Origin of the sequence: Reichenbachiella agarivorans, assembly GCF_025502585.1 — a bacterium.
Taxonomy (GTDB): domain Bacteria; phylum Bacteroidota; class Bacteroidia; order Cytophagales; family Cyclobacteriaceae; genus Reichenbachiella; species Reichenbachiella agarivorans.
The window spans coordinates 3209289-3670661 of the sequence record NZ_CP106679.1; the positions used below are offsets into that span (position 1 = coordinate 3209289).

Annotated in this window: 380 protein-coding genes, 1 tRNA gene, 1 CRISPR repeat array and 1 riboswitch (2 of these 383 running past the window's edge); of the genes, 176 read left to right on the forward strand and 205 right to left on the reverse strand. The window is 41.6% G+C overall.

The window, feature by feature from the left end:
- The 3 genes from N6H18_RS13590 to trpS form a co-directional block, all read right to left on the reverse strand.
- A protein-coding gene (locus N6H18_RS13590) for a calcium/sodium antiporter (RefSeq protein ID WP_262308822.1) crosses the window boundary here: on the reverse strand, positions 1–256 show its 5' end (the start). 716 nt of this gene lie to the left of the window's left edge; only the first 256 of its 972 coding nucleotides appear in the window; it begins with the start codon at positions 254–256; its stop codon lies beyond the left edge, outside the window.
- A 234-nt stretch (positions 257–490) separates the two neighbouring features.
- On the reverse strand, positions 491–2218 hold the full coding sequence (locus N6H18_RS13595) for a phospho-sugar mutase (protein WP_262308823.1): 1728 nt from the start codon (positions 2216–2218) through the stop codon (positions 491–493).
- Positions 2219–2229: 11 nt separating this feature from the next.
- The gene (trpS, locus tag N6H18_RS13600; RefSeq protein WP_262308824.1) at positions 2230–3198 is read right to left on the reverse strand and encodes a tryptophan--tRNA ligase; all 969 of its coding nucleotides are present in this window, start codon (positions 3196–3198) and stop codon (positions 2230–2232) included.
- A 166-nt stretch (positions 3199–3364) separates the two neighbouring features.
- Here trpS and N6H18_RS13605 point away from each other — a divergent pair, with 166 nt between their 5' ends.
- Positions 3365–4450 carry a DUF1573 domain-containing protein gene (locus N6H18_RS13605; RefSeq protein ID WP_262308825.1) on the forward strand — a complete coding sequence of 362 codons (1086 nt, stop codon included), beginning with the start codon at positions 3365–3367 and terminating at the stop codon, positions 4448–4450.
- Positions 4451–4729: 279 nt separating this feature from the next.
- A complete protein-coding gene (locus N6H18_RS13610) occupies positions 4730–5320 on the forward strand; it encodes a tetratricopeptide repeat protein (RefSeq protein ID WP_262308826.1) in 591 nt (196 codons plus the stop codon).
- Positions 5321–5547: 227 nt separating this feature from the next.
- Here N6H18_RS13610 and N6H18_RS13615 read toward each other — a convergent pair whose 3' ends face one another.
- Positions 5548–6039 carry an SRPBCC family protein gene (locus N6H18_RS13615; RefSeq protein WP_262308827.1) on the reverse strand — a complete coding sequence of 164 codons (492 nt, stop codon included), beginning with the start codon at positions 6037–6039 and terminating at the stop codon, positions 5548–5550.
- Positions 6040–6268: 229 nt separating this feature from the next.
- Between N6H18_RS13615 and N6H18_RS13620 the strand changes: the two genes are divergently transcribed.
- Entirely contained in the window at positions 6269–7249 is a 981-nt protein-coding gene (locus N6H18_RS13620; RefSeq protein ID WP_262308828.1) for a GlxA family transcriptional regulator, read from the forward strand.
- A 51-nt stretch (positions 7250–7300) separates the two neighbouring features.
- Here the strand turns inward: N6H18_RS13620 and N6H18_RS13625 are convergent, their stop codons facing one another.
- Positions 7301–8377, reverse strand: coding sequence for a DNA/RNA non-specific endonuclease (locus N6H18_RS13625; RefSeq protein ID WP_262308829.1), 1077 nt, complete (start codon positions 8375–8377; stop codon positions 7301–7303).
- Between the two features lies 1 nt (position 8378).
- The gene (locus tag N6H18_RS13630; protein WP_262308830.1) at positions 8379–9269 is read right to left on the reverse strand and encodes a 3-hydroxybutyryl-CoA dehydrogenase; all 891 of its coding nucleotides are present in this window, start codon (positions 9267–9269) and stop codon (positions 8379–8381) included.
- Between the two features lie 394 nt (positions 9270–9663).
- On the opposite strand from N6H18_RS13630, the gene N6H18_RS13635 reads away from it, so the two are divergent.
- The 4 genes from N6H18_RS13635 to N6H18_RS13650 are packed head-to-tail and all read left to right on the forward strand — an operon-like array spanning position 9664 to position 13778.
- Positions 9664–10587, forward strand: a complete 924-nt coding sequence (locus N6H18_RS13635) for an ATP-binding cassette domain-containing protein (RefSeq protein ID WP_262308831.1) — start codon at positions 9664–9666, stop codon at positions 10585–10587.
- A 14-nt stretch (positions 10588–10601) separates the two neighbouring features.
- On the forward strand, positions 10602–11327 hold the full coding sequence (locus N6H18_RS13640) for an ABC transporter permease subunit (protein ID WP_262308832.1): 726 nt from the start codon (positions 10602–10604) through the stop codon (positions 11325–11327).
- A 24-nt stretch (positions 11328–11351) separates the two neighbouring features.
- Positions 11352–12869: a GldG family protein gene (locus N6H18_RS13645; RefSeq protein ID WP_262308833.1), complete on the forward strand. Its 1518-nt coding sequence runs from the start codon at positions 11352–11354 to the stop codon at positions 12867–12869.
- Between the two features lie 6 nt (positions 12870–12875).
- Positions 12876–13778, forward strand: coding sequence for a DUF4340 domain-containing protein (locus N6H18_RS13650; protein WP_262308834.1), 903 nt, complete (start codon positions 12876–12878; stop codon positions 13776–13778).
- A 57-nt stretch (positions 13779–13835) separates the two neighbouring features.
- Here the strand turns inward: N6H18_RS13650 and N6H18_RS13655 are convergent, their stop codons facing one another.
- Complete coding sequence (locus N6H18_RS13655) at positions 13836–14177, reverse strand: T9SS type A sorting domain-containing protein (protein WP_262308835.1); 342 nt, start codon at positions 14175–14177, stop codon at positions 13836–13838.
- 262 nt (positions 14178–14439) lie between these two features.
- Here N6H18_RS13655 and N6H18_RS13660 point away from each other — a divergent pair, with 262 nt between their 5' ends.
- Positions 14440–16167: a methyl-accepting chemotaxis protein gene (locus tag N6H18_RS13660; RefSeq protein WP_262308836.1), complete on the forward strand. Its 1728-nt coding sequence runs from the start codon at positions 14440–14442 to the stop codon at positions 16165–16167.
- 66 nt (positions 16168–16233) lie between these two features.
- On the opposite strand, the gene N6H18_RS13665 is transcribed toward N6H18_RS13660, so the two are convergent.
- The 6 genes from N6H18_RS13665 to N6H18_RS13690 form a co-directional block, all read right to left on the reverse strand.
- A complete protein-coding gene (locus N6H18_RS13665) occupies positions 16234–16983 on the reverse strand; it encodes a hypothetical protein (protein WP_262308837.1) in 750 nt (249 codons plus the stop codon).
- Positions 16984–17109: 126 nt separating this feature from the next.
- Positions 17110–19470 carry a TonB-dependent receptor gene (locus N6H18_RS13670; protein WP_262308838.1) on the reverse strand — a complete coding sequence of 787 codons (2361 nt, stop codon included), beginning with the start codon at positions 19468–19470 and terminating at the stop codon, positions 17110–17112.
- A gap of 53 nt (positions 19471–19523) precedes the next feature.
- Positions 19524–20828 (reverse strand): hypothetical protein, encoded by a 1305-nt coding sequence (locus N6H18_RS13675; protein ID WP_262308839.1) that lies wholly within the window; start codon positions 20826–20828, stop codon positions 19524–19526.
- 271 nt (positions 20829–21099) lie between these two features.
- Entirely contained in the window at positions 21100–23016 is a 1917-nt protein-coding gene (locus N6H18_RS13680; protein WP_262308840.1) for a carboxypeptidase-like regulatory domain-containing protein, read from the reverse strand.
- Positions 22970–23971, reverse strand: a complete 1002-nt coding sequence (locus tag N6H18_RS13685; RefSeq protein WP_262308841.1) for a FecR family protein — start codon at positions 23969–23971, stop codon at positions 22970–22972. The genes N6H18_RS13680 and N6H18_RS13685 overlap by 47 nt, the downstream gene beginning before the upstream one ends.
- Positions 23972–24016: 45 nt before the next feature.
- Positions 24017–24553 (reverse strand): RNA polymerase sigma-70 factor, encoded by a 537-nt coding sequence (locus N6H18_RS13690; protein WP_262308842.1) that lies wholly within the window; start codon positions 24551–24553, stop codon positions 24017–24019.
- Between the two features lie 401 nt (positions 24554–24954).
- On the opposite strand from N6H18_RS13690, the gene N6H18_RS13695 reads away from it, so the two are divergent.
- Positions 24955–27561 carry a DUF5686 and carboxypeptidase-like regulatory domain-containing protein gene (locus N6H18_RS13695; RefSeq protein WP_262308843.1) on the forward strand — a complete coding sequence of 869 codons (2607 nt, stop codon included), beginning with the start codon at positions 24955–24957 and terminating at the stop codon, positions 27559–27561.
- Positions 27562–27645: 84 nt separating this feature from the next.
- On the opposite strand, the gene N6H18_RS13700 is transcribed toward N6H18_RS13695, so the two are convergent.
- The 5 genes from N6H18_RS13700 to N6H18_RS13720 all read right to left on the reverse strand — a co-directional run bounded on the left by N6H18_RS13700 (position 27646) and on the right by N6H18_RS13720 (position 35070).
- Complete coding sequence (locus tag N6H18_RS13700; protein ID WP_262308844.1) at positions 27646–30042, reverse strand: TonB-dependent receptor; 2397 nt, start codon at positions 30040–30042, stop codon at positions 27646–27648.
- Positions 30035–31360, reverse strand: a complete 1326-nt coding sequence (locus N6H18_RS13705; protein WP_262308845.1) for an HTTM domain-containing protein — start codon at positions 31358–31360, stop codon at positions 30035–30037. Before N6H18_RS13705 ends, N6H18_RS13700 begins: the two co-directional genes overlap by 8 nt.
- Positions 31353–32429, reverse strand: coding sequence for an imelysin family protein (locus N6H18_RS13710; RefSeq protein WP_262308846.1), 1077 nt, complete (start codon positions 32427–32429; stop codon positions 31353–31355). Before N6H18_RS13710 ends, N6H18_RS13705 begins: the two co-directional genes overlap by 8 nt.
- The gene (locus N6H18_RS13715) at positions 32426–33814 is read right to left on the reverse strand and encodes a di-heme oxidoreductase family protein (protein ID WP_262308847.1); all 1389 of its coding nucleotides are present in this window, start codon (positions 33812–33814) and stop codon (positions 32426–32428) included. The genes N6H18_RS13710 and N6H18_RS13715 overlap by 4 nt, the downstream gene beginning before the upstream one ends.
- A gap of 71 nt (positions 33815–33885) precedes the next feature.
- The gene (locus tag N6H18_RS13720) at positions 33886–35070 is read right to left on the reverse strand and encodes an imelysin family protein (protein ID WP_262308848.1); all 1185 of its coding nucleotides are present in this window, start codon (positions 35068–35070) and stop codon (positions 33886–33888) included.
- Positions 35071–35987: 917 nt separating this feature from the next.
- Between N6H18_RS13720 and N6H18_RS13725 the strand changes: the two genes are divergently transcribed.
- Genes N6H18_RS13725 through N6H18_RS13745 form a run of 5 tightly spaced genes read left to right on the forward strand, consistent with a single transcriptional unit; the run spans position 35988 to position 43608 of the window.
- Positions 35988–36512: a hypothetical protein gene (locus N6H18_RS13725; protein ID WP_262308849.1), complete on the forward strand. Its 525-nt coding sequence runs from the start codon at positions 35988–35990 to the stop codon at positions 36510–36512.
- Between the two features lie 48 nt (positions 36513–36560).
- Positions 36561–39845: a SusC/RagA family TonB-linked outer membrane protein gene (locus N6H18_RS13730; protein WP_262308850.1), complete on the forward strand. Its 3285-nt coding sequence runs from the start codon at positions 36561–36563 to the stop codon at positions 39843–39845.
- A 5-nt stretch (positions 39846–39850) separates the two neighbouring features.
- A complete protein-coding gene (locus N6H18_RS13735; protein ID WP_262308851.1) occupies positions 39851–41332 on the forward strand; it encodes a RagB/SusD family nutrient uptake outer membrane protein in 1482 nt (493 codons plus the stop codon).
- Positions 41329–42210 (forward strand): substrate import-associated zinc metallohydrolase lipoprotein, encoded by an 882-nt coding sequence (locus tag N6H18_RS13740; protein ID WP_262308852.1) that lies wholly within the window; start codon positions 41329–41331, stop codon positions 42208–42210. The genes N6H18_RS13735 and N6H18_RS13740 overlap by 4 nt, the downstream gene beginning before the upstream one ends.
- A 3-nt stretch (positions 42211–42213) precedes the next feature.
- Positions 42214–43608, forward strand: coding sequence for a DUF4302 domain-containing protein (locus N6H18_RS13745; RefSeq protein ID WP_262308853.1), 1395 nt, complete (start codon positions 42214–42216; stop codon positions 43606–43608).
- Here the strand turns inward: N6H18_RS13745 and N6H18_RS13750 are convergent.
- Positions 43605–45548 carry a tetratricopeptide repeat-containing sensor histidine kinase gene (locus N6H18_RS13750; RefSeq protein ID WP_262308854.1) on the reverse strand — a complete coding sequence of 648 codons (1944 nt, stop codon included), beginning with the start codon at positions 45546–45548 and terminating at the stop codon, positions 43605–43607. The genes N6H18_RS13745 and N6H18_RS13750 overlap by 4 nt on opposite strands.
- A gap of 191 nt (positions 45549–45739) precedes the next feature.
- Here N6H18_RS13750 and N6H18_RS13755 point away from each other — a divergent pair, with 191 nt between their 5' ends.
- A complete protein-coding gene (locus N6H18_RS13755) occupies positions 45740–47155 on the forward strand; it encodes an aminotransferase class V-fold PLP-dependent enzyme (protein WP_262308855.1) in 1416 nt (471 codons plus the stop codon).
- Positions 47156–47254: 99 nt separating this feature from the next.
- Here the strand turns inward: N6H18_RS13755 and N6H18_RS13760 are convergent, their stop codons facing one another.
- On the reverse strand, positions 47255–47929 hold the full coding sequence (locus tag N6H18_RS13760) for a Crp/Fnr family transcriptional regulator (protein WP_262308856.1): 675 nt from the start codon (positions 47927–47929) through the stop codon (positions 47255–47257).
- 304 nt (positions 47930–48233) lie between these two features.
- Between N6H18_RS13760 and N6H18_RS13765 the strand changes: the two genes are divergently transcribed.
- Positions 48234–48692, forward strand: a complete 459-nt coding sequence (locus tag N6H18_RS13765; RefSeq protein WP_262308857.1) for a carbonic anhydrase — start codon at positions 48234–48236, stop codon at positions 48690–48692.
- A gap of 605 nt (positions 48693–49297) precedes the next feature.
- Here N6H18_RS13765 and N6H18_RS13770 read toward each other — a convergent pair.
- The 12 genes from N6H18_RS13770 to N6H18_RS13830 all read right to left on the reverse strand — a co-directional run bounded on the left by N6H18_RS13770 (position 49298) and on the right by N6H18_RS13830 (position 63036).
- Entirely contained in the window at positions 49298–50146 is an 849-nt protein-coding gene (locus tag N6H18_RS13770; protein ID WP_262308858.1) for a hypothetical protein, read from the reverse strand.
- 300 nt (positions 50147–50446) lie between these two features.
- Entirely contained in the window at positions 50447–51151 is a 705-nt protein-coding gene (locus tag N6H18_RS13775; RefSeq protein ID WP_262308859.1) for a sulfite exporter TauE/SafE family protein, read from the reverse strand.
- Positions 51151–51579 (reverse strand): FixH family protein, encoded by a 429-nt coding sequence (locus N6H18_RS13780; RefSeq protein ID WP_262308860.1) that lies wholly within the window; start codon positions 51577–51579, stop codon positions 51151–51153. Before N6H18_RS13780 ends, N6H18_RS13775 begins: the two co-directional genes overlap by 1 nt.
- Before the next feature lie 4 nt (positions 51580–51583).
- Positions 51584–53005: a cytochrome c oxidase accessory protein CcoG gene (ccoG, locus tag N6H18_RS13785; RefSeq protein ID WP_262308861.1), complete on the reverse strand. Its 1422-nt coding sequence runs from the start codon at positions 53003–53005 to the stop codon at positions 51584–51586.
- Positions 53006–53008: 3 nt separating this feature from the next.
- A complete protein-coding gene (locus N6H18_RS13790; protein WP_262308862.1) occupies positions 53009–53932 on the reverse strand; it encodes a cbb3-type cytochrome c oxidase N-terminal domain-containing protein in 924 nt (307 codons plus the stop codon).
- Positions 53933–54115: 183 nt separating this feature from the next.
- Positions 54116–56233 (reverse strand): cytochrome-c oxidase, cbb3-type subunit I, encoded by a 2118-nt coding sequence (gene ccoN, locus N6H18_RS13800; RefSeq protein ID WP_262308864.1) that lies wholly within the window; start codon positions 56231–56233, stop codon positions 54116–54118.
- 353 nt (positions 56234–56586) lie between these two features.
- The gene (locus tag N6H18_RS13805) at positions 56587–57423 is read right to left on the reverse strand and encodes a universal stress protein (protein ID WP_262308865.1); all 837 of its coding nucleotides are present in this window, start codon (positions 57421–57423) and stop codon (positions 56587–56589) included.
- A gap of 11 nt (positions 57424–57434) precedes the next feature.
- Positions 57435–58292, reverse strand: coding sequence for a universal stress protein (locus tag N6H18_RS13810; RefSeq protein ID WP_262308866.1), 858 nt, complete (start codon positions 58290–58292; stop codon positions 57435–57437).
- A gap of 106 nt (positions 58293–58398) precedes the next feature.
- Positions 58399–59775, reverse strand: a complete 1377-nt coding sequence (hemN, locus tag N6H18_RS13815) for an oxygen-independent coproporphyrinogen III oxidase (protein ID WP_262308867.1) — start codon at positions 59773–59775, stop codon at positions 58399–58401.
- 66 nt (positions 59776–59841) lie between these two features.
- The gene (gene ccoS / locus N6H18_RS13820) at positions 59842–60003 is read right to left on the reverse strand and encodes a cbb3-type cytochrome oxidase assembly protein CcoS (protein WP_262308868.1); all 162 of its coding nucleotides are present in this window, start codon (positions 60001–60003) and stop codon (positions 59842–59844) included.
- On the reverse strand, positions 60000–62387 hold the full coding sequence (locus N6H18_RS13825) for a heavy metal translocating P-type ATPase (RefSeq protein WP_262308869.1): 2388 nt from the start codon (positions 62385–62387) through the stop codon (positions 60000–60002). The genes ccoS and N6H18_RS13825 overlap by 4 nt, the downstream gene beginning before the upstream one ends.
- Positions 62388–62403: 16 nt before the next feature.
- Positions 62404–63036, reverse strand: coding sequence for a universal stress protein (locus N6H18_RS13830; protein WP_262308870.1), 633 nt, complete (start codon positions 63034–63036; stop codon positions 62404–62406).
- Positions 63037–63175: 139 nt separating this feature from the next.
- On the opposite strand from N6H18_RS13830, the gene N6H18_RS13835 reads away from it, so the two are divergent.
- Genes N6H18_RS13835 through bcp form a run of 3 tightly spaced genes read left to right on the forward strand, consistent with a single transcriptional unit; the run spans position 63176 to position 65938 of the window.
- Positions 63176–64420: a sensor histidine kinase gene (locus N6H18_RS13835; protein ID WP_262308871.1), complete on the forward strand. Its 1245-nt coding sequence runs from the start codon at positions 63176–63178 to the stop codon at positions 64418–64420.
- 3 nt (positions 64421–64423) lie between these two features.
- Positions 64424–65482, forward strand: coding sequence for a response regulator (locus N6H18_RS13840; protein WP_262308872.1), 1059 nt, complete (start codon positions 64424–64426; stop codon positions 65480–65482).
- Between the two features lie 3 nt (positions 65483–65485).
- The gene (gene bcp / locus N6H18_RS13845; protein WP_262311615.1) at positions 65486–65938 is read left to right on the forward strand and encodes a thioredoxin-dependent thiol peroxidase; all 453 of its coding nucleotides are present in this window, start codon (positions 65486–65488) and stop codon (positions 65936–65938) included.
- A gap of 58 nt (positions 65939–65996) precedes the next feature.
- Here the strand turns inward: bcp and N6H18_RS13850 are convergent, their stop codons facing one another.
- Positions 65997–66605, reverse strand: coding sequence for a DUF4136 domain-containing protein (locus tag N6H18_RS13850; protein WP_262308873.1), 609 nt, complete (start codon positions 66603–66605; stop codon positions 65997–65999).
- A gap of 155 nt (positions 66606–66760) precedes the next feature.
- Between N6H18_RS13850 and N6H18_RS13855 the strand changes: the two genes are divergently transcribed.
- Both N6H18_RS13855 and nspC read left to right on the forward strand, forming a co-directional pair.
- Positions 66761–67963, forward strand: coding sequence for a saccharopine dehydrogenase family protein (locus tag N6H18_RS13855; RefSeq protein WP_262308874.1), 1203 nt, complete (start codon positions 66761–66763; stop codon positions 67961–67963).
- Positions 67964–68057: 94 nt separating this feature from the next.
- Positions 68058–69188 carry a carboxynorspermidine decarboxylase gene (gene nspC, locus N6H18_RS13860; protein WP_262308875.1) on the forward strand — a complete coding sequence of 377 codons (1131 nt, stop codon included), beginning with the start codon at positions 68058–68060 and terminating at the stop codon, positions 69186–69188.
- Here nspC and N6H18_RS13865 read toward each other — a convergent pair.
- Positions 69185–71017 carry a T9SS type A sorting domain-containing protein gene (locus N6H18_RS13865; RefSeq protein ID WP_262308876.1) on the reverse strand — a complete coding sequence of 611 codons (1833 nt, stop codon included), beginning with the start codon at positions 71015–71017 and terminating at the stop codon, positions 69185–69187. The genes nspC and N6H18_RS13865 overlap by 4 nt on opposite strands.
- A gap of 11 nt (positions 71018–71028) precedes the next feature.
- On the reverse strand, positions 71029–71895 hold the full coding sequence (locus tag N6H18_RS13870) for a PASTA domain-containing protein (RefSeq protein WP_262308877.1): 867 nt from the start codon (positions 71893–71895) through the stop codon (positions 71029–71031).
- 118 nt (positions 71896–72013) lie between these two features.
- On the opposite strand from N6H18_RS13870, the gene ddlA reads away from it, so the two are divergent.
- On the forward strand, positions 72014–73102 hold the full coding sequence (ddlA, locus tag N6H18_RS13875; protein ID WP_262308878.1) for a D-alanine--D-alanine ligase: 1089 nt from the start codon (positions 72014–72016) through the stop codon (positions 73100–73102).
- A 1-nt stretch (position 73103) separates the two neighbouring features.
- Here the strand turns inward: ddlA and N6H18_RS13880 are convergent, their stop codons facing one another.
- From N6H18_RS13880 to N6H18_RS13890, 3 genes are all read right to left on the reverse strand, one after another.
- Positions 73104–76103 carry a T9SS-dependent choice-of-anchor J family protein gene (locus N6H18_RS13880; protein ID WP_262308879.1) on the reverse strand — a complete coding sequence of 1000 codons (3000 nt, stop codon included), beginning with the start codon at positions 76101–76103 and terminating at the stop codon, positions 73104–73106.
- Between the two features lie 70 nt (positions 76104–76173).
- A complete protein-coding gene (locus N6H18_RS13885) occupies positions 76174–76437 on the reverse strand; it encodes a NifU family protein (protein ID WP_262308880.1) in 264 nt (87 codons plus the stop codon).
- Positions 76438–76556: 119 nt separating this feature from the next.
- On the reverse strand, positions 76557–77645 hold the full coding sequence (locus N6H18_RS13890) for an Mrp/NBP35 family ATP-binding protein (RefSeq protein WP_262308881.1): 1089 nt from the start codon (positions 77643–77645) through the stop codon (positions 76557–76559).
- Between the two features lie 129 nt (positions 77646–77774).
- On the opposite strand from N6H18_RS13890, the gene dnaG reads away from it, so the two are divergent.
- The 7 genes from dnaG (at position 77775) to N6H18_RS13925 (ending at position 86118) form a co-directional block, all read left to right on the forward strand.
- Positions 77775–79697, forward strand: coding sequence for a DNA primase (gene dnaG / locus N6H18_RS13895; protein WP_262308882.1), 1923 nt, complete (start codon positions 77775–77777; stop codon positions 79695–79697).
- A 2-nt stretch (positions 79698–79699) separates the two neighbouring features.
- On the forward strand, positions 79700–80902 hold the full coding sequence (locus N6H18_RS13900) for a bifunctional 3,4-dihydroxy-2-butanone-4-phosphate synthase/GTP cyclohydrolase II (RefSeq protein WP_262308883.1): 1203 nt from the start codon (positions 79700–79702) through the stop codon (positions 80900–80902).
- Positions 80899–81507: a hypothetical protein gene (locus N6H18_RS13905; RefSeq protein WP_262308884.1), complete on the forward strand. Its 609-nt coding sequence runs from the start codon at positions 80899–80901 to the stop codon at positions 81505–81507. Before N6H18_RS13900 ends, N6H18_RS13905 begins: the two co-directional genes overlap by 4 nt.
- 109 nt (positions 81508–81616) lie before the next feature.
- The gene (locus tag N6H18_RS13910; RefSeq protein WP_262308885.1) at positions 81617–82219 is read left to right on the forward strand and encodes an RNA polymerase sigma factor; all 603 of its coding nucleotides are present in this window, start codon (positions 81617–81619) and stop codon (positions 82217–82219) included.
- Positions 82209–83033, forward strand: coding sequence for an anti-sigma factor family protein (locus N6H18_RS13915; protein WP_262308886.1), 825 nt, complete (start codon positions 82209–82211; stop codon positions 83031–83033). The genes N6H18_RS13910 and N6H18_RS13915 overlap by 11 nt, the downstream gene beginning before the upstream one ends.
- A gap of 1 nt (position 83034) precedes the next feature.
- Positions 83035–84345: a hypothetical protein gene (locus N6H18_RS13920; protein ID WP_262308887.1), complete on the forward strand. Its 1311-nt coding sequence runs from the start codon at positions 83035–83037 to the stop codon at positions 84343–84345.
- Between the two features lie 243 nt (positions 84346–84588).
- Entirely contained in the window at positions 84589–86118 is a 1530-nt protein-coding gene (locus N6H18_RS13925) for a SulP family inorganic anion transporter (RefSeq protein ID WP_262308888.1), read from the forward strand.
- 10 nt (positions 86119–86128) lie between these two features.
- Here N6H18_RS13925 and N6H18_RS13930 read toward each other — a convergent pair whose 3' ends face one another.
- The 6 genes from N6H18_RS13930 to yaaA all read right to left on the reverse strand — a co-directional run bounded on the left by N6H18_RS13930 (position 86129) and on the right by yaaA (position 94554).
- Positions 86129–87685 (reverse strand): NFACT RNA binding domain-containing protein, encoded by a 1557-nt coding sequence (locus tag N6H18_RS13930; RefSeq protein ID WP_262308889.1) that lies wholly within the window; start codon positions 87683–87685, stop codon positions 86129–86131.
- Positions 87685–88446, reverse strand: a complete 762-nt coding sequence (locus tag N6H18_RS13935; protein ID WP_262308890.1) for an MBL fold metallo-hydrolase — start codon at positions 88444–88446, stop codon at positions 87685–87687. Before N6H18_RS13935 ends, N6H18_RS13930 begins: the two co-directional genes overlap by 1 nt.
- Positions 88443–88694, reverse strand: coding sequence for a hypothetical protein (locus N6H18_RS13940; RefSeq protein ID WP_316044815.1), 252 nt, complete (start codon positions 88692–88694; stop codon positions 88443–88445). The genes N6H18_RS13935 and N6H18_RS13940 overlap by 4 nt, the downstream gene beginning before the upstream one ends.
- Positions 88695–88710: 16 nt before the next feature.
- Positions 88711–89088 (reverse strand): response regulator, encoded by a 378-nt coding sequence (locus N6H18_RS13945; protein ID WP_262308891.1) that lies wholly within the window; start codon positions 89086–89088, stop codon positions 88711–88713.
- A 97-nt stretch (positions 89089–89185) separates the two neighbouring features.
- On the reverse strand, positions 89186–93517 hold the full coding sequence (locus tag N6H18_RS13950; protein ID WP_262308892.1) for a PAS domain S-box protein: 4332 nt from the start codon (positions 93515–93517) through the stop codon (positions 89186–89188).
- 272 nt (positions 93518–93789) lie between these two features.
- Positions 93790–94554, reverse strand: a complete 765-nt coding sequence (gene yaaA / locus N6H18_RS13955) for a peroxide stress protein YaaA (protein WP_262308893.1) — start codon at positions 94552–94554, stop codon at positions 93790–93792.
- A gap of 363 nt (positions 94555–94917) precedes the next feature.
- Here yaaA and N6H18_RS13960 point away from each other — a divergent pair, with 363 nt between their 5' ends.
- The 5 genes from N6H18_RS13960 to N6H18_RS13980 are packed head-to-tail and all read left to right on the forward strand — an operon-like array spanning position 94918 to position 102305.
- The gene (locus N6H18_RS13960) at positions 94918–96375 is read left to right on the forward strand and encodes a transglutaminase family protein (RefSeq protein ID WP_262308894.1); all 1458 of its coding nucleotides are present in this window, start codon (positions 94918–94920) and stop codon (positions 96373–96375) included.
- Positions 96368–98263, forward strand: a complete 1896-nt coding sequence (locus N6H18_RS13965; RefSeq protein WP_262308895.1) for a transglutaminase family protein — start codon at positions 96368–96370, stop codon at positions 98261–98263. Before N6H18_RS13960 ends, N6H18_RS13965 begins: the two co-directional genes overlap by 8 nt.
- Positions 98264–98299: 36 nt before the next feature.
- Positions 98300–100846 (forward strand): circularly permuted type 2 ATP-grasp protein, encoded by a 2547-nt coding sequence (locus N6H18_RS13970; protein ID WP_262308896.1) that lies wholly within the window; start codon positions 98300–98302, stop codon positions 100844–100846.
- Positions 100843–101730, forward strand: a complete 888-nt coding sequence (locus N6H18_RS13975; protein ID WP_262308897.1) for a transglutaminase family protein — start codon at positions 100843–100845, stop codon at positions 101728–101730. Before N6H18_RS13970 ends, N6H18_RS13975 begins: the two co-directional genes overlap by 4 nt.
- Positions 101727–102305 (forward strand): hypothetical protein, encoded by a 579-nt coding sequence (locus N6H18_RS13980; protein WP_262308898.1) that lies wholly within the window; start codon positions 101727–101729, stop codon positions 102303–102305. The genes N6H18_RS13975 and N6H18_RS13980 overlap by 4 nt, the downstream gene beginning before the upstream one ends.
- 56 nt (positions 102306–102361) lie before the next feature.
- Here N6H18_RS13980 and N6H18_RS13985 read toward each other — a convergent pair whose 3' ends face one another.
- Complete coding sequence (locus tag N6H18_RS13985; protein WP_262308899.1) at positions 102362–102724, reverse strand: hypothetical protein; 363 nt, start codon at positions 102722–102724, stop codon at positions 102362–102364.
- A 191-nt stretch (positions 102725–102915) separates the two neighbouring features.
- On the opposite strand from N6H18_RS13985, the gene N6H18_RS18655 reads away from it, so the two are divergent.
- From N6H18_RS18655 to N6H18_RS14030, 8 genes are all read left to right on the forward strand, one after another.
- The gene (locus tag N6H18_RS18655; RefSeq protein WP_316044816.1) at positions 102916–104859 is read left to right on the forward strand and encodes an OmpA family protein; all 1944 of its coding nucleotides are present in this window, start codon (positions 102916–102918) and stop codon (positions 104857–104859) included.
- Between the two features lie 243 nt (positions 104860–105102).
- On the forward strand, positions 105103–108174 hold the full coding sequence (locus tag N6H18_RS14000; RefSeq protein WP_262308900.1) for a sensor histidine kinase: 3072 nt from the start codon (positions 105103–105105) through the stop codon (positions 108172–108174).
- 114 nt (positions 108175–108288) lie between these two features.
- Positions 108289–108591 carry a hypothetical protein gene (locus N6H18_RS14005; RefSeq protein WP_262308901.1) on the forward strand — a complete coding sequence of 101 codons (303 nt, stop codon included), beginning with the start codon at positions 108289–108291 and terminating at the stop codon, positions 108589–108591.
- Between the two features lie 80 nt (positions 108592–108671).
- Positions 108672–110267: a SulP family inorganic anion transporter gene (locus tag N6H18_RS14010; protein ID WP_262308902.1), complete on the forward strand. Its 1596-nt coding sequence runs from the start codon at positions 108672–108674 to the stop codon at positions 110265–110267.
- A 133-nt stretch (positions 110268–110400) separates the two neighbouring features.
- A complete protein-coding gene (locus N6H18_RS14015) occupies positions 110401–110820 on the forward strand; it encodes a Fur family transcriptional regulator (RefSeq protein ID WP_262308903.1) in 420 nt (139 codons plus the stop codon).
- A gap of 6 nt (positions 110821–110826) precedes the next feature.
- Entirely contained in the window at positions 110827–113247 is a 2421-nt protein-coding gene (locus N6H18_RS14020; RefSeq protein ID WP_262308904.1) for a TonB-dependent receptor, read from the forward strand.
- A 12-nt stretch (positions 113248–113259) separates the two neighbouring features.
- Complete coding sequence (locus tag N6H18_RS14025; protein ID WP_262308905.1) at positions 113260–113874, forward strand: hypothetical protein; 615 nt, start codon at positions 113260–113262, stop codon at positions 113872–113874.
- 207 nt (positions 113875–114081) lie between these two features.
- On the forward strand, positions 114082–114639 hold the full coding sequence (locus N6H18_RS14030; RefSeq protein WP_262308906.1) for a rhomboid family intramembrane serine protease: 558 nt from the start codon (positions 114082–114084) through the stop codon (positions 114637–114639).
- 360 nt (positions 114640–114999) lie between these two features.
- Here N6H18_RS14030 and N6H18_RS14035 read toward each other — a convergent pair whose 3' ends face one another.
- The 3 genes from N6H18_RS14035 to N6H18_RS14045 form a co-directional block, all read right to left on the reverse strand.
- Positions 115000–115620 (reverse strand): hypothetical protein, encoded by a 621-nt coding sequence (locus tag N6H18_RS14035; RefSeq protein WP_262308907.1) that lies wholly within the window; start codon positions 115618–115620, stop codon positions 115000–115002.
- Positions 115621–115998: 378 nt separating this feature from the next.
- The gene (locus tag N6H18_RS14040) at positions 115999–117030 is read right to left on the reverse strand and encodes a hypothetical protein (protein ID WP_262308908.1); all 1032 of its coding nucleotides are present in this window, start codon (positions 117028–117030) and stop codon (positions 115999–116001) included.
- Positions 117031–117217: 187 nt separating this feature from the next.
- Complete coding sequence (locus tag N6H18_RS14045) at positions 117218–117787, reverse strand: hypothetical protein (protein ID WP_262308909.1); 570 nt, start codon at positions 117785–117787, stop codon at positions 117218–117220.
- A 1700-nt stretch (positions 117788–119487) separates the two neighbouring features.
- On the opposite strand from N6H18_RS14045, the gene N6H18_RS14050 reads away from it, so the two are divergent.
- Positions 119488–119904 carry an endonuclease domain-containing protein gene (locus N6H18_RS14050; RefSeq protein ID WP_262308910.1) on the forward strand — a complete coding sequence of 139 codons (417 nt, stop codon included), beginning with the start codon at positions 119488–119490 and terminating at the stop codon, positions 119902–119904.
- Between the two features lie 756 nt (positions 119905–120660).
- On the forward strand, positions 120661–121878 hold the full coding sequence (locus N6H18_RS14055; protein WP_262308911.1) for a BaiN/RdsA family NAD(P)/FAD-dependent oxidoreductase: 1218 nt from the start codon (positions 120661–120663) through the stop codon (positions 121876–121878).
- Here N6H18_RS14055 and N6H18_RS14060 read toward each other — a convergent pair.
- Positions 121858–122568 carry a pseudouridine synthase gene (locus N6H18_RS14060; protein WP_262308912.1) on the reverse strand — a complete coding sequence of 237 codons (711 nt, stop codon included), beginning with the start codon at positions 122566–122568 and terminating at the stop codon, positions 121858–121860. The two genes, N6H18_RS14055 and N6H18_RS14060, sit on opposite strands and share 21 nt — an antisense overlap.
- 107 nt (positions 122569–122675) lie before the next feature.
- On the opposite strand from N6H18_RS14060, the gene N6H18_RS14065 reads away from it, so the two are divergent.
- Positions 122676–123476 (forward strand): DUF481 domain-containing protein, encoded by an 801-nt coding sequence (locus tag N6H18_RS14065; RefSeq protein WP_262308913.1) that lies wholly within the window; start codon positions 122676–122678, stop codon positions 123474–123476.
- A 67-nt stretch (positions 123477–123543) separates the two neighbouring features.
- Here N6H18_RS14065 and N6H18_RS14070 read toward each other — a convergent pair whose 3' ends face one another.
- On the reverse strand, positions 123544–123906 hold the full coding sequence (locus N6H18_RS14070; protein ID WP_262308914.1) for a LytR/AlgR family response regulator transcription factor: 363 nt from the start codon (positions 123904–123906) through the stop codon (positions 123544–123546).
- Positions 123907–124154: 248 nt separating this feature from the next.
- Between N6H18_RS14070 and N6H18_RS14075 the strand changes: the two genes are divergently transcribed.
- A complete protein-coding gene (locus N6H18_RS14075) occupies positions 124155–126923 on the forward strand; it encodes a phosphoenolpyruvate carboxylase (protein ID WP_262308915.1) in 2769 nt (922 codons plus the stop codon).
- A 51-nt stretch (positions 126924–126974) separates the two neighbouring features.
- Here N6H18_RS14075 and N6H18_RS14080 read toward each other — a convergent pair whose 3' ends face one another.
- Positions 126975–127133, reverse strand: a complete 159-nt coding sequence (locus N6H18_RS14080; RefSeq protein ID WP_262308916.1) for a hypothetical protein — start codon at positions 127131–127133, stop codon at positions 126975–126977.
- Positions 127134–127647: 514 nt separating this feature from the next.
- Here N6H18_RS14080 and N6H18_RS14085 point away from each other — a divergent pair.
- The 3 genes from N6H18_RS14085 (at position 127648) to N6H18_RS14095 (ending at position 132383) form a co-directional block, all read left to right on the forward strand.
- Complete coding sequence (locus tag N6H18_RS14085; RefSeq protein WP_262308917.1) at positions 127648–130332, forward strand: ATP-binding protein; 2685 nt, start codon at positions 127648–127650, stop codon at positions 130330–130332.
- Positions 130333–130350: 18 nt separating this feature from the next.
- Positions 130351–131490, forward strand: a complete 1140-nt coding sequence (locus N6H18_RS14090) for a response regulator (RefSeq protein ID WP_262308918.1) — start codon at positions 130351–130353, stop codon at positions 131488–131490.
- A 206-nt stretch (positions 131491–131696) separates the two neighbouring features.
- Positions 131697–132383 (forward strand): hypothetical protein, encoded by a 687-nt coding sequence (locus N6H18_RS14095; RefSeq protein ID WP_262308919.1) that lies wholly within the window; start codon positions 131697–131699, stop codon positions 132381–132383.
- On the opposite strand, the gene N6H18_RS14100 is transcribed toward N6H18_RS14095, so the two are convergent.
- The 12 genes from N6H18_RS14100 to N6H18_RS14155 form a co-directional block, all read right to left on the reverse strand.
- Positions 132380–133402, reverse strand: coding sequence for a glycosyltransferase family 2 protein (locus N6H18_RS14100; RefSeq protein WP_262308920.1), 1023 nt, complete (start codon positions 133400–133402; stop codon positions 132380–132382). The two genes, N6H18_RS14095 and N6H18_RS14100, sit on opposite strands and share 4 nt — an antisense overlap.
- A gap of 36 nt (positions 133403–133438) precedes the next feature.
- Positions 133439–134566, reverse strand: a complete 1128-nt coding sequence (gene thiH, locus N6H18_RS14105; protein ID WP_262308921.1) for a 2-iminoacetate synthase ThiH — start codon at positions 134564–134566, stop codon at positions 133439–133441.
- The gene (locus N6H18_RS14110) at positions 134556–135329 is read right to left on the reverse strand and encodes a thiazole synthase (RefSeq protein ID WP_262308922.1); all 774 of its coding nucleotides are present in this window, start codon (positions 135327–135329) and stop codon (positions 134556–134558) included. Before N6H18_RS14110 ends, thiH begins: the two co-directional genes overlap by 11 nt.
- Positions 135316–135951, reverse strand: a complete 636-nt coding sequence (locus tag N6H18_RS14115) for a thiamine phosphate synthase (protein WP_262308923.1) — start codon at positions 135949–135951, stop codon at positions 135316–135318. Before N6H18_RS14115 ends, N6H18_RS14110 begins: the two co-directional genes overlap by 14 nt.
- Positions 135948–136697 (reverse strand): hydroxymethylpyrimidine/phosphomethylpyrimidine kinase, encoded by a 750-nt coding sequence (locus N6H18_RS14120; RefSeq protein WP_262308924.1) that lies wholly within the window; start codon positions 136695–136697, stop codon positions 135948–135950. The genes N6H18_RS14115 and N6H18_RS14120 overlap by 4 nt, the downstream gene beginning before the upstream one ends.
- On the reverse strand, positions 136684–137256 hold the full coding sequence (locus tag N6H18_RS14125; protein WP_262311618.1) for a thiamine phosphate synthase: 573 nt from the start codon (positions 137254–137256) through the stop codon (positions 136684–136686). The genes N6H18_RS14120 and N6H18_RS14125 overlap by 14 nt, the downstream gene beginning before the upstream one ends.
- A 10-nt stretch (positions 137257–137266) precedes the next feature.
- On the reverse strand, positions 137267–139138 hold the full coding sequence (gene thiC, locus N6H18_RS14130) for a phosphomethylpyrimidine synthase ThiC (RefSeq protein WP_262308925.1): 1872 nt from the start codon (positions 139136–139138) through the stop codon (positions 137267–137269).
- Positions 139139–139149: 11 nt separating this feature from the next.
- Complete coding sequence (gene thiS, locus N6H18_RS14135; protein WP_262308926.1) at positions 139150–139356, reverse strand: sulfur carrier protein ThiS; 207 nt, start codon at positions 139354–139356, stop codon at positions 139150–139152.
- Positions 139357–139395: 39 nt separating this feature from the next.
- Positions 139396–139486, reverse strand: a riboswitch (TPP riboswitch).
- Positions 139487–139524: 38 nt separating this feature from the next.
- Complete coding sequence (locus tag N6H18_RS14140) at positions 139525–140847, reverse strand: WD40 repeat domain-containing protein (protein ID WP_262308927.1); 1323 nt, start codon at positions 140845–140847, stop codon at positions 139525–139527.
- A 69-nt stretch (positions 140848–140916) separates the two neighbouring features.
- Complete coding sequence (locus tag N6H18_RS14145; RefSeq protein WP_262308928.1) at positions 140917–141534, reverse strand: helix-turn-helix transcriptional regulator; 618 nt, start codon at positions 141532–141534, stop codon at positions 140917–140919.
- Between the two features lie 96 nt (positions 141535–141630).
- The gene (locus tag N6H18_RS14150) at positions 141631–142473 is read right to left on the reverse strand and encodes a CvfB family protein (protein ID WP_262308929.1); all 843 of its coding nucleotides are present in this window, start codon (positions 142471–142473) and stop codon (positions 141631–141633) included.
- Between the two features lie 30 nt (positions 142474–142503).
- Positions 142504–142941, reverse strand: a complete 438-nt coding sequence (locus N6H18_RS14155) for a GlcG/HbpS family heme-binding protein (RefSeq protein WP_262308930.1) — start codon at positions 142939–142941, stop codon at positions 142504–142506.
- Positions 142942–143085: 144 nt separating this feature from the next.
- Here N6H18_RS14155 and N6H18_RS14160 point away from each other — a divergent pair, with 144 nt between their 5' ends.
- From N6H18_RS14160 to N6H18_RS14170, 3 genes are all read left to right on the forward strand, one after another.
- On the forward strand, positions 143086–143466 hold the full coding sequence (locus N6H18_RS14160; RefSeq protein WP_262308931.1) for a response regulator: 381 nt from the start codon (positions 143086–143088) through the stop codon (positions 143464–143466).
- Positions 143467–143605: 139 nt separating this feature from the next.
- On the forward strand, positions 143606–143860 hold the full coding sequence (locus tag N6H18_RS14165) for a type II toxin-antitoxin system Phd/YefM family antitoxin (RefSeq protein ID WP_262308932.1): 255 nt from the start codon (positions 143606–143608) through the stop codon (positions 143858–143860).
- On the forward strand, positions 143857–144117 hold the full coding sequence (locus N6H18_RS14170) for a Txe/YoeB family addiction module toxin (RefSeq protein WP_262308933.1): 261 nt from the start codon (positions 143857–143859) through the stop codon (positions 144115–144117). Before N6H18_RS14165 ends, N6H18_RS14170 begins: the two co-directional genes overlap by 4 nt.
- A 350-nt stretch (positions 144118–144467) precedes the next feature.
- Here N6H18_RS14170 and N6H18_RS14175 read toward each other — a convergent pair whose 3' ends face one another.
- The 6 genes from N6H18_RS14175 to cas9 form a co-directional block, all read right to left on the reverse strand.
- Entirely contained in the window at positions 144468–144869 is a 402-nt protein-coding gene (locus tag N6H18_RS14175; protein ID WP_262308934.1) for an OsmC family protein, read from the reverse strand.
- 149 nt (positions 144870–145018) lie between these two features.
- Positions 145019–146636: direct repeats of the CRISPR family, unit length 37 nt; unit sequence AGTTGTGATTGGCTAACGAATTGGTATTTTTAACAGC.
- A 52-nt stretch (positions 146637–146688) separates the two neighbouring features.
- A complete protein-coding gene (cas2, locus tag N6H18_RS14180) occupies positions 146689–146994 on the reverse strand; it encodes a CRISPR-associated endonuclease Cas2 (RefSeq protein WP_262308935.1) in 306 nt (101 codons plus the stop codon).
- A 14-nt stretch (positions 146995–147008) separates the two neighbouring features.
- Complete coding sequence (gene cas1, locus N6H18_RS14185) at positions 147009–147926, reverse strand: type II CRISPR-associated endonuclease Cas1 (RefSeq protein ID WP_262308936.1); 918 nt, start codon at positions 147924–147926, stop codon at positions 147009–147011.
- 81 nt (positions 147927–148007) lie between these two features.
- Complete coding sequence (locus tag N6H18_RS14190) at positions 148008–148625, reverse strand: hypothetical protein (RefSeq protein WP_262308937.1); 618 nt, start codon at positions 148623–148625, stop codon at positions 148008–148010.
- A 14-nt stretch (positions 148626–148639) separates the two neighbouring features.
- Positions 148640–149503, reverse strand: a complete 864-nt coding sequence (locus N6H18_RS14195; protein ID WP_262308938.1) for an HIRAN domain-containing protein — start codon at positions 149501–149503, stop codon at positions 148640–148642.
- A 68-nt stretch (positions 149504–149571) separates the two neighbouring features.
- Positions 149572–153201 carry a type II CRISPR RNA-guided endonuclease Cas9 gene (gene cas9, locus N6H18_RS14200; RefSeq protein WP_262308939.1) on the reverse strand — a complete coding sequence of 1210 codons (3630 nt, stop codon included), beginning with the start codon at positions 153199–153201 and terminating at the stop codon, positions 149572–149574.
- Positions 153202–154083: 882 nt separating this feature from the next.
- Between cas9 and N6H18_RS14205 the strand changes: the two genes are divergently transcribed.
- The 8 genes from N6H18_RS14205 to N6H18_RS14240 all read left to right on the forward strand — a co-directional run bounded on the left by N6H18_RS14205 (position 154084) and on the right by N6H18_RS14240 (position 160256).
- Positions 154084–154485 carry an HU family DNA-binding protein gene (locus tag N6H18_RS14205; protein WP_262308940.1) on the forward strand — a complete coding sequence of 134 codons (402 nt, stop codon included), beginning with the start codon at positions 154084–154086 and terminating at the stop codon, positions 154483–154485.
- Positions 154486–154782: 297 nt separating this feature from the next.
- Positions 154783–155163 carry a hypothetical protein gene (locus tag N6H18_RS14210; protein ID WP_262308941.1) on the forward strand — a complete coding sequence of 127 codons (381 nt, stop codon included), beginning with the start codon at positions 154783–154785 and terminating at the stop codon, positions 155161–155163.
- The gene (locus N6H18_RS14215; protein ID WP_262308942.1) at positions 155160–155720 is read left to right on the forward strand and encodes a hypothetical protein; all 561 of its coding nucleotides are present in this window, start codon (positions 155160–155162) and stop codon (positions 155718–155720) included. Before N6H18_RS14210 ends, N6H18_RS14215 begins: the two co-directional genes overlap by 4 nt.
- 271 nt (positions 155721–155991) lie before the next feature.
- Positions 155992–156375, forward strand: a complete 384-nt coding sequence (locus tag N6H18_RS14220) for a hypothetical protein (protein ID WP_262308943.1) — start codon at positions 155992–155994, stop codon at positions 156373–156375.
- A gap of 243 nt (positions 156376–156618) precedes the next feature.
- Complete coding sequence (locus N6H18_RS14225) at positions 156619–157473, forward strand: MbnP family protein (protein WP_262308944.1); 855 nt, start codon at positions 156619–156621, stop codon at positions 157471–157473.
- Between the two features lie 10 nt (positions 157474–157483).
- Positions 157484–158296 (forward strand): MbnP family protein, encoded by an 813-nt coding sequence (locus N6H18_RS14230; protein WP_262308945.1) that lies wholly within the window; start codon positions 157484–157486, stop codon positions 158294–158296.
- Positions 158296–159318, forward strand: a complete 1023-nt coding sequence (locus N6H18_RS14235) for a cytochrome-c peroxidase (protein WP_262308946.1) — start codon at positions 158296–158298, stop codon at positions 159316–159318. The genes N6H18_RS14230 and N6H18_RS14235 overlap by 1 nt, the downstream gene beginning before the upstream one ends.
- On the forward strand, positions 159315–160256 hold the full coding sequence (locus tag N6H18_RS14240) for a transporter (protein ID WP_262308947.1): 942 nt from the start codon (positions 159315–159317) through the stop codon (positions 160254–160256). The genes N6H18_RS14235 and N6H18_RS14240 overlap by 4 nt, the downstream gene beginning before the upstream one ends.
- Before the next feature lie 40 nt (positions 160257–160296).
- On the opposite strand, the gene N6H18_RS14245 is transcribed toward N6H18_RS14240, so the two are convergent.
- A complete protein-coding gene (locus N6H18_RS14245; protein WP_262308948.1) occupies positions 160297–161106 on the reverse strand; it encodes a DUF3108 domain-containing protein in 810 nt (269 codons plus the stop codon).
- A 237-nt stretch (positions 161107–161343) separates the two neighbouring features.
- Here N6H18_RS14245 and N6H18_RS14250 point away from each other — a divergent pair, with 237 nt between their 5' ends.
- On the forward strand, positions 161344–162363 hold the full coding sequence (locus N6H18_RS14250; RefSeq protein WP_262308949.1) for a pirin family protein: 1020 nt from the start codon (positions 161344–161346) through the stop codon (positions 162361–162363).
- A gap of 44 nt (positions 162364–162407) precedes the next feature.
- On the opposite strand, the gene N6H18_RS14255 is transcribed toward N6H18_RS14250, so the two are convergent.
- Positions 162408–164018, reverse strand: a complete 1611-nt coding sequence (locus N6H18_RS14255; protein WP_262308950.1) for a tetratricopeptide repeat protein — start codon at positions 164016–164018, stop codon at positions 162408–162410.
- A gap of 266 nt (positions 164019–164284) precedes the next feature.
- Here N6H18_RS14255 and N6H18_RS14260 point away from each other — a divergent pair, with 266 nt between their 5' ends.
- Positions 164285–165835: an ammonium transporter gene (locus N6H18_RS14260; protein ID WP_262308951.1), complete on the forward strand. Its 1551-nt coding sequence runs from the start codon at positions 164285–164287 to the stop codon at positions 165833–165835.
- 70 nt (positions 165836–165905) lie between these two features.
- Here N6H18_RS14260 and N6H18_RS14265 read toward each other — a convergent pair whose 3' ends face one another.
- The 5 genes from N6H18_RS14265 to N6H18_RS14285 form a co-directional block, all read right to left on the reverse strand.
- The gene (locus N6H18_RS14265) at positions 165906–168314 is read right to left on the reverse strand and encodes a leucine-rich repeat domain-containing protein (protein WP_262308952.1); all 2409 of its coding nucleotides are present in this window, start codon (positions 168312–168314) and stop codon (positions 165906–165908) included.
- Positions 168301–169137 (reverse strand): hypothetical protein, encoded by an 837-nt coding sequence (locus N6H18_RS14270; RefSeq protein ID WP_262308953.1) that lies wholly within the window; start codon positions 169135–169137, stop codon positions 168301–168303. Before N6H18_RS14270 ends, N6H18_RS14265 begins: the two co-directional genes overlap by 14 nt.
- Positions 169134–169679, reverse strand: coding sequence for a hypothetical protein (locus N6H18_RS14275; RefSeq protein WP_262311619.1), 546 nt, complete (start codon positions 169677–169679; stop codon positions 169134–169136). The genes N6H18_RS14270 and N6H18_RS14275 overlap by 4 nt, the downstream gene beginning before the upstream one ends.
- 59 nt (positions 169680–169738) lie before the next feature.
- Positions 169739–170218: a nucleoid-structuring protein H-NS gene (locus N6H18_RS14280; protein ID WP_262308954.1), complete on the reverse strand. Its 480-nt coding sequence runs from the start codon at positions 170216–170218 to the stop codon at positions 169739–169741.
- A gap of 319 nt (positions 170219–170537) precedes the next feature.
- On the reverse strand, positions 170538–170750 hold the full coding sequence (locus N6H18_RS14285) for a hypothetical protein (protein ID WP_262308955.1): 213 nt from the start codon (positions 170748–170750) through the stop codon (positions 170538–170540).
- A gap of 197 nt (positions 170751–170947) precedes the next feature.
- Between N6H18_RS14285 and N6H18_RS14290 the strand changes: the two genes are divergently transcribed.
- Entirely contained in the window at positions 170948–171085 is a 138-nt protein-coding gene (locus N6H18_RS14290; RefSeq protein WP_262308956.1) for a hypothetical protein, read from the forward strand.
- A 251-nt stretch (positions 171086–171336) separates the two neighbouring features.
- Here N6H18_RS14290 and N6H18_RS14295 read toward each other — a convergent pair whose 3' ends face one another.
- On the reverse strand, positions 171337–172707 hold the full coding sequence (locus tag N6H18_RS14295; protein WP_262308957.1) for an exonuclease domain-containing protein: 1371 nt from the start codon (positions 172705–172707) through the stop codon (positions 171337–171339).
- A gap of 98 nt (positions 172708–172805) precedes the next feature.
- Between N6H18_RS14295 and N6H18_RS14300 the strand changes: the two genes are divergently transcribed.
- The 5 genes from N6H18_RS14300 (at position 172806) to N6H18_RS14320 (ending at position 179493) form a co-directional block, all read left to right on the forward strand.
- Complete coding sequence (locus tag N6H18_RS14300) at positions 172806–173330, forward strand: HEAT repeat domain-containing protein (protein ID WP_262308958.1); 525 nt, start codon at positions 172806–172808, stop codon at positions 173328–173330.
- Positions 173331–173592: 262 nt separating this feature from the next.
- Positions 173593–175827, forward strand: coding sequence for a TonB-dependent receptor (locus tag N6H18_RS14305; RefSeq protein WP_262308959.1), 2235 nt, complete (start codon positions 173593–173595; stop codon positions 175825–175827).
- 286 nt (positions 175828–176113) lie between these two features.
- Positions 176114–177328, forward strand: a complete 1215-nt coding sequence (locus N6H18_RS14310; RefSeq protein WP_262308960.1) for an oxygenase MpaB family protein — start codon at positions 176114–176116, stop codon at positions 177326–177328.
- A 39-nt stretch (positions 177329–177367) separates the two neighbouring features.
- On the forward strand, positions 177368–178048 hold the full coding sequence (locus N6H18_RS14315; RefSeq protein WP_262308961.1) for a DUF6989 domain-containing protein: 681 nt from the start codon (positions 177368–177370) through the stop codon (positions 178046–178048).
- A 113-nt stretch (positions 178049–178161) separates the two neighbouring features.
- The gene (locus N6H18_RS14320) at positions 178162–179493 is read left to right on the forward strand and encodes an MFS domain-containing histidine kinase (RefSeq protein WP_262308962.1); all 1332 of its coding nucleotides are present in this window, start codon (positions 178162–178164) and stop codon (positions 179491–179493) included.
- Positions 179494–179599: 106 nt separating this feature from the next.
- Here the strand turns inward: N6H18_RS14320 and N6H18_RS14325 are convergent, their stop codons facing one another.
- The 7 genes from N6H18_RS14325 to N6H18_RS14355 form a co-directional block, all read right to left on the reverse strand.
- A complete protein-coding gene (locus N6H18_RS14325; protein WP_262308963.1) occupies positions 179600–181144 on the reverse strand; it encodes a GAF domain-containing protein in 1545 nt (514 codons plus the stop codon).
- Positions 181145–181344: 200 nt separating this feature from the next.
- Entirely contained in the window at positions 181345–182031 is a 687-nt protein-coding gene (locus tag N6H18_RS14330) for a potassium channel family protein (protein ID WP_262308964.1), read from the reverse strand.
- 58 nt (positions 182032–182089) lie between these two features.
- Positions 182090–183865, reverse strand: coding sequence for a TrkH family potassium uptake protein (locus tag N6H18_RS14335; protein WP_262308965.1), 1776 nt, complete (start codon positions 183863–183865; stop codon positions 182090–182092).
- A gap of 263 nt (positions 183866–184128) precedes the next feature.
- Positions 184129–185010 (reverse strand): hypothetical protein, encoded by an 882-nt coding sequence (locus N6H18_RS14340; RefSeq protein WP_262308966.1) that lies wholly within the window; start codon positions 185008–185010, stop codon positions 184129–184131.
- A gap of 186 nt (positions 185011–185196) precedes the next feature.
- The gene (locus N6H18_RS14345) at positions 185197–186150 is read right to left on the reverse strand and encodes a DUF481 domain-containing protein (protein WP_262308967.1); all 954 of its coding nucleotides are present in this window, start codon (positions 186148–186150) and stop codon (positions 185197–185199) included.
- A 164-nt stretch (positions 186151–186314) separates the two neighbouring features.
- Positions 186315–188297 carry an OmpA family protein gene (locus N6H18_RS14350; RefSeq protein ID WP_262308968.1) on the reverse strand — a complete coding sequence of 661 codons (1983 nt, stop codon included), beginning with the start codon at positions 188295–188297 and terminating at the stop codon, positions 186315–186317.
- A 151-nt stretch (positions 188298–188448) separates the two neighbouring features.
- Positions 188449–190044 carry an ABC-F family ATP-binding cassette domain-containing protein gene (locus tag N6H18_RS14355; protein ID WP_262308969.1) on the reverse strand — a complete coding sequence of 532 codons (1596 nt, stop codon included), beginning with the start codon at positions 190042–190044 and terminating at the stop codon, positions 188449–188451.
- A gap of 126 nt (positions 190045–190170) precedes the next feature.
- On the opposite strand from N6H18_RS14355, the gene N6H18_RS14360 reads away from it, so the two are divergent.
- Complete coding sequence (locus N6H18_RS14360) at positions 190171–191067, forward strand: hypothetical protein (RefSeq protein WP_262308970.1); 897 nt, start codon at positions 190171–190173, stop codon at positions 191065–191067.
- Between the two features lie 7 nt (positions 191068–191074).
- On the opposite strand, the gene N6H18_RS14365 is transcribed toward N6H18_RS14360, so the two are convergent.
- Positions 191075–192193, reverse strand: coding sequence for a glycosyltransferase family protein (locus N6H18_RS14365; RefSeq protein WP_262308971.1), 1119 nt, complete (start codon positions 192191–192193; stop codon positions 191075–191077).
- An 82-nt stretch (positions 192194–192275) separates the two neighbouring features.
- Here N6H18_RS14365 and N6H18_RS14370 point away from each other — a divergent pair, with 82 nt between their 5' ends.
- On the forward strand, positions 192276–193091 hold the full coding sequence (locus N6H18_RS14370; RefSeq protein WP_262308972.1) for a 2,3,4,5-tetrahydropyridine-2,6-dicarboxylate N-succinyltransferase: 816 nt from the start codon (positions 192276–192278) through the stop codon (positions 193089–193091).
- A 9-nt stretch (positions 193092–193100) separates the two neighbouring features.
- Positions 193101–193607 (forward strand): alpha/beta hydrolase, encoded by a 507-nt coding sequence (locus N6H18_RS14375; protein ID WP_262308973.1) that lies wholly within the window; start codon positions 193101–193103, stop codon positions 193605–193607.
- A 339-nt stretch (positions 193608–193946) separates the two neighbouring features.
- Here N6H18_RS14375 and N6H18_RS14380 read toward each other — a convergent pair whose 3' ends face one another.
- Entirely contained in the window at positions 193947–194468 is a 522-nt protein-coding gene (locus tag N6H18_RS14380; RefSeq protein ID WP_262308974.1) for a hypothetical protein, read from the reverse strand.
- Between the two features lie 3 nt (positions 194469–194471).
- On the reverse strand, positions 194472–195062 hold the full coding sequence (locus N6H18_RS14385; RefSeq protein WP_262308975.1) for a beta/alpha barrel domain-containing protein: 591 nt from the start codon (positions 195060–195062) through the stop codon (positions 194472–194474).
- Positions 195063–195187: 125 nt separating this feature from the next.
- Here N6H18_RS14385 and N6H18_RS14390 point away from each other — a divergent pair, with 125 nt between their 5' ends.
- Positions 195188–195505: a thioredoxin family protein gene (locus tag N6H18_RS14390; protein WP_262308976.1), complete on the forward strand. Its 318-nt coding sequence runs from the start codon at positions 195188–195190 to the stop codon at positions 195503–195505.
- 130 nt (positions 195506–195635) lie between these two features.
- Here N6H18_RS14390 and N6H18_RS14395 read toward each other — a convergent pair whose 3' ends face one another.
- The 7 genes from N6H18_RS14395 to N6H18_RS14425 form a co-directional block, all read right to left on the reverse strand.
- A complete protein-coding gene (locus N6H18_RS14395) occupies positions 195636–196505 on the reverse strand; it encodes a 3'(2'),5'-bisphosphate nucleotidase CysQ family protein (RefSeq protein WP_262308977.1) in 870 nt (289 codons plus the stop codon).
- A gap of 38 nt (positions 196506–196543) precedes the next feature.
- Positions 196544–197590: an oxidoreductase family protein gene (locus N6H18_RS14400; RefSeq protein WP_262308978.1), complete on the reverse strand. Its 1047-nt coding sequence runs from the start codon at positions 197588–197590 to the stop codon at positions 196544–196546.
- 380 nt (positions 197591–197970) lie between these two features.
- Positions 197971–198108, reverse strand: coding sequence for a hypothetical protein (locus N6H18_RS14405; RefSeq protein ID WP_262308979.1), 138 nt, complete (start codon positions 198106–198108; stop codon positions 197971–197973).
- 1162 nt (positions 198109–199270) lie between these two features.
- Positions 199271–201625 carry a transglycosylase domain-containing protein gene (locus N6H18_RS14410; RefSeq protein WP_262308980.1) on the reverse strand — a complete coding sequence of 785 codons (2355 nt, stop codon included), beginning with the start codon at positions 201623–201625 and terminating at the stop codon, positions 199271–199273.
- Positions 201626–201726: 101 nt separating this feature from the next.
- A complete protein-coding gene (locus N6H18_RS14415) occupies positions 201727–202353 on the reverse strand; it encodes a YceI family protein (RefSeq protein ID WP_262308981.1) in 627 nt (208 codons plus the stop codon).
- 149 nt (positions 202354–202502) lie between these two features.
- Positions 202503–203177, reverse strand: coding sequence for a hypothetical protein (locus tag N6H18_RS14420; RefSeq protein WP_262308982.1), 675 nt, complete (start codon positions 203175–203177; stop codon positions 202503–202505).
- A gap of 22 nt (positions 203178–203199) precedes the next feature.
- Positions 203200–204768, reverse strand: a complete 1569-nt coding sequence (locus N6H18_RS14425) for a protein adenylyltransferase SelO (RefSeq protein WP_456103420.1) — start codon at positions 204766–204768, stop codon at positions 203200–203202.
- Between the two features lie 353 nt (positions 204769–205121).
- On the opposite strand from N6H18_RS14425, the gene N6H18_RS14430 reads away from it, so the two are divergent.
- From N6H18_RS14430 to N6H18_RS14460, 7 genes are all read left to right on the forward strand, one after another.
- A complete protein-coding gene (locus tag N6H18_RS14430; protein ID WP_262308984.1) occupies positions 205122–205754 on the forward strand; it encodes a 2OG-Fe(II) oxygenase in 633 nt (210 codons plus the stop codon).
- A 133-nt stretch (positions 205755–205887) separates the two neighbouring features.
- Positions 205888–207693 (forward strand): 7TM diverse intracellular signaling domain-containing protein, encoded by a 1806-nt coding sequence (locus N6H18_RS14435; RefSeq protein WP_262308985.1) that lies wholly within the window; start codon positions 205888–205890, stop codon positions 207691–207693.
- A complete protein-coding gene (locus N6H18_RS14440) occupies positions 207690–208424 on the forward strand; it encodes a LytR/AlgR family response regulator transcription factor (RefSeq protein ID WP_262308986.1) in 735 nt (244 codons plus the stop codon). The genes N6H18_RS14435 and N6H18_RS14440 overlap by 4 nt, the downstream gene beginning before the upstream one ends.
- A 126-nt stretch (positions 208425–208550) precedes the next feature.
- Positions 208551–210302, forward strand: a complete 1752-nt coding sequence (locus tag N6H18_RS14445; RefSeq protein ID WP_262308987.1) for an Ig-like domain-containing protein — start codon at positions 208551–208553, stop codon at positions 210300–210302.
- Positions 210303–210519: 217 nt separating this feature from the next.
- On the forward strand, positions 210520–211026 hold the full coding sequence (locus N6H18_RS14450; RefSeq protein ID WP_262308988.1) for a TlpA family protein disulfide reductase: 507 nt from the start codon (positions 210520–210522) through the stop codon (positions 211024–211026).
- The gene (locus tag N6H18_RS14455; RefSeq protein ID WP_262308989.1) at positions 211016–212527 is read left to right on the forward strand and encodes a DUF6029 family protein; all 1512 of its coding nucleotides are present in this window, start codon (positions 211016–211018) and stop codon (positions 212525–212527) included. Before N6H18_RS14450 ends, N6H18_RS14455 begins: the two co-directional genes overlap by 11 nt.
- Positions 212528–212539: 12 nt before the next feature.
- Positions 212540–213313, forward strand: a complete 774-nt coding sequence (locus N6H18_RS14460; protein WP_262308990.1) for a redoxin domain-containing protein — start codon at positions 212540–212542, stop codon at positions 213311–213313.
- 6 nt (positions 213314–213319) lie between these two features.
- Here the strand turns inward: N6H18_RS14460 and N6H18_RS14465 are convergent, their stop codons facing one another.
- From N6H18_RS14465 to N6H18_RS14475, 3 genes are all read right to left on the reverse strand, one after another.
- Complete coding sequence (locus tag N6H18_RS14465) at positions 213320–215512, reverse strand: tetratricopeptide repeat-containing sensor histidine kinase (protein WP_262308991.1); 2193 nt, start codon at positions 215510–215512, stop codon at positions 213320–213322.
- A 303-nt stretch (positions 215513–215815) separates the two neighbouring features.
- Entirely contained in the window at positions 215816–217525 is a 1710-nt protein-coding gene (locus N6H18_RS14470) for a tetratricopeptide repeat-containing sensor histidine kinase (RefSeq protein WP_262308992.1), read from the reverse strand.
- 229 nt (positions 217526–217754) lie between these two features.
- Positions 217755–219536, reverse strand: coding sequence for a DEAD/DEAH box helicase (locus N6H18_RS14475; protein WP_262308993.1), 1782 nt, complete (start codon positions 219534–219536; stop codon positions 217755–217757).
- A 287-nt stretch (positions 219537–219823) separates the two neighbouring features.
- On the opposite strand from N6H18_RS14475, the gene N6H18_RS14480 reads away from it, so the two are divergent.
- Positions 219824–222115, forward strand: coding sequence for a patatin-like phospholipase domain-containing protein (locus N6H18_RS14480; RefSeq protein WP_262308994.1), 2292 nt, complete (start codon positions 219824–219826; stop codon positions 222113–222115).
- A 39-nt stretch (positions 222116–222154) separates the two neighbouring features.
- On the opposite strand, the gene N6H18_RS14485 is transcribed toward N6H18_RS14480, so the two are convergent.
- On the reverse strand, positions 222155–223921 hold the full coding sequence (locus N6H18_RS14485; RefSeq protein ID WP_262308995.1) for a WD40 repeat domain-containing protein: 1767 nt from the start codon (positions 223919–223921) through the stop codon (positions 222155–222157).
- Between the two features lie 102 nt (positions 223922–224023).
- Positions 224024–224545, reverse strand: a complete 522-nt coding sequence (locus tag N6H18_RS14490) for a hypothetical protein (RefSeq protein WP_262308996.1) — start codon at positions 224543–224545, stop codon at positions 224024–224026.
- A 199-nt stretch (positions 224546–224744) separates the two neighbouring features.
- Here N6H18_RS14490 and N6H18_RS14495 point away from each other — a divergent pair, with 199 nt between their 5' ends.
- The 4 genes from N6H18_RS14495 to N6H18_RS14510 all read left to right on the forward strand — a co-directional run bounded on the left by N6H18_RS14495 (position 224745) and on the right by N6H18_RS14510 (position 228893).
- The gene (locus N6H18_RS14495; protein ID WP_316044817.1) at positions 224745–225509 is read left to right on the forward strand and encodes an AraC family transcriptional regulator; all 765 of its coding nucleotides are present in this window, start codon (positions 224745–224747) and stop codon (positions 225507–225509) included.
- A 91-nt stretch (positions 225510–225600) separates the two neighbouring features.
- The gene (locus N6H18_RS14500; RefSeq protein WP_262308998.1) at positions 225601–225993 is read left to right on the forward strand and encodes a DUF1398 domain-containing protein; all 393 of its coding nucleotides are present in this window, start codon (positions 225601–225603) and stop codon (positions 225991–225993) included.
- A 344-nt stretch (positions 225994–226337) separates the two neighbouring features.
- A complete protein-coding gene (locus tag N6H18_RS14505; protein ID WP_262308999.1) occupies positions 226338–226823 on the forward strand; it encodes a DUF6653 family protein in 486 nt (161 codons plus the stop codon).
- A gap of 144 nt (positions 226824–226967) precedes the next feature.
- On the forward strand, positions 226968–228893 hold the full coding sequence (locus tag N6H18_RS14510; protein ID WP_262309000.1) for a chondroitinase-B domain-containing protein: 1926 nt from the start codon (positions 226968–226970) through the stop codon (positions 228891–228893).
- 110 nt (positions 228894–229003) lie between these two features.
- Here N6H18_RS14510 and N6H18_RS14515 read toward each other — a convergent pair whose 3' ends face one another.
- Positions 229004–234277 carry a DUF3616 domain-containing protein gene (locus N6H18_RS14515; RefSeq protein WP_262309001.1) on the reverse strand — a complete coding sequence of 1758 codons (5274 nt, stop codon included), beginning with the start codon at positions 234275–234277 and terminating at the stop codon, positions 229004–229006.
- Between the two features lie 297 nt (positions 234278–234574).
- Between N6H18_RS14515 and N6H18_RS14520 the strand changes: the two genes are divergently transcribed.
- The 11 genes from N6H18_RS14520 (at position 234575) to pgl (ending at position 247977) form a co-directional block, all read left to right on the forward strand.
- The gene (locus N6H18_RS14520; RefSeq protein ID WP_262309002.1) at positions 234575–235825 is read left to right on the forward strand and encodes a cation:proton antiporter; all 1251 of its coding nucleotides are present in this window, start codon (positions 234575–234577) and stop codon (positions 235823–235825) included.
- 176 nt (positions 235826–236001) lie between these two features.
- A complete protein-coding gene (locus tag N6H18_RS14525) occupies positions 236002–237012 on the forward strand; it encodes a spondin domain-containing protein (RefSeq protein WP_262309003.1) in 1011 nt (336 codons plus the stop codon).
- 112 nt (positions 237013–237124) lie between these two features.
- Positions 237125–237310, forward strand: a complete 186-nt coding sequence (locus N6H18_RS14530) for a sensor histidine kinase (RefSeq protein WP_262309004.1) — start codon at positions 237125–237127, stop codon at positions 237308–237310.
- Positions 237307–237957, forward strand: coding sequence for a response regulator transcription factor (locus N6H18_RS14535; protein WP_262309005.1), 651 nt, complete (start codon positions 237307–237309; stop codon positions 237955–237957). Before N6H18_RS14530 ends, N6H18_RS14535 begins: the two co-directional genes overlap by 4 nt.
- A 153-nt stretch (positions 237958–238110) precedes the next feature.
- Positions 238111–239499, forward strand: a complete 1389-nt coding sequence (locus N6H18_RS14540; protein ID WP_262309006.1) for a LuxR C-terminal-related transcriptional regulator — start codon at positions 238111–238113, stop codon at positions 239497–239499.
- Positions 239500–239624: 125 nt separating this feature from the next.
- Entirely contained in the window at positions 239625–242783 is a 3159-nt protein-coding gene (locus tag N6H18_RS14545) for a choice-of-anchor Q domain-containing protein (RefSeq protein WP_262309007.1), read from the forward strand.
- Positions 242784–242981: 198 nt separating this feature from the next.
- The gene (locus N6H18_RS14550; RefSeq protein WP_262309008.1) at positions 242982–243716 is read left to right on the forward strand and encodes an ROK family protein; all 735 of its coding nucleotides are present in this window, start codon (positions 242982–242984) and stop codon (positions 243714–243716) included.
- Between the two features lie 55 nt (positions 243717–243771).
- Positions 243772–244215, forward strand: a complete 444-nt coding sequence (locus N6H18_RS14555; protein ID WP_262309009.1) for an RpiB/LacA/LacB family sugar-phosphate isomerase — start codon at positions 243772–243774, stop codon at positions 244213–244215.
- A gap of 67 nt (positions 244216–244282) precedes the next feature.
- Complete coding sequence (gene gndA, locus N6H18_RS14560) at positions 244283–245698, forward strand: NADP-dependent phosphogluconate dehydrogenase (RefSeq protein ID WP_262309010.1); 1416 nt, start codon at positions 244283–244285, stop codon at positions 245696–245698.
- A gap of 28 nt (positions 245699–245726) precedes the next feature.
- Positions 245727–247250, forward strand: a complete 1524-nt coding sequence (gene zwf / locus N6H18_RS14565) for a glucose-6-phosphate dehydrogenase (protein ID WP_262309011.1) — start codon at positions 245727–245729, stop codon at positions 247248–247250.
- Positions 247237–247977, forward strand: coding sequence for a 6-phosphogluconolactonase (gene pgl / locus N6H18_RS14570; RefSeq protein WP_262309012.1), 741 nt, complete (start codon positions 247237–247239; stop codon positions 247975–247977). Before zwf ends, pgl begins: the two co-directional genes overlap by 14 nt.
- A gap of 179 nt (positions 247978–248156) precedes the next feature.
- Here the strand turns inward: pgl and N6H18_RS14575 are convergent, their stop codons facing one another.
- Entirely contained in the window at positions 248157–248714 is a 558-nt protein-coding gene (locus tag N6H18_RS14575) for a carboxymuconolactone decarboxylase family protein (RefSeq protein WP_262309013.1), read from the reverse strand.
- A gap of 68 nt (positions 248715–248782) precedes the next feature.
- On the reverse strand, positions 248783–249346 hold the full coding sequence (locus tag N6H18_RS14580) for a TetR/AcrR family transcriptional regulator (RefSeq protein ID WP_262309014.1): 564 nt from the start codon (positions 249344–249346) through the stop codon (positions 248783–248785).
- 240 nt (positions 249347–249586) lie between these two features.
- Here N6H18_RS14580 and N6H18_RS14585 point away from each other — a divergent pair, with 240 nt between their 5' ends.
- Together N6H18_RS14585 and N6H18_RS14590 are read left to right on the forward strand one after the other, a co-directional pair.
- Positions 249587–249931: a HopJ type III effector protein gene (locus N6H18_RS14585; RefSeq protein ID WP_262309015.1), complete on the forward strand. Its 345-nt coding sequence runs from the start codon at positions 249587–249589 to the stop codon at positions 249929–249931.
- Positions 249932–250052: 121 nt separating this feature from the next.
- Positions 250053–250604, forward strand: coding sequence for a hypothetical protein (locus N6H18_RS14590; RefSeq protein ID WP_262309016.1), 552 nt, complete (start codon positions 250053–250055; stop codon positions 250602–250604).
- Between the two features lie 77 nt (positions 250605–250681).
- On the opposite strand, the gene N6H18_RS14595 is transcribed toward N6H18_RS14590, so the two are convergent.
- From N6H18_RS14595 to N6H18_RS14615, 5 genes are all read right to left on the reverse strand, one after another.
- Positions 250682–251878, reverse strand: a complete 1197-nt coding sequence (locus N6H18_RS14595; protein ID WP_262309017.1) for a tetratricopeptide repeat protein — start codon at positions 251876–251878, stop codon at positions 250682–250684.
- A gap of 56 nt (positions 251879–251934) precedes the next feature.
- A complete protein-coding gene (gyrA, locus tag N6H18_RS14600; RefSeq protein ID WP_262309018.1) occupies positions 251935–254472 on the reverse strand; it encodes a DNA gyrase subunit A in 2538 nt (845 codons plus the stop codon).
- A gap of 148 nt (positions 254473–254620) precedes the next feature.
- Positions 254621–255670: a hypothetical protein gene (locus N6H18_RS14605; protein WP_262309019.1), complete on the reverse strand. Its 1050-nt coding sequence runs from the start codon at positions 255668–255670 to the stop codon at positions 254621–254623.
- A 290-nt stretch (positions 255671–255960) separates the two neighbouring features.
- Complete coding sequence (locus N6H18_RS14610; protein WP_262309020.1) at positions 255961–256572, reverse strand: hypothetical protein; 612 nt, start codon at positions 256570–256572, stop codon at positions 255961–255963.
- Positions 256573–256674: 102 nt separating this feature from the next.
- On the reverse strand, positions 256675–257142 hold the full coding sequence (locus N6H18_RS14615) for a DUF4168 domain-containing protein (RefSeq protein ID WP_262309021.1): 468 nt from the start codon (positions 257140–257142) through the stop codon (positions 256675–256677).
- A 129-nt stretch (positions 257143–257271) separates the two neighbouring features.
- Between N6H18_RS14615 and N6H18_RS14620 the strand changes: the two genes are divergently transcribed.
- Entirely contained in the window at positions 257272–257625 is a 354-nt protein-coding gene (locus N6H18_RS14620) for an arsenate reductase family protein (RefSeq protein WP_262309022.1), read from the forward strand.
- Between the two features lie 138 nt (positions 257626–257763).
- Here the strand turns inward: N6H18_RS14620 and N6H18_RS14625 are convergent, their stop codons facing one another.
- The 4 genes from N6H18_RS14625 to mnmA all read right to left on the reverse strand — a co-directional run bounded on the left by N6H18_RS14625 (position 257764) and on the right by mnmA (position 263604).
- Positions 257764–260028, reverse strand: coding sequence for a TonB-dependent receptor plug domain-containing protein (locus N6H18_RS14625; RefSeq protein ID WP_262309023.1), 2265 nt, complete (start codon positions 260026–260028; stop codon positions 257764–257766).
- 145 nt (positions 260029–260173) lie between these two features.
- Positions 260174–261823, reverse strand: coding sequence for a S8 family serine peptidase (locus N6H18_RS14630; RefSeq protein ID WP_262309024.1), 1650 nt, complete (start codon positions 261821–261823; stop codon positions 260174–260176).
- Positions 261807–262493 (reverse strand): hypothetical protein, encoded by a 687-nt coding sequence (locus N6H18_RS14635; protein WP_262309025.1) that lies wholly within the window; start codon positions 262491–262493, stop codon positions 261807–261809. Before N6H18_RS14635 ends, N6H18_RS14630 begins: the two co-directional genes overlap by 17 nt.
- Positions 262480–263604: a tRNA 2-thiouridine(34) synthase MnmA gene (gene mnmA / locus N6H18_RS14640; RefSeq protein WP_262309026.1), complete on the reverse strand. Its 1125-nt coding sequence runs from the start codon at positions 263602–263604 to the stop codon at positions 262480–262482. The genes N6H18_RS14635 and mnmA overlap by 14 nt, the downstream gene beginning before the upstream one ends.
- A 1011-nt stretch (positions 263605–264615) precedes the next feature.
- Here mnmA and N6H18_RS14645 point away from each other — a divergent pair.
- The 10 genes from N6H18_RS14645 (at position 264616) to N6H18_RS14690 (ending at position 280183) form a co-directional block, all read left to right on the forward strand.
- On the forward strand, positions 264616–266304 hold the full coding sequence (locus tag N6H18_RS14645) for a hypothetical protein (protein WP_262309027.1): 1689 nt from the start codon (positions 264616–264618) through the stop codon (positions 266302–266304).
- Between the two features lie 209 nt (positions 266305–266513).
- Positions 266514–266909, forward strand: a complete 396-nt coding sequence (locus N6H18_RS14650; protein ID WP_262309028.1) for a hypothetical protein — start codon at positions 266514–266516, stop codon at positions 266907–266909.
- A 524-nt stretch (positions 266910–267433) separates the two neighbouring features.
- Positions 267434–271810 (forward strand): CusA/CzcA family heavy metal efflux RND transporter, encoded by a 4377-nt coding sequence (locus tag N6H18_RS14655; protein ID WP_262309029.1) that lies wholly within the window; start codon positions 267434–267436, stop codon positions 271808–271810.
- Positions 271811–271908: 98 nt separating this feature from the next.
- A complete protein-coding gene (locus N6H18_RS14660) occupies positions 271909–273132 on the forward strand; it encodes an efflux RND transporter periplasmic adaptor subunit (RefSeq protein ID WP_262309030.1) in 1224 nt (407 codons plus the stop codon).
- 225 nt (positions 273133–273357) lie between these two features.
- On the forward strand, positions 273358–274233 hold the full coding sequence (locus tag N6H18_RS14665) for a cation diffusion facilitator family transporter (RefSeq protein ID WP_262309031.1): 876 nt from the start codon (positions 273358–273360) through the stop codon (positions 274231–274233).
- 326 nt (positions 274234–274559) lie between these two features.
- Complete coding sequence (locus N6H18_RS14670; RefSeq protein WP_262309032.1) at positions 274560–275966, forward strand: CotH kinase family protein; 1407 nt, start codon at positions 274560–274562, stop codon at positions 275964–275966.
- Between the two features lie 73 nt (positions 275967–276039).
- Positions 276040–277293 (forward strand): lamin tail domain-containing protein, encoded by a 1254-nt coding sequence (locus N6H18_RS14675; RefSeq protein ID WP_262309033.1) that lies wholly within the window; start codon positions 276040–276042, stop codon positions 277291–277293.
- Positions 277294–277306: 13 nt separating this feature from the next.
- Positions 277307–277978 carry a DUF4956 domain-containing protein gene (locus tag N6H18_RS14680; RefSeq protein WP_262309034.1) on the forward strand — a complete coding sequence of 224 codons (672 nt, stop codon included), beginning with the start codon at positions 277307–277309 and terminating at the stop codon, positions 277976–277978.
- Positions 277978–278964 carry an HlyD family secretion protein gene (locus N6H18_RS14685; protein WP_262309035.1) on the forward strand — a complete coding sequence of 329 codons (987 nt, stop codon included), beginning with the start codon at positions 277978–277980 and terminating at the stop codon, positions 278962–278964. Before N6H18_RS14680 ends, N6H18_RS14685 begins: the two co-directional genes overlap by 1 nt.
- A 64-nt stretch (positions 278965–279028) precedes the next feature.
- Positions 279029–280183 carry a TolC family protein gene (locus N6H18_RS14690; protein ID WP_262309036.1) on the forward strand — a complete coding sequence of 385 codons (1155 nt, stop codon included), beginning with the start codon at positions 279029–279031 and terminating at the stop codon, positions 280181–280183.
- 70 nt (positions 280184–280253) lie between these two features.
- On the opposite strand, the gene N6H18_RS14695 is transcribed toward N6H18_RS14690, so the two are convergent.
- The 4 genes from N6H18_RS14695 to N6H18_RS14710 all read right to left on the reverse strand — a co-directional run bounded on the left by N6H18_RS14695 (position 280254) and on the right by N6H18_RS14710 (position 283131).
- Positions 280254–280724 (reverse strand): nucleoside triphosphate pyrophosphohydrolase family protein, encoded by a 471-nt coding sequence (locus N6H18_RS14695; RefSeq protein WP_262309037.1) that lies wholly within the window; start codon positions 280722–280724, stop codon positions 280254–280256.
- 140 nt (positions 280725–280864) lie between these two features.
- The gene (locus N6H18_RS18760; RefSeq protein WP_316044818.1) at positions 280865–280960 is read right to left on the reverse strand and encodes a MetS family NSS transporter small subunit; all 96 of its coding nucleotides are present in this window, start codon (positions 280958–280960) and stop codon (positions 280865–280867) included.
- On the reverse strand, positions 280957–282450 hold the full coding sequence (locus N6H18_RS14705) for a sodium-dependent transporter (protein ID WP_262309038.1): 1494 nt from the start codon (positions 282448–282450) through the stop codon (positions 280957–280959). Before N6H18_RS14705 ends, N6H18_RS18760 begins: the two co-directional genes overlap by 4 nt.
- Positions 282451–282549: 99 nt before the next feature.
- Positions 282550–283131 carry a YceI family protein gene (locus tag N6H18_RS14710; RefSeq protein ID WP_262309039.1) on the reverse strand — a complete coding sequence of 194 codons (582 nt, stop codon included), beginning with the start codon at positions 283129–283131 and terminating at the stop codon, positions 282550–282552.
- A 109-nt stretch (positions 283132–283240) separates the two neighbouring features.
- On the opposite strand from N6H18_RS14710, the gene N6H18_RS14715 reads away from it, so the two are divergent.
- The 3 genes from N6H18_RS14715 (at position 283241) to N6H18_RS14725 (ending at position 286810) form a co-directional block, all read left to right on the forward strand.
- Entirely contained in the window at positions 283241–284710 is a 1470-nt protein-coding gene (locus N6H18_RS14715; RefSeq protein WP_262309040.1) for a Na+/H+ antiporter NhaC family protein, read from the forward strand.
- Positions 284711–284809: 99 nt separating this feature from the next.
- Positions 284810–285610 carry an MOSC domain-containing protein gene (locus N6H18_RS14720; RefSeq protein ID WP_262309041.1) on the forward strand — a complete coding sequence of 267 codons (801 nt, stop codon included), beginning with the start codon at positions 284810–284812 and terminating at the stop codon, positions 285608–285610.
- 138 nt (positions 285611–285748) lie between these two features.
- Positions 285749–286810, forward strand: a complete 1062-nt coding sequence (locus N6H18_RS14725; protein WP_262309042.1) for an endonuclease/exonuclease/phosphatase family protein — start codon at positions 285749–285751, stop codon at positions 286808–286810.
- A gap of 124 nt (positions 286811–286934) precedes the next feature.
- Here the strand turns inward: N6H18_RS14725 and N6H18_RS14730 are convergent, their stop codons facing one another.
- On the reverse strand, positions 286935–288953 hold the full coding sequence (locus tag N6H18_RS14730; protein ID WP_262309043.1) for a hypothetical protein: 2019 nt from the start codon (positions 288951–288953) through the stop codon (positions 286935–286937).
- Between the two features lie 193 nt (positions 288954–289146).
- Here N6H18_RS14730 and N6H18_RS14735 point away from each other — a divergent pair, with 193 nt between their 5' ends.
- Positions 289147–291297, forward strand: coding sequence for a tetratricopeptide repeat-containing sensor histidine kinase (locus tag N6H18_RS14735; RefSeq protein WP_262309044.1), 2151 nt, complete (start codon positions 289147–289149; stop codon positions 291295–291297).
- Complete coding sequence (locus N6H18_RS14740) at positions 291297–291950, forward strand: response regulator (protein ID WP_262309045.1); 654 nt, start codon at positions 291297–291299, stop codon at positions 291948–291950. Before N6H18_RS14735 ends, N6H18_RS14740 begins: the two co-directional genes overlap by 1 nt.
- Positions 291951–291961: 11 nt before the next feature.
- On the opposite strand, the gene N6H18_RS14745 is transcribed toward N6H18_RS14740, so the two are convergent.
- Positions 291962–292600: a histidine phosphatase family protein gene (locus tag N6H18_RS14745; RefSeq protein WP_262309046.1), complete on the reverse strand. Its 639-nt coding sequence runs from the start codon at positions 292598–292600 to the stop codon at positions 291962–291964.
- 57 nt (positions 292601–292657) lie between these two features.
- On the opposite strand from N6H18_RS14745, the gene N6H18_RS14750 reads away from it, so the two are divergent.
- The 6 genes from N6H18_RS14750 (at position 292658) to N6H18_RS14775 (ending at position 298140) form a co-directional block, all read left to right on the forward strand.
- Positions 292658–293083 (forward strand): hotdog fold thioesterase, encoded by a 426-nt coding sequence (locus N6H18_RS14750; protein WP_262309047.1) that lies wholly within the window; start codon positions 292658–292660, stop codon positions 293081–293083.
- Complete coding sequence (locus tag N6H18_RS14755; RefSeq protein ID WP_262309048.1) at positions 293080–294303, forward strand: chorismate-binding protein; 1224 nt, start codon at positions 293080–293082, stop codon at positions 294301–294303. Before N6H18_RS14750 ends, N6H18_RS14755 begins: the two co-directional genes overlap by 4 nt.
- Complete coding sequence (gene menD / locus N6H18_RS14760) at positions 294300–295961, forward strand: 2-succinyl-5-enolpyruvyl-6-hydroxy-3-cyclohexene-1-carboxylic-acid synthase (RefSeq protein WP_262309049.1); 1662 nt, start codon at positions 294300–294302, stop codon at positions 295959–295961. Before N6H18_RS14755 ends, menD begins: the two co-directional genes overlap by 4 nt.
- 41 nt (positions 295962–296002) lie before the next feature.
- On the forward strand, positions 296003–296824 hold the full coding sequence (gene menB / locus N6H18_RS14765) for a 1,4-dihydroxy-2-naphthoyl-CoA synthase (RefSeq protein WP_262309050.1): 822 nt from the start codon (positions 296003–296005) through the stop codon (positions 296822–296824).
- A gap of 8 nt (positions 296825–296832) precedes the next feature.
- A complete protein-coding gene (locus tag N6H18_RS14770; protein ID WP_262309051.1) occupies positions 296833–297381 on the forward strand; it encodes a DUF4136 domain-containing protein in 549 nt (182 codons plus the stop codon).
- Between the two features lie 231 nt (positions 297382–297612).
- Positions 297613–298140: a DUF4136 domain-containing protein gene (locus tag N6H18_RS14775; protein WP_262309052.1), complete on the forward strand. Its 528-nt coding sequence runs from the start codon at positions 297613–297615 to the stop codon at positions 298138–298140.
- A 134-nt stretch (positions 298141–298274) separates the two neighbouring features.
- Here the strand turns inward: N6H18_RS14775 and N6H18_RS14780 are convergent, their stop codons facing one another.
- The 5 genes from N6H18_RS14780 to N6H18_RS14800 form a co-directional block, all read right to left on the reverse strand.
- A complete protein-coding gene (locus N6H18_RS14780; RefSeq protein WP_262311634.1) occupies positions 298275–298586 on the reverse strand; it encodes a hypothetical protein in 312 nt (103 codons plus the stop codon).
- Between the two features lie 147 nt (positions 298587–298733).
- On the reverse strand, positions 298734–299843 hold the full coding sequence (locus N6H18_RS14785) for a bifunctional 3-deoxy-7-phosphoheptulonate synthase/chorismate mutase type II (protein ID WP_262309053.1): 1110 nt from the start codon (positions 299841–299843) through the stop codon (positions 298734–298736).
- A 105-nt stretch (positions 299844–299948) separates the two neighbouring features.
- Entirely contained in the window at positions 299949–300839 is an 891-nt protein-coding gene (locus N6H18_RS14790; protein ID WP_262309054.1) for a prephenate dehydrogenase, read from the reverse strand.
- Positions 300836–301993 (reverse strand): pyridoxal phosphate-dependent aminotransferase, encoded by a 1158-nt coding sequence (locus N6H18_RS14795; protein WP_262309055.1) that lies wholly within the window; start codon positions 301991–301993, stop codon positions 300836–300838. Before N6H18_RS14795 ends, N6H18_RS14790 begins: the two co-directional genes overlap by 4 nt.
- Positions 301974–302819 (reverse strand): prephenate dehydratase, encoded by an 846-nt coding sequence (locus tag N6H18_RS14800; protein WP_262309056.1) that lies wholly within the window; start codon positions 302817–302819, stop codon positions 301974–301976. The genes N6H18_RS14795 and N6H18_RS14800 overlap by 20 nt, the downstream gene beginning before the upstream one ends.
- A 326-nt stretch (positions 302820–303145) precedes the next feature.
- Here N6H18_RS14800 and N6H18_RS14805 point away from each other — a divergent pair, with 326 nt between their 5' ends.
- A complete protein-coding gene (locus N6H18_RS14805; protein ID WP_262309057.1) occupies positions 303146–303736 on the forward strand; it encodes a tetratricopeptide repeat protein in 591 nt (196 codons plus the stop codon).
- Positions 303737–303798: 62 nt separating this feature from the next.
- On the opposite strand, the gene pdxH is transcribed toward N6H18_RS14805, so the two are convergent.
- Complete coding sequence (gene pdxH, locus N6H18_RS14810; RefSeq protein ID WP_262309058.1) at positions 303799–304440, reverse strand: pyridoxamine 5'-phosphate oxidase; 642 nt, start codon at positions 304438–304440, stop codon at positions 303799–303801.
- A gap of 237 nt (positions 304441–304677) precedes the next feature.
- Here pdxH and N6H18_RS14815 point away from each other — a divergent pair, with 237 nt between their 5' ends.
- The 5 genes from N6H18_RS14815 to N6H18_RS14835 all read left to right on the forward strand — a co-directional run bounded on the left by N6H18_RS14815 (position 304678) and on the right by N6H18_RS14835 (position 309074).
- Positions 304678–305256 (forward strand): YqgE/AlgH family protein, encoded by a 579-nt coding sequence (locus tag N6H18_RS14815; protein ID WP_262309059.1) that lies wholly within the window; start codon positions 304678–304680, stop codon positions 305254–305256.
- A 42-nt stretch (positions 305257–305298) separates the two neighbouring features.
- Positions 305299–307296, forward strand: a complete 1998-nt coding sequence (locus N6H18_RS14820) for a DUF349 domain-containing protein (protein WP_262309060.1) — start codon at positions 305299–305301, stop codon at positions 307294–307296.
- A 143-nt stretch (positions 307297–307439) separates the two neighbouring features.
- Positions 307440–307512 (forward strand) — tRNA-Thr (locus tag N6H18_RS14825).
- 231 nt (positions 307513–307743) lie between these two features.
- A complete protein-coding gene (locus tag N6H18_RS14830; protein ID WP_262309061.1) occupies positions 307744–308346 on the forward strand; it encodes a SatD family protein in 603 nt (200 codons plus the stop codon).
- Positions 308343–309074: a DUF3307 domain-containing protein gene (locus N6H18_RS14835; RefSeq protein ID WP_262309062.1), complete on the forward strand. Its 732-nt coding sequence runs from the start codon at positions 308343–308345 to the stop codon at positions 309072–309074. The genes N6H18_RS14830 and N6H18_RS14835 overlap by 4 nt, the downstream gene beginning before the upstream one ends.
- 83 nt (positions 309075–309157) lie before the next feature.
- Here the strand turns inward: N6H18_RS14835 and N6H18_RS14840 are convergent, their stop codons facing one another.
- Entirely contained in the window at positions 309158–309841 is a 684-nt protein-coding gene (locus N6H18_RS14840; protein WP_262309063.1) for a head GIN domain-containing protein, read from the reverse strand.
- Positions 309842–309951: 110 nt separating this feature from the next.
- Between N6H18_RS14840 and mtaB the strand changes: the two genes are divergently transcribed.
- Positions 309952–311265, forward strand: coding sequence for a tRNA (N(6)-L-threonylcarbamoyladenosine(37)-C(2))-methylthiotransferase MtaB (gene mtaB, locus N6H18_RS14845; RefSeq protein ID WP_262309064.1), 1314 nt, complete (start codon positions 309952–309954; stop codon positions 311263–311265).
- 60 nt (positions 311266–311325) lie between these two features.
- Here the strand turns inward: mtaB and N6H18_RS14850 are convergent, their stop codons facing one another.
- The 9 genes from N6H18_RS14850 to N6H18_RS14890 form a co-directional block, all read right to left on the reverse strand.
- A complete protein-coding gene (locus tag N6H18_RS14850; RefSeq protein WP_262309065.1) occupies positions 311326–311910 on the reverse strand; it encodes a DUF2911 domain-containing protein in 585 nt (194 codons plus the stop codon).
- Positions 311911–312197: 287 nt separating this feature from the next.
- Positions 312198–312389, reverse strand: coding sequence for a cold-shock protein (locus N6H18_RS14855; protein ID WP_323131515.1), 192 nt, complete (start codon positions 312387–312389; stop codon positions 312198–312200).
- Positions 312390–312805: 416 nt separating this feature from the next.
- Positions 312806–313861, reverse strand: coding sequence for a 3-isopropylmalate dehydrogenase (gene leuB / locus N6H18_RS14860; RefSeq protein WP_262309066.1), 1056 nt, complete (start codon positions 313859–313861; stop codon positions 312806–312808).
- Position 313862: 1 nt separating this feature from the next.
- Positions 313863–315383 (reverse strand): alpha-isopropylmalate synthase regulatory domain-containing protein, encoded by a 1521-nt coding sequence (locus N6H18_RS14865; protein ID WP_262309067.1) that lies wholly within the window; start codon positions 315381–315383, stop codon positions 313863–313865.
- Positions 315384–315639: 256 nt separating this feature from the next.
- Positions 315640–316236, reverse strand: a complete 597-nt coding sequence (gene leuD / locus N6H18_RS14870; RefSeq protein WP_262309068.1) for a 3-isopropylmalate dehydratase small subunit — start codon at positions 316234–316236, stop codon at positions 315640–315642.
- A gap of 95 nt (positions 316237–316331) precedes the next feature.
- Positions 316332–316679 (reverse strand): four helix bundle protein, encoded by a 348-nt coding sequence (locus tag N6H18_RS14875; RefSeq protein ID WP_262309069.1) that lies wholly within the window; start codon positions 316677–316679, stop codon positions 316332–316334.
- A gap of 39 nt (positions 316680–316718) precedes the next feature.
- Positions 316719–318119, reverse strand: coding sequence for a 3-isopropylmalate dehydratase large subunit (gene leuC / locus N6H18_RS14880; protein ID WP_262309070.1), 1401 nt, complete (start codon positions 318117–318119; stop codon positions 316719–316721).
- Positions 318120–318340: 221 nt separating this feature from the next.
- Positions 318341–318652 carry a cupin domain-containing protein gene (locus N6H18_RS14885; RefSeq protein WP_262309071.1) on the reverse strand — a complete coding sequence of 104 codons (312 nt, stop codon included), beginning with the start codon at positions 318650–318652 and terminating at the stop codon, positions 318341–318343.
- A 10-nt stretch (positions 318653–318662) separates the two neighbouring features.
- Complete coding sequence (locus tag N6H18_RS14890; protein WP_262309072.1) at positions 318663–319055, reverse strand: group III truncated hemoglobin; 393 nt, start codon at positions 319053–319055, stop codon at positions 318663–318665.
- 154 nt (positions 319056–319209) lie between these two features.
- On the opposite strand from N6H18_RS14890, the gene N6H18_RS14895 reads away from it, so the two are divergent.
- Both N6H18_RS14895 and N6H18_RS14900 read left to right on the forward strand, forming a co-directional pair.
- On the forward strand, positions 319210–319923 hold the full coding sequence (locus N6H18_RS14895; protein WP_262309073.1) for an SDR family oxidoreductase: 714 nt from the start codon (positions 319210–319212) through the stop codon (positions 319921–319923).
- A 125-nt stretch (positions 319924–320048) separates the two neighbouring features.
- Positions 320049–320732, forward strand: coding sequence for a YggS family pyridoxal phosphate-dependent enzyme (locus N6H18_RS14900; RefSeq protein WP_262309074.1), 684 nt, complete (start codon positions 320049–320051; stop codon positions 320730–320732).
- A gap of 207 nt (positions 320733–320939) precedes the next feature.
- On the opposite strand, the gene N6H18_RS14905 is transcribed toward N6H18_RS14900, so the two are convergent.
- From N6H18_RS14905 to N6H18_RS14970, 14 genes are all read right to left on the reverse strand, one after another.
- On the reverse strand, positions 320940–321326 hold the full coding sequence (locus tag N6H18_RS14905; protein WP_262309075.1) for an STAS/SEC14 domain-containing protein: 387 nt from the start codon (positions 321324–321326) through the stop codon (positions 320940–320942).
- A gap of 95 nt (positions 321327–321421) precedes the next feature.
- Positions 321422–321649 (reverse strand): hypothetical protein, encoded by a 228-nt coding sequence (locus tag N6H18_RS14910; RefSeq protein ID WP_262309076.1) that lies wholly within the window; start codon positions 321647–321649, stop codon positions 321422–321424.
- 423 nt (positions 321650–322072) lie between these two features.
- A complete protein-coding gene (locus N6H18_RS14915; protein WP_262309077.1) occupies positions 322073–324466 on the reverse strand; it encodes a KAP family P-loop NTPase fold protein in 2394 nt (797 codons plus the stop codon).
- 82 nt (positions 324467–324548) lie between these two features.
- Positions 324549–325805, reverse strand: coding sequence for a ComEC/Rec2 family competence protein (locus tag N6H18_RS14920; RefSeq protein WP_262309078.1), 1257 nt, complete (start codon positions 325803–325805; stop codon positions 324549–324551).
- A complete protein-coding gene (locus N6H18_RS14925; RefSeq protein WP_262309079.1) occupies positions 325802–326191 on the reverse strand; it encodes a hypothetical protein in 390 nt (129 codons plus the stop codon). Before N6H18_RS14925 ends, N6H18_RS14920 begins: the two co-directional genes overlap by 4 nt.
- 39 nt (positions 326192–326230) lie before the next feature.
- Positions 326231–326881, reverse strand: coding sequence for a hypothetical protein (locus N6H18_RS14930; RefSeq protein ID WP_262309080.1), 651 nt, complete (start codon positions 326879–326881; stop codon positions 326231–326233).
- Between the two features lie 302 nt (positions 326882–327183).
- Positions 327184–328398 carry a hypothetical protein gene (locus N6H18_RS14935; protein WP_262309081.1) on the reverse strand — a complete coding sequence of 405 codons (1215 nt, stop codon included), beginning with the start codon at positions 328396–328398 and terminating at the stop codon, positions 327184–327186.
- On the reverse strand, positions 328395–328751 hold the full coding sequence (locus tag N6H18_RS14940; RefSeq protein WP_262309082.1) for a hypothetical protein: 357 nt from the start codon (positions 328749–328751) through the stop codon (positions 328395–328397). Before N6H18_RS14940 ends, N6H18_RS14935 begins: the two co-directional genes overlap by 4 nt.
- A 46-nt stretch (positions 328752–328797) precedes the next feature.
- Positions 328798–329784: a patatin-like phospholipase family protein gene (locus N6H18_RS14945; protein WP_262309083.1), complete on the reverse strand. Its 987-nt coding sequence runs from the start codon at positions 329782–329784 to the stop codon at positions 328798–328800.
- A 34-nt stretch (positions 329785–329818) separates the two neighbouring features.
- Positions 329819–330640 carry an N-acetylmuramoyl-L-alanine amidase gene (locus N6H18_RS14950; RefSeq protein WP_262309084.1) on the reverse strand — a complete coding sequence of 274 codons (822 nt, stop codon included), beginning with the start codon at positions 330638–330640 and terminating at the stop codon, positions 329819–329821.
- 437 nt (positions 330641–331077) lie between these two features.
- The gene (locus N6H18_RS14955) at positions 331078–332868 is read right to left on the reverse strand and encodes an ATP-binding protein (protein WP_262309085.1); all 1791 of its coding nucleotides are present in this window, start codon (positions 332866–332868) and stop codon (positions 331078–331080) included.
- A gap of 159 nt (positions 332869–333027) precedes the next feature.
- Positions 333028–334530, reverse strand: a complete 1503-nt coding sequence (locus N6H18_RS14960; protein ID WP_262309086.1) for a helix-turn-helix transcriptional regulator — start codon at positions 334528–334530, stop codon at positions 333028–333030.
- Positions 334531–334572: 42 nt separating this feature from the next.
- Positions 334573–336009, reverse strand: a complete 1437-nt coding sequence (locus N6H18_RS14965) for a mechanosensitive ion channel family protein (RefSeq protein WP_262309087.1) — start codon at positions 336007–336009, stop codon at positions 334573–334575.
- Positions 336009–338159, reverse strand: a complete 2151-nt coding sequence (locus tag N6H18_RS14970) for an adenylate/guanylate cyclase domain-containing protein (RefSeq protein WP_262309088.1) — start codon at positions 338157–338159, stop codon at positions 336009–336011. The genes N6H18_RS14965 and N6H18_RS14970 overlap by 1 nt, the downstream gene beginning before the upstream one ends.
- A 233-nt stretch (positions 338160–338392) precedes the next feature.
- Here N6H18_RS14970 and N6H18_RS14975 point away from each other — a divergent pair, with 233 nt between their 5' ends.
- Positions 338393–344266: an HYR domain-containing protein gene (locus tag N6H18_RS14975; protein ID WP_262309089.1), complete on the forward strand. Its 5874-nt coding sequence runs from the start codon at positions 338393–338395 to the stop codon at positions 344264–344266.
- 1 nt (position 344267) lies between these two features.
- Entirely contained in the window at positions 344268–345182 is a 915-nt protein-coding gene (locus tag N6H18_RS14980) for a PorP/SprF family type IX secretion system membrane protein (protein WP_262309090.1), read from the forward strand.
- A gap of 357 nt (positions 345183–345539) precedes the next feature.
- Here N6H18_RS14980 and N6H18_RS14985 read toward each other — a convergent pair whose 3' ends face one another.
- The 4 genes from N6H18_RS14985 to N6H18_RS15000 all read right to left on the reverse strand — a co-directional run bounded on the left by N6H18_RS14985 (position 345540) and on the right by N6H18_RS15000 (position 348977).
- On the reverse strand, positions 345540–345842 hold the full coding sequence (locus N6H18_RS14985) for a hypothetical protein (RefSeq protein ID WP_262309091.1): 303 nt from the start codon (positions 345840–345842) through the stop codon (positions 345540–345542).
- Between the two features lie 300 nt (positions 345843–346142).
- Positions 346143–346517, reverse strand: coding sequence for a hypothetical protein (locus N6H18_RS14990; RefSeq protein WP_262309092.1), 375 nt, complete (start codon positions 346515–346517; stop codon positions 346143–346145).
- 137 nt (positions 346518–346654) lie between these two features.
- The gene (locus tag N6H18_RS14995) at positions 346655–347284 is read right to left on the reverse strand and encodes a response regulator (protein WP_262309093.1); all 630 of its coding nucleotides are present in this window, start codon (positions 347282–347284) and stop codon (positions 346655–346657) included.
- Positions 347285–347288: 4 nt separating this feature from the next.
- Entirely contained in the window at positions 347289–348977 is a 1689-nt protein-coding gene (locus N6H18_RS15000) for a sensor histidine kinase (protein WP_262309094.1), read from the reverse strand.
- A 197-nt stretch (positions 348978–349174) separates the two neighbouring features.
- Here N6H18_RS15000 and N6H18_RS15005 point away from each other — a divergent pair, with 197 nt between their 5' ends.
- On the forward strand, positions 349175–350494 hold the full coding sequence (locus N6H18_RS15005) for an ammonium transporter (RefSeq protein ID WP_262309095.1): 1320 nt from the start codon (positions 349175–349177) through the stop codon (positions 350492–350494).
- Between the two features lie 166 nt (positions 350495–350660).
- Here the strand turns inward: N6H18_RS15005 and N6H18_RS15010 are convergent, their stop codons facing one another.
- The 3 genes from N6H18_RS15010 to N6H18_RS15020 form a co-directional block, all read right to left on the reverse strand.
- On the reverse strand, positions 350661–351953 hold the full coding sequence (locus tag N6H18_RS15010; protein ID WP_262309096.1) for a cation:proton antiporter: 1293 nt from the start codon (positions 351951–351953) through the stop codon (positions 350661–350663).
- An 807-nt stretch (positions 351954–352760) separates the two neighbouring features.
- A complete protein-coding gene (locus N6H18_RS15015; protein ID WP_262309097.1) occupies positions 352761–353111 on the reverse strand; it encodes a hypothetical protein in 351 nt (116 codons plus the stop codon).
- Positions 353112–353449: 338 nt separating this feature from the next.
- On the reverse strand, positions 353450–353659 hold the full coding sequence (locus tag N6H18_RS15020; RefSeq protein WP_262309098.1) for a hypothetical protein: 210 nt from the start codon (positions 353657–353659) through the stop codon (positions 353450–353452).
- A 147-nt stretch (positions 353660–353806) separates the two neighbouring features.
- On the opposite strand from N6H18_RS15020, the gene N6H18_RS15025 reads away from it, so the two are divergent.
- Positions 353807–354310: an FKBP-type peptidyl-prolyl cis-trans isomerase gene (locus N6H18_RS15025; RefSeq protein WP_262309099.1), complete on the forward strand. Its 504-nt coding sequence runs from the start codon at positions 353807–353809 to the stop codon at positions 354308–354310.
- A 119-nt stretch (positions 354311–354429) separates the two neighbouring features.
- Positions 354430–356913, forward strand: coding sequence for an ATP-dependent helicase HrpB (gene hrpB, locus N6H18_RS15030; protein WP_262309100.1), 2484 nt, complete (start codon positions 354430–354432; stop codon positions 356911–356913).
- 42 nt (positions 356914–356955) lie between these two features.
- Here hrpB and N6H18_RS15035 read toward each other — a convergent pair whose 3' ends face one another.
- Together N6H18_RS15035 and N6H18_RS15040 are read right to left on the reverse strand one after the other, a co-directional pair.
- Positions 356956–358152 carry a lipase family protein gene (locus N6H18_RS15035; RefSeq protein WP_262309101.1) on the reverse strand — a complete coding sequence of 399 codons (1197 nt, stop codon included), beginning with the start codon at positions 358150–358152 and terminating at the stop codon, positions 356956–356958.
- Between the two features lie 56 nt (positions 358153–358208).
- Complete coding sequence (locus tag N6H18_RS15040; RefSeq protein WP_262309102.1) at positions 358209–359741, reverse strand: peptide MFS transporter; 1533 nt, start codon at positions 359739–359741, stop codon at positions 358209–358211.
- Positions 359742–360103: 362 nt separating this feature from the next.
- Between N6H18_RS15040 and N6H18_RS15045 the strand changes: the two genes are divergently transcribed.
- Positions 360104–361702 (forward strand): phytoene desaturase family protein, encoded by a 1599-nt coding sequence (locus tag N6H18_RS15045; protein ID WP_262309103.1) that lies wholly within the window; start codon positions 360104–360106, stop codon positions 361700–361702.
- A gap of 122 nt (positions 361703–361824) precedes the next feature.
- Positions 361825–362895, forward strand: coding sequence for a patatin-like phospholipase family protein (locus N6H18_RS15050; protein WP_262309104.1), 1071 nt, complete (start codon positions 361825–361827; stop codon positions 362893–362895).
- Positions 362896–362931: 36 nt separating this feature from the next.
- Here the strand turns inward: N6H18_RS15050 and ilvC are convergent, their stop codons facing one another.
- Positions 362932–364413 (reverse strand): ketol-acid reductoisomerase, encoded by a 1482-nt coding sequence (gene ilvC, locus N6H18_RS15055; RefSeq protein WP_262309105.1) that lies wholly within the window; start codon positions 364411–364413, stop codon positions 362932–362934.
- An 87-nt stretch (positions 364414–364500) separates the two neighbouring features.
- The gene (locus tag N6H18_RS15060; protein WP_262309106.1) at positions 364501–365385 is read right to left on the reverse strand and encodes an AraC family transcriptional regulator; all 885 of its coding nucleotides are present in this window, start codon (positions 365383–365385) and stop codon (positions 364501–364503) included.
- 852 nt (positions 365386–366237) lie between these two features.
- Here N6H18_RS15060 and N6H18_RS15065 point away from each other — a divergent pair.
- Together N6H18_RS15065 and N6H18_RS15070 are read left to right on the forward strand one after the other, a co-directional pair.
- On the forward strand, positions 366238–368334 hold the full coding sequence (locus tag N6H18_RS15065; protein ID WP_262309107.1) for an AAA family ATPase: 2097 nt from the start codon (positions 366238–366240) through the stop codon (positions 368332–368334).
- 224 nt (positions 368335–368558) lie between these two features.
- Entirely contained in the window at positions 368559–368957 is a 399-nt protein-coding gene (locus N6H18_RS15070) for a hypothetical protein (RefSeq protein ID WP_262309108.1), read from the forward strand.
- A 247-nt stretch (positions 368958–369204) separates the two neighbouring features.
- Here N6H18_RS15070 and N6H18_RS15075 read toward each other — a convergent pair whose 3' ends face one another.
- Together N6H18_RS15075 and N6H18_RS15080 are read right to left on the reverse strand one after the other, a co-directional pair.
- A complete protein-coding gene (locus N6H18_RS15075) occupies positions 369205–369936 on the reverse strand; it encodes an SDR family NAD(P)-dependent oxidoreductase (RefSeq protein WP_262309109.1) in 732 nt (243 codons plus the stop codon).
- Between the two features lie 43 nt (positions 369937–369979).
- Positions 369980–370876 (reverse strand): hypothetical protein, encoded by an 897-nt coding sequence (locus tag N6H18_RS15080; RefSeq protein WP_262309110.1) that lies wholly within the window; start codon positions 370874–370876, stop codon positions 369980–369982.
- Positions 370877–371176: 300 nt separating this feature from the next.
- Here N6H18_RS15080 and N6H18_RS15085 point away from each other — a divergent pair, with 300 nt between their 5' ends.
- Together N6H18_RS15085 and N6H18_RS15090 are read left to right on the forward strand one after the other, a co-directional pair.
- Entirely contained in the window at positions 371177–372976 is a 1800-nt protein-coding gene (locus N6H18_RS15085) for a hypothetical protein (protein WP_262309111.1), read from the forward strand.
- 140 nt (positions 372977–373116) lie between these two features.
- Positions 373117–373617 (forward strand): YehS family protein, encoded by a 501-nt coding sequence (locus tag N6H18_RS15090; RefSeq protein WP_262309112.1) that lies wholly within the window; start codon positions 373117–373119, stop codon positions 373615–373617.
- 62 nt (positions 373618–373679) lie between these two features.
- Here N6H18_RS15090 and eat read toward each other — a convergent pair whose 3' ends face one another.
- The 3 genes from eat to N6H18_RS15105 are packed head-to-tail and all read right to left on the reverse strand — an operon-like array spanning position 373680 to position 377105.
- Positions 373680–374993, reverse strand: coding sequence for an ethanolamine permease (eat, locus tag N6H18_RS15095; protein ID WP_262309113.1), 1314 nt, complete (start codon positions 374991–374993; stop codon positions 373680–373682).
- Positions 374974–375732, reverse strand: coding sequence for an ethanolamine ammonia-lyase subunit EutC (gene eutC / locus N6H18_RS15100; RefSeq protein ID WP_262309114.1), 759 nt, complete (start codon positions 375730–375732; stop codon positions 374974–374976). Before eutC ends, eat begins: the two co-directional genes overlap by 20 nt.
- Positions 375729–377105 carry an ethanolamine ammonia-lyase subunit EutB gene (locus N6H18_RS15105; RefSeq protein ID WP_262309115.1) on the reverse strand — a complete coding sequence of 459 codons (1377 nt, stop codon included), beginning with the start codon at positions 377103–377105 and terminating at the stop codon, positions 375729–375731. The genes eutC and N6H18_RS15105 overlap by 4 nt, the downstream gene beginning before the upstream one ends.
- A 347-nt stretch (positions 377106–377452) precedes the next feature.
- Between N6H18_RS15105 and N6H18_RS15110 the strand changes: the two genes are divergently transcribed.
- The gene (locus N6H18_RS15110) at positions 377453–378598 is read left to right on the forward strand and encodes a N(5)-(carboxyethyl)ornithine synthase (RefSeq protein WP_262309116.1); all 1146 of its coding nucleotides are present in this window, start codon (positions 377453–377455) and stop codon (positions 378596–378598) included.
- Between the two features lie 78 nt (positions 378599–378676).
- Here the strand turns inward: N6H18_RS15110 and N6H18_RS15115 are convergent, their stop codons facing one another.
- From N6H18_RS15115 to N6H18_RS15150, 8 genes are all read right to left on the reverse strand, one after another.
- Positions 378677–379954 carry an MFS transporter gene (locus tag N6H18_RS15115; protein ID WP_262309117.1) on the reverse strand — a complete coding sequence of 426 codons (1278 nt, stop codon included), beginning with the start codon at positions 379952–379954 and terminating at the stop codon, positions 378677–378679.
- Positions 379955–380051: 97 nt separating this feature from the next.
- A complete protein-coding gene (locus tag N6H18_RS15120) occupies positions 380052–381305 on the reverse strand; it encodes a hypothetical protein (protein WP_262309118.1) in 1254 nt (417 codons plus the stop codon).
- Between the two features lie 158 nt (positions 381306–381463).
- Complete coding sequence (locus tag N6H18_RS15125) at positions 381464–382072, reverse strand: SanA/YdcF family protein (protein WP_262309119.1); 609 nt, start codon at positions 382070–382072, stop codon at positions 381464–381466.
- Complete coding sequence (locus N6H18_RS15130; RefSeq protein ID WP_262309120.1) at positions 382069–382758, reverse strand: TrmH family RNA methyltransferase; 690 nt, start codon at positions 382756–382758, stop codon at positions 382069–382071. The genes N6H18_RS15125 and N6H18_RS15130 overlap by 4 nt, the downstream gene beginning before the upstream one ends.
- Positions 382751–385441, reverse strand: coding sequence for a DNA gyrase/topoisomerase IV subunit A (locus N6H18_RS15135; protein ID WP_262309121.1), 2691 nt, complete (start codon positions 385439–385441; stop codon positions 382751–382753). Before N6H18_RS15135 ends, N6H18_RS15130 begins: the two co-directional genes overlap by 8 nt.
- 1 nt (position 385442) lies before the next feature.
- Complete coding sequence (locus tag N6H18_RS15140; RefSeq protein WP_262309122.1) at positions 385443–387305, reverse strand: DNA topoisomerase IV subunit B; 1863 nt, start codon at positions 387303–387305, stop codon at positions 385443–385445.
- Positions 387306–387494: 189 nt separating this feature from the next.
- Positions 387495–387959 carry a hypothetical protein gene (locus N6H18_RS15145; RefSeq protein ID WP_262309123.1) on the reverse strand — a complete coding sequence of 155 codons (465 nt, stop codon included), beginning with the start codon at positions 387957–387959 and terminating at the stop codon, positions 387495–387497.
- Between the two features lie 53 nt (positions 387960–388012).
- Positions 388013–388831, reverse strand: coding sequence for a DUF4197 domain-containing protein (locus N6H18_RS15150; protein WP_262309124.1), 819 nt, complete (start codon positions 388829–388831; stop codon positions 388013–388015).
- A gap of 76 nt (positions 388832–388907) precedes the next feature.
- On the opposite strand from N6H18_RS15150, the gene N6H18_RS15155 reads away from it, so the two are divergent.
- From N6H18_RS15155 to N6H18_RS15165, 3 genes are all read left to right on the forward strand, one after another.
- Positions 388908–389741 (forward strand): mechanosensitive ion channel family protein, encoded by an 834-nt coding sequence (locus tag N6H18_RS15155; protein ID WP_262309125.1) that lies wholly within the window; start codon positions 388908–388910, stop codon positions 389739–389741.
- A 38-nt stretch (positions 389742–389779) separates the two neighbouring features.
- Positions 389780–390241: a heme-binding domain-containing protein gene (locus N6H18_RS15160; RefSeq protein ID WP_262309126.1), complete on the forward strand. Its 462-nt coding sequence runs from the start codon at positions 389780–389782 to the stop codon at positions 390239–390241.
- A 163-nt stretch (positions 390242–390404) separates the two neighbouring features.
- Positions 390405–391229 (forward strand): phosphoribosyltransferase family protein, encoded by an 825-nt coding sequence (locus N6H18_RS15165; RefSeq protein WP_262309127.1) that lies wholly within the window; start codon positions 390405–390407, stop codon positions 391227–391229.
- Between the two features lie 42 nt (positions 391230–391271).
- Here the strand turns inward: N6H18_RS15165 and N6H18_RS15170 are convergent, their stop codons facing one another.
- Positions 391272–394169 (reverse strand): CHAT domain-containing protein, encoded by a 2898-nt coding sequence (locus N6H18_RS15170; protein ID WP_262309128.1) that lies wholly within the window; start codon positions 394167–394169, stop codon positions 391272–391274.
- A 147-nt stretch (positions 394170–394316) separates the two neighbouring features.
- On the opposite strand from N6H18_RS15170, the gene N6H18_RS15175 reads away from it, so the two are divergent.
- Entirely contained in the window at positions 394317–394886 is a 570-nt protein-coding gene (locus tag N6H18_RS15175; RefSeq protein WP_262309129.1) for a YdeI/OmpD-associated family protein, read from the forward strand.
- 28 nt (positions 394887–394914) lie between these two features.
- Here the strand turns inward: N6H18_RS15175 and N6H18_RS15180 are convergent, their stop codons facing one another.
- The 13 genes from N6H18_RS15180 to N6H18_RS15240 form a co-directional block, all read right to left on the reverse strand.
- Positions 394915–395724 (reverse strand): formate/nitrite transporter family protein, encoded by an 810-nt coding sequence (locus tag N6H18_RS15180; protein WP_262309130.1) that lies wholly within the window; start codon positions 395722–395724, stop codon positions 394915–394917.
- 161 nt (positions 395725–395885) lie between these two features.
- The gene (locus N6H18_RS15185) at positions 395886–396671 is read right to left on the reverse strand and encodes a cysteine hydrolase family protein (protein ID WP_262309131.1); all 786 of its coding nucleotides are present in this window, start codon (positions 396669–396671) and stop codon (positions 395886–395888) included.
- Positions 396668–397912, reverse strand: a complete 1245-nt coding sequence (locus N6H18_RS15190; RefSeq protein WP_262309132.1) for a Zn-dependent hydrolase — start codon at positions 397910–397912, stop codon at positions 396668–396670. The genes N6H18_RS15185 and N6H18_RS15190 overlap by 4 nt, the downstream gene beginning before the upstream one ends.
- A gap of 42 nt (positions 397913–397954) precedes the next feature.
- On the reverse strand, positions 397955–399937 hold the full coding sequence (asnB, locus tag N6H18_RS15195; protein ID WP_262309133.1) for an asparagine synthase (glutamine-hydrolyzing): 1983 nt from the start codon (positions 399935–399937) through the stop codon (positions 397955–397957).
- Between the two features lies 1 nt (position 399938).
- Entirely contained in the window at positions 399939–401027 is a 1089-nt protein-coding gene (locus N6H18_RS15200; protein WP_262309134.1) for an aspartate/ornithine carbamoyltransferase family protein, read from the reverse strand.
- The gene (locus N6H18_RS15205) at positions 401021–401143 is read right to left on the reverse strand and encodes a hypothetical protein (RefSeq protein WP_262309135.1); all 123 of its coding nucleotides are present in this window, start codon (positions 401141–401143) and stop codon (positions 401021–401023) included. The genes N6H18_RS15200 and N6H18_RS15205 overlap by 7 nt, the downstream gene beginning before the upstream one ends.
- A gap of 9 nt (positions 401144–401152) precedes the next feature.
- Positions 401153–402580 (reverse strand): sodium:solute symporter family protein, encoded by a 1428-nt coding sequence (locus N6H18_RS15210; protein WP_262309136.1) that lies wholly within the window; start codon positions 402578–402580, stop codon positions 401153–401155.
- On the reverse strand, positions 402577–403005 hold the full coding sequence (locus tag N6H18_RS15215; RefSeq protein WP_262309137.1) for a hypothetical protein: 429 nt from the start codon (positions 403003–403005) through the stop codon (positions 402577–402579). The genes N6H18_RS15210 and N6H18_RS15215 overlap by 4 nt, the downstream gene beginning before the upstream one ends.
- Positions 402998–403252 carry a cold-shock protein gene (locus tag N6H18_RS15220; RefSeq protein WP_262309138.1) on the reverse strand — a complete coding sequence of 85 codons (255 nt, stop codon included), beginning with the start codon at positions 403250–403252 and terminating at the stop codon, positions 402998–403000. The genes N6H18_RS15215 and N6H18_RS15220 overlap by 8 nt, the downstream gene beginning before the upstream one ends.
- A gap of 503 nt (positions 403253–403755) precedes the next feature.
- Complete coding sequence (locus tag N6H18_RS15225) at positions 403756–404229, reverse strand: MarR family winged helix-turn-helix transcriptional regulator (protein ID WP_262309139.1); 474 nt, start codon at positions 404227–404229, stop codon at positions 403756–403758.
- Positions 404230–404269: 40 nt separating this feature from the next.
- On the reverse strand, positions 404270–404797 hold the full coding sequence (locus N6H18_RS15230) for a hypothetical protein (protein WP_262309140.1): 528 nt from the start codon (positions 404795–404797) through the stop codon (positions 404270–404272).
- Positions 404798–404928: 131 nt separating this feature from the next.
- Positions 404929–405402: a hypothetical protein gene (locus N6H18_RS15235; RefSeq protein WP_262309141.1), complete on the reverse strand. Its 474-nt coding sequence runs from the start codon at positions 405400–405402 to the stop codon at positions 404929–404931.
- A gap of 76 nt (positions 405403–405478) precedes the next feature.
- Positions 405479–406891 carry a TlpA family protein disulfide reductase gene (locus tag N6H18_RS15240; RefSeq protein ID WP_262309142.1) on the reverse strand — a complete coding sequence of 471 codons (1413 nt, stop codon included), beginning with the start codon at positions 406889–406891 and terminating at the stop codon, positions 405479–405481.
- 430 nt (positions 406892–407321) lie between these two features.
- Here N6H18_RS15240 and N6H18_RS15245 point away from each other — a divergent pair, with 430 nt between their 5' ends.
- From N6H18_RS15245 to N6H18_RS15255, 3 genes are all read left to right on the forward strand, one after another.
- Positions 407322–410126, forward strand: a complete 2805-nt coding sequence (locus tag N6H18_RS15245) for a hybrid sensor histidine kinase/response regulator transcription factor (protein ID WP_262309143.1) — start codon at positions 407322–407324, stop codon at positions 410124–410126.
- 192 nt (positions 410127–410318) lie between these two features.
- The gene (locus N6H18_RS15250) at positions 410319–411401 is read left to right on the forward strand and encodes a potassium channel family protein (RefSeq protein WP_262309144.1); all 1083 of its coding nucleotides are present in this window, start codon (positions 410319–410321) and stop codon (positions 411399–411401) included.
- A gap of 1 nt (position 411402) precedes the next feature.
- Positions 411403–411828 (forward strand): hypothetical protein, encoded by a 426-nt coding sequence (locus N6H18_RS15255; RefSeq protein ID WP_262309145.1) that lies wholly within the window; start codon positions 411403–411405, stop codon positions 411826–411828.
- Positions 411829–411874: 46 nt separating this feature from the next.
- Here the strand turns inward: N6H18_RS15255 and N6H18_RS15260 are convergent, their stop codons facing one another.
- Both N6H18_RS15260 and N6H18_RS15265 read right to left on the reverse strand, forming a co-directional pair.
- Entirely contained in the window at positions 411875–412510 is a 636-nt protein-coding gene (locus N6H18_RS15260; protein WP_262309146.1) for a GOLPH3/VPS74 family protein, read from the reverse strand.
- Between the two features lie 51 nt (positions 412511–412561).
- Positions 412562–413812 carry a cation:proton antiporter gene (locus N6H18_RS15265; protein WP_262309147.1) on the reverse strand — a complete coding sequence of 417 codons (1251 nt, stop codon included), beginning with the start codon at positions 413810–413812 and terminating at the stop codon, positions 412562–412564.
- 429 nt (positions 413813–414241) lie between these two features.
- Here N6H18_RS15265 and serA point away from each other — a divergent pair, with 429 nt between their 5' ends.
- From serA to N6H18_RS15280, 3 genes are all read left to right on the forward strand, one after another.
- Positions 414242–416140: a phosphoglycerate dehydrogenase gene (gene serA, locus N6H18_RS15270; protein WP_262309148.1), complete on the forward strand. Its 1899-nt coding sequence runs from the start codon at positions 414242–414244 to the stop codon at positions 416138–416140.
- Positions 416141–416432: 292 nt separating this feature from the next.
- Positions 416433–417515: an aminotransferase class V-fold PLP-dependent enzyme gene (locus tag N6H18_RS15275; protein WP_262309149.1), complete on the forward strand. Its 1083-nt coding sequence runs from the start codon at positions 416433–416435 to the stop codon at positions 417513–417515.
- Positions 417516–417551: 36 nt separating this feature from the next.
- Positions 417552–418472: a universal stress protein gene (locus N6H18_RS15280; RefSeq protein WP_262309150.1), complete on the forward strand. Its 921-nt coding sequence runs from the start codon at positions 417552–417554 to the stop codon at positions 418470–418472.
- Here N6H18_RS15280 and N6H18_RS15285 read toward each other — a convergent pair.
- Positions 418469–418930 carry a MarR family winged helix-turn-helix transcriptional regulator gene (locus N6H18_RS15285; protein WP_262309151.1) on the reverse strand — a complete coding sequence of 154 codons (462 nt, stop codon included), beginning with the start codon at positions 418928–418930 and terminating at the stop codon, positions 418469–418471. The two genes, N6H18_RS15280 and N6H18_RS15285, sit on opposite strands and share 4 nt — an antisense overlap.
- Positions 418931–419029: 99 nt before the next feature.
- On the opposite strand from N6H18_RS15285, the gene N6H18_RS15290 reads away from it, so the two are divergent.
- The gene (locus tag N6H18_RS15290) at positions 419030–419440 is read left to right on the forward strand and encodes a DoxX family protein (protein ID WP_262309152.1); all 411 of its coding nucleotides are present in this window, start codon (positions 419030–419032) and stop codon (positions 419438–419440) included.
- Between the two features lie 7 nt (positions 419441–419447).
- Here the strand turns inward: N6H18_RS15290 and N6H18_RS15295 are convergent, their stop codons facing one another.
- The 3 genes from N6H18_RS15295 to apaG all read right to left on the reverse strand — a co-directional run bounded on the left by N6H18_RS15295 (position 419448) and on the right by apaG (position 421675).
- The gene (locus tag N6H18_RS15295) at positions 419448–420371 is read right to left on the reverse strand and encodes a coiled-coil domain-containing protein (protein WP_262309153.1); all 924 of its coding nucleotides are present in this window, start codon (positions 420369–420371) and stop codon (positions 419448–419450) included.
- 101 nt (positions 420372–420472) lie between these two features.
- Positions 420473–421264, reverse strand: coding sequence for an O-methyltransferase (locus N6H18_RS15300; RefSeq protein ID WP_262309154.1), 792 nt, complete (start codon positions 421262–421264; stop codon positions 420473–420475).
- A gap of 21 nt (positions 421265–421285) precedes the next feature.
- Complete coding sequence (gene apaG / locus N6H18_RS15305; RefSeq protein WP_323131516.1) at positions 421286–421675, reverse strand: Co2+/Mg2+ efflux protein ApaG; 390 nt, start codon at positions 421673–421675, stop codon at positions 421286–421288.
- Positions 421676–421754: 79 nt separating this feature from the next.
- On the opposite strand from apaG, the gene ung reads away from it, so the two are divergent.
- Positions 421755–422417, forward strand: a complete 663-nt coding sequence (gene ung / locus N6H18_RS15310) for a uracil-DNA glycosylase (protein ID WP_262309155.1) — start codon at positions 421755–421757, stop codon at positions 422415–422417.
- Positions 422418–422444: 27 nt separating this feature from the next.
- Here the strand turns inward: ung and lepB are convergent, their stop codons facing one another.
- From lepB to N6H18_RS15345, 7 genes are all read right to left on the reverse strand, one after another.
- Positions 422445–423536, reverse strand: a complete 1092-nt coding sequence (lepB, locus tag N6H18_RS15315; RefSeq protein WP_262309156.1) for a signal peptidase I — start codon at positions 423534–423536, stop codon at positions 422445–422447.
- A 19-nt stretch (positions 423537–423555) separates the two neighbouring features.
- Entirely contained in the window at positions 423556–424269 is a 714-nt protein-coding gene (gene dapB, locus N6H18_RS15320) for a 4-hydroxy-tetrahydrodipicolinate reductase (protein WP_262309157.1), read from the reverse strand.
- Position 424270: 1 nt separating this feature from the next.
- Positions 424271–424864: a DUF5683 domain-containing protein gene (locus N6H18_RS15325; RefSeq protein ID WP_262309158.1), complete on the reverse strand. Its 594-nt coding sequence runs from the start codon at positions 424862–424864 to the stop codon at positions 424271–424273.
- Positions 424857–425768: a ParB/RepB/Spo0J family partition protein gene (locus tag N6H18_RS15330; RefSeq protein ID WP_262309159.1), complete on the reverse strand. Its 912-nt coding sequence runs from the start codon at positions 425766–425768 to the stop codon at positions 424857–424859. Before N6H18_RS15330 ends, N6H18_RS15325 begins: the two co-directional genes overlap by 8 nt.
- 18 nt (positions 425769–425786) lie before the next feature.
- Entirely contained in the window at positions 425787–426566 is a 780-nt protein-coding gene (locus tag N6H18_RS15335; RefSeq protein ID WP_262309160.1) for a ParA family protein, read from the reverse strand.
- A gap of 292 nt (positions 426567–426858) precedes the next feature.
- Positions 426859–428679: a membrane protein insertase YidC gene (yidC, locus tag N6H18_RS15340; RefSeq protein WP_262309161.1), complete on the reverse strand. Its 1821-nt coding sequence runs from the start codon at positions 428677–428679 to the stop codon at positions 426859–426861.
- A 6-nt stretch (positions 428680–428685) separates the two neighbouring features.
- Positions 428686–430317 (reverse strand): CTP synthase, encoded by a 1632-nt coding sequence (locus N6H18_RS15345; protein ID WP_262309162.1) that lies wholly within the window; start codon positions 430315–430317, stop codon positions 428686–428688.
- Positions 430318–430655: 338 nt separating this feature from the next.
- Here N6H18_RS15345 and xseA point away from each other — a divergent pair, with 338 nt between their 5' ends.
- A complete protein-coding gene (gene xseA / locus N6H18_RS15350) occupies positions 430656–431897 on the forward strand; it encodes an exodeoxyribonuclease VII large subunit (protein WP_262309163.1) in 1242 nt (413 codons plus the stop codon).
- An 11-nt stretch (positions 431898–431908) separates the two neighbouring features.
- Positions 431909–432094 carry an exodeoxyribonuclease VII small subunit gene (xseB, locus tag N6H18_RS15355; protein WP_262309164.1) on the forward strand — a complete coding sequence of 62 codons (186 nt, stop codon included), beginning with the start codon at positions 431909–431911 and terminating at the stop codon, positions 432092–432094.
- 73 nt (positions 432095–432167) lie between these two features.
- Here the strand turns inward: xseB and N6H18_RS15360 are convergent, their stop codons facing one another.
- From N6H18_RS15360 to N6H18_RS15370, 3 genes are all read right to left on the reverse strand, one after another.
- Entirely contained in the window at positions 432168–432353 is a 186-nt protein-coding gene (locus N6H18_RS15360) for a hypothetical protein (protein ID WP_262309165.1), read from the reverse strand.
- A gap of 157 nt (positions 432354–432510) precedes the next feature.
- Positions 432511–433173 carry a response regulator transcription factor gene (locus N6H18_RS15365; RefSeq protein ID WP_262309166.1) on the reverse strand — a complete coding sequence of 221 codons (663 nt, stop codon included), beginning with the start codon at positions 433171–433173 and terminating at the stop codon, positions 432511–432513.
- Complete coding sequence (locus N6H18_RS15370) at positions 433136–434773, reverse strand: sensor histidine kinase (RefSeq protein ID WP_262309167.1); 1638 nt, start codon at positions 434771–434773, stop codon at positions 433136–433138. The genes N6H18_RS15365 and N6H18_RS15370 overlap by 38 nt, the downstream gene beginning before the upstream one ends.
- A gap of 865 nt (positions 434774–435638) precedes the next feature.
- On the opposite strand from N6H18_RS15370, the gene N6H18_RS15375 reads away from it, so the two are divergent.
- Both N6H18_RS15375 and N6H18_RS15380 read left to right on the forward strand, forming a co-directional pair.
- The gene (locus tag N6H18_RS15375; RefSeq protein WP_262309168.1) at positions 435639–436499 is read left to right on the forward strand and encodes a hypothetical protein; all 861 of its coding nucleotides are present in this window, start codon (positions 435639–435641) and stop codon (positions 436497–436499) included.
- Between the two features lies 1 nt (position 436500).
- Positions 436501–437547 carry a S41 family peptidase gene (locus N6H18_RS15380; protein WP_262309169.1) on the forward strand — a complete coding sequence of 349 codons (1047 nt, stop codon included), beginning with the start codon at positions 436501–436503 and terminating at the stop codon, positions 437545–437547.
- Positions 437548–437556: 9 nt separating this feature from the next.
- On the opposite strand, the gene N6H18_RS15385 is transcribed toward N6H18_RS15380, so the two are convergent.
- Positions 437557–438156, reverse strand: a complete 600-nt coding sequence (locus tag N6H18_RS15385) for a DNA-3-methyladenine glycosylase (RefSeq protein ID WP_262309170.1) — start codon at positions 438154–438156, stop codon at positions 437557–437559.
- Positions 438157–438228: 72 nt separating this feature from the next.
- Between N6H18_RS15385 and N6H18_RS15390 the strand changes: the two genes are divergently transcribed.
- The 5 genes from N6H18_RS15390 to N6H18_RS15410 all read left to right on the forward strand — a co-directional run bounded on the left by N6H18_RS15390 (position 438229) and on the right by N6H18_RS15410 (position 444612).
- Positions 438229–439107: a DUF2911 domain-containing protein gene (locus tag N6H18_RS15390; protein WP_262309171.1), complete on the forward strand. Its 879-nt coding sequence runs from the start codon at positions 438229–438231 to the stop codon at positions 439105–439107.
- A gap of 229 nt (positions 439108–439336) precedes the next feature.
- Complete coding sequence (locus N6H18_RS15395; RefSeq protein WP_262309172.1) at positions 439337–441184, forward strand: hypothetical protein; 1848 nt, start codon at positions 439337–439339, stop codon at positions 441182–441184.
- 3 nt (positions 441185–441187) lie between these two features.
- Complete coding sequence (locus N6H18_RS15400) at positions 441188–441775, forward strand: FISUMP domain-containing protein (RefSeq protein WP_262309173.1); 588 nt, start codon at positions 441188–441190, stop codon at positions 441773–441775.
- 169 nt (positions 441776–441944) lie between these two features.
- Positions 441945–443474 (forward strand): bifunctional GNAT family N-acetyltransferase/carbon-nitrogen hydrolase family protein, encoded by a 1530-nt coding sequence (locus N6H18_RS15405; protein WP_262309174.1) that lies wholly within the window; start codon positions 441945–441947, stop codon positions 443472–443474.
- Between the two features lie 199 nt (positions 443475–443673).
- Positions 443674–444612 carry a mechanosensitive ion channel family protein gene (locus tag N6H18_RS15410; RefSeq protein ID WP_262309175.1) on the forward strand — a complete coding sequence of 313 codons (939 nt, stop codon included), beginning with the start codon at positions 443674–443676 and terminating at the stop codon, positions 444610–444612.
- 46 nt (positions 444613–444658) lie between these two features.
- Here N6H18_RS15410 and N6H18_RS15415 read toward each other — a convergent pair whose 3' ends face one another.
- Positions 444659–445777, reverse strand: coding sequence for a fatty acid desaturase family protein (locus tag N6H18_RS15415; protein ID WP_262309176.1), 1119 nt, complete (start codon positions 445775–445777; stop codon positions 444659–444661).
- 336 nt (positions 445778–446113) lie between these two features.
- On the opposite strand from N6H18_RS15415, the gene N6H18_RS15420 reads away from it, so the two are divergent.
- The 10 genes from N6H18_RS15420 (at position 446114) to N6H18_RS15460 (ending at position 453061) form a co-directional block, all read left to right on the forward strand.
- The gene (locus tag N6H18_RS15420; RefSeq protein WP_262309177.1) at positions 446114–447754 is read left to right on the forward strand and encodes an ABC-F family ATP-binding cassette domain-containing protein; all 1641 of its coding nucleotides are present in this window, start codon (positions 446114–446116) and stop codon (positions 447752–447754) included.
- A 505-nt stretch (positions 447755–448259) separates the two neighbouring features.
- Complete coding sequence (locus N6H18_RS15425) at positions 448260–449090, forward strand: hypothetical protein (protein ID WP_262309178.1); 831 nt, start codon at positions 448260–448262, stop codon at positions 449088–449090.
- A 196-nt stretch (positions 449091–449286) separates the two neighbouring features.
- Positions 449287–449781, forward strand: coding sequence for a GNAT family N-acetyltransferase (locus tag N6H18_RS15430; protein ID WP_262309179.1), 495 nt, complete (start codon positions 449287–449289; stop codon positions 449779–449781).
- 204 nt (positions 449782–449985) lie between these two features.
- Positions 449986–450558, forward strand: a complete 573-nt coding sequence (locus tag N6H18_RS15435) for a Crp/Fnr family transcriptional regulator (protein WP_262309180.1) — start codon at positions 449986–449988, stop codon at positions 450556–450558.
- Positions 450559–450613: 55 nt separating this feature from the next.
- Positions 450614–451057, forward strand: coding sequence for a methyltransferase family protein (locus tag N6H18_RS15440; protein WP_262309181.1), 444 nt, complete (start codon positions 450614–450616; stop codon positions 451055–451057).
- A gap of 270 nt (positions 451058–451327) precedes the next feature.
- Entirely contained in the window at positions 451328–451669 is a 342-nt protein-coding gene (locus N6H18_RS18810; RefSeq protein WP_407692827.1) for a type II toxin-antitoxin system RelE/ParE family toxin, read from the forward strand.
- A complete protein-coding gene (locus N6H18_RS15445) occupies positions 451670–451954 on the forward strand; it encodes a helix-turn-helix domain-containing protein (RefSeq protein WP_262309182.1) in 285 nt (94 codons plus the stop codon). It abuts the gene before it with no gap.
- Between the two features lie 235 nt (positions 451955–452189).
- On the forward strand, positions 452190–452348 hold the full coding sequence (locus tag N6H18_RS15450; RefSeq protein ID WP_262309183.1) for a hypothetical protein: 159 nt from the start codon (positions 452190–452192) through the stop codon (positions 452346–452348).
- 12 nt (positions 452349–452360) lie between these two features.
- Positions 452361–452753: a type II toxin-antitoxin system RelE/ParE family toxin gene (locus tag N6H18_RS15455; RefSeq protein WP_323131517.1), complete on the forward strand. Its 393-nt coding sequence runs from the start codon at positions 452361–452363 to the stop codon at positions 452751–452753.
- Positions 452750–453061, forward strand: a complete 312-nt coding sequence (locus N6H18_RS15460) for a helix-turn-helix domain-containing protein (RefSeq protein WP_262309184.1) — start codon at positions 452750–452752, stop codon at positions 453059–453061. The genes N6H18_RS15455 and N6H18_RS15460 overlap by 4 nt, the downstream gene beginning before the upstream one ends.
- A 72-nt stretch (positions 453062–453133) precedes the next feature.
- Here the strand turns inward: N6H18_RS15460 and N6H18_RS15465 are convergent, their stop codons facing one another.
- On the reverse strand, positions 453134–454312 hold the full coding sequence (locus N6H18_RS15465; RefSeq protein ID WP_262309185.1) for a C40 family peptidase: 1179 nt from the start codon (positions 454310–454312) through the stop codon (positions 453134–453136).
- A 111-nt stretch (positions 454313–454423) separates the two neighbouring features.
- On the opposite strand from N6H18_RS15465, the gene hisS reads away from it, so the two are divergent.
- The 5 genes from hisS to fbaA all read left to right on the forward strand — a co-directional run bounded on the left by hisS (position 454424) and on the right by fbaA (position 460383).
- On the forward strand, positions 454424–455800 hold the full coding sequence (hisS, locus tag N6H18_RS15470) for a histidine--tRNA ligase (protein WP_262309186.1): 1377 nt from the start codon (positions 454424–454426) through the stop codon (positions 455798–455800).
- A gap of 30 nt (positions 455801–455830) precedes the next feature.
- On the forward strand, positions 455831–457768 hold the full coding sequence (locus N6H18_RS15475; RefSeq protein WP_262309187.1) for a gliding motility-associated C-terminal domain-containing protein: 1938 nt from the start codon (positions 455831–455833) through the stop codon (positions 457766–457768).
- 12 nt (positions 457769–457780) lie between these two features.
- The gene (locus N6H18_RS15480) at positions 457781–458119 is read left to right on the forward strand and encodes a YbaB/EbfC family nucleoid-associated protein (RefSeq protein ID WP_262309188.1); all 339 of its coding nucleotides are present in this window, start codon (positions 457781–457783) and stop codon (positions 458117–458119) included.
- The gene (locus tag N6H18_RS15485; protein ID WP_262309189.1) at positions 458112–459119 is read left to right on the forward strand and encodes a glycosyltransferase family 2 protein; all 1008 of its coding nucleotides are present in this window, start codon (positions 458112–458114) and stop codon (positions 459117–459119) included. The genes N6H18_RS15480 and N6H18_RS15485 overlap by 8 nt, the downstream gene beginning before the upstream one ends.
- 199 nt (positions 459120–459318) lie before the next feature.
- Entirely contained in the window at positions 459319–460383 is a 1065-nt protein-coding gene (gene fbaA / locus N6H18_RS15490) for a class II fructose-bisphosphate aldolase (protein ID WP_323131519.1), read from the forward strand.
- Positions 460384–460455: 72 nt separating this feature from the next.
- Here the strand turns inward: fbaA and N6H18_RS15495 are convergent, their stop codons facing one another.
- A protein-coding gene (locus N6H18_RS15495) for a mechanosensitive ion channel family protein (protein ID WP_262309190.1) crosses the window boundary here: on the reverse strand, positions 460456–461373 show its 3' portion. The gene runs 54 nt beyond the window's last position; 918 of the gene's 972 nt are visible here — the last part of the coding sequence; its start codon lies beyond the right edge, outside the window; the stop codon is at positions 460456–460458.

Here is a 461373-nt window from a genome sequence, read left to right on the forward strand (position 1 = left end):
CTAGGATTAAATAAGTGTTGAAGATATTAGAACCAATGATGTTGCCAAAAACTACGTCGTTGTGACCGCCAGAGCCAGATATCAGATTGACTACCAATTCAGGAGCAGAGGTGCCCATCGCTACGACTGTTAGTCCTATGGCGATATCAGAAACATTGTATCTCTTGGCGAGGGAGGAAGCTCCATTTACTAAGTAGTCAGCACCTTTGATCAACAAAACAAAGCCGACAGTAATAAGTAACAATGGAATGACCATATAGCGTTATTTAATGATTGGATGGTTCAAGTATTAGAATTGAAATATAAATATATCTCATAATACTTTAAGACTATTTCATGAATTATTGGGTCATTTTTGGGTAGCTAAAATAGGTATTTCTCTTATTGTTATTATAGTCCTAAAATATATTAGGCGAGTTCTATTTTGTGAGTAAGCTGTTTTTTGGCAGGTTTTTGTTTGGTTGCGTTTGTGTAGGGAAAGAACTTGGCCTTATAGGCCAAGTTCTTTCTTGATAGAGTCTATTTTTTTCGTCAACTCTTGTTTTTGAGCATCTATACCAGTTGTGATACCACCTTTGGATTTTACGCTGAAATAGAACTTGATTTTTGGTTCTGTCCCTGAGGGTCTCAGGGACACTTTGCTGCCATCTTCTGTCAGGAACTGCAAGACATTGGATTGAGGAAAGTCGATCTTAGTCTTGGTACCTGTCTTGAGATCAGTAGCCTCTCCCAGTTGGTAATCAAGCAGGGTAGTGACTGGTGAGCCTCCCAGCTGTGTAGGTGTGTTGGTTCTGGCATCACTCATCATCTGTTGGATTTCTTCTGCACCTGATTTTCCTTTCTTGGTCAAGGAAGACAATGATTCCCAATACATACCAAACTGGGCATAGATGTCTTCTAGTAGATCCATGACACTTTTGCCATTGTCCTTGGCCCAGGCAGCCATCTCTGCAATCATCGCACAGGAGGCGATGGCATCCTTGTCTCGCACTTTGTCGCCGATCAAATAACCGTAACTCTCTTCACCACCTCCGATGAACTCTTTCTTTCCTTCAAATTCCTTGATCAATCCAGCGATGAATTTGAATCCAGTCAAGGTATCATAGCTTTCAATGTCAAAATGAGTAGCGATGTCTTTAATCAATTCAGTGGTCACGATGGTTTTGACAATGAATTGCTTGCCATTCAATTTGTTGTTTTCTTTCCACTTGATGCAGAGGTAGTAGATCAACAAAGAACCAGTTTGATTACCATTTAGCAATTCAAATTTTCCTTCTTTGTTCTTGACGGCAATCCCCACTCTGTCTGCATCAGGGTCTGTTGCCATGACCAAATCAGCATCTAACTCTTCTGCTCTTTTGAGTGCAATGCTCATGGCTTCTTGTTCCTCTGGATTAGGATAGACTACCGTAGGGAAGTTGCCATCTGGCTGTGCTTGTTCTGCAACTACATTTACATTTTTGAATCCGAGTCGTTCTAAAATCGTCGGAACCAAAGTGATCCCTGTACCATGTATCGGAGAGAAAACAATGGCAAGATCAGATTGATTTTTGATCGCGTCTGGAGATAGGCTCAATGCCTCCAAAGTAGCCAAATACTTTTCGTCTATGTCTTGGCCTATTTTGACAATCAATTCAGGTTTTTCGTCAAACTTTACATGGTCAAAACTTCCTACATTTCTTACCTCATCAATGACATTGGTATCGTGTGGGGCAATCATCTGTGCACCATCATCCCAATAGGCTTTGTATCCATTGTATTCTTTGGGGTTGTGTGAGGCAGTCAGTACTACGCCACTTTTGCAGCCTAGCTCTCTGATCGCAAATGAAAGTTCAGGAGTAGGTCTGAGGCTTTCGAATAGGTAGACTTTGATGTCGTTGGCGGAGAATACTGCGGCTGTGGTTTGAGCAAAGAAAGCACTGTTGTTTCTACTATCATAGGCGATGGCAACAGAGATTTCTTCACCTTTGAATTCTTTTTTGAGGTAATTGGCCAGTCCTTGTGTGGCTACACCGATAGTGTATTTGTTCATACGATTGCTACCCAATCCCATGATGCCGCGCAAACCGCCTGTACCGAATTCAAGCTCTTTGTAGAATGAATCGATCAATTCAGTTTCATTGCCAGTTGCAATCATGTCCTTGATAGATTGCTTGTCAGCAGCGTCAATGTTGCTATTGAGCCACTTGTCGATTGATTCTTGTATGTATGCTTCCATGTTAGTAGTTATCAAAATCCGATGATGTCTTTGGTTCTTTTTAGTACTTTGTTTGCTATGGCTCTAGCCTTGTCTTCTCCTTCTTGTAGTTTTTGCTCAAGCTCTGCCTCGTTTTCCATGTAATACTGGAATAGTTCTCTTTCTTTTTGATATTTGGTCAATATCAAATTGAGTAATTCTGTTTTGGCGTGCCCATAACCGAAGTTGCCAGCGAGGTATTTGTCTCTCATCTCTAGGATTTGGGCTTCTGATGCTATGATTTGGTAGATATTGAACACATTGCAAGTGTCAGGATTTTTGGGGGCTTCAAGCGGGAGACTATCGGTCACGATGGACATCACGTTCTTCTTGAGTTGCTTCTCTGGAAGGAAAATGTCAATGGTGTTGCCATAGGACTTACTCATCTTTTGTCCATCTGTACCAGGGATGGTCATCAGGTTTTCATCAATCCTAGATTCCGGGAGGATGAAATTTTCACCGTATTGGTGATTGAAGGAACTGGCAATGTCACGAGCCATTTCCAAATGCTGTTTTTGATCTTTGCCCACTGGCACGATCTCGGCATCATAGATCAAGATGTCAGCGGCCATCAGTATAGGGTAGGTGAATAGGCCAGCATTGACATCTGCGAGTTTGTCTGATTTATCTTTGAAAGAGTGTGCATTGGCCAACATAGGGAAAGGAGTCAAACAACTCAAATACCATGTTAGCTCACAAACTTCAGGGATTTTGGATTGACGATAGAAGATGGATTTGCTGGTGTCCAGACCAAAAGCCAACCACGCAGCAGCTACGGCTCGCGTATTTTCTTTTCGTACAGCTGCGTCCTTGATAGTTGTCATCGAATGAAGATCAGCGATGAAAAGGAGTGACTCCTGATTTTCTTTTTCTGTTAATTGGATCGCTGGTAGTATGGCGCCCAATATATTGCCCAAATGTGGTCTTCCTGAGCTTTGAATTCCTGTTAATACTCTTGCCATTAATTTTGACGACCTGTTGAAAGGTCATTTTTTGATGTTTTTGCGGATGTAATGGATGGTAAAATAAATGTAATAATGCCTATCAAAAAAACTCATGCAAAGAAATACTTCTCAGATTGGAAAGAATTTTATTCCTATTTTTGACTTTCAATCAAAAATCAGCTTTATGAACAAGATTATCCTTTCCACATTTCTTTTTACCTGGGTGTTTTATGGTCAAATGTATGGGCAAGCCAAAATTGAATTGGAAAAGGAAACACATGATTTTGGAAGTATTCAAGAGGAAGACGGTGCTGTGCTGTATGAATTTCAGTTTACCAATGTAGGAGACGCACCGCTGTTGGTTTCTACTGTCAAGGCATCGTGTGGTTGCACAACCCCTGACTGGACGAAACAGCCCGTTTTGCCTGGAGAGAAGGGATACGTGAGAGCGCAATACAACCCGATGAACAGGCCTGGTACTTTTAACAAATCCTTGCGAATCACAACCAATGGCTCTCCTCAAGTAGCCTATGCCTACATCAAAGGAACAGTTGTACCAAAAGTAAAGACCATCGAAGAAGAATTGGTTTATAAAATGGGTGATCTGAGGGTTAAAAGTCAAAATGTGAATTTGGGAAGGATTACTGATGAAAAAACGATCACAACTGCACTAGATATATACAATGCTGGAGAGGACACTTTAAGAATATTGGATCAATACGATGGTCCGAAATTTATTAGTTTGACATTCGAGTCCAAAGTCTTGGCGCCCAAGGAAAAGAGCATCGTAACACTGGTGTATGATCCAAGTTTCAAAGATCATTTGGGAATGCAAAACCATGGAATTTCATTTTATACGGATGAAAAAGAGGATGCTCAAAAATCCTTGAATGTGAGAGCCACCATCAGAGAGTATTTTGCCCCCATGACAGATGCAGATAGAGCCAAGGCACCAGTATTGATGATTGGGGATAAGTTGCAAAATGTCGGACGGGTGGATATGGGCAAGGTCGTATCTGCAGACTATGTATTATACAATCATGGGAAGTCAACGTTGAACATCAGGAAAATAGAATCCAATTGTGCATGTTTGACGACCCAACTGGATGACTATGATATCAAGCCAGGAAAGTCAGTAAATCTGAAGTTAAGTCTGGACACCACCAACCGAAGGGGGACACAAAATAAGACGGTATATATATATACCAATGATCCGGAAAACCCTACCCAAGTAGTGACTATACGTGCCATAGCTGAGAAGAATAATTGACGACAGGTTTGGCATGGCAAATCTGAAAATGTGTAAAAAATAGGAGATAGCATCTCATGATCCAATGTGGTCGTCTATTGACTTCTATATTTTGATTCGATTTGTTACCGCGAAATCAATTTTTAAATGACTGATAATCAATGTTTTTCGTGTCACGCCTAGCACTTATATTGTAGGTAAGGGTTGCCTATGGGACATTATTCAGACTAAACTCAATTGGTGACAGAGTGGTTTTCTATGACAAAAGCTTATACTTTTGCCCCTCAAATGATTAAAAACATGAGAAATACCCTATTCATACTGATTTTTACTTTATTGATTGCTTGTGAGGCAGAAGATGCCAACAAGGGAGATAGCCTATATGCCAAACAAAAATATACTGAGGCAGTCAAGGCTTACAATGAATATTTGGAGCTTCATCCTACACACGTCAAGTCGTTGTACAATAGAGGGAGATCATATGAGGAACTGAAGGAGTATGATAAAGCATTGGCTGATTTTCAGGAGGTATTGGAATTGGATCAAAAGAGTACATCTGCGATGTTGAGTTTATCCAAGCATTATTACCGAGCTGAGAATTATGAGCAGTCGCTCTTTTATGCAGAGTCTGCAATCAAGGTAAAAGATGATTTGGCAGAAGGCTATTTTTGGGTAGGGAGAGCGAGTCATCATATGGGAGATTTTCCTAAAGCTACGGGAGCTTATAACAATGCGATCAATCTCAACAAAGAATATGGGGAGGCCTATTTGTATAGAGGCGCCATCCGCCTACAAGAGAAAAAACCTAAAGCTGCCTGTCAGGACTTTAACCAAGCCAAACGATTGAATATCCCTGAGGCAGATGCTGCTATCACAAAATATTGTAATTAAGTGGGTAGCAACTTTTAATTTCTCCTACTACCCTGTGTATGGTTGTGATGTATATCGTCAGTGCCATATTGAGAAGATCAAAATTTAATCTAAGGAATACCAACCATTTGCCATTTCTCAGCTCATAGTGAGACAAAGTGAGAAATGGCAAATGGTTGTTTTAAAGCTGAAAACCAGTCTTTTGCAAAAGACTGGTTGGGGTATGTCATACATGTGAAAGACCCAAATTACTCTTTGTTTTCCTCTTTTAAACGTACTGCATTTTTGATGGCAGGGATATACGGGTTGGGTTGTCCTTTGCCTGTTTCGATCAGACTACGGAGACTGCCAGTGATATAGTTGCCCCATGAGTCAGTACAAATGTCATAACATTCGTAAGAAGGAATTAATCCAATGTGGGTAAAGATTAGCGCTGTTTTGTTATCTTTTTTAATGATTTCAAAACTGATTTTTGTTCCTTTCCATTCACTTTTATCCTTGGTAAAGTTGAAGTAGTTATCTACTACTTGCCATATAATTTTTTCATCTTCCACAACTTCTATGAGCTTTATGTGGCATGAATGGATGTCTTTGTAATGATACCTAAACTCATCATTGAGGTGAGCGGTATTCCCTTCTATTTGCTCAGACCACCAGCCTCGTACATTGGTGATGGCGTTGAATACCTCCTTGGGTGATTGATTTACTAGCAGTGTGGTAGTGTAATTTTCATTTTTCATTGTTTTATTTTTTGTTGTGATTTCAGATGGGGTAGAATATGTGCTTTTAAACATGAACCCTATGATTGCAAGTAGGGCGAGGAGATTATTTTTTATTCCTTTCACAGGGTTTGATCTTTACATTTGAGATACAAATCTATGGTGTCAATGCAAATTAATGATTGTGCGAAATGGACTATGTCACGGGTTGATTTAGACAAATCATATTTTTATCTTTGGCCAAAATTTCATGCGACATCTTACCATACTGGTTCCTGAAGGAGAGAATAATTTGAGCAGCATCGTAGGTGCTTATAAAATATTTACCAGAGCCAATCGCTATTGGGAGGAGTGTGGTAGAGAAAGGTTGTTTACGATAGAATTGGCAGGTGTTTCAACCGAAGTGGAGTTTCATGAGGGGTTGTTTGTTGCAAAACCACACACTTCAATATCGGACATTGCTAAAACCAACCTTATTATTATCCCTTCATTGAATCATAATTATCAAAAGTCTATGAAGGCAAATCAACCGCTAATTGACTGGATTGCTAAACAGTATGAAGAAGGTGCAGAAGTTGCCAGTATATGTACAGGGGTCTTCTTGCTGGCAGCATCGGGTCTACTAGAGGGTAAATGTTGTTCGACAAATTGGGCGGTGGTGGATGATTTCAGACGGATGTTTCCGAAAGTGAATTTGCAAACCGATAAATTGATCACGGATGAAAATGGAATTTATACCAATGGTGGCGCATACTCCTTTTTGAACTTGATAATTTACCTAGTGGAGAAATACTATGACAGACCCACTGCCATATATTGTTCCAAGGTATTTCAGATTGAAATAGATAGGCAAAGTCAATCTCCATTTACCATTTTCACAGGACAAAAATTGCATGGTGATGATATGGTTCAACAGGCACAAACATACATTGAAAGTAATTTGAAGAAAAAAATATCCATTGAACAGTTGTCTTCTATGTTTTCGGTTGGTAGACGAACTTTCGATAGAAGATTTATCAAAGCGACTGGCAATACCCCTATTGAATATTTGCAAAGAGTGAAAATAGAAGCTGCAAAAAGAGCTTTTGAAACTAATCGAAAGACCGTCAATGAAGTGATGTATGAAGTAGGCTATTCAGATGCTAAAGCATTTCGAGAAGTATTCAGGAAGATAACAGGTATGTCTCCCTTAGCGTATCGAAACAGATACAACAAGGAAACCATGGGCTGAAACCGTTTTACATTTGTGTACTAGGGTAAATATGATCGGTTTTCATTCAATTTACCAAGCGGAGTAATCGTAATAGCTTTCAACCTTGTTTTCTAAATCGTCTGGTATGGATGGGAAAAAGTCCATGCCAGTTGCCTTTTCTAGGTCATCTACAGTCATAGCGAATTCATACAACTGGCCTGATACAGACTCGTTGGGCAGTGAAAATGCAATGGCCTTGACATCTGAACCTTGCAATTCTATAATTACCTTGTAGTATCCACTAGGTATAGCTACGTGGTTTTTGCCAATGTTGCTTGTTTTTCCCTCATAAATAGGGCCTGTGACGACAAAGACTTCTTTGTTAGCTATCGCCCAATCTCTTACTTTTTCCTCCAAACTCCTCCAAATGCCACGGTTGAATCCTGGAGCTTGTGGGCTCATGTTGCTCATGTAGAAGGTTTCGCTGAGGCCACTCTCATCCCAGGTGAAATCCGCTGCTGGCGCCAGATGTCCTCGGTCATATCCACTGCCTTTGTAGTCATCTGGGTGTGCTGATTTGGTTTGTACCGCTGGATCAGGCCTGAAGTCATCCTTGCGCTTGAATTTGGCATTTTTTAGGTTGGTGGCAGTCAATTTATAAGCGACCCAATCTGCCTGTTCGGTTTTTTCATTGTATTTCAAGGTGTAAAATTCATGCTCAATGATTTGATCATTTTGTGTGTATTTAGGCCATGCAAAATCAAAGCTTTTGGAAAAATAGTAACTATCCGTACTCGTATAGGTAGGGAGGTCTTCGTTGGGCTTTACTGTTTCTACCATTTCTTCCTCATCGAATGCTTCATCGATAGGAGGGGGCGTGTTTTTTTTTGTTTCAGTAGCTGTCTTAGACTGGGTAGCTACAGTTTTCTTTATTTCTTTGTTTACACTTTTTGGGCTGCTGGATTCTGTTTGTTGTTTTTCGTCACTACCCCACGAGAGGGTAATGGGCTCTGTATTCATGTGTTCGGAGGCATACTGTAGCCCGAAAATAGCCAATCCAATCACAACCAATATAATGAGTATGACCAGAGGCTGATTGCCACCGCCTTTGCTGCTGTTGTTGCTCTTTTTGGGTTTTGCTGTACTCTTTTTTCTCGCTTGAGCCATTTTACTTTTTGAATCTTGATGAAACGATCAATTCTTTGGTGCCTTTTTTATATTGGTAGAAACCTTCACCTGATTTGACTCCCAATGCACCTGCCGTCACCATGTTGACTAGCAGAGGGCAAGCTGCATACTTTGAATTGCCAAAGCCTTTGTACAAGACATTCATGATAGAGAGACATACGTCCAAACCAATGAAATCTGCCAATTGTAGAGGACCCATCGGGTGAGCCATGCCTAGTTTCATGACTGTGTCTATTTCTTCTATACCTGCGACACCTTCATGCAGAGTGATGATGGCTTCATTGATCATCGGCATCAAAATCCTGTTCGCCACAAAGCCTGGATAGTCATTGACTTCTACGGGCGACTTGCCCAATTCTTTAGACAGAGACATGATGGTTGTTGTGGTTTCATCACTTGTCGCATAGCCTCTGATTACCTCTACCAACTGCATGATGGGTACAGGATTCATGAAATGCATGCCTATGACTTTGTCTGCTCTGTTGGTACCGGCTGCAATTTTAGTAATGGAGATAGAAGAAGTGTTTGTTGCTAATATGGCAGTGTTAGGCGCATGTTTATCCATTTGCTCGAAAATCTCCATTTTGATCTGTTCGGTTTCAGTGGCAGCTTCTACGACTAAGTCAGCCCGTTTGATGCCTTCGGAGATAAGTGTCGCAGTTTGGATATTGGCGAGGGTATTAGATTTGATTGTTTCTGTGATTTTTTCTTTGGAGACTTGTCGGTCGAGATTCCTTTCTATAGTCTCAATGCCGTTTTGAAGTGCTGAGGTTGAGACATCGATTAATGTTACTTTGAATCCATTTTGTGCAAAAACATGAGCTATGCCGTTGCCCATAGTTCCTGCACCGATCACTGATATATTTTTCATACTTTCTCAACTTTTGGGAGTGTTTCTGGAATCAATGTTAGTCAAAAATGCAATGATCCGAAAGAAGAGATGAGTTGTATTTGAAAATAATAAAGGCAGCCATTTGGCTGCCTTTATTAGTTAGATCAGTTTCTTACTGGTTGACTTAGGGATTTCGACTTATTACCTGAGCAAAAATGTAAATATGCCATTTTCATATCCTGCCAAATCAATTCATTATCCTGACTAAATCATGTTTTTACTCAATTTTTGGTGTTTTGAGGCTGATTTTAGAGTTAACAATTTTTAACAAGAAGGTGTTTAGCTATGCTTGAAAAAAAAACAGCACTGTTTTATTATTGTGCTCATAGTTGATTTGAAACGCTATATAGAACCATTAATATGAACGAATGATATGTCCATCGTAGTAGAAAATCTAACAAAACAATACGGTGTACAAAAGGCAGTAAACAATATCTCGTTTGAAATCAAAACGGGAGAAGTGGTTGGGTTTCTTGGGCCCAATGGTGCAGGAAAAAGTACCACCATGAAAATGATTACATGCTACATGTCACCCAGTGCAGGTAACATTCTTTTGGATGGAATTTCTGTACTAGATCAACCCGAAGAGGTGAAAAAGAAGATCGGATACCTTCCTGAAAACAATCCTTTGTATACCGATATGCCGATCGTTGAGTATCTCAAGTTTGCTGCTGAGATTCAGGGAGTTGAAAAAACGTTGATCCCGTCTCGCATCGCTGAGATGATTGAAATGTGTGGTTTAAGTGTCGAAAAGCACAAAAAAATTAGTGAACTATCTAAAGGTTACCGTCAAAGGGTTGGAATAGCCCAAGCGATGATTCATGACCCTGAAGTACTGATTTTGGATGAGCCGACTACTGGTCTGGATCCTAATCAAATCATAGAAATCAGGAAACTGATAAAGAAGTTAGGAAAAGAGAAGACAGTGATTCTGAGTTCACATATTCTATCTGAAGTGGAAGCTACCTGTGACCGGATTCTTATCATCAACCGAGGAAACATTGTTGCAGATGGTTCTTCAGAAAATCTTCGACAGCAAGCTCAAGGCCAAGAGATATTGACAGTATGTATCGAAGGACCAAAGCAAGAGGTAGAAAGTGCACTCAGAGATTTGGCTTCTGTAGAGAAGGTCTCCGTACTCGATCATAAGCAAGGATTTTTGCAAGTGCAGAGTAAACCAGACAAGGAATCTAGGAAGGTCATTTTTGACATGTGTGTAGCTAAAAATTGGTATCTCTTGGAGATGACTGGAATCGAGACTCGTCTTGAAGATGTATTTAGAGATTTAACGAACTAAAAAATATTAGATTCATGAACAAAATTTGGATCATAACCAGAAGGGAACTTTCTGCTTTCTTTGATTCACTGATCGCTTATGTATTGATCGTGATCTTTCTGGGGTTAAGTGGATTTTTTACATGGCTGTTTGGTAACAATGTTTTTGTAATAGGACAGGCCAGTTTGCAAGTTTTTTTTCAGATTGGATTTTGGACTTTGTTTTTCTTTATTCCAGCATTGACAATGAAGATGCTAGCAGAGGAGACCAAATCAGGAACGATAGAATTGCTAAGTACCAAGGCAGTAACTGATTGGCAAATCGTCACAGGGAAATTTTTGGCATGTTGGCTTTTGGTAGCGATAGCTTTGGTGGCTACTTTGCCATATTATATGACAGTGAGTCAATTGGGGACAGTGGATCATGGAGCAATTGTCGGGGGCTATTTGGGGCTGTTATTTTTGTCTGCGGGTTATATCAGCATTGGCATTTTTGCTAGTTCAATAACCAACAATCAGATAGTTGCTTTTCTTTTTGCTCTACTGATTGGTATTTTCTTTCAATTGCTATTTGATGTTATGGGCTTCAATTTTAGAGGGCTTTCAGGGGCTGTTTTCAATTATTTGAGTATGCGAACTCATTTTGACTCTCTTTCTAGAGGAGTGATTGATTCTCGAGATTTGATCTATTTTGCTTCTGTCGTATTGGCTGGTCTGACCGTGTCACAAGCCATGCTGTCAAGACGCAATTGGCAATCCTAATTTTTATTGAAAAGAACATAAGACATGCAAAAAAAGAGTAATGTAATTCTACGATTGGTTGTGCTTGCCCTGATTCTTTTTGTGGTAAACATGATTTCATCCAAATTGTATTTTAGGTTAGACTTTACCGAAGACCAACGCTATACTTTGAGTCGTGCTACCAAAGATATTCTCCATGATTTGGATGATGTGGTTACGGTCAAGGCATATTTTTCAGAAGATCTACCAGCGCAATTACTGAACAATAGACAAGATTTTGAAGACCTTTTATTAGAATATGAAAACCGATCTGGTGGCAATGTGGTGTACGAGTTTGTCAGTCCCAATGATGATGAAGAAATTGAAGGAGAAGCCCAGCAGTATGGAATACAACCTCTGGTCATCAACGTGACAGAAAAAGATCAGGTTCAACAGCTGAAGGCATACATGGGGGCAGTACTGATGATGGGAGACAGGCGTGAGGTGATTGCTGTCGTACAACCTGGCGTCAATATGGAATACGATTTGACTACATCAATCAAGAAACTTTCTGTAGTAGACAAACCAAAAGTTGCGATCCTACAAGGCCATGGAGAACCCTCATTACAAGGGTTGGTACAGTTATCAGGACAGTTATCCGTTCTCTATGATTTGGAACCTTTGGATCTCAAACAAAAATCAGAGGTTCCTGGTTATATCAAAACCTTGGCGATCATCCATCCAAAGGATACCATTTCAGCAGAGGAATTTGCTAGGATCGATGCCTATATGGCGCAAGGTGGTAATGTATTTGTGGCCTATAGCAATATGAATGGAGATTTGCAGAGTGGTTATCTGAGCAAGGGAACAAGTATCGGTTTGCAAGAGTGGTTGCGAAACAAAGATGTACAAATGGGCGATCAGTTTGTGGTAGATGCTAATTCTGGTTCTGTGACAGTTCAGCAGCAGAATGGTATGTTCAACTTTCGATCCCAAATCAAGTTTCCATATTTTCCAATGTTGAGTGAGTTTCCAGATCATGCGATTACTAAAGGGCTTGAAGGAATCATGTTGCCTTTCGTGAGTGCTTTGAGCTACATCGGGAGAGATTCAGTTACTCAATATTCACCACTGCTTATGACTTCTGAACGATCTGGTTTGGCTACCACTCCTGCTGGGGTGAGTATTGACAAACGTTGGACAGAGGCCGATTTCAACCACGGGTCGCAAACTTTGGCGTTGGCACTAGATGGTCCATTGGTGGGCAATCAGAGGGCAAAGCTGGTGGTAGTGTCTAATGGGCAGTTTATTGTCAACGGCAACCCACCTCAGCAGATCAGTCCTGACAATATCAATTTTGCTTCTAATGCCATTGATTGGTTATCGGATGACACAGGATTGATTGATCTGAGAACAAAAGGGGTCACTTCACGACCCATTGACCAATTGGAAGATGGAGAGAGAGAAATCATCAAATACATCAATGTATTGGTACCTATACTTTTGGTATTGGTATATGCTCTGATTAGAAAGCAGCGCTATGCGAGCAAAAAACAAAGATGGATGCAAGGAAATTATAAATGATAGAGGATGAAAAAAATTGGAAATATCAAACTAATTATATTATTGTTGGTTTTGGTGGGGATCTATTTTGCACTCGATTTTTCTGTAAGAAAAAATAGAAGCGAATCGATTCGTTCTGAATTGGTGAATCTGGATATTCCTTTGGTCTCCAAGATAGAAATAGCAAGCCCCAAGAACAATGTGAGTCTTGCAAAGAAAGGAGAAGAATGGGAGTTAACCCTCCCCAATGGTAAAGATGTTGTAGCTAGTGCATCGTCTGTCAGCAATATACTCAATACACTCTCTAGTATCAAGCCATCCAGATTGGCTAGTAAAAAGAAAGAACAATGGAAGGAGTATCAGGTAGATACAGCTGGTACAGAAGTCAAAATTTATCAAGGTAATGAATTGACTTTGGACATTATTCTTGGTCGATTTTCTATGGAGAGTCAGCAGTCGTATAGTTCGTTTGTGAGGTTGGCAGATGAATCAGAAGTTTATAATGTCAAGAATTTTATGGCTTTCTCTGTTCCCACTGATCCTAATGCCTACAGAGACAAGACTGTGGCTCGGATCCACAAGGACTCATTAGAAAAAATAACTTTCTCCTATCCAGGAGATAGTTCATTTGTATTGTCCAAAGGAGCAGAGATGTGGGATATCCAAGGGGAAAAAGCAGATTCTACCTCGGTAGCCAAGTACCTCAGTTCACTTTCCTATCTAAGTAGTAGCCAATTTTATGATCAAGAAATAGCAGCTTTCAGTCTTGTAGTAAGTGTTGTGTTTTCTCATGCCAATGGACAAGAAATCAAATTGTCAGGCTATATAAGAGAGGGAGAAAGGATTGTTCATTCGTCCAACAATTCCCAAGCATATTTTAAGGATGGCAATCTTTGGGACAAGGTTTTTGTGAGTGCTTCCAAATTTTAAGGACAAAAAAAGCCTGACGAATTCGTCAGGCTTTTTAATTTTTTTGCTAAGAAGAAGTTATTTCAATTCTACTACTTTAGATACACTGTACACATCATTGGATACAGAGTAGGCATATTTTCCAGCTGGGTAAGCTGACAAATCAAATGCTTTGGCATATTTTGAGCTAGCTACATCTTTGTCTGAGTAGATCAATGCGCCATAAGCGTCATAGATTTTTACTTTGACTAGTTCACCTTCTAGCTTGTTAAACATTACAACTACTTTAGAATCAGCCGTTGCTTTGATCTGAACATTGAGTTCTGGGCTAACTACTTTTTCAGCTTTTTCACCAGCGAAAGCAGAAGTAGAGATTGCAACTAATAGGGATAAGGCGATTGTTTTTAGTGTCGTTTTCATGTTCGTAATTTTTTCGTGTTTAGAATTTGATTACGATGCAATGATAGACCAGCTTTGGAAGCTACTAAAGTGAGAATCGGTGACTTTTAAAATTTTCTATGCGAGTTGAAGAATTGGATGTATGAAATTATTTCATTGTTATTGTTTGTGTAAGTAGCTGAAAAATAGAATTGTTGAAGATTTTTTAATGACAAGTGTATGAATTAAATCTGTATGTTGCAGTTACTTTGAGTTTAATCGAGAAATTAAACTTAATCACTAAATGAATTATTTTTCATCAACCCAAAAGAAAATACAAGGCATTAGTTTTTGGAAGAAGTCCATAGATACGGCTTGGGCTAGCATAGAATTTGATCCTAGAGGCTATATTTTAGATGCGAATGAAATTTTTTTAAAACTTTTTGACTACAAATTGGAAGAGATTAGTGGGCGCCATCATAGAATGTTTTGTGATGATACATATGTAAAATCTGAAGAGTATGCTCAATTTTGGACTGACCTTTCGTCTGGCAAAACCAATTCAAATGAGTTTGAACGTGTATCAAAAAACAAGAAAATAATTTGGTTGAATGCTTCATATACCCCGTTGTTCGATGAGAATGGAGATGTGTACAAGGTTGTAAAAATTGCTTCCAATATAACCGAAATGGTAATTGCTAGACAGCAAGGGAATTGGCTTAAATCGGCTGTAGATACAGGCTGGTCGATGGTCGAATTTAATGTGACGGGAGTTGTATTAAGCGCTAATGCCAATTTCATAAAGACCTTTGGCTATGATTCAGATACTGAAATAATAGGGAGACACCATAAGATGTTTTGTGAATCAGTGTTGACAGAATCTAAACAATACAAAGAGTTTTGGAGTGACTTAGCGTGCGGAAAAGTCAAAACTGGGGAGTTCAAACGTTTGGATAAAAGTGGCAATCCTGTATGGTTATATGCGAGTTATACTCCTGTCTTAGATAACAATATGCAAGTAACAAAAGTATTCAAAATCGCTTCGAATATCACTGATGCGGTGGTAAGTAAGGATAAATTGACGTCACTGCTAAGTAATAAAATTCATCAACTTAGTATAGACTTGACTAAAGATTCTACCAATATGCAGGAGAGAGTGGAGGTTATGAAATCTAGTTTGAATGAAGCTTCATCAGCCATTGGTCAGATTTCAATAGGAGCACAGGATCAATCTAGACAGATAGATGAAGTATCTCGTTTGTTGAAAAATGTAAAGGATTCAGCTAGAGAAGTTAATGTTAAAGCAATTTCAATTAAGCAGGTGGCTGAGCAGGGCACTTATAATGCTCACCTTGGAGATACTACGGTTAGTTCAGTAGTTAAGAGTGTAGACCAAATAAGTGAAAGCACAGATTTGGTTCAGACTTCTATTAATTCATTAGCCAATTTATCTGAAGAAATAACTAGAATAGTTACCGTGATATCAGGTATTGCAGCACAAACTAATTTATTGGCACTCAATGCTGCCATAGAAGCAGCAAAAGCTGGAGAGTCAGGGAATGGGTTTGCTGTGGTTGCGGAGCAAATCCGGATTTTGGCTGAAGAATCAAAAACAAATGCCAATAGAATTAAAAATGTAATCGGTAATGTCTCGCAAGATATTTCTGAAGTCATAAAATCTGTAGAAGACATGAAGGAAAATGTTGGTTCTGGAACAAATGCAGCTAAAGATGCTAAGAATGCTTTCGAAAATATCAATATGAGTATATCAGATACATTTAAGAAATCGGAGGAAATAGAATTATCGGCTCGTTATCAAAATGATTCAATTGATGAGACGGTATCTTCCATTGAGCATATCGTAGTGGTATCTGAACAGACAGCAGCTGGTGCTGAAGAATTGACAACGTCAACAGTGGTATTGCAAAATGGCTTTGAAGATATTTCTGAAATGAGTAATAAACTAAATAAAATCGCTTTGGAATTATTTGAAGTAGTATCCAATATCAATGCTCAAAGTAAAAGCGCATAATTTTAAAAGGAGCAAGGTTATGAAAAGTCCAATATAATTATTGGACTTTTCATTTTGGTTGTTAACCTAGCTAATTTTTAGTTTCTCTTTCAGGGCTTTAATTTTTGCTCCTGCCTTTGGATGACCAAGTTTTTCAGCATTGATGTACATGCTGAGTGCCTGTTCCAAGGATTCGTTTTTGCGTTTAGGAGCGAGCTGGATGTGTTTAGCAACTTCCTCCATTCCCTCACCTTTGGCATAGAAAGATTCCGCTTCGGTCAGACGAACAGTAGATAGAAGCTCAGTGATTTCAGTACTAGCTTCTTCTATGCTGTGATTGGCTAGGTTGAGCTCCATTTGTGAGTCCAACAAATCCATCTCTTTGGCTGTCAACTGAACTTTCAAATCTGTGTTTTCTCCTTGGTATTGGGCAATGGTTTGTTGCAGAGATTTTACTTCCAAATCCTTTTCAGAGATTTCCTTTTTCAATCTTTTGACTTGCGAAGCGTAGGCACTTCTGGTTTTTTCCAGTTCACCTATGGTCCACTCAGCTTTTTGTACATATTGACTAAGGTTCTTCATACGCTCTACATAGTCCTCGTTGGTGATACCAGCTTCTAGGTTGAGTTTGACCCAGTTTCTGTTGTAATCTATCGAATCTAGGTATTTCCCAATTTGATCCAACAAACTCACTCTGTACTGTGTCACTTCCAAGATTGTTTGCATAGAGTCTATTCTAGCCTGTAGTACTTCATTCTCTTTTATTTCAGTTGTATTTTCTTTGTTACATCCTGCGAGTGCAATGCACACTGCAAGAAAGGGTATGATGATTTTCATATTCGATATTTTTTTCCTTTTGGACGGAATAAGAACGAAAAGTCACTTACTTCTTTCTACTATTTGGTATGGATGCCAATGTCACTCTGCTCATGGATGTGCTACTGAAATCTAGAAGTCCAATGTCTAGAAACTAATAGAATAGGAGATTGTTGGGAACATTGGCAGCTGTGTGGCTTTGTAGATGTCTTGTTTGCCATCTACATAGTATTCGTCGACTACTGCCATGTTGTTGGTCACATTTTGCACGTCAAATTTCAATTCTCTAGTTGTATTGTTCTTGTTGCGTCTGGTACCGATGGCGATATTGGCAATGAACAAATCATCTGATCGACTTCCAAATGGTTTGTCGTCTTCTCGTACTTCTTCGCCAGCAGCGATAGAGGCAGGCAGATCGATGGCAGTGTAGCGCTTTCCTCCAAGGAGAGAAACTTTTCCATTCACAAATAGAATTCTTTCTTTTCCTTCATTTCCAACTTTAAATTCTTTCCCCATCAAGAGATTGAAAATGTAGTCGCTGGCATAGGTAGTTTTGCGCTCTACGTCATCCATCGGTGTGTAGAGTGAGTTGAAAATGGATGCAGAGCCTAGGTAATAGAACCCTTGGTGCAGGTACTGCTCTAGTGTCAGTTCTATGCCATAGTTTCTACCTGTTCCTTTATTGACCAATGCCTCTCTGCTGTAGGCGTCAGTGACATTGATCATCGAGAAGGTGCTGTTTGGGTCGTTTTCTACTGGCACGTCGTAGAGGTGCTGATAGTACAGTTCTGCTTTGACGTGGGTGTAGCTACCAATGGCCTGATCATAGCCCACGACGAAGTGAGCTGCTTTGGACATTTCTAGATTTAGGTTGGGCTGAGAGTAGCTTCCGTCATCTGCGTAGATTTTCCATAGATAGACGGATGCAGATTCCATTTTGCTATGGAGGCCAGCACCGATATTGAAGGATCTGCGTGGGGCAAATTCCCATTTGGCGGCTAGTCTGGGTTCGATGTTGTAGGTTTTGTTGAGTCCAAAATATTGAATATGCAGACCACTGGTCATGGTCAGGTCTTCGGTGGCGCGGTATTTCCAAGTCACGAAACCTTGCGTCCGGTAGGTGTGTCCATCGTCCTCCAATACATTTTGGATTTGATCCTTTTCTACGTTCCAGGCATTTTGCACCATATTGTACCCAATCTGGTTGTTGATGACACCAATTTCTACTTTTTGTCTCGTATTGATCTTGTAGCCATAGGTCATTGATGTACGGATGTAAGTCTTGGTAAAATCCTCATTGTACGCATTGTAAAAGTTGCCCGAATCATTATCTTCTGCCTTGTTGTAGGTAGAATACAATGTCGTACCTGAGAGCGCGATGTAGGACTTCAGATAAGAGCGACTGTTGATGAGGTAGTTGTAAGTCAGACCGATTGTTCCCATCTTGTTGTTAAACTCCCCTTTGCCCAATATTTCATCATCATCCTCCCATATGTCTTCTACGGCGATGGAACTGATGCCTCCCAGTCCAAAAAGTGAAAAGGAATGCTTGTTGTTGACGGGTAGTTGGATGTTGAATGAAAGGTCTTGGTACTTGGGTACACCACCGAAATCTACTATGCCTGTCTTGTCGATCAGATCTAGTGAAGAGTAGCGATAGTTGAGCAGATATGAACCGTCATAGTCAGTTTTGAATGGACCCTCCAGAGCAAAATCTATTCCGAGTGTACTGAGTCCTAGGGTATATTCTCGCTCTTCGTTGTTGCCACGTCTGAGTCTCATATCAAATACGCCAGAGAGCGCATTGCCGTATTCTGGTGCAAAGGCACCACTCATGAAGTCTGAGTTGCTCAGCATGTTGCTGCTGAGGGCATTGATAGGTCCTCCAGTCGCTCCGTCGTTGGAGAAATGGTTGGGGTTAGGGATTTCTATTCCTTCCAGTCTCCACAGGATGCCTTTTGGAGAGTTGCCACGTACGATGATGTCATTGTTACCATCAGGAGAGTTGGTCACACCAGCAAAGGCCGATACCATCCTTGCTGGGTCAGCAAATGAACCTGCAAAACGCTTGGTTTCGTCTACCGAAAAAGACCTCGCACTGACGAGAGACATTTCATTGAGTACTTCGGATTTGTCTTTTTGGGCTGTGACCACTACTTCATCCAATTTTTCAAAAGATTCTTCCATAGTAATGTCAAGGATCAATTCTTTGGCAGAGCTCAAAAGTAGGTTGGGAAGGGTTTTGTCCTCATAACCAATGATGCTGATCTTGAGAGACAACCTTCCCACTTCTGCATTGGTGATTTTGAAACTACCGTCTACATCGGTGACGGCACCTTTGATAGGGTCGGAACCAATCACGATGACATTGGCGCCTATCACGGGTGATTTGGAATCTTGATCAGTGATGATGCCTCGGATGTTTTGAGTCATGTTTTGTGCGAATGCACTCCCCCTCGACATCAAAAGGATGAGGGTAAGGGATATGATAATTTGCTTAGGTGACATTTTGTTTTGCTTTTGAATTAATACTTATGATGAATAGTTTTTGATTGAATATTTTAAAATCGGATGGAGAGAGCGTAACCTGCCCACATCTGAACCTTGTAGTTGCCTTCCTGATGCTCGTAAAAGGGCTTATTGGCAATGTCAAAGTTTGGTTTGTCTAGGTTGCTGTTATCCATTTGTGCTACATAGATGTTGAGTACAGGGCCTGCAGTGACAGATAAGTGCTTGAAGAACTGGTAGCCAAAATTGAATTGGACGCTGTTCAGTAAGTTGAGTGTTTCTGGGTCGTCTTGGTGTTTGCGCAATTCATGTGAGACAATTTCCAGACTGGTGAAAACTTTGTCTTTGAGGTACCATTTCGATCCCAAACCGAATCCATATGACCATAATTCATCTCCTTGAGAATCATCGAATTGAGAACCTACAGAAAGGATGGAATAAAGCTGATTTGTACCTGTTCTCAGACTGAGATTCCATGGGATTACATCACCGTATGCCACTCCAAATTCGAACATACCTTTTTTCTTGACGATATTGATGATACCCAGTTGTGCGCCTGCTTCCACAGAATCTGCGATGTTGATGATGCCTAGCTGAAAGCCATTGAGGCGGCCTGTCTTGTTAACTAATCCAGAGAGCTGAGCACCTTTTGTAGAACCACTCGTATTGATCAATCCAGAGATTTGGGCACCTTGGAAGAGACTCGCCTGATTTTGCAAACTTGCCAACTGGACACCTTTGACGGAATCAGTTTTGTTGGACAATCCACTGATTTGGATGCCTTGGATTGCAGGTGCTAGATTTAATAGCCCTGCCACTTGTGCCCCCAACACCCTTTCTGAACTTTTGTTGATCAGCCCACTGGCTTGTACACCTGTGACCTCTCCATTGACCCAGTTGCTCAGGCCAGCTACTTGCATGCCTTGGATGGAGCCTGCGCTGAGGTTGGACAGCCCTGCAGCCTGCATGCCTGTAGTTTCTGCTCCAGACTTGTTGAGCAGACCTGCGATTTGAGCCCCTGAGACTTGGCCTTCATTGATGTTGGTCAATCCAGCTACTTGCAGCCCAATCGTCTCCGTACCTGTTTTATTGATCAGGCCAGCAACTTGCACACCTGTTACCTTGTGTTGATTAAAATTGAACAGACCACCCAATTCAAAACCCTGAAGCGCATATTGGTTGCCTCCTAAGATATTGAAGGAATAGTAATTGGTGATGCTGTCATTGGCACCCAAGCTGGTACCAAAACCTGGCACAAAGGATATTTGCCCCCATCTGTATTGGCTGTCTTGAGCCATAGCAGAACGATGTATGAAGATGCCAGTGACAATGCCGAGAATGATGACTATTTTTCTCATGATTCAAATAATTTATTCTTGTTTGAATCTGAGAAAGCTGAACTTGTTTTTACCCTGATAAGAATTTTATTTTTTTTCGGGTAGTTAACTAGTTGGCTGCTTTAGCGGGTTTTCTGGTTGGTTTGGTTTGTTGGCTAGTTGGGGTTTGTGGAATATGAAATGGTTGAGTTGTAATCGAGAATCCTCCCCCTAACCCCCTCTAGAGGGGGAGAAATGTACTTAGTACCCTATACTTTGTACTTATTTTCTCACTACTCACTACTCAATACAATCAAAATCTCAATGCCACTGCATACCCTAGCCATATTTGAATGCGGATGTTTTCTTCTTGTACCTCGTCATAAAATGGTTTGTTGGCAATGTCATTGCCGATTAGGCCAGATTCAGGATTGATGTAATCAGAGATGTAAATATTGATTGCTGGGCCTCCAGAGAGAGAAAGATGCTTGAAGAACTGATAGCCGAAGTTGAGGTGGATTTTGTTGAGCTGGTTGACGGTTTCAAAATCGTTGTTTTCTTGCTGCATGAGTCTGTGCGCGTGGATTTCTGGATTGAAATAGAATTTGCTCTTAAGAAATATCTTGGAACCTAATCCTACGCCATAGGTCCACAGTTTTTCGTCCTCCAGCTGCATACCAGCTGAGAGCGCTGTGTAGAGTTTGTTGCTACCAGATCGGAAGGTGATTCTGATTGGAATCACGTCAGCATGCTCTACACTCCATTCGAAAAGACTGTTTTTTCGTCCCAAGTTGATCAGTCCTATTTGCAATCCTGTATCTCCGATGGAGTCTGCGTAGTTGATAAAACCTAGTTGGGTGCCATGTAGAATTTTGCTGGTATTGACCAATGCGCTCATTTGAAATCCTTTGACTTCATGTGCCGTATTGAGTAGGCTCGTGAGTTGCATGCCATCGAGGTTTTGGCTGTAATTGTGTGCACCTGATATTTGGATGCCATCCATGTCTCCATGTGTGATGTTGGAGAACCCAGAGATTTGCCCTCCCTTGGCATCTTTAGTGATATTGGTAAAACCCGACAATTGAAATCCATCGGTTGGGCCTTTGGCGATGTTGGTAAATCCCGATATTTGTGTCCCGTCTAGCCCTTTGGCGATGCTGGTGAAGCCCGCTATTTGCAAGCCTTCAATGTCTGCAGTGACGAAGTTGGTGAAGCCTGCAATCTGCACGCCTGTTACTTTTTCTTTGCTGGTGTTGAGGAAACCACCAATCTGAATACCATGGGTGGTGCCGCCGACAGTATTGCCAAATCCAGCGATCTGACAGCCTGATACATTTTTTCTGTTGATATTGTACAATCCTCCCAATTCAAATCCCTCATTGAGACCATAAGAATACCCTGCCAGTAGGTTGAAAGATAGTTTGTGTGTCACCTGTCCTCCCATTGACATGTTAGTTCCTATTGAAGGGAGAAGCGAAAATTGGAAATAGCGCTCCTCCAATTGCTTGACGTTTTCGGTGTTTTTTCTATTTTCCTTACTTGTAAAGAGACGAACCAGTTTATAATTCTCTAGTTTCTTTCCCAGTTCAGTTTTTTCATTTGGACTCGCAGGAATGGGAGCGGGAGATAGGACGATGGCACTTTCCAGGGTGTGTAGGTCGCTCACCATGATGACAGTGTCTTGGTAGTCCTTTCTACTGATAGCAAGTGCCGTGATTCCTTTTTTGGCAGAGAAATCCAGTTCAAATTCACCCTTTTCATCAGACAAGGTGGAGTTCAGGGTGTTGACCTCATAGATGGTGACGTTGGTCAGGGTTTGTCCTGTCGTGGCATCCTTGACATCCCCTTTGAATTGGTAATTTTGTTTTTCTGATTTTTGGCTTTGCTTTTTCTGTATGATGATGTACTCGCCGATGTATTTGAGTTCAAATGAATCTCCAAGGATTTCCTTCAAAATACTGTCAATGTTGACTTGTGTGTATGATCGGTTAATGATTTTGTCAGAAGGAATGTTACTTGGATTAAAGGAAAGCTTGATGTCGGAAAGTTCGTTGAGCTGATGCAAAGCATCGATCAAGAGCGTCTGCTCGAATCTGATCGTCACACGCAGGTCGGGTGCTTGTTGTCCATTGACGATAGATAGCGTCATAGATAGTAGCAAACAGCACAGCCAACCTATTCTATTAGTTGCAGCCATCGCCTGAGAGTGTGTAGGTTTGATTGGTAGCATGGACGGTCATTTCTAGTGTGGTAGCGATGACCTGCAAGATGTGCTCAATCTCCTCGTTTTCGAAGGTCACGGTGATATTGCAGTCACCCAGTGATGGGTTGTCCAGTACGACCTCAGTGTCAAAGGCTTCTTCTAATGTCATCACCACATCAGCCATTTTAGAATTTCTGAAAGTCAGTTTTTTGGTTCTCCAAAAACTATAATTGTCCGTTGTGGTTGTGTACTTGGTAATTCGGTTAGTGCCTAAATCTAGCGCTGCGCTTTCTCCTTGGGTCAGTGTGGCTTGATCTTGAGACGAAGTGAAACGAACGATTCCTTCTTCTACATGTACGTTGATTTTGTTTTCTTCTGTCTTGACATCAAAAGCGGTTCCTATGACTTGTATCACAGCCTTGTCGAGCTCTACGACGAAGGGTTGCGCTGGGTTAGATGCTACTTGGAAAAATGCTTCTCCTTCTAGTTTTACTCTTCGTTCGGACGGGTCAAATTGCTCTGGATAGCTGATTGTTGATTCTTTTTTTAATATGATATCTGTACCATCTGCCAATTCTATATCTCGATTGAATCCTTGCGCTGAGAGGATGATTTCGTCAGGTTGATTAGAATACTGGTAAGAGTACCAACCCGCGACCAACAAGATCAATAGTCCAGCGGCATATTTTAGGAAGTTGACTGATAGTGTGAGGTGTTTGGTTGGTTGAGGGTCTACGATGTGATTTCTGACTTTAAATGCCTCCCAAGTATCATCTATATTTTGGGCTTGTCTGCTGTGATCGATAGATGACAGGGCATGTACATCGAGGTAGAAAATATGCGCTTCGTCAAATGCCTTTCGGTTTTCAGTAGATTTTTCTACCCATAGGTCAATAGCTTGCTTTTCTGTGACATCTAGTTGTCCAGTGAAGTAGCGGTACAGCATTTCCTCGTCCACGATATGTCCCTTCTCTTTACTCATCTAGTGATTTGACAAACAACTTCATTTTTACCCTGATAAATTATTCTAATTATACAATAAAATCCATAAAATGTACGCGGGCAAGTATTGGCCAAGCGTATCTCGCATCACTTTGAGCGCCCTGCTCATTTGTGTCTCGACTGTTTTGATGGATATGTCAAGTTCAGTGGCAATATCCTTGTATTTCATCTCTTCGAATCGACTCAATTCAAAAATTTCACGACACTTGGGTGGCAGTTTCTCTAGCGACTCATTGATTTTTTGTTGGAGTTCATCTAGTTCTAGAAAATCACCCCTACCTACTTCTTGGTTGTATTGGCTATAGGCCTGGTGTGCTGAGACGACTTTCAAATGTTTGAGATGGTTCAAGCTTGCGTTACGCACAGCACCGTAGAGGTAGGATTTGATGGATGATCGAATCTCTATACTACCTGCCTTTTGCCACAGCGTAGTGAATACCTCTTGGGTGACTTCCTCCGCCATATCGTGATCCTTTACATACTGGTATGCAAAGCTGATCAAAGGCTGATAATAGGTCTTGAAGAGGACTTCAAAACTTTTCTCATCCCTGAGGTCAATCATATTTTGATGTGGTAAGGTAGTCAAGGTGTCGGGTTTCAGGGACGAAATAAATGGAATTTAGAATCAATGCCAAAATTATTGAAGAGCGTACGATGATATGTATGTCTCAAAATATTACTTCCTATTACAAATTTTTATTTTTTTTCAATCGCATTTAGGCTAAAATCTACTTTTGTGTGTCTTAGGGCTGAGAATGAGAAAGTCTGTGATAGGGAAGAGGATTTTGTGCGTTTAGTACACAGATGGAATAATATATGGATTGGAAAACAATTTCTTATCAGATATGTCTTTGTTGCTATACTATTCGTAGTATAGCTTTGTTGAATCATTACAGGAGTTTGTTTTACGAAGAGGCTTGGTCACATCGTGAGATTTATAACACCTTGTATTAAATAGATAACTTGAAACTAGCCTTTATATTCACTATTTTTTTGGGAGTATTGCTACCTCTCTCAGTGTTTGCTCAGCAGTCCACCAGGATCAGAGGAGTAGTTACAGACAAGACCACAGGGGAGTCACTGCCTTTTGTTAATATTTCCTTTGATGGCACGACCAATGGCACTACTTCGGATAGCGAGGGCAAATATTATTTGGAGACGGATCAAGCGACAAATGCCCTCAAAGCATCTTACATCGGATACGAGGCTTTGATCAAACCTGTGGTGATCGGCACTTCTCAAACCATCAATTTTGCGCTAGAAGAAACCAGCCTTCAGCTGGAAGACGTCACCATCAGTAGCAAAAAACTAAAGTACCGCAACAAAGACAATCCTGCCGTACATATCATCAACAGGGTCATAGAGCACAAGGAAAGCAATAAAATGACCGCACTGGACTACTATGAGTACAATAAGTATGAGAAGGTAGAATTTGACTTCAACAACATAACAGAGAAGTTCAAACAAAAGCGCATCATGAAGGATTTTCAAATGGTGTTTGACTACATGGATACCTCGGATATCAACGGCAAAACCTACTTGCCTATTTTCTTGAGGGAGACCAGTTCGCAGGTGTATTATCGCAAGAATCCAGAACGAGAGGTAGAGTACAGACTGGGGACTAAAATGACTGGTTTTGAAGACTATTTTGACAATCAAGGGATTTCTTATATAGTAGATAAACTGTATCAGGATGTGGATATTTATGAAAACAACATGAATGTCCTGTCTCAGTATTTTGTGAGTCCGATATCTATTTTGGCACCCTTGACTTATAAGTATTACATCGCCGATACTTTGATGGTGGAAGGAGAAAAGTTGTTCAAGTTGTCCTTTCAACCCCGAAATCAGAATGATTTGGCTTTTATTGGGAGTATGTATATCACCACTGACTCGGCTTATGCAGTTAAAAAAGTAGATATGCGGATCTCCGAAAAGACCAATTTGAATTATGTAGAAGACTTATTTATAGTACAAGAATTTGTCAAAAACTCATACAATACCTATCAATTGAAGACAGATGAAATCAGCATGGATTTCAACATAACAGAAGCCAACAAGATGGGGATTTTTGGTAGGAGGACTGTGTCCTACAAAGATGTAGTCTATGATCAAAAGCGATCAGATACGGTTTATGCAGGCAATGAATACATCAAACAAGTAAACAAAATAGACAAGCAACCTGATGAATTTTGGGAGCAGGCTCGACACATGGAGCTGTCCAAATCGGAGCAGGGCGTCTACCAAATGAATGAAGAAGTCGTGGAGATGCCTGCATTCAAACGTTACATGGACTTGTTGACCTTGGCGTCCATAGGGTATGTGGATTTCAACAAAATATCCATTGGACCTGTGAGTAATATTTATTCCAACAACCAAGTAGAGGGGTCGCGGTTTCGTTTAGGAGTCCTGACTACTGAAAAATTTAGCCGTGCATGGCAGTTGGAAGCTTATGCGGCCTATGGTTTAGGGGATGAGAAATGGAAATACTCAGGCAGGGTGTCCCATTATTTCACAGAGAATAGATTGGATCATATTACAGCTTTTTATTTCAACGACCTGATGAATCCTGGTGAAGGTCTCCAAGCAGCTGCCGAATCGAGTATTTTTTCTTCATTTAGGCGTGGGGTCAATGACAAGCGGATATATACGACGAGTTATGGTTTTGACTATGGTCAGCGAATCAAGTACGGTTTTTCTTACAACGTAGGAGCTAGCATTCAAGATTTGCGACCAGGCGGAGTATTGAGTTTTGCTCCTGGAGATGCTTACCCAAGTACTAAGTATCAAGATCAGCAGATATTCATTCCAATTTGGTATGATAGAGGAATATCATACCCTAGCTTCATGGAGTATGAGGAGAAGATCGAAGTGACCGAAGTAACAGCAGGTCTCAGGTATGCTCCCAATGAAAAAATCTATCAAGGTAGAACTGGTACATCTACTATCCCAACCAAGTTCCCCATTGTTCAACTCAAATATTGGCATGGATTCGATGGATTGTTTGATTCTGACTATGCCTATGACAGAGTACAGCTCAGTGTGTCCAAGCGATTCTATGTTTCCCCCTTTGGTTTCACGGATGTCGATGTAGCCTATACTCAATTGTGGGGAAGGGTACCATACCCTCTGTTGACACTCCCAAGAGGTAATCAGACCTATTCCTATTATTCCCATGCATTCAACATGATGAACTATCTGGAGTTTGTCAGTGACAGACAGGTAGACCTACAGCTGTCTCACTATTTCAATGGCTATATTATGAACAAGATTCCTCTTGTCAAAAAGTTGAAACTGAGGTCGATTGTGACCTACAAGATGCTGTTTGGCTCTATCAGTGATGCCAACAATCCTGATCTCAACAGTGACTTGCCTCCCTACCCAAGATATGCCAATGGAGAGCAGGCTACTTATGCCTTGACACGTGATCCATACATGGAGGCGAGCATTGGTATTTCCAATATTTTTAAAGTACTACGGGTAGATATGGTTAAACGGTTGACCTATTTGGACAGAAAGGATGTACCTCAAGGCTGGGCTGTCCGTGCCAAGATTCAGATCGAGTTTTAAGCTGAGTATTTATCGAAAGTGTTTTTGGTGATTGGGATTAATGTACCTACGAAAATATCCAGAAGTCTCTAGGAGTTGGTTTTGTCAAAAATTAAAACCAATGCTTACATAGAAATTTCGAGGGTTGGCTGGAATGATGCCTGGCCCTGGATATCCTGCTGCTCTGCGAGTGAAATAGGACTCATCCGTCAAATTATTGATGCCCGTTTCAAGTCTCATGAAGCGATAAGTATAATCTAAGGACAAATCCATTACATGATAAGCGGGTATCAATCCTTCCACAGCGGTAATGGTTTCGACCGCATTGGATGCATCAGAATACTGCTCTGAAAGGTATGTATAGAGATAGGATATGCCTAAGGACTTGTATCTGTATGTAAGTCCTGTTTTGAGATTGGTGAGCGGTACCAACTCTACCTCATTGCCTACGATTCCACTGCGCTCACTTCGGACGTATTCGGACTTGATCAATGCCAAATTAACAAAAGCAGTCAAAGACTGCTGCTCACTGCCTGGTTTGTGCCATTTCAATAGGTCTCCTTCTATGTAGGATTCAAACCCATATATGTTGGCATCACCTACATTGGTTCTAAATCTAGCGCCGGTTCTATTTGATAACATGGGACCTATGCGGTCATTGTATCTCAAATAGAAAACAGATATGTCATACTTGATTGCTTTATTCCCTCCTCTGATACCTATGTCTGCGTTGTAGCCAAACTCATCGCTAATGTTTTCATCTACGGTCAGTGAAGGATTGATTACGCGGATATCGTTAAAATTAATGGCTTTGTAGTTTTGAGAAATGTTGGCATAAATCTCCAGTATATCACTAGCCTTGTAGCTCGTGCCCAATCCGAAAATCATGAAGTGTCGGGACTTATCTCTAGATTCATCCTCGCGATCTACGCGCAATATATTCCCAGCAAAATCGGTCACAGGGTAATAGTAGAATCCATCCGCTTGCGTTTTGATGTATTCAAATCTCGCTCCTGGCGTTACACTCCACTTGTCTGTTAGGTTAAAGACATTCTCCACAAAGACCGATACATTGGTGCTTGGAAACAGATACTCTGAGTAGTTGTTTTGCTGCTCGATAAAATCGAAATCTGCTCCCGATGATGTGCTACCTTCTCCTTGTCTGCGATCAGTCTTACCAAAATAAAGTCTGTTCCCTATGATCATGACTGATTTCTTGCCGAGCAGTGGGTAGTGAATGATAGCCCTCAATTCATTGCCCCAATTGAAATATTCATCCTTGAGCAGGTTTCTCTCACTGCTGGGATCATCGTCTTCATTGATGTTTTCTAGATTGCCCACTGCATATCTATTGGCGCTAAGAAGGAAGGTTCTGTTGTTAAATTTAATACTGTTGTTTACCCGGTAATTCCACTCCATGGCAGACAAGTCCCAGCCCACCTGAAACCAATTTCTCTCCCGCTTGGATATGGAAGGGTCACTGTTAAACTCATCATCGGTCATTCCACCTGGCTGATGTGCCAAATAGGACATGTGAGTGTGCTCAATTTTCACATTTAACAAAGGGGAAATATTATAAGTAACCGACCCGAAGAGATTGTGCTGACTCTGGTCCGAATTGGGTCGCCAACCTTCACTGGTCTTGTACTGGTAAAACCCGTAATAGTTCACCTTGCCAACCGTGCCTCCCACGCTGTTAAAAGAATTGAAAAGTCCGAAAGAACCTAGGCTTTGTGTAGAGCTCACACCTATCTTTTTATCCTTTGGACCTTCTTTGAACTGGAAGTTGAGCATGCCGCCAAATTGGGTTCCGTACTGTAAACCAGCTGCTCCTCGTACCAATTCGATGCGCTGTAAGGCTTGAATCGGAGGAGTATAGTAACTCTCAGGATAGCCTAATGCATCCGCTGAAATGTCGTATCCATTCTGGCGGACGTTGAAGTTGGACGTTCTATTAGGGTTCAATCCTCGTCCACCAATGCCTAGGTTAATCCCTGCACCATCATTTTCCCAGATATTCAGTCCAGGTACACGTGAATATACCTGACGGCCTACGTTGGCTGCTTTGTTGCCAATGAGTTTATCTATTTCGATTAATTCAGTTTTTTTGGATTCATAGATGGCACTCCCCGAAACAGACTGGAGCCACCCCATGTCTGTATCTCCCGAATGAGCTTCATCTATGGTTACTTCCTCTAGTTGGGTATTAAGGTCTTCTAATACAAAATCATAGGTCAGCTTTTGATCTGACTGAAAAGTCAGCTCGATAAAGGTGATCTGATACCCAGATACAAAGGCCACCAGCTTGTAGGTCCCCGCATTAAACCCAGTGAGAGAGTACTTTCCGTCCCGACCAGAAGGAGCTTTATATGAGGTGCCTTCTATGAGTACAAACCCTTCTAACGGTGCTCCGTCAATGTCCGTGATTTTTCCTGAAACCTCTTGAGCAAAACTGATGCTTGCCCACAGTAACAATCCTATGATGAATATTCCTCTACTCATAACTTAGCACCCAATCTTTATGTTTCCAGCCCTCTTTCAACTGGCTCAAATCTTTTTGTTCTTCTATAAACCTTCTACTTCTTCTACCATTGAGGGTCACATAGGCATCTACAGTTACCTTTGGATCGTTCATTCCCTTCTGTTTATAGACATTTTTCAAGTGATGTGCATATTGCAAAATCATGTCAGGTTGGGTGGCCATTATTTTCTCCTGCTGCGGGGTAAGATGTAATGAATTATCAACTATCATTTTTCGATTTCCTTCGGAGATATAAAAAGTAGCCTGCCCCATCTTTTCCATGAGCATGACTCTCCAAGAAAAGCGATAGCCTTGCTCATGCCAGAATACAGACCCTGGATAGGCCAGGTAGCGCCAAGGCATGGCCAGCTGAACCAGCGCAAAACAAATAAATAATAGAACCTTAGCCTTCGAAAATGTGGAAATACTGTTGAGAGGCAGCTCGTTAGATAGTTTCCTTTCGATACTACTCAGCCATTTCTCCTGTTGGGAAGAGGGAAAGAATATCAGCGCACTCAATATCATCACGTAGGGAAACATCCCAATAGGGAAAAGAAGGGCTGTCAATGTATGAAAGACGATGACAGAGCAATATGCCACCCATCGTGTATATCGCATAGATAGAAAAAAGGGGATCGTCAAATCATACAATGCACCAAACCAAGAGAAGAAATAAGCAACCCAGCTTTTGGTCAGTAAAGCCCCAATGATTGGTAAGTGACTATTGGCAGGCAACCAGATTTTCAATGGAAGTGCCTTGAGCAACCAGTCTGGATTGAGTTTGGCTATCCCTGCAAAGCAATAGAGTACAGCTACTTGAAATCTCAATATGGCGATCTCATAAAAGCGACAAGTCTTCTGAATGGTGCCTCCCCACCAAGCATCCACTGAAAACCTCTCTCCAGCAGGAAGCCAGATCAATAGAAAAGCTATCAAGCTCACGAAATAGTAATGATTGAGATAGTAGGTCTGATCAATCAACTCCACATAGGTGAAGCTCAGAAAAAATACTGTGGTAGATATTCGATAAAGAAGCCCCAAAGCTATGCCTACCGCAGAAATTAGCATCAGGGCAAACAGCACGTGCATGCCATATTTAGGCAAAACCTGTATCCACTCAAATCCATAGTAGGAGAAATGAAATGGTGGAGTCAGGTAGAATTCTTCTACCCAGCCATTGATCATGAATCGTATGACACTGGTAGTCATCAATATGCCAAAAGTCATCCTGAATAGCACCAGAGGTGCATTAGATACCTCGCGCTCTTGATACTGCCATATGGATTTTAGATCAGTCACCGTCGTTATCACTAAAAACCACGAGCAATCCGAGCTGAGACATCATGTCTGTTTTGATGAGTAAGGTCAGTTCTTGTAAATCATTGTAGAGTAGTTCTACTGCAGCTTTGTCTGAAGTTATCGCCTCTTGCATAGTGCCAGATATGGCAGTCAGGTCAGCCTGACATTTGTCTATCAGGTTAACAATCACAGCTGATAAGGCTTGGCCATCGCTGTCTTCTATTTTCAGTTCATTCAGATAGTCATCAAAACCACTGCCATCTCCTCCTGTAAAAACTCGCTTGGTGATCACCAGACTTTGTGCGATCAGCGCTTTAGATTCATGGGCATAGTAAGACTCCAGTGTCTCAGGCAATGGAGTTTCAGAGCCAGAACGAATCCCTAAGGGGGTGGCAAGGCGGTAATTTTTAATTACTTCTACATGATAGATGAGTTCATTGGCCAGTAACGTGGTACTAGCACCTGCTCCATTGCCTAAGTCAGCTTTGAACGCAGCAGCATAAGAATCTGACCATGTATTCTTCATTTGCACAGCAATGGCATTCAAATTATCAATGAGTAAACCGAGAAAAGTCAAACGGTTGGTGTCTTGAAATGCCAACAAGGTTTCTTCATCCGACAGATCAAACAATAGGTATTCGATGGCAGCAAAACCCTTTCTATCACTGGGTATGATATTAACATTGGTCGAACTAGCGTCCGCGCTGGTGGTTTCAATCCCATCTACGTTGATAGGCCACAGGTCCACCGAGTTTTCTGCTCCTGATGATTCTAATGGACCAAATTTAAATGGTTCACAATTCTTCCAGCTTAATCGAGCGGTTAACCAGGCTGTTCTCAACTCAGCCAGACTTTGATTGTCCAGATCGCTTTGGAATGTTGCAAACTTGGCTTGACAATCCGATGTACTGGAAGCAAAATCATTCCAGGCAGGCAAAATGATATTATCGGCGAGGTTGTTTAGGATCAGGCCTCTGTCAAAATTATCCTCTACACCATCTTTTTCTGCACTACACCCTAGTAAAACAAAGAGCGTTACAACGCTGGCTATGACACTTAAACTTCTCATAATGATTCTATAAATTTTATTAATGCGCTTCTACCTGACTTGTCCAAATCTTTAAAGTTTTGCTGGCTGGTCTTCGCCTCTCCTCCATGCCAAAGGATGGCTTCTTCTATATTTCTGGCTCGGCCATCGTGCAGCAAATAGGTGTGCCCACTGACCACATGAATCAACCCTAGTCCCCACAGTGGTGGGGTCTTCCATTCCTGACCATCTGCCAAACCATCAGGTCGGTTATCGGCTAGTCCGCTTCCCATATCATGCAAGAGCAAATCAGTATAAGGACGGATGGTTTCGTTAGAAAATTCGGGGTGGACATCATAGTTCCCCGTGACTATTTTGGGGATATGGCAACTGACACAACCCACTGATTCGAACAGCCCTTTGCCTTTGAGTACTTCAGGCTCTTCCCAGTCTCTTCGTCTTGGCACAGCCAACACTTCACTGTAGAGTGATACACGGTCCAATATATCTTCTGTAAGTTCTGGATCTCCGCCATGGGCAATCTCAGAGCAGTCTTGGTTGGGGGCACAGGGTTGATCGGGGAAAAGGGAGGATGTGATTCCGATATCACCATTGAACGCGCCCGCTACCTGTTGTCTCACGGTTGGTTGGTTGGCCTTCCATCCAAAGCGACCAATCTGCATCATGCCAGTCTCTACATTCATGACATAATTGGCTCTTCCTGAGATTCCGTCACCATTTGCATCTTCTGGATCAGCAAAACCCAAAAGGGTTTCTTCTGCAATCGCTTCTAGCAAGCCAAGGCCTATCATTTGTGGTCCTATCCGTGGTGAAACTTGCGTCTCAGGTTCTAACGAACCATAGTTCAGTTTGGAGAAGTCATAGATCGGATTTCTTAGCGAGTAGGTGGTGCCGTCAGGATAGATGCCTGGTTGCTCTCGGTATGAGACAGATACAAATCCTTCTCCTTCTACAGCTAGGATTCCGTGAGGCTGGATTTGATATCCATAATTATCATCTGGGAAGTCCTCGCCCCCAGAAGGTTTGCTCAGTCTAAACAATAGTCCTAAAGGCTCTTCGTCTGGTGTCAGAGGAGGAGCAGCGCGACCGTCTAGAGCGTGGCAGGCAGAGCAAGAGCGGGCATTAAAATAGGGGCCTAACCCATCCAGATCTTCTGTGGATGCTGGAGCGGTTACCCAATTTCTTTTGAAGAATGCATTACCTGTGACAAACAGCAAATCCTTGTCTCCAGTCAGGTTAGGTGCAGCCTGCCCAAAGGCATTGACAGATTCGTCTAATATCGTGGTAGCTCCTCCACCAAACTCTTCTCCCTCTTCCAAAAATGCTTGATAGGGTACTTCTGCCTCTGGTCCGCACGAAGCGAAAAGTATCCCCAATAAACCACCAAGTAGTATAAATCTAGTCATATATAAAACGCAAGAAAGTACATGCCTCTTGACATGTACTTTCTCATAATTAATTCGTTATTGGATATCTATTAGATATCTGTTGGGTCAAATTCAAAACCAAGTGCTGAAGCAGCTTCTGCCAATTGATCACCCTGCGCTCTCAGGCTAGTGATAGCGGCGAAGATTCTAGTTCTACCTGCTTCATTCAAAAATTCCTGATCAAATGGATCTTGTATCGCTTCGCACAATTCCACGCTAGATGCGATCTGTACTTTTAGTTCGTTGGCTAGTTCTTCATCTTCCATAGCAATTACATCGTATATGGAAGGGCCAGTCAGGTTGCCATACGAGCCAAGGAATACATTTTGAATCCCCAGTGCATTGGTCACAATGTCTCTGTGCGTATTGTCACTAAAGCACGAGTGCTCGTCTTCTTTGCTCTGTAAGTCATATGCTACGAACATTCTTTCGCCAGCTAGCTCACCTTTGCTCAGTTTGCCTAGTGCACTAACAATATTTTCAATGGACTCGTCAACCGATGACTCAAAGCTTACTCTATAGCTGGCGCCTTCTTCCCAAGCGCTCACCAATGAAGATAGGTCGTTCACCAAAAGTTTAGTTACCTCTACTAGGTAATTAGCTCTCCTTTCTTGGTTGGCATTAGTGCCTGATCCATCTGTTACATAGTCGGTATAGGGTCTTTCACCTCCACCAGCACCCTCACTAAGATCTTGACCCCACAGCAAAAATTCAATTGCGTGGTATCCTGTGCTGATGTTGGTTTCACTTCCTTGCTCATTTAGACCAGCTAATATTTCTGCCGTAATTTCTGGGAAGTCATTTGGGCTATTGATGATGTTAGTACCATCGACAGGCTCATCTCCTACGATTACATAGTCAATGTATGACTCATCCAAAGGCCAAGCGTTCAACTGTCCTTCTGGACCATCTTCGTCATCGATCGGTCCGCCATAAAACCTAAAGGCTTCTGTTTGTCCATAAGTTTCTCTTGATGACAGCCAAGCATCTTTAGCGGCTTCTAGGGTAGTCTCTGATGGAGAGGCTACCAAAGCATCTATCGCAGTTTGTAAAGCTACTGCATCAGTATGGGCGTCAGAGTAATTGGCATGTACGATGGTGGCATATTGAGCGATGGCTCCAGCCTTGGCATCATCGAGTGCCGACCCACCATTATCATTGTCACTATCGCATGATGCTACGGCGAAGGCGAGGATAATAAGGGTAAAAAACTTTGTTGATTTTATGAGATTCATACTTAGGTGTTATTTTAATTTATTCTAAATAAAAGCGAAAGTAGGTCAAAAAACGAATTCAGGCAAGGTACTCTTGTTTTTCTTGAGAGGGAGAGGGAGAAAACTTATACCAAGCTTCTTACTTAGGGTGTTGAAAAATGCTGAGCTATTTGAAAATCAGACAGGACTTTTCTCGGAGCTGTTTTTGGCATCTGGTTCTTGGCTTTAAAGTAGATGAATAGGGGCGGTTTTCAGTATGGGTGGTACAGGTTGATCTGAGATGAGAACCCAGGTATTTGTCTGTGACCTAATTTGTACTAATTCAAGTTGTTGTATGTGCGGTTTGAGCGTTGATAGTCTTCAAGATCGTAAGGATGCATACTGGGAGTGCTGGATCGATGATCAGGGAAATAAACCCTGCTTATGAGTCGTATGATGGGTTTTTTCTACCTTTTGGCAACACCTGTGTTTGGACGATGAATCACCTGTGTTTGAGCGGCCAATCACCTGTGTTTGAGCGATCAAACACAGGTGTTTCTTTTGCTGATCATTTGATATACTTTGTGTCATCTACTTTTTGACCTAAATTCTGTGCCTTTTATCCTCATAAATACCTAGCGATCGATCCAGTTGTAATTGTACTATTCTAATAATATGACGCTGAAGTACATAGGGGAGCTCTCAGGTCAATTCCTCCTATTTCTTGAATGATATACCTTAATGTAGAGTCAACCATAGCATGAAAGGAAGATTTGTCTTGTGGATTCAAAAGCATGGTTACCGAATGTTTTTCAATTGAAAAATTAAAAAAATATTTGATTAACTGCTTTTAGATTATATTTTACTGCTTGATAAACTCAAGAAAGGGATTGGCCGACGCAATCAATATTCGCCAAGTTTAGTTAGCAGTCATTTGTAGAACTTATTTCCAATTAGTTATGAAAAATGTAATGAACAAAATTTTACTCTTAGGCTTGATAGCCGTGTTGTTTGCGTGTAGTGAGGATGAGAAAAAACCAGATCCAATCATAGGTACTTGGATATTAGATGATGCAATATATAGTGATGCACCTGCGGGCTATAGTTTTCAGGAAGGAACATTTCAAACACTCTATGGTGAAACTGAATACTCCATTAGATTTTATGAAGACTTAACCTTTGAAAGAGAATTGAAAGGATTAACTTTTTCTAATGGTAGTGGAGTTGAAGACGAAGGTACTTATGAACTGGATGATGAATTCTTGACCTTAGACCCTGATTCAGACATTGGATTAGATACAGATTTTGATTTGGTTGAAGCAGTCACAGAAAGAGATCTTAAGATTTCAACTTCAGCTTCTTTTAATGCTCTTCCAGACGCTACCTTGGATACGATTACTTCACAAGCTTCATATGATAGTATTTCAGCAAAATATTCTCAAGCAATTACTCTTAAAATAACAATGAATTTCGACAAGGAATAATTAATTCACTTGAAGCCAAATTTTACTAAAACAAGAATTTCAATCATCATGCTGCTCCTATTAAGCAGCATGATTTCGTTTGCCCAAAGTCCGGTGACTGTGAGTGGTCAGGTGTTGGATGCCAAGGGTGAACCTCTCTTGGGTGTCTCTATCCAAGTCAAAAACTCATCCATCGGAGCGGTCTCGGATATGGAGGGACGGTTCAAGTTCCAAGCCAAGCAAGGAGACATCATCGTGGCACGCATGCTGGGTATGCAGGAGCAGACCTTTACAGCACAAAACAGCCAACCAATCACGCTCAAAATGCTAGAGGATGACGAGGTACTGGATGAAGTAGTCGTCAATGGATTTCAGGTGGTGGACAGGAAACTGTTTACAGGAGCAGCGCAGCGCCTGCAAATGGATGATATCAAGCTAGAAGGCGTCGCAGATGCCAGTCGGATGCTGGAGGGACGAGTAGCTGGTGTGACTGTGGACAACATCTCAGGTACCTTTGGTACCTCACCAAAAATTAGAATCCGAGGCAACTCGTCTATCAATGGCAACAACCAGCCCCTCTACGTGGTGGATGGGGTGATTCTAGAAGACCTCTCCAATGTCAATACGGACGATTTCATCTCCGGCAATGCCAACACCCTGATCAGTTCGTCGATCGCCAACATCAACCCCAGTGACATAGAATCTTATCAGGTATTGAAGGACGCCTCTGCCACAGCTATCTATGGTGCCAGGGCTGCCAATGGTGTGATTGTAATCACGACCAAGAAAGGGAAGTCAGGCGCATTGCAAGTGAACTATACAGGCAACTACTCCGTCAAGATTAGACCCACTTATAGTCAATTCAGTCTGATGAATTCTGCAGAAGAAATGTCAGTGTATAGAGAAATGCAGAACAAGGGGCTCATCGATATTACCACAGCAGCCAGAGCCCAGAACTATGGCGCCATGGGCAAAATGTACGTACTGATCAACCAAAAGCAAATTCCTTGGGGAGCCGGTGGAGGACTCAATGAAGAGTTTTTGAATCAATACGAAAATGCCAACACGGATTGGTTTGATGTATTGTTCAATGATTTTGGGTTGCAGCAGCAGCATTCGCTGAGCTTTACGACTGGTACAGACAAGTCGTCCAACTATTACTCAATCAGTTACCTCAATGACGAAGGACAGACCATCGCCGACAATGTCAAGCGTCTGACCGCAACAGCGCGCAACAGCTACCGCGTCTCCGACAAGTTCAATTTTGGATTGAAATTGACAGGGAGTTATCGGGATCAGTTGGCACCTGGCACGAGCAACCGTGAGTTTGATCCCATTTCTGGTACCTATAGCAGGGACTTTGACATCAATCCATTGAGCTTCGCGCTCAATACCAGCAGGTCTATGAGACCCTATGATGAAAATGGCGATTTGGAGTATTTTAGACGAAACTATGCGCCCTTCAATATCCTCGAAGAGTTGAAATACAATTTCATAGACATCAATGTATTGGATGTGTCGACTCAGGCAAATTTTGAGGCAAAACCCACGAAGAACCTGACTGTGAATGGAGTATTTCAAATGCGCTATGCAAGTACCAGACGAGATCATACCGTACATGAGCGATCCAACCAAGCGGAAGCTTATCGGGCTGATGATACACAGTTTTTCCAAGACTCAAACAATCTTTTGTACCGTGATCCAGACAATCCTGGATTAAATCCTGTGGTCGTTTTGCCACAAGGCGGGTTCAACTATCTAGATCAATCAGATTTGCTGTCATTCTTCAACAGGATGAGTATCAACTGGTCCAAGGATTTTGGCCCCAATCACTCGGTCAATGTATTGGCTGGAGAGGAAATCAGGTATTCTGATAGGAGCGAGCGTCAATCTACTGCGATGGGGGTGATTTATGAGAGTGGCAGTGTTGTCGTGACAGATCCTAACATCGTTGAGTTCTTTAATCTCCAAAATATTGATATCAACACCTTTGATGAACAGCACGATAGGTTTGTTGGGGTGTTTCTGAATGGCGGCTATGCCTTCAAAGGAAAGTACATTGCCAATTTTACAGTCAGATATGATGGCTCCAACCAGTTGGGCAAGAGCCAGTCTGCAAGGTACCTACCAACCTGGAATGTAAGTGGTGCTTGGAACATAGATCAGGAACGTTTCATGTCAGGTTTTGATTGGATTTCTGAGTTGAAGCTTAGAGCTACTTACGGTCTATCAGGAAACCTTCCACCCAATGCCAGTGCGATTTTGAACCTACAGCCAGAAGTCACGATTCGTCCTACTGATGTAGAACCCTACTTGTACATCGAGGATTTGACCAATGAAGACCTGACTTGGGAAAAATTGAATGAATTCAATGTAGGGATGGATTTGGGACTTTGGAATAGTCGAGTGACCACTTCTACAGATTATTATTACAGACAGTCTTTCGACTTGATCGGTCAGGTATTGACCAGTGGTATCGGAGGACAGTCCCTCAAGTATGGCAATTTTGCAGATATGGAGTCTCATGGATTTGAATTCACCCTCAATACGATCAATATACAAAGCAATGCTTTCTCCTGGCGTACCAATTTTAACATAGGCTATACCCGTGACCAGATTACCAATTTGGATTATGGGCCACGTTTGGCTGATGCTTTGGATCAAAATGGGGCGGCAGTTTTGGGAGGTCCAAGGAGAGGTTTGTTTTCAGCGCGATTCGCAGGACTCACCGTCAATGGGATACCAACTTACTACGGTGAAAACGACCAGATTGTAACCGAAATAGATTTGCAAGAGCGAGAGGGGTTAGCTTCGATTCTTAAGTATGAAGGACCAAGCGAACCCAGAGGTGGAGGAGGATTCTCTAATACATTTACCTACAAAGGTTTGTCTTTGAGTGTGTTGATGACATTCAAATACGATTACAAAATCCGTCTCAATGACAGTTTTAGATCCAGTTACAATGATTTCACTTCACTACCAGAAGAACTCAAAGATCGTTGGGTGACACCAGGAGATGAGGAGCAAACAGATGTGCCTGTTATCCTCACTTATGGTTTGACGCAGAGTGGTGCAGATGTGCAAGCTTACACGCTGTACAACCAGAGCAATGTCAGAGTAGCCAATGGTGACTACATACGCTTGAAGAGCGTCAGATTGGCCTATCAGATTCCTCCGAGATGGTTGGAAAAGGTCAAAATGAGAAATGCCAGCGTGAGTGTAGATGGTCAGAATTTGGCGTTGTTGTATTCGGACAAGAAATTGAATGGGCAGGATCCAGAGTTTTTTAGTAGTGGGGGCGTGGCATTACCACAGCCTAAGATGCTTACATTTTCATTGAACATAGGGCTATGATGAGGATGAACAAAACATATCTTTTGGCTTTGGTGCTGTTGTCCAGTTTAGCAGGCTGCAATGATTTTTTGGATGAAAATCCAGACAATAGAGTTGAACTGGATGACCTAGACAAAACAGCTCAATTGGTGACCAATGCTTATTCCATTGCCAGTCCAGCATTTACAGATTGGATGACCGACGATTTTGTCTACACTTTTGGTACAAATATTCGTCCTGCTCACGATCAGATGTATCGGTGGGAGGACGTGACCGCTGGACCAGATGAGCAGGATACACCAGATTTCTTTTGGTACGAGACCTACAATGCCATCGCCCACGCCAATGAAGTATTGGCCGTCTTGGATGAGTTGCCTGTGGAGTCCGACGAAGACATAGCACAAAAGAAAGCCATAGAGGCAGAGGCTTTGTTGACCCGTGCCTATGGTCACTTTATGATCGTAAACCTATTTGCTGAGCATTACAACATCAATACGGCCTCTTCAGATGATGGGATTCCGTATGTCAGAGCGCCAGAGACAACCTTTTTGGCTGAGTATGAGCGCGTGTCAGTTTCCAGAGTGTACAGCCTCATCGAGGATGATCTGTTGGATGGATTGGACGGTTTAGATGAGTCTTTTTTCAATAACTCTGGGAAATATCATTTCAACAGAAACGCTGCTTTGGCATTTGCCAGTCGGTTTTATCTCTACAAAGGAGACATGGTACGGTGTCTTCAATACAGCAATGAATTGTTGGGAAGCAATCCTGCGGCCTTTGTCCGAGACTTTACCTCTGATGAGTACAATGCTGCCAAATCGTCCATTACTGGTTATCCTCAATTGTATTCCTCACCAGAGGAAACAGCCAATTTACTGTTGATGAGAAAGGTATCGTTGATGCAGCGCACGGATTATGCTTTCGGAGTGGAAGAGAATTTTTATGGAGACTTGTTTAGTAGCAATCCATTTGGAGCGACAGATGAACGAGAAAACCCGGCACTTGTCAAGGGGCAAAATGCTTTGTTTCCACTCAGGTATGAGAGTTTGTTTGAGAGGAGTAGTTTAAATTCCAACACAGGGACTCCCTATCATATTGGTATTATGTTTAGAGGGGAAGAGGTCTTGTTCAATAGGATTGAAGCCAATTTGTATGGAGGTAAATTGGATGCATGTCTGGCAGATTTGCAGGTGTTGACAGATCGTCGCTATACAGGAGTAGCAGATTTGACATTGAGTTTGTCCATGTTGCGTAGTTTCTATGGCGCGGATGACGAGCCAAGCTTTAGTGATGCAGACATTGTGCTCAATTACATGCTTTTAGAAAAAAGAAAGGAGTTTTTGGCACAGGGTCAGAGGTGGTTTGACATCAAGAGATATGGTATGTCTGTGCAGCATGGGTTTGGCGATGCAGGGAGTATAGTGCTGCAACCCAACGACCTTAGAAAAGTATTGCAAATCCCACAATCTGCACAAGATATTGGAGGACTAGAAGACAATCCTAGATGATGAGAAGTAGGCTAAATATACCATTTCTGAAAAGAGGCAAATTCTTCGTTTGTCTGCTGCTGCTGACTGCATGTTTGCATGACGAAAAGCTCAATGAACCTGTGAAGGAGGGAGACGAACCAACCTCTGCTTTGGATGTTTATATCGACGAGAACTTCACACAAGCGTATAACATAGCCGTGCGGTACAAGTACGTGGACAACTATGTAGACCCTGGTCAACGTGTCGCACCACCGATCTTGGATGTGGTCAAGCCTATGTTGGATTTTGTACAGGAGTATTGGATAGATGTCTATTTAGCGGTAGAAAATGGGGAAGCCTTTTTTAGACGCTACGTCCCTGCAGAGTTGATTTTCTTGGGAGGGTTGATCTACAATGGAGACGGTACTGTGACGCTGGGTACAGCAGATGCTGGAGCGCGGATCACCTATACCAATGTCAATGGTTTTGATTTGGATGATCCAGATTGGTTGCAATTGCAATTGCAAGTGACCTACCATGAATTCGCCCATATTGTGCACCAAGAATTTTCCCTCCCGTCTGGCTTTGAGAATATTTCTCCAGCAGGCTACTCTAGTGCGGGATCATGGTACAATCTCACAGAAGAGGAAGCCTTGCAGCGTGGTTTTGTATCTCCCTATGCCACCAGTTCGGTTAATGAAGACTTTGCAGAGACGATAGCATTCTATGTATTTGATGCGTCGTTTTTCGAGCATTATATCAACCTAGACGCAGATTGTGTCACTGCCGATTGTGAAAATGACAATGCAGGCAAAGAGAAAATATTTGAGAAATTGACTTCTATCAAAGAGCACTATCTGAAAGTGACAGGTGTGGATTTGGATGATTTGAGAGCAGAATTACAATCTAAATTGTAAAAGATGAGAAAACTACTCTACCTATCGATCTTGATTTTGCTTTGGAGCTGTGGCTCTGAGGATGACAAAGGCTTGGACAGTGCGGACGAAAGACGACAAGCCGCCATAGACGACCTACAGGACAAGTTGATGGCAGCTGAGCACGGTTGGGTGCTCAATTACCAACCTGTGCCAGGATCGGGTGTTTACTACATTTTGTTGGATTTTGATGAGGATGAAGTGCGCATACAATCCGACGTAGCGGATATGGAAGGTAGGTTATTTGATCAGACAATCCCATACCGTGTCGATGTGCAGTTGGCTGTTCAGTTGACTTTTGAGACTTATGCGGTATTCCATTATCTCTTTGAACAGGATCAATCTACCTTCGGGGCAGAATTTGAGTTTTTCTACCTTGACGAGCAGGATGGCAACATCAGATTGTATAGCAAATCTGATGGCTTGACAGAAATAACCATTGCCACACTGGTACCTGCAGCAGCCAATGCAGATCAAGCATTTTCTAGAGAGGAAGCGGGAAATTTTGATTCCTTTGACTTATATAATCAGCCTTTTGGCGACCAGGTGATTCAGCAACTGTACCTGTCTACCGACGATGTGTCTGTGTTTTGGACGATAGATCTGACTAAGAGAATCATCCGTGTGGATGGGGCTGCACCAGGACAAGATAGCAAGATGATCACTGCTGCCAGTTGGGTAGATATTGATCAAGAGATTCCCTATTCCTTCTTGGATGGGAAAATGGTGTTAGCAAACCCTATTGTTTTCAATTTGGGAGGAAAGTCATATAGTATTTCGGAGATTGCCCTGGATAGTTATACAGAAGATGGGACAGTGTATTGCTCTAGTGAAGCACAAAATGCGCCGAGCTATACAGCCAGTGTTGCGGGGGTAGGAGCTGCTGAGTTGAAACATTCTTTGTTTGATGCTGGGGGATTGAATTTCACTACGGAGGCTGATATTCCTTATTCGGTCAATGTTTTCTTTGTGGGAGACAGTACTGGTCAGTCTTTGACCGCAGATGACAGGATTATCGGGCAGACATATCCTGATGCGACTGGCTTCATATTCAACTATGGTCGTGATTCGGTGGAGATAGCCTATTCTGTCGGGATCAGCTTCATAGATGAAAACAACGTAGGTCAAACGCATTTAAGAGGATTTGACGCCACAGTAGTAGAGGGCAATTTCATCAAAATCACACTCAATGATACTTTTCATTATACCAATGCAGCAGAGGTAGAGGCCATTGATGAGCAGAACCTGCGAGATGTAACTGATGAGATATTTTCTCAAGGAGAGATTTATATAGCCAATTGGCCGATTCAAGATGGTTTAGTGATATTCAGGCTATTCAATCCTTGCAATGGCTATGAAGTCGTGTTGGTGAAACCTTAAACTTCTTTGGCCTGGAAGAACTCGATGCTGAAGTTGGAGCCTTTTCCTACTTCGCTCTCCACGCTAATCTTTCCCTCCATTTGTTCCACGTATTGCTTGACTATAGACAATCCTAGACCAGTAGACTGCTCGTTGCCTGTAGGTTTGGCGCTGAGGGTTTGAAATTTATTGAAGATTTTCTTTTTGTCATCATCAGTCAAGCCTGGGCCCTGATCAATGAAAGAAATTCTGACTCTGCCATTTTCGTTTGGAATAGATACCTCTACTGTGATTTCAGTATTTCGCTCCGAAAATTTGATGGCATTGGAGATCAGGTTTTCTACCACTTGGTAGAAGTGTATTTGATCTCCCATGATGAAACTAGGTTTAGTGCCCAGTTTGGAAGTAATCTTGATGTTTTTGCTTTTGGCCGCAGATAGGTAATTGTTCAAAACCTGCTGCAAGACATAGTTCACGTTGATGCGGTCAGAGATGTAGTTTTTGGATTCTTCTTCTAATGCCTCTACGTTCAAAATTTTAGTAATCATCTCCAAAAGTCTGTCTGACTCACCAATGATGTGTTCCAACATCTGATTATCGGATTCACTCATTTTGTCTATCAGGCTGGACTGGTGTATCTGTGTGAGGCCTTTGATGTTGTTGATCGGTGCACGCAGATCGTGAGACAATATACGGATCAGGTTGTTCTTTTCGTGGTTTAGGTCGATCAGGCTGTTGTTGTGTTTGTATGCTTCTTCTTTCTGCTTTTCTATCTGCAGGGTCATCTTTCGGCGGTCACGAGAGGCCTTGAACGTGATGATGGCAAAAGCCAAGAACAGCACAGATGAAATAATGGCCAACCAAATAATGATTTTTTGCCTGCTGATTACCATTTGGTTCAGTTCAGATTGCTGTTTGAGGTAGCGGGTTTCTGCTTCCTTCTTTTCTGCCTCGTAGCTGGCGTGTAGTGATTCGATCTTTCTGGTGTTTTCTTCGCTGAAGATAGAATCCTTCTTATCTACATACATTTGGTGATAGAGTAACGCTTTTTTGTTGTTGCTCCCCGCTTCATAGATGGATGACAGCAACTGCAGGACATCACTTTCTACTTTTTTGATATCATTGTCTATACATATTTGGAGCGTAATTTTTGCGTACCTTTCAGCGTCATTGAGTTGATTTTGCTTGAGGCGTATTTTGGACAGATTCAAGTAGCTGTAGGCTAGGGTAGTTTTGTGTCCCAGGGCGTTGACTTCAGGTAGGTTGGACAGGAGGATAGTTTGAGCCTCGTCCAGTCGGTCGCTGAGGATATACAAGTTGGCCAGATCCACTCGGGTGATGACAGTTCCCTCTTGATTGTTTTGTTCCTTACGCAGTTTGATGGCCTCTAGTAGATTTTCTTCGGCTTTTTCGTATTGTTCCAATCCAGTATAGGATCTACCTAGATTGACATGGCAGTAGGCCATCAAATCTATGTCTTCCAGTTTCTCGGCGTTGATCAGTGCCTTTTCAAAATATTGGATGGCACCATCATAGTTGGTCTGAAAAACATAGATATTGCCAATGTTGATCAGGGAGTAACTAATCTGTATGAGGTTGCGACTTTGCTCGGCATGTTTGAGTGCCTCAAAAAAGTTTTCCAAGGCACCGAGGAAATTGCTGTGATTTCTTTTGGCGATCCCGATGAAATTCAAACTGGTACTGATGCCTAGTGGATAATTGAGTTTGACGGCAAGGTTGTAGGCTCTCTGTCCATAAATCAGCGAGGAGTCAATTCTGATGTTGCGGTATTTCCAACTGATGTCGTTGTATAGGTCTACCAGCTCCTTGTCTTTGGCGCCTTGCATGGCAGTTTTGAGACTGTCGATGCTGCCCATAGCCGAACCTGACTCAGCGTAGGATGTAGGTGCAATGACCCATATGTAGCAAGCAAGTAATAGTGTTTTATACAATGTCCTCATCTTATAATTAATCTCTCCAATAGGGAGACTTCATAAACCTGTAAAACTACCTAAGTAGGCATGAATAAAAAAATTCATTTCCAATTACGGGATTAACTTCTACAGGTGGGAGGAAACAAAGAAAAAGTATTCTTGATAGTTGTACTTCTTCTTAGCTTTTCCAAATTTGTCCTCAAACAACATTAAAACAAATGAATTTCGATGAAATTAGGAAATGTATCGTTGGCTGGGATCAATGCTTCGATACAGTCCTTGGGAGTCAGTCGATGATCTATGCTGATTGGGTAGCTGGAGGTAGATTGTATGGCCCGATCGAGGAGCGAATGCTCAACCAAGTCGGTCCTTGGTTGGCCAATACGCACTCCTACTCGAATAGAACTGGAAGCTACATGACCGCAGCTTATGATGAAGCCCGCAGCATCATTAAACAACACGTCAATGCCTCTGATACGGATATGCTGGTCATGACAGGTAGTGGCATGACTGGGGCTTTGCGTAGATTTTTGCAAATTTTGAAACTGGATCAACTGTCAGAGAAGCCCGTGATACTTACATCGCATATGGAGCATCATTCGCATCAGGTGGGATGGGTTGCCTCGGGTTGTGAAGTGGTAGTAGTGCCACCAAACAAAAATTTAACTGTGGATTTGTCTATTTGGAGAGAGTACTTGCAACAGTACCATGATCGTCAGATTATAGCTGCCTTTACCTCTGGATCCAACGTGACAGGGATATTGCTACCTGTGCATCAGTTGGCATCTTTGGTACATCACTATGGAGGGAAATGTTTTGTGGATTATGCAGCTACGGCACCTTATACTGATATCAATATGCACCCTAGTATAGAGGATGAAAGATTGGACGCCATCTACTTTTCTCCGCACAAGTTTTTGGGAGGGCCTGGATCAGCTGGCGTATTGCTGTTTGACGAAGCCTTGTATGATGGCATATCTAGCATCCCAGGCGGTGGCAATGTCACATGGACCAAGCCTTGGGGTGGCTATGGCATCACAGCACACAAAGAAACCAAGGAAGATGGCGGGACTCCGTCTTTCTTACAAACGATCCGTGCTGCCATGTCTATCCAGCTCAAAGAAAAGATGGGAGTCGCCCATATCGAAGCACGAGAGAGGCAATTGCTCCAAGCTGCGATCCAAGGCTTGACAGCCATAGACGGCGTACAGATATTAGGCGATTTGGAATCAAAGAGGATAGGTGTAGTTTCTTTCAATATCACTGGCATCCACTACAATGCCGTTGTCCGCCTTCTCAATGATTATTTTGCCATACAGGTACGTGGGGGATGGGCTTGTGCGAGTACCTATGTGCATTATTTGTTTGGTATAGACGAGGCGGCATCAGATACCTTGACTAGAGAGATAGATCAGAAGAATCTCACCCACAAACCCGGTTTTGTACGGGTATCATTGCATCCTACCATGACAGATGAAGAGTTGCAAAAGATAATAGCGGGAGTGGAATACATTGCAACGCATAAAGAAGAACTCATCAAAGCTTATCGCTACAATCAGTCTACTAATGATTTTGAACGGATTGGAAGTGAATCTGTGGATAGGAAGGAAATTGCCGCCTTGTTTGCATTTTGAAGAGAACGATCAAGAACCCATTTCCATCTCCAGTGAGTTGATCATCAGGTATGCGCACGACACCTTGGTACAGAATGATGCCAAGGTGATCAGCTGGCGTCAATAATAGTTGCTGATAGCTTCCAGACCTTCAGTGTTGGTTATTTTGATCTTCTTGCCTTCAAGAGCGATGAGGTTTTCATTTCGGAGGTCATGAAGGATCCTCGCGAGTGTTTCTATCACAGTCCCGACCATATTTGCCAAATCCAGTCTTGATATTGATATTTCTTTCCCCTCACTTACTTTGTACTTGTTGTGTAGAATCAACAAGCAGAGGGCGACCCGCTCTCGTACGGTTCGCTGAGACAGCACTGCCATCAGGTTGGTCGTGACTCTAAACTCATGACTGAGACTCTTCAACAGCAAACGTGAAAACGAGGTAGAATTGTCTAGAATACGAAAGAAGTCCTCTTTGTAGATAAAAGAAATCGTAGAGTCTTCGATGGCAGTGGTGGACGTAGAATAGGTCTCATCACTCAATAGGGCCGAATAACCAAAAAACTCTCCTGCATTGTAGATGTAGATGATTTGCTCGCGACCTTCGGCATCCACTTTGAACTTCTTGACCTTGCCCTCCTTGACAAAAAACATCCTTGAAGGAATAGATTCTTGGGTGAATACAGCTTGGCTCTTGTGGTACTTTTGGTTGTGCATCACCTTTTCAAATAACTCCTTGTCGCTTTGTGGGAGTTCATTGAATATGTATTGATTGTTGAAAGTGAATTTTCTAATCATAGTTATGCTCCAAATGTACATTCTTTTAGAAATAGTAGAGGATACCATTCTTTGATTAAAATCAAATTTTTTGCGTGGATAGGTCAAAACAGGCAAGGCTCAATGAAATTACTTTTGCTGTAGTGAGGATCATACTTTGTCTCGATTTTTGAAGTCTATGACAAGGCTTGATCTCCGAGAATTGTATGGAGAGTGAGATGGTTTCGTGTGATGCTATTCAATGGATGGGCTTACAGGTTTTGAGTAATTAGAGTGTATAAATATGAGTAAGAATAATCTTTTTTTGGTTTGTCCAACTTGTTTTTTGGAAAGAAGGATAGTGGAGACGTACACTGCGTCTGATAACTTTTTTTTGACAGCAATGGGGGGCGTTTTTGAGCGTGATCAATTGGAAGCCGTCGCTTGGTTGATGTCTGACAATGAAATAGAAAACATCTATGTGGTCAATGATACAGCATGTTCATTCATCGCCAATGCATGTGCCACGGGTTCTATTGATAGGACGGATGAAAATGCGGGGAAGGTTTTAGCAACTTTGCTACAAAGCCATGCCACACAGTTGGAAGGGTTGAGTGTCAGAGAGAAATCAGAAAAGCTCGCTCAGCTCAATGGTCAACGTCAAGCGGAGGTATTATTTGAAGACCCGATGTTGGTCGACCGTATCAAAAGTGGTGAAATCAAACTAAAGGGCTTGTTGTTTGATCGAAGCAAGGTGGCGTTCACAGAATACGAGATCCAATTGGAGCAGGTGATTGTAGGCTAATCGTCTCAATCTCTCGTTTTCAGGATTATGCTCATCACATCATGGATTGCCAGATCCATGATGTTTTTGTATCTAGGCCATCTAGCTTGAGTTCCATCTCTTGAGAGCAGGTATTTTATCTGATTGCTGGTCTCCTCTCAGCCATGCCGCTTAGTCTGTTGCATGCTGCTTTGTATTGATGAGCAAGTTGTGCAGATGTAGATTGGTTTCACCTGTATTTCTATCTAAAACCCGCGCCAGTTCATTAAAAAAGATATGTATCTTTTTGTTAAAAGCCCCGTATGTTTTATGAAAAAGATAGGTATATTTTTCCTTAATCCCGCGCGGGTTTGAAGTCAAGCCCCAGCAGACTTGCAGAAGAATGTAGGCAGATATGAAGAAAGAAGAAGGCAGATGTACGACAAAGGACAGTGATTGGCTTGATTCCAATTGTCTTGTGATTGAAATGCTATGGATTTCATTTGTGTTACCCATTGGTGAGCATAGTGATTCCCATACTGCTGACACACTGTAACTGGAGCATCCAAGGGTGTTTCCTCAGCATGAACTAACAAAAAAGGTTCCAGATGAGGAACCTTTTTTTAATATCTACAATGTGTGATTAATTAATATTCACCACCTCCCCAAACCAGCTGATCGCTGAATGTGAAGCGTGCATTGTCTGGAGAATAATCATACAATGCAACTTGAACTCTTGCAGGGATTTCTTGTTCTACTTCCTGTTCTACACTTTTGTTGTATTCTAAATCAAAGCTAAGCTCCAGCGTTTCCATGTCAAAACTAAAGCTATTGATCGTAACCTCGCCCTCTAGCTCATTGGTTTCCTCATCGAGGTAGGATTCACCATAGAAATCTAAATAATATGAACGACCTAATTCAGAAGAGCTGAAAGCTGATTCACTTTCTACTTCGATATAAGTAACTGTACCATCTTCTTGTACATCTATACTAACTCCAGCATAATCACCATACATACCTCCAGATACTAGAAATACCCTTACTTCGTAGTACACTTCTACTGGCGATTGTTCGTCTTCTTGATATTCATATCTGTATACAGACATAGAGCTCTGTAGAGTATAAGGGATGATTGAAAATGCTTTGCTTTTTGTGTAATCAAAAGAAGTATCTCCATCATCGTAGGTTCCAGTGACAGTCATAAATATAGGTCCTGCATATCCGTCTAGTGCTTTGATAGAATCCAGCAAATACTGAGAGACACCTCCCAAAGAGTCCACACTGTGTGCCACTCCAGCCAAAGAATCTAGTAGGGCAGTGTTGACATTGTTTAGGGAATCCAAAATACCCTGGTTTGCATTTTCAAGAGAATCTAGTCTTTGTGTGAGAGAGTCCAAGCTAGAGTTGATGAGTGCATCATCAAAGCCTTCTTCGGTACATGACCAGACAAAAGTAAGCAGCGTTAGGCTGAACATTAATAAAATTACATTTTTCATAAATTGTACGGTTAAAGTAAAAACTATGCTAAAATACTTGTAATGTGTAATTTTTTGTATCATATGCATGTAAAAGTTGAAATTTTTTTGACTCAAAAACTATGGGTATTGGTGCTAATCTTTATATATTAATATTTAATCATTGTATTGTACTTGTTGTTTTGGTATTTGGATTTTCCAAAGTGGAGCACTATGATCCTAGGAGTTTAGTTTGTCTCGTGATCATCCCAAGGAGAGGTGAATGCTTCAAAGATCATACACAGTCAAGCGCGGTGTTTGCATCAATGGTACTCTGTCGATCTACTGGCAAATCGTCATGCCCGCATCCAATGGGTATAGGAAGCCAATCACAGGGCTGAGATAGGGGATATCCAAGTGGAGTCCACGGACGATCAGGATCAGACCTAAAGCAAGGACGAACAAAGAAGAAATTTTGTGCATCTGGCTGTTGATTTTGATACCAAGTAGTTTGCCACCGAGAGAGACGACCAGCATGGCAGGGAAAGTACCCAAGCCAAAGACGGTCATATACCATGCACCAGTACTGATGTCTGCCGTGGCTAAAGCACCAGCCAAGGCAGCATAGACCAATCCACAAGGTAAGAAACCATTGATCAACCCGACCAGGTAGGTACTCATGGGGTTTTTGCTCTGCAAAAAGCGACCAAAGGAGCGTTTGAAGACGCTGTTGATTGCCCTGAGGTATTGGCTGCCTAGATTGATTTGGTGGCGTTGGTAGAGCGCAATGGCCAGTAGAATCATCGATAGGCCCAATACTATGGACAGGACCTGCTGAAAGTCTGCCAACTGGATTCCTTTGCCTGCCAATCCCAGCAGCACTCCCAAGCCTGCATAAGTAGTGATTCTTCCCAAATTGTATGCAACCCGAGTGAACAAAAATCTCTGAAGATTCGGTTGTCCCTGTAGCGTCAGTGCGATTGGTCCACACATCACCACGCAGTGCATACTGCCCAAGAAGCCCAATATGATGGCGCTCCAATACATCAGAGCACGATGCTATTCTCTACGAAGAATTCCTTTTCCCCACCTTTCCAACTTAGTTTAGCCTTCCATAGGCCTTTGTGGAAGTCTGATTGTGCAAATCGCTGTTGGTTGTTGCTATCCAGATGAATCTCCACGGATTTGTCCAATCCTGAATGAGACGGTCTGTAGAAATGCACTTGTCCTTGACTGACCACCATGTCAGGAGGGAAGATCAGTACTATCTCTTGATTTACTAGGGATAGGGAGGGCTTTTGTACCAAGTCATGGTAGTTCTGCATCTTGTCAATCTGGTCCTGGTAGGCCAATTCCTCTTCGTAATAATCTGGTGCAACCAGGTGTACTTCCTGCTGAAAACTGATGACCACCATGGTGATGATCAGTGCAGCAAAGAGGATGAAGGTAATGGTGATTTTATGTCCCCAGTTCATAGTCTTATTTCTTTAATACAATGGGTCCTAGAAAGCTTACTTTGAAGTCAGAAACCAGTACTTCATTCTCATAGACTCCCAAATCAATTTTTGACTTAGTACTCAGCAAGTCCTCTTTTGGTATTTTGATGAAGAAAGTACCTGAGAATTTTTCGTTGGGCGCCAGGTGAATCTTATTCGCAGTTCCCACTTGTGAAATCTCCGCCTGTTCAAAATTGATTACTTTGAGTGTAAGTTCTTTGGTCTCAAAACTCTTATTGATCAGTTGTATGTTGTAGAGGTTGCTTACGATTCCGTCTTCTGATTTTTCATATAAGGTACCTGGTACTTTGAGCGCATTGATGTCTATCTCTGAGCGTGAAATGAGCATGAAAGACAAGAAGCCTACCAAGGCTACCAATATGATTGAGTATCCCGCCACACGCGCAGAGAAGAGCTTAGATTTTCCAGTTTCGATGGCGGTGTGAGAGCTGTAGCGGATGAGGCCTTCGGGTCTGTCGACCTTGAGCATGACCTCATCGCAGGCATCCATACATGCAGTGCAGTTGACACATTCTAGCTGCGTGCCATTGCGAATGTCTATGCCTGTGGGACAGACATGTACACAGAGTTTGCAATCGATACAATCTCCTGTATGGTTGTTGGTTTTTGTTTGTTTTTTGATTTTGGTTCTAGGTTCGCCACGCACCCAATCGTACATCACCACGATGGATTCTTTGACGAGCAATACACTTTGTAGTCTACCATAGGGACAGACTGCTACACAGGCTTGTTCACGGAAGAAAGCAAATACCCAGTAGAAGATCCCCGTGAAAGCCAAGAGCCCCAAGAAACCTGAAAGGTTGGCTGCTGGTGATTGAGAGACAATGACTACCACTTGATCAATTCCTATCAGATAGGCCATGACTGTGTGGGCAATCAAGCTTGAAATCAAAAGGAAGATGAACTGTTTGCTTCCTTTTTTGAGGATTTTTTTGGCATGCCATGGTGCAGCGTTGAGTTTGCGCTGCTGGTTGGCATCTCCCTCGATCCAATACTCGATCTTGCGGAATACCATCTCCAAGAACAGCGTCTGTGGACAAGCCCATCCACACCACACCCGTCCAAAAGCAACGGTGAACAGGATGACGAACACAAAGAAGGTGACGAGCAATACGGCTAAGAGAAAGAAATCCTGAGGCCAAAATGCTTGTCCAAATATGATAAACTTTCGCTCGAAGATATTGAGTAATAGGAGGGGTTGTCCACCTATTTTGAGAAAGGGGCCGCTAAACAACAGTGACAAGAGAATCACCGTGACGATGATTCTCTTGTTGTGGTATTTGCCTTTTGGCTTTTTGGGATAAACCCAAAGTCTTTTACCCGATTCGTCTACCGTGGCAATGGTGTCACGGTACTCTTCTTCGTATTGGTAGTGGTTGTCCATTTCTTATTCTGCTACAGCCGTGCTGTCAGCGTCTACAGTTGTGCTATCCGATACGATGATCGCAGGCGCTTCTTCCTGATACAACTCGCCTTGTGGGGCTTTTGGATTGTCAGGGTTAGTACCTCTCAGCGTATAAATGTAGGAGTTGACCGCATTGATATTGGCTGGACTCAACACTTCCTTCCATGCAATCATACCTTTCTCTACGACACCATTAGCGATCGTGTGGTAGGTGTCTTGTACGCTTCCTCCATGTAGCCAGTAGTCGTCTGTCAGGTTGGGACCTATTCCGCCTTCACCAGCTACTTTGTGACAAGCTACACAGTTGCGCTCATAGATGGTTTTTCCATTGGCCAGCAAGGTAGCATCATTGGAAAATACAATATTGGACTCGTCAATTGCCTCTTCTGTTGTTGGTTGGTTGGCCTTTTCTTTTTCTGCCTGAACAATTGTATTCTCGTACTCTTCATGTTGAAGAGGGCTTAGTTTCAATACATGGTAATTGAACAAATAAGCCACTGCAAACACGATTGTCAGATAGAACAGCCATTTCCACCAAGGGGGTAGGTGATTGTCCAGTTCCTTGATCCCGTCATAGTCATGATCGAGCTCGATGGTTTCTTCTTCCTCCAGCGGTACAGCACCAGTCAAACTTTCATTGAGTTTTGACCACCAGCTGACATGCTCTACGACAATTCCTTTGGCTTCCATTTCGGAATTGAGCAGTGTCTGGATCAGTTTGAGCAAGGCGACTGCAATCAATAAGACCAGCAAGACAATGAAGGCAATGACACACATGAAAATCAGTGTGATGTCATTGTTACTCAATCCCATGGAGTTGTCTTGTGCCTGTACGCTTGTGGAAGCTAGGGTCAACAGAATCGTCGATAGTAATAGTTTGATATAGGTATAATTGAATATTTTCATCTCTGTTGATTTCAAAGTTCGTCAATAGGTAAGTTGCTCATCTTGTCTACATAGGAGCGATCCATTCTGAATACCCACCACAAGAGTCCAATGAAGAAAGTGAAAAAGATAGCAAGGGAAATTATTGGCCAAATTTCCACATTATGTATTTGTTCGAAATAATATTTAAACATGGCTTTTCCTTTATGGTTTCACAGTGATATCAGTCCCTAGTCGTTGCAAATAAGCAATCAATGCAATGATTTCTTCTTCGCCCGTAGCATCTATGCCATCAGCTTTGAGACTAGCAGCGATTGTTTTGGCTTGCAGAGCCAAATCCTCGTTGGCTGTATTTTCATAGTCCTCAGGGTAGGGTACACCTACGGTTCGGAGTGCAGAGATTTTAGCAGCTGTGCTTTCTGTATCTATGGCTTGTTCAAATAGCCATGGATAGGCAGGCATGATAGATCCAGCAGAGACTGCATCTGGAGCCAACAAGTGATTGTAGTGCCAGGTATCAGATTTTTTAAGTTTCCCGACCCCTTCTCTTGCCAGATCAGGGCCTGTGCGCTTGGATCCCCATAGGAATGGATGGTCATATACGAACTCACCTGCTTTGGAATATTCTCCATAACGCTCGGTATCGAATCTCAAGGGTCGTACCATCTGCGAGTGGCAGTTGTTGCAGCCTTCTCGGATGTAGATGTCTCTGCCTTGTAGCTCTAGCGGAGTATATGGCTTGACGGACGAAATGGTCGGAATGTTTGACTTGATCAAGAAAGTAGGAACCATCTCGATGATACCACCGATCAGAATCGCAACCAAAGTCAATACTGTAAAGAAAACGGGTTTTCTCTCCCATACAGAGTGCCAGTGACCTCCAGTGATGATTTTCTTTTCGAGAGCAGGAGCTTCTGCAGCTTCTTCTGGAACGAATATGCCAGAGTTAGCTGTCTTGATCAAGTTGAAAATCATGACAAATACACCTGATAGATACAAAGTACCACCAATAGCTCTCAAAGCATACAAAGGCACGATTTGGATGACAGTTTCTAAGAAGTTTTTGTACACTAAGAAACCATCTGCATCAAACTGTTGCCACATCAAACTTTGAACTACACCAGCTACGTACATCGGCAAGGCATAGAAAATAATCCCCAAAGTCCCTAACCAGAAATGCAGATTGGCAAGTTTGATTGAATGTAGTTTGGTAGCCCACAACCTAGGAACTAACCAGTAAAACATACCAAAGATCAAGAAACCATTCCATCCCAAAGCGCCGACATGCACGTGTGCTACGATCCAATCAGTAAAGTGTCCGACGGCATTGACTGATTTGAGTGACAACATAGGCCCTTCGAAAGTCGCCATACCATAGCATGTAATCGCGACAACCATGAATTTCAAAATAGGGTCTTCACGCACTCTGTCCCAGGCTCCTCTCAAGGTCAGTAGACCATTGAGCATACCGCCCCAAGATGGTGCGATCAGCATGATCGAAAATGCCACACCCAGTGATTGGGCCCAGTCTGGCAGTGAAGTGTACAGTAAATGGTGAGGTCCTGCCCAGATATAAATGAAGATCAGAGACCAAAAGTGGATAATGGATAGTTTGTAGGAATATACGGGTCTTTTAGCGGCTTTAGGAAGGTAGTAATACATCAATCCCAAAAAAGGAGTGGTCAGGAAGAATGCCACGGCATTGTGTCCATACCACCACTGTACAAGTGCATCTTGTACACCCGCATACCATGAATAACTCTTGAAGAAACTTACTGGAATGGCAAATGAATTGACAATATGCAATACGGCTACTGTCACAAATGTCGCGATATAGAACCAAATCGCGACATACATGTGTCGCTCGCGGCGTTTGATGATTGTGCCGATCATGTTGATGCCAAACACCACCCATATCAAAGCAATCGCAATGTCAATCGGCCATTCTAATTCAGCATATTCCTTGCTGCTGGTGAAACCTAGAAGTAGGGTTACAGCAGCAGAAAGCAAAATTGCTTGCCATCCCCAGAAATTGATCCAAGAAAGAGTATCGTTAAACATCCTTGCCTTGAGCAATCGCTGCAAGGAGTAATAAATCCCAGCGAACATGGAGTTGCCTATGAATCCAAAAATGACTGCATTGGTATGCAAGGGCCTCACTCGTCCGAAGGTCGTGTATTGCAGGTCAAAATTGAATGCAGGATAAAACAATTGAATGGCGGCAGTGAGTCCTGCGAGCATTGCGATGACACCAAAGCAAATAGCTGCAATAGTGAAATACTTTACGATTTTATTGTCGTAACTAAATTTTTCAAGTTCCATGTGATAGAATAGAGTTTATTGATCGGTTGCTAAATTAGGTTGTATAGGTCTTGGTTTATATGATCCATATTTTGGATGAAGATGATATTTGTCATGTCTTAATGATATATAATTTAGAGGTTTTTTGATAGGAAATGAAAGCGTGACTTCATCGATTTTAATTTTCACCTCGCTGAGCAAGCTTGCTGTGATGTCTAGTGCATTTGCTCAGTCATTAGCAAGCTCCTCTCAGCTTGCAGCGAGCATTGCTTGGTTATTAGCATGCCTGCCTCAGTGTCGCGGTGGACTTGCTAGATGATTAGCAATGTTGTCCCAAGACTGTGGTAGCTTTGCTAGAGATAACAATGGAATGTTTATTCATGCACTGATAGCATAGGTATTTCTAGTTTGGAGAGCACACTTTTGGTGATACTTGGTTTGAAAAAACTCTCCAGTAGTTTATGGTTTTTTGGGTGCATGAATAGTAAGTCTATTCCTAGGTTTTTTACGGCCTCCGTGATTTCCACCCCTGAACTATCCAATTTTTTTGATATGTTGATAAAACTATGTTTGACATTTTTGAAATATGCTGCAAGGTTGACTTTTTGATCATCAAAGAGGAATTTTTCCTCACTGTTTTCTGAGATGTAAAAGATCTCCACCAAGGCTTTGTATTGAGAGGCAAACCAATGAACCATGCTGAGTTTGTTCAAATCAATCATGTCATCAAAATCAATAGCCAACCCAATTTTTTGAATATTAAAGTCTGTGACGTTTTCTGGGATGACCAGTACTGGCACTGTTGAAAATGAAATCATATCTGCACTCTTGCTACCCAGTAGTTTTTCTAATAGGTCGTGATGGGCTTTGGTACCCGTGATGACTAGCTGGACATCTCCTGCTTCAATACTACTGAAAATAGCATCTTGTACAGAGGATACGAATTTTTTGATTTCAAAATTCACCTCGTTGAGAGATTCTTTTTCATAGAGTTCTTTGTAGCTGCGATCGATTTGCTGATATTTTTCTACCAGCAATGATTGCATGATAGCATCCATTCCTGCGGTTTCGTGGTGTATATGAGACAAGTGTATCGCAGTGACCATTTCTATGGTAAAATGGTTCCTTTTTGCAATGGTCTTAGCTATCCGTAGCGCATTGATGGCACATTTAGAGAAATCCATGGGAACTAATATTTTATGCGTTTTCATTGGCGTAGTGTTTAGTGTGTGTGGTTTTTTCTTTGGGTCATGGTCCATACTGGTATCATGCTGTGGTTAACTAGGTTTTCGGCGATGCTGCCAGCTAGCAAATGCAGCAGTCCTCTGCGGCCATGCGTACTGAGGGCTATCATATCAGCTTTGATATTTTGGGCATAGTTCAGTATGGCTTCTTCTGGCTGGAATCCCTTTGTGACATGAATTTTGTAGTCAATCAATTGGTTGTTGTCAGCCAGTTTTTTCAATGAATTTTTGATAAAATCTGTTTCTGAAACATTATGTGGTGTTTCAACGAAAACCAGATGGATGGTTGCAGGGAATAGTGATGTGTACTCAAGGAATTTTTTCAAAATTCGGTCTGCATTAGAGTCCAAATCAGTCGGGAATACGATATTCTTGATATCAGCAGGAGTCCCGTCTTTGTGAATGGTTATCACAGGGCAATTGGCTGTTCGTACTATTTTTTCCGCATTAGAGCCAACCAATATTTCCTTTAAACCAGTTGCTCCCTTGGTTCCCATGATGATCATGTCTGGCTCGAATTCTTCGATTTGTGCAGATATGCCATCATAGACATTGCCCATCATGATGTTGAAATGTAAGTTTTTGCCTTGATAGTTGGGTTGTTCTACCAGATTACGAAGTTTTAATTTGGTTTTTTTGATCAACTCTAAAGTTAATGACCTATCTATTTGGTCGTCGAGTCCAGCTTCGCCTGAGATGTTGTATGAACTGAGAGGGTGCTCTATGACATGGAGTAAGATGATTTCACCTTGAGTTTTATCAATGATACTGGTGGCAAAATTTAGCGCAGCAGTTGCGTAATCACTGAAGTCGAATGGAATGAGTAGCTTTTTCATTTGTTTGAGATGTTTTTGAGTGTATGTTTGATCACGTTTAAAATTCGGCCGATTGGGTATCTATTACTACCAAGTGTGTCATGTTATCAAATGATTTGCATCATGTTTATATGGTTTTGCTAAATGATCGTGTATTGACTGTGGTAGACCAATAGGGTTTATCAAATGCCATACAGATATTGCGCACAAATGCTCTACCCACCGGCATGACTTTTACTTGATTTTTATCGACTGTGACTAGATCATCTTTGCACAGTTCGCTCAACTTATCTATCACAAAGTCTAATAGCATTTGATCTTCTTTTTGATCTACGGTTGTTTCAAATTGACACATGAGATTAGAGATATGCTTTCTGATGACTTGTTCGTCCTTTGAGAGAAAATGTCCTCGATATACTGGTAACTTGCCTTGTGTCACGAGGTCTTTGTAGGTTTCTACTTTCTTGACATTTTGACCATAGGCTGCACCCGTGTCGCCTATTGAGGATGCACCTAGACCGATGACCAAATCACTTTTGAGTGTGGTGTATCCCATAAAATTGCGATGCAATCTATGGTTGTTGGCAGCTACATATAGTTCATCTGTTTTGAGTGCAAAATGATCCATGCCAATCTCGTGGTAGTCCAGATCTGCTAACATTGACTTGCCTAGTTCGTAGAGTGCTCTCTTTTCAGCTTCTTGAGGGAGATCGCTCTCGGTGAAGCTCCTTTGACCTGGTTTGACCCAAGGCACGTGTGCATAGCTGTAATAGGCGATGCGGTCTGGTCTCAGTTTCGCTACTTTCTGGAACGTGTCTCGAATGGTTCGGACACTTTGCAGGGGCAGCCCATAGATCAAATCAAAATTGATAGAAGTGTAGCCAATCTCACGGGCTTTGCTCACCACATGATGAACGGTTTCATAAGTTTGAATGCGATGCACTATTTTTTGTACTGCTAAGTCAAAATCTTGGATTCCTAAACTCATACGACGAAAGCCAAGATCATAGAGGACACGCAAATGATGCTCGGTGGTATTGTTGGGGTGTGCTTCGAAACTTAGGCTTGCCTCTGCTTTTACCCATGCTGATTTTTTGATCCCTTCGATTAGCAGCTGTAGATTTTCGGGACTGAAAAAGGTAGGAGTCCCGCCACCTAAATGGATTTCTGAGATATGTGGAATTTCTTGAAATACTTCCAAGTACAGTTGCCACTCTTTGAGCAATGATTGGATGTAGGGCAATTCTACGCTGTGATTGATGGTGATACGGGTGTTGCAACCACAGTAGGTACACAAGCTCTCACAAAAGGGTAGGTGTATATACAAACTGATTCCATTGACTGTATTGGTAGCATCAAATGTTGATTTGACTTTTTCCTTCCATTTGGATTCGTCCAAAGAATCTTCTTTCCAAGAGGGTACTGCTGGATAGCTGGTGTACCTAGGTCCTGCAATGTTGTATTTTCTGATGAGATGATCTGGCGTACTAGGATGCGTATTCATGCCACAAATCAATAAGCTTCTTGCTTACTTTTAAGTGGTGATATTCATGAGTGTACATGATATAGATCAGTCTTTTTTCTTTGGTCTTTTGATGTCGTCCATTAGTATTCTGACGGCTGGTGAATCAGTGTCGTCATATTGACCCGATCTGACAGACCATACGAAGAGCCACAAGAAGATCAATGCCACTAGCAAACTGATCAATATAAGTGCGATGATGATGGTCATAAGATGCGTCGGCCAAGCCATTTGATACTCAAAGTGGTAAATCCTACCACCGAAATACTACTAATAGGCATGAGTAAGGCAGCAAATATAGGAGTTACCATGCCTGCAACAGCAAAACTGAGCCCAATGATATTGTAAGCAAATGAAATCACAAAACCAATGACAATGACAACCTTAGCTTGCCGGATCAACAGCATGAAATCAGCTAGTTGTACCAATCGCTTGCCTTGAAGAATCGCATCGCTAGCTGGGGTGAAGGAAGAAAGACTGTCAGAGATAGAAATACCCACCGTACTAGCTTTGAGTGCGCCAGCATCATTGAGTCCATCACCTACCATGATGCAGTTTTGATTTTCTTCAATCCTATTGATTTTGTTCAATTTGTCAACAGGGGACTGATCAAAATAAAGGTTGGTATGGGGAGGAAATAAGACTTCTAAATTTTGTGCTTCTGCTGGATTGTCTCCCGATAGGATAGTAAAATCAAAGTGAGATTGTAACGTATCCAACATCTGCTTCAGACCTTTTCTGTAGCTGTTTTGAATGCCAAAATAGCCTTTGATTTGATGGTCTATTTTGAGATAAACCCGAGTTTCTAGTTGGGAACTTTGCTGTGGTAATCCTATGGACAGAGCTGAGCCTATGGTGATATATTTACCATTAATTTTCCCAGATAGGCCTTTGCCTTTGGTTTCTTCAAAGTCCATTATCTCTAGTTTTTGAACTGAGGCTTGACTCTCCAATAATGTATAGATGGCCTGGCTGAGCGGATGTGTGGAGTGAACAACCAATGCAGCCACTAGGCATTTTTCTTCTTGCGTCAATTCATCTCCAAGAAAGGCAACCGTAGCGTTTTCGCTGTTGGTAATGGTACCCGTTTTGTCAAAGACAATATGGGTTGTCTTCCACATTCGTTCGATTACTTCGGTGTTTTTGAGATAAAATTGATGCTTTGCAAGCAGGTTGAGGACAGAGCCCAATGTGAAAGGAGCTGTCAGAGCCAATGCGCATGGGCATGCAATGATGAGTACTGAAGAAAATACATTCAAGACGCCAGAGCCATCTATGAAAGCCCAGACGATCGCAGCTGTCACCGCAATTGCCAAAATGATTGGGGTGAAATACCGGCTGACTTGATTGATGATGAGGTGTTCTTCGAGATGACTTTCTTTGGAAAACACGTCATTGTTCCAGAGTTGAGTCAGGTAGCTGTGAGATACGACTTGGAGTATGTCCATGCGGACTGCGGTACCATTGATTCTGCCGCCAGCGTAGATTTTTTCACCTTCGGTGACCTGTACAGACTGAGACTCACCCGTGACAAAACTGTAGTCGATTTGGGTTATTGGATCGATGAGAATCGAGTCACAAGGTACGATCTCATGGTTGCGAATCTCTATTCGGTCGCCCACTTGGAGCGTTTCGACCAATACACTTTTTTTCTCCTGGTTTTTGATCCTATAGACAGCCAGAGGGAAATAGGATTTGTAATTCCTATCAAAGGAGAGTTTGCGGTAAGTTTGTCCTTGGAACCATCGTCCAATTAACAACAAAAAGACAAGTGCAGCCATGGAGTCAAAGTAGCCTGCGCCAGTTTGAGAGATGATCTCGTAGCTACTCCTGACAAACAATGCCAGTATGCCCATAGCTATTGGAAGATCGATATTTAGTATTTTCTTGCTGAGTCCTTTGTAGGCCGAGATGAAAAATTCCTGAGCACAGTACATCAAGACGAAAAGGGAGAGGGCAAGATTCAAGTATCCAAAATAGGGGATGAACTCTGAGTCGATATTGATGCCAAAATACTCCGGAAAGGAAAAGAGCATGATATTGCCATAGGCAAACCCTGAAACACCTAGTTTGATAAAAGTACTCTTATGGGTAGCATGTGTTTCTTTGTTGCTTTGTCTGTCTAGTGTGATTTCTGGTTCATAGCCCAGTTGACACAGCAGTTCGACGAGGGATTTGACGTTTGTCTGTTGGGGTCGGAAGTCTATCGTTAGCCTTTTTGCACCAAAGTTGATCCTTGAGTGAATGATGCCCTCGTCAAATCGAGAGAGATTTTCTAGCAACCAGATGCACGAACTACAATGGATGGATGGAATATCAAAGGTGATTTTCCGATATTCAGGGGAGTCAAAATCAAGGAGTTGATCAGCTATCTCTGCATTCTCTAGAAAATTGTACTTGTTTACGAAGAAATCTTTCAGCTGATTGCCAGGTGTTTTTCCCAGATCATAATAAGTACAGAGGTCATTTTCTTCCAACAATTGGTACACCGTCTTGCAACCTAAACAGCAAAATGCCTTCTCATCAACCTGATGATGAGATTCTTCACAATCTTCTCCACAGTGAAAACATTTTACCTCTTCCAATATCTCCATGAGTCAATCTATACGATTAATTAAAATTAGCGACTTTGGAGGATAGCGCATGCAACGAATCTAGTAATTGTTTGGGGTCTGTATCGTGATGATATAGAAGCAATGCTTTTTCGTCGGCATGACTTAATCGTCGTATGTATAAGTCTGGGTTTTTTGTGAATTTATCTTTTTGACAAGGGATGATTAGATCTGTAGTATGAGTTTTGACTGGATCAGTTTGTTCAGAACTCACCAATAGAATAGGTATGGGCAAGGACTGAATAATGTTGAATAAGTCATTGGAGAGGACAGACTGTTTCATCATGTCACAACCCATGATGACCAAGTTGGCATGACATTCCTTTGAAACTTGAGCTGCTACATGATGAATGAAACCTAGTTCTAGTCTAAAATCCCAAGAGGATACAGAGTCTAAGTTGAACTCATTTTGAAGCATTTGATATTTGGTCTGGTTTTCCTGAATGATCTGTTCTTTGATCTCAATGGCTGTGTCTCCACCGAGGTTGTTTTGTGTGATCAATCTGTAGGCATGGAGTAATGTTACTTTGGATGAAGGATGGCGAGACCACTCATAGCCCCATCTAACTGCCGCCTTGGAGACGATCGAAAAATCTGTGAGAATTAAAATATTGAAACTACCTGCTTGCATTGATTGAAGGTTTAAGTAGCCCCAAACTTAGCAATAGTAACAGAAGGGCTTTAAGAGACAGGTCATTGGAAATTATGATTAAAATCAGTTTTCACCTTGAAGGCTTTCATTAGTTTTGTTTCGATCAAAAAACTAAGCATTGAACAATACAGAAGCGTATAAGGAAATATTCAATTCGATTATCGAGGGGATTCTCGTGTTCAAACATGGGAAGGTGATTTTGGTCAACCCTCAGTGTGTAAAATTGTTTGGTTATTCGATGGAAGAGTTCGTTGGAATGTCAGTGGAGGACTTTGTTCCCTCTGCCAAGCGGACTCACCATCAACATACTCGCTCCCAATACATGCAACACCCGATCTCCAAACAAATGGGAGTGGGGAGAGATTTGGAGGCAGTGCGCAAAGATGGTTCTTTGTTTCCAGTGGAAATTAGTTTGAATCCTGCGCTTATTGGTGGCGAAGAAGCCATTATAGTCCATGTGATAGATATTTCTGTTCGCAAGAAAGCCGAAATCGCACTGAAACGCAGTGAAGAGCAATTAATTGAGTATGCTGCTGAGTTGGAAAAGCGCGTAGAGGAGCGAACCCGAGAACTCGAAGAAGTGGTCAATGATCTCAAGCAGAGCAATATCCATTTGGAAGAAGAGATTATAGAAAGAATCAAGGCTGAAAATGAGGCCAACAAGGCACTGTCCAAGGAAAGAGAACTCAATGAAATGAAAAGTCGATTCGTGTCTATGGCTTCTCATGAGTTTAGAACTCCTCTGAGTACGATTTTGTCATCTGCTGCCTTGATCGCAAGATACACTACCTCCGAGACTCAAGAGAATAGAGACAAACACATCAACCGAATCAAGGCCAACGTCTCTGAACTGACCAGTATTCTCAACGAGTTTTTGTCTCTAGAAAAAATTGATGCAGGCAAGATGCATGTTGAGAAGGTTCGTGTAGAAATAGGCGCTTTGGTTACCGAACTGGTTTCGGAATTGAGTACGATTACCAAGGAAGATCAGCATATTTTGTTTACCATCCCATCGGATAGCTGTTACTTAGTTACTGATCCACAGATATTGAGACAGGTACTCACCAATTTGCTCTCCAATGCAATCAAATATTCTGATCAAGGCTCTGAAATCCATTTGTTGGTGCAATCAGATGACTATGGATTGGTGTTTCAGATCAAAGATCAGGGCATGGGAATTCCTGAAAATGATCAGAAATATCTGTTTGGTAAGTTTTTCCGAGCGCACAACTCTCACCATATCCAAGGGACTGGTTTGGGTCTAAACATTGTTCAAAAGTACTTAGAGTTACTTGATGGCAAAATCAGCTTTGAAAGTGTAGAAGGGAAAGGATCCACTTTTACTGTCAAATTTAATAATTAACCTATGCAACAAATACTACTGATCGAAGACAATGACAGTGTTAGAGAAAACACCGCCGAGATATTAGAACTGGCAGGCTATGGAGTCTTGACTGCCTCCAATGGCAAAGAAGGGATCGAAATGCTCAGACAAGAGATTCCAGATCTGATTATATGTGACATCATGATGCCTGGACTAGATGGCTATGGAGTGCTTCACATCGTTATGAAAAATCCAGTAACCTCACATATACCTTTCATATTTTTGACCGCCAAGGCAGAAAAATCTGATATGAGAAAGGGAATGAATCTAGGTGCAGACGACTACCTGACCAAACCATACGATGATGTAGAGTTGCTCGATGCAGTGGAGGCCAGGCTCCACCGTACACGACATATACAAAAAGACTATGAGACCAGCGTGTCAGGACTGGATAATTTTTTTAATGATGCCAAGCAGATTCAAAGCCTAAAGGATTTGTCCAAAGAAAAAAAACTTAGAACATACAAAAAGAAAATGAACCTCTATCATCAGGGGGATTTTCCTAATCACTTGGTCTATATCAAGTCTGGAAAAGTCAAGACTTACAAAACCAATACAGATAGCAAAGAGTTGATTACCGGATTGTTTGGCAAGGAAGAGTTTCTGGGATTCAATGATTTGATTACCCAGTCGGATCATAGTGAAGGAGCCATGGCAATAGAGGATGTTGAGGCCTATTTTATACCTAAGGATGATTTTTTGCAGTTGATATACAAGGACAGATCAGTAGCGAGCAGTTTTATCAAGATCTTATCCAAAAACATCAAGGAAATCGAAGAGAAGATGTTACATCTTGCTTACAATTCGGTCAGGCAACGTGTGGCGGAGGCACTTTTGTCGGTGAAGAAGAATTTTGGAGATGAAAAGGATTCTTTCTCCCTCTCTAGGGAGGATTTGTCTAATATTGTCGGGACTTCTCCAGAATCTGTGATACGTACCTTGTCAGATTTCAAAAACGAGAAGTTGATAGAGATACAATCGAACAAGATCAAGCTGCTCAACACGGAGGGCTTGGCTATTATTATTTCAAGAGGATACTAAATGATAGAACTACAAGTAGGGGATGCTGCTCCAGCATTCGAAGGAAAAAACCAAAATGGTGAAAACGTGAAATTGTCTGATTATGCAGGTAAGAAATTGGTATTGTATTTTTATCCGAAGGACAATACACCAGGATGTACTACCCAGTCCTGTAATTTAAGAGATAACTACCAGGACTTGCTGGCTAAGGGCTATGAGGTCTTAGGGGTGAGTACTGATACCGAAAAATCTCACATCAAATTCATCGAAAAGCAGAATCTGCCTTTTGATCTGATTGCAGATACGGACAAGGCTATTCATGAGATGTTCGGAACTTGGGGTGAGAAGCAAATGTACGGCCGTACCTATATGGGGACACTCAGGACTACCTTTGTGATCAATGAAAAAGGCATAATAGAAGAAATCATTGGCAAGGTGAAGACGAAGGATCATAGTGCACAGATATTAGGTGCCTAGTTGTCTCTCGTATTGCGTACAAAGTTTCTATTAGCTGCTATGCAGGGGTATTTTTTGTTTACACGTCCTTTTTGATGATGTAGCCATTGGCCACAATCTTGAATTCTCTGAATATTTTGGCTGTAGCGAGTTTGACACTTCGCTCAGAGGTAGCATCACCTTGGCTAAAGACGCCAGATGCATATCCTTGCCAAACGGTTTGTCTCTTGCGTCTATCAAAAAAGGAAATGAGCATGGTGCCGTCGTACATATAGTACTTCTGATCGTTATACTCTGCTGACATGTTGTTGCTAGAGCTTCTGACAAATTTGTCATCTACCATCAACCTTTCGCTCCAATCTTCGCCTACCCATTTTTCAAAACTAGGCTGGGTATAGCCTTTCATTGCAAAGTTTTCTTGGAAGATTTTGTAGGTGATGAGTAGGTCTGGTTTTTCCATTTTATAGCGGTAGCCCTGTGCGTGCATTCTCGAAGCAATGGTACTTTCTATTAATTCCTTGTGAATGAGACTGTCGTGCTCACTCATGACAATAAAGTCAAAGGTCTTGTATTTTTTGAATTGACCATTGTAGCTGTAGTCAGACTCTATGACGAAATCCTTTTGGCTGGAACAAGCAGTAATCACCAAGTAGAACAGGCAGGATGCGAAGAAAATCAGTTTGTTCATGATAGGTTAAATTTAAGTTTTTGGAAAACACTCTTAAGTTAATCAAAACAAATTCAAGAATCAATAGCTAAATTTCCGCTTCAATTTAAAAAGGAAGTCTGTGTATCTTGAAAGACACGGTTTTCTTATTTTTGTCAAAATAACATTAAACAAAAATGTCTAAAGTCTTAATCATCGGTGCAGGTGGCGTGGGGAGAGTTGTCGCCTACAAATGCGCACAAAACAACAATGTTTTTACACAGATTTGTCTCGCCAGTAGAACCAAGTCCAAATGTGATTTGATCGCTGAGGACATCAAAACAAGATTAGGCGTCACCATCAGTACTGCACAAGTAGATGCTGATCACGTGCCCGAATTGGTTAAATTGATCAAGGAAGTTCAGCCAGAGTTGGTGATCAATGTAGCTCTACCTTATCAAGACCTGACAATCATGGATGCATGTCTAGAAACGGGTGTGCACTACCTAGATACTGCTAATTACGAGCCACAGGATGAAGCCAAGTTTGAATACAGTTGGCAGTGGGCTTACCAAGATAGATTCAAGCAAGCAGGTCTTACAGCCATATTAGGTTGTGGTTTTGATCCAGGTGTGACCAGTATCTACACGGCCTATGCAGCCAAGCACCACTTTGATACCATCGAATACCTAGATATCGTCGATTGCAATGGCGGAGACCATGGCAAAGCATTTGCTACCAATTTCAACCCAGAGATCAACATCAGAGAGGTGACCCAAAAAGGACGCTACTGGGAAAATGGACAGTGGGTAGAGACCGAGCCACACGAGATCCGAAAGGACCTGACTTATCCAAGTATAGGTAAAAAGGCCAGCTATGTGATCTATCATGAAGAACTAGAGTCACTCGTTAAGAATTTTCCATCCCTCAAAAGAGCCAGATTCTGGATGACATTTGGGGATGAGTACCTGACACACCTCAGAGTGATCCAAAACATCGGTATGGCGAGCATCGAACCAATCAACTATGAGGGTAAAGAGATTGTTCCATTGCAATTCTTGAAGGCAGTATTACCTGATCCAGGTAGTTTGGGTGACAACTATGTAGGTGAGACATCCATTGGTTGCCGTATCAAGGGTAAAAAGGACGGTCAAGACAAGACCTATTATGTGTACAACAACTGTAGCCATCAAGCAGCCTTTGATGAGACCAGAGCACAAGGTGTGTCTTATACCACCGGTGTACCTGCGATGATAGGTGCGATGATGTTGCTGACCAAAAAATGGTCAGGAGCAGGTGTGTTCAATGTCGAGGAAATGAATCCAGACCCATTTATGGAACAATTGATGACGCAAGGTTTGCCTTGGGTTGAGGTGCATGATGGTGATTTGGAACTTTAATCTGGACACTAGACACTAGATTACTAGACCCTAGATATTGGACGAATTTTAGTCTCATATCTAGGGTCTAGTTTCTAAAATCTAATAAAGAAACATGAGTTTAAATACTATTCCATCTCCTTGCTTTGTCTTGGAAGAAGAAAAATTAAGAAGGAATCTAGCACTGATCCAAGATGTAAGTCAAAGAGCCGAGATAGATATTATTTTGGCTTTTAAGGGATTCTCTATGTGGAGCGCTTTTCCTATCGTGCGTGAGTATATCAGTGGTGCTACTGCCAGTTCTCTCAACGAGATGTTGTTGTGCAACGAGCACATGAAGACTGCGTCGCATACTTATTGCGTAGCCTATGCGGATCAGGATTTTGATCAAATATGCGAGGGATCGAGTCATTTGACATTCAATTCTCTGCAGCAGTTTGAGCGATTCAAGCATAAATGTGCTGAGCAGAAAGTGTCGGTGGGTTTGCGGATCAATCCTGAAGAGTCAGACGTAGAGACAGCGTTGTACAACCCTGCATCCCCACATTCCCGCTTAGGGATCACCAAGGACGAACTTTCTGGGGGACTTCCTGAGGGAGTAGAAGGGTTACATGTGCATGTGCTTTGCGAGAGTACTTCTTATGCACTGGAAAAAGTATTGAAGGCAGTTGAAGAGAAGTTTGGACATCTGCTACCCAAAGCCCAATGGCTCAACCTCGGTGGAGGACATTTGATGACCAGAAAGGGTTATGACACAGATCACTTGGTGCAGATTTTACGTGATTTCAAGACCAAGCATGATTTGAAAATCATCCTGGAACCCGGAAGTGCCTTTGCATGGGAGACGGGATTCTTGAAGACCACAGTGCTGGACGTAGTGAGTCGCAATGGAGTCAACACGGCCATCATTGATGCATCATTCACTTGTCACATGCCTGATTGTCTGGAAATGCCGTACAGACCCAATTTGATCGAAGGTAGCAGAGAAGTTGAGGGCAAGAAGTTTCTCTATCGTTTGGGTGGTGTCAGCTGTTTGGCGGGAGATTTCCTAGAGGAGTATGGTTTTGATCAGGAACTGAAAATAGGGGATAGCATCACCTTTTTGGATATGATCCATTATACGATGGTCAAGACCTCTACCTTCAACGGAGTCCCTCATCCGAGTATAGGCATCTTGACGCCAGGGGGGACATTCAAGATAGTAAAAGAATTTGGTTACGAAGATTTTAGAAACAGATTGTCTTAGTGACGAATTACTAATTTGTGCGTGGAGACTTGGTCTCTGCTGGTAATTTTGACTACATAAATCCCATTCGGCAATTGACCGGTTGGGATTTTGTTTTTATCGCTGATGATGTGTGTTTTTCCTGCCAAGTCGATGATCAGTACCTGATCGACTTCTCCTGCAATGTTCAGCTGTTGATTGGCGGGATTGGGGTAGAGTGTGAATGTGGCTTGTTCAGACTCTTCTTCGGTTACCATCACGACATGATCATTGTCAGCAAAAATAGCTCTCATCATGATGGAGCCAGGGACATTGAGGTCACTGTTTTGAATCCAATCTCCTCCTGTCTTGTAGTAGAATTTGCTGGCATTGTTGGTGTTTTTATCCAATCCGATGGGGACATAGCTATTGGTGTATTGCTTCATCGAGATATAAAACTCACCCGCTGGCAAAACGACCGGAGTAGTCAACTCATAGCGAGAGAACTTGTTGAGTGAATCCGCATAACTGACACTGTATTCTTGTTTGCGAAGGGTTGCAACAGCCTCTTCGGATAGGTCTTTGTAGATTAATAAATTGATGGTTGCCACATCTGGTAGAGGATAGATGATTGGAAAGAATATGTCCACATGTGTGAGCGTATCTGGACTAGGAAGACTGTATTGCACAGCTATTTCACCCGTGGTTAGGTTCACTCCCGCAGCAAATTCCGCAGTCCCATCATCATAAGAGAGTGTTTCGTGTATTTCAGTATAGAATCGCACCGTGTCGTTGACTCTGTAGTAAGGCTCATCGTTGCTTATGAATGTGATTTCTGATTCCAGAAATAGAGAATCTAGATTTTGGAAAGGAGTAAAATGAGCCATGGTCAAAGGCGATACTTCGTAATCCTGCTGATAATCCACTCCTTGTAGCGGTAGTTGCGAAGTGTTCTGAGGTTCGTCAGATAGAGTGTTTCCATTGAGGAAATCTCTGACAATAAAATTAAAATCAGGATTGTTGGCATCAGTTGATAGGGACGTCAGTGTGAATGAAGGAGACGCAAAAATGGTGTCAGGGTATGTGAAGAATTGATCAAAGGGGATATTGCTATAGCTTTTGAACAGCGAGGTAGGTTGTGTCGAGATGGTAAAATCCTTGATAGATTCGTTGGCAATAGTCCTGTTTTTGTCCAATATTACATAATCCACATGCCATACATCAAAAGGACCGGTAGGGTTGCCGTGACCAGTGATTTTGAATTTAAAACCCCCATGCAAAAACTGTGGGTCTTTGATGTGAATACTTTTTTTATACCATTGATAATTACTGCTGTCAAGTCCTATCAAGTCACCGTCATACATCACAATCCATTTTTCGTCTGCATTTAGAAAGGAGACAAACAAAGAGTCATCTGGTTCGGGCTTTTCTGCATAGCCTTCTCTTTGCCAATAGAAGCTCAAGTACACATTGTCAGCAGCTTCTAAATTGGCCAAATTGATTGGTTTGGACTCAAGGATGTCATTGTCCAAGGCTGTAGTTTCATCAGAGTAAGGCAATCCCAGTGCATTGGTACCATCAAAGGTTGCTACACCTATGCTGGGTGGTTTGATCGCCATGGTCAGGTTGATGAATACATTTTGACTATTCTCAATATTCCACAAAGAACTGTCAGCATGTAAGAGTGACCATGAAAAATCATCCCAAAACGGTAGTTCTAGTGTATCTCCAGTAGCCAAAATTCGGGCATTTTTTGTGCTTTCAATTGCTGTGCGATGTCCGATAGGACTGACCAACAGCTGCGCATGCAATACATCCACCAAGCTACAGCTCAGTAGGATGACCCAAAGGAAAAGTGCCTTTTTTTGCATGCTATTTGTGTTTATTCAGCTAGTTCTAGACTCGGCGTGTTTCCCAAGGCTGCAGAGTCAATCTCTACTACCCATAGATCAATGCTTTGACCGATTCTGGCAGTCATATCTGAAGCGGGGTTTTGTTTGAAAACTTTTCCAGGATTTACTGTTTCTTTTTTGTAAGCTGTTTCCCCTTGATCATTGGTATATTGAGTAGAGATATGTCCACTTTTCTCGTAATAGACATCACCTACATTGAGACCAAATCCACGCAACACGAAGATTGCTTCATCTAGGCTCAGGTTTTTGAGGTTGAGCATCTGAAAATTCTGATTACCCAGACCATCGCCTACTTCAAAGTCTATGATAGACCCTTTGGCGATCTCCTGACCTGCTTGGATGGCTTTGCCCTCATGGTATTGTGCCAAGATGGTGTTCAGTGCAAAATCTGGCTGGTACCTGATTTCACCCAACTCCAATCCTAAACTCCTCAATTCCAATTGAGCGTTTTTGAGGGAACGCCCCTTCAACGAAGGGATTTTGACAACAGGTGGTTTCACGGCATTGAGCGTGATGTAGATTTTTCGTCCTTGTTTTACCTTCGAGTTGGCCATGGGGAATTGTTTCAATACGGTCAACGGAGGGTATTGTGCTGAATAGCCAGAATCTTCCTCAATTTCATAGCGCAAATCTCTCTCTTCCAAATACTCGTCCAAATCAGCCAGTGAGATGCCTTCCAGATTAGGAACGGTCATGCTTTCACCATGATTGGTGATGAGAGGGAAATAAAACTTGAATACAGCATAAATTAAAAAGATCATTGTAGCCGTGGCAAAGCCCAGGTGCTTCAAAAATTTTGTTTTGCTTGTCTTTTTCTTTTCTTCGTTTTGCTCCATGGAAAGGATGATTTGTCAAAGGGCAAATTAATACCTTATTCCTTTCGAAGGGAAATATTTTTGAAATAAACGTGAAGCCATTATTTCAAATCAAACTTATTTATAGTTTTGCTCTTATATGGCTAATGAAAAAATCAACGTAGGAATCCTATTTGGAGGGAAATCAGCTGAACATGAGATTTCGCTTCGCTCTGCAAGAAATGTGATCGATGCTCTTGATCTCACGAGGTTTGTACCCGTGTTGATTGGGATTACCAAAGACGGACGTTGGTTGTACAGTTCTGAAGCCAAATTGATTCAAGGAGAAGGGGAGAATCTCAGTCTCAATTCGGACTGCCAAGAGGTGGCCTTGGTGCCACATAGTACAGGCCAATTTCACTATGTAGCTTCAGGGGAGTTGGCAGAAAAAGTGGATGCGATATTTCCTATTTTGCACGGGCCTTTGGGTGAAGATGGTGCGACACAGGGGTTGCTCAAGCTAGCAGATGTTCCCTTTGTAGGCTGTGATGTACTAGGCTCTGCTGTAGGTATGGACAAGGACGTGATGAAGCGAATCTTGAGAGATGCGGACTTACCGATTGGGAAGTACATTGCATTGAGAGCACATGAGAAAAGACCTACCTTCAAATATATTCAGTCTGAATTGGGTTTGCCTGTTTTCGTGAAGCCAGCCAATATGGGGTCGTCGGTAGGAGTCAGTCGTGCCGAGACCGAAGCAGAGTACAACAAAGCTTTGGATGAAGCCTTTGCATATGATAGAAAGATTGTGATTGAGCAGTTCATTGACGGTCGTGAGATCGAGTGCGCGATCTTGGGTAATGAATTTCCAGAAGCCTCTGTTCCTGGTGAAATTTCTTTCTCTCATAATTTTTATTCTTATGAGGCCAAATACTTGGATGACAAAGGTTATCAGATTGACATACCAGCCAAGATAGACGACAAACAAATCGCCAGAATACAAAAGATAGCCATAGAGACTTTCCAAGTGTTGGAGTGTGAAGGCTTCTCCAGAGTGGATGTGTTTCTCACCCGAGACAACCGCATTCTGGTCAACGAAATCAATACCATTCCTGGATTTACCAAGATCAGCATGTACCCCAAACTCTGGGAAGCCAGTGGAGTTACCTATACCAATTTGATTTCCAAACTGATAGATCTTGCCATCGATAGACATCAGAAAATTGCTGGATTGAGGACGTCTATTTGAGTTAGCGATTGATCATCACCCTGCTAGATGCCCGATCATGATCACCAATCACTTGTAAGATGTAGATGCCAGATCGGAGAGATAGGTTGTCAATGAGATAGACTTGATTGAGCACGTTGTCTATTTTTTGCTCCATGAGGACTTCTCCATTCATGTTGATGAGTCTTATGATTGCATTTTGTTTCTCGTAGAAATTGATTTTGACGTTGAATTGATCACTCGCTGGGTTAGGGTAAATTCTGATTTTGCCATCCAAATCAATATTGTCAGGTGCTGCCACATCAAAGAACTCGATGTTGTCTAGGAATAAATTGTTGCCATGCTGATTGGTAAATGAAAAGGACAATCTAATGTCACTCATGCCGGTATAAGCACTCAGGTCTAAAGTCTCTGTGATCCAATCTTCTTCACTTTCTGGAAACCACTCTGAACTTGTTTCCGTGACGGCCAACCCAGCCCCGTTTTTATCAAATAGCACTTCATCAAAGGACTGGCCACAATCTGTGGATAGGAGTACTTGCAGTCGATCATTGCGTCCCGTACTGTAGGCATAGGAGTAGTCAAAACGCATAGCGGCTTCATCTAATTCGCTGAGGTCAAGTACTGGGCTGACAAACTGATTGACTAGACCAAGATTGATGTTGTCAAATGCATTGTAGTGCATGGATCGATCCCGGTCGTCAGATGGGTTGACGTAGAGTTCCCAATATTGGAGATTGGATGAGCTGTATTTTTTCCATAACTCATAGGGCGGTTTGGTCAAAAAATCGATCTTGATAGGTAATTCTTCTACACTCGCATTGACAATAAAATATTGACTGAAGTTATCATTGGTAGGCAGTTCATCATTTTGCCCATTAGGTGAGGATACGTTGAAATCGGCAGACCATTCACCTGCTTCTATATCCTCAAACAGGAGGGTTACCGTAGTGTTTTGTCCAGGACTAAGATTGACTTGATCTACCTCTTTGGATTGCGTGATTTTGCCCACTTTCCCCGTTACTTTAAAGGAGGTAAGATTTGAGAAACCATTGTTTCGGACTTCAATATTGGCCTGAAAATCACTCAGGCAACTGACAACAGGAATGTTATTCACGGATTTGATCAATGCATCATGATTGGTGACACTGGTTGTTGTGATGTGAATATTGTCCAAATAGATGTTGTTGCCATTTCCATTCTGCCCTACAAAAGCCAATACAATTTCATCGAGGTTTGTATATGAACTGAGGTTGAGTTCTACATTTTTCCAGTCACCTAAACCACTTGGGGAAAAGGGACTACTGCTCTGAGAAGTAGTCCCAAGGTAGGGGGCCAATTGAGAGAATAGCGTGTTTTCTACAGGGAAGGTGTTGCCACAGTCGGTTGATACAATCACTGCTAACCCATCAGTGTAGTTGCCTGGTACGGCAGCAAAGGCATAATCAAAGTTCAGGTCTGCAGTGGCAATGCCTATCAAACTGATTGCGGGACTGATGAGGTAATCCAGTGTACCAAGCTGATCCGAGCTACTCCCAGCGTAGGACAAAATGGCTGCTTCGTTGCTGGCACTTTCGTCAGCAGCAACCCCATAAGACCAATTACCTATGATGTGCCAGTCACTGCTTCCTGTCATGCTGCTGTTGGTGAAATCTTGATCCAATGGGATAGTAGTCCAATCGGGAAAGTAACCCTCTACTGTACGACTGTTGTTGCCACTGTTGCCATCGCTACCTCCATTGACTGTGGTCACCAGAAATTCAAACAAACTGGAAGTGTTGTTTACCGCATAAGGATCAAATTCAATTTCCGCAGTTTCTAGCAGATTTAAGTTTTGACTGCTAGATAAGGTCTGAATGATGACACCATCGACTTTGAGCTGTACATCGAAAGAGGTGATTGCATTGGTTCCATAGTTTTTGACTTGTAGTGTAGGCGTGATGTTTTTGTCACAATTGCCAGAGCTGGGTTCTATGATTTGATAGATTCCTAGGTCATTGGCTACTTGCACGACCTCTTGCAGTGCAGGACTTGTCAGTAGGACGGTTCTTCTAGGACTGTTTTCAATCACTGTCCTCATCCTTTCTTTTTGATCTAAGGTGAACAGATTCATGCATTTGTCAGCTGTGTAGTCCATGTAGTTTTGGGTCATGTCTGTGGTCGTGCAGGAAAAGGATATTGATGCTTCGCTACAGTCCATATTGGGATTCGTGCTGCTCTGCTGTAGAGGCGTGTCATCGCAGTAATCATCTGCGCTACAATTAGAAGCATCACCCCATATGTGTCTCAAGCCTAGCCAGTGACCTACTTCATGTGTGACGGTCCTGCCTCTGGAAAAATCATCTGTGTTGTAGCCCGTTCCAAAATATTGGTAATCAATGAATACACCGTCTGTCAGAGCGTCATTGGATTGTTCTATATTCAATCCCACGAGGTTGGATAGTGGAAATTGTGCATAACCAATGTAATCATTGCTCAAATCTGAAACCCATATGTTGAAATATTGGTTGGCATCCCAGTAGCTCTCATGCGCGAGATCATCTAGCTGATTGATGCTGTAGTCGTCTCTACTGCCACGCACGCGGTTGATGCCATTGGTAGGGAGGCCTTCTGGATCCCTCACGGCTAGTTTGAATTCAATTCGAGTATCTGCGGCAAAGGGCAAAAAATCTAACGGCGTATCATTCGCGTCCTCATTGGTTCTTCTAAAATCCTCGTTCATGGTTTGGATTTGAGAGATGATTTGCTCGTCAGGGATGTTGCTCGCAGTACCGATACTTTCTCCCTGATGCACTACATGTACGACAACTGGGATCGTATAGACTAGGTCACTTTGGGTACTATTGATTCTAAAGTTCTTTTTGTACTGTATGCGTTTGTGCATCCAATTCTCAAATGCTTCTTTGGATTCTTGAGGGAAAGTTTGTTTCGCTTCGTTGAATGGAACAGTACCGCACCTGTCTTGAGACACGGCAGTAAAACCAATGAGGGTAAGTAGGGGATATAGGAGTAGTTTGTACACAGGATATGAAAGCGTTGAAACTAATCAAAGTTTCAACGATTCTGAAAGAATTTCATGTGAAAATCGAGAACTATCCTGCTGGCTGTGTGTTTTTGGCTCTGATAGCAGTCACCTCTGGTGCTACTCTTTTGATCGCCTCTTCTATGCCTGCTTTCATAGTCATGTGTGACATAGGACATGATTCACATGCTCCTAATAGTTCTACATGCACGACATAATCATCGTCTATGTCCAACACACGCACATCTCCACCATCCGCTTCCAGATATGGTCTGATATTGCCAATGGATTCATTGATTCTGACTAAAAGCTCTGTTTTTTTGTTGCTATCCATATATTGGTTTTGAGTAATCAAATTTAACCTGAAATATTTAATTCATGCGTAGAAAGTCTAAAAGTAGTATCTAGTACTAAGTATTGCGTGTTGAGACTTTTTCTAACCACTCACTATTATCAACTCATCTGCACAACCTTTGTTTTCTCTCCATTTGCATTTCTGATGGCTACCTGTCTTGCGACAGATTGAGCCAGTTCAGTAAAGGCATCTTCTGTGATTCCTTCTTTCATGACTGCAGGATATCCACTGTCGCCACTCTCTCGGATAGATTGTACAATTGGAATTTCTCCCAAAAATGGTACTTCTTCTTTCTCTGCCAGTTTTCTTCCTCCGTCCTGTCCGAAAATATAGTATTTGCTATCTGGGAGTTCTGCGGGTGTGAAATAGGCCATGTTTTCGATTACACCAAGAATAGGTACGTTGATTTGGGGTAGTTTGAACATGGCCAAACCTTTTCGGGCATCAGCAATCGCTACTTTTTGCGGTGAAGTTACGATGATTGCACCTGTCACAGGTACAGATTGTACGAGCGTCAGGTGAATGTCACTGGTCCCAGGAGGCAAGTCGATCAACAAGTAATCTAGTTCGCCCCATTTGACGTCACTGATGAATTGCTTCAATGCAGAACTGGCCATAGGACCTCTCCATACGATGGCGTTGTCCTTTGGCGTCAAAAACCCAATTGATACCAGTTTGACACCATATTGCATGATAGGGATGATCAGATTTTTGCCATCTTCCATGACCATGTCTGGTTGTTCATGTTCGCAGTTGAACATGGTAGGGATAGATGGGCCAAAGATGTCTGCGTCGATGATACCCACCTCTGCACCACTTTTGGCCAGCGCAACAGCTAGATTGGCTGTAACAGTAGATTTGCCTACACCGCCTTTGCCAGAGGAGACGGCAATGATGTTTTTGACTTTGGGCAAAGTGAATGATTGGCCTCTTGTCGAAGTAACTTGTGCACTCATATCCAATTCGATTTTCAATCCATTGGCTACTTTTTCTACTGCTTCCATGCAGTCCTTTTTGATCTTTTCCTTGAGTGGACAGGCTGGGGTGGTCAACTCTACGGTGAAACTGATTTTCTCGTCAGTGACAACCAGATTTTTGATCATTTTGAGGGTGACCAAATCCTGTTTGAGATCGGGGTCTTGCACGGTACTGAGTGCCTGGAGTACTTCTTTGTTTGTTACTTTCAATGCAGTAATGTCGCTTTGTGTTGAATTTGTCCGCAAGTTAAGTGATATCGGCTTTTTGTATCATATAATGAGTTAATTTCGTGCTAGATTTGTAATCCCAAAGACCCAAAAACTAATTAAGAGAAATAAGTGATCAGTAATCATACCATAGAGGAAATCAAAAACCGTATGGACATCTATGAAGTGATTAGTGATTTCGTTCAACTCAAAAAAGCGGGTTCTAGTTACAAGGCATTGAGTCCATTCACAGACGAAAAGACACCATCTTTCGTCGTCTCACCTTCCAAGAATATTTTCAAATGCTTTAGCACAGGCAAAGGTGGAGATCCAATCACGTTTTTGATGGAGATAGATGGCCTTAGCTACATGGAGGCACTCAAATACCTGGCTCAGAAATACGGCATTACCGTAGAAGAGGACGAAAGGAGTGAAGAGTACAATCATGCCCAAAACGAACGAGAGAGTTTGTTTATCGCACTCAATTTTGCCAAGGATCATTTCGTAGACAATCTGTGGAACAGTGATGAAGGCAAAAATATTGGACTGACTTATTTCAAAGAAAGAGGCTTTAGCGAAGAGACGATGCGGACTTTTGATCTGGGTTATGCCCTAGATCAGTGGCAGGGATTAATAGATGCCTCTAATAAAAAAGGATACAATGAGGCGTATCTCGAAAAGGCAGGATTGAAAATCGTCAAGGAGGACAAATCTTATGACCGTTTTAGGGGTAGAGTTACTTTTCCAATCCACAATATCTCAGGCAAAGTCATTGCGTTTGGTGCTCGTACACTCAAGAGTCAAGAGAAGGGGCCTAAATATATCAACAGTCCTGAGACAGACTTATATACCAAGAGTAAAATCCTTTATGGAATTTTTCAGGCAAAGAATGAAATTAGAAACCTAGCGAATTGCTACCTGGTAGAGGGCTACACAGATGTGATCTCGCTCTACCAAGCTGGGATCAAAAACGTAGTGGCGTCTTCGGGGACTTCATTGACCGAGGATCAAATCAAATTGATCAAGCGATATACCGACAATGTCACGGTGCTATTTGATGGTGACAAGGCAGGTATCAAGGCGTCCATGAGAGGAATAGATATGATGCTGACTGGTGGTCTCAATGTCAAGGCGGTTCGTTTCCCTGATGGCGAAGATCCAGACAGTTATTCTCGGCAGATTGGGGGAGAGGCTTTCAAGGCATATTTGAATAAGAATAGTCTTGATTTTATTTCTTTCAAGACGGATTTGTATATCTCAGGTACAGTTGATCCTATCAAAAGAGCAGAATCGATCAGAGAGGTAGTCCACAGCATCTCGTTGATTCCTGATCCGATCAAGCGCACAGTTTATTTGCAGCAATCTAGCTCCCAGTTGGGGATAGAAGAATCTACGCTGCTGACCGAACTGAACAAACTATTGCTCAACGAAAGCAAAGCCAAATATCAGGCTCCTATGCCAATGGAGCCACCTGCGGATTTATTTGCCGATCCTCAGGATTTGGAAGAACAAGTTCTGCCTCAAACAGTACTGCAAAATCAAGAACGAGAAAATATCCGCATGTTGATCAACTACGGACAAGAATTGATCGTAGGGTTGGAGGGTCAGGAAATCAATTTGGCGCAATACATATTGACCGAGTCCGAAGATATTGAATTTACCACCCCGATATATGACCGACTTTTGAACATTTTCAAAGAAAATTTGTTAGAGGGTAAAGTGACGAGTTTGAGAGATTTGTTGAGTCATTCGGATGAAGAGGTGCGCACTGTAGCGGTCGACCTATCTACCGAGCGACACGAATTGAGTCCCAATTGGTCCGACAAGTTTCAGATTTCGGTAGCGCATGAGAGAGATACGCTCAAAAAATCTGCATTTGGGAGCATTCTCAGACTTAAGTTTAGAATTATAAGAAAAATGATTGCTGACAACATGGATAAAATGAAGTTGGCAGTAGATGAAAAAGAAATTGACGGATATTTGTCCGTAATAAGTGACTTGAAAAAGATGGAAATGGCCATCGCTAAAGAATTAGGAAACGTTACCGTAAAGTAGACATGTTAGATTTAGTATCAGAAGGAATAGAGGCTATCAAAAGAGGTGAAGTGATCATCGTAGTAGATGACGAAGACAGAGAAAATGAAGGCGATTTTGTGTGTGCAGCTGAGAGTGTGACACCTGAGATTATCAATTTCATGGCTACTCATGGTAGAGGATTGATTTGTGCACCATTGGTCGAAAGCCGTTGTGACGAGTTGGGTTTGGAGTTGATGGTAGGTAGAAATACGGCAGCTTATGAAACACCCTTTACAGTTTCTATTGACTTGATTGGTCATGGTTGCACCACGGGGATTTCGGCCAGCGACAGAGCCAAAACCATCAAAGCCTTGGTTGATCCTACAATCAAGCCTGACGAACTCGGCAAACCAGGTCATATTTTTCCTTTGCGAGCAAAAAAAGGTGGCGTACTGCGCAGAGCAGGACATACAGAGGCAGCCATAGATTTGGCACGACTCGCAGGGATGGAGCCTGCAGGTGTCTTGGTGGAGATCATGAATGAAGATGGCAGTATGGCAAGACTCCCAGATTTGAGAGTGGTTGCAGACAAATTCAAACTCAAATTGATTTCGATCAAAGATTTGATTGCTTACCGAATGGAGAAGGAATCTTTGATTCAAAAGGAAATTACCGTCAACATGCCTACTGAATGGGGGGATTTCAAATTGACTTCCTACAAGCAATTGAGCACAGGAGAAACACATTTGGCTTTGGTCAAAGGTGAGTGGGAGAAAGATGAACCTGTAATGGTCAGGGTACACTCATCTTGTGTGACTGGAGATATTTTTGGCTCGTGTAGATGTGATTGTGGAGATCAATTACACAAGTCAATGAAGATGGTTGAGGAAGAAGGCAAAGGTGTCGTGCTATACATGAATCAGGAAGGAAGAGGTATCGGGCTCACCAACAAGTTGATGGCATACAAGCTTCAAGAAGAAGGCTTGGATACAGTAGAGGCCAATGAAAAACTAGGATTCCAAGGTGATCATAGAGATTACGGTGTAGGTGCGCAAATTCTCAACAACCTAGGAGTGACTAAAATCCGTTTGATTACTAATAATCCAACAAAAAGAGTAGGTTTGATGGGCTATGGTCTTGAGATTGTAGAGAATATCGCGATGGAAGTAATCCCCAATAAGCACAATCAAAAATACTTGGAGACCAAACGTGACAAAATGGGTCACAGCATTTTGAAAAAATGATTAAATACTTGACTTTCATATCGTTATTTTTTGTGTCATGGACTGGTTACAGTCAGGAGTTTTCTTCTCGGGTGTGGCACAAGGGATGGTTGGTGACCATGGATGGTGATACCGTCCATGGAGATCTGAAATACGATATGGAAGTCAATACCATTCAAATCCTCAATGAGAATCAAAAAATACAAGCTTACAACAGCAAGAAAGTAATGTATGTGGAATTTTTTGATAGTGTATTGAAGAACTACCGCAAGTTCTACTCCATCCCATACAACGTCAGCTACGACTTCAGAGCACCTATTTTGTTTGAAGTCCTGTACGAAGGACCGACGACACTGCTGTGTAGAGAAAAGATCGTTGTGGAAACAGACCCCTATAGTCAGTCATATTATGGTGTGTCGACTGTCTCAAGGGAACGTGTTTCTCTGACTTACTATTTTGCATTCAAGTCGGGAGAAATAGTCATGTACTCGGGTAAAAAAGGTGAATTGTTTACCATCCTAGATCAACGTCCAGATCAGATCAAGGAATACATCAAAAAGAACCGCCTTGACCCCAATGAAGTGCGAGATTTGATTAGAATAGTAGCCTTCTACAACTCCATCTAGCCAGAGTCTCACGAATCTTACATAAATTTCTTCTGTTGTAAAACTTTTTGAATCCAGTATTCATCCTAGGGATATATGGATCAAAACAGGACGGAACTAATCGAGACCAATGAGCTTGCCTAATATCGCTTTGGATCATACGGAGAAACTTATCGAGCGTGCCAAGCTGGGTGACAAAAAATCATTCAATGAAGTGGTCGGGCTATGGTACAAGAAGATTTATAACTTCTGTTACAAATACTGTCACGACCATGACCAAGCCAGCGAAGCAGCACAACGGACTTTCATCAAAGTTTATGATCACTTACTCAAACTAGAGGATATTGGGAAGTTCAAATCATGGCTTTACATCATTGCTCTGAATGTCTGTAGGGAGGAAAGCAGAAGAATGACCCGTGTCGCCAAGATGTTTGTGTCTGATGGTGACGATTCCAAACACGTGGAAGTCGATGGAGGAGAGACATTTGCGCAGGTCTATGACCGCAGTGAATTATCATCGATCGTAATCGCATCACTCAACCAGTTGGGAGAGGAACAAAAGGAGGTGATCTTGATGAAGGAATATGAAGGATTGAAGTTCAGAGAGATAGCAGAAGTGCTCAATATCTCCGAAAATACTGTCAAGTCGCGCTTGTACTATGGCTTGAGTAACCTGAAAAAGATATTAGTTAAAAATCGTGCATTCAAAGAATCCTACGACTATGGGAAATAAAATAGATGAAGTGAAGATGATGGACTATCTCTATGGCGAGATGTCTGCAGATGAGCTGTTGGAGTTTGAAAAACTTCTCGGTGAGGATGCCCAACTCAGGGCAAAAGTCGAAGAATTGTCTGCTGTGCAGGGTGTTTTGGGTAGCGTAGAAGCACAGGACGTTGTGATTCCATCATTTGCGCTAGCTGATAAGGCAATGGATTTGCAGCGCGGATGGCTCAACCATTCTTCCTTCAAATGGAGTCTATCTGTTGCCGCTTCAATATTGATATTGCTGACCACTGCATATTGGATGGAATTCAAAGTGGTTCAGAATCAAGGTCAGTTATATATAGGTTTTGGTCAGTCCATTGATTCAGCGCCCGCAATCTCTGCTCAGCAGGTGCAGCAAATGATAGATGAAGCAGTAACACAACAGAAGATAAGTACTCAGACGGAGCTTGGTCTATTGGCGAGTAGTATGGATGAGAAACTCAATGAGAATCATAAAAAGAACCAGAATGCGTTGAAGCAAGGGTTGTTGAATCACAAGATCAAAACCGACGAGGTACTCAAACTCTATGTGGCTCAACTCAACGAGGGTAATAAGAAGATGATTGAAAACTTCTTTGTAGTATCCAACAAGACGCAAAAGGAGTACATGAATACGGTATTGGCTGATTTCAATGAGTTTTATCAAAACCAACGAAACTATGACATGGAGATGATTCAGTCCAATCTAGGTATGATGCAAGACAACTACAGCGTAAGACAGCTTGAACAAGAAAACCTCCTAGCCAACCTATATGATATTGTCAAAACTCAAAGCAAATAAAATGAAAGGAATAATAATCACGGTGCTCATGCTGACGGTCAATCAGTTGATTGCACAAGAACTTGATTCCAAGAAAATGGATCGAGACATTAAGATTTCAGAAGATGTGATTGCATCACTCGTCAAGTCAGAAGCAGACGAAGGAGAGTTTTACTCGGTCAAAGTGGGAGCGACCTACATGCCTGATTTTGGCGTGATGATCAACCTGGAGCGTCTGGGTTATTTTTCTCCTCAGGGATTCAAATCTGATTTTGATTTCCATTGGGAGTTCAATGATGCCAATTGGGAGATAGATATGGAGAGGATTCAAATGGACGTAGAGAGAATCACAGCCCAGGCAGATCACATGGCTAGAGAGGCAGAGGCAATGGCTAGAGAGAGTGAGCAAGCACGAAGAATGGCTGATCAAGAAAGAAGGAGAATCGAACGGGATGTCAGAAGTGAGCAGGAGGCGCACCAGAGGGAATACAGGCAGAGTGAAGAGCATGTTCAAATCGAAGAAATAGAGGTGATAGAAGAAGCCCCAGAAGAACCAAGAGTGATTGTGATCAAATCATCAGGAGATAGTAAAAACACAGCGACTGAAGCTGATTTTGAAGACTTGTTTTCGAGGATTTGTGAAGTCTATTTTACAGACTATGCGGGTTTGATCTCTCAACTCAAACCAGATGAGAAAATCATGTTGACTTCTAAAATTAGAGGAGAAGAAGGAGAGCCTGACGCGAAAATCAGTGCCTTTGTGAGCTACAAGGATATCGAAGCGAAAAATATGGGTAAGCTGAGTCCTGAAAAGCTCATAGAGAAAATAGTGTACACCAAAACACCATTGATCCAAAAGAAGATTGCTGATTTGGAACTTTTGGCAAGTATTTTTCAACGCTTGTACAAATCAGACTTGGCGACCACATACTATACTTCATCCCCCATCGTGTATGAAAAACTGGATAACTATGGGGCAATTTACAAGATGAAAGTGTACTCATCCTATCAAGTAGGAAAGGATAATTATAAAATCGTCTCACAGGGAAAAACGGGATTGACAGAGAAGGAAAGAAATGAAACAGTAGAGGCAATGTACCCAGCATTTGAGCAGCAACTCAAAGAAAATATGGTAGACTATGGAAAAACACTTAGAAGTTTAGAAGAAAATGAAAGTCTCGTATTTCAGGTTGCTTTGACCCAATGCAATGATTGCAAAATGCCGAAAAGCGTAAAGGCTACCATCAAGCAATCTGTCCTCAGCGAGTACAACGAAGGGAAAATCAAGCGTGAAATAGCTATATCCAAGATCAGCATCATCAAAGGTGAATAAGCAAAAAGGGCACTGTATTTCAGTGCCCTTTTTGCTTATTCATTTCCTTATTCCAACAATAGGATTACTTTTGCCCATTCAAAATGAAAAGTGCTTCATACATACCTGATCCAAATCACCCGTTGGTTACGCCACCGTGAGTGTCTGCACTGCTTTGGCACTCAAGCTATCTATTGGTTGCTTTATAATCATTTAAAATATTAGTTCATTGGGCTTTCATGTCCTATAATTCATTGTTGGTAGATGAAAAATTATTTGAATCTTTTTGACTTCAAACAGAAGGTAAATTACAAGTCTGAAATTCTCTCTGGTTTGACCGTAGCATTGGCGCTGGTGCCAGAGGCAGTAGCATTTGCATTGATCGCAGGCTTGTCACCTTTGACAGGGTTGTATGCTGCCTTTATGATGGGGTTGGTTACTTCAATATTTGGTGGACGACCAGGTATGATTTCGGGTGCTACAGGTGCTGTGGCAGTTGTAATAGTTACTTTGGCCAAGTCACATGGCGTGGAGTATGTCTTTGCTGCAGTAGTGTTGGCTGGTGTGATCCAAATTTTAGCTGGGGTATTTCGTCTGGGTAAATTGATGAGGTTGGTGCCACACCCAGTTATTTTTGGATTTGTCAATGGTCTAGCAATCATCATTTTTATGTCACAGTTGGATCAGTTCAAAGACATGTCTGGCAACTGGCTCACTGGTACACCCTTATACATCTTACTTGGTTTGGTGGTGTTGACCATGTTGATTATTTGGGGACTTCCTAAGTTGACCAAAGTTGTTCCTGCTTCGCTGACTGCTATCTTGGTGATATTTGGTTTGGTGACTTTTTTCGGGATCGATACCAAAACAGTAGGAGATATTGCCTCTATCAAAGGTGGTTTTCCTCCTTTTCATATCCCGATGATCCCGTTTACTTGGGAGACTATGACGATAATTTTTCCATATGCGGCCATTGTAGCAGGCGTAGGTTTGATTGAGAGCTTGTTGACGCTCAATATCATAGATGAAATCACCGAAACTCGTGGTAGAGGAAACAAGGAAGCAGTTGCTCAGGGGACTGCCAACATTTTATCGGGTGTATTTTCTGGAATGGGTGGATGTGCGATGATTGGTCAGAGTTTGATCAATGTATCTGCGGGTGCACGTGCTAGACTGTCTGGAATTGTGGCGGCTGTTATGCTGCTGGTATTCATCATGTTTGGTTCTAGCTTGATCGAAAAATTGCCAATGGCAGCTTTGACAGGACTGATGATCATGGTGTCGATTGGGACTTTCGAATGGGCCAGCCTGAAGACAATCAATAAATTTCCTAAGTCTGATATTTTCGTGATGGTATTGGTGACACTCGTGACGATATTCTTACACAATTTGGCTTTGGCGGTATTGGTAGGGGTGATTATCGCTGCTTTGGTTTTCGCCTGGGACAATGCCAAACGTATCCGTGCGAGAAAGTTTGTGGATGAGCAAGGGGTGAAGCATTACGAGATTTTTGGTCCCTTGTTTTTTGGGTCTGTGACTGTGTTCAATGAGAAATTTGATGTGCTCAATGATCCAAAAGAAGTGGTGATAGACTTTGCAGAAAGCCGTGTGGTAGATATGTCTGCGATCGAAGCGCTCAATAAGCTTACTGAGCGGTATTTGAAGGTGGGTAAAACCGTTCATTTGAAACATCTCAGTCCAGATTGTCAAAAACTCCTAAAGAATGCTGAAGAAGTCATTGATGTGAATATTCTAGAAGATCCAGGTTACAGGGTAGTGGCTGATAAGGTATAAGTCTCAGTGTCTATTCGGCATACAGTCGTTTAGGAGCTACAAGGATGACTTCCTCTCTGTCTACCATTACCTGACCGGGTAAACTACCCTTAGGTTTACGAACATATTTTTTGTGTGTATATATGACAGGGCAGAGGGTGTCATTTTTGCGCTTGGAGTACCATGCCGCGATCTCTGCACTTTGCTCAATGACATGTTTGGGTACTTGGGCATTGTTGACAGTACGTATCACTACGTGAGAGCCTGCCACATCTTTGGCATGTAGCCAAAGGTCATTTTTCTTGGCATATTTTTGTGTCAGAAGGTCATTGTTTTTGGCATTCTTCCCTACCAGCACTTCATATCCATCTATGTTGACCTGAATGAATGGCAATACCTTGTCTGGCATTGATTGGGTAGATTCTACTTTGATATGATCCCGGAGTTCATGTAGAGACTGTGTAGATACGATGGATTCTTGCTGTTGGAGAAGATTGAGAAGCTGTGCCTCCTTTCTCTCTAGGTTTTTCTGGGCTGTACTGATCTCAATCCCTTGATTTTTTGATTTTCGGTAGTAGGTTTCTGCACTGAGTTGCAAACTTTGATGCGCCTTTATTTTGATCTTGATGTCTTGATTGTTGTAAAAGTCAAATAAGGTAATCTCATTTTGCTCTGGTCTAATGGCTACATGGAGATTGGCCATCAAAATATTGGCTATCTCGTCATAGCCACGAGATTGCTCCAGTGCTTGGATGCGCTCCATAGTATTGGCGATGTAGGCTTCAGTTTTGGAAATCTCCTTTTCCAGTTGTCTCAGTGCGGTTGATTTTTCCTTTTTGAAGTGATACTCTACAAAGAATGCTTTGGCAAAGGCATTGCAAGCTTCTACACTGTCTGAAAACACCTTTGGCTCTGTATCCAAGGCAATTGGCACCAGACTTAGTTTGGGGACATAGTCGCCCAGATACAGGTATATCTGATGAGAAGTCAGTATGGATAGACAATCTTGCAACAAGGATTTTTTTTGATCCACGGAAGCCATGGAGTAACCTTTTTCTTCCAAATATTGATAAATGGTCTTGTCAAAAGTTGGAAACAGCTGCTTCAAATTAAAATCCTCTTTGACCCAAGCTGCTTCACTTTGGTCGATGTTTCTATCCAAAGCCGTCAAGAGAATTTCTTGATCTTTGGGCATGTCATTTCTGAACATAGAGTGGTAGTCCCCCATCTGATAGAGGATGACATTGCTGCGTCTACCATGCAACTTGAATAGCAAGGTAAATGTGCCAAGGTATATGGATAGGCATCTTTCGTTGTTGAATACTTTGATGCTGCTTACTTCTTTGTCATAGGCCTTTTGGAACAGATCTACCGAATTGCGTTTGGCTCTGGCGAAATTTTCTGGAAAGGAGAGTAGGGACATCTCACCTTCGAGATTGGCTTTGATATGAAAATGTGCATCTGCATCTTCAAAGCGTAGAATCAGTTCGTTGCGATTTTGACTGAAACAACTGATCAGTTTCTTGCCGATGAGGTGGGTGGATAGGTCATCAGCCAACAAGCGCAAAAAGTAGTAGTTGAATTGCATCAGCAGTAGAAACTCTGACCATCAAATGCCAGTGATACATGAGGAGGGAGGGTCTTCTGTACTTCCTGATGCAAGCCTAAATAATGGCTAATGTGTGTGAAAAATGCCTTCTTAGGTTTTAGTTCGTTGACCAATGCCAAAGCCTCGCTCAAGGTGAAATGTGAGATGTGCTCTTTGATTTGTAGCGCATTGAGGACCAGTACATCGAGACCCTTTAGCTTTTCTTTTTCTTCATCGGCAATCGTCTTTGCATCTGTGATGTATGCGAAGGAACCAATTTTAAATCCATAGACGGGGAGTTGAAAGTGCATCACTTCTACAGGTTCAATATCCACTCCGTTGATCGTGAAAGGTTGGTTTTGGATAGGGTGAACCTCCACCGTAGGTACTCCCGGGTATTTGGTATCAGCAAACACATAGGAGAACTCTTCTTTGAGTCTATCGATCACACTAGGACGTGCATAGATAGGCATATCCATTTTTTGTTTGAAATTGAAGCTACGGATATCGTCTAGTCCTGCTACATGATCTTTGTGCTCATGAGTGAACAATACAGCGTCCAGTTGCTTGACTCTATTTAGTAGCATTTGTTGCCTGAAATCTGGGCCAGTATCTACCACAAGGGTAGTATTGTCCTTTTCGATCAGAATAGAGGATCTGAGACGCTGATTTTTGAAGTCTACACTGCTGCATACTGCACATTCACATGCTATCACAGGTATCCCTTGCGAAGTGCCAGTACCTAGAAATGTTATTTTCAAAGTTCGAGTTCTTTTTGTGAAAAGAGTTCTTGTAAGAAAGTTAGGTTTTTAGGACTCATTTTGTCTTGAGACAATTTGACCTCCTTGAGTATATCCATCAGACAGTTGATTTTACCATCTAGTGAGTAAAATTTGTTGACTATGATGACTTTTGTTTCATTCAAAATGCAGTACCCTGATTGAAAATTGCCCTTTTCGTAGCGCAATACATAATCTGATTCTGAAAATAGATCTTCAAGTTTATTCAAAAAATGATTGGTGTACTTAATCATGATCTTCTGTGTACATCTTGACCTTGTCGACCAACAAGTCGAAATTGAGGGGTTTAGGAATGTATTCGTTGATACCTACTTCTTTGAAATCACTGATAGAGTAGTTCTTAGCATTGCCGGTAATGGCCAATATTGGGATTTGAGATTTGATCGGATCACTCAATCCTCTGATATGCTTGGCACACTCCATGCCATCCATCTGTGGCATATTGATGTCCATGAGTATCAGGTCATAATCTTCGCTATTCAATTTTTCTAATACTTCTTTGCCATTTTTGACCGCAGTGATACTGAAATTTTGAATTTGAAGTATTTTTTTGGTTAGATTTTGGATAACTGAGCTGTCCTCTGCAATTATTATTTTTTTCATTTTAAGCTGAGTTTAACCATATAAAAATTCCTTTTGATGAATCCAATGCTTGTGAAATAAAGGTGGCAAAACAAAAATCCAATTTAGTGACAATCTATTAGTTTTTTAGAATGTTTTTGTAGTTTTCTTGGAATTCCATGTAGGATTCTAATATCCCTTCCAATTTTATTTTCAAATCTGTTGTGTCCTGTTCTTTGAGTTGTTTTTCTAAGCTGATCACTTTGCTTTCCAATATTTCTATTCCCAATGTGCCCGAACTGCCTTTCAAGGTATGCAGCTCTTTTCGGATTTCTTCGATCTCTCCTTGATCATACAGCTTGAAGCAGCGTCCGATTTGTTCACGGGCTTCGTTCTCAAAATCTGACAAGACGGAATTCAACAATTCCTTTCCTCCGTATTTTGATAGCTGGTTGAGTGTATTCTGGTTAATAATTAATCCCAATTTGTCTTCGCTTAGAACCTGCTTAATTTCTTTAGGTTCAAAATTAACATGATCCATGACCTTTTTGATCACGACCTGCGCTTTAATTGGTTTGGCTACATAATCATCGAGTCCTGCGGCAAGGAACTTTTTCTCATCGTCTTCCATTGAATAGGCTGTCATGGCTACTATGGGAGGGAGATTGGCGATTCCGAGGAATTTTAGCTTTTGAGTCGTTTGGATACCATCCATCTCAGGCATCTGGATATCCATGAAGATCAAGTCGTACTCTTTCACCATGGCTAGGTCTATGGCTGCCTGTCCACTGTCAGCAGTATCTACCTGACAACCTGCCTTGAGTAGTATTTGGCTTGCGACCGTTCTGTTGACTTTGTTGTCATCCACAACCAAGATTGTCGGTGTTTTGAGAGCAAACTCCTTAGGTACTCTGATTCGTTCTTCTGGTTCGATGGTTTCTGCTTTGGGATTTTCTATCACACCTGCTTCGAAAGTAAACCAAAAAGTACTGCCCAGTCCAGGAGTAGATGCTACGCCAATTTTTCCGCCCATGGATTTGACCAATTCCTTGGAAATGGCCAGTCCAAGTCCAGTACCTCCATAAGATTTGGTGCTGGTATTGTCTAGTTGATTGAAGTTGACGAATAGCTTTTCAATTTCTGATTTTTTGATTCCAATTCCTTCATCTTTGACTTGTACTTTGAATTGGTGTTTGTTATCAGAGGTGCTTTGTAGTATCAGGCTGATGTTGATGGTGCCTTTGTCATTGGAGAACTTGATGGCATTGCTCGTCAAGTTAGAAAGGATTTGAAAGAGTCTTGTTTCATCAACCATTACCGATTCTGGTGTGTTTTCGGCGATGTGGTAGTAGATACAAGAATTGTTCAGCTGCGCCTGCTGAGAAAATAAATCATAGAGTTTTTCGAAAGTTGATACCAATCGAACAGGCTTTTCTCTCAACTCCATTTTACCCGCTTCGATTTTGGACAAGTCCAAGATGTCATTCAAAATCACCATCAAAGTCTCTGAGGACTTTTTGATGGTTTTGATGTATTCATATTGCTCTTCATCTAGATTGGTACTTCCCATGAGGTCAATCATGCCGATGATTCCATTCATTGGAGTCCTAATCTCATGGCTCATGTTGGCAAGAAAACGCTCTTTGATGGCCAATGAGTTTTCTGCAAAATCTTTGGCTTGACGCAATTCGATATTGGTACGTTTGAGTTCTGATATATCTCTTGCTACACCTTCCACCCCTATGATTTTGTTGTCACGGTAGATCATTCGGATGTTGCAGATGAAATCTATGTTGTCTCCCTTGGGTCGTTTGAGTCGTGCCTCAAGATTTTGTAGAGCTTTCTTTTTGAGTAATTCTTCTAGTATGAATTCTGGTGTGTAATCTGACACAAAAATACTCATGATGTTTTTACCGAGCACTTCGTTGACCTCCATGCCAATGGTACTCACGGATGGACTAATCATCTCGATTCGTCCTGTCAGATCCCAGCGGATGTAGATATCCTGTATGGATTCGAAGATCTCCCTAAACTTGAATTCGCTCTCTGCCAAGGCTATCTCTGAGTTCTTTTTTTCGGTAATGTCGTGTGCAATTACCGATACTTCTTCGATCTGTCCATCTGCTTTGATGATCGGGTTGATGAACACCTCAGTCCATGTAGTAGTAAGGTCTGTTTTGGTCTCCTTGCTCTGAAAATTGACAGGTTCTCCTTTGAACGCCTCTTTATAATATTGATCCCAGTTTTGACGACCATCTATGTGTATCTCAGTACCAGTGGAGATGGTTGTTCTAAAATTCTCTTCGAGGCAATGCGCAAATTCATCATTGAACGAGGTGAGTTTAAACGCCTGATCCACAGACCAGATTTGATGACTGGAACTTTGAAAAATTGCTCTTAACCTCGCATCTTGATCTGTGATCTTTTCTTCGTTGTTTTTTCGTTCGATTGCCAAAGAAATCTGACTGGAAACGAAAAAGAGCAGTTCAAGGTCTTTGTAACTGTAATCAGACCTATCCTCATAAGAATGGATGGTCAGTAGACCAATGTTTTTGTTGCCAATGGTGATGGGTACGCCTAGCCAAACCTTGGGTAACTTGGCAGATTGATCCAGTTTCAAGCTTGCAATCTTGGCTTGTATGTCCTCTTCGTAGAGCATTTTGGCTTGGGTGCTACCCATCACATATTCTCCCAACACTTCATTGACCTGTTGTTCTGTAAGGATTTCCTTCTCATCTGTCAGTATGGTTCTGAAATAGGGGATGGATTTCTTTTCTTCGGTCTCTATCAAAATAGAAATGTTGTGAATCACTAGTATGTTTTCCAACTCGTGGAATAGGTTCTGATAGAGCTCGTTGAGCTGCATTCCCTCTATGTTGTAGCTGGCGATTTTGGAGTAGAGTGATTGCGCTTTTTCCGTTCTGATTCTTTCAGTAATATCATAGAAAATGCCTCTGAATTGTGCCCTGCCATTCATGTCAAATGAACAATTGACCCGACCCGATACGAAGATTTTCTTTCCTTGATCAGAAAGAAAAACACATTCGAACCGGTCTATGCTTTCACCTTTGATGATTTTGTCAAGGTTTTCTACTGTTTTGGACCATTCATCGACACTGACTATGTCCTTAAATTTGAGCTGGTACACGAGATGATTATACCCTAGCTTTTCGATCCATGCTTTGTTGACAAATTGGAAAGTACCATCCTGATCAAATATCTGAATCAAGTCATAAGAGTTGTCAAACAATTCGGTTAACTGGTCATTGGTGCGTTCTAATTCCTTCTTGACTTTTTGGCGTTCTGTGATATTCTCACCGATTAGACTGATCCCTGATACTTCGTTGAGTGCGTCCTTGAGGAAAATGACATTGAATCTTACATGGATCTCCTCATCAATGGAGCTGAAAAGCTTCCCCTGTAACTGATCTGAATATTTGCCTTCATGTGAAAGATTGGCATACTTTTTTTGATTGATGTTTGAAGTACTGTCTGGGACAAATACCTCAAACAAGTTTCTGCCTACCAATGATTCCAAATCTGTTTTTAAAAAGTCCAAGAGTTTGCGATTGCAAAACCGAATAGTTCCCTCAGTATCAGTGGTCAGGGCGACTACCTCTGAGGTGTCTAAGGATTCCTGCATTTTGGACTCAGCTGAGGCGATTGCTTCCTCACGGGTCGTTTCTAATTCCAGACTTTTGCGCTCAGTGGTATCTACGGCCGCACAGATGTATCCCAGGAATTTGTTGTTCTTGGAATAGCGAGGTACGCCAGTATCTAGTAACCACCTGTAGTGGCCTTCTGTGTCTTTAATTCTAAAGGAGTATTCGTATTTTTTGTGTTTCCCTATCGCAAAATCCAAGGCGCTCAGGTATTGGAGCCTGTCTTCTGGATGAATCAGTTCTTTCCAAGTCTCGTATTTGTTTTCGTCAGAGGAGCCTAGTAGATCATGCCAGCCTTTGTTGAAGTAGGTGATCTTGTTGCTTTCATCTGTGATACGAATAAAAACGGGCGCATTGTCAGCGATAGAATTGGCTGTACTTGTTTTGCTTTGTGTGCCTTCGATCAGATCCAAATGAGCAAGGTAGCGCTCATCTTTTACTTTACTCAAGGTGCATATTGTAGAAAAAGACTTTCCACTTTTATCGACAAATTCAAACTCAAAAGGCTCGCTTTGATCAAAGCTTGCTTTCTTCACCTGATATGCCCAATTTTTCTTGCTTTGTTCCCCATCCATTTGGTAGATAGGGAGTACTTCTTCTATAGTCTTGTCTACAAAGTCGCTGGCGAAAACAAATTTGTCTTCCGCCTTAGGACTAAACTCAATGATTTCTGCCCCTTCGAATATAAAAAAATAGCTGGCTGACGATTCGAGGAGTAGATCATACTTGTTGTGCAGTTCTTTCAGTTCACTTTTGAGTTTGCTGATTTCATTGACAAGTTCAGATCTCTCTTGATTTAGGATCGCCATTCTTATCGGTTAGATAGTATTTCGTAAAGTGATAAAATTAGTAAGAATAATTTAGATTATTCCTAGACCAAATGGAATCTTACTAAGGGAAGTATATTGGGTACTTTATTAATCCTTTTTTGCCACAGACAAGTAAAAAATGAGTCAATACACAGTTTTTTCTCAAATAAGTGTATATTTTTTACCATCCGACTTGTACACATGGTGCTACTTAATACAACGAAAGTGATAGATAACTCAGGTTTACTTTTTTCACTTGAAATCTCAAGCCATTATCCTCTTTTGAAGGCCAATTTACTGGCTGTTGAATCCTTAGGATCATAGAAGTAGCCATCATAGTCAAAGGCCTTCAAGCTTTCTATGTCATTGATCTGATGCTCGATAATGTAGCGTGCCATCAATCCTCTGGCTCGTTTGGCAAAAAAGGAAATCAATTTGTAACTGCCATCCTTCATGTTTTTAAATTCCGTGTCTATGACTTGTGCTTTTAGACTTTTTCGGTCCACGGATTTGAAGTATTCGTTGGAAGCAAGGTTGACGATGATGTTATCTCCTTGTTTCTTGAGGTCGCTATGGAGTAATTTCACGATCTTGTCACCCCAATAGCTGTACAGGGTGTTGTAGTCGTCAAATGCCAAACGCGTACCCATCTCCAAGCGATAGGGCTGGATAAGATCCAAGGGCCTCAATAGTCCATACAATCCTGAGAGGATACGCAGATGCTTCTGCGCAAAGTCTATACCTTGTGTATCCAAAGTATTGGCTTCCAATCCCAAGTAAACATCTCCTTTGAATGCATATACAGAGGCTTTTGAATTTTTGCTATTATGGGAGGAATTGAACGTTTTGTATCGCTTGACGTTGAGATCTGCGATGTTTTCACTGATACTCATCAACTCCTGTAGGTCGGTACTTGATTTTTGTTTCAAGACAGCTATCAACTCTTTTGTCTCTTTTGGAAATCGTGGAAAAGTAGTTTCTAAGGATACATTTTCTTCAAAATCTAAGGTTTTGGCAGGGGAGATAAGTGAGATCATATGTTAGAAATTTGTGCGAAGATAGGATAGAATCTAAAGAAGTTCTATTACCTCACGTGGGTTATAAGTGATACATTCAAAGTGCCATGCTACAGAACATGTCACGTGTACATGTGTATCACGATTCCAAACTTGTTTGGCTAGTGTCTTAGTGGTACTAAATTGATGGGTAAAATTTGGAGGGCTATTTTGAAATAGCAGTGGAGTCTACAAGTAATGAATATGTGCTTTTTATGCTCTGAATCTGTGAATTGGCAGGTCTGGTGATTTCTTTCAAAATTGTATGATTTTATGTGAATGTAATCTTGTGTTTAAGTCTATTTTTGGTCAAGTTGAGTAGTCTTGAATTAAACAAAATCTTTTATGTCCATCAAAGTTGCCATTAGACATTATACTAAGTACACATACGATCGTCATATAGAATTGAGTGCGCAGGTCATAAGACTCAGGCCTGCTCCACATTCAAGGACCTTCATCAAAGGCTACTCTCTCAATATTAAACCTGACAACCATTTTATCAATTGGCAGCAAGATCCCTTTGGGAATTACTTGGCTAGAATTGTTTTTCCTGACAAAATCGATCATTTTGAGGTTGATGTAGAGGTCATTGCAGACATGGTGGTGATCAATCCCTTTGATTTCTTCATGGAGGAATACGCACAGACTTTTCCGTTCAAGTATGAAGAAAACCTAGCTAAACAGTTGACTCCCTATTTGGAAGTTACCGAGCAGGATGATCTCCTGATGGCTTTGGTAAACAAGGCCAAAGGCTTGGTGACCAAAGATATGATCACTGTAGATATGCTCGTAGCGATCAATCAGCTCATCTATCAAGAATTGAGCTACAACATCCGAATGGAACCTGGCGTGCAGTCTTGTCAACAGACACTTGAGTTAAAGTCTGGTTCTTGTCGTGATTTTGCTTGGTTGCTGGTCATGGTGATGCGTCATCTAGGGTTGGCGGCACGATTTGCTTCTGGCTATTTGGTACAGCTGAAAGCTGATGAAAAGTCATTGGACGGTCCCTCTGGAACAGAGCAAGATTTTACAGATTTGCATGCTTGGACCGAGGTGTACGTGCCAGGAGCTGGTTGGATTGGATTAGATTCTACTTCTGGGCTTTTCGCTGGCGAAGGTCACATTCCTTTGGCATGCACACCCGACCCTCAAAGTGCCGCGCCGATCTCCGGTACAGCAGAGTCTACCAAGACAGAGTTTTATTTCGAAAACACTGTCAAACGAATCGAAGAGCAGCCAAGAGTAACCAAACCCTATTCAGATGAGCAATGGGCGCAGATTGTAGCAGTAGGCGATCAGGTGGATGCTGAGTTTGAAGCCAATGACGTACGCTTGACAATGGGAGGAGAGCCAACTTTCGTGGCAATTGACAACACAGATGCCGCTGAGTGGAATTCTACAGCTGATGGCGAACACAAAAGAAAACTGTCCAACGTGCTCTTTCACAAGCTAAAAGGGGAATTTGGAAAAGGCGCATTGATACAATATGGTCAGGGCAAGTGGTACCCTGGTGAGCCATTGCCTCGATGGAAATTGGCCTGCTATTGGCGGCACGATGGGCACGAAATCTGGCGAAACGATCAGTTGATGGCAGATATTTCCAAGGACTATGGATTCAACCATCAAGATGCCAATAAATTTATTCAGGGATTGACCAAAGAATTGAATTTGGATCCGCAAAATGTCACACCAGCATATGAAGACCCTTTTTACTTCATTTGGGAAGAAAGCAAAGTGCCCGTCAACGTAGATCCTTTGAAGAAGGATTTGAAATCTTCTTCTGGAGCGACAGAAATTGGCTGAGTTGCTCAATGATGGATTGGATCAACCCGTTGGTTATTCTATCCCTATTGCATGGGATCATGATCGATCCAATTGGCAAAGCTGCCAATGGTCGTTCAGACGAAACAATTTGTTTCTAGTACCGGGCAATTCTCCTGCAGGATTGAGACTACCTTTGGATTCTATTCAATATTTAGATCCAAAAAAGGAAAAATTTGATCCAGAGACCGACTTGTTTGCAGAAAAGGACGCACTGCCACAGATCCATGAGGCTCACTCGGTCATAGATCAATCCAAGTCCTTCAACAACTCCACGGAGATCTTCAAGACAAGTTTGATTGTAGAGACACGCCAAGGCAAACTTTTCGTGTTCTTTCCTCCACTCAGACAATTGGAGCATTACCTGGATCTGGTGGGAGCTGTAGAGCGTGTAGCAGAGTCGCTGCAAATCCCCGTGTTGATCGAAGGCTATGACCCACCATCGGACAACCGCGTTCAGAAATTCATGATCACACCTGATCCTGGAGTGATAGAGGTGAATATTCATCCATCCAAGAGCTGGAAAGAATTGTTGAGCAACTATGAGATTCTCTATGCCAAAGCCAAGGAGTCTCGATTGACTACCGAAAAATTTAACCTTGACGGGCGTCATACAGGTACGGGGGGTGGCAATCACGTGACTTTAGGAGGTGTCACACCATCAGATAGTCCAATTTTGCGCCGACCAGATGTGCTCAAGAGTTTTATTACTTATTGGCAGCATCATCCTTCATTGTCTTATCTCTTTTCTTCGCAATTTATAGGGCCGACGAGTCAGGCACCTCGAGTGGACGAAGGGCGTGACGAGATTTTGTACGAATTGGAGTTGGCATTTCAGCAGATTCCAGACATGAAGGAAGATGAAGTTCCTTACTGGTTGGTGGACAGGATTTTCCGAAACTTGTTGGTAGACATCACGGGCAATACCCACAGGGCTGAGTTTTGTATCGACAAACTGTACTCACCTGACTCTAGTACAGGTAGATTAGGGATTTTAGAATTTAGAGGTTTTGACATGCCGCCGCACTATCGTATGAGTATGGTGCAGATGCTCTTGATTAGGACATTACTTGCTTGGTTTTGGAAGACTCCCTATGATCACAAACTGGTGAGATGGGGTACTTCATTGCATGACAAGTTTCTGTTGCCACATTATTCTTACAAGGATATGTCCGAGGTGGTCAATGATTTGCACAATGCAGGCTATGCTTTTGATATGGCATGGTTTGAGCCATTTTTTGCCTTTAGATTTCCGTTTTTGGGCGAACTACAGGTCGATGATATTCATATAGAGCTCAAGATGGCCATCGAACCGTGGCATGTTTTGGGAGAGGAAATATCCAACTCTGGTACAGCTAGATTTGTTGATTCTTCTTTGGAGAGGCTGCAAGTCAAGATCAGTGGTTTGACAGACACTCGGTATCATTTGCTTTGCAATGGTTTTAGAATCCCCCTCAAGAGTACAGGCGTGCAAGGTGAGTATGTCACTGGTATTCGGTACCGAGCATGGCAGCCACCATCAGCTTTGCATCCTACCTTAGGAGTAGATACACCTTTGGTGATTGATCTCTATGATACCTGGACCAAAAAGTCTGTGGCAGCATGCAAATACCATGTCTCGCATCCAGGTGGAAGAAGCTATGATACCTTCCCCGTGAATAGCTTTGAAGCAGAGTCCAGAAGGATTTCAAGATTCTTTGATTTTGGGCATTCGATCAATCTGGTAGAGCCTACAGTTGTACCAGCTCAATCTGCGGGACGTTTTGTGACCAAAGTCAACATCATGACTAATTATGAGGCGAAGGGTGAAATATATAATCCTGATTTTCCACACACCATGGATTTGAGGAGATATAAAACTCGACAATAGTTTTATATTCGTACCCATAAACTACAACGATAATCCATGATTGAATCTTACCTGGTAGACAGGATGTTCAGCAACACACGGTTCCTCGATGAGTTGGCCAACTCTGAGGGACAGGTAACCCCGCAATGGCGCAAATTGGCTCATTTTTATGAGCGGATGGGAGCACAGCGGATGGAGCAGTTTCATGAAGATGTCAGCAGGCAACTCCGTGAAAATGGTGTAACCTACAATGTCTACGGCGACCCTGATGGGATGAACCGCCCGTGGAATTTGGACCCTGTCCCCATGGTGTTCAACAGTGAAGATTGGGCAGTCATAGAAAAGGGTTTGATTCAAAGGTCTACATTGCTCAATTACATCCTCAAAGACATATATGGTAGCAGGTCATTGATCAAAGATGGCCACTTACCCTTCGAATTGATCTACAATCACAAAGGGTTTCTGCGTCATGCGGACAAGATTCAGTTTGACGCTGAGCAGCAATTGATACAGTATTCTGCTGATCTGGCACGAGGGCCAGACGGTCAAATGTGGGTGCTGCATGATCGTACAGATGCACCATCTGGTGCAGGATACACCTTCGAAAATAGGGCTGCCATGACTCGTGTTTTTCCAGATCAACTTCGGGAAAATCAGGTAAGAAAGATATCTTCTTATTACCAAACCTTGAAAAATACGCTGGTACATTTGTCATCTAAAAACAATGACAACCCCAGAATTGTTTATTTATCACCAGGACCTACCAACGAAACCTATTTCGAACATGCTTATCTCTCATCTTTGATGGGATTTACTTTGGCGATAGGAGAGGACTTGACTGTCAGCGATGGCTATGTATGGCTCAAGACCATCAAAGGCTTGGAGAAAGTTGATGTCATTATCAGACGTGTCGACGATGTGTTTTGTGATCCCTTGGAGTTTCGTAGTGACTCACATTTAGGTGTGGTAGGATTGATGGAGGCTGTTCGGCAGCAAAAGGTGCTGGTGATCAATCCTCTCGGATGTCGCATTTTAGAAAATCCAGGTTTGATGGCCTTTTTACCCAAACTATGTAGGCATATTTTGGGAGAAGAACTGATCCTGAATTCGGTCGCTACATGGTGGTGTGGACAAGAACCTGCCAAAACCTACGTTTTGGAGCATTTTGACTCTTTGATCATTCGTATGATTTACCGTGACGGAGGGAACAAATCTGTCTATGGTGGCAATCTTAATGCAGAAGAAAAGACAAAATTGATTGCCAAAATCAACAAGAGTCCCTACCTCTATGTAGGACAGGAAATGGTAGATTTTTCTACTACACCCTCATGGATCAATAAAAATCTAGAAGCTCGCAATGCGGTATTTAGAAGCTACATCGTGGCAGATTCTGAAAACAATCGATATGCTGTGATGCCTGGCGGACTGTCTCGCAGTTCACCCGAAAAGGGTGTTTTTATGGTTTCTAACCAGACAGGAGGGATCAGTAAGGATACTTGGGTATTAGGCAAAGCTGCTGATGCACAGACTACAGTGCCCAAAGCAAAAACCAGACATCAATCAATGGAAGTCACCGTGCTACCCAGTAGGACGGGAGAACATTTGTTTTGGTTGGGTAGATACATGGAGCGGTCTGCATTTACTGTGAGACTGATGCGAATGGCTCTGCAGACTTACAATGAGTCAGATGAGGATATCCGTACCAGTGAAGACATTGTACTGACTACTTTGCTCAAAAGCTTAACTAGACTCACAGGGACTTTACCAGGGTTTACTAAAAAAGAAGTTTTAGCGAATGCTGACCAGGAGTTGTTGGCATTGGCGTTGGATGTAAATAAGGTAGGTAGCTTGGCGCAGGCGATCCAATCTTTCCTGACCAATGGCTATGCTGTGCGAGACAGGTTGAGTTTGGATACTTGGAGGATTTTGGACAGTATTTCTGCAGAACTCACTCGGATGAGACAGCAAGATGCTACACTGACCGAGGTGTACCATGGTTTGGATAACATGGTCATCAAAATGATGGCATTTTATGGTCTGAATATCGACAACATGACCAGAGAGGCTACTTGGCATTTGTTGAATGTGGGGCGTTTCATAGAGTCTTCTACCAACACCTGTACAGTATTGATGTCGATGCTGACCAATAGCTTCAACGACGAAGTGGACAAGGCGCTGATGGAAGATACCTTGCGGTGCAACGAGAGCTTGGTGACCTATCGATACAAATACAGGTCCAATTTGGAACTACACGGAGTGCTCAATCTGTTGATAGTCAATGAAGAAAATCCAAGGTCTTTGATCTATCAAATCCTAAAAATAGACAAGCATCTCAGTAGCTTGCCTGCCTTGGTAGAGGGTAGGCAACTCAGCCCTGCACGCAAAAAGCTACTGGAAGCAGTGACTATGATCAAATTGTGTGACATTGATTCGCTATGTACAGTGACCACCGGTAGTCGCAAGTCACATCAGAATTTGAAAGAATTTTTGAAGGAATTGATTGCCTTGCTGAATGAGATTTCTGTATTTGTTTCCGAAGATTATTTCAGCCATACAGGCAGCAGATACAGCATGATTCAATCTTCTATTTTACCTGAGATATGAAATACCAAGTCATACATACGACGAACTACATCTACCAATCTGCGGCATCTCTGTGTCACAACATCATGATACAAATCCCAAAGGACTGGCCTTTTCAAAAGGTAGAGAGCTTTGAGTATTCGATATCACCAGAGCCTAGTTATTCAATAGATCGAATAGATTTTTTCGAAAACAAATACCTGTACTTTTCGATTGAAAAGTCCCACAGCAAATTGACAGTAACGGCAAAAAGCAAAGTAGAGCTAAGTTCGCCGGCATGGGTGACCGTGAATCCAAAGATGACACAGCCATGGGAAGAAGTACATGCGTGGTTGCATAGTACGGATGCTATGAATGACATTCGTCAATTCTATTTAGAATCCAAGCACGTTGATTTTGTAGATGGGATCAAAGAATATGCGCTTCAGTCGTTCACACCAGGGCGACCTATTATGGAAGCCATGATTGAGTTGAACACTCGGATTTTTACGGACTTTACCTTTACACCTGGATTTACGGACATCAGTACACCTATGTCTACTGTTTTTGAGACGAAAAAGGGTGTGTGTCAGGATTTTGCGCACTTTTCCTTGGCCTGTCTGAGATCCATTGGCTTGGCAGCTCGCTATGTGAGTGGCTATATTGAGACCTTACCTCCCCCTGGCAAACCTAAACTTGTAGGTGCAGATGCTTCCCATGCTTGGATCGCTTTGTATATTCCTGGGTTGGATTGGGTGGAGTTTGATGCGACCAATAATCTATTGGTGGACGACAAACATATCAGAGTGGCAGTGGGTCGCGATTTTGCGGATGTGACACCTCTCAAAGGTATCGTGTACAGCGTCGGTAAACAAACGATGAAGGTGAGTGTAGATGTAAGAAGACCAGAGGAGGTGATCTTATGAACCCAATCACAACAGACATTCCTAAAATATTCTTTTCGGATTACCTGGGGACTCCATTTCAGAGATGCATCCAGTGTGAGTGCGATCTGTTGATTGAGGAAAAGCCCTACTTGATAGAAAAAGCACTCAAACCTTATGGGAGTTATGATGCTTATTCTACTTTGTTTGAATATGCGGTGTGTATGCGCTGTGCCGAGGGTATGAAATCTATGCTGTCCAAAGAGTCTCTGGCTAACTTGATGCACTATTTCAGTACACATACAGATCATGTGGGCTACCGACAAGAATTGGCAAGTATGGGAGATTTCGATCCTATCAAATGGATAGAAAAGTGCATGATTAGCGGGAGAGATGTGTCGGAATTGACCGAATGCCAGATTTATGCTTTTTGCGCTGGAGATCAATTGGTATTTTCGGAGTTTCCTTACATGATATCAGGACCAGTGCTGGACGAAGTAGTAGACTTGATCTCTGCAGAAACCAAGGATGAATTGGATCGGTTCAAAGATGAGTTTGTCGATGGGCCGTCCGAATTTCAAGATTTGTTAAAGTCCGGACCCAAAGTCTTTATTTAGTGGAGATGCTGGATCAAAAGATTCAGTAATCATGGCTAAACGGAAAGATCAACATGTTAGGCCAAGAGATGGAAAGATACGCCATTGAGAGATTCTTCCTTATTATTTAATTCATTGTTGCCATCTTCTTTGATAATTGTCTCCAGTTTGGAAATGGCTTTACTGAGTTCTTTGTTCAAAGATTTTAAGAAATTCAGGTCACGTTGTAGGTTGGCTTTGTTGTTCATCTCCAAACCTATTTCAAAGACAATGCTGTACATATTGGCAATGGGTCGTCTCAAAAAATGTGAGACATTAAATTCTATTTGTTTTTCAGGGAGGGTAGTATTTTGAATGTTTATTTTTTTGATTAATGAATAGGCATTATTTGCTTGTAGTTTCAAAATGTTGGATAGGCGAGAGTTTACTAATCTGTTCATGGTTTTGAGCTTTTCATCTGCAATGTTCTAAGTCATGAGATACAATCATGATGCCAAAAGTGAGAGGGGGTATCGTGCTTCGATGAATACAGATATATCCTCGATCAAACTCTAGTATTTACTGTTTAAGTACTTAAAAATTCATTTTTCCAACAATTATTATAACTTTAGAACGGAATAATATAAGAGTTATGAAACAAACGATCAGTTATTGCCTTATTGTACTGTCATTTTTAATCGTACAACGTGTGGTAGGGCAATCCACCAATCTAGATTTGGTATTTAAAACAGCCTATAAAAATGGTGTAACCGCCTATAAAAAAGGAGATTATAAAGAAGCGGTAGAGTACTTTCAAGAAGCGCTAAAGTACCAGTCTCGTCACGAAAACTCATGGTATTATGCAGGAATGTCATTTGTCAATGATCATAATCCAGAAAAGGCTATCTATTGTCTCCAAAAACTAGAGTCTATCAATCCTGACTACAATGCTTGGGTATATAGCTACATAGGCAACGCTTACATGCAAATAGATGATCTGTACAATGCACAGAAATATTATGAGAAGTTCTATGAATACTCGCCCAAAGAGCCAAAGGACATGATGACGCTCCACTTGGCTATGAATAGAATTAATTATGCTAAAATGAGTCCAAAGATTCGTGCTTCTAAAAGCAGCAATGGGCAACCCACTCCACTCAACAATGTCAACAGTTCTGCGCATGATTATACCCCTCAGGTCAACCCTACAGGGACAAGATTGTATTTTACCAGTGTGAGACAGGGTGGTTTTGACAACCAGAAAGACAGCACAAGATCCAACAATTTTGGTGAGGATGTTTACTATTCTAGTTTTGAGAACAATGCTTGGCAGGCTCCAGTATTGATGCCATCGCCCATCAATTCAATGGCAGATGATTTTGGTTCATCATTCACTGGAGATGGACAGACCATGGTGTATGTGCGATGTGGTACAGAGGAAAGTATAGGAGGATGTGATCTTTATATTTCCTATTTGAGAAATGGTACTTGGACAGAGCCAGAAAACATGGGCAATGTGGTCAATAGTGGTGCTTGGGATTCTCAACCTACGATCAACAACGACGGAACAAGAATTATTTTTTCTTCCACGCGTGAGGGAGGTTACGGAGAATCAGATTTGTATGAGACTGCAATCAACCAATACGGTGTTTGGGGGATTCCTACCAACCTAGGTAGTACAGTCAACACGCCCTTGAGTGACAAGAGCCCCTACATCGCTTCGGATGGGAAATCACTCTACTATGCGTCCGAAGGACATCCTGGTTATGGAGAATCAGATATTTTTTATTGCCTCTTTGACAATGGCAAATGGTCTGTACCGATCAACGTCGGTGCACCTATCAATTCATCTGGTGATGATACCAACTTTAGTATCTCGGCTTCTGGTATGGGGTATTTTGCTTCGTCGAGGTTGGATCAAAACAATTACGACTTGTTCGAGATGGAGCTGCCTGATCATCTCAAACCAAAACCATCTGTGGTAGTACAAGGGATCGTATCCAATGCCAACACATCGGCACCTATAGGAGCGGTTGTATTGATCGAAGATTTGGTCACAGGAGAACTCATTGCTTTGAACAAAAGTAATGATGAAACAGGAGAGTACCTGATCGTATTGCCAGCTGGCAGAAGCTACAGTGTGTCTGCTACCAAAGATGGTTATTTCTTCTACTCACAGAGTTTTGATTTGCCCAAAGATGCTAGCTATGCTGAAATTAAAAAGGATATCCTTCTTGAACCGATCGAAAAAGGAACCAAGGTGGTATTGAATAACATCTTTTTCGAGTCGGGCCGTGCTGAATTGAAACCGATCTCATATGTGGAACTAAACAAAGCGGTACAACTGCTCAAAGACAACAAAACGATGGTGATTGAGGTGGGTGGCCATACAGATGATGTAGGGTCAGATGAACTCAATTTGAAGTTGTCTCAGGCTAGGGCTGATGCGGTAGTGCAGTACATGGTCTTGGCTGGCGTAGAAGATACCAGGTTGCAAGCCAAAGGATATGGAGAATCCGTTCCGTTGGCAGATAACAGTACAGATGAAGGAAGGACGATTAACAGACGGACTGAATTCGTCATCGTAGAGTTCTAAGGTTAAATCAGAGCGAAACAAAAAGAGCCATTGCTGTCATAGCAATGGCTCTTTTTGTTTTGATTCCACACACCATTAGAGTAGATTATAGTAAGTTTGTCTTTCGTCATCATGATGATTATTGATGTTCAAGAAGCGTGATTTTATGAGTTGATGCACGTTTTCTAGCAATATCTTCATACATTTAGTTACTCCCAGCACTTCTGTTTAAATATCTTTTGATTTTTTGAATCAAAGCCAAATATGATCTTAGCGCATTTATTTCGACAAGTTACTTTGATCAAGAGATGGGTTCTTTTGGGAGTCATGTTGTTTGCCCATATGGTATATGGCCAAGTCAATGAGTACAAAGCGAATATGTCGCTGGATGATTTGAGTATCAATCAATGGTTGGCTAGTGATGGTTTGACCTCCAACAATATCACATCAGTATATCAAGATTCACAAGGATTGCTATGGATTACCTCATTCAACGGCGTGATGATTTATGATGGGGAGCGGTTTGAGGTCTATGATAAAAATCGCGTGAGTGTGATTGATACAGATGGCTTTCATTGTGTGATTGAGCATCCAGATGGTAGGATGCTTTTAGGTTCACAAGGGAGCGGGATCATAGCCTATCAAAATGGTAAATGGAGTCGTCTAGTGACCGAAGGAGAAAATGTAGCTAAATCAGTGAGAGATCTCATGATAGCCTCCAATCAAGATATATACGCTGGTACAGACAATTTTGGCCTGTTTAGAATCAGAGAAGGAAAGTCCATACCTGTATTGCCAGAGCAGTTGTCAAATGTAACAGTCAAAACCATTTTTGAATCAAAAGATGGGACAATATGGATCAGCACAGAGGGCAAAGGAGTCTATGGAATCACAGCAACTGACACGCTACATTTTACGATAGCCAATGGCCTCAAAAGCAACACGGTCAACGCATTGACTGGAGACCAGAAAGGCAATGTCTTGATAGGTTCAAATGCAGGTCTGTATAAATACACTCCCAAAGAAGGTTTGAAAAGTATCGACGAGCTGTCTGGTATTTATGTCAATTGTCTTTTTGTGGATGAAAGCAACTCAGTTTGGGTTGGTTCTGAGATGGGAATTTTTAGGTACAATGAAGATTTAGGGTCTATACAGCGAATCAATAGCAAGAAGGGCATTGATTTGGTACGTATTTCTTCTTTGATTGCGGATTATGAAAACAATATTTGGGCATCATCCAATCGCTCTGGGTTGATTCGATTCAAAGAGAGCCTTGCCACCAATATCATACGCCCGAGCATTAGCAGTGACAGGATATACACGGTGCATGAATCATGGAATGGGAAAATATATATAGGAACCGATCAAAGTCAAATTGACGTTTGTGAAGAGTCGAATTGTACAACCATCCCTGTTTCCTCTAATCTATTTGACAATGGGATACGAGATATCTATCATGATAGGGATGGATCCATTTGGTTGGCGACCTATGGAGGGATTGTTCAGATTAAAGATGGAATAGAAATGCGCTACTCCATCGAAACTGGTATGCCTGCCAATAATTTCAGAACGGTATTCAAAGACAGCAAAGGATTTTTCTGGTTTGGAAGTCGCTCAGGAGGTTTGGTGAAATTCAAGGACGGAGAGATAGTGAAGCACTACGCCAACAATGAGGGTTTGGAATCCAACTTTGTGCTATCCGTGACCGAGAGTAAACACGGAGAAATCTATGTGGGTACGCATAGCGGCGGACTTACCATTATAGATACTTTGGGCGTTTCGCACACATATCACCTCAAGGCAGATGATTCTGGCGTGTTGTTCTTCAATGTAGAGTTGCGTGAAGACGGCACGGCGTTGATTGCTTCTACGGTAGGGTTGGTGTACTTTGACGGTCAGCAACTCAGCCAAATCAAACTACAGAAGGACGAAAGGAGTAGGACCTATTTTGATATTCTACAAGATGACTTGAATAGCATTTGGGTCACGTCCAACAAGGGGGTGTTGAAAATCAAGAAGAGCAATCTAGAGGACTATCTGAATTCAAAAGTAGCCTATTTGAGTTATGTCGTTTTTGATGAAAATTTTGGGATGAACGATGAAGAATGTACGGGTGCTACCCGAGCTATCAAACTAAAGAATGGTGTGCTTTTGATTCCAACTTTGGGAGGAGTATGTCGCATTGACCCCAGTAAGTTGTCCACTGACATGAAAATGCCAAGGGTAAAGATTCGGCATGTATTTGCAGATCAAGTCAGTTTAGATCTATCCAGTGATGAACGGATAGAAATCGAATCTGGTGTGAATCGTGTGGCATTTCAATTTAGTACTTTGAGTTATTTGTCTCCAGAGAGAAATCTTCAGAGGTATAAATTAGAAGGTTTTGACAAAGATTGGAGTGAACCATCGCACGCTGGAGAAATCGAATACACCAACCTGCCCCCTGGCAACTTTGTGTTTAGGGTGATGGGTAGTACGGATGGTTATTTATGGAATGAAGAAGGTGATGAGGTTTCGTTCAAGGTGCTGCCGGAGTTTTATGAGACATTATGGTTTTACCTGTTGTTGGTGCTTGCAGCAGTGACACTTTTTTTAGGGATCTACAAGTGGAGAATGAATTTTATCCATAAGCAAAACATAGAGTTGAGGAAGGTCAATGCAGAGTTAGATAGGTTTGTGTACAGTGCATCGCATGAGATGAGATCTCCCTTGTCTTCGATATTGGGGTTGGTACAGATTGCACGCAGTGATACAGATACGGATGTTAGTTTTTATCTCACACATATAGAGAAGAGCGTGATGCGTCTGGATAGTTTTATCAAGGATATCATTGATTATTCTCGAAATGCGAGGTTGGGGATTCAATCTCAAACAGTCAAGTTGCATCCATTGATAGGGGAGATCATAGAAGGAATCAGTTATACAGATAATTTTGCCCTGATTCGTTGTGAGATAGATGTGCCAGAGGATCTTGCCCTCAATACTGATATGGGTAGATTGAAAATCGTCTTGAGCAATTTGATCACCAATGCCTTTAAGCATCATGCGCCTACGGATGTCGAAGATCCATTTGTACAAATAACCATGTTCAAAACAGAAAGGGGTGTATCTATCAGAATAGCTGACAATGGGCCAGGTATAGATAAAAAGTATCAAAGAGATATTTACAAGATGTTTTATCGCGCAACTACTAAAACCGAAGGCTCAGGACTGGGACTTTATATGGTAGATGAGATAGTTACCAAACTCTATGGTCAATTGAAACTTGATTCAGAGCCCGAACATGGCTCTATTTTCACCGTACACTTACCTGATTTACCCGTTCCAAAGTTCTAGCGGTTGGGATTAATAGATATAGTTTTACTTTGACTCATTAATATGGAGTAAATTTCATGATTCTATTCAATCAGTCACTTAACCTTAATAGCACAAATGCTCGTCCAATGCGCCATGAATAAAGTTCAAATTATGCTGGTAGCATTTTGTTGTCTTTTCATGTTGAATGTGGTCGTACCTACTGTTTTTTCTTATGGTCGCAACAATCCCATCGAAAACAATGATGTGGACGAAAAGGAAAGCGAGGAAAAGAGCGAGCAGAAGGAGGTTCTTCAGGTTCAATGCTCCTTGGGTTATTATTTGGATTTCGGTCGTGCCGAAATATCAATAGAGAAATCACATAGTCAGTATTTGATGTTTCTTTCTGATTCTTACTTTCCTATCCTTACACCTCCTCCAGATCAATTTTTTCTTTGAGCGTTACCACGGGTGTTTCCCGTGCCCTATTTTGTTTATTTTCATGAACTACGCTGTAGTTCAAAACCCTATCAAAAGAAATGAATAAATCAAGTAAGCAGGGATTCCTGTCCAATCTGGGCAGCGATCTGCCTGCAAGTATAGTTGTGTTTTTAGTAGCCGTTCCACTTTGTTTAGGTATTGCTTTGGCTTCTGGAGCACCCTTGTTTTCAGGTATTATAGCAGGAATCGTAGGAGGGATGGTTGTCGCTCTGATCAGTGGGTCACAGTTGGGGGTCAGTGGACCTGCAGCTGGTTTGGCGGTGATAGTCCTGAGCTCCATTACCAAATTGGGGAGTTTTGAAAACTTCCTTTTGGCGGTAGTCATTGCAGGTGTATTTCAAATTGGATTGGGTATAGCCAAAGCAGGTGTTTTGGGTTATTATTTGCCCTCCTCGGTGATCAAGGGTATGCTTTCAGGGATCGGTTTGATCATTATATTGAAGCAAATACCCCATGCGTTCGGTTATGATGCCGATCCAGAAGGAGATTTGGAGTTTTTCCAAGCAGATGGTCACAATACCTTTTCTGAGTTGCTCTATACCTTAGATAATTTTACCCCGGGTGCAGTGGTCATAGGGATGTTGGGGATTATGGTTTTGATCCTTTGGGATCAACCATTTATGAAAAAAATGACCTTCACCAAGTTTGTCAATGGGCCTTTGATCGTCGTAGCATCTGGTATTGGTTTGAATTTACTGTTTGAGCATATGGACTATTTTTCCTTGCATGGTCATCATGTGGTGAACATTCCCGTGTCCAATTCTATTGGAGAGTTTTTTGGATTATTCTCTACGCCCAATTGGTCAATGATTGGCGACAAACAGGTGTACATAGTTGCTCTTACTATTGCAATCGTAGCTAGTTTGGAGACGCTGTTGAGCGTAGAAGCAGCTGACAAGATTGATCCGCAGCGTCGTGTCACTCCCACCAACCGCGAATTGATAGCACAGGGAATCGGTAATTCCGTGTCGGGACTGATCGGAGGCTTGCCAGTCACTCAGGTAATCGTACGTAGCTCCGCCAACGTACAGTCTGGTGCTAAGACCAAAGCATCCGCGTTCTTTCATGGAGTACTCATGCTCATCTGTGTCATTGCCATCCCTCAAGTGCTGAATTTGATACCATTGGCTAGTTTGGCGGCTGTATTGATCATGGTAGGATATAAACTGGTGAAGCCCTCCATGTTTATCGATATGTACAAGACAGGCAATGCCCAGTTTTATTCTTACATCGTGACGATCCTAGGACTGGTGTTTACGGATCTTTTGATGGGTATTGGGATGGGATTGGCCGTGGCCTTCATTTTTATACTATGGAATAATTTCAAGACACCTTATCATTTCAATCTTGCTGATGTCAAAGAGGGCGAACCCATTAGAATTGAGCTCTCTGACAATGTCAGTTTTCTTAACAAGGCAAGTATTTTGAAGACTTTTGGTTTGATTCCCAATGACACAGTGGTAATAATAGATGCCACGCGTACCCAAGACATTCATTGGGATGTGTTGGAGTTGATAGAGGATTTTAAAATCAGCGCGAAGAATAGAGGTATAGATTTAAAACTGGTAGGTTTTGAGAGCTTTGGTAAACAAAGTTCAGAAGAAGACCTGATTAATCACATAGAGGAAAGTTAATAAAAAGGCCGTTTCAGCATCTGAAATGGCCTTTTTGTTTGGGATTTAGTAGGGTCTAATGCGGATTTTTGATGGTGCAAATATTCTTTTTATTTATTGCAACAATGTTGCATTATAGTGTATGTTTGCAACCATGTTGAAATATTCAGATCTTAAACAACTCCTCAAGAAGCATCAACTGCGGGTCACTGACTGTCGTTTGGATGTGTTGTCCTTGTTTCAGGCTTCCGAACATGCTTTGACATCTAGGTTTCTTGAGCATGAGTTGACAGCATATGACAGAGTCACTTTGTACAGAACACTCAATTCTTTCATTGAGAGTGGTTTGTTGCATAAGATTCCTGATGACTCTGGGATGGCGAGATATGGTGTCTGTGATCATCATTGTGATTCGGAGGAGCATCGTCATGATCATTTGCACTTCAAATGTGACGCTTGTGGTCATGTCGACTGTTTATCATCCTATCATGTGCCTAAGGTGCAGATTCCTGGTTTTCTCATCAAGGAAGCCAATATGATTCTCAATGGACTTTGCCAATCTTGTAATTCTTAGGACGGAATGAGTGTACGATCAATCATTGGGATGAATGTCATTCTGATCCTGCTTATACTATCAGGTAGCTACCATGTCTGGGCTTGTCAAAACCCCTGTCAATATGAATTGGTGGGACAGATTTTGGATGCAGATACCAAGCAACCGATACCCCATGTTTTGGTGCGAGCCAAAGACACAGACAAGGCTGTTGTGACCGATCTGTCCGGAGCGTTTGTGCTCAAAGGCTTGTGCAGCGAGTCAAATACCATCTTGGTCTCATGTTTTGGTTACACTGAAACTACCTACGAAGATCACCACCAGCATGGACAAATACCTCATATCTACATGCAAGCGGATGTGAAGACACTGGAAACAGTAACCATCAGTGTGGAAAAAAACAAAGAAGAAGGGACACGCTCTTCTGCCCAACAGACGATCAGCAAACAAGACCTTTCGTCGGATCCATCACAATCGCTGGCAGGTGCTTTGTCTGAATTGGAAGGGGTGACCTTCTCATCGGCTGGGAGCAATGTGCAGTTACCTGTAATCCATGGGTTGTATGGCAATCGTATTTTGATCCTCAACAATGGATTGAAGCACGGGTTTCAAAATTGGGGCAATGATCACGCACCCGAAATAGACATCAGCAGTGCAAACAGCATAACAGTTGTCAAAGGAGCTGCAGGCGTAAGGTTTGGTCCTGAAGCCCTGGGAGGAGCGATTATTATTGAAGCCGACCCCTTGTACCTAAACGAGGCTATGAATGGGACAGTCGGTACAGGTTATCAGACCAATGGACGAGGCTATTTTGCGAACGCAAATGTCGGTCAGGGCTACCAGAAATGGAGCTACCACGTCGGGTCAAACTACACCAAAATAGGTGACAGGCATGCGCCTGATTATTCTCTGACCAACTCTGGCAAAGAAGAGAAGGCACTCCATGCGGGTATTCGCTATCACCTGAGCAATTGGGATTTCAAGCTCTACTACAGTTTTGTGGATCAGGATTTGGCCTTGTTGCGGTCATCGGTCGCAGAAAGTGGCGATTCATTTGTGCAGGCCATCAATTCGGACGAGCCTCTTTTTATCCAACCTTTTTCCTATGACATCAGCGAACCCAACCAGTTGACACAACACCACTTGGGCAAGGCAGAAATCAACTGGTGGTATGCAGATGATGCAAAACTCACCCTCCGAGCAGGTCGACAATTGAACAAGCGACAAGAGTATGATGTGAGACGCAATGCAGACAAACCCATCATAGATTTGGAGCTGGTCACGGATGATGTACAATTGGAGTGGAAGCACCCTGAGTGGAGGAGACTGGATGGATTGATTGGGGTTCAGTTTTTTCAGCAAAACAATGACAACAATCCTGGCACTGGTACCACGGCCTACATTCCCAACTACAACACGATGCGATTCAGTGGATTTATGGTGGAGAGTCTGCTGATACGAAAGAGTACGTTCGAACTCGGTGTACGCCTAGATCATGAGTATGACAATGTACGAGGACGAGAAACCAACCAAGACCTCTTTGCCGACGACTTCAGCTTCACCAATCTGACTACCTCTTTGGGATTGATTAGGGAAGTATCTGGCAACAGTACGTTTAGATCCAACATAGGCACCGCTTGGCGTACGCCCAACATGGCAGAACTATACAGTTTTGGGCAACATGGATTCAAAACCAACTATGGTTTGCTCCGCTACTACACCGACGAAAATGGTGAGTTGAGAACGGACGAAGTGATCACCATGAAAGACAGCGATATAGCTCCCGAAAAAGGGTACAAGTGGATCAATGAATGGCAGACCGACAAAGACAAGGACAGTTATACCCTCACTGCATATGCCAACTACATCGAGAACTACATCTACAATCGTCCTGTAGCTGTGATCGGGACGGTACGTGGACCTATGCCCGCTTTCATTTTTGATCAGGCAGATGCTTTGTTTCTTGGCGCAGACTTTACCTGGCAGAGACAGTGGAGCCAACACATCAATGGCACATTGGGGTTGAGCTATCTATGGTCTAGAAATGTACGAAAGGATGAGTCACTCATTGACCAGCCGCCAGTGACTGCACACTACAAGTTGAGCTACACGACAGGTAAGCTATGGAAGTTTGATCAATCTGTCGTCACGCTGAAACCCAGCTACACCTTTGAGCAGTATCAGGCACCTCGCACGGTGCCTCCAGAGTACCTAATCGATGGGTCAGTTGTGATCAATCCTGATTCCGAAATCTTTGACTTCAAGGATGCACCGCAGGGTTACTTTCTACTGGATCTAGCATGGAAGTACAGCATAGGACACTTCAGCGGCCAAGTCGAAATCCGAAACGTATTCAATGCCCGCTACAGAGACTACCTCAATCAGATGCGCTATTTCGCAGATGATATGGGAACGAACTTTTTATTCACAATCAATTATATTTTTTAAATCCATATTAAAATGAGAAAAGTAAATCATTTGAAAAAGTACAGTATTTATGCCGTGATGTTAGGAGGCTTGATTTTTACAGGGTGTAGTGATGACGATACACCTGAGGTAGAGAATGAAGAAGAAGTTATTACTGATGTCACACTGGTTTTTACCAACGATGATGACCCATCAGATGTCGTGACAGCTCGGGCAGAAGATCCAGATGGTGCAGGATTACAGGAGTTGACCATTTTGGATGAAATCAATTTGGGTCTGAATAAAAGCTATACACTGACCTTGCAAATCGAAAACAACCTCAATTCACCAGGTGAGGATATCACCGAGGAGGTAGAAGAGGAGAGCGATGAGCATCAGTTTTTCTTTAGTTTCACCGACGGTGCCTTTGCCAACCCTACTGGAGATGGCAACATAGACAATGCGGCAGATCCGCTAAACTACAATGATGAGGATGCCAATGGCAATCCAGTCGGTCTATCCACTGCTTGGACCACTGCTGCCAATGCTCTCAGTGCGGGTAGCTTCAGCCTCAAACTACAGCATCTACCAGACATCAAATCATCTACATCAGAAGCCACTGACGGTGATACAGACATCGCCTTGACTTTTGTACTGAATATTAATTGAGTTGAAAGTGTAAAGTTGAAAGTGTAAAGTTGAAAGTGTAAAGTTTGTACGGTAGCTGGTTTATATACCTTCACGAACTTTCACTTTCTACTTTATGAACTTTTCACTTTCTACTCCCTTTCTTGCTTATATACCCTTGAAGTGATAAGTTGCCACTGCAACATGAGAAACAAACAATGATCTCAAAATCATGTTGTTTACATATCTATGATCGCAAAGTACAGAAGCAGTTCGGTGATTCCCTTCAGGATGGCCTTTTTGATGTGGCTCAGCTTTAGTTATCAGTTCTATTCTGGGCATGATTTAGGTTTCTTGGGCATTTATCCCCGTACACTTCACGGACTGATTGGTATCCCATTGTCCCCACTGGTTCATGGCAATCTCAATCACATCCTATCCAATACGCTACCACTGATTTTGCTTGGAGCGGTACTGTTTCATTTTTACAGCAAGGTTGCCGTGACCGTTTTTGTCAATTCGTATTGGATCACGGGGCTGCTGGTATGGATTTTTGGGCGGGAGTTTTACCACATCGGTGCGAGTGGTATGATCTACGGTTTGGCCTTTTTTCTGATGCTGTTTGGCTTGTTTCGCAAGGACCGCAAGTCTCTGCTGATCTCCATTATAGTAGTGATATTTTATGGAGGATTAGTCTATGGTTTGATGCCCGACGATCCTCAGACCTCTTGGGAGTCACATGCCTTTGGGGCGGGAGTGGGACTGGCGCATGCCTTCGTATTTCGCAACAAACGCTCTGTGGGCTAGGTTCTATCCGATAGAAATGATCTAGTGAAGCGCCCATAAGAAACCGCTTGGACTAATCTGACAAAGGAAGGATCGGGTGGTGTGAGAGGCGCACCGTGGGCTTATAGCTCACAGCCGTCTACTTGACTGTGACCAGTTAATTATTTCACCAGTTTAAAATTCTTGGAGTGTTTTTCCAGTCTTCATTATCCACTGTGTCAAACCATTTGCGCTACGCCCCATAATTGAATGCTAAGTCCTACACATTGCTCCATAACTGTCCGCCTACATCAGACTAAATTAAGAGACAAAACGTAATTTGCACACCTTGCCCCGAAATTAAACGGACACGTTTTTATGGAGCGTTAATTAGATTATAATTTAGTTGGACTTAGCACCACCTAGAATATGCTGGTTTTCAACCGAGTCATAAGCATAATCAATTAAGGTTACAATTTCTGTTGTCTTATCAAACTTGATTCTAAGCCAACCAAAATAAATTTTTTGATTTATTTTATTCTGTATTCCAACAATCTGCTCGGAATCAGCCCAGTTTCCTTCATAAGATACTTGGCCATTAGAAGAGGTGTTTCGTATGACTAAAGCGCCGAAATCAGGTGTCCATTGTTTATTTTGACCCACATTCAAATCTATTGTTGCGCCTTGAATTTCAGCAACTAATAAACCCATACTCAAAAAATTTTCATCGATGGGTGGCCCTGATTTGATCAAATTTGCTCCAATGGGGTTCATGCCTACGTATAGGCGATCACCCTGGCTATTTGCGGTCAATTCTACAAATATTGTAAAATCCACCTGTCCATCCTCTGACAAGTCAATTGCAATAGGAAAAGGATCCCCGTATTTTACTGTTCGTCCATCCAATTTGTATATTATTGAATTGGGTGGGTCTAGTATTTCGTCGGCCTTATCATAATTACATCCAGAAATGAGCAGAACTCCTGTAAGGATTGTACAAAGAAAAAAATATTTAGATTTCATTGTTTTTGGTTGTCTCCTTCAAAACGACTTATACGTCCCTATGGTCATTCGGGATTCGTCACTAATTATCACTTGTTTCGATTTCTTTTTCATACGATTTGATATTCATGAATTGTCACTTTTTCACGAAACTTAACTCCTTTTTTTACTTTTTGTAGACCGAATTGTTTTCGAATTGGTCGTCACAGTTGACTAGCCAATTGACCACAACGCCACTGTATCAATCGTGGCGTGTGATTTAGTTTAAGTTTCGGATACAAGATAGCCAAATCTCTGATTTGCGCTATCCCTTTTTGATTTCATAGAGCTAATCTGAGATATGGCGGGGCTTCCAGAAAGCAGAGAACTTTCATTTACAGCTGAACCGCCATGATTTGATCACAGAATGTTAGGAGCTTTTTTTCTTGCCTTTTGGATGAAAAACAACCATCCAAAGTCTTTAGCAGCTTTTTTATCTTCTTTAATCTGGTTAATAGAAGATATTAGTCCAACTGGGTTAACAGGTATTGGTAGTGGGAAATTCCCAGCTATCCCTGTCAAAATTGACTTTACCATATTTGGTTTTCTTTTTTCTATAAAGTCGAATTTGGCATCATCAATATATTTATCAATTTTCACTTGAAACTCATCTGTGTTTTGGGATTGGTAGAACTCCTGAGTCCATTCAAACACTTTGCTTCTAAAATCTTTCAAAAATTCAGATTTTCGTAGAGTAATTATTTCATCCCAACTAAGAGTTCCGAAATCAAAATGATTTAAGCTTTGAATAGATGAAATCACCTGATTAGTTTGAATTTTTGCTTCGTACTGATTGTATGTGAACCTGTAGGCATCTTCATGTATTTCAGAAAGAAGTGCAGAAAAATTATCAAATTTATTAATCGACTCAGTTAAAATTTGAAAATCGGACGAAATTGTACCGATATAGTATTTCAAATCTTTCATGTGTTCTCTTGATTGAATTTCAGGTGAATCAAATCCATTCTTTTTTTGAACATATTTCTTTACGAATTCAATGTACTTATCAGAATTTTCACCCATCCACATTGATGTTTCTGGGTTAGATGGGGCATAATATTCCCTTAGCTGTTCTTCACCTTCGACAAAATCTTCTATCGTTAATAAAATTTCAGACAGTTCACTTTTGAATTTAATATCTTCTTTAGAATACGCATTCAAGTAAGACTCATTAGTGAATAGTTCTGAACCATCTAAAGGGCCTATGCCTTGAGGGACAATTACTAGATTTTCAAAAAGTATTGCATTTCTTTTAAGGAAATTTGCAGGACTATCGGAGTTACATTCTGAGTACATATTCACACTGTATGGAGTGAATATTCCAAATTGCTTTGCGTAATTAGATTCTTGGTATTTGTAGCTCATTAAATATTCATTGCTCCTAACGCCCATGTATGAGTCGTGGCGGTTTAAAAGCACTAAAGATAGCGGTTTTCTTCAAGCCAATCCTGCGGATTGGCCGCTAATTTAATTCTCCCAAGCGAGCCGATCCGCAGGATTGGCGGACTATCAGATACCCACCGATCCTCGACTCTACCACCAACTCGCCATGACTTCATACACAATGTTATGGGCTGTTTTAATTGTTCAGACTGTGGATTCTGTTCACAAAATGAAAAAATGAATCGATTTCTGCTTGGAATTTTTGACGTTCAGGGAATCCCATTCTAATGTAGGTGCTGTCGTTCGTGAAGTAAATCACTCCGTATCCACCTAAATCGAATTTGTTGTAAATTGAGCCGTCCTTTAGAGTTACAAAAGTTGAGTCCACGAGTTGATAGTTGATCCAAGAGTGTTCAAGTAGATAAAAAGCGTCTTCAAAAATCGAATCCTCAGCAGTGTGATAGTTCGGAATGTCGCCTCGGAGGGAATCAGCTTCTGTATCAGTTAATCGGAAAATGTAAATTTCAGCAAATCTCGGGTTGGAAAAACTGTCTCGTTGATAGACATAAGTTGACATGATTCGGTCATCGGGAGGCAGGATCGTCAATTCATTGGATTCAATCTGCAAAATAAGTTCCTGTTCGACACTGTCAGGAGGATAAATGAATTTGATCGTTGAATCGGTTGCAACAAATTTCGCAGTTGGTTGTGAAGGTATTTGTTCGTTGAAACTCCAGCGATAGAAGTTGTTCAGTGAATCAAACATAAGCCAGTGAGGCCAGTTCTTGTCGTTTGTATACCATTGGCCAATTACATTAGAATTTCCTTGGAATGTTAGTTCGTCGGTTTGTTGAGAACAGCCGCAAAAAAGGAGTAAAATGAAGATAAGTTTAATTTGGTTCATTGGCAAGTTGCGGCAATAGCCCATAACAATTGTGTATGCGGACAAAAGTTCCGCATACTTGCCTTATGGCATGAGTAAATCTAAGTTTTTTAATTTGTCGATAAGGTGGCTTTCTTCACTCATGCCTCCTACCAAAATTAACACCTCAACCCCATATCTCACCAAAAGATGGATGCTTTGTTGCACTAATTATAGCAGTATACCCAAATCTTGGTAAATGATTTGGGTGGTGGGGGAGCTGTTTCCCCTGACTAACTGTTACCTCGGCAGTAACCGATTCCACCCACCACAAAAAAAAGCCTGGGAATACTCCCAGACCTCCTATCAACCTATTGAGCACGATGATTATGATCAATTCACAATCATCCCGTTAGTATCCTGACAAAAAAATGCACAGATAATCGGCTCGATTAGGACCTATATCTGTGCACCTGACTCAATTAATCACATACTTAATGGATTGAAAGATAAAAACCATATGCTGCATTTAATTTTTTTAAGGCAATAACCTGACAGTCAATTGTCTTCAGTGAGAGGTCGCGAGTCTGCGTCTATGATCCGCAATACCTAGTGGATGATAGGCGAGTCTTCGTGAGCATCTAGCGAGACATCGTGGATAGTCAGCGAGACCTAGTGATAAGAAAACGAGTGATAGTGAATGATCAGCGAGTCTTCGTGAACGGCTAGCGAGACTTAGTGGATAGTCAGCGAATCTTCGTCACAGGTCAGCGAGACTTAGTGATAGGAAAACGAGTGATAGTGGATGGCCAGCGAGATTTAGTGATAGGAAAACGAGTCATAGTGGATGGTTAGCGAGATTTGTTGGATACTCATGGGAGTCGTCGAGTGATGTGATGATCATAGAAATATACCCAAATCTAGGGAGAGGATTTGGGTGGTGGGCAGGTGTTATTTTCGTTTCATATGCTCAACCGGCTCTCTTGGACTCAGGAATGTCAGGACAGCGTGCGGCGGCTTTCCTGACGTGCAAGAAATATGAAAAATTTTTGTATTGAATTGCTTCACTTTGGAAAAGTTCAAGGTCTATTACATGCGATTGCCCTGCAAAATCTCCCTTTTTTGCACTGCCCTTTGTCTCCATTCAGAACCCGCGCGGGTTCGTGTGCAAACCCGCGCGGGTTTACGGCCAAACCCGCGCAGGTTTATGGTCAAACCCGCGCGGGTTTTTGGTCGCCCATTTTCTTGTCCATAGCAGTGCGTGCAAATCATCGAAATGGAGCAGTATAGGCTATTTTTAGGCTTTTGAGGACCAAGTACAAAGAGGACGAGCAGATCGGACTGGTAGTGCAATCAAATGGGCAAATTCAAGAAAGCATAGCTGAGTGGATAGATAAGCATGCATTAGTTCCACCCCCTAACCCCCGCCAGCGGGTGACAAAGAAGTAGCCAGTGTAGCCTCAGCTTTCCTGCAATACCCGAATGAAAAGGAACATAGACTCAATCCCAAAGAACAAAACTTAATCAAATCAAACGATTTCCCCCGCTGGCGGGGGCGGGGGGTGGACTTTTTAGTATTCTTGCAATACCTAAATCCGAACCCAATGACCCAAAACAATAGCCATTACAACAAGCGGCTTCAGCCTTTTGCTAAAGCACTAAGATCAGATATGACCAAGGCAGAAGCCTGTATTTGGAAATATGTACTCAAAGCAAGGATGATGGCGGGTTATCAATTTAGAAGACAGAGACCAGTTCTTAATTACATTGCGGATTTCATGTGCAAGGAATTAAACCTTATCATAGAAATTGATGGAATCACACATTCCTATGAGGGAGTTTATATCAAAGATCAAAAGAGAACACAGGAACTAGAATCCCAAGGCTTTACTGTTTTGAGGTATGCCGACGAAGAGGTGCTACAAAACATAGAACACGTTAGAGAAAGCATAGCTGAGTGGATAGATAAGCATGCAGTAGTTCCACCCCCTAACCCCCGCCAGCGGGGGACAAAGAAATAGCCAGTGTAGCCTCAGCTTTCCTGCTTTGTCAGAATGAAAAGGAACATTGACTCAACCCCAAAGAACAAAAATCAAGCAATTCAAACAATCTCCCCCGCTGGCGGGGGCAGGGGGTGGACTTTCTGGCATCACCGCAACACAACTGAATCCGTCCGGGTTTTGAATCACCTATTTCCTAGGCCAGAGTAGTACGTAGCAATCTCCAAATAGAGCAGTACAGGCTGTTTTTAGGCTTTTGAGCATCAAGTACAAAGAGGACTAGCAGATCGGACTGGTAGTACAATCAAATGGGCAAATTTAAGAAAGCATAGCTGAGTGGATAGATAAGCATGCATTAGTTCCACCCCCTAACCCCCGCCAGCGGGAGACAAAGAAGTAGTCAGTGTAGTCTTGGCTTTCCTGCTATACCCGAATGAAAAGGAACATAGACTCAATCCCAAAGAACAAAACTTAATCAAATCAAACGATTTCCCCCGCTGGCGGGGGGTGGACTTTCTGGCATCATCGCAACACAACTGAACCTGTACGGGTTTTGAATCACCTATTTCCTAGGCCAGAGCAGTACGTAGCAATCTCCAAAATAGAGCAGTACAGGCTGTTTTTAGGCTTTTGAGCATCAAGGACAAAGAGGACTTGCAGATAGGACTGGTAAAGCAATCAAATTGACGCTTGAATAGAGGTAGATTTCGGTAGAATCAGGACGAATTTTAACCAATCTACCCTACAGCATACGAATATTTGAAGTTTATTTGAGGGATGAAGGTAGCAGTAATAGGAGGTGGAGCAGCGGGGTTCTTTGCAGCACTGTCGTGCAAGGTAGCGCATACACAGGCGCAGGTCGATATTTTGGAGGCATCTGGCAAGACCCTGTCCAAAGTAAAGGTGTCAGGCGGCGGGCGCTGCAACGTGACCAATGGCTGTGAGTCCAATGCTGATTTTCTAAGATTTTACCCCAGAGGATCCAAGGTACTGAAGAAAACCTTCGGGCATTTTGATCGGCTGAAAACCATCGACTGGTTTGCCCAGCGAGGGGTTGAGCTCAAGACCGAAGCAGACGGCAGGATGTTTCCCGTGACCAATGATTCACAAACGATCATCGATTGTCTGCGAGATGAGGCTAGAAAACTGGGCGTAGAGGTCGTCCAGAACTACAGGGTATCGTCCATCACGCCAACTCACCGTGGCTTTGAGTTGTTTTCCAAAGCAGGCAACAGGGTCTATGATTATCTGATCATTGCGGCAGGAGGCAACAACAAGCCTGAGTCCTATGACTGGTTGAGACAATTGGGACATGCGATCATTCCTCCTGTACCGTCTTTGTTTACTTTCAATATCCCCTCGGAGAAGAAATTGACGCTACTGTCCGGTGTGGCAATGACGGCAGCTACGGTGAAGATTCAAGGAACCAAATTGGCAGAGAAAGGTCCGCTGTTGGTGACGCACTGGGGGCTGAGTGGGCCAGCTGCCCTGCGATTGTCTGCCTGGGGTGCACGCATATTGCACGACTTGAACTACCAGTTTAGCATCCAGATCAACTGGACGCAGCTGGACAATGAGGCGCAGGTACGAGAGCGATTGGAGTCAGTCTCAGCGGAGTTGGACAAGAAGCTCGTGAGCAATATCAATCCATTTGATCTACCCAAGCGACTCTGGAGCTATTTGCTGGACAGGGTAGAGGTGGACGAGAGCAAACGATGGATGGAGGTGGCCAAAAAGGACAGAAACCGCCTGATCAATGTCCTGTGCAATGATGTCTACAAGGTGGAAGGCAAGACGACTTTCAAAGAAGAGTTTGTGACCTGCGGGGGTGTAGATACCGCCGAGGTGGATTTCAACACGATGGAAAGCCGCCAGATCAAAGGGCTGTATTTTGCCGGAGAGGTGCTGGACATAGATGGTGTAACGGGAGGGTTCAACTTTCAGGCTGCCTGGAGTACAGGATATGTCGCGGGTCTATTGGGAGGGAAGGACTAAGGATTTAAATCCCAGAGCATGGATCATTCGGATAAATTCAGGCTGTGGCCCTGCCTTGAAAATTGTCTCCACCTGCGTGTATGGATGCCGAAATTTGAATTCCTTGGCGTGCAGTAGCATCGTACCCATCTGCCATTTTTCCAAAAATAGCTTGTTTTGTTTGTTGCAGCCATGCGGTCTGTCTCCAATGATCGGATGAAAGATATGGGCAAAGTGTTTTCTGATTTGATGCATTCTCCCAGTCTCGGGATATACTTCTACCAGAGCGTACCTAGAGGTACTGTGACCCAGATGTGGTACATTGACCTCCGTTTTTTCTAGTGTTTTGTAGCGGGTTACGGCTTCTTGCACCTTGCCTTTGTCATTGGTGAGGGCATAGTCTATGATGCCTTCTTCTTCTGTATACCCTCTCACGATGGCCCAATACACTTTGTCAATGGTCTGGCTTTCAAATTCCTTTCTGATCAGTTGAAGCGCCTCTTCACTGAGTGCGAAAACTAGCACACCACTGGTTTTCCTGTCCAATCTATGAGCAGGGTAGACATGCCTGTCAAGTTGGTTTCTGAGTTCTTGCAGCGCATAGCGATCGGTGTTGCAGGCTATTTTCGAACGGTGCACCAACAGTCCATGGGGTTTGTTGATCGCCACATAATGGTCGTCTTGGTATATGATTTCTAATTCTTGATCCAATTTATTTGGGGAGTAAGGTAATTATTCAAACTGTATCTTGACCTCTGATGCTTTGAACTTGCTGGCAAGTTCAATAATTTACCTGTCTAAGCCAATTTGGATCTACTATGAAATGCATTTTTTTTGCAGTGTTAGCTGTTTTTTTACTCATATCTATATCTACCCAAGCCCAAATCCTCAATGTCAATAAATTGGATGTGACGACAGATTCGTCACGTTATACTTTTGGGGGAATAGAGTTTTTCTTTGAAACTGACAACAGGAGTCCAACACCCGAAGAATCGGCCAAACTGTTGACCATCGAGTCAGCTGTGGATATTGTGTATGTTTCGGATTTGCATGCCTATTATTTAGCAGGGGAGTTGAATTATTATGAAGCGACAGGTGATCCCGTCATCAGTACAGGTTTTATCCACTACCGAACCAACCTGATGAGAAAAAATAGGCTGTCTTATGAGGTGTACACACAGGCTTCTTTTGACGCAAGTCGACGTTTGGATTTTAGAGGTATTGTAGGAGGGGGGATTAAATATAGAATCTATAAGACGCCAGAGTTTGAAATGGATTTTGGTACGGGGGCCTTTTACGAGCATGAAAAATGGGAGACATTTGATGAGATCAGTCAGATAGTGAGTGTGAGTTTTTGGAAGTCTTCCTCATATCTCAAGAGCAATTTGGAATTGAGTGATGCTGCCAATTTGAGTTTTATTACGTTTTACCAAGTAGGATATGATTGGGATATCGATGCATTCAGACACCGAATCAGTGGAGAGCTGCAACTCAATTTCAACATTACAAGTCACTTTTCCTTTGTAGTCGAAGGCAGCATACATTACGAAGACAAGCCAATCATTGACATCAATAAGACAGTGTATGGAATCAAAAATGGATTGGCCTATACATTCTAGGCCACAAAAAAGGCTACCAATTTGGTAGCCTAGAATATTTTTTTGGTGGTTGGGTTGCGTGTGTTAGTTACTCGGATGCCATTACCTCTTTGACAATCTGAGCCAATTGCTCAGGGCCTTCTAGTGGCTTTCTGATGTATTTTTTAACATCAATTTTCAACTCGTCTGTTTCATACTCCAAGTGAGAAGAAACAATGATGATTTTTGGTTTGCTCTCTAGTGTTGAAATCGTCTCATATCCATCTAGATAAGGCATTTCAATGTCTAGAAATAGGATATCTGGCTTGAGTTTAGATACGCCCACAGCACCATCAATAGCACTACTAAATGTACCCACCAAATCAATTACGTCAACACGCTCGGCTAGTTTCTTGAATATCTCTAAATATACCAAGTCATCATCGATTGCCACACATTTGTACTTTTCCATTTATTATTAATTGATCTCTGTTCTTAGTTCTGTAAGCAAAGCCAATCTTAACCAAAAAATACTACTTATCGAAACTGACGATGAAAAAACTCAGAAATAGACAAACTAACATTTAAATAGTCCAACTGTTTACTAAGCATTCAATATATGTGTATATTGGTATGTATGCTCTTAATAAATCCCTAAATTGCGTTAGATATTAACAACGTTTGGGTTGTTTTGATACAAATTTTCTAATAAGTAGCCAAATGAACAGAATTCTATCAGAAGTAAAGGAAAAACTAGGTAAGCCCTATTATGATTTTGAGTTTTTACTGGAATGTCTCAAGGACATACTTGAGCAGAATGGAGAGGCTGAGATAGCCAAGGATATTCCATTTTTGAATGACTTTCCATTCAAATCTGGAGAAGAAATGTCTTCAAAACATATTCAGCTTTACTCGTTGGTCTTTCAACTCGTCAATATGGTAGAAGTCAATGGTGCTGTCCAAAACCGACGAAGAGTAGAAAACGAATTGGACTACCATGCAGTCAATGGTTTGTTTGCTAGCAATATCAACAATCTACTCACCAATAAAATAACCGAGCAAGACATATTGAGAAAACTGCCAGATACGGTGGTAGAACCCGTCTTGACTGCTCACCCTACCGAAGCAAAACGAGCGACGGTTCTAGAACATCATAGAGATCTTTATTTGCTATTGGTCAACAGAGAAAACAAAATGTTCTCTGACAATGAATTGCTCAATATCAGACACAATATCAAGTTGGCATTGTATCGGATCTGGAAGACGGGGGAGATTTACCTAGAGAAACCAGACGTACATTCTGAACTTAGAAATATTCTCCATTATTTGGTCAACGTATTTCCAAAAGTGATTCCAGTATTGGACAGAAGGCTCATACAGGCATGGTCTTCCTGTGGACTGGACAAGAAGTCACTGTTGGAGAACCATGCTTTTCCTAAGATCAGTTTTGGTAATTGGGTAGGAGGAGACAGAGATGGCCATCCTTTGGTTACCGAGCAAGTGACAGAAGAAACCTTGCAAGCTCTTCGATTGAACGCTTTTGTAGTGATGAACCGAAATTTGACCACTTTGGTCAAACACTTGAGTTTTACACATTCTGTAGATGAGTGTAGCCAAGAATTTCAAGAGCGTGTAAACGAGATGATCAGCGATTTGGGAGATCTTGGTTTGGATTCATTTAATAGAAACAAAGAAGAGTGCTTCAGACAATTTGCCAATTTGATCATAGCTAAAATGCCGATCATTCTCGAAAGGGGACATGCAACCGAACTGACAGAAGAAGCAGGTAGGTATGTACTGGCTCAGGATATGCTAGATGACCTCAACCTGTTGAAGAAAGAGCTAATCAGTTTTGGCGCACAATCAATCGCGTATGATGATGTCAACCTGTCTATCAGGAGTTTGGAGACTTTCGGTTTCCACTTGGCCAAGTTGGATGTGAGACAAAACAGTGCGTTTCATGACAAGGCCATAGAGCAGCTTTTGGAAGCGGCGCAGGTAGAAGATCATAATTTCTCCGAATGGAGTGAAGAAAAAAGGGTGGCGTTCCTGACACAGGAGTTGAAATCTAGCCGTCCCTTTACGCATCAAAATGCAGTTTTGGGACCCAATGCATCTGCTGTAATCTCATGCTACAGAGTGGTAGAAGCACACGTAAATAAATACGGGACAGATGGAATAGGGTCATTCATCGTCAGTATGACTAGGTCTGTTTCGGATTTGCTGTCAGTTTACTTACTGGCAAGAGAGGCTGGTTTGGTTAGAAATACTGAAGAGGGTTTGGTCTGTCGAGTACCTGTAGTGCCGCTGTTGGAGACCATAGAAGACTTGCAGCATGGGGTATCTATTATGGAAGGTTTCTTGGCCCATGAATTCACTCAAAGGAGCCTAAGGTACCTGAAAGAGAAGAAAGGTCTAGCAAGACTGAGTCAGCAGATCATGGTGGGGTACAGTGATAGTAACAAGGACGGAGGGATCATTGCCAGTCAGTGGAATCTCTACCGCTCACAGTACTTATTGGCTGAACTGGCCGAAAAGCATGAGGTGGATTTGGTGTTCTTTCATGGTAAAGGGGGATCAATCAGTAGAGGGTCTGGACCTACCCATTATTTTATCAAAGCATTGCCATACCAGTCTATCAAGCACAACATTCGTCTGACAGAGCAAGGAGAAACCATTGCGCAGAAATACGAAAACAAAGTTAATGCAGAGTACAATTTGGAATTGCTAGTTGCCAATTCACTTTCCAAGAGTCTTCATGACGAGCAGACAGAAAGGGTGTATCACCCACAAGCTGAGATCTTGGATGTGTTGGCGGCAGAGAGTAAAGAACATTACGAAAAACTGACACACGAAGAAGGGTTTGTCAAGTATTTTAGACAAGCAACACCTATTGATGCCATCGAAACGAGTAAAATAGGTTCTAGACCTGCCAAGCGTACAGGAGCCAATACTTTAGAGGATTTGAGAGCGATTCCATGGGTGTTTTCCTGGAGTCAGTCTCGTTACCACATGACCAGCTGGTATGGTGTAGGCACAGCCTTTACCAACCTGAAGAAAAAGTCTCCAGAAAAGTACAACGAATTCAAAAAGGCCATCATTAGTGACACCTTTATCAGATACGTATTGACCAATGTAGATACTTCATTGGCTGCAACAGATGAAGGTATCATGAAGTCCTATGCTGAGTTAGTAGAGGATGTCAGCTTGAGAGATAAGTTCTTGGGAATGTTCTTGAATGAATTCAAATTAACCAGAGATGTCTTGTTTGATTTGTTGGGAGAAGGAATAGAAGTGAGGAGAAAAAACCATCATTACTCTAATCATCTAAGAGCACCTTTGATGAAACATTTGCATGAGAAGCAGATTCAGTTATTGAAACTCTGGAGGAAACAAAAAGAGGAAGGAGATGCGAAAAGTGCAGATACACAGATCGAATTGATGTTAACAATCAATGCAATAGCAAGCGCAATGAGAAATACAGGTTGATATCAGCCTACAAATACTATCAAGAAGGGGAATCACAAGATTCCCTTTTTTTTAGCTAAAGTTGCTTATATACATTTTGCATTGTGCTTCCGCTCCTATGAACATGATGCTGTGACCTTTGAGTACCAACCAAGCGTTATCTTCCTTGCTGAATTTAAGCTTCAGTGTTGATTCTTTGTCATTGTCTTTGAAAAAGAGAGATCGTATCATTTTGCTTAGATTTAATATAATAATATAAAGTTAATCAGACAATTTGAATAATCAAAGAATATATTGGAAAGATGCAATTATTTTGTTTTTGAATAAGAATTTTAATGTCATTTCATGTCTAAATTCAATTAGTATCAAGGTAATATAGGTTTTTGATCGAGGAGTTTGTTTCACTTAGTGACGATGAGAATGGCTAGTTATTCTTAAATAAGGCGTCTTCATTCGAAGTATGCCTGAGGCATTACATTATAGAAAGTATTGAAATAGTAATATTTATTAATACAATACAATTTGAAGGGATGTTGATTGTGCTATCCTATACGTAGAAGAAATCCATTAATTAGTCGAAAAATGAAGCAGTTTTGTCAAGAAAATCTTTGTAAAGCTTGTTATTATAAGCATATTGTAACAGACTTATGAATTCTGAAATTATTAGAAAATTAATAAATTGAAATTGCTCAATGTTCGTATTTTCGCAGATCGGTTCATTTGAACAAATGCCGGTATAAAAGTTATGAGAAAGGTTCTATCAATATTTTTATTGACAACTCTATTGTCTTCTATTTCCCCTGTATTCTCACAGGAGATTTCAGAGGGCGAGGCTCAGGCTTTGCTAGAAAAAACGCAGTACAACAAGAAGAGAGGAAACCTAGAAGGTGCTTTGGGATATGGACTGCTAGGTCTAGATCAAGCAGAATACTTGGGTGATGAAAATTTGATCTTCGAATTTAGAAGCATTCTGGGGGATATCTACTTGTCCAAGAAGGATTACAAACGATCAATCAACTATTTTTTGGGGATAGTCCTGTCAGCCAAAAGGACTGGAGAACAATCACAACTTGCACAAGGCTACTATTACTTGGCCGATACTTATACCCGAATGGGCGCCTACAACAAAGCAAGTGATTATTACTATCAAGTATCAGTTATATATGACAAAACGGGGTTCAAACAGGGAAAAGCTAGTGCAATTGAGTCTTTAGGAATCAATTATGTCACTTCCAATCAAACAGAAAAGGCAGTAGATACTTATGAGAGATTGCTCAAAATTGCAGTAGTAGATAAGTTGTATTCCTATGTAGGAAAGGCCCAAGAGCAATTGTTTACTCAATACATGATTCTCGGAAATACAGAAGAAGCCATCAAATATGGTGTCCTGTATTATGAAAGGATCAAAGATAGGGGCAATAATGACCGTATAGCGGAAGCTGCAGATTTGCTGGCAGGTCAGTATATTTTGGCAGAGGATGATAAAAATGCATTGAAATATGCAAACATCGCTGTGCTCAAGAATCCAAATGCAGTCAACTACAAAGAGAATCAAGCGGTAGCCCTAGCCATGAACAACGAATATCAAAAGTCTATGTCTACTTTTGATGATGCCATTGCAAAGAATGAGAAACTGCGCAAAATGTCCGATGTGGCAGAACTATACAATAGAAAGGCAGAGGTGGCCAACCAAAAGGCTGATTTTAAAACATCATTGAATGCATTGGAAAAGGCGGAGGAAATAGCTGTTAGTAAAAATTCTAAAGAGATTCTACTCGACACCTATAAATTCTATGCAGATATGTATAAAAGGAAGGGTAGTACTACGCAGTATGAAGAGTATCTGAAAATGTATGAAGCAGTCAAACTTCAAGTCGGAAATAATGATACAATGAGATCCAAAGTATCGGCATCTCGTGAAAACCTAGCTGAGAGTTTTGAACAAGAAGCAAGAGCTCAAATTTCAAGTTCGGAAAACCAAAAATTGGCTAAGGAACGAGAAAGATTGAAATCAGAGCAAAAAATAAAGGAACTGGAATTGTTGGAACAAAAAAGCAAGTTGCAAGAAGTAACTATGCAGCAGATTGAGTTGGAAGCACAAAAGGCAAAGCAGGAAGTCGTAATTGTAGAACAAGCTGCCAGAGCCAAACTCAATCAAGAACAACTTGATCGACTCCAACTTGAGGCAGAAATGACCCGATTGTCTGAAGCAGAGCGTCAAAAGGAGCTAGATATTTTGCAGAAGGAGAGTCAAATTCTCCAGCAGCAAAAGGAATTTGAAGCGAAGCAAGCCAAGCAAGCTAAAATTTTACAATACATTATCATCACAGCGGCAATCACCATTTTGACGATTTTGGCAATTGCTTTCTATAGAACTTACAATACTGGTAAGACCATTCAAGAGCAGAATCAGAACCTAGCAGAGCAACAAAAGACGATTTTGAATAGAAATATTCAACTCAAAAAGAGTTCGGAAGCCATGCTCGCTATGAACAATAAATTGAAAAAGGCACATGTCAATTTGAAAGTTCTATTGAAGAAGGAACAGTCCACACGAGAAGAGCTAGAAAAGGCTAACAAGGAAATCAAAAACACTCAAGTTCATTTGGTTCAAGCAGAAAAGATGTCTTCACTTGGCCTATTGACTGCTGGCATAGCTCATGAAATTAATAATCCAATTAATTTCGTATCTAGTGGTGCTCAGTCCTTGTTGAGGAATTTTGAGGAATTGAAGGGGTATATCGAAAACTATCAAAAAGTACTGTCACTAGACGATATAGAGCAGATTAGAAAATATAGATCCATATTGGCTGAGGATGAAGACAATTTGAATGACCTGCAAAGTAGCAGTGAGGAATTACTTGCCGATGTGAATTATGGTATTTCACGGATTACAGAGATTGTGAACGGCTTGAGGACGTTCTCACGACATGACGAAGCAGAAGTCAAAGATGCAGATATCAACGAGAGTTTTGATTCAGCATTATTGATCCTGAAAAACAAGTACAAAAACAAGGCTGAAATTGTGAAGAACATGGATGAGACCATCCCTCAGATCCAATGTTTTCCAGGTCAATTGAATCAAGTGTTTGTAAATTTGGTGAACAATGCACTAGATGCTATGGAAGATGATGGCACCATCACCATTACTACCAAAAATCTAGACGAAGACTTTATAGAAATAAGAATTCAGGATACTGGCAGTGGCATGCCAGATCATGTTAAGGATAAAATATTTGATCCGTTCTTTACTACCAAAGATATTGGTAAAGGAACAGGCTTGGGATTGTCTATCTCTCATGGTATCATTGAAAAACACAATGGTACGATAGAAGTAGAAAGTGAATTGGGTGTGGGTACCACATTCATCATTAGACTGCCCAAAAAGTTAGAGTTAGACGAAAAAGTTTTAGAGAACCAACTGAGTTAGGTTAGAGAGGATACGATTATGGAATTAGTATTACAACGTCCAGAGAAGAAGGAAACCGTCAAAAAATATAGTGTACTATATGTGGATGATGAACCAGTGAACCTACGGATTTTTCAACATGCGTTTAAACGTGATTACAATGTGTTCACGGCAGTGAATGGCTATGATGCTTTGGAGCTATTGAATGAAGAAAAGATTGATTTGATCATCACAGACCAACAGATGCCACGTATGTCTGGTGTAGATTTGCTAGCCAAGATAGTACCAAAACACCCCAATATCATCCGGATGATTATGACTGGATTTAGTGATATTGGCGCAATCATTCGTGCTGTCAACGAGTTTGGTTTGGATAAATACTTGGTCAAGCCATGGGATCGAGACCAACTCAAGGTTGAGTTTGACAAGGCGTTAGAAAAGAAGGAAAAGGAAGGAGATCGTCCTGCCAATCATGTGAACGAATCGGTCATTAAGATGAATGATTCAATTTTGCCACGACAGTCAGATTTACAAGACCTAATTGCAGAGAGTTTTATCTTGTATGACAACAATATGAATAATAAATATTCTTATTGGTTTGGTGAAAAAGACGAAAAGGTGGTGGTTGCTTTTTTCAATACTGAAAGCAACAAAGCAGCCTCTCTGGCTCTCAAGTCTTATATTAGTTTGTCTCTTTCTGAGATTATCTACAAAGGAGTAGGTACAGATACTTCTTTGATCCTGACGCAGTTGTTTGCAAAGATTAGAAGCAAGTTTGCAGATGCTAATGATTTGGTAGAATCTCTGGACATATCTATTGCAGTTTTAGATCAGTCTAGCAGGGTGATGACATTTAGTGGTGCCAACCAAAACATCTATTATTTTGATGAGAATGATAAACTGAAAATGCTCAATGGTGATTCGCAATCTTTTCATTTGAAGGATAACAATATGCCTGATTTGAAAGTTGTATCTGCATCGCAGATCACTGAAGCATATTTTATTTCTAAGAATATGGTCAATCAGATTATTCCTTCTAGCAATTCAGCAACAGAAGGGGTATCTTTTTTACAGTATATGAGAGGTATGCGTGGCAAGTCTATGGTAGAACAGGCTCAAGATATTGCCAATCAACTGACAGGGGACAAGTCAAAATGTATGCTAGGTATTCATCTGTAAGAAGATCAATACAGCTAAGCTTTGACTCCATTGTGAGTTAATATTTGATATAAACCCATTGCATTTAATTGAGAAAAATGACTAGTCAATCGGCTATATTTTTTCTATGTATGTGTTTGTATTGTTTTTCAACCAGTAGTGATTGTTTCGGACAAAATTTGACCGAAAGAGAAGTCGAGGTTGGTGAAACCATGCAACAATATATCATGGAAAACCACATTGGAGAGATAGAAAACATGATCCATAAGTTGGCTGTGTCTAAGCCTTTCTTGGATCAGTTTGTAAGCGAAGAAGAGCGTCATCTCAACAATGTCGGTAAGATCAAAAGGGGAGATGTGAGGATCGGTGAAGATGTGGACGTATCTGTAAGGCATATTACTGAGCATCAGACTTTTACCATGATCCTGGTGCCTATTAGTATTTACAGTTTGGCTATTTATGATACACTGCTATTCTCGGTCATAGAAGTCTCGGACGCATGGCTGGAAAGAGAGTTTCCTTATGTCGATTATACCAATGATTCTATCAAATCATCCCTTCTTTCACTCAAAAATCACGAATTACTAGCCAATCACTTGTACTCCCAAGCTATGAAGCAAACCCGCGCGGAAATTGGAAAAGTGAAGGTTGATCTCAAGGAGTCTTATATCACTACCAATAGTGTGACAGAGCATGTATCTAACTTGGATGAAGAAGAAAAAAGACAAATTCGAAATCATTGGGGCCTGTTGAAGAAGGCATTTACCCATGACATAGAGCTCAATGTGGAGTTTAATATTTATGTGTTCGGATTCAATGATCTGGAGGTTGCTTGTAGCAACAAGAGGGGGGACTTTACGGTGAAAATTACACCTACCAATATTTTTCAGAGGCATCACTTTGTTGAGGATTAACCTGCAATAAGATAGTTGGTTCCTTCCTTGTATCCTTTTTCATTTAGGTAGCCACGTACTTCATCTCTTCGGCCTCTGTTGGTAATGTAGCTAACAATGAATGGTTGTTTAGAGAGATCGATTTCATGAAAATGAACACATTCATATCCTGGGATTTGTTTGTTTTTCTTGATGTCAATGTAGCCTCTGATGACAATGCCATGCTTTTCTAGGAACTTGCTCCTAGTCAAGGCCAATTTACCCGCGCCCCAAATCCATACTTCATGTGTTTTTTGCTGAATGGCTTGTGCTAAATAGATGGATTTAAGAGTAAAAAAGGCTTCTGTTCTGTACCTGTCATCTGATCTTGTAAGTCTTTGAGGGGAATCATACCATGTCAGTAGTCTATCTTTTAATTTTTCTATTCGGCAACCCAATTCAAGTGCTCTAAGAAACCATTCGTAATCCTCTGGAAAATCACCTTCTCTGTAATTTCCTACTTTGTTTGCAATGTCTTTGGTGAAGAATAGTGTGGGATTGACAACCGGAAATTCCACAAAGCGATTGAGTTTAATCTCGTTTGTCGCAGTGACCGAATTGCTCCAGTTTACAAAATGTTCAAAGCCCGTATCAATTAGTTTTGATTTATTTTTGTAGTCTACACAACAAGCTGAGATGTCAATATGCGGGTTGGACTGTAGGTGGTAGAGTTGTTTGGAAATCCTCTGGGGATGTGACAGGTCATCAGCGTCCATTCTGGCTATGTACGCTCCTGTAGCATGTTTGAGTCCAAGATTAGCCGCAAAAACTACACCTTGTTGAGATTCGGACAACAACCTGATACGAGTATCATCTAGCGATAGATTTTCACAGAGAGCCAGACTGCTATCGGTCGAATTGTTGTTGATCAATAATAGTTCTAGGTTGTCATAATCCTGATGTAGGATACTCTTGACAGCAGATACAATTGTCGATTCTGCATTGAAGTAGGGAAGTATGATGGAGACTTTAGGACGTTTGCTATCGTTATTTTGCTCCATCTATTTAAGAAGATCTTCCCGATCCGTTTTGGTGAATCAAAGCATTGAATGAGCTGTCTCCAAAGCCAAATCCCAATCTTTCCATACAGGTTCATATCCATTTTGGATGAGCATGTTTTGGATTGTCTGTGGGCTTCTATCATCTGAGATTTCGAATTGCTCCAAGGACTGCGGCTCTACGGCATATCCTCCAGGATTGGTTTTAGATCCCGCGCTCATCGTCGTGATGCCGAGTTTGATGGCATGATTCCTAAAGGTATTGGTTTCTCGGGTGGATAGTGAAAGTTCAATTTCTTGGTTGAAGATTCGATACGCACAGATGAGTTGAACCAATTCTCTATCCACCATTTCTACCTTGGGTTCTAATCCCCCAGAAAAAGGTCTCAATCTTGGGAAGGAAATGCTGTATTTGGTTTTCCAGTACATTCTCTCCAGATAGTCCAGATGCAATGCAACGAAAAAACTATCTACGCGCCAATCTTCTAGACCGATGAGCGCACCCAAACCCATTTTGTGAATTCCAGCCCTTCCCAGTCTGTCTGGGGTTTCTAGACGGTAATCGAAATTGGATTTTTTCCCCTTGGGGTGATGCTTTTTATAATCTTCTTTATGGTATGTTTCCTGATAGACCAGGACAGAGTGCAATCCTTGAGGGATCAGGCGTTCATAGTCTTCCTGATCCAAAGGCTGAACCTCCATGCTGAGATTGGCAAAATGAGGTCGAATCTGCTTCAAGGCTTTTTCTATGTAATCCACACCGACCGTCTGATTGGCTTCACCTGTCACCAAAAGTACATGCTGAAAACCGAGTTCCTTTAAAGCTTGGACTTCTTTATTGATTTCTACTTCATTGAGGGTTTTTCTGCGGATTTTGTTGTCTAGGCTGAAGCCGCAGTAGGTACAGATATTTTGACACTCGTTGGATAGGTAGAGCGGAGCATAGAGCTGCATGGTATTGCCAAAACGCTGCAAGGTCAACTCATGACTCATTCTTGCCATCTGCTCTAAATAGGGTGCGGCAGCTGGTGAAATCAGCGCTTTGAAATCCTCGATGTTTCTTTCGGTTTTTTGCAACGCACGTTCTACATCTGCTGACGTTTTGCCATAGATGGATGCTTTGACTTCATCCCAAGTATATGTGTCAAATATTCGTTTAAAGCTCATCCAGAAAGGCAGTTAAAGGGCTACTGGCTAAAGCATGATTGACAGGAGAAGCCAACTTGGCTTCATAAGCCATACGACCTGCCTCGATCGCCATTTTGAATGCAATCGCCATTTGGACTGGATTGTCAGAGACTGCGATAGCAGTATTGACAAGACATGCATCTGCTCCAATTTCCATGGCTTTGGCAGCATCCGAAGGAGCTCCAATACCTGCATCTACGATCACCGGGACATTGGCCTGATCAATGATGATTTCAAGGAAATCAATGGTTTTCAATCCTTTGTTGCTACCAATAGGAGAGCCCAATGGCATGACGGCAGAAGTACCCGCATCTTCGAGTCGCTTGCACAATACTGGGTCAGCATGGATGTAAGGCAATACGATGAAACCCAACTTGGCGAGCTCCTCAGTCGCCTTGAGTGTCTCAATTGGGTCAGGCATCAGGTACTTTGGGTCTGGGTGGATTTCCAATTTGATCCAATTGGTTTCTAATGCCTCTCTTGCCAATTGAGCAGCAAATACTGCTTCTTTGGCGGTACGTACGCCAGAAGTGTTGGGTAGCAAATGGATTCGCTGATGATTCAAGTGTTTCAGTATTTGATCATTGGCATCTCCTGCATCCACACGTTTTAAGGCTACCGTAACCAATTCTGATTCGGAGGCTTCCAACGCTTCTTTCATTAACTGGCTGTTCTTGAATTTGCCAGTTCCCGTAAATAACCTTGACTTGAATTCCCTATCTGCTATTTTAAAACTCTGCATCTGGTAGACAGTATTTTATATCGTTGACTGTTTCTTTTTTATTGTCTGCATAGTTGATCAATGAAGCGATGGCTACTCCGTGACATCCTGACAATTGTAGGTCAAAAACATCTTCGGTCTGAATGCCTCCTATGGCGATGATCGGCATGAATATGTCATGAATGATCATCTGATTGAGTATGGCAGAGATGCCTTTCAATCCCAAAACAGGACTCAAATTGCTTTTGGTGTCTGTTTCTCTGAATGGGCCTAGCCCTATATAATCGATTTGCTCCATGGCCAATCTCTCGACATCTTCCCATGTATTGGCTGTAGCGCCAATGATAGGACGATCACCCAATATTTCTCTTGCCTCTTTGGGATGCATGTCTGTCAGACCTAAATGTACACCATTGGCTTTTACCTTTTTGGCAATATGGACATGGTCATTGATGATTAGCTTGGCTTTGTATTTCTTGCACACTTCTTTTGCAAGTGTGGCAATTTCCAAGATTTCATCGTCTGTTTTGTTCTTAATTCTTAATTGAACCCAATCCACACCTGCTTTGCATGCTTCTTCTATGTTTTGTACATGGCTTTTGCCGTCTGTTTCTTGGGATATATAATGCAACCTACTGATCATGCGTCGATTTCAAAGTGTCGGCCTAGCTTCTTGGTGCCAGACTGTAAATATTTTTCAGTGTATGTTTTTGCTGCTTTGCAGGCTTCTTCTAGTGATTGACCTTTGTTGAGTCCCGCAGCTACTGCTGAGGATAAGACACAGCCAGTGCCATGCTTGTCCTTGCCTTCTATTCTATGTCCTTCTATTTTGATTTGCTTGCCGTCTTTCATAATCAATACATCGGAGGTGTCATCTGTATCGCTATGACCACCTTTTTTCAAGACATTGGTAGGCCATGATTCAGAACCAAGCGCAGCAGATATTTTTTCAAATTCCCATCTATTAGGTGTGATCAAATGAACTCTCTTTAGAATATTTTGAAACTCATCAGATTCTACTTTTTTGACAAAATCAAATCCAGAAGAGGATTTCAATACTGGATCCCATACAATCTTGGCTTTTGGGATTCTTTTCTCCAGATATTGCAAGAGTTTGTCTAATAGATCTAAACCATTGATGATTCCGATTTTGACGACATCAAAGTTGTAGTCGGCCAACAGTGCATCAATTTGAGACTTGATAGGTTCAAAACCTTTCCATTCGATTCCCCAGAGGTCATCTTCATTTTGATAGGTGAGGGCAGTGACCACTGCCATACCTTGTACTTTCAGTTGATGCATCGTCTGTATATCTGCGAGGATGCCAGCACCACCGCAAGGATCAAAACCTGCAATACTTAATACTAGATTGTCTTTAACAATTGCCATGAGTTATGTGTTTAAGTAAGTTTAAGTGTCTTTCATATTCACCATCTATCCAGAAGCTACCCAAAAGAACCGCTCCTTTGAATCCTATTGCTCTCAGTGTTGCCAAATCATCGAGAGTAACTCCACCCAACGCATAAATAGGGAAGGGGGTGCCTTTTTCGAATTCTTCTTTCAGTTCGTTCAAGTCAAACTGTGACTGATAGTTATCTTTAGAGATGCTATCATAGATCGGACTCAGAAAGCCGTACGCCAAGGTATGACTTTCATCCCGAATCTCTTTGAACGAGTGAAAGGACTTGGAGTTGATCATCTGACCAGAACTTATTACCTGTTGGTTTGATTTCCAATGTATGCCCCCCAAATCCATTTCATTGACCAACTCGTGGTGTTGATGAAGGCTGATTTTGGAGTAACATTGTGAATCAAGCTGTGTCAAATATTCCTTGGTTTGATCAAATGACCAAGAGGGTTTTCTGACATGCAAACGAATGTCAAGTTGTAACAATTCGTTGCATGTAGATAGTTCCTTGTCCACCAGCGTCTCTGGTGTGATGATCACTAGTTTCAATCTATTGTTCTAGGTAGATTTCTTTTCCTTTTTCTGCAAACTCTTTGGCTTTTTCTTCCATGCCTTTGTTGAGTGCAGCTTCTTCTGTCAATTCATTTTCTGCGGCAAATTCTCTGACTTCTTGCGTGATTTTCATCGAGCAGAAGTTAGGTCCGCACATCGAACAGAAATGGGCAACCTTTGCGCCTTCTGCTGGCAAAGTCTCGTCATGGAACTCACGTGCTGTATCTGGATCCAAAGAAAGGTTGAATTGATCTTCCCATCTGAACTCAAACCGAGCCTTTGACAAAGCATTGTCTCTATATTGTGCGCCTGGATGTCCTTTGGCCAAGTCTGCGGCATGAGCTGCAATCTTATAGGTGATTACTCCGTCCTTTACGTCTTTTTTGTTGGGGAGACCCAAATGTTCTTTTGGTGTCACGTAGCAAAGCATCGCACATCCGTACCAACCAATCATTGCAGCACCGATTCCAGAGGTGATATGATCATAGCCCGGAGCAATGTCAGTCGTCAATGGCCCCAATGTATAGAATGGAGCTTCATCACATGCTTCCAATTGCTTCTCCATGTTTTCTTTGATCATGTGCATTGGCACGTGACCTGGTCCTTCGATCATGACTTGGATATCGTGCTTCCAAGCTATTTTGGTCAATTCACCTAGTGTTTCTAGCTCTCCAAATTGTGCCTCATCATTGGCGTCTGCCAAAGAACCTGGTCTCAACCCATCCCCGAGAGAGAATGCTACGTCATAAGCTTTCATGATTTCGCAAATGTCCTCAAAGTGTGTGTACAGGAAGTTTTCTTTGTGGTGTGCCAAACACCATTTGGCCATGATAGAGCCCCCACGTGAAACGATACCCGTCACACGTTTGGCAGTCATCGGTACGTATCTTAGTAGAACGCCAGCATGGATTGTGAAGTAATCCACACCTTGTTCTGCTTGCTCAATCAGCGTATCACGGAATATTTCCCATGTCAAGTCCTCAGCTTTACCGTTGACTTTTTCTAGGGCTTGATAGATTGGTACAGTTCCGATCGGCACAGGAGAGTTTCTTAGGATCCACTCTCTGGTCTCATGGATGTTTTTGCCTGTTGACAAATCCATGATGGTATCCGCTCCCCAGTGACATGCCCAAACTGCTTTTTCCACTTCTTCTTCAATAGAGGACGTGACGGCAGAGTTACCAATGTTGGCGTTGATCTTCACGAGGAAGTTCCTGCCAATGATCATCGGTTCTGATTCTGGGTGATTGATGTTGTTTGGGATGATGGCTCTACCTGCGGCGATTTCATCTCTGACGAACTCAGGCGTGATTTTACCTTTGGGTGTATTAGCTCCAAAGCTGTTGCCTTCGTGCTGTACGTTGAGGTGATTCCATTCTTCGATTCTCTGGTTTTCACGGATGGCAATGTATTCCATCTCTGGTGTGATGATTCCTTTTTTGGCGTAGTGCAGCTGACTCACGTTGTGCCCAGGTTTTGCCTTTTTTGGGTTTTCCAAGTACTCAAACCTCAAGTGATCGAGTTCGTTGTTGTGCAATCTTTCTAAGCCATAGCTAGAAGAAATACTATCAAGTACCTCTACATCACCTCTGTTAAGAATCCATTGTTCTCTTAGTTTGGGCAGTCCCTTTCTGACATCAATCTCTATGTTAGGATCGGTAAATGGGCCACTTGTATCATACACAGTCACAGGAGGATTCTTTTCGACGGGTGCTGTTGGGTTGAATTTTAGCACTGTGTCGTTGAGCGAGATTTCGCGCATCGCTACTTTGATGTCATGAATCTTTCCTTGTACGTAGATTTTTTTTGAGTTAGGAAAAGGGTCTCTGGTGATCTTTTCTTCTCTTGGTATTTGGTCAACTCTAGCCATAATGTTTTGATTTAGCCACCTTGTGTGGCAGTGATTATCAGAATATTGTCGTTTTCTTTTACGAGGTAGTCATCCCAGTTTGATTTGGGAAGAATTTCGTCGTTGATAGCCACAGCAATGCCTCTATCAATATAAAGGTTTTTTTCCTTTAATAAAGCAAGTAGATTGATATGACTGTCTTGAAGATGCTGCTCCTCGTTATTTAATTTAATTTTCATTCTTGTCGAATTGAATATTAGTTGCTTAGGAGCAGAGCGATGAGCTGTTCAACTTTTCCCTTCGACTGTATTACCAGTATCAGGTATTGAGGGTATTTTCTCAGCCTGTTCGGCACCCCTAAAGCAGCTCCAAATGTACAGATAATTTGATAGGATAAAAATTCTTATTTAATATTCCTGCACAGGACATGTCTCTTCGTAAGGGAAAGAGTCCCCTATGTATTCATTCCATTCTTCCAAAGTCAAATTGCGATCTACCAAGCGACATATTCTGTCTGCTAGTTGTTGGTAATCGATGGTCCAGACTCGAATGTTTTTGTCTTTGCTGCCAGTGACGACTTTGTCACCTGTGGGGGTGAACTTGGCGGTGAATACCCAGTCCTCATGATCGTCTAGTATCAAGGGCATGATACGAGAATTGTTGATGTCCCATATACGTGTCGTGCCATCTCTACTAGCAGTTAATAGTAATTGATCATTTTGATTGAAATCTACATCGGTCACGGCAGACTGATGACCAGAGATGGTTCGGACAATTTGATGAGTGGTCAGGTCTATGATAATTGCATCACCCTTTTCTCTCCCAACAGCCAAAAGCTTTTTGTCTGAACTGATCGCAAGCGCATTGATTGCAAATAGCTCTGGAATCAAATAGGCTGAGTCAAGCTTGTCTGTAATAATCTCCAATTTTCCGCTTTTACCTCCTAGATAGATGTTTTGGTTGTCCTCTTGCACCAGTACAGTGTTGACTTGCTGTTTGTTTTTCCTTCTGTATACAGAGTCTGTGTTGAATGCCTTGATTCGGATTTCTCCTTGTTTGTTGACTGCTAAATATTTGTATTCGTTGGGGAAGAATACCGCACTTTGCACCTCTTCGTTGTCTCTGGAAATGACGGGAGTGATTTCACCCATGTTGATTCTCTCAGAGGTAGAAACAAAGATAAGTCCTTGGTTTTTGGTCGTGATCATAATCATTTGATCATCGAAACTCACATCAATGGATCGGATCAAATGATCGCCTTGATAGAGCAGGGTGGGGATTCCTTTGATGTCATCGAGATTCCATTTCAACACTTTCCCATCAGAGCCAGCAGAATAAAACACCTTGGGGTCCTTACCGAATTTAAGTGAAACGACAGCTTCATTGTGTGCCATCACTTGGTTGTACGACTCGAAGTTTAGAGAATCATATTCTAGGTATTTGTTTGCATAATAGAGTGCCGCGTAAACATTCTTGTGGGAGACGTATTTTTCACCTTTGTTTTGAATCCAAAAATTGTATGCCTGTCTGGCAATCAATGCTTTCAAATCATGGTGATATGAAGGCATAATCTCAGACCGTTGAGACATGGATTGAATCAATTCTGTTGTTCTTAGTATTTCGATTTGAGATTGAAGCTCTTGTATAGATGGCTGGTTTTGATCCTGAGCACATATAGAATGACTCAATAGCAGGAATAGGGCGAATGAGACAATAGGTAGGTTTTTCATCTTGTTATATTAATGAATATAACTATAAAACTACTCAAACGAGAGGGCAACTTACCTAATCTATTCAGGTCAATCCATCAATCCTTTGTCAATAGCGAACACAATCAACTCAGCTGGAGATTTTAGATCCAATTTTTTTAGAATATTTTTTCTGTGAGAGTTGACTGTGTGAGGACTCAAAAAGAGAATTTCAGATATTTCTCTAGAAGTCTTTCCTTTGGTAATCAAACTCAGTACATCCATTTCTCTTTTGGATAGGTCATAAAATGGCTTTGGTTCGTTGGGTTGGCTGACTAGATCAAGGATTGTGTTGCAATAGAATTTTTTTTGGAGGGAGAGTTGATTGAGTGCCTGTGATATTTCTTCTTCACTACAGTGATCAGTCACGATACTTTGAATACCACGTGACCATAGCCTTTTGACATGCTTTTCTTCTTGTGTGCTAGCGATGGCCAAAACTCTGGAATGAGCAGCCGCTTTGATGGCAAGTGTCACCAGCGATTCCGTGTTTCGACTCACATTGATGATCCAGATATCTGCTTGGTGGATGTTGTTGAGCAGGGATGAGTTGATCTCATCATGGGATTGAATGAGTTGTAAATTAGGATCTGAAGCCACAATTTTCTGTAACCCTTGCATGCTTAGGAAGTTGGTATCAGCAATGATCACGGATTGAGTATGCAACACAAGTATTTCTATTTAGAATTGTTCTAAGCAAAAGTAAAAACTAGAATGTACATTCCAAGTTTTATTTAAAACAATTCTAAATTAAATACGAAGTGTTTAGCTACTTGAATTATCGATGAGAATTATCTCTTCACCTTTTAGTTCGATCAATTTTTGCTTGTATAGAATTCCGACGGAGCGCTTAAAATTCTTTTTACTCATTTGCAATACGGCTTGGATATCTTCAGGGCTGCTTTTGTCATGCAATGGCAATTTTCCGCCTTGAGCGCGTAGGGTCTGCATGATTTTTTCTGCGCCTTCTTCCAATGCTTCAAGTCCAGGTTTTCTGAGAGAAAGATCAATCTTGCCATCGGGTCTTATGGTCTTGATGAAGCCCTTCTTGTGACTTCCTTTGAGTAATTCTTCGAATACCTCATTTTCATATATCAAGCCCAAGTGCTTTTGGTCGATGATCGCACGGATGCCATTGATGGTTGTTTCGCCGATGATGAGATCCACCTCTTGACCTTCTTCGAGCATACTGAGGTCACGGTTGATGAATAGATGGATACGTGCACTAGCCGCTACTCGCTTGGTTATGGAGTCCAAATAGGCATATACCAATGCCCACTGACCCTTTTTCATCTTGATTTCTTGTTCACTAAATGGTACGAACAAGTCTTTTTCCAATCCCCAGTCCATGAAAGCACCATGAGCACTGACATCTTTGACTTCCAAACAGGCAAATTCGCCACGTTTGACTAGTGGCTTGAGGGTAGTGGCAACATTGCGATCCATCGAGTCGGTGTAGACGAATACGTCCACCACATCCCCAATGGCAAAGTCTTTGGCGACATACTTGTTGGGGAGCAGTACTTCTTCGGCTGCTTCATCGATCAGGTATGCACCATTGTCGGTAAATCTATTGATTCTGAGTGGGTTGTAATCGCCTATTTCCATGTGGGATGTTGCTAGTTAAGAAAGATATTGTTATGAATAAAGCTTGAATTTGTCTTCCGTCTTAGGAGGGACGGGTTTGATAGCCTCGACAGCCTTGAGTGCTAGTGCGGCATCAGCTGTATGTGACATACCACTGACACCAATTGCGCCGAGGAGTTGGCCATCGAGATCAAAGATGGGAATGCCACCGGCCCATGGAGTCAATTTGGAGTCTGAGTAATAGGAGAGGTTTTCGAGATCTTGGTCATGCATATTCCTGCCAAAACTTTCTGTGTCTTGGCGCATGCGTGCTGCTGTATAGGCTTTGTTGATGGCTACTGGAATGGACGAAAGTGGTGCATGGTCAGTTCTGGCAAAGGAAACCAAATCTCCATTTTGATCTACTACTGCTACAACTGCTTCTTTTTTCTCTCTGATACATTCATGTATGACTGTATTGAGAGCTTGTATTCCTTTTTTTAAATCCATCCTTGTTTGACTATTGATGTGGCAAATATCTTGATTAACCGCTCAACTAACTAATTTCATAGAAAATACATCAAAGTATTACCCCAATTTATAGCACATGTAGTATCTTGGATTTTCGAAAATATGAATTACAAGACCAGTTAGATGAAGAGAAGAATATTTGTGATTGATGATGATCCTATCTTGCAGAGAATCATGAAGAAAATGCTCTCCAATTTCGATGACGGTGTTGAGGTTGAACTATTTCTACATGGAGAAGAGGCCATCGAAAAGCTAGCGACAGGAAATAATTTGCCTGATTTGATCTTTCTTGATATCAACATGCCTATCATGGATGCTTGGGATTTTATTGAAAACTATAAAAATCTGAATTTAGCTGCTATACCTATATATATTCTGTCATCATCTATTGACTACCGTGATATCAACAAAGCAGAAGATATAGATCTAATCAAAGACTATTTGGTGAAACCACTGAAAAAAGATCGCTTGATTGAGATTTGCAATAGGGAGTTGAAACCATAATCTATACTAATCCACCAATGATATAGCCCAGGAGGAAGGTATTCTCCCTACTTGGACTTGGTAAGGGTTGATAATTAGATTGTTGGAAATAATGGTACATTATTTTGTACTTGTGTATATTCGCTAAAATTCGCATGATATGGATCATACTACCTATACCAACTTCAGACAAAATTTGAAATCATTCATGGATCGGGTCATGAATGACAGGATTCCTCTCTTGGTGACTCGCGCCCATGGACAGGATGTAGTGGTTTTATCAAAGGCAGACTTTGACAGTATTCATGAAACCTTCTACTTATTGAAAAACCCACGAAACGCACAAAGAATATTTGAATCTTTGAGTGAACTACGAGATGGGGGAGGTTTTGAGAAATCAATACAAAAGCCATGACAAAGCTCATTAAATTTTCTTCTCATGCTTGGCTGGACTACATCCACTGGCAGAAGTCCGACAAGGAAATGAAGCAACTCATAGACAAGCTGTGCTTGTCTATTCTTGAAACTCCCTACCAAGGGTTGGGCTACCCCCAGCCGTTGAGCTATGAATTGAATCAGATCTGGTGTCGCCGTATCAACATGGAACACCGCCTGGTCTACCGCATCAATAAAGATCAGATAGAGATATTGCAGTGTCGATTGCATTATTGAGCGTGTTTTTTTAAGCCCATTGTCGATGGTCTAGGAGCTATGGATACATAATGGTTTACCACCCATTTTTTAGTTAGAACGAGGGATTCATAGGGGACTAGAACCAACTGTTGTACATAGCTGGCCTCAACTGCCACCGCTAGGTGTAGCATTCACTACACTTTTGTATCATTTCTACCGTCCATACCTTTCGATACTGTCTTTGGTCAATACCGAATTTGCAAAATGCTGACTTGTGCTTCTAGATAATAATAAGGTGAAGCTTGCAAACTGCACCTCGTCACTACTTTTTGGTTTTCCTATACCAAATAGGGATATGACCTGAAGAGAAAAATTAACACTCCTAGGTTTTAGTTTACAGTCTCTATGGTTCCAGAAATGGTACATGACGATTTTACGGTATTGTAGATTGTGCCAAATTTTTCTATGTTCTTCTTGAGTAAATCTGTATTCAACTTTGTGTCGGAGCTGTAGATAGTCAAATGGTACAGGATGTAATCCATTCTTGGGGGATTTTCGAGGCGCGTAGCACTGACATCTAGTGTAGCCTTTGTATAGGTGAAATTCATCATGGATGAAAATCGCTCTACATTTTTGAGCATACAAGCGGAAAATGAACCCAAGAATAGCTCCGCAGGGTTTGGCAGTGTTTCAGCAGTTTTTGACGTGGTACCAAAATCTATATTTGATTCTTTGATATAAATCTGTGCATCTTGATCTGCAATAGAAGAAGCCTTGATTTGATAGTTCATAGTTGTGGTGTTTATTCTAAATATAACAAGATTATGGGGATCTTGTCCTGATGCATCCACAATAAATGACTTCTTCTCAGTATCCATGACAATTGTATTTGAGTCAGACCATGTGATTGTGTATGTTGGGTCAGCTTTGGGCTGAGCGTATTTGTGATTGGCTAACGAATTGGTATTTTTAACAGCAGTAAACAAAGAAACCGCCATGCTCGCTAGTTGTGATTGGCTAACGAATTGGTATTTTTAACAGCGAAAAATCTAAATGAACTGAAAGCAGAGAGGTTGTGATTGGCTAACGAATTGGTATTTTTAACAGCCACAGACAACAAAGTCATGAGGTCAACTGAGTTGTGATTGGCTAACGAATTGGTATTTTTAACAGCCATTAAATGGTTTGTAGTCGATGTAATATAGTTGTGATTGGCTAACGAATTGGTATTTTTAACAGCCTGATAGTTCAGATGTTTTCAACTTTACCAGTTGTGATTGGCTAACGAATTGGTATTTTTAACAGCAACTGGTCTTGGTCTATCTCGCTTTTAGTAGTTGTGATTGGCTAACGAATTGGTATTTTTAACAGCTTTGAGATTTTCTTTAACTGCTCTAATGCAGTTGTGATTGGCTAACGAATTGGTATTTTTAACAGCCAAAGATGGATCAGTGGGAAGTGTACAGACGTTGTGATTGGCTAACGAATTGGTATTTTTAACAGCACCAGAGTGACGGGATCACCAAGTACATCAGTTGTGATTGGCTAACGAATTGGTATTTTTAACAGCGAAAACGCATTCACCAATTTGACTGCTGAGTTGTGATTGGCTAACGAATTGGTATTTTTAACAGCCATAAGATGGCGGTTACTCATAAATTCAAGTTGTGATTGGCTAACGAATTGGTATTTTTAACAGCAATCGGTCACAGAAGAAAGAGAGAGAGCATGTTGTGATTGGCTAACGAATTGGTATTTTTAACAGCGGAGACTTAACACCGCTTAACGTTTTTTCAGTTGTGATTGGCTAACGAATTGGTATTTTTAACAGCTCTTCCCAGACGTATTTGTCAACGGAACCAGTTGTGATTGGCTAACGAATTGGTATTTTTAACAGCAAAGATGGATTAAACCAAAAAATAAACACAGTTGTGATTGGCTAACGAATTGGTATTTTTAACAGCTCAGACTATGCGCAGGGATACTGGACACGAGTTGTGATTGGCTAACGAATTGGTATTTTTAACAGCCTTGATGCGGCCTGTGACTGCATCGAAGAAGTTGTGATTGGCTAACGAATTGGTATTTTTAACAGCATATCACGCATGAGAACGCACTGGCTATGAGTTGTGATTGGCTAACGAATTGGTATTTTTAACAGCCAATTGTATCAAATCAAGATGTGCCGTTTAGTTGTGATTGGCTAACGAATTGGTATTTTTAACAGCAATTGAAATAAAATGTGTCGTGATACCCATGTTGTGATTGGCTAACGAATTGGTATTTTTAACAGCCCCATATTTCAACACCTATGTGGACACGCAGTTGTGATTGGCTAACGAATTGGTATTTTTAACAGCGTGTGTGAATGGCTGGTGTAGTGTATCCGAGTTGTGATTGGCTAACGAATTGGTATTTTTAACAGCAAGGTATAAAATTTCAAGTATTAGCACCAAGTTGTGATTGGCTAACGAATTGGTATTTTTAACAGCTAAAATGCAAAACGGATTGTACAGACACAGGTTGTGATTGGCTAACGAATTGGTATTTTTAACAGCACAGGTAGGTATAACTATCTGTGCTGTTGTGTTTTACGACCTGTTTCACTTCTCAAAACATGGACAATTGTTGAGATACTTGGGGCAGTTCCTTCGATTTTTTGCCATAGTATAGCTCCATCATCCCAAATTGTTTGTCCGTAATCACCATCACTGCGACGTGTCCGTCTGGGGGTAGGTTGAGCTTCACCCGTTTGATGTGTACGTCGGCATTTTCCCGACTGGGGCAGTGCCTCAGGTAGATCGAAAACTGAAACATGCTGAATCCATCCTTGAGCAATTTTTGCCTGAATGCCGCGGCATTCTTGCGATCTCGCTTGGTATCTGTTGGCAAATCAAAAAATACGAGTACCCACATGATTCGGTATTGGTTTAGTCGATGGGTTTGCATCTCTCTGGGAGTTTCAGTTTGTCGCGATTGCCCAGCAGGCAGTCCGCCAGACTTGCCGTGGTGTATTGCACAGCGATCATGAGCGGTCGTCTTTCTTTGCCCATCATCACATCCACGGTAGGGAGCTGGAGCAGGTGCTTTTTGAGTTCGGGTGATAGTTCGTAGATATCTATGTCCTCCATGTCCATGATGGACAGTACCAGTTCGTCCACAAAGGGTCGGTAGGGCTCCATGATGTCATCTGCCAGGCAGTAGGCATTGTAGCGGTTGTGGTGATGGATGCCAAAGGTCGGCAACAGACCCGATCCTACAAGTGAGCGCGCCGTGATGGCACGCAGGATAGCATAGCCATAGTTGAGCATGTTGTTGGGTTCGTCCTCGAACCGTCCTCTTTTGAAGTCCTCCGTATGTGCTGAGAAGAGGTTCTTCCAATAATAAGCCGCCGCCCGTGCCTCCAGATTGTCAGGGTCACCAGATTTTACCTGTTTTGACCAGCGGATCATGTTGTCATGGTCATAGCAGATCGCCTCCAGTAGGGCAGCTTGATTTTTGATCTTAGCGGAGATGACCTGCTGCCAGAGACGCTTTTTGATGGGTTCGCTGGCTCTGGTTTGAGCTTCGAAGCGCTCTTGCTGTAGGGTGTGACCTGACAGATTGAGATGGAGACCCGTAGGCATGTGTCGATCATCACAGCTGATCAGTGCTACGTTGTTTTCCATCAGCCTGTGCATCAGCCCTTGAGAGATGGTGATGCCATAGTGATCCAGTATCGCTACGCCTACATCCTCTATGGGGATTTTCATGTCTGGTTTGTCTTCCTCAGGGAATCGGATGACCAGCTGCTGGTCTTTGGTGCTGAGATAGGCGGGATTGCCAAAGTATAGGGTTCGTTTGATCATGGTCTTAGGGTCTTGGTTATTGTTTTATCTAGCAACTCTCCAAGGGTTCTAAACCCTTGGAGAGTTGGGGGTTTTCGTTGACTATTCTAGTTTGATCTGGTCGGGATAGATGATGTTTTCTTGATGAAAAGATTTGAAAGCTGCTGTGCTCCCAAACCATTCGATAACCTCCTTTCGTTGCAGTTTCGTCGGTGCATCGCTAATCATGGCTTGATAGGAGGAGTGAGGCCAGTCGTCGTACTGCTTGCAAAAACGATGATGAATAGGGTTGTGGTGGATGCCCGCCTTCCGGACGGACAGGTAGTGGATGACCTTGGTCAGGTAGTCGTTGTTGGTGATTTCTTTTGATTTGAATGGTCTGTTGAATAACGAGCCTTGGCGATCAAGCTGTTTGTTTACTGCTTTGGTGTAAGAATTGAATAGGTTACTGAACTGCTTCGAAATTAGACCTGACAGGTTTTTAAAACCTGTCAGGTCTTTGTTTGTCAACGATAAGTTATTAGCAATTTCTAAATCTGAATAAACCCGAATCAAAGCATGAAAATGATTGGGCATCAAACAATAGGCATAAGTCTCTGCTACTGGTTCGATGTATTTTGCCCATTGCTGGAGGAAGAAGCGATAGTTCTCAGTGGACTTGAAAAGGTTTTCGCTTTCGTTGGCGTGGTTGTAGATATGGTAGTAGGTCTCAGCTTGCATGATGGATGGCTATTTCATTCTTTGAAAATCACTTCGTAAAACTTCTCTCCATGCTTGTCAACTACTTCCATGAATTGTTTGATCCTACCAGGAGATTTGGCGAGATGATCCACATTGGCGACTAGGTAGCTGTTTTCACCTAATATTGTGTCAATCTGTATCCAACTGTCATCCAGTCTTGCAGCGAATCGCTCGATCTTTTCATCCATGACTTCTAGATTCTTTTTGATCAATATTCTGGACTCTTGGAAGGCTTGGTCAAAATCATCTGGGTGAGGAAATGAACCATGGATGAGGTCATAGACGCTATCATCCTCGCTGTGGTCAACAAGGATTTGGTAGTAATCCTGTGCTGCTTCCATGCTGTATTTATCTTCCTCCCAATGGACTCGGATGTAGCCATCGTCTCTGTGTCTCAGGGTGTAGTATTCGGGTGTTTCGAGCATGCTGAGGGTGGCATATTGCTCAAAGGACTCCTGAGTGGACAATTCCTTGAGTGCATAGATGGCGACATGTACGTTTTCCCAAGTCGATGCTTTGGGTTCTACATGGGTGATTTCTGCTTGTAGTGACAGCAGGTTGGCATCCATCAGTTTGGCCAATACCTCGTTGCTCTCTCGGGGGACATAGCCAATCTTACGTTGGTTAAAGTGCAGGGCAATGGCGCAATTGTCGTGTTGGTTGGTGGGTTCTCGTACGAGCTGGAGCAGTCCGCTCTGGTTGATTTGTTGGATGATTTTAGGTCCCTCATAAAATTGAAAGCCTCTCACAAAACACTGCAATAGGTAGATCTTTTGGTATTGCCGTACCATCTGGGAGGGTAGGGCAGGGAGGCCATAGAGGCCGATCAGGTTTTTGATGAAGGTGGAGCGTTTCATGTTTCTTAGCTTACTTGAGTTTTAGCCCTGACAGGTTTCTAAAACCTGTCAGGGCTTGGATTATGTGGTTATTCTCCGACTTTGATGATTTGGCCGAGGTGGTTGGTTCTAATTTTGGTTAACCGAGCTAGATGGGTATTTGACCCATGTTCATCCCAAGTTAAACCCTTTAAATCCATAGTACTTCGATTAAGAGAAGCTTCTAAATGATGCCTGTAGGTTACTTCAAATGCTCCTGATGCTTTTTTAGTCATCTTTTGAAGCCTAAACAGCTTAGAGCTTATCGTGCTTCTGTTTAATGGATCAAAGAAATCTATCTCATTCTCGTTTTCTGGATTTTCTGAATGAATCAAATCAAAAACAAACAGGTCATTGATTTGCATTGAAAAATGAAAATCTCCCAAATCTGGATCATTGCTTTTATCTATTATAGGATAGGGCATGTCTGTGGCATTGATATTGGCGAGCCCAATTCCTACGGCGTCCCAAAAGCTGATGACTTTATCCTTGTATTTCCCATTTTCATCTTTGTATATCAGCGCGTGATGATTTCCGCCTTTTTTGACATATCCAGTCGGGATAATATGTCCCATACTAATAATACTGTTTCCTTGCAGATCTCTTTTTTGACTAGTAGGTATGGTCTGAGAGTCGTCATACACAGTGATAGATTTGACTTGTAAGCCTTGATCTTCGTTTAACCAAAGAGGGTTTTCGTTGATGCTTTTGAAAGCTTCTTTTATTTTGCCACCGTACTTATTGATTCTTTCATTAACTAATTGTTTGATTTTGTTGTCAACTATCTTTTCAACTTGAGCCTTGCTTATATTTTCAGATAGAGGGACTCTTTTTGAATTCACTTCTTCATAGACCAATACTTCTGTTACAACTTTATTCTGATAGTTAATTGGTGACTTACTCAGAGTCTTAGTTGTAAATGCTATTGATGGATTGTTTCCATGATTTTCTAAATGGTCTTTAACTATATCTCTTAATTCAGGGTTGACAATGTTATCTACTTGTTTGAATTTGCTATTTAGTTTCGCTTTCTTTTTGGCTATTCTTTTGATACGCCCCATGACAGTTTCCTCGTGGAGTCTTGCTCGTGGTACCCACGTAGTTTGAGATTGCCCATTTTTAGGACGGTTAATGGTTTTGGTCAATACTTTTCCATTGTCCTTCTTAATAGAGATGAAAATGCTTTCTAGGTGGCTTTTTGCTTCTTTTCTAATTTTGGGTATAGGGCAGTCAAATACATGACCTTCATGGTCAATGAATTCTTTAAGATTTAACCCGTTTTCGAAGGTTTCTTGTAGGTCTTGAAGCTCTTCTTTGCTCAATGTATCTTTCTTGTATTGATAAATCTTGTTCAAGTTGTTAAGCTTAAATATGATCTTTTGATCTGTGAGTGCGCAAATGAGAGCATCTACGGCATGATGACGGTGGTCGTCTCGTTTGCTCCAGTCTTTTATAGTTTCGTAGGTTTTGATACTTCCAGAGCTGTCTTTGTATTCTTTCACTTCTATTTGACCAATGGCCTTGTATTTGTCAAAGCTTAAGTCTTGCAGTAGATGTTTCAATTCCCATTCGTCGCGAAGGAGATCAGTGACTTGCCCTGTTGTGGTATAGGTGTCCGAGCAGACACTTTTTAAGAGTTTGACGGCTTCTTTGGTAATGTATTGCGAGTCTTTCATCATTCGTTCCACAAAATCAGAAGGAATATCTGCTCCTTGAGTCATGAGGTTGTTGAATTTTTGTCTTGATATAGATCCAGCCCCGTCTTTGTAAAGAGTATTAACATTGGAAATGTATTGATCCAAGGCATCACCATCTTTATTGCTCATAAAGTCAAAGGCAGTTCTTTGGCCTTTGTCATTGTTGCATTTTTGATGAGCAAGGATATAATTACTCATGGCGTTATTGAAACTCCTTGATTTTGGTAATATATGTTCGATATCTGCATTTCTGTGGAGTAAATCAGTACCAGTTATTGTTTTGTTACAGTATAGACAGACTTTGTCTGTTTCCTCCCAAAGTCTATATCGTTTCACGTCTCTTCCGTTGACCAGTCTAAACCCATAGTTTATTTTGAGCTCATTTCTAATCCAATCATTCCTTCGTTTATTGGAGGCATTTGATTTAGATATATTCTTTCTAGTGGCTGCTGAGTTTCTAAGTTCTCGTGCCAATTCAATACGTACTTCGTCAAATGTGCCATAGGTGTCAATTGCTTGATTGACCATGTTGACTACTTGATTGAGTATCTGCTCTACTACTGGGTTGCGCAGACTATTCTGCTTGATGGGTTTCAGCTTTTCTTGAATTTCAATTTTGGTTTTGTACCCACTGTGGTCATAACCTACTTTGTCGCAGGCTATACTATAGCCTAGTCCTGACTCTAGATGTGGGAGCAACTTGCGAATGGCTCTGGTGGATAGTTTGCCATACTCAGACGAGTATCCAACGCTTTTGGCAATGATTTCTGATTGACTCTCGGTAAATCGAAACCTTTTGGCTAAAGATTGAGCAACTTGAGTAGTATCTGGTAGTGAGTAGGTGAGGTGCCACAATTCAAACAGACCGCCTTTTTCATCATTGGTCTTGTAGTTGAAATGCAGGTATTGCTCTGGATTTGCTACTTGACCTAGTTCTAGTGCTTTTTTTAGTGCACTGTATGTCCTGTTACCGTCTAATTCAGTAAAATTCAAGTAAATTCTCTCACGACTAGAAAAACCCAATAGTACTTTTATCTTACTTGCTGTCAACTTGTATTTTGCATTAAGGTCTGCGCCTTCCCATAGAGCTTTGAAAAGAATATTTTTCTGTTCTAAGCTGGGGAAATGAGTGATTCCCTCCGTGTCCTTCCATGACAGATCATTGATTCTTTGCCAGATTCTGTAAAGTTCGAAGTAGGGTGATGATTTAGCGATGGCTTTGTGTCCTTTTTCAAAGGAACAATTGGAAATCAATCCTTTTTGACTCTTTAATGGGCGTTGATAGAATAAAATCCTGTTCCTGATTAGATCGTAAAGGGTATTTTTATTAGTTGTTTCATTCACTCCTCCCGTCAATTGGGAATAATACTGTTTCTGCATAGTCCAGATTCGATCAAATTCTTCTGTGTAGGACGACCGCAAATAGGTTCTCTCTCTAAGTAGTACTTCGTGAGGGTGTTGTTTGGCAATAAGTTCTTGATAGAGACTTTGACCAATTGTAGACTCTCCACGTCTTTTTTCCAGTTCCGCAATTCTTTCTTTATATTCTGTGGAGTTTTCCTCGTCACTGAGGGATTTTCTATTGCTTAGGAATCCTCTCCTTTGATTGAGGTGAATTAATACACGCCCTAACTCCTCTATTGAGATTTGTTCTGTGACTGCTTTCGCTCGAAGACTGTATAGTTCTCTAGAATTTAGGAGAAAGAGTTCTTTGGATGGGAACATGTCATGTTCTTTGAGAATGCGATAAAGCTTGTCCCTTCGTTGTTTGAATCTCTGGTTATTTCTCCTGACTCCTCTTTTTTCTGTTCTAGCTAAATTTTTACTAGCTGTATTGCCAGAATAGAATTTTCCGTGAAAATCAGGATCCTCAGGTACTATTCTTACAGAGAGATGCTCAATGCTAGTTTTTGTGTCATTTTTATTAATAATAGCCAGTCCCACGGAAGAAACGCCAATATCTAATCCTAGTATTCTTTTCATTGTCAGATAGTTTTCTTTATATTCGTCTTACCAATTTGTTAATCAATCACAATAAGGATTATTCCGTTGTGAAAACATTTAAAGCGGTCGCCTGCAACATGGTGGATCGCTTTTTTTATTTCCTGCCCACCATTCCTCCTTTGGTGGAATAACCATTGATTTTTCTCGAAATAGATATGCTGTGATCCGTGCTGAGTGGATCGGGGTATTAAACTAATACTTTAAGTTCAGAAAATGGAATACAAAGTTCATTTTTCTTACGCTGGTTTGTGGTGAAGCATATAAGGGTGCGCAAGCGGGTCGTAGTACATTGATGCCTCAAATTGACATTTGACTGTAGGATTTGGTGTCTGTTTGGCACTTTGAAACTGCTGGTTAGCTAGTGAGCAAAACCCCCGCGGCTTTGCAGCAAAACCCGCGGGGGTTTGGCCTAAAACCCGCGCGGGTTTGATCGTGAACCCGCGCGGGTTTTTTGGCACGGCACGGCGGGTTTGAAAGTGCCTGAAGTTTTAACATATTTTGGCAATGTTCACGACATTTTCGGAATGGAATTTGTTCTTAGCAAATTGTCTTCAGACACATCGAAAAGGCCACTCGATACCCCGTTTGTTTCTACCCCAGTTTCGTCAGATGATCACTGTCTTCACTACCAGTATAGACAAACACCGCTTTCGCAAGCCCAAGCCTAGCCATGTCCCACTGCTCACAGTCACGACCTAGCAAAGCAACCCCTTTGTAGCAAGTAGTATGCAAGTCACACTTAGCAAAGTCCCAGACAACTGATGTCGGCTCAGCTAAGGTCTCACAGGATCGGTATGTCCTAGCAACGCCACGGCACGCGAAGCAAAGTTTAATTTTTTTCACTTTTTAAATTTTAAGATCATGTCAGTCATGTATAAATCCGTGCCAAAGACCCAACCGGGAGTGGTTGGGGGAGGCCAAATCAAGTATTACGCTAGTATCGTCCGTGAGCGCCCTGTGGATATCCGCAAAATCGCTACAGAGATTTCGGATATGAGCACTTTGACTACTATAGATGTATTCGCCGTGTTAGAGTCCTTTTTGCTACGCATGCATGCGTATATGGAACAGGGACGCATCGTTCGATTGGGCGATTTGGGTAGTTTTTCACCTGAGTTGACCAGCTCTGGAGAGAATGCACCCGAAGAGGTGGATCGAAATACGATCAGAAAGCTACGGGTCAATTTTCGTCCCAGTATGGAGCTAAACGATAGATTGTCACACGTAAAGTTCGAAAAACACCATGACGAACCCACTGTATAAACAGTTGTATCGCATACTCAAGCAGGAGGCCGTCAAAGGAAGATCTTATATACCATAACATGGTAGTTGATTTCTTCTTATTGAGGGCCTCTTTTTATTTTAAGTCAGATATTAGACCTGAGATGTTAGTATCTAGACAAAAGACAAACTTGATGCTTTTTTGTCTAAAATCTAATGTTTAGCGATCTAAGTTCTTGACACAGGGAGGCAGAGAATTTCATTCTTACTCCAATGCCTATGGTACTTTCAGTCCATGGTGATTTAATAAAACCTTTCACTCATTAAATAGAAGAAATCATGAAAACAATACATATACCTTCATTCCCACTGGTTGCGCTGGCGGGACTGATTATTTACCAATCCTTTCTCACCCAAAGAGCCGTTCAGAAAGGACAGCATTTTACCCAAAAGTTGTCTGCCCAGATAGACAGTTTACAATCCATCTCGGAGGCTTACCAGCGCCTCCATCAGGACTATGCGGGTATATATCAGCAGCTCATACTATCTCGGCTGCATGTCAGTCAGTTGAGAGCGCAGGTGGATGGTATCTCCACTGCTCAGCAGGCAGATGTCAGACAGATTCGTGAAGGTCTGCAGGAGATCCTGTCACCCATGGATACGATACAGTTCAAACCATTGTCTGTCATGCCTCATGACGAAATCCTGTTTCAGCCATGAAAGCGCTCTATGTATTGATATTGATTCTCAGCACGCTACAGTTGCGTGCCTGGCAGGTGCTTGATTTTGAGCAAGTAGATCAGCGGATCAAGGTCTACCAGGGTCAGACGATCCATATCTTGGCGGACAGTGCCTATGTGATCAGTATAGTACGGGCAGAGAGGCTCAATGAGAAGTTGCAAGAGCTCCAAGTGGCTCATGAGGCGAATCTGCAACTGTGGCAAGTGCATCAGGAAGTCCTCGACAAGGTGCGTGAGATAGAACGACTGACGGCACAGCTATCGGAAAAGATGCTGCGAGATCAGCATGCCATAGCACTCAACATAGATGAGATCATCGCCGAACTGGATCGCAGCATAGCCGTCCTCAAAGACGCCAATGCACAGCTGCAGGCCAGCAACGATGAGCTGAGTTGGCAATTGGCAGAAATGGAACTGACAGTCAAGCATCTCAGACAGCAAATCCGTCGGATCTGGTGGCAGTCCACTGCTGACAAGATAGTGGTGGCGGTGGTCACCTTTGGGATGGGGTTGGTAGTAGGTATGGCTGCTTTGTGAAGTATGGAGATATTACAAGCATGCTTGTAATATCTCATCTCTTATGAATCTAGGATAGCCTTTGATAAATCTCAACCAAGAATGCTATTTAGGTTATAGGCCAGAGTTTGGTCTCTTTTAGTCCAAAATCTAGTGGCAAGTATCTAAAATAGTGGATAGGTCATATGGGGTAGTCAAACGATCAAAGTTGGACTAAATAAGATGCTGTGTGAAATTATTAAGACCAAAAACATTGTCAAGAAGGGCAAGCTTGTACAACTTTGCAGACTAAATGCGAATAGCCAAAAACATATTCATATATCTGCTTGCCTTGAATACCTTGGCGAGCACGCTGGCTGTACCGCTGATTTATATGGATTTTGGGATGCGTCGGGACTATATCGCCGAGGTACTTTGTATCAACAGAGACAAACCCATGTCCACCTGTGATGGTAAATGCTACTTGGCTCAAAAGCTAAAGGCAGCGCAACAGCAGCAGGAGCAAGAAAATGAAACTGTCAACATCAAGTCTGGTCCGATCTTTTTCTCTCAGGGAATTAGCTCCATCACATGGAGCAATATTATCAGTATCTTGAATCCAAAGTATCTGATGTTACAAGATACTTTCGTTTTAGCCAATTTTTTGTATCAAGTCTTTGTCCCGCCACGGGGTTGAATGGATTACTTATTTTTGTGGGAAGGATTGTTAGATTGGTTATCACAGCTGACGGTTTTAGTTTGATTCTTTAGTTACATTGTATGGTCTGTGAGACACAGACCACGGACTTAGAATCTAACATCTTGATTCTTATTTCTTGAATCTAACATCTTGGCTCTTGTCTCTAGAGTCTGGTTTCCTCTTCCCACCCGAGTCGTTTGGCTCATTTATTCAATTAGAAGATTTTAATCAATACAAAGAATGAAATTTAATAGATTATGGATTGCCATAGCAGCAATCACTTTGTTAGCAGCTTGTGACAAAGATGACAATGGCAGTGAAATAGATATGCCAGGTACAGTTACTTTGATGTTTGACAATGTAGCAGGAGAGGCTGATTTGGTATTGGAGGCAGAAGGTTCTACCCACTACAATTTGACCAATGCTTTGGATCAGACGTTTAATATCAATCATTTGGGCTACTACATCAGTGAGATTAAACTGACTGGCATGGAAGGAACGGAAGATTATGTAGACGAGGTGGTCTACGGTGCGGAAGAGCCGTTGGGGTTCTATCTGGTAGAAGAGACAGCCGATGGCATCTCTGGCAACACAATTATGCTCAAAGATGTACCAATGGGACATTATACATCAGTGACTTTTACCCTTGGAGTGAGCATGGATTACCTCTCTGAGGGTGCTCAAGGTGGTGTATTGAGTGAGGCCAATGGATATGTATGGAGCTGGAACTCTGGCTACATAGGCTACAAACTCGAAGGAGTCGCTGCACAAGGTGCAGTGAGTGAGCATCACGGTAGGCTAAGTGAAGCAGCTGCTCTTGCATACCACCTCGGAGGAGAAGGTGAAGACTTCAGCAACATCAAGACGATCACTTTGGATTTGGGGACACATGTGATGATCAGCAGTGCGTCTACTTCTATGGTGACGATCACATCTGATGTGTTGAAAGCCCTGACAGGAGAGACAGATATTGACTTCACTACCTTGTCTAGTGCTCATGCGCCATCTGCCAGCCAACCGATCGGAAACAACTTGATGAGTGCTTTTGCCGTGACTACTGTCGAGAACGACGCGGAAGCAACACACGCACATTAATCACAAAGGAATGAAAAAAGCAGTTTATACGCTTTTGTTATCCACTATCATCCTCTTCAGCCAATGTGCTGAAGAGGACAATGGTGTCACTACAGGGACAATTGAAATCAAGTTTGACAATGTGGTGGGAGACATACAAGCAGGGCTATTGGCCAATCCGGGCAATGAGGATTATCCTTACACCAATGCGCTCGGTCAGGCTTACAATTTGACTTTGATCAAATACATCGTCAGTGAGATCGTCTTGGAAGGACCCGAGGGGTCATACTACGCTGTCCCACTATCCATCGCAGGAGATGAGGTCAAGGGGTACTACTTGATTGATGAATCTAATCTGAACAGCCAGACCTTGATTGTAGATCAGATCACGCCAGGTGTGTATGATCAGATCTCATTCAAGATAGGGATAGAAGAAGAAGGGGTGGATCAAGGAGCCAGTATCATCCTGGATGGGATGTTTTGGGCATGGAGCTCAGGCTACATCGGGATGAAAATCGAAGGACAATCCTCTTCATCCGCAGGAGAGGCTTTTGGTGATACGATAGAAGAGACCAACCCGCATGGATTTGGCTACCACATCGGTGGGTGGAAGTCTCCCAACAACGTGAGGGAGGTGACGATCGCGATGGATGAGATACTCATCACGCCAGATTACAAACCAGAGATTCACCTAGTCATTGACATAGCAAAGTTCATGGATGGAGGCTTGCCGTTTGATTTTTCGAAGCGCAACAGCATCCATGATGCAGCGACTGGAGCAGACTATGCGGACAACATCCCAGAGATGTTTCGTTTCGATCACGTACACAACAACCCCTTGTGATGAGGATTTGGATCACAAGTTTGGGTCTGTTGGCTGTGATGATGTCTTGCGATGGAGGTGAAGCGGAAGATAAACCTTTTGGTTTTGAGCAACCGCCACATTTCCCTGATGCAACCTATACATTCGACAACAACCCTGTCACACAGGAAGGATTTGAATTGGGTAAATTCATCTTCAATGATCCTCTTTTGTCAAGAGACAGTACCGTATCCTGTGCTTCTTGCCATGACCAGCGCGTGGCATTTGCAGACCCTCAGCATAGACTCAGCATCGGGATCGACGCGCAGATAGGGACGCGCAATGCACCACCCATTTTCAATTTGGCCTTTGTCAATGAGTTCTTTTGGGATGGGGGAGTGACGCATGTTGATTTCGTCCCACTCAACCCAATTGCCAATCCTGTCGAGATGGATCAAGACATAGCTGTGGTCATTGAAAAAATGCAGGCCAGTGCCCTGTATCAGCAGAAGTTTGCCCTTGCTTTTGGCGAAGGGACAGAGATCAACAGTGCGCGTATGTTGCATGCACTCTCTCAGTTTATGGTCATGATGGTATCGGCCAATTCTCCCTACGACCAGTATTTACTACACGGAGGTGCTTTGGGTTCTACTGAGTTGCGAGGTTTGGAACTGTTCGAGAATCATTGTGCGACTTGTCATGAAGGCAACCTATTCACAGACCGCAGTTTTCGCAACAACGGGCTAGACGCTGAAGTCACAGATGTTGGACGATACCTGATTACCCAACAGGACGAGGACTTGGCTAAATTCAAAGTGCCCAGTCTGCGCAACATTGCGCTGACAGCTCCCTATATGCACGATGGTCGGTTCGAGACATTGGAAGCGATACTGGAGCACTATAATAGCGGTGTGCAACCGTCTGCTACGCTGGATCCATTGCTACAGTCAGGGGGCGTTTTGGGTATTCATCTGACCAAAGACGAGCAGACAGATATCATAGCCTTTTTACAAACATTGACAGACGAGGAGTTTGTATCCAATCCTTTATTTTTTGCTCCATGAAATATCTAATCATTACCACAATTGCAGTTTTATCATGTATCAATGCTTGGGCTTGTGACATATGTGGGTGCCAATTGGGAGGGTATTCGTTTGGGATATTGTCCCAAAACCCTACTCATTTCATTGGGGTTCGCTACAGTCAGGCACAGTTTTATGCACACATCGATAACGAAACACTCCCAGACGAATATTCAGATGATATCTACCGCACCATGGAGCTGATGGGACGCTATGTGATAAGCAAGAAATGGCAAATTTCAGCCGTATTGCCGTACAGTTACAACGTGATGGATGGCAACAGCCAAAAGACCACTGTGAAAGGCATCGGTGACCCCATATTGATTGGGTACTATAATGTCATCAATACTACCTCTGAGAATTTCAGAGATTGGAATCACTCTTTGCTGGTTGGTGCGGGGTTGAAATTCCCGTTGGGAGAATACGATGCAGAGGAAAATGACGAAATAATCAACAGGAACTTTCAGTTGGGATCGGGGAGTTTGGATTACTTATTGGCCGTGATCTACACACTCAAGTACAAAAGTGTAGGTTTGAACCTAGAGAGTTCCTACAAGATAAATACTGAAAATGACCTGCATTACCGCTTTGGTAATCAATTTACGTCCTCGTTGAAGCTGTACTATGCCATGATTCAGCCTTCGTTTAGCCTGTTGCCCTATGTAGGACTGACCTACGAGGCATCAGAGATGCACACTGATGACGGTTTTTTGCAGGTGAATACGGGAGGAAACGCTTTGTTGACAAATGTGGGGGTTCAAGCCTTTTATAAGCAAGTGATGTTTATGGCCAATTATGCCTTAGTCACAGCGCAAGATTACAATACGGACACTCGCAGCACCATAGAGTCTAAAAATAGGTTTCAGTTGGGTGTAGTTCTCAACATTGCCTCCAAGAGTAGTCAAGAGATCAAATTGTAAGAAAGGGTAGTCAGTCTATGGCTTCTGGACGATTGTGGAATCAAAAAGCAGGCTCCTTGCCATCAAGCTCAATCAATTCACACGTAGCATTGCCAAAGGCCAATTTGGATTGGATCACGAGGGGAATGTTCCTGCCATCAGTAGACAACCAGGCATAAACAGGTCTGCCTACGGTATATTCCTTGTCAGCGGGGAGATAGATTTGCGTGTGGTAGGTATTTACCTTTCGATCGTTGTATTTGATGGTTTCCTTGCCCAGATATATCACTCCTACAGGATATACTTTTTTATCATAGTGAGTCATGATCATGACCGTATCTCCTTTGTGCTTTTGTGACCAATTGACATCCATGAAGTAGACGAAACTACTGACTATGTCATAGCTGTCGTCGGTCATTTTTACAGTCCAAGCACGATCTGATTTTTCACCGTTTTTGGTTCTTTTGGCTTTGACGGTGATTTCCTTTTTGTTGTAATCAAAACTATTCCATTGATCCCAAAACCCATTTTTGATGGTGACATGTTTTTCAGACAAATAAGGCTTGAGCGTGCGATTGTTGATGACAGACTTGTAGTGATCATCCATGTCTGTGAAAAATGCAGCCATGCCGTCGGTATATGCGTGGGCTTTGACTACATGGTAAGGCTCGTTTTTGACGATGAGGTTGTTTTCCTCAAAATGCAACATTCCACCACCTAAAGTAAACCAACCTAATTTAAACTTATACTTCAGGCTTTGAGCTTTCATTTTTTTGAAATCTCCATCAGTATAATCAGCTGAGTTGGCTATGACGGCAAATCCCATGATGAACGAAAAGATGACTGTTTTTTTGAGAATGTGAAGATTCATGTTGGTGCTGCGCTTAGACTATGTTTATCAAATCACAATGGATATTTAGGCTTAATTTGGTTCTAATTGTTTTAAATCCCAAATGAAACCATGGCCGAAAGATCAAATATTAGACCAATTATGACATGGGTAGCTGGAGGTAGCCGTTTTGAAGTTTGTTTATAGAAATATCCCAACGAACCAAACCTAATTGAGTGAATTCAGTATATGTGTTGTAACAAATAAAACACTTTAGTCATGTCAGATAAAATAAGGAATATACAGCCACTTGGTTTTCCATGGAAAACTGCTGATCCGTTTTTGTTTTGTGTTCATCATAGAGATGAATATCCGCAGGGAAACGAAGAAATGGGACCAGCTGTAAATCTGGCTGGCCGTAATATGGGTTCGGACTTTACGGTCAAAGATGGTTTTAGGATGTATCATGGGATGAAAGTTCCTGGTTTTCCCTCGCATCCTCATCGTGGATTTGAAACAGTCACCGTCACCAAAGAAGGTATAATAGATCATGCTGATTCTATGGGAGCAGCAGGTAGATTTGGTTTTGGTGATGTGCAATGGATGACCGCTGGCAAAGGTGTACAGCATTCGGAGATGTTTCCACTACTCAACCGTGACAAGGGAAACACCTTGGAACTGTTTCAGATTTGGTTGAACCTGCCGTCCAAGAGTAAAATGGTACAGCCCTATTTTTCCATGTTTTGGCATGAAAAAATACCCGTGATTAAGCACACGGATGACGTGGGGAGACATAGTGAAATCAAAATCATTGCTGGCAATTACAATGGACAAAAGGCCCTAGATCCAGCACCTGAATCTTGGGCAGCAGAGATGGATCATGAGGTAGGCATTTGGACCATCCAACTAGATGCTGGTGCACAACTCACACTGCCTGCGACTCAAAGCATCGATACACATAGGACCTTGTATTTTTATCAAGGGACTGGATTGACCTTGGAAGGGAGAGAAATTGCCCCCTATCATTCTATAGAAGTGAAAAGTGACGAAGCGTTGACACTGCAGGCAGGGAATTCAGAGACCCATTTGCTGCTGTTACAAGGCAAGCCCATCAAAGAACCCGTCGTGCAACATGGGCCATTTGTGATGAACAGCGCAGCTGAAATCCAAGAAACTATGCGGGACTATGGGCGTACGCAGTTTGGTGGTTGGCCATGGCCCAAATCAGAGCAGGTGCATGACAGAGCTAGTGGTCGATTTGCCCGTCATGCCGATGGGAGAGAAGAAAGACCTGTGTAGGACTGGGTGTAGAAGAATCTTGCTGAAGCTCAATTTTCATAAACTTAGGATGCTTGTGTATTTTGATAGAAATCACTGAGTATGGCTTCTATCTTTTTTACTTCATCTAATTGATCCAATTGTTTCAGCGCGTGTATTTTACCTTTTAGGGCACGGGTTCTGTTGGGTGCGATGGCAAGGGAGCGGTCGAATTGAACGAGCGCCTCTTTTGCTCTGTTTTGGCTCAAAAGCCACTCCCCGTACAACTCGTATGAAGGATAGGAGATATCTGGTGGGCCATATGAATATTCTGATTCATCTTCTGTTTGAGTTGCTGATCTCAAGTATAGTTCAGCCAAATCATCTTGTTGTTTCAAAACATGAATCATAGCTTTTATCTCCTGAGTCATGACTTGAGCCCGCACGATGTGTGCATGACTAGGTTTGTAGCGTGTGGGGCCTGCTCCACATACAGAGATGCCTTCGTCTACTGCAATCAGTTGAGCTGCTGCTATTTTGGTTTCTACGGTGTCTATTATGGATTGAATATGGACAGTATCCTTGTGATCAAAAGCCATGAGTGCTTGATTAAAATGCTGTGCAACTTGACTGTATATGGACAAGTCGTCGGCATCTATGTACATGGGTTCTAAGCTGTCTGGCCACTGTCCAGATTCTACTCTTTGGGCATTTTGCATGATAATCAGGTAGCTTTTCGCGGCTCTTGTATCAGCATTTTGGGTATAGGTTTGCATGTCTGCGAGCAATTGTCGAGCATCCTCAAACCGCCCTTGCTGGAGATAACCATAGTGCAGCCATGCATATGAATGGTAGCCTCTGGCCTTGTCATCCAAGCCTTTACGCTCCATCCGTTTTACACTGGCTGCATAGGAGGCTTCATTGGATGCTACTTCTTCATTCCACATCCCCAGTGCCAAATAGATGTGCGAGGGCATGTGCAAGGCATGGGTCGCGTCTGGGGCCAATTGACCGTATTCGTTGGCTGCAGTGATGGATCGATAGGCATAGGCAGGGTCATCGTTGGCATGAATCAAATAGTGCAGTGCTCCAGGATGTTGTGGGTTTTCGTCCAAAATACCCTTGGCAATCTCCGCAGACAAATCAAAGACCTCTGGGTCACGACCTTCTTCTACCGTCCACATCAACCCCAACGCATAAAAGGCTGCGACTTCCTGATTACCAGGGTACTTTTCATAGAGTTGTGCCATGTGTTTCGCATAGTCTTTGTTTCGAGTATAGAGTTCGCCATCCCCATAGAGGATTTCTACTCCCATCCAAAAATCCTTCTCCAATTCTGTGTCGGCCATCTCCAACCGGTGCTCTGTATTCGAGCCAGCCTTTTGCATCACTGCTCTACCTGAATCAATGTCTTGCAATCGCCACAATGCCTTGTAATGTGACATGGCCTCTCCCCAATAGGCCATCAACTCGGTACTGTCTTGTGTTGAGGCTTCTTGGAAGGCTTCTTTGGCATCATCATACTCGAAACTATGTAAGAGGAGCAGACCCTTCTCAAAGGCTGGCTGTGCTGCTTGATCAATGACAAAAGAATGGTTTAAAACTCCGAGTTGTTCACTTTCTTGTTTGGGTGATACCTGACAACCGATACAAATCAGAACAATGGAGAGAAGGAGGGATGACGTGATCGTTTTCATGGGATGTAATTTGGTTTGCGATATAAAAGTTACGAAAATCATTTCATTCGTTTTTCTACTATCCTATGTATTGTGGTCTAAAGACTGATTATAATGAAATAGCTGACGATTAACATGTGTACAAACTACATTAATCAGTTCTAAATAATGTATATTCCATGTTTGTGGATAAAATTTATACTTGCTTACATATTTCAAATGGAAATGATTACTGAGAGAAAATATTTACTAATTTCACCGCCACGCAGCTAAATGAACCAGTGTTTATGAGAAAGAAATTGATTGCCACTATGGTGGCAATTTCGCTTCCATGTTTCGTGATGGCAGAGGGGCAAATGGGAGAAGATATATTGAGTAGAAATGACCTTTGGGTATTGATAGCAGCAGCCTTGGTGTTTTTTATGCAGGCTGGTTTCAAGGTATTCGAAACAGGTCTAGTCAAAAAGCAACACAGAGCAGGCATCGGGGCAAAGAACCTCATGGACTGGGTAGCTGGTAGTGTCGCTTTCTATATCTTAGGTTTTGGGTTCATGTTTGGTAGCTCAACCAACGGATGGGTTGGTAGTGGGTTGATGATGGGTGACGGCTTGGAAATCAATGATTCCTTTGTTTTCTTTCTTTTTCAGTTGGCCTTTGCAGGTACAGCGTTGACTATTGTGTCTGGAGCCATGTCGGGACGTACAGCTCTGATCCCTTACTTCGTTGCTTCATTGGTCACGGCCACAGTGATTTATCCACTTTTTGGCCACTGGGCTTGGGGCAATCTCTTGCATGCTGACAATATGCCTTGGTTGGCTAGCTTGGGATTTATGGATTTTGCAGGGTCTACAGTGGTACACTCAGTAGGTGCTTGGATTGCTTTGGTTGGTGTTTGGGTAGTAGGTCCACGTGTGGGTCGCTATGACAAAAACGGTAAAATCCAGCGAATCAAAGCTTCGGATTATAGCTATAGCATTTTGGGGGTGATGATTTTATGGTTGGGTTGGTGGGGCTTCAATGGAGGCAGCACGTTGGCATTTAATACGCAGGTGCCTAAGATTATCTTGAATACCAACTTATCCGCAGCAGCGGCAGCCATATCTGCGATGTTTCATGCCATTGTTTTTCAGAAGAAGAGCAATGTACTGGAGAAGATCATGGGAGGGACACTTACAGGTTTGGTAGCCATCACGGCTTGTTGCAATGTCGTTTCGTCCCAATCTAGTTTGATTATTGGTGTGTTGGCTGGTATTATTCACAACATCATGTTTGTTGTCATCTCTGAAAAATGGAAACTAGATGATCCAGTGGGTGCCATTGCTGTTCATGGATTTGGAGGGGTGTTTGGGACATTGTGTGTGGCCTTGTTTGGTCAGCAGGAATTGTTGGAATTGCCTCGTTGGGAGCAACTGGCGGTTCAGTGTGTCGGTATTGTGACTTGCTTTGTTTTTACTACTTTGGTGGCCTTGCTGATGTTTTATATCCTCAGACGTACCATAGGCTTGCGTGTCTCGCCCAAACAAGAAAGCACTGGGGCATTCTTTGATAGTGAAGAAGAGGATGGAGAGGAAGATCAAGATTCTACAACGGGGAGCAACATCGTACATCATGTGTCGGCCAAAGTTAGCAACCGTGGCTACAACGTCTACACGGTTAAGGAATACGTGGAGCTTTCTATGGATTTTAGATCGAGTTGGGAAGCCGCTGATCGAATCCAATACCTCAATGAAGAAGGCTATGTCATCCCGGTAGAAAGTGCGCAGAAGCAACTCAATGAGATGGTCGCGGTGATGGGTAGTCACACGACAAGCACACTGAAACGGGTGAGGATTCGGTAGTTTTTTCGCTGATCGCAAAACGCTTTACGCGATCATGTAATTGGCTTTTCCTAAAGCGATAAGCGACTTACTAATAATATACCACCTCACAATTTGGGAAGTTGGCTTTAAAGTCTTCTATGCCGTTTTGTGTCACACGGGTATTGTTGCACACCAGACTTTTTAATCCCAGAATCTCATAAATCACTTTTAGATTCCATATGCGAGTATTGCTCACGTTGAGAGATTCTAGTTTATGGAGTGCCGATATTTCGTTGAGTCTCTTGATACTAGTGCCAGAGCAGTTGAGTGATTTCAGACTGCTCAATCCTTCGATTTCCTTCAAATCTTCGATGGCAGTATTAGAGATGTCCAACGTTTCTAGTTGCTTCAATTGAGTGATGCCTTTCAGTGTTTGCAAAGGGCCATTGGTGCAAGTCAAATGCTTGATACTTTGATGACTATACAATTCATCTAGGCTATTGATACTGACACGATCCAAAGTTACTTTTTGCAGATTGATGAAAATATTAAGTGGAGACAATGAAGCAATGGATAGATTCGAAATAGTGATCTCTTGTCTTTCGATCAACTCATGCAGGTGATAACTATCCTGTTTGTTTACTTTTAGTACTTTTTTCCAATCTTCTGTCAAGCCATTCCACCAGTTTTGTAGTGTTTCCGACTGATACACTACCACGGTTTTAGGGTTTATCAGGAGATACTGTTTGATTTGATCTTCCTGTATATAAGTGTCCTCTACATCGAGTAGTTCTAGCTTGTTGAGAGAGGAGAGGTTGCTAATGTTGTTCAAAGAGCTGCTCGTCATAATGAGCCACTTCAGTTGAGGGTTGTTTTCTAATCCTGCGGTGCTTTCCATCGGCAAATCTTTTGCCTTGAGATACTCCAAATCTGTCATTTCTTTGGTGAATGCAAAACTGGAGAATTGGTTCTTGCTGATGTCTAAGTAACGGAGGCGTTTGAATTTTGCCAATGGTTCTATGTTATTGAGGCTCTGACCTGCGAGATTCAGTGAATCCATGTTGACCAACTGTGTGAGTTCCTCTTTGCTAGGGATTGCATTTCCAATCACCTTGCTCAATGCGGTTTTCCATTTTACGGGCAATGTCGTCCACCAAGTAGTCATTTCTTGACTGTTGGTGACCACCACGGTGTGAGGCTTCTTAGCCATCAATCCTGATGCTTCTTTTTCGGTGATACCAGAGTTGTCCGCATAGACCTTTTTCAGGTTCGGGACGTTGGCCAGTGCATTGAGCTGAGAGATGTTGGATTGATTGATGGTGATGATTTCCAACATGGGGTGATTTTCCAATCCATTCAGGTTGCTGACTGTGGTTTCGGAGGCATCTAAGGATTTTAGCTGCTGAAGGTCGCGAAAGGCAGACAGTTGATCAACATAGGTTCTGGATAGATTGACGGCCTGTAGTGTCTTGTGAGTGGACAAGAGGGTAGCATCGGCAAATTTTGTATTGGACAAGTTGATGTTGGTCAAGGTACTCAACTGTTGCAGTGGAGCAAAGTTGATAACAGGGGTGTTGGACAAATCCAAGTATTTCAGTTGTTTGAGTTTGGCAATACTCGTGATGTCTGTGACCTCTGTATGTGATAGGTCCAGGTAGGTCAATTTCTCAAAATATTCTAGGGTATTGATGTCTTTGATCTGGGTATTGGAAGCTTTCAACTTTTGTAGGTTTCTCGCATAACGTAGCGGACTTAGGTCAGTGATTTTTGACTGACTGATGTCCAGTACTTTGAGGTCTCTGAGTGCAGACAAAGGTTCAATGTCGAGAATGAACTGATTCCCCGACAAACTCAAACTGTCCAGAGAAGAGATTTTAAATAGGACTGGGTCAGAGATTACATCGAAAGGCACATAACTTTTGAATATATTGATCCATCCATAGGAGAGGCTTGCCCACCAGTTTTTTAATTCTTCCTCACGACTGATTTTGGTACTATATATACTGGCAATCTTCATGTCATTGGACGCCACATTTAGGTTGACTTCAATGAAACGTTTTTTGATACTGCTATGCGTCTGATTGTCAAGTGTCGTGCCGTTGACTTTGCTTTCGAAGCTCACCAAATAGAAAGAAGTCCCGTCGCTCTTAGGGACTTTCTCAATGACTATATTTTGGAATTTGAACTGGATGTCCTTGAAGAAGAAATCTACATCACGCAAATAGGCAGCGACATCCTTGTTGGTGATGACTTTTCGATCCAAGACCAAATCATCTTCGATCTGAACCAATTGGTTGACAAATACCTTCTTATAGCTCTCCGTGATGATGACCTCCTTGTCACGAGCAGTACTCTTGGACGAACCTATGGTGTTGAGCATATATTCGTAAAAGCTCACCAAACTCCTGACCTGAGGATAGCGAGTGGTGTCTGCCGCAGGTTGCTGTGCTAGAGCGGGAGAGAGTACAAAGAGAAACATAAGAGTGTAAGCGAATTTGTACCAATCAGTTTTTGCCATAAATGTAATTCTTCATTTGTTGTTTTTCGTCTTCACTAGACAAAGCTACCAAACTAGAGATCAGCCAACCAGAGTTGTAGCCAGATCTATTGAAATTGGAGATGGAAAAGTAATAACCTTTGACCGAGAAAAAGTGGAAGTTAACGTCCTTTACAGTCTTGAACTTCATGTTTCCTTGATTGAATTCATAAAGGAAGATCGTCAAATAGTCGGGCTCAAATTTTCTACCTGTAAATTGCTCTGCATGCTTGTTTCCTTCCAGTCCTTTTCTCAAAGTCATGAAATCCAACTCATGACTCATCGGATGTAGAAATTTTTTGGTATCGGAGGTATCCTTGTCAAACAGCTTTTGAAATTGCTCAAAAGCCACATCTTCGATGACCCATTCGTACCCTTGTCCTTGTTGTTGCAGACGCATGTACAGTGTGCCTGGTATTTCTCTGCCCTTAAACAAGAATACCGTGTTCACCTCAGCTAGCCAATCGTCCTTGTGAAAGTCAAGGTAAACAGGATCTGTTTTGCTAGTGATTTTGGAAATAAAACTCTTGGCAAGTGCTGCGTCTACTTGACCCGTTTGGGTATCAAATAGCACGGGCATGTACTTTTTGCGGAGTGCCGGATCATGGTAGTTCTTGTCAGATGGGTAGTAGCGGTTGCCCTTTTCATCTTCTTCGCCATTGAATCGACGAAAGAACTGATTGATTTGCTTGGTAGAGGCACTGAGCTGCTCTTCTGTCTCCTTCATGTCATCGGTGAGTCTGCCTTGACCCACCGATGTATGAAAAGATATAATTGCTAGGGTGATGATGAATGCTATTCTCATGCAGAAGTCTCACTAACGCGAATATCTCCCAACATGACATCCCAGAATTCGATGATTCTGCCCGCAATCTGCGTTTCTTTCTTCTTGACGTAGATCGTGATGTCTTTTTTAGTAGTGTCCTTGTAGCTGAGTTTGCCGTCCTTTGACGTACCCTCAAATCTTTGGTAAATAGTGATCACCCCTACATAGGTACCATCTGGCTGCATCTCCAAATCACTCACATAGTGAATGTCGTACCATTTGATACTGACTTTGTCGTAGTTGAGAGCCATCAGACGCTCAAAGTACGCCCGTACTTTGTAGTAGGAGATATCTTCGTTGCTCAACGAGGATACACCCATTTCACTGTCAGGAGCAAAAAGCTCTTCGGCTCTGTCCATGACACGTTTTGCTTCGGAGAACTGTGTTTCTTTGCTGCCGATGATACTGATGTACTTGCTGAGGTCCTTGACTTTCTCTAGTGCGAGCGAATCAATCGCTTGCTTTCTGCGAGGGTCTACACTTTTTTGAGCGAATGCGCTTACCGAGAGCAATAGCGTCATCGATAGCAGGGTATATTTGATGAATTGCATATTCTTAATTTTCTTTTGATAGGGGATAATTATTTCTTGAGAACCAATTCTTTGATGTTGCCATTGGTATCGTACACGATCTCTTCGATCTGTGCTTTGTTATTTTTGGTGTCCTTGAGGTAGTGCAAGTAATTGGTGATGGTGGTAGGCTCGTCATAGTCTGGAGCACTCCCTGCTCTGTATATCACGATTAGTACAGGAGCATCTCCATTGCTAAACATGCCTAGAGCCTCTTGGATACTTGCATTGGCCGAAGTGGTGCTAGGGGCTGTTGCTATCGCTTCAAAGTAATTTGAAAGTTTTTGTTCTTTAGTCAATTTTTTTACCACAGGTTCTACTTCTTCTGGCTCCTCTGGATCAGCCATGGGTTCTGGTTTTGACGTGACCACTACAGGTGCGTCACTGCCTTTGGTCAACTTCTTTTTGCCTTTGCAAGATGTGAATCCAACTGCCAACGATAAGATGATGACGACTGCCAGTGGTGAAATATTAAATGTGTATTTTTTCATGCTTGATAATTGTGATAAGGGTTGTGTATCTGTTTTTGATTTTGTTATTGTAAAATTAACTAGATCCTCCATAGCAAATTATGTTCCACAAGTGCGTACGGGTGAAAAAATAGTTGCAAATGGATGTCCATTCTTAATATTAGAAAAGTAGTCTCATTTTGGGAGAATAGCTAGACCCATTGCATGAGATGATCATACTTATTCATGACTGGCAAACAAACAGTAAAATCTAGATTGTAGGTAGACATTGAGTCTTGGGTAGGGGGATCACCCGCTAGGGGAGGAAAGGAGAGGGGTTATCTATCTCATAAAAAGGAAGTTACAATTTTCTTCTTTCTGCACGAAGCAATTCTGTTTTGTAAAAAGTCCAGCCTTTGATTTCGAAAGAATCTCCCACTTGCAGTCCTTTTGCCTTGGTTTGTAGCAGGTGTTGATAAGATACGCCTGCATAATCGGCAGCACCCTTGAGTGTCGATGCAGTTTTGATATCACCTTCTTTGATGACCGTAAATATATGTTTGGGAGCACTCATAATTGTCTGAAAACCCTGATTCAAACGCAAAGACCGTCAATTTATCTCAATTCGACAAGAAAACTATATGTTTTAGAGCCAATGAATTAAGTGTATGTATAAACTTTCTTGTCAAAAACATTATTAATAAGTACTTAAATATAAAGTTTTGTTTTATGTTTGTCATGAGATTTAAAAAAGCATAAACACAAACAGCCATGAAAAGAGTACAGCAATTGAATCAAATCGAAGACATGATGAGACTGATCGAAAAGCTAAATGCAGAATCTAGCAAACTGATCCAGACCAGTATTCAACTAGAAAATGAGGTAAATACAAGACTCACTAGAAAGTAATCGTCCCAATGGAATAGAAAAGAGGTTGTCTCATACTTTTGAGACAACCTCTTTTTTTTGATAGTTTGATATGCGGATGCTGGTAGGAATCATTGAAATTCTCTCTCAAATGAGACAGGAAACCAGTAAATGTCATGCATCCCGCAATAGCACGCGTAACCTCTACAACTATCCAAAACACACCTTGTAGACTTGTTGTGGATAATTAACTTCCGCTACAAAATAGTTTGATTATCAGATGTTTATTCGTCCTATGATGAAATTTCCGATCTCCTTTTTTTCAAATATCCCAATATGATTCGGGTAGTGTCTGGGTCGTTGGACTTGGGCTGGATGTAGGTGTCGTACCCATTATAGTTGATGTTTTGATCCGCAAGAGGGACGTATCCGTAGCCTTGGTATTCACCTTGTTTGATCTGAATAATTGCGATTTCGTCTGAGTTACGACCGACTTCTTCGATGAAAAAATCTTCTTTTCTGAGGATGAGGTCATTGATCAGTGTTTCGACACGGGCATTGTAGTCTGCGACGGATTCTCGGTCTGCACATACGCCTTTGCACTTTTTGATTTTAGAGGCAAAGCAACTGCCTTGGGTCTTCTCCAGACCGCAGTATTTGGGGCAGAGGATGTAAGACTCCACGGCACTCTCTAGGAACTTGGTGGCTCTGGCCAGTCCTACAAAGGTGGTCAAGGCCATGCTTCCAGCCTGTATTTTGGCGATGTTGAGTTGCAGGATACCCAGTTGATTTTCATAAGCATAAAGGCCGTGGGTAGCTTTGGTTTGCTTGAGTGCATGGTTGAATTTGGGTTGGTGTTTTTTGATCTCGTCTGACTCCAAGAGCAACGCGATCAATTCACTACCTGTCAATACATACTGTATATCCGCGGTAGCTTCAAAGAGGTTTCTTTCCTTTCGACTCTTGTCATTGAAGTGAGAGAGTAGACGCTGTCTGATGTTTTTGGCTTTGCCTATGTACACCAGTGTCTGTGATGCATCGTAGATGTAATAGACACCAGTTGCCTGTGGCAAGCTGCGATAGACCTCTCGATCCAGCATCGGAGGAATTTTGGGTAGATTGGCAATACCTTCCAGACTAAATTCTTCGATACCCATGTCGTCTGCCTTTTTGAAGAGGATGTCAAGTAGCTTAACTGTTGCTTCGGCATCACCAAAGGCGCGGTGGCGACCTTGGATAGAGATACCTAGATCGCTGCATAATTTGCCCAAACTATAAGAAGCGTGTCCTGGTAGTAGTTTTCTTGATAGTTTGACTGTACAAAGCTGTTTACGCTCAAATTCTCCTCCCAAACTGGCAAATTCACTACGTAAGACACCATAGTCAAAAGCCACATTGTGAGCAACGAAGATGCGCCCTTCGGTCATTTCATAGACTTTTCTAGCGATCTCATAGAACTTCGGAGAGTGCATTACCATCTCATCATGGATGCCCGTGAGCTGTGTAATCGAGTAGGGGATGGAGGTTTCGGGATTGACCAATGTCTGGTATTGATCGATCACTTGTTGCCCATCGTGGACTATGATGGCGATTTCGGTGACTTTTTGCCCAAGTCCACTGCGTCCTGTGGTTTCAATATCGATGATGGCATATTCTTGAGGCATGGACGCCAAAGATAGAGATGCTTTTCAAAAACCAACTATGAGATAGGCCTTGCCCTGACAATTTATACTAATTTTGATCTCTACATAAATGCACAAGTATGGACATTCACGCAATGGTTGCGAAAATCTCAGGAGAACTGAGCGACAAAGCATATGAAGTATCAGACTCTCTGGCCAGAATAGGCTCAGAAGAAGTTCTGCAAGCGATGATAGTCCTCTTGAAAAACCCCAATCCTGAGTCTCGTTATTTGGCAGCTAGAACCATGGCACATATGACCAACAATGCCGCAGGTTTGGCTCCTCTGATGGATGCCATTCAGGACAAAGAAAATAGCAGCCAACAAGGAGAGTTGCTTGCCGAGCTCGAAGGGTTTGATGTAAGTGACTACTATGTGGAGTTGTTTAAATACTACTTGTTTGGTGGATTCAAAGTATCTATGATTGCCAAGGATTTGTTGGATCACAAGGATTTTGACATCACAGCACGAGTCATCAAAAAAGCCACCAAGCATTGGAATCACTATACCAACAATGTGAAGCATGACGAGTTGTTTACACTCAAAAAGAGGGAGGTGGAAGAGATTCTTGCTGATCTTCAGGCGTTTGTATCTGATGAGTCTTAGCATTTAATGAATGTTTCATATTCTCTCTTATAAATGGAGAGGGAAATCTAAAAATAGCATCGGTACAAATGAGATGGTTGATGTTGAGATCTTTGGCATTTCATCTCAAATCATCTTGATAGAGGGACTCTCCGATTGAATCAAAATAGAGCCGTCTATGGATACATGTATATTGGTGGCAATAATTTCTATTTTCTTTGAGTTCAGAATCACAGCAACTAAGCCATCGAACGGTCATTTGGTATTTAATATGTCTCCAGCTATGAAACAATCAACCCTTTTAGTTATTATCCTTTGTCTTTTTTTCATTTCTGGGCATGCTCAGGATAGGTTGTTGAGTGGTATAGTTCGTGATGCACAAGGCAGAGCACTGCCAGGTGCAACAGTTCAGAGTCAATCTGGTTTAGGAGTGGTTACTGATAGTTTTGGCAAGTTTGCAATGAAAGTGAGTGCTGATACAATACTTCTGCATGTTACTTATGTGGGCTATGCTGCCCAGCAAATAGCAGTAAGAGACATCCAAGTGCCTTTGGTGATTCAAATGAAGGAAGGCAGTATCAGCTTATCCAATGTGGTCATTACACCTGATGATACTGAGATTATTCATAGTCTCTCAAAATATGATTTGTCAGTCAGACCTATCAATTCCTCGCAAGAGATTCTGCGCTATATACCAGGTTTGTTCATCGCACAGCATGCAGGTGGCGGCAAGGCAGAGCAAATATTCCTCAGAGGCTTTGACATAGATCACGGGACGGATATTTCTATATCAGTAGATGGCATGGCTGTCAATATGCCATCTCATGCTCATGGACAGGGTTATTCTGACTTGCATTTTTTGATCCCTGAGACAATCGAAAGGGTAGATTTCAACAAAGGTCCTCATGATGCGGAGTATGGAGATTTTACCACGGCAGGTTATGTTTCGTTCAAAACCAAGGATCACACAGATAAGAATTTGATCAAACTCGAAGTGGGACAGTATGGTACATTTAGAACAGTAGGTATGTTCAATTTGCTAGGAAACACGCGTACTGACCGCAGAGATCAATTGTTCGTCGCAGGCGAATTGTTTGGTTCTGATGGTTATTTTGAGAGCAAGCAGGGATTTCGTAGGTACAATGGGATGGCCAAATACTCTAATGAATTCGATGAAAAGACTCGATTTACAGCGACAGTTTCTACCTTTTACAGTCAATGGTCAGCATCTGGTCAGATTCCTGTCCGAGCTGTGGAAAGTGGTCAAATCTCTCGCTTTGGATCTATTGATCCCACAGAGGGAGGTAGAACCTCTAGGAGCAACCTCAATCTCCAATTGGTGCAGGACTTGGGTACTGCGACACTCAGCAATCAGTTGTATTACAGTCATTATCAGTTTCATCTAGTGTCCAATTTCACCTTTTTTCTCAATGATCCTATCAATGGCGATCAAATCACTCAAAGTGAAGCCAGAGATATATTGGGATACAAGGGGGAATACCAGCGGCATGATTACCTAGGTAGTGTCAAACTGGAATCCAAATTGGGCGCAACCATGCGCTACGATTGGGTCGATGATATCCGACTGTCTCACACCAAAGACCGTAAAGAAGTCTTGTCAGATATGGCAAGAGGAGATGTCAAGCAAGGCAATGCAGGTGTATATTTAGGAGAGTCCTTTACGCTCTTGCCACAACTGGTTTTGGATGCAGAAATCAGGTATGATCATTTGTTTTTTGACTATAACAATCGACTGGATCAAACTCACCAATCTGAGGACAAAGGAATATGGAGTCCCAAAGCAAGACTCAACTATCAAGCAGGTCGAAATTTGAGTTTCTTCATGAAGGCAGGTTCAGGTTTCCACTCCAATGATACCCGTGTCGTGGTGGCGCAAAATGGCCAAGAAATATTGCCCAAGGCATATGGACAAGATATAGGGGTATTCTTCAAACCTGCACCTTGGTTGGCGATGAATGTGACGCTATGGAATTTGGATTTGGATCAGGAGTTTGTCTACGTAGGAGATGAGGGAATTGTCGAAGCAGGAGGGGAAACCAACCGAAAGGGCTTGGACCTCTCAGTCAGAGCAGAGCTCACCTCTTGGTTGTTTGCAGACCTAGACATGACCTATACCAAAGCGCGATCAGTCGATGAACCAGAAGAGGCGCAATTCATCCCACTAGCACCTGTTTTTACCAGTATAGGCGGGTTGAGCTTTGATTCTAAGACTGGCTGGACAGGGAGTGTGAGATACCGCTACCTAGGTGATCGTGCAGCCAATGAAGACAACAGTGTAGTAGCTGAGGGTTATTTCGTGATGGATGCTATGATCAATTATACACGTCCTAGATACCAGATCAGCATGACTGTGGAAAACCTACTCAACCAAGAATGGAAGGAAGCCCAATTTCTCACCGAATCACGTCTAGAGACAGAGCCTCAACCAGTCGAAGAAATCCATTTTACACCTGGCACCCCATTTTTTGCCAAAGCGGGTTTTACCATTTTCTTTTAATGTCAGAGAAATCTCCTCTTCCTTGAGATATTTTATGGTGGAAACATCTACTTAGTAGGGTGGATCTGTGCTTGCTAGGCAACCAAAATATATGCAGTATGGAAGATTCAGAATCATCTGGATGGTGAGTCATGTTGAAAACACTTCATTCTCATTGCGTTGCGCCAAACGAGCATGGGAAAGCTAAATATGATGGGATAGAATTTACTCAACCAATATGTCATATGCTTGCTTGCTTAGCAAAATCAAGATTATATTCACGATTTGATAGGAACAAGTACATGACATGAGTTTGACATTTGACAAAGATTACATCACGGCGCAGACCTTAGATGCGTTTCGTTTGCAGACAGATCCTTTGGCCGACGACACGGTCCGCAAGATCATTGACTCAGGCTTTGAGTCGCAAATCAACCAGATATTTATGGTCTTGGTTCAAAATGATAGCTTTGATCAAGACACTTTCTCTGGGCTGGATGCATCATTAGCGCTTACGCTCAACGATTATTTTCGCAGCACCAATCATTTGCCCGAATGGGCGAATATGGATCAAATACTAGAAGGAGAGAGGGTATTTGGTGAGTTTGGGCCAGAGATATTCATGCTGCTCAACGTGAGTTCCTTACCGATGTGCTATACCTGTGCGAAGGGTGCCCAGGTGCTATTTGAAACGGGAAGACTGCTGACACACAATCAGGACGTAGATCCATTGGCACGTCGACTGATGGAGACGGCACAGATGGTAGCCAATGTGTTGTCGCCTGGGGGATTGTTGCCCGACGGCAGAGGGCTCGTGACGATCCAAAAAGTTCGACTGATACATGCTTCTATCAGATATTTCCTCAAGAAGGAGCGCCATGGTCATGTTTGGGATGTAAAGACTTTGGGAGAACCAATCAATCAGGAAGACCTAGCGGGTACGTTGATGTCTTTTGGTCCTGTGATCTTGACTGGACTGAAGCGCCTCAAGGTAGAGCTGAGTGATTCTGAAATTAAATCTTACATGCACTGTTGGAAGGTAGTGGGCTACCTGATGGGTATAGATGCGAAATTGCTGCCAGACTCCTACGAAGAGGGTTTTGATCTTGCTACCCGAATATTGAAGCATCAGGCCCAAGAATCCGAGGCAGGACAGGCACTGACTAGCTCATGCATCAGATTCATCAACCACATCATCCCCGTCAACACTTTTGATGAAGTGCCAGCTTACCTGATGTCCTATTTTTTGAAAGATTTTTCGGAAGCCTCTGGAGTGAATTTGGCAAAATGCATAGGAGTAGATGATCAACCAGACACCAAAGACAGGATCGTGCTGTCTATGGCGAAGTTTTTGGTGGGACATATCAGCGAAATCGCCCATTGGGATTTGATTCAAAAGATAGCGCCTCCCTTCAATCGTTTGATGCTGGAAGGCATCATTCGCTTTTACAATGGAGGAAAGAAAGTGCACTTCTTCATTCCTCCATCGCTGAAGAAAGATTGGAAACTAGAAGATTGTTGATCATATTTAGCGCATAGCGCCAAACTGAATAATAAACCTATGAAAAACACTGAGGTAGTCGAGGGATTGGATTTCAAAACCACAAAGTATATTTTGGTATCATCCGCCGTATTGATTCTTTGGTCATTGGGAGCATCGATCATAGAAGCAGGTCCTGTTACAGCTAGTATCATCACCTATTCACTCTATGGCTTTTATTGGTACTACGCCCTGAGCAAGAAGAACCCACTGATTCTCAAGTTGGTGATATTTGGGACCGTGGCAGGAGTTATGGAACTGGTGACCGATCACTATTTGGTAGAGTGGATTGATAGTCTGGTGTATCCAAGCAAAGAATGGATGATATGGAGCTCTCCTGCCTACATGCCCTTTGCATGGTCCAACGTGATCTTGCAGTTGGGGTTTATTGGCGTGTTGTTGACCCAGAAGACTAATCTTTGGAAAGCGTCGATTATTCTGGGTATAGCTGGAGGGATGTATATCCCATTGTACGAACACTTGGCCAAAGACGCAGGCTGGTGGTGGTACCATGACAACACGACGATGATATTGAATGCACCTGTCTATGTGATTATCTGTGAAGCTTTGATATCCTTGTCACTACCTCTGGTAATCTATTATGCCGAGCATCATAAGCCCACAAAGGCCGTTTTGCTTGGATTGGCAGAAGGTGTTTGGATTTTGATCAGTGCTATTCTTGCCTTTACCATTGCACACTGAGAACTGCTGGACTAGGAGAATCTTTATAATAATCACAAGTACTAACATAGAATTCCTATCTTAGGGAATAATAATAGATATATTAGAGTTGAGAAAAGATTAATTGATACTAAATGAAGATCGCATCAGCAATAGATTTCTTCATCCATCCTGTACATTTTAGTGATAGTAATCATCTTAGACATGCCCGACTTTTTGTTCGTGCCTGTTGGTTGACGAGTTTGTTTTCGTCCTCTTACGTCTGGATGAGCATGTTTTTTGAATATGACAAAGGAGTCTATTTGATGGTGTTCAATGTGACTAGTTTTTTGTTGTTACCCTTGTTGTCAAAAACCAAACTTCCAATTTCGATTTCTGGAAATATTTTTGTTTTCGTGGGAGCCTTTGCCATCCTTATACTAGCCTATTTTTCAGGTGGAGTATGGTCGGCCTTATATCCTTGGATTATTTCTATTCCTGTATTGGCTCTCTTGGTGGTCAACAGAACCTCTGGATTGATTTGGGGTGCTATTTCCTTTTTTGCCATGCTTTGGTTTGGGTACTTGGCATACAATCACGTAGAGTTACCTGTCGAGTACAATGTGGCTATGAGAACAGAATGGTACATTTCTGTCTTACCAGGATTGTTGTTGATTGTTTTATTTATTGCCTTTGTATTTGAGTCTATACAAGCAGAAGCGCTCAAAATATTGGAGAATAAAAATGAAGTACTCAGAGCTCAAAAAGAAACGATCGGCATTCAATCTACAGAGCTACAAAAGTTGATAGACGAAAAGGAATATATTATTCGAATCCTTGCCCATGATTTGAAAAATCCATTATCCAATATCACGAGTTTAGCGGAATTTATCCAACGCAAATATGAGCCAGATCAAAATGAGAATTTTATCAATTTGATCCATCAATCTTCAGTCAATGCTCAGAATTTAATCATGAAGGTGTTGGAAATGGATGCCTCAGGCCAAGGTGATTTGATGGTCAACAATGAGCGGATTCAAGTTGCGTCTATGTTGAGTAATTTGATCCAATTGATGAGAGAGACAGGTCGAAAAAAAGCGATTGACATTCTACTCGACAACCAACTGTCTTATGGAGAAATTGAAGCTGATAAAATATACTTAACCTTGGTTTTTGAGAACCTACTTTCCAATGCCATTAAGTTTTCGTATGAAAATACCAAAGTCATCGTAGTACTGTCCAATATAGAAGATCAAGTCCTCATTCAAGTAATAGATCAAGGGCCTGGAATACAAGAAGAGGAGCAAGACAGGTTATTTAAGAAATTCTCCAAACTCAGTGCCCGACCTACAGCAGGGGAGAGTTCTGCAGGTATTGGACTCTCTTTGGTCAAACGCTATGTAGAACTGATGCAAGGCAAAGTGTGGTACGAAGATGCTCAAAATGGAGGTTCTATCTTTGCAGTTTCCTTTCCGATCAAACACTAAGCGCATGATGAGTATGCTCTGAGCAAACGCTCAGATGCAAGGATGTACTACCGCTGTCTGGCAAGAGCAATTGCCAACTGCATTTTTACAAGAGCACATTTTCAGATTACTTATTGCGTTTTGCTTCCGTTTGTTTGAAGCGCTGATTGATGATGAAGTCGATGTCTTTTCGCGTCAAGTTGCTTCCATCCTCCAAGGTAGTACTGATACTTCTGACGACTTGATCTAGATCATCTGTGGATTTGTAGAGCGCATCTATGAGCTCTTGATCGGCTTGCAGTTCTGTGCGGGTTTGCAACAAACTAGAGATCCCCAAAATACTAGAAAGTGGAGCCCGGAGCATGTGTGAGTTCACAAAGGCGTATTCTTTGAGTTGATTGTTTTGCTTAATCAACTCTTCTGTACGTTTTCTTACAGTTGACTCCAGAGATCCGTTGGACTCGATCAATTTCTGGTTCAAGCTGTGCAACTCCCTGTTCATACTGGCTATTTCGTTGCTCTGCAAGGACAGTTCTTGGTTTTGATTCTGGAGTTTTGTCATCAAGTCCTTGATACGCTCGTTCTTGAAGTGCAGGGCTATAAAATCCGCCAACGATTGCGTGATCAAGGTGTCTTCAGCTACCCAAGCGCGTGCATAATTGGTTTGCTCACAACAGATCACTCCGATGGCTTTTTGATCCAACACAATAGGGCAATCTAGCATAGAGATGATATGGTTAGGCTTCAGATAGGACTCTGTAAACTCCTGGGTATCAGTATGCTCTTCGGCCAAAGTCGCCATGATAAATGGTTTCTTTTCTAACGCATCAAAGTATTTAGGAAAATGTTTTCTTTGGATATTGACATCATCTATTTCTACTTTTCCATCCTGAAGCAAAATTTTCCTCTCTATTTGATCCCCATGATGAGTGTATAACCATATGCTCACACGATTGATTTGCAAAAGTTCGTATATGATACTAGCAATACTTTCAAACAAAGAAGTCAAACTTTTGAATTCATCTGGGTTTCTAGACAATTCCAACATGGCCGCATTGTAGTCTTGCATGAGGTTTTTTTTCTCCTCTAGGCTGTTTTTCAACTTGATCAATTCTTTGTTCTTCTCAATAGATCTGTAATAGGCATTGCCCAAAAGATTGTACAATAGGTAGATAGAAATCAATACTGAAGCTAAAAAAATGGATCCTCCAATAAAAGTTGGAAGTCTGAAAATAACCATTTCGTAGCTATCCCCTCGCATAGATTGAAGATATATCGAGTTGAAAATGAAGGTTATAAAAATAACAATTGACCAGATCTGAGAAGCTCTGAGACCTTGCAAGATCAAAGAAATAACGGGAATCAATGAGAACCAAAAAAGTATCACATGGAACGATTGGGGAGTGGAAAGAAAAACATGCTCTCCCATGGCAAACTCCAATATGGGAATAAATGCACGACTCCAATTGGATTTGGCATTGTTGAAACCGATGAGGACAACGATGGCGGATGCAAAAAAATACAAGGTGTAAGCCTGTAACGATCCAGATTTGAGATCGACAAAGAGGTCAGCCAAAAGAAGACAAAAGGCTATCAGCAGTTGACCGACTAAAACGTATTGAAATACTGCTTTAGATTGAATTTTGTAATCGGTCATTTTGAGCCACTGCATTTCTTCTTTCTGATTGAATGTAAATGGGTTTTAGAGGTTGGTATCTTAATCTACAAAAAATAACTAGGAATCAAAACGATTCTTATTTTTCCAGTCTCTATTTTGAACGATTTAATCAAACGTGAAGCTTAACGCACTGATTTCAATAACGAAAACAGACTTGAGTGATGTTTTGCTAGAATTCAAAAATTGGACTCAGATTACCCTTCAGCCAATAGTTTTTTGATGTTATTGATGTTGCCATACAAGACCAATATATCGTCTTTCTTCAATACGGTACTGGCAGACGCCACACCTTGGACTTTCTTTACTTTTTTATTGACTCCCAACAGATTTTTTTCTTCTTCGATTCGTAGTGTAGACATCACTACGACATTGAACTTCTCCTGGAAATCTAGTTCCAGCAGGTTCTTTCCTACATATTTTTCAGGCACGGCTGCTTCTATGATGTTGTATTCTCGTGTGAGCTGAAAAGAATCGACGACACCATAGATATCTAGTCTGTTGGCCCAGCGATCAGCAGTTTCTTCTTCGGGATGGACGATTTCGTCTACCCCCATGGCTTCTAGGATGGTTTCATGGAGAGGAGACACTGCACGACTGATTAGTCGTTTGACTTGCAGTTTTTTCATGAGGGCCGTTGCCATGATGTTGGCACCTTCGTTTTCGCCAATACATATGATGACCACATCAGTGTCTCTAAGTGGCAGGTTGGTGACAGCTACTGGATCTGTACTATCCAAGCATATCGCATGTGTAACCTTCTCTTTGATGGCATCTACTTTGTTCATCTTGTTGTCAACACCAATCACCTCATTACCAGATTGGGTCAATTTTTGGGCTAGGGAAGACCCAAACACGCCAAGGCCTATGATTACATATTTCATTTTCGTCAGTTTATCTCCATTTTTTAATTGTCTCTACTTTGATCACAGTATTGAACCATCAGTTGATCAATATTTCTTCGGTCGGATAGCTGTAATTCTGATATTTTACTTTCCTCAATACCGCAATGAGCAAGGTCAGCATACTCACTCTGCCCACGAACATGGTGGCTATCAATACAAACTTGCTAGCCGTGGACAGACTTGCTGTGATTCCCAGACTCAGGCCCACTGTACTATATGCCGAGAAGCATTCGAAGGCGATGGATAGCAAATCTGTATTTGGATCAAAGGCCGAGATTAAAAAAATACCGAACCCAATGACTACCAAAGAGAGTGAAATCAATGCAAATGCACGTCGAATAGAGATTTCGGCTACCTCTCTGCGGAACAGTTCCACTCTGTTTTTTCCTTTGGCTAAACTGAAATAGTTCAAGGTGGCAATGGCAATCGTACTCGTCTTGATACCGCCACCAGTTGATCCAGGAGATGCGCCAATCCACATGAGTAGAAAGATAAACATGACCGTGGAGAATTGCAGGGCTGACATATCCACCGTATTGAAACCTGCCGTGCGGGGAGTTGTAGCTAGGAAGAAGGCAGTCACCACTTTGCCCCAGGCATTGTGCTCGGCAAGGGTGTTGTTGTACTCAATGAAGTAAAACATGACTGTCCCTACTGTAATCAGTATAGCACTCGTGATCACAACTATGCGAGTATTGATATTGATCACCCAAGGGATATAAATGATTCGTCGCTTGCTGTTGAAAAACCAGATACGGTTGATGATGATGTGTTTCAGGTATTGGGATAAATTGAAAATGATTGGGAATCCAATGCCTCCCAAAGTAAATAGCAAGGCCAAAGAAATATGTAAGGGGTAGTTGAACCTATATTCTGTTTCATACAAGCTATTGGCGAGTGTAGAGAACCCTGCGTTGCAAAATGCAGATATGGAGTGAAAGATCGAAAAGAAGATTTTATCGGATACCGATACCAAGGTAGAGGGATCCAAGCTGAAATAGATACAGACCGCTCCAGTCAACTCAATGGCAAAGGTCACCAGTAAGATCCTTTTCAGGGTATTGAACACATCAGCTATCCTTTCGGAGTTGGTCATGTCCCTAAGTAACAATTGATTCTCGTAGCTAGAACCACCTGTAAAGAAATAACTGAAGTAACTCGTAAATGTCATAATCCCCAAACCACCCATTTGAATCAGAGCAATTATCATAGTTTGTCCAAAAGGAGTAAAATAACTCCCCGTATCCACCACAATCAAGCCCGTCACACATACCGCACTGGTAGAGGTAAAAAGCGCATCGAATAGAGAAATCCCATCATAGGTTGCCTTGGGCAACATCAAAAAACCAGTGCCTATGATAACGATCATGACAAAGCTCAGAATAAAAAGCTGGGCAGGATTGAAATACTCCATCCTGAAACTGATGCGCAATGCCGAAAACTCTCTAGTCAACGCCAGCAAAATGGTGATGACAAACCATTCGGAAACATCCAGGATGCCAATTTCTACTCCCATATAGAAATCTCCCACTATGGCAAGTAGAAACAACATCAGAACCAGATCGATGAACCATACTTTGGCAGGAGGCCGCCATTTGGGATACAAGTACCTACTTAGCATCGATATGATCGCTGCAATCAACGCAATGGCATACACGGTTTCTAAATACTCCTCAATCTGTAGTGACTGATCAAACCCAAAGTCAAAAATCAGAAGTAAGGTAGCGAGCAAGGTCAACCAAAATGGTAACGCCCTAATACCTCTGATCCATTTTGATTTTGTAGACAGTATTGAGCGGTTGTGGTTGTTCAAGTTGAGATGTCAAGGATTTAAAAATTAAATATCAGCTAAAATCTTCAATCCTGAAAGGTCGGCTCTTCCTTTTTATGGATAATCAAGAATTTACTTTCTAGTCCAAAATAGGTTTTGGTAATCAGGATGGCATGATCCCATTTTGCAAGGCCACTGTGCATAGAAAGATAAAAAGGTCGGAGCAATAGCCCAGACCTTCCATTTAAAATTTTGTTGATTCTATCTCATTCAGATCAATTGGATAATCCCAATGTTCACACCTACTATTCTTTATTTGATGATATGATGTTCATATTTTCTACTCTACTTTGGATACTGCTGAATGTCCCATCAATGGCTGCAAGGTTTTTGAGGTGACTCAGGCTATCTGGATTCACCTGATCCATCAATACCATGATGATCTTATGCCCATCAACAGAAGCATTGTACGCTTCCTGGTAGTTCTTTGATACTTTATAGTTGTATTTGGTGCTATATACACAGTTGTACAAATGAAGGTCTGAAACTTTAGTTTCAGCTTGGTCATTGTATATATCACGTCCACGCTTGAACTCTAGCATGGCCAAATCTGGTTCATCTAGTATATAGTATGATAAGCCAATCATGTCATGTAGTTCCCAATTATCTTTGTCAATATCTGATAGGTCCTTTAGTTCATAATTCAATATCAAAGCCAAAGATTTTGCTTCTTCTACCTGTGTCTCCAAATCCAAATAGAGCAACGAGTCAGTCACTATTTTGCCGATGTGCATGGCATTTTCTATCATCTGGTTATAGGCTTTGTTTACCAGAGATTTCGAACTATTATCTTGGTATTTTAGAGCATTAGTTACATCACTAATGGTAGAGTTTAGTAGCCCTGGACTTTGCTGAATCATAGAAACATTTCCTAATTCTAATTTTTTGGATAGATGCTCATTTCTAATGATTGCTAAGTATGCATAGGCAACTGGGATGTCTTTTCCCTTCATTAAAAACTTGTCGTTGTGCACAGCTTGATTCAAAAATGTTAAGGCTTCTCTGTGCTTTCCATCCAAAAAAGCTGCCTTCCCTTTGTCAAAATTTTCGCTTTGACCATAGACAGTAAATGTCATGAATACGAGTATTGCGGACGCAATACATCTGATAGTGTAGTAGTCTTTCATGCTGCTAGGTTTTTTTAAGTGATTGATATCTCTTAATTGTTATCAATATGTTAAATCACGTTAAAAAAAGCAAGAATTAGTTGTTAAAACACAGTGAAAATCATGTGTTTACTTATAGATATAGGTAAAATCACTATAAGTTAGGTGGTTTATTGTAGGTGAAATGTCTTATTTATATGGATGCAATCATAATTTCCACCCTATAGTGGTTTGAATGACATAATCATACTCAGATACATTTTCTCCAGGTTGATTATCAAAATTGAGGTTGGTATTGAATCCAACATAAAAATCCAACGGGAGATCATACTTGATACTAAAACTGAATATCGACCGTATTCTTTTATTGTTAGAGAGACTAGGGAATGCTTGTAACTTGGAAGTGATAGTAAAATCTTTAAATCCAAAGCCATTTAATTCTACATCTGCAAATGCCTCCATTGTGTGATCATCATCATTACTATCTGAAATAAATTTTTCTCTGTTTGAGGCTACACCGACAGCACTATTAAGAAACAAAAGATGGTTTCGGAGCAAGAGCTTTCCGATACCCACTTGTACAGTATTACGTAAAGCAAGGTTTTGTTCTTCGCTTTGTAAATAATCAGAAGTACCCATGACAAACCAGCTTTTGTTGAGGAAATATTTGAAATTATATCCATAATTATTCCTCAAGGTGCTAATGGTATTCGCAGTGTCCCGTACCGTGTTATACAAAAATGAAAAATAGATGTCGGTCTGTATTTTAGTGTTTACATAGGAGACACTACCATTGACAGATAATTGTCTAGAATTACTCGCTTTGGTGATGGTATACCCACCGTCAAGATTAGCTGAAAATCGATCCCAAAAATTATCCTCTGAGGACTTTAGGTAAACAATGTTCTGTGACTTGGCAAACATTTTAGATCCATCCGTAGGAGAGATAATCAGGTAGCTAGGATTAGATGGGTCAATACCTAAACTACCGCGAAGGCGAAATTTAGTAGTCAACATGATGATGAAAGTAGTGGATGATTTCAGTCCAACTACTTCTTCCCACTTCACAGCAAAGTCACTGTCACTGTAGTCAGTTTTTACTTTGAGGACACCATACTCCATACTCTTGATTTCCCCCGTCAGTTGATGACCATTTTTCATGATCACCGTATCTCGATTGTGTGCAATACCCAGATTGGTGACGAAGAAAAATAGGAGCGTAACGAGATGAGATTTTTTTCAAATGCAGGTCAATTGATGTTTTTGGGTTCAAAAATTGAATTGGTGCAAATATATTTATAATTCTCCGCTCATCTCAATACATATCAATTAAGTACACGTACTTCGATCCTTCTGTTCAATTCCCGACCATTGATCTCGTCATCGTTGGATGCAATGGGTTGTGAGGGGCCATAACCTTTGGTGACCAATTGAGATGCTGGTATGCCTTTTTTTACCAGGTAATTCTTCACCGAATTGGCTCTGGCAAGAGAAAGCGTCATATTGGCATCCAATGACCCAGTATTGTCTGTATGTCCTCCGATTTCTACTTTCAGATTGGGGCTTTTCTTGAGCATGTCATAGAGTGCAGATAGCACCTCGTCTGATTCTGAAGTCAGGTTAGCTGAATGAATATCAAAGTAGATGTTTTTCAGCATGGCTTTTTCTCCTTTTCTGAATTTGCTACCGAGCATGTTGACTTCTTCGTATTTTGATTCGGAGTTTTTATCATAGAGAGTTGCATAATTGGTTTCCTCGACTTTGTCAGGGATGTCTATTTGAAAATCTCGTTCGAATGATTTGTGAAGATCCGCCTGTTCGGAGAGCAATTTGCCAGTATATGCAAGCTGATTCCCGATATAAATCTGCACCTTGAATTCTTCTTCTGCAAAAATCTCTTCTTCATAACGTCCGTTGCTATCTGTCGTGGTACGGAAGTTTTGATCCTCGTAGTTGACAGGACGCAGGTCTATTCGAGCGTTAGGTACAGGCTTGCCAGTAGCTTTGTTGTAGACTGTACCATTGATAACAACTTTACCCTGTTTATGGAAATAATAGATGTCCATTTTTCCTTTGCCATGTAGACGATCAGAGCTGAAAAACCCAGATATGTTGTCTTCATTGAATTGAAAATTGATTTCATTATCAATGGTATTGATCGGGAATCCGAGATTCACTGGTTTCTTCCATCCATAGTTGCTTTCGTCCCATTCAGACATGAAGACATCAAATCCTCCAATAGACTCTGAGTTGTCAGAACTGAAATAGAGTGTTTTGCCATCATGAGATAAAAACGGGCTATCCTCATTACGTGTCGAATTGACTTTGCCTGGTACCAAAATGGGAGAGGACCAAGATTGGCTTTTGGGGTTGTAGATAGATTGGTACAAATCTAGATCTCCTTTTTCGGATTTCGCAGAAAAATAGATGATGGTCTCAGAGTCGTCTATATAAAAATGAGATGCTATTTTCTTTTCTTCCAAGCGGGAATCAAACTGTACAGGAGCGACCCATTTGTCATTGACCGGATGACTAAAGTAGAGGCCTTTTTTTTCTTCCTGATACATAAATAGTCTGCCATGGTTATTGACCACTTCGATTTTAGCATTGTTGGCTGAGAATGTACCTAAGTGAGACAAGCTGGTAGGTTTCGTCCATTTGTTTGACTCTTTGGTGGTGTGGTAGATGTTGAAATTATCACCTTCTTCTTCACTGTTTGATGCAAACTGATCTCTAGAAGACATGAATACCAATTCACCATGATCAGCAAAGAATGATGGGGACACGTCGTTGTATTTGGAGTTGATAGGTTCTCCCATATTGACTATTTCATAATCGCTGGATTTGAGATAGAACTCCTGTGCTTTGCGTGCTTCTGCCAGTCTGACTTTAGTCTCCTTTTCTATTTCATTGGTTTTGTAAATGTCCAAATCTAAGAATGCCTGAAAGTGCTTTTGAGCTTCTTCAAACTCATATCTGTTGTGATAGATTCGCCCCAACCAATAATTGTAAAACTTATCGGTTCTACCTTCGTTGGCTTCATATTCTTTGAGTGAATCTAGCGTAGAGTCCCTGCCGCCAGTCAATTGATATGCCACGTATTTGTGGTATTGGACGTAGTGATTTTTTGGGTAATTATCCAAAATGACATTGTACAGCTCCAATGCTTTTTTGAAATCTTCTTGAAAAAAGTAGTAATCTGCTTGCTCAATCAGTTTCTTCTTGCTGATTCGTTGGTCTGTTTTACTTTCTTGCGCGTAGGCCAGATTTCCAATCAATAACAGAAAAAAAATATAATATTTCATCATTCAAATAACTGGTATGGGTGTCGTTATTACGGGTTCACTTATACAGATGTTATCATGCGGTGGAGTGAAAATAATGATAAACACGAAAATTAGCATCATTATTAAACGTGTAAATTTAATAATGATGCTTAACATACTGTATTACAGTTGTTTAAGATTCTTTAGTAAGGAGAATATATTCGTCAAATGTACAGAGTTTGTCTGCATATGATTTGCCGTCCTTCAGATCAATAATACGCGTGGCTACCGTTTGGACAAACTCATGGTCATGTGAGGTGAACAGCACAGTCCCTGGAAAATCTCTGAGCGCATTGTTGAGGGCTTGAATCGATTCTAGGTCTAGGTGGTTGGTTGGTTCATCCAAGATCAAGACATTACCCTCCTTCAACATCATTTTGGAAAGCATGCATCTCACTTTTTCCCCTCCAGACAAAACACTGCATTTTTTAAAGGTCTCTTCCCCAGAAAAGAGCATTTTGCCCAAGAATCCGCGGATGAATACCTCGTCCTTCTCTCCGTCAGAGTATTGTCTCAACCAGTCGATTAGGTTTTCATCTGATTTGAAAAACTCCTCATTGTCATTAGGTAGGTATGAGACTGTGATCGTCTGACCAAAACTGAATGTGCCAGCGTCTGCAGTGGATTCTTCCATCAGTACTTTAAACAAGTTGGTAATCGACATGCTGTCGTCCGCCAAGAAAGCAATTTTGTCACCTTTGTTGACAAAGAAATCTAGGTCTGAGAATAATACTTTGTCTCCAAGTTTTTTAGAGAGTGATTTCACCTCTAGAATTTGATCTCCCGCTTTTCTGCTTTGGTTGAATATGACTGCTGGATATCGCCTAGATGAGGGTTGAATGTCATCAATGTTGATTTTGTCAAGCAGTTTTCTTCGGGATGTGGCTTGTTTGGATTTGGATGCATTGGCACTAAACCTTGCAATGAAGTCCTGCAATTCTTTCTTTTTCTCTTCTGCCTTTTTGTTCAACGAACTTCTCTGATTCAAAGCAAGCTGACTAGATTGGTACCAGAATGAATAGTTGCCTGTGAAGATTTTGATGGCACTAAAGTCAATGTCCGCAATGTGGGTACACACAGTATCCAAAAAGTGTCTATCGTGAGACACTACGATGACTGTATTCTTAAAATCAAGTAAGAAATCTTCCAACCACGAAACTGTATGTATATCTAGGTCATTGGTAGGCTCATCGAGAATCAATAGGTCAGGATTGCCAAATAGTGCTTGAGCCAACAGCACTCGTACTTTTTGGCTACCATTTAGGTCTTTTAGCAGATTGTAGTGTTCGTCCTCTTTGATACCAAGACCACTCAATAGGCTCGCTGCATCTGGCTCGGCATTCCAACCGTCCATTTCAGCAAATTTCTCTTCTAACTCTGAGGTTCTGATTCCGTCTGCTTCGCTAAAATCCGCTTTGGCATAGAGCGCGTCTTTTTCTTGCATGATCGCCCACAACTCGGTGTGTCCTCTCATGACAGTATTGATGACGGTCTCTTCATCAAATTCAAAGTGATTTTGACGCAAGACAGCCATCCTCTTGCCTGAATCCATGGTCACGTTGCCCGTATTGGGCTGAATATCACCTGATAGAATTTTAAGAAAAGTAGATTTTCCGGCTCCATTTGCTCCGATGACACCATAGCAGTTGCCTTCGGTAAATTTGATATTTACTTCGTCAAAAAGTATTCGCTTTCCATATTGCAAGGAGACGTTATTCGCTGAAATCATATGCCTGTTTTTTTGAAGGCACAAAGATAGATTATTTGTTAGGCAATAGGAAAAATCCGCTAGGTTCACTTCCAATTTTATTCCCTTTAGCTCCTGAATTGTATGATTCTGAATTAAGTTTGATCAATGAAGCCGTACTTATTCTTTTTGCTAGTCGCGTGGGGGATTCTTTTTTCCAGTGCCGAATTGCAAGCTCAAGATGAACAACAAAGTCTTTCGGAAACCATCTCATGGTTGGAGAGGAAGATCAATATCAGCTATTACAACGCACAGACTCAGGAGTGGTGGAGCAATCGTTTTTTCTATAATACCGAGATGGGTTTGGTCAATATCAAGAATACCTCGTCGGATGGCCCTTCTTTCCTGACTAGAAATACCTACTATGATCGCAAGGTATTGCTGTCAGACTTGGATGCGAGTAGCATCAAGGTGCATGACATCAATGAGGATCAAGGCAGAATTGTGTTTGGTCAGGTCGTACAAGTCAATGTGATAGGAAACCAAAAGAAGATAAAGCGTACCAAAAATGGCGTGGCTTCCTTCAACGAATTTTTCCTGCAAATCCCTGTTCCGCATGCCTACGACAGTTTGAGGTTGACTGCTGATTCCATCAAGACGAAATTGACTCTGGCTATAGAGCTCTCATCCAAAATCAAACCTACGAACGATGAACAGCAAAATGCTAAGACGATTCTATCTACCTTGCATGGACAGTTCAAAGGAGATGATAAGACTGTAATGAGTTTTACCAAAATAGAAGGGAACCACTCTGAAGTAGAGCATACAAATGAGCAAAACTATATCAGAAAAGGTCTCATCGGTTTTGATGAAGTAAACAACCATTTCTACTTGTGGTCTATCAATCGTGGACAGAGAGAGCGTCTGACCTTGGAAGTGAAATCAGGTGATAAAGTATCTATTGAGAGTATCGATCCACCTTACGCTATTATCTTATATGGTGTCAATCATATAGCAGTGAGAGAAAATGGTCAAGAAATAGAATTCTACCGGATGGGGGATTGACCCCATGTTAAGACAACAGAGATTGCATAAGGGATAAAAAACTTTGCTCTTCATGGATCCACATCGCGGCATCACAGGTTTTTCTTTCTTTTGATTTAAACTCCTGCACTTGTATCAATACATCATTCAGTGCTACTTCATTTTTCGATTTGAAATCAATCACGGCTCCCTTGGCATGTTCTTCAATGAATGTTTCCCAATGTGTGTCTTTTTCATAGAGCATGGGTAGACCTTGTGCAGCGTACTCATAGACTTTGGTGGGCATGCACCGCTGGTTGCTTGGGTTGAGCTGATAGCAGATTAGACCAATATCTGCCGTGACTATGGCTTGTTCTATTACTGTATATGGAAGGGGAGTCTGTGAGATATTTAGTCTCAGCCAAGGTGCTTCCATCTTGTTCAACCTGTTGTAGAGTGCTGGCACTGGACAATGCCCCGTCACAAGTAATTCAAAGTCACCCATGGTCTGCAAGCTTTTCGTCAATTCTAGTGCCTTGTCTATACCAGTATTTTGAGTAATCGTGCCACTGAATAGCAGTGTAGTAGTATTAGTTTTGTTTGCGGAGCGAGGGTAGATTTTGGACAAAGGCAGTGCTTTGTTTTCTATCAGTATTGATCGAGATTGAACAAAAGACAATTCTTCTTGGTAGCACTTTTCAGCTAGGAAAAAGTGATCAAAAAATGGAGCAAGCAGTCTTTCCTTGCACCTGATCATGATAGCCATGAGGTGCCGGAGTATAGGAGGGTAAACCTGCTGATACCATAGATTGTAGTAGTAGTTTTCCTGAATATCGTACACGATTCTCGTGCCAAATAAAATTTGGTTTATAATCGTAACTATCAGTAATTCATGACTGTTAACTATGATTAGTTTAGGCTTTAGTTTAATCAATGATCGCAGGATAATAAGTGGGATAAAAAAGCGTATCAAACCAAGTCGGCGAAAGGTTCTTTGAGGATGAAAAAAGATATTGCACTCATCTGTGAGTGTGCTTTTGCTGGGATAGCCAAATAGGTGTATTTCACAGCCAGTCATTGAGCTAAGCGATCGTGCCATCTTGCGATAAGAACGAATGTCGTCTACAGGTTTGAGTAGGGAAATGAAAGCAATTTTTTCCTTCGGCATGAAATCAAATGTATGTAATATTGCGGAGATTTTACCCACCAATGATACTTAGTCATTTTTAAATTTTAATACTACAAATAAGATGGAAGACATCAAGAAATTAGTCGAAGAAACTTGGGAAGACAGATCGAAATTGACTCAACCAGAGGTCATCAAAGCGATCGAATATGTAATCGAAGAACTAGACAAAGGTCGCTTGAGAACTGCTGAACCAACTGCTGATGGTTGGAAGGTAAATGACTGGGTGAAGAAAGCTGTGATCATGTATTTCCCATTGAGAAAAATGGAGAAAATAGAAGTCGGCCCATTTGAGTTTCACGACAAGATGGCTTTGAAAAAAGACTATGACAAACTAGGTGTAAGGGTAGTGCCTCACGCTGTGGCTAGATATGGAGCTTACATTTCTGCAGGCACTATTTTGATGCCTTCTTATGTCAATATAGGTGCGTATGTAGACGAAGGCACGATGGTTGATACATGGGCGACTGTTGGTAGCTGTGCGCAGATCGGTAAGAACGTGCACTTGAGCGGTGGAGTAGGAATTGGTGGAGTACTAGAGCCTGTGCAGGCTTCTCCAGTGATTATAGAGGATGATGCTTTCATTGGGTCGAGATGTATTGTGGTAGAAGGAGTGAGGGTAGGTAGAGAGGCTGTACTAGGTGCAGGTGTGACATTGACCATGAGTTCTAAGATCATTGACGTGACGGGTGACAAGCCTGTTGAGTACAAAGGAGTCGTGCCTCCACGCTCTGTTGTGATTCCAGGGTCTTATGCTAAAAAATTCCCTGCAGGTGAATACAACGTTCCCTGTGCAATCATCATTGGTACTAGAAAAGAAAGCACCGACAAGAAGACTTCTCTGAACGATGCGTTGAGAGAAAACAATGTCGCTGTATAAACATATATCATGAAGCAATTTTTAAGTATCCTATTATCTCTCTCTTGTCTAGTTAGTTATGCTGCCGAAACAGTGAAATTCAAAGCAGCAGACGGAGTGGAAATAGTAGCGGATTTGCATCTGTCTCATCCCAAATCTGCTCCGATAATCGTGTTCTTTCATCAGGCAGGATGGAGTAGAGGAGAGTACTTAGAAATTGCTCCTACACTCAATCGGTTGGGTTACAATTGTCTAGCCGTAGATTTGCGATCAGGCAATTTGGTCAATGGCATTCGCAACGAAACCAATCAAAACGCCAGAGCCATGATGCGTGAAACCAAATATTCTGATGCCTATCAGGATATAGAAGCTGCCGCAACTTATGCTCAAACTCAAACAACCAACAAAGTGATCATCTGGGGTAGTAGCTATTCTGCAGCATTGGTGTTGAAATATGCGGGAGATTACCCAAGTGCAGTACAAGCCGTATTGGCTTTTTCTCCAGGAGAGTATTTTCAAATCACAGGGCAAGCCTGAAGATTGGATTGCCCAAAGTGCTGCCAACATAGCGTGTCCTGTTTTCATCACTTCTGCTCAGAGTGAAAAGCCAAATTGGGAGAAGATTTATGATGTAATCTCAGTGGCAAACAAGCAATTCTATCTACCAGAAGAAACCTCTGGTAATCATGGATCAAGCGCGCTCTGGGTAAGAAATAATGATCACGAAGGATATTGGACTGCTGTGGTAGAATTTCTCAAGTCCTTGGAGAGTAAGTAAATCAAACACCTGCTTGTCCTTGCTTTGAAAGGGTACATTGGCTATCTCTCAGTGTATAATCAATCGTTTTCAGAGCTGCGAGGTAAGGATTTGGGTATCTAGCCATGAGCTAAACGCTTTAATATCTTCTTTCCACGAGATTGAATCCCGCCACTACCATTTGGAATCATGTCTTCAACAATGATTCTCAATTCGTTTTTCAGATCAGGATAGATATCACAGAGATTGGCCAATACGGACATCGCAAAGACTTGAATGGCAATAGCTGTTTGTCGATTGGTGAGGTAGTCGAAACAATGTTGTACCAGTTGACCATGATGGCTTTCGGGTGTCTCTTGATCTTGCAGCATACGGAGTACATTTCGTTTGACAGCATCGATCGGATTTTTGTCCAACTGGTCGATGCAGCGTGTGATATAGGGGTGAATAGAACCAGGGTAGTGATCCACAAGACAGGTGATCGTCATGGCGGCATTTTGACATAGGCGGTGGTCATCTCCCAAGAAGATATCGATCAAAGTATCAAGACGACTAGGGTCAGTCATCACAAAAGCAGCCACTTCTAGGGACTTTTGTTTACTAACCGGGCCAGATAGTCTGCTGATCAACTCGTTCATCATTCATCAATCTATCTCCAACACTTCCAAGATATCTGCCAGCTCATCATAATCTTTGAATCCTGGTTTTTCTTCGTGACTGCCTAGTAGTCCAATCCCGTAATATGCTGCAGTATCTACAATCTCCCCGATATTATCGGGTGTCAAATCATAGCCTCGTAGGATTTTGATTGATCCGATTTGAGACTTGATATGATCATAGTCTGACTCAGACTCTACCAAAACGAATTTTACTTGAGGGGAGAGTTGATCCAAGAGTCCGGTCTGATCGATATGGCTTTCAGTCAATCTGAATATCACTTTGTAGGACAACTCAGTGAGTTGGTTGGCAACTGCCACTGTATCTACCTGAATGTAGGCTGGATTTTCTGAATCATGTACTGCGTCGATCTGATCCAAAGCCATGCTGCCATACTCCATGACAAAATCAACACCTGCTACCCAACCCATGATTTCATGAGCAGTAGTAGTATCGATGGCATCTTCTTGGTTGCTATCAAGGTTGAACCCAATCATATTCACCCCAAATCCTGCACAATACCGAGCATCACTGAGATTGGACACGTTACCCACCTTTACAAAAGTTTTTAAATTCATATCAATACTGACAATTGGTCAATCAAATAATTTTATACAAAACAAAACCATTCGCTTGAACTATGGCGTAAAATTGCCATGTAATTAATGAAAATATCAACAAGGTTTTTTTAAATAGAATAGAAATGGAAGTAATAGAAATCACAGATCAAGAATTGGATGCACAATTGGCAGCTCATCCTAAAGCCATCATCAAGTACTATGCAGATTGGTGTGGTGCCTGCAAGCTGTTCAATCCTAAGTTCAAGAGATTGGCCAATGACGAGCGCTTCTCAGACGTGGTGTTTTTGAACGTCAATGCAGAAAACAATCCAGAAGCCAGAGGCAAAGCAGGTGTATCTAATCTGCCATCATTCGCTATCGTAGAAGGCGGACAATTCAAAGAAACCATCTTCACCAGCAAAGAAGAAATAGTCGTAGAGCTGCTGGGGAAGTTGAACTAAGACCATCATTCCGCAGTAAAAAGGAGGTTGTTCGGAGCAACCTCCTTCTTCTTTATTATGTTTGTTATATAATTAATATTATGTTAAATAGAATAAATCATGATCCTGTCCTCTTATCATATTCTACTATCTACTGTTGGCTTCTGTTGATGACAGCTTCTGCCAATTGCATATCGGTGGCAAAGACTACCCCGCTTTGGTTCATGAATGTGGTGATTGGATTGTTGAGGTGCAATACCTGACCATCGGTATCACTCAGGTGTAAACCGAGTTCGCCAAAGACACAGGCAGTAGCTGCATAGTCCCAAATGCTGCCGCCACCAGCTTGTACTTTGGGCAATTTGAAATACAAAGCATAGTTGTGAGACGCTACACGACAAGCTTGCAGCGCAGCGCCAGCACCAGCTATGAATCTGATTTCATGTAGAGCGTGTTGGTCTTGGTAGATTTTTAGACCTTGTAAAATAGAATCCATTTCCGCATGTTGCATCATGCCTCGATCCAGCATACACCACAGTACATTAGAATCTGATGTATCATCATCTGTGGTCAGTAAATCGCTCTGTACACCTTGCCCTCTGATTGCTATGACTCGTCTATCCGTCACTGGATCATGAATCACACCAATCATACTTACACCGTCGCGATTCACCAAGGCAATACTCACAGCATAACCCGGTCTTTGCTGGGTGAAAGCAAGTGTGCCATCCAAGGGATCTATGCACCAGAAATATGCTTTGCTTAGCCGCGAACCATCGTCTGGTAGTTCCTCAGTGAGCAAACCCAGATCATATCTCTGCATACTCTCATTCAGGTGTTGCAAAATGATGTTTTGACATTGTAGATCTACCCACGTGACAACCGCAGCTGCATGGCTGTTCATGCCTGCTTTGTGCGTCACAGCTATCTGTTCGGCGCTGTGTCTGCGTATAAAATCCGCTGCCTCTTGTGCTGCCCTTGCTGCGATTTGTGTGAGATGATTTAATTGTTCGGGATTCAAAATCTAAAGTCTAAAACCTAATATCTAAAGTTTAAAATCTAACGTCGAATGTCTGCCATCACTTCGTTTACCATCCGCTGGCTGTAGCGGTGCATTTTGTAGTGTCCTGGACTCCATCCATCCAAAAAGCGATAAAAATCCGCCCAAGCATACTTGTATAGTTCAGACCATTCATGGATCAATCCTTCTGGATTTAGAGTGATTTCGTACCGTTCGAAAGCTGATCTAAGTATTGAAAAATAATAGTTCAAGAGTTCATGTTCTAATATTTCACACTCCGATTCATCCAAGCAACTGCTTAGCAGGTATGCGACATCTTTCATTCCACATCCCCGACCGACATATTGAAAATCCACTGCCGCTACTGCTGTGTGCTGTGATGCAAAACAGAAGTTAGCGAGCTTGGCATCTCCATGCACGAGCGTCTGGTATATTGCGTTTTTGAGTTTTGTGTCGATGGTTTTTGCGGCATTTTTCAGATGTTGGTTTTGCATTGCCAACCATTCATCTGGCCTGGTATCTAGGTGCCAATATGTGCCGATCGACCATAGTTCGCTCGCTGTAGTATCCATGAATTTCGCATGAAAATGTGCCAGCCAACTCAGGCAGCTTTTGATCTCATCGAGCGTAACAGAAGACTTGCGCACAGGAAAACCAGCTGTATCGAGATCTTCCAAAATCATGAGCATCTCCCCCTCTTGTTGCCAGTTGTATATGCCCGTGGGTATGCGGCAAGATGTATCACAGTGCTGAGCCAACCCTGCATACCAATTCATCTCTACTTCATAAGATTTCAACTTTCGTTGGTGAGAGATATCTGTATTCCAGCCCCGAGGGTGTTGGAGCTGGTTTGGCAACTGCACATGTTTGACTACCACGGAGGTGAGCTTCCCTCCTGCCAATTCACAACGGATGATCTCTCCATAGCCACTCCACAAAGATTGTATTCGGCTACTTCGGATCACGGATTGCGCTCCTGTGGATGAGCGTATTTTTTGGATGATTTCAGTGTTCAACAAGGTCGTTGACGGTTTTTGATCGAGGAGCAATTTATAAAATGATGTAGAACCCCTACCCGTTTGCACGGTTTTAATTCATTTGATCAATTATAGTTTTTGTCTATGACCTTAAGAGCAAAGTATCCATTCTTATGTTTGATATAATTTATTAACTACTTTAAAATAAGTAAGTTATGATACTTTATTAAAGTAAAATGTAATTATGGAACATTTGAAATGTTTGGTAAATGGAAGCTTCAGGATGAGAATTTCCTGCTTTATTCAAAGTATTAACTGTATTCTCAATTTTCACGATAAACCTAGATTGATGGACGGAATTTTAATGTATTGGATTTAGTTCGTCGTGTTCTTGTATCTGATCCAAACATGTTTGTTGCCGATAGAACATAAAAAAGGCTACCGTCACTGGTAGCCTTCACTCACTTGTTTATTCGGTAACCTGATATTTATTTTCTTGTCAACCTTGTGCTCACTTCATTTTCGAGCTGGATGCTTGTCTGGATGAGTTTGCTTGATTCAGCATTTAGTCTTTCGATCAATCTCATCATGTCTTCTATTTGGTTCAATTGCTGTACTCTTTTCATAGCTGTATGTGTTTATTTTTTATGTCTTTGTTTTAATCTCATGGCAAACATAAAACATAAACTTTATATATAAGTACTAATTAATAAAGTTTTTTAAAATATTTTTAAAAATAACTACATGTATTGGTGTTAATACATGTAGTTAGTGCTGGTTTTGATCTAGATTTTCTTAAAAATGTTGTTGGTACCTCGTGAGGCAGTTGGTTTAAAATACCTCTCAGAACGGTCTCTAAGGCAAATTTTATCTGGGACGCATGGTGTCAATGTGTGTCAGTTAGTTCTGTGCTAGGCTACAGTTTTTTTGGTAGGTTCAGCACAAAGAAAAAATGGTTGAGAAGGAATAATTTAGATAGGATGGATTGTCTTCTGACACCCTATTTTTGATTGAAAATGAAATCTGCACTAAAATCAACAAAAATGTAAGTGTCTATAAATAAAGTGATTAGCCCCTCTCCCTGTCTCCCCTAGTGTTTATTTTCTAGGAGTTTTATGTCTAAAATCTTGGGAATTGGATGAATAGGTAAGTGTCTACTGGAGGCTATCCCAATCCTGTCTAGTATCGGTATCTATCGAGCCATGCTGGAATGGTATGGTCACTCTAGTTCCTGGGATTTTCGCTAGCCAGATTTTTTAACCTCTTTGTTAGACTTCTATATAGGTTCGCGCAATGGGTATCGGTCTGGAGAGTTGCTGAATCACGGTTAGATTGTAGTGACAATTGTGTAGCATCAATACGGATGTTGAATAACGGTAGAATAATAAGGTTTAGTGTATTCACTCGTGCGGGTTCAATAGCAGGATGTCAATTGTGTATCAAACAAAATGAATGTAAGTTATTTTGAATTAAACAGTATTATATGCTTAAATATTAGACAGTTATGTGTTTGTAAATTGAGCTGCAACACAACGACTGGTTGTCATTCATGCCGTTTTGTAGGTTGTCTCCTTTGAAAGAGGCTGAACGAAATCATGAACATAAAATCTGTATGCATATTTAAATTATTAAATTAAATATTGTATGTTAAAATACTGTAATTCAATAGTTTAAATATAATGGTTCTGGCTATTCTGTTTATCTTATAGGTGGATTTTACATGCAAAATGTAATTATGCCCCTTTTACATCTTGCAGTCAATGCTCGATGAGAATAGCTATGTTGGAACTAGTTATTCTTTTTGAACATTTTTTTCAACTTCTTGAAAACGCCTGTGTTATCCTCTTCTTGTTCATCTTCTCCTTCCAGTTCTTCCTCGTTTTTCTTGTCAAAAAGTTCTTCTTTGGGTTTGTCCTCTTGGTTGAATAATCCTTTGAAAAAGCCTTCTTCTTTGATTCCTTCACAGTCCAAATCTTCTTGCACTTCATCACTTGGCTCATCAAACTGTGCTCTGGTGAGCTTGTTAAAATCTGAATCGGCTACCATCTTTTGATAAAACAACCCAAACAAAGGCAAAGCTGAATTGGCACCTTGGCCGTATTGAGTATCCTTGAAATGCAACCTGGAGTCATCACATCCTACCCAACTCACTGTCAATAGGTCTGGAGACATCCCGACAAACCAACCATCTCTGTTGGATTGCGTGGTACCTGTTTTGCCAGCGATGTCTTGCGTTAGGTTGTATTTCCATCTCAGGCGACTGCCAGTGCCTCCACTTTGGGTGACCGCTTGTAGTAATTGTTGCATTACCTCATAGGTGTATTCACTGATCACTTTTAGCAGTTGCTCGGGAGTTTCTCGCTCATAAACTACCATTCCATCTGCATCTACGATGGATTCAATCATGTAAGGCTCGGTACTGTACCCATTGTTTAGAAAGATACTATAGGCTTGTGCCAACTCTATGACGCTGAGTTCTGCCGTACCCAGTGCCAATGACGGGACTTTGGGAAGGCTGCTTTTGATCCCTGCATTTTTGGCTAGGTCTATGACATTGCCTACCCCTGCTTTTTCCATCAACTTTACCGCTATCGTATTGATAGATTGAGTCAATGCTGCTTGCATGGATATGTATTTGTCATCATACTCTGTAGTACTATTGCTTGGCGTCCAATTGTCAAAATTGGTGTAAGTAATCGTTTTGCCTGAAATGTGGTCACAGGGAGCCACTCCGCGCTCCAAGGCAGCTGCATAGACAAAGGGTTTGAAGGTAGACCCTACTTGTCTCTTGCTTTGATTGATGTGGTCGTATTTATAATGTTCATGATCAATACCTCCAATCCATGATTTGATCGCTCCGGTTTTTGGATCCATGGCTAGAAATCCAGCACTTAGTAGTTTGGCATAGTGCAAAAGACTGTCTTTGGTGCTGGCTTGCACCAAGTCTTCGGAATCTTTCCAGTCAAACCAAGACATACTTCGTTTTTCGTTCAGCTTGTTGATGGCTTCCTCTTTGCTCATGCCATTATTGATCAGTTCTTTATAGGCATTACTTTCTAGGATCAAAGCTTGGATGAATGCTTTGTCCTTGAGCCAAGGAGCTTGATTGCCCCAATTGTTTTCAAAGCTTTTTTGGATACTTGGCATGTGTTGTTTGAGTGCAGCTTCTGCTTTGCGCTGCATGCGCAAATCCAGTGTGGTATAGATTTTTAACCCATCTGTGTATAGGTTGTACTGAGACTCATCTTCCTTATTCGCTGAGGCAAGCATTTGCTTGGCAAGCAACCGGACTTGCTCCAAAAAGTATGGCGCGGTGTCTTCTGAGGTATGTCCTTTGTCGTAGTTGAGTTCAGTGATGTGCTCTTTGATTTGATCGTATTCGCTTTCCTCTAGGTAATCATATTTCACCATCTGAGACAAGACCACATTTCTCCTCTTCAGAGATGCTTCTGGATGCAAGCGTGGATTGTAGGTGTAGGTTGCTTTCAGCGAACCGATGAGTGAGGCAGACTCTTCCAAAGTCAAATCATTGACTTTCTTGTTGTAAAATTTCCTAGATGCGGTTTCGATTCCAAAAGCATTGTCCGGGAATGAAACCGTGTTGAGGTAAAGTGTGACAATCTCTTCTTTGCTGTAGATTTTTTCGAGTCGGGTAGCTGTTATTCCTTCTTTGATTTTGGCTATGGCTAGTCCTAGCTTGCTTAGATTTTCTCTAGGGAAGAGATTCTTAGCCAATTGTTGAGAGATCGTGCTGCCTCCACCAGCAGATCGATTGCCCATGATCAGGGTTTTGATCAATACACGCAACATGCTGCGGTAATCTACCCCGCCATGATCATAAAATCTGGCATCTTCCGTGGCTACCAGTGCTTGTACAAGATGGTCTGGCAAATCATCAAAGTCCACGGAGGTACGATCAAAAAGATAGAATTTGCCAATGATTTCATGTTGACTGTCATAAACAATGGTCGATTGACTGTTGGAGATGTTTTCCAAAGTTTGGCGATTGGGCAATGCTCCCCACATACCTACATATACACTCCCCAAGAATAGTACGATGATAACTAGTACAATTGCTACAAGTCGTATGGCTATTGCTAATAGTACACTTTTAAAATCCCTGTCTTGCTTCTTTTTTGCCATGAAATTACTTTGGTATATTTTTTTGATTCAAGGTAATGAGAGAAACTAAAAAGACCAGTCGTCTGACTGGTCTTTTTAGTTTCTTATATATTTTCTATTGATTATGGCTTAGCCACGATATTCAATTTGATCTTGATGTCATCAGATAGAATCATATCTTGCATGTAGTGTACCCAACTCACTTCATAGTCCTGACGGTTGAATACCAAATCAGCTGTTGCGGTCAAGCCTTCTGGAGTCACTACGAGGGAAGTAATGGTAGCTTTCTCTTCTTTGGTGATTCCTCTGACAGTCAAATCTCCAGTCAATTCACTACCCAATTGTGATTTGATAACGAAAGATGAAGTTGGATAAGTTTCTACTAGGAAGAAATCTCCTGTAGACAAGTGATTTACTAGATCAGATGCAGGATGCTCTTCTGAGTATGAAGCAGAATCCAACGGTTGGATAGTGGTCATGTCGATGACTACTTTACCACCTGTGATGGTATCTCCTTTGGTACTAATCATGCCTTCGGTAATCTCGATGACACCATTGTGTCCATACACGCCTGCTACTTCGCCCGACCAAGCTACTGTAGAGCTGGCAGTATCGACTTTGTAAGTTGCCTCCGTCGCTACGGTTTCAGTTTCAGTTTCAGTTGTTTCTTCTGTTGTCTTTTTTCCGCCACATGCAGCTACTAACAATGCAAGAATGATGGCTAATGATAAATTTGTTCTAATGTTCATGGTAATAGTTTTGAAGTTTTTGCAAAGCTAGTGAATATCTGATCAAAGTATTCATGTGTAGCAACATGTATTTGTTAAGAGGCTAAAGTGTAGATACTTGATCTATGGGTTGTCGATCATGGACTATTCTTGGATCTAGAGCTTAGCATCTATAATCCCATTTCCAATTTAATTCTGGTTTGATTCTCATCATCATAAAACAGCACAGGAGCCATCAGCTTTTTGATGGTGGCATGGAGATGGGTATAGTTAGATTGTGGGATGTGCAGTGGAATTTTATAGAGTCGCTGATCCTTCTTCTCAAAGGGACAAGCAACCTTAGATTGATGAAGAAAAGGGACAAGGGTAGCGTTGCAATTGATGCCAATCCTATCGACTCGGTATGTCTCCAATAGCTCTGTCAGGGTTGTATTGATGTTTTCAAAAAACTCCATCGTAGAGGCCAGTCTCACCCGCGAACCTGCTCTTGACTTACCTTTCTTCTTCAAGTATTTGATCTGACTAAAGCCTTGCTTTTTGCGAGTCATGTAGGCGGAGAATGTTGTATGATAGACATTGTGAGTACCCTCCATGACACAAATAGCAGCGTGACCTGATTCGATGCTCACATAGAGTACCTTGGCCTCAGCAGTCTTTACAGTCAAATCATCTTCTAGGGACATATGCAAAGGTAGACGAATGAAAGCCTCTGTCTCGTGAAGATCATTGTTCAACAACACAACATGCTTTTTGAAATCATATACATATTGAGGGAATTTGCTCTTTACTGTATCAAAAAGCTCTTCCAACGGGACATGGAATAAATTGAGGTTGTTTTGTGGCATCTATCTATGGGGTACTGATCTTCTATGAACTACAAGACAACATGGAGCAACCCACCTTCGTACGTGCCCATTCAGGACGTTTGGCGTACCATTTTTCGTATGATGGCTGCTCGTCGTAGGGTTTGAGGAGCAACTGATACAATTCGTCCACCACTGTATAATCCCCCTTGTTTGCAGCATCAATCGCCAACTGCGCCATATAATTACGCAAGACATACTTAGGGTTGATTGTCTGCATCTTCTGTTGGCGGGCAATACTATCAAAATCTTCCTTTGTGATCCGAGCAACATAGTCCAAATACCAAGTTTGCCATTTCACTTTGTTTTGATTCATGGCTGCCCCATCCATATAACTCGTCTTCTCTACGATCTTCCAAAATGCATCAAAACCCAGATCAATCTGAGTGGATAACTCTCGAAAGAAAATCGTCATATCCAACTCCGTATCAGTCATCAGCTCCGTCAATTGATTGATGAAGTTCTCTTCTACTTGATCTGCATGATACAAGCCCAGTTTGGCAGTCATCATCGCGTGATAGTCACGCATGTAGGCATCCTTGTATCCATCCAATATGGCTTGCAAGGGTTCAACCTCTTCGATGAGTGGATACAATGCATTGGCAAGCTGTACCAAATTCCAGACAGCTATATTAGGCTGATTGCCAAAACGATACCTGCTGTGCTGCGCATCTGTGGTATTGGGTGTCCATCCAGGGTTGTAATCCTCCAACCAACCATAGGGTCCATAATCTATCGTCAGTCCTAAGATAGAAAGGTTGTCAGTGTTCATGACACCATGCACGAACCCTACCCTTTGCCAATGGACAATCATGTTTTTGGTTTTGTCGAGTACTTCCTGAAAAAAAGCAAGATATGTCTCTTTGGAGGGTGATCCCAAATGAGCATAATGATGTGCTATCGTATGATCTACTAATTGCTTGAGTATTTCCTTTTCACCTCTCGCTGCGAAGATTTGAAAATTCCCAAATCGAATAAAAGAAGGTGCAACACGGCAAACAATCGCCCCTTGTTCTTCTGCTGGGTTACCATTGTAGAGCATATCTCTCATCACGAGATCTCCTGTCTTGACTAGTGACAATGCTCGTGTCGTAGGCACTCCTAGATGATGCATAGCTTCACTACACAAATACTCTCTGATCGAAGAGCGTAAGACTGCAAATCCATCTGCCGTCCTAGAATATGGTGTGGGTCCTGCTCCCTTCAACTGTAACTGCATCGGCTGACCCTGGACCAATACATCAGCAATATTGATCGCTCTACCATCTCCCAACTGTCCAGCCCAATGACCAAACTGATGTCCACCGTAGCACATGGCATATGGTTGAAAACCTTGGTATCTCTTGGTGCCGCTCATCACTTTCAGGAGTTCCTCAGAATCGCTGATCCCTGCCTTCCACTCATCCACCAAGGTCTGTGACAAATGCAACATTTGTGGCTGGGAAGGAGTCTTGGGATCTACCCACGAATAACACACCCCTTCAACCTGTCTAGGATAATTGACCAGATTGGAATCTGCAGGCAGTTCTTCAGTGAAGATAGCATGTATGTCTAATTTTAGTAAATCTTGCATGATTCTGTGCTTTGCTTTTTTACTCATAACACCTTATAAAATAGTAAGTTATGAGTATTTATATATCTATAAACTTGACAACACATTGTTGTGAGTACAGTAGTGCGAAGTTAGGCGGATTTAATACTCTATGGAATGATACTTAGGTCTTTTCTTAGACATACATGTACAGGTACAACTCTCCAACGATGCTCAAATGAGTTATTTGCAGTGTTCGAAACTCTATATTTATTATCCAGAATAATTCTTGGGGAGTTGCTATAGCTAATTATGCATGTCCAATGGTTTGTTCTATCGCTACTACTTCTTGTCAGTAATGAATATTTTCGACTAGATTCGCCAAATTTTGTTCATTGAATTCATTTTTTAGCGAGGATAATTGGATCAACTGGGTTGATGCCATATCAGACAATCACTATGTCGTCATCGACAACATATTACCTCATGCAGTCTTAAATGATCTGAAGGATTGTTTTGACAAACAGAGGGAAGAAGAGCAGCTGCGCAAGGCAGCTATTGGGACTTTAAATCAAAAACACATCGATCCCAGCATCAGAGGAGACAAGATCCTATGGCTGGACAGAGAGGGTGCGCCTGCTCCTATCTTAACCTTTTTTGATCTTGCAGAAGACATTCGTCAAAATCTCAACCGATATTGTTACCTCAGTTTGTCAGGTTACGAATTTCACTTTGCTCACTATCCCGTTGGTACATTTTACAAAAGACATCTGGATCAATTCCAAGGACGCAACAACCGGATGATTTCCATCATTCTCTACCTCAATGAAGAATGGAAACCAGAGTATGGTGGAGAGCTAAAAATATATCTTGAAAAGGAAGATGTGACGATCATGCCCACTTTTGGCAGGATGGTTCTTTTCAAAAGTGATGTATTGGAGCATGAGGTACTAGAAACCAAGCATGACAGATACAGTCTTACGGGTTGGATGCTCTACAAGCCTGTAGGATTAGGCTATCTACCGTAAATCAGATCAATCCTAGCCCATTGTCTGTCATATCACGATTAACAGCTGATTGTGCAATTAGTACTAAGTGAGAAGTAAGGTTTAGGTTCTATTCCCTATCATTGTGTATATGACTAGGTTTGCTCCTATATTCATGCTCTTATACTTGTTTTGTTTTGCTCTCCTTGGCAGAGAGCAGCAAGAGTCTGTGATATTCAAAACTTCCATATTTGAGGACTCACTAGGAAAAGAAACACTCGCAAGCGTACAATCACAACCATTCATACCTAGGCAAAATTCAGATCTCATATTTGGGGTGACACGGAGCTGCTATTGGGTCAAATTGGACTTGATACAATTCCCAAAACAATTTGTAGTGGAAATTGACAGGGCACTACTTGATTCGCTCAGTGTGTATTATTTCAACACAGATCAGCAGCTGGTTTCTCATCATTTTGGATTCGAAGTAAATGCTCATGGACAACCTAATGCATTTACTATACCCTATGCACTCATAGACGCTGACGAAATAAAAGACTCAGTGATCTACATCAGAGCCAAAAGTACCTATGCAATGATGTTACCGATGAATATTCAATCTATCCCTTCCTTTTATGCTAGTAGACAACTCAATGACATTTTTGCGATTCTACTAGTTGGCGGTCTATTCGTGATGATGTTGTACAACTTTATTCTTTGGACATCTGTCAAGGATTTTACCTATTTGGTTTATAGCATGGGTATTTTGATCACAGTGATTGTTCAAATCGGCATTCAAGGATATGCGTATCAATTCATACCACAGAGCACAGTGGTGTCTTATTACATCGTGAGTGTGTCTATTGCAATCAATATCATCATCGCTGCCTATTTCTGTTTGGAATTTTTGGGTCGGCAAAACCTAAGTAAATGGATGAAATATGGTCTCTATGCACTAGTTGGTTTGGGACTGACGATATTGTTTTGCGAAAGCATCGGACTAAAATACCTTGCCAAAGACATCATCGTACTGACTACCAGCCTTGGCTCGGTTCTAGTTCTTTGTATCAGCACTGTACTCATGATCAAAAGGGTACCTCTAGCCAAGTACTTTCAGATTGCTTGGACAATATATTTAATGGGTATCATCATCTACAGTCTAAGATCTGAAGGATACATAGAAAACAACTTCTTTACTGCCAATTTTGCTTTTATCGGAAAATTTATTGACGTCTGCTTGATGTCTTTTGCGCTAGGATACAAATACAATACGGTCAAGAGAGAAAATGACGAACTGCAAAATCAACTCACGAAAGAGCTCGAAATGCTGGTAGAACGAAGGACACTTGCACTCAATCAAACACTTCAAGAAAAAGAAATATTACTCAAAGAGATTCACCATCGAGTAAAAAACAACCTGCAAGTGATCTCCAGTTTACTTAATATACAATCTCGAAACACACAAAATCAAGAAGCCAAAGATGCCATGCGAGGTGGACAGAGTCGCATCAAGTCCATGGCACTGATCCATCAGAAACTATACACCAGTGACAACCTAAGTGAAATAAAAATGGATGAATACACCATACAACTATGTAATCATCTATTCAGAACCTATGAGCCTGGCGATCATATTCATAATCGGATTGAAATGAACCAAATTTGCCTAGATCTAGAATCTACAATACCTATCGGTTTGATTATCACAGAGTTGGTCATGAACTCCTACAAGTATGCATTCAAAGGAAAATCATCAGGTGAGGTTTTGATTCAACTCAATAGAATAAACGACAAGATATTGGAGTTAGTAATTGCAGATGATGGCATTGGGATGCCCTCATTTGATATACAACAGATCGAGTCTCTGGGACTCAGCTTGGTTCATACCCTTGTAGAGCAGATGGATGGGGAGCTTGATATCAGGCATGATCATGGCACACATTTTAGAATTATCTTTGATCCCAAAATAGTACAAGCATGAGTGAGTTGAGAGTGTTGATTGTTGAAGATGAATTGATTATAGCAAGAGATCTACAAGACATCCTCAAATCCCAAGGTCATCAAGTTATAGGTATAGCACGCACCGCTCAAAAGGCTTTGGAGATACTGAAACAGGAAACGCCTGACCTGATTCTACTGGATATATATATCAAAGGAGAACAAGATGGCATCTGGGTTGCAAAATACCTCAATGATCACTACGAAATTCCATTTCTATTTATCACATCTCATAGTGATCCGAGCACATTAGAAGAGGCCATGCAGACACAACCTTGTGGCTATTTACTCAAACCATTTGAAGAAGATGATGTCAAAGTTTCTGTTCAAATGGCAGTGACAATACATCAAAATCGACTGCAAGAAATAAAAAATACTCATTCGTCAGAAGAGGGGATTATCAAAGACAGCATATTTATCAAGGACAAGAACCTGTTCAAGAAAATACCTCTAAAAGAAATATATTACATACAAGCGGACTCTAATTATTCTCTGGTTCAAACCAAAGATCGTGTCTATACGCTCAGAGTAACTCTCAAAGACGTGGAAGAAAAACTACCTGTCGAACATTTCGAGCGAGTACATAAATCCTATGTGGTCAACCTGGCCCATATTGACGCAATCAATTCAGCTTATATAGTTGTCAATGGACAAGAAATACCCATCTCTCGCGAGGTTCAAACTCAACTGATCAACCGAATCAATAAAATATAACACTACAAAAATCTGCAGTTCATATACAAAATCCGTAGGTTCACTCCAACCGTACGGCAAGATTGAATATCCCTATATAACATTGTTCTAAAACTAATCTTAACCTTAATTAAGACCCACTTTAGAATGAAATACCTAACTATCCAAATTCTCTTCTGGTTAATCCTCACTACATGTACCTTGGGATGTATTCAAGAAGCGGTAGATGATATATTTACTCCAGTAGTCACGACCGCTAGTGTCTCGAACGTGATGAGTAGATCAGCAATTATCGGAGGCACGATCTCCTCAGATGGGGGCTCGCCTATCACTACAAGAGGTATAGTGTATTCTACCAGCAAAAAACCGACGATTTCATCTGGATCAAAAATAACATCTGGGAGCGGCGTTGGTACTTTCGAAGTAGAATTATCTGATCTAGAACCAACCACTACCTACTATGCCAGAGCATTTGCTACCAACAGCTCAGAAACTGCCTACGGATCAGAGGAGTCATTCACTACACTTGAAGGAGCCTTTTCTCCCCTAAGTTTCGTTCCTGAAAACGGAGCAACTAATGTCCCAATCGATCAAAGTATAGTTATTACATTCTCTGAAAATTTGGATATCAGTACAGTGACAGATGCCACATTTTTTATCAAGGAATCAAACTCAGCGATAAGACCAGCCTGGGAATTCACCATCAAGGGTAAAGTTGGTACGATTAAAACTACACTCAAAGAAAGTAGAGAGTACGAAATATCGCTTTCTAAGGGAATAAAAAGCACATCAGGCAAAGCACTGGAGCAAAATATAAGCTGGAAATTTACAACAATAGATAAAGAGTCACCGGCTGTAATATCTAGAAGTCCGGGCTTCAATGCAAGCAATGTGAGTGTCTCATCCAACATCGTCTTGGAGTTTTCAGAGAGTATTGCTCCATCATCTGTCAACAGTTCTACCTTCCAAGTTAAGTCTGGTTCAAATACCGTTTCTGGTCAATATACTACTAATGGAAAAACGGTCACATTTAATCCTAGCTCCAACTTGGCAGGCAACCAAACGTTCAATGTCACACTTAATGGAATAGCAGACTTGTCAGGTAATAAATTATCCAACTATAGCTGGTCCTTTACTACCGAATCTACTACCACACTTAGTGTCAACAGCTGGACTCCTGGCTCTGAAAGCAGTCATATAAGTGTTGATGCGAATATCATCATTACATTTTCTGATAATATTGATTCTAAATCTGTATCCAATTCTACCGTATACATTTCGACAGGAGGGGCTAAAGTTGCAGGATCATACAGTACAAGTGGCAAAATAGTCACCTTCACTCCTAGTAATCCTCTTGTGGAGTTTGAAACTACCTATACCTTGACTATCAAATCATCAATCCAAACCACCAACGGGAGTACAATGGCACAAGACTACAGTGGAGAGTTTACGACCATAGTCATGGATCCTGCATTTCTCTATTATATCGTGCCATTTAGCAATGGAGATAAAGTGCTGGACAGTGGTGGTAGTGATAATTATTTCCCTACAGCTGTCAATACCCGCGGTAATTATTCAGGAATGCAATGGAACGCAAAAGCCATAGATACAGACTATTTTACACTTACATCTCGGACAGGTGGAGATAACAAATTTCTGTATTCGTCCGATGGAAGTCAAGTGGCTTTTCTTACAAGTCCCTACAGCTCTAGTAGTTACTATTCAGGACAAAAATGGAAATTTGTTTATTCTGGATATGTGCCACCATCAGGAAATTACAAATGGTACTATATGCAATCGGCACAAGATAACAAATACCTATCTGTCAATTGTAAGGTTTATTCTAGTCCTCTTTTTAATGATGATGCTTGGAGGTTTGAACGGATTCGACGCAAATAGAAACTCTGTTGACCACTTTAGGACAATAAAGAAAGGGTTAGAATCACTCGATTCTAACCCTTTCTTTATTCCATTTTAAAGTCAGAGGGTACATTTTAAATCTGAGAGTTGATAGATATTTAAATCTTATTTGAACTATTCTCAATGTTGTTGTGTTGGACTTTAGGAATTGAGTCTATTTTCTTTAGTTGAGGCTCCTAACCGAAAACACTAACTGATGAAACAAACCTACTTAATCTGTTTCCTATTGATTACAATGGGACTTGTGCAAACGCATACTCTTCAAGCTCAATCTGCTGTCTTTCAGATAAAACTCAAAGAAATCAACGGATACTACCGTACCATTGGTGATTTAAAAGGGTCTCAATTGACAATAGTTGATTTTTGGGCAACTTGGTGTAAGCCTTGTGTCAAATCCATCCCCAAACTGGTAGAACTTTCACATACGTATGACAATGAGACGGTTGCTTTTGTAGGAGTCAACGTAGACAGTCCCAGAAATACCTCAAAGGTCCGTCCATTTGCTATGTCTAGAAGAATTGACTATCCTGTGTTATTAGATTCGGATCAAGCATTGTATGGAGAGCTGCTGGTATCTGTATTACCTACCTTATTTATTCTGGACAAGGAAGGTAAGGTTCTATACACACATGAAGGCTATACTACAGGAGATGAAAAAATATTCAAGGAAAAAATAGATCAATTCTTGTCAGATGCGAAATAAATTTCTACTAATCTGCGTCTGTTTACTTACAAGTGCATTTGCGATACACGCACAAGGACAAATACAAGGTTCCAACCTGATGGAATACCAATTGGGTAATATTCCTAATCAAAAACCAGCCTATCAAAGTTCACTTTTCGATCAATTGGATTTATCCTATCGATTCAAGTCCTTTGGTCTGGATACAAGAATCGAACAATATTATCCTTCTTTTGGTGAAGACATAGATTATACCAGAGTAAGTCAATTCAAATTTCAGTACAAATCAGATTTTTTAGATGTAGAATTAGGTAATATTTATGCATCTTTTGGCAGGGGTTTGTTGATGCGTACCTATGAAATCCCTGGCTCAATCTGGGAAACAAGAGGATACCGAGTACGCTATGGGTTTTACCGGGATTTGCTTGGTGCAGCAGTCACAATGAAATACAACCATGGTGAAGTAAAACTTATTCGTGGAGAGGTATTGGATGTCACACTCCCTCCCACACTATCCAAAGATATTGACCGCCGGCCTGACCTGATTGAGGGTATTCAAGGTAGTTACAGATTAGGACATCATAGTCTTGGACTCATCTATATGCGTCATCACTCTGAGAGTCAGTCCACTATAGATGCTGATCCTGACAGGTATTTATCTGTTTTCTACGATGGCGTTTTGTTTGATAATTTTTCCATTTATGGGGAGATGGCCAAGAAACTATACGATGATGTGTCCATTGGAGACTTCTCTGATGAGGCCGCCTATGGTGGTTATGTAGGAGTAAATTTTTATCTAGGCAATTTTGGAGTAAGTCTGGAATACAAAGACTACCATAATTTCTCACTTGGTACTGGAATCAACGATCCTCCAACACTCGTAAAAGAACATTCTTATAGGTTACTCAACCGTAGCACACATATACCGTCCTTGACAGATGAAAGTGGCTATCAGGTAGAGGTCTATTATACCATGGAGAATGGTAGCATTGTTACACTCAATACCTCAAGAGCTAGCAATCAAATTACCGACGACAATCAACCAGTTTTTCAAGAGTATTTTGCTGAATATCAATTCAATCCTTTAGAAACACTCTCTGCTAAAATATTTGCTGATTATGCGATAGATCCTTTGAACAATGAAGACAATCGCTACGCTGCTGGAACCTACCTCGATGTATCACATAGCAAACTAACTTCTACGCTAGAGTTTGAATGGCAGTACATTGAGCGACTGGATGATAAATTCTCTAATCTCTATGCGGCCTACACACTATCAAATCCTTCCAGCTACAGTGTTTCCCTTGTGATGGAATGGACGGCAGATCCCAACCAATTTGCCCAAGACACTGATACTTTTAACTATTACCCCGCTGTGGTGGGGAGTTACAGACCCAATTCAAAGAATATTATAACACTCTTTGCAGGCAAGCGGCGAGGTGGCCCAGCTTGTAACTCAGGCGTATGCTACAACGTCCTTGATTTCGAAGGTGTCGAACTCAGACTCAACACTAGATTTTAAACCTATACACTCATGAAAAAACTCACCATATTATTCGCACTCATTATTAGTTGTAGTGGTATTCAGGCACAAGTAGTCGGTGATGCTGCACCAGATTTTACGCTAGATTTACTTGGCGGGGGCTCTTTTAAGCTTTCTGATCAAAAAGGAAAAGTGGTTTCCCTCTTCCTATTCGGTAATGCTTGTCCTCATTGCAAAACCAACGGTCCCAATACAGAAACTGACATATATAGCGTATATAAGAACTATGTTGATTTTGTAGCAATCGGTGGAGATACTTGGGACGGAAACAGTAGTGCAGTTGAAAGTTTTAGAACAGATACAAATATCACATATCCACTGGGGCTCAAAGCAGGATCATTGGAATCCTTATTTAGTAGTACTTATGATCGGTTGATTATCATAGACAAAGAAGGAATCATCAGGTACAAATCTGATCAAAACGTCACGAAAGCAGAAGCGGCAAGGGCTAGTCAGGTTATTTCGGAGTACCTCGGAGATAGTCAGGTTTTATCGATTCCAGCACAAGAAGATTCTATCAGTGTTGTGCTATTTCCCAACCCAGCCATTGAGTCTTTGACCATCCAAAGTGAGCTTCTTTTGACCATGGACGCTACCCTTCGCGTTTACAACATGACTGGAAGGTGTACACAAACTAATCAAACAATTAAAAACTCAGAAAGTCAAGTGACCATTTCTATCCAAGACCAACCAATAGGTGTCAACATCATTGAATTAACCTTTGAAGACCATAGCAAAATCAGAAAGTTATTCGTAAAGAACTAAATCCAATTATGACGACTTCTTAAACTCAACAATGAAAGTACTTCCCTTGCCGAGTTCACTCTCGCAACGTACTTTCCCACCCATCGAATCTACAAATTTCTTTACGATCGATAGTCCTAAGCCTGTAGAGTCTTCGTTACCCGTTGGGCGAGCGCTAAGCTTTTGATAGCGGGTAAACAGCTTCTGTTGATCTTCGATGCTTATCCCAGGACCTTCATCTGCAAATGAGGAGATGACATGGGTCTTCGTCAACGCCAATCGAAGATAAATTGTGCTTCCAAAATCACTAAATTTCAATGCATTTGACATCAGGTTGTCAAACACTTGATGAGCATATTTGGCATCTACTGTAGCATAATACCCATTTTCATCAAAATCTTTGATGATCTTAATGCCCTTTTTGGATGCGATGTATTGATAGCTACTAGCAACTTTGCTCACCAACTTTGAGAGATCACATTTGCTTAGATTCAGGTTGACTTTCATATCTTCGATGGCACTGATATCCATCACTCGATCTATCATCTCTCTCATGTTGTCCACACTTTCATCAAGCATCTGCGCATAGTCCATCTGGTCTCGATTTTCTTCCCCGTCAGCTCCTGCATAATCCAAATTTACCATGGACATGATGCTTTTTACATTATTCAAAGGACTTCTCAGATCGTGAGCAACCATCCCCATCAAAGTGTTCTTTTCTTCATTGATTACTTTCAACTTCTTATTTTGTCTCTGGACTAAAACATAAGACCAAGACAATGCCACTACTAATACCAGTATTAGCGCCAGAAATGCGTAGAGGCCTTTCTTATCTTCTGAATGCTTGTGAACCATAGCCTGGAGCTTTAGGAAGTCAGCCTTTTTCTTGTAATCGAGGTCTTGCATCTTCTTCTTAAATTCGTAATCTGAGGTGATCTTTATAATTTCATTAGCTTCTGTCTGACTCAGTAACAAATCTTTGGCTTTTTGAAAATCCTCATAGGCAACCAATGCCAAGGTCATATTCCCCATCTTCTTATATGCATTGTACAACGCAAAATTGGTTTCCTTTTGTTCATCGAGCAATTTTACTTTCACACCCATGGCTAAGCTTTTACGCAGATACTCTACTCCTTTGGAAAAGATGGAGGCTCCTATATAGAGCTGACCCAAGTGTCTGTACACACTTGATAGCAATGGCAAATTCTGACATTCTTCACATAGATTAAGGGCTTGATTGTAATACCAAAGTGCAGAATCAGTATTCATTTTCAAACTATGCAAATCCCCCATTCCTTGATAGGGATAGGCCATATCACACTTCTCTCCCAATTGTCTATTGATATACATGGATTTTGTCAAACAAGATTGAGCCAATGCCGTATCTGACTCTGCCAAATGAATGCCTGAGACATTGCTGAGCATATATGCTTCTTCGGCTTCATACCCCAATACGTGTGCTTGCTCAATAGCAGACCAATAGAATTCTTTGGCTTTTTTATTGTCTCCTATCAACTCATACAAAATCGCCAGATTGTTCGATACCATCAGCATGGCTTCTTCATCCTCACTTATTTCAGCCTTTTCCAGTGCTATATAATAGTATTCAAAGGCCTTGCTCTGATGAGCAGATTCCTCATATATTATTGCTAGTAAGTTTTGTATATGCCACGAATCACTGTCTATACCTATGGTATTGTAATAGTTTTCCGCATCAAGCAGATGCGTCAATGCCCTTTCATTCTGTCCGATGGCATTGGCAAGACCAGCGATATAGTAATTGGTCTCAGCCCGGGCATATTGGTAGTCAATAGAATCTGAGAGCGACAATACTCGCTCATAATACCAAAATGCTGAATCAATTTGGTCTTGCTCATCCAATGACTTGGCGTATGCCAACAGCGCATCTGTCATTAATTTTGTGTCTGACACTTCATTAGCCAATTTGAAAGCCATTAAGAAATTTTTGGCACTGGTTGGATAATCCAATAGATCGAAGAGTATTAAGCCAATTCGATAGCTACTTTTGGCTAAACCTATTTTGTAATCAATCGACTGTGAGATATAGTAGGCTTGATTGGCCAATTCTAAATCATTGTCTAGTTTATGATGATTTTCAAGAAGATCGAGAATGGCTAATACCTTGTTTGAGTCTGATGGTAATAGTGCCAATTGTGCATACCTATCCTCTACCTCCTTGTCTAGGCACAAGGACGTCATACTACTCCATAAAATAATAATGAAAGATACCAGCAAGTACCTCCATCCTATTGTCGAACTAACCATTTTACATCATTTACATTTCTCGAATAAATGAGCCCTCTGTTTTAGTTCAAATACTGCTAAATTGTAGATTGTGTCTAGTTCTTTTATCAAACCGAAATTATTAGTCCAAACTAAAGGTTTGAATTGAATAATCCAAGAGATAAATTTTATAGAATTAAGATTTTTGGGAATCAAACACCGATCTTTATCTTAGACCATAATTCATAGCCTAAGATAAAGATTGGTGTTAAAAAACCTTTACAGAGGCAATATAACAATCATTTTGGTTCCCTCGTTGGGTCTGCTATACAAATTCACATCACCATCCAGCTTCTCAATAGCCGTTTTGAGAATATATAAGCCTAACCCAGATCCCTGCACTTCATCATTGGCACGATAAAACATGTCAAAAATCTTGTCTTGGTATGCTTCATCAATACCTATACCGTTGTCCTCTACTATGATCGCATAATAATCTTCAGCCATGACTTTAACTGATATTTTAACAAAGCTATCCGAAGACTGAGTCTTTGAATATTTGATACTGTTCTCTAGTAGATTCTGTACAACGGTGTTTATAAGGCGCTTATCGGACTTCACTACTATATCTAGGTCTATGGAGATTTGAAAATCAATGTCGTTGAAGTTGGGATAGTAGTGAAATGAATCTAAACATTCGCTGATGAGTCCTTCGAAATTTATCAATGAATATTCCAACTCCTTGGATTTAAGAACTGATAGTTCCAATAAATCCAAAATAGTCTCATTCAGTCTTTTCAAACCCTTGTGATACATTCCAAAATAATAGAGAGCCAATTCATCCTTGATCTCAGACTCTACTATCTTGTGCAACTCAATCATGGATGACAAAGGACCCTTCAAGTCATGTGATACACGAGAAACAAACCTGCTCAATTCTTCATTTTTGTTCTCAGTCAGCTTAGCCTTTTCACTTTGATTTCGTGCCTCTATCTCTAAGCTTTCCATTTTCCATTCCGACTCCAAAGACTTGATATGGCTTTTGGCTCCTGTATTGATCACATTCAGTTTATTTTCGTGATACAATTCATGATAGCGCAGTGCCTCTATAGTGTCCCTTTCATTTTTAGCCATTAGATACAGATGGTAATAGGCTGTATAGCGGATTTCATAATTATCCACAGCATTGCCATGTGCCAATGCCTGATTAAAATATTCTTTACTCTTATCATATTTGTTCAAAGAAAAATACAATGAACCGAGCTTTTTATAACACATGGCGGCTCCCATCCTATCCCCTACATATAAATGCTTCTTCAAGCTTTTCTCGAAACATAATTCTGCATTTTCAAGATCTGCCTGATGCAAATAGATTTTCCCTTTACCATAATAGGAATATGCCAAACCTCGCTTGTCTCCCGTCTGTTGCTTGAGTACAATACTGGCATCAATGAGCTCATTGGCTTTGGTCAAGTCTCCCTTTTTAAGATAGATCCCTGACAATGGGTTACAGGCATTAGATTCTCCATCTTTGTCTCCTACTTCTCGGCTCAATTCTCGGCATCTTAAATAGGTCTCCTCAGCTTTATCATATTCATCAAAAGCTTCATAGATGTAACCGATAGCCTTCAAAGTACGTGACTGACCCTGTTTGTCTATCACCCGCTCCTGAATCCTAAGACAAGAAAATAAATACTCTAAAGCCACATGGTGCTTAGCAGACTTGTAATTGATACTACCCAGCACATACAACGCTTCGGCCAACCCTGCTTGATCTTGCTGATTCTCAAAGGATTTATGAGCATTTTCGGCATATTGGGCGGCAAGCTCGTGCTGACCAATGATCATATAATAAAGTCCCAATTGGCAGTAGCTTTTTGCTACTCCTTCTGCATAACATGACGCCTCAGCTTGATTTTTAGCCTCCAAGGCAATCTGAATGGCTTTTTCTACATTGCTAACTCTAGCCTGCTGGGCATAAGCAAGCATAGAGTCTATTTCTGAAACAGACTTTTGTGGCTTAGATATTAGATTTTTCTGTGTTTTGGGTTGCATTATCAATCACATATGTGCGCTGCACTTTAGCAATGAATAATACAGGTGGACTTTAAATATAGAAGGAAAGAATCGAAATAAACAAAAAGAAAGCACCATTTCTAGTGCTTTCTGCTAAAATACCTATATTTTGGTATAAGATAAGAGGCTACCCCAAAGCCATTTATCTTCGTCTTGGCTTGCTACTGCCTCCACCTTTTGCACCATACGATTTCCTACGGTCAGGTCTCCCTCCTCTACCGCGTGAATCTCGACCTTCTCTTGCTCCTCCTTTGGGCTCGGTAAACTCTCCACCTTCGGCGACCTTAATCTCTCTGTTGTCAAATTCAAACCCCGTGAATTTGCCAGTAAAGTCAGAAGAATTGGCTTTGCTAATCTCAAGAATGGTCTTTTTCTGCTGTGTCTCTATTCTGCCAATATCAGCACCTGCCACACCAGTCACTTCTGAAATAATACTCAGGATGTCTGATTTGGATATTGAATCTATCTTGCCTAGGTTGATCGTGAATTTCACATGTGAACTGCTAGTTCTGGTACTTCTGCGCTCTTCTGATCTACCTCCACCGTCACGGTCACGTGTACCACGCCCTTCTGATCGATCCGATCTGTCAGATTTGCTATGGGCAGATGAATTGAGGTCACGGGTGTCTGTCAGGTTCAGTTTATTAAACTCAATAGTCATCAGTTTGTCTATCAACTCTTCCTTGGTCAACTCAGCCAAATCTGCATGAACTTTGTCTCTGAATCCATCAGGTAGATTGGTTTTGATCTCTTGTGCAATGATCGAAGCAGACCAGCTGTCAATGCGCTTGGAAACAATGGCATCACCGCTTGGTACTAAAACCTTCTCAAATTCAATACCCAATATGTTTTCTATCTGACCCAATCTACGTTGTTCTGCTTTGGATACCAATGCTACAGAAACCCCCTTTTTACCTGCTCTGGCTGTTCTACCACTTCTATGTGTATAGAATTCCAATTCGTCAGGTAGTTTGTGATGAATCACGTGTGTCAAGTCATTGACATCAATCCCTCTGGCCGCTACATCTGTCGCAACCAATAGGTTGATAGCATGATCTTTAAATTTTTTCATCACCAAATCTCTTTGGTTTTGGCTGAGATCACCATGCAATGCTTCTGCTGCATATCCCGCTCTACTCAATTCGTCAGCGATGTTTTGTGTATCGATTTTGGTTCTGCAAAACATCACACCATAGAGATCGCCTTCCATGTCCATGAATCTTTTGACTGCCTCCAATTTATCAGAGACTTTCACAATCATGTACTGGTGTGCAATATTCTTATTGACTTCTACACCACTTTTGACGGAGATTTCATGCGGATTGTGCATGTAGTCCGCGACTATCTTTCTGATTAATTTGGGCATGGTAGCCGAAAACAACCATGTAGATTTTTCATCTGGTGTTTGCAAAAGAATGGTATTCAATTCTTCTTTGAATCCCATATTGAGCATCTCATCTGCCTCATCTAGGACTAGGTATCTGAGTTTGGTTACATCAACTGCCTTTCTTTTGATCAAATCCACCAATCTACCTGGTGTAGCTACAATGACCTGAGGCTTTGATTTCAAATTTCTGAGTTGGGTCATGATGGGAGCGCCACCATATACACACTCAATTTTCAATTTTTTACTGTACTTTGAGAAGGATTTGAGTCCTTCGGAAATTTGCTGTGCCAATTCTCTCGTTGGGGACAAGACGATGGCTTGACAATAGTTGCTATCTTCCTCTATCAACTGTAGTAGAGGCAGTCCAAAGGCCGCAGTTTTACCTGTACCTGTCTGAGCTAGCCCTATAAAATCATTGGTTGAAGAAAGTAAATAAGGGATGGCTTCTTGCTGAATTTCAGTAGGTTTACTGATTCCTAAATCATTTAGTGCCTGAAGGATATGCTCATCAAGCCCTAATTCCTGGAAATTGTTCAATACGTATTATTTAAATGAGCTGCAAAGGTAGCTATATTCCGTATAGCATTCTAACTATCTGATAGTTATCTATGCCCTAGAATCAAGGAAAATCGCGCACTTACCCATTCACGCGACCTTCTTGGGGCTTTGTTTTTGCCTTAATTGGTTGAGTTTCTTTTTGTTTGGTTTCTCTTCCATTCTACTTTTATTCTCTCTGAACGACAAGATTTTTCGGTGTACACCAAATAATTGATTGGAGCTGATTAGTTTTATATCTGAGAGCAATCTTTTGATTCCAACTACCGATGAGCAAGAAAAACAGGAAACGAGGCATACTTGAAAAATTCATATTCTCCTTCCCCATCCAGCTACTAGCACAATATTTCAAATCTCATCAATTGCTATTGTTGAGTTGGGTGATCATACTAGCTTTTGTCACCAGTAGTTCTGGCAATGTCACCGGCATCCCCTATTTGTTTTTGGATCCAGAATACCTCCATCGAGTCAGTTTTTGGAGCTTTTTCATGTGTGGAATATCATTTGGTACACTGGTAGTGTCCTTTCATATCACGGGATACATTCTTCACGCCAACAAATATCGCTTTATAGGACTCCTCAAAAAACCATTTAGTAACTTCTCTGTCAACAACAGTGTGATACCCCTATTTACACTACTGACTTACCTGACCTGTATCACAGTATTTCAAGCACACAATGAGCAAAATACATTTCTAAATATCGTGACTTATCTGAGTGGGTTCCTAGTTGGTATCACGCTGATCATCGCCTTACTTTATGGCTATTTTAGATTTACCAACAAGGATATCTATGAATACATCACCAAAAAACTCAATCACAAGCTAAAGTCTATTGCCCTGAGTAGATTCAATATCATCGATCGTTTGTCTATGAAAAAGAAAAGAAAAGTCACTTCCTTTTTTGATCTTAGGTTACAAATCAAATACACCGACGAGCTCTACCATTTTCCTAACAAAAAGGCGATCACCAAGGTATTTGACCAAAACCATCTCAACTCGGTCATTTTGGTAGTTATTCTGATCGTATTCATTCTCTTGATGGGGCTAGGGATAGATTACAAAGTGTTTCAGTTGCCTGCTGCGGCCAGTCTGATGTTTCTATTTTCGATGGTCACGATGGCCATTGGGGCGCTATCCTATTGGGCCAAGGAATGGCTCGTGGCAGCTTTCCTTGTGATTTATCTCTTCATCAATTTCCTCTTTACATCAGGTACGATACTGGACTATCATGAAGCTTTTGGGATGAATTATGACACGACTAAAGCGGAATATTCCATTCCTCAACTCAAAAAAATGACTAGTGACAGCATTGTCATGCGAGACAAGCAAGAGATGTTGGCGATTTTGGATCGGTGGAAGAGTAAGCAGGAAAGTGACAGACCTACTGCGGTATTTGTGTGTGTGAGTGGTGGCGGATCACGTTCCGCGCTTTGGGCGTACAGTGCATTGACTCAAATCGATCAAAAGATGGGGCACAAACTGATGGATCAGACAGTGATGATCACAGGTGCATCTGGAGGCATGGTCGGGGCGTCCTTCTTTCGAGAATTGGCCTATCGGTATAGCACGCAACAGATCGAAAACCCCTATGATGAGAAGTATGCTGATCAAATAGCCAGTGACAACTTGAACCCTATTATCTTCAACCTAGTGGTCAATGATCTTTTCTTGCGCAATTCAGAATTTGAGTTTGAAGGCAAATGGTACACTAAAGACCGAGGCTTTGCCTTTGAGCAGCAGCTCAATCAAAACACCGATTTCATCCTAGACAAGAAGCTTTCTGATTATGGTCTGTTGGAAGCGAAAGCACAAATCCCCATGATCCTGTTCGGACCATCTATCATGAATGATGGACGAAAACTCTACGTCTCTGCTCACAATACTTCATTTATGAATACCTCCCATCAAAACCTAGTAGGTGTGAACGAAACAATCATAGATGCCATTGATTTTCAACGGATGTTTGAAGACCAAGGAGCCAAAGATCTCAAATACACAAGTGCACTGCGAATGAATGCTTCTTTCCCCTATGTCACGCCCAATATTTCACTCCCAAGTGCGCCTCCAATCAAAATCATGGATGCAGGGGTTACTGACAATTTTGGTCTAACAGATGTGGCACGCTTCGTCTTTGCCTTCAAAGAATGGTTTGCAAAAAATGCGGGGGCTATCGTCATCATCTCTATCCGAGACACCAAAAGAGTACAAGTGATTGAACCCCAATCCTATCTATCCATTTTTGATAAAATCGCCAATCCCATCAGCAGTGTGTACAACAACCTGGCTAATTTTCAGGATGTCAACAATGAGTACAAGTTGGAATACATGAAGTCCTGGTACCCCAACCCCATTCAAAACTTTGTGATCGAGTATGATATGTACGAAGATTACAAGGTAGTCAATACGTCCAAAGGTGTATCGACTCAAGACTCTACCAAGGCAAAGCGACCATCACTCAATTGGCACCTTACAGTCAAGGAAAAACAGTCCCTACAGAGAAACATCCTATCCGAAAGCAATACCAAAACCATTGATTCTTTGGTGAATAGACTTCAATAGGTTTTGAGAATCAAGATACCAGAACCAAGACCTCACTGATCATTTGATGTGCCAGTGTCCTGCACTCTTGCCCGCTGCAATCAAAAACTCATTGCCCTGAGGTAAAAATGATACAGCACTCACTATGCCTGCCTTGCTTTGAACTGTATGGATGACATCACCTCCCAATGCCCAGATTCGGGCAGTATGGTCTGACGAACCTGTCAAAATGTAAGCCCCATCGGGAGAAAAACAAACGGCATTCACCGCGTCACTATGGCCTTTGAGTTTTCGGCTTTTTTGGTCATTGAGGCGCCAGATTCTGACTGTATTGTCTCTGGAGCCTGTTGCTACCAATCTGCCATTGGGAGAAAATGCGACCGAAGTGACCCAATGGATGTGCTCGTCCAAAGCCAACCTCTCATACCCTGTGAGATCCCAGAGTCGTGCACTGTGATCTGCTGATCCAGTCAGGATTTTGTCTCCTTTGGGAGAAAATGCCAAACTGGTAATCATATCGGTATGTCCTCTAAATTCTTGTATAAACTCCCCTGATACTTTGTACAATCGTGCTGTATGATCTAATGAGCCTGTCAAGACATGACTCCCATCTGGTGAAAAAATCACTACACTGATGTGCGCAGTGTGCCCTATAAACTCACGAATGAGTCTACCATTGAGATCCCAAAGTTTGGCTGTCTTGTCCCAAGATCCTGTCAAAAAATACCGTGCATCGGGAGATATGGCTACCGAAGCTATCCAATCGTCGTGACCTTTAAACTCCTGTATCACCTGTCCATTGATATCCCAAAGCCATGCGGAGTTGTTCCATGCACGGGTCATGATTTTGGTTCCATCTCTAGATACAGCGATGCACGCTATGTCTTTGGGGCTGGTAAATTCACGCACGAGATGAGGTCGTTTGCGATGAAGGCTTTTGACCGACTTTGGATTTTCGATTGCTGCGATCAGCATTTTGGCTTCTTGCACATGAATCCCCTGTGGATAGATAGTTTCATAGACTTTGAGACTCACCAGTGTATTCTCAGCACTGGCTTTTAGCCATGCTTGCTCATCTGCCAAACTGTCGATAATGATCTGCACACGTGACGCATATTGACCTTTAGGGTATTGATGCAAATAACGCTGAAAAGACACCAATTGAGCCTCTGCTCTGACGGTATCCCATAGCAGCAAGTCCCCCAGACTGTCTAGGTAATCACGCGCCAATGCTTGGTATTTCCCTTTTGGGAAGTCTTGGCTATAGGCTAATATACTGGCGTGTGTAAGCTTTCTTTCGGCAGCTCTCCATGCCAAGGTATCAGCCATCAGTTCGTCATTTTTGTTCTTTAGAAAGATAATGACCCATACAAAGCAAGCAAAGGCACACAGTGCCATAAGTATCATCAGGGGTTTCTTCCAAGTACCTTTCAACTTGGGTTGCCCAATCGTGTCCTCCAATTGTCTACGCAAAATCTGAAAAACTTTGTCATGGTCATCGTCCCAATCCCCAAGTTGGTAAATCTGTTTGACAGGAAATACCTCTGGAATAGAAACCGAATCAAAAGAAACATGAATCAGTGTACCAGCCTCCTGCGCTTCCAAAAGCTCTCTGTGGATGTTGAGGTCATCAATGGATTGTTCTGACCAGATGACTATGACGGATTTGGCATATTTTCTTGCCTCGTCTTTGCTCTCTAAGTTTCCTGTTTTAGAATTGATACGTCGCTCATACCATACGGACCAACCCAACTGACCAAGGGCAAGAGCTAGCTTCTTAGCCTTAGCTTTGTCTGATGCGGTGTAGCTGATGTAGATCTCGCTCATAGGTGCTAGTTGGACTGGTATGATATAGCAAAGTGACTTTTTATCTAAAATAATCCCTAGTTGAGACTTTGACTATGCTGTAGAGACTATTTCAGTCTTGCCTTAGTCTAGGCCTTCCAGATGATGGATATGTTCGTCGATGATATCGATTTGTAGTGTGATCTGATCTACATATTGTGCCAATTCCTTCTCCATCTTTTTGACTTCCTTTTCATAGGTTTTTCCCTTGGATTTCCCGTAGTTTTTCTCGATCATGTTGAAGGTCGCACATTCTTCATGTATAAAACTGAGAAATTCTTTGGTGGTGTACTCTGTTTCCAATTTTTTGATGTCATCCAAAGTCGCCTTGGCTTCTGCATCCTGATTGATATCGTACTTTGACTTTACAGTCTTGTAAAGTGCCGAATCATAGTGATGGATGAGTTTAATCATGTCGATTGTATTTTGTCTATGCACACGGTTTGTACAATAGTCTCTCATACCTTCGTAAGACTCGATGACCACCGCCTCCTTGTCCCATACCTGAGTCAGACTATCGATGGTGGTAACTATGCTGGTGCTAGATTGTGAAAATGCTGCAGTAGAAATTGCGCAAATAGCTGCTACTAGAATGGTTCTTTTCATTGTGTATTTATATCGTAATAGATTGTAGGATAAACTTACGGCGAATCCTCAAAGAAACAAAATAGGGCTCACCACAAAAGACATCGGATAGCAAAGAATAGAAATACGGTACAGTTAATAATTAGATAGTAGATGTTTTCACAATAATTATCATTTGTTGAGGGTAATTTTATTGAACAAAGTATCAATAGACCAAATAATGAGGTTTGAAACATATTTTCCGACGGATCGATTGAAACCCTACATCAAATATTTTGTAGTGTCAGAGAATGAATTGGAAAGAGAGTATAAAGTATTCCCTACATCGGGACTTGTCATGGGGTTTCAATACAAAGGGCAACTTCTATCTATAATGAATCACAGCGAATGCAAACTGTCAACGGCAGGAATAACAGGTATTACGGATAGTTATAAAATCTTTAAAAACTCAGCAGACATCGGTACAATACTAGTCTTCTTTACTGAAATTGGTTTTGCTCATTTTACTTCACATCCTACCAACGAATTCTTCAATTTAAGCCTTTCACTTGACGATATTTTTGACAAGTACAGTATAGTGGAGGTGGAAGAAAGGTTGGCAATAGCCAGTACAGACCAACATCGGATAAAAATTATTGAACAGTTTTTAGTAACTCAGCTCAAAGACATTCAGACAGATAAATTGATTATTGAAGCGATTAAACTCATTCATCAAAGCAAGGGAACTATTCGCATAAAAGAGTTAAGTGAAAGGCTATTCGTTAGCCAAAGTCTATTTGAAAAAAGGTTCAGAAAGGTGGCTGGGACAACAGCCAAAAAATTTGCTTCTATTGTTCGCTTCAACGCAGTTCTTGAAAACCTGAACGAGACTAAAACGCTGACCGAAATCTGCTACGAGAGTAAATTTTTCGATCAAGCTCATTTTATCAAAGTATTCAAACAGTACACAGGCCACACGCCTGAAAATTTCAAACACATAATTTAGGAAAACGATTTTTTACAATCACGAGATTTTTAACCGTAGAATCTTTGCGCTGTAATTCAACATATCGTTTAGCAATTAAAAGTCAAGTAGAATGTTTACTATAGAACAAATCAAAGAAGCGCACAGCAAAGTGAAATCGGGTGCCGATTTCCCGTCTTACATCGCAGAAATTAAGGCATTAGGCATCACACACTATGAAGCCTATGTAAGCGATGGACAAATTCACTATCATGGAGCAAATGATTACACAGCAAAAGTACCTGCAAAATATGAGTCACTAGTAATAGCGGACAGTTCAAAAATGGAAGAATTTAAAGTCGAGTTAATTGCTCATCAACAAGGCAAAACAGACTTCCTTACTTTCATTAAGATGTGTGCGAAATTTGGTATTGAGAAATGGACAATATGTATGAATGATATGACTTGTACCTATTTCGACAAAAGAGGTAACAAGGTATTGATTGAAGAAATACCCGTTGTATGAACTGCTATCTTTTCCTTTAAAATTGGCGTCTTCAGCAGTGTATCACACTCGATTGGTCTGGCAAAACTGTAGACCTACTACATTTGAAGAGACAGTCTTTACGCTCATGTAAAAACAAAGAACGTAGTGACGCATGTTTCTACATATTCGCAATCACGCCAACCATTTGGAAAAACATATGAATATTCGGATTTCAGAGGAATACATTAAGAACATATGAAATGCATATAGCAATAGATATGACTACAGGGATTCGACTATATTCGTAAGAGAGCAAATAGCTACCGAGCAACCTGCAGCATATTGAGTCGTTGCACACGATAAAAATAGACTACCAGAGTACTATGAGTTTTGAAAAACAGATAGCACAAGTATTCAACCTAAAAGGTGATAGTTGGTTGAAACATGCAAATCCATGGTCTGTATGGACAAGGTTTGTCACTTTGCCGTTTTTGGTTTTGGCGATTTGGTCAAGGGTTTGGATAGGTTGGTATTCTCTAATTCCGATATCGCTTCTTGTTATTTGGCTAATTATTAATCCTACATTGTTTAAAAAGCCCAAAAGCTTTGACAATTGGGGATCAAAGTCGGTATTGGGTGAAAAATATTGGTCTGAACGCAAGCGGAATCCCGTTCCAAAACACCACAACACAGTAGTTCGTATTTTAACCATTCTACAAACCATCGGCGGAATCATACTAATAGTAGGCTTATGGAAGCTTGAAATTAATTGGACCATTATCGGAGCAATAACTGTTTACTTGGCTAAAATGTGGTTTTTGGACAGAATGGTTTGGATATTTGAAGAAATGAATAACACCGCCCGCTAGGTAGTAACTGTATTGCGTTCCCATTTTATGTGCTATTAACGAGTTTACTCGAAGCAAACTCGTTACTCTTCTCAGATAATATTTCATCAATCGCTTTCATTTACGGAATTGGTCAACCAATTTAGAGCGGTATTTGAAAGAACTATGAAAACACTCAATCGCACACTGGCCATCATGTTGGTAAGTATCCTGACGGCATGGCCCACTTTTGCACAATCCAACAAACGCTTCGTCACGTCTCAGGCGGAGTTTGATGCAGCCCTCAACGCCTCCGTAGCAGGTGATTCCATCGTTTGGAAATCTGGTATCTACAGCCACGTGTCCATGGACATAGACAAGGATGGGGTCATCGTGACGGCAGAGGTCAGTGGTGAGGTGAGCATGACGGGTGCTTCGAGAGTGGAGATTCCAGCAGATGGAGTGACGCTGAGTGGTATTCAGTTCTTGTCCGGAGACATCAAGACAGCACATGTGATCGTCATCGATGGCAGTGATGTACTGGTCACAGAGATCAATATCAAAGACTACACGAGTTATAAATACCTGATCATAGATGAGTTGTCCCAACGTGTCACGGTGAGTCATTGCAACTTTGAAAATCGACTCAATCTGGATGATCAAAATATCCTGTCCATCCTCGTAGATGCTACACAACCAGGCTACCACACCATACAATTTTGTTCCTTTAAGAATTTTGCTGGTTCGGGTGGTGACATGGGGATCGAACCGATCCGAATTGGTGTAAGTACCCAAAGCAAGTTCATCAGCAGATCGGTTGTTGAGTACTGTTATTTCACCGCCTGTGATGGGGATGGTGAGATTATCTCCAATAAAGCAGCACAGAATGTGTTTCGTTACAACACCTTCGAGAACAATACAAAAGCTGAACTGGTATTGAGGCATGGCAACCAAGGGATGGTGTATGGCAATTTTTTTCTCCACAACATGGGAGGTATTCGGGTGCGCGAAGGGCAAAATCATTTCATCTACAACAACTACTTTGAAGGCAACACACGCAGATCTATTCTGCTGCAAAATGAGTCTTCTGATCCACTGGATTATATCCATATATACTTCAACACCTTCGTCAACAGCGCCCAAGTAGAATTGGGCAATACTGGAGGAAGCAATGCTCCCAAAAACGTGGTCTTGGCCAACAACCTCTTTGCGCAACCCACTGATAAGTTGTTTGCAGTGGCTACAGGGAATGAAACCTGGATCGGAAATATTTCGGATGGTACATTGGGGATCGATCCTGTCACGGGTCTCTCAGCTATGAATCCATTGTTGGAAGAAAACGAATTTGACTTTCTTCAATTAGGCACTATCAGTCCAGCAATAGACGCTGGTCAAGCAGGTTTTCCTACTATTCCTACTTTTGAGGGTTTGGATATAGACAGTGAACTCTTGCTGGATATGATGAAGCAACCACGACCATCGGCCATCACTCAAAAAGATGTGGGAGCCAGTGAGTATAGCCAAGATGGAGTGCTACGACCCCATGCCACAGCGGGCAATACAGGTCCCTCCTACCTGTCTGATCAGAGGTTTTATGCCTTGTCTATAGAAGTCATCGGTAGCGGAACTATCCAACTAGATCCTCCATCAGGATTGTACACAGAAGGTACTACGGTCACAGTAAAGGCGATCCCAAGTGAAGGTGCGACATTTACCAACTGGACTGGAGGGATTTCCGGATCGGACAACCCACAGTCCTTGGTGATCGATCAAGACACCAAAATCACCGCTAACTTCACTGAGGTACCAGAGGTATTGGATACCCAAATGAGAATGGGTAACCATACGATCAGTCTGTATCCAAATCCTACTCACGACAAACTGAAACTGGAAATCAATGCATCTAGTAGGACAAGGATACAGATAGAAGTGTTGGGTTTTACAGGTCAGAAATCAGGACTCCAATGGGACAAATACCTGGAACCAGGTCAACACATATGGGAACTAGATATATCCAACCTAGCAACTGGGATGTACTTTGTCAATCTAAAACAGTATGATCTGCACAACCATGTAATGGATAGCAGTCGGGTGAAAATCATCAAGAAGTAATGCAAGTTTGAGGTGAGTTTTCACTTCGGTACAGGGTTCGTAAAAAAAACAAAGCCTGATGTGAATGCATCAGGCTTTGTTGTATGAGCTTATCAATCAGTTGATAAAGCTTAATTCTTATTGATCTTTAATAGTTTGAAGCCATTTTGAGTATAGACATGCACCAAGTACATGTTTGCTGTATAGCCAGTGATGTCTATGCTATCTGTAGACGAACCGTTGAGATTTTTGGTCAGTACCAATTGTCCACCTAGGTCATAGATCTTGGCATAGGTGAGCTGCTCGCCTTCTGCATGGATGTTGAGTAGACCCGTCGTAGGGTTAGGATACATGACTAGCTCTACGTCAGGTGAATCAAGACTGCTCAAGGCAATCGGATCGATTGGCTCAACGATAGGTTCTTCCTCTGTGGTCTCCTCGACTGTCACACCAAATGTAGTAGTAGCAGACAATAACCCCTTATCTGTAGCCGTTAATGTGATTGTCACTGCTCCCTCACTATGTCCAGATATGGTCAAGATAGACCCCTCCAAAGACACGGTTACCACAGATTCGTCACTGCTCGTAGCTACTAGAGTCAATACATCTCCATCTGCATCAGCAAATACACCCGTTAGGTCTACATCTACTGAGACAACGCCCTCACCTAGATTCGTATCCAAAACTGTATTGACTAGGTAAGGAGTAAAGTTGATGTTGCCCGGTGATGCGGTATTTGGGATGCCAAAATCTGCATTGGTTGCTATGGTTTGACCCGCACCACTGGCATTGCCTACCGCACTGAATGCGTCCAATACCACATCGTAGGATTGACCATCATTCAACTCGGTAGTAGGGTATGTCGCTACATCGGTGGACTTGTACTGGTATGGGTCGCCTACCCAGAGGGTGACAGCATCTCCACCTGCACCTAGACCAGCGCCATCTGTCCATCCGATCGCAAATTGAGAAACATCCAAAATGGGACTCCACACTGTTTCAAAATCAGCGATGGCTGATTGTTGCTCAATCATCACGATTACACTCTTACCCACAGGGATGGATTCAATACCACGAATCAAAGTAGCCTTGTCTTTATCTTCAGAGTCATCATCATAGTACAACGCTGGATCAATTGTACTGTTCCAATCCACAGATCCCGTATTGGTGATTTCAAACCAATCGGCTGTCAAATCATCTCCCTCTTGTCCTGAGAAAATCTCGGTAATCTTCAACTCCACAAAGAGCGCATCTTGTAGTACAACTGCTCCGTTTCCTGGTGAGCCAATATTAGGTACATCAAGATCATTTATAGCCATCGTCCTTACCACGCCTTTGCTATAATCCACTTCACTGAATGCATTCTTTTCGACATCAAAAGTCTTACCATCAAACAACTCAGTGTCTGGATAGGCTGCTAGGTCTACTGGAGTAGTGCTAGATGGATCTCCTGCCCACAATGTGACAACATCCCCCCCTGCTCCTAATCCTGCTCCGTCGGTCCATCCTACTTGTACAGTAGTCAAGTCAATCACTGGACTCCACACTGATTTGAAAACCATAGCTGCAGCTTCCTCATCAATGATCACGATGGCACGCTGTCCTGCTGCAATGCTTGTCAAACCTTCGATCAACGAAGCGTCATCTGCGTCCACAGACTCATCATCATAGTATAGATTTGGATCTACACCACTGATCCAATCTGTAGTTCCCACGTTGGTGATTTCAAACCAATCTGCAGTTAATTTCTCTCCTTCTTGACCTGAGAATATTTCCGTGATCTGCAAATCAAAACCTGTCACATTGACTACACCCTTGTTGCCAGGTGATCCTACAGCAGCTTCAGCAGCATTGTTTGTCGCAGTAGCTACAGCGATGGAGGTTCCTAATTGCCCCATTCCTTGACCTGCGACACTAAATGCTTCCAAAATCAGGTCATAAGATGCGCCATCTGTTGCTGCAGGATATGTTTTGGCATCAATAATACTTCCTACACTAGGTGTTCCGATAAACAAAGTAACGGCATCACCACCAGCACCTAAACCAGCACCATCTGTCCATCCAATTTCAACACCTTCCAAATCATAGACACTGCTCCAAACTGCCCGAAATTCGTTGGCATCAGCTATTGAGCTGCCATTGACTGCTATGACACTTTTACCTGCTGGTATGCTTGCTATACCCTCTATCAAATCAGCTTCACTAGGATCTGCAGATTCATCATCGTAGTACAATTCAGGATCTACTCCTTGTACCCAGTCACTGTCTCCAAAGTTGGTGATTTCAAACCAATCACCTGTCAGATCATCACCGTTGACATTGCCAGACCATATTTCTGTGATTCGTAGATCAAAAGTAGCTGGCACTGGACAGTCGTTGGTAGCACCTGGCGTACCAAAATCTCCACTGCCGTAAACAGTAGAAGCCTGACACCAATTGACAGGGTCGCTGTTGTCGAGGTCTGCATTTTGCAAAGCAAGAGAGGCTCCTGCTACCATAGACCAATTGGATTCGTCATAGGCCACAGTATTGATCAACGCTAGATCTGAAGCTTTGATGATGATCTCATCCGCAGTGTTGTCCAACGTGAAATTAGCTACATAATCTACTGCTACCCCCCCGTTGACAGTGACGTCACTATTCACACCAATCACCAAGTAGCCATTGGCAGCAATCATCAAAGATCCACCATTGTTGATTTGGTGATTGTCCGTGCCATTGTCAGAGATATACCATCCTGCTAGATCAATAGGTTCTGAAGTAGTATTATACAATTCAATCCATTCGCCATTGTTGTCATCCACCTGAGATGGATTGACCATGATCTCTGTCACTACAATATCTCTTGGACGAGCAACAGGTGCCGAGGCTACAGCTCCTAGGTTGATAAATTCAGATCTGAATTTTTTCCACTCTACGTGTTCCAAGTCCTTTGCTTCTTCCCCACTGGAGTAGTAATCTACAGTACCCGTATCAACTATGAGTTGTACTTCTACGTCATTTCCTGCTGCGCCGATGAAAGGAACGCTAGGTACACCGACAAGGCCTTCTACAGCTCCGACTGTCACTACTGACATGATATCTGCAGCTCTCATTTCGGCAGGATCAGACGAAGATCCCGTCCAGGTAAACAGTCGGTAATCGGATACTTTTCCATCAGGACTTGGTCCTGCAACGATCAAACAGCCATTGGCAGCACACTCGATACTTCTAAATTCTCTACCGTATAGATCCAAAGTGTAGGTTGAACCGAATACCGCACTACCTTGGGGCATTTCGGTAGCAGCAGTCGCGAGAGCTTTAAAATTAGAAATAGGGATGATCAATGCCTCTTCGTTTAAAAAGGGCGACCTCAAGGCTAGAATAGCACCGTCTGCATTGTTTGGATCTGCTGTCATGGCTTCCAATTCGAGTGTAGCAGCCATATTATAATAGTTGGCACCTAATCCATGTTCATTACTAGCATCCCAATCGATCAAATCTTGTCTTAGACCTGTGTATTTTCCTACATAAGTCAAATCAGAATTGACATCTGATCCTGATGGCGAGACACTGAAAATGGAAGATCTCTCTGGTTCGATATGAGAGCCCATCCAGTAGATATACATATCATCTTGAAAGGATCCTTCAATGTCAATTTCGGCACTTCCTACATTCGCATCGAAATTTATTTCCTTCAATGGAAAACCAGAGTTATTTCTATCATAAAGACGGATGGTTTGATTTTCATCATCCCCAACCCACATGTAATCTGTTCCTACAGGGATTGCTGTAGACCCATCAGATACACCCGTATGAAATCTGCTTGTAGAAGGACTCGCTGCTGCAAATGATGCTGCATAGCTGATGGTGTATGAACTTGTCAATGGGTCACTTTCTGTATCTGTGACAGTCACCGTGATAGTTGAGAACCCCACTCCACTTGGTACAATCTGCAAGGTACGGTTAGCTCCCGTACCTGAAATGACCAAGCCTTCGGCGCTAACTACCGAAAGATCACTACTCACAGCTGATAAGGTTAGATCTTCGACAGCTGTAGACAAATCACTCAAAGTAAAGACTATGCCACTCGTAGCAGCTGGGTCAGTAGGGTCATTGATTACCCCTGATACAAATGAGTTTAGGTTCTCTTGAATGTTTAATCTCCGGGTAGTACTAGCCACATCAGCTACAATACTTGGTGCATTGGCATTGGCAGATTTGTTGCCACTGATCCCTGGAGATCCGACATTGGGTACACCAGAGGTGTCAGCATTGACTGCTGTAGTCTGTACTGCACCATTTCCATTCCCAACTGTGCTGAATAGAGACAATTCTACGTCGTATGACTGACCATCTGCAGCAGACGCATCTGGATAAGAGGCTGATACAGGTGTCGTACTATGGACATCACCAGACCATAAGGTCACGACATCACCCCCCCCACCTAGGCCAGCACCCTCTGTCCAACCTATGGATACCTCAGACAAGTCAATATCAGGACTCCATACATTAGTGAATTGAGTCACGTCAACTTCCTCACCTATCACGACTATGGCAGTCATGCCTGCTGGGATAGTAGTCAGGCCTTCTATCAAGGTAGCATCCTCTGGATCAGCAGAATCATCATCATAGTATAGATCAAAATCTACTCCTGATACCCAATTTTTGTCAGAACCATTGGTTATTTCAAACCAATCAGCCGTTAATTTATCTCCAGACTGTCCAGAAAATATCTCAGTGATTTTTAGTTTGCTGAAATAGGTTGGAGCAGAACTGCGCCCAGGAGAGCCAACTCCTGGTACATTCAATTCACTATCTACGGCGGTAGTTTGAACAGCGCCACTTGGGTTGCCCACACTGCTATATTCTTCCAGCCTTACGTCGTAGGATTGGCCGTCATTTTCTTCTATTACAGGAGCAGGATACCCTTTGTAATCAATTGGGTCTGCCATGGTTACATTTGGGTCGCCTAACCACAAGGTAACATAGTCGCCATTTTTACCTAGGCCTGCGCCATCTACATAACCAATCTCGACAGTCGTCAAATCTATATCTGGAGACCAAACTGATTCGAATGCATCAGCGTCGGCAGCATTTCCGATCATGACCACCACACTTTCTCCTGCGATGATATCTACGAGACCTTCAATCAGGTCTGCCGTAGCAGCGTCTTGTGAATCATCATCATAGTATAAGGCTGCATCCACACCACTCACCCATGCTACATCTCCTGTATTGGTGATTTCAAACCAATCTTCGGTAAAATCTCCCCCTTCATGTCCAAAGTAAATCTCAGTGATTTCTAGTTTGGCTTGGGAATAGCCAGATATGCTGATCATCAGCATACATAAAAGGAAAATCGATTGACTCAATCGCTTGTATCGGGCGCGAACTCCAAGCCAAACTCGTAAAGTTTTTTTCATAATTTATGTCCAGTTAAACAAGCCACAATATTATCATCGTAATTAGTCGAGGAGGTTATAATAGTATTACCTATTAGTTAATGTTAATAGGTAATTTTCCTAAGAACATAACCTAAACTTCATAAACACTGAATAGCAAGTTCATGTGTGGGTAGAAAACAAAGAATTGAATGCGTAGTGTACTGGCAGGTGTAGACAATGGTGATTTGGAGATTAGATTGAATAGATCAATATTGCAATCCACCGTATATTTGATCAAACTAACTCAACGATCTACTATATATCCAAAAGAGAACCATGAGCATCTTCAATAGCATTACCATTTTGATTATCCTTTCAGCAGCCTTTGCATTCATCAATACCAAATTCCTCAAACTTCCCTTCACCATCGGTTTGATGATCATAGCCATAGTCTTCACAGTGGGGATCACTATTTTGGGTAGCATCAATCATTATGTCTTGGATGAGGCCAAATTGTTGATTCAATCGATAGATTTCGAAACGGCACTGTTAGACGTGATGCTGAGTTTCCTGCTGTTTGCTGGGGCACTTCATACCAACCTCGATGGTCTCAAAAAACACAAAGCACCCATCGCCTTGTTTGCTACCATAGGCGTGTTGCTATCTACCTTTTTGATTGGTACGATGATGTATTGTGTATTTTTGGCATTTAGCTATCCGATCAGTTACATCTATTGTTTGCTTTTTGGTGCATTGATCTCTCCTACTGACCCCATTGCAGTATTGGGGATTTTGAAAGATGCCCATGCTCCTAAAAAACTGGAGACCAAAATCGTGGGTGAGTCGCTGTTCAATGATGGTGTAGGGGTTGTGGTATTCATCGTGCTATTCAAAATTGCTCAGCAAGGGTTAGACTCTATGAGTGTCACTGATGTTGGCTTGCTGTTTTTGGAAGAAGTGGCAGGCGGAATAATCCTAGGTTTGGTTGCTGGTTGGGGTGCATTTCGATTGATGAAAGTCATTGATAATTATGAAACAGAAGTCATTATTACCTTGGCTCTGGTGATGGGGATTTCTGCTCTGGCACATTATCTACACGTATCAGGCCCTCTGGCGGTAGTGGTGGCAGGGATTTTCTTAGGCAACAAAGCTCCAACGATCGCTTGGTCGAAAAACACGCACACTTATGTGGACAAATTTTGGGAGTTGATTGATGTCATTCTCAACGCTGTCCTGTTTGTCTTGATCGGTCTGGAGCTGCTAGTAGTCTCTATGAATGGAAAATACATCTTGTTTGGGTTGATTGCAATCCCTCTGGCATTGTTGGCTAGGTATATTGCTCTGTCTGGGCCTGTGGCATTCTTCAAAGGCAAATTGGACTTCATTCCCAATACCAATCTAATTATGACTTGGGGAGGCATCAGAGGGGGAATTTCTATTGCTTTGGCCTTGTCCTTGTCACCACACATGGAGCGTGAACTCTTCCTGACCATCACCTACGTAATTGTGGTATTCTCCATCATCTTTCAAGGCCTGACTATCGGGCCATTGGTCAAAAAAGTATTGAAGGATTCAAAAGTGGGCTAGTTGTACCACGCTTTCAGCTTGAGTTTGAGGAGTGTTTTAGATCGTATAGTACGACACCCTGTTCTTTGTGCCGATCATCCCTTTTGAGATTTGAGCAAGTTTATTTACTTATCTAAATTGAGAAATCTCATTTTTACACAACCCCATTTCTACAATTAGTGATTAATTTAGTCGCCATGAATAATAGTCGAGTTCTAATAGTCCTTATTTCTTTTGTGTTGGTCACTGCCTGTAATGATTCTGATATGGATAGAGATATCCTTTCTCCAAGCATTTCAGAAGCTTTTCCTGCGGACCAAAGTACAGGTATAGCACTCGATGCAACTATATCTGTAGTTTTTGATGAGGAATTAGATCCATCAAGCTTAAAAAATGTAATTACGTTGGCCAGTTCGAATGGTGTGGTGATTGGAAAAACAGAGTACGACAGTGAAACTTTCACCATTAGGTTCATCCCATTTGAGAATTTGGAATATTACACCGTGTACAGGGTAAATATCTCTAACACCATAAGAGATGTTTATCAAAACAAAATTGGAGGGGAAAGTTTGTTGTTTATGACTTTGCCTGAAACTGAACCTGCTAGATATGAAGTTACATTTTCAAACACATGGAGTCAAAAGACTCACCCCAAGGATTTTCCTGCCAATGCTCACTTTTCTGGTTTGATTGGAATGACACATACGATAGATACAGTTCTATTTAGGGAAGGTAGGTTGGCATCAATAGGTATCAAAGAAATGGCAGAAACTGGTTCTAAAACAACTTTAATATCTGAAATTGAACAAATGATAACTGCTGATAGTGCTCAATATATTTTGAGTAGTGACAGTACCAGTATGTATCCAGTAGATGTGGTTCTTGAGTTTGATATTGAATTGTCTCATCCAAAAGTTAGCATAGTATCCATGATCGCACCGAGTCCTGATTGGTTCATTGCAGTCGAGGGTGTAGAGTTGTATGAAGATGGAAAATGGCTATCCAACAAAACTGTAACTGTCAAAAGCTATGATTCAGGTACAGACAGTGGATTAACCTTCACGTCAGTCAATGAAGCAACAAACCCTTTTGTTCCAATAGCTAAGATCAATGAGGCTCCCCTTGCTACTGGCGGTATTGTGCCACCATTGGGGACTATGAAATTCAAAAGAATAGAGAAACTAGAATTGGAAAACGAAATTGATTGAAGCACTCGCCAAAATGGTATCTATGCTAAAGAAAATGAACTTCAAATCTTTAGAATCATACAAGAGGCTTTGACCAACATGCTCAAACGGCTTCTGCCTTGATCAAAATAAGGTGACCATTCAGATCAAAGATTATGGGGTAGGTTTTGACCTGACGACCCAATCCGAATCCTCAAAAAGTCTAGGGATGAAAACACTCAAAGAAAGAACCCAGATATTGGATGGAAAAATGATAATTGACTCTGTCAAGAACCAAGTAACCTCCATATTTTTGGAAATTCCAAAAGCAGCCAAATGAATGAATTAAAAGATGTAAGTATTGTAATCGCAGACGATCACCCCATGATGCTCCAAGGTTTGGAATCGACCTTGAATCAGCATGGATTAGAAGTACTGGCAGCTGCAAAGGATGGCACTTCAGCCCTACAAACCATGATTGATCATCGACCAGACTTGGGAATCATTGATATTGACATGCCGTATCTCACGGGTTTTGCCATTGCAGAAGAATGTCAGCGATCTGGACTAAACACCAAATTCATCATTCTTTCCTATCACAAAGAACCTGAGTTTATTGTACGTGCCAAGAATCTGAATATCTCAGGATACCTATTGAAAGAAGACACCAGTACGGAAATCATCAAATGTATCGAACATGTACTCCGGGGTGAATTCTACTATAGTAGGTCTATCATCCATACCAACCTGGAAAACGCCAATACCAACGTCTCAAAATTGAATTCACTCTCCCCGTCTGAAAAGAAAATACTCAAGCTAATTGCTAGCGCAAAGAGCTCTCAGCAAATCGCTGATCTGCTACACGTATCAGAACGCACCATCGAAAAGCACAGAAGCAACATCATTTCGAAAATTGGACTTTCAGGTCAAGCTCATGCGTTATCACTTTGGGCCTGCGAACAGAAATCCGTTATTATGAACTTGTGATTGTCCTTGAACAGATGTTAATTGCTACATCGAACTAAGGTTGGGTAAAAACATAATTGTCAAATCTGGACTCCAATTATTTTTAAAATGTCTTTGTATTAGCTCCATGATTAAGCAAATAAACATGTAGTAATTTATAGAGTCATCACAGCTATGTCATTCAAATCACTCTTTTTGATCTTGTTTTTTATCCCTTTGGGAATGAATGCGGCTGTGGCTCAGACGATACAGTACCTTCATATAGACACCACGCTCCATGAAGTCAAACAGCTGGAAGATAAACAATGGATTAACTATACAGAACCGATCTACGAAGGTACCAACAACGGCATTTACTGGTTTAAAATAGAGATACCAGCATCATCCGACACCTATGTGATTACCATCCCCGAATCCCATATCACCCGAGCGTCACTCTATCAAGGGGAAAATGAGATCGCACCTGTAGCAAATACACGCTATTTGAGTTTTTTGGTGAGGGCCTCCCCTAGCACTACCTCTTACTATCTCAGGGTCAATTGTCGCCTAGAGGCGCGTGTCCCTTTGAGTGTCGAGAAATCAGCAGCGTATTACAGTGCCGAACAATATGAATTCCTAAGCATGGGCATCTATTACGGAGTGGTTATTAGTGTAATATTTATCAATCTATTCTCCTTTTTCAGTTTCGGCAACAAGGGCTTCATACAATACCTATTCATGCCTATTGGTATGTCCATCAACTCGGTGTACAAGGATGGAATCTTTGCATTGCTATTGGGACCAGTAGGCATCAACGAATACCTAGAACCCACCCTCAACAGTGTGTTGGTGATCACCTGCATCTTTTGTATCGACAGTTACCTTCGGATCAATCGACACTATCCACGATTGTATCGCTTTGGGATAGGTCTAGTCATCCTCTCCCAGTTGCTCAATGTCGGAGTACTCCTCACAAAAGGGAGTTTTTGGTTCTATGTGTCTACAGAGTTAGTCATACTCATGGCTTTAGACATATTCTGGTTATCCGGATTTTTACTATGGAGGAAAACCAAATCCTTGGAGTCTGGCTGGTTTTCCTTGGCCTATGGTCTACCGCTATTTGTCGCTCATGGTTACTATTTGAGTCCCTACTTCGGTCTGCACTTTATGAATGTATCCTTTGTATGGTACAAAGTTGGTTCTGTCTTTGAGATGGCCATATTCACTTACGCCATCATGCATCAGTCCAAAAAAATATCCTTGAAAAACCAAGAAATGAGACAAAAAATCGTGGATTACACTACCCAACTGACTAAGCTCCACGAAAGACCTAATGAAAAGGAAGCGCAAACTTTGGAACTAATCAAGCGCTACCGATTTACGCTCAAGGAAATAGAAATCCTCCAAGACATTGCAGATGGGAGCACCAATAAAGAAATCGCAGAGAAACACTTCATCAGTCAGAATACAGTGAAGTACCATATCCGAAACATCTTTGAAAAATTGGATGTAAATAATCGAAAGGAAGCAGGAGACAAACTCATGCATCCCACTGACACGCCTACAGCAATGACTGAAATTTAAGTCACTCATAATAAATCGCTTACCCTGTTGGGTGGGAAAAACCACCCGCTCCTTTTTTGACGTTGACCTAGCCATTGCGGTAGCTTGCTTTATAATTAAACAAACAGCAAATTTCAATGGTCACAATGTACAAACACTCCACCCTGTGTAAAATTAAGTTCTTTGATAACCTACGTCGTTTTCTCTTGATGCTCGCCATCCTGTCGATGGTCTCAGTATCCTATGCCCAGACTACAGCCAACAGGTATGTAGATGTCAATGCAAGCAGCGGAGGTGATGGCAGCTCTTGGGCCAGCGCTCACAATGACTTACAAACGGCGATCAACAGTAGTACAAACGGGCACGTCATCTTTGTGAAAAAAGGCGAATACTTGCTTACTGCCGCTATTAGCCCCAAAGAAGGAATGGAAATATATGGCAGCTTCACCGGTACCGAAACTACATTGGCAGAACGTGACCTAAGCAACTTCTCCAATGATGCTAGTAATGCTACTATTCTAAAAAGCAACGGGAACCAGAGGGTAATCACCATTAATTATCCACCAGTAGATCCTTCACCAAACATTTTGGATGGTCTGGTGATTACCGGAGGAGGAAATGTTGAACAAGGAGGAGGAATCTATGTTCTGAATGCCTCACCCACACTCCGCAATCTAATCATCACGGATAATACTGCCAGCGGTAGCAACGGTAGCGGTTATCAAAATGGTAGCAATGGTCATGGAGGGGGTATATATATTGTTGGTGATTGTGCCCCGACTCTAACCAATGTTGTCTTCAGTAAAAATACTGCCAAAGGTGGAAATGGAGGTAATTGGGATGGAGAACCTTATACTGGAGGAAATGGTGGTAATGGATATGGTGGAGGCATGTACAGCGGTAATACATCAGCCCCAAGTTTGATCAATGTAATATTCATGGATAACAGTAGCAACGGTGGACTCGCAGGAATTGGAGCATTATGGAATGGAGATATTGGTAATGCCCACGGTGGAGGCATGTACAATGCCAATTCATCAGCACCAAGCTTGACCAACGTGACCCTTAGCGGAAACAAGGCTGATGGTGCTACAAGCTATGGCGGTGGTATATACAATGAAGCTGCTCCTCAACCTAAGCTTTATAACACCATTCTTTTGGGGAATACTGCGACTACTAATCCCGGTATCCATAATGAAAGTGCCTTGCCGGATATCCAATATAGTTTAATCCAAGGTGAAACTGGTGGTAGCAATGGCAATCTTGACGGCACAGCCTATGTTAATACCGACATCTTTATCGATCCTGCTAACGGAGTTTATGCTTTGAAAAGTAACAGCCCCGCAATCAACGCAGGTAGCAATGACTTGTATACCAATGCCGTTGGTGATTTGAACAACGATTTCGATTTAGCGGGCAATCAGCGTCTTTATGACGGCACGTCAAGCACTGACGTGATTGATATGGGAGCCTATGAGCTTCAGAGAGAACCTAAAGAATCCATCTCACCAGATGCGAATAACATACTCTACGTCAACAAAAATGTAAGCGGTGGTGATGAAAGTGGAAATTCTTGGGAGAATGCCATTCCAGAATTGGCAGATGCCATGCTCAGAGCAAAGGAAAACTATGACGATACTTGGGCAACTACCCCCTTAAAAATATATGTGGCCAAAGGTACTTATAAGCCCCTGTACAGTCCTGAGGATGGTGCTAACTTTGGGACTGACCAAGGCCGTGACAATAGTTTCTCGATGGTCAAAAACGTCATGTTGTACGGCGGATTTGATCCCGCAAATGACATCATCGATTTGACAGACACACGCATTCTGCCCTTCTCTGACGAAACAGCAGGGACGATATTGAGTGGTGATATTGGGACTGCAGATGATGCTACTGACAACATCTACAACGTACTCGTGAGCGCTGGTGACTTAGGATCGGCTAGCATAGATGGTTTTAGCATTACTGCAGGTTATGCCAACGCCTACTCTGATCTATATGTCAATGGTAAGCAGATATTCAAATGCTCTGGTGCAGGAGTCTACAATTCTGTCTCTTCGCCCAATTATAAGCATATAACACTACACAACAACAGCTGTACAGAGTCTGGTGGAGGGATGTTTAGTTACATGTCTTCACCAGCTCTTCAATTGGTCATTCTAAAAAACAACCAAGCCAAAGATGGCGGGGGAATAACAAACCAAGAGAGTTCTTCTCCTACACTTTTGAATGTCTCCATTCAAAGCAACAATGCGAGTGAAAATGGTAGCGGAATGTACAATGTTGATGAATCAGCACCTACGCTTACCAATGTTTCTATTGTAGGTAATGAGGCTTCTGTTAGCAGTGAGGAAGTGCCCAGTTGTGTATCTCAAAACTCCTCTCTAACACTAAACAACTGCATCATATGGGATGTGGTAACTGGAGATTACACAGCTCAGAACAGCCTAATCAAAGGAACCAGCGATACCTCTAATGGTAACCTGGATGCTACTGACTTGACTGATACGGACATCTTTACTGATCCTGCCAATGAGGACTATAGTCTTAAAAGTACCAGTATAGCCGTAAACACAGGAAGCAATACCTTATACACCGACGCTGGTGGTGACCTAGACAATGATGTGGACTTGGCAGGAAACGCACGTCTTTACAATACTGAAATCATTGATTTGGGAGCCTATGAATACGGTGATTATACTGCTCCTGTATTCACTTCATCCACTGCTGTAAACTTTGCAGAAAACGAAACGGGTACTGCTTATACAGCTACCGCCACCGATACAAACCCAATCACCTACAGCTTAGGCTCAGCTACCGACGAAGCACTATTCGATATAGTAGCCAGCACGGGTGTAGTGACTTTCAAAACTACTCCTGACTTTGAGAACCCTATGGATGCGGATGCTAACAATAGCTATGTGATACTTGTGATCGCGAGTGATGGGATCAATGCAACGAATCAGGATGTGACAATTACAGTGACCGATGTAGATGATACTGAGGATGAAGACGATATAGATGAGGTAGTGACAAGTGTTGATAACCAAGTTGCCATTCCAGAGCTTGGTTTGTATCCCAATCCTACCAACCATGAACTCAACATAGATTTATCAAACTTTGCTGGGATGAATGTGTCCCTGAGCATCGTGAATTTGTCAGGAACACAATACTTCTACAAAGAGAACATTGATGTCCAGCTATTCGCCATCAATGTTGAGCAATATGTAGCTGGAGTTTATTTGCTGATGCTCAAAACTGCGGATCATGTGGTTTCTAGGCGAGTAATCATTAAACCATAAAATCATCACTAGTTTTTATCGAACAAATGTAGAAAGGAGGTTGCCATCAGCAACCTCCTTTCTTATTTTATCTATTGGCTACTTGAATGGCGCAAGGCACAAACTAAATTCTTACTCCTCATTCCTCTGATTATTTAACACATTGCTTTTATCTTACCCTCTAGAGCATCTAGTCCTCACAAACTCTAAATTGTATAGATGAAAGCAAGAGATGGCATCCTCTCCATAGACATCGGAGGTACAAAAATCAAAGCAACCGTATTGAATCAAGCTGGGGAGCAAATCTCCGTGTATCAGAAAATCAAAACGCCCAAGTTGAGTAGCCCAGAACAAGTGGTCAAAGCAATCCTGACATTGATCAAGGATTTTCCCGCCTATGACAGAGTCTCTGTAGGTTTTCCAGGTTATGTAAAAAATGGCATTGTACGCTCCGCTCCCAACCTGGCACCCAATCTATGGATTGAGGTTCCATTTGCACAGCAGTTGTCCGATCGGTTGGGCAAACCTGTCAGACTGCTCAACGATGCAGACATGCAGGCACTGGGAATCGTCCAAGGTCAGGGATTTGAAATCGTCATTACCTTAGGTACTGGTTTTGGAACTGCCTTACTCATGAATGGACACCTTCTGCCACACATGGAGCTAGCCCATCTTCCCATCAAAACAGGCAAGACCTATGATGAATACTTGGGCAAAGTGGCGTTGAAGAAGGTCGGTACCAAACACTGGAACAATAGATTGAAAAAAGTCCTGACTATTTTAGAAACAGTCTTTCAATATGACCGTCTCTACATAGGTGGTGGGAATGCCAAGAAAATCAATTTCAAGCTAGCTGACAACATAAAATCAGCTACTAATGAAGACGGAATAAAAGGCGGAGCAAAACTCTGGCAACTTGATGATCACTACGGCATCATCTCCAGTCATGATTGATAACAATGCCTAGCGCTTGACGCTAATGATATAAAAAACGCATAACAAATATCCAATGAAAATAGGCATAGCAGCAGATCACGGAGGTTTTCCTCTCAAACAAGTGATTGCTTCCCTCCTGACGGATCAGCACGAGATCATAGATTTCGGTGCATTTACTTTGGATTCAGACGATGATTATCCCGACTTTGTGATTCCTTTGGCACATGCCGTCTCTACACAAGTAGTAGACCGAGGCATTGCCATCTGTGGTAGTGGTGTAGGTGCTACCATAGCAGTCAACAAGGTAAAAGGTGTACGAGCTGCATTGATTCATGATACCTTCTCAGCCCATCAAGGTGTGGAAGACGACAACATGAACTTGCTGTGCCTAGGTGGGAGAATCGTAGGCGAAGAACTCGCCAAAGAAATTATTACCCGCTTCTTGGGTGCAAGCTTCTCGGGAGCAGAAAGACACAAAAGAAGATTGGAAAAGGTAAATAAATTAGAAAAAGAATAATACCCTCTTAACTTTACCCTTGAGATCACAGAAGAGAGCGATTTAATACACACAAAATATAGAATATATGTCATCTGAAAAGTATGTTTTAGGAATGGTAGGTCTGGGCGTCATGGGAAGAAGCCTATTGCTCAACATGGCCGACCATGGTTTCAAAGTATCAGGACTGGACAAGGATCCTAACAAGGTGGACGCCCTAGAAAAAGAAGCCAATGGAAATGCCAAGGGTTATAGTTCCGCCAAAGAATTCATTGACAACCTGCAAAAACCAAGAGCTGTGATGATGCTCGTACCTGCAGGGCCTGCCGTGGATGCTGTGATTGCTGAGATAGCTCCCCTATTGGATGAAGGAGATCTTCTCATTGATGGAGGCAATTCCTACTATACAGATACTGATCGTAGATTCTTAGAATTGAAAGCCAAAGGACTCCACTTTTTCGGAATGGGTGTCTCTGGTGGTGAAGAAGGTGCCAGAAAGGGTCCAAGTATGATGCCGGGTGGTGACCCGAAGGCTTATGAAGTAGTAAGACCGATCTTTGAGGCCATAGCTGCCAAAGTCAATGGCGATCCTTGTGTGACCTACATCGGCCCAGGATCAGCAGGCAACTTTGTCAAGATGGTTCACAATGGTATCGAGTATGGCATCATGCAGCTCATCGCGGAGACTTATGAAATCATGCAGAAAGGCCTAGGTCTATCAGGCGAACAAATGTATCAAGTATTCAAAGAATGGAACGAAGGCAGGTTGAAATCCTTCTTGATCGAAATCACCCGTGACATCTTTGCCTTCAAGGATGCCGATAGTGGCACCTTGCTTTTGGATCTGATCAAAGATGAAGCTCGGTCTAAAGGTACAGGCAAATGGACGTCCCAAATCGCCATGGATTTGCAATTGCCCATCCCTACCATAGATTCGTCTGTGGAGATGCGTGACCTCTCCAAATACAAAGACATCAGAACGCAAGCTGCTGCTATCTACCGTGCGGGAGACATGAAACTAGATACTGACCAAGCACAATTTATCAAATCACTGGAAGAAGCCTTGTTCTTCAGCATGATGGTGACCTACTCCCAAGGCATGCACATGCTAGCTCAAGCTTCCAAAGAGCACAGCTATGAGTTGCAGATGGATCAGATTGCACTGATCTGGCGAGGAGGTTGTATCATTAGATCAGAGTTTCTAGAGGATATCTATCAGGCATACAAGAAAAACAAGACCCTCCCTCACTTACTACTAGACAGTGGGATCAAACAAAAAGTAGATGGCACGATCGCAGGCATGCGCCTAGTGGTATCATCTTGTATAGCCAAAGGCATAGCAATCCCAGCTTACGCGACTACCTTGAGCTACTTTGATGTCTTGCGCAGCGAGCGCATGCCTTCCAATTTGATCCAAGCACAGCGAGATTACTTTGGAGCACATACTTACGAACGCATTGATGCAGAGGGACTATTCCACAGCCAATGGAATCCAAACGCCTAATTCATCCACATAATACAAAATTGATATCATGAAAAAAAGAGGTTTAACCAAAGCCACACCCACCATATTTTTCATCTTTGGAGGTACTGGCGACCTAAATGCACGCAAACTCATGCCTGCACTGTACAACCTCTACATCGAGGATTGGTTACCACATCAGTTCGCCATCATAGGCATGGGACGCACGGAATTAACAGACGAGAAATTCAGAAGTGACTTGCACAAGGATGTGGATCAGTTTTCAAGAAATGGAAAAACAGAAAAGTCCAAATGGGATGCTTTTGCACAAAATCTGTACTACCAGACGTCTGATGTAGCTGATCCTAAATCCTACAAACAGCAAGCTGAGCGTGTCGCTGCCTTCAACAAGGAATGGAAAACAGAGGCTACCGTCATCAATTATTTGGCTGTGGCTCCTCGCTTTTTTAGTACCATCAGTAGCAACCTAGCAAAGCAAACTTTCTCTACTGATCCAGCCAAGACCAGGATCGTCATAGAAAAACCCTTTGGGCATGATTATGAATCTGCCAAAGAGCTGAACTCACTGCTAGGAAGTCTCTTCTCAGAGAGTCAGATCTACCGCATTGACCACTACCTAGGCAAAGAGACTGTTCAAAACATATTGGCATTCCGTTTTGCCAACTCCATCCTCGAACCACTTTGGAATCGCAACTACATCGAGCATGTACAGATTTCTGTATCCGAAGATTTGGGTATGGGTGATCGTGGAGGCTATTATGATCAGGCTGGCGCCATGCGTGACATGATCCAAAACCACCTACTCCAGCTCTTGTGCTTTATTGCCATGGAGCCCCCCGTCAGTTTGCAAGCTGATGAGGTCAGAGATCGGAAAGTGGATGTACTCAAAGCCATGCGCAAATTCTCATCTGAGGATATCAAGAGAAGTGCAGTCCGTGGACAGTATGGCAGCGGGTGGATGGAAGGCAAAGAAGTACCTGGATACCGTGAGGAAAACGGCGTATCAGCCGACTCGAATACGGAGACCTTTGCTGCAATTAAGTTTTTCATCGACAACTGGAGATGGAAAGACGTCCCATTCTACCTGCGTACTGGCAAACGCATGCACAAGTCAGGCTCAGTGATTTCCATCCAATTCAAAGACGTACCGCATTTGATCTTCCCAGACGAGGCACTGGATGCGTGGCAACAAAATCGCCTCATCATCAGCATCCAACCAGAGATGAGTATTAGACTAGAGGTACAGGCCAAGAGACCTGGCTTGGACATGATGCTCAATCCTGTGGACTTGGTCTTTGACTACAGTGGTACTTACAAAAGCAAAGCACCAGAAGCCTACGAGACACTACTGCTCGAAGTAATGATGGGTGATCAGACTCTCTTCATGCGAGGTGATCAGGTCGAAGCTGCGTGGGAACTACTCATGCCGATCTTGTCTGCATGGGCAGCCAAGAAAAGCCTCAACTTTCCAAACTATCCTGCAGACTCTTGGGGTCCCGAACTGGCCGAGGCACTCATAGCCAAAGATGGATTCCATTGGTTTACTTTACCCTTGAAAAATGAAAAGAAATAACGAACAGCAACTACACATATTCGAACAGCAGGATACTCTCCTCTCATCTCTGGCAGACTTCATCGTGGCAGAGTCAAAGCAAGCTATCACCAGAGAAGGCCGTTTCTCTCTGGTGCTATCGGGAGGAAGTTCTCCCAAACGTCTCTATGAATTACTGGCTTCTGATGCCTATCGTGATCAAGTCGAATGGAACAAGGTCTTCTTCTTTTTCGGAGATGAGCGCTACGTGCCCCTTACAGATGTGCAGAGCAATTACTTAATGGCTAAAACTGCCCTTTTTGATCCCTTGCAGATCGCTACGGACCACATCTATGCGATGGACACAGCACAGACACCTGAAGAGGCCGCTCTCTGCTACCAACAGGATTTGGAGGCTTACTTTGGCACAAAGACTCCTCACTTTGATATCATACTTTTAGGGTTGGGTGACAATGTACATACAGCTTCATTGTTTCCTTATACCCAACTGCTCCATGAGCAAAAGGCTTGGGTCAAGGCAGAATACATAAATGAAGTAAAAATGAACCGCATCACACTGACCGCTCCGATCATCAATCAGGCAAATCATATTGCTTTCTTGATCTTCGGTGCAGGCAAAGCCGAAGCGATCCAGTCTGCCATGTCCGATACGCTCGATATAGACAAATACCCAGCGCAACTGATTCAGCCAGACCATGGTGTTCTCCATTGGTTCCTAGATCAGGATGCCGCAAGATTGGTAGAATAAGCTAATTATCAGACTAAATAAGATTTCCTTTGTCTCTTTGTAGTTCACTCTTGTCTTCAAGTAAGAGCTGTAATTTTTTTTAACTCTTGGAATAGTAGGATTGACAACTACTCCCTACTCGTGGGAGTAAATTAAAGATCAACACAACTGTCATTGTTGTGTTGATCAAGTCAAATGAATTATACAGCAGCAGCTTCCCATTTAAACTTCTCAAATCCAGCATCTAATGGTGTTTCTGCAATATGATTTGTATAATTACTAATTACTTTTTGGGATAGTCCCAAAATGATTTCCAATAGGTGTCTTTGATTGTAACCAGCCGCATAAAATGCTTCCAATTGATCCTCACTCACCTGTCCTCGGTTACGTACTATGGATAATGTCATCTCATGTAATGCTTGCAATTTGGCAGTAGGTAATTCTGTCTTGTTTCTTAAAGCCTCTGTAATCGCTTCATCAACCTTCATGCTATGTGCAATCGCTGTATGGGCAGGTACACAATAGTGACACTCATGTTCGACATTGATTGTCTGCCAAACGACGGTCAATTCTTCCTTGTTAAAGGATGATTGTGAAAAAAGACTGTGAAGTGTCTGATATGCTTCTAATAGACCTGGTGACTCTGCTAAAACACCATGCAAATTGGGAAGGAACCCGTTATTCTTTTGTGATTTCTCTAGCAATGCTTTGCTTTCTTTGGGTGCCGATTCTACGGTGTGAATTGTTAATGTACTCATAATAGTGTTGTTTGTTTATTAGTTCAACGGTGTAACTAAACATTCGTTTAGAATAAGGATAATAAAAATCATAGACTTTGGAAGATGTTGTCTATATAATGATCAATCTGTCTATCAGAAAATATCCTAGAAGCAGACGACAAACCAAACATAGAGATAATCAGATAGTCTGCTTGTTGCTCTACAATACTGGGATCCTTACTTTCATCTTGACTCAGTGCATCCGCAAATAATTGTCTGACTTCCAAAGTAAATTTGGTCATCTGAACCTGTAGCACAGGGTTAGTATCAGGACCAAATTCATTAGCCGTATTGGATATAAGACATCCTTTGCCACAGCCTTGACCTCTTGAAAAAGTAAGAAAGTCATAAAAATATTGCTTGATTGCAGATACGCCCGCTGATGAGCTTTTCAACTTCTCTAGGATGACATTCAATTTGGATTTGTACAGTTTGATGCTTTCCAAAAAAAGCCCATCCTTGTTGCCAAAGCCCGCATAGATTGAAAACTTGTTGATACCCATTTCCTTTTCTAGCATTGCCATGGATGTCATTTCATACCCATGTCGCCAAAATAAGTTCATGGCTTTATCAATCACCTCTTCTTCTATATATTCCTTTTTCCTTGCCATTGTTGTGAACTAAATACGTTAAAACTAAACGATGGTTTAGATATTGTAAAGAAACAAAATAATTTCATCTCTATAAACTATTAGCAATCCACTTTTTCAATAATTAAACTTACATCAAAACTGTATATCATGAGCTCACGTAAGAATCGAACTCAGGTATTTAGATAGTTTGTGTCTATTGACCTCTTTCCATCAATAGATTATAAATTTACTCTTTGATTCACAAAAAGAACATCTATAATGGATATAACTACATTTATCAGCAAGCTGAAAGAATCCCCTACGTTAGTTACTTTTGAAGACACCATGCTCGTAATCGAGAAGAACTATACCTTTGTACCGACCACATTTCATAATGGTCAACTCACGAATGAGGCAGGACAAAACGCTGGTTCTTGCAAAGTGTTAGCTTTTGCCCAAGAACACAGCTTGACAGTGGATGAAACATTACAATGCTTCGGAGATTATTATAGAAAGGACGTTCTTGGCAACCCAGAGGGTAGAGATCACCAAAACATTCGCAACTTCATGCAACATGGCTGGAATGGCATTCGTTTCGAGAGTGTGGCTTTGGTCAAGTCTTAGCAGACCCTTTTAATCTAGGGCTAACATACATTGCACCACCTGACACCTAGCTTATTAAGCCCAGTAGCGATGTCTGGCACTATTTTTATGCATCCTGCTTCATAAATAAACTTCAATCACTATGAAAAAAATAAATCTACTCAAGTACCTGCCGGCCTTGTCTATCTTATTCTTATTTGCCTGTGAGGGCCCATCTGGCCCTGTAGGCCCGGCGGGTGAAGATGGACAGGATGGATTGGAAGGTTACACCTTTGAATACACAGTTAACTTCGTAGCTCCAGATTACGCTGCCCTGCTGTCCTTACCAGATGACTTTACCATGCTCGATTCTGATGTGATGGTAGTGTATTTGCTATGGGAAATACAGGATGATGGTACAGAAATTTGGAGAGCACTTCCACAAACACTGTATTTCGACGATGGCATCCTCAGTTACAACTATGATTTCACCAAATACGATGCAAGTGTTTTCTTAGATGGTACTGTGGATCTCAATGGCTTGGGGGCAGACTGGACAGATAACTGGATCGCTAGGGTGGTTGTGCTTCCAGCACAGTTTGCCAATGGACGATCGACCTTGGATTATACGGATTACGATCAGGTCAAGGAATATTTCAATCTACCTCCTATTCAATTGACTACAGCAGATTACCTCAATAGACCTGATTTATAGATCTTTATACATTTTGCACATCAAAAAAGCCTGACACTAGATTAGCGTCAGGCTTTTTCATTTCTCAAAGATGTTGTTTATTCAGCTCCTTCCAAAGCTTCTACTCTATCATAGATAGCTTCTGCTTTGTCGTTCATTTTCAACTGTGTGTACATCTGCTGCAATGCTTTCAATCCGTCTACATCATCTGGTTTGATGCTGATGGCTTTTTCCATGTATGGGAGACCTTGCTTCAAGATTACGTCAGCTTTTTTGGTTTTTGCTTCGCCATATTTTTGATAGCTTTTGTAATCCATGTCTCTTACTTCGTCATAGTATTCCTTCGCTAAATTCACGTAGATTACACCTGCGTTGAAGTTGGCAATGTAGTTATCTGGGTCTATTTTCAACGCGTTCAAATAACTCTCTTTTGCTTTGTCAAAACTTGCTCTCGCCTCTTCTTTCTTGTTAGCACTAGCTAGAGACGCTCCTAGGTTGTCATACAATACACCTAGATTCAAATGCAAGTTCACATTGGTTGGATCAGCTGCAATGGCCTTTTCTAATTGAGACTTTGCTTCGTCCAATTTGTCCATTGCCAAAAGTAAACTGATTTCTTCTTGACCAAATCTGCTGTCTTTAGGGAATTTTTCTTTCGCTGCTCTAGTTACTTCTAGTGCTTTCTCTGAATTCTCCGCTTGTCTTTCGTAGTAGATTACGGTAGAGTAGATGTCTTCATTGGCAATGCCCAAGTCCATCATTTTGTAGTAATACATCAAAGTTTTGTCAACCTTACCACTTTGCTGTGCGGCCACTCCTGAATAAAACAATGTTGTAGAATCATTTTCTTTGACAACTAATGCTTTTTCAAATTGGTTCAATGCCATGTTGTAATCTTCCTCTCCATATGCTGTACCTCCAGCATTGAGAAAAGTTCCCCACATTTGATCCAAATTGGTAGTAGAAATCAAGGCATAAGAACTAGTCTCTTTGTCCATAGACAAAACTTTGTTGTATGCTTCTACTGCTTTGGTCAATGCTTGTGGGTCGATTGCTTTGGTAGATTCATCTTCGCTCGTTGCGATCGCCTGGTATATTTTACCTCTACTGAACCAAGTTTTTGATTTGGTTGCATTTTTTTCAATGGTAATAGCAACATCGATTTCTGCTTTTGCAGAAACCAAATCATTCTTTGCCAAATAAGCGTCTGCTTTGGTCACAGATCCCTTTTGTGCGAAAGATGCAACACTCATCATGAGTGCAATCACAAATACGAATAATTTTTTAGTGTTCATAACGTACAATTGTTTGCGTAATAGGGACTTTATCAATCCTGTATCTAGTTTAATGTTTATTCTTTTTCTTCTGTTTTATTTTCATCAGAAGCTGTTGTCTCATCGCTTGACTCATCAACTTCCTCTTCTTCAATTCTTTCAATCTTCTCAACGGAAGAAATCTCATCATGGTCACCCAATTTGATCAATCTTACACCTTGAGTGGCTCTTCCCATGACTCTCAACGTACTAACTGCCATTCTGATCGTGATACCAGACTTGTTGATGATCATCAAATCGTCCGAATCAACAACCTCCTTGATGGCAACTAGTGCGCCAGTCTTTTCAGTAATGCTCATTGCTTTGACGCCTTTGCCACCTCTTTTGGTGATTCTGTACGCTTCTACATCAGAGCGTTTGCCATATCCTTTTTCAGAAACTACGAGTAAGTTGGCATCTTCTCTGGCAATACAAACCATCCCAACCACATAGTCATCTGCACTTTCTAATGCTACCCCTCTGACGCCTGCGGCGGTTCTACCCATCACACGTACATCAGCTTCGTGGAAGTGAATAGCCCTACCTGACTTTTTGGCAATCACAATGTGGTTATTGCCATTGGTCAAGCTTACACTGAGCAGCTTATCCCCTTCATGAATGGTAATCGCATTGATCCCGTTTTGTCTAGGACGCGAATAGGCTTCAATTGGGGTTTTCTTTATTGTACCTTTTTTAGTACAGAATATAATAAAGTTGTTTTTGATGTATTCTTCATCACTCAATGTCGTCACATTGATCACAGATTTGACACTGTCACCTGCTTCGATGTTGATCAGGTTTTGAATGGCTCTTCCCTTGGTTGCTTTGCCACCTTCTGGTATCTCCCAGACCTTCTTCCAGAATACCTTTCCGAATTCGGTAAAGATCAATAAATAATTGTGTGCCGAGGCTATGAACAAATGCTCTGTAAAGTCATCCATTTTGGTAGCGGCTCCTTTAGAACCTACTCCACCTCTGCCTTGTGTTTTGTATTCTGTAAGGGCGGTTCTCTTGATGTATCCTTCATGCGAAATGGTAATCACCATCTCTTCATCGGGAATCATGTCTTCAGCTGTAAAATCATCTGCTGCGTGCTCAATGACAGACCGTCGGGCATCACCATATTTATCCTTGATTTCAAGGAGTTCTGTTTTGATGATATCCATTCTCAAATCTTCACTTGCCAATACAGATTTCAAGTAATCTATGAGTTCCATGATCTCTTCGTACTCTTTCTGTATTTTCTCTCTTTCTAGACCAGTCAAACGCTGCAATCTCATTTCGAGAATGGCTTTGGCTTGAATCTCTGACAAACCAAAACTATCCATCAAACCAGCCTTGGCTATTTCTGGATCACGTGAATTTCTGATCAAGGCGATGACAGCATCCAGGTTGTCCAATGCAATCAGATAACCTTGAAGAATGTGTGCTCGCTTTTCTGCTTCTTCTAGCTCATACTCGGTTCTTCGAATGACTACTTCATGTCTGTGTTCTACGAAATAGCCTATGATTTCTTTAAGGTTCAAAGTATGTGGACGGCCTTTTACAAGTGCCACATTGTTGATACCAAATGAAGATTGGAGTTGAGTGTATTTATATAGGTTGTTGAGGACAATGTTTGGGATAGCATCCTTTTTGATGTCATAGACGATACGCATACCATCTCTATCGGATTCATCTCTGATGTCACTGATTCCTTCTATTTTCTTTTCATTGATCAAAGCAGCTGTCTTTTCGATCATGCTGGCTTTGTTGACTTGGTAGGGTATCTCAGAGACGATGATCTGTTCTCTGCCAGTTTTGGTGGTCTCAAATTCGGCCTTTGCTCTCAATACTACTCTACCACGCCCTGTTTCATATCCAGTCCTTACACCCTGATAACCATATATGGTAGCTCCAGTAGGAAAATCTGGCGCTGTGATGTGTTCCATCAGCTCTGCAATCGTGATGTCTCGGTTTTCGATATAGGCAACTGTACCGTTGATCACCTCTGTCAAGTTGTGAGGTGCCATATTGGTGGCCATACCTACTGCGATACCTGAAGTACCATTGATCAACAAGTTGGGTACTTTGGCAGGGAGTACAGTTGGCTCCTTGAGTGAATCATCAAAGTTGGGTTGAAAATCAACCGTATTCTTGTTGATATCTGTGAGCAATTCCTCTGCTATCCTCTTGAGTCTTGCCTCCGTATAACGCATCGCTGCTGGAGAGTCTCCATCTACCGATCCAAAGTTACCCTGACCATCCACGAGTGGGTATCTGAGTGACCATGGTTGTGCCATACGCACCATGGTGTCATAGACCGATGAGTCACCATGAGGGTGATACTTACCCAGTACCTCCCCGACAATTCTCGCCGATTTCTTGTAAGCTCTGTTGTGTAAAACTCCTAAATCCAGCATACCATAAAGAACCCGTCTGTGTACTGGTTTTAGTCCATCTCGTACATCGGGTAAGGCTCTGGAAATGATAACAGACATTGAATAATCAATGTATGCACCACGCATTTCATCCTCTATATTGATAGGAATAATATTCTGATCACCTAACGGTAAGTCTTCGTTATCTTCTGCCATAAATAGTTAATTGAAAAAGCAATTTTCAAGCTTGCAATTTAACAAAAACAGGGCTTAAAAAGCAACATTTGCCAATAAAGAACGAGGCTAATTGGATCTAGGATAAACGAATCATAAATCAAGATTTAAGTGTCTGATTTACAACTATTTAATAAGGATTCATTTTCCTCTTGTTTTTGAACTTGTAGCGCCAAAGCTTGCGATGGTTCTGCCCTACCTTTGGGTTCTGCACTTTCCATATAGGTTGTCCCCTTACTTCTACATACCTACCTGTCTGAGGATCAACGATTACGTGCTTCAACTGTACATGGTCACTCTTCATAGGAGACCGCGGAATCTCGGGTATCGTGATGCTGACACCAAAGTTGATATTGAAGGAAGGGTTGGAATGTTTGATACTGGTGCCTGTGCCTGGTATGGCCATTCCGTAGGATCTAAAGTCATAGGAAGGTTTGACAACTACCCTGAAATATTCGGACAGGTTTTTCTCAACTGAGATACCCAAATTGAAGAACATACTCTGATCCATCAAACTCTTGTTGAATTTGCTACCTAGGTATTTATCCTTGCCAAACTCAATCTCGCCTGCAAAGGAATAATCCCAGAAGTCTAGAAACTTATATCCTACCATGCCGAAATACTTGAACTGAAAGACTGAGCCAATATTGGGTTCGTAGTTTCTGATTCCCAGCTCGTCAACTGTCGGTTTAAGGGAATTAATTTTCTGATAGAGCAAGGACACACCTCCCCCGACACGGAAATCTTTGTAATTAAATCTGACTCTGACATTGAGCGGCACTGCCCAGCTGGTGCGTTTGAATCCTAAATTCAGTGAATCGCCATTATAAACCAAAGTGGTATTAGCCTGCAGTGCTGAATGAATAACTGAGTCGGGAAGTCTTGAATTGAGGATCAAAAATGGTGATTGTAAGGCCAATGAGTCTCCATACCTAGGATTGTTCAACCAGTCAGTGTAGGAATTCATACCTAATGCCCCTCCTTCATTCACAGCAATGTACTGTTGTGCAGGAGACTGAATCAGGTAATATCCGCTCAAGTCATGTTTGTAAGTGACGGCATTGTAGCCAGTAGACACCGTGAAAGAAAACATATTCAACACAGCTCGTACTGGTGAGCGATAGATATCATCTTCTGTGTATTCATATTCTTGAGCCTGTACGGCAAAAGTTATGGTCATGAGCAATATGATGATTCTATTTTTCAATTACTCAGGACTTTTTGTTCCGCTATTAATTTCAATTGGATCAACCAAAATGGCTTTTTTGGCAGCTATATCTTGATCTGACGCAGAAGCCCCATCATCACTCCCATATGAGAACATGCAGCAAAGGATGCTGATAAAGCATAGACACACATAAAAATTCTTGTTATTCAAATCACCTATTTTAGATGCACAAATTGATGCAATAACGCTGTAAAAAGAAATTAATTATGAGAAAATAATAGCGTAAGCCCATATTGTGTGCATCAGTGCACTTCTATCGTAGCACAGAAATAATGAAAGAATGGAATGGTAGTCAGACCCAATTTTTCTCCAATAGACAGTAATCGCTTGTAATCCACTTGATCCATTTTTCTGGTACTGAAAATAGAGTCGTCTTCTTCCAAAAAAAAGGATGACAAGAACCTGATGAAAATGTAGGGCATTTGGAGTACTTGTTTGCGGTATTGTGAGATGGTAATGGTAGCGCGTGGATCATAAGATCCCTCCATAGCATGTATATCAAATGACCGCTCCATGCATGTCCTAATCACAGCCAAAAACTTATCTTCCCAAAGCGCATAGTTTTTGATGACAAATTTGAGACTGAAGACCACGGGGTCTTTTCCCCAAAAGTAACCTCCTTTGGATAGTTTTCGAGCTTTTCGATTCAACGACATCTCTTCAAAAAAACTGATATCACTATTAGCAAGTGCGATCCCTACGGTTGGTACCATCATGATGAGAGAAAAAAAATCCTGATCGGATATTTCAAGGTAAGGAGCTTCCTTCTTCAGAAACTCCTTTTTTAGTGCGGTAGTCGCTTGCGCAATCTCTTCTATTTCGATGAGGGTTTCAATTTCGTATTCCGTAAACATTTGCTATCCATGGTTTAGATTATCTAAAAAATTACCATCAATATATGCATATTCAGAATAGAAAACACGGCATCTATGTTACCAAGCTATTAGATTTTGAGATTAACCCTCCTGAGACTCAGGTTCCTGTAGTTTTTCTACGATTTCGGCATATTGTGCAGAGAGCTCGGGATCTGTCTTGAGCGCAGATCTGATCTGGTTGAACTGGGTTGCGCCTATTCCTCCTCTGATAGCTTCTGTGTAGGTATTCTTAAAGACAAACTTCATCTTGTCGATGGTTTCTTGTATTTGGTTGTATGCAGCCAGTTCTTCTGCCGTTACATTCAATTCTGCAAGTTTAGTTTCATCGCCATCTGCTCCCTTGATGTCATTGAATCTACGCCCTCCATCCATCAATGGGTCGCCTTTCACCAAGTCATTGGATTTTGCGGTAAGGTCAGTTTTCATGGAGTCAATGTCCATCATAACCTGTGCATATTGTGTCAATTGTTCTGTTGTAATTTGTTCTTGTGCTTGCGCGGATAATGCCAAAGAAAGGACTGCGATGGCTGATAAAATTGTTTTGATCATTACGAATTGTTCTGTTTTTATAAATGTGACAGTAAGCGAATTAAGGTCTTTGGAAGCAGAAATTCAAATTATGATGTAACAGATTCTTGGATTCCTTTAGATTCGCCATTATAATCAATTTTGTTTTCCATGAAGAAAATCTATTACCTCTCCACCTGTAGCACTTGCAGCAGAATCATCAAAGAATTGGGTTTGACACCTGACAAGATTGCAATGCAAGACATCAAAACCGAGCCTATTACCGCCCCACAATTGGAAGAAATGAAGGCTATGAGCGGTGATTATGAAAGTCTATTCAGTCGCCGATCTATGAAGTACAAAGCATGGGGATTGGGAGAAAAAAATCTCGGTGAAGCAGATTACAAGAAATACATTTTGGAAGAATATACCTTCCTAAAGAGGCCAGTCATTATCTGGAATGATCAGATTTTCGTAGGGAATGCGAAGGCAGTAGTAGAAGCAGCCAAGGTCGTGATTGGCTGATCGCTTTGCGCCATCCGCTTTGCGCAAAATGAATTTCAAATCCATCCCATGGTTTGTGGCTCACAAACCATTTGCTGAGTGGTCTATAGTGCCACAGACCTTGGGTTGTTGCTTTCAAGCTTTTATAGCGCTCAGCTATTAATCCTTATGAAATTTGGCAATTAGCCTTACATTCAAGAAGCGAGCAGAGAGTGCGTTGGGTACTGCAAACTGGTTGTTGTTGACATCTCTTACCCAAGTATAGGTCAGGGCGTTGTCTGTGCCCAGTACATTGAGTACCTCTGCTCCTAGCCATAGTGATTTGGGTAGCCACAGCTTGTCATTGACGAAGGTGAAACTCTTAGAAAAACCAATGTCTACACGGGTATAGTGATCTCCTGAGAAGGCGCTGCGGTTCGCATCATCTTTTGGTGGGCCGAAAGGCAAACCACTACCAAATTGCGCATTCAAACTGACTTTGATAGTCGGGTCATTCGGGAGATGATCTTGGAAGAAAATACCCAACTTGAGTCGCTGATCAGTGGGTCTTCGGACATATCCATAGCCTTCTTTGATATCCTCTTCGGTTTTCATCACACCAAAACTGAACCAAGACTCAGTCCCCTCAATGAATTCGCCATTGATTCTGAAATCTAAACCATAGGCGTATGCTGTGGCTTGATTGGTGGCAAAGTAGCGAATCTTCACATTCTCTACGTCATAGGGGTTGACGTTCCACATGTATTTGTAGTATCCTTCTGTTGAAAACATGAACGGCCTGCCCCAAATCTGAAAGTGCCTATCCCAAGCCAAAAGTGTGTGTACAGATTCCTGCGCTTTGACATCAGGATTGATGTTACCATCTCGGTCTCTTAGTTCTCGATAAAACGGGTGCTGCGCATACAATCCAGCTGCTGCTCTCAGGGTGTTCTTCTGGTTATCACCGAATGAATAGGCATATTGCAATCTAGGCGTTACCAAAACTTGACCACTGTAAGACCAATAACTAGCTCTTACGCCAATATTGACGTGATGTGCCTGATCGCTAGATCGCAACTGTAACTGCGCATAACCTGCCACCTTGTCGGATCGGATATGCGCTTGGTTATCCAATGTCTCGGTAATCGTCACATAGTCAGCCGAATCTATAAATTCATATTCTTTGAGTCTGTCATCTATTTCCTGATGATCCCAAGTCATACCAAACTGCAACAGTTGATTCCCTATTTTTAATTCATTTTTCTGATCTACTGAGACTATTTGAGCTTCCAGTCTGTTGCGACCATAGCTGTAATTGGTACCTACACCCAATACATTGACACACTCGTTGAATCTGTTGGATGCCAGATTGGTATTCACATCACAGAGCAAATAGCCAGCTTCGATCTCATAATTCTCTCGCTCTGATGACCGTACGCCAGATAGAGATAGACTGGATTGAAACCGATCACTGAACCGATGTCTGAGGAGCAACGCAGCTTGGTTGGTATAGTAGTCAAGTAGCTCTCTCCCATCAAATGCGATACTCAATCTATAAGATGCTTGTAGGTTTCCAAATTCTGTTTGCTGATAGGTCGGGATGGTTTGGTAGTTGTTGATCGCCGTTGAGATGAGCAATCCTAGTTCCGTCTTGTTGTTCTTAAACTTCTTATTGATATAAGATTGTACATCTGTGAACTTGGGTAAATATTGCCCTTGTGTTTCCAGAGTTCCTAGTAGATACTTGGTATTCTTGTGTCGGACACTGATTGTATAAGTCAGGCTTTTGTCTTGATTGATCCCTCCGAAGTACACACTTCCTCCCAAGATGCTGAGGTTAATAGATGCTTCGTGGCGGGTAGGTTCTTTGTACTGGACACTCAAGACCGATGACAATTTATCTCCATACGCTGCCTCCCAGCCTCCTGCCGAAAAATCCACCGCTCCCACCAAGTCTGGATTGATGAAACTGAGTCCCTCCTGTCTACCTGCACTCACTATCTGTGGACGATAGATTTCTATACCATTGACATAGATGAGGTTTTCGTCGTAGTTGCCTCCTCTGACGGAGTAGGCCGATGACAGTTCATTGTTGCTACTCACCCCTGGCAGGGTACTGAGGATTTTGGTAAAATCACCTGTGGCAGAGGGCACATTCTCTAGGTTTTTGGCATCTATCCGAATGGTCGTGATGTCTTCTCTGTAAGTACGCCCTGTCACTCTGACATCTTGGAGTAGCTCTGTCTTGTATGATAGTGCTATTGTGAGTTCTTGATTTGAATCAATATCCAATGCCTGATGGTAAGTTTGAAACTGTAGGTGAAAGATGGATAATTGATGGGACCCTGGTGTCAGTTGGGTTTCGAATCTGCCCTTGTCATTGCTTGTGACCAATATAGAATCTGGCATGATGATGATCTGGGCATCAGTCACGGGTTGACTCAAACTGTCTAAAAGTTGACCTCTGAGTCTATATTGGAGCTGTGCATGAACTGATGCAGAACAAGTGAGAACAAGAAGACAACAAATGGTAAAATATCTGAGCATAATACAGGACAATCCGCCAGTGCAATATATCACGAATTGCCAATCAGTACCTAAGCAATTTTACATTTTTCAGTTCTCCTCCAGATTGCAAACGCAGTACATAAAGTCCTTTGGAATGCTCTTTGACTTCCAAATTGATGATGTCACCTTTTTTGACTTTCTCCTCAAATTTGACTGCTACCAGTTTGCCATCCGGCGCGTACAATTTCAAATCCAAATCCTGTCTGGAATACTCTCTCTCGATCAAAATAGAGATATGGTCTCCTGTAAATGGATTGGGGTAGACCGTAAAACTTTCGTCGAATACTTTCTTGACTGAAAGAATGGAATCATTGATGAGTCGTCTGTAGTTGGGTAACCCATGCCCTATGCTGTTGTCAGGATTGTTGTGGTTGTCTCCGATCGAAAGAATCAGTTCTTTCAATTCTACATTGGTGAGTTCAGGGAACTGTTGCCAAATACCTGCTGCCAAGCCTGCAATCAAAGGGGATGAAAAGCTCGTACCGTTGTTGGTGCCGATCGTATTGTTTTGATGGAACACTGAGACACCTTGACCCAACGCCACCACATCGGGTTTGGTTCTGCCATCTGCTGTTGGTCCGATTGAGCTAAAACTAGATTTGTTGCCATTGCTGCTGATTGCTCCCACTGTCACTACTGACTCTACATCAGCAGGCATGGTGATGTATCGCCAACTGCCATTTCCTTCATTGCCTGCACTGCATACGACCAAGATGCCCTTTTGCGAAGCAAGATCTGCCGCTTTGGAGATCACGGCCGTTTTACCATCCAAGGCAGCGATTGTATAATTCATAGATGTGTCTAAAAAGGTACTGTAACCTAAGGAAGATGCAATAATATCTACTCCCACACTGTCTGCACGCTCAGCAGCCAGCAGCCAATTGTACTCTTCTATGCGGTATTCAAAAGAAGAATTGTTGCTCACATCCTCTGTCACATACAAACTCACATCCATGTCGTAGCCTGTACCGATCAAAACAGTTTTGTAATTCCCAGCCATACAGCTCAACACATTACTCCCATGATCATCATAGTCAAATACATTTTCGCTATTGGTCGTGAAGTCCATACGGTCTTTCAGCCGCCCATTGTTGAAGATATGTTTGAATATCGCCGACTGGTCCACTTTTTGAAATCCCCCATCCAATACTGCTACATGTACTCCCTCTCCAGTGTATCCTTGGGCATGCATGGTCTGAGCACCTAGCATTTCTATCTGAGTTTTGGAATTGGATGAAACGATCGATGGTTCCAAGGGATTGAAGCTGATAGTATAAGGTTGGGTGACAGGATTGAGACGAGTACCAGGAGCGATGTATTCGTAGCTGAGTACAAAATCTTTGGTAATCAGAATATCCAAGTCAGCTGAATCGGCCTCTACCAGTGCAGCATTGAACCATTTAGAGGTATAATAGGGTGTGACATTGTACTTGATCAATGAATCCAAATAATTGGCATTGACTGGCAAATCTTGAACAGTAATGGCCTGATTGACTTTGACACGTCGGTCTATTGCCTTCTGAGAGAGGAAATCCAAGGGTGCATCGATGGAATAGATGCTTTCTGCTTTGTCAGCAAAGAATACCATGAATCGGTTTTGGTCAGCCTTGGCTCCAAAACCCAACAGTCCTACTAGTCCTATAATCAGTAAAATACTACTCTGTCTTGCCATACTCAATCATTGTCATCACCAAATCCCTACCTCCTACTATTTTGTTGGCATCTACTGTGCCATCCTCTTGAAAATATTCCCAAACGATTGAGTACTTCAAAATCATACCAATATCTGCTGCGAAAAGCTCATATCGATCATCTCGCCCCACAGTATAGTAGCCCAAATCACTCTGAATGACCTTGACAGCATCTACATACAGCGTATCAAATAGTGTGGTATCCATCTTTTGTGCTGCATATTGATAATACTCAGCACCGCGTGTATTGTACACATTGGCATCCCATACGAGATTGTTTTCGATGGGGAATACCAGTTTGACATACGAGACATTGTTCTCATTGGCTACTATGGTGCTCGACCCCACTTGAGTAGTCCATACTGAATCTAGTTTCCAAGTCTGGGTATCATCCGCTCGCACGGATCTATGCAATTTGTATTCTATCTTATTATGAGAGAGCAAAGTAGAATCAACCACCTCTTCCTTCAGCTGATAGTTAGACTCCTCTGGGCCGATCAAATAATAGTTGATTTCATGCACATCATAAATCCTGTATTGACCCATTTCCATTGGAAAATAGTTTGCTCCCAAACGATCTGTATCTTGATCAATCTCGGATTGACAAGCCATAAAACACAGCGATATCAGTAGCACACTACAGTACCGCATGTTGGTGTTTGGCTTGACTAAAACTTGATTTGATCCATCCACCACCGATCACGTCGTTTCCTTCGTAGAATACAGCCGCTTGTCCTGGAGCGATGGCACTGACTCCTCTACCGAAATAAGCCTTCATGATACCGCCTACTTGCTCGATCACCGCTGGCGTACCTGGGTCGTTGTAGCGTACCTTGGTCACGGTATCCATGCGCTCGCTCAGTCCATCGTACTTGCCCATGATCAATTGGTCGACATACATGCCGTCACGTGACAATTCGTCAAATGTACCCAAGACTACACGATTAAGTTCTTTCTGAATCTCGATCACATAGACTGGGAAACCCAAAGCAATGCCGAGACCTTTTCGCTGTCCCACAGTGTAGAATGGGTAACCTTCATGAGTTCCGACCACAGTACCGTCTTCCAGTACAAATTCGCCACCCGCGACTTGTTCTTCCAGTCCTTCTACCCTGCGTTTCAAGAAGCCACGGTAATCATTGTCTGGCACAAAACAGATTTCGTAGGACTCAGATTTATTGACCAGGTCATGGAATCCTCTCTCAACTGCCATTTCACGAATCTGAGATTTCTTCAAATGTCCTAGTGGCAAGATGGTTCTTGAGAGACTTTGCTGAGAGACGCCCCAGAGCGCATAGGATTGGTCTTTCATTTCGTCCGCACCTTTGGAGATGACGTAGCGACCGTTTTCTTCACGCACGTTGGCATAGTGCCCTGTCGCGATAAAATCACAGCCCAATTTGTCCGCACGGCGCAGCAATGCATCCCATTTGATATGGGTATTGCAGAGCACACAAGGATTAGGCGTGCGTCCTTTCAAATATTCTTCGGTGAAGTGATTGATGACATAGTCGCCAAACTCCTCTCTGATATCCAATATATAATGTGGGAAACCTAAATCAACAGCGATGTTTCTCGCGTCATTGATGGAGTCGAGGCTGCAACAGCCCGTCTCCTTTTTGCTGCCACCTGCGGAGTTATAATCCCAGGTTTTCATCGTCATACCTATCACTTCATAGCCCTGCTCATGAAGCATCACTGCGGCAACTGAGCTGTCTATCCCGCCGCTCATCGCTACCAATACTCTTCCTTTCTTACTCATTCAGATGTTTAATTGCCAGGTTCACAGCCTGGTGTTCACACTTATTTAAGCTACAAAAATAAAGCAAAGTATTGAGATGGTTACTGGGTTTAGGGAGTTATTGATGGCTGAGAATGGACATTGAGGAAATAAAAGTCCACCCCCTCCCGCCGCCAGCGGGGGTGATTGTTTGATTTGATTGGTTTTTGTTCTTTGGGATTGAGTCAATGATCCTTTTCATTCTCGTAAAGCAGAAACGTTAATTCTTTGTTTCCTCCTTTTTTATCCCCCGCTGGCGAGGTTAGGAGGCGGAACCGCTGCATTTTTCTCTATCCACTAGCTATGCTTTTTTGAATGTGCCCATTTGACTGTACTACCAGTCCGATCGATCTGCTCGTCCTCCTTGTACTTGATCCTCAAAAGCATAAAAACAGCCTATACTGCTCTATTTCGATGATTTTACGCGCTGCTCTAGACAAGAAAATGGGTGACCAAAAACCCGCGCGGGTTTGACCATAAACCTGCGCGGGTTTGGCCGTAAACCCGCGCAGGTTTGCACACGAACCCGCGCGGGTTCTGAATGGAGACAAAGGGCAGTGCAAAAAAGGGAGATTTTGCAGGGCAATCGCATATAATAGACCTTGAATTTTTCTAAAAGTGAAGCAATTCAATACAAAAATGTTTTTTCATACTTCCTGAATTCTAGGAAAGCCGCCGCACGCTGTTCTGGTATTCCTGAGTCCAATAGAGCCGTTGAGCATAAGAAACGAAAATGACACCTGCCCACCACCCAAATCATCTCCCTAGATTTGGGTATATTTCTATGAATAGTGCAACAAAGCATCTGCCTTTTGGTGAGATATGAGGGTTGAGGTATTAGATTTGGTAGAGGCACAAGTGGGGAAAGCTGCTTTGTCGACAAATTAAAGAACTTAGATTTACTCATACCATAAGGCAAGTATGCGGACAAAAATTCCGCAAACATAAATTGTTGCCTGCAATACTGACCAACACCTAACTGACAGTAAAATAATGTCAATACCTGCTCCAAAAGCTCAATTAATTCTCGACTACAAGTTTTACTTTGGAGTTAAACCACCAAACAACAGAATCTCCTTAATTAGTCACATTTCTAAACAGAGTATCCTCTACGAAATCGCTGCTCTTAATTATCGCTTAAAGCCTAAGAACAAAATTTCTATTGACACTAGCTTTGAAACACAAGTAAAAGAGCTAAAGTATTTCACTAAGACTAAGGCAATGTTTAATAAATATTCCAGCATCGCAGAAGACTTAACTAAGGATAAAGAAAACTACCCCATTATATTCAATAGACAAGGATGTCTATTCGCCATTGAAGAAATTGTCAACTCTACCGAAATGAAAGAAATTGATGGTTTTATTATGGCAAAGATTGAAGTTTGGGAATCAATCGTTAAATACTTCTTAGCGGTTAATTATGCCATCACTCGAATAAAAAGAGAAAAAGACGACAACAACTCAAATTTTGAATCACTTAACCCCAAATTACTTCCATTAAATGAACTCTCTATTGAGACAGATCAAATTTTCACGTCTTATCGTGGCTATTGGCTAATTGACTATTTCCTTAATCAACCAGATTTTTCATCCGAGTTAAAGGGCTATTTCCAAGAAACATACGGAATTGAACCACAACACTTCATCTTTCATTTGATGAGTATGTATTTAGCTAACAGTAATGAGAAACCAGAGTTTAATTTCTTTTACCAAATTCAAGACGGACAAGAAAACTTCTTTGATAAGTTAAGCAAGCGAGTTGATAATCAAGAAACACACAAATTAATCAGCATTAGAAAATCGCCTTTTATTAAAGTCGGTGATAAAAAATATTTAATCTCTGACAATACATTCTTAATCGAAAAAGCATACTCACAATTGTTAAATGACTTTTGGTTTGATTGGATAAAACCAATCAAGGATGAAAAAGGGAAAAATAAATTTAACATTCAGAAATACAGAAGTGAATTCGGATATTTCTTTGAAAATTATCTTTCAAAAATCTTTAGAAAAAGTTTTGAAAATTATAAGTATTCAACCTTGCTTATGTTTGATCAATTAAAAATAAATACTGTAAAAGGCAATCTTGAGATTGCAGATATATATCTGCGATACGGCAATAAGATTATGCTTGGACAAGTAAAATCAGGAAGCATCTATGATACTCAAAAGTTTGGTGGGAATGTAGAGCATCTTTACAGAAATGATAGAAACGCTTTCTTTGAAAATTTTGGTGTTAATCAAGTGATAGAATCAATAGCAACAATGAATACTCATATTCAAAAGCTTGATCCCAAGTTCCGAAAAGGACATTCTTATGAAATTTACCCTTGTATAATAGTTAATGACAAGTCATTTCAAACCCCACTAATGCCCGACACTTTTAATACACGGTTCCAAGAATTGATTACAGACTTTTCCATTAAAAAAATACGAGTAAATCCACTTACAGTAATTCATATCAGTGATTTGGAACGGTTAGAAGATTTAATTAGAAAAAACCCTAAAGAGATCTGGCAGCTTCTTAAATACAATCATAGAGATAAGAGGTTTGCTCCTCCTTTCTACGACACAATAAACAGGAAAAACCTTGATACACAATACCCAACAAAAATATTGGAACTATTTAAATCACTTATACTAAAGTATAATCCAAATGATACGGAAAATGCTGGTGAGTAAAAGAAGAAAAGCAGGTTCCCGCTAGGTCGCAATACAATTGCGACCTCATCTTTATGGCATTTGAAATGCCTATCATCTCTATAAATCTAAATCGCAATACAATTGCGATCGAGCTGAGAGACTTTAAACAACAGAATTGCAAGACTCAGCAATTACCTACTCAGCCCTCCCCTTTTCTCCTTTAGATTATTTCTGTACTTTTGTCTCACATGAAATTCATCGCAGGTATATCACTCACATGCTTATTTCTGATACAGGCCTTGGTGCCTAGTATGGATATCTGCTGTGAGCTGGAGAAGCTGCCTGCGCTGATGGAGCACTACAGAGCGCACCAGTCATTGGATGGAGATTCATTCGTGGAGTTTGTGGCAGAGGATTATTTCAATGGTGACGGCACAGCACAAGGTCATCACGAAGATGACGAACACGAAGACCTACCTTTTCAGGGGGATCATCAGTGTCATCATGCTCCTTTCCTTTGCACAGTCAATGGCCCTATTTTCTTATCTACCGTAAGAGTCCCTCACATCATTGAGTACAGAGACTTCAGCACGAGCCTCATCTCTGAGTTTTCTGACTCCCCTTTTCAGCCTCCCAAGGCATAAAAAGAAGAAAGGCTAGGCAGACATGGACCAAATGTTTCGTCCTACTTTATCATTCAGCATTTTGAGTTTTACATTTTAGATTTTTTTATGATCTAAAGCCATATTCTTTTGAAGAAGGTTTTAGAGATAGTAGGAAGAAGGTAATGACAAATGTAAAATCAAGGTCGTTTAGTGAAGGAAACAAACCTTACAGGTTTCGATGATTAAGACGGTACTTTAAATCCCAAAGCTACTGTTGTCGAAACTAGATAAAACCTGTAAGGTTTAACTGAGCGAAATAGGAAACAAACCTTGCAGGTTTCGATGATTAAGACAGTACTTTAAATCCCAAAGCTACTGTTATCGAAACTAGATAAAACCTGTAAGGTTTAACTGAGCGAAATTGAATGAATGATCAAGTAGCAGTGACAATCCCCCATAGCTTCAAGCCTTCTTCCTTGCATTTGATGATGAATCGTCAAATACGCATCTCTTAGTCCAATCAGGGCTAATCATTACTTTCATACGAATAAAACATAAGATATATGCTTGATAAAATCATTCGATTTTCTATCAACAACAAACTGATTGTTGGCCTGATGACGCTCGGCTTGGTGATTTGGGGAGGCTACTCGCTGACCCAACTCCCCATAGATGCCGTACCCGACATCACCAACAACCAAGTGCAGGTGATCACGCCCTCTCCCTCCCTAGCCGCTGAGGAAGTAGAGCGCTTGATCACCTTCCCGATAGAAATCACCATGGCGACCATCCCCGAGATCGAGGAGATTCGTTCTTTCTCACGATTTGGGCTGTCAGTCGTCACCATTGTATTCAAAGAAGACGTGGACGTGTACTGGGCACGACAACAAGTCAACGAACGTATGGCGGAGGTCAAAGCCCAAATCCCACCGGGAGTCGGTGAACCTGCTTTGGGGCCTATTACGACTGGATTGGGAGAAATCTACCAATACGTCGTGGGTACTGCGCCAGGCTATGAGGATAAATATGACGCCCGAGAACTGCGGAGCGTCCAAGACTGGATCGTCCGTCGGCAGTTGCTAGGGACACCGGGTGTAGCGGATGTCAGCAGTTTTGGTGGACATCTCAAGCAGTATGAGATCGCCATAGACCCTGATCGTCTCAAGTCTATGAACATTTCCATCTCCGACATATTCGACGCACTGGCGTCCAACAATGAGAACACGGGAGGTGCCTACATCGAAAAGAACCTCACGGCGCTTTTCATCCGCAGCGAGGGCTTGGTCAAAAACCTAGACGATATCCGCAACATCCTCGTCAAAAGTACCCCAGAGGGTATGCCCATTATGATCCGTGACATTGGTACGGTACAGTTGGGCTCAGCGGTACGCTATGGTGCTACCACACGAAATGGTGAAGGGGAAGTCGTGAGTGCCATCGTGATGATGCTCAAAGGAGAAAACTCTGCTGAAGTAATCAAAAGTGTGAAATCACGGATCGAACAAATCAGGAAGACGTTGCCCGAAGGTGTGACCATCGAGCCTTTCCTCGACCGTACCAAACTGGTGGATTCTGCGATTGGCACGGTCACTAGGAACCTCACGGAAGGTGCATTGATTGTGATTTTCGTACTGCTACTCTTGCTGGGCAATCTGCGGGCTGGTCTGATTGTGGCATCTGTGATTCCCTTGGCATTGCTGTTTGCATTCAGCATGATGAACCTCTTTGGCGTGTCTGGCAACCTGATGAGCCTCGGTGCGATTGATTTTGGGTTGATCGTGGATGGGGCTGTCATCATTGTGGAAGCGACCATGCATCATCTGGGATTGCTCAAACTGAGTCGTCGCTTGACTCAGCAAGAGATGGACGAGGAAGTCTATCAATCTGCCAGCAAGATTCGTAACTCTGCCGCCTTTGGCGAAATCATCATTCTGATCGTGTACTTGCCCATACTCGCACTGGTAGGGACAGAAGGCAAGATGTTTGGTCCGATGGCGCAGACGGTGAGTTTTGCCATCTTGGGAGCTTTCATCTTGTCGTTGACCTATGTACCGATGGCCTCTGCCCTATTCCTGAGCAAAGACATCAGCCACAAGAAGAACATCTCAGACAAAATCATGGCTTTCGTACATCGCTATTATGATCCGACAATCAAATGGGCGATGCACCAGCGTACCCTCATCCTAGCTGCCACACTTGGGTTGTTTGGGCTCTCCCTCTGGGTATTTTCCCGCATGGGAGGTGAATTCATCCCTACATTGGAAGAAGGAGATTTTGCAGTGGAGACAAGGGTGATCACAGGGAGCTCCCTTCAAAACACCATCAATGCCACCACTCAGGCGGAGCAGATCCTGTTGGATCAATTCCCAGAAGTGCTACAGGTAGTATCCAAAATCGGAGCAGGCGAAATCCCCACCGATCCCATGCCTATAGAAGCTGCGGATCTGATGATCATCCTGAAAGACAAGAAGGAATGGACCTCTGCCTCCAACCGCGAAGAACTCGCCAATAAGATGTCGGAGGCGTTGGAAGTGATCCCTGGAGTCAACTTCGGGTTTCAGCAGCCCATCCAGATGCGTTTCAACGAACTGATGACGGGGGTGCGCCAAGATGTAGCCATCAAAATCTATGGTGAAAATCTGGACGATCTATCAGACTATGCCATGCAAATAGGACAACTGGCCTCAGGTGTAGAAGGTGCTGTCGATATGTATGTGGAAGAAGTGACGGGTGTGCCACAGATCGTGATCAACTACAAACGTGATCAGTTGGCCAAGTTTGGATTGAATATCCAGGAAGTGAATCAGACGATTCAAGCAGCATTTTCTGGGGCTATCGCAGGTGTGGTATATGAAGGAGAGAAACGCTATGAACTCGTCGTGCGCTTGGACAAAATCAACAGGAACGAATTAGAAGATATCCATAATCTCTATATCTCTCGAAAAGACGGACATCAAATCCCACTCTACCAAGTGGCCCATGTAGAAATCAAAGACGGTCCGTATCAAATCCAGCGAGACAATACGCGCCGCAGGATCATCGTAGCGTTCAACGTCCGCAACCGTGATGTAGAAAGCATCGTCACGGAAATCCGTCAAAAGATCGAGGAAAACATTGTCTTTGCTCCCGGATACACAGTCACTTACGGGGGTCAGTTTGAGAATTTGGTTGAGGCACGTCAACGCTTGATGGTAGCAGTACCTCTGGCACTGCTGCTGATCTTTGTTTTGCTCTACTTTACCTTCAAATCCCTGAAGCAAGGGTTATTGATATTTACAGCGATCCCTTTGTCAGCGATAGGTGGCATATTCGCCTTGTACTTGCGCGACATGCCCTTTAGTATTTCGGCGGGTGTCGGATTCATTGCACTCTTTGGTGTAGCGGTATTGAATGGGATCGTATTGATTGCAGAGTTTAACCGATTGAAACAGAATGGTGTAACGGACATCTTCGAAAGAGTATATGAAGGTACAAAAGTACGTTTGCGTCCAGTACTCATGACAGCCGCTGTTGCTTCGATGGGTTTCTTGCCGATGGCATTGTCACATTCATCTGGTGCAGAGGTACAGAAACCACTCGCTACGGTCGTCATTGGTGGCTTGCTCACTGCCACGCTTTTGACGCTAGTCGTCCTTCCTATTCTTTACTATTATTTCGAAAAAGGCATGAAAAAAGTCAATCCAGCTTCGGCAGTGATGATAGCCCTGCTTCTGCTGTCCGTGATACAGCCCTTTGGCACAAAGGCTCAGGAAACCGTGAAATACCAATCACTGGATGAAGCGATACAAACAGCGATTGCCAACAACCCTACATTGAAAGTCGCTGATTTGCAGATCCAACAGCAGAGTGCCTTGCAAAGCGCCAGTTGGAACTTGCCCAAGACAGAGGTTTCCTGGACTCACGGGCAGTACAACAGTGTACAAGACAATGACAATCAGTTCAATGTCAGTCAAAGGATCGAGTTCCCGAGTGTATATGCCAATCAAAGCAAACTAGCCAAGGCCAGAGTTGCAGGCAGCGAGCAGATGCTCGTCGCGACACAAAACGAACTGGTACAGCAGGTCAAATCTACATGGTACGCGCTGTGGTTGGAGATGAGCAAGGCACAACTGCTGCGTGAACAGGACAGCATCTACCGACGCTATGCACAAGCAGCTTCACTCCGATACGAGACAGGTGAAAGCAACCTACTAGAGAAGGCAACTGCCGAATCACAGATTGCGGAAATACAAGTCATGATTGATCAAAATCAATCAGATGTTGCTATTCTGAAAACACGATTGAAAACGCTGCTCAATGTATCAGCACCTGTCGTGATTCAAGTGGGGGATTTAGAAGCCAGAACCCATGCCCTGCCTCCAGAATCGGCGGACATCAGCAACAACCCGACTTTGGCTTGGTTTCGTCAGCAGATGGAGGTCGCAGAGAGCGAAAAATCAGTGGAAAAGGCACAGATGATGCCCGACATCACTTTGGGGTACTTCAACCAATCGCTCAACGGACGAGGGTTGACTGCCAGTGGGGACCCAATTACCTATTCCTCCAGTGATCGATTCACTGGGATTCAGGTAGGGTTGGCGATACCGATTTTTGGATCAAAATCTCAATTGTCCCAAATCCAAGCGGCAGAGTTGAAAAAGCAGGCGACTACAGCGCAACTGGAAGCTACCACCAACGAGCTCAATGGGCAGTTGCAAGCGATGGTACAGCAGTATCAAAAATACCAGTCTAGCCTCAATTATTACCAAAACAAAGCACTGCCACAAGCCGATCTGATTTTGACACAAGCCCAAAAGGGATTCGAAAGTGGCAGCATTGGCTATGTAGAGTACATACAAGGACTCAACATGGCCATCAATATCAAATTCAATTACCTAGAAACACTCAACCTTTATAACCAAGTAGTTATTCAGATTGAGTTTATCTCAGGCGTACAATAAGCCTGAATTAAAATTGAGGAGTTAAAAGCATAACAGCAAAAAGCACAAGTGGTTTGGAAGTATTAATCAATAGCCATTTGACATAAAGAAATAAGACCATGACAAATTTATATAAAAAACACATCCAACACAGCTTGCTGATAGGCTTGCTGTTGATCGCAATGGTTGCTTGTAACAGCCCATCTAGCTCAGAAGGTGAACATGACGAGCATGAGGACGAAGCAGGAATCGTAGAACTAACACAAGCACAGTATGAGCACAGCAAGCTACAAACTGCCAAGATAAGCAAACGTAACATCGGTGCAGAACTCAAAGTCAATGGTATCATAGATGTACCACCCCAAAGCAATATTTCGATCAACATGCCCTACGGTGGTTTTGTCAAATACATCGACATGCTCCCAGGTACTGTGGTCAAAAAGGGTCAGTTCCTCGTATCCATCGAGAACCCAGAGTTCATCCAGTTCCAACAAGACTATTTGGAGAGTTTGGCGAATCGTTCCTTTTTGGAAGAAGAATACAAACGACAAGAGCAACTGTACAACGAAAAAGTAGCCTCTGCCAAAAGCTACCAACAAGCCAAAAGCAGCTACCTCGGCAATGAAGCCAAACTTCAATCCATGGAAGCGCGACTCAAAATGATTGGGTTTAATCCTGACAAAGTAAAGAATGGGAAAATCTCCACTGCTGTCAGCATCTACTCCCCTGTCAGCGGGTCGGTACGGGCTGTCCACACCAATGTCGGCAAATACATCAATCCTCAGGACGTGATCATGGACATCACCAATTCGGACGACCTACATGTGGAGCTGACCGTCTATGAAAACGACATCCCCAAGATCAAGAAGGGTCAGCGCATCCGATTTTCCCTGTCCAATGCACCCAACGAATGGCGTGAAGCTGAGATTTTCTTGATTGGAACGAGTGTGAGAGAAGATCGCTCTGTCACGGTTCATGGGCATTTGCAGCATCATGACACGGACTCTGTGTATCAGGATGGATTGGTGCCAGGCATGTACATCACCGCCAGAATAGAAACCGACAATGCACAAGTTTGGGCAGTGCCTAATGATGCAGTTGTGCGATTTGGTGGTAAGCATTTTGTATTCACTTTCAAAGGCAAGGAAGAAGAAAATGGTCAACCCGTATATCAATACGAAATGCTAGAAGTCGAAACAGGCAGTACAGAAGATGGCTATACACAAATCGCTGTAAATGATAGTGGTATTGACCTAGCCACGCTCGAAATTGTCAGCCAAGGAGCTTTCACCCTACTAGCCAAATCCAAAAACAGCGAAGAAGAAGGCGGACATCATCATTAAGACTTATTTAATAACCTGAGTTCGATTTTGAATATCCCTTCAAGGGTTTGTTTAAAGGGGGGGTGATTTATCATTCATTTTGTCTATGTGAAGGGGTTTTCTGCACTTTTTGTAAAATATCTTTTCATTTTGCTCTATTGTAGCTCAATAGCCTTCTTTAAGAATCGAATTCAGGTTAATATTTAAATTTTTACGTTTATAATTCTTTCAGAATAATACAACTCTATGGCACACGACCATTCGCATCACCACAGTGGGAAAAATATCAAAACTGCATTTTTTCTCAATTTGGGATTTACCATCTTTGAATTTATCGGAGGGTTCTATGTCAATAGCATCGCGATCGTATCGGATGCCGTACATGATTTAGGAGATAGTTTGTCACTTGGGTTGTCATGGTACCTGGACAAAAAATCCAAACAAGGAGCCAATGCCCAATTCAGTTTTGGCTATTCTCGTTTTTCCTTGCTCGGAGCGCTGATCAATTCTATCGTGCTGATCGCGGGATCTGTCTATGTCGTGTCGGAGGCTGTCCAGAGAATCATCCATCCAGAACCATCCGATGCAGACGGTATGATTGTTTTTGGCATACTCGGTGTAGCAGTCAACGGCTATGCCGCCTACAAAATGAGTCATGGCAGGACCCTCAACGAGAAAGTACTTTCATGGCATCTCATAGAAGATGTATTGGGTTGGGCAGCAATATTGATTGTAGCGATCGTCTTGAAGTTCTACCAAAACCAATACCTAGACCCTACTTTGTCGCTCTTGATTACTGCCTTTATTCTCTGGAATGTAATCAAGCGATTGAAAGAAACCTTGCACGTATTTCTGCAAGGTGTGCCTATGGATGTAAAGCTCGAAGACATAGAAGAAAAGCTTCTCACTGTGAGCCATGTAGACTCAGTGCACCACAGCCATATCTGGTCTCTGGATGGTGAACATCATGTGTTCACTACCCATGTCAAACTAAAGTCAATCAATGACTTACACACTTTACTTCTAGTAAAGAAAGAAATTAAAGTGGCACTAGATCCTTGCCACTTTGGACACTGTACCATTGAGGTAGAATTGGATGGAGAAACCTGTCGATTGGAGTAGACTATCAAATGAGAAAAGGCAACACTTGAATAGCTGGCTGCAATTCGATCTGCCATACATACAGCATAATCAAATGACCTGCCCCAACACGTACTCTACTGGCGTCCTATGGTAAAAGCACCCCTTTATTAATATCTCTAAACATAGCGTGAAGGCCTAACACATAGAGCCTAATCATTTAATCTCACAGTAATGTTTTCTGTTTAAACAGACAAATAATTGTTGATCGAGAGAGTTGATAAATAAAAAAGCTTTTTTCCGAGGGAAAGAAAAGGATATACCGTCTAAGCAATTATAAAATGTTAATAAATTATAATCTAGACGTTATGAAAACATTACTTTTTCCAACCCTCTTACTCCTATTATTGGCTGCCTGTGAAAATGAGGATATAAAAACATCTGAAGAAGAAAACAGTACTGAGGGCACAGAAATAGTTATTGACGATACAGATTTTGAAACAACGGATTGGACTACAGAGACTCACAGCAACGATGCAGACCCAGATTTTGGGGTGGTTTTTGAAGAAAACACTGTGCAGCGATTGGACATAGTGATTGTTTCAGACCATTGGGATGCGATGCTTGAAGATATGACTAATTTATATGGAACTTTAGGTTCAAGCAGAGGTGGAGGAGGCAATTCATTCGCGGACGAAAATCCAATTTTTGTTCCGGCTGAGGTTTTTCATGACGGCAAGCAATGGTATAAAGTTGGGGTTCGATTCAAAGGCAACTCGAGTTTGTCCAGCACATGGAGTTCTGGGAATCTCAAGTTGTCCTTCAAACTTGATTTTGATGAATTTGAAGATGAATATCCACAAATTAAGAATCAGCGGTTTTATGGTTTTAAGAAACTAAGCCTTAAGAATAATTTCAACGACAAATCATTCCTTAGAGAAAAAGTGGCTGCAGATATTTTTAGAAATGCTGGTTTGGCCAGTTCACATGCGGCTTTTTACACTGTATATGTAGATCATGGTGATGGACCAATATATTTTGGGCTATATACCTTGGTCGAAGAAGTAGATGATACAGTAATCGATACACAATTTGCTGATAATGATGGCAATTTGTATCAACCAGATGGTGATGGTGCCAGCTTTGCTTCAGGTACTTTCGATGAATCTGAATTTGTGAAAGAAACAAACGAAGATGCTGCCGATTGGTCCGATATACAAAATCTATTTACGGCTTTGCACGCCAGCAGCAGAACAAGCGACCCTGCCGCTTGGAGAGCGGACTTAGAGACTGTTTTGGATACGGACATATTCTTAAAATACCTAGCAGTAAACACCGTCATCCAAAACTGGGATACCTATGGTAGGATGACGCACAACTACTTTTTGTACAACAATCCAGACAACAACTTACTTACTTGGATTCCTTGGGATAATAACGAAGCATTTCAAACAGGAAACGGTCAGGGATCACTACCTCTTAATTTTTCAGGACTATCATCTAGTCAGTGGCCGTTGATTGGCTATCTATATGCTGATGCGACATACAAGAACCAATATGACACTTATGTTGCAGAGGCTATCAGCGGAGTCTTTGAAGCCAGTTCTATTCAGGCAACTTATACCAATTATGCCACATTAATTGAGTCCTATGCCACTAGTGAAACACGTGGATACACATTTTTGAATAGTACCTCTGAGTTTCAGTCGGCTATAAATACGCTCAAATCACACGCGACACAGCGAACTGCCGCAGTGAAAGCTTATTTAGAATAGCTGAATAGCATTTTTTAATGCCCTAAATGCCAAGATATTTCAAAATAACTAATATTTACTAAGAGTGTACAGCATGTTAACTTGTCTAAAACTTAAGCGTTTCTCATTTTTTATTATTCTTATCACTTGGTCATGCGTCACAGCATGTGATGATGTAGATAAAATAGAACCAACAGAGGAAGGTATTTTTATAAATGAAATTTTTGCTTCTGGAGAAGACTGGATTGAGTTATATAATGCCTTGGGAACCAGTAAAGATATTGGGGGATATATCATCGCAGATGAAGGTAATGAATACAGCCTTCCTTCTGGCACATCAATTTCAGCCAATGGATTTATAGTTTTACTCTGCAATGATTTAGGAACTGGTTTAAACACCAATTTCAAACTTTCATCAGATGGAGAAACCGTCTCATTGAAAAATACAGAAGGGACTCTTATAGATGAAGTAGAGTTCCCAAACCTTGACAATGGCCAATCCTATGCTAGATTTCCTGATGGCTCTGATTTTTGGGAAATTACAGGTATCACCACACAAGGTGAATCCAATGGGGACGATAGTGCTCCGGCCATTAATTCAATATCAAGAGATCCGCTTGTTCCCGCATTTAATGAAAGTGTAGTGGTAACTGCTGAATTGATTTCCATTACTGATGTTGCTTCTGTAACACTGCATTATAATTTCGATGATGGCTCGTTTACAGAAGTGGCTATGACCTATCAAAGTGGTACATCGTATATCGCCACCATTCCAGGCATGGATGCGGAAGGAACGGTAAAGTATTATGTAGAGGCTATAGGTACCAATGGTTCATCTTCTTTCAAGCCTGCATCTGCACCTGAGAGTACAGAAGATTATTTACTAAACACCGACTCCTTGCCTCAGCTAGTAATCAATGAATTTATGGCTAGTAATGTTTCTTGTTGCCCAGATACTGATGGTGATGAAGAAGAGTTTGATGATTGGATTGAAATTCATAACATAGGTACTACGTCAGTAAACATTGCCGGAATGTACCTCTCTGACGATAAAGACGATCCTTTTGGAAATAAAATATCTAGCGATGATGCTACAGCTACTACGATTCCTGCAGGAGGATATCTTGTGCTATGGGCCGATGGATCAACTAGTCAGGGTGTTTTACACCTTAATTTTAGTTTGAGCTCAAGTGGTGAAGATATAGGGCTGTTTTATATCGATGGGCGGACTATTGATACATACACCTATGATGCGCAAGACGATGATATTTCATGGGGACGTACAACAGATGCAGGTACAACCTGGGGTGCTATGACTACTCCAACACCTGGTCTGTCCAATAATTAATTAGCTGAAGTATATGTTTGAATTATTTCCTGATCAACCAGTCTATGAATATCCACAACTGGTCAATATCACCTATTCTTTTTTATGGGCATTTGTGCTGTCATCGTTGATCGCTATTACCCACAAGCTGACTTTTACGGGAGATTATTACCCCAAAAATTTCTTCCAGTCACTGATTTTGGGAGCGGTGGTGACCACTCTAGTCATGATGGCGATTGGGGATAGTCTGGCTCGTGGATTAGGAGTTTTTGGAGCTATGGCCATTATTCGTTTTCGTACTCGGGTTGATGATCCACGCGATGTGCTCTTTTTGTTTGCCGCTTTAAGTACCGGATTGGCTATTGGCGTGTATGGTTTTACCATCTCATTTGTAGGATCCATTTTATTTTGTCTAGTTGCCTTTTTGCTACATATTTCACCTTTTCGTAGCTATACGCACCATAGTCATTTATCCTTTACTGTTCAAAGTGCTAACGAACTGGGTATAATCACCAACATAATTCAAAATCACTGCAGAGATTTTCGTTCCATCACCATTCAGGTTAACAAAGAAATGGCTACAAGGTATCAATATGCAGTAACATTAAAAGAAACTGTGACCAAAGATGAATTGATAAATGCCATCAAAGTGATAGAAGGTGTGTCACAGATTAAGTTGTCGTCTAATGAAATTGTATCAAGCTAATGAGAAAAAAAGCAAATTGGTTTTACATACTAATAGTGTTGATGCTTGTCTCCATGCTCTTTATTAGTGGCCGTTATTTCAAAGGTAGTGGTGAGGCATCCATAGGTATTGCTCAAACTTCAGAATACAAAGTAAAAACTGAGAAATCAGCAATGGTAAAGTCAATCAATGTAGTGCCTGGAATGGAGGTGAAAGAGGGTGAGCTTTTAGTGGAGCTCACAAGTGAAGCACTGGAGGTGGAGATAGCCAAACTGACCAATCGTATTGCCGTCCATAAATCTGAACGTGCAGAACAAGCTAAACTAGCCCATGCTGAGATTTCTTATATCAAAGCGCAAAATGGAATTAGCATAGAGGAGCTAGATGCTGATATATTGGAACTAGAAAGTGAGATCAAGATGAACAAGGCGCTAACCATGGAATACGCTCTTGACGAAAAATCAAGTGAGAACTCCCCTATGGCTATCAAAATCAAATCCCTAAAGCAGCAAAAACAAAAGCATCTGGAAGCGCTAAACATCAAAATTGAAGATGTCAAGCAAGAAAGTACCACTGAACTACAGCTGCTTGAAAACCAAATTATTCTGCTAGAAAGTGAGTTGAATCTATTAGATACTGAGAAGAGCAAGTTAAACAAATATGCTACGGCATCTGGTGTTGTCAAAAACGTGTATGTAAAACCAGGTGAACAAGTGGACTCTTACACTCCTTTGCTGGAAATAAACCCACTACATCCCACTACAGTGGTGGCCTACCTTGTCGGAAAGAAACCAACAGCGCTTGGTGTTGGAAAAGAAGTAAGCGTATCATCATATGATCAGCGCAGAAACTCTGTGCACGGGAAAGTTATAGGCTATGGATCGGTAAATGAGTTACCAGAAATATTGCAAAAATCTACAGCCATAAAGGCTTTCGGACAACAAGTGTTTATTGAGATCCCAGCAGAAAACACCTTTTTCAATGGTGAAAAAGTTTTGATTAAATAAGCTCATGCGTACACTACTATATTGCTTCTTGTTGTTGCCTTCTGCGCTTTGTGCTCAGGTGTCAATGGATGACTTTTTATGGTCAGCATTAGAGACGCCAGCCATTCAAGCATTTGATCATCAAAATACATTTCTTGACTCAAACCCTTATAAACTTTCTTTCATTCGAGGAATGGAATTTAGAACAGAGAGCAATCAACTCGATCCTGATCGTCAAGACTATGCATTGCGGTTGAACCCTGCCAATCCGTGGGAAATAAAACGTAACAATCAATATTTTCAGACTTATCAGGAGGTCTCGCAACTTGACCGTCAGCGTGAGCTGAAAAAGGTATTAAAGGCACACTACGAAGCTATTATTGACTGGGCCTATTTGAAAGAGCAAAAAAACATCAAAGAAGAAGAACAAAAGATAGCACAAACGCAGATTAAAATCTTAGAAGCGCAGCGTTTTTCCAATTTCTTTGATGCCAATGATTATGTGGAACTAAAAATTGATCAGTTGGAGCAAGTTGTAGCCTTGGAAGAGTTGTACTTCGAAGAAGATGCTCAACGCAATAAAATCGAATCCCTATACCCCTCGGCTAAAAATCAAATTATTGCATGGACATTAAATGAGCTAATTTCTATCGAAAAAATTCAAAGTGTAATTGAAGACCCTCAAATGGTATCAGCATATGGCGAAGTGGCTTACCGCCAAAAGCAGGTTGAATTAGCAGAATCAGAATGGGCACTAGAAAAATCAAATATTAATATTGGATATTTACAAGCACAATATCAACAATATCGAGTTGATCAGGACAGAAGTCCATGGAGCATTGGGTTAGGTGTCACCATTCCTATTTTTAATCCCAATAAAGGAGACATGACCAAGCGAAAATTGGAAATGATAGAAGCAGAAGGAAATCTAGCAGATGCCCAAAATGAGCAACAGACAGGACTAGAATTGATGAAGCAAAAAATAAAGACACTCACTACAAGATACTACAATTTCCAAATTCAATTGGACAGTTTGAACGTGGACCTATTGAGTTCCAATCTGCAGCAAATGACGAACAGTAACCCCATGACTGTCGTCAAGTTGAAAAGTAGTTTGATTAAGTCAAAAAGTATCTCAGCGCTAATGAAGAAAGAAATTTACCTTGCCTATATGGAGTATTTGTGGCATGCAGAAATGCTACAACAACAGCCACTGAAAAATTATTTAACACCTGATTAAACTTGCCTTTTTTACCTAAATGTAGATTAGACTCTTTAGTTGTGATTTTATTTCAAAACTGGACATAAAATCACTTCTCCAAAATTCCTTTGATATCCGCAGGCGAATAAGCAATAGACTTGAGTGTCTTATCATCGTCCTTTCTATATACCAAAAACAAACCATCCTCTTCTTTGATGTAGCTCTCTGTGGCTTTGTTTTCTTTGTAATGTTTGACAGTCGCCTCAGCTTCTTCCAAAGTCTTGCAAGCTTTGCTCATGTTGGATCGCTGTACTTCATTGAACAGCTCTACAAACTTGTCTCCTAAGCCAAACTCCAAAACCGCCCCTGACAGTACATATTGGATATCACATAGCGCATCTGCTATCTCGACCATGTCCTTGTCCTTGATAGCCTGTTCCAGTTCCTTCAACTCCTCAGAGATTAGCTCCACCCTTAGCGCACATCGTTTGGCATCTGGAATCGCTGGACTAGTCACGATAGGGTGTTTGAATGTTTTATGAAATTCTGCTACTTGGTTGAGAGAGTCTATTTTTTCCATGAATCTGTATTAAGATTCGAAATTAGGGATGAATTATTCAATTCAGTAGTGAAAAGCAGTAAAATTTTAACGCCATCTACAATACCCTGACCGCCTTGCACTTCTTGGTTCTCGATTCTAATTATCTAGTATCTCTAGGTCTATTGTTTCCGAATGGCTAGCCAGAGAAAGTAAGCAAAACCACCTACCACAATACTCAATATGACCACCATGCTGATTATCGCTTGTAAACTCATTTTTTCAGGGCAAATTTTCTATACAAAAAACCATTGATCAATACGCCTATTAGTATCACTAATCCCCACTGGGTGACGATCGATGCATTGCTGTAGACATCTAGGACATTCCAGACACCGTCTGCATCAAACCACGGATTGCTGCTGTACCCTTGAGACATCCACCAATAGATCAGTACACAACCCAAAGCCAAATTACTCCAAATGCATACTTGGAAAAATGTAGTAGGTAGTTGAATTTTCGATCCCGAATCAATATACCTTTCTTTGAACTCCTTGATTCCAAATATAACCAAACCAAACAAAATGAATATCCCACTGACAATCAGTCCCAAGCCCCACACCCAATCTTGGTTGTTGAATATATCCAGCGAATAAGCTGAAGGGAAACCCAAAACAATAAAGAAGAAGGCCACCCACAGAGAGATCACTTTTCGATTCAATCCTAGGTCCAGTAAATTCCTAGACATCAATTCGAGCATGGGCAACAAGGAACTAAATGCCGCCAATGAGAGTGCTAAAAAGAAAACCACAGAAAGAAAACCACCACCTGGTACGTGAGCAAACAGCTCTGGTATAATCGTGAAAGTCAATGCCTGATTCCCTTCCTGCAAATATGTGATGGCTTCTGCATCAGAGTTTGCAAGTGCAAAGACAGCGGGCAATATAGCCATGCCTGCAATCAAGGATGCCGTATTGTTGCCCAAGGCACCAATCAAAGTATTGAGGGTAATATCATCGTCCGTGCGACTATAGGATGAAATCGTGATCATCAATCCCCAACCTGCTCCAGTAGACCAAGCAGACTGTGAGAGTGCTTCTATCCATATTTTTCCGTCGGAAAAATGATCCCAATTGATCACAAACATGTATTCTAGTCCTTGGATGCCTCCTTCCATCTGGAGAGAAATAAAAGTAATAACAATCAGTAGCACAAATAGACTAGGAATCAATGCTTTGTTGATTTTTTCTAAGCCATTTTGAATCCCTCTGGACAAAACAAACACCCCAAATACCACACAGCCAATGTAGGTCAATATGGTAGCCCAACTGGCATGCGAAACACTCATCCAATAATCCGACATGTAACCTGGGTCTGAGGTCAGGCGATCCAACAATGGGGTTTCATCAAATAAATTGCCGACTGCAAAACTCAAATACCTCAGCGACCATGCTGTCACCACGGAATAATAAAAAGCAATGCCTAAGGTACACAGGGTCACAAAAAAACCCATCCATGCGTATCGTTTGCCAGCCATCTCCGCAAACGAGCCTATTACTCCTTTTCTGAAATTCTTGCCCATGGAAAACTCGGTGAGCAATAGCGGGATAGACCAAACAAAAAGAAACACTATCCAGAGGATAATAAAAGCACCTCCATACTGGCCAGCCAGACGAGGAAAACGCCAAAGATTGCCGGCACCTATGGCCATGCCCAGAGATGCGAGAATAATGCCCCAGCGGTTACTGAAATTTTCGGTGTTGTTCATGAATTCCGAAACTACATAAAAAACAAACGGTCTCAAAAACTACTGCACAAAGACATAGTTCTTGAGACCGTCTATTCCATAAAAGGTCTGAAGTTGTTACTAGATTTTTACTAGTTCCAAGTTCAGTTTCACCTTTACTTCTTCTCCCACTACCAGACTACCCGTATCAATAGTATCGCTCCAGGTGAGGTTATAATCGAATCGATTGATTACAAAATTGGCTTTGAAAGCAGATATTGTCTTTTCTCCCAATTTGGCCATTCCGCTATATTCTGCAGGAAATGAAACCTTCTTTGTCACATCACGAATCGTCAACCATCCGGTCACTTGGTATTGCGTATCGGTTTTCTTTACAAACGATTCACTCTTAAAAGTCATGATGGGATACTTCTCAGCATTGAAGAAATCATCTTCCTTGAGGTGTTTGTCTCTCGTCAAGTTATCAGTAGTCAAGCTTTTGACCTGAACCACTGCATCAATTTTGGCATCCTCAAAGGAATTTCGCTTTGATTCTACAGTACATTCAAAATCCGAAAACTTGCCAGTAACGGTCGATATAGCCAAGTGGCTTACTTCAAATTGAATGTTGGAGTGCACAGGATCAATCTTCCATTTGGTCTGACCAAACGAAGAAAGTGATACGCACAGTATGGTAGCTATTAGGCATAGGGTCTTTTTCATAATCATTCGTTTTTGCTTGATAAAATATAGGTAAAATTTGAGACAATTCCCACATCATATTGTCCCGCGCCTTTAATTAAAGTAGATTCGAGATTTAAAGATTGTAACTATGAGTGATTACGGATTTTGGTCATTGGTGCCCCCAATTCTCGCCATCGTATTGGCATTGCGTACCAAACAGGTGTTTTTGTCCTTGACATTAGGAATCTGGTTGGGATGGATTATTCTCAATGGTGGCAATCCCCTGACTGGTACTATGGACACTTTAGCAGCATTTGTCGCTGTTTTTGCGGATGCAGGCAATACCCGTACAATCATTTTTACCCTGCTCGTAGGATCATTGATTGCTTTGATTCAGAGGTCAGGCGGTGTGGGGGGATTCATCCATTGGGTATCTCTCAGGTTGGAGAAAAAAGCAAGTGACTCCAAAAGCAGAACCATGATTCAGTTTTATGCTGCCATGACAGGGATGATTATTTTCGTAGAGTCCAATATCTCTATCCTCACTGTTGGCACACTGTATAGACCTATTTTCGACAAGATGAAGATTCCCCGCGAAAAGCTCGCCTACATCGCAGATTCTAGTTCTGCGCCATCTTGTATCATCTTTCCCTTCAATGCCTGGGGTGCCTTCATTATGGGACTACTCTTGGCACAAGGATTTGAAAGTCCGTTTACGCTCCTTTTTAGTTCACTGGCTTACAACTTTTACCCTTTCTTAGCCATAGGTCTGCTACTGTATGTGATTTTCAGTGGCAAGGATTTTGGCCCGATGAAAAAAGCAGAACGAAGAGCAGTGACCGAAGGAAAGCTCATTGCTGACGACTCGACACCTATGATCTCCGACGAAATTGCCTTGATCGAAGCAATTGACACCACTAAGTTAAGAGCCTACAACATGACTATTCCGATCATAGTCATGATTCTGATGATGCCCACCATGTTGATCTATACTGGCTGGCAAGACGGCATGAGTGGTTCGATATTTGAACAAATCTTTACTGCAATCGGTAATGGCTCTGGGTCTACTGCTGTCATGTATTCTGTCACGCTAGCCATACTGACGAGCATGTTGCTGTACAAATCTCAAAATATCATGGGATTCAAAGAAATGATAGATCTCTCAATCAAAGGAATGTCAGGAATGGTTTCACTCGCACTGTTGATGGTATTTGCCTTCACTATTGGTGCACTTTGCAAGGAATTGGGCACTGGATTCTATGTGGCGCACATCACGGAGGCTTGGCTCTCTCCCAAACTGGTTCCTGCTATCGTGTTTGTTACGAGTTGTTTCATCGCATTCAGTACGGGGACTTCCTGGGGAACCTTTGCCATTATGATCTCCATCGCTGTACCGATGGCACAAAGCATGGATAGCAACATCAGCATGGCCATTGCTGCGGCCATTGGAGGCGGCGTATTTGGAGACCATTGTTCACCGATTTCGGACACGACAATTATATCATCTATGGCATCTGCCAGTGACCACATAGATCACGTCAATACGCAATTGCCCTATGCAGCACTGGCTGGTGGTGTGACATTCATCATGTATTTGGTGCTGGGTTGGTTGGTTTGATTTCTTAGTATTGAGGATTGATAAAAAGCATAAAATTGAAAAGTATTGAGAAAAATAAACGACTGTGGACTGTCTACCGTGGACTATAGACAATAACCTATGATCACAGTTTCGGATTTATATATTTATCCTTTAAAATCTGGTGCAGCTGTATCGCTAGTCACTTGTGAGATTACGGCGACTGGATTGGCAAATGATCGTCGATTGGCGGTCATTGATGCCGACAATAAGATCCTAACAGGGCGGGAATACCCAAAACTGTTGGGTGTGCAGGCTGCGGTCACTGGACAAGTCCTTCACCTTCGTGAAAAATCAAATAAAGAAATTGACATCACTATCAGCGCAGAGAATAACGAATTATTGGATATCATGCTGTTCAAGAATCTGGTGCAAGGCATCGATCTGGGATCAGCTGCAGCTGCATGGGTCTCAAACTTACTCAGCACCAATTGTAGATTGGTCGCCATGCTGGAGCATCATCGTCCATTGCGAGAAAAGGACGGAGGCCAATCTGGCGACAAGGTTAATTATGCTGATACCTCTCCCATCCTGCTACTATCTGAGGAGTCGCTGGCAGACCTGAACCAAAGACTAGACTCACCCGTGACGATGCAACACTTCCGTCCCAACATAGTCGTCAAAGGCTGTCTACCTTACGAAGAAGATACTTGGCAAACTGTCGAGATCAATGGCTGTCTCTTCGATGTGCATCTCCACTGCCCGAGATGTGTATTCATCACCATAGATCCTGTGACCCAACAAAAAGACCCCAATGCAGAACCACTAGCCACGTTAGCCAAATACAGGAAACAAACCAACAATGCCGTTACCTTTGGTGTTTACCTAGTGCCCAGACGATTGGGATGTGTAAAAATTGGCGACTCTGTCAAATCAACCTAGTAAATATTTTGGCTAGACCATAAAAGGACAATTAGACTTAATGTGTAGATTTAGCAGCAAGTATCTATCGATGGGTATCTAAAGACACACGACATGCTTGCTTACTAATATTAACACGCACATGAATAAGAGAATAGTTTGGAAATAGCACTTATTATATTATCCTACATGTTGTCCATTCTGGGATTTTTTCCCGCATTTGGAATTACTCATTGGACATTTCGAGTCTTTGATTATATCAGGATTCAACTTGTCGTGATTCAGTTGCTGATCTTAGGTTTAAGTTTCTTTCTCTATGAAGTATATGATATAACCACTATAGGTTCACAGATTGTTTTGATTTTATCCATTATCTATCAACTCGTCATTATAGTACCATATCTGCCCATCAGCTTCAGATCAAAAAAACAACAAGACACTGCTACTCAGATGTCTATTATCAGTGTCAATGTCTTGCAAAAAAATAAGGAGTATCAGCGACTGATATCATTGATTGAAAATACCAAACCAGATATAGTACTCACAATGGAAACTAATCAGGATTGGGAAGATGCTCTTAAGAGCATTGATCATCAATACAAGTATAGTTGCAAAGTACCGTTGGAGAATAGATATGGCATGCATTTTTTTACTAATTTGAAGGTAAACAAGGTTAAAAAGCACTTTTTTGTTTCCGACGACAGACCAGCGATAGAAGCACATTTGGTGAGTAAAAACAACCATGACTTTGTCTTTTGGGGAATTCATCCCCCGCCACCTAGTCCTACCGAACAACCTACTTCGAGACAAAAGGATGCAGAGATGATGATGGTAGCCAAAATGATCAGAGAGTCAAACTTCCCCAACCTTGTCACAGGAGATTTTAACAATGTATGCTGGTCGAGAAGTTCTAAATTGTTCTCTAAAATATCTACTCTGAACGATTCAAGAGTTGGCAAGGGTATTCATGGTACCTTCCCTGTCAGGCCAAGTATATGTAGATTTCCAATAGATTTATTATTCAACTCCAAGGAAATTGAGATCATCGAACTCAAGACACTCTCGGAGATTGGATCTGATCATTTACCCATTTTTGCTAAGTTCACGGTCAATAGCTCAAGTTTCCATACTACCAAAAGCATGGACTCAGAATTAAAAGAAGAAGCCAATGATATCATCAAAGAAGGTCATAAAGCGGCTGAAGAAGAGGAAGAAGCATGATAAAATAGATTCCTTTATTGATTCTTTAAATTTACTCGTACCATTTAAAGTAAAAAAAACCGTCCTCTCGCAAAACTGCGAATAGAACGGTCTCGTACTTGGATAAATGCTACTTAATACCCTACTAATCTTGAAAAATATTGTCTCCTGTATTTCCAGTGAAAGTTAATCCTGATTGTGTAAGACTTCCTCCATCTTGTACTCTGATCGCATGCCCCCCACTCTTTGATAAGGTACTATTAGTGAGTGTGAGCAATCCACCGTCAGCTACTTCGATATTGGCCTTTCTCTCAGCTCCATCAAAACCTCTTTCACCACCATTAGAAACTATGACATGGTTCAAGAGATTGTCCGCATTGTTGGATTCAAATCTCAGACCTCTCCAAAAACCTACTACATCTTGCTCTCCGACAAAAGTAATCTTGGCCAAATCTGTACCATCCGCATGTAGTGAACCAGTCCCTGTTACTTCTAAGCCTCCGTTAGGTTGACCGATGAACGAAGCTCCAGCCACTACAACTATATCAGACTCGATATACTCAAGATTGGCTGACATACGATATGGAACATCAAGCGCTTGCCAAGACACATCAGTCGTCAGTTCTTGTCCAGATACATAACTATCAATATAATCGTCATCGTTGCCTGTGAAATTAGATCCAGCATCAAAGTAATGGTAATGATTGATTCTTGTCATGACAGGAGCAACATTGTCGGTAAACGTATTGTTAGCAAAATTCGGCAAACTAGATTCTAATTGTCTGGTGTACAATCCGTACCCACCACTCTTTGTTGAGCTAGTGTTTGTAATTTTCAATCTACCAGACTCCTCTACCATGATATTAGATTTCAATTCAGCCCCATCAAATCCTCTTTCTCCTCCATTGGAAATCATCACATAGGTTAGTTCATTACTGGTATTATTGGATTCGAAAGAGAGACCTCTCCAATATCCTCTGACATCTTGCTCCCCTGCAAAAGTGATTTTAGTAGTTGATGTACCTATTGCTTTCAGAGAGCCTGCCGTTGTGATGAATAATCCTCCATTGGGCTGACCTAAGAATGATGCCCCAGCAGCGATAACTACATCAGCTCCAATATATTCAAGATTAGCTGACATACGGTAAGGTACATCGAGTGCTTGCCAGGTCACATTGGTTGTCACCTCTTGCCCAGAAACATAACTATCAATATAGTCGTCCTCGTTACCTGCATAACTAGAAGCGGCATCAAAGTAATGGTAATGGTTGATCCGTGTCATTATAGGAGCAACATTGTCGGTAAAAGTATTGTTCATGAACCCCGTCAGGTTTACCTCTAAGTTTCTAGTATAAAGCCCATACCCTTTGCTATGCGTAAATTCGGAGTTGGTGATTTTTACTTTTGCAGAACCCGCCAACATGAGATTTGCTCTCAAATTCGCTCCATCAAAACCACTACTTCCACCATATTCTATGGTGCAGTAGGTCAATTCATTTTTACTGTTATTAGATTCCAATTCTAAGCCCATCCAGAATCCATCTGTTTTTTCTACTCCTGAGAAAATAATATGCTTATCAGCTGTTCCTTTGGCGATGAGTGCCCCACCGGTACCAATCGCTAGCCCTTGATCTTCTGCAAAAATGATGTATACATCTGGGTCAATCGTCAATTCGGCACTGACCGTCACCAAGCTAGAGGCAATATAATCTGGCAATGTGGGATCGTCAAATCTATTGACCAGTGTAGTTTTGGTAGAGATTGTACCCCCTATTTCAAGTGGGCCTTCTCCTTCTTGTATTACAACAATAACAACCTCATCAGATACTTCGTCCCCACCAAGATTCACAGCTGTCAACTGTGCAGTATACTCACCCACGACATCAGGTGTAAACGAGGCATCCTCTACCAAAGGATTAGCAATAATAGCTGTACTGCCTGTAGGTTTTGAGGTAATCTCCCACATCAACACTAGATCTTCACCAGTCACGGTTGCATCCAGATTGACCGTTGCTCCTAGCTCTATGATTTGATCCACCCCTGCGTCCACCTTGATACCTATTGATGGATCATCTGAGTCATCATTACAACTACTGATAAAAAGAAAACCCAAAAGCATCAAAGTCTTATAGGGTAAGAAGAAAAATAATCTTGTCTTTTTCATATGAGAATATTTAAATAAAAGGTTACCGGTTGAAAACTCGGTATTAGGTTAATTTTTAATTTACTTTTTCTATGTTAATTTAGGACGAAATTAAGATGATGAGTATCGCGATTCAATAGGGATATCCCCCTATTGAACAAAGGGATTTCCCTTACATCTCGATTTTACTAACCTTAAAATCCACCTACCTGCTATGAGAAAGTATTCTCTACTACTCCTATTTACCATTGGCATCCTTCCTATTGCCATTTCTCTGCCAACATCAAAGCAGGATAGTCTAGTATCAGTATTGAATACCGTATCTGGAATACAAAAACTAGAAATCCTAATGACATTAGGCTCCTTTAAGACTGGGGAGTTTTCACGAATAAAAGATTGTGTAGATTATGCTGGTCAAGCAAAGATTTTGGCTAAAGAGCTAAATGAACAGTCGAGTTACATTCGTGCTCTTATGTTAGAAGGAGAGGCAATAAGTGGCTTAGGAAATAAGTCTGCAGGCATGGACAACATCCAAAAGGCCATTCAACTTGCTAAAGAATTACCTAATGATACCATCCAAGCAGAGGCATACACAGTATTAGGATTACAACAGGAAGCAAATGAGGATTTAAAATCAGCATTACTTTCTTACACACAAAGTCGTGATCTATGTATAAGCATGCAAGACACGTTGCAAATGAGCTATGCCATCAACAACATGGCTAATGCTCATTTCCATATGGGAAATATGGTCAATGCACTGGAATTGTATCATGAGGCTTTGGAACTCAAACAAATAATTAATGACGTCTTGGAGTTTTCAGGTGCGTATAACAATTTGGCAATGGTTTATAAAAACTTAGGGAATTACGACAAAGCATTGGAATACAGCATGAAATCACTTCCAATACTTTTTGCCAACAAGAATGCATTTAGGCTAAGCCTTAGCTACCTTAATATTGGCAACATCCAACGGCACCTCAAACAATACGATAGTGCCCTATACTATCACAACATGGCACTGGATCTCAGCATGAGCATTGATGATACCGTCGGTTTTGCCTATGCTTATTATAACATCGGGAGTACATACTATTCTAAAGCTGCATATGAAAAATCCGTTACTTTTTACTTAAAAGCACTAGAGATATTCAAAGCCCAAAACATCAAATCAACGGTTATCGCATGTTACAACAGTCTATCCACAACCTATCGAAAATGGGGCAAATTAGAAGAGGCTACCTACTATGCACTCCAAGGTCTCAAACTCGCCAAGGAAATAGAACACAAGGACACACAACGAGAATTATACGAAACACTCTACTACACATATAAAGAAAAAGGAGACTATAAAAAAGCGTTAGAATATCACGAACAGTTTTTTGCATATACAGATAGCTTGTTGAATGATCAAAAGCTAAAGGACATTTCACAATTAGAAACCAATTTTGAAATCTCTCAAAGAGACAATGAAATTAATTTACTGAGTAAAACCAATGAGCTCAATGCACTACAACTCAAAGAAGCTCGCAGAACACGCCTATTTTTGATATTTGGGTCCTTTTTGCTATTGATTGTAGCACTGGTTTTTTATTGGAGTTATAAATCTAAACAAACATCCGAAAAGTACCTTTCAGTTAAAAATAAACAACTCAAAGAACTCAATGCTGCCAAGGATAAATTTTTTGCGATTATAGCTCATGACTTGCGTAATCCTTTGTCAGCATTCAAGTCATTGTCCACAGCATTGTCAGAAAATTTCAAGCATCTTTCAGAGAGCGAGTTGCAACGTTACCTGTACAATTTGAAAAATTCATCCGAAGAACTCGTCAATCTGTTGCACAATCTACTACAATGGGCACTTTCACAAACAGACACTTTAAAACCCAACCATCAATCATTGAATCTCAATAAAATTTTGATCAAAAACATCCAACTTTTACAAGAAAACGCTGAGCAAAAGGATATCAAGATCACCACTCACCTATCAGATGATTCGGAGGCATTTGTAGATGCTCCTACTATTGATTTGGTGTTCCGCAATCTTATTTCCAATGCCATCAAGTTTACAAGCCCTGGTGGTACAATTACCATTTCTACGACCACCTTAGATGACAAAGTTAAAGTAGCCATCGAAGATACTGGCATAGGTATGACAGAAGCAGATACTAAAAAATTGTTTAGCATCGTTGAAGACACATCGACCATTGGACAGTCCAAAGAAAAAGGAACAGGTCTGGGGCTCATTTTGTGTAAGGAGTTTGTCAATAAAAACAACGGTGAGATCTCTGTAAAAAGCGAATTGGGCAAAGGGTCACGGTTTGATATCAAATTACCTATTAATAAAATAAAAAAAGTAGCATAGTGAATAAGATAAAATTATTTGTAGTTGATGACCACACCATAGTCAGAGATGGCATCATGGCCATGCTAATTGGTGATCCAGAGATTGAAATCGCAGGAGATTTTGGTAGTGGCTGTGACTTGTTCCCAGCACTCAATCGAGCACATCCAGACGTCGTATTACTAGATATCACACTACCAGGCTTGTCAGGAATAGAAATTGCCAAGTTGATCCATGAGGCCCATCCTCAAATGGGGATTTTGATGCTTTCTGCACTGAGTGACGAGAGCTCTATCATCCAATCCATCAAGGCAGGAGCCAAAGGTTTCCTTCCTAAAGACATTGACAAAAAGGAATTAAGAAAGGCTATTCTAGAAGTACATAAGGGCAACAGGTATTTTGGCTCTGTCATTACACAAACCATCTTCGATTGCTACATTCAAAATATCGTTTCAAAAGTCGATATAAGTGAAGAGCCTCACCTAACGGACCGAGAGATCGAAATCATCAAACAATTTTGTAACGGGCTACTCTACAAAGAAATCGCTGACCAACTCGGTATCAGCATCAAAACAGTGGAATCCCACAAAGCCAAAATCATGAGTAAACTAGAACTAAAATCCACCGTAGACCTTGTTAAATACGCTATTAATAAACGAATAATTGTCCTCTAATTGAGTTTTTTCTACACCTCAAATTCCGAATCAATATGTGCCAAATGAGATATGTCACATCTTTTGATGATTTCGTATTTATTCTCATCATATCTCAATTGATAGAGACAGAGATTGGCATGTTCGAATAACTCTGAATCACTGAGTGGCATGCCCATCATCCAGCAGAGTTGAAAGCGCATGGCTCGACCATGTGTAGCGATCAGGATGTTGTGTTCATTTTCTTGAGAAAGGACATAATCCATAGCTTGGATTTGCCTGTCCCTCACCTCGATCGGAGTGTCGCCCTCTCCTACTCTGTGGTTAAGATTGCCTTTGCCCCATTCGTCTATTCCTTCCAAATACCTTGCATGGCGTGCCTCATCATAGGGCAATCCCTCGTGCAATCCCCAACTAATTTCATCAAAACCCGATAGACTTTCGTAAGGAATCCCTTGATCTATAAATCCTTGGACGGATTGCACGGTTCTCTTTAGTGACGAGGTATATATTTTATCAAACTTTACATCTTTGTAAACCTCAAAAAATGCTGCCGCCTGCAACCTACCCAGTAGATTGAGATCAGAATCTATCCCTCTACCTTGTACTCTTTTTTGTTTGTTGAAATCAGTCTGTCCATGACGGATGAGGTATATATTTTTGCTTTTCAATCGAATTGTAGTTTTGTTTGTGAACGCACGAAATTAAGGGGTTAAAATTAAGTTTACATGTTCAAAGAAATCTTTACGCTGGATGCTATCAATGATTTATCCCAAAACACCCTTTTGGAACATATAGGTATCCAATTCACTGAAATTGGTAAAGATTATTTAATAGCCACCATGCCTGTAGATAGTCGTACTCATCAACCCATGGGGCTGCTTCATGGTGGCGCTTCTGTAGTATTGGCTGAGTCTCTAGGCAGTCTAGCAGCAACCATGACCCTCGATCCAGATTTGCAATATTGTGTCGGTCTGGATATCAACGCCAACCATATCAAAAGCGTAAGGACAGGTCTAGTAGAAGGCAAGGCGACTCCCTTGCACATAGGCAAGAAAACCCAAGTATGGGAAATCAAAATCTCCAACCCCAATAAAGAATTGGTATGTGTGAGTAGAATCACTCTGGCCATCATTGATAAAAAGCACGCATGAATTCATTGAATCAATTCAGACAACTCACGGGTCAAAGCACCTATGCGGAGAATTTAACGCATCTGTTCAATGCAGCAATCAAAGAAAATATTCCGATTGCGATATGGAGGAAACCTGCAGAGGAGCAAATTCAGGCTATCTGCCAGATCAGTGATAGAAAGCTTCAAATCGAAGAACTAGAAAATGCACCTGAGGGATTCATTTTTCATCCATTCAGAAAACCTGAAGGAGAAAGTAGAAACTACATCCTCTCTGAGATTGAGTTGTCACAGAAAAAAAATGAATTTGTCATCCATCCTACGTTGCAAAACCACAGCACAGAACTAAGTGCCTTCTTTCATGTATTTAAGGAACTACAATCAGATGATAAATTCAAGTTTACGGACTTTTTGCATAGCTCACCTGAAGTAGATGAAGACAAGGATAAGTTCATTTCACTGGTAGAGAAGTGTAAACAATATATCTCAGAGGGTTATTATCAAAAGATCGTCCCTTCACGGCGTGCCAAGTACGGCATAAAAAAGAATTTTCATCCAGTACATGAGTTGTTCAAACTCTGTGAAGCCTATGAAAATGCCTTTGTATCACTGGTCTACATGCCTGGCAATGGGTTATGGATAGGTGCTACTCCCGAACTACTCATTTCTACTGAAAATAATCAATATTTCCATACAGTATCACTAGCAGGGACACAAGGTGTGCCACCAGATTTTGATCTAAGCAGAGCGGCATGGAGACACAAAGAGATTGAAGAGCAAGCACTGGTTAGCCGGTATATCGTCAACTGTTTCAAACAAATAAGGCTCAGGGAATATGACGAAAATGGACCCAAAACCGTAAAGGCTGGCAACTTGATACATCTCAAGACTTCGTTCAAAGTAGACATGAAGGCAACCAACTTTCCAGAATTGGCTAGCACGATGCTCCAACTGCTACATCCTACTTCTGCCATCTGTGGTATGCCCATGAAACCCGCAGCACAGTTTTTGGAACAGAACGAAGGTTATGACCGAGAATATTTTAGTGGTTATCTTGGCCCTGTCAACTTTGAGAGCAGTACATCCATCTTTGTCAACCTTAGGTGCTCTCGCGTCTACCGTGATGGTGGAGTGATTTATGCTGGAGCAGGCGTCACTGAGTACAGCATCGCAGAAGATGAATGGGCAGAAACAGAAATCAAATTCCGAACGCTACTAAACGTGTTTGAAAGTAACGCATGAATTTACAATCCATATTTGACATCCCCGAGCTCTGCTACCAATATGGCGTGAGACAAGCTATAATCTCACCTGGATCACGCAATGCTGCTTTGACAGTGGCATTTGCGAGACATGCTGGTATTCGCTGTCTCAGCGTGCCAGACGAGCGTTCAGCTGCTTTTGTAGGATTGGGCATGTCATTGGCATCCAAGCAACCTACAGTGCTGATTTGTACTTCTGGTTCTGCAGGTCTTAACTATGCCCCTGCTGTAGCAGAAGCCTATTTTAATCAAGTACCATTATTGATACTGACTGCTGATCGACCGCCAGAACTGATCGGCAAGAGAGATGGACAAACAATCTATCAGTCGGCTCTATTCGGCAGACATGCCAAGGCATCTTTCGATTATCCCTCATTTGATCAGAACCTCCAAACACAACATGCTTGTATGATTGAGGCTTTGAATAGTTGTATCGATGGTGCACCAGGCCCAGTACATGTGAATGTACCCTTTGCGGAGCCCTTCTATCCTGAGTCAGGAAAGATTTACACTGCGAGTCCCGACTTAATTGTAAAAAAGCCAACAAATAAGTCACTACCAGTTAAACTCCCAAAAGCACTCTCAACGTTCCGAAAAATATTAGTTGTCATAGGACAACAGCCTAAGGATGACCAACTTTTGCAGGTACTGAGTCTGTTGAGTACCGATTGCCACATCCCCGTCATTGCAGACGTCATTGGTAATTGTCACGGGCTAAAACCTCTCATCTCTCACCAAGATTTGATTCTGGTCAATCGTGATTCAAACCTGGCTCCTGATTTATTGATTACTTGTGGGCTGTCAGTAATTTCTAAAAATCTTAAACTCTTCTTGCGTGACAGTCCACACAGTACGCATTGGCATATCAGTACTCATGATGATGCCGCAGACACTTATGATTGGAGCCCGTTGACCATTGACTCAGAGCCATTTGACATCTTTGAAACTATGGCTGATCAATTGACTGAAGAATCCATACCTCAGAAAGAATACTTTACCCTTTGGCAATCCAAAGAGGCACGAGCCAAAATGGTGTTAAAAGAAGCAGATCGATCTACATGGACTGAAACCAGTATTTACCAAGAGGTGCTAGATCAATTGCCTACTGCCATTGACCTGCATCTCGCCAACAGCATGGCAGTGCGTTATGTCAACACTCTAGGGATTTCTTCTACCAAGGACATACAAGTGTACTGCAACCGTGGCACCAGCGGAATCGATGGCTCCAATAGTACTGCGGTAGGTGCCTGCATTGCTTCTAGTCGCGATACACTTCTATTGACGGGAGACATGGCTTTTCTCTATGATAGAAATGCCTTCTGGCATAATCATATGCCAACCAACTTGAAAATCATTGTATTCAACAATCATGGAGGAGGAATTTTTAGGATGATTGAGGGACCGTCGGCCCAACCTGAACTGAAGGAATTTTTTGAGACCGACCAGCGCTCCTCTGCCAGAAGTACAGCACGAGACTTTGGTTTTGCCTATTTCACTGCCCGCAACATGCCAGAACTAAGGGAAACATTAGCCAGCTTCATGAATTTTCAAGATGGTCGCTCAATCTTGGAAATCTTCACAGATGCTGAAGAAAACACAACTGCCTACAAACAATTGTTCAAAAAGATGAAGGATTAAGACTCCAGAGATTAATTTTGAAATACTAAATATTACACATCATGAGTACATTCAACTGGGAAACCATCAAAGAATACACGGATATCAAATTCGAATTTTTCGAAGGGATAGCCAAAATTACCATCAACCGACCTGAGGTGTACAATGCCTTTCGTCCCGAGACTAATTTCGACATGCTAGATGCCATGGAGATCGCCAGAGAAAGAGGAGATATTCGAGTGGTAGTTTTCACGGGTATTGGAGACAAAGCCTTCTGTTCGGGTGGAGATCAAAATGTAAAAGGTGTCGGAGGATACATCAGCGAAAATGGTGTACCACGCCTCAACGTACTAGACCTACACAAAGCGATCCGTTCGCTACCTAAGCCAGTAGTTGCCATGGTCAACGGATATGCGATCGGTGGTGGGCATGTACTGCACGTCGTATGTGATCTGACGATTGCATCTGACAATGCTATTTTTGGTCAAACAGGACCTAAGGTAGGTAGTTTTGATGCTGGATTTGGTTCCTCCTACCTGGCAAGGCATGTAGGTCAAAAGAAAGCCAGAGAGATATGGTTTCTCTGCAACCAATACAGCGCCAAGGAAGCAGAAGATATGGGCATGGTCAACAAAGTAGTGCCTTTGGATCAGTTGGAAGCCACCACAGTAGATTGGTGTAGAACGATGATGAAGAGAAGCCCTATGGCGCTCCGAATGATCAAAAGAGGCCTAAATGCTGAGCTGGATGGTCAAAGAGGTTTGATGGAGTTTGCAGGTGATGCTACCTTGATGTACTACCTCATGGAAGAAGCTCAGGAAGGAAAAAATGCCTTTCTGGAAAAAAGAGATCCAGATTTCGACAAATATCCTAAGTTTCCGTAAACCATCTTATGCGCAACATAAGATTGGTTACATGGATGCTATTGATCACTCTAGCTGCTGCTTGTGCACCCGTTAGAGTGATCGAGTTTGTCAATGAAGACATGGATTTTAGCGACTACCATAGCTACCGTTTGATCAATTTTCAGACCGACAACAAGTCTTATTCTGACGAAGGTACTGCGTTCTTTACCAGTATGGAAAGTGAAATTCATCGCAATATGGTCTTGAAAGGATTTGAAGAACAGCGCAAGTCTCCAGACCTTATCGTTCGCTACGAGCTGATGTCAACCACCACAGCAGACACACCAAACATCAACTACTACGACCCATATTATTACTACAGCCCCCCTCCTAGGACAACTTATCAAACCGAAGGTATATTACTCATCGAGTTTCGAGATCGTCAAAAAAAGAAACTCGTATGGCAGGCTAGTCTGGACTTGAAGTACTCCAAGAAAATGACACCAGATATGGTACTCAAGAAAACCATTGATCGCATCTTCGAAACCTATCCTTACTTGGCAGGCTCAAAGGAAAGGATTGTAAGAGAGAAATAATTTTTATTGAGATACTTGTATGCGATTTTCCTCTCTCGATTAAATATGAGTCTATCCATTGTTCGATCCAATCAATTTGATTTAATAGCCCATTTTTTTACCTGATATCGGAATCATCACTATGTTCGGCATTGATTATCAGGGGTTTTTAATTATTTTCTGCGAAATAATGGGTTTACACATGGACTAAAACATAATTTCTTCGTAAATTATTTCATGCGTTTTTTATGGATGATTTATATACTATTGATCACACTGGTATCTTCATGTGCAGGCACCAAGGTGATTGAGTTTGTCAACAATGACTTGGATTTTGAGGAGTACAAAACATATCGCATCGTCAACGTCCAAACTGACAATAAGACCTATTCCGAAGAAGGTCATGCCCTCTTTGCGAATATTGAAGACGAAATCCGACTCAATATGGAGTTGCGAGGTTTCGTAGAACATACCAATGCTCCAGATCTAATAGTGGGATACAAAATGTCTTCGGTAACTACTGTTGATTCTCCTAGACAAAGTGTGTACAAAGACACCTATTACTATACTGAGCCACCCAAAACCAACTATCACCATGAAGGATTGATGTTGATAGAGTTTCGTGATCGACACAAAGAAAAATTGGTATGGCAAGCAAGTTTAGATTGGAAGCATTCTCCAAAAAACACTCCTGATACGATCCTGAAAACCAGCATAGATAAGATCTTTGAAACCTACCCCTATAAAGCTGGTATGAAAGATGGAATGGTAAGATTATAAGTCAGTCGAATTTTTGAACTCATTAAAATGAAAAAGGCCTGCAAAATTACTTTTGCAGGCCTTTTTTTTGATCTTAGCAATCAAGTACTCTCAGAGAGCAACTCTATCCTCGATCTTATATTTTAGATATTCTATTACTCTTCAGTTTTCTTGGCTGCTTTTTTTGCAGGTGCCTTTTTCTCAGCAGCTGGTGCATCAGCAGTTTTCTTAGCGGCAGCTTTCTTTGGCTTCTCTTCAGCCACAACTGCTTCAGCTTTCACTTCTTCAGTTTTTTCAGCTTTAGCAGCCTTTGGTTTTGACGCAGCAGCGGCAAATTCAGCTTTCATTGCTTCTACATCAACTCCTTTTATTACTGGTTGTTTGCTCAATCTTTTGACGCTAGCCACTTTTTGTTTTGCAACAACTTTATTCCTTCTTCCTTTTCTTTTTAGTCTTGTTACAGCCATTTTTCCGCTATGAATTATTTTTGGAGGTGCAAATGTATGAGATAATTATTTTATATCAAAAGCATTTACGGAAATGAATCTCTATTTAATGAAAAAATCCCTAGCAATTTGTGCTAGGGATTTTTGTATAACCTACTTCAAGCTATTTTACGCATTTTCTGTAGACTCAGAACCATTCATGATGGCCGTCTGACGCTTGATCGAGTTGTTGTGAATCATCTCGTACAAGTCATGTACAAATTGCTCTTGTAGTAGAAGACTCTTGCCTTTTGCTACTCTGTTTTCCATGATTTCTTCATATCTACCCACTTGCAAGATAGTGATGTTGTGCTCCTTCTTATGCATCGCTATTTCTTCAGCTACTTGCATCCTTTGCGCCATTACCTCTAGCAATTCATTGTCGATCTTGTCGATTTTACCTCTTAGATTTTTCAATCTCAATTCAAAATCTACATCCTCAGAATTAGGTTCTCTGATGATCAATCTGTCAAGAATCCCAGCCAAAGTCTTTGGTGTGATTTGCTGTTTAGCATCACTCAAAGCATTGTCTGGATCGATGTGAGACTCGATCATCACACCATCCATTTGCAAGTCAAATGCCTTCTGTGAGATAGGCTCGATTAATGCTCTGTTGCCCGCGATATGACTTGGATCACATACCATTGGCAAGTTAGGGATCAACCTCTTCAACTCGATTGCGATCTCCCAAGTAGGATCGTTTCTGTATTGTGAACCGCTCTTCGCAGAGAACCCTCTGTGGATTGCACCCAATTTGGTGATACCTGCTTGGTTGATTCTTTCCAATGCTCCTATCCACAACTGGATATCTGGGTTGATTGGGTTTTTGACCAAGACTGGTACATCGTGTCCTTTCAAGGCATCAGCTACTTCTTGTACTGAGAATGGATTCACAGTAGTTCTAGCTCCTACCCAAAGTATGTCTACGTTGAATTTCAACGCCAACTCTACGTGCTCAGCATTAGCAACTTCTACAGCTGTCAAAAGTCCCGTTTCTTTCTTCGCTTTTTCCAACCATTTCAAACCTACCACACCAATTCCTTCAAAGGCTCCTGGTCTAGTTCTTGGTTTCCAAATACCTGCTCTCAATACCTGAATATTGGTATTGGCTTTGATCTGACGTGCTGTTTCTAATACTTGTTCTTCGCTCTCTGCGCTACATGGACCGCCGATGATTAACGGAGTGTTTAATCCTTCGATCCAGTTTTCGATCGGTGATAAAGTCAAATTAATTTTCATGTGTATTCAATTTGTTTTTATTGGCCACATGGAGTTCACAAGAGGATTTTTGTCCACAGCTTGGAGGTTAACCAATCCTGTTCCTTCCATATCTTCAACAATGCGTTAAACTATTTCTTTAATGTGATTGTCATTTTTCTTTTTACTCTCTATTCCATTCAAGACCCTACGGATCTCGTTGGCATTGTCCATACATGCGATCATGGCATCTTCTTCTCCTTGATCTAGCAAGGCTTTGAATGTTGCTAAATTATCTATATATGCACCCAGTGCTGTACTAATATGCTTTTTGTTTTGCTTGAATATAGGAGCCCACATCTGTGGTGAACTCTTTGCTAACCTGACAGTTGATGCAAACCCACTTCCTGCCAGATTGAATATATTTGCTTCGTTTTTTTCAATCTCCAATACCGTCTGTCCCAACACAAATGAGCTAATGTGAGAAATGTGAGAGACATAAGCGATATGTAAGTCATGAGACTTGCTTCCCATTTCAATCACATGCATACCCAACTGATCTAAGCATGACTTAGCCAACTCATAGGAAGAAACTTGCGACTCTTCCGCATCACAGATAATTCCTGTTTTGCCCTCAAACAAAGTTGAGAAAGCGGCCTCTGGACCTGAATTTTCTGTACCAGCAATTGGATGAGCTGCTACAAAGTTCTTTCTGTTAGGATGTCCTTGTACTGCCAAACATATTTGTTCTTTGGTTGATCCCAAATCCATCACTGTCGTCTGATCGCTGATTTGACTGAGCAATGATGGCAGCAACTTGCTCATTCCATCTACTGGTATTGCCAAAATGATCAAATCGGATACACTTACCGCTTGCTGGTACGCAACCGCTTCATCCACCAAACCTAACTGTACCGCCTTTTGGGCATTCTCGTCGCTGAGATCTACCCCTAGAATCTGATCTGCAAAGCCTACTTCCCTAAGCCTTTTACCTACGGATCCTCCTATCAGTCCCAACCCTATAATTGATACGATCATGCTTTTACTGTTTCCAATCTATTGATCACTTTTTTCAACGCTTCCTGTGTCGAACACAAAGAAATCCTGATATACCCTTCTCCATTAGATCCGAAAATAGTTCCTGGAGTGATAAATACATGTCTTTCTTGAAGTATCTCATCTACGAATTCTTCACTCTGTCTACCCGATGGAATTCTGGCCCAAAGGAACATGCCTGACTGCTCTTCGTCATGTTTACAACCCAAAACATCCAGAATTTGTTCAGCCAATTTTCTTCTTTTGGCATATTCCTGATTGATAGAATCAAACCATGATCTGGGCAGACTCAAGGCTTTGACAGCTGCATCCTGAATCGGACGAAACATCCCAGAGTCTACATTGGATTTTACTCTCAATATCGCATCGATGTATTCTTTGCGACCACTGACCATACCCACTCTCCATCCAGCCATATTGAATGCCTTGCTCATGGAGTTTAACTCCAAACAATTTTCCATACTGCCTTCTACAGACAACATACTCAAAGGCTTTTCATTGAGAATAAAGCTGTATGGGTTGTCGTTCACGATCAAAATATCATGCTGACCTGCAAACTCAACCAAGCTCCTCAAAATTTCCTTGTTGGCTCTTTTGCCAGTGGGCATATTGGGGTAGTTCACCCACATCAACTTGGCAGCTTTTAGATCTGCCTTATCGATGGTACTGAATTTAGGCACCCATTCATTTTCTTCTTTCAGATCGTAAAACGCCACTTTAGCTCCCATCATTTCAGCAGCGGTCTTGTATGCTGGATAGCCTGGATTAGGAATCAAAACAGTATCTCCAGGATTCAAAAATGCCATAGAAATATACATCACCCCCTCCTTAGAACCTAGCAAAGGCAGTACTTCATTGGCAGGATCAACAGTCACACCATAGTGTGATTGGTAGAATCCAGCAATCGCCGATCTCAATTCTGGTATCGATCTATACGATTGATATGCATGGTTGGCTGTATTGCTCGCACTCTTAATTAATTCCTCAGCCACCTCTGGTGCTGGAGGCATGTCTGGGCTACCAATCCCAAGATTGATAACGTCTTTTCCTGATGCAACCATGGCTCTTATCTCGTCCAATTTTTTGGAGAAATAGTACTCTTGTACATCTGCTATTCTATCTGCTACCTTTATCATAATCAGGCATTAAACCTTTTTCATATTCACCATGTATTTCTATCAGCTCCGAACTCTTAGCTATTTCCTTGAGTGATTGCTGGTACTCATCATAATCCTCCCAAGTCACATCGATATTGAATGCGTAGCGATAGGGTTGGCCCAAAACTGGCATAGACTGTATCTTGGTCAGGTTGATATTGTGCTCCTTAAACGCCACTAAAACATCAGACAATCTACCTGGATCATGTTTGGTCATGACTCTCAATGATGCCTTTTCTGGCACTTTGGTCTGACCGTTCATACGACTTTTGATTATTAAAAATCGCGTATAATTTTGTTTATTGGTTTCGATATTCTCTTCCAAAATCGGCATATCAAACAACTGTGCTGCCTTTTTACTAGCGATCGCAGCAGCATTGGTCATATTTGACTCTTTGATCAGCCGTACACTGTCTGCAGTATCTTCATATTCCGTCAGTTTCATATTAGGATACTGTGTCAAGAAATCCGAACACTGCAACAGCGCCATCGGATGGGAAAACACCTGATTGATGTCTTCCAATTTGACTCCTGCATGTGCGATCAAATTCATCTCTATCCTGATATATACCTCTCCGGTTACTTCTAAATCAAATTCCGAAATCAAAGCATAGTTTGGCAGGATGCTACCAGCTATTGTGTTTTCGATGGCCATCACGCCATAATCCAATTCTTTGGCCTGTATCGCTTTGGCCAAGGATCTAAAACTACTAAACGGCTTCAAATCCAAGTCATGCCCATTAAAATACTTGCTAGCTGCCTGATCGTGAAACGAACCTAAAACACCCTGAATTCCAACCTCCATTTAATCCTGTTTTTATCAAAAAAAAACCCCGATGCTCTCGGGGTTTTCATATTTCTTATCACTATAAAGAACTATTCTTTAACCCCTGATGCCTCTGCATAGAAATAAAAATAATAGTTACGATATGCTTTTGATTTTTCCATTTGTGTATTTCGTACTCCAAAGGTGAAAATTGATTAAATAATATCAAAGCGTTTGCTAGAAAATGTTTGAAGATTTTCAAAATTCTAATTAATAGCTATAGAATTTTGTAAAAATTTCATCTTTTACCGTTGCAATCTCTTTCTTTGCAACCTATTTCATCTCTTTTACATTAAGCTATATAAGTGGATAGATTAAAGATAGTATTGGTTTTCGTAGGGCTTGGTATATCGCTTAGCACTTTTGGTCAAGGAATTTTGCAAAGAGATGGTCTGTCCAAAATGGATCAGGGAGCTCAGGCCATGTATGATGGTCATTATGAAGAGGCGGATCAGTTGTTCAGAGAGTCTATGAACCTACTGGGCAAGCTTCCTAGTGAGATGGCATATTACTTCGGTAGGAATTCCTACCACCTTGCCAAATACAAGCAGGCCATCAACTGGCTCACCAAATATGTACAACTAAAAGGCACATCTGGACAATATTATGATGAAGCCGTACTGTATCTTGACAGATCTAATGAAGCCTATAAAAAGATCAAAGAGCAAGAAGTGCATGAAACAGAGAATAAGTTGACCACAGATGGCTACTATGATTGTCCAAGCAGCTATGTCATGTGCCCTATCTGTCATGGCGGTGGTGTCTTGATCAAACAAGGGAAATTTGGTGCTGAGTATCAGACCTGCCCCTACTCTGGCATATCTGGCAAATTGACTTGTGAGCAATACAATCAATACTTGATGGGCGAACTAGGTATGGAAATGAGTGATGAATGATTTTTTACCTTCTGTCAGTTATTGATCGCTCCCTACTCATAGAACATGTCCATTCAGGTAATTCAAGGTGCTAATCGCTTGGATACCCAATGATCCTGGTTCCAACTATAGACAATGCGGTCATGCAATCTACTGGATCGACCTTGCCAAAATTCTACCTCAACAGGAATCAAAAGATATCCTCCCCAAAAATCTGGCCTTGGGATGTCTGTAGGGAATTTCTCTCTTATTTGTTTTACTCTCTGTTCTAGAAATTCACGATTAGGTATTACTTGGCTTTGTGGCGATGCCCAAGCCCCTATCCTGCTACCTTCTGGCCTTTCTTGAAAATAGGCATCCGAAATCTCTGCGGGTACTTTTTCGATTTTACCTTTGACCCGTACTTGTCGCTCCTTAGTTTTCCAATAAAAGGTCATTGAAGCATAAGGGTGTGAAGCCAATTGTTTGGCTTTATTGCTTTGATAATTGGTGTAAAAAGTAAAACCGTCGTCTGCATAGAATTTTAGCAAAACCACCCTACCCTCGGGATAGTTGTTTTCGTCCAAAGTTGACAGCACACATGCATTGACCTCACTCCCTTCGGTCTTGGCTGCATCCTTGAACCACAATTCAAATTGATCAATAGGGTTCTCCAAAATATTGGACTCTACTAGCTCTCCTATTCCGTAGTCTTTTCGGACTCCTTGTATATTTTCTTTCGCCATTGCCTTCGTTTCAATGTACTGCAAATATCCATTATTAATGGATGAATGAAAAATGCTGGAGATTTTCACTCCCTTACTTTTCGAATACAGTGATTCGCACCAAAACAACTGTTTTTTCAGCTATTTGATACCAAATCCCCTCAAATGAGCAGGGTGAATTTGATCGTCTCATAGAAATAAATGAAATTGGAGGAGAATTTATACGGCAGAAAGGCCATGAACGTGCATTGATTAAATATGGATTATTTTCATTCAAAACAAATATTCTCACCCAACCAAGGAGATTTACTCATCTCTGAGCCCTATCTTCCAGATCCTAATTTTGAGCGAACTGTGATTCTACTTTGCAATCATGGAGAAGACGGTTCATTTGGCTTTGTGTTGAACAAAGAAGCCAATTTGAGGTTTGATGATGTGATCCGAGATGTAGATGGATTTGAAGAAAAGCTATACATAGGAGGACCAGTACAACAAGACACGTTGCATTTTATTCATAGATCAGAAGACCAGGAGATTGGAGGCAAAGCAATAGGTGGTGGTTTGTATTGGGGAGGTGATTATGAGATGCTTTTGAGCAAAATCAAGTTGGGACAACTAGACTCTATGGATTTCCGATTCTTCATTGGTTATTCTGGTTGGGGTCAGGGTCAACTGCAAGAAGAAATACAAGCAAAATCCTGGATTGTGTACAAGAATGTACAGGCCAGTCAAATATTAGATATCCGTACAGAGAATCTTTGGAAGGAAGCTTTGAGTAAATTAGGAGGTAAATTCAAGATGTTTGCCAATTACCCTTCCGATCCTCGAATGAACTAAAATGGAATTTTTACTAAATTGCAGTAAGAGAAAAATAGAGTTATGAGCGATAAAAAAGAAATAGCTGACAACCATGCGGAAAATGCATTGAAGTCAGATGCTGTTCAGCCTACAGCTGAATTGAAAGAGAACACACAAGAGGAACAACCTAAAGCTACACCAGAAGAACCTGTAGCAGAGGCCGCTCTTGCCGAAGAAAAAGTAAGTGAAACGACTATTGAAGCACGAGATGCCGAGTCAGATGCCGTCACAGCTTCGAATGATGAGGACGGAAAAGAAGAGGATAGTGATGATCACGAGGAGTTGCATGAGGATGAGCATGAAGATGAAATCGACTACTCCAAAATGTCCAAAGCAGAATTGCTCGATCACTTGGCAGCCTTTGGACAGTCAGAGCAAGGTTTCAAAAAAGGCAAGGCGATCCATGCTATCAAAGACGCTTACGACAATATTTTTGAGAAGGAAAAGGAAATTGCTTTAGGGAAATTTATTCAAGACGGTGGCGAAAGTGACGACTTTGACTACAAACTGGATGAAATCAGTGAAAATTTTGAAGCCTACTACAAACTCATCAAAGAAAAGCGCTATAAAAACGCCAAAGAACTAGAAAAGCAAAAGGATCTCAATCTCAAGCTCAAAACTGATCTCCTAGAAAGACTCCGACACTTCGTCGACAATGACGAAAACACCACGAGCATCAAAGACCTGCGTAGCATTCAGGACGAATGGAAAGCAATTGGCCCTGTACATCCACAACACAACAAAACCTTGTGGGCCAACTACAATGCCCTCTTAGATCTCTATTATGATCACAGAAGCATCTATTTTGAACTCAAAGAACTAGACAAGAAAAAGAATCTCGAAATGAAAATTGAGCTTTGTGCACAAGCCGAAGCTCTTGACCAACTAGAAAACCTCAATGAAGCGATCAAAAAGCTCAATGAGCTGCATGAGGAATACAAACATATAGGACCTGTTCCTAATGACAAACAAGAAGAAACGTGGCAGAGGTTCAAAAATGCCTCCGACCAGATCTATCAGAAGAGAAAAGAATTTTATGGTCATCTCAAAGAGGAATTCAAGGAGAACTTCATCAAAAAATCTGGTCTAGCTGAAAAAATTCAGGCTTTTACGGAATTCAAAGCAGAGAAAATCAGTGAATGGAACGCAAAGACCAAGGAAATTCTCGCCCTGCAAAAAGAATGGGACGCCATTGGCAGTATGCCTAAAGAACAAGCTAAAGAAGTCAATAAGAAATTCTGGGCGGCGTTCAAAAACTTTTTCCATAACAAATCTGCTTTCTTCAAGACTTTGGACTCACAGCGAGAAGGAAACTTGGAACTAAAGCAAAAGTTAGTAGAAAAAGCAAAAGAACTATCTGTAAGCGAGGATTGGGCAGGCACTACCCATAAGCTGAAAGACCTACAGCAGGAATGGAAAAACATCGGTCCTGTCCCAGAAAAGTTCAGAGAAAGTATCTACAAGGAATTTAAAGCTGCTTGTGATGAATTCTTTAACAGAAAGAGAGGTCACAGCAAAGAGATGGAATCTTCATATGATGACAATCTGCTCAAAAAAGAAGAAGTCTGTAAAAAGCTCGAAGACCTCGCGCAGGTAGAGGATTTGAATCCTGAACAAGTATATGAATTACAAGATGAATTTAATGCAATTGGGTTCGTACCCAAAAAAGCGATCAAGAGTATCCAAAACAGGTACCAAGCTGCCTTGAAGAATGTGATTCGAAACACGGACAACTTTGAAAAGGATGAACTTGACGAACTGAAATCTCTTATCAGCATACATAAGATCAAGGCAGGTCCTCACGGAGATCAAAAATTGCAGAGAAGAGAGCATTCTTTGAAAAGGAAAATTCAATCCTTGGAGAGTGATGTCTCTACTTGGAAAAATAATATTGGATTTTTTGCGAGCTCCAAAAATGCCACAGAATTGCTTAAGGATTTCGAAGAAAAAATACAAAATGCTGAGAATCAACTAGAAGAATTGAAAGAAGAATTGAAGTTGATCAACTACGCTGGCTAAGACAAAGTACTCGTCTTAAAAGTTTAATTATTTTTTTATTCAGAAGCTTGCATAAGATAAATTCTCACCTAATTTTGCACTCGCATTTAACCAATAGAGGTTGAATAAATAGGATCACGGTTCTATTTCTTGATAAAGGCATTGCCTCCATAGCTCAGTTGGTAGAGCACCGCACTTGTAATGCGACGGTCGTTGGTTCGAGTCCGACTGGGGGCTCTTTAGAGTTCAAAACCCCTTGTAAATCAGAGATTTGCAAGGGGTTTTTGTTTGAAATGGTACTTGTGATTTTTTTAAGATCGTCAGGTAACCTTTCTCCTATTTTCGGTACTGATTTGCACTTCCCTCTATCCTATAATACACCTATAAAACAGAATATCGGTCTATTTTACGATATTTGTGATTATCGGTTTTTTTGACGATATTCATGCTTCTATTACAAAAAGAACTATGATTGCTGTCATCACTGGAGATATTGTCAATTCACGAAAAGTAGAGCCCAAAGAATGGATGCCCCTACTCAAGTCTACACTTGCGTATTATGGTCAAGAACCTAGCGACTGGGAGATTTATCGAGGTGATAGTTTTCAGTTGATTCTAGCCCCAAAAGAAGCGCTCAAAGCAGCCTTTCATCTCAAAGCAAGCATCAAGCAATTCAAATCACTCGATCTACGCCTCTCCATCGGGATAGGCCAAAGAGAATACGATGCTCCAAAGATCACCGAGTCCAATGGAGAAGCCTTTGTCAATTCTGGAGCTGGATTTGAGAATCTCACCAAAAGAAGAACCTTGATCATTCATACGCCTTGGCCTGCATTTGATCAGCAGATGAACTTATATATTGACTTGACACTGCTGACTATGAACAATTGGCCAGCCAGTCGTGCCCAGATTATAAAAACTGCCTTGGAACACCCAGATTGGAAACAACAGGAAATTGCTGATTACCTCAATAAAACCCAAAGCACCGTCAGCGAAAGCTTGGGTAAGAGCGGGTATGAAGAAATCCTACGTTTAGAAAAAATGTACCGTGAACTAATTACACAACAATGATCATACTTAGCCTCAAACTCCTATTGGCTCATCTCATTGGAGACTTTCTCCTCCAACCCAACCATTGGGTCAAAGACAAAGAAACCAAGCAACACAAATCAAAGTATCTCTATTGGCACATTGCAATTCATGCCGCAACCCTATTGGTACTGCTGTCATTCAATCGTTCTTATTTATTTGCGATAACAATAATCGTATCCTCACATTATCTCATTGACCTGACCAAAATCAAACTTAGCACATTGCTCAACGCAAGGGTACTGTTCTTTGCTGACCAGACTCTTCATCTGTTGGTCTTAGCACTGGTCATCCACTGGCAAGAACCCTACTCTATAGATATCAACAAACTCCTATCCGAAGAGGTCTTACTGCTAGCAGTCGCTCTTTTGACTGTGACAATAGTGACATCCGTCATCATGAAAATAATCATAGCCAAATGGCAACTAGATGAAGCAGAAACTATCCCTAACCAACAATCATTGGATCAGGCAGGCAAATACATTGGTATGTTGGAGCGATTATTTGTGTTTGGGTTTATTGTAGCGAATCAGTGGCAAGCCATTGGCTTTCTTCTAGCTGCTAAATCAGTCTTTAGATTTGGAGATCTATCCAAATCTAAAGACCGAAAGTTGACTGAATACATTTTGATAGGAACACTTTTGAGTTTTGGGTTTGCTATGCTCACAGGATTATGCTACAACTACCTGAGAGCGCTTATTCTAAGCTAACCTACCTTCAGCGAGGCAAGCACCATGAAAGAAAGCCCATGGGGTTAGAGTGAACTCAAATTCTTCACCTCCGAATCAAGACCTTAATCTTTGCGTACACTCCCACTGCTAGAAGTATCAGCCATCACTTTCTCAGGAGTACCACGATAGGTGACCTTTCCACTACTACTCGCATCCGCAAAAAGCTCCTTGCTCACCGAAATATCAACTTTTCCAGATGAACTTACATCTACTTTTGCACCTTCGGACACCATATCAAACCCATCGTACTTGCCAGAGCTGCTTGCTTCGACTACTTGGGTTTTGGTCTGTCCCGACAATTCCACCTTGCCTGAGCTAGACACATCTACTTTTAGTTGGTTGGCACTCACGTCCAAATACACTTTGCCAGAACTACTCGCTTTGACGTACAATTCATTGGAAACCAATTTGTTGTCGCTTTTTATTTGACCTGATGAACTAGCCTTGATTTTACTCAATTCACCACTGTACGTCAAAATCACCTCAACAGAATTGTTCATATAAGAACCTCTGGTCATGTGTATATTGAGAGATTCACCATTGATGTCAGTCAAGACCTTATCAGTATCTACATTGCTGGTGATGATTCTCGCTTCATTTTTATTCCCTTTTACCAAAGTTACTTTGATAGATTCCGATGTACTCACTTCACTAAATGATTCAAGCGATCTGCTTTCTTCGTTTTGCGCGTAGGTGCAACTCGCTCCTACCAAGATCGCTACTGCTAATATGTATATTTTCTTCATGATTGAATTTGTTTATCCATGAGACAAGTTCTCTGACTCAATGGTTGCATCTCTTGGTGATTTATTACATCTGATTTGATATTTGATTAGTTTTGCACAAATTCCTAAAAATGAAAAAGGTCGCATTTTACACATTGGGCTGCAAACTGAACTTTTCAGAAACATCTGCTATCAGTAGATTGTTTGAAGAGGAAGGCTACAGCAAGGTTGCATTCGAGGATCAGCCTGATATTTTTGTAATCAATACTTGTTCTGTCACGGACAATGCAGACAAAAAATGCAAACAGATTGTAAAAAGTGCTAAAAAAATCTCTCCTGGTTCATTTGTAGTCATCATAGGTTGCTTTGCTCAGCTGAAACCCCAAGAAATATCTCAAATCCCAGGCGTAAATGCTGTTTTAGGAGCTGCAGAAAAATTCAAACTCTTAGAACATCTCAAGGATTTTGAAGCCAACAAAGAAACCATTGTATGTGCCTCTGAGATTTCAAATGCAACAGAATTTAACAACGCCTACTCCAAAGCAGACCGTACCCGCACTTTTCTCAAGGTACAGGACGGTTGCAACTACGGCTGTGCATTTTGTACCATCCCCCTCGCCAGAGGAAAAAGCCGCAGTGACAGCACAGCGAATATCATTCGATCAGCCCAAGAAATTGCAGCATTGGATGTCAAAGAAGTCGTACTTACGGGTGTCAACATTGGTGACTATGGAGTCCAGAATGGCAAAAGGAGAGAAAATTTCCTTGATTTAATCAAAGAACTGGATCAAGTAGAAGGAATTGAAAGGTTCAGGATTTCTTCTATCGAACCCAACTTATTGAGCAATCAAATCATTGAGTTTGTAGCCAACAGTCAACGATTCGTGCCTCACTTTCACATCCCTCTTCAATCAGGCAGTAACAAGATTTTGAAATTGATGAACCGTCGTTACTTGCGTGAATTGTATGTGGAGAGAGTCGAAAAAATCAAAACTCTGATGCCAGATGCATGCATTGGCGTGGATGTGATCACAGGCTTTCCTGGCGAAACACACGAGGATTTTTTGGACACTTATAATTTCATCAATGAACTAAATATCTCTTATTTACATGTATTTACTTACTCTGAGAGAGACAATACGAAAGCAATTGAGATGGATAACCCCGTTCCATATGCCGAGCGTCAGGAAAGATCCAACATGCTAAGAATACTCTCTGAGAAGAAGAAAAGGGCTTTTTATCAGTCGCAAGAAGGGAAAATAGCTGAAGTCTTGATGGAAGGAGATGTAAAAGATGGAAAAATGCATGGATTCACAGCCAACTACATCAAAGTAGAGTTGCCGCATGACGAAAATCTTGTCAATCAATTGATGAAAATTTCCTTAGAAAGAACCACAGATGAATTGACTATGCAAGTCAATCCGATAGAAGCGTTACAGCCCTAATAGACGTTGACGGTGAATTACTAGATGGTAACGGAATAATACCTTTGTGATTTGATCAAATTATTGAGCAGTGAGCTGAAATTGAAACTGTAAGTATTCCCAAGAAAACGTCACCAATCCATTTGGGGCAATGTTGAAGTTCATGCGCTCCTGTAATTCCTCTCGTTTAGTCGGATAGACTTTGAAGCGCAACACGTCAAGACTTTCGTCATAGTCGTATGCTCCCCATACATCATACTTTTTATTGAGAATTACCTCCCATTCATTTTCAGAAGGAATGGTGTACAAGGCATAATTGCCAGGGTTGATAGTTTGACCTTCTATCGTGATTATTTGATCTGTAGAAAATACCGTGGCTTCATTAGCTCCTGTCCTCCATATTTTGTCATATTTGACCAAATCGCCCCATATCTCACGATCCTTTACACCTGGCTGACTATAGGTGATATATACTTTAGCAGAATTGATGACCTGACTGGTTCGTGCAGGTGGAGATGGACGATTGCTTGCATTTTCTCTGTACTCCTCAAAATCGGAGGAGTCCTCTGATACGTAATTGTGTGAATATTCTGGTCTATGACACCCCATACCAAACACCAATACAGAAATCAATACCCATCCACCAAATCTCTCCTTGTTCATCATATCTTCTCTTTGACCATTCCAGTTTAGACAGTTCTACGAAGATTATCAAAAATATGTTTAAACACACATCAAATAGTCCAACAATATTAACCGTTTGCAGAGAAGATTATCAAATCAACCCATTTACTTGACTCAAATGCTAACAACTTAGAACACGATAGACCAAATGAACGCATGTCCATCTACTTTACAAAAAGCACTTTTTCACTGTATTCGAATGGTATAAAAAAAAGGTCAAAAAAAAGCGGGATAAATCCCGCTTCAGTAATCTAAAATGTCATTTATGATTAACCGATCACTTTTACATTTACGGCGTTCATTCCTTTTCTTCCTCTTTCAACGTCAAAATCGACTTTGTCATTTTCTCTTACTTCGTCAACTAGACCTGATGTGTGAACAAAAATATCTTCACTTCCATCTTCTGGTTTAATGAATCCAAATCCTTTGGAATCATTGAAAAACTTAATTACTCCTTGCATTATTATTATTTATATTATTACACTTTCAAAGATGCAGAGTTCAACAAACAAGCCAAATTCTGCATTATACTGCTTCTCTTTTTTTCCTTTCGGAATAGATTCCAAAGCAGCGCTACTCAAAATTTTGTAGATGATCTCATCTACATCATTCGTCCATAACATAACCTAGTAAGACTCTTTCCCTTACTTTGAACAAATAAATTCCTCTAAAATTGAATGAAACTACTTGGAGAAGTCCATGTATGTAGAAGTGATATTACTAATTCTTGACACAAAGGTACGTTTAATATTGGTAATATCTAGTGTACTAGAAAATATCTATAAAATCTTCAATAATAAATATCAATATAGTAGTAAAAAAATCCCTGATCTCAAGAAGAAATCAGGGATTCGAAATTTTGTTAAGAGAAATATGATTACAAATTCTCAGCCAACCAAGTACCTACTTCTGAGGTCTTGTATGCTTTTGAATCACCTGCTATATCGACAGTCACTACTTCTGCGTCAATCGATCTGTTCACCACATCTCTTACAGCCTGTGCCTCTTCTAGCAAGTCAAGTGACTCTAGTAGCATGGCAGCTGAAAGTACAGTTGCCAATGGATTGGCGATGTCCTTACCTGCAGCTTGTGGGTATGAACCGTGGATCGGCTCAAATACAGAAGTCTCACGCCCTACGGATGCAGAAGGCAACAAGCCCATTGATCCTGTGATCACTGACGCTTCGTCAGAGAGGATATCTCCAAACATGTTTTCGGTCACCATTACGTCAAACTTTTTTGGCCACTGGATCAATTGCATCGCAGCATTGTCCACCAACATATAATCAGTTTCGATGTCTGTGTATTCCTTTTCGATGCGTTGTGCTACTTCTCTCCACAGTCTTGAAGAAGCCAACACGTTGGCTTTGTCTACGACAGTCACACGCTTGTTTCTTTTGCCTGCGTACTCATAAGCCAATCTCAAGATTCTTTCGATTTCTTCCACAGTATAAACACAAGTATCAAAAGCAGAAGTCAAATCTTCTGATCTACCTCTTGCTCCAAAATAGATACCTCCAGTCAATTCTCTGATCACAACAAGGTCAGCACCCTCAACAATATCCTGTCTCAATGGACTCTTGTGCAACAATGAAGGGAAAGTCGTCACAGGTCTGATATTGGCATACAATCCCAATTTTTTTCGCATTCCTAGTAATCCTTGCTCAGGTCTTACTTTGGCAGCAGGGTTGTTGTCGTACTTTGGATCGCCGATAGCTCCAAAAAGCACTGCATCAGAATCCATACATACCTGATGAGTAGCATCTGGATATGGATCACCTGTTTCATCAATAGCTATTGCACCTACAAGTGCTTTTGTGTAGTTGAAATTATGTCCAAATTTAGCACCAACGGCATCCATTACCTTGATTGCTTGTTCTACTATTTCAGGTCCGATACCATCACCGGCCAAGACTCCAATCTTAAAATCCATCTTATATATTATTTTCTATGATATTCAACATTTTAATTGTGGCTTTGATAGCAGCCACAGTCTGATCAGAGTCCAATCCTCTGGTCGTAAATCTCTTTTCTGCTTGCCAAGTGATACTCGTAATCACCAAAGCATCTGTTTCTCCTCCTGGAGGAATTTGCACTTCGTAATCCACCAACTTTGGCAACTCTTTCCCTAACTCTTTGTAGATCATGTTCAGGGAATTCATGAAGGCATCATACTGACCATCACCTGCAGCAGTCTTCTCAAACAGCTCCCCATGTACCTCTATCGACAAGGTAGCCATGGATTTCAATCCTTGAGCTACGGAGAGTGAATAGTTCTTGATACGAATAGATGGATCAACAATCTGAGTACCCAATACATCTTTGATGATGAATGGCAGATCTTCTTTGGAGATGGTTTCTTTTTTGTCTCCTAATTCAATGATCTTGGCAGTGACTTTTTTGGTTTCTTCTGGACTCAATTGTATGCCGAGTTCATCCAAATTCTTTTTGATACTAGCCTTACCTGACATTTTACCCAAGGCGTAGGAGTATGTACGTCCGAAACGCTCCGGATTGATACTGTTGTGATACAGATTGTCTTTGTTGTCTCCATCGGCGTGGATACCGCTAGTCTGAGTAAAGACAAACTCTCCGATGAGTGGTTTGTTGGCGGGTATTCTAATACCAGAAAATGACTCCACTAGCTTACAGGTCTTGTACAGCTTGGTTTCATCGACTTTCATCTGATACCCCAAGTGATCATTCACAATCCCTATCACACTCGACAGAGGCACATTACCAGCTCTCTCTCCGAGTCCATTCAAGGTTGTATGCACTCCTGAAAAACCACACAAAAGTGCAGAATACACATTGGCAACAGACAAATCGTAATCATTGTGCGCATGAAAATCGAACCTCATCTCTGGAAAATTAGAAGTCATGATGCCGCAATATTCAGTCGTCTGAATATGGTTGAGCATCCCCAAAGTATCAGGCAGCATGATCCGATTAATCTTCATGTTTTGCAGGCCTGTGACCATGTCTATGACGTAATCTTGCGAATCCTTCATGCCGTTGGACCAATCTTCCAAATAGACATTCACCTCGATACCCATTTGCTCTGCAATAGAGACAGTATTGGCGATATCAGCTAGATGTTCTTCCAGGGTCTTTTTGAGCTGTTTCTCACAGTGCTTTCTTGATCCCTTACACAGTAGATTGATGACATGTCCGCCAGCATTTTGAATCCATTTGAGCGAAATATCTCCATCCACAAAACCTAATATCTCAACTGCTTGCCCATATCCATTGGCATTGGCCCAATCCAAAATTAGTTTGGCGGATCTAAACTCGCCATCCGATACACGTGCAGATGCCACCTCTATCCTATCCACTTTGAGTTCGGACAAAAGCATCTGAGCCACACGTAACTTTTCGCTCTCGGTAAACGAAACCCCTGAGGTCTGTTCACCATCTCGCAAGGTAGTATCAAGAATTTCTACTTTTCTAGACATGGATTTGAATTAATTACGCTTTATTCAAGCAGCAAAGTCCATTTAGGACAGTGTGTTAGAACCTAAGTCCTATTGTAAATATCGAAATACTTTCATTGAAAGTATTTTTTATCATTTCAATGCTAGGAGAAATCTAAACGATTATGCCTTAGATTTCTCCTAGTGTCGAAATGACAGCTTTGTATATCAAAACCACCTTCAAATCACCCCAAAACACACAGAGTGTTACTTTGATGATCTCTAACTCAGGTTTAGATTATAAAGGCAATTCTTTGGCGAACTCTACGATCTCACCTTTGATGTTTTGTAGGTAATCAATATCATCAAAACCATTGAGCATGTTACCCTTTTTGTAACTATTGATTTCAAAGCTCTCAGACTCACCAGTAGCCAACAAAGTCACCGTCTGAGCAGGAAGATCCACTTTGATCTCCGTCTTTGGATCTGCTTCGATAGCTTTGAATATTTTGTCCAAAAAGGCAGCACTTACTTGTACTGGCAACACGCCGATATTCAAACAGTTGCCTTTGAAAATATCAGCAAAAAAGCTTGAAATCACACATCTGAAGCCATAATCATACACAGACCATGCTGCATGCTCTCTTGAAGAACCAGAACCGAAGTTCTTGCCTCCTACTAGGATTTTGCCAGAGTAGGTTGGGTTGTTCAGTACGAAATCCTGTTTTGGACTTCCGTCAGTATTGTATCTCCAGTCTCTGAAAAGATTATCTCCAAAACCTACACGCTCGGTAGCTTTGAGGAATCTCGCTGGTATAATCTGGTCAGTATCCACATTTTCGATTGGCAATGGAACTGCAGTACTTGTCAATATTTCGAATTTATCGTAGGCCATGTTTTCGCTATACGTTTTACGCTAAACGCTAAACGCTAACTGCTTTTCGTTTTAAAAATTACAACGATCTGTTAGCGATATGCGGCAAGCTATATTTATAATTTCTTAATCAAATTTGTTATACTCCTATTTACTTTGTTTACTTGATCAAAAAGAACATCAAACTCTGTTTGATCTATAAAACTTAAATCTCTTGACAAAATCAAGAAGTATTCTAATTCATTCGCAGAACCTCTGGAAACGACCAAATACCTTTTAAACTCAACATCAGATTCTCTGCCACATCCTTCCACAATATTAGAAGGAATAGAATATGCCGCTCTTCTTATTTGATCAACTATTCTGAACTTTTCACTCTCTGGAAACTTGTCGGTTATTTTATAAATAGCCAAAGTTAATTCATGACCCAATTTCCAAACATCGTATTTCTTATAATCTCTCAAGTTTTTAGCGTTCAGCGGATTGCGGTAAGCGACTAGCGACTAAGCGGTCATCAACTCCCTTGGATCACTCACCACGCCATTTACTGCTGATGCTGCTGCTACGAGCGGACTAGCCAAAAGCGTCCTTGAACCTGGACCTTGTCTTCCTTCAAAGTTTCTGTTGGACGTACTGACTGCCAATTTACCCGCTGGCACTTTGTCATCATTCATCGCCAAGCATGCAGAACAACCTGGCTCTCTCAATTCAAATCCAGACTCAGTCAAAATATCCAAGATACCTTCTTCTTTGATAGCAGCTTCTACCTGGTGTGATCCAGGAACCAACCATGCTGTCACGTGATCTGCTTTTTTTCTACCTTTGACGATAGAGGCAAATGCTCTAAAGTCTTCTATTCTACCGTTGGTGCAGCTTCCCAAGAATACATAATCAATTTTCTTTCCGATCATTGAATCTCCCTGATTGAAGTTCATATATCCTAAAGATTTTTCATACGTGGCTACACCACCATCCAAATCTTCAGCCTTAGGAATATGCTTGCTGATACCCATTCCCATACCTGGATTGGTACCATACGTGATCATTGGCTCAATGTCTGCAGCATCATAAGTGTACTCTAGATCAAACTTCGCATCAGCATCAGTTTTCAAAGTACTCCAATATGCCATAGCCTTGTCCCAAGCTGCTCCAGATGGCGTAAACTCTCTGCCTTTCACATATTCGAAAGTAGTCTCATCAGGAGCGATCATCCCTCCTCTTGCACCCATTTCGATACTGAGGTTACAAACAGTCATACGACCCTCCATAGTCATGTTTTCAAACACATCACCTGCATACTCTACAAAGTAGCCTGTCGCACCCGAAGTAGTCAATTTGGAGATAATATAAAGAGCCACGTCTTTTGGAGACACCCCTTTTTGCAAGGCTCCATTGACATTGATTCTCATTTTCTTAGGCTTTGGCTGCATGATGCACTGAGAAGAGAGTACCATCTCAACCTCAGAAGTACCAATGCCGAACGCAATCGCTCCGAACGCACCGTGAGTAGATGTGTGTGAATCACCACATACTATAGTCGCTCCTGGCTGAGTGATACCATACTCTGGACCTACTACGTGCACAATACCATTTTTGGCATGACCTAATCCCCAATGTGAGATACCATGAGCTTTGGCATTTTCTTCCAACGCTTTCAATTGGCTGGCAGATAAAGGATCCTCTACTGGTAAATGTTGGTTGATCGTTGGTGTGTTGTGATCTGCTGTCGCAAATGTCTTCTCAGGGTGCAGTACCTTCAACCCTCTCGTCTTCAATCCCAAAAAAGCAACGGGACTTGTCACCTCATGAACCATGTGTCTATCAATAAACACAACATCTGGCCCACCTTCTATTTTCTTAACCACGTGTGCATCCCACACTTTGTCAAACAACGTATTGCCCATAGTTTGTATGTATTCTTATGTTTTAATTCCAGTCTATCAAAGATTGGCATGCAAAAGCAGCCAAAATCGAAGCGCAAAGCTAAGGAATTATCAACTATTATGGGAGTTTAGTCCGAATTATGGCGATGATAGAAGTGATAAATGAAATTTTATCAAATTTTACTTTTGAATTTTAACAATTTCAAAATTGAAGATTCATGGATTGATACAAAGTTCTGAATTCATCCCAACTCCATCATGAGGACAAAGAGACTATTTTCTAGTCCTAGTACCTCATGTAGCACTTCCACAGGAATATCCCACTCATCCAATTTACTTAAAATTGTCTCCTCTCCTTTTTGTGAATATTGGATTTGTCCTTCTATAACAATCATTTTGGTGGGCACTTTGGTCAGATGCTCGGCCAACATTACCCCTTTCTTTAAACCAACACCTACAATTTTGGTTTTGTCTGTTTTGTGCAGCACTTTGACAACTGGCTTGTCCGCTGTTTGGAGTTCTTGCCAAATACTTTTTGTGATGGATGTTTTCATAGTTGCAGGCTTAGCGTGTTTGTCGTGCTTCAAAAAGTCTCATAAAGGTAATATGAGCGATATTTCTGGCTCTTTCCTTGGCCAAAGTGGCCTTTTCACCTTCGAAAAGCTCGTCCATGGTCTCGAACCACAACTGCAACCAATTGCCAAAATGCTCTTGTGAAATAGAATGGTCAAACTGCTCATCGACCTCCAAGTGTGCCTTCATTGGATTGCCTTTGAACTTCTGCACGAAAAATAAATTGGTCTCCCAAAAATCAGCCAATTTGGACAGGTGCTCTGGCCAATCATTAATCACAGTATTGAAAATTGGTCCCAACATCGCATGTCGACGTACCTTGCCATAAAATGTATTGACTAGCAGTTCCAAGTCCTCTCTCGATGATATGTCATTCTTGTTCATGTTTCGAAATTAAAGCATCCTAACAAGTACAAACATGACTTGTGTCATATTTTGAACTATGTTTATCACAGAACACCATTAGGACATCATATTATTGTAACCTCATTGCTATCAAACAGTATGAAACATAGAACCTTTTAAAAATTAACAACAAATGAGATCCATAGAAAACAAAGTAGCCCTCATCACAGGAGGCACCAAAGGCATTGGATACGGTATTGCAGAAGCGATGCTCAAAGACAATATGAAAGTAGCCATCACTGGACGTACGCAGGAAGGAATCGATGTAGCGGTAGCTGAGTTGAAAAAATACGGAGAGGTAATGGGGATCGTAGCAGATGTACGCGAAGCTGCCGTGATGAGGTTAGCCACCACCACAGTCGTCGATAAATGGGGACAACTGGATGTACTGATAGCCAATGCTGGTGTAGGTCACTTTGGCTCTATCACCGAATTGAGTGACCAGCAATGGCAGGAGACGATCGATATCAACTTGACAGGAGTGTTCAACTCGGTCAGAGCGGCTATTCCTGCGCTCAAGGAAACCAAGGGATATATATTTACCATTGCCAGCTTGGCAGGTGCCAATTTCTTTGCAGGTGGATCGGCCTACAATGCCAGCAAGTTTGGACTGGTAGGTTTCACACAAGCGATGATGCTGGATCTGAGACATGAAGGTATCAACGTAAGTACCATCATGCCTGGGTCAGTCGCCACCTACTTCAACAACCACATCCCTAATGAGCAAGACGATTGGAAGATTCAAATCGAAGACCTAGGTCAGTTGGTGGTCGATGTATTGAAACTAGACCCAAGAACTCTACCATCTAAAATCGAGGTGAGACCAAGTCAACCACCTAAGAAATAGTATTGAGTATTGAGATATTTATGATGTAAAACATACGTTCTATAAAGATTTTGAGGCAGACAAAATGTAGCTTTACATCCCTTAAAGCCCACAAAGCACTTGTTGGCTATTAAATCCTCGACACCATGAATCCTGAGATCGCAGATAACATACGATATTTTCACCAACTCCTCAAAAATAGCCCTGCACAACTCATAGCGGTCAGCAAGACCAAGCCCAATGAAGACCTTCTGGTCGCCTATGAAGCAGGACAAAGAGCCTTTGGTGAAAACAAAGTGCAGGAGCTGGTGGACAAGTACGAATCGCTACCCAAGGATATTGAGTGGCACATGATCGGCCACCTGCAACGCAACAAGGTGAAATACATCGCGCCCTTCGTGCATTTGATCCACGGCATAGACAGCGAGAAGCTACTCCGTGAGGTCAACAAGCAAGGAGAGAAAAATGACAGAGTCATCAATTGTCTCCTGCAGGTACACATCGCACAGGAAGAAAGCAAGTTTGGATTTGACGAAGAGGAAATCAGCGTCATGTTAGATGCGGGTATCCTAGACGAACTACAGCATGTCAAAATCTGCGGACTGATGGGCATGGCGACAAACACTGAGAGTGAAATGCAAGTGTCCAAGGAATTTGCAGGACTGAAGACCCTACTCGACCAACTCCGACTCCACTACCAACATGACAGATTACAACTCGACGAACTCTCCATGGGCATGAGCGGAGACTACTCCCTCGCCCTAGACCATGGCAGCACCATGATCAGAGTCGGCAGCACCATCTTCGGTGGTAGGAATTATGGGGTGTGAGGTGACTCAACCATCTGTTGTGTGATTTCATTGTTAGACAACTCTATGGGATGATCTTGTTGCTGCCAAAACTGAAAGTCATTGTTGTTTGATTTTTTCTTCCCCGTCTGCGTACAAATAACAGGGTCTCAGCAAGACACTAAGATCAGTGGGGCAAGATAGACCGAGTATTCCCTTCTCAGATCAAGACAAAACCCAGTCATTTTTCTAATTGCTATAAACTGGCAAGTCCAATTCTTTATATGATTTTACTACTTTGGATTCATAAGAAAATGCCTGTAGTATTAACCTGGCTGCACCTCTAATTACTATATTATCAGAGATTACCATTACTCTTTGTATTTGTGAGGCATGCTTATTCATGCACTTGACCCATCTCTTTTGGGCATTTAACTCAAAACCAGACATCTCGGTGCAGTCCCATATAAGCGATATCTTGTGGTCAAGATCTCTTTTTTCAAATTCACTCTCCCAAAATAAGCAAGCTTTTTCACTGGCTTCTTCTGTAAACTTATTTCTAAATTTAAACAACAAACAATTTTCTTCATATTCATGAAAAACCTTTGCTTCCATCTCCTCTGATTGATATCTCATTCGTCTCTTAATTATTTAAAGTCTGCAAGGCTACCCATCGTAATGAAAGATAGAAGTAATTCTCGTTGAAATAGCCACTTTTATCGTCGAATCAATCACTCACCAAGGCAAGTGCCTGATGTATACGCTTTGATCTCCACACAATGGGTTCCAGATAAGTACAGAATCAAGCGACTGGCACTGCGCTTGGTCGTCACAGGCTTGTCAGATTCTTTAGTCGATTGGTTCGTATCCTCGTTCTTTTTGGACTCTCCCTCGGTCTCAGCCAGCAGGTTGGCCAAGTTTACATGCTGATCTCTGAGTCTAGCTCGCCTGACCCGCATAACAATGACAAAAATTAGTATGGGAGCCCGTACTATAAAGGCTTCCAAGACCCCACCTATTTCAGCATAGTGAAGCCAATGTTTGATAATACAATTACAGCTATAACCTGACGGCTATGGCCCTAGACCATGGCAGCACCATGATCAGAGTCGGCAGCACCATCTTCGGTGGGAGGAATTATGGGGTGTGATTAACGGGCACTTGGAGCACCCACCTAGTCTTAGCGTCTCGCTGAGACTTTGCTCCACACTCCACACACTCTTGATCACGAATGGTATATTTGCATCCCCTAGATAAACTACTGATTTTAATCCTTATTCTACATACAATTAGCAGGGTCTCAGCGAGACGTAAGATCAATGGAGCATTTCTGTCTTTTTGCTTTTCATGAGCTACAAATAGCTCAAAATACATGTCAGAATTTATAAATAATTCAAAATCAATTCAGTTGTCAGCCCATCACCTATTAGATCATTAATTTCCGAATTTTCAATTTTCAGATCTTCTAAAGTCTTTATCCCCTGCCTTATTTCTCTATCAAAGTCTGGATACATTGATGAAAAAATAATATACTGAACCAAAGCATCATCGCTAATTTGGACTTTGGAATTGTAAATAATCAGTACTTGATTTTTGATAATGAATTGGTTAATTAACCGCTTCATATGCCTAGGATTTTTGGGTATTTCCTTAATATAGTCAATCAATAAATGACCTTTTCTCTTATTAATAATTTTCTCAACCTTCTTTGCTGCCACTACTCTTTGACTAAGTGTGGTAGCTCCCTTTATGGCACTTTCCAGTTGCTCACTAGTTTCTGCTTTATCAATGTCTGCCTCCACTTCTTGGTCTGATCTTGCTGGTTCTTCTGGAAGATCTTCTTCGATTCGCAAGAATTTTTTCAAAAGCTTATCATGCTGATCTGTTCCTATTTTTGGAACATCTAGTACCAATTGAAAGCTCTTTTGTAAAAACTGATTACCAATGGTATGCCCCTTTTTCTTTAATTTCTCAAATTCTTCATATTTCTTATCGAAGCAATTACTTACCCAATTACCATCTGCAGCAATTACATATAACACCTTGCTCTGCTTGAACAGATTCTGAATTCCTTCCAATAACTTGACAGTAGGTTCTATTTCACAGCGATCTAAATCATCTATGAAAATGGCAACCTTACGATTCTTTGTTACTTGATTAAATCGATCCTTGATTGGCCTATATGGATCAGATGAATGATTTCTTGCCAATTCAGCAGTGGTCACTCTCCTCTTGAATATATTTTGAACCATTCCGCTAAAAGTGACCCAAATACTACCTAGTAGACCTATTAAGCTTCCATACAATGCCAATTCACTTCCTCCTTTGGTAAAAAGTCCATAACCACTAAATAAGAAAATTCCAGCAAGAAGAAATACAACTATTGTATTGTGATTTTGTAGTCGAAATGACCACAATCTGTGTGATTTGATCGAAGGAGGTTTGTTTGCTAAAGAGATTTGTTGACTCACTTTATTGACCAAAACCCACCATTGGTCATCTAGATGCTGATGTGTCCAAGCATTGTATTCTACTACTTCCCAACCGGAATTATTTAAAAACTCCTTATAATAAAGTAACATCGAAGATTTACCACTTCCCCATTCTCCATTAAGTAATATAGTATAGGAGTCTTCCTTGCCTAGTTCAGGCCAAAGAGCTTCAACTTTATCATGAATAATTTCCATGATCGATTTTCTTCCTAAATCGTCATCCTTTGAGGGATTATCTGGTTGAAAATCTGCATCAGTATCCAAGTTCACAACAGGAGTACCCACTGTCATTGGATGATCTACCATTTCAATCATGTCTGAGTCCATAATCAATGTTTGCTCCTCGTAACCTTGTTCCTTACGCACTCTCAGTATTTTGGAAAGCATCGAATTAAATTTCTCATCAGAAATTTCGAATTCTTTTGTCAATCCATACTCGTTTATTATTGAATCAATTTTGGGTTTATCTTGCTCTAAAAATACCCTTAGAGCTTGCTGCCATGAACCGTAATTATAGTAATGAAAGTGTTTCTTCTTACTTTTAATATTTCTATGAAATGTTAAAGCAATCGATTTATAGCAATCCAAAATCTCTGGATTACCCTCATCAGGATAGGCTAATTCAAAATATATCTCCTGTATTTGATCATCCTTGAATGTTACTACAAAACCTATCGTTTTGGTTTTGTTCTTTGAGTCTCCTTTTCTTGTGAATCCAACAAAAATATAATCCGAGCCCTGAAACCATTGGCCTTTGCTTAATCTACCCTCATTATCTTGATTTCTTAACCAAAACTTAAGACTAGGGTCTTTTACTTCCCTCCACTTTAAAAGGAATAGGAGAATTTCGTCGCTGAGTTTTGTTATTTCACTAAGTTGTGAGGGTTTAGCTTGATTTAATGAATCTTCTTTGTTCTTTTCATCATCTAACAAAGGTTTAAGCTGCTCTGATATCGGTCTAGATTTCTTTTCTATATTCTCAATAAGTTCTTTCTGAGCTTCCTGAGTTGTGTGAAATGATTCAAAATCTCCCCAATTCTCCTTCACATACTTTATACCTTTAAATGAAATTTTAGCAAAGGTTTCAAGCCTATCATTCTTTTCAATTAAACCTTCATCTAGCAGATGATTAATCCAGAACTTAAGCTGAGTGATTTTAAAATCATAGTTATTATCCTTAAGTAACCTCTCTAAGTCAATCCAATTATCAACCCCCTGTTCATTCTTGTCATACAGAAACCATAAAATGAACAACTCCTCCTTTTCAAATTTCAATTTCGCCATAACTCTAATTTAAAGCAATTGACCTCACTCTACGGGGTGTTTGATCCCAAAGAGAGAGGCAATCCGTGTTATATAATGTGTTCTACCGTAGATACCCGACCAACAAGCGGCCAGCCTCTGTGATCTGAATCCGTATGTGGTCGTCGAAAGAACCATCTGTCTCGGTATCTAGGTTATTTCGTCCTATCCATTCATTGTTGCAGGGGTTGCTGTCCGTATCTATGGGAGCTTTCCCGACATCTGTGCGATAGATATTCTCCAGAGGCACACCGCCATAGCTTTGGTAATTGGTGGCAGTGAGCTGATGAGGATGCTTGTGGGTATTGCCCGCAGAGAAGATGACATACTCGGCATTGACTGCCTCGATGAACCGTGGACAACTGGCATTGCGCGCACCATGATGAGGTGCTATGATGACACTGGATTCTAGGTACTGACTCATGGAGTCCAGCAAGAAGCGCTCTGTAGAGATGCATTCGTATTCGCAGGCACAATCTGCCTTTTTACATTCGTCCAGCCCGACAATATCTCCTGTGAATAGCACCGACTGATCCGCATAGTCTAGCTTGATAACGATGCTGGCAGCATTCCTCAGTTTGGAGGCATTGTTTCCCAGCTCCGCCGCAAATGCTTCGTCTCTCTTGCCAAAGCCTGACAAAAAAGTGAGACTAAAATCTCCTTCGCTATAAACAACAGTCCCGGGTGTCAGTGCTGCCTCAGTCAAATCCTGAATCACTATGCCTGGCTCTGCCTTGAGGGAATCAATTGCGCCCTTCACCGTCCCAGGTAGTCCGTCGGGTCGATAGCTGGTAAATAGCGCACGTTTGATTTGATAATCAGCAGTGATTTCATCCACCGCTCTCCAATGATCCGAATCCGTATGACTCAGGATCATCAGTTCTATGTCTTGCCCCACTGGGTATAGACTATTGAGGAAGGTGTTGACATAGTCACTGTTGCCTCCATCATAGATGATGTACTTGCCTTCGGGAGTTTTGATGATGCAGCCGAGCCCTGCTCCTACATCTACTACATAGACCTCAGCTCCCTTCTTGTTGGGATAGAATCTGGGCAACTGTCCCGACTCCCTTTTGACCTGTGATCGATAGATCCAACCCTTGATATTCGTACCGAGGATTTTTGCATGATAGTAGCCGTTATTTTGTTGTCCACTATCGAGTAGCTCCAAGATCTCTCCAGGCTTCATGTCGCCACCGATCACTTGGTCAGCACCACTGTGATGGTCTACTCTGAGAGCGGTGTTGTTGTAGGTAGTTAGGTATTGCGCTTGAGATATCCCTGCACTCAGCAGGAATATCACTATATAGCAAAGTTTCATAACCGTATTTTTTTGACTTGATTGACAGAATACGGTATCACTCCTATGCCCAAGGCCAGAATCACATTGGTGAAATCAGAGAGATCAAGACCCACAGAGCAGTTGACACAATATACCTTCATATAAAAGTAAAAGGTGGTAATACACACACTGAGTATCAAACTGGTCACACCAGATAAGAATAAGATCAAACGACTGGCACTCTTTTTATGCTCAGCAGGATTGTCACCTTCTGCTGGTACTGATACTTCCATCTCAGTGAGCATGTCGGTCAGGTGGATGCCATTGTTCTTGAATGACCGCCTTACGATCATCATCACAATCACAAAAATAAGTATGGGAGCCAATACTATAAAGGCTCCCAAGATTTCGGATAGGTTTTCCATTTGGTTTAATTGAATTATTTTAATGGTTCAATTGGATATTCAACTCGGTTCTACTATTCCTAACATCTCCAAGAGCTGCGGATCATCCTCCAGTGCTACTCGGGCTATGCCGATATAGTCAGACATCCAATCTTGGAGTGCATCGAGTGCCTCATCTCGTTTTTCGGTGGCATCTTGTGCTTCGCCTTTTTCCTTGAGTTGCTTGTTGTACTTCTTTTCTAACTCTACGAGTTCTAGGCTGGCCGCTGTGAGTGCTTCTTGAGGGATGTTGACCTTGGCAAGTTCGGCAAGCACGATAGGTGAAAGCAGAGAATTGGTGTAAAAGGTCTTGGCTTGCTGTAGCCAACCGGGAAAAGCCTGCTTGCGATCACCACTGAGCTGGAGTGCCTCTTCGGTGGCCTTGTTGCCCTTCAGTGCGATGCGGGCCAGCTTTATATGTCGCATGTAGGTTTTGTTCAACGCAGCTCGGGCAATCCGAAACTCATCAGAGGCGGCATACTGCTCTCCATATTCTAGTTTTTGTTTGACATGAAGGGCATCTGCAGTTTCGTAGAGTGCCATGCCCGAATTCATGGTCTCTGCATCATAACCATACTCAGTCAATACTGAGCTAATAGCGTCAACATCTCGACCGTTGGTAATGGCATTCTTATCAAAGAGTAGTTTGCCGTCGATTGTTTCATTTTCCATAGTTTTAATATGTTTTTAGTTTAGAATAAATTCGGTTGTATTGCGATTCCTTGCGTTTTTGTCGTTTTATCTAGCGTTTATATGACTTTTCGCAGCGTTTTTGTTGTTTTGGATAGCGTTTTTGTCATTTTCTTCTGCGTTTTTGTGACAATCGCTAGCGGTTTTGTCATTTCCCTCTGCGTTTATTTCGTTTTCCTGAGCGTTTTTACCATTTTGGCTAGCGGTTTTGTGACTGACTGGATCGGTTTTGCGGTTATGGTTAGCGTTGATGTGATTGTTTTCATTGTTGGAAGAAATGACATTTATTTGATATCCGTAATTGTCGTGGGTCGGAATAGATTGTAGTTAACTCCCAGAATGCTAAAAAAACCTGATTGCTGTGTAACGCCGTTGGCATAGTTGCGACCAAAACTCGCATTGACGAAAATGGATTTACTTAGTTTATAGTTTGCATTGACAGACAGTCTGTAGGTGAAATCATCTTCAATTCTATCAATGAATTGCCCTCCAGCATTGACGTCCTTAAATTGAACCTCGTACCATCTTGCCACCGCTTCAAAAGATAAACTGATATTCTCTACGTCTTTGACAAAACTCAGCCCGACATCAAAATTGGACTCTACAGAATCAACGTTGGCCTTCATGTACCGAGCAGAAAACACAAATTGGTTTTGCTCATTAATTTTCTCCGAGGCAGTAGCCCAAAAGCCCAATTTTCTAATTCCACCGTCCTGCCCAGGCTGCTTTGTTTGAAAAGATGATGCTCCACCTAGCTCTATAATCAGTCCTGCTTTTTCTCTCGTTTGATCGATGAGTTCATCATTGATATTCAGTGCTAGGTATTGGTCATAGATAGAGGCAGCAAAGGCTTGAATTTCACTTCTGGTGTTGGTCGTATCCTTTGCATATGAAGGATCTACATCTTCAGCGATTGTATACAATTCTGCTATTGCAGCATCACTGCAATCTTGTGACCTAGCCTCTAGCACTATTTTATCAATTGCAGACTGCTTGTTTATAAAGGTTTGCGCCAAGGCTCGAATGCCTAAGATAACAGAAGCGAGTTTGGATCTTGATTGAATTAATTGAATTGCATCTGTAGCACTCTGTGGCAGCTTTCCTTGGATCAATTGAAACCTAAACCCTACTCCCATTAGCGATTGATCAATAGCGGTGTCTTGGACATTCGCAAATGATAGACGAAAAGTTTGCTGAATAGTCTGCCATGTGTCTGGATCATTGAATTGTTCTAAAGTCAATTCAGGTTTACTTTTCAACCAGTAGGGAGCAAATTCTAATCCTATGTTTGGATTCAATTTCCCATTTTCATCAAAGGATGTTAAAATATTAGTGGTTAGTTCTGAAGGACTAGTTGGACGAAGGACAGACGTAGGTTCAAAATCTAGTATTGAAAAAGCAGGGCTACTAGGTACATCATGGTGAATCTTTTCTTCTTGAGCATATCCTCCATAAGAAATCGTAAACCCTATTAGAAATATGAGAATAGATTGCTTCATATCAAATCAATGATTAGTGTGTATGAAACAATATCTTTATCCTTATCTACCTTTTTGCTATACGGCCCAAAGGTCTTCAATTCCTGTTGATCACAGCTAATCGTCACTTTAAAACTTGTCCAATTGGTATTAGGATTGGTATCCACTACGGTACAGGTGACTATCAGCATCTGACCATGTAAGTTAGAAACCTCACCCACTGTGACTTCATTGCCTTGTCCTAAAAGAGAACTGCCCAAAAACACACTGTGTCCTCCAGTCTGTCCATTGCCTATTGTCATAGAAGCAGTCATGCTACCAGAGTCAGGCAGATCTAATTTGTCTTCAATATCGATATAAGTGTTCTTGCTCATGATTTAGTTTATGGTTTTAAAAAAATTGTTTTACATTTTTTTATCTCTACAACCCCAACCACTCGGCAAGGGCGTCTTTGTTGTCTTTAAATAATTGTTGTCCATACTCCTTCAAAGCTTTCATATTCTGATGAGTGGCACAGTCCATCTCTGGGTCGACAGAGCTTCCTTTCAGGTCTCCATCTAGCCGTAGATACTGCTTTGGTTGAGGAGTCGTATCATAGATTTTTCGGAGCTGATAATCGGCCACTTCAGCAGAGCCAGACATCATGATGTCTATGATGGGCTGCACCCATTCGGCCATCCCGTAGTTGCGGGCTTTGCTGTAGTGATAGGTCTTGTGTGTATAGCCAGTGCCGAGAGACAGGATTTTCATATCCTCTGCCTTGGCCTTTCTCTTATTGATATCGAATAACTCCCTCCCCTCGGCATAAGCCACTAGTGCAGGGTTGTTGACAAATACCCCTCCGTCAATCAAAGGGTAGTCTTCTCCGGATTTGGAGGTTACTTTCTCACATTCAAAATACGTAGGTGCAGCTGATGTAGCGCGACAGACGTCTTTGACTTTAAAATTATACTCGTCTGCAACTGCCTTGTGCTGGTAAAAGAAATGCCCTTTGCGGTTTTTGATATCATAGGAGGTGATCACGGTAGGTTTCAGCAGATTTGATAACCAGACATCCCCAAAATAATCCTTCAAAGCATCCTCGATCCCATCTGCGGGATATTTTTCGTCTAGTATACCTCCCATGGTTTTGATCTTATGAAAGGTCGGGATGTCAAAAATCTCATCTCCCCTGTCAAAATAAAGATCGACCACTTGCTCTGCGCTAAACTTGGGCTTTTTGCTTTTTCCGTCAGGACATAAATAGGCACAAGCCAAGATTCCTCCTGTACTGGTGCCAGCTACCAGGTCAAAATAGTCAGAGACTTGGATTCTAAATTCCTTCTCGATTTCGACAATAATCTGTCCAGGGATGATTCCTCTGATTCCTCCCCCGTCAATGGATAATATTCTTTTTAGTGGATTCATTTTATTCCTATTTATACTTTCAGATAATCACTGATCACCCAGCCCTCTTGCACGATTTTACTTTGCTCCATTTGCCTTTGGTCTCTAGGATCTGTACCATTTCGCCCTTGGTGAGGGGTTCTATGACGAGATCGCTGTTGGCGGAGGGTTTGCTGCGGACGTTGAGCTGGTAGGCGGTGACGGTGGCAGTTGGGTAGTCTGTGGTTTGACCTGCTGGGTCGAATGCTGCGGGATCATCCTGCTGTCTGTTCGCATAGAGGATGTTATTGCGCAATTTGTCGAGCGGGAAAGCAGGTCCTGGATCGATCTTCCTATCTGGAGAAATCTCCTCATGACCAAGAATGAGTTTGATCCCATAGGTCTCGCACAGCAATCGGACGATCTGCTCGACGATCTCTATCTGCTCTGGGGTATAGCGGTGCCAGTAGCTGGCTACACTTTCGTTGCGATGGATTCCCTGAAACACTTCCACAGCAGCATAAGACTTCTTGAACCACGACAGGTATTCCTCTCCTTGTTTGTCGAGGCGACCGGCATTGTCGATCTCTATCCCGATGCTGTAGGCGTTGAGTCCTGATCGATCCGCCCAGCTACTTTTGCCTGCGTGCCAAGCAACGGTATTGAACGGCACCAACTGGGTAATACTGTTGTCCCTGCCTATGACGAGGTGAGCACTGGCTGGTACATTGGGATCAGTCAAGGTCTGAATCGAGGACTTGGCATCTCTACCTGCGGTGAAGTGGATCACCACGGTATCAGGCAGGCTGTCTCTGAACTGTCCACTGGTCTTGTTGGTCAGCTGATGGCTCACCTGAGAGCCAGAGGATGGTACCAATAGATGGTTTTCGATTTTCATGGTTTCCTGTCCTGTAAATAATCACTTATTAAGAACTTCAAAAACCAAAATAAAAGAGGCACAGCAATCATATTCTAGTCAAGTTAGGAGTTAGGTTTTCTCACTTAAATAGATGCTGCATTTCTAAATTAGAAAATTATTTTTCAATAAAAAACAATGTTACCCTTCAAAAAAGTATGAATTAAGGATTATTTATATCCAATCTCAACATATTAACATTCTATAAAATTACCCCTTAAACATTGATAGCTAAGTTGTTATCATTTCAAATCATATATATCCTAAAAATCATACTTATTAGTTGAGGACAAACGCATCGAAAAAACTGAATCCCTCCAAAGGGGAAAACCACTCACTTTTTGGGGCAGTAGAAAATTTCAATTTTTATTCTACCATTAAATCTTGGTTGTAACTTTTGCAAGTTTGATTTCAATGCATTAACTCTTCTCTACCTCATGAAACGACACTACAAAAGCCGTCCCCTTCCCTACTTCAGATTCGCAGCGCAACTGACCATTTAGGAGGTCGGTATATTTGCTGACGATGGATAGACCGAGTCCGTTGGACTTTTCTCCTCCAGTGGCTTTGGCTGTCAATACTTGAAATTTCTTGAACATCTTGACTTGATCGTCTGGGGAGATACCTGGCCCTTCATCTCGGACGCTTACTTCTACTTGTTGACCGACTCTGGTGGTACTGATGTAGATGTGTTTGTTCAAGGGCGAAAACTTGATGGCATTGGACAGTAGGTTATCAAACACATGATAGACAAACTCCTCTAGGCCTAAGATGTGGATATCAGGTATCAAATCTGTTTGGATTGTGATGCCTTTGATAGCAGCACCAGAGGCAAAATTATGAGCTATAGCAGACAGTATTTTGCTCAAACCTACCACTTGGTATTCTTCGGTTGTGCGAGACTCTATCTTTTCCACATCGAGGATGCGGGTCACCATGTCACTGAGACGCTTAGACTCGGTCGTGATGTGGTTGAGCATCTTTGCCTCACTTTCCTCCAACTTCAAATCATCCATCAACATTCGTGAAATACTGTTGATGTTGTTGATCGGTGCTCGAAGATCGTGGGACAGGATATGAATGAAGTTGTTTTTGTCTTCATTGACAGCAATCAGCTCTTTGTTTTGTTGGTTGAGTCGCTCATTTTGTTGCTCTATCAACTCTTGATGCTTGAGTAGCTGCTTGTTGGCATTGGATTTTATTTTGCTCCTGTTGTACAGGAAAAAGGCAATCACCACGGCGAAGGACATACTGACCAAAAGTATGTTTCGAACCAATGCTTGTCTCTCTACCTCCTGCCGATTCAACTCTAGTTCCTCATCCATAAACATCTTCTCTTGCATCAGCAGGACTACTTCCTCATCTTGGTGGTTGGAGAGGTTCTTGATAAACTCGTTGAATTCCGAACCAAAATAACGTTGGATACTGCCTTTTTTGATTCTTGCGAATTCAGGGCTCGCCAAGTATTCATTGAATGGCTCATCCCAATCTGAGTTTTTGTTGAAAATCACACCCAAGCCGTGCCCCTTGACTGCATAAGCATTGAGGCGCTTGATGGGCCAGTTTTGATTCAATGCCAATAGGTATCGAGTCAGATCACTGTATCCAAAACTGCGCTCGGTCTCAACTACTTTTTGAACGATCTGCGTACTTTGATCTATGTATTTTAGATCAAAATTGAAACCATTGGCATCCTTGATGTTCTTGAGGTTTTGATCATAGGTGGTACCCAATACAGATATGGCAGTATAGTCTGAATATGGATACCTAAAATCTTCTTCATGTAACACTGTAGGATTGGATCTGTGAGTTACCAAAACTTGAAAGTCCGGGAAATATGGGTTAGAAAATTTTACATTTTTGTCTCGGTCTGCCGTCCAAGAGATGATATCTAGTCCGATATCTCCTGCCTTTTCTTCTATTTGGATTTGTTCGAAGATTTCGGCCATGGTATTCCACTCTATCCATTTGTACTTGATCTTTATACCGTACTTTTTTGACAAAAATCGTTGAAAGCCGATCATCATCTCGTACTCTAGACCTTCGAGAATGCTGTCATTGGAGATCAAAAAAGGTTCATTGAGCTTGTATTGTATGGCTATCAAACCTTTTTTGTCACGCTGGGCTTGAGCCCAAGTCAGATCACTGGCATGAACTGTCACTCCTGACAATAGGAACACTCCCATAATACAAAATATCACTCGTTTCATAATAAAATTTTCATCTGCTACTACCATTTGACCGTTACACCATCTTGTTAATTTGAACCAACAAAATAGGATACTCTAATTGAACTACCCAATTTGCGAAAGGATAATGAGTCTACTTTTGATATCTAAAATTTTCAATAGTGGTATTAGAAAAGTGTACTAAGATGTCTTGATCACATACTCCATTGCCTCCTTTTTGTTGCTGACACCGAGCTTATTATAGATATTGCCAAGATGAAACTTGACCGTACTTAGACTGATAAATAATTGATCAGCCAACTCTTGATTGGTTTTTCCTCTCAGACTTAAGTCCATGATTTCATATTCTCTACTTGTCAATGGGTTGAAGAGCCTTTTGTTTAGTTCCTCTCTATCCAACTCCAATTTGAAACTATTTGGCCCATTGAGTAGCTCGATGTATCTAGTTTGAAGGGCCTCCAATTGACTCTCTTGGGCTAGTCTTTCTGCCTTGTAGTACTTGATACGCAATACATATATGATAACCGCTGCGATCAGCACAATTACAGCAAAAACACTGATTACCAACATTATAATCCTTGTGTGATTCAATTCTACCCGCTGCATCTCATATTCAAGATTCAATCGTTCTATTTCAGCTTCCTTGAGTGAGGTTTCAAATTTCAAATGAAGATTGGCTATTTGTTTGGACTTTTCGTCATTGAATATTTGCTCATACAAAGAATGGTATCTGGCCATAAAACTGTAGGCACCTTGATAATCACCCATCTCCAGATATATGCTTTTAAGCAATTCTAAACTATATGCGAGTTCTGATGGGGTATGATTGTCTTCAAAAATATCCATGGCTTTCTTTGCCATATCGAGGGCTTCAGGATATTTCTGTTGTGCTAGGTAATTTTCGGCCATACTACCCAATACCTGACCATAGGCTGATTTATATCCTAGATTGTCATACACTTTCAGTGCACGTAGATAGTATGATTCTGCTTGCAAGTATGATTGACGTTCCATAAAATGCGTCCCGATATTGAGTAGGGCATTGCCAATGCCTTCTTCTTCATTCAATTCTTCAAAAATGGCCAAGGCTTGAGAGTAATATTCCAACTCCATGTCTATCTCATTTTGATAGTATGCAATCATTCCCAAATTATTGAGTGCATGACCTTTGCGGTATCGCTCACCCATTTGATCAGCTTTTTGTACTGCTCTTTCGAAATAGATTCTCGCCTGCTCATAATCCTCATTGTACATATAATCAATGCCTAGATTATTGTATGCGTCAAATATAATTTGATTATTTTGGTGTTTTTCACCTTGTATCAAGGCCTGATACGAGTAATGCACAGCACTATCATATTGTGCCTTGTAACTATAAATTGCAGATTTGACGATGTAAGCTTCTCCCTTATACTCATCCAAATCTGCAGTATTCAAAAGTTTTAGGACTTGATTGATTACAATCATGGCACTATCAGGACTGGCATCCATCATTTCTCTCGCCTGCTCTATATCCGATTGTATTCTATCTGTGGATACCAATTGCGTAGCACTTGGATGAGCAATCAAGCTATCAGTATTTTCACCTTTTCGATCATTTGAGATCACAGCCCCTACAATCGGGTGAATATCCAATAGCACTACAAGGCAGACCAGTCGAAAGGTTAGGTTTAAGATCGACATAGCACAAAGCAAACATTAAAAAGACAAATCTACAACTGACGATTACTCATTGCTCAATTTATCAAATTGCTCTTTCTTTCGGATTTTGATCAATGAATCAAATTTTCTTTTGACGGAAATGTTACTATGGATTAAATCATTGACCACTTTGTATGGAATGGACATCAATTCCAAATCAGTGTACGCTGAAACAGTACCTTCATTGGCAGAATTGTTGATCAACTCCATTTCTCCAAACAATTCTCCTTTTTTAGCTGTCCCTACAAAAACCTTTTTTCCTTCATCATTGACATGAATAGCCGCCTTGCCCTTGACAATCATGTGGACATGTTCAGAAAAATGATCCTGTTGCACAACTACTTCCCCTTTGCCGTAAATATTGTACTCCGAATTATTGATTAACTCCTTGAGTTCATTGACGCTGAGGCCTGAGAAAACAGGTGAATTCAAAATCAACTTGCTCTTGCCAAGAAGATAACTTTCTTTGTCAAAATCCTCGACAGTCCATGGCTTGCTAAAGGAGACGGCATTAGGCAGGCGAATGTTGTTTCTCTTCGCTCCATACCATATCTTGGTGTACAACTCATCCTTGATCATTTCGGATTCCCAAAAGTCATCGATAAAGTAAAGTACTTCATAGTCTACTTTGTGCATGTCAAACTTCACGGTCTTGACTTCATACGCTGGGGTCTTTCTGATTTTTTCAGTATTGACGATTATTTCTTCTATGATTTGTTTCACCTGATTGGGAGGAGATATATTATTGAACGAAACCATGATCGTCTCTGCATGGAACTTGTTGGGTCGTGAATAATTGAGAAACACCTGCTTGCTCAAGAATGAGTTGGGTACGCTGATCATGTCATTCTGACGATTGACTATCCTGATAGCTCTCCAGTTGATCTCCACGATCTTGCCATAATGAGTTCCTACCTGAATCCAGTCCCCAGTCTGAAAGGGACGCTCATAGACCAGTGAGATACCAGCAAACAGGTTGCTCAAAGTGTCTTGCAAGGCCAGCCCCAACACCAATGAAGTCACCCCTAACGCCGTAATCAAACTGCCTAAATCAGACCCCCAAATCTCAGAGGCAACTACTGCAAAACCAATCGCTATGACTATCATACGCATGATCTGTTGGAGCAACTTTGGCACACGCGCCTTATGATCTTCTTTGATGTCCGAATCCGTAAAGAAAATTTGATTGATGAAATTAATGAATAGGTATAAACCTAATATCCAAAGTACAGTCTCGTACAGTTTGATAAACACAGAAGGAAAATCGTAAGGGATAATATTGACCAATGCCAAATAGACGGTTAGCATTGGCAGGAATACATTTTTTAGCAGACTCAGGGTCGCTACCGAGGGATGGTTGACTTTTTTGAGTCTGTTGTTGATCTCACTGGTGAGAATAGCCAATAAAGGATACAACGTGGCAATCAAAATGCCCCAAAAGGTGATGTTATCTTTTTCCATTATACTATTTCTCTATTGACAGCCTCTGTTACATTCCACACTTGCATTCCTTTGAGATCTTTGACACCTACCTTCTCCTCCATCTCAAAAATATCAACTAGATTTTCATGAATAATGGTGCTTACCAAAATCTCACCATCTTCTGCATACTCTGACAGGTATTTTACAGTGTTAATTGCTTCACCCCAAACATCATATTTGGCTTTCCTTCGTCCTACCAAACCTGCAAATACATCTCCTGAATGGACGGCTACAGCAAGACCCAGTTTTAAATCATTAGTATCACAATAATGTTCGACAATTCTCCTCATTTCTATCGCATAATTGACGATGGTTGTGCTATGATCCAGTTTGGGCATCTCTACCCCGCTCACTGCGAGATAGTTGTCTCCTATACTTGTGACTTTTTCAATATCATACTGTTCGCCTAGATTATCAAATGCCTCAATCAAGTCATTCAGGATACGGATGGATTCACGGGGAGGTAGTTCCCTTGCCAAAGCGGTAAAGCCTGTAATGTCTGCATACAGTGCAGTCACATTGCTCTGTCTGATGATCAAATCTGTTTCTCCTGATTTCCATCGTTCGATAAACAACTCAGGCATAAGGTTGGCCACCAAACCATCAAATCTATCATTGACATGTGTCAATTTCTTGTCGTAATCTTTGATACTATCAGCTATGATGTTGAATGATTTTGCCAATACTTCAAACTCATCAAAAGTCTGAATCTTTACTTTGGCATTGAGATCACCCTCACTGATTCTTTTGGCACTTTCTATCAACTTAAATATAGGTCGCGTGAACAAGGAAGAAGAAAGCATCCCTATCGCTGTGAAGAGTATAATGGCGATAACCAATATCGTAATCACAAATTGTCTATATCTATGCAAATCTTTCAATCCTTCGTCAGCATCTTGCTCTGCGATGATAGCCCAATTCAATCCGAATTTTTCGAACGGGGCGTACGAGCTCAATACTTCCTCGCCTCTGAAGTTTTCTATGATCTTGTGACCCGTGATACCTGACAGTGCTTCTTCCACTGCTTCAGTTTTGACGTGTTGAAAGAATACAGAAGTTTTGAATCGCTCGATCATCTGAATTTTGGTATCGACATCACCTACTTCCTTGATCATTTTCACATAGGTATCAGGATCTTCCAAAAGCATGCGGTTATCGTTTCGCATATAAAAATCTGACCCTACCAAGTATATCTCCCCTGTCTTGCCCAGACCATCATCTTCCCAATCTTCACCAGCACTCATGATTTGATTGACACGACTGATAGGCATTTGCAAGGCTACAATCCCTACAAAGTCGTCGTTGTTGTACACAGGACAAGCGACAAACGAAGATGGCGCGCCATAAGAAGGTCGATACAATTCGAAATCCACAAACTTTCCTCCATGAATATCCTTGTTGTTAAGGATTGAGTTGACCAATTGTCCCAGATTGCTAGTACTGTAAGGGCCTTCTTTGAGGTTGGTACCAAAGTCTGCTTCCTTCTTAACGGTATAGACCACATTGCCTTTGGTGTCTATGAGTAACACATCGTAGAACTTCATCTCACTCATGAAATTTTTCAACCTTCGATGAGCCACCGCAGCGACCTTGTCATATTCCAGACCAGAATCTATTCTATCCAGATTTTCCTTCTCTCCTATGGGATGAGGGTTGTTGGCGATGTACTTGTATTGTAGCAGCTTCCCGGCTGGACTTTTAGGGATATAAAGCTTCTTACTTTTATAAATATCAATATTAGATTCTAACCGATCCAAATACTCCTCATAGAAATCATCCAATTTCTTCTCTTGATTCCAAGTGATCTTGGTGTTGTTTAAGTCTTCGTACAAATCGCCAAACTTGCTGAGAGCCATCGAAACAGTAGAATCCTTGCCGAGATATTCTACCTGATCCTTGATACTCGCAAAATAGCCATCGATGTGGTATTCTCTACTACTACGCAAAGAGGTCAACTGAGCGTAGACACCTTCGGTGATCGCATTTTTGGCACGATAGTAACTAAACAAAGACACAATCAAAGTACTAACTACACTTACCAATACAACGATAACTGTGAGTTTGGACTGGATACTCACAGAGACCAGTCCCCTACTTTGCTGATACATTAATTTGAGTTTGTTGATCATAGGTTGTGAATGATAAGGAAGCAAATTAGCCAAAAATTCTAATGGTCATTGAATTTATAATTTGAGAATTTAAAAGCAAAGCAAATTCAAAATTTATGAGTTAAAAACCTTAAAACCAGCTGACGTAATGTCTCACTAAAAATGGTGATTTTTTTCTTTAGCCATTTTTGGCGATGTATAGCAGATACCTAATGTTCATTTTTGCACTATAGTCATATATAATATGAAAATAAATGAATAGAATCCCTAGATTGATCGTCCTCGCTCTGATTTTTCTTTCTCCCTTCTTTTTACAAGCTCAGTGCTTTGATGTGCCAGAACCAGACATCAATGGGCTGAATGGAATACGACTCAATGAAATTAATATTGGCGACAAATTTGGCAATGCAGTGAGTAGTGCAGGTGACATCAATGGTGACGGAATAGACGATATCCTCATCAGTGCACACCAAGCCCACGATCTCATCAATTCCGTAGATGATGTTGGAAAAGTCTATGTGGTATTTGGACAAGCTGGATTGGTATCCCCCTACGACCTCACATCACTAGATGGATCCAATGGCTTTGTCATACGTGGAGTAAAAAACACAGACTACTTAGGTACTTCGATCAGTAAATTGGGGGATTTTAATCAGGATGGAATCGACGATATCATCATTGGGATTCCCAACTACATTAAATCCACATCTGTTAAATCTGGAGCTGCGATGATCTTGTATGGAAAATTGGGTGCATTCCCATCAGAAATAAGCTATGAAGATCTGGATGGAAGCAACGGCTTTATAATTGAGGGAGAAGCCGCAGGAGACAGGTTTGGTTCGTCAGTCAATGAATTGGGGGATGTCAACGGTGATGGTCATCCTGATTTAATTGTAGGTGCACCCAATACTACCAATAGTTCCATCTATGCCGCTGGAAGTGCGTACGTGATTTTTGGAAACAGCAGCATGCCCGCCATCTTCAATAGCAGTGATATCAATGGTAGCAATGGCTCTGTCTATAAGGCAAACATCTCCTCCTACCTAATGGGCAATGCAGTATCTACAGTTGGGGACATCAATGACGATGGCATCAATGATATAGCCATATCATCGCATAGTGCCTCCAATGGTGCTCTAACGTACGCTGGATTGACCTATGTGGTCTATGGCAAGAGTAGTTATACTCCTGTATTTGAGTTGTCAACCGTAAATGGCAGCAATGGATTTCTTGTGAGAGGAGCATCACAAAGTGCCTATCTAGGGTTAGAAGTAGGCTTTGCAGGTGATCTCAACAATGATGGCATTGACGACATGGTGATTGGCGCTCGTGGTGCCAAAGTCAACGACAAGCAAACAGGGTCAGCTTATGTAATATTTGGGAGCACCAGTCCAACTGCTTTCCCTCTCAATTATGATTTAACAAACCTGGACGGTAGCAATGGGTTTGTTATCCAAGGTAGCGAACAAAACAATGATAATCTAGGATATAGTGTAGCCTATGCTGGAGATATCAACAATGACGGTATGGACGACTTGATCATAGGTGCTACATACGGTGGTCGAGGTTTTGTGGGTACTAGCTACGTCCTATTTGGCAAAACAGGAGGCTGGTCATCGTCGATTACAGCCAATAGTTATATAAATGGCAGCAATGGTTTTCAGGTGTTCAATACTGAAAGATTCAGATCCCTTTATGGGGCATCTGTAGCAGGTCTTGGAGATGTCAATGGGGATGGAAACGATGATTTCATAATAGGAGGACCTAGTCCCTTCGCATCATTTAATGGCAAGGTAACCGTCGTGTACGGGGAAAGTATGGATTTGATCGACGACATAGACCCAGCCATCACTTGTCCCTTGGACAAACAATTATTCATAGGATCAACCCTCCCTGATTACACAGATGATGTCAGTGCCACTGACAATTGTACCTACAAAGAAAACCTAATCATCACCCAATCTCCAGCCCATGGGACGCTATTTACAGGTACCATGACAGTGACGATCCATGTCTCTGATTTGAGTGGAAACTCGTCCTCTTGTGATTTTTCTGTCACACCCAATACCCCCAATCCTGACAGAACATGTGCAAGCACAAGTCTAAATACAAGTAAGCTAAATGGAACAGATGGATTCTTGGTGGAAGGAAAAAAAACCACTTCTAACCTAGGTTCTGATGTCAACTATGTGGGTGATTTCAATGGAGATGGAATAGATGACTTCATCGTTGGAGCCCCAGGAGCGACAGCTTCATTTGTCGGAGAATATAGCAGCATGTCAGAAACTGTATCGGGCACTGCCTTTTTGGTATTTGGTAGAGCTGATGGCTTTCCAGCTTACCAAGACATGGCCTTCTTAGATGGTACCAACGGTTTTGAGATCGGAGATTTCAGCAATGCTTTCACCAATAGTATGCGTCCAGGTTATACTGTCAATGGCATTGGAGATATCAATGGTGATGGGTTGAACGACATTGCTATCGCTGACCCGTTCGAATATTGTGTACTGGGCCAAGAGTGCGGTTATACCTTCGTCATATTTGGCAGCAGTACATTTTCAGATGCCACCTTTGATATTGGCAACCTTGATGGCAGCAACGGATTTATCTTGACAGGACAAAACTGGAGTCAATCTGGCATGGGAATGAGTGGCATGGACATCAACGCAGATGGTTATTCAGATCTAGTCATAGGTGCCAGAAGTGGGTCACTTAGCCTAGATGGTAAAATTTATGTACTATTTGGCAAGAGTTCACCTTTTGATGCTTTGATTAGTTATGCCAGTTTAGATGGTTCCAATGGATTTATTATTGAGGGGGACAATAGCGTCATGGGTGACATAGGCCAATACCTAACCAACCTTGGCGATATCAATGACGATGGGATTGATGATTTAGCCCTTTCTAATAACAACAACCGTATCTACATTTATTACGGTCATACTGGAGTCTTTACCTCTCCATTTCAAATAGCCGATCTGGATGGCTCTAATGGATTTACCATTGATGAAACGTCTGGTATTACAAACTTGAAAATGGTTTATCATGCAGGAGACATCAATGATGATGGGATCAACGACGTACTCATCAGAACTTCCAGTAGTTCAATATATGCCCTATTTGGAAAAAACACCTTCACGAGTTCGGTCATGCTCAATGACCTAGATGGTAGCAATGGATTTGTATTAACTGGTTTTGGATCGAATAGTTATGACATTCAAGGCGGTGGGGATTTTAATGGAGACGGAATAGAAGACTTTGTGATTGGCCCCAAAATCATTTATGGCAGATCATCATGGCCAGCAACCCTAATACCAGGTGATTTGAAACCAGGTCAATACTACCAAACAACCACTCATAGTGAATCGGTCAGTATCCTAGGAGATATCAACCATGATGGATTGAGTGATTTACTAAGTGGCAAATCCACCTATCATCAGTATTCGGCAAACAGTCAATTTAATGACCCTGGGTACATGTATGTCATATTTGGTTTTGCAGCTACTGATGTGACTGATCCTGCCATCACCTGTCCTACTAATCAAGTGGTGACCGCTGGTTCTGCGCTGCTAGACTACACTGGTGACGCAGTTGTATCTGATAATTGTGATGATGCACCAACCGTAAGTCAATCGCCAGTAGCGGGCACGATTGTCACTGGTTCTACTGACGTCACACTCACGGTCACTGATGCTTCTGGGAACTCATCATTTTGCACATTCAATGTGAACACCACTGTAGATTTGGAAGATCCTGTAATCACCTGTCCAGCTGATCAAAATGTAGATTGTAATACTGTACTAGTAGATTACACCAGTAGTGCTACTGCCACTGACAACATGGACACGAACCCTGTGATTACTCAATCTCCTGCTGTAGGTACAACCATAACAGACGGTATGACAATCACCATGACAGCAACTGACGATGCTGGCAATACAGATCAATGTACCTTTGTGATCCACATCAACGCAGACAATACAGATCCAGTAATCGCCTGTCCATCAGATCAAACAGTCATCTTGGGGGATGTACTGCAGGATTACGCCAGCACAGTGACTGTCTCGGACAACTGTGATTCAGCACCAGTAGTCACGCAAGCACCCTCTGTAGGATCAGCTATTACAGATGGTATGTTCGTTACCTTGACTGCTACTGATGCCGCTGGTAATTCCAAACAATGCTCCTTTCAAATCAATATTACAACTGATGTCACCAGCCCAGTAATCACCTGTATACCAGACCAAAATGTAGATTGCAATACTGTGTTACTGGATTACACCAGTAGTGTAATTGTCACAGATGATCTAGATCCGAATCCAGTGATTACACAATCACCAGCTGCAGGATCTGCTATCACAGCAGGCATGACAATCACCATGACTGCAACAGATGATGCCGGTAATACGAATCAGTGTACTTTTCTCATCGACATCAATCCAGACACAACTAAGCCAATTATGACTGGTGTAAGTAATCAATCAGTAGATTGTCATGAGACACTTCCTGATTACACTACTTTATTTACCGTCTCAGACAATTGCGACACCAACCCTGTCGTGACTCAATCTCCATCGCCTGGAACCAGTGTCTCAGATGGCATGACCGTGACCTTAACAGCCACAGATGTAGCTGGAAACCAAGATGATTTCACCTTTCTTGTCACAATTATTGCTGATACAGAGGCTCCCGTGCTCTCAGGAGTCACTGACCAAACGCTGGACTGTGATGATATACTTCCAGATTACACTGCTACATTTACGCTCACTGACAATTGTGATGCTTCGGCACATGTAAATCAATCTCCAGCAGCTGGTAGCCCTGTCACTTCTGGCATGACTGTCACGTTGACTACAGAAGATACGAATGGAAACACCCAAGATTTTACCTTTGGCATTGTATCCCAAGACCTCATGGCTCCTACATTCACTTGCCCGACTGATCAAGTAGTTGCTTGTGGCTCTTTGATTCAGGATTACACTTTGATTAGCATAGCTGATAATTGTGATCCTTTCCCTACGCTTACACAGTCACCAGCTGCTGGGTCTGCCATCACTGCAGACATGGTTATCACTTTGAAAGGTCAAGACGCTACAGGAAATGAAACGGTATGTACATTCAATCTCACAACTGTAGATGATCAAGACCCAAGTCTTGTGTGCATGCCGACTCAATATGTGGCTTGTGGTAGCACAGTCATAGATTATAGCACAGCAATCCAAGCTACTGACAACTGCTCCAGTTCATTGGTTTATACACAAACACCTACAGTTGGTAGCCCAGTCGTAGATGGTATGACCCTCTCAATCCAAGCTACAGATGAAGAAGGAAACACCGCCAGTTGTGCGTTTCAGATCCAAGTTGAAGCTGACAACATCGCACCTACTATGGACTGTATGGACAGTTTTGAAATCACCTGCGGAGATAGTTTGGAAGACCTTGCTTCCAAAATCCGCGGTACCGACAATTGCTCTGAAACAGTGCTTATCACTCAATCTATCCCTGCAGGGACTAGCATCATTGATCAGACAGAACTCACATTGACTGCAGTTGATGAGGCAGGGAATAGCAATAGTTGCAACATCACCATATATGTCTCAGATATCGAAGTAGAAGCTGGTGAAGATCGTGTCATCAGTGAAGGTCAAAGCATACAATTGACGGCACTACCCGACCAAAATGGCAGCTACGAATGGAGTCCAAACTACAATCTGTCTGACCCCAATGCAGCCAATACAAAGGCATCACCAGCACTGACCACCACATATTACCTGCATTTCATTTCCGACAAAGGTTGTGAGGCTGGGGACTATGTAACCATAGAAGTAAATGAACCAGGTTACCAAAACGGCTTCTCTCCAAACAATGATGGATTCAATGATGCATGGCATATCAAGGGTATTGAAAAGTACCCCAATAATACAGTCACTATTTACAACAGATGGGGAAACAAGGTATTTGAAATATCTGGCTATGACAACCAAACACGGTATTTCGATGGACATGCCAACAAACTTCAAGGGCTGGGTGCAGGTCTGTTGCCAGAAGGTACCTACTTCTATCATATTGCTATAGATGGTGAAAATGAATTGGTAAAAACAGAAGGTTACTTGATTGTCAAAAAATAACATGAAGAAAATAATCAAAGCAAGCATTATCAAAATCATAGTTGGTCTATGTGCTGTCATCTCGGCAAATGCGCAACAAAATCCAGTGCTCTCTACCTACACTTACAATTTGATGACTGTCAATCCAGCCTACTCAGGTTATCACCAAACGCTAGATATCAATTTGGAAGCTACCCGCACACTTCCACAAACCGAAGGAACTCCTCAATTCAGCAGTTTCACTATCAACGGACCACTTGGAGACAAAAGGGTGGGCATAGGCGGCAGCATTCTCAATGACAAAATTGGGGTGTATCAAAACACAGAGATCATGGCTTCATACTCCTACAAGCTTTTTTCAAGGAACAGAAATTCCTATACCAGTTGGGGTTTCTACCCCAAGGTTGTTTCTTTTGGGATTCAAGCAGGGTTGAGTCATATTCAAGAAGATTTGCTTAGCCTAGGCATCAGCAATGATCCTGAATATGCTCAAAACATCAATGAATACACACCAACTATCGGTGCAGGGATATTTGTGAGTCAAAAACATTTTTATCTGGGTCTATCGGCTCCTAGGATAGTTGGTTCGGTATTTACCAGTAAAAACAATGTGGAATTGCAAAACCACTATTATCTACAAATGGGATACAAAGCCCTGATCCATCAGGATGTTTTTATCAAACCTGCCCTACTCGTTAAGTATGTAAAAGGAGCACCTGTACAATTTGACGGCAATTTCGTCTTTGAGTTTTATAGAAAGGTTGAAGTTGGAGTAGGATATCGCTCCATAGCAGGTATCAATTTCTTGGTAGGTATTCACCTTTCGGACAAATTTCTGCTCGTATATCATTATGATACCATCATTGACAACAACCAGCCAGAAATTGGCAATTCTCATGGACTCATGCTCAATTTCAAACCATTCAACCAAAACTGAATGAAACTTGACCCGCTATAAAAACCAAAACCCGGTGAAGCCGGGTTTTGGGCTGAGTCAGTACGAAACCAATCTCCTCCATGTCGATCGAACCGTGTCGATCCTGTATTTAAATTTAGCGAAAACATAGGAAATCGAAAAATAGATTCCTGACTTATCTTGAAAAAATCATGAGCCTCTCTGTTGATTCAAAGTCCGTTTCATTGGTTGAGTACAATAGGATCAAAAAAAAGCACTTGAGTCTTTCGATCAAGTGCTAGTATGAGATAACAACCTATCAAGTTATCTTTCCGTGTTTCCGTCAAACCAATCAGAAAGTTTATAAAACAATCCCATTGAGTTTCCTTATTTCTAAAATTAATCAGCCCAAACCTTATGGTTTTTAGCTGCAGGACCTTTCAGGTTCTTTCTGTTTGACACCAAAGTCACCTCAGTGTACTCTTCTTTGTTCTTCTTATCCCAAGCTTTTTGGTTCTTGGCAGTAGGACCTTGTACCCTTTCAGCATCTTTAGACTTCATGCTTATAGTCGTTTCAGTTTTTTCCTTATCCTTCCAAGGTTTATAATTTTTTGCAGCGGGTCCTTTAAGTCCATTTCTTCCTTGTGCAAAACTGAATGATGCAACAAGTACCAATGCGAGTGTTATTATTATAGTTTTCATAGCTCTATATTTAAGTCTTTACGTTTTTGCTTTCTACTCAATTATACGAGCTATATGGGGCTATTCCTCTCTAAGAATTTTTGTAAATTTTTCTACCACCATATCCCTACGCATGACATCAGTATAAATACTGAGTAACTCTAAAAACATGGCTTTTCGGGGCTATGAGCATGAATTTGTCAGATGTCGTTGAGCAGCCAAATTGATGAAGATCAGCAGTGAAAAACAGAAAAAGCACTTGATCCTTCCAACCAAGTGCTAGTTTCAGATAACACCTATCACGCTATCTTTCCGTACTTCTTACTTTTGATTTGCAGTACCAGAATCCTTTGCTTTTTTAGTCATCATGGTACCTTCACTGTTGTATGATTTGCTATCTGACCATACTTTGTAGTTCTTAGCTGCTGGTCCTTTTAGATCGTTCTGACCAGAAACAACCGCAACCTCAGTGTACTCAGCTTGATTTTCTTTATCCCAAACTTTCTGGTTTTTGGCTGCTGGTCCTTGTACGCGTGTAGCGTCTTCAGATTTCATAGCAATGGCTTGTTCAGTTTGGTTTTTGTCTTTCCAAGGCTTGTAGTTTTTAGCTGCTGGACCTTTGAGGTCAGTTCTTGTTTGTGCGAAACTAAATGAAGCAACTAGTGTCAATGCGAAGGCAATTATTAAGGTTTTCATAGCTCTATATTTATGTGTGTATTTTTTATTCTCTACACAATTATACGAGCTATATATGGCCACTTTTCTCTAAGAAATTTTGTAATTATTTCTCCATATAAATCCTGAGTTAAATCATCCGTATAAATACGGATGATTTAGATAATACTTAGCTTGGTTGCCTTTTTGATCAATTCAGCAGTGTTTTTCACGTCCAACTTCTTCATCATGTTGACTCTGTGCGTCTCAACAGTACGTGTACTGACAAACAATTTTTCCGCAATTTCCTTGGTTGTCAAGCCATTGGATATCATTTCTAGGATTTCTGACTCCTTTGCTGATAGTTTTTTGGGTTGATTTCCTTCCATTGCCATGATGTTGATCATGCGTTCTGAAATTTCGGAGTTAAAATACTTTTGTCCTTTAAATACAGCATTGATAGCTGTGGTCAGCTCCTCTTCATCCGTATTCTTGAGCAAATAACTATAGGCACCGCCTCTGACACACTTCACGATATAGTTGCCATCGTCATGCATGGACAGGGCGATGGTCTTGATTTTTGGATAACTCTTTTTTAGTTCCTTCAAAACTTCAAAACCATTCATCTCTGGCATAGTCAGATCCAAGAGCAACACATGGGGACAATCTCCCTGTTCCAAAAACTCAAACAACTCCACGCCGTTGCTCAATCCAGCTAAGACTTCAAAATCTTCATTGCTAGATAGCAAGGCGGTCATTCCGTCACGAAACAACTGGTGATCGTCCACTAATACTATTTTAATCTTCATACTATCATATTGGTATTTCCACTTCTACTTCGGTGCCCTGGTCGTCGGCATGTATCGTAAAGTAACCATTAAATACTTCTACCCTTTCGCGGATATTGCTTAGCCCCGAACCCAATTTTGCTTCATCTACATTGAATCCCTTCCCATCATCTCTATAATATAAACTGATCTTGTCGTCAAACTCGGTCAAGGACAATCTAATGTTGTTTGCTTGGGCGTGTTTCAAGGTATTGTTGATCAATTCTTGACACACCCTAAAGATGCAAATATTCATCTCCGAATTCAACTTAGAGTCATCATCTCTTGTCGAATTGACATAGTGAATTTTCAAAGGAGATGATTTTCTAATCAATTCCACAAAATTTTCTAAGGCCTTGCCCACACCAAAATCAATCAAAGCGTGGGGCATGAGGTTGTAGGACATGCTGCGAATCGTTGAAATGGTTTCATCTACCATCTTTTTGATCTTTTGCTTTTCAATATCCTCTAGATCTGCTGACTGTACACTGAGTTTAAGTGTAGTCAGTAGAGGTCCCAGTCCATCATGTAGCTCTCTGGACAGACGCTTTCGCTCGTTTTCTTGTCCTGTGATCAACGATTGTTTGGACAACAACCTGTTCTGTTCTTCTTTCTTTTTGAAGTCAATTAGACGCTTTTGCATCAGAGTGAGTGATTGTCCCAGCACATCACTGTCTCCAGACAATTTGTGATTGGCTTCCAGATTCATCCTACCTAGCTCATGTGAAAACTGAATCGCACCATTGATAGAATTCTTTAATTCATCTAGCGCGATAAACATCTGATTGATCTCCATCGCTGGATAAAATTTGCTAAAGCTGATATCAAACTGACCCTGTGACATACTGTGCAGAAGGTCTCTCATTTTGATCAGGGGTTTGGAAAATATATCCGTGAGAAAAAAGGACAAGGCTACCGACATGATCAAAACCAGTACGGTAATCATCAGCAATTTGATCCTCAATTCACTCAGGGGTTTGTTTACTTCCTCTACATCCATCTCGGACAGAATGCCCCAGTTGAGATTGGCAATTTCAATCCGCTGGTATGCACTGAACACCTCTACTCCCCTGTAATCTTTGAACACTCCAGTACTATCTTGACCTGCCAAAGAACTATCCACCCCTCGGGTATGAGCAAAAATACTAGAGGGAGTTTGGCCAGGAAAAAAGCGTGAAACCGACCTCAAAGAAGAGTCCCCACCTACCAAATAAGTCTCTCCGCTATTTCCCATCCCTGTGCGTTCTAGCAAAATCTCCTGAATCCTAGGCATTCGTTTCACCTCCACTCTGTATTCTCCTCCGATTAGCGTCTGGATAAATGCCAATACAATCTCTCCTTGCTCGTCACACTTACTCACATCATAGATTCCCGAAAGAATGTCTCGCTGACCAAAACTGAACTCTTCACAGAGATACTTTTCAGGATCAGTGGTATAAAATTCATCTTCAACCTCAGTTTCTCTCCTCGAAAGGAAGGCCTGCCACTCAGTTTCTAAATAATGCTCAATCTGAACACATTTCAAATTCTTGATAGAAGCCAAATGCAAGAGCACACGGTCATTGAGTGCCTGCTGAAACTGCTGGTAAAAAAATACCGAAAGTGCAGACACGGTAAGCAAGATCAACATATTGATCATCAATGTGGTCCACAACCGAATACTGACGCTTTTCATATCAAAAGATTGGTGTTTTTGAAATTGATCCCAATCAATCAAATTGGGTTTCAAATTATTGCCAATAATAATTCATACCAAGTAGAATTATAGCTGACACCTAAAACTATGTTTCAAATCAGGTTATTTTCTGCGATACGTAAAATTACTTATCCTTGTGGTTGGTTTAACCGATTGTAACAATCAAATATTAGAAAATGAATCGAAAATTTCTACTCTTGGTCAGTGCGGCACTGACTCTTCCACTACTTTCCCAAGCACAGACACCTACATTGGATACTGGTGACACAGCTTGGATGTTGATCTCAACTGCCTTGGTTATGCTCATGACTCCAGCTGGCCTGACACTTTTTTATGGGGGTCTGACTCGTAGAAAAAGTGTTCTGAACACAATAGGAATGAGTTATACAGCTTTCTGTACAGCTACAATTGTTTGGGTTGTAATCGGATACAGTTTGGCTTTTAGTGAGGGAAACGGTTTTATCGGTGGGCTAGATTACTTCATGCTCCATGGGATTAAAATTGATGACCTGTACGGCAGTATACCAAATGTGCTATTCATCATGTTTCAAGGAACTTTTGCAGCGATTGCTGTTGCTTTGGTCAGTGGCTCTATCATAGAGCGTGTCAAATACTCTACATGGTTTATATTCTCCATCCTATGGGTCATGTTTATCTATGCGCCCATTGCTCACATGGTTTGGGGTGGTGGTATCCTCAGTGATCACGGCGAACTGGATTTTGCTGGGGGTACCGTGATTCACATCAATGCAGGTATTTCTGGGTTGGTTTTGGTTTTTTTATTAGGAAACAGAAAGGGACACAAAGAGATTGAACACAGGCCCTCTTCTACCAAGCTCATGCTGCTGGGGAGTGCCTTGCTATGGTTTGGCTGGTTCGGATTCAATGGAGGCAGTGAACTTGCTGCTGATTTTATAGCTGCCAATGCCTTGCTTGTGACCAACGTAGCTGCCGCAGCTGGCGGATTGGCATGGCTCATTATTGAATGGCTATCTACTGACAAAAAACCCACGCTATTGGGATCCGCATCTGGAGTGGTCTCTGGATTGGTAGGTATCACACCTGCCTCAGGATATGTAGATGTGACAGGTGCTTTGGTGATTGGTACCATAGCAGGTATGATTGGCTACTACGGTGTGGTCAAGTTAAAAAACCTGCTGGGCTATGATGATACACTCGATGTGTTTGGCATTCATGGTTTGGTTGGGATATTCGGAGCGATTGCTACTGGATTTTTGGCCAACCCGGAGATCAATGGCAAAGCGGGTCTATTCTATGGCAACCCTGGTCAAGTCATTCCTCAGTTAGTGGCGGTCGGTGCTACAATTATTTATTCTGGAGTAGGCTCAGCCATACTATTCAAAATCACTGCCTTCATCACTGGAGGAGGACGGATTGAAGGTGCGCTAGAAGATCAAGGAATGGATCTGGGTTACCACGGAGAAGAGAGTTTTAATATAATCGAAGATTCAAACACAGTGGCAGGTACTCATTGAGTGTTTCCCTATTGACCGAAAAAAGAAAAGGAGACAGTTTTCAAAGACTATCTTTCCAGGTGAAAGAATCATGGCCTTCGAAACTGCCTCTAACTCAACTACTCAACGCATTAACTCGCCGATCAGATCGACGTATCGCAGTTAGTATCAAAACAACTATTACCCATTAAGAGAAATACTTTTTCAGGATTTTTTTATCCTCATTCGGATTAAAAAATCGCTCGCGCATCATCATCGGAAGAGTGAATCCTTGGAATAATATAGAACACACAATCACCACATAAGTCATCGTGATCATCATTTCCTTCCCAGTAAAATGATCCAATGCTAAGATCAATGCAATCGGCAGACCACCCCTAAATGCGCTCCAGGTCATCACTGACACAGTGTTTTTATGAAATGCTACGTTTTGTGAGAGCATCTTGACTGGCAGGTAGACACTCAACCATCTACCAAACCATACGATATTCACCGCCAAAAATCCTACAGCAAAATAATCCATGCGCCATTCTATCACGAGCATTTCCAATCCCATCAACACAAACAAGAGCACTGCCATGGTCTGTTCCATCAGGTTCCAAAACTTGTACACATAGGCATTGACTACACCTTTGCTCGACTCGTCTTTCTGATCCACTCTCCCCAAATTGCCAATCATCAAGCCCATAATCAATGCTACTAGCTTTGAATAAATGGCAAAATATTCTGAGATAAAAGATCCTACCATCACCATCGCTATTGTGATCAAAACCTCAATATGCATTTCATCATTGTCAATGTAGTTGAGGATCAAATAACCGATATATCCCATACCTATACCAATAGCTACACCACCCAGTATTTCGATCGATACGACTCTAGCTACCTCCAGTAGGATCATTTCGTGTCCCTCTGAGACTTGCATAATATGGTATAGGACAAAAGCCAAGACTACCGAAAATGCGCCGTTGAAGAGGGATTCACCTTCTACTTTCATCTCTAGAGATTTGGGTAGAGGAAACTTGCCTGTAATATTTGTAGCTGATATGGGATCTGTCGATGAGATCACCGCTCCAAATACCAAACTAAACATATAGCTCATCTCGATGTGTAGGAAACTCAAGATAAAATAGAGCAGAGATCCAATGACAAACGTAGACAACAGTGCACTGACTATGGACAGTACGATTACCGTTACTTTCAAATTGCCTAGTCGTTTCATATTCATTTTGAGACCACCAGCAAACAGTATCACACTGATCACCACTTGATTCAATACATCTCGGAAATCAAATTCCTTGATATGTTGTGCCAAATTGAGATGAGGAAACAAAAGAGCAATCATCAACACGGTGAAAGACATCAACAATGTGAGGATGATCATACCTACAGAAGACGGGAGCTTCAGATAAAAGGTATTCAAGAAAATAAATAGTCCAGACAGAAAGATTAATACGGCTACTACGTCAAATAAGTGCATAACATTTCATTTTTTGACAATGATAGAGCTTAAATCCATCACGCTTCATGTCAGAATAATGGTAAATTATTCTCCGTATATATACTGACCTGAACTCAAAAAACTACCTCTAAGCTATTTAAACAATGATTTCATGAAAGAAAAGCAGGCTCGGTGACGCACCAAATGTACACATCGAACCTGCACGATATAAGTATAATAAACTCGGTACGAGTATTTTTAAGACCCCTGGTGCTACACAAAAAATCAAAGTACGTGCAATCATTGTGGATTCAAATTTCAAAAAATAAGTGATAGATTTTAAGTTGACTGTAGCGCAAAAAAAGTCGGATTGAAAGAGAGAATGCAGGACATTCTTTGGTAAAAGCAGAATAGGTAGCGTGAAGAAATGGTATGAGATGAGTACCCTTAAAACTATCATTTCCTCCTACAATAGAGCTAATCCCTTCATTTTTGGAGTCTTCACTTTCGAGATGCTCTTCAGTATCATTCTGATCTATTTGGACAGGTTCTTTATCCACTAGCAATAGTTGACACCAAAAGAACTCCGAAGTAGTGAAAATAAGGAGGATTGATAAAAAAATACGGTGCTGTTTATTGATCATTTGCTTCATCAAAAACCTAGTATCCCGTACCTTGTGTTAGGTATGTTCAACTGTTGTCTTCTTGAACAAATTCAACAATACAATCTGTAGAAAACCTGAATTTTTATTCCAAATGAAAAATAATTTGCACCAACATGATCTGAGGCATCCTGTACCCCAACAAATAGTCAGTGCAATTTCTTCAAAACCTAGCGATCAATAATTAATCCACGTCATCCGCATACGGATCATCATAGTTGTCATTGTCTGTCAGGTAGTCTACATCTGAGTGTCTCTCTTCATAGTCGTCCCTTACTTCTTCTTTGAGCTGTCCATCATCGTCAAAATCATCGTCCTCTTCAACGATCCGTTCAGCTTCTAATATTGACATCCTAATCAAATAGATCTTGTCATCTGTTTCGAATCTGAGCGCACTGACATTGATACCATCTTTGTTGGTGTATTTGATCAAGTGACGGCTGTATCCTCCAGGATATACCAATTTGAGTTGTTCTTTGAGATCGTCACTGAGTTTCTCGTACTCTTTGGTGACTTTCAATTTATTTGTTTCCATCTGTCGTTCTGTTTCTACGGCGGAAAGATTTATCGAAATGTCGAAAATTCAAACTCTAAAGCAAGATTTATTCTACCAAACCCAAACTTTTTTCTCTATTTCATACTTGCTAACCTATTCATAAATCTAAGGACGATTGTTCAATTTGCTCATGATCAGGCGCATATCGGAGGAAGAGAATTTTTACGACTTTTGATAATAATTTTGAACCCATCGATCCTTCAATTACCCAAGCATTGCGTGCCATAAAAAAACTGCGTCCATCTGCCACGGAGGGTAAGATAGACGCAGTTCCATTTGGGATAATGTTAGAAACGCTCTAGTCGCCTGCCTAGCGATCAATTGACGACCGAGTTGACGAGCATTTCTAATGCTACGCGTTTCTCTTCATAATTGAGCGTTTTCCCTTTGGCGTTTTCTAACAAAGCAAGCATTTCTTCTTGGTTGCCTAGCGGTAAAATATCTTCTCTACGATCAATTTCACCTACCCATTTCACGACATTGTGAATGGCATTTCTTTGGATTTCTCTATCGATTGAAACATTCATGGTTTTATTATTTAAGTTAGAATTTGTAACGCAAACCGTCTACCAAGGGATGTGCCATTTCATATAGGCAAAATGCCTATTTTCCACCTCAGACCATTAAAACTGGTTTTTATTTCGATTTGAAAGGAAAGAACCTAACTTCGCCCGATGAAAATTTCAAACAACTCAGTAGTATCCATCACCTACCAATTAAAGGAAAGTAATCAGGAGGGTGAAATCATTCAAGAAGTAGACAATCAAGAGCCATTTGTGTTTTTGTTTGGAGCCAATCAGGTATTGCCTCAATTCGAAGTAAATCTTCTCGATAAAGAAGTAGGCGCAACATTTGAATTTGGCATCAAGAGCGAAGATGGTTATGGAGAAACCAATCCAGACGCAATCGTAGACTTGCCGATCAATATCTTCATGGTAGATGGTAAACTAGCTGACATGGTACAGGTCGGGACTTTCTTGCCAATGAATGACCAAGAAGGCAATCCTATGCAAGGCTTGGTTTTAGAAATTGGTAAGGAAACAGTCAAAATGGATTTTAATCATCCCATGGCAGGCATGGATTTGCACTTTACTGGAAAAGTAATCGCGGTAAGAGCAGCCACAGCAGAAGAACTAGATCATGGCCATGTACATGGCGAAGGTGGTCACCACCACTAAAAATTACAACAGGTTTCGACAATAGGCCTCCCCTGTTGTCGAAACACTAATACCTTGCTCCTCTCGCAAGAAATTTGACTCCCTTCATAATTTCGCAGTCCTTATATCCAGCGCAATTCATGTCCTTTGACCCATATAGCATAGACCTCCCCATCACGGAGGTAATCAATCCTACCAAAGAAAATCTGCAAACGCAGAACACCCTGATAGTACACGCTCCTCCTGGTGCAGGTAAAAGTACGCTCCTCCCTCTCGCCTTGCTCAATGAATCATGGCTGACAGGCAAAAAAATCATCATGCTAGAGCCGAGGCGACTGGCCGCTCGATCCATCGCAGAGAGAATGTCACAGCTGCTGGGAGAGCAAGTGGGTCATACTGTGGGATACAGAATCCGTTTTGACAACCGCGTGAGCACTGATACCAAAATTGAGGTTGTCACCGAAGGAATACTCACCAGAATGCTCCACAGCGACAATGCCATCGAAGACGTAGCACTGGTCATCTTTGACGAGTTCCACGAGCGCAGCATTCATGCCGATGTGGCGCTGGCCCTCTGCCGAGAAGCACAAGCTGTACTCAGACCTGATCTCAAAATCATGATCATGTCAGCCACACTCAACATCACCGAACTCACCCAGTTGCTCAACGCTCCCCTAGTAGAAAGCAAAGGGCGACAATATCCAGTTGACATCCACTACGAAGGAGAACAAGACGAATGGATGATGCCAGAAATAGCCGCTCGTCAAATCAGTAAAGTTGTGAAAAAACATGAAGGAGATGTCCTCGCTTTCTTTCCTGGTCAGGGAGAAATCATGAAATGCGAGGAGATCCTGCGAAAGGAACTCAGAGACTTTGCCATCCATCCTTTGTACGGTTCTTTGCCACAAGGCAAACAAATGGCTGCCATCCTACCCAACAAACAAGGCAAACGAAAAATCGTGTTGGCTACCTCACTGGCGGAAACGAGCTTGACTATAGAAGGAATCAAAGTGGTCGTGGACACGGGTTTTGGTCGCAGTTCCAAATTTGATCCCAAATCTGGATTGTCACGACTAGAAACCGTCCAGATCAGTCAAGATGCTGCAGATCAACGGGCAGGTAGAGCAGGACGACTCAGTGCGGGGGTATGCTATCGCCTATGGTCAAAAGCCACACAATCACGAAGACAAAAACATCTGACACCCGAAATCATGGAAGCCGATCTGGCCTCTTTAGTTCTGGATATGGCACAATGGGGTATCAGCAACGTACAAGAAATGACTTGGCTCACTCCCCCACCTCAGGCAGCCATTCACCAAGCACAAGATCTACTGCATCAACTCGAAGCTCTGGAGAATAACAAAATCACAGAACACGGCCAAAAGCTACATCAGCTGCCTTGTCATCCACGTATTGCACACATGCTATTGATGGCGCAGGAGCAAGATTTGGTTCCGCTGGCCTGTGACATTGCTGCCTTATTGGACGAACGTGATCCATTGGGTAGAGAAGCTGGAACCGACATCAATGAAAGAATCATTGTACTCCGGAGACTGAGGGGTGAAAACCGTCTAAGCAAGAACTTTGCGCGGATAGAAAAAATTGCCAATCAATACCGACAGTTGTTTGGGGAAGCAGCAGATGACGGCAGTTTTGACCCTTACGAGACAGGCATTCTCTTGTCCTATGCTTATCCAGAACGCATCGCATTTGCCAGACCTGGCAACAATGCACAGTTTCAACTATCCAATGGCAAATATGCCATGCTGGGACACAGAGATGATCTAGCCAACGAACCCTGGCTGGCCATTGCTCACATGGACGCCAGAGATGGATTGGGCAAGATATTCATGGCTTCACCGCTCAATCCGCGTGATCTCATGCCCTTGGTCAAGGAGAAGGAAATTATCACATGGGATACGCGTCAGGGAGGCTTGATTGCATCATTGGATATGCGAATTGGGAGCATCACGCTGCGTTCTACTCCCTTGCCTGATCCTGATGAGTCGCGCTTGGTAGAAGCCATTTGTCATGCTCTAAAGAAGGAAGGTGAACGCCTGCTCAATTTTGATAATGAAGTAAAAAAATGGCAAAACCGTGTACTCAGTTTACGCAAGTGGAATCCCGCTCAAAGTTGGCCTGACGTGAGCACTCCCACCCTACTAGCTACCAATAGCGAGTGGCTCGCTCCCTATCTTGATGGCATCAAAAGACCAGAAGAGTTAAAAAAAATCAATCTAAAGACAGTTTTACAACACTCTTTGAATTTTGAATTGCAAAGTCAGTTGGACAAACTAGCCCCAGAAAAAATTGATGTGCCGAGCGGATCTAAAATTCAACTAGACTACCGCAGTGATGGTTCTGCACCCATCTTGGCAGTCAGGTTACAAGAAGTCTTTGGACTGGCTGAAACGCCAAAAATAAATGAAGGCAAAAATGCCGTTTTAATGCACTTGCTGTCACCAGGATTCAAGCCTGTTCAGATCACGGGTGACTTGAACAGCTTCTGGAACAATGCTTATTTCGAGGTAAAGAAAGATCTGAAAGGTCGCTATCCCAAGCACATATGGCCTGAAGACCCTTGGAATGAACAAGCCATTAGTGGAGTAAAGAAGAGGAAGTAGGCTTTATTGGTTTCTAAGGCCAGTGCATTGTAGCTTGTCAAACTACAAATTTTCAGGTAGACACTTCTCAGGCAGCGCATCATATTCAGTTGGAAAATAGGCTTTCAGGACTCCTACATAATAATTATGTGGCTTGTGCTGAAAGAACATGGGTGGCTTCTTGTACAAGCTATTATCCAAAAAGTAGCCGTTTTCATCTTTAGCAACTACATTAGCCAAAGAATCATAATTTACGACAGCCCAGTCTTTTAGAAGTTTAGGATAATCAAAAGGTCTCAGTTGAATACGATTACCTGTTACAGCATAATTGATATCATTGACATAAGCAGGCAAAATCACTTTACCTAAATCTTTGATTAGCCTATCATTGGCAGATGCACTTATTGATTGGATGTAACTGGTAGCTGTTTGTTCAAAAGTCTGGAAAAAGGCACTTTTCAATAAACGTTCGGTACTGAACCCTTCTTCATCACCCAAAAGTGAAGAAATGCCCTCCTTAGAAAAAAGTTTCTCCTCCATATAATTGACAGGCAACCTAGGTACAGGATCAGCTGGATTGATAATACTGAAACTCAAATAGGTACTGGCAAAACGCTGGTTATATTCCTTGGCAAAAGCCTTGTTTCCGATCATGGGATTGGCAAATGCGTACGTTTTGAATCTATTGTGAGAGGCAATCCTGTCAGATGGTAAGCCTTCCAAATAAGCCAGCAACAAAGCTGCCAACGCACCTCCTTGGCTATGACCTGTTAGATAAATATCGTAGATACCCATGGCATTGAGGTACTTGACCTGCATCAAAATCGATTGGTGCAAAAAAGCCAGTCCCAACACATACCCTGAGTGAACTGCAGCTGCAGTGTCCTCGGCCAGTTTGTATTCAAAAACATCATTTTGTATGATGATTTTACCTTGTGCAGGAATCATAGCTGATTCGATATTGGCCAACCAACTCTTTTGATCTGCGGTAGACCCTCTAAAGCAGATCACACCTGTTTTACCCTTGACATAGACTTGGTATTTGTTATCCATCCCAAACACCCCCGAGGTAAATTCTTTCTTGTATCCAACAGGAATAATATCACTGTCATCGTCATAAAGATCCAAGAACGTAAAACTGTTGCTCAAGGCAATCATGTCTCGTGCTTCCTTCGGAGAAAAACCAGATTGAATCTGTGCACTGAGTGGAAACTGAAGAATGATTAAACAATAAAGAGAGACTAGGTATTTTTTCATCATAAACTACTTTGAATGTAAGTATTAAGAAAATACCGTACCAAGTTCACAATCTAGAATCAATGAATACCGTGCATCATTTTTTTCATCAAAGGAGCTAACACAAAAGCTAAAGCGGCACAACTCAAAACAACAAAAGCGATAGATTCAAAACCTTCGGTATAGACAGCCAGTGAGGCCTGCGCATTTATTTCGTCGGCTGATCCTCCTACAGCCAGCAACTTGCCCACAGCCCCTACGATCCTAAAAGCAAATGCTGAAGATAAAAACCATACCCCCATCATAAAACCTACTACTTTTTTAGGAGACAACTCAGTGACTTTGGACAACCCGACTGGTGACATGAACAATTCACCCGTAGAAAACATCAAATACCCCAACATCAAGAAAAGCATAGGGACTTTCCCTGCATCATTGGCAAAACTCCCACTCCAAGCAAAGACAGCAAAACCAGCACCTAATAGGAGTAGTCCAAAAGCAAATTTAAAGGGTGTATAAGGATTGGCTTTGACAGCAGATAATTTGACCCATATCCATGAAAACAAAACTGCCATCATGATGATATACAAACCTGTAATAGAGTTGGCCTGAGACGCATTGATACCTATCATCTCTACATTGCGGAGCGCAAACAGAGTCAATGTACTACCTGACAACTCGTACCCTCCCCAAAACATGGTCATAAACATCGTCAGCAATACAATCACCAACAGCTGTTGTCTCTCGACCTTGGATGCACTCGTCATCGTACGAACAATGACTCCTAATATTACTATCAATATCAGATAAAAGGCATATTCTACTACCTGCCCTTCATAATTGACTTTACCTACAATAGGCAGATACAGTTCACCATAGTACATGATCAGCGCAATGAATGGCACCAAAGCAAAAGCAATGAGTGGTACCCAATTCTTTATTTTCAAGCCAGAAATTTTCACTTCGAGCTGATCCTCATTAGGTGCGTGTCCATGTACGCCAAAGATTCCACCCTTGATGCCGCTATAAAACACGATTACTCCTGCCAACATGCCTATGCCTGCAGCTCCAAATCCATAATGCCAACCATAGCTAAAGCCTAGCCAGCCACATAGTAGAGGAGCAACAAATGCCCCAATGTTAATACCCATATAAAAAATGGTGAATCCAGAATCTCTGCGTGGATCACCTTGCTCGTATAAGCTTCCTACAAAAGATGAAATGTTAGGTTTGAAAAGCCCGTTACCCACAATAATCAAAGCAAGTGCTAGAAAAAATGCAATCTGATCATCAATCGCCAATACAAAATGACCCAAAGCCATCAATACACCTCCCAACATAATGGCACGACGATAGCCGAGCAATCGATCTGCCAACATCCCTCCCAAAACTGGTGTAGCATAAACCAATGCTCCATAGGCAGCATAGATAGTTGCGGCGATGGTATCTCTATCTACCAAAGAGCGATAAACCTCCTCAGTCATATACACCATCAACAATGCCCGCATGCCATAGAAACTAAATCGCTCCCATAACTCTGCAAAAAACAGATAAAAAAGTCCTTTGGGATGTCCTAAAAACTGAGGTGTTTCCATCTCTCTTACTTCATTCATAATCAACTCTTCATCATTTGGATTCGCTAATATATATAAACCTACCAGATTGAAGCTTACCATTTATATAGTTAATAATAGCATACACTATCCTGAAATTCAATTCTCTCCATGTGTTTAGGTGTCCTTCCTGTGATATTTACCCCACTGGTCAATGGTACACAACTGTGGCATTTACACCAATGACATAATCAAACACAACAGACCCATGTATCAAATGTCGATTCACTTTATTCTAGACTCATGTGTCACATTTTGACTAATTAGAGCAAATGCTTAGAAATTCAGCGTAGTTCGATCTATCTTGTTGTGATATCTAAAAAATCAATCACATTGATTGAAAAACAGATAGACACATACATATGCCCCAAAAGAACTACTCAAAATTTCCAACCAAGACTCCAGATGAATCCTATGATCACATCATCATTGGTTCAGGTATGGGAGGCATGACATTGGCAACTTTTTTGGCCAAAGCTGGAAAAAAAGTTGCCATTTTCGAGCGACACTATGTACCGGGCGGTTTTACACATGCATTCAAGCGAAAAGACGGCCTCCAATGGGATGTAGGTGTGCACTATATGGGCAACATGGATAAATCCAGCGGTATCCGAAAAATCATGGACTTTCTGACTGGTCATCAATTGGAATGGGAATCCATGGGAGACATATATGACGTCATCCATATCGGAGAGGATACTTATGAAATCCCAGCTGGAAAGGAAAACTACCGCAAGAAAATGAAGGATTATTTCCCAAATGACACCCAAGCGATTGACCAATATCTTTCGCTGGTGGATTCTGCCAATCGCAGAGGTGGCGCCTTCTTTATGGAAAAATCATTTGAACCTTTCCTCAGTCATACCATAGGCAGAGTGATTCGATCCATGTATCACCAATTCAGCAAAAAGACCACACTCGAAGTCCTGATGACCTTGACCGCCAACCGACGTCTGATTGCAGTCCTCTGTGGACAATGTGGCAACTACGGCCTGCCACCAGCAGAAAGTAGTTTTGCTGCACATGCCATGGTGGTCGGACACTTCATGGAAGGCGGATACTACCCGCACGGAGGCAGTCCTCAAATTGGTAAAAACACTTTAAGAACCTTTGCCAAACTAGGAGGAAAAACCTACATCTCAGCAGATGTCACCTCGATAGTTGTCAAAAATAACAGCGTACAGGGCATTCAAATAAGTGATCAATTCATTGCTTGCAAAAGTGTGATCAGCAACATAGGTGTAGACAATACCTTCAATCACCTACTGACCAAAGAACAGTCTATCTATTGTCATTTTGATTTGAAGAAAGTCAAAGCATCAAGTGCTCACATGTGTCTGTACATAGGGCTGGACAAAACAGACAAGGAACTCAATCTCCCTAAGTACAACATCTGGAACTATGCTACAGAAATCTACGCCAACGACCTCAGCCAAATCACACCGTCCAATGCCCCCGAAAAGTTTGCATACATCTCCTTCCCTTCTGCAAAGGATCCAGAATGGGCTACAGATCATCCAGTAAGCTCCACTATTCAGGCTATCTCGGTGGGTCGCTATGAATGGTTCACGGAATATGAAAATCAACCTTGGCTTAACCGTGAGGAAGCGTACCAACAAATTAAAACAACCTTTCAAGAAGCCATGCTCAAAAAACTGTACAAACTTCTTCCACAGGCCGAAGGTCATGTGATCTACACAGAAGTATCCACTCCGTTGAGCACCAAGCACTTTTCCAATTACCAACATGGTGAGATTTATGGTCTGGCACATACGCCCAATCGCTTCAATTTACCTTTCCTCAAACCTAAAACCAGAATCAAAGGTCTGAGACTGGTAGGTCAAGACATCACCATTGTAGGAGTGGCAGGTGCCATGATGTCTGGCATGCTATGCGCCATCACGATACTCAAATTTGGTATTTGGAAGGTTTTTAGAGACATGAACAAACCTGTTGTTTGAGTTGTACTTATAATTTGTCTTTATTCAATTGCTTTAAATATTTGATTCTTTCATAACTTTATTGCTACAGCAATTCTGAAAAACTAATACTGATTTCAAGCTGACCGAGTCAATTATTACCTATGAAAAAAGCCAAAATACTGTGTCTCGATGGAGGTGGCATCCGAGGCATCATCCCCGCTACCATTATTCAATATGTGGAAGAAAAGGCCCAAGAATTAACTCAAAACCCCAACCTCCGAATTGCTGATTTGTTTGATTTCATAGCTGGTACCAGTACAGGAGGGATACTTACTTGTCTCTACCTCACTCCCAACTACATGGCTGGAGAAGGTCAGCCCAATGCCAAATATACAGCTCAAGAAGCACTCGACTTGTATGTCAAAAATGGCTATGACATCTTCAACAAGTCCAAGATCCGCTGGTACAATTGGAAAACCCTCTTCAATGCTACACAATACAGCCCTCATTACCTAGAAAAAATAGCCAAGGAAAAATTCGGTGACCTCAAATTCAGTGAGTTGCTCAAACCAGCATTGATCACGACCTATGATCTCAAATCCGAAAGCACTTTTTTCTTCTCCAGCAGAGAACCACTGAGCAAAAAAAGAGAGTTTTATGTGCGGGATGTCGCTAGATCCACGTCAGCCGCTCCTACTTACTTCCCTCCTGCTAGGATCAAGAACCTGGCTGACCCTGCCCATGACATGATCAATTTGGATGGAGGCGTGTTTGCCAACAACCCTACCATGTGTGCCTATGCTGAGGCACGTGACACCAAAGAAGGCCCTATCCAAGAACCCTCTGCGACCAATATGATTATCCTCTCTCTCGGAACAGGTGGAGGCAACTTGCAGATCAAAGGTGTAAATGCAAGCAAAAGCTGGGGACTGCTCAAATGGGCAGAGCACATACCAGATATCATGATGGATGGCAGTGCGGATACGGTAGCCTACCAGATACAGAGTATCTTCAACACGCTAGGAGAACCCAAAAGAAGACAGTATCTCCGGGTAGATGTCCCCTATCAGTTGCGCAAAACCTACTCCTCAGATATGGGGGACGCCAGTCCCATGAATATCTCTGACTTGCAAGATGCCGCAGAGGCAACCTTAGCAATCAAAAAAGCTGAATTGGATCAAATGATTCGAAGTTTGGTAGCCGAACTAGAAACAGAAAAAGCTCACGCCTGATGGCATGAGCTTTCTAATTTTAACTAATCAGGAATCTTATCCTAAAGCGATTTGCTTCATAGAAGTCATCGCTTTTCTCAATCTAGCACCGACTTTTTCGATATCGTGTGCTCTCAATTTTTCGTTGATTTGAATCAAAGTCACATTGTCTACCTGACCGTCAACCGTATCGTTGTAGTTCAATCCGATGATGTCTGTCTCTACAGACTTCATGAAGTCTCCCAACAATGGCTTACATGCGTGATCAAACAAATAACATCCGTACTCTGCCGTATCAGAGATCACTCTGTTCATCTCGAACAATTTCTTTCTAGCGATTGTGTTGGCAATCAACGGTGTCTCGTGCAATGACTCGTAGTATGCAGACTCACCTTTGATACCAGCCTCAGTCATCGTTTCGTAAGCTAACTCTACACCAGCTCTGACCATGGCTACCATCAATAGACCTTTGTCATAGAACTCCTGCTCTGAGATATCTACATCAGCAGCAGCAGTTTTTTCGAAGTTGGTCTCACCAGTCAAAGCTCTCCAGTTCAACAAGTTTTTGTCATCCTCAGCCCAATCCTTCATCATCGTAGATGAGAATTCACCTGACATGATATCATCTTGGTGCTTTTGAAACAAGGGTCTCATGATCGTTTTCAACTCCTCAGAGATTTCAAAACACTTGATCTTAGCTGGGTTAGACAACCTGTCCACCATGCCAGATACACCTCCATGCTTCAATGATTCGGTGATCACCTCCCATCCATACTGGATGAATTTGGCAGCCCAGCCCTCATCAATGCCCTTCTGAACCATTTTGTCGAAACAAAGGATAGATCCAGTTTGTAACAATCCACAAAGAATCGTTTGCTCACCCATTAAATCAGACTTTACTTCTGCGACGAAAGATGATTTCAAACAACCCGCTCTGTGTCCGCCAGTAGCAGCTGCATACGCTTTGGCATATGCCCAACCTTTGCCTTCTGGATCGTTTTCTGGGTGTACCGCGATCAACGTTGGCACGCCAAATCCTCTTTGGTACTCATGTCTTACTTCTGATCCTGGAGACTTAGGTGCCACCATGATCACAGTGATATCTTTTCTGATTTGTGTTCCTTCTTCTACAATGTTGAAACCGTGAGAATAAGACAAGGTAGATCCTTGCTTCATCAACGGCATCACAGCGTTAACCACTGCCGTGTGTTGCTTGTCTGGAGTCAAATTGATCACCAAGTCGGCAGTTGGGATCAATTGCTCATAAGTACCTACTGTAAAACCAGCTTCTGAAGTATTGACATATGAAGCTCTCTTCTCATCGATCGCCGCTTGACGCAAGGCATAAGAGATATCCAATCCTGAATCTCTCATGTTCAAACCTTGGTTCAAACCTTGTGCTCCAGCACCTACGATTACTATTTTCTTTCCTTTCAAAGCCTCAACGCCATCGTTGAACTCTGACCCATCCATGAACTCACATACGCCCAACTGGTTGAGTTGCTCTCTCAGTGGTAGTGTATTGAAATAATTTCCCATTTATTTAATGTTTTTGTCTAATCACAATTTTATGAATACAAAAGTGAACATTCTCATCTGTATCCTTATGGTGATAATGAGAAAAGTTTAGGTACTTTTCAACGATTGTTCGCGGTAGGCATTGGGGGTCAATCCTGTGTGTTTCTTAAAAAACTTACTAAAATAGGATTGATCCGCAAAGCGAAGCTGCATAGAAATCTCCGTCACCGATAGATCACTATGTTTCAAAAGACGCTTAATTTCAAGCACTTGCTTGTCAATAATCAATTCTTTGGAAGTTTTTCCGGTCAGTTCCTTTACGGTGTGCGTCAAGTGATTTTCTGTCACGCAAAGCAACTCGGCATACGCTTTGATGCTGAGATTGGATAGGTATTTTTCCTCGATCAATTCTCTGAAGCGCTTCACCATCAGATGTCCCTTTCCTTTCTCTATGGCGCGCTGGTCTTTGGGATACAAACGCTCACAGGTATTGAGGATCAGGTCGAGCAGTGAGTTGGCAAACTCCTGACTCCTCTCCTCTTTCATCACCACGGATCCTTGGCGAAACAACCCCTCCAAAAAAGCTGTATCACTTGGCCTGGTCAGTCTAAGAGGTGGATTTTCTTGTTTGAGATTGAAAAAGAAAGGAAACTCCAGCAACTTGTTCTTGTTGCTACGATCCAAGAGGTAGAACTCTGCCGTAAATAAGAAGATGAACCCAGCGATATCCCTGGACAGCTCCAACTTGTGGGTCTGACCCGGACTGAGGAAAAACACACAGGGAGGCTTGATCTCGTACTCGTTGCTATCGATCACATGGATCCCCGATCCTTGTGTCAAAAACAGCACTTCGAAAAAATCGTGACGATGCGGATACTGCACCTCAAAGTGTCGATTGGCATCAAACACCTCTACCTGAAAGGGCAAAGTCGAACCCGCTACGGGCTTGAACTTATCCAGACTATAAATAGGAATACCTCTCTGCTCAGACATGTCACAAAAGTAAGGCATAATCCTTACAACCGCTTATCGTTGTGTAAGGAGAACTGTCACATTACTTACATCCCAATTGTTGCAGATCCAAAACAATCACCTACGCTATGACTCCTAGTTGACTGTACAGGTAAATACCATGAAATTATTTGAGAGATATCGGATTACAAATCCTGTGACAATCGTTTGACTTTTGTAAAGTCGAACAGTGTGCTAGCACATAAAATAGTTGAGATCAAAGTGGTTTGCTTTATTGATTTGCAGTAAGTGTACCAAGTCTACCAAACCGCTCATAAGCATCAAAAACACCCTTTTTCAATGCCATTTGATGTGTATCTCAAAACCTGCGCAGACTTGATGCAAAGTCTGCGCAGATTTGAGACAAAGTCTGCACGGATTTGATGCAAAGTCTGCACGGACTTGGAGCCAAACCTGCGCAGATTTAAAAAAAGACTAGGCAGACTTAAGGCAAAGTCTGCCTAGTCTTAGGACAAAACCTAGGCAGACTTTGAGTAAAACCACGGCAGACTTTAGAGAAAACCACAGCAGGTTTGGAGCTACATCTGCGCGGGTTTTTGGAGGGATGTTTTTAGCCAATGAATGAAACTGCTCCCCATCACCCAAATCATCTACCAAGATTTGGGTATATTTCTATGATCAGCGGATCAAACCAGCCATAGTTTTGTTCAAATATGAGATTGAAGTATTAGTTTTGGTAGAGGTGCAAGTAGGGAAAGCTACCTTATCGACAAATTAAAGAACTTAGATTTACTCATGCCATAGGGCAAGTATGCGGACAAAAGTTCCGCATACACAATTGTTATAGGCAATTAGCCGCAACCTGCAATCAATATGAACTTGACGATTGAAAACTGTAATAATTTTGATTCAGCTTCAATAAAGATTGAAGAGGGCAAATTAAATATCAAACTAGCACCAAATGGAACTGGTAAAAGCACCATTTCCAGAGCAATTATTCTTGGTGCTAATGGTGATTCCTTGGATGAGTTAACACCCTTTAAATATCGAGAACATAACACAGAGGAATTGATGCCGAGAATGGCTGGGCTCGAAAATATCACAAATGTTATGTGTTTTAACGAGGATTATGTGACTCAATTCGTATTCCAACAGGATGAGCTTCTATCGAATAGTTTTGATATATTGATAAGAAATGATGAATTCAAACAACTTGAAGAAGAAATAGAGTCGTTAGTTTCAGATGTCAAAAGTACATTTACGAACAACCCCGATTTAGATGATTTGATTAATTGTCTTCAAGAATTAGGGAAAGCATTTAAACTTACAAGTACTGGCATATCTAAATCTTCAATAGGATTAAAAGCTTTTTCTTCAGGTAATAAAATTAAAAACATCCCTGCCGGCCTTGAGTCATATCAACCATTCATACAAAGCGACAAGAGTGTTGAATGGGTTGATTGGCAAACAAAAGGAAACGCATTCAATGAACTTTCAGATAGCTGCCCATATTGTACTTCTGAAACTTCTGAAAAAAGGGAACGAATTCAACAAGTCAGCCAAGAATACGACAAGAATACTATTAAACACTTGGTTAGTATTATTGAAGTAATAAACAAGCTTGGTCATTTCTTATCTGCCGAGGCAAAAGATAAATTGACGATTATCACTTCATTAAAAGAATCAATAGAGCAAGAGCATATTGATTATTTAATAAGCATAAAAAAGCAAATTGATAACCTAATTGATAAATTAGAACTTTTAAAATCTCTTTCAGGCTTTGATTTTAACGAAGAAGAAATAGAGCCAGAAAAGTTAAGCACTTTAAAATTAAGCTTAGCTTTTTACACTCATTTGGACTCTAGTGATACTCAAACAGCAATCGAACCGATAAATCAGTCTATTAATGAAATAATTAAAAGAGCTGGGGAACTGAAAGGCAAGGTCATTCGTCAAAAACGTCAGATTAATTTACTGATTAGGAAACACCAGTCGGAGATCAATGATTTTTTATCATCCGCTGGATACAGGTATGAAGTTCGAATTACTGGAGAACGGGAACAATCAAGGTTAAAGTTATATCATAAGGATTTTAATAATCACCTTGAGGGAGGAACGCAACATTTAAGTTTCGGTGAAAAAAATGCTTTCGCAATAGTGCTCTTTATGTACGAATGCCTAGCTAAAAAACCAGATCTGATTATACTAGACGACCCAATTTCATCATTCGATAAAAACAAAAAGTTTGCAATACTTGAGATGCTTTTTAGAAGAGAGTCAAATTCTTGTCTCAAAAGCAAAACAGTTTTAATGCTCACACATGATGTTGAGCCTATTATTGATACTATAAAATCTCTCTCTCAAAAGTTTCAAGGAATTACTCGAGCTTCATTTTTACATCTAAGAAATGGAACTATTACAGAGAAAGCGATACAAAAAAGTCACATTAAAACTTTTGCGAGTATATGCGAAGCTGTACTTGAAACCAATCGATCTGATCTCATCAAACTAATATATCTACGCAGGTATTTTGAAATTTTGGATGAATCAGGTGACACATACCAAGTACTTTCTAACCTTTTCCACAAGAGAACCACACCAATTGATTATAGATTGCCAAAGGGTGAGGACGACTTACATCCTCAAATGGAAGAAAAGAATTTTAACGATGGGTGCAATATTATCGAACAAAAAATACCCGGCTTCAAATATGATTCTCTTATTCGTACAATTGATGATGAAAATGAACTACTTAAGTTATATCAAAACACTTCTAACGGTTATGAAAAACTACAAATATTCCGGTTTTTTGGACTTAATTTACATAACTCTGTTTTGCAAAAATTCATCAATGAAACCTATCACATTGAAAATGAGTTTATCGCTCAACTTAATCCATTAGAATTTGATACAATCCCTGAATATGTGCTTAAAGAATGTGATAACATGCTCGTTGAACAAGTCGAATAAAAAAAGCCTATAACATAATGTAAGAAATCATAGCCGCGCAAAGCCAATACACAAACCAAAGCTACGATTCTTACATAGACGTTATGCCTTATAAATGTAACAGATGTCATCGAATCAGTCTTTTCTAGTTAGAATATTTGGAACCGAAATGGGAGAAATGCTTCAGGTGTTTCTTGGCTTTGGAGTTTTGATGGTTCTTTTTGTTGGAGGTCCGTTTTTTTTTAATGAAGCTTACTTCAGAAGATACTAAGGACGAACAGTATAATGAGGTTATAAAAAATTCAAGGCAAACAACTCAAAATATATACCAAGAACTTGTAAGGTACGACTCAGTACTAACAACAATTGAGACTAAAATAGATTCAGAACTAAGGCATGAAAAAAGACTTTTAGGGCAGAAGAAAGACATTCTAATTGAGCTTCAAGAAGATTTTGATTCTATCTACCTAACTCCTCACCAACTGAGCATTCTGGCAACTGCAACAATCGATTCTCCAGACAATATTTCATTTAGAGAGTGGATTACATCAACCAATCAACTTTATAACATTGGAGTGAGCTTATTTATATCCTTCTTTTTCTATTATCTAGGGAGAAGACAGGGTGAAAAACAATCTCAATAAACAAGGCATAACATAGCGTGATAGCGAATGTCCGCTAGGTCGCAATTGTATTGCGACCTCAACTTTATGGCATTTGTAATGCCTAGACTATAGTATATATACATTCCTTAGCCCTTTTCTCTGGCTTAATCAGCGAAAACTGTTAACGACTCAATCCCTACCAAAAGGCATTGCAAATGCCAAGGTAGATTTCATGCACAATAAAATTGTGTCCGAGCAGATTCATGATACCCAGCAGACCACAGAACTATTGTTGCGGGAATTTTACTCCGGTGATTTGCTCACAGGCCTTTAGCAAATCGTTTTGTAGGTTCTCTTTGCTAGCTTCTGGGTTAAAGCTGCGCTGTTGACGATGGAAGTAATATTGTCCACTCAATGTAGCAGCGTCGCTGGTAGCCAACCAAGTCTGTGTCTCATAGCCCTGCTGTAAATCATCAGGTGCTCCTGCACCACCCATTTTAGTCGGTACCCAACCTGGGTCGACGGCATTGGCAGATACATGGTACCAGAGACGAGCCACTGCCAGCGTCAACATCAATACCTGAAGTTTGGAGTCTGAGTAGTTGATTCCCCTATAGTCACCTTTTAGTTGAGCCAGTTTGGCCTGACCCCCCGTGTGCATGCCAGAACTCAGATAAATCAATCGTTTGGGTGGATCAATCAGACTTGTCAGGATATAGGGAGCCAGTATGTTCACTTTGACAATCGTTTCACTTGGTGCCTGGTAGACTCCAGCGTTGTGAATCACGGCATCAAAACTTCCCAGTGCATTCACAGCAGCGGCCAATTGCTTGGTCTCGTCAATACTAGACAGATCCCCTATTAAAACTGTCTCTGCTCTAGGCACTTTGTCTAATGCCTCCAGCCCTCTTGACTCATTGCGCGCATGTAGGACGACCTGATGCCCTTGCTCAACCAATGATTTGGCCGCCAATTGTCCCAACCCATCAGCTGATCCCGTGATGAATATTCTTGCCATTTTATTAATATTATCAATTCTTATGATACATTGTATAAGTCCCCTATCTGCTTTTCTTATAGGTACTTACTGTAAAACATGCCGCTTGGGTAAAAGGATTCTTACCCGCTGCACCGATGTAATTGAGGGAGATCAAGTAGCGGTAGTTTTGATGATCTATCGCATAGACACCGCCTTCTGACAGGGATACACTTGTGTTATTCGGAATAATGGTGGGAGCAGTTTTGTTTTCTCCATCAATATCCTTCAGGTTAAACACCATGGACTGCTTGTCTACATGGACCACCCCGACCCTAAGGCTATTGTTGAATTCCACATAGTAGCCCTGCTTGCACCACTTACTGACCGGAGTTCCGATCAAGGTATAATTCTCATCACCACTTGATATAGATAGAGGCGTAATGATTTTTTTGGTCTCATTCAATGTATGAATGATGCCAAGGTCAATGGCGTTTTTATCTGGGGCTATCCTATTCTCCTTCACTTTCAGCTGATCAATACTGACTAAATCACTGTTTTCATCAATTGCGTTTTCTTCTGTTTTCATCTTGAGAAACGCTTGTTTCTCTTGCTCACTGAGATGATCGACCAATACTTCCTGCTGTTTTTCTGCCGTATTCTTAGCCTGCCTTGCGCTTGATTCATCCATATGTCTACTCAAATCTCCGATCCTTAAACGGACTTCATTTTTGATTTGTGGAGTGGTGATGAAAGTGTGTATGAACTGCAAGTATCCTAATTCGGATGAATCAGCTCTGTTTTTCACATCTTGGGTGACTACACTGAGGAAATTTGCATCTGCCTCTAACCTCTTTATTTCTAATTCTGTCTTTTGAATTTGTTGATTGATGAATATCCCGGTCAATCCCAACCCTACGGTTCCAATTAGCCATTTTGCGATTTCAAGGACCGTGTTTTTATAACTTCCTTCTTTTTCCATTTGATGATTTTAGCTGGTTGTGTTTTTTGCGTTGATTAAGATTAATCTCACCTAATTGCATATTTCATGCAACGCCATGTTGAAGGTATTTCAAGAAGCCTAAAATTCAAAATTTTACTTTCTGATTCGTGAAGAAACAACTACATCTGCGATGAGGCACAAGATTATTTAATGCTAACCAGTATGGTTCATCAATTTCTTTTAAGCACTTGGGTGCAATATAAAGCTTGGATGTCGTTAATATTGTCGGCAACACTTGTTGGCATTGACTGAATTGCATTGACTATACAACTAGCAACTATGAGAAAAATCTTACTCCTTCTAGTCGTTGTGACTAGTATTACCACTCTGACCTACGCCCAAGAAACGGAAGAGGAAGATCCTTTCGCTGACTATTCCTACCTGTGGGAGGACACCAAAAAGGATAAAAAGAAAAAGAAGAAAGACAAAGAGTCACAACCCACGGTGATAGAATCAAGTGATCCAGTTGTCGCAGATACCACCAAACAAGTCCAAGCAGAACCAGTCATGATTGCAGACTCTTTGATGACTGAGTCTGTACTCGCTGATTCCCTCGTCAATGAATCTCCATTGTTGACAGATAGTTTGGTAGAGGAGCAGCCATATGTCTTTGTGGACAGTGCTACAGTAGAGACCTCTCCTACTGCAGAAGAACTGGCAGCACTGCAACAAGAGCAGATGCTCCAAGACTCTGCCAAGCAAGCCCGTAAAGAAGCCAAACGAGAAGAGCGCAAAGAAAAGGACAAGGACAAAGAACCCACAGAGGATTTTCGTGCGGGGCTCCCTCCGGTCAATGCATCCAGCTCCATCAATGGCGGATTCACCTACACAGTCATTGACGGCAAGGCCTATGCAGGGTTGGTACTTGCACCAGAGCTCAATCTAGGCAAAGTAGGCGTAGGCATAGACGTGCCTGTACTCTACGGTCTGGATGATAAAAAATTCCGAACGGAAATGTTTGAAGATGGAGTAGGTGCGCTGCGACTCATCAGGTACGTGAGAGTGGGTCAGCAAAAGGTAGACCCTGTCTACGTCCAAGTGGGTAGTATGGCAGGCACCATGATCGGCTATGGTGGATTGATCAACAACTACTCCAACAGTATCAGTTACGAAAAACGCAAGATTGGCCTGCACTACGATATCAACGTCAAAGGATTAGCGGGTTTAGAAGGTCTCTACAGTGATTTTGATCCCGCATCCTTCAATCTATTTGCCGTGAGACCCTATGTCAGGCCCTTGAGCTGGACTTTCATTCCGATCGTTAGGAGTTTGGAGATTGGTGGCACCTATGTCTCAGACCATGACCAAACTGCCCTACTCAGTACCGATGCTGGAGAAACTACCTATACCTTCACCAAGGACGGCATCTCTGCCTTCAACATCGACGCAGGTATGACACTGCTGAGAGTGCCTTTCATCCAGATCGACCTCTTCGGAGGGTACAACAAGCTCAACGTGAGCAATCAAGTGCTATTAGACTCCATCTCCGTGCTACAGACGACGAGCATGATCGAGACACCTACCAGTACCTTTGCCGATGGACACGGCATCAATGTCGGCTTCAATTTCCGCTTCCATTTCATTGCAGATATGTTGAGTGCAGATTTGAGAGTAGAGAGACTGTCCTACTCAGATTATTACTTACCACAATTTTTCGATACCTACTACGAGATAGACAAGGATCGCAAGATTCTCTCTCTCGCATCCGCGAAAAAGATGAGCGGTATCTACGGCAGTTTGGAAGGACATGTACTCAAAAAATTAACCTTTGGTGGTAGCTTGATGATCCCAGACGATATTACAGAAGAGACTCCTGCCACTGTCACTCTCAATGCAGACGTAGACAGGTTGTTTGACAAGTTTTCCCTCCATGCCCAATATTTCAAAGGAGGATTGAGTGACCTCAATGATGTGTTTGTGTTAGATGAAAACTCATTGGCCAAGGTTCGCTTTGTGTACCACCTCAACCGCTTTATCGTGGCAGGTGTGGATTACTTCTATACCTTCACGCCTACAGAGGAGGGTTATAAAACTACGCAGTATATATCACCTTACTTTGGGATGAGTATTCAGTTTTAAAGATTTAACATTACAAGTTGACAGTCGACTGTTGGCTTGTAATGTTGCTCTTCTTTTTATTATCTGATCACAACTTGCAAAATTGCAAATGGGCATTATGGGATTAACTTTGTGCCAGATTCACTACCAATACTCAGTCTATGAACAACAATGACATCTTTCGCCGAATTCGCTTCACTTTTGAATTGAGTGACAAAAAAGTAAAGGAAATCTTTGCCATGGCAGGACTCAGTGTCACGGAAGTTCAGGTCAAAAACTGGTTGAGAAAGGATGAAGAACCAGAGCATCAGAATTTAAAAAATGACCAACTGAGCAGTTTTCTGGATGGTTTCATCATAGACAAGCGCGGAAAGAAAGAGGATGCTAAACCTGCCCCTGTAGTAGAACTCAACAACAATGTGATTTTCAGAAAGCTGCGAATCGCACTCAATCTGGATGAACAATCCATCTTAGATTTGTTTGACCTGGTGCATATGAAGATCAGCAAGCACGAACTAAGTTCATTTTTTCGCAATCCCAAACAACCTCAATACCGAGCCTGTCAAGATCAATACCTGCGCAACTTCTTGCATGGACTACAAGTCAAACACAGACCCGACAAAGTAGTAGTCAAAACGCGGTTGACGAAGAAAAGTAGTTGATCGCTTTTCGCAATCCGCTAAAGGCCTTCCGCTTCTATTTTTTAGTGTATTGATCCCCGCAATCAAATGCCACGCTGATACCAGCGATAACTCACATATCCCAAAAACACAAGACCCCAGTAGATCAACATCAATTGGAGATTGTAAATACTCATCGCGATCATTGCTACCACAGCGATCACCAAAGCAATCGCAGGGAAATAAGGATACAGAGGTACGCTAAAAGGCCTTTCCATCTCCGCATGGTTTCGTCTCAAGGCAAAAAATGAAATCATAGACACGATGTACAAGGTCAACGCACCAAAACAAGCAATCGTGATGATCTCTCCCGTCTTGCCAGTCAACAAAGCCAAGATACCAATGAGCATATTCACGACCAAGGCATTTACAGGTGTTTTGGTCTTGGGATGAACCTTGCCTAAAAAAGGAGAAACATAACGCTCTCGACCCAACTCCAAAGTAGATCGCCCTGCTGCCAATATGATCCCATGAAAAGAGGCCACTAAGCCAAACAAGCCTACTGTGATCAACAGATGATACAAGAGATGACTATCTCCTACTATCTTGGCAAGTGCCAGGGGAAGGGGTGAATCAGAAGGCACAGAGCTGCCAGTGGGATACACAACGGCCTCCCAGCCATCCACTCCTACCGCAGCAGTGAAAGTCAATAGACAAAGAACTACCAAAGTAAATATTGCCGAACCAAAACCAATCAGAATGTTGCGTTGTGGATTGCGGGCTTCCTCTGCTACGTTGGCTACTCCTTCGATGGCTAGGAAGAACCAAATCGCAAAAGGAATCGCGGCAAAAGCACCGCCCCAACCATTGGGAAGTGCGTTGGTAGTCAGGTTGTCCAATTCGAATGCAGTGTAACTCACACCTGAAAAAATCAACAACTCCACCACCGCCAAAATGGTGATGAACAACTCGAAATAAGCTGCAAAACGAATACCACTGATATTGAGCAAGGTGAAGAGTAAATACGCCCCTATCGCAATGGTCGTCACTCCTATCTCAGGAAAGAAAACATTGAAATAAGCCCCTATGGCTGCCGCAATAGCTGGTGGAGCGAAAATAAACTCGATGCTCTGAGCCATCCCAGCCAAGTAACCCCAATTCTTACCCAAGCCCAATCTCGCATAATCAAATGCTCCACCAGCTTTGGGGATCGCACACGCCATCTCTGTGTAGCTAAAGGTGAAGGTGACATACATGATGATGATGAAAAAAGTCGCTACACCCAGTCCCAATGTACCTCCCTCTGCCAAACCTAGGTTCCACCCAAAGTACATTCCTGATATCACATAACCAACACCCAAGCCCCACAGCATAAAGGGTCCTAAGGTTCGCTTCAATTCACTCTTTGCTTCTGTCATAGTTTAACAATTGTCCGTCATAGGTGTCTTTTAGTTGGACACCTGATAGTTTTCTTCTCAAGGCCTCCGTCACGAGGAAAGCCAATTTGTGTGCTGCATATTCGTACGACAAGCCCTCACTCCGTACATTGGAGATACAATTTCGTTTCTCATCTGTATTGCCTGATCGGGGATGATAAGTGAGGTAAATCCCCATACTGTCTGGAGAACTCAATCCTGGTCGCTCGCCAATCAAAATCACAGACAATTTGCTACCCAAAGATTGACCAATAGGATCGCTGATGGCTACCCTACCTTGTTTTACAATCACGAGTGGCGCAAGAGTGTAAGCTCCTAGCAAAGGGATTAAAACCTGCAAGAAGGGCCATGCGTGATGCGCTATCGCCAAGGCAGACAATCCATCTGCTAGGATGATGTTGATATCATAGTCCCTTGCTGGTAAGGATACCAAATAGCTACTAGAAGCATCATCCAATACTCGTCCTAAATCAGGTCGCTGAATATAAGTTGTCCGATCTGTAGCCTGACTGTGCAAAACTATGGCAGGCATACTCAATGGTGCCAGTTGCTCGATAAGATGCTCAGTATCTAGTGCAGTCTTCACAGCATCGCTTGCCAAAGCATGGTCCCGCCTGAAAAGCAACATTTCAGCTGTTTTTAAACTTCCACCTGCTCTTCCCAAGGCTACCCGTGCATCGGTCAGTGACTTAAATCTCTCCCAAACATTCTCTTTGCTCATAGGTACAGCAGTTTGTGCGTGTCTCTGGTTTTCCCTTCTACCATCTTCCCCTTTTGGTCAATCAAACTCATGTGGTGCAGCCAGGCCTCAAACTCTGGTGCCCGCTTCAATCCCAGTACCTGCCGTATGTACAACTGATCATGAAACGAAGTGCTTTGGTAGTTGAGCATCACATCATCAGCACCTGGCACACCCATGATGAAATTACATCCTGCCAGTCCCAATAGAGACAGCAGGTTGTCCATATCATCTTGATCTGCCTCGGTATGATTGGTATAGCAGATGTCACAGCCCATAGGCAAGCCCATCATTTTCCCACAAAAGTGGTCCTCCAAACCTGCACGAATGATCTGCCTACCATCGTATAGATACTCTGGACCTATGAAGCCTACGACTGTATTGACCAATAGGGGTTCATATTGTCTTGCTACGGCATAGGCGCGCACCTCACAGGTTTGTTGATCCACCCCATGATGTGCATTAGCGGAGTGCGAACTGCCCTGCCCTGTCTCAAAATACATAAAGTTCTGCCCTAAGGTCCCGCGGTTCAATGATTTTCCTGCCTGATAGGCTTCATCTAGCGTTTTCAACTCAAAGCCAAAACTGGTGTTTGTCTTTTCTGTCCCTCCTATAGATTGAAAAATCAAATCCACTGGTGCATGATCATTGATCAAATCCAAAGTAGTTGTGATGTGAGACAAAACACAGGTCTGCGTGGGGATGTCAAAGCGTAGGCGGAGTTCGTCCATCATCTCTAGCAGTGTCTTGGTTGTAGCGGCAGAGTCTGATACGGGATTGATGCCAATCACAGCGTCTCCTACACCATACATCAAACCATCTATGGTACTTGCCATGATGCCCTTGGGATCGTCTGTCGCATTGTTGGGTTGTAGTCTGGTGGAGAAATGTCCTTTCAAGCCCAGCGTATTTCGAAATTTCGTCACAATTCTAATCTTCGAAGCGACCAGAATCAAGTCTTGGTTGGACATGATCTTGCTCACTGCTGCGACCATCTCTGGCATCAAACCAAGGTTTACTTGCTTGATCCTGTCACCATCCGTTTCATAAGCCAGCAACCAATCCCTAAAACCGCCTACTGTCAAATGAGACAAGCTCTCAAACGCCTGTTGATCCCATGTATCCACGATCAATGCTGTGACATCATCCTCTTCGTAGGGAATGATTATTTCCTCCAAAAAGTGCTTTAAAGGAATATCTGCCAGCACCAATTTGGCCGCCATGCGCTCCTTCTCACTCTGTGCTGCAAGACCCGCCATGACATCTCCAGATTTCTCAGGGGTAGCCTTGGCCAATACGGCTTTTAGATCAGAAAAGACGTAATTGAAACCTCCGACGGTATGTTGGTATTTCATCTGATGAAAATGGGCATTTATTTATTGAATTGCAAAGATTGGCTACCTGCGAAAAGTCATAAAAGTCACTAAATCAGTGATCAATTCATTTGCAGCTGACCAGCTTCAAATAACCCTTCGCCATATTTTGCTTACCTTTGCCTAGGATTAATCATCTCTTGATTTAAAAATCACATCAATCTCTTAATTGTGGACAGGTCATCCCTCTCCACAACTATTCTTACTTGAATTACTAGTAACAATCCTCTACTACTCACTGTCACTGTTGACAGTGTATGCACACGAAACCTCTCACTAAGACAGGTGGTGTTATCTAAATAACCTTGATTCATTCAAGGAAAAATCTTATGAGTCAAATAACCATGGGAGTCATTGGGACTTCAAAAATGGAGGACGAAAGGCGTGTCCCTATCCATCCAGAGCATCTTCTTCGTCTACCAGAATCCATACGCAAACACTTGATCTTTGAAGAAGGTTATGGCCGTCCGTTTGATATGGATGATGACGAAATCAACAGTATGTCTGGGGGAATCGCCAGTCGTGAACATATCCTGAAAGAACTCGGTTCGGTTATTATATCCAAGCCTGTGTTGGAAGACATCAATGATCTGAAGGAAGGTGGGGTACTCTGGGGCTATCCTCATTGTGTACAAAACCAGGCGATTACTCAGGCGGCGATAGACAGGAGGTTGACCTTGATTGCCTTTGAGGATATGTTCGTATGGACACCTAGTGGACAACCAGGCAGACATACGTTCTACAAAAACAACGAAATGGCAGGCTACTGTGCGGTCATTCATGCCCTACAGCTCAAAGGTATCGATGGTCACTATGGCAACCAACGCAAGGTGATCATATTTAGCTTTGGGGCGGTCAGTCGAGGTGCTATCTATGCCTTGAAAGCACACGGATTCAGAGACATTACGATTTGTATCCAACGACCCGATCATGAGGTCAGAGAGGAAGTACTAGATGCACACTACGTTCGTATCAGATCGGGAAAGGAAAATGAAGCCCGAATGATTGTGGTAGAACATGATGGGTCTGAAAGACCCCTATCTGCATTGATCAGCGAATCTGACATCATCATCAATGGCACCTTTCAAGATCCCAACGACCCGACCCACTTCATCATCGAGGATGAAAAATCTGCCTTGAAGCCGGGCTGTTTGATAATCGACGTGAGTTGTGATGAAGGAATGGGCTTCTATTTTGCCAAACCTACCTCATTCAAAAACCCCATGATCCATTTCAACAAGATCGACTACTATGCGGTAGATCATACGCCTAGCTACTTGTGGGAAAGTGCCTCTCGGTCTATATCGGCAGCACTGATTGTCCATCTACCTTCGGTCATAGAAGGCCCTGACAGCTGGCAAAACAATGAAACCATCCGTCAAGCCATCAATCTACAAGACGGGATGATTCAAAAACCAGCTATTTTGGCTTTCCAAAATAGAGAAGATCAATACCCCTATCTGGTGATGAATTAGAGGTCGTCAAAATCAGCGTAGAATCTATGTTCTCACCTCACACCATGTATACAAAAAATGGTGTGGGGTGAGTCTCAATTACACCTCTACCAAGTCTGGCTCTCTCTCTTGTTTCGAGTCTAGCACTACTTGACTGTCATGGAAGACCATTTTATTGACCATGTACATCAGCGCAATAGTTGCGAAGATTGTGCCCGTGACCACAAAACCTAAAGCACCATAGTTCTCCAGTTTGCCATCTGCGGCTTGCACGACAATCAGGCCTGCTACCCAAGAGGCAATCCCTCCTGACACCTGCATCACAGAGGAATTGATACTCATAAATGCCCCTCTGTCTTTGGCTTCTGGGATCGCGGTTAGCAATGCCTGTGACGACACCATCCGAGCAGTGATCCCCATAAACATGATGACATTGAGCAAAATCACCACAGCAAATGAAGTGATGCCAAGATGACAATAAATCAAAATCACAATAGTAGCAATCAACGATCCCACCCAAAAGACTTTGTACTTTCCAATCCTGTCACTCAACTTGCCAGCAATAGGCCCCATGAAAATCGAAAAAACACCCGTAATCATGTAGACTAGTGGCAATTCCTCCAAACTAATCCCAAGATTGTTGACACTGAAGGCCGCACCAAAAGGCATCAACATAAAACCACCTGTCGCCAATAGCGTCGTAGCAGCAAACCCTTTCATATAACGAGGATTTTTGAATATGTTCGACATGTGTCTAAAAGGGTTTTGTTTGGTTTGGAGACCCAAATGCTCCGATATAGGTTTGAGATAAAGGACGATCAGCACGCCTACTACCAAGCTAATCCCTACGATCAGCAGGAATGGAGCATGCCAATTCCATTGATTGGCGATGTACAGACCTACTGGAATTCCCAATATTTGACTTGCTGCAAAAGCCATTTGCACAAAGCCCATGACACGACCTCTTTTCTGTAGTGCAAACAAATCTGTGATGATTGCATAGGATATGGAACTCATCACACCGCCAAACAACCCTGTCACGATGCGCGCAATCAGCAAGAACAAATAGCCCTGTGCTAGCCCACAAAATAAGGTTCCCAGAATAAATCCAGTATAAAAAAACAGCAACAGCTGCTTGCGGTCAAACTTGTCTGCAAAGCCAGAGGCCAACAGTCCAGATGCTCCTGCACTAAAAGCATAAGCAGAAACAACCAAGCCAAACTGCGAAGTAGTGATAGACAACTCCTCTAAGAGAATCGCACTCAATGGAGATATGACCATAAAATCCAGTACAATGGTAAACTGGAGAATAGACAGGATGGCGATCACAAATATCTGATACTTGGAAAATGCCCCTTCGTGATGTTGCTGATTCATGTGGTCTTTGCTGTCATTTGCTGTGGTCTAGACACCTTTGCTTTGCTATCTCCCAATACAGTTGGTGTTCAACGTATCTCGTACGGTGTAAAAAAACTTAGGTTCTACTGACAATGAGCGTATCTATTTCCGAGCCGACCATTCTCGATTTTTCAAAAACATATTCGAAATGATGACCTGCCTTTTTCAATTTATTGACAAAATTCAAATCTACACCATTGCCCGTTTTAGCACCCTTATCCAACAGATTGGCTAATCCCATCATCAATCCTCCTGCATAAAAATTCAGTGGTGATTTGGTATTACCTACCAATTGAAGGAAAGAGTTGGTCTCTGGATTATTCAACACACTCACTTTGAACTGCCCCGTACTCATTTTGACCAATTGCCACCTGCCACAACCAAAGGCTGTAAACACATCCAAGCAAGCATATAGTCTGCTTTCTGGATTTTTGCCTACTACTGATTCCACGTACTCTTGCCAATAATCAGAATTAAGCATCTTGCCCACAGTAAAGTAGGTATTCTCCTCTCCCAGTTTTTCCAAAAATGTCTTGATGATTCTAATCCCTTGAGGTCCCAATCGCTTTTTGGCTTGCATGAGCAATTTGATCTCTATCATCGCCATGTAGTTAGAAAACTGTTTGGTCAGGGTCATATCAAACTGATCAATCAACCCTTTTTTGCTATCTGCACCACTTAGATTCAAGCCGTTGATGGCCTCTATGACATTGCTCCCATTTGGCACAAAGACATCTTCTATTTCGCCAACTTTGTGCTGGAGTTTACCTTTGCCAGGAGATTTGTTGATTTTTCGTTTCAGTCCTCTGTAAATTTCAAATTTACAAACACCATGTCCCTTGGATAAGCAAAGAATTTGTTTCCCTCTAAAACTCCCAGGGACTATGTCAAAGATGGCTTCTACAGCACCACAAAGAAACCCTAATGTAAAGTAGCTCACTCCTGGCTGATTTTCTGGCCTCAAGCCAAAGTGACGTTTCCATGCCATGGCAAAATGCTCAGATACTGCCTCGATGTATCCTCCTTTAGGTTGAATGCTGGTGAGGTTGATACGACCAAAGCCACAGTGCGCATAATAGTCCTCTACAAACTTCTTTCTAGCAGTGATTTTGACCATCTTTTCATTTCCCTCAAAGTATTTGGAAAACATTGTGAATGTGATTTCCTGTGCGGTAGTGACTAGCAAGTCGACTATATTTAATTTGCTACCCATTTCTTCTATACCTTTTTGGAGGTAGAGATTTAGATACTCACTTTGTATATTCAGAGGCTCATTGGCAAAGTAATAGACACTTTTGTCCTGATGATAAGTATCAAAAGAAATTTCCATAGATACAGGCTAGATTTAATTTATCAAAATTAGTGTCAATAAAGTTTGACCAATTTAATGCGAATTTATCATTTGTAATCACAAATAGAAAAAGACTACCTTTAAACAATGCTTATTCACTGAGGAAACTCAAACTATTCGATTTTATTATATCCTAGCTATTCATCATTTTGTGGATATAACAAATAAAGGTCTATGACTGCCTTGGTTCGTGCAAAAAGCTCTCGTAGGATGGCTTTCTTATGCTCAAAAATCTCTGGCGTAGCTGCTTGGTAGCATTCTGCTTGGATCCCCAGCTCATCGGCAATAAAAAGACATCGGTAGGCGTGGTACTGTTGGGTGATCATCACACACTGCTCATAACCATAAATATCTCTCAACCTGGCAACAGATGCCAGTGTTCGATTGCCACTGTCATCCAATATCAATTGGTCTTTGCTGACGCCCAAGGCAACCAAAGCCTCCTGCATTTGCACAGGTTCGTTGTAATAGACAGAGTCTCTCGATCCACTCAATATGAGCTTTTCTACCTTACCAGATTTGATCAGTTCGGCAGCAGCGATCATTCGTTTGGTGAAAAACGGGTTAGGGTCACCTCCAATCAATTTGCTACTCGTACCAAAGACCAAACCGACCTCAGCACCAATCAACTGTCTAGAATCAGCATAGATTCTATCAGTTGTCTGTCCAATAATCCAAACATTGCAAAAAATCAGAAAGGAAATAATTAACAATATACCCCCGACTGAGTAGCGGATGAGTTTCATTTGAGTTGGCTTAGGTTTTGATTGAAATGCTTCAAATGCACATCAATTTTTGGGACTACTTTTTGATACCATTCTGTCAACAAAGAAAACTTTTCTTCTTCAGAAAGTTGCCATCCATCTGACTTTCTTATTGCATGATTGTAAAATTCCATAATAATACCTGCGCTCACCGAGATGTTGTAGCTTTCGGTAAAGCCCATCATAGGAATTGAAATCAATGCATCTGCATGGTCTCTGGCATAATCACTGATTCCAGTCTCCTCTGCTCCAAATACCACTGCTATTTTGCCAGACAAATCTACGTTGCGGTAATCTACTGCATGATGTGGTGAGGTTGCGTAGATTTTGTACCCTTCATTGCGGAGTTGGTCATAGCAACACTTGATGTTGAGTTGCGCCTCATCTTTGTAGTGGTGTACAGTGACCCACTTGGCCGCCCCTCTCAGTACATAGGGATTGAAATCAAACTTATTGACCTGCTCTACAATGTGCACATCCTGCAGACCCATACACTCGGTAGTCCGCAGCACGGCACTTGCATTGTGTGTCTTGAATATGTCCTCTAGGACGACTGTCAACTGTCGGGTACGCTCATTGAGTACTTGGTCAAATTTTTGCTTTTTATTGTCAGTGATGTATTGATCCAGGTACTCAATTAATTTTCGGTCGTGATCGCGCTTATCCAAACAGTCCTAGTTGATCCTTTTCATCATCTTTCTTCTTGGTATCCAAGTCGATTGTACTCCCGACATCAAACCGCGCTTCCTTTTCTTCTTTCTCCACCTGCTGCTTGACTTCATTTTTGAGCTGGTCGATCATGGATTGATTGGTAGATGGGTCTGGATCATCGTCCGGAGAATCATCATTTTCTACCTCTACGATTGACAGGATATTTTGTACAGGCAGTTTGTTGCCAATGGCTTTCCATCCTTTTTTATCTATGATTTCAGAAAGCACATACTCCTTGACCGTTTTGGTTTTTTCTCCTTTCTTTTTGAAAGAGATCTCCACTTTGGGTGAATCTGTGGTAGTCAAGAAAAGAAGCTTAGAGCTTTTGCTATCATTGATCAAAAGATAAGGTTTTCCAGTACTGGTAGACTCAATGGCAAATCGCTTGATGTACACAATTTTGGAGTCTCCATCCTGATGGATAGCAGTGACTACTCCATCCTGATCAAACTTTTCGATCTTGTAGATTTGGCCATGGTTGTAGTGATTGGAAAGCTCAAAAGAAGTCAATTCACAATTGCCATCTTTGAAGAACACAATGATTTTGTCTTCTGCATTGAACTTACCAAGCAAGGTACCTCTCCCATCTCGGTTGAGCCTACCGATGTTTTCGTCATACCAAATATCTGTTCCAGAGAGCGTTGATTTCCCTTCTGATTTGAGTACAATTTTTCGTACAGGGTATTTAGTCAAGGTATTTCCTCCGGCAGCACGTCCTTTGATATCAATTTCTGCAAAATCAAAATCAAACACTTTCTTCCGTGCTGTCGATCCTGCTGTGAGGTACACAGTGATGACTTCTGCTTCTCCATTCGGATTGGCTGAGAAGTAATGCACTTTAGATCCTTTGTCACTTTTGGTCAGGTTATAGACCTTGTCTCTGGTGATGGCAGTGACATTGAATCGCTTGATCATGGACTTGCCAGATTTACCATCCAAATAGGCCATGTTATACACCATCCGCTCATCCGTCTTATCAAAGACAGCGGCATGAATGATGTCTTTGCCAACAAATACCTTTTCTTGAATCTTGACAACAGAGAAAGTACCGTTTCTCCTGAACACAATGATATCATCCAAATCTGAGCAATCAGAAATGTACACATCCTTTTTCATCCCATATCCTACGAAACCTTCTTCGTAATTGGCGTAGAGCTTTGCGTTGTTGGCAGCTACCGCAGTTGCAGCAATATTTTCAATGGAAGAAATCTCTGTCTTTCTTTCTTTTCCTTTACCATATTTGGTCAAAAGACCCTGATAATAGGCAACTGCATAATCTACCAAATTGGCTAGGTGATGTTCTACCTCTGCCAATTCTTCTTGAAGCTTTTTCATCAGTTCGTCTGCTTTGAAAGCATCAAACTTCGATATTCTTTTGATTTTGATCTCTGTCAGTCTGACAATATCATCGGTCGTGATCTCTCTGTAGAACTGAGATTTGAAAGGCTCTAATCCTAGATCAATAGTTTCTAAAACTGCTTCCCAAGTTTCGCATTCTTCGATGTCTCGGTATATCCTGTTTTCGATGAATATCTTTTCTAATGAAGAGAAAAGAATTTTCTCCAGCAATTCTCCACGACGGATTTCTAATTCTTGCTTGAGCAACTTCAGCGTTTGCTCCGTATTGAGTCTCAAAATCTCATGGACATCCGTAAAAATCGGCTTGTCCTCTACGATCACACATGCATTGGGAGAGATCGAAACTTGACAATCCGTGAAGGCATACAAAGCATCGATGGTGATGTCAGGTGACACGCCAGGTGCCAGCTCGATCAATATTTCGATATCTTTGGCGGTATTGTCAGTGACTTTTTTGATTTTGATCTTACCCTTTTCATTGGCTTTGATGATGGACTCTATGACTGTGGTCGTAGTAGTGGCATAGGGTATGTCTTTGATGACCAAAGTCTTCTTGTCGTATTCTTCTATTTTGGCTCTGACTTTTACTCTCCCCCCTCTGGCACCAGCATTGTATTCTTCAATATCAATGATGCCTCCAGTTTGAAAATCAGGGTACAATTTAAAACTCTTTCCTCTCAGGTGCTTGATAGAGGCATCTATGAGTTCGCAGAAATTGTGTGGCAATATTTTGGTTGAGAGACCCACCGCTATGCCTTCGACTCCTTGCGCCAACAGCAAGGGAAACTTGACAGGTAATGTAACAGGCTCACGTTTTCGACCATCGTAGGACAACTGCCACTCTGTGGTCTGTGGATTGTACAAGATATCCAACGCCAATTTGGAAGGTCGTGCCTCTATGTATCTTGATGCAGCAGCGCGATCACCTGTACGTACATCTCCCCAGTTGCCCTGCATGTCAATGAGCAATTCTTTCTGTCCGAGGTTGACCATCGCATCTCCAATCGACATGTCACCGTGCGGGTGGTATTGCATGGTGGAGCCTATGATATTGGCGACTTTGTTGTATCTACCATCATCCATTTCCTTCATGGCGTGAAGGATACGGCGTTGTACTGGTTTCAAACCATCGTTGATAGCCGGAACGGCACGCTCCAAGATCACATAGGAGGCGTAATCCAAAAACCAGTTTTCGTACAATCCCGAAACTGGCAACACATCATGTAAGGGCTCGTCAGAAGAATTGTTTATTTCTTCGTTTGGTTCTTCGTTTTCTTCCATTTTATGCTACTTCCTCTGCTAAATCCTTTTCAATTCTTAATTTGTCAATAATGAAGTTTTGACGATCAGGTGTATTCTTACCCATGTAGAAACTCAACAATTGCTCTACCTTGGTGTCTTTGTTCAAGATGACTGGTTCGAGGCGGATATTCTCTCCGATAAATTCACCAAACTCCTCTGGTGAAATCTCACCGAGCCCTTTGAAACGGGTGATTTCGGGTTTGTTGCCTAATTTCTGAATGGCATTTTGTCTTTCCTCGTCCGAATAGCAATAGATCGTTTCTTTCTTGTTTCTTACTCTAAAGAGCGGTGTTTCGAGAATAAACAAATGCCCATTTTTGACGATTTCAGGGAAAAACTGCAAAAAGTAAGTCATCAACAACAACCTAATATGCATCCCGTCCACATCGGCATCAGTTGCCACCACGATCTTGCGGTATCTCAGTCCCTCGATTCCATCCTCAATATTGAGAGCATGTTGGAGCAGGTTGAACTCTTCGTTTTCATAAACTACTTTCTTGGTATGTCCAAAACAATTGAAGGGTTTGCCTCTCAAACTGAACACTGCCTGTGTCTGTACATCTCTCGATTTGGTGATAGAGCCACTCGCTGAATCTCCCTCTGTGATGAAGAGCATGCTGCCATTACGCTTCTCTTCGTCCACCTTTTTATCATCAAAGTGGATTCTACAATCTCTTAATTTCTTGTTGTGCAGGTTGGCTTTTTTGGCTCTTTCGTTGGCTAGCTTCTTGATCCCTGCAATGTCTTTTCTTTCTCTTTCTGACTGTAAGATTCTCTTGAGCAATGCATCTGCAGTTTCTGGATTTTTGTGAAGATAATCATCGAGACTTTTTCTCAGGAAGTCCAACACAAAAGTCCTCATCGTGACGCCATCTGGCGTGATGTTGATCGATCCCAATTTGGTTTTGGTCTGTGATTCAAAGACTGGTTCTTGCACACGCACAGCAATCGCTCCTACTATACTTGCTCGGATATCTGCTGCATCATAGTCTTTCTTGTAGAAATCCCTCACTACTTTGACGACTGCTTCTCTGAATGCCGCTAGGTGTGTACCTCCTTGTGTTGTATTTTGTCCATTGACAAATGAATAATACTCTTCTCCATATTGATTGGAGTGCGTCATGGCAATCTCGATGTCTTCTCCTTTGAGATGTATGGTAGGGTATCGTTGTGATTCAGCGTCTGTTTTCTTAGCTAGTAGATCTTTTAGCCCATTTTCGCTATGATACTTTTGTCCGTTAAAATTGATCGTCAAACCAGCATTGAGGAAGGCATAATTCCAGATCAGGTTGTCGAGATACTCTGGAATGAAATGGTAGTTTTTGAAAACTGAGGCGTCTGGCTCGAAAGTGATCAAAGTCCCATTGCGCTGATCGGTCTTCTCGATTTTGGCATCATGGGTGATGTTGCCCGCATTGAACTCTGCCATTTTGGTCTCTCCATCTCTAAAAGATTGGACTTTGAAATAAGTAGAGAGCGCATTGACCGCTTTGGTACCAACTCCATTGAGTCCTACAGATTTCTGAAAGGCAGAGGAGTCATATTTACCACCTGTATTGATTTTGGATACACAATCGACCACCTTGCCCAAGGGAATACCACGTCCATAATCACGTACTTCTACACGATGGTCTCCTACTTTGACATGAATTGTCTTGCCATGACCCATCATGTGTTCATCGATACAATTGTCGATGACCTCTTTGACCAAGACATAGATGCCATCATCATGCGCTGAGCCATCACCCAACTTGCCAATGTACATACCAGGTCTCAGACGGATGTGTTCTTTCCAATCTAGGGACTTAATACTATCTTCTGTATATTCAACGTTTTCAGCCATATCTCTTTGAAGTCAATCTTCTCAATACCCCAAAACTGGAGTATTGCACCTAAGTAACAAACCGTGAATATAGCCGATTTGCTACTAATAATGGAAGTCAATTCTGGACAGAAAACGTGATCTTTTGGCTAAGTTATTGGAGAGCTAATTGAATCATAAAGCGCTAACTACCTGACTGACAACCGCTTTTTATTTCTTAGTAAACTGGAGGTAAATAAACCAAAAAATCCAGAGGATGATAAAAATGGGACCTAAGTAAACCAGTGCTGCATAGTCAGTGATGTCAAATTTTTCCTTGCTATGATACAAGCCAATGAATACGATAGACAGGATGTAGCAGACATTGAACATAAGAGACAATCCACCAAACCAATGGTAGTTACTTTCGGTTTTGTTCATTTCACTAAAATCAATCAAACTCATGTCCACAGCATGCTTGGTCAATCTTCTGTACAACATGATCAAACCATTAGTCAACGCAAAAATGCCAATACAGGCATAAAAGAAATTGCCTTTGGCTACCGTATAAGTCGCCAAACCATTGGCATCAAAATACACACTGACCGTCTCCGGCATCAGGGCATAGTAGTAAGACAAAACAGCAAGAAAAATAGGAATAGAAATAAGATAGCAGAATCTGATTGCTTTGACCATGGAGATATTAATTTGAGAGCGCTAAACTAAGTAAACTGCCAATAAGAAAAAACTCAAAGTCCTTTCGCCTCATCACTATTAAATACTTTTCGAATGATATCACTCACATAGTCCAATGGAGACGCCCTGATCTTCTTCTCTTCCTCTCCTATCAAATAGAACAAACCTTCGACGGCTCGTTCGGTGGCATAGCCATCGATAGATTCAGGTATCTCTTGGTTGATCAATGAACCTATTTTTGGTGTCTTTAAGGTTATACCCAAAGATTTGTATTCATACTGGTAACTGAGGAAACCATACAGCGCATCATATAGCTCCAATGCTTTGGTTTGTCCCAGAGCTGTTGTGATTTCTGGTTGAAAGGCAGCGATCAGGTTGCCACGGGTTTTCGAGATGAAATATTCGGTAGCAGACGTTTCTCCACCTTGCAAAATACCCAAAGCATCGGTAATACTCATGGAGGTAATTGCATTCAAGAAAATCGGTGAGGCTTTTTTAGCGGCAGCTTCTGCACCACGGTTCATCGCCACTACCAGTTCTTCGAATGGGTCTGAATTGATGTTAGCATTTGTTGCAACATATGCGTCAAGGATCGTACTGTATTTGATACCAACCACCGAGCCAGTTTCAATTTCGGTTTGCAAAGCAGTCACTTCACTAGGTAAAAAGACCTTGATCAATTCATTTTTGAGGTAACCGTCTACAGCGGAAGCCGATGTAGTAGAAGAATCCACCCCTTGGGTCAGCGCAGCTTTCAATCCTTCTGCAATCTCCGCATCGGTCAAAGGGAGGTCAAAAAACTTCTCTGCTTCTTCGCAGCTGAAACTCGATATACTGACAATTGTCAATAGCAAGGCAAGTACTTTTCTCATAGCTGTATTTGATTTTGGCAAAGATAACATTGCCGAAAAGAATATATCTTAGTTACTTGGAGTAAAAAATGATATAATGAATGTGAAAGAATTTTTACATACGGAGCTATTGCATGTAGGTGAATACCAAATCATGGTTTTCCATGTGCTGGCACTGGCGGGTATTTTTCTCGGAACCAAACTAATTCTCTTTGTCATCTACCGTGTATTCCTCAAACAAATTGAGCGCAAGAATTTTGACAAGGGTCGCAGTCTGGCATTTTATCAGATCATCAAGTATGTCTTGATCGTAGTGGCCATCGCACTGGGTTTGGAAACTATGGGTATCAAGCTGACATTGTTGTTGGCGGGCTCTGCTGCTTTGTTGGTCGGCTTAGGATTGGGTATACAGCAGTTTTTCAACGACCTGGTTTCTGGACTGGTATTGCTCGTAGAGGGCACAGTGACAGTCGGAGACATTGTGGAACTGGACGGTCTGGTCGGAAAGATCACAGAGATCAATATGAGAACATCTAATGTCGCGACCAGAGACGGTATCATGATCATTGTACCCAATTCCAAACTCGTAAGTGACAATGTGATCAATTGGTCTCACAACCGAGAAGCTACACGATTCAAAGTCAATGTAGGTGTAGCATATGGTACCGATCTGGAAACGGCAGAGCGCCTCATACTAGATGCAGCATTGAATACTGAACACGTCTCCAAAACACCCGCACCTTTTAGCCGATTCATAGATTTCGGAAATTCATCATTGGATTTAGAGGTTTATTTTTGGACCAAAAACATGTGGCACATCGAATACGTGAAAAGTGAAATTCGTAAAAGAATTTATAAATCCTTTAACCAAAACAAGATTACGATTCCATTTCCTCAAAGAGACATTCACATCATCTCTGGAGACAAATAGTGTATTTTCATTATTTTAGTATCAAACATTTGAAAAACATGATCAACAAGAAGAACATTAGCATTGCGGTATTGGCCTTTCTAGTAGTCATACAATTATTTGGGATAGATCGAGAAGTACCAACCACCACTCTGGAACAGGATTTCATCTCAGTGATGCAACCTCCAGAAAATATCGCTAAAATCATCAAAACCGCATGCTACGACTGTCACTCCTATCAAACAGAATACCCGTGGTACACCCATGTCGCTCCTCTGTCTTGGTGGATAGGTACACATATCGAGGACGGTCGAAAGCACCTGAATTTTTCTATCTGGTCTACCTATGACGAAAAGAAGGCCTTACACAAACTGGAAGAACTGTACGAAGAAGTAGAAGAAGGTGAAATGCCCTTGACCTCTTATACTTTGGCACACTCCGATGCGGATTTATCTCCATCAGATGTCGAGCAATTGGTCTCTTGGGTCAAAAGTATCCCTGGAGTATTGGAGCAAGAATAAACTCTTGGTTTTCAAAATATGAGATGCAAATAGTTCCAAATCTCACCTCTAGTATGGACATACTACAGACGAAGGAATTGTCACGAATCATCACGAAAACATAACAATAATAAATTGGCATTGCTGTGATCAAGAATTAGTTTCATATTCTTAGATTAGGCCCATGAAAACACAGCAGTATTCTCTGTACACCCTACCTCCCCATTATCAACCAGAAGACAATACGTTGTGGGAACTGGATCCTGCTCTATATAGTAGATTCAAACATGGCTGTGAGTACAGTATAGCTGCATTTTCAGACGCCATTGCTGAGTTTGTCATCAAGTCTTGTCCAGCTGATCAAAGAATCTACATCGCACCATCAGCTTACCAACATGTACCCACTGCTGCAGGGCTTTTGGTAGGGAATCTTGAAGAAAGAAACCTGCTCCCAGACGTATTTCAATATGTAAAACTGACAAGAAATAAGATAATCACGGATGATTATGCCACACTAGATTCTATCGAGCGTCAAAGAGCCATGCAAGACATTCGAATTGATTTTGATACTGAGCTGCTTCACAATCAAACTTTACTGATCATAGATGATTCTTATGTGACAGGTACACATGAGAATATTCTCAAGCATCACCTCACAAAAACCTGCGCGACGATCATTTTCGTCTACCTCGTAGATATGAAAGCCTGTGAAATGCCCAACATTGAAATGCAAATGAACAATTTTGAAATCAAGAGATTGTACCATATGTATGACATCATGAACTCTCCTAATTTCATGATAAATTCTAGAGTATTGAAGATGATATTCAACTCCCCCATCAATGAATTTATAGACTTTGTCACACTTCTATCTCCAGATCAACAATCAGATATATACAACAAGGCTATTATGGAAGGATATATGTATCTGGGGTCAGTATTTGAAACAAAATTGAAACTACTCAACAACAATCAATTGCATCTTGATGATTTGGTATCGCTAGGTTAGAGACTCAGCAATGAAGGAAAATACAATTTCAACATTTGAATCCTACCTGCCCACAAGCACAAAAGCACCCCAATAATATGGGTCATTGTATTTGGTCTGCATGGATTTTTGTGCAGCGGTAAATGCATGTAATTTGGTCGCACCACTCAAGTAATGACTGTAAAAAGCAATCATAAAATCCTTGGTAGCTTGATCATCCACCTTCCAAAGACTATTGATGATGCTGGTGGCACCAGCCGACCTGAATGCACGTTGCAAGCCATAGACACCTTCTCCTGCATCAAAGTGCCCCAGTCCCGTTTCGCATGCGGATAAGACCACCAAATCTGTACCATCAAGAGCTAGATTCTGAGCCTCATAAGCGGTCAAAACTCCATCATGCGACATGGGCAATTCATCTGCGGTATAGTAATTGACCACTCCCGCTAGCAACAACCCTGAATTGATCATGGCATTGAACATACGGTACTTTTCACTGGCATCATTATCGGTTTTGTTCCAATAGCCGTGGGTAGCGATGTGCAAAATACTTGGATTTTCCAGGTCGTAGAGTACTTCTTCGGTTGCTTCTGATCCGAGATAACTGCGCGTTTGAACCCGTTGTTTCTCCATTTCTCTTTTAACAGCCAAAATCTCCTCTTCCGTGCCAGGCAAATCTATAACACTCTGTTCGTCAAAATTGCCAATGAATGAACGAGTCTGGAGCTCGTCACTACTCAGTGGTTTGGTTGTTTCACCCTTTGTGTCATACGCTGGCCGACCTAACAAAACTGAATTTTTGGGCTTGATTGTTGACTCATCCTCTAGCAAATTGGCAGTACTAGTCACATATTGAATTTGTATTTCATCCAATAAATATTGGTTGCTTTCTCCATTTTTGAGTGTTGGCAGATTGATCAAATGGTAGATACCATCAGCAGAGAAATACACCTTTCGTATCCCTATCAACCGCTCCTGAATGGGTTTCCAATATTGATCATAGCTCCTGCTGTCATCCAGTCTTTGCTGAATGGTGTTTCGGTATAGGTTGTAATACTTGCCATCAAGGTCCTCTGCTGTAGCGGGCAAATAAACCACTTCTGGCTGTTGACTGTCTTTGCGGATGATGTAGGCAGCATAGTAGGCTTTGTCATCGTAGTAACGCTGATCTTTCCACTGAAACCTAGCAACCTCTATCGCTGCCTCGCCTTCTTGCAGCCTGTCTCGCACTTCTTTCCATCCAGGAGACGAAATAGTCAATAGCTCTTCATAGTTCTGAGTGAGTTGGACCAATTGATTTTCCAATTGCTGTACCTCCGCTTGTAATTCATCCAGATTGATATCTGGTTTGTTTTCCTTACGATCCAATACTTTTATATCCTCTTGCTCCTCATGCTGCTGATAGGCACGGATCAGCAATTGTTTCTTGGCGAGCCATTGATTGTACCGTGCTATGATCTCAGGACTGTTGCTCTGTACGAATGTCTTCTTTCTCTTTTGCGTACTTTTGAAGGAAATAGATTTGGTTAGCAAAAGATTGTCATAGACTTGTTCCAGTGCCTTGTTTTTCATGCTATTTTGGCTATCTATCAGGATGCGAACAAAAGAGTGATAATTGTTGTACCCATCTTTGAGCTTGCTATTGTAATAGGTCACAAAGGTTTTCTCTCCGAAGGTAAAAATCAAGTCATTGATCCACTCTTGGTTGACATGAAAGAGGTCTTTGTAAGTATCAAAAGCGGTCTCTAATTTTCTATCCCTGACGCAAAAAAAAGCATAGGTTGAAAAGGGACTTGTCGAGACACTAAAGTCTTTTCGTGTCACTAGGTCCTTCAAGTAACTTTGATAAATGTCATGATAATCCTTGCCTCCCAAAAAACCAACAATACTCGCCCTACCCAATTCGGTAATACTCTCATCGGTTTTCAATCCATCATAATATTCATTGGTCTCTCGCAACAATTGATCTAGTGGTTTTGTAAAATCTGATTGTCTCCCAATTTGTGCCAAGAAAATATTATAAGAGGGATAGACATAGCTAGGTATTGGAGAATCAGGATATTTGGTATTGAAGCATAGATTGGAAGCCCGGATACTAGAGTCTGCAAGGTAGTATTCTTGTAGTGCCTGATCATAATTTCCAATCAGCTCGTAAGCGGTCGCTAACACAGAATGATAACTGGATTGTACAAAATTGCACTCGTCTGCAGACTGATCTGGATAGTTATCAAAAAGATTTTTTTGATCGATGATGTAGCTATGGTAGTCCCCAATCAAAAGAGAATAAAAGGATTGGGTATTGAGATACTCCAATGTATAGCTCATAGTCCATAGCTCCGGTGACTCTTCTGACAATTTCTTCATCTTTGCGATGAGCTCTTCCACGAGATTGTACTCTCCCATCTTACAGAGATAATATGCATAGCCAGAGTAACTCCGGTATTCGTCAATGCCTAGCTCTGTATTCATGGCCTTCTCATAATATTTTCCTGCCATGGTCAATTCATTGAACAAACTCAATGCCCCTGCGACCATGTTGAGATTGTTGAAGGATTCAAATTCGGGATGCTTATCGAGGTATTTGGCGGCAGCTTTGGCTTGATCCTTTGACAGATACATCTCCAACAGATGTTTGGTCATCCATTCATCACTACCCTTAGAGCTTGGATTGTATCCATAGATCAGTTGATTAGCCTTCTCCATGAGATGATCAGCCTGCTTTTCGTTGACCACCTGAGTTTTGTAGATATTGGCCAATATCATGTAATTGGCAATCGTCTGCAGCACCTCTTCTTTCTCGACCAATTCGTACATTTGCTTGGCAGCAGCCTGGGCCTCTGTAGAATTAACTGGATGGCTATAGACTACCGTCATCAGCTCATCATAATCCTCCTGTGTCTGGGAAAACGCGTACCTTGAAAACAACAAAAAGGCAATAAGTAAGTAAAAACGTAGATTCATGTACTCAATATACGATGGACAATACAATGTCGAATTTATGATGAATTTCTAAGTCTATGGCAAAACTTTAACAAAGTTCTATCTTCAAACCAAATCACTTGTAGCCATGTGAGACTATTGATAAATTGTCCTTTGAATATCAAATAAATGAAAAACCGCCCAGAATTATACTTTGAGAATGACACAGCATGGAGAGAATGGTTGTCACAAAACCATGATCAAGCAGATGGCGCATACCTGATTTTTTACCGGGTGACATCTGAACAGCCCTCGATGCGTTGGGAAGAAGCGGTACGGGTGGCACTGTGCTACGGCTGGATTGATTCTACAGTCAAGAAAATCGATGAAGACAAAAGGAGACAACTTTTCACACCACGCAAAGCCAAAAGTGCCTGGAGCAAAATCAATAAGACACACATCACAGAGCTCATTGAACTGGGGTTGATGCATGAGAGTGGATTAAAGGTCATAGAAAACGCAAAGGAAGATGGTACTTGGACCAGTTTGGATGATGTAGAAGAATTGACAATGCCTGATGATTTACAAGCTGCATTTGAGACGAACCCAATCGCCTACTCACACTACGAAGCGTTCAGTCGAAGCTATCGAAAATCCTATCTCTACTGGCTCAACTCTGCCAAACGACAAGAAACACGGGACAAACGCATCACGGAAATCATCAGATTATGTCAAGCCAATGTCAAGTCTAGAACATAAGAAATTTGTATTCTAGACCATGTACTGTCTATCCCTTTAACCTCACGTGGCTAAATTTAAGAATAGCTACGAAAAAGGTGCCTCCCAGTGTATTGCCAAGGGTGGCCCAAAGCTGAAAATGTAAGTAATCTGTGAAATGAATATCAGGGCTGGTGATCATGCCTGTAAAGACCTCAATAGAACCAACAATACAGTGGTGCAACCCAGCCACACCAATGATAGCGGTCACCATCGTAATGACCAGAATTCGGCTGATTGTTTCTTGAGAGGATGTAACCAACCAACCCAGCAAACCCATCATCCAGCCGGCAAGCAATGCGGAGAGCAGTATCACATCCCAATCATACGAAACCAAATGGTACGCCAAATCGTGAAATGCACTTGGCTCAATGAAGCCTACAGCTGGTCCGATTTTGGCTATTAAAATGCTGAAAAGAAAACCTCCCAACAAGTTGCCACTATAAACCAATCCCCACAACAGAAAGATAGCCCTGAGTCTCACTGCCCCACGCAGCACTGGCAGTATGGCCAAGGCTGTGTGCTCGGTAAACAATTCTGACCGACCAATGATTACAAAGATAAAACCTATCGGATAGCACAGTGCCAACACCAATTTCATGACATTGGGACTCAAATCCTGCCCAAACAAAGTGAGCATCGTCCCCATAAATAGCACACTAAAACCTATCTCCAACCCAGCAGTAAATGCCGACATAAACAATCCAATATTGGATCTATTAAACTCCTTGAGACTGGTCTCTATTTGTTCTTCGAGGATTTCCTTGACTTCTTTAGGTTGTCCGGGTTGTGCACTTTCGTTCTTGAATAACTTGATCATAGATGCTGTTTGGTTACAAAATCTACCACCAAGATACTAAGGTTAGTTGGTTTTCTGGTTGAACTGGTTTGACTCGTTTTCTGGTATTCTGGTTTTCTGGCTTTCTGGTTTTCTGGCTTTCTGGTTTTTAAACTTTCAACTTTACCTTATCGCCAATAATCTTACTCCAAATTGGCTCCTCTATGGAATGACAATTCATCTGGATCCACTATATGTTCCTCTACACCTTGGAATCTACGTATGACTTCATCAGTGGATAATACCGAAGCATAGCGATTTTTGATACTGTTGATCGTACCTTGATGCAGCTCTGGTGTCACCGTGGTGCAAGCATCTTCTACCATAGTCACCAGATAGCCCAAATCGCATGCATCACGAATCGTTGTTTCTACACATTCGTTGGTATAGACCCCTGCTACGATCAGTTCATTGATTTTTAGATTTTGTAGGATGTAATTGATATTGGTTGATGAAAACACCCCAGAGGCCGTCTTGTTGACTATGATCTCATCCCCAAGGGGAGCTACTTCTGGCAGAAACTCTGCCTCTTTGGATCCTGGAGCCGCGAGGAGACCCAAACGCTTGTGACCATTGCTGCGGTCGCGTCCGTCTTGCGTCATGGCTTGAATGCGTGTATGAATTACTTCAATGTTTTTCTCACGAAAAGTTTTCAACATGCGCTGAACATTGGGCAACACATTGGCTTGTAGTGTGTCAAAATAATACTCCTGCTGCTCAATAGGAATACCAGAGGTCGTTACGTCTTGAAATACGCCGTAACCTTTGGCAGCATCCAAATACTGAATATCTATGATCAGTAACGCCACCTCATGATTATCCAAGTGTACTTGTCTCAGGCTAGACTGATCATTGACAAATTCCTGATAATACCCTTCTAGTGGGTCAAGTGAATCTTCGGGTCTTAGGTCTCTATTTATTTTTATCATGGTATTTGTGCTATATCTATCAATGTATTGAGCATCAGATTCGCTCCAGTGTGTAAGTGATGCCAATCTGTCCATTCATGTGGAGAGTGACTCACTCCATTTTTACTTGGGACAAAAATCATGGCTATTGGTGCGATTTTAGCCACCATCTGTGCGTCGTGTGCTGCTCCACTGGGCATTATTTTATAGTTCAACGCGAGTTTCTTGGCATTGTTTACCAAATGCTTCTGCATGGCTTCATCACATGCCACTGGATAAATCATGCTCGTTTCTACAAATTCAAATCTCAGTTGTCTGCGTCTGGCAATCGCCGAAAGTGCTTTGCGACAAGCATCCTTCAATTCGTTCATTACTTCCAAACTCACATCTCGGGCATCAATACTGAAATCAACCTGACCCGGAACCGTATTGGCCGACCCAGGGTACAAAGCCACATTGCCAATCGTGATTCGAGAGGCTTCTCCCCCATTTTCATCAATGATTCTGGGGATTTCGTGGGCAAAATCAGCCAAGCCCATAAATGCGTCCTTGCGCATATCCATGGGAGTCGTACCCGCATGATTGGCAGCACCTACCAGCTGTACCTGCCACTTAAACAAACCCGTAATATCCGAAACGATACCTACAGAGAGATTTTCAACATCCAATACTGGCCCTTGCTCAATATGTAGTTCCAAATAGCTGTAAATGTCTTTTTTGGGACGAGAAGCAGACAAGGCTTGAAAGGGATCTACCCCCAGAGATCTCAATACTTCGGACAAATGCACACCATTCAAATCTACAGATTCCTCTATGATTCGAGGGTTAAGCTGTCCCGCAAAGGCTCTGGAACCAAACATGCCTCCAAACCGCCCTTCTTCGTCGCTGAATGCAATGACTTCCAGAGGGTATTTGGTTTCAATTCCTTGCTCTTTCAAGCAAATCAGACATTCCAACCCAACCAAAACACCCAAAGCACCATCCAATGCACCTGCATTTGGCACAGTGTCTATGTGCGAACCAATGACCACAGCAGGCAAATCCTTGTTGGCTTCTGTTTCATAGCGACCGATGATATTGAGTGCTTCGTCCCGTCTGGTTTTCAAGCCATATTGCTGCAACTGATCTTCCAGCCATTCACGCGCGACCAGTTCATCAGCATTGAAAGCCATACGGTAGATACCACCATCCGCTTTTTTGCCAATCATGGCCAACTCATTGAAGTTGCTTTTGAATCGCTCAAAATCAATTTGTAAGGTCATACCACGTTGTTGTCTAACTATCTAATGTCTAACTTCTCAATACTAGAGAGAAAGTTCTTTCCCTTCTATGAATTGTCTGTGTAAAATCTGCAATCCTAGAATATGATTGACCAAAGCATCCTTTCTCACCAATGAGACAGGGTCTTTGTCATTTTGATATTCGGAAATAAATCTTTTCAATCTCCCCACATCAAACAAACCTGATTGACGCAAAGTATCTTCGTTGATATATTCCTCAATCAATTCATTTAGCGCATTTTTCTTCTTTTCCTCGGTGTGAGCTGGTGGAGACATGAAGGCGAATTTTTCGCGTTCATACAGCACTTTGGGGAGGATATCCTTCATTGCCTCTCGCAACACCCACTTCTCTGTGTTGCCCTTGATGCGGTAGTGTGGCGGTATCTCTCTGGCCATTTCTGCTACATGATGATCCAAAAATGCAGGTCTGGACTCCATAGAATTGGCCATGTCCACTCGGTCACCACCCCAGTTGAGAATCTGACATTCGAGCATCGTTTTGCTCCATGTATATTGTGCCTTGTCCAAGACATGTCGGTTTTTTAGTTGCTTAGGATCAAAGCTCTGTGCAATAGCTGCTACTGGATCATAATCTTTGAGATCATCCAAAATATCATTGTGCAACAACGGTCTCGCAATCTCTAGGGTATTCATCCAAGGCTGGATCCAAGAAGGCGTAAAACCACAGATGTCATCCATCACAGGATGTGAAATATGCTCTTCGGAGAGAATCGCTCCTTTAAACAATTTATTACTCTTCTCCATCAGCTCCTTGTAGCTATCTACTTCCTCTTGGGTATGACCAGAGCCTTCCATGTTCTGATAGCCATACTTGAGCATGTCTCGCTTGAGTTGCGGATACCCGCCAAATAACTCGTCAGAGCCCTCTCCGGTCACGACAACTCTGTAGCCACATTCGTTTACCTTCTTGCTCATTTGCCACTTGGCTACACCCAGTGTGTTGTAAAAGGTTCTTTCCGAATGATACACTGTTTTAAGGTAGTTTTCGCCATACAAATCTCCCGCTGCAAGGTTGATTTGCTCTTGATTCGAGCCTACACGATCTGCCATTTCTTTGGCAATGTGCGCTTCATCATAATCCTTGTTGTCAAAACTGATCGTAAATGCCTGTACGGGTGATTGCTGCATCGATGAGGCCAATCCCAACATAGAGCAACTATCAATCCCTCCAGACAGGTAGCAACCCACAGGCACATCTGCTTCCAATCTATGCTCTACTGCCTCTACCAATTCCTCCTGCGTACGTCTAATATGGTATTCGGCTGACTTGCCCATGTCTCTGTCTTGCTCCTCTGGAAAATCCATGTCCCAGTATTTGTGGTCTTTGATATCCAAACTATCACCCTTGCGCTGGATGATCAGCATGTGTCCTGGTCTCAAAGCGTGGATGTCCTTGTATGCAGTAGTACCAGGTACCATGGTTTGCATCAACTGGTGCAACACTGCCTGGTTGTCAAATGCTCTTGGTACCTCTGGGTGAACCATCAATGCTTTGATTTCTGATCCCCAAAAGACATTCCCTTGGTTGATGTGGTAGAAAAGCGGCTTGACGCCAAACCTGTCTCTTACCAATATCAGACGTTCTTCATCCTCATCATACATCGCAATGGCAAACTCACCACGCAAATGCTTGACAAAGTCCAAACCATACTTCTGATACAAAGGCAAGGCGATCTCACTGTCACTTTTGGTCGTGAAGTCAAATCCTTCTAATCGCAGATTGGTTCTGATTCGCTTGTAATCATAAAACTCCCCATTGACAGTCAGTACGTTCTTGTTTTCTCTCGCAAATAGTGGTTGACGCCCTGTTTCTAAATCAATAATCGACAAACGAGCATGTCCCATCGCCAGACCTTTGGCCTCATCGAGATGATAGCCATAGCCATCTGGTCCTCTGTGATAGAGCATGGCTGTCATTTTTGCTAAATTCTGAGGGGCTGATGATTCTAAAGCACCGGCTTTCCAATATCCTGTTATTCCACACATATTATGCTGTAGGTATTTTTTCTTTTGGGAGTTTATTAAAACGATTCAATACGGAGATAAACAAGGCCTGTCTGACAAAGACAGCTCCATGAGCCTGAGTAAAGTATAAGTTGTGGTGGGTATCATCTAGTATAGGATCCAACTCGTCCAAACGAGCCAGTGGATGCAAAACCACTGCATCATCCTTCAGTTTGGTATGGCTATCGAGTTTGAATCTACTATCCAGAGACTTGTAGCTATCACCTAAGAAGGCAATAGAGTTCATGTAGATCACATCCAGATCTTCGACTACTTCATTCACATCATTGGTGATATGAATGGTGATACCTGATTCTTTTACTTTGTTGGTCAGTTCCTCTCCGAGAGGGTCGGCCATTTCTGAGATGATAGATATCTGTTTGATATTGTCTTTGAATAGCAGAGACATCCGCAGAAAACTATTGACTGCACGCATGCTACCTGGTGTACCTAATATGCCCAGATGAATTTTGTTTTCAGCCTTCAATTGCCCTTTGAGCTCTGGCTTCCATTTGAGTATGGCAAACCAGTCGGCGAGTGACTGAGTAGGATGTTCACCCGACCCATTGCCGGCATTGATCAGTGGAATTCTCAGGTGAGTAAGAATCTCTTCAACGGCCGAGGTCTCTGTGTGACGCATCACCACACAGTCACCGTAAGCATTAAACATCTCTCCTATGTCATTGAGCGATTCTCCTTTGGCTTGTCCCGTGCTTTTCCCGTCCGAGATACTGATAATCTTGCCATCGAGCCGTAACACTGCGCTCTCAAATGACAATCGAGTCCTCGTACTCGCCTCAAAAAATGCCGTCACGATGATCTTGCCATCCAACGGATGAGACTTGGCTATTTCTGTACTCTCTAGCAGTGCAGCAAATTTGCAGACCTCTAGCACCAGTTCTTTGTCAAATTGATCTACGGACAGTACACTTTGCCCAACCAATTTTTTCAACACATCCATGTTGATCGTGTCCTCCTTGAGTAGTGTTTCAGGGTCAGGGTTCAATCCATCCGACACCATCGGATTTCTATCCAGTGATTCCTCATCTGGACTAAATTTTTCATTTACCATAGTTCTTTGGATTTGATATCCTTGATCAACATCCAAACCAAAGCCACAACAGTACTACTGATGCCGATGAGGGAGAGTGAGATCAAGAGACTTAAAAACGATTCGGAAAAATGCATTTTAAAAGTTTAGTGTTTAGATTCATTCATCAGCTCCCAATCAAAATTGTCTGGAAACAAATAGGTGCAAACCAAAACTGTAATCATAGAGACTGCTGCTCCAATCAATGATGCCGTGTACCAACCCAAAACAAAATAGGCGATCAAGCCCAAACTACTGCCGAGAATCATACCCAGCAAGGCACCTTTGGCGTTAGCTTTCCTCCAAAAAAGCCCTGTAACGATCGGCCATATCGTACTCCCTACCATCGGTCCTGCAAAAAACAAAACAGTTGCCAAGGTCCCAATTCGCGGCATACAGAATGCCCAGGCTAAAAATCCCAAGCCAATGATAATTCCTGTCGACACGCGCCTGAGTAACTTTTCGTTGGCTTTCGGATTGATCATTTTTCGGTAGATGTCTTCGGTGATTAGATCAGAGGTTGCTGCCAACAAACTGTCAATACTAGAAGCGAGTGAGCAAAAGAACACCGCAAAAACAATGACGGCTCCCGTTTGACCCAAAACATGTGAAGAAACCAAGGGGCCAACCATATCAGGACTGGTGATATTGATCCCAAGTGATCCACTCGTCAATGCAATAAATCCCGCAGCAATCGGAACAGGAAACCAAAAGAATCCGGACAGCAAATATGCTTTCTTTCCAATTTTCTTACGCATCGCAAAAGCCCTGCTCCACCACACATTGCTATGAAAGACCTCTCCTAGTCCAAACAATAGATTGTTAAAAACTGCCATGATGGCTGCTGGCATGAGTGCGTTCATCAGCATGGGTTTTTCTTCGATGACATTGGTATAGATATGACTGAAGTCTACCTGCCAGAGCACGCCAATACCGACTATCACGATCCCTACCAAAATGATGAGAGATTGAATGAAATCAGTCCCTATCACAGCATACAAACCTCCAAACAAGGTATAGATAACACAAACAGCCAATATGACGGTCATACCCCATGTATATGGAATACCTGCTATGGCATTCATCAGTATACCTCCTGCCATACCCATGCTGACCAACCAAGTGAAACCATAGAAAATGCTGATTGCCAAAAAGATATACCAAGTCACCCTACCGTACCTCAGACGGATAAAATCTCCACTGGTGTATCCTGTGGGCATGAGATCTTTGATGCGATTGGCCAAGGGTGCAAATAAGAACAGGCCAAAAGAAGCAGTAGAATAAGCAATCATACCCCATATCCCAAGCTGCAAAGCAAATTGGGGTGCCAACATCGTTGTATTGGACGTCACCCATGTAGCCATAGCGGTAGCAGCTCCAAAGGCCAGTCCGACATTGCGTCCAGCCAACATAAATCCATCCATGTTCTTGGCCTTCTTGCCCCAATAGATACCTAGCACTATCCAGATCACACTGAGTACCGCCAACAGAATCCATCCCGTTTCTGGACTGATGATATAGGATTGATGATTCATGCCTCAGATGTGGTTGTATGAGAACCTTTGATGATCACTACAGTCGTCAATCCAAACACCAACATCCCCACTCCTGCCAATGACAAGGCAAGCTGCAAGGATTGATGCTTGACAGTCAGTGAAAGCACATTGGACCATGAACTACCTGCTGTTTTGACACGATAGTAGTAGTGACCATCTTCCAGCCCAGAAACAAAACTAGCTTGATCTGGACCTTGGTAGATCAATTGGCTAGACATGAACAGTGAGTCCTGGGATTGCTCCAACCAATACTCACTGGCACCATTATCAGCATTCCACTGCAACTGGATGTAGCCACTGTTGGCATACTGGTGTAGGTCATCCACATCAAAGTAGGCCTGCTCAGCACAGACCTCTACCGAAAGCAAAATGCCCAATAATATGAATATGTATGATTTAATCAAACCGTTCTTCTTTGTCTTGCTCTGCTTCTATTTTCTCTTGTATTTCTTTGATTTCCTTGACTTCTAAGATTTCCTCTGGTGGCTCATCCACGATATTTCCGAATTCGTCCACAAAAGCAATCATATCTGTCAGCTTACCACCACCTTGCTCTCTTTCTTCCAGTTTGACTCTCTTTTCTTCCTTTTTCTTTCTTTTTTTCTCAGCTTTTTGTCTCTTCACAAAAGCATTAAAATTCTTCTTTCCCATCTACTCAGTCTTGTTTTAGTTGCTCGCTTCAATACTAAAAATGGCAATACAGTGCATGAAACGATTCTACACTGGTCATCCTACAGTCTCCTAGATATTGAACTAAAACACGAACTTGTTTTCTAAGTCATGATGGCATGTCACGATCGGCTGACTAAATAGAAATATGCCAGCGAATGTTTCGACATTCAAGTTTTTAGTGATGAGAGATAAATTACTGAAAGCTATTCGTCCACGATATGAAAAGCTTCTGATAATAAGAAGCCCAAATGATACTGATTTCAAACCAGTCCTCATCTTTGGCTCGACCCTGTCGAATGTGGAGATATGTTCTTTAAAATCTTCGATAAACTCTTTTCGCTCTCATTTCTACAGGTTGTACTAACCTCCTTCGTGAGCAACTCAATTTCTAAGATATTTTAATGACATTACAAATTTAAGATATATGTTCTATAGAACATAATTATATCGAAAGTTATGTCGCAAATATATGTTTGGACAAATTAATTGATGGGCTCCTCTGGACTCAATACCGCTCCAGCATCCAACTGCTTGATTTGCATAGCAGAAGTAATAATTTCAAGTGATCGCTTGACCATTAATTTATTCTCATTGGACAGGGTATCTAGTTTATCGGCCAACCTGTCGTGTAGGACATTTGGTGTCTCTTGGAGCAATTTCAGCCCAGCTGCGGTCAAAACAACAAAGGTCACACGCTTATCACCTGCCTTGGGTAGTCGAGCTACATACCCTCTCTTTTCCAATCTATTGATGATCCCACTGATGGTACTAGAATTGAGACTCAGGAGCTCCATGAGTTCTTTGAGAGTGGATTGAAAGTTATGAGCTTTCTGCAAATGCCCCATACAGAGCAGCTGAGCGATACTCAAACCAAAATCCTTTTGTATTCCCTTGGATTCCAGATTGAGCGAGCGCACAATCTTCCTAATACTAACAATGATTTCTAATGAATCCATGGATTACAAATCTCAACCAAAACAATCAAACGAAAGTATGTCACAAAGCTATGTTCTTTGATTGTTGACAAGCCTCTTTACATTCCTTTTGTGTCGAACTGAGCAGTGCTTCCCAACCCTTTACTTTGTTCTCTGATACTACGAGCGCTTGACTTACATTTTTCAATTTGAGTACGACACTGTCAGAAAAATCTCCTTTTTCTAAATCCAACATCAGCATCTGTACACCTACACCGTTTGATTCTATGTACTGCATTTCTTCATCCAATTCTTCTTGAATGCTTACATAAACATCACCATGCGCCAAGCAATTCATTTTCAACTGATTGAGCTCGGACGTTTGCTCTGCGGTCAATGTGTCGAGACTATCCGTATTGCCATAGACTGCATGATATACCTTCTGCCAAGTGGCGATTTGTTGTGTCACGTCAGCGGACAACGTGGCTGTATGAGTCACTACTTCTTGCCATCTATTGCTTACATCCCCTATTTCCTGACGGTACTTACTTTCTGGAGAGCAGTTTGAAAAGAAAAATAGTACAATTAGAATAGGGCAAGCACGTAGCATCGATGTGTTGTTAAGTTTCTAAGCAGAATATAAGTAATAAAACCCGTGTTGCTCAAATCAAAACAGGTATTTACAAAAAAAGCGCCTTCTTTTCAGATGGGCGCTTTAATATCTTTTCAAGTAAGGTATTATTACAAATCGTAAGTTTCGGGATCGTTGATCATTCTCAACTCCATCAACTTGGCCTCTTCATAGCTCACTGACATGTATCCCAATATACCCCCAGACGCTTCAGCTATCTTTTTTGCCATGTCTTTCAAACTTGCGTATAATTTAATCGCAAATGTATGATCTAGCTTAGGTAAAATGTGATTTAATTTTCTTAGCTCCTGCGTGATCATTTCTGTCCTAGCATCGGCATTATCAGGCATCTCTGCCACATATTTTTCAAACTTGGTTTGAAAATCCTTGCCTACTTCCCTATAATAATCGATCAATTGTTCCCTTGCTCTAGACTGCTTACTGTTGGCAATTTCTACGGCCTGAGTGATTTCGTCTTTGTCAATTTTATCATCAGCACCTGCTATCATTACAGAAACTAATACTGGAGCGTTGAGCAAAACCTCAATTTCGTCATCTCTCAACGTTTTAAATTCTTCCACCATCTGGCTATGTTCTTTTATTGTAATTATTCTGCTCCGAAAATAAGAGAATTACTTTAATTGAAAAACTAAAATTAGATTAATTGGTCAAATCTTTTGCTGACTCCCTTCTAATCTGCTCTTCTATAAATCCTTTCACCTGTTCTACATCCAATTTCTTGGCAATGATCTGTTTATCCTTATCCAAAATGTACAGTACGGGTGTACTTCTCACATTGTACTGCACTCTAAAATTACTCCTATGTCCTAAATCCGCATAGTTTAGCCAATCCAAGTCCAGTTCTTTGATAAATTCCTTCCACTTAGCTGCATCTGTATCTGTACAGACGGCAACTACTTCTGCCTTGCCATCCAACTCATCATACACTTGCTTCAAAACAGGTGTCTTCTTCTTGCAATGTCCACATGTGGGTGAATAAAAATACAAGATGACATAATCGTCTTTGATCGCATAGAGATTTTGGGTTACTCCCAATGTATCCTGAAAATATATCTGAGGAGCTTTGTTGCCGATTTGATTGTCTTGATGAAAAACCATTTCATCTTTGAGTTCCTTGAGCATGGCTTCATCTGCCCACGGAGCTTTGCCTTTCAAATAATATTGATTGGCTAGATGAACAAATACTTTATCCATCCCCATGATTTTGTGGTTTTGGTATTTCTGAAAGAAAGTAACCAACAGATACCTATAGAGCTCTTCATTTTTCTCTGATTTTTGGAGCAAAAAATCAACAGATGCGATCACAGAATCTGGATTTTGAATGGTTACCTTATCTAGGTATTCATTGATTTTGGCATCAAAAATTGGTGTACGCAGCAGCCCCTCGGAATTAAAATTCAACTCTCCAAAGTAGTTGTGCTTGTATTGATAATACTGCTCCCGTCTCTGCTCCACAGACAAAGAATCCCCTTCAAAATGAAAATCAGGTTTTAGGTTCATTAGGAACAAAAGTTCCGCCACAAAACTGCCTTGATAGGCTACTTCCATACTGTCTCTGGCCTGTTCATTCTTGAGGTTGATCTCTCCAAGCTGCTGCAAGACCACAGCAGAATCAGCTTTGGTTGATGTAGAATCCAGGATCTGTGTCATCTCCCGAACATGCTGCTGATGTGCGATCATCAATTGTTGAAAATCCCTGAATTGCTCGTTGGATTTAGAGTTTTTGACAATCATTGCCCCATAGTTATCATCCATCTGAGTCGAAATGCTAAAGTTCTGCTCATCTACCACAAACTCCATATAAAATTTGGGACTGTACAAGAAATACACCCCAGGTTTTAGCACTTTATTCCCATCAAATGTCACCTTGCCTCCTTTGGCAATCAACGAAGTATCCTGCAAGTATTTCTTTGTTCCGAAATGATAACCCAAATATGCTACAGAGTCCTCGTAACCTTTGATCTCCAGCTCGATTTTGTAGCTTTCTTGCTGTGCAAAGGCCTGAAGAGAAAATATTAAAATGAAAGGTAGAAGTGTTCTTTTTAGAATCATGAAATCCAATTATTTGGTATCTAAACAACGCAAAAGAAGTAATTTTGATATGATTATCTCAATAGAGCAACACTTTCTTTTGCATGATAACAATTATTAACACTTGGTCTCTTCAATTAATGTGACTCACTATGATATGACCGATTATCTAGTTATTTTGATGGCTCAAATATTTTTAAACAAACAATAAAACTATGAATATTTCAATCAAACTCAACGTCACCACGAGATTTCCAGATGACGAGACTGCTCCAGACAAAGGGGAAAATAAGCCAAAACGCTAAAAATTAGCGTTGTTTTGGGAGAATTAATTATTATGTAAATTTATCTTTTGAACAGACAATTAAAATCAGCAGTTTTATTTGTTTTCTGCCTATTCTTCTTCCTTTGTTGCCTCACTGTCTTTTCTCAAAAAAAGGAGATTGGCAAAATGACTGTACTTGAAGAAGAACTAGCCAAAGCCATCATGTACTCTAAAAAAGTACAAACAGACTCTTGTGCCCTTATATTAGACAAATTAGAAACTAGCTATGAGCTGCTAAGCTCTGAACAAAAATTAGAATACCTCTACCTGAGGACTGACCATACTTATGAGACAGGTAATTACCTCAATTCCATAGAATACGCCAGGGCATACATAAATCTATTGGAGATGCACCCAACAGATTCAACAAAAAAAGAGGCTATATTGGTATATTTAGGCCTAAACTACTACATGATTGATGAGCTTGGTTTATCCATAGATACATATTACGAAGCATTAAAGATATACCAAGAAAAACAAGACCAATTTGGCATTATTCTTTGCTACCTCAACCTAGGCAAAGCTTATTCTGATTTGAAAGAGTATGACAAATCTTTGCAATACATCACTAAGGCCATTCAGGGTTTAAAAAAACTACCCGAAGATTCACATAGACTCAGCTCTTGGTATTCGCAGTTGGCCAGTGTATTAATCTCATCGAATGACTTGGAAAATGCTCGATTGTATCTGGATAGTGCCTTACGTTCTTCAGAAAACAACAACCATATCAATAGTCTTCCCGAAATATATGGCAAATATGGATTCATGTATAAAAAGAAGGGTGAAATACAAAAGGCAATCGAGAATTATCAATTAGCTATAGACCTAGCTGAAGAATTGGGGGATGCCTTTAAGAAAATAGAGCTAATGAATCAATTAGCCAACACGTACAACTTAAACGGTTATTTCGATGAATCCATTTCGCTATTAGAACCATTTCTAAAAGAGCAACTTGCCCAAAAAAGCTATCAAACGAGACTCACAGAATTGGAAACACGCCTTTATTATGCATATGAAGGCGTGGGTAGGTACAAAGATGCCATTGATCTTCATGAGCAGTTCAAGTACCTAAGAGACTCCATTAAGAGCTTAGAAAATTTCAACCAGATCAAACAAGCATCGATCCGATCCATGGCTGCTCAACATGAATCAGAAAACACTTTGCTCAAAAAGCAAGATGAACTCAATCAGCAAACTATCAAGGCGCAAAACACCATATTGATCTCAGGTCTCATTGTGCTGTTGTTGGTAATAATCATTGCGGTCATCATCTATAGAGCTTCCGTCATCAATAAAAAATTGTCTCTGGAAAATAAACGACAAGCAGATCGACTGATTCAACTAGACATAGCTAAGTCTAGATTTTTTGCTAATATTTCCCACGATCTACGCACACCCATGACACTCATCATGGGGGGTATAACACAAGTATTAGAAAATAAAGAAGTTTATTTAACCGCTAAAGCAGAGAAACAATTGCGTATTGGACTTAGAAATGGCGAAAGAATCATTCACCTGACCAATGAAATCAATGAACTGATCAAACTAGAGGATAACAAACTGGCCATTACTCCACGGTACATCAATGTAGACGAAATGCTAAATTTGTTTGTGCAAATGTTTAGTTCGGCAGCAGAAATAAAAGGTGTACACCTCGCCTACTCTCGAATGATCTCTAAGGGCAGTACCATTATTTACGCAGACCCTTACCAGTTTGAAAAGGTCTTGTTCAACCTCATCACCAATGGCCTTAAGCACATCAGAGAAAAGGATTCGCTGACGGTGAGCTTGAGTCAAGAGGAAGATAAACTTTGCATTTCTATCCTAGATACTGGAGAAGGTATTCCCGAAGAAAACATCCCTTACATTTTTGACAGGTACTATCAAGCACCAGGAACCACCTTCAAAACACAAGAGGGTTTTGGAATTGGTTTGGCGCTAGTCAAAGAGATCATAGACAAGCACAACGCTAGCATCCAAGTAAAAAGCCAATTAGGCACGGGCACTGAATTTAGAATCAAAATTCGACAAGAAAATATAGACCCAGCAGAGGTGACTGCATTCTCAAAACTTGATTACAGTGATGATAAGAGAAACTTATTCAGAGATATCGATGAAGTAGAAACTGAGGCGAAACCACTGGTCCACATAGAGAGTATCAAAAATCTCTCGAGCAACAAAAGGAAAAAAACAATTCTTATCGTAGAAGATCATCCAGAAGTTCGGGATTATATCTTTGACCTCATATCCGAATATTACACGGTATTGACAGCATCCAACGGCCAACGCGCCATCAAAGTATTGGAAAAAGAATCCATTGATTTGATTATTACTGATTTGATGATGCCATGGTTCGATGGTTTTGAGCTTTTGGATAGTCTAAGACAAGATGATAAGCTAAAGAAAATACCTGCTTTGGTATTGTCTGCCAGGACATCCGAAGAAGACAAGGAAAAAGTACTGAATAAAGGTGTCAATGACATTTTATCCAAACCATTCAATCCTAAAGAACTGCTAGTAAGAATAGAAAACCTACTCAACAAAAAGGAATGGAACAATACCAAGGACGAAGCATTATTTATCAACAATCAAGAAACCTTGGATGAGGTAGAATCTTCCATTTTGAAAAATGTAGAACAATTGATCCTAAAGAAAATAGACGACCCTAACCTAAGTGTCACCTATCTCTCCGACCAGGTATTTGTCAGTGAGCGAAAATTTTATCGTCTAATCAAAAAACTCACCAACACTACTCCATACGAATACATCAAAGAAGTGCGACTTCAATATGCCAATAAATTGATTCAAGAAAAGAAGCTCAGTAACTCTTCAGAAGTAGCACGATTGATCGGCATGAACAATGTCAGCCATTTCAATACTCAATTCAAAAAACGATTCGGCAAAAAACCCTCCGAACTGCTCCAAAAATAGTCTCAGTATTGATTTGAGTAGTACAGGCGATTCTGGCATTGGATCACTCAATTTTGTTTATGACAATGTTGGTTTCAGAACTATCTACCTAGCCCTTCATCACTACTTAATTTTGGTTTAAGCTGTTTTTATTCCAAGCCAATTTCAATAACTTGGACAGTTAAAACACAAACCTAATTTCAGCTAATCAATATGCTCAACTCCTCCGAGAGACACAAGATCAATAGAATTGTATTTGGGATTCTGATCGGTCTGATACTTTACTTGGTGCTCATCACCTTGTTGATCAGATTCGAGAGAGATAGCAGTCAATCCACCATCACCAACTATCATCAAGCAGTCTGGTACACAGTCGTGACATTGACAACCGTAGGATATGGAGATATCTATCCCAATACGATTTATGGTAGAGTAATTGGCTATATATTCGTATTACTAAGTGTTGGTATTTACGGTCTGCTTATAGGTCAAATCACCAACATTGTTACTACTATTAAACAGAACAAAATGCTAGGCTACAACGGGACAGTATTTGAAGACCATGTCGTAATCATAGGGTGGAGTGACTTTGGTCAGTTGGTGACTGAGCAGCTCATTGGCGCAAGCAAGCAAGTTGCCATTGTGACCAACCAACGGGCTGAGATAGACCTCATTCATGAAAAATATGACAAGAAACACGTATTTACGCTATACGCAGATTTCGAAAATTTTGAAGTACTCAAGAAAGTCAATATTGAAAAATCATCGGTTGTGTTCGTAAACCTCACAGACGATACCGAAAAATTGGTCTTTATTCTCAACATCAAAAAAATCTATGACCAATTAGAATTTGTGGTCACACTCCAAAATGCGAACCTCAAAAACACTTTTATCAATGCAGGTGTGACCAATGCAATCTCTCCACAAGAGATCTCATCCAAAATATTGGCAAGTTATATGTTCGAGCCAGATGTTGCTGCGTACACCGAGGACATTATGTCTTTTGCACACACACCTACCGACTATGACATCAAGCAGTTTTTGGTCACTTATGACAATCCATTTCTCAACCAAAAATACCAATTGGCCTTTGATCAAATCAAAAGCAGATACAATGGTGTGCTGATAGGCATGGTCAAAAGAAATAGCCATGGAAAGAGACACTTAATCAAGAATCCACAAAAAGACTATACAATCGAGTTGAGTGATTATCTAATTGTAATCGTCAATGGCAGTTCATTTGAATTGATTCAAAAGGCATTTAACGTCAAAGAAGGGTATTTCAAAGAAAGATAATATGAGAAAGAAAAGCATTCAAATAGGCATAGTCATATTAGGTACTGTTCTGACCATGGCTTGCGAAAATCAAGATGTAAATTATGGTTCAGGACCAAATTTCAGTGAGATTCATGAAGACATTCATTGGCATTTTGACAGAACAGTCATTGAAGGTGTAGAATATCACATACTAGAGCGAGATAGAAACAATCCACATGAAGGTTTTGGATTCATGGCTCTCAACGGTGTTGATTTCAGAGACAATCAGGATTCAATCAAAGCGATGCTCAGAACCATCATGGAATTGCAAATAGAAAATGCGGCTGCACTTCAGAAAGTTGAAAAAACTGAAGTTGAAGAATATGCCAACAGCCTATTTCAGTATTATCTCAAAGAATCAAGAACACCACATCACGTAGTGACAAAAAAAGAAGCTGACCAATAACTGATCAGCTTCTTTTTTATATTAAGTACGTCTCTAAGACTTACAATTACAACGTACCAAAGTGAGATTTCAAATCTTCTAGTACTACTCTGGTACTATCATCTACAAAACCCGTAGACCCTATATCTTTAGCTACTTTGACAGCATCAATCAATGCGTCTCTATCCTTGAACACCTCTTCTAAAATTCCACAACTGTGGATAATTGACATGAGGATGACAATTGCGGGTGTTGGCTTTTTACCACTTTGTACAACTGCCTTCAAAGTATCTCTTATTTCCTGCTCAAATGCATAGTTAGCATTATCCATTCTTTCTGAGACTGGAATCCAAAGTAGTTTAGTAGACTCCACTTTCAATATCCCTCTCTGAACCAGTAGTTCGATCACATCATCTTGAATGTGCTCGAATGAGCCAGCAATTTTCTTTATGGTCACAGGTACTGTATCTCCTCCCCCTCCTATTGCCTTCAAGACATTATCAAGAACCTTATTTCCAGTTCCTGTCGTATCCTTTACTACTATTTTTCCATTGTCAAATGATACACGCTTGATCAACGAAAGCTCCAATATTAAGATGGCTAGCAAGCCGTGATTTATAGAATGTTCTGCTGCTGCCAATAATCTTCCTTCTTCATCATCCAAGGCAATCAGCATCAATCCTTCTGCTAAACTTAACTTCATTTACTTCTTTGTTTATTCTCTACTAGGTGCAAATATGATAAATCCTTTTTATTATTTCATAATTTTTTCAATTGTCAATCCCTGCACTAGAATCGAAAATACCACAACTGCATAAGTAGCAGTGAGAATAATGTCCTTTGCAGGGATGTCATTTGATAAAGATAGTGCAAGTGCTACAGATATACCACCTCTAAGCCCGCCCCATGTCAAAATAAGAATGGTCTTTTTCTCAAACTTCGTCCCAAAAGCACCCATCACTTTGATTGGAATAGCAACCCCTAAGAACCTAGCAAACAAAACCACCACGATCGCAACAGGCATCACGATCAAATAATGATCTTGGAATGTTTGCGTAATCACAATAAACTCCAACCCTATCAAAATGAACAATATCGCATTCAACGCTTCATCCAACAAATGCCAGAATTTGTACACATAAACACCTGTCGCATTGGCCAAGTGTTCACTTCTACCCTCATTGCCTATAAATAACCCCATGACAACCATTGCCAAAGGTGCTGACACATGCAGCAGTTCAGCTACTCTACCTCCTACCATGACCAAAGTCAATGTCACCAGCACTTCTAGCTCTACATGGTCATTGTCTATATAATTCAAGAGCTTGAACCCCACATAACCAAATCCAGCACCCATCAACAAACCTCCGACTACTTCTGTGACAAACAATCCCGCCACACTCATCACAGTTGCTTCTCCTCCATGCCCACTACCTGCTTGAGCAATCCCCAGTATCGTCAAGAAAATCACAACTCCTACTCCGTCATTGAACAATGACTCACCTGCTATTTTGATTTCAAGTCTTTTGTTTAGGCCGACTTTTTTCACCAACGACAAAACCGCAATCGGATCTGTAGGAGAAATAAGAGCACCAAATAGCAAACAATAAATCAAATCAACCTCTGTACCCATCAGAGGAAAGGCAAAAAACATTAGGTAGCCAACAATAAAAGTTGACATCAAGGTCCCCAAAGTAGCCAAAATGATTACTGGAAGTCGCTCTTCGAGCAGCTTGGTCAAATCCACAGACAACGCACCTGCAAACAACAAGAAGTTCAGCATGACATTGAGAAGCACTTCTTTGAAATCAAATTCTTGAATAATATGTTCGGCACCATTCAACACAGAGGGCATGACAAAACCCAGCATAACGATTGCTACAGAAGATGCCAATGCAATAGCCATCAACCCAATTGTAGATGGAAGTTTAAGAAGTGTGATGTTGATAAGTGTAAAAACTGCTGCCAAAAAAATCAGCAAAGTGATCAAGTCAAGTATGCCCATTGTTTAATATAAATTATGTCTTATTTTAGGTTCACTACACGAATCTTCTAATAGTACAACAATCAGAAAACCGCAATTAGGCTGCCAATATACGAACATTTCCAGCGTAAAAAGGAATATATTCTATTAAAATCAACAAGGCATTCTCCCTTCAAAAACGCCGTTTTATCCGTAATAATACGGAAAATTCATTTTGATTTCTGATCAACAACGCGCAGGGAAAACCAAAGAAAAAATCACTCTTGACAATAAAAATTGTACAATTAACAATTTATCATTTATTGATTGCCATTTTTGCAAAAATTACGTTTGGACCATTTAATTCAAATAATTATGTCTCTCTTTTATTGCAATAGGAATAATTTTGCGGCAGAAAAGGCAGACAACACTACCAAGCACTATTGTCTATTAAAACAAAGAAACAATTGAATGACAGAATCTAAGGTCACAAATTTCATCATTGATTTTGACAGTACATTTACACAAGTGGAGGCACTTGATGTGTTGTGCACATTGGCATTTCAAGACGAGGATGAAAAGAAGGTCGCTCTTGCTGAAATAGAAAGGATAACCAACCTTGCCATGGGAGGCGAACTATCCTTCAGAGAATCGCTAGAAAGTCGGTTGAAAATACTGAGGGCAAATAAAAACCATATTCCACAATTAATTGAAAAATTAAAGCCACTGGTATCAAAATCTTTCATCCGAAACAGAGATTTTCTTGAAACAAATGCGCAGAATGTGTACATACTTTCTAATGGATTCAAAGAGTTCATCTGCCCTATAGTCAAAGAGTATGGTATCTTGGAAGATCACGTTTATGCCAATACTTTTGAGTACGATGATGATGGTATCATCATCGGTTTTGACAAGGAAAATATCTTATCAAAGAGCAAAGGAAAACCAGCCCTCATAGATTCCTTAAAATTAGAGGGTGATATCTATGTCATCGGTGATGGATACAATGACTATGAAATTCGAAAAGAAGGAAAGGCCAATCGTTTTTATGCCTTTACCGAAAATGTGAAAAGAAAAAATGTGATGGAATTTGCTGACCACATAGCACCATCTTTAGACGAAATACTATATCATAACAATATGAAAGGAGCACTCTCTTATCCTAAGAACAGGATCAAAATCCTACTGCTGGAAAATATCCATAGTAGAGGTGTCAAAATAGTTGAAAACGAAGGTTATCAGGTAGAAGTCTATCCTGCAGGATTGACAGAAGACGAGCTAATCGAAAAAATCAAGGATGTGTCTATCCTAGGTATCAGGTCCAAAACTATTGTCACCAAACGAGTATTAGAACATGCCAATCGTTTGATGTCTATCGGTGCATTTTGTATCGGTACCAATCAAATAGATTTGGATGAGTGTACCAAGAGAGGCATCACAGTTTTCAATGCTCCATATAGTAATACAAGATCTGTTGTGGAACTGGCTATCGGAGAGATGATCATGTTGATCAGAAACCTACCAGACAAGATTGCCAAAATGCATGAAGGTGTATGGGACAAATCTGCCAACAATAGTTTCGAGATCAGAGGCAAAAAGCTAGGAATCGTAGGATACGGCAACATCGGCAAACAGCTGTCTGTTTTGGCAGAAGCCATGGGTCTGCAAGTATATTACTATGATGTGGACGAAGCATTACCTATTGGAAATGTAACCAAGTGTGACTCGCTCAACGAAATGCTTGCGCAAGTGGACATTATCTCACTTCATGTAGATGGACGACCTAGCAATGAAAACATCATCAGCAAAGAACAATTTGATGTCATGAAAGAAGGTGTCATTTTCATGAATCTTTCAAGAGGTCATGTGGTGGATATACCTGAATTAAAAAAAGCGATTCTCTCTGGCAAAATTGCAGGTACTGCAGTAGATGTATTCCCAGAAGAGCCATTGAGCAACAAGCATGAGTTCATCTCTGAATTGAGAGGATTGCCCAACGTAATCTTGACTCCTCATATCGGAGGTAGCACGCTCGAAGCGCAAGAAAACATTGCTGAATTTGTTCCTAACAAGATCATCAGTTATATCAATACTGGATCTACCACCAACAGTGTGAATTTCCCAGATTTGGCCTTGCCCAAGTTGCAGAATGCGCACAGGTTCATACACATTCACCACAACCAGCCAGGTATCATTGCTGAAATCAACAATATCCTAGCGGAACATAATATCAATGTATTGGGTCAATACCTCAAGACAAACGAAACCGTAGGTTACGTAATCACAGACATTGACACAAAATACCAAAAAGATGTGCTGAAAGTCATGAAAAAGATAGAAGGTACAATCAGATTCAGAGTATTGTATTAAAACTAAAAATCCCGTCCATTGGACGGGATTTTTTCTTTAGATCAAGGCTTAGTTAAACCTCTGTAAGTAACGATTAGAGCTATCCAATTGATTCAATCGTCCACTGTTATCTCTCAGAGAGAGTCCCGACGAGTCGGGATGAGGCCTGATTTAGCCACTAGAGTCGCTCATTTTTATATGGTTATTAAGTTTAATAAACTTATCAATCCAAAGAGGATACAAATATATCTACTTTAGTTTCTTTTATAATAATTTTGCGCCCATAAGTAAACACTGCTTTTATAAAACATCAATGAACAAAATCTTCTTCACTCCAGGCCCATCTGCTTTGTACTTTACCGCAGAACAACATATCAAGGAAGCTATCAAAAACGATATCCTATCTATCAGCCACAGAAGCAAACAATATATCAAAATTCACGAAGAGACAGTCAATGCTTTGAAGCAATTGCTCAATCTGCCTGATGGGTATCAAATTGGATTTACTTCGTCAGCTACCGAAATTTGGGAGAGGATCGCAGAAAACTTGATTGGAGAAAACTCTTACCACTTTGTCAATGGTTCATTTTCAGAAAAATTTCATCAAACTGCCCAATCATTGGGCAAAAATGCCATTCTCAACGAAGTAGAACCTGGCACCAACCATGACCTATCTAAAGTAGTCATTCCAGATGAGGTAGAACTAATCGGGCTTGCTCAAAACGAAACTAGTACAGGTGCCATGTTGCCAGTCGCTGATATCGAAGAACTAAGAAGTCGCAACCTAGACAAACTTTTGGCAATTGACTCTGTAAGCTCTCTGCCTGTAACTAACTACGACTTTAGCAAATTGGATACTTTGTATTTTTCCGTACAAAAATGCTTTGGCTTGCCTGCTGGTTTGGGTGTATGGATTTACAATGAAAGATGTCTTGAAAAGGCGCGTCAGTTACAGGCCAATGGCGTCTATCATGACACCTACAATAGCTTGTTGAGTATTGATAAGTTCGCTCAAAAACACCAAACCAGCTGCACCCCGAATGTTCTCAACATCTATTTGTTGGGCAAAGTAGTACAAGACATGCTGACCAAAGGTTTGGATCAGATCAGACAGGAAACTGCGTACAAAAGTGCTTTGATCTACAACCTATTTGAAAATCATGAAAAGCTCACACCATTTGTCAAAGAAAAGAAATTCAGGTCTCTTACAATTGGTGTAGCTGAAGTAGCAGGTGGAACTGACAAACTAATGGAAGCATTGGGAGCCAAAGGGCTACAAGTGGGTAGTGGTTACAGCCAATTCAAAGGCAAACAAATCCGAATTGCTAACTTCCCTACTCACTCCAAGGAGCAAATGGAATTGTTGGTTGACACCATCAATGGTCTTGACTTCTAATCGTCCAAACTACTATAACATCAAATTCATCTGACAATGAAAAGCTTTAAAAAGATACTGGTTGCCTTGGATCATACAGATCTAGACAAAGAACTCATTCGTACCGCCTCATTCATTTCGAAGATCGCTAAAAGTGAAGAAGTTCTATTCATAAACATCATCAAAAGCACCAATATACCCGAGCAGATCAAAAAGGAATTTCCCAATTTGATCAATGATGCCTTGAAGGAGAGAAAACAAGATATCCAACTGATCATTGACAGATACTTTGATAATCCTGACACCAAAATAAAAGTTGAAATCAAATCTGGACAGCCGACCAAATACATTTTAAAGCACAGTGCCAGCAATGACACAGACCTGATTATCATTGGTCGCAAAAATGAGAAAAAGGGAGGTGGCGTATTGATACATAGGGTTGCCAGGAGAGCGGGCTGTTCATTGCTGATCGTCCCCAAAGGATTCGATAAGAAAATCAATAAGATTTTGGTTCCAATTGATTACTCCAATCACTCATTAGATACGCTCAACCAAGTGATTAAAATCTGTACAGAAAATATGCCTAAGGTCAAAATCATTCCACAAAATGTATATCAGGTACCTTCAGGATATCATTATGCAGGCAAGACCTATGGTGATTTTGCCAAAATCATGGAAGAAAACAGTGAAAAAGAATACCAGGCATTCGCATCCAAAGTACGTAAAAATGACCTTGACATTCAGCCTGTATTCACTCTAGACAGAGATGAAGACATCATTGGTACAATCTACAAGTCAGCAAAGAAAATGAGAGCAAATGCAATTGTCATTGGTGCCAAAGGAGTAACAGGTACTACCGCATTGTTCCTAGGTAGCAGTGCCGAAAAATTGATTCAATTGGACTCTGAAATCCCGCTTTTTGTAATGAGAGTCAAAGGTCAACAAAAGGGCATAATAGAATATCTGATGAAACTCTAATCGGGTTTCGTCCCTCTGAACCTATCCAAGAATGAATTCATTTGAACGCATTCTTCTGGAGTAAATACATTGATTTTTTGAACTAGGTCTGTAAGCTTCAGATCTAGTTCATCGAGTAGTCTCAATCCTTCACTCGTAATTTTCACGTCAACTGCCCTCCTGTCCTTTTCATTGATCTCCCTAGAAACCAATCCTTTGGTTACCAACTTATCTACAATCCGAGAAGCATTAGACATCCGATCCAACATCCTATCAATGATCAAATTGATAGTAGCAGCCTTGGGATGCTGTCCTCTCAAGATCCGAAGGGTATTGTACTGCTGAGTCGTCAATCCATAGGGCTTGAACAAATAGAATTCTTGTTGATTCAGCCAATTGCTGGTAAACATCATGTTCACCACCACTTTATCGAATTCTGATTTGAATTTGGCCTGTTTTATATCTTCACTTAAACCCATTACGTTTGTATCAAATGTTATGACATTAAATATATAGCTTGACTACCTAAAACAAAATAGTCCTACTTGATTATCTTGATATAAATTGACCCCTACCTTATGATTAACAGGTTCCAAATCATTAAATACACTCCACGAATTGTTGTGGCATTTATTCTCCTTCAAACACTCTGGTTTAAATTCGGAATAGGTGGAGCAGAAGCCCTAGAGGAATCCAAAATGATCTTTGTCACTTTGTCAAACGCCCTGTTTGGTAACAATCACCATGAGGCGTTTCTTAGAATCGGAACTGGTATTGTAGAGCTTGCAATATCTATTTTGATATTTACTCGCTGGTCATATTATGGCGCTTTGATGGGTATTGGTGTGATGATAGGAGCCCTCCTATCACATCTTTTATTCCTAGGAATTTCTATCAACCAAGATTCAGGACAACTGATGGCCATGTCCATAATCACCCTGATTGGCTGTATCAAAATCGCTTATGATGAGAAATTTAGTAAGGTTTGACCTATATTTATTTGACAACAAACGAACCTTGACCCATTTTATAACTGTCTGTGTACACCTCTACAGTGTATTTACCTAAATCATACTCAGACCCTTTGTCATACAAAAATGTCAATGATTGTGTGTTTCTGTCATACAGAATTTCTTTCTTGACTGTATAAAAGCTCTCTCTACCTTCAAACACAAAAGTTCCAGAACCTGTTGCTACATCAAATACCACTTTGCTGTCAGGCCCAGTGATCTTTACCAAGATGTTTTTCCCTTCTATGGGCGCAACGTGATTTTCCAAGACATCAAATTGGATTTTTAGATGGTCTATATGGCGGTTCTTAAACTCACCATCTTTCTCTTTGCCATTGCTACTGACAGCCAATATTTTCATCCCGTCAATTTTGAGTTGGGAGGCTACAGCTACTTTTTTCTCTAGCTCTGTGCGACTGGTATTGAGATCTTTGATAGATTCATTGAGGACATTGGCTTCATCCTTCAATTCCGTATTTTCTTCGAGCAAGGCTGCATTCATCTTCTTGAGTCTCTCAATCTCCTTGTCTTGATTGACTAAAAGCTCTTTGTATCCTTTCACCTTTTCTTGCAAGTCATTGATCTGACCATAGGCCTTTTTTCTAAAAGCCTTCTTTTCCTCTTCCAACTGGTTTTTAATCTGTAAAAGCGTATCTATCTCTCCACCCAATTGTGCGATTTTCAAAATCCTAGTATCTAACTCATTGCTCATCGAGTCTAATTCATAGTAGGCTGCATCCAGCTGCTGTTGAGTACTTTCATTCTTTTCCTCCAAATCCAGAGATTGAAGCAATTGATAAACAAACCCAACCGAAAGTGCCAATATCACCAGTGCTACTAGAATGATGAACACTCTCTTTCTACTCTGTGCTTCCTGCTTTTTCGGTTGCTGCTTTTGATTAATTTCCATGTTATCTAATTTCCAAAATGTAAAAATATATGAATATCTGTCTTAACCAAGACTACTTCGTGTTGTTAAGAAATATTCTCTACTCAAATACCAGACCAATGTCAAAAATTTAAAATATACTGTTTGGGAGTTAAGTCTGCCTTATAGATAAGGATGCCCATTTGGTAGTTTTCAATGACAATCCCTTGATCAAAATCCTCCTTTATTTCATCCCACGCTCTTCGCATACCCATTGACCAATTGATGTCATCAAAAATCATAAAACCATGATTCTTGGATACCAATTGATTCAAGCTTTGGTAATACAATAAAGTTGCCTCATAGGTATGGTTGGCATCTACATAAATCAAATCAAACCGATCCTTTTTATTGAGCAGAAGGAACAAAGCCTCTTCGACACTACTATACATCAAATCAATACGCTCATCCACTTTCAACTCTTCAAAATTGGATTGAGCGATACCCGCCAAAATCTGATTTTTCTCGATCGTTACCAAGTGGCTTAGTCCAAAAGATCTCGCCATGATTGCAGCATTGATCCCCAAAGAAGTCCCTAACTCAAGTACTCTTTTTGCTTGCATAGATTCTTGAATCCTTTGAAGTGTATATGAATATTTGGGACTAGTCATGCCATAGCTGACAATACTAGATATGGAGTAGGTCTTTGCGTCCAAGACAGAGCCTGCTCCCACTTGGCTAGAAATGGTATTCCAATTGTGCTTCAATGATTCTATCAATCGTCTGATATCAGGTTCGTACTCAGAGCGACCAGTTGTCAGCACATGCCTATAAAATGAATAAATATAAGGAGCTTGAAGTGCATGCTCATCCTGCTTGAGCAGCCAATAAATAAGGTAACGATACGCTCGAAATAAAGCAGTTTGTAGATTCAAAAGAGGAACTTAAATTGGCTTTTAATTGTGGCGCTCAGGTACTATCATCACAAACTCAGGGATGAGTACTTCGATCATTTTGCCATCAATGATTCGTTCCATCAGATAGGTACCATACATTTTGCCTAGACCACTGCGGAGATTACACCCTGACACGTACACATGCTCCTGACCCGGCTCTAAGATAGGCTGTTGCCCTACCACACCTTCTCCCTCAACTTCTCGGTCTGAATATGCAGCATCTTTGATATACCAATGTCTTCGTTTGAGTTGTATGGTGTTCTCACTTTCATTCTTGATGATAACCTTGTAAGTAAAGACATAGTGATACTGTCGAGGACTGGAATACTTAGGTTGGTATTCTGTCTCCACACTCACTTTAATGCCTTTAGTTTTTTGGGTTACTATCATACAGCGATGATTAAACAATATTCAATGAGGTATTTGATTGAGATTACAAGTAAATGAATTTATTTTACATACAAAAAAAATGAATGTAAAAATTCACGAAAGCTGGAAAAATAGACTGAACAATGAGTTTCAAAGACCTTATTTCCAGTCACTTACCTCTTTTGTAAGATCAGAATACGAGACTAAAAAAGTATATCCAAAAGCAAAGGATATATTCAATGCCTTTAAATATTCTCCATTTGATCAAACCCGTGTGGTGATCATTGGACAAGACCCATATCATGGCGATGGTCAGGCTCATGGGTTGTGTTTTTCTGTCAATGAAGGCATAAAACCACCTCCTTCTCTCCAGAATATATTCAAAGAAATCCAAGAAGACATAGGCACGCCTATTCCAACCAGTGGAAACCTAGAAAGATGGGCACATCAAGGAGTACTACTCCTCAACGCCACACTGACCGTGCAAGCTCAGCAACCTGGATCACACCAAAAAAAGGGTTGGGAAGAGTTTACAGATGCCGTCATCCAATTGTTGTCTGATGAAAAAGAGAATTTGGTTTTTTTACTTTGGGGAGCCTACGCTCAAAAAAAAGGCGCAATCATTGATCAAACTAAACACTTGGTACTAGAGTCTGCTCACCCCTCTCCTTTTGCGGTTCACAGAGGATTCTTTGGCAACAAACACTTCAGCAAAACCAATACATATTTGAAAGAAAAAGGCTTACCAATCATTAATTGGTAAGCCTTTTCACAACCATTTTTTCTTCTATTAATTGATTCCGCTAAACAATCTCGACCACCTGATCTTGTTCAAGAAACTCTCATTAGGATCGATAGACATCCAGATAAATGAAGCCTCACCTACCACGTGATCCTCTGGCACAAAACCCCAAAATCTGGAGTCTTCAGAATTGTGACGATTGTCACCCATCATGAAATAGTAATTCTGCTTGAAAGTATATGTAGTCGCTACCTGACCATCAATGATCAACTGGTTCTCTTGCACCTTGACATCATCCAACCCTTCATAGTCTCTAATTGTGGAGCCATAAGTTGCCACCATGTCTTCATTGAGGTCAATGGTCATGCCCTCTGCAGGAATCACCAATGGCCCATAAAAATCAGCATTCCATGGGAAGCGACTCGCATCTGGGAAGATTCTGGCTTCTACATCCTCAGGACCTCTCTTTGCTTCGATGACCTGTGTCACGAAGGGTAAAGATTCAAACTTTTTAGCATCAGCAGGCTTGGCTTGGATGTAGTAACCACCATTAACTGGGGTGACATCCCAAACTCCGTTTTGCTTGAAAATACGTTCGTTGATACTTTTGTCAGAGGCAATAAAAAACAGGAATTGCATCTCCTCTGGGTTTTCACCTGGCTGACCATTGATATATACTTGTGTATCTCTCACTTCGATCGTGTCTCCACCTATAGCCACACAACGCTTGATATAATGTGTTTTGAGGTCAGTGGGGTGCTCAAACTCTGGTGGGTAATTGAATACCACCACGTCGTTTCTCTCCACACTCCCAAAACCTGGCAATCTAAACTGAGGCAATTGGATCGCATCCGAATAGGACGGAATGCTACTCAATGGTCCCCATAGTTTCGCATGTGTCAAAGGCACTTGCAAAGGTGTCTTAGGCGTCCTAGGGCCATAATTGATTTTACTCACAAATAGGAAGTCACCCACCAACAATGAATTCTCCATGGAAGGAGTCGGTATCGTATATGCTTCCATAAAAGCCCAACGGATCAAAGTAGCTGCAATCACCGCAAATACGATGGCATCTACCCACTCCCTAACTGGGCCTTTCTTTTTCTTTGGTTTCTTCTTAAAAAAGTCCTTAATATTCATCTTATGCTTTATTCAAATATTACAATTCCAACAAGTCATTCATTGAGAAGACTCCACTTTTACCTACCAACCATTCTGCAGCTAATACAGCACCCAATGCAAAGCCTTTGCGACTATGAGCCACGTGACTAATCGTGATGGTATCGATTTCTGAACTGTACGACACATCATGGGTACCTGGCACGTTTTCGATTCTCTCTGAGACAATGCCGATTTTACTTGCATCGTTGGTTTTCTCATTGACCCAAGCTGTTTTTCCATCCAACTGTTTCATCATACCTTCTGCGAGTGTAATAGCCGTACCACTAGGTGCGTCTAGTTTCTGTATATGATGAGTTTCAACCATAGACGAATCGTACGCTCTGCCGTTCATCAACTTGGCCAAGTATTCATTGAGCTTAAAGAAAATATTCACTCCCAAGCTATAATTCGATGCATAGAAAAACCCTCCCTTTTTGGAGTCAACGAGAGCCTCTACTTCTGCAAAACGATCTAGCCATCCCGTACTCCCTGAGACCACTGGAACTCCGTTGGTCAAACAAGTAGAAATATTATTGAATGCAGATTCTGGCGAAGTAAACTCGATAACCACATCTGTATTATCTGGTTTGATATCGTTTAGTTCTCGCAGGTTATCAATTGTAATTTTCTTAGAGACCTGATGACCTCTCTCAATCAAAATTTGTTCGATGGCTTGTCCCATCTTCCCGTATCCTACTAATCCGATATTCATATTATTTATTGAGGTTTATGACCATTGACATGCCGATGTTTCTAACAGTGTACTGGGTTTGTTCTTTGTATGAAGGTAAAATGGCTAACTCATCATTGATGTCAAATTCAATCAAATGTGCAGCTACATGAGCATCCACAATATTAAGGATATAGTAAACCACTCCTATAATAATCATAAAATCACGGTCTCTCTGAAACTGCTCAGCTCTCCTTTGGAGAGAAGATTCACTAAATCCTGAAAAGGGATTTACGGTACTTTCATCACCATCAGTTTCTGCTATCCAAGCATTCCTAAACGCTGTATAGTAATCTTGGTTGTATTTGATCAGGTGTCCGATCAATATACCTCCACCGTAAATAATAGGCAGTTTCCAATACTGTTTGTTGTACATCTGTCCTAGGCCTGGCAACACAGCAGAATACAAGGCAGACCTATCAGGATCCAATTTAGATTTGCTTTTGAAGGTCTCAATACCGGGAGTCTCTAAGAACAAAGAATCCTGATAAATAACTTCATTTTGCGCACGCAAAGAGAGCGTGGCAAAGATGAATAAAATGACACAAATCGAATTTTTAATCAAAGTATCAAGCATCGATAATTTCCAAGATTCTGTTGAGTTCTGACACAGAACCAAATGGAATCTTGATTTCTCCTTTGTTATTATCATTGGACGCGATTTTAATCTTGGTCCCGAAATGCGAAGATAGTTTATCTTGAACTTTAATTATTTCTTTGTTCTCCTCTTTGTTTTCACTTTTTTCAACGGGTGCGTCAGGAAATGACGCTTGTTTCACCAAAGCTTCGACCTTTCTTACAGACAAGTCCTCGTTGAGTATTTTCTTGAGTAGTTCTAATTGAAACGAGGAGTCTTCGACACTAATGAGTGCTCTGGCATGTCCCATTGATATTTTCCCATCTCTCACTGCCGCCTGAATATCGGGAGGTAATTTGAGTAATCTGAGATAATTATTGACAGTTGAGCGTTTCTTTCCTACTCGATCACCCAACTCTTCTTGTTTCAATTTACAATCTGTCAATAGACGCTGATAGCTCAGTGCCACTTCCATGGCGTTGAGATCTTCTCTTTGGATGTTTTCGATCAGCGCCATTTCTAGCATCTGCTGATCATCTGCTGTCCTGATGTATGCAGGTACTTTTTTCAGCCCTGCGAGTTTACTTGCTTGAAACCGTCTCTCTCCTGAGATCAATTGATATGAATTGTTGTTCAATCTACGCAAAGTGATTGGCTGGATGATACCTTGGACTTTGATCGATTCGGCCAATTCTTCGAGTGCCTCCTGGTTAAAATCAGTACGAGGCTGATAGGGATTTACTTCAATCTGATCCAACTGTACCTCAGAGATACTGCCCACGGCAGCACTTCTCTCTCGCAAAGGATGTCTGTCCTTTACTTCTGTTTTGTCAGTAGAATCATTGAGCAATGCACCTAAACCTCTACCTAATGCGTTTCTTTTTCCTTGCTTATTGTCAGCCATCTCCTACCTTTTCTTTAATTAATCTACAACTGCCAATTGATTCTTAGCGATGATTTCATGTGCCAAGTTCAAATAGCTGATTGCTCCTTTGCTTTCAGCATCGTGAGCTATCGCAGGCAATCCAAAACTCGGTGACTCACTGAGTTTGATATTTCTTGGAATCAAAGTGTCAAACACCATGGATTTGAAGTGAGTAGTCACTTCTTCTACCACCTGATTGGACAATCTCAACCTCATGTCATACATGGTCAACAGGATGCCTTCAATTTCTAATTCCTTGTTTAAGCGAGACTGGATAATCTTGATTGTATTCAGGAGTTTTCCGAGGCCTTCCAAGGCAAAATACTCACACTGTACTGGAATAATAATCGAATCAGCAGCAGTGAGTGCATTGATCGTAATCAAACCAAGTGATGGAGAACAGTCAATGATGATGAAATCATAATCATCTTTGATAGGCGCCAAAGCCTGTTTCATTTTTTCCTCTCTCTCCTCATAGTCTACCAACTCTACCTCGGCCCCTACCAAGTCAATATGCGAAGGGAGCAAATCCAAATATGCAATGTCGGTCTGAATGATGCAATCATAGGGATCAATCCCGTCTACCATGCACTCATAGATTCCCGCAGTGATTTGTTTGGGATCCTCTCCTATGCCCGATGTGGCATTGGCTTGAGGATCTGCATCTACCATCAATGTTTTGTATTCTAATGCTGCCAAACTGGCTGCTAGGTTGATTGACGATGTAGTTTTACCAACTCCACCCTTTTGATTTGCGATTGCTATGATCTTACCCATAAAGCTTGGTTTCTGTTTATTTAACTCTGATAGTCCACACGAGGCACACTACTGAATGTGGCAAATATATGTTCCGTTTACTCATTAATGATGATTGACTTGAGAAATTTGTCCACATTAAAATGTTGATAAATATATTAATCACCAAATATCTCCTGTGTAAAGTCCTTGACAAATGATTCTCGTGTTTTTACTCCCAGTATGACCGGAGTATAAACACGGTTTCATCCAAAAAAAATCCAGACTGCTGCTGCGGTCTGGATTTTTCATGTTTTCATCTCATATAGATGAGTTATTTTTTCTTTTTCGTCTTACGGGCCTCTTCGCTTGCCTTCATTGCCTCGTCCAGTTTCTGCTGAAACTTAGACTTCTTCTTATTGACATTTTTCTTACGGTTTTCCTCCATCACCAGTTTGATTTTATCCTCATCCACCAGCCTTCTAAACAAAGCTGTCTGTCCGAATGAAACCACATTGGATACAAAGTAGTAGAAAGTCAAACCTGCAGAGTAACTATTCAAGAAGAACAAGAACATGATAGGCATCATGTATTGCATCGTCTTCATAGGTCCTTGCATCTGGGTATTCATCTGGCTGTTAGTCCATGTCACTGCCAAGGTTGAAAGAGTCATCAACAAGGTAAACAAACTCACGTGATCACCATAAAACGGGATCGTAAAGGGCAAATCCCAAATACTGTCATAAGTTGACAAATCATGCGCCCACAAGAATGACTCTTGTCTCAGTTCAATCGAGTTGGGGAAGAAGTTGAACATTGCCAATAAGAATGGAAATTGCAACAACATCGGAATACAACCGCTCAATGGATTGACCCCCGCCTTTTGGTAAAGTGCCATGGTTTCCTGCTGTGTCTTCTGTGCATCCCCATCATTCTTTTCTTTGATGGCATCCATCTCAGGTTTCAAGACTTTCATCTTGGCCATTGACATGTGCGATGTGTAAGTCAATGGCGCCAATATCAACCTGATGATAAACACCAACAAGATGATGATGATACCATAATTAGAGATGTATTGCTCCAGGAAGTTGAATACTGGGATAATCAACCACTTGTTGACGAATCTAAACAGCTTCCATCCCAAATCCACGTTTTCTTCAAAACCGTCAGTGACCTGCTTGGTAATCTTGTAATCATTAGGTCCGAAATAATAAGTAAACTTACCCTTACCGGTTTTCAAATCCCCTACTGGGAGAATCACATTGGCGATCGCATGCTTGATGGTAATGGTATCTTCTTCATTGGCCTCCATGGAATAGAATGCAGAACTCATTTGGTTGTCTGCAATCAATCCGGATGAGAAGAATTTTTGCTTGAACGTAAACCACTTGATAGGAGAAGCTATAGTCTCTGCTTCCGAATCCCCAGAACCAATGTTATCAACCCCTTCACCGATTGGCATATAATACACTGTGGTTTTGCTTCTTGACTCCTTGAAGGTCTTTTCGTAGCGTTTGATGTCATTCTTCCAGTTGAACTTTACGTCTTGGTTATCCACAATACCATCCAATCCAACCAAGTTGATTTCATACTTGACCTGAAAGCCTGAAACTGGCAAACTATAAACCTGCTCTAAATATCTGTTGGCATCAAACGCCACTCTGTATCGAATAACCGAAGTATCACCCTTTGATTCTTGCGTAGCTGTGTAATACAACTCCGATACATTGACTGGCTTGTAATTGCTCTGCAAAATCATTTCCGTATGGCTACTCACTTTGTCCAGCAAGATCAAGGGTTGATCTTCGAAGGTTTTATAGCCCTTCAATTCAACATTCTTTACGGTTGCTCCTTTGTTGGAGAAAGCGATGACGACATCCTTATTTTCTAGAACTATATTTTCCTCACTGCCATTAGCAAATCCTGCAAAAAGACCGTACCTCTCCTTTTGCATCGCAGAAACCATCGAATCCTGCTCAGCAGTCAACTCTTGTACGGAATTCTGTGCAGAAGTATCGGTTGTGACCTGAGCTGACTCAGTTGCAGTCGTTTCGTCTACTACAGGTTTTACAGGGGGCTCGGGAGCGAAAAATTGAAAATAAACAGTCATGAGCGCGAGCATCACAACCATCCCGATTATTTGTTTCCTATCCATTGATTATTAACTATTATCTGATGTTTTATCTGCCTTGTATTGCATGGCAGCCTTTACAAATTTTACAAAAAGTGGGTGTGGGTTCAGTACTGTACTTTTCAGTTCTGGGTGAAACTGAGACCCAACAAACCATCGGTGGTCTTTGAGTTCAACCACCTCTACCAAACCTGTCTTTGGGTTCTTTCCAGATGCAATCATTCCATGCTTCTCAAATTCATCCAAATACTTGTTATTGAACTCATATCTATGTCTGTGTCGTTCAGAAATTTTGGTTTGTCCATAAGTTGCATGCGCCTTGGTACCTTTGGTGAGTTGACATTCATATGCTCCCAATCTCATCGTCCCGCCCATCTCGATCAGGTTTTTTTGATCTTCCATCAAGTCGATGATAGGATGTTTGGTTTCTGGATTCATTTCTTTAGAATGTGCTCCTTCCAATTTCAACACATTTCTAGCAAACTCGATGGTAGCACATTGCATACCTAAGCAAATCCCAAAGAATGGCACATCGTTTTCACGCACATACTTGATGGAATGAATTTTTCCTTCTATGCCACGCTCTCCAAATCCTGGTGCGACCAATACTCCATGCATTTTTGCCAACAAGGTTTCGGCATTGGATTCATCGATTTTTTCAGACGAAATCCACGTCACGTTGACTTTGCACTCGTTGTGTGCTCCTGCATGCACAAAAGACTCGCTGATGGATTTGTATGCATCTTGCAGTTCAACATATTTTCCTACTACAGCTATTCTGATTTCATCAGTTGGGTTTTTCAATTTGCCCAAAAACTCTTTCCAATGTTCCAGACCTGGCTCTTTTTTGTATGAGAACTTCATTCTGGCCAACACTCGTTCATCCAGTTTTTCCTTTCTCATCAACAAAGGCACATCGTAGATGGTCGGCGCATCCATGGCCTCAATCACACAGTTATGTGGCACATTACAAAAAAGTGCGATTTTCTTTCTCAGATCCATCGGCAACTTTTTCTCGGTTCTGCAGACCAAAATATCCGGCTGGACTCCTGCTTCCAACAATTGCTTGACTGAGTGCTGCGTCGGTTTGGTTTTCAACTCTCCAGCTGCACTCAAATATGGAATCAATGTCAAATGAATACTCAATGCATTGGTAGGTCCCAATTCAAATCTCGCCTGCCTCACGGCTTCTATAAATGGCAGAGATTCAATATCACCCACGCATCCTCCTAGTTCCGTGATCACAAAATCGTACTGATCTGTGTTGCCTAGCTTGTAGATACTGTTCTTGATTTCATCCGTGATGTGAGGAACAACTTGTACAGTCTTACCCAAAAACTCACCTTCTCTTTCCTTCTTGATCACATTGTAGTAGATCCTTCCTGTGGTGACATTGTTGGCTTGAGAGGTAGGTACATTCAAGAATCGCTCATAATGTCCCAAATCCAAATCTGTTTCAGCACCATCATCCGTTACGTAGCATTCGCCATGTTCATATGGATTGAGTGTACCTGGATCGACGTTGATATAAGGATCAAATTTTTGAATGGTGACAGAAAAACCTCTGGCTTGCAGCAGTTTAGCTAATGAAGCCGAAATAATTCCCTTGCCTAATGATGATGTTACTCCTCCCGTAACGAAAATGTACTTTGTAGATGTCATTAAAGATGTGATTTCAAAACTGTAGTTACGGGGAGCAAATTTAGGTCAATAGTATCAATAACAAAGGTTGACACTCTTTATTATTTGGATATTCTGTAGGAACATGAATTTCAGCCTGATATATAGAGTAATGAGTACAAAGTACTGGGTAGTGAGTACAATGATTTTAATAAAACTACCAAACTGATCCACCAAAAAACCAGATAACACGAAAACCAGACTACTAGGAAACCAACAAATGAGTATTACCCTGAAGATTTTCAAATTTTGATGCATCAATTGGGCACAAACGTTTGTTTTCAAACTAGTTTTGAAGCTGAAGTCAAAAGTACAATCTATTGGAACACCACAGTCTTTCTGAATTCAATCTACTGGTCAAGCAAACCTTGTCCAATCATCTAGCTCCCTCCTACTGGATTGTCGCGGAGATTGGTGAAATGACCGTTGTGCAAAAGGGACACTGCTACATGGATTTGGTTGAGAAAGAAGGTAACTTCATCAAAGCCAAACAACGCGCAACCATCTGGTCCTATGCCTTTTCGGGAATTCAAAGTCAGTTCCAACAAATAGCAGGCGTACCACTCAAAAAAGGAATGGAAGTATTGATCAATGCCAGCTTGGATTATCATGAAGTCTACGGTATCAGTCTGAATATCAGAGACATTGACCCATCCTTCACTTTGGGTGAGCGGGAACGAAGAAAACAAGAGACCATTCTCCAACTCGAAAGAGAAGGTATCATTGATCTCAATAAATCACTGATACTGCCCCAAGTACCTCAGAGAATTGCCATCATCAGCTCAGAAACTGCTGCAGGTTACGGTGATTTTGTCAATCAAATCAACCAAAACAGCTATGGATATCAAGTAAGTCTTAGGCTGTTCCAAGCTACCATGCAAGGTGATCAAGCTGTGAAATCGATCATTGACAGCCTGCATCGAATCTATGAACTAGAAGATGAAATTGACCTGGTAGTAATCATCCGAGGTGGTGGTGCTCAAACTGACCTAGATTGCTTTGATAGCTATGATCTTTGTGCACATCTGGCACAATTCCCTCTACCAGTAGTGACAGGTATCGGACATGAAAGAGACCATACTGTTGCTGATTTGGTCGCCAATGTCAATTTGAAGACACCTACTGCCGTTGCAGAATTCATCATCAGTGGGTTGATGCAATTTGAATCCGATGTCCTTGAATTGTTTCAAAAGATAGGTGAGATAGCCAGAGGCAAAGTACAACAAGAACTGCAACTCATCATAGAATCCAAGCATAGGATAGCACTAAAAACCCAGCATATTCTCCAAAAATCAAGTTTTGAGCTGGATAGAATCGTACAGTTATTGAATCAAAAACCCAAAGACATCATTCGGTCCAAAAGCCAAGAACTGAATGCGCTGGCAAAACTATTACAAGCGCATGATCCCAAAGAAGTACTCAAAAAGGGCTATAGCATCACGAGAATAAATGGCCAAAGCATCAATGATCAGACTAAAGCCCGTGCTGGTGATCAATTGGAAACAATCACGTATGATCAAGTTCTCACCAGTACAGTGACAGAAACTAAAAAAACATCCTAAAACAGTGAATCATGAATAAGAAGAAACCGAGTTCTTATCAAGCTGCATTTGAAGAATTGCAAAGTATAGCCACGCAACTAGAATCTGGAGAAGCCAATATTGATGAACTCTCAGCACTAGTCAAGCGCGCCAAGGAATTGGTCCTGTACTGTCAAGAAAGACTCAAAGGAACAGAAAAGGAATTGTCAGAGTCTTGAAGGCGCTGTTTGCTACTCACTGACCGTCTAGCCATGTCATGGTTCCTATATTCTAAAACTCAAGTCCCTAAACTCAGGCAGACATGAGTTCTGACTTTCTTTTATAAACTGGGTGATTAGACACCCATTTATCCAGCGACTCACGATCTTCACGGACAAGTTGTTTAATTGCCTTTTTGTATTCCTTGTCAAACAAGACTTCACTGAAACTCACTCGATCTAAAATCAATTTGTAATAGCTTAAAAACGATGTTTTCATCAATCCACAATTTTGGTCTACTGATTCGAGCGCAAAGAACAAAAACCTATCTCCTCGAAGTAAACGAATGTGGTTAAATAATTATGAACAAAGGGTTAAGAGAATTGAACCTGGATTTTTGAGAACCAAGATGTCTTGCACCTTGGCTCTTTGATTCTTACAAATCATCAAATAATTCTCTTTCTATTGCATAGATCACAAGTCCAGCCACGTTTTTACACCCCGTCTTTTCGAGCAAATTTCGCTTGTGTGCGTCAACTGTACGCATACCAATGAAGAGCTCGTCTGAGATTTCGGCATTGCTGTACTCCTTGCATATCAGGTGCAAAACCTCCTGTTCCCTAGTAGTCAAGGGAACCTCAAGGCTCAGGCGCTTTTTGGGATCGAGCTGTTTGGTTGCATCCCGAAGAATGATATCCGTGACTTCCTTGGAATAATAGGTGTTGCCCTTCATGACTTCCGTAATTGCGTCATTTAGTTCCTTCTCAGTACAATTCTTCAGCAGATAGCCGTTGGCACCAGCTTTCATCATCTGCTTGATGTGGTGATTTTCACTCACCATAGTCAGAGCAATTATTTTCACCTGATGGTTTTCTAACCGAATCGCAGTGGTCAAATCGATTCCATTGAGTTCGGGCATCAAAATATCGACCAATATCAGGTCTGGTGACAAATGTTGAAACATCTGCAACGCAATTGCTCCATCTGCTGCCTCTCCTATTACATGGTAATCTTCATTGTCAACCAAGAAGGCCTTGATACCTTCTCGAATCATTTTATGATCATCTACCAAAAGAATTTTGATCTTCTCCTTCGACATTTTTTGCTTTTTTGGTTTGGTATGGTATTTCCATCAATAGGTGTGTTCCTTTGCCTGGCACACTGTCTATATACAATTGTCCACCGATGGATGTGGCTCTGTTTTGCATGTTATTGAGTCCAAATCCCCTCTCGGCATCCAAGACTTTTTGGTAATCAAAACCCTTGCCATTGTCATCAATGGTCAGGATTAATGTATCATCATGTTGTATCAATTGAATCGTAGCGACACTAGCTTCTGCATATTTCACGATGTTGGTGATAGCCTCTTGAGTAATTCTATAAAGAGACAAACAGATCGAAGTAGGTATATCCTCCATGCCATGACTCACATGAAACTCGAACCGTGTCGCAATGACACCCTCCAAATCTTCGATCAATGACTCAACTGCCGCTTGATAGCCATAATCCTCTATGGTCTTGGGCATCAAACGATGGCTGATGCTTCTCGTGGCGGAGATGGCTTCTTGCAACGAATCAGATGCTACATCCAAATGCTTTTTTGAATCAGAATTCAAACGATTTTTCTTAGCATACTCCAGGTTTAAATGCGCGGTAGTCAACACCTGCTGCAAATGATCATGTATCTCTTCCGAAAAATGAGTGCGTGCACGGTCTTCAGCTTCCAATGTAGCTGCCATCACCTTTTCGTGGGTGCGTACTCGATCAGTTATATCAATCATACATCCCTCCAACATCTCCTCTCCATGAGAGTTGGCTTGTATAGCACCTTGCTCCCAAATCCAATGCTCTCGACCCGAAGCATCTATGATTCTATAGTTGACTTTGTAAGTAGTACCCTTCTTCAACTGTCGGTTGGTTTCTGTCCACAAAAAATCTCGATCATTGGGATGAATCAAATCAGCTAAGGATTTATTCTTTTGGGCACCTACAAAGTCCGAATCAGCATAACCAGTCAATTCTTTGACATAAGGACTGATGTATCTCATGGTCCAATCTTGATTCATGTCACAGCGAAACACTATCCCAGGGATATTTTTAACCAAAGTTTCATAGCGTTTGTTTTGCTCCATGATCAACATCGATTGATCGATGATCTCATGCTCTAGTGACGCGCGATAGATCATTTTGCTCAGTATCGCACCAATGGCACATGACAGAGAATCAAACACACTCACGATCGCTTCACTCCAATCACGCTCATATTCTATGGTTGTCAGACTCAGGAGACCCCAGAGATTGCCAGAGACAAATATGGGCACCAGCACACCAGATTGTCCTCCCGTCAAATTGAGATGTTTCGCCAATTCGGGTGTGGCCTCACTCTTCTTGAAGGTATAAGTATTGCCCACCGCCAACTGATCATATATAGTAGGGAAAGAAGTGAGTGGTTTTTCGGTATTTATGTCCAGTCGATGCTGATCATACACTTTCATCCAGTGATGTTTCAGATTCAACACCAATCGCTTGTCTGCCGTCAGTGTCAGTTCCGAGATAAACACATCTCCGTCAAAAGCCTCACCCAGGTATTGGAGTGCATGATCCAGTGCCTGTTCAAAATTTTGGTTGATGATCAACTCCTTGATGGCTAAGGATACTCCTATCAAAGCTCGGTCGTTGGACACGCTCATATTAGTCATATTGATTACGATTTGAATTTAGCCCGAAAAAATAATTATGGAGTAGAGCCGATGAGAAAATCATATATTTTATCTCATTTGACTTCAAAATAAAACAGGAAGCACAAATCAAATTGGCTTCCTGCTTCGGATGTCAACAGACAATCAAAGACTGTCTATCAAACTATAAATGTGTAGAACCTCATTTCTCAGACAAAAAAGATCGGGGATTCAAAAAGCCGATGCTCATGATCCCCGATCAAAACCAACCTAACCTATCTTTAATTTTCTCACTGCTGACTCCTTTCAATGGTTAAGTGGCATGTTGTTTAATGCTAGAGTCAATAATTCAATCTTTTGGTTGGAAAAAATCGAGGAGCATTCATCTCTACTATCCAACTGCACATCGCTCCTCAATCACAAAAACCAACCTATGCTCTTTGCTGACTACATCGAGTCAGTTAGATGTATTTCTTCTCAGATTCACTGAGCCATAGCTGATATAGATCTTGTATTTTCGTGTGTTTAATAAACTGAGAGTCTCTCCTTCACCAATCCACTGCACAGACTCTCATTTATTCCTAACCCACCTAATTTCTTTCGGTTATTTATTCTAACCTCTGTATCTCTTTTGATTACAATACAAAGTTGCCACAGAAAGAAATGCTGTGTAATAGAGAAATGCCTAGTTTATCAAAATAGGTGATTCGCCTAGTTAGTATGCATGCAGAGCATATTTTATCTCTCTTTTCTTCATTTATTCAAACCTATCGTGTCTGACAAGTAGGAGAATCCTTCATAATTAAACCCCTAAATAGACTTTGAACAAATGATCTAATATGATACTTTGCATACCGAAGATCAAATGAAGATAAATTACTGATCTATGAATATACAATCCATTGCCTGCTACGTGATCATGACTTTGATGCCGTTGGTCAGATGCTACAGTCAAGACACTGATAGTTTAGATCGTTCTACCAAAAGATCACTGTACCTGGATCTTGGTTTAGGATTAGGAAAATTCAACTATACAGATTTTGGTACCTCCCCATTGACATTTAGAGGATCATCCTATGCTGTTTCTGTCAATGGTCTAATCCTAGATGATAGCCGAGAAATACATTTTGGACTGGACTATATTTCTGGGGCCGCTAGCAATGTGGTCAGAAACGAGGTAGCAGTCAGTCAAATGTACTCCATTGGAATCCACTACACCCATATGTACAGAATCAAAGCGCTCTCATCAGAGAAATGGAATACCAAACTAGGAGGACAAATTAATGTATTGGGAGAGCTTAGATATGCCCCTGCCATGCAAAATGCAGACATCGGTTTAGATGTGTTTGCCAACATCCTAGCATCTGTCAAAGTAACCAGAGATCTATCCAGAATTACCCCCAAAGAGAAAAAAATATGGTTCATCAGATACAAGCTTGATCCAAGGAAAAAAAATCTCTCCTATCAAATGAATGTAGGGGTGATAAACCACAACCTCAGAAACGGGTATGCTTATCTAGGCCAATCGAGTGTGGTCAACGATTTTCAATTGTTTGATGACTATCAATTCCATACGCTCTCTGGATTTAGAATGAGTTCTCAACTGGACTACAGTTACTTCCTAAAAAACAACAATGCTTTGAGACTTTCTTATCTCTGGGATGCATTCAATACGGGAGGAGACCTCAATCAATTTCAAATGGCATACCATACGATCAAGCTTGCGCTTCTATTTAATATGAAATGAGATGAATAGAAAAATTGTTATACTCTCCATGGTTCTTGGTCTCTCTTCCTGCGAAGAACTGTTCTTTGAAGACGAAGTCTCCTCAACCAGTCCTCAGACCAACCTTGACTATTTGTGGAATGAAGTAGATAAAAAGTATTCATTTTTTGAGGTCAAGAACATAGATTGGGAAGAAGAAAAAACCAGACATGAAGCCATGATCTATGAAGGTATGTCAGATGATTCGCTGTTTCAAGTATTAGGCTCCATGATGACAGAACTAAGAGATGATCATACCAACTTGATTTCCAGTTTTAATGTTTCTTTTTTTGGCGTGAGGTTCAACGCACAGGACAACTTTGATTTTAGGATCATACAAGACAATTATCTACCGAGAGATTATTACATTTCAGGTCCCTTTACACATGACTTCATTGCCAACAATCAAATAGGCTACATCAGATTTCCCTCTTTTACAGGTACCATCAATTTTACCAACCTTGGATTTATACTCGATAGATATAAAGATACCGAGGGGCTGATTTTTGACTTGAGAGAAAATGGTGGTGGTGCCGTCTCTGATGTTTTCGCCCTTCTCAGTCGTCTTATAGATGAGGAAACATTGATCTACCAGTCGAGAATAAGAAATGGCAAAGAGCATTCTGACTTTTCAGAATTAGAGTCTGCCTATTTGGAACCCTACCCTGGCACACGGTACACTCACAGACCTGTTGTGTTTTTGATAGATCGAGGCACCTACAGCGCAGGATCTTTTACCTCTCTGGCGACCAAAGCTATCCCCAACATTACACTCATAGGAGATACGACTGGTGGTGGGTTAGGATTGCCCAATGGTGGTCAACTACCAAACGGATGGAGGTATCGATTTTCCATAACACAAGCCTTTACCAACGAACAAGCAAGCAAACTAGAAGCTGGACTAGAATCGGAGGTCAACGCGGACAACTATGAAAACGGTGTACCACCAGACATTTATGCGATCATGGATTGGACAAACATGGACACGGATGAAGTACTAGAAAGAGCCATCGACGAAATCCTAAAGTAGTGCATCAAATCACAACTTACTCACCCAATCATTGTCTTTGAGATAAAACCGCCATGGCAACAAGGCATCTTCACCAGCATAGCCCACACCTACCCTAGTAGATATCACAAGGTCTTTCAACTCTACCGCTTTGGCATCTTCTATCCAAAGAAGCTCGCTGTTCAGTTCTTTCTTGTTCAATCTCATATCTATCCCCATGGCTTTGCACAGTTTGCCTGGTCCATTGGACACTTTGGTTTGGTGATTTGTACGAGCTACCATGCTATCCATGCCTTCTATGGGCTCTATGGCTCTGATCAATACAGCATCTGCCTTTCCAGCTACATTGGTCACCACATTGAACAAGTGATGGATACCATAGCAGAGATAGACATAGGCACATCCACCCGCGAGATACATCGTTTCCGTCCGTGGAGTACGTTTGCCCTCACTGGCATGACAGGCCTTGTCCCCCCAACCGCGGTACGCCTCGGTTTCTACTATTTTTCCTTTGCACAATTGCCCGTCTAAATGGGTCACCAAGGTTTTTCCAATCAATTGTTTTGCGATTTTCACCACGTCATCACCTTGATAAAAGGATTTAGGAATTATGTTTATGTTGTTCACCATGAATCGATAACTAGTGTTAGCTTTTCTCGTATATTCGGTCAGTAATTATAAACATAATCAAAATAGTGAACCATGAAGAAATTCAAACTTATCCCTTTTGCTATCGCTGCAGCTTTGTTGCTGTCGTTTCAGTCTAGCAAAGCACAGATCGTCACCCCACAACCTAGCCCAGCGGGCTCTGTGTCCTCAACTGTAGGCCTTACCGACATCAAGATCTCCTACTTCAGACCACAAATGAAAGGTAGAAAAATATTCGGTGAAGGTGGTGATTTCCTAGTACCGTTCGGACAGAGATGGAGAGCAGGTGCCAACTCTGGTACGACAGTTTCATTCAGTACAGATGTACAAGTAGCTGAACAGCCCGTACCTGCAGGTGAATACTTGGTAATCTTGACTCCAGGTGCCAAAGAATGGGAAGTTATCCTCTACGCTGACAAATCATTGGGATCCAATATCAACGGAACAGAAGAAGATAAAATTACTGTAAAGGCCAATGTACCTGCTACTAAATTGACTGAAGCAGTTCAAACATTGACATATCAAATAGCTGACATCAGCGAAAATAGCGAAAATGCGAACCTTCAATTGGCTTGGGAAAATACTGCAGTGAACATCCCAGTAAAAGTATCCTTTGATGAGGCAATCATGAAGTCCATTGCTGCCAACACAGTAGTCAACCCAAATAACTTGATTGCAGCTGCAAGATACTATTACAACTCTGACAGAGACCTAGATCAGGCTTTGACATGGGTCAATTCGTATCTAGCTACAGGTGACAACAGCAAGCAATTCTGGAATGTACACCTCAAAGCCCAAATACTAGCAAAGAAAGGTGACAAGAAAGGCGCAATCAAAGCAGCAAATGAATCTAAAACCTTGGCTGCCAACTCTCCACAGGGAGATTTCGGATATGTAAAAAGAAATGAAGCACTCATTGCTTCTTTGAAATAAGTCATAAAATAATAGAAAAATGGCCAACAGTATTGATGATACTATCGGCCATTAGGATAAAATCCCACAAGCATTCAAAAGGCGATGACCCAAAAAGGTCACCGCTTTTTTTTATTCCTCATCAATAGTCCTTTTCTTTGATAGTTATCAGTTTGATTTTGGACTTGTAGAAGTCAACCAATGCTATATAATCAAAGACGCTAATGATAACTTGGATAATTTCTAGACTATGATAAATATCGTTAGATACTGTTTACTACTTGCTTTTCTTTGCGCTGGTGCAGCCCATGCACAATTGAGAGTGGACAGGGTCATCCCTCCTTCTTTCAATTCCGCAGCGATCATCAAGTATTGTGACCATCCAGTTGGGGTCAAGTATGGAGTCCCAAAAATCAAACTTCCCCTCCAAACCCTCATAGACGATGACTTGTTTGTCCCTATCAGCCTCAATTACCATGCGATGGGGATCAAGGTAGAAGAGGAAGCTACATGGGCTGGTCTCGGTTGGTCGGTAGAAGCGGGTGGTGTGATCACACGAATCGTGCGAGGAGAAAACGATTTATCATTGGCGGACAAACACGAGAGCAACAATTCGCTAGGTTACCCATTTGAGCACATCAAACCCTGTTTTGATGACTGTGCTGAAAACGAAAATGAAAGCTTTCATCAAAAAGTATGTGCTGGCGAGATTGATTCGGATCCAGACATTTTCTTCTTCAACATATTGGGAATGAAAGGAAAATTCATGTTGACTCCCGATCATGATAGCACATCGACAAAACTCACCCTAAAGCTGGTCAGTCCTCGATCTATGACTGCTGAGTTTGATATGCTCAAAAATTCATGGAAAATATCTGATCAATACGGCTATCAATATTTTTTCGAAACGAAGGAAGTCACACGGTCATTAAGCAGTTTTTTTGATTATAAGTTTGAATCACAGAGTTCAAAATTCGACTTTAGCAGTCACTCGGCTACTACCTCATGGCACATGAGCAAAATCATTTCTCCTAAAGGACGAGAAGCCCTATTCAAATATGACGTAGATATTGATGGGATATCCAAATACCTAAGCAACAGTGCCTACCACAAAATGAACATCAATGACGAAGAAGTTTGGGATGTGCATTATTCATCGTACTGTTTTCCTCAAGACATCGAAACGGTACAAATCACCTCAGAGTATTTGCATGCTGATGTGTACCTCAAATCCATCAAAGTGGGAGATTATGTAGCCAATTTCTCCAAAAGCGAACAGGCCAATCTAAGGACCCAAACAGAAACAACTGGAGCGGGCAACAGTCGGTTCATCACCGAAACCAATGTAGGATACAGAAGGCAGCAACTGGATGGTATAGAAGTATTGAAAGGTGGGATTGTCATCAATAGCGCTACCTTCAAATATTCTACTTTTAAATCCAATGCCACCACCAACAACCCAATCTTGACACACAGGTTAAAATTGGACAGCATGATCACCAGAACCCTCACCGATACCAGTAGATTGGGCTTTTCGTATGTGGAGAAATTTGGGTTGCCATCCAAAGAAAGCCAAGCCAGAGATCTATGGGGCTATTACAACGGCGAAGAAACGCTGCACAACGTGACTCCATCGGACTACTTCAATTACAGTCAGCCAGAAAAGGCCCTGCAAGAAGAAGGTAAAACCAAACACTATTCTCTGCCTCATATCAAAGAAGGAGTCATTGCTCAGATTGATTTTGGAGGAGGAAAGACCACAACCTATGATTTTGACCATCAAGAATTTTTCGACATCAATACTGAGATATCGAGTCATTTCTCTGGCAACATGGCTGCATCCAATTTCAAAAGCCATATCAAACCATATATTTTTGGAGGGCTCAGAATCAAAGAGATCATAGAGTCTTTTCCCAAAGAAAAAATATACAAAGACTACATCTATAAAATCAACGGCAAAGAGTCTGGTGAACTCATCATCACTCCATATAGTCACGAGCACCATGGATTTGGACACAAAACATCGGGCAACCACTGTGTCAAATACCCTACAGTAAAGATTAAAACTGGTAAATTGTTTAACGGCCATAAATTCTAACATATGAAAACCTTTCTTTTTGTTGCGCAACTGTCCCTTCTATTTTCTGCTCAGTGGCTTTCCGCCCAAGACAGAATGGGTGTGTTCTTTGACCCTAGAGATGGAAAAGAATACGAAACAGTCTTTGTAGAACTCCCGCTAGAAGCTGGTGTAACTGTGGAAAAGGAATGGTTTGCAGAAAATCTCAACTACCACATGGATGGCGCATTCTGTTACAACAATTACGAAGAGTACTGCAACACCTTTGGTCGTCTGTACACATGGAAAGCTGCCCTAGTAGCCTGCCCTACTGGTTGGCATATCCCGATTGATATGGAATTGGAGACACTCACCAAAAAACACGGCGGGAAAAAATCCGCTGGAGGAACCTTCAAAGAAGGTGGTGAAAGTGGATTAAACCTTTTGATGGCGGGTTTTGGAGAGCCTAACGGATCATACATAGATGTGGGTGTCAATGGATACTATTGGAAAAAAACAGACATGAAATCTATGACACCAGGATTGATCACCATTCACAATGGAGTGGATTATTTCACCGATGATCAAATCAATGCCTCTCACCGCAACAGTATTAGATGTGTACGTGACTAAATGAACCTTTGGCATGAGAAGAAACTATCAACTTCTTCTCATCACAAAATCTAGATTGTCTTGATGTTTGTCCAGCTCAAAATAGTCTATTACATAGATTTCATATTTGCAAAATCTCCTCATTGCTTCATAATTATATCCGAACTTTACTCAAATATTCATTAAACAAATGAACCTACAAGACATAGAAAATATTGAATTGACTTATTTGACTCTTGGAGATTACCATGAGTTAAAAGAAGCAATGATCGTGGCATACCCCTCCATGCCAGATGCCTATTGGAAAGAAAGCCAAATCAAGAGCCTCATCAAGAAATTTAGTGAGGGACAGGTCGTAATCAAGATCAATGGTCAGCTGGCAGGTTGCGCGCTTTCCATCCTGGTAGACAAGGAAAAATGTGAGAAACCGCACACTTACAAAAACATCACGGGTAATTACACCTTTGATACACACGATCCTGAGGGAGATACACTATACGGGATTGACATCTTCATCAAACCAGAATACCGTGGGCTAAGACTAGGTCGACGTCTGTACGATTACCGCAAGGAACTTTGTGAAAAATTGAATCTAAGAGGCATTGCCTTTGGTGGACGAATACCAAATTTTCATAAATACTCAGACGAACTCACACCTAAAGAGTACATCGAAAAAGTACGAAACAAGGAAATTGATGATCCCGTCTACAACTTCCAAATCTCCAATGATTTTCACCCATCTAGAATCCTCAAAGGGTATCTGGAAGGAGACGAAGCATCCAACGAATTTGCAGTGTTGCTGGAGTGGGACAACATATACTATGAAGAACCTACCACGCAGGCTTCTGCTCGAAAAAAAGTAGTCAGACTAGGCCTGGTCCAGTGGCAAATGAGACCCTACCAAAATTTGGATGACCTCATGCAACAGGTTGAGTATTTTATCGACACAGTATCTGGCTACCGATGCGACTTTGCACTTTTTCCTGAGTTTTTCAATGCGCCATTGATGGCTGAAAACAATCACTTGGGTGAAGCAGATGCGATTCGCGAATTGGCCAAACACACAGAAGCGATCGTTGACAAATTTTCAGAACTATCGATCTCCTACAACATCAACATCATCACAGGTAGCATGCCTGAAATAAAAGATGAAAAGCTTTACAACGTGGGTTATCTGTGCCGCCGAGATGGCACGGTGGATCGCTACGAGAAGATTCATGTCACTCCCGATGAGGCCAAAGTATGGGGTATGCAAGGTGGAGATGAAATCAAAGTTTTTGATACGGATTGCGGCAAGATTGGTGTCTTGATTTGTTATGATTCAGAGTTCCCTGAGTTGAGTAGATTGTTGGCCGATGATGGCATGGATATTTTGTTTGTACCATTCCTGACTGACACTCAAAATGGCTACTCCAGAGTCAGAAACTGCTCTCAGGCACGTGCGATTGAAAACGAATGCTATGTAGCCATCGCAGGTAGCGTGGGCAACCTGCCCAATGTACACAACATGGATATCCAGTTTGCACAGTCGATGGTATTTACACCCTGTGACTTTGCCTTCCCTACCAATGGCATCAAAGCAGAGGCTACCCCAAACACAGAAATGATTCTGATCGCCGATGTGGACATAGATATGTTGCGCGAGTTGAACCAATTTGGCAGTGTACGAAACCTAAGAGATCGTAGAAAGGACATTTACCAATTGAAGAAAAAGAAGTAGTCTTCTCAAATCAAGACCATGACAAAGCTTGGAGAGAAAACCTTTCCAAGCTTTGTCATTTATAAGAAGCTGATTCATCTCTAGTTGTCTGCCATCTTGCTCCCGCTCAATAATTTTGACCAACAAAAAGCACTTGTTAAAGTTTCAAACTTTCTAATTTTAACTCCTAAATTGAATAACACATAATCTCACTCAATTGATGAAAGAAATATTTTCTCAAGAATTTTGGCAAGAAACCTACAGTACCTTGGCGCAATGGATCATCCAAACCATCCCGTCCATTCTACTCATCATCATCTTGCTTTTCGTCAGCCTCAAACTCTATCGTCGAGTGATCAAAAGCATCGAAAGGGCAATGCTCAAAGCAGCACAACTCAGACAAGGTGAAGAAAGCCTGCTGGAAAAAGAAAAACGTGTCAATACCTTGGTCAACATCATCAGGCAAGCAGGCAAGATTGTCATTTGGGCCATTTTTTTACTCATATTGCTACGCAAAATTGACATTGACATTGCACCTATTTTGGCCAGTGCAGGTATTTTAGGTTTAGCTGTTGGTTTTGGTGCCCAAGAATTGGTGCGTGATTTCATCTCCGGATTCTTCATTCTATTCGAAAATCAAGTCAGAACGGGCGATGTAGCCATCATCAATGGCACGGGTGGTTTGGTCGAAGAGATTGCACTCCGCACGATCACACTCCGTGACTTTGCGGGAGTCGTGCACATCTTTCAAAATGGTAAGATCAACACCTTGTCCAACATGACCAAAGAATGGTCTGCCTCTGTGTTTGATATCGGTGTGGCCTATAAAGAAGACATCGGCAAAGTCAGAATGATCCTGCACCAAGTCGGTGCAGAATTGCAAGAAGATCCTGCCTTCAAAAACAAAATCAATGAACCCCTTGAGGTCTTCGGGTTGGATAAATTTGGAGACAGTGCAGTGGTCATCAAGGCACGATTCAAAACCAAACCTAGCGAACAGTGGAATGTCGGTCGTGAATTCAACGAAAGACTGAAAAAGGCATTTGATACCGCAGGGATAGAAATTCCATTCCCACATAGAACCGTCTACTGGGGAGATGCGATCAACCCATTGATGCTCAAATTGGATGAGGAAAGTAAGCTAAACGCTAAAAGTTGAGTACCAAAGACCCACTGTTAGTAACTCCCCTACATCCATGTACCTATTACGCCACTTGCCCCAGGCTACGCAGCATCCTAAAATGATCTGAAATAGCAGAGACAAATGTACGCTGGCTATGGTAGGGTATGTCGTACTTTAAGGCTGTTTCTGACACGATCACAGACAGTTTTTTATAATGTACATGACAGACATTGGGCAACAGATGATGCTCTATCTGAAAATTAAGCCCACCAATAAACCATGACAACAACCTACTCTTGGGGGCATAGTTGCTGGTAGTAGCCAACTGATGTACCGACCAATCATCGTCTATCATGCCATGCTCATCTGGGTTGGGAAATTCATTGCTAGTCATGATGTGAGCAGTCTGAAACACCACTGAGATAAACAATCCAGTCATAAAGTGCATGCTCAGGAAAGCCACCACAATGACCCATGGCGCTATGGGTAACATGATGATCGGGATGATCAATGAGTAGCCATAGTACATCACTTTGAGAAGTACCGCTTTTGCCAATTCGATTTTCACCTCGTGTCTCTTTTTGAAGAAACCTAATTTGTGATAGCGCATAATCCTGATAAAGTCTTTGATCGATACCCAAATCAAAGTCAACAGGCCATAAAAAAACCAAACATAGATGTGCTGAAACTTGTGTATACCATAGTATTTGGTATTGGGCGAAAACCGTAGAAAGTAAGGCATATTGAGGTCGTCATCCGAGTCTTCTATGTTGGTATAGGTATGATGAAGTACATTGTGCTGAATCTTCCAGACTGAGGCATTGGCACCAATCAGGTTGATCGAATAGCCCACCCACTTGTTGATATTGGTTTTGGTTGAGTATGAGCCATGGAGTGCATCATGCATCACTCCCATCCCTATCCCTGTCATGCCCAGCCCACTGATCATATACATGACAAAGAGCATCGGGGTACTACTGACCAAGCCTAGACACAGTACAATCAATGGTATCAGAAAAAGGGAAATCATGAATATGGTTTTGAAAACCATGTTGGCATTGGCGTACCTATGCGTGTTGTGAGTCGTAAAATATTCTCTGACCTTGCTTCTGAGTTCATTTGAGAACTCAGCATGCTGCGTCGTTTTTGAAAATTTGATATGTTCGATATTGCTGTTGTTTTTGAGGTATAATCTGCTCAATACCGCATAACTCAAGACCGAACAAACAGCTTTGGACCACCGATAGGAAATAGACTAATAAATTAAAAAAATTAACGTGAATACAGGCAGGTTACTTATTTAAAGTCCTCCAAGCTACTGCTAATAAAGATAGCACCACCCCTATCTCCGATATATGTTCCAAAAAACGAAGAATCATCATTATGAATATTCCTATTAGTCGAAACAATTGAACATATCCAAGTAGTGATAAATCTACGCTGTGCTTTCTGTCCTATTGAATTTCTTTCACATTAAATAAAATCCTTAGATTATTAGATCAGGGAATTCTTAAATTCGCGTCTTATTCAAGACGATATGATTTCAGTAGACGCAGTTGGGGTAGAGTTCAGTGGAAGCACCCTGTTCAACAACATCAATTTCAACATCAACACCGACGACCGCATCGCCCTGATGGGTAAAAATGGTGCGGGCAAATCCACCCTGCTCAAAATCATCGCTGGCAAGGACAAGCCTACCCACGGCAAGATCTCTGCACCCAAAGACGCCATCATCGCCTACCTGCCTCAACACCTGCTGGTAGAAGACAACTGCACTGTGTTTGAAGAAGCCTCCAAGGCATTCTCTGCCATCGTGGAGATGAAAAAACAATTGGATGATTACTCCTTGCAACTAGAGACACGGACCGACTATGAATCTGATGAATACAGCAAAATCATCGAAAAGGTATCCGAGCTCAGTGAAAAATACTACAGCAGTGAAGAAGTCAATGTGGATGCAGAAGTCGAGCTGACCCTACTGGGCTTAGGTTTTGAGCGTAGCGATTTCCAAAGACCTGCCAGTGAGTTCAGTGGTGGATGGAGAATGCGCATCGAACTCGCCAAAATCCTACTTCAAAAGCCAGACCTCATCCTACTCGATGAGCCTACCAACCACCTCGATATCGAATCGGTACAGTGGCTCGAAGACTTCCTCAAAAACTCAGCGAAAGCCGTCATGGTGATCAGCCACGACAAGACCTTTGTCGACAACCTGACCAATCGTACCATCGAACTGACTGGAGGTCGTATCTATGATTACAAAACCAACTATAGCCACTACCTAGAGCTCCGCAAAGAGCGTCGTGAGCAACAGCAGAAGCAGTTTGACGATCAGGCCAAACAAATCGCAGACATCCAGCAGTTCATTGACCGATTCAAAGGCACCTACTCAAAGACCCTGTCTGTACAGTCAAGGGTCAAAATGCTGGAGAAGATGGAAATCGTAGAAGTAGACGAAGTAGATACCTCTGCCCTGAACTTGAAGTTCCCTCCTGCCCCGCGCTCTGGTAACTACCCCGTCATCACCGAAGGTCTGGGCAAGAGCTATGGTGAGCACGTGGTATTCAAGGACGTGTCTCTGACGATAGCCCGCGGAGAAAAAGTCGCCTTCGTCGGTAAAAACGGACAAGGTAAATCTACCTTGGTCAAGGCCATCATGTCTGAGATCGATCACGATGGTACGATGCAGCTAGGACACAACAGCATGATCGGCTACTTCGCACAGAATCAGGCAGCACTCTTGGACGAAAAGCTGTCAGTATTCGAGACCATCGACGAGATCGCACATGGAGACATCCGTACCAAAATCAAGGATCTGTTGGGTGCCTTCATGTTCGGGGGTGATACCATAGAAAAGAAAGTAAAAGTACTCTCTGGAGGAGAAAGAACCCGTCTGGCGATGATCAAGTTACTCCTACAACCGGTCAACCTATTGATTCTCGATGAGCCTACCAACCATCTCGACATCAAGACCAAGGATATCTTGAAGGATGCCTTGAAAGCTTTTGAAGGCACCATCATCCTCGTGTCTCACGACAGGGACTTCTTGGACGGTCTCGCCACCAAGGTATTTGAGTTTGGCAACCAGAGAGTCAAAGAACACTTCGAGGACATCAACGGCTTCTTGAGAAACAAGAAGATAGAAAACCTCAAAGAAATCGAGCGTACGACCAAGTAATTGGGTAGAAGCAAGAGTCAAGAAACAAGAGTCAAGAGCCAAGAATCAAGATGCTGGTGCTCGCTGCAGCCCATTCATTTTGATGAAATCTTGCTGTAACTCCAAGGTAAGTTTACCGAGACATGGAGGTAAGGCTACCGTAGGTCAGAGGTAACGTTACCATGAGGTCGAGGTAACGTTACAAAGTGGTCAAGGTAACGTTACCAGAGCCTTGAGGTAACGGTACATGGGAGCTGAGGTAACGGTTAGTCAGGGAAACCGCTCCCCACCACCCAAATCATCTACCAAGATTTGGGTATATTGCTATGAACAGTGCAACAAAGCATCCGTCTTTTGGTGAGATATGGGGTTGAGGTGTTAATTTTGGTAGGAGGCATGAGTGAAGAAAGCCACCTTATCGACAAATTAAAAAACTTAGATTTACTCATGCCATAAGGCAAGTATGCGGAACTTTTGTCCGCATGCTCAAATGTTAGGATTAATACTCACTGCAAGAACGATTATCATGAATTTTAGGAATTTCACTGCCATAACTCTCATTTTTCTAGCGGGATGTGTCTCCAAATCCAGAGAGACCGAACTCTTACAGCAGATCACTGAACTCGAACAATCGCTTGACGATTGCCAAAATGGTGCGGACAAATTAATAGCCAAACTTCGAATTGCCAGCGAGGCTAAAGAATTCGAAGAAGTCAAATCCATTTTTTCAGAATTCGAAGAACGTCACCCTGATTCAGAATTCTTCGCAGAGGCAAAACAACTAAATGATTTAGCAATAAAAACTATCGAAAAGATTGCTGAACAGGAACGACTTAAAAAACAACGTGAAGAAGAAGCTGAACGAAAGCGAATAGAAGGAGAGAAACAAGAGAAACTGAAAGCTCTAAACAAACTCAAAAAGAACTTTGATGACATTAACGGGACAACTTGGTACAAAAACCCATATTTCACACATTATACTAACTCTAATCACACTAGCATTTATATAGGAAGCAAGCCAAATGTATCCTGGTTGCGATTAACTATGAGCTATACTGGTGAAGATTGGATTTTCTTTGAAAAGGCTTTTTTATCATATGATGGTGACACTTGGGAAGTCCCATTTGACAAATACAAGGAAAAAGAAACCGATAATGGAGGTGGCGTTTGGGAATGGATTGATGTTTCTGTTCCCGAACATAGAATTGATTTTTTGATGGGATTAGCTAACTCCAAAAATGCGAAAATGAGATTGTCTGGAAAGTACACAAAAACACGAAATTTGACTTGGAACGAAAGACAAGGAATTAAGGATGTACTGAATGGATATAAGGCACTAAAAGAAGGAATAAAGTAAAAATCCTAACATATGCTATGAATGAATGGGGTTTCATCGTTCAGGATATTTTGGTGGCACTTGGAAAGTCCGCCACAAGTTTTAAATTTAAATCAAGGCGTGGCTATGAGCGAGACGAGAGGTTGGTGCTTTCTAATCCCCACTCATCATAGCTGGTCGTTGGCGGTCAGGTGAAACAAACACCTAAAAAACGAATATGACAACAGAATTTACAATTAGAAAAGGTCAACTCGATGACTTGGTTGAGCTACAAAAATTGTTTTTGGAAACAATAACTGAAATTTGTAAAGCGGACTACAATGAAGACCAAATTGACGCTTGGATTTCCGACACTAAGAATAATGAAGACAGGCAACGTTGGATAAATATCTTAGTAAAACAATTCGTTTTGGTTGCACACATTAGAAATGAAATTGTCGGCTTCATAACTCTTGACAATGGGAATTACGTTGACTTATTATACGTTCATAAAAATCACCAAAGAAAGGGAATTGCTGACAGTTTGTATGAAAAAATTGAGAATGAAGCGAGACGACAGAATCAATCATTTTTAACTTCTAATGTGAGTAAAACTGCACGACCATTTTTTGAAAAAGTTGGTTTTAAAGTGACAAAAGAGCAAACTGTTGTTCGACAAAGTGTGAAACTGACGAATTATAAGATGGAAAAAAAAATAAACCCGAACCGCTAACACTATATATAGCAAATAGGGCATTCGGTGGTTTACGAAAAGTTCAGTGCTATTTACTAACACCGCCAAATCGTTGATTTGGCTTTTAAAGAATGATTAAATTAAAAACAAAATACAACGTTTTGGCTCAGTGCAAACTTAAAAGTTCATCGCTTACTACTGCCCTACTTGCCATATATTAAACGTTGGCGGTAACGTTGATAAATGACAACAGAAATAATACATTCGATAAAACAATTTACCGATTTGACCGAATCGGAAATTGCAGAGTTTATAGATATTTCTAAAATCAAAAACCTACATGCCAAATCCTATTTTATTAGGGAAGGGCAAGTTCCAACCGAATTCGGTTTTGTTTTGACAGGTTTGTTTCGGTATGTCTATATTTCAGAAGGAAAAGAATTTACCAAAGTATTTATGCCTGAAAATAGTTTTATCAGTTCCTATTCGTCAATGATTTCAAAAATACCTTCCCATTTTTTTATAGAAGCAATAGAGGACTCAAAAGTTTTGTCCATATCCTACAACAATTGGCAAAAACTAAAACTACAAAACCCTAAATGGAATTTCCTCTTGGTTAAAATGTTAGAAAAGGGCTATTCTGTAAAAGAAAAGAGGGAAAGAGAATTTTTATTGCTGGATGCAGAGAATAGATACAGAATATTTTTGGAAGAATTTCCAAATCTGGAAAATAGAGTGAAACAACACATGATTGCTTCTTATCTAGGAATTACACCAATAGCTTTAAGCAGAATTAGAAAAAAAATGCAGACCTAAACCTAGGTTAATGGAATAAGTGCTGAATCGAAATACCTTTGAATAAAATTAAGGTATGAAAAAAATTATTCCTCCAATTCTATTCTTTTTCTGTATCATTATTATGGTCGCAACAAGAATTTTGTTTGTTGTTAAAGAAATTATTCCAACCCCATACAATTACAGCGGAATCCTTCTCATCGCTTTAGGAATAATGATAACAATCACGGTCCGAAAAAGATTTGAAAAAATTGACACAGAAATACATACGTTTAAAAAACCACGAAAATTGGTAACTACAGGACTTTTTAAAATGAGCCGAAATCCCATTTATCTTGGTTTTGCAATAAGTCTTATTGGTGTTTGGATTCTTTTGGGAACGGTTTTACCTATAATTGGGTGTTTAATTTTTATAATTATCACCAATTTCCACTACATTCCGTTTGAAGAACAACTAATGGAAAAGACCTTCGGAGATGAGTTTAAAGAATACAAGTCAAAAGTGAGACGATGGATTTAAAAAACTACCGCCAACACGGTGTATAGTCAATAAGGCATTCAGTGGGTTAGGAAAGTTTGGTGGTTATCTGAAACACCGCCAAGCTAAAATTTTGATATTGAAAAAGAAAAAATTAAATATAAAAATGTTTAGCTCGACTCAGTAGTAAAACGATACTTGATTCGTATCTAAAGCCTTACTGACCATATACAAACCGTTGTGATTCAAGTCTTGAAAAGAAAAAATCCCCAAAACCGAACATTGTTGTAACGTATTCGTTACATTTGTAATGTGAGAGAAATCTACATTACTACTGAATGTCTAGAATTTATAGACAGTCAAGATCAACGAGTAGTTGATAAATTTTTCCAATTAATTGAAGTAATTGGAGAAATTAGGGTCGTTAATTCAAACTTTATTAAGAAGCTTGAATCGAGCAAGTTCTTTGAACTTAGAATAAAGGCTGGTAACGAATATCGAGTCGTAATTTTTGCAATCGACCACTTAAATTTCAACGAATGCAACAAAGCCGTTTGCCTTTGTGGGTTTCTTAAAAAGTCAACTAAGGATTACACAAAAGCAATTAGGCGTGCTGAACGCATTTTGGAGGAATATTTGAACGAAAACAACTAAATGATGAAGGCAATAAACGCAAAGGAACTTTTGAATGAACGTTATGGTAAACGAGGTTCCGAAGAACGGGAAGAATTTAGAGAAGAAGCATTTTCATATTATTTCGGAGAGATCATAAAGAGTAGAAGGAAAGAGCTTAACCTGAGTCAGAGCCAATTAGCTGAACGAATCGGGAAGCAACGCCCTTACATCTCAAGAATCGAAAACGGAGAAGACATTCGAATATCGAATCTAACACTTGTTGCAAATGCTTTGGATCTATCAATCGTAGTAACGGCTAAATAACAAAATCACAACATGGCCTATATCCCATGGCGGTCAGTAGTTGATTTGGCTTCTCAGTTTTCTGGCAACACTAGAAAATCTTCGATTTTCCTACATTTTAGCCGAAACAAATTAGACATCAAGCACCACGGAGGATAGCTTTCTGGATCGACTAGACGAACGCATAGAACAGTTGAAGGAACATCCTCGAATTGGCCGAATTCCGCTCGGGCGCATCTGTGATGCGTTCGCATTTATGCACTCAATCAAAGAAGCCAACCGTGATGGGGCACCTCAAATTGAACTTGTAGATGGACAAAAACTGGTAGAGATGTTTGAGAAGGTCGAACTTGGGGTATCACCACGAACTGTTTATGAGGTCAACCTTCATTACTTTAAATCATTCATGGATTAAAGTTTCCTTTTATTGAAACTTTTTTTAGCTTTGCCTTGTATAATCCAAAGTGGGATAGTGGAGAAAAAGTTTGAGATTAAGTTATTGGAAGAGGCATTTGAATTTATCAAAAGCCAAAATGATAAAGTTCAAGATAAGATATTCTACAATATCCGTAAAGCACAAATCTTGAATGATCCCAAACTTTTCAAAAAGCTAAATCATAACATTTGGGAATTCCGAACCAAATATGCAGGACTTCAATATCGGATTCTTGCTTTTTGGGATAAGGAGAATAATGAAATGACGCTGGTTTGTGGCACACATGGATTTGTCAAGAAAACAGACAAAGTAAGTCCTCAAGAAATTGAAAAGGCCGAACAGATCAGGGTTGAATACTTTGAACAGAAAAAGAAAGGAAGATGAAAACATATAGTTTGGACGAAGCACAGGATTTACTAATCGGCAAGATTGGGACACCTCGAAGAGACCAATTTGAGTTTGAGCTTAAACTCGAACTCATTGGTGATATGATCAAGACTGCTCGTAAAGAACGTCACTTAACCCAAGAACAACTTGGTGAACTCATTGGTGTAAGGAAATCTCAAATTTCCAAACTTGAAAACAATGCTAAAAACGTGACTATCGAGACTATATTGAAAGTATTTGAGGCATTAAAAGCAAAGGTCAACTTTAAAGTTGAACTCCTGAACAATGAACTAAATATCGCATAAAATGTGGGTAACAAAATGCAAGAAATCTTCCGCTCGGGCGCATCTGTGATGCGTTCGCATTTATGCACTCAATCAATACCACCTACTTATCCCTATTTCATTGCCTAGATAGCGTCTGCTGCCGAGGTATCTGTTCTTGTTGAACGCATCGTAGTGCTCAGAGGCAGTATCTATTGAGCTGATCCTCACCATTTGCGAGGCGTGAATAAATTGCTCCTCACCCATCCATATCCCCACATGCGTGACGCGCTGCTTCGTGCTGTCCGTCGCTGCTCTCCCAAAGAACAGCAGATCCCCTTTTTCTAACCCTTCGAATTGCAAATCAGGATCTACCACGACCCCAGCAGAGACTTGCTGTGAGGCATCTCTTGGTATCACATAGCCATTCATCAGGTAGGCAGTTTTGGTGAATCCCGAGCAGTCCATGCCCTTGGTAGAGGTTCCTCCCCACAGATAGGGCGATCCCAATAGGTCTTTGGCATAGTCTACAACCAAGTCTCCAGATGGTTGTACTGCTTCTCTCCAAGCTGTGAAGTCCTGAATCTCTGACTTGCGTACATAGCCGACTCGCATGTCGGGGAATTGCACGGCTATATGATCTTTCGTTTCACTGCGTTTGACCAATCGAGCACCTAGCACGATATCAGATAGGACTCCAGACTCATTTTCATCCAAATAAACGTTACCATAGTTATGCATGTAGATGATCTGCGGACTCTTGGACCACATCAGTTGCTCGGAGGCTGTCATCAGCTGCACGCCACCATGATCCACCCATGAGATATACCCATCGGGCGTCTGCACGAGGTACCATTCCTCTGTCAGCTTCAACAGACGGAGCGAAGTGCCCAATATCGCCTGAGTCGCCAGTTCGCTAGAGTGCTTGGCAGCAGAGCGGATGTTGCACACTGAGTTGTTGACCAGCGCATATTGGTACGCTCCTACAGAGCTATCTGGCAGAGTCACTACTTGATTGACGACTTTGGCACTTTCATTATTGAGTACTGAGAGGAGCGCAGACAAGGCCTGAGGTTGGTCTGTTTCGCCTTGGATCGTCAGGCTATCATGGTTGTAGTCTAGTGAAATATCATACACAGCGACGCGCTTGTCTGGTGCATAAACGGATCGTATGCTGTCATTGAGTTGATTCAGGTGCTGGACTATTTCCTCCCCATTGGATTGACAACCTATCAAGAAAGTGGCTGCAATCAAGCCCATCCACAAAACACCCTGTACCAATATGTTCTTCATGACTGCTAAACTAATCAATCTCAACCTAAATACTTCCCTATCTGAATAAGCGCAGAAAACATTGGTTTCGACCACACAGCTTCTTAGTTTTGCCCAAATTTTAAAACATCCATGGCAGTACAAAAACCTTCAACCCCAAGAGGTACCAGAGATTTCGGACCAGACCAAATGGTGAAGAGAAATTACATCTTCAACACCATCAAAGCAGTTTACCAGAAGTATGGCTTTTCGCAATTGGAAACCCCTACGATGGAAAACCTATCCGTCCTCACTGGCAAATATGGCGATGAAGGCGACCAATTGATCTTTAAGATTTTGAATTCGGGAGACTACCTATCCAAAACCACCGAAGCGGACTACCAAGAAGGCAGCAAGCCATTCTTGACCAAAGTATCAGAAAAGGGCCTGCGGTATGACTTGACCGTGCCCTTTGCACGCTTTGTCGTCATGCACAGGAACGAAATCACCTTTCCGTTCAAGCGTTTTCAGATCCAGCCCGTATGGCGAGCAGATCGTCCGCAAAAAGGTCGTTACCGTGAGTTCTATCAGTGTGATGCCGATGTAGTCGGTACGGATTCTTTGCTCTGTGAGGCAGAAATCATCATGATGATCAATGACGTATTCACGGATTTGAAATTGGAGGATTTCACCATCAAACTCAACAATAGAAAAGTACTCACAGGCATCACCGAAGTAATCGGTGCACCAGGCAAAGAGACTGCCTTTTGTGTGTCGATAGACAAACTGGACAAGATCGGAAAGGACAAAGTCATCGAAGAAATGGTTGCCTCAGGTTTCTCCGCTGAGAACTTGAAAATGCTCGACCCAATCTTTGAAAACAATCAGTCTACCCAACAGTCCATTGACTTCTTAAAGGGCTTTTTTGCGGATTGCGAAATCGGATTGAAAGGTGTTTCGGAGATCGAAGAGATATTGAGTTACCTCAGTGCCTACGAAATTGAAAATGCACACTTAGAGTTGGACTTGACATTGGCCCGAGGACTCTCCTACTACACGGGCAGTATTTTCGAGGTGAAGGCCAACAGCGTACAGATCGGCAGCATCTGTGGTGGTGGTCGCTATGACAACCTGACGGGTGTTTTTGGATTGCCTGATGTATCTGGCGTGGGTATTTCTTTTGGTGTGGACAGAATCTACGATGTATTGGAAGAACTCAATCTCTACCCTGCCTCCAACTCCTCTTCACTGCAAGTGATGATTGCCAACTTCGGAGGAGAAACTGCTAAGGCTGGTATCCGACTGATGAACGCACTGAGAGCGGAAGGTATCAACACAGAACTCTATCCCGATGATGCCAAAATGAAGAAGCAGATGAGTTATGCCAACGGCAAACAAGTGCCCTATGTCGTGGTGATCGGAGAAGAAGAAATTCAAAACGAAACCTTCACACTAAAAAACATGGTCAGTGGCGAACAAGAATCACTCAAAAAGGCAGATCTTATTTCTAAAATCAAGAATAGTCACTAGATTGAGAATCGATCCAAACAGGTCTATCACTTGAATATTTTGCAGCATATCAAATCAATTTTACTGGCGTTCTTTATCGTTTGTATCCCTCAACTGGTCTCGGGACAATACGCTAGTATCCAGAATCGATTTTCTGTGGATTACATCAAAGGATGTACAGGATGGCAAGTCAATGTGACAATCAACGATCCAGGTGGAGTATTTCAATCTCCCAAATTTTACTACACAGGATTTGATCTGAACAAACTGCCCGAAACAGATCTATTTCACACCTATGACTCCCCTGGTGAATACTACCTCACCATGTTTGTGGACAACAAAACAGGTGAGTTTGAGAACAACCAACTGGATTCGATATTGGTAGAGGTAGTTGCTCCAGCAGAACCTTCATTCATCATCCACAATTGCGACGATCATCATGTCAAAGTGCAAATTGATGACGATTACTATGATAGCTACAAAGTAAACTTCACCGCGACCGATTCTGAAATTGTCAACCCCAACTCCTTCTCCAATTCCTACGATTATGGTGCACAGGGAGACTATCGCATCGATGTACAAGGTCTGTTTGTAGATGCATCCCCCAATTGTACAGTACTCAATAGAGGTTTTACCTCCGTTGATAAGATCGTCGATCCAATCATCACCTCTGTGGAGACACAAAAGAACCACCCCAAGACAGGCAACGTCCAAATGGCACATACCTTGGGAGAAAACTCCATCTACCACCTATATCAATCGGACAATAACAGTTCTTCCTTTGACACACTGCAATCTGTGACTGGAGCAGAAACACTCATCGACCAACTCAACACAACCAACAATTATTACTGTTTTCAGATCAAAACCTATGATGCCTGCCATGATGTCAATATTCCATCCAACATCATTTGCACGGTACGTTTCAATGTTAAATCCAGTGATGATGGCAACTTGATTGAGTGGAAAACCGACGAAACCCAGGCTGATTCTTACAATGTTATCCGAAACGATGCACTACTCCAAAATATCGCTGACCCCTTAGTCAAATCGTTCAACGACACTGCTGTGATCTGCAAGAGAGAATACACCTACAATGTCCAAACCGTCTATACTGTAGGCTCATCTCTTGCCTTAGATACTGCCATCATAGCCTCCCAATCTGGAGAACTCCCCCCTATCACGAGTTATCCGATTTCTAGTATCAATCTTGAAAACGAAGTAGTACTCAACTGGTCTGCACCCAACACGGGAGATATCCCATTCAGACAGTACATCGTTCAAAAAAACATCAACAATCGTTCGTGGAGATACCTTGCGACAGCCAAGGACACCACCTACATAGACGATGATGCAGATTTTTTCGGAACACATTCCTATCGTATCACCTATGATGATGACTGTGGCAATGAAGCCACACCATCGCCATTTACTAACCCGATCATTCTCAAACAAACTGCCGCCCGAGGAAAAATCGTAAGCTACGAGTGGAACAAGTACGAGACTTGGACCGAAGGCATCAGAAAATACACCATCGAAAGAATTGACTCTGCAGGCAATGTACTGGAAGAGTACCCTGTACTAAGTGGTAGACAAAAAGATATTGAGTTTGCAGTCAATGATTTGGAAGAAAAGTACATAAGAGTACGCGCAGAATCTCTGGACGAAGAACCAAAGTTTACCTATTCCAATGTCATTGAATCCAGGTTAAAAACCCAAATGTACTTGCCCAAGGCTTTCACACCCGATGGAGACAATTTGAATGATCGTTTTGTGGCAAAGGGGCCCGCCGTATTCGATTTCCATATGGAGATATACAATCGCTGGGGCATACTCATCTACCAAACCTCAGATTTGCTCAATGGCTGGGATGGCACCATCAAAGGCGACAAACAACTAGAAGGCACCTACATTTACAAGATATATTTTAAAGATGGAGTTGGAAAAAATTACAATCAAACCGGCTCTTTTTTGTTGTTACGCCACTGATATACACATGCTATGTTTGATATGATGAAAATGATGGGCAAGATCAAGGAAGTTCAATCCAAGATGAAGGAAGCTCAAGAAGAACTTGCCCAAATAGAAGTAGAAGGAGAATCTGGTGCTGGACTGGTCAAAGCACTGGTCAATGGACAAAAAAAATTGCTCAAAGTAGAAGTAGATGAGTCTTTGGTCAATACCGCTGACAAAGATGTCTTGCAAGACCTGATCGTAGCAGCAGTCAACAAAGCCAGTGCAGAGGCGGATACACTGGCCAAAGAATACATGAAAAAGCACACGGATGGATTGATGCCTAACATCCCAGGCTTTGACCTTGGCAATATGTTTAATGGCTAAAACCGCGGTTGTCATACTGAACTACAATGGTGTAGACTATCTCCGACTATTTCTACCCACAGTAGTCAAATACAGTCAAGAAGCGGATGTCATCGTCGCAGACAATGGCTCCACTGACGCCTCGTTGGATTACCTCAGAGAGAATCACCCTGATCTGAGACTGATTGCTTTTGAGAAAAACTATGGCTTTACTGGAGGTTACAACAGAGCCATCGAACAAATCGATCATACCTATTGTGTCTTACTCAATTCAGACATAGAAGTGACGCCTGGATGGATCCATCCCATCATCAACTTCATGGATCATGATACACAAATCTCCGCATGTCAGCCCAAAATCAAAGCATTCCACGACAAGCAGTATTTCGAATATGCTGGTGCTGCAGGTGGTTTCATAGATAGCTTATCCTACCCCTATTGCCGAGGTAGAATCTTTGATACTTTGGAGAAAGACATGGGTCAGTATGACCAAAATTTGGAAATATTCTGGGCTACAGGTGCAGCTATGTTTGTGCGCACCGAAGACTACAAGAAACTGGGAGGATTGGACGAAGATTTTTTTGCGCACATGGAAGAAATCGATCTCTGCTGGAGAATGCAACTGTCTGGCAAACAGATCTATTGTATTCCTGAAAGTGTCGTCTATCATGTCGGTGGCGGCACACTAGCCAAAAGCAACGCCCGAAAAACCTATTACAATTTTCGCAACAACCTCTCCATGCTTTTCAAGAATGAGGGAATACTCGACTTGATTTGGAAACTTCCCCTACGTATGGGACTAGACTGGTTGTCTGCCATTAAGTTCTGGAAAGACAACTCCGCAGAACACTTCTGGGCAGTACTCAAAGCACACAGAGATTTCATCATGCGACTTCCCTACAACATCAACAAAAGAAAATCTATCACCCGGCTGCCTGGGGTATCTACTAGGATCAAAAGACAAGGCTTTTTACCCTATCTCTATTTCGTCAAAAAGATCAGGCACTTTTCTGAGTTTTAATGAAAGGCAAGCAGTACTCCTTGCATGGCAGCATTGCTTCGTTTTATTAGCTCCATTTTATGAGATTAAACTATTCATGGTGGTTTCAAATGCAGCGAATTAACTTAGAATCCCCAAGGATATTGAGTTCTAATAGGTAATATATCTTAGTACAAATACATATATTTGCCCTGCATATCAATTAATTAATATTACAAATATGAAATTTAAACCAGGGGTACTAACAGGAGATGAAGTTAGCGAATTATTAAGGTACGCGAATGAAAACCAATTCGCATTGCCAGCTGCCAACGTAATTGGAAGCAGTTCTATCAATGCTGTATTAGAAACTGCGAGAGATTTACAGTCACCAGTGATGGTGCAATTCTCAAACGGAGGAGCAATATTCAATGCAGGAAAAGGACTATCAAATGAAGGTGAAAAGGCAGCGATTGCAGGAGCAGTAGCTGGTGCACACCACGTACACATGATGGCAGAGGCCTACGGTGTAACTGTTATCTTAAATACAGATCATTGTGCTAAGAAATTATTGCCATGGATTGATGGCATGTTGGATGCAAGTGAAGAGTTTTTCGCCAGAACTGGAAAATCACTTTTCTCTTCTCACATGATCGATTTGTCAGAAGAACCAATCGAAGAAAACATCGAAACTTGTAAAAAATATTTGGCGAGAATGTCTAAAATGGGCATGACGCTAGAAATTGAATTGGGTATCACAGGTGGTGAAGAAGATGGTGTAGACAACTCTTCTGTAGACGAGTCAAAGCTATACACTCAACCAGAAGAAGTAGCTTATGCTTACGAAGAACTAGGCAAAATAAGTGATAAATTTACGATAGCAGCTGCTTTCGGAAACGTACACGGTGTGTACAAACCAGGTAACGTCAAATTGACTCCTAAAATTCTAAAGAACTCTCAGGATTTCATCCAAAAGAAATACAATACAGGTCATAACCCAGTAAACTTTGTATTTCACGGTGGATCAGGATCCAGCAGAGAAGAAATCAGAGAAGCGATTTCTTACGGTGCGATCAAAATGAACATCGATACTGACTTGCAGTGGTCATACTGGGATGGTATCAGAAGATACTACGAAAACAAAAAGGAATATCTACAAGGACAAATTGGTAACCCTGAAGGTGCTGATGCTCCAAACAAGAAAGTATATGATCCTAGAGTATGGACAAGAGCTGCTGAGCAATCATTGGTAACAAGATTGAAAGTTGCTTTCGAAGACTTGAACAACGTAGGTACCAACAAGTAAGAATGTTGTGAACATAAGAAAACAAAAAAGGACTCATGTGAGTCCTTTTTTGTTTTCTTATGTTATAATCATCTATTTATTCGTTCCAGGCATAATCCCTTCTTCGATCAGTTTTTTGATCACAATCTCTGTCATTTCACTCATGAACTTAAACTCATCTCGGATATCCAATACGTAGGCTTTGAGACGCATTTTATATATGACAGTATTGTGCTTGATATCATTGACAAAAATCACTGTAATCGGTTTATTGACATAAACATATTTGGATACTTGGGCAGCTTGTGTAGCAATGGCACGAACCTTTATCGTATCGACATCTATAGGCAGATATATCTCTGCTACCACCTGACAATTGGGTTCACCTGAATTGGCATTGGAGACCGCCTTGTTCATGATTTCACCATTAGGAATCGAAACAAGACTATCGTCTGGTGTGAGAATGCGGGTAGAACGCAAACCAATCTCTACGACCTCTCCATAGTGATCCCCCACTTCGATCTTGTCTCCCGCATTGAATGGCCTGTCAAATAGAATCATGATCCCTCCAAATATGTTCTTGAGTATGTCCTGTGAAGCAAAACCTACGGCTACTCCTACAGAAGCAGAAAATGCCAAAATGGTGGTAGCAGGTGGCTGAAAAACGCCCATCACAATGATAATGATGATAAATACCCATCCCAGTATCTTCACCACAGGAATCAAACTCTTGATGGTGATCCTGTACTGAGTGCTCTTTTCTGCTAGTAGCTCCAAGATCCTCGAACTGAATTTGATCGCAAAATACCCCATTACAATCAAGGTCAAAGTCCAGAAAATCTCAGATAACGACACAAACTCTCCTAAATCTGGAGGTCCATCTACCAATTTTTTAATACTCTCTCCTTCCGATTTTGTAGATTGATTAGCTGTATCCTTTTTAATTGAGGTATTGATGACGTTATCAATCTCCTGCATAGCCTTGTCCACTTTGGAGCTATCCTGACCTAC

Coding starts and splice junctions, on each gene's coding strand:
- N6H18_RS13595 (WP_262308823.1), bottom strand. CDS start 2,218: ATGGAAGCATACATACAAGAATCAATCGACAAGTGGCTCAATAGCAAC.
- trpS (WP_262308824.1), bottom strand. CDS start 3,198: ATGGCAAGAGTATTAACAGGAATTCAAAGCTCAGGAAGACCACATTTG.
- N6H18_RS13605 (WP_262308825.1), top strand. CDS start 3,365: ATGAACAAGATTATCCTTTCCACATTTCTTTTTACCTGGGTGTTTTAT.
- N6H18_RS13610 (WP_262308826.1), top strand. CDS start 4,730: ATGAGAAATACCCTATTCATACTGATTTTTACTTTATTGATTGCTTGT.
- N6H18_RS13615 (WP_262308827.1), bottom strand. CDS start 6,039: ATGAAAAATGAAAATTACACTACCACACTGCTAGTAAATCAATCACCC.
- N6H18_RS13620 (WP_262308828.1), top strand. CDS start 6,269: ATGCGACATCTTACCATACTGGTTCCTGAAGGAGAGAATAATTTGAGC.
- N6H18_RS13625 (WP_262308829.1), bottom strand. CDS start 8,377: ATGGCTCAAGCGAGAAAAAAGAGTACAGCAAAACCCAAAAAGAGCAAC.
- N6H18_RS13630 (WP_262308830.1), bottom strand. CDS start 9,269: ATGAAAAATATATCAGTGATCGGTGCAGGAACTATGGGCAACGGCATA.
- N6H18_RS13635 (WP_262308831.1), top strand. CDS start 9,664: ATGTCCATCGTAGTAGAAAATCTAACAAAACAATACGGTGTACAAAAG.
- N6H18_RS13640 (WP_262308832.1), top strand. CDS start 10,602: ATGAACAAAATTTGGATCATAACCAGAAGGGAACTTTCTGCTTTCTTT.
- N6H18_RS13645 (WP_262308833.1), top strand. CDS start 11,352: ATGCAAAAAAAGAGTAATGTAATTCTACGATTGGTTGTGCTTGCCCTG.
- N6H18_RS13650 (WP_262308834.1), top strand. CDS start 12,876: ATGAAAAAAATTGGAAATATCAAACTAATTATATTATTGTTGGTTTTG.
- N6H18_RS13655 (WP_262308835.1), bottom strand. CDS start 14,177: ATGAAAACGACACTAAAAACAATCGCCTTATCCCTATTAGTTGCAATC.
- N6H18_RS13660 (WP_262308836.1), top strand. CDS start 14,440: ATGAATTATTTTTCATCAACCCAAAAGAAAATACAAGGCATTAGTTTT.
- N6H18_RS13665 (WP_262308837.1), bottom strand. CDS start 16,983: ATGAAAATCATCATACCCTTTCTTGCAGTGTGCATTGCACTCGCAGGA.
- N6H18_RS13670 (WP_262308838.1), bottom strand. CDS start 19,470: ATGTCACCTAAGCAAATTATCATATCCCTTACCCTCATCCTTTTGATG.
- N6H18_RS13675 (WP_262308839.1), bottom strand. CDS start 20,828: ATGAGAAAAATAGTCATCATTCTCGGCATTGTCACTGGCATCTTCATA.
- N6H18_RS13680 (WP_262308840.1), bottom strand. CDS start 23,016: ATGCTACCAATCAAACCTACACACTCTCAGGCGATGGCTGCAACTAAT.
- N6H18_RS13685 (WP_262308841.1), bottom strand. CDS start 23,971: ATGAGTAAAGAGAAGGGACATATCGTGGACGAGGAAATGCTGTACCGC.
- N6H18_RS13690 (WP_262308842.1), bottom strand. CDS start 24,553: ATGATTGACCTCAGGGATGAGAAAAGTTTTGAAGTCCTCTTCAAGACC.
- N6H18_RS13700 (WP_262308844.1), bottom strand. CDS start 30,042: ATGAGTAGAGGAATATTCATCATAGGATTGTTACTGTGGGCAAGCATC.
- N6H18_RS13710 (WP_262308846.1), bottom strand. CDS start 32,429: ATGAGAAGTTTAAGTGTCATAGCCAGCGTTGTAACGCTCTTTGTTTTA.
- N6H18_RS13715 (WP_262308847.1), bottom strand. CDS start 33,814: ATGACTAGATTTATACTACTTGGTGGTTTATTGGGGATACTTTTCGCT.
- N6H18_RS13720 (WP_262308848.1), bottom strand. CDS start 35,070: ATGAATCTCATAAAATCAACAAAGTTTTTTACCCTTATTATCCTCGCC.
- N6H18_RS13725 (WP_262308849.1), top strand. CDS start 35,988: ATGAAAAATGTAATGAACAAAATTTTACTCTTAGGCTTGATAGCCGTG.
- N6H18_RS13730 (WP_262308850.1), top strand. CDS start 36,561: ATGCTGCTCCTATTAAGCAGCATGATTTCGTTTGCCCAAAGTCCGGTG.
- N6H18_RS13735 (WP_262308851.1), top strand. CDS start 39,851: ATGAACAAAACATATCTTTTGGCTTTGGTGCTGTTGTCCAGTTTAGCA.
- N6H18_RS13740 (WP_262308852.1), top strand. CDS start 41,329: ATGATGAGAAGTAGGCTAAATATACCATTTCTGAAAAGAGGCAAATTC.
- N6H18_RS13745 (WP_262308853.1), top strand. CDS start 42,214: ATGAGAAAACTACTCTACCTATCGATCTTGATTTTGCTTTGGAGCTGT.
- N6H18_RS13750 (WP_262308854.1), bottom strand. CDS start 45,548: ATGAGGACATTGTATAAAACACTATTACTTGCTTGCTACATATGGGTC.
- N6H18_RS13755 (WP_262308855.1), top strand. CDS start 45,740: ATGAATTTCGATGAAATTAGGAAATGTATCGTTGGCTGGGATCAATGC.
- N6H18_RS13760 (WP_262308856.1), bottom strand. CDS start 47,929: ATGATTAGAAAATTCACTTTCAACAATCAATACATATTCAATGAACTC.
- N6H18_RS13770 (WP_262308858.1), bottom strand. CDS start 50,146: ATGAAAAATGTAATTTTATTAATGTTCAGCCTAACGCTGCTTACTTTT.
- N6H18_RS13775 (WP_262308859.1), bottom strand. CDS start 51,151: ATGTATTGGAGCGCCATCATATTGGGCTTCTTGGGCAGTATGCACTGC.
- N6H18_RS13780 (WP_262308860.1), bottom strand. CDS start 51,579: ATGAACTGGGGACATAAAATCACCATTACCTTCATCCTCTTTGCTGCA.
- ccoG (WP_262308861.1), bottom strand. CDS start 53,005: ATGGACAACCACTACCAATACGAAGAAGAGTACCGTGACACCATTGCC.
- N6H18_RS13790 (WP_262308862.1), bottom strand. CDS start 53,932: ATGAAAATATTCAATTATACCTATATCAAACTATTACTATCGACGATT.
- ccoN (WP_262308864.1), bottom strand. CDS start 56,233: ATGGAACTTGAAAAATTTAGTTACGACAATAAAATCGTAAAGTATTTC.
- N6H18_RS13805 (WP_262308865.1), bottom strand. CDS start 57,423: ATGAAAACGCATAAAATATTAGTTCCCATGGATTTCTCTAAATGTGCC.
- N6H18_RS13810 (WP_262308866.1), bottom strand. CDS start 58,292: ATGAAAAAGCTACTCATTCCATTCGACTTCAGTGATTACGCAACTGCT.
- hemN (WP_262308867.1), bottom strand. CDS start 59,775: ATGAATACGCATCCTAGTACGCCAGATCATCTCATCAGAAAATACAAC.
- ccoS (WP_262308868.1), bottom strand. CDS start 60,003: ATGACCATCATCATCGCACTTATATTGATCAGTTTGCTAGTGGCATTG.
- N6H18_RS13825 (WP_262308869.1), bottom strand. CDS start 62,387: ATGGAGATATTGGAAGAGGTAAAATGTTTTCACTGTGGAGAAGATTGT.
- N6H18_RS13830 (WP_262308870.1), bottom strand. CDS start 63,036: ATGCAAGCAGGTAGTTTCAATATTTTAATTCTCACAGATTTTTCGATC.
- N6H18_RS13840 (WP_262308872.1), top strand. CDS start 64,424: ATGCAACAAATACTACTGATCGAAGACAATGACAGTGTTAGAGAAAAC.
- N6H18_RS13850 (WP_262308873.1), bottom strand. CDS start 66,605: ATGAACAAACTGATTTTCTTCGCATCCTGCCTGTTCTACTTGGTGATT.
- N6H18_RS13855 (WP_262308874.1), top strand. CDS start 66,761: ATGTCTAAAGTCTTAATCATCGGTGCAGGTGGCGTGGGGAGAGTTGTC.
- nspC (WP_262308875.1), top strand. CDS start 68,058: ATGAGTTTAAATACTATTCCATCTCCTTGCTTTGTCTTGGAAGAAGAA.
- N6H18_RS13865 (WP_262308876.1), bottom strand. CDS start 71,017: ATGCAAAAAAAGGCACTTTTCCTTTGGGTCATCCTACTGAGCTGTAGC.
- N6H18_RS13870 (WP_262308877.1), bottom strand. CDS start 71,895: ATGGAGCAAAACGAAGAAAAGAAAAAGACAAGCAAAACAAAATTTTTG.
- ddlA (WP_262308878.1), top strand. CDS start 72,014: ATGGCTAATGAAAAAATCAACGTAGGAATCCTATTTGGAGGGAAATCA.
- N6H18_RS13885 (WP_262308880.1), bottom strand. CDS start 76,437: ATGGATAGCAACAAAAAAACAGAGCTTTTAGTCAGAATCAATGAATCC.
- N6H18_RS13900 (WP_262308883.1), top strand. CDS start 79,700: ATGTTAGATTTAGTATCAGAAGGAATAGAGGCTATCAAAAGAGGTGAA.
- N6H18_RS13905 (WP_262308884.1), top strand. CDS start 80,899: ATGATTAAATACTTGACTTTCATATCGTTATTTTTTGTGTCATGGACT.
- N6H18_RS13910 (WP_262308885.1), top strand. CDS start 81,617: ATGAGCTTGCCTAATATCGCTTTGGATCATACGGAGAAACTTATCGAG.
- N6H18_RS13915 (WP_262308886.1), top strand. CDS start 82,209: ATGGGAAATAAAATAGATGAAGTGAAGATGATGGACTATCTCTATGGC.
- N6H18_RS13920 (WP_262308887.1), top strand. CDS start 83,035: ATGAAAGGAATAATAATCACGGTGCTCATGCTGACGGTCAATCAGTTG.
- N6H18_RS13925 (WP_262308888.1), top strand. CDS start 84,589: ATGAAAAATTATTTGAATCTTTTTGACTTCAAACAGAAGGTAAATTAC.
- N6H18_RS13930 (WP_262308889.1), bottom strand. CDS start 87,685: ATGCAATTCAACTACTACTTTTTGCGCTTGTTGGCTGATGACCTATCC.
- N6H18_RS13945 (WP_262308891.1), bottom strand. CDS start 89,088: ATGAAAAAAATAATAATTGCAGAGGACAGCTCAGTTATCCAAAATCTA.
- N6H18_RS13950 (WP_262308892.1), bottom strand. CDS start 93,517: ATGGCGATCCTAAATCAAGAGAGATCTGAACTTGTCAATGAAATCAGC.
- yaaA (WP_262308893.1), bottom strand. CDS start 94,554: ATGATCTCACTTATCTCCCCTGCCAAAACCTTAGATTTTGAAGAAAAT.
- N6H18_RS13960 (WP_262308894.1), top strand. CDS start 94,918: ATGTCCATCAAAGTTGCCATTAGACATTATACTAAGTACACATACGAT.
- N6H18_RS13970 (WP_262308896.1), top strand. CDS start 98,300: ATGATTGAATCTTACCTGGTAGACAGGATGTTCAGCAACACACGGTTC.
- N6H18_RS13975 (WP_262308897.1), top strand. CDS start 100,843: ATGAAATACCAAGTCATACATACGACGAACTACATCTACCAATCTGCG.
- N6H18_RS13980 (WP_262308898.1), top strand. CDS start 101,727: ATGAACCCAATCACAACAGACATTCCTAAAATATTCTTTTCGGATTAC.
- N6H18_RS13985 (WP_262308899.1), bottom strand. CDS start 102,724: ATGAACAGATTAGTAAACTCTCGCCTATCCAACATTTTGAAACTACAA.
- N6H18_RS18655 (WP_316044816.1), top strand. CDS start 102,916: ATGAAACAAACGATCAGTTATTGCCTTATTGTACTGTCATTTTTAATC.
- N6H18_RS14000 (WP_262308900.1), top strand. CDS start 105,103: ATGATCTTAGCGCATTTATTTCGACAAGTTACTTTGATCAAGAGATGG.
- N6H18_RS14005 (WP_262308901.1), top strand. CDS start 108,289: ATGAATAAAGTTCAAATTATGCTGGTAGCATTTTGTTGTCTTTTCATG.
- N6H18_RS14010 (WP_262308902.1), top strand. CDS start 108,672: ATGAATAAATCAAGTAAGCAGGGATTCCTGTCCAATCTGGGCAGCGAT.
- N6H18_RS14015 (WP_262308903.1), top strand. CDS start 110,401: ATGTTGAAATATTCAGATCTTAAACAACTCCTCAAGAAGCATCAACTG.
- N6H18_RS14020 (WP_262308904.1), top strand. CDS start 110,827: ATGAGTGTACGATCAATCATTGGGATGAATGTCATTCTGATCCTGCTT.
- N6H18_RS14025 (WP_262308905.1), top strand. CDS start 113,260: ATGAGAAAAGTAAATCATTTGAAAAAGTACAGTATTTATGCCGTGATG.
- N6H18_RS14030 (WP_262308906.1), top strand. CDS start 114,082: ATGATCGCAAAGTACAGAAGCAGTTCGGTGATTCCCTTCAGGATGGCC.
- N6H18_RS14035 (WP_262308907.1), bottom strand. CDS start 115,620: ATGAAATCTAAATATTTTTTTCTTTGTACAATCCTTACAGGAGTTCTG.
- N6H18_RS14040 (WP_262308908.1), bottom strand. CDS start 117,030: ATGGGCGTTAGGAGCAATGAATATTTAATGAGCTACAAATACCAAGAA.
- N6H18_RS14045 (WP_262308909.1), bottom strand. CDS start 117,787: ATGTTTGATTCACTGAACAACTTCTATCGCTGGAGTTTCAACGAACAA.
- N6H18_RS14050 (WP_262308910.1), top strand. CDS start 119,488: ATGACCCAAAACAATAGCCATTACAACAAGCGGCTTCAGCCTTTTGCT.
- N6H18_RS14055 (WP_262308911.1), top strand. CDS start 120,661: ATGAAGGTAGCAGTAATAGGAGGTGGAGCAGCGGGGTTCTTTGCAGCA.
- N6H18_RS14065 (WP_262308913.1), top strand. CDS start 122,676: ATGAAATGCATTTTTTTTGCAGTGTTAGCTGTTTTTTTACTCATATCT.
- N6H18_RS14070 (WP_262308914.1), bottom strand. CDS start 123,906: ATGGAAAAGTACAAATGTGTGGCAATCGATGATGACTTGGTATATTTA.
- N6H18_RS14075 (WP_262308915.1), top strand. CDS start 124,155: ATGAACAGAATTCTATCAGAAGTAAAGGAAAAACTAGGTAAGCCCTAT.
- N6H18_RS14080 (WP_262308916.1), bottom strand. CDS start 127,133: ATGATACGATCTCTCTTTTTCAAAGACAATGACAAAGAATCAACACTG.
- N6H18_RS14085 (WP_262308917.1), top strand. CDS start 127,648: ATGAGAAAGGTTCTATCAATATTTTTATTGACAACTCTATTGTCTTCT.
- N6H18_RS14090 (WP_262308918.1), top strand. CDS start 130,351: ATGGAATTAGTATTACAACGTCCAGAGAAGAAGGAAACCGTCAAAAAA.
- N6H18_RS14095 (WP_262308919.1), top strand. CDS start 131,697: ATGGAAAACCACATTGGAGAGATAGAAAACATGATCCATAAGTTGGCT.
- N6H18_RS14100 (WP_262308920.1), bottom strand. CDS start 133,402: ATGGAGCAAAATAACGATAGCAAACGTCCTAAAGTCTCCATCATACTT.
- thiH (WP_262308921.1), bottom strand. CDS start 134,566: ATGAGCTTTAAACGAATATTTGACACATATACTTGGGATGAAGTCAAA.
- N6H18_RS14110 (WP_262308922.1), bottom strand. CDS start 135,329: ATGCAGAGTTTTAAAATAGCAGATAGGGAATTCAAGTCAAGGTTATTT.
- N6H18_RS14115 (WP_262308923.1), bottom strand. CDS start 135,951: ATGATCAGTAGGTTGCATTATATATCCCAAGAAACAGACGGCAAAAGC.
- N6H18_RS14120 (WP_262308924.1), bottom strand. CDS start 136,697: ATGGCAATTGTTAAAGACAATCTAGTATTAAGTATTGCAGGTTTTGAT.
- thiC (WP_262308925.1), bottom strand. CDS start 139,138: ATGGCTAGAGTTGACCAAATACCAAGAGAAGAAAAGATCACCAGAGAC.
- thiS (WP_262308926.1), bottom strand. CDS start 139,356: ATGAAAATTAAATTAAATAACGAGGAGCAGCATCTTCAAGACAGTCAT.
- N6H18_RS14140 (WP_262308927.1), bottom strand. CDS start 140,847: ATGAAAAACCTACCTATTGTCTCATTCGCCCTATTCCTGCTATTGAGT.
- N6H18_RS14150 (WP_262308929.1), bottom strand. CDS start 142,473: ATGGAAATAGGCGATTACAACCCACTCAGAATCAATAGATTTACCGAC.
- N6H18_RS14155 (WP_262308930.1), bottom strand. CDS start 142,941: ATGGATTTAAAAAAAGGAATACAAGCTCTCAATACAGTCATACATGAA.
- N6H18_RS14160 (WP_262308931.1), top strand. CDS start 143,086: ATGAAGAGAAGAATATTTGTGATTGATGATGATCCTATCTTGCAGAGA.
- N6H18_RS14165 (WP_262308932.1), top strand. CDS start 143,606: ATGGATCATACTACCTATACCAACTTCAGACAAAATTTGAAATCATTC.
- N6H18_RS14170 (WP_262308933.1), top strand. CDS start 143,857: ATGACAAAGCTCATTAAATTTTCTTCTCATGCTTGGCTGGACTACATC.
- N6H18_RS14175 (WP_262308934.1), bottom strand. CDS start 144,869: ATGAACTATCAAATCAAGGCTTCTTCTATTGCAGATCAAGATGCACAG.
- cas2 (WP_262308935.1), bottom strand. CDS start 146,994: ATGTGGGTACTCGTATTTTTTGATTTGCCAACAGATACCAAGCGAGAT.
- cas1 (WP_262308936.1), bottom strand. CDS start 147,926: ATGATCAAACGAACCCTATACTTTGGCAATCCCGCCTATCTCAGCACC.
- N6H18_RS14190 (WP_262308937.1), bottom strand. CDS start 148,625: ATGCAAGCTGAGACCTACTACCATATCTACAACCACGCCAACGAAAGC.
- N6H18_RS14195 (WP_262308938.1), bottom strand. CDS start 149,503: ATGAAACGCTCCACCTTCATCAAAAACCTGATCGGCCTCTATGGCCTC.
- cas9 (WP_262308939.1), bottom strand. CDS start 153,201: ATGAAAAGAATACTAGGATTAGATATTGGCGTTTCTTCCGTGGGACTG.
- N6H18_RS14205 (WP_262308940.1), top strand. CDS start 154,084: ATGTCAGTCATGTATAAATCCGTGCCAAAGACCCAACCGGGAGTGGTT.
- N6H18_RS14210 (WP_262308941.1), top strand. CDS start 154,783: ATGAAAACAATACATATACCTTCATTCCCACTGGTTGCGCTGGCGGGA.
- N6H18_RS14215 (WP_262308942.1), top strand. CDS start 155,160: ATGAAAGCGCTCTATGTATTGATATTGATTCTCAGCACGCTACAGTTG.
- N6H18_RS14220 (WP_262308943.1), top strand. CDS start 155,992: ATGCGAATAGCCAAAAACATATTCATATATCTGCTTGCCTTGAATACC.
- N6H18_RS14225 (WP_262308944.1), top strand. CDS start 156,619: ATGAAATTTAATAGATTATGGATTGCCATAGCAGCAATCACTTTGTTA.
- N6H18_RS14230 (WP_262308945.1), top strand. CDS start 157,484: ATGAAAAAAGCAGTTTATACGCTTTTGTTATCCACTATCATCCTCTTC.
- N6H18_RS14235 (WP_262308946.1), top strand. CDS start 158,296: ATGAGGATTTGGATCACAAGTTTGGGTCTGTTGGCTGTGATGATGTCT.
- N6H18_RS14240 (WP_262308947.1), top strand. CDS start 159,315: ATGAAATATCTAATCATTACCACAATTGCAGTTTTATCATGTATCAAT.
- N6H18_RS14245 (WP_262308948.1), bottom strand. CDS start 161,106: ATGAATCTTCACATTCTCAAAAAAACAGTCATCTTTTCGTTCATCATG.
- N6H18_RS14250 (WP_262308949.1), top strand. CDS start 161,344: ATGTCAGATAAAATAAGGAATATACAGCCACTTGGTTTTCCATGGAAA.
- N6H18_RS14255 (WP_262308950.1), bottom strand. CDS start 164,018: ATGAAAACGATCACGTCATCCCTCCTTCTCTCCATTGTTCTGATTTGT.
- N6H18_RS14260 (WP_262308951.1), top strand. CDS start 164,285: ATGAGAAAGAAATTGATTGCCACTATGGTGGCAATTTCGCTTCCATGT.
- N6H18_RS14265 (WP_262308952.1), bottom strand. CDS start 168,314: ATGGCAAAAACTGATTGGTACAAATTCGCTTACACTCTTATGTTTCTC.
- N6H18_RS14270 (WP_262308953.1), bottom strand. CDS start 169,137: ATGAGAATAGCATTCATCATCACCCTAGCAATTATATCTTTTCATACA.
- N6H18_RS14275 (WP_262311619.1), bottom strand. CDS start 169,679: ATGACGCTATTGCTCTCGGTAAGCGCATTCGCTCAAAAAAGTGTAGAC.
- N6H18_RS14280 (WP_262308954.1), bottom strand. CDS start 170,218: ATGAAAAAATACACATTTAATATTTCACCACTGGCAGTCGTCATCATC.
- N6H18_RS14285 (WP_262308955.1), bottom strand. CDS start 170,750: ATGAGTGCTCCCAAACATATATTTACGGTCATCAAAGAAGGTGATATC.
- N6H18_RS14290 (WP_262308956.1), top strand. CDS start 170,948: ATGAAAAGAGTACAGCAATTGAATCAAATCGAAGACATGATGAGACTG.
- N6H18_RS14295 (WP_262308957.1), bottom strand. CDS start 172,707: ATGCCTCAAGAATATGCCATCATCGATATTGAAACCACAGGACGCAGT.
- N6H18_RS14300 (WP_262308958.1), top strand. CDS start 172,806: ATGGACATTCACGCAATGGTTGCGAAAATCTCAGGAGAACTGAGCGAC.
- N6H18_RS14305 (WP_262308959.1), top strand. CDS start 173,593: ATGAAACAATCAACCCTTTTAGTTATTATCCTTTGTCTTTTTTTCATT.
- N6H18_RS14310 (WP_262308960.1), top strand. CDS start 176,114: ATGAGTTTGACATTTGACAAAGATTACATCACGGCGCAGACCTTAGAT.
- N6H18_RS14315 (WP_262308961.1), top strand. CDS start 177,368: ATGAAAAACACTGAGGTAGTCGAGGGATTGGATTTCAAAACCACAAAG.
- N6H18_RS14320 (WP_262308962.1), top strand. CDS start 178,162: ATGAAGATCGCATCAGCAATAGATTTCTTCATCCATCCTGTACATTTT.
- N6H18_RS14325 (WP_262308963.1), bottom strand. CDS start 181,144: ATGCAGTGGCTCAAAATGACCGATTACAAAATTCAATCTAAAGCAGTA.
- N6H18_RS14330 (WP_262308964.1), bottom strand. CDS start 182,031: ATGAAATATGTAATCATAGGCCTTGGCGTGTTTGGGTCTTCCCTAGCC.
- N6H18_RS14340 (WP_262308966.1), bottom strand. CDS start 185,010: ATGAAAGACTACTACACTATCAGATGTATTGCGTCCGCAATACTCGTA.
- N6H18_RS14345 (WP_262308967.1), bottom strand. CDS start 186,150: ATGAAAAATGGTCATCAACTGACGGGGGAAATCAAGAGTATGGAGTAT.
- N6H18_RS14350 (WP_262308968.1), bottom strand. CDS start 188,297: ATGATGAAATATTATATTTTTTTTCTGTTATTGATTGGAAATCTGGCC.
- N6H18_RS14355 (WP_262308969.1), bottom strand. CDS start 190,044: ATGATTTCAGCGAATAACGTCTCCTTGCAATATGGAAAGCGAATACTT.
- N6H18_RS14360 (WP_262308970.1), top strand. CDS start 190,171: ATGAAGCCGTACTTATTCTTTTTGCTAGTCGCGTGGGGGATTCTTTTT.
- N6H18_RS14365 (WP_262308971.1), bottom strand. CDS start 192,193: ATGCCGAAGGAAAAAATTGCTTTCATTTCCCTACTCAAACCTGTAGAC.
- N6H18_RS14370 (WP_262308972.1), top strand. CDS start 192,276: ATGGAAGACATCAAGAAATTAGTCGAAGAAACTTGGGAAGACAGATCG.
- N6H18_RS14375 (WP_262308973.1), top strand. CDS start 193,101: ATGAAGCAATTTTTAAGTATCCTATTATCTCTCTCTTGTCTAGTTAGT.
- N6H18_RS14380 (WP_262308974.1), bottom strand. CDS start 194,468: ATGATGAACGAGTTGATCAGCAGACTATCTGGCCCGGTTAGTAAACAA.
- N6H18_RS14385 (WP_262308975.1), bottom strand. CDS start 195,062: ATGAATTTAAAAACTTTTGTAAAGGTGGGTAACGTGTCCAATCTCAGT.
- N6H18_RS14390 (WP_262308976.1), top strand. CDS start 195,188: ATGGAAGTAATAGAAATCACAGATCAAGAATTGGATGCACAATTGGCA.
- N6H18_RS14405 (WP_262308979.1), bottom strand. CDS start 198,108: ATGAAAAGAGTACAGCAATTGAACCAAATAGAAGACATGATGAGATTG.
- N6H18_RS14410 (WP_262308980.1), bottom strand. CDS start 201,625: ATGGCAAAAAAGAAGCAAGACAGGGATTTTAAAAGTGTACTATTAGCA.
- N6H18_RS14415 (WP_262308981.1), bottom strand. CDS start 202,353: ATGAACATTAGAACAAATTTATCATTAGCCATCATTCTTGCATTGTTA.
- N6H18_RS14420 (WP_262308982.1), bottom strand. CDS start 203,177: ATGCCACAAAACAACCTCAATTTATTCCATGTCCCGTTGGAAGAGCTT.
- N6H18_RS14425 (WP_456103420.1), bottom strand. CDS start 204,768: ATGCAAGATTTACTAAAATTAGACATACATGCTATCTTCACTGAAGAA.
- N6H18_RS14435 (WP_262308985.1), top strand. CDS start 205,888: ATGCTCTTATACTTGTTTTGTTTTGCTCTCCTTGGCAGAGAGCAGCAA.
- N6H18_RS14440 (WP_262308986.1), top strand. CDS start 207,690: ATGAGTGAGTTGAGAGTGTTGATTGTTGAAGATGAATTGATTATAGCA.
- N6H18_RS14445 (WP_262308987.1), top strand. CDS start 208,551: ATGAAATACCTAACTATCCAAATTCTCTTCTGGTTAATCCTCACTACA.
- N6H18_RS14450 (WP_262308988.1), top strand. CDS start 210,520: ATGAAACAAACCTACTTAATCTGTTTCCTATTGATTACAATGGGACTT.
- N6H18_RS14455 (WP_262308989.1), top strand. CDS start 211,016: ATGCGAAATAAATTTCTACTAATCTGCGTCTGTTTACTTACAAGTGCA.
- N6H18_RS14460 (WP_262308990.1), top strand. CDS start 212,540: ATGAAAAAACTCACCATATTATTCGCACTCATTATTAGTTGTAGTGGT.
- N6H18_RS14465 (WP_262308991.1), bottom strand. CDS start 215,512: ATGACGTCCTTGTGCCTAGACAAGGAGGTAGAGGATAGGTATGCACAA.
- N6H18_RS14470 (WP_262308992.1), bottom strand. CDS start 217,525: ATGCTTGCTTATGCCCAGCAGGCTAGAGTTAGCAATGTAGAAAAAGCC.
- N6H18_RS14480 (WP_262308994.1), top strand. CDS start 219,824: ATGAGCAAGAAAAACAGGAAACGAGGCATACTTGAAAAATTCATATTC.
- N6H18_RS14485 (WP_262308995.1), bottom strand. CDS start 223,921: ATGAGCGAGATCTACATCAGCTACACCGCATCAGACAAAGCTAAGGCT.
- N6H18_RS14490 (WP_262308996.1), bottom strand. CDS start 224,545: ATGAAAAGAACCATTCTAGTAGCAGCTATTTGCGCAATTTCTACTGCA.
- N6H18_RS14495 (WP_316044817.1), top strand. CDS start 224,745: ATGAGGTTTGAAACATATTTTCCGACGGATCGATTGAAACCCTACATC.
- N6H18_RS14500 (WP_262308998.1), top strand. CDS start 225,601: ATGTTTACTATAGAACAAATCAAAGAAGCGCACAGCAAAGTGAAATCG.
- N6H18_RS14505 (WP_262308999.1), top strand. CDS start 226,338: ATGAGTTTTGAAAAACAGATAGCACAAGTATTCAACCTAAAAGGTGAT.
- N6H18_RS14510 (WP_262309000.1), top strand. CDS start 226,968: ATGAAAACACTCAATCGCACACTGGCCATCATGTTGGTAAGTATCCTG.
- N6H18_RS14515 (WP_262309001.1), bottom strand. CDS start 234,277: ATGAAAAAAACTTTACGAGTTTGGCTTGGAGTTCGCGCCCGATACAAG.
- N6H18_RS14520 (WP_262309002.1), top strand. CDS start 234,575: ATGAGCATCTTCAATAGCATTACCATTTTGATTATCCTTTCAGCAGCC.
- N6H18_RS14525 (WP_262309003.1), top strand. CDS start 236,002: ATGAATAATAGTCGAGTTCTAATAGTCCTTATTTCTTTTGTGTTGGTC.
- N6H18_RS14535 (WP_262309005.1), top strand. CDS start 237,307: ATGAATGAATTAAAAGATGTAAGTATTGTAATCGCAGACGATCACCCC.
- N6H18_RS14540 (WP_262309006.1), top strand. CDS start 238,111: ATGTCATTCAAATCACTCTTTTTGATCTTGTTTTTTATCCCTTTGGGA.
- N6H18_RS14545 (WP_262309007.1), top strand. CDS start 239,625: ATGTACAAACACTCCACCCTGTGTAAAATTAAGTTCTTTGATAACCTA.
- N6H18_RS14550 (WP_262309008.1), top strand. CDS start 242,982: ATGAAAGCAAGAGATGGCATCCTCTCCATAGACATCGGAGGTACAAAA.
- N6H18_RS14555 (WP_262309009.1), top strand. CDS start 243,772: ATGAAAATAGGCATAGCAGCAGATCACGGAGGTTTTCCTCTCAAACAA.
- gndA (WP_262309010.1), top strand. CDS start 244,283: ATGTCATCTGAAAAGTATGTTTTAGGAATGGTAGGTCTGGGCGTCATG.
- zwf (WP_262309011.1), top strand. CDS start 245,727: ATGAAAAAAAGAGGTTTAACCAAAGCCACACCCACCATATTTTTCATC.
- pgl (WP_262309012.1), top strand. CDS start 247,237: ATGAAAAGAAATAACGAACAGCAACTACACATATTCGAACAGCAGGAT.
- N6H18_RS14575 (WP_262309013.1), bottom strand. CDS start 248,714: ATGAGTACATTAACAATTCACACCGTAGAATCGGCACCCAAAGAAAGC.
- N6H18_RS14580 (WP_262309014.1), bottom strand. CDS start 249,346: ATGGCAAGGAAAAAGGAATATATAGAAGAAGAGGTGATTGATAAAGCC.
- N6H18_RS14585 (WP_262309015.1), top strand. CDS start 249,587: ATGGATATAACTACATTTATCAGCAAGCTGAAAGAATCCCCTACGTTA.
- N6H18_RS14590 (WP_262309016.1), top strand. CDS start 250,053: ATGAAAAAAATAAATCTACTCAAGTACCTGCCGGCCTTGTCTATCTTA.
- N6H18_RS14595 (WP_262309017.1), bottom strand. CDS start 251,878: ATGAACACTAAAAAATTATTCGTATTTGTGATTGCACTCATGATGAGT.
- gyrA (WP_262309018.1), bottom strand. CDS start 254,472: ATGGCAGAAGATAACGAAGACTTACCGTTAGGTGATCAGAATATTATT.
- N6H18_RS14605 (WP_262309019.1), bottom strand. CDS start 255,670: ATGACCATAACTTTTGCCGTACAGGCTCAAGAATATGAATACACAGAA.
- N6H18_RS14610 (WP_262309020.1), bottom strand. CDS start 256,572: ATGTTTACGGAATACGAAATTGAAACCCTCATCGAAATAGAAGAGATT.
- N6H18_RS14615 (WP_262309021.1), bottom strand. CDS start 257,142: ATGATCAAAACAATTTTATCAGCCATCGCAGTCCTTTCTTTGGCATTA.
- N6H18_RS14620 (WP_262309022.1), top strand. CDS start 257,272: ATGAAGAAAATCTATTACCTCTCCACCTGTAGCACTTGCAGCAGAATC.
- N6H18_RS14630 (WP_262309024.1), bottom strand. CDS start 261,823: ATGGCAAGACAGAGTAGTATTTTACTGATTATAGGACTAGTAGGACTG.
- N6H18_RS14635 (WP_262309025.1), bottom strand. CDS start 262,493: ATGCGGTACTGTAGTGTGCTACTGATATCGCTGTGTTTTATGGCTTGT.
- mnmA (WP_262309026.1), bottom strand. CDS start 263,604: ATGAGTAAGAAAGGAAGAGTATTGGTAGCGATGAGCGGCGGGATAGAC.
- N6H18_RS14645 (WP_262309027.1), top strand. CDS start 264,616: ATGTCAATACCTGCTCCAAAAGCTCAATTAATTCTCGACTACAAGTTT.
- N6H18_RS14650 (WP_262309028.1), top strand. CDS start 266,514: ATGAAATTCATCGCAGGTATATCACTCACATGCTTATTTCTGATACAG.
- N6H18_RS14655 (WP_262309029.1), top strand. CDS start 267,434: ATGCTTGATAAAATCATTCGATTTTCTATCAACAACAAACTGATTGTT.
- N6H18_RS14660 (WP_262309030.1), top strand. CDS start 271,909: ATGACAAATTTATATAAAAAACACATCCAACACAGCTTGCTGATAGGC.
- N6H18_RS14665 (WP_262309031.1), top strand. CDS start 273,358: ATGGCACACGACCATTCGCATCACCACAGTGGGAAAAATATCAAAACT.
- N6H18_RS14670 (WP_262309032.1), top strand. CDS start 274,560: ATGAAAACATTACTTTTTCCAACCCTCTTACTCCTATTATTGGCTGCC.
- N6H18_RS14675 (WP_262309033.1), top strand. CDS start 276,040: ATGTTAACTTGTCTAAAACTTAAGCGTTTCTCATTTTTTATTATTCTT.
- N6H18_RS14680 (WP_262309034.1), top strand. CDS start 277,307: ATGTTTGAATTATTTCCTGATCAACCAGTCTATGAATATCCACAACTG.
- N6H18_RS14685 (WP_262309035.1), top strand. CDS start 277,978: ATGAGAAAAAAAGCAAATTGGTTTTACATACTAATAGTGTTGATGCTT.
- N6H18_RS14690 (WP_262309036.1), top strand. CDS start 279,029: ATGGATGACTTTTTATGGTCAGCATTAGAGACGCCAGCCATTCAAGCA.
- N6H18_RS14695 (WP_262309037.1), bottom strand. CDS start 280,724: ATGGAAAAAATAGACTCTCTCAACCAAGTAGCAGAATTTCATAAAACA.
- N6H18_RS18760 (WP_316044818.1), bottom strand. CDS start 280,960: ATGAGTTTACAAGCGATAATCAGCATGGTGGTCATATTGAGTATTGTG.
- N6H18_RS14705 (WP_262309038.1), bottom strand. CDS start 282,450: ATGAACAACACCGAAAATTTCAGTAACCGCTGGGGCATTATTCTCGCA.
- N6H18_RS14710 (WP_262309039.1), bottom strand. CDS start 283,131: ATGAAAAAGACCCTATGCCTAATAGCTACCATACTGTGCGTATCACTT.
- N6H18_RS14715 (WP_262309040.1), top strand. CDS start 283,241: ATGAGTGATTACGGATTTTGGTCATTGGTGCCCCCAATTCTCGCCATC.
- N6H18_RS14720 (WP_262309041.1), top strand. CDS start 284,810: ATGATCACAGTTTCGGATTTATATATTTATCCTTTAAAATCTGGTGCA.
- N6H18_RS14730 (WP_262309043.1), bottom strand. CDS start 288,953: ATGAAAAAGACAAGATTATTTTTCTTCTTACCCTATAAGACTTTGATG.
- N6H18_RS14735 (WP_262309044.1), top strand. CDS start 289,147: ATGAGAAAGTATTCTCTACTACTCCTATTTACCATTGGCATCCTTCCT.
- N6H18_RS14750 (WP_262309047.1), top strand. CDS start 292,658: ATGTTCAAAGAAATCTTTACGCTGGATGCTATCAATGATTTATCCCAA.
- N6H18_RS14755 (WP_262309048.1), top strand. CDS start 293,080: ATGAATTCATTGAATCAATTCAGACAACTCACGGGTCAAAGCACCTAT.
- menD (WP_262309049.1), top strand. CDS start 294,300: ATGAATTTACAATCCATATTTGACATCCCCGAGCTCTGCTACCAATAT.
- menB (WP_262309050.1), top strand. CDS start 296,003: ATGAGTACATTCAACTGGGAAACCATCAAAGAATACACGGATATCAAA.
- N6H18_RS14770 (WP_262309051.1), top strand. CDS start 296,833: ATGCGCAACATAAGATTGGTTACATGGATGCTATTGATCACTCTAGCT.
- N6H18_RS14775 (WP_262309052.1), top strand. CDS start 297,613: ATGATTTATATACTATTGATCACACTGGTATCTTCATGTGCAGGCACC.
- N6H18_RS14780 (WP_262311634.1), bottom strand. CDS start 298,586: ATGGCTGTAACAAGACTAAAAAGAAAAGGAAGAAGGAATAAAGTTGTT.
- N6H18_RS14785 (WP_262309053.1), bottom strand. CDS start 299,843: ATGAAAATTAATTTGACTTTATCACCGATCGAAAACTGGATCGAAGGA.
- N6H18_RS14790 (WP_262309054.1), bottom strand. CDS start 300,839: ATGATCGTATCAATTATAGGGTTGGGACTGATAGGAGGATCCGTAGGT.
- N6H18_RS14795 (WP_262309055.1), bottom strand. CDS start 301,993: ATGATAAAGGTAGCAGATAGAATAGCAGATGTACAAGAGTACTATTTC.
- N6H18_RS14800 (WP_262309056.1), bottom strand. CDS start 302,819: ATGGAGGTTGGAATTCAGGGTGTTTTAGGTTCGTTTCACGATCAGGCA.
- pdxH (WP_262309058.1), bottom strand. CDS start 304,440: ATGGCGAAAGAAAATATACAAGGAGTCCGAAAAGACTACGGAATAGGA.
- N6H18_RS14815 (WP_262309059.1), top strand. CDS start 304,678: ATGGATTATTTTCATTCAAAACAAATATTCTCACCCAACCAAGGAGAT.
- N6H18_RS14820 (WP_262309060.1), top strand. CDS start 305,299: ATGAGCGATAAAAAAGAAATAGCTGACAACCATGCGGAAAATGCATTG.
- N6H18_RS14830 (WP_262309061.1), top strand. CDS start 307,744: ATGATTGCTGTCATCACTGGAGATATTGTCAATTCACGAAAAGTAGAG.
- N6H18_RS14835 (WP_262309062.1), top strand. CDS start 308,343: ATGATCATACTTAGCCTCAAACTCCTATTGGCTCATCTCATTGGAGAC.
- N6H18_RS14840 (WP_262309063.1), bottom strand. CDS start 309,841: ATGAAGAAAATATACATATTAGCAGTAGCGATCTTGGTAGGAGCGAGT.
- mtaB (WP_262309064.1), top strand. CDS start 309,952: ATGAAAAAGGTCGCATTTTACACATTGGGCTGCAAACTGAACTTTTCA.
- N6H18_RS14850 (WP_262309065.1), bottom strand. CDS start 311,910: ATGATGAACAAGGAGAGATTTGGTGGATGGGTATTGATTTCTGTATTG.
- N6H18_RS14855 (WP_323131515.1), bottom strand. CDS start 312,389: ATGCAAGGAGTAATTAAGTTTTTCAATGATTCCAAAGGATTTGGATTC.
- leuB (WP_262309066.1), bottom strand. CDS start 313,861: ATGGATTTTAAGATTGGAGTCTTGGCCGGTGATGGTATCGGACCTGAA.
- N6H18_RS14865 (WP_262309067.1), bottom strand. CDS start 315,383: ATGTCTAGAAAAGTAGAAATTCTTGATACTACCTTGCGAGATGGTGAA.
- leuD (WP_262309068.1), bottom strand. CDS start 316,236: ATGGCCTACGATAAATTCGAAATATTGACAAGTACTGCAGTTCCATTG.
- leuC (WP_262309070.1), bottom strand. CDS start 318,119: ATGGGCAATACGTTGTTTGACAAAGTGTGGGATGCACACGTGGTTAAG.
- N6H18_RS14885 (WP_262309071.1), bottom strand. CDS start 318,652: ATGAAAACATCCATCACAAAAAGTATTTGGCAAGAACTCCAAACAGCG.
- N6H18_RS14890 (WP_262309072.1), bottom strand. CDS start 319,055: ATGAACAAGAATGACATATCATCGAGAGAGGACTTGGAACTGCTAGTC.
- N6H18_RS14895 (WP_262309073.1), top strand. CDS start 319,210: ATGAGATCCATAGAAAACAAAGTAGCCCTCATCACAGGAGGCACCAAA.
- N6H18_RS14900 (WP_262309074.1), top strand. CDS start 320,049: ATGAATCCTGAGATCGCAGATAACATACGATATTTTCACCAACTCCTC.
- N6H18_RS14905 (WP_262309075.1), bottom strand. CDS start 321,326: ATGAGATATCAATCAGAGGAGATGGAAGCAAAGGTTTTTCATGAATAT.
- N6H18_RS14910 (WP_262309076.1), bottom strand. CDS start 321,649: ATGCGGGTCAGGCGAGCTAGACTCAGAGATCAGCATGTAAACTTGGCC.
- N6H18_RS14915 (WP_262309077.1), bottom strand. CDS start 324,466: ATGGCGAAATTGAAATTTGAAAAGGAGGAGTTGTTCATTTTATGGTTT.
- N6H18_RS14920 (WP_262309078.1), bottom strand. CDS start 325,805: ATGAAACTTTGCTATATAGTGATATTCCTGCTGAGTGCAGGGATATCT.
- N6H18_RS14925 (WP_262309079.1), bottom strand. CDS start 326,191: ATGGAAAACCTATCCGAAATCTTGGGAGCCTTTATAGTATTGGCTCCC.
- N6H18_RS14930 (WP_262309080.1), bottom strand. CDS start 326,881: ATGGAAAATGAAACAATCGACGGCAAACTACTCTTTGATAAGAATGCC.
- N6H18_RS14935 (WP_262309081.1), bottom strand. CDS start 328,398: ATGAAGCAATCTATTCTCATATTTCTAATAGGGTTTACGATTTCTTAT.
- N6H18_RS14940 (WP_262309082.1), bottom strand. CDS start 328,751: ATGAGCAAGAACACTTATATCGATATTGAAGACAAATTAGATCTGCCT.
- N6H18_RS14945 (WP_262309083.1), bottom strand. CDS start 329,784: ATGAATCCACTAAAAAGAATATTATCCATTGACGGGGGAGGAATCAGA.
- N6H18_RS14950 (WP_262309084.1), bottom strand. CDS start 330,640: ATGAAAATCGAAAACCATCTATTGGTACCATCCTCTGGCTCTCAGGTG.
- N6H18_RS14955 (WP_262309085.1), bottom strand. CDS start 332,868: ATGAAACGAGTGATATTTTGTATTATGGGAGTGTTCCTATTGTCAGGA.
- N6H18_RS14960 (WP_262309086.1), bottom strand. CDS start 334,530: ATGTCGATCTTAAACCTAACCTTTCGACTGGTCTGCCTTGTAGTGCTA.
- N6H18_RS14965 (WP_262309087.1), bottom strand. CDS start 336,009: ATGGAAAAAGATAACATCACCTTTTGGGGCATTTTGATTGCCACGTTG.
- N6H18_RS14970 (WP_262309088.1), bottom strand. CDS start 338,159: ATGATCAACAAACTCAAATTAATGTATCAGCAAAGTAGGGGACTGGTC.
- N6H18_RS14975 (WP_262309089.1), top strand. CDS start 338,393: ATGAATAGAATCCCTAGATTGATCGTCCTCGCTCTGATTTTTCTTTCT.
- N6H18_RS14980 (WP_262309090.1), top strand. CDS start 344,268: ATGAAGAAAATAATCAAAGCAAGCATTATCAAAATCATAGTTGGTCTA.
- N6H18_RS14985 (WP_262309091.1), bottom strand. CDS start 345,842: ATGAAAACTATAATAATAACACTCGCATTGGTACTTGTTGCATCATTC.
- N6H18_RS14990 (WP_262309092.1), bottom strand. CDS start 346,517: ATGAAAACCTTAATAATTGCCTTCGCATTGACACTAGTTGCTTCATTT.
- N6H18_RS14995 (WP_262309093.1), bottom strand. CDS start 347,284: ATGAAGATTAAAATAGTATTAGTGGACGATCACCAGTTGTTTCGTGAC.
- N6H18_RS15000 (WP_262309094.1), bottom strand. CDS start 348,977: ATGAAAAGCGTCAGTATTCGGTTGTGGACCACATTGATGATCAATATG.
- N6H18_RS15005 (WP_262309095.1), top strand. CDS start 349,175: ATGAATCGAAAATTTCTACTCTTGGTCAGTGCGGCACTGACTCTTCCA.
- N6H18_RS15010 (WP_262309096.1), bottom strand. CDS start 351,953: ATGCACTTATTTGACGTAGTAGCCGTATTAATCTTTCTGTCTGGACTA.
- N6H18_RS15015 (WP_262309097.1), bottom strand. CDS start 353,111: ATGGAAACAAATAAATTGAAAGTCACCAAAGAGTACGAGAAACTCAGT.
- N6H18_RS15020 (WP_262309098.1), bottom strand. CDS start 353,659: ATGAATGTTTCAATCGATAGAGAAATCCAAAGAAATGCCATTCACAAT.
- N6H18_RS15025 (WP_262309099.1), top strand. CDS start 353,807: ATGAAAATTTCAAACAACTCAGTAGTATCCATCACCTACCAATTAAAG.
- hrpB (WP_262309100.1), top strand. CDS start 354,430: ATGTCCTTTGACCCATATAGCATAGACCTCCCCATCACGGAGGTAATC.
- N6H18_RS15035 (WP_262309101.1), bottom strand. CDS start 358,152: ATGATGAAAAAATACCTAGTCTCTCTTTATTGTTTAATCATTCTTCAG.
- N6H18_RS15040 (WP_262309102.1), bottom strand. CDS start 359,741: ATGAATGAAGTAAGAGAGATGGAAACACCTCAGTTTTTAGGACATCCC.
- N6H18_RS15045 (WP_262309103.1), top strand. CDS start 360,104: ATGCCCCAAAAGAACTACTCAAAATTTCCAACCAAGACTCCAGATGAA.
- N6H18_RS15050 (WP_262309104.1), top strand. CDS start 361,825: ATGAAAAAAGCCAAAATACTGTGTCTCGATGGAGGTGGCATCCGAGGC.
- ilvC (WP_262309105.1), bottom strand. CDS start 364,413: ATGGGAAATTATTTCAATACACTACCACTGAGAGAGCAACTCAACCAG.
- N6H18_RS15060 (WP_262309106.1), bottom strand. CDS start 365,385: ATGTCTGAGCAGAGAGGTATTCCTATTTATAGTCTGGATAAGTTCAAG.
- N6H18_RS15065 (WP_262309107.1), top strand. CDS start 366,238: ATGAACTTGACGATTGAAAACTGTAATAATTTTGATTCAGCTTCAATA.
- N6H18_RS15070 (WP_262309108.1), top strand. CDS start 368,559: ATGAAGCTTACTTCAGAAGATACTAAGGACGAACAGTATAATGAGGTT.
- N6H18_RS15075 (WP_262309109.1), bottom strand. CDS start 369,936: ATGGCAAGAATATTCATCACGGGATCAGCTGATGGGTTGGGACAATTG.
- N6H18_RS15080 (WP_262309110.1), bottom strand. CDS start 370,876: ATGGAAAAAGAAGGAAGTTATAAAAACACGGTCCTTGAAATCGCAAAA.
- N6H18_RS15085 (WP_262309111.1), top strand. CDS start 371,177: ATGAGAAAAATCTTACTCCTTCTAGTCGTTGTGACTAGTATTACCACT.
- N6H18_RS15090 (WP_262309112.1), top strand. CDS start 373,117: ATGAACAACAATGACATCTTTCGCCGAATTCGCTTCACTTTTGAATTG.
- eat (WP_262309113.1), bottom strand. CDS start 374,993: ATGACAGAAGCAAAGAGTGAATTGAAGCGAACCTTAGGACCCTTTATG.
- eutC (WP_262309114.1), bottom strand. CDS start 375,732: ATGAGCAAAGAGAATGTTTGGGAGAGATTTAAGTCACTGACCGATGCA.
- N6H18_RS15105 (WP_262309115.1), bottom strand. CDS start 377,105: ATGAAATACCAACATACCGTCGGAGGTTTCAATTACGTCTTTTCTGAT.
- N6H18_RS15110 (WP_262309116.1), top strand. CDS start 377,453: ATGAGTCAAATAACCATGGGAGTCATTGGGACTTCAAAAATGGAGGAC.
- N6H18_RS15115 (WP_262309117.1), bottom strand. CDS start 379,954: ATGAATCAGCAACATCACGAAGGGGCATTTTCCAAGTATCAGATATTT.
- N6H18_RS15120 (WP_262309118.1), bottom strand. CDS start 381,305: ATGGAAATTTCTTTTGATACTTATCATCAGGACAAAAGTGTCTATTAC.
- N6H18_RS15125 (WP_262309119.1), bottom strand. CDS start 382,072: ATGAAACTCATCCGCTACTCAGTCGGGGGTATATTGTTAATTATTTCC.
- N6H18_RS15135 (WP_262309121.1), bottom strand. CDS start 385,441: ATGGAAGAAAACGAAGAACCAAACGAAGAAATAAACAATTCTTCTGAC.
- N6H18_RS15140 (WP_262309122.1), bottom strand. CDS start 387,305: ATGGCTGAAAACGTTGAATATACAGAAGATAGTATTAAGTCCCTAGAT.
- N6H18_RS15145 (WP_262309123.1), bottom strand. CDS start 387,959: ATGGTCAAAGCAATCAGATTCTGCTATCTTATTTCTATTCCTATTTTT.
- N6H18_RS15150 (WP_262309124.1), bottom strand. CDS start 388,831: ATGAGAAAAGTACTTGCCTTGCTATTGACAATTGTCAGTATATCGAGT.
- N6H18_RS15155 (WP_262309125.1), top strand. CDS start 388,908: ATGAATGTGAAAGAATTTTTACATACGGAGCTATTGCATGTAGGTGAA.
- N6H18_RS15160 (WP_262309126.1), top strand. CDS start 389,780: ATGATCAACAAGAAGAACATTAGCATTGCGGTATTGGCCTTTCTAGTA.
- N6H18_RS15165 (WP_262309127.1), top strand. CDS start 390,405: ATGAAAACACAGCAGTATTCTCTGTACACCCTACCTCCCCATTATCAA.
- N6H18_RS15170 (WP_262309128.1), bottom strand. CDS start 394,169: ATGAATCTACGTTTTTACTTACTTATTGCCTTTTTGTTGTTTTCAAGG.
- N6H18_RS15175 (WP_262309129.1), top strand. CDS start 394,317: ATGAAAAACCGCCCAGAATTATACTTTGAGAATGACACAGCATGGAGA.
- N6H18_RS15180 (WP_262309130.1), bottom strand. CDS start 395,724: ATGATCAAGTTATTCAAGAACGAAAGTGCACAACCCGGACAACCTAAA.
- N6H18_RS15185 (WP_262309131.1), bottom strand. CDS start 396,671: ATGATAAAAATAAATAGAGACCTAAGACCCGAAGATTCACTTGACCCA.
- N6H18_RS15190 (WP_262309132.1), bottom strand. CDS start 397,912: ATGACCTTACAAATTGATTTTGAGCGATTCAAAAGCAACTTCAATGAG.
- asnB (WP_262309133.1), bottom strand. CDS start 399,937: ATGTGTGGAATAACAGGATATTGGAAAGCCGGTGCTTTAGAATCATCA.
- N6H18_RS15200 (WP_262309134.1), bottom strand. CDS start 401,027: ATGGTAAATGAAAAATTTAGTCCAGATGAGGAATCACTGGATAGAAAT.
- N6H18_RS15205 (WP_262309135.1), bottom strand. CDS start 401,143: ATGCATTTTTCCGAATCGTTTTTAAGTCTCTTGATCTCACTCTCCCTC.
- N6H18_RS15210 (WP_262309136.1), bottom strand. CDS start 402,580: ATGAATCATCAATCCTATATCATCAGTCCAGAAACGGGATGGATTCTG.
- N6H18_RS15220 (WP_262309138.1), bottom strand. CDS start 403,252: ATGGGAAAGAAGAATTTTAATGCTTTTGTGAAGAGACAAAAAGCTGAG.
- N6H18_RS15225 (WP_262309139.1), bottom strand. CDS start 404,229: ATGGATTCATTAGAAATCATTGTTAGTATTAGGAAGATTGTGCGCTCG.
- N6H18_RS15230 (WP_262309140.1), bottom strand. CDS start 404,797: ATGCTACGTGCTTGCCCTATTCTAATTGTACTATTTTTCTTTTCAAAC.
- N6H18_RS15235 (WP_262309141.1), bottom strand. CDS start 405,402: ATGGTGGAAGAATTTAAAACGTTGAGAGATGACGAAATTGAGGTTTTG.
- N6H18_RS15240 (WP_262309142.1), bottom strand. CDS start 406,891: ATGATTCTAAAAAGAACACTTCTACCTTTCATTTTAATATTTTCTCTT.
- N6H18_RS15245 (WP_262309143.1), top strand. CDS start 407,322: ATGACTGTACTTGAAGAAGAACTAGCCAAAGCCATCATGTACTCTAAA.
- N6H18_RS15250 (WP_262309144.1), top strand. CDS start 410,319: ATGCTCAACTCCTCCGAGAGACACAAGATCAATAGAATTGTATTTGGG.
- N6H18_RS15255 (WP_262309145.1), top strand. CDS start 411,403: ATGAGAAAGAAAAGCATTCAAATAGGCATAGTCATATTAGGTACTGTT.
- N6H18_RS15260 (WP_262309146.1), bottom strand. CDS start 412,510: ATGAAGTTAAGTTTAGCAGAAGGATTGATGCTGATTGCCTTGGATGAT.
- N6H18_RS15265 (WP_262309147.1), bottom strand. CDS start 413,812: ATGGGCATACTTGACTTGATCACTTTGCTGATTTTTTTGGCAGCAGTT.
- serA (WP_262309148.1), top strand. CDS start 414,242: ATGACAGAATCTAAGGTCACAAATTTCATCATTGATTTTGACAGTACA.
- N6H18_RS15275 (WP_262309149.1), top strand. CDS start 416,433: ATGAACAAAATCTTCTTCACTCCAGGCCCATCTGCTTTGTACTTTACC.
- N6H18_RS15280 (WP_262309150.1), top strand. CDS start 417,552: ATGAAAAGCTTTAAAAAGATACTGGTTGCCTTGGATCATACAGATCTA.
- N6H18_RS15285 (WP_262309151.1), bottom strand. CDS start 418,930: ATGGGTTTAAGTGAAGATATAAAACAGGCCAAATTCAAATCAGAATTC.
- N6H18_RS15290 (WP_262309152.1), top strand. CDS start 419,030: ATGATTAACAGGTTCCAAATCATTAAATACACTCCACGAATTGTTGTG.
- N6H18_RS15295 (WP_262309153.1), bottom strand. CDS start 420,371: ATGGAAATTAATCAAAAGCAGCAACCGAAAAAGCAGGAAGCACAGAGT.
- apaG (WP_323131516.1), bottom strand. CDS start 421,675: ATGATAGTAACCCAAAAAACTAAAGGCATTAAAGTGAGTGTGGAGACA.
- ung (WP_262309155.1), top strand. CDS start 421,755: ATGAATGTAAAAATTCACGAAAGCTGGAAAAATAGACTGAACAATGAG.
- lepB (WP_262309156.1), bottom strand. CDS start 423,536: ATGAATATTAAGGACTTTTTTAAGAAGAAACCAAAGAAAAAGAAAGGC.
- dapB (WP_262309157.1), bottom strand. CDS start 424,269: ATGAATATCGGATTAGTAGGATACGGGAAGATGGGACAAGCCATCGAA.
- N6H18_RS15325 (WP_262309158.1), bottom strand. CDS start 424,864: ATGCTTGATACTTTGATTAAAAATTCGATTTGTGTCATTTTATTCATC.
- N6H18_RS15330 (WP_262309159.1), bottom strand. CDS start 425,768: ATGGCTGACAATAAGCAAGGAAAAAGAAACGCATTAGGTAGAGGTTTA.
- N6H18_RS15335 (WP_262309160.1), bottom strand. CDS start 426,566: ATGGGTAAGATCATAGCAATCGCAAATCAAAAGGGTGGAGTTGGTAAA.
- yidC (WP_262309161.1), bottom strand. CDS start 428,679: ATGGATAGGAAACAAATAATCGGGATGGTTGTGATGCTCGCGCTCATG.
- N6H18_RS15345 (WP_262309162.1), bottom strand. CDS start 430,317: ATGACATCTACAAAGTACATTTTCGTTACGGGAGGAGTAACATCATCA.
- xseB (WP_262309164.1), top strand. CDS start 431,909: ATGAATAAGAAGAAACCGAGTTCTTATCAAGCTGCATTTGAAGAATTG.
- N6H18_RS15360 (WP_262309165.1), bottom strand. CDS start 432,353: ATGAAAACATCGTTTTTAAGCTATTACAAATTGATTTTAGATCGAGTG.
- N6H18_RS15365 (WP_262309166.1), bottom strand. CDS start 433,173: ATGTCGAAGGAGAAGATCAAAATTCTTTTGGTAGATGATCATAAAATG.
- N6H18_RS15370 (WP_262309167.1), bottom strand. CDS start 434,773: ATGACTAATATGAGCGTGTCCAACGACCGAGCTTTGATAGGAGTATCC.
- N6H18_RS15375 (WP_262309168.1), top strand. CDS start 435,639: ATGAATATACAATCCATTGCCTGCTACGTGATCATGACTTTGATGCCG.
- N6H18_RS15380 (WP_262309169.1), top strand. CDS start 436,501: ATGAATAGAAAAATTGTTATACTCTCCATGGTTCTTGGTCTCTCTTCC.
- N6H18_RS15385 (WP_262309170.1), bottom strand. CDS start 438,156: ATGGTGAACAACATAAACATAATTCCTAAATCCTTTTATCAAGGTGAT.
- N6H18_RS15390 (WP_262309171.1), top strand. CDS start 438,229: ATGAAGAAATTCAAACTTATCCCTTTTGCTATCGCTGCAGCTTTGTTG.
- N6H18_RS15395 (WP_262309172.1), top strand. CDS start 439,337: ATGATAAATATCGTTAGATACTGTTTACTACTTGCTTTTCTTTGCGCT.
- N6H18_RS15400 (WP_262309173.1), top strand. CDS start 441,188: ATGAAAACCTTTCTTTTTGTTGCGCAACTGTCCCTTCTATTTTCTGCT.
- N6H18_RS15405 (WP_262309174.1), top strand. CDS start 441,945: ATGAACCTACAAGACATAGAAAATATTGAATTGACTTATTTGACTCTT.
- N6H18_RS15410 (WP_262309175.1), top strand. CDS start 443,674: ATGAAAGAAATATTTTCTCAAGAATTTTGGCAAGAAACCTACAGTACC.
- N6H18_RS15420 (WP_262309177.1), top strand. CDS start 446,114: ATGATTTCAGTAGACGCAGTTGGGGTAGAGTTCAGTGGAAGCACCCTG.
- N6H18_RS15425 (WP_262309178.1), top strand. CDS start 448,260: ATGAATTTTAGGAATTTCACTGCCATAACTCTCATTTTTCTAGCGGGA.
- N6H18_RS15430 (WP_262309179.1), top strand. CDS start 449,287: ATGACAACAGAATTTACAATTAGAAAAGGTCAACTCGATGACTTGGTT.
- N6H18_RS15435 (WP_262309180.1), top strand. CDS start 449,986: ATGACAACAGAAATAATACATTCGATAAAACAATTTACCGATTTGACC.
- N6H18_RS15440 (WP_262309181.1), top strand. CDS start 450,614: ATGAAAAAAATTATTCCTCCAATTCTATTCTTTTTCTGTATCATTATT.
- N6H18_RS15445 (WP_262309182.1), top strand. CDS start 451,670: ATGATGAAGGCAATAAACGCAAAGGAACTTTTGAATGAACGTTATGGT.
- N6H18_RS15450 (WP_262309183.1), top strand. CDS start 452,190: ATGCACTCAATCAAAGAAGCCAACCGTGATGGGGCACCTCAAATTGAA.
- N6H18_RS15460 (WP_262309184.1), top strand. CDS start 452,750: ATGAAAACATATAGTTTGGACGAAGCACAGGATTTACTAATCGGCAAG.
- N6H18_RS15465 (WP_262309185.1), bottom strand. CDS start 454,312: ATGAAGAACATATTGGTACAGGGTGTTTTGTGGATGGGCTTGATTGCA.
- hisS (WP_262309186.1), top strand. CDS start 454,424: ATGGCAGTACAAAAACCTTCAACCCCAAGAGGTACCAGAGATTTCGGA.
- N6H18_RS15480 (WP_262309188.1), top strand. CDS start 457,781: ATGTTTGATATGATGAAAATGATGGGCAAGATCAAGGAAGTTCAATCC.
- N6H18_RS15485 (WP_262309189.1), top strand. CDS start 458,112: ATGGCTAAAACCGCGGTTGTCATACTGAACTACAATGGTGTAGACTAT.
- fbaA (WP_323131519.1), top strand. CDS start 459,319: ATGAAATTTAAACCAGGGGTACTAACAGGAGATGAAGTTAGCGAATTA.